The organism is Bifidobacterium sp. FKU (assembly GCF_026016385.1).
Lineage (GTDB): Bacteria > Actinomycetota > Actinomycetes > Actinomycetales > Bifidobacteriaceae > Bifidobacterium > Bifidobacterium infantis.
Map to the genome: position 1 here is coordinate 1,153,047 of NZ_CP092888.1, position 461,373 is coordinate 1,614,419.

435 protein-coding genes, 11 tRNA genes, 22 pseudogenes and 1 riboswitch (2 of these 469 running past the window's edge) are annotated in these 461,373 nt (G+C 59.1%); of the genes and pseudogenes, 212 read left to right on the forward strand and 256 right to left on the reverse strand.

The window, feature by feature from the left end; translation table 11 throughout:
* A protein-coding gene (secA, locus tag MMB48_RS05065) for a preprotein translocase subunit SecA (protein WP_032745195.1) crosses the window boundary here: on the forward strand, positions 1-2,807 show its 3' portion. The gene continues 88 nt to the left of window position 1, outside the view; the window shows 2,807 of its 2,895 coding nt (coding positions 89-2,895); its start codon lies off the left edge, out of view; the stop codon is at positions 2,805-2,807.
* Positions 2,808-2,933: 126 nt separating this feature from the next.
* Here the strand turns inward: secA and MMB48_RS05070 are convergent, their stop codons facing one another.
* Entirely contained in the window at positions 2,934-3,566 is a 633-nt protein-coding gene (locus MMB48_RS05070) for a GDSL-type esterase/lipase family protein (RefSeq protein WP_012577318.1), read from the reverse strand.
* 229 nt (positions 3,567-3,795) lie between these two features.
* On the opposite strand from MMB48_RS05070, the gene trpD reads away from it, so the two are divergent.
* Entirely contained in the window at positions 3,796-4,842 is a 1,047-nt protein-coding gene (gene trpD / locus MMB48_RS05075) for an anthranilate phosphoribosyltransferase (protein WP_032745193.1), read from the forward strand.
* Here the strand turns inward: trpD and MMB48_RS05080 are convergent.
* Positions 4,839-5,495, reverse strand: coding sequence for a hypothetical protein (locus MMB48_RS05080; RefSeq protein WP_032745192.1), 657 nt, complete (start codon positions 5,493-5,495; stop codon positions 4,839-4,841). The genes trpD and MMB48_RS05080 overlap by 4 nt on opposite strands.
* A gap of 60 nt (positions 5,496-5,555) precedes the next feature.
* Between MMB48_RS05080 and MMB48_RS05085 the strand changes: the two genes are divergently transcribed.
* Positions 5,556-6,257 carry a lysophospholipid acyltransferase family protein gene (locus MMB48_RS05085; protein ID WP_012577321.1) on the forward strand — a complete coding sequence of 234 codons (702 nt, stop codon included), beginning with the start codon at positions 5,556-5,558 and terminating at the stop codon, positions 6,255-6,257.
* Positions 6,258-6,300: 43 nt separating this feature from the next.
* Here the strand turns inward: MMB48_RS05085 and MMB48_RS05090 are convergent, their stop codons facing one another.
* Together MMB48_RS05090 and MMB48_RS05095 are read right to left on the reverse strand one after the other, a co-directional pair.
* Positions 6,301-8,574: a protein kinase domain-containing protein gene (locus MMB48_RS05090; protein WP_032745190.1), complete on the reverse strand. Its 2,274-nt coding sequence runs from the start codon at positions 8,572-8,574 to the stop codon at positions 6,301-6,303.
* Between the two features lie 143 nt (positions 8,575-8,717).
* Positions 8,718-9,800, reverse strand: coding sequence for a polyprenyl synthetase family protein (locus MMB48_RS05095; RefSeq protein WP_032745189.1), 1,083 nt, complete (start codon positions 9,798-9,800; stop codon positions 8,718-8,720).
* A gap of 206 nt (positions 9,801-10,006) precedes the next feature.
* Here MMB48_RS05095 and MMB48_RS05100 point away from each other — a divergent pair, with 206 nt between their 5' ends.
* The 6 genes from MMB48_RS05100 to MMB48_RS05125 all read left to right on the forward strand — a co-directional run bounded on the left by MMB48_RS05100 (position 10,007) and on the right by MMB48_RS05125 (position 21,823).
* Positions 10,007-10,669, forward strand: a complete 663-nt coding sequence (locus tag MMB48_RS05100) for a DUF4192 family protein (RefSeq protein ID WP_007052659.1) — start codon at positions 10,007-10,009, stop codon at positions 10,667-10,669.
* Positions 10,670-10,871: 202 nt separating this feature from the next.
* Positions 10,872-12,266, forward strand: a complete 1,395-nt coding sequence (locus tag MMB48_RS05105) for an RNA polymerase sigma factor (protein WP_032745188.1) — start codon at positions 10,872-10,874, stop codon at positions 12,264-12,266.
* A 57-nt stretch (positions 12,267-12,323) separates the two neighbouring features.
* Positions 12,324-14,639 (forward strand): DNA gyrase/topoisomerase IV subunit B, encoded by a 2,316-nt coding sequence (locus MMB48_RS05110; RefSeq protein WP_013140869.1) that lies wholly within the window; start codon positions 12,324-12,326, stop codon positions 14,637-14,639.
* 166 nt (positions 14,640-14,805) lie between these two features.
* A complete protein-coding gene (locus tag MMB48_RS05115; protein ID WP_032745186.1) occupies positions 14,806-16,035 on the forward strand; it encodes an MFS transporter in 1,230 nt (409 codons plus the stop codon).
* Between the two features lie 46 nt (positions 16,036-16,081).
* Positions 16,082-17,074, forward strand: a complete 993-nt coding sequence (locus tag MMB48_RS05120; RefSeq protein WP_032745185.1) for a ribokinase — start codon at positions 16,082-16,084, stop codon at positions 17,072-17,074.
* A gap of 15 nt (positions 17,075-17,089) precedes the next feature.
* Positions 17,090-21,823 (forward strand): DEAD/DEAH box helicase, encoded by a 4,734-nt coding sequence (locus tag MMB48_RS05125; RefSeq protein ID WP_032745184.1) that lies wholly within the window; start codon positions 17,090-17,092, stop codon positions 21,821-21,823.
* A 10-nt stretch (positions 21,824-21,833) separates the two neighbouring features.
* Here the strand turns inward: MMB48_RS05125 and MMB48_RS05130 are convergent, their stop codons facing one another.
* Positions 21,834-22,622 (reverse strand): response regulator transcription factor, encoded by a 789-nt coding sequence (locus MMB48_RS05130; protein ID WP_032745182.1) that lies wholly within the window; start codon positions 22,620-22,622, stop codon positions 21,834-21,836.
* Between the two features lie 144 nt (positions 22,623-22,766).
* Positions 22,767-25,496 (reverse strand): DNA topoisomerase (ATP-hydrolyzing) subunit A, encoded by a 2,730-nt coding sequence (locus tag MMB48_RS05135; protein ID WP_032745180.1) that lies wholly within the window; start codon positions 25,494-25,496, stop codon positions 22,767-22,769.
* Between the two features lie 250 nt (positions 25,497-25,746).
* Here MMB48_RS05135 and MMB48_RS05140 point away from each other — a divergent pair, with 250 nt between their 5' ends.
* Positions 25,747-27,015: an alkaline phosphatase family protein gene (locus MMB48_RS05140; protein ID WP_032745179.1), complete on the forward strand. Its 1,269-nt coding sequence runs from the start codon at positions 25,747-25,749 to the stop codon at positions 27,013-27,015.
* Between the two features lie 9 nt (positions 27,016-27,024).
* On the opposite strand, the gene sepH is transcribed toward MMB48_RS05140, so the two are convergent.
* Positions 27,025-28,116, reverse strand: a complete 1,092-nt coding sequence (sepH, locus tag MMB48_RS05145) for a septation protein SepH (protein ID WP_032745177.1) — start codon at positions 28,114-28,116, stop codon at positions 27,025-27,027.
* Positions 28,117-28,274: 158 nt separating this feature from the next.
* On the opposite strand from sepH, the gene MMB48_RS05150 reads away from it, so the two are divergent.
* The 3 genes from MMB48_RS05150 to MMB48_RS05160 all read left to right on the forward strand — a co-directional run bounded on the left by MMB48_RS05150 (position 28,275) and on the right by MMB48_RS05160 (position 31,500).
* Positions 28,275-28,568 carry a DUF4193 domain-containing protein gene (locus MMB48_RS05150; protein WP_032745175.1) on the forward strand — a complete coding sequence of 98 codons (294 nt, stop codon included), beginning with the start codon at positions 28,275-28,277 and terminating at the stop codon, positions 28,566-28,568.
* Complete coding sequence (gene dut, locus MMB48_RS05155) at positions 28,568-29,044, forward strand: dUTP diphosphatase (RefSeq protein ID WP_032745173.1); 477 nt, start codon at positions 28,568-28,570, stop codon at positions 29,042-29,044. Before MMB48_RS05150 ends, dut begins: the two co-directional genes overlap by 1 nt.
* A gap of 131 nt (positions 29,045-29,175) precedes the next feature.
* Positions 29,176-31,500: a RelA/SpoT family protein gene (locus MMB48_RS05160; protein WP_136527128.1), complete on the forward strand. Its 2,325-nt coding sequence runs from the start codon at positions 29,176-29,178 to the stop codon at positions 31,498-31,500.
* Positions 31,501-31,592: 92 nt separating this feature from the next.
* Here MMB48_RS05160 and MMB48_RS05165 read toward each other — a convergent pair whose 3' ends face one another.
* Both MMB48_RS05165 and MMB48_RS05170 read right to left on the reverse strand, forming a co-directional pair.
* The gene (locus MMB48_RS05165) at positions 31,593-32,132 is read right to left on the reverse strand and encodes a peptidylprolyl isomerase (protein ID WP_032745169.1); all 540 of its coding nucleotides are present in this window, start codon (positions 32,130-32,132) and stop codon (positions 31,593-31,595) included.
* A gap of 115 nt (positions 32,133-32,247) precedes the next feature.
* Positions 32,248-32,544 (reverse strand): hypothetical protein, encoded by a 297-nt coding sequence (locus MMB48_RS05170; protein WP_014483669.1) that lies wholly within the window; start codon positions 32,542-32,544, stop codon positions 32,248-32,250.
* A 442-nt stretch (positions 32,545-32,986) separates the two neighbouring features.
* On the opposite strand from MMB48_RS05170, the gene MMB48_RS05175 reads away from it, so the two are divergent.
* Entirely contained in the window at positions 32,987-34,300 is a 1,314-nt protein-coding gene (locus MMB48_RS05175) for a HipA domain-containing protein (RefSeq protein ID WP_032745166.1), read from the forward strand.
* A gap of 60 nt (positions 34,301-34,360) precedes the next feature.
* Positions 34,361-35,203 carry a Fic family protein gene (locus MMB48_RS05180; RefSeq protein WP_012577339.1) on the forward strand — a complete coding sequence of 281 codons (843 nt, stop codon included), beginning with the start codon at positions 34,361-34,363 and terminating at the stop codon, positions 35,201-35,203.
* 69 nt (positions 35,204-35,272) lie between these two features.
* Here the strand turns inward: MMB48_RS05180 and MMB48_RS05185 are convergent, their stop codons facing one another.
* Positions 35,273-35,410, reverse strand: coding sequence for a hypothetical protein (locus MMB48_RS05185; RefSeq protein ID WP_168928604.1), 138 nt, complete (start codon positions 35,408-35,410; stop codon positions 35,273-35,275).
* A 343-nt stretch (positions 35,411-35,753) separates the two neighbouring features.
* On the opposite strand from MMB48_RS05185, the gene MMB48_RS05190 reads away from it, so the two are divergent.
* Complete coding sequence (locus tag MMB48_RS05190; protein ID WP_080714899.1) at positions 35,754-36,446, forward strand: 4'-phosphopantetheinyl transferase family protein; 693 nt, start codon at positions 35,754-35,756, stop codon at positions 36,444-36,446.
* Here the strand turns inward: MMB48_RS05190 and MMB48_RS05195 are convergent.
* Both MMB48_RS05195 and MMB48_RS05200 read right to left on the reverse strand, forming a co-directional pair.
* On the reverse strand, positions 36,350-36,985 hold the full coding sequence (locus MMB48_RS05195) for a TetR/AcrR family transcriptional regulator (RefSeq protein ID WP_032745163.1): 636 nt from the start codon (positions 36,983-36,985) through the stop codon (positions 36,350-36,352). The two genes, MMB48_RS05190 and MMB48_RS05195, sit on opposite strands and share 97 nt — an antisense overlap.
* A 266-nt stretch (positions 36,986-37,251) precedes the next feature.
* Positions 37,252-38,820 carry an MFS transporter gene (locus tag MMB48_RS05200; protein ID WP_032745161.1) on the reverse strand — a complete coding sequence of 523 codons (1,569 nt, stop codon included), beginning with the start codon at positions 38,818-38,820 and terminating at the stop codon, positions 37,252-37,254.
* A gap of 1,402 nt (positions 38,821-40,222) precedes the next feature.
* Between MMB48_RS05200 and MMB48_RS05205 the strand changes: the two genes are divergently transcribed.
* On the forward strand, positions 40,223-40,870 hold the full coding sequence (locus tag MMB48_RS05205; RefSeq protein ID WP_230581285.1) for an IS3 family transposase: 648 nt from the start codon (positions 40,223-40,225) through the stop codon (positions 40,868-40,870).
* Here the strand turns inward: MMB48_RS05205 and MMB48_RS05210 are convergent.
* Positions 40,780-41,355, reverse strand: coding sequence for a hypothetical protein (locus MMB48_RS05210; protein ID WP_050496315.1), 576 nt, complete (start codon positions 41,353-41,355; stop codon positions 40,780-40,782). The genes MMB48_RS05205 and MMB48_RS05210 overlap by 91 nt on opposite strands.
* A gap of 543 nt (positions 41,356-41,898) precedes the next feature.
* Between MMB48_RS05210 and MMB48_RS05215 the strand changes: the two genes are divergently transcribed.
* Entirely contained in the window at positions 41,899-42,780 is an 882-nt protein-coding gene (locus MMB48_RS05215; protein ID WP_080714898.1) for a ThiF family adenylyltransferase, read from the forward strand.
* 94 nt (positions 42,781-42,874) lie between these two features.
* A pseudogene (locus tag MMB48_RS11685) lies at positions 42,875-43,663 on the forward strand (MFS transporter); the annotation flags it as partial.
* A gap of 1,335 nt (positions 43,664-44,998) precedes the next feature.
* Here MMB48_RS11685 and MMB48_RS05225 read toward each other — a convergent pair.
* The gene (locus MMB48_RS05225) at positions 44,999-46,354 is read right to left on the reverse strand and encodes an IS3 family transposase (RefSeq protein WP_176338716.1); all 1,356 of its coding nucleotides are present in this window, start codon (positions 46,352-46,354) and stop codon (positions 44,999-45,001) included.
* Between the two features lie 161 nt (positions 46,355-46,515).
* Here MMB48_RS05225 and MMB48_RS05230 point away from each other — a divergent pair, with 161 nt between their 5' ends.
* Positions 46,516-47,703: an IS256 family transposase gene (locus MMB48_RS05230; protein WP_012577342.1), complete on the forward strand. Its 1,188-nt coding sequence runs from the start codon at positions 46,516-46,518 to the stop codon at positions 47,701-47,703.
* A gap of 265 nt (positions 47,704-47,968) precedes the next feature.
* Positions 47,969-48,115 (forward strand): hypothetical protein, encoded by a 147-nt coding sequence (locus MMB48_RS05235; protein ID WP_014484750.1) that lies wholly within the window; start codon positions 47,969-47,971, stop codon positions 48,113-48,115.
* 36 nt (positions 48,116-48,151) lie between these two features.
* Here MMB48_RS05235 and MMB48_RS05240 read toward each other — a convergent pair whose 3' ends face one another.
* Together MMB48_RS05240 and MMB48_RS05245 are read right to left on the reverse strand one after the other, a co-directional pair.
* Entirely contained in the window at positions 48,152-49,042 is an 891-nt protein-coding gene (locus MMB48_RS05240; RefSeq protein WP_032744197.1) for a hypothetical protein, read from the reverse strand.
* An 88-nt stretch (positions 49,043-49,130) separates the two neighbouring features.
* Positions 49,131-49,358, reverse strand: coding sequence for a hypothetical protein (locus tag MMB48_RS05245; RefSeq protein WP_230581225.1), 228 nt, complete (start codon positions 49,356-49,358; stop codon positions 49,131-49,133).
* A 117-nt stretch (positions 49,359-49,475) separates the two neighbouring features.
* On the opposite strand from MMB48_RS05245, the gene MMB48_RS05250 reads away from it, so the two are divergent.
* Positions 49,476-49,667: an antitoxin VbhA family protein gene (locus MMB48_RS05250; RefSeq protein ID WP_004222561.1), complete on the forward strand. Its 192-nt coding sequence runs from the start codon at positions 49,476-49,478 to the stop codon at positions 49,665-49,667.
* Between the two features lie 2 nt (positions 49,668-49,669).
* Positions 49,670-50,437, forward strand: coding sequence for a Fic/DOC family protein (locus tag MMB48_RS05255; protein ID WP_032744196.1), 768 nt, complete (start codon positions 49,670-49,672; stop codon positions 50,435-50,437).
* 147 nt (positions 50,438-50,584) lie between these two features.
* On the opposite strand, the gene MMB48_RS05260 is transcribed toward MMB48_RS05255, so the two are convergent.
* The 3 genes from MMB48_RS05260 to MMB48_RS05270 form a co-directional block, all read right to left on the reverse strand.
* The gene (locus tag MMB48_RS05260; protein WP_032744195.1) at positions 50,585-51,928 is read right to left on the reverse strand and encodes a tyrosine-type recombinase/integrase; all 1,344 of its coding nucleotides are present in this window, start codon (positions 51,926-51,928) and stop codon (positions 50,585-50,587) included.
* A 104-nt stretch (positions 51,929-52,032) separates the two neighbouring features.
* The gene (locus MMB48_RS05265) at positions 52,033-52,188 is read right to left on the reverse strand and encodes a hypothetical protein (RefSeq protein ID WP_003829548.1); all 156 of its coding nucleotides are present in this window, start codon (positions 52,186-52,188) and stop codon (positions 52,033-52,035) included.
* Positions 52,189-52,477: 289 nt separating this feature from the next.
* Positions 52,478-53,083, reverse strand: a complete 606-nt coding sequence (locus MMB48_RS05270; RefSeq protein ID WP_151497899.1) for a hypothetical protein — start codon at positions 53,081-53,083, stop codon at positions 52,478-52,480.
* Between the two features lie 758 nt (positions 53,084-53,841).
* On the opposite strand from MMB48_RS05270, the gene MMB48_RS05275 reads away from it, so the two are divergent.
* From MMB48_RS05275 to MMB48_RS05285, 3 genes are all read left to right on the forward strand, one after another.
* Entirely contained in the window at positions 53,842-54,795 is a 954-nt protein-coding gene (locus MMB48_RS05275) for an Abi family protein (RefSeq protein ID WP_012577347.1), read from the forward strand.
* A gap of 371 nt (positions 54,796-55,166) precedes the next feature.
* Entirely contained in the window at positions 55,167-55,652 is a 486-nt protein-coding gene (locus MMB48_RS05280; protein WP_155270627.1) for a hypothetical protein, read from the forward strand.
* 525 nt (positions 55,653-56,177) lie between these two features.
* Positions 56,178-56,390, forward strand: a complete 213-nt coding sequence (locus tag MMB48_RS05285) for a hypothetical protein (protein ID WP_234896747.1) — start codon at positions 56,178-56,180, stop codon at positions 56,388-56,390.
* A gap of 112 nt (positions 56,391-56,502) precedes the next feature.
* On the opposite strand, the gene MMB48_RS05290 is transcribed toward MMB48_RS05285, so the two are convergent.
* Positions 56,503-57,696 (reverse strand): MFS transporter, encoded by a 1,194-nt coding sequence (locus MMB48_RS05290; RefSeq protein ID WP_230581224.1) that lies wholly within the window; start codon positions 57,694-57,696, stop codon positions 56,503-56,505.
* 237 nt (positions 57,697-57,933) lie between these two features.
* Positions 57,934-58,047, reverse strand: a complete 114-nt coding sequence (locus MMB48_RS11690) for a hypothetical protein (RefSeq protein WP_348519348.1) — start codon at positions 58,045-58,047, stop codon at positions 57,934-57,936.
* 380 nt (positions 58,048-58,427) lie between these two features.
* On the opposite strand from MMB48_RS11690, the pseudogene MMB48_RS05300 reads away from it, so the two are divergent.
* The 3 genes and pseudogenes from MMB48_RS05300 to MMB48_RS05305 all read left to right on the forward strand — a co-directional run.
* Positions 58,428-58,676: pseudogene (locus tag MMB48_RS05300) on the forward strand (DUF961 family protein); the annotation flags it as partial.
* 620 nt (positions 58,677-59,296) lie between these two features.
* Positions 59,297-59,485: pseudogene (locus tag MMB48_RS11695) on the forward strand (hypothetical protein); the annotation flags it as partial.
* Between the two features lie 454 nt (positions 59,486-59,939).
* A complete protein-coding gene (locus MMB48_RS05305) occupies positions 59,940-60,182 on the forward strand; it encodes a hypothetical protein (protein ID WP_032744192.1) in 243 nt (80 codons plus the stop codon).
* A 38-nt stretch (positions 60,183-60,220) separates the two neighbouring features.
* Here the strand turns inward: MMB48_RS05305 and MMB48_RS05310 are convergent.
* The 4 genes and pseudogenes from MMB48_RS05310 to MMB48_RS05330 all read right to left on the reverse strand — a co-directional run bounded on the left by MMB48_RS05310 (position 60,221) and on the right by MMB48_RS05330 (position 65,332).
* Positions 60,221-61,483, reverse strand: a pseudogene (locus MMB48_RS05310) (IS30 family transposase).
* 591 nt (positions 61,484-62,074) lie between these two features.
* Positions 62,075-62,725 (reverse strand): ATP-binding cassette domain-containing protein, encoded by a 651-nt coding sequence (locus MMB48_RS05320; protein WP_032744191.1) that lies wholly within the window; start codon positions 62,723-62,725, stop codon positions 62,075-62,077.
* Positions 62,726-62,727: 2 nt separating this feature from the next.
* Positions 62,728-64,683, reverse strand: coding sequence for a bacteriocin-associated integral membrane family protein (locus tag MMB48_RS05325; protein ID WP_032744190.1), 1,956 nt, complete (start codon positions 64,681-64,683; stop codon positions 62,728-62,730).
* A gap of 508 nt (positions 64,684-65,191) precedes the next feature.
* A complete protein-coding gene (locus tag MMB48_RS05330; protein ID WP_230581223.1) occupies positions 65,192-65,332 on the reverse strand; it encodes a hypothetical protein in 141 nt (46 codons plus the stop codon).
* A 197-nt stretch (positions 65,333-65,529) separates the two neighbouring features.
* On the opposite strand from MMB48_RS05330, the gene MMB48_RS05335 reads away from it, so the two are divergent.
* From MMB48_RS05335 to MMB48_RS05365, 7 genes are read left to right on the forward strand one after another with little or no spacing between them, the layout of a single operon-like run.
* Positions 65,530-66,231, forward strand: coding sequence for a lantibiotic protection ABC transporter ATP-binding protein (locus MMB48_RS05335; protein ID WP_032744243.1), 702 nt, complete (start codon positions 65,530-65,532; stop codon positions 66,229-66,231).
* A 1-nt stretch (position 66,232) separates the two neighbouring features.
* Entirely contained in the window at positions 66,233-66,976 is a 744-nt protein-coding gene (locus MMB48_RS05340) for a lantibiotic immunity ABC transporter MutE/EpiE family permease subunit (RefSeq protein ID WP_032744189.1), read from the forward strand.
* Positions 66,976-67,719, forward strand: coding sequence for a lantibiotic immunity ABC transporter MutG family permease subunit (locus MMB48_RS05345; RefSeq protein ID WP_032744188.1), 744 nt, complete (start codon positions 66,976-66,978; stop codon positions 67,717-67,719). The genes MMB48_RS05340 and MMB48_RS05345 overlap by 1 nt, the downstream gene beginning before the upstream one ends.
* Positions 67,712-68,518 (forward strand): NisI/SpaI family lantibiotic immunity lipoprotein, encoded by an 807-nt coding sequence (locus MMB48_RS05350; protein ID WP_032744187.1) that lies wholly within the window; start codon positions 67,712-67,714, stop codon positions 68,516-68,518. The genes MMB48_RS05345 and MMB48_RS05350 overlap by 8 nt, the downstream gene beginning before the upstream one ends.
* A gap of 53 nt (positions 68,519-68,571) precedes the next feature.
* A complete protein-coding gene (locus MMB48_RS05355) occupies positions 68,572-69,237 on the forward strand; it encodes a response regulator transcription factor (protein WP_032744186.1) in 666 nt (221 codons plus the stop codon).
* 59 nt (positions 69,238-69,296) lie between these two features.
* Positions 69,297-70,007, forward strand: a complete 711-nt coding sequence (locus MMB48_RS05360; RefSeq protein WP_230581221.1) for a hypothetical protein — start codon at positions 69,297-69,299, stop codon at positions 70,005-70,007.
* On the forward strand, positions 70,000-70,587 hold the full coding sequence (locus MMB48_RS05365; protein ID WP_230581220.1) for a sensor histidine kinase: 588 nt from the start codon (positions 70,000-70,002) through the stop codon (positions 70,585-70,587). The genes MMB48_RS05360 and MMB48_RS05365 overlap by 8 nt, the downstream gene beginning before the upstream one ends.
* Before the next feature lie 115 nt (positions 70,588-70,702).
* On the opposite strand, the gene MMB48_RS05370 is transcribed toward MMB48_RS05365, so the two are convergent.
* Entirely contained in the window at positions 70,703-71,674 is a 972-nt protein-coding gene (locus MMB48_RS05370) for a hypothetical protein (RefSeq protein WP_032744185.1), read from the reverse strand.
* A gap of 160 nt (positions 71,675-71,834) precedes the next feature.
* A complete protein-coding gene (locus MMB48_RS05375) occupies positions 71,835-72,770 on the reverse strand; it encodes a DMT family transporter (protein WP_032744184.1) in 936 nt (311 codons plus the stop codon).
* 251 nt (positions 72,771-73,021) lie between these two features.
* Between MMB48_RS05375 and MMB48_RS05380 the strand changes: the two genes are divergently transcribed.
* Positions 73,022-73,426, forward strand: a complete 405-nt coding sequence (locus tag MMB48_RS05380) for a pyridoxamine 5'-phosphate oxidase family protein (protein ID WP_012577367.1) — start codon at positions 73,022-73,024, stop codon at positions 73,424-73,426.
* Positions 73,427-73,453: 27 nt separating this feature from the next.
* On the opposite strand, the gene MMB48_RS05385 is transcribed toward MMB48_RS05380, so the two are convergent.
* The gene (locus MMB48_RS05385) at positions 73,454-74,749 is read right to left on the reverse strand and encodes a class I SAM-dependent methyltransferase (RefSeq protein WP_032744183.1); all 1,296 of its coding nucleotides are present in this window, start codon (positions 74,747-74,749) and stop codon (positions 73,454-73,456) included.
* Positions 74,750-74,817: 68 nt separating this feature from the next.
* On the opposite strand from MMB48_RS05385, the gene MMB48_RS05390 reads away from it, so the two are divergent.
* The 11 genes from MMB48_RS05390 (at position 74,818) to tsaD (ending at position 87,537) form a co-directional block, all read left to right on the forward strand.
* Positions 74,818-75,663: a histidine phosphatase family protein gene (locus tag MMB48_RS05390; protein WP_029679512.1), complete on the forward strand. Its 846-nt coding sequence runs from the start codon at positions 74,818-74,820 to the stop codon at positions 75,661-75,663.
* Between the two features lie 114 nt (positions 75,664-75,777).
* Positions 75,778-76,728, forward strand: coding sequence for a magnesium transporter CorA family protein (locus tag MMB48_RS05395; RefSeq protein ID WP_032744182.1), 951 nt, complete (start codon positions 75,778-75,780; stop codon positions 76,726-76,728).
* A 95-nt stretch (positions 76,729-76,823) separates the two neighbouring features.
* The gene (locus MMB48_RS05400) at positions 76,824-77,669 is read left to right on the forward strand and encodes a glutamate ABC transporter substrate-binding protein (protein ID WP_050496255.1); all 846 of its coding nucleotides are present in this window, start codon (positions 76,824-76,826) and stop codon (positions 77,667-77,669) included.
* A gap of 42 nt (positions 77,670-77,711) precedes the next feature.
* Positions 77,712-80,675: a leucine--tRNA ligase gene (leuS, locus tag MMB48_RS05405; protein WP_032744181.1), complete on the forward strand. Its 2,964-nt coding sequence runs from the start codon at positions 77,712-77,714 to the stop codon at positions 80,673-80,675.
* A gap of 161 nt (positions 80,676-80,836) precedes the next feature.
* Positions 80,837-81,616, forward strand: coding sequence for a ComEA family DNA-binding protein (locus MMB48_RS05410; RefSeq protein ID WP_012577372.1), 780 nt, complete (start codon positions 80,837-80,839; stop codon positions 81,614-81,616).
* A complete protein-coding gene (locus MMB48_RS05415) occupies positions 81,613-83,367 on the forward strand; it encodes a ComEC/Rec2 family competence protein (protein ID WP_032744180.1) in 1,755 nt (584 codons plus the stop codon). Before MMB48_RS05410 ends, MMB48_RS05415 begins: the two co-directional genes overlap by 4 nt.
* Before the next feature lie 120 nt (positions 83,368-83,487).
* A complete protein-coding gene (holA, locus tag MMB48_RS05420; RefSeq protein ID WP_029679517.1) occupies positions 83,488-84,459 on the forward strand; it encodes a DNA polymerase III subunit delta in 972 nt (323 codons plus the stop codon).
* A gap of 20 nt (positions 84,460-84,479) precedes the next feature.
* Positions 84,480-85,046 (forward strand): tRNA (adenosine(37)-N6)-threonylcarbamoyltransferase complex ATPase subunit type 1 TsaE, encoded by a 567-nt coding sequence (gene tsaE, locus MMB48_RS05425; RefSeq protein WP_032744179.1) that lies wholly within the window; start codon positions 84,480-84,482, stop codon positions 85,044-85,046.
* A 61-nt stretch (positions 85,047-85,107) separates the two neighbouring features.
* A complete protein-coding gene (gene tsaB, locus MMB48_RS05430; RefSeq protein ID WP_032744178.1) occupies positions 85,108-85,926 on the forward strand; it encodes a tRNA (adenosine(37)-N6)-threonylcarbamoyltransferase complex dimerization subunit type 1 TsaB in 819 nt (272 codons plus the stop codon).
* A gap of 16 nt (positions 85,927-85,942) precedes the next feature.
* On the forward strand, positions 85,943-86,497 hold the full coding sequence (gene rimI / locus MMB48_RS05435; protein ID WP_032744177.1) for a ribosomal protein S18-alanine N-acetyltransferase: 555 nt from the start codon (positions 85,943-85,945) through the stop codon (positions 86,495-86,497).
* Entirely contained in the window at positions 86,494-87,537 is a 1,044-nt protein-coding gene (tsaD, locus tag MMB48_RS05440) for a tRNA (adenosine(37)-N6)-threonylcarbamoyltransferase complex transferase subunit TsaD (RefSeq protein ID WP_032744176.1), read from the forward strand. Before rimI ends, tsaD begins: the two co-directional genes overlap by 4 nt.
* Positions 87,538-87,727: 190 nt before the next feature.
* Here tsaD and MMB48_RS05445 read toward each other — a convergent pair.
* A tRNA-Asn gene (locus MMB48_RS05445) sits at positions 87,728-87,803 on the reverse strand.
* A 311-nt stretch (positions 87,804-88,114) separates the two neighbouring features.
* Here MMB48_RS05445 and MMB48_RS05450 point away from each other — a divergent pair.
* Positions 88,115-88,246, forward strand: coding sequence for a hypothetical protein (locus tag MMB48_RS05450; protein WP_265074935.1), 132 nt, complete (start codon positions 88,115-88,117; stop codon positions 88,244-88,246).
* A 377-nt stretch (positions 88,247-88,623) separates the two neighbouring features.
* On the opposite strand, the gene MMB48_RS05455 is transcribed toward MMB48_RS05450, so the two are convergent.
* From MMB48_RS05455 to MMB48_RS05470, 4 genes and pseudogenes are all read right to left on the reverse strand, one after another.
* Entirely contained in the window at positions 88,624-88,932 is a 309-nt protein-coding gene (locus MMB48_RS05455) for a hypothetical protein (RefSeq protein WP_032744175.1), read from the reverse strand.
* A 137-nt stretch (positions 88,933-89,069) separates the two neighbouring features.
* Positions 89,070-89,396: a hypothetical protein gene (locus tag MMB48_RS05460; RefSeq protein WP_014484779.1), complete on the reverse strand. Its 327-nt coding sequence runs from the start codon at positions 89,394-89,396 to the stop codon at positions 89,070-89,072.
* A 203-nt stretch (positions 89,397-89,599) separates the two neighbouring features.
* Positions 89,600-89,728, reverse strand: coding sequence for a hypothetical protein (locus MMB48_RS05465; RefSeq protein WP_256755817.1), 129 nt, complete (start codon positions 89,726-89,728; stop codon positions 89,600-89,602).
* Between the two features lie 86 nt (positions 89,729-89,814).
* Positions 89,815-90,153: pseudogene (locus tag MMB48_RS05470) on the reverse strand (cell filamentation protein Fic); the annotation flags it as partial.
* 171 nt (positions 90,154-90,324) lie between these two features.
* Here MMB48_RS05470 and MMB48_RS05475 point away from each other — a divergent pair.
* Positions 90,325-90,609, forward strand: a complete 285-nt coding sequence (locus MMB48_RS05475; protein ID WP_012577394.1) for a hypothetical protein — start codon at positions 90,325-90,327, stop codon at positions 90,607-90,609.
* A gap of 245 nt (positions 90,610-90,854) precedes the next feature.
* Here MMB48_RS05475 and MMB48_RS05480 read toward each other — a convergent pair whose 3' ends face one another.
* Both MMB48_RS05480 and MMB48_RS05485 read right to left on the reverse strand, forming a co-directional pair.
* A complete protein-coding gene (locus MMB48_RS05480) occupies positions 90,855-91,394 on the reverse strand; it encodes a hypothetical protein (protein ID WP_012577395.1) in 540 nt (179 codons plus the stop codon).
* Between the two features lie 74 nt (positions 91,395-91,468).
* Complete coding sequence (locus MMB48_RS05485) at positions 91,469-92,584, reverse strand: IS30 family transposase (protein ID WP_032744174.1); 1,116 nt, start codon at positions 92,582-92,584, stop codon at positions 91,469-91,471.
* 138 nt (positions 92,585-92,722) lie between these two features.
* Between MMB48_RS05485 and MMB48_RS05490 the strand changes: the two are divergent.
* From MMB48_RS05490 to MMB48_RS05525, 8 genes and pseudogenes are all read left to right on the forward strand, one after another.
* A pseudogene (locus tag MMB48_RS05490) lies at positions 92,723-93,659 on the forward strand (relaxase).
* A gap of 226 nt (positions 93,660-93,885) precedes the next feature.
* A complete protein-coding gene (locus tag MMB48_RS05495) occupies positions 93,886-94,980 on the forward strand; it encodes an ABC transporter ATP-binding protein (RefSeq protein WP_032744173.1) in 1,095 nt (364 codons plus the stop codon).
* A gap of 92 nt (positions 94,981-95,072) precedes the next feature.
* Positions 95,073-95,816, forward strand: coding sequence for an ABC transporter permease (locus tag MMB48_RS05500; protein ID WP_234896729.1), 744 nt, complete (start codon positions 95,073-95,075; stop codon positions 95,814-95,816).
* Positions 95,813-96,676, forward strand: coding sequence for an ABC transporter permease (locus tag MMB48_RS05505; RefSeq protein WP_032744172.1), 864 nt, complete (start codon positions 95,813-95,815; stop codon positions 96,674-96,676). The genes MMB48_RS05500 and MMB48_RS05505 overlap by 4 nt, the downstream gene beginning before the upstream one ends.
* A 66-nt stretch (positions 96,677-96,742) precedes the next feature.
* Positions 96,743-97,231 carry a hypothetical protein gene (locus MMB48_RS05510; RefSeq protein WP_032744171.1) on the forward strand — a complete coding sequence of 163 codons (489 nt, stop codon included), beginning with the start codon at positions 96,743-96,745 and terminating at the stop codon, positions 97,229-97,231.
* Between the two features lie 2 nt (positions 97,232-97,233).
* Entirely contained in the window at positions 97,234-97,584 is a 351-nt protein-coding gene (locus MMB48_RS05515; protein ID WP_012577399.1) for a hypothetical protein, read from the forward strand.
* 123 nt (positions 97,585-97,707) lie between these two features.
* Positions 97,708-98,997, forward strand: a complete 1,290-nt coding sequence (locus tag MMB48_RS05520; protein WP_032744170.1) for a sensor histidine kinase — start codon at positions 97,708-97,710, stop codon at positions 98,995-98,997.
* Positions 98,990-99,673, forward strand: a complete 684-nt coding sequence (locus tag MMB48_RS05525; protein WP_032744169.1) for a response regulator transcription factor — start codon at positions 98,990-98,992, stop codon at positions 99,671-99,673. Before MMB48_RS05520 ends, MMB48_RS05525 begins: the two co-directional genes overlap by 8 nt.
* A gap of 143 nt (positions 99,674-99,816) precedes the next feature.
* Here MMB48_RS05525 and MMB48_RS05530 read toward each other — a convergent pair.
* Both MMB48_RS05530 and MMB48_RS05535 read right to left on the reverse strand, forming a co-directional pair.
* Positions 99,817-99,889, reverse strand: a tRNA-Asn gene (locus MMB48_RS05530).
* Between the two features lie 43 nt (positions 99,890-99,932).
* Positions 99,933-100,005, reverse strand: a tRNA-Asn gene (locus MMB48_RS05535).
* Between the two features lie 308 nt (positions 100,006-100,313).
* Between MMB48_RS05535 and MMB48_RS05540 the strand changes: the two genes are divergently transcribed.
* Positions 100,314-101,003 (forward strand): M23 family metallopeptidase, encoded by a 690-nt coding sequence (locus tag MMB48_RS05540; RefSeq protein ID WP_172664373.1) that lies wholly within the window; start codon positions 100,314-100,316, stop codon positions 101,001-101,003.
* A gap of 77 nt (positions 101,004-101,080) precedes the next feature.
* On the opposite strand, the gene MMB48_RS05545 is transcribed toward MMB48_RS05540, so the two are convergent.
* Positions 101,081-102,712, reverse strand: a complete 1,632-nt coding sequence (locus tag MMB48_RS05545) for a substrate-binding domain-containing protein (RefSeq protein ID WP_032744168.1) — start codon at positions 102,710-102,712, stop codon at positions 101,081-101,083.
* A 248-nt stretch (positions 102,713-102,960) separates the two neighbouring features.
* Positions 102,961-104,181, reverse strand: coding sequence for an NADP-dependent isocitrate dehydrogenase (locus MMB48_RS05550; protein ID WP_013140817.1), 1,221 nt, complete (start codon positions 104,179-104,181; stop codon positions 102,961-102,963).
* 127 nt (positions 104,182-104,308) lie between these two features.
* Here MMB48_RS05550 and MMB48_RS05555 point away from each other — a divergent pair, with 127 nt between their 5' ends.
* The 10 genes from MMB48_RS05555 to rlmN all read left to right on the forward strand — a co-directional run bounded on the left by MMB48_RS05555 (position 104,309) and on the right by rlmN (position 114,849).
* Positions 104,309-105,433 carry a GuaB3 family IMP dehydrogenase-related protein gene (locus tag MMB48_RS05555; protein WP_007052748.1) on the forward strand — a complete coding sequence of 375 codons (1,125 nt, stop codon included), beginning with the start codon at positions 104,309-104,311 and terminating at the stop codon, positions 105,431-105,433.
* Positions 105,434-105,747: 314 nt separating this feature from the next.
* Positions 105,748-106,086 (forward strand): hypothetical protein, encoded by a 339-nt coding sequence (locus MMB48_RS05560; protein WP_007056038.1) that lies wholly within the window; start codon positions 105,748-105,750, stop codon positions 106,084-106,086.
* A 90-nt stretch (positions 106,087-106,176) separates the two neighbouring features.
* Complete coding sequence (locus MMB48_RS05565) at positions 106,177-108,273, forward strand: AMP-dependent synthetase/ligase (protein WP_032744167.1); 2,097 nt, start codon at positions 106,177-106,179, stop codon at positions 108,271-108,273.
* A 5-nt stretch (positions 108,274-108,278) separates the two neighbouring features.
* Positions 108,279-108,767 carry a peptide deformylase gene (def, locus tag MMB48_RS05570; RefSeq protein WP_007052751.1) on the forward strand — a complete coding sequence of 163 codons (489 nt, stop codon included), beginning with the start codon at positions 108,279-108,281 and terminating at the stop codon, positions 108,765-108,767.
* Positions 108,768-109,116: 349 nt separating this feature from the next.
* Positions 109,117-109,962 (forward strand): 30S ribosomal protein S2, encoded by an 846-nt coding sequence (gene rpsB / locus MMB48_RS05575; protein ID WP_032744166.1) that lies wholly within the window; start codon positions 109,117-109,119, stop codon positions 109,960-109,962.
* 78 nt (positions 109,963-110,040) lie between these two features.
* The gene (gene tsf, locus MMB48_RS05580) at positions 110,041-110,892 is read left to right on the forward strand and encodes a translation elongation factor Ts (protein ID WP_032744165.1); all 852 of its coding nucleotides are present in this window, start codon (positions 110,041-110,043) and stop codon (positions 110,890-110,892) included.
* Positions 110,893-111,094: 202 nt separating this feature from the next.
* Positions 111,095-111,835, forward strand: coding sequence for a UMP kinase (gene pyrH / locus MMB48_RS05585; protein WP_032744164.1), 741 nt, complete (start codon positions 111,095-111,097; stop codon positions 111,833-111,835).
* Between the two features lie 70 nt (positions 111,836-111,905).
* On the forward strand, positions 111,906-112,457 hold the full coding sequence (frr, locus tag MMB48_RS05590) for a ribosome recycling factor (protein ID WP_032744163.1): 552 nt from the start codon (positions 111,906-111,908) through the stop codon (positions 112,455-112,457).
* Between the two features lie 23 nt (positions 112,458-112,480).
* Positions 112,481-113,467, forward strand: a complete 987-nt coding sequence (locus MMB48_RS05595; RefSeq protein ID WP_032744162.1) for a phosphatidate cytidylyltransferase — start codon at positions 112,481-112,483, stop codon at positions 113,465-113,467.
* Between the two features lie 212 nt (positions 113,468-113,679).
* The gene (gene rlmN / locus MMB48_RS05600; RefSeq protein WP_032744161.1) at positions 113,680-114,849 is read left to right on the forward strand and encodes a 23S rRNA (adenine(2503)-C(2))-methyltransferase RlmN; all 1,170 of its coding nucleotides are present in this window, start codon (positions 113,680-113,682) and stop codon (positions 114,847-114,849) included.
* Between the two features lie 34 nt (positions 114,850-114,883).
* Here rlmN and MMB48_RS05605 read toward each other — a convergent pair.
* Positions 114,884-115,378 (reverse strand): annotated as a pseudogene (locus MMB48_RS05605) (DJ-1/PfpI family protein); the annotation flags it as partial.
* Positions 115,379-115,465: 87 nt separating this feature from the next.
* On the opposite strand from MMB48_RS05605, the gene hisF reads away from it, so the two are divergent.
* From hisF to trpE, 3 genes are all read left to right on the forward strand, one after another.
* Entirely contained in the window at positions 115,466-116,236 is a 771-nt protein-coding gene (gene hisF, locus MMB48_RS05610) for an imidazole glycerol phosphate synthase subunit HisF (protein ID WP_032744159.1), read from the forward strand.
* Between the two features lie 133 nt (positions 116,237-116,369).
* Positions 116,370-116,765, forward strand: coding sequence for a phosphoribosyl-AMP cyclohydrolase (hisI, locus tag MMB48_RS05615; RefSeq protein WP_032744158.1), 396 nt, complete (start codon positions 116,370-116,372; stop codon positions 116,763-116,765).
* A gap of 80 nt (positions 116,766-116,845) precedes the next feature.
* A complete protein-coding gene (gene trpE / locus MMB48_RS05620; protein ID WP_032744157.1) occupies positions 116,846-118,402 on the forward strand; it encodes an anthranilate synthase component I in 1,557 nt (518 codons plus the stop codon).
* 64 nt (positions 118,403-118,466) lie between these two features.
* Here trpE and pcp read toward each other — a convergent pair whose 3' ends face one another.
* From pcp to MMB48_RS05635, 3 genes are read right to left on the reverse strand one after another with little or no spacing between them, the layout of a single operon-like run.
* Positions 118,467-119,114 carry a pyroglutamyl-peptidase I gene (gene pcp / locus MMB48_RS05625; RefSeq protein ID WP_032744156.1) on the reverse strand — a complete coding sequence of 216 codons (648 nt, stop codon included), beginning with the start codon at positions 119,112-119,114 and terminating at the stop codon, positions 118,467-118,469.
* 47 nt (positions 119,115-119,161) lie between these two features.
* Positions 119,162-120,115: a DUF979 domain-containing protein gene (locus MMB48_RS05630; protein ID WP_032744155.1), complete on the reverse strand. Its 954-nt coding sequence runs from the start codon at positions 120,113-120,115 to the stop codon at positions 119,162-119,164.
* A 1-nt stretch (position 120,116) separates the two neighbouring features.
* Positions 120,117-120,845 carry a DUF969 domain-containing protein gene (locus MMB48_RS05635; RefSeq protein ID WP_032744154.1) on the reverse strand — a complete coding sequence of 243 codons (729 nt, stop codon included), beginning with the start codon at positions 120,843-120,845 and terminating at the stop codon, positions 120,117-120,119.
* A 256-nt stretch (positions 120,846-121,101) separates the two neighbouring features.
* Between MMB48_RS05635 and MMB48_RS05640 the strand changes: the two genes are divergently transcribed.
* From MMB48_RS05640 to MMB48_RS05655, 4 genes and pseudogenes are all read left to right on the forward strand, one after another.
* Positions 121,102-122,703: an ABC-F family ATP-binding cassette domain-containing protein gene (locus MMB48_RS05640; RefSeq protein ID WP_032744153.1), complete on the forward strand. Its 1,602-nt coding sequence runs from the start codon at positions 121,102-121,104 to the stop codon at positions 122,701-122,703.
* Between the two features lie 135 nt (positions 122,704-122,838).
* On the forward strand, positions 122,839-123,546 hold the full coding sequence (locus tag MMB48_RS05645; RefSeq protein ID WP_032744152.1) for an SDR family NAD(P)-dependent oxidoreductase: 708 nt from the start codon (positions 122,839-122,841) through the stop codon (positions 123,544-123,546).
* Between the two features lie 124 nt (positions 123,547-123,670).
* A complete protein-coding gene (locus MMB48_RS05650) occupies positions 123,671-124,522 on the forward strand; it encodes a hypothetical protein (RefSeq protein WP_032744151.1) in 852 nt (283 codons plus the stop codon).
* A gap of 241 nt (positions 124,523-124,763) precedes the next feature.
* Positions 124,764-125,133, forward strand: a pseudogene (locus MMB48_RS05655) (metallopeptidase family protein).
* Between the two features lie 53 nt (positions 125,134-125,186).
* Here MMB48_RS05655 and MMB48_RS05660 read toward each other — a convergent pair.
* From MMB48_RS05660 to MMB48_RS05675, 4 genes are all read right to left on the reverse strand, one after another.
* Positions 125,187-125,834, reverse strand: coding sequence for a hypothetical protein (locus MMB48_RS05660; RefSeq protein WP_230581219.1), 648 nt, complete (start codon positions 125,832-125,834; stop codon positions 125,187-125,189).
* Between the two features lie 145 nt (positions 125,835-125,979).
* Positions 125,980-126,237, reverse strand: coding sequence for a hypothetical protein (locus tag MMB48_RS05665; RefSeq protein ID WP_032744149.1), 258 nt, complete (start codon positions 126,235-126,237; stop codon positions 125,980-125,982).
* Between the two features lie 140 nt (positions 126,238-126,377).
* Positions 126,378-127,874: a sensor histidine kinase gene (locus MMB48_RS05670; protein ID WP_050496251.1), complete on the reverse strand. Its 1,497-nt coding sequence runs from the start codon at positions 127,872-127,874 to the stop codon at positions 126,378-126,380.
* Positions 127,871-128,545 (reverse strand): response regulator transcription factor, encoded by a 675-nt coding sequence (locus MMB48_RS05675; protein WP_227484923.1) that lies wholly within the window; start codon positions 128,543-128,545, stop codon positions 127,871-127,873. The genes MMB48_RS05670 and MMB48_RS05675 overlap by 4 nt, the downstream gene beginning before the upstream one ends.
* A 191-nt stretch (positions 128,546-128,736) precedes the next feature.
* On the opposite strand from MMB48_RS05675, the gene MMB48_RS05680 reads away from it, so the two are divergent.
* The 20 genes and pseudogenes from MMB48_RS05680 to MMB48_RS05780 all read left to right on the forward strand — a co-directional run bounded on the left by MMB48_RS05680 (position 128,737) and on the right by MMB48_RS05780 (position 156,243).
* Entirely contained in the window at positions 128,737-129,516 is a 780-nt protein-coding gene (locus tag MMB48_RS05680) for a hypothetical protein (RefSeq protein WP_032744148.1), read from the forward strand.
* Positions 129,517-129,549: 33 nt separating this feature from the next.
* Positions 129,550-130,668, forward strand: a complete 1,119-nt coding sequence (locus MMB48_RS05685; protein ID WP_013140795.1) for a peptidoglycan-binding protein — start codon at positions 129,550-129,552, stop codon at positions 130,666-130,668.
* Positions 130,665-131,426: an ABC transporter ATP-binding protein gene (locus MMB48_RS05690; protein ID WP_013140794.1), complete on the forward strand. Its 762-nt coding sequence runs from the start codon at positions 130,665-130,667 to the stop codon at positions 131,424-131,426. The genes MMB48_RS05685 and MMB48_RS05690 overlap by 4 nt, the downstream gene beginning before the upstream one ends.
* 31 nt (positions 131,427-131,457) lie before the next feature.
* Entirely contained in the window at positions 131,458-132,657 is a 1,200-nt protein-coding gene (locus MMB48_RS05695; RefSeq protein ID WP_172664374.1) for an ABC transporter permease, read from the forward strand.
* A 186-nt stretch (positions 132,658-132,843) separates the two neighbouring features.
* Positions 132,844-134,469 (forward strand): DUF3375 domain-containing protein, encoded by a 1,626-nt coding sequence (locus tag MMB48_RS05700; protein WP_032744146.1) that lies wholly within the window; start codon positions 132,844-132,846, stop codon positions 134,467-134,469.
* On the forward strand, positions 134,466-135,128 hold the full coding sequence (locus tag MMB48_RS05705) for a DUF4194 domain-containing protein (protein WP_032744145.1): 663 nt from the start codon (positions 134,466-134,468) through the stop codon (positions 135,126-135,128). Before MMB48_RS05700 ends, MMB48_RS05705 begins: the two co-directional genes overlap by 4 nt.
* A pseudogene (locus MMB48_RS05710) lies at positions 135,125-138,678 on the forward strand (ATP-binding protein). The gene MMB48_RS05705 and the pseudogene MMB48_RS05710 overlap by 4 nt, the downstream one beginning before the upstream one ends.
* A 73-nt stretch (positions 138,679-138,751) precedes the next feature.
* Positions 138,752-139,467, forward strand: a pseudogene (locus MMB48_RS11620) (DUF3322 domain-containing protein).
* A 533-nt stretch (positions 139,468-140,000) separates the two neighbouring features.
* Complete coding sequence (uvrA, locus tag MMB48_RS05725) at positions 140,001-143,036, forward strand: excinuclease ABC subunit UvrA (protein WP_032744144.1); 3,036 nt, start codon at positions 140,001-140,003, stop codon at positions 143,034-143,036.
* A 149-nt stretch (positions 143,037-143,185) separates the two neighbouring features.
* The gene (uvrC, locus tag MMB48_RS05730; protein WP_032744143.1) at positions 143,186-145,552 is read left to right on the forward strand and encodes an excinuclease ABC subunit UvrC; all 2,367 of its coding nucleotides are present in this window, start codon (positions 143,186-143,188) and stop codon (positions 145,550-145,552) included.
* Between the two features lie 108 nt (positions 145,553-145,660).
* On the forward strand, positions 145,661-146,632 hold the full coding sequence (locus MMB48_RS05735) for a shikimate dehydrogenase family protein (RefSeq protein WP_032744142.1): 972 nt from the start codon (positions 145,661-145,663) through the stop codon (positions 146,630-146,632).
* A complete protein-coding gene (gene rapZ, locus MMB48_RS05740) occupies positions 146,632-147,618 on the forward strand; it encodes an RNase adapter RapZ (protein ID WP_032744141.1) in 987 nt (328 codons plus the stop codon). The genes MMB48_RS05735 and rapZ overlap by 1 nt, the downstream gene beginning before the upstream one ends.
* A 198-nt stretch (positions 147,619-147,816) precedes the next feature.
* On the forward strand, positions 147,817-148,767 hold the full coding sequence (whiA, locus tag MMB48_RS05745; RefSeq protein WP_012577435.1) for a DNA-binding protein WhiA: 951 nt from the start codon (positions 147,817-147,819) through the stop codon (positions 148,765-148,767).
* Between the two features lie 168 nt (positions 148,768-148,935).
* The gene (locus MMB48_RS05750) at positions 148,936-150,141 is read left to right on the forward strand and encodes a phosphoglycerate kinase (RefSeq protein WP_012577436.1); all 1,206 of its coding nucleotides are present in this window, start codon (positions 148,936-148,938) and stop codon (positions 150,139-150,141) included.
* Between the two features lie 57 nt (positions 150,142-150,198).
* Positions 150,199-151,002 (forward strand): triose-phosphate isomerase, encoded by an 804-nt coding sequence (tpiA, locus tag MMB48_RS05755; RefSeq protein ID WP_032744140.1) that lies wholly within the window; start codon positions 150,199-150,201, stop codon positions 151,000-151,002.
* Between the two features lie 63 nt (positions 151,003-151,065).
* A complete protein-coding gene (secG, locus tag MMB48_RS05760) occupies positions 151,066-151,314 on the forward strand; it encodes a preprotein translocase subunit SecG (RefSeq protein WP_003829342.1) in 249 nt (82 codons plus the stop codon).
* 101 nt (positions 151,315-151,415) lie between these two features.
* The gene (locus tag MMB48_RS05765) at positions 151,416-152,366 is read left to right on the forward strand and encodes an L-lactate dehydrogenase (RefSeq protein ID WP_032744139.1); all 951 of its coding nucleotides are present in this window, start codon (positions 151,416-151,418) and stop codon (positions 152,364-152,366) included.
* Entirely contained in the window at positions 152,363-153,214 is an 852-nt protein-coding gene (locus tag MMB48_RS05770) for an HAD family hydrolase (RefSeq protein WP_050496249.1), read from the forward strand. The genes MMB48_RS05765 and MMB48_RS05770 overlap by 4 nt, the downstream gene beginning before the upstream one ends.
* Positions 153,215-153,324: 110 nt before the next feature.
* Positions 153,325-154,881, forward strand: a complete 1,557-nt coding sequence (locus MMB48_RS05775; protein WP_168928595.1) for an aminotransferase class I/II-fold pyridoxal phosphate-dependent enzyme — start codon at positions 153,325-153,327, stop codon at positions 154,879-154,881.
* 3 nt (positions 154,882-154,884) lie between these two features.
* Positions 154,885-156,243, forward strand: coding sequence for an MATE family efflux transporter (locus MMB48_RS05780; protein ID WP_012577441.1), 1,359 nt, complete (start codon positions 154,885-154,887; stop codon positions 156,241-156,243).
* Here MMB48_RS05780 and brnQ read toward each other — a convergent pair.
* From brnQ to tkt, 3 genes are all read right to left on the reverse strand, one after another.
* Positions 156,240-157,598, reverse strand: coding sequence for a branched-chain amino acid transport system II carrier protein (brnQ, locus tag MMB48_RS05785; RefSeq protein WP_032744138.1), 1,359 nt, complete (start codon positions 157,596-157,598; stop codon positions 156,240-156,242). The two genes, MMB48_RS05780 and brnQ, sit on opposite strands and share 4 nt — an antisense overlap.
* Before the next feature lie 185 nt (positions 157,599-157,783).
* Entirely contained in the window at positions 157,784-158,887 is a 1,104-nt protein-coding gene (tal, locus tag MMB48_RS05790; protein WP_012577443.1) for a transaldolase, read from the reverse strand.
* Between the two features lie 172 nt (positions 158,888-159,059).
* Positions 159,060-161,168 carry a transketolase gene (tkt, locus tag MMB48_RS05795; RefSeq protein WP_032744136.1) on the reverse strand — a complete coding sequence of 703 codons (2,109 nt, stop codon included), beginning with the start codon at positions 161,166-161,168 and terminating at the stop codon, positions 159,060-159,062.
* Between the two features lie 372 nt (positions 161,169-161,540).
* Here tkt and hrcA point away from each other — a divergent pair, with 372 nt between their 5' ends.
* Positions 161,541-162,659 carry a heat-inducible transcriptional repressor HrcA gene (gene hrcA, locus MMB48_RS05800; RefSeq protein WP_012577445.1) on the forward strand — a complete coding sequence of 373 codons (1,119 nt, stop codon included), beginning with the start codon at positions 161,541-161,543 and terminating at the stop codon, positions 162,657-162,659.
* 55 nt (positions 162,660-162,714) lie between these two features.
* Entirely contained in the window at positions 162,715-163,860 is a 1,146-nt protein-coding gene (gene dnaJ, locus MMB48_RS05805) for a molecular chaperone DnaJ (protein WP_012577446.1), read from the forward strand.
* 232 nt (positions 163,861-164,092) lie between these two features.
* Here the strand turns inward: dnaJ and MMB48_RS05810 are convergent, their stop codons facing one another.
* From MMB48_RS05810 to MMB48_RS06055, 50 genes are all read right to left on the reverse strand, one after another.
* The gene (locus MMB48_RS05810; RefSeq protein WP_080714758.1) at positions 164,093-164,404 is read right to left on the reverse strand and encodes a phage holin; all 312 of its coding nucleotides are present in this window, start codon (positions 164,402-164,404) and stop codon (positions 164,093-164,095) included.
* Positions 164,405-164,482: 78 nt separating this feature from the next.
* Positions 164,483-165,589, reverse strand: coding sequence for a GH25 family lysozyme (locus MMB48_RS05815; RefSeq protein WP_032744135.1), 1,107 nt, complete (start codon positions 165,587-165,589; stop codon positions 164,483-164,485).
* A 63-nt stretch (positions 165,590-165,652) separates the two neighbouring features.
* Positions 165,653-166,039 carry a hypothetical protein gene (locus MMB48_RS05820; RefSeq protein WP_230581228.1) on the reverse strand — a complete coding sequence of 129 codons (387 nt, stop codon included), beginning with the start codon at positions 166,037-166,039 and terminating at the stop codon, positions 165,653-165,655.
* Between the two features lie 31 nt (positions 166,040-166,070).
* Positions 166,071-166,736, reverse strand: a complete 666-nt coding sequence (locus tag MMB48_RS05825) for a hypothetical protein (RefSeq protein ID WP_050496248.1) — start codon at positions 166,734-166,736, stop codon at positions 166,071-166,073.
* Between the two features lie 48 nt (positions 166,737-166,784).
* Positions 166,785-168,413 carry a collagen-like protein gene (locus MMB48_RS05830; protein WP_032744133.1) on the reverse strand — a complete coding sequence of 543 codons (1,629 nt, stop codon included), beginning with the start codon at positions 168,411-168,413 and terminating at the stop codon, positions 166,785-166,787.
* Positions 168,414-168,429: 16 nt separating this feature from the next.
* On the reverse strand, positions 168,430-168,795 hold the full coding sequence (locus tag MMB48_RS05835; protein WP_032744132.1) for a hypothetical protein: 366 nt from the start codon (positions 168,793-168,795) through the stop codon (positions 168,430-168,432).
* Between the two features lie 25 nt (positions 168,796-168,820).
* Complete coding sequence (locus MMB48_RS05840) at positions 168,821-169,954, reverse strand: SGNH/GDSL hydrolase family protein (RefSeq protein WP_032744131.1); 1,134 nt, start codon at positions 169,952-169,954, stop codon at positions 168,821-168,823.
* Complete coding sequence (locus MMB48_RS05845) at positions 169,951-171,081, reverse strand: hypothetical protein (protein WP_032744130.1); 1,131 nt, start codon at positions 171,079-171,081, stop codon at positions 169,951-169,953. The genes MMB48_RS05840 and MMB48_RS05845 overlap by 4 nt, the downstream gene beginning before the upstream one ends.
* 4 nt (positions 171,082-171,085) lie before the next feature.
* Complete coding sequence (locus tag MMB48_RS05850; RefSeq protein ID WP_032744129.1) at positions 171,086-171,820, reverse strand: hypothetical protein; 735 nt, start codon at positions 171,818-171,820, stop codon at positions 171,086-171,088.
* Between the two features lie 15 nt (positions 171,821-171,835).
* The gene (locus MMB48_RS05855) at positions 171,836-174,454 is read right to left on the reverse strand and encodes a tape measure protein (RefSeq protein ID WP_080714757.1); all 2,619 of its coding nucleotides are present in this window, start codon (positions 174,452-174,454) and stop codon (positions 171,836-171,838) included.
* A gap of 48 nt (positions 174,455-174,502) precedes the next feature.
* Positions 174,503-174,982: a hypothetical protein gene (locus MMB48_RS05860; protein WP_136527163.1), complete on the reverse strand. Its 480-nt coding sequence runs from the start codon at positions 174,980-174,982 to the stop codon at positions 174,503-174,505.
* Positions 174,883-175,254: a hypothetical protein gene (locus tag MMB48_RS05865; protein WP_050496247.1), complete on the reverse strand. Its 372-nt coding sequence runs from the start codon at positions 175,252-175,254 to the stop codon at positions 174,883-174,885. The genes MMB48_RS05860 and MMB48_RS05865 overlap by 100 nt, the downstream gene beginning before the upstream one ends.
* A gap of 122 nt (positions 175,255-175,376) precedes the next feature.
* Positions 175,377-176,237 carry an Ig domain-containing protein gene (locus MMB48_RS05870; protein ID WP_208430660.1) on the reverse strand — a complete coding sequence of 287 codons (861 nt, stop codon included), beginning with the start codon at positions 176,235-176,237 and terminating at the stop codon, positions 175,377-175,379.
* A 57-nt stretch (positions 176,238-176,294) separates the two neighbouring features.
* Positions 176,295-176,648, reverse strand: coding sequence for a hypothetical protein (locus tag MMB48_RS05875; RefSeq protein ID WP_032744214.1), 354 nt, complete (start codon positions 176,646-176,648; stop codon positions 176,295-176,297).
* A gap of 41 nt (positions 176,649-176,689) precedes the next feature.
* Positions 176,690-176,935, reverse strand: a complete 246-nt coding sequence (locus MMB48_RS05880) for a hypothetical protein (RefSeq protein ID WP_032744128.1) — start codon at positions 176,933-176,935, stop codon at positions 176,690-176,692.
* Positions 176,936-176,939: 4 nt separating this feature from the next.
* Positions 176,940-177,263, reverse strand: a complete 324-nt coding sequence (locus tag MMB48_RS05885) for a hypothetical protein (protein ID WP_032744127.1) — start codon at positions 177,261-177,263, stop codon at positions 176,940-176,942.
* The gene (locus MMB48_RS05890; RefSeq protein ID WP_032744125.1) at positions 177,263-177,676 is read right to left on the reverse strand and encodes a Gp19/Gp15/Gp42 family protein; all 414 of its coding nucleotides are present in this window, start codon (positions 177,674-177,676) and stop codon (positions 177,263-177,265) included. Before MMB48_RS05890 ends, MMB48_RS05885 begins: the two co-directional genes overlap by 1 nt.
* Positions 177,677-177,687: 11 nt before the next feature.
* The gene (locus tag MMB48_RS05895; protein ID WP_208430661.1) at positions 177,688-178,023 is read right to left on the reverse strand and encodes a head fiber protein; all 336 of its coding nucleotides are present in this window, start codon (positions 178,021-178,023) and stop codon (positions 177,688-177,690) included.
* Entirely contained in the window at positions 178,023-178,919 is an 897-nt protein-coding gene (locus MMB48_RS05900; protein ID WP_032744123.1) for a phage major capsid protein, read from the reverse strand. The genes MMB48_RS05895 and MMB48_RS05900 overlap by 1 nt, the downstream gene beginning before the upstream one ends.
* 30 nt (positions 178,920-178,949) lie before the next feature.
* On the reverse strand, positions 178,950-179,480 hold the full coding sequence (locus tag MMB48_RS05905; protein WP_050496245.1) for a heavy metal transporter: 531 nt from the start codon (positions 179,478-179,480) through the stop codon (positions 178,950-178,952).
* A gap of 69 nt (positions 179,481-179,549) precedes the next feature.
* A tRNA-Tyr gene (locus tag MMB48_RS05910) sits at positions 179,550-179,631 on the reverse strand.
* An 83-nt stretch (positions 179,632-179,714) separates the two neighbouring features.
* On the reverse strand, positions 179,715-180,884 hold the full coding sequence (locus MMB48_RS05915; RefSeq protein ID WP_230581227.1) for a hypothetical protein: 1,170 nt from the start codon (positions 180,882-180,884) through the stop codon (positions 179,715-179,717).
* The gene (locus tag MMB48_RS05920) at positions 180,863-182,425 is read right to left on the reverse strand and encodes a phage portal protein (RefSeq protein WP_230581216.1); all 1,563 of its coding nucleotides are present in this window, start codon (positions 182,423-182,425) and stop codon (positions 180,863-180,865) included. Before MMB48_RS05920 ends, MMB48_RS05915 begins: the two co-directional genes overlap by 22 nt.
* Positions 182,422-183,864 (reverse strand): terminase, encoded by a 1,443-nt coding sequence (locus tag MMB48_RS05925; protein WP_032744121.1) that lies wholly within the window; start codon positions 183,862-183,864, stop codon positions 182,422-182,424. Before MMB48_RS05925 ends, MMB48_RS05920 begins: the two co-directional genes overlap by 4 nt.
* The gene (locus MMB48_RS05930) at positions 183,839-184,243 is read right to left on the reverse strand and encodes a hypothetical protein (protein WP_032744119.1); all 405 of its coding nucleotides are present in this window, start codon (positions 184,241-184,243) and stop codon (positions 183,839-183,841) included. Before MMB48_RS05930 ends, MMB48_RS05925 begins: the two co-directional genes overlap by 26 nt.
* Positions 184,244-184,358: 115 nt before the next feature.
* A complete protein-coding gene (locus MMB48_RS05935; RefSeq protein ID WP_080714756.1) occupies positions 184,359-184,769 on the reverse strand; it encodes an HNH endonuclease in 411 nt (136 codons plus the stop codon).
* Between the two features lie 77 nt (positions 184,770-184,846).
* The gene (locus MMB48_RS05940) at positions 184,847-185,329 is read right to left on the reverse strand and encodes a hypothetical protein (protein WP_032744118.1); all 483 of its coding nucleotides are present in this window, start codon (positions 185,327-185,329) and stop codon (positions 184,847-184,849) included.
* On the reverse strand, positions 185,319-185,513 hold the full coding sequence (locus MMB48_RS05945) for a hypothetical protein (protein WP_136527161.1): 195 nt from the start codon (positions 185,511-185,513) through the stop codon (positions 185,319-185,321). Before MMB48_RS05945 ends, MMB48_RS05940 begins: the two co-directional genes overlap by 11 nt.
* Before the next feature lie 312 nt (positions 185,514-185,825).
* Complete coding sequence (locus MMB48_RS05950; RefSeq protein ID WP_050496244.1) at positions 185,826-186,578, reverse strand: hypothetical protein; 753 nt, start codon at positions 186,576-186,578, stop codon at positions 185,826-185,828.
* Between the two features lie 24 nt (positions 186,579-186,602).
* Positions 186,603-187,112 carry a hypothetical protein gene (locus MMB48_RS05955; RefSeq protein WP_230581215.1) on the reverse strand — a complete coding sequence of 170 codons (510 nt, stop codon included), beginning with the start codon at positions 187,110-187,112 and terminating at the stop codon, positions 186,603-186,605.
* A gap of 167 nt (positions 187,113-187,279) precedes the next feature.
* Positions 187,280-187,507 (reverse strand): hypothetical protein, encoded by a 228-nt coding sequence (locus MMB48_RS05960; protein ID WP_032744113.1) that lies wholly within the window; start codon positions 187,505-187,507, stop codon positions 187,280-187,282.
* The gene (locus MMB48_RS05965) at positions 187,504-187,710 is read right to left on the reverse strand and encodes a hypothetical protein (RefSeq protein WP_032744111.1); all 207 of its coding nucleotides are present in this window, start codon (positions 187,708-187,710) and stop codon (positions 187,504-187,506) included. The genes MMB48_RS05960 and MMB48_RS05965 overlap by 4 nt, the downstream gene beginning before the upstream one ends.
* On the reverse strand, positions 187,710-187,880 hold the full coding sequence (locus MMB48_RS05970) for a hypothetical protein (RefSeq protein WP_168928615.1): 171 nt from the start codon (positions 187,878-187,880) through the stop codon (positions 187,710-187,712). The genes MMB48_RS05965 and MMB48_RS05970 overlap by 1 nt, the downstream gene beginning before the upstream one ends.
* Positions 187,881-187,883: 3 nt before the next feature.
* Positions 187,884-188,249 (reverse strand): hypothetical protein, encoded by a 366-nt coding sequence (locus MMB48_RS05975; RefSeq protein ID WP_032744109.1) that lies wholly within the window; start codon positions 188,247-188,249, stop codon positions 187,884-187,886.
* Positions 188,250-188,440: 191 nt separating this feature from the next.
* On the reverse strand, positions 188,441-189,928 hold the full coding sequence (locus tag MMB48_RS05980) for an AAA family ATPase (RefSeq protein WP_234884546.1): 1,488 nt from the start codon (positions 189,926-189,928) through the stop codon (positions 188,441-188,443).
* Positions 189,873-190,721: a bifunctional DNA primase/polymerase gene (locus MMB48_RS05985; protein ID WP_234884545.1), complete on the reverse strand. Its 849-nt coding sequence runs from the start codon at positions 190,719-190,721 to the stop codon at positions 189,873-189,875. The genes MMB48_RS05980 and MMB48_RS05985 overlap by 56 nt, the downstream gene beginning before the upstream one ends.
* A 101-nt stretch (positions 190,722-190,822) precedes the next feature.
* Positions 190,823-190,966: a hypothetical protein gene (locus tag MMB48_RS05990; protein ID WP_168928614.1), complete on the reverse strand. Its 144-nt coding sequence runs from the start codon at positions 190,964-190,966 to the stop codon at positions 190,823-190,825.
* A gap of 31 nt (positions 190,967-190,997) precedes the next feature.
* Positions 190,998-191,927 (reverse strand): hypothetical protein, encoded by a 930-nt coding sequence (locus MMB48_RS05995; protein ID WP_032744106.1) that lies wholly within the window; start codon positions 191,925-191,927, stop codon positions 190,998-191,000.
* A 14-nt stretch (positions 191,928-191,941) separates the two neighbouring features.
* Positions 191,942-192,952 (reverse strand): hypothetical protein, encoded by a 1,011-nt coding sequence (locus MMB48_RS06000; protein ID WP_032744105.1) that lies wholly within the window; start codon positions 192,950-192,952, stop codon positions 191,942-191,944.
* The gene (locus MMB48_RS06005) at positions 192,939-193,334 is read right to left on the reverse strand and encodes a hypothetical protein (RefSeq protein WP_032744103.1); all 396 of its coding nucleotides are present in this window, start codon (positions 193,332-193,334) and stop codon (positions 192,939-192,941) included. Before MMB48_RS06005 ends, MMB48_RS06000 begins: the two co-directional genes overlap by 14 nt.
* The gene (locus tag MMB48_RS06010; protein WP_032744101.1) at positions 193,331-193,735 is read right to left on the reverse strand and encodes a hypothetical protein; all 405 of its coding nucleotides are present in this window, start codon (positions 193,733-193,735) and stop codon (positions 193,331-193,333) included. The genes MMB48_RS06005 and MMB48_RS06010 overlap by 4 nt, the downstream gene beginning before the upstream one ends.
* A gap of 161 nt (positions 193,736-193,896) precedes the next feature.
* The gene (locus MMB48_RS06015) at positions 193,897-194,229 is read right to left on the reverse strand and encodes a hypothetical protein (protein ID WP_032744100.1); all 333 of its coding nucleotides are present in this window, start codon (positions 194,227-194,229) and stop codon (positions 193,897-193,899) included.
* A complete protein-coding gene (locus MMB48_RS06020) occupies positions 194,226-194,699 on the reverse strand; it encodes a RusA family crossover junction endodeoxyribonuclease (protein ID WP_032744098.1) in 474 nt (157 codons plus the stop codon). Before MMB48_RS06020 ends, MMB48_RS06015 begins: the two co-directional genes overlap by 4 nt.
* Positions 194,683-194,946: a hypothetical protein gene (locus MMB48_RS06025; RefSeq protein WP_007058651.1), complete on the reverse strand. Its 264-nt coding sequence runs from the start codon at positions 194,944-194,946 to the stop codon at positions 194,683-194,685. The genes MMB48_RS06020 and MMB48_RS06025 overlap by 17 nt, the downstream gene beginning before the upstream one ends.
* On the reverse strand, positions 194,943-195,284 hold the full coding sequence (locus tag MMB48_RS06030) for a hypothetical protein (RefSeq protein ID WP_032744096.1): 342 nt from the start codon (positions 195,282-195,284) through the stop codon (positions 194,943-194,945). The genes MMB48_RS06025 and MMB48_RS06030 overlap by 4 nt, the downstream gene beginning before the upstream one ends.
* A gap of 113 nt (positions 195,285-195,397) precedes the next feature.
* Positions 195,398-195,631: a helix-turn-helix transcriptional regulator gene (locus MMB48_RS06035; protein WP_032744095.1), complete on the reverse strand. Its 234-nt coding sequence runs from the start codon at positions 195,629-195,631 to the stop codon at positions 195,398-195,400.
* Positions 195,616-195,936, reverse strand: a complete 321-nt coding sequence (locus MMB48_RS06040; protein ID WP_007057070.1) for a hypothetical protein — start codon at positions 195,934-195,936, stop codon at positions 195,616-195,618. The genes MMB48_RS06035 and MMB48_RS06040 overlap by 16 nt, the downstream gene beginning before the upstream one ends.
* An 83-nt stretch (positions 195,937-196,019) precedes the next feature.
* A complete protein-coding gene (locus MMB48_RS06045; RefSeq protein WP_032744093.1) occupies positions 196,020-196,787 on the reverse strand; it encodes a Bro-N domain-containing protein in 768 nt (255 codons plus the stop codon).
* Entirely contained in the window at positions 196,784-197,086 is a 303-nt protein-coding gene (locus MMB48_RS06050) for a hypothetical protein (protein ID WP_032744092.1), read from the reverse strand. The genes MMB48_RS06045 and MMB48_RS06050 overlap by 4 nt, the downstream gene beginning before the upstream one ends.
* A gap of 12 nt (positions 197,087-197,098) precedes the next feature.
* The gene (locus MMB48_RS06055) at positions 197,099-197,347 is read right to left on the reverse strand and encodes a helix-turn-helix transcriptional regulator (RefSeq protein ID WP_032744090.1); all 249 of its coding nucleotides are present in this window, start codon (positions 197,345-197,347) and stop codon (positions 197,099-197,101) included.
* Positions 197,348-197,466: 119 nt separating this feature from the next.
* Between MMB48_RS06055 and MMB48_RS06060 the strand changes: the two genes are divergently transcribed.
* The 3 genes from MMB48_RS06060 (at position 197,467) to MMB48_RS06070 (ending at position 200,140) form a co-directional block, all read left to right on the forward strand.
* Positions 197,467-198,279, forward strand: coding sequence for a hypothetical protein (locus MMB48_RS06060; protein WP_032744088.1), 813 nt, complete (start codon positions 197,467-197,469; stop codon positions 198,277-198,279).
* The gene (locus MMB48_RS06065) at positions 198,276-198,653 is read left to right on the forward strand and encodes an ImmA/IrrE family metallo-endopeptidase (protein ID WP_032744086.1); all 378 of its coding nucleotides are present in this window, start codon (positions 198,276-198,278) and stop codon (positions 198,651-198,653) included. The genes MMB48_RS06060 and MMB48_RS06065 overlap by 4 nt, the downstream gene beginning before the upstream one ends.
* Before the next feature lie 197 nt (positions 198,654-198,850).
* The gene (locus tag MMB48_RS06070) at positions 198,851-200,140 is read left to right on the forward strand and encodes a GIY-YIG nuclease family protein (RefSeq protein WP_050496243.1); all 1,290 of its coding nucleotides are present in this window, start codon (positions 198,851-198,853) and stop codon (positions 200,138-200,140) included.
* Between the two features lie 121 nt (positions 200,141-200,261).
* Here MMB48_RS06070 and MMB48_RS06075 read toward each other — a convergent pair whose 3' ends face one another.
* The gene (locus MMB48_RS06075) at positions 200,262-200,822 is read right to left on the reverse strand and encodes a GNAT family N-acetyltransferase (RefSeq protein ID WP_226746465.1); all 561 of its coding nucleotides are present in this window, start codon (positions 200,820-200,822) and stop codon (positions 200,262-200,264) included.
* Positions 200,800-200,973 (reverse strand): hypothetical protein, encoded by a 174-nt coding sequence (locus MMB48_RS06080; protein WP_165505051.1) that lies wholly within the window; start codon positions 200,971-200,973, stop codon positions 200,800-200,802. The genes MMB48_RS06075 and MMB48_RS06080 overlap by 23 nt, the downstream gene beginning before the upstream one ends.
* Positions 200,974-201,106: 133 nt before the next feature.
* On the opposite strand from MMB48_RS06080, the gene MMB48_RS06085 reads away from it, so the two are divergent.
* Positions 201,107-202,282: a tyrosine-type recombinase/integrase gene (locus MMB48_RS06085; protein WP_032744085.1), complete on the forward strand. Its 1,176-nt coding sequence runs from the start codon at positions 201,107-201,109 to the stop codon at positions 202,280-202,282.
* Positions 202,283-202,405: 123 nt separating this feature from the next.
* Here MMB48_RS06085 and MMB48_RS06090 read toward each other — a convergent pair whose 3' ends face one another.
* Positions 202,406-203,197: a fructosamine kinase family protein gene (locus MMB48_RS06090; RefSeq protein ID WP_032744083.1), complete on the reverse strand. Its 792-nt coding sequence runs from the start codon at positions 203,195-203,197 to the stop codon at positions 202,406-202,408.
* 144 nt (positions 203,198-203,341) lie between these two features.
* Between MMB48_RS06090 and MMB48_RS06095 the strand changes: the two genes are divergently transcribed.
* A complete protein-coding gene (locus MMB48_RS06095; protein WP_032744081.1) occupies positions 203,342-204,226 on the forward strand; it encodes an undecaprenyl-diphosphate phosphatase in 885 nt (294 codons plus the stop codon).
* Between the two features lie 216 nt (positions 204,227-204,442).
* Here MMB48_RS06095 and MMB48_RS06100 read toward each other — a convergent pair whose 3' ends face one another.
* The gene (locus MMB48_RS06100; protein WP_176338719.1) at positions 204,443-205,243 is read right to left on the reverse strand and encodes a PAC2 family protein; all 801 of its coding nucleotides are present in this window, start codon (positions 205,241-205,243) and stop codon (positions 204,443-204,445) included.
* A 192-nt stretch (positions 205,244-205,435) separates the two neighbouring features.
* Between MMB48_RS06100 and MMB48_RS06105 the strand changes: the two genes are divergently transcribed.
* From MMB48_RS06105 to MMB48_RS06190, 18 genes are all read left to right on the forward strand, one after another.
* Positions 205,436-205,508: transfer RNA gene (locus MMB48_RS06105), tRNA-Gly, on the forward strand.
* Between the two features lie 27 nt (positions 205,509-205,535).
* Positions 205,536-205,606, forward strand: a tRNA-Cys gene (locus MMB48_RS06110).
* A 41-nt stretch (positions 205,607-205,647) separates the two neighbouring features.
* Positions 205,648-205,719, forward strand: a tRNA-Val gene (locus tag MMB48_RS06115).
* A 48-nt stretch (positions 205,720-205,767) separates the two neighbouring features.
* A tRNA-Val gene (locus MMB48_RS06120) sits at positions 205,768-205,840 on the forward strand.
* Between the two features lie 31 nt (positions 205,841-205,871).
* Positions 205,872-205,947, forward strand: a tRNA-Gly gene (locus MMB48_RS06125).
* A 148-nt stretch (positions 205,948-206,095) separates the two neighbouring features.
* On the forward strand, positions 206,096-208,129 hold the full coding sequence (gene thrS / locus MMB48_RS06130) for a threonine--tRNA ligase (RefSeq protein WP_032744079.1): 2,034 nt from the start codon (positions 206,096-206,098) through the stop codon (positions 208,127-208,129).
* A gap of 11 nt (positions 208,130-208,140) precedes the next feature.
* Positions 208,141-208,725, forward strand: coding sequence for an HIT family protein (locus MMB48_RS06135; RefSeq protein ID WP_032744078.1), 585 nt, complete (start codon positions 208,141-208,143; stop codon positions 208,723-208,725).
* 139 nt (positions 208,726-208,864) lie between these two features.
* Positions 208,865-209,620 (forward strand): YebC/PmpR family DNA-binding transcriptional regulator, encoded by a 756-nt coding sequence (locus MMB48_RS06140; RefSeq protein WP_032744077.1) that lies wholly within the window; start codon positions 208,865-208,867, stop codon positions 209,618-209,620.
* A 5-nt stretch (positions 209,621-209,625) separates the two neighbouring features.
* Positions 209,626-210,210, forward strand: a complete 585-nt coding sequence (gene ruvC, locus MMB48_RS06145; protein ID WP_012577503.1) for a crossover junction endodeoxyribonuclease RuvC — start codon at positions 209,626-209,628, stop codon at positions 210,208-210,210.
* A gap of 57 nt (positions 210,211-210,267) precedes the next feature.
* Positions 210,268-210,894 (forward strand): Holliday junction branch migration protein RuvA, encoded by a 627-nt coding sequence (ruvA, locus tag MMB48_RS06150; RefSeq protein ID WP_032744075.1) that lies wholly within the window; start codon positions 210,268-210,270, stop codon positions 210,892-210,894.
* Positions 210,894-211,958: a Holliday junction branch migration DNA helicase RuvB gene (ruvB, locus tag MMB48_RS06155; protein ID WP_032744073.1), complete on the forward strand. Its 1,065-nt coding sequence runs from the start codon at positions 210,894-210,896 to the stop codon at positions 211,956-211,958. The genes ruvA and ruvB overlap by 1 nt, the downstream gene beginning before the upstream one ends.
* A 77-nt stretch (positions 211,959-212,035) precedes the next feature.
* Positions 212,036-212,467 (forward strand): preprotein translocase subunit YajC, encoded by a 432-nt coding sequence (locus tag MMB48_RS06160; RefSeq protein WP_050496252.1) that lies wholly within the window; start codon positions 212,036-212,038, stop codon positions 212,465-212,467.
* 51 nt (positions 212,468-212,518) lie between these two features.
* On the forward strand, positions 212,519-213,100 hold the full coding sequence (locus MMB48_RS06165; protein WP_032744072.1) for an adenine phosphoribosyltransferase: 582 nt from the start codon (positions 212,519-212,521) through the stop codon (positions 213,098-213,100).
* Positions 213,101-213,196: 96 nt separating this feature from the next.
* Positions 213,197-214,399 (forward strand): ADP-forming succinate--CoA ligase subunit beta, encoded by a 1,203-nt coding sequence (gene sucC, locus MMB48_RS06170; RefSeq protein ID WP_032744070.1) that lies wholly within the window; start codon positions 213,197-213,199, stop codon positions 214,397-214,399.
* A complete protein-coding gene (sucD, locus tag MMB48_RS06175; RefSeq protein WP_032744068.1) occupies positions 214,399-215,310 on the forward strand; it encodes a succinate--CoA ligase subunit alpha in 912 nt (303 codons plus the stop codon). Before sucC ends, sucD begins: the two co-directional genes overlap by 1 nt.
* A 19-nt stretch (positions 215,311-215,329) precedes the next feature.
* Positions 215,330-216,709 carry a DUF6350 family protein gene (locus MMB48_RS06180; protein ID WP_032744067.1) on the forward strand — a complete coding sequence of 460 codons (1,380 nt, stop codon included), beginning with the start codon at positions 215,330-215,332 and terminating at the stop codon, positions 216,707-216,709.
* Complete coding sequence (purH, locus tag MMB48_RS06185) at positions 216,657-218,294, forward strand: bifunctional phosphoribosylaminoimidazolecarboxamide formyltransferase/IMP cyclohydrolase (protein ID WP_032744066.1); 1,638 nt, start codon at positions 216,657-216,659, stop codon at positions 218,292-218,294. The genes MMB48_RS06180 and purH overlap by 53 nt, the downstream gene beginning before the upstream one ends.
* 146 nt (positions 218,295-218,440) lie before the next feature.
* Positions 218,441-218,743, forward strand: coding sequence for a hypothetical protein (locus MMB48_RS06190; RefSeq protein WP_012471861.1), 303 nt, complete (start codon positions 218,441-218,443; stop codon positions 218,741-218,743).
* On the opposite strand, the gene MMB48_RS06195 is transcribed toward MMB48_RS06190, so the two are convergent.
* A complete protein-coding gene (locus MMB48_RS06195) occupies positions 218,642-219,610 on the reverse strand; it encodes an MIP/aquaporin family protein (protein ID WP_032744064.1) in 969 nt (322 codons plus the stop codon). The two genes, MMB48_RS06190 and MMB48_RS06195, sit on opposite strands and share 102 nt — an antisense overlap.
* A 195-nt stretch (positions 219,611-219,805) precedes the next feature.
* Between MMB48_RS06195 and MMB48_RS06200 the strand changes: the two genes are divergently transcribed.
* The 11 genes from MMB48_RS06200 (at position 219,806) to MMB48_RS06250 (ending at position 233,625) form a co-directional block, all read left to right on the forward strand.
* Positions 219,806-220,576: a pseudouridine synthase gene (locus MMB48_RS06200; RefSeq protein WP_032744063.1), complete on the forward strand. Its 771-nt coding sequence runs from the start codon at positions 219,806-219,808 to the stop codon at positions 220,574-220,576.
* Positions 220,573-222,702: a bifunctional cytidylate kinase/GTPase Der gene (gene der, locus MMB48_RS06205; protein ID WP_032744061.1), complete on the forward strand. Its 2,130-nt coding sequence runs from the start codon at positions 220,573-220,575 to the stop codon at positions 222,700-222,702. Before MMB48_RS06200 ends, der begins: the two co-directional genes overlap by 4 nt.
* Before the next feature lie 64 nt (positions 222,703-222,766).
* A tRNA-Pro gene (locus tag MMB48_RS06210) sits at positions 222,767-222,840 on the forward strand.
* 241 nt (positions 222,841-223,081) lie between these two features.
* Positions 223,082-224,611 carry a UTP--glucose-1-phosphate uridylyltransferase gene (locus tag MMB48_RS06215; protein ID WP_080714753.1) on the forward strand — a complete coding sequence of 510 codons (1,530 nt, stop codon included), beginning with the start codon at positions 223,082-223,084 and terminating at the stop codon, positions 224,609-224,611.
* 139 nt (positions 224,612-224,750) lie between these two features.
* Positions 224,751-226,664: a helix-turn-helix transcriptional regulator gene (locus MMB48_RS06220; RefSeq protein WP_032744060.1), complete on the forward strand. Its 1,914-nt coding sequence runs from the start codon at positions 224,751-224,753 to the stop codon at positions 226,662-226,664.
* A 10-nt stretch (positions 226,665-226,674) separates the two neighbouring features.
* Positions 226,675-226,992, forward strand: coding sequence for a hypothetical protein (locus MMB48_RS06225; RefSeq protein WP_032744058.1), 318 nt, complete (start codon positions 226,675-226,677; stop codon positions 226,990-226,992).
* A gap of 12 nt (positions 226,993-227,004) precedes the next feature.
* Entirely contained in the window at positions 227,005-229,596 is a 2,592-nt protein-coding gene (locus tag MMB48_RS06230) for a DEAD/DEAH box helicase (RefSeq protein ID WP_032744056.1), read from the forward strand.
* Between the two features lie 113 nt (positions 229,597-229,709).
* Positions 229,710-230,057 (forward strand): RNA polymerase-binding protein RbpA, encoded by a 348-nt coding sequence (locus tag MMB48_RS06235; protein ID WP_007052872.1) that lies wholly within the window; start codon positions 229,710-229,712, stop codon positions 230,055-230,057.
* A 131-nt stretch (positions 230,058-230,188) separates the two neighbouring features.
* Positions 230,189-230,908 carry an HAD hydrolase-like protein gene (locus MMB48_RS06240; RefSeq protein WP_032744055.1) on the forward strand — a complete coding sequence of 240 codons (720 nt, stop codon included), beginning with the start codon at positions 230,189-230,191 and terminating at the stop codon, positions 230,906-230,908.
* Between the two features lie 855 nt (positions 230,909-231,763).
* Positions 231,764-232,432 (forward strand): ABC transporter ATP-binding protein, encoded by a 669-nt coding sequence (locus tag MMB48_RS06245; protein WP_050496241.1) that lies wholly within the window; start codon positions 231,764-231,766, stop codon positions 232,430-232,432.
* A 71-nt stretch (positions 232,433-232,503) separates the two neighbouring features.
* Entirely contained in the window at positions 232,504-233,625 is a 1,122-nt protein-coding gene (locus MMB48_RS06250) for an ABC transporter permease (protein ID WP_230581226.1), read from the forward strand.
* Between the two features lie 156 nt (positions 233,626-233,781).
* Here the strand turns inward: MMB48_RS06250 and MMB48_RS06255 are convergent, their stop codons facing one another.
* The 13 genes from MMB48_RS06255 to MMB48_RS06315 all read right to left on the reverse strand — a co-directional run bounded on the left by MMB48_RS06255 (position 233,782) and on the right by MMB48_RS06315 (position 244,298).
* On the reverse strand, positions 233,782-234,246 hold the full coding sequence (locus MMB48_RS06255; RefSeq protein WP_032744050.1) for a hypothetical protein: 465 nt from the start codon (positions 234,244-234,246) through the stop codon (positions 233,782-233,784).
* 130 nt (positions 234,247-234,376) lie between these two features.
* Complete coding sequence (locus MMB48_RS06260; protein ID WP_013140756.1) at positions 234,377-235,009, reverse strand: MerR family transcriptional regulator; 633 nt, start codon at positions 235,007-235,009, stop codon at positions 234,377-234,379.
* Positions 235,010-235,109: 100 nt separating this feature from the next.
* Complete coding sequence (locus MMB48_RS06265) at positions 235,110-235,553, reverse strand: FHA domain-containing protein (protein ID WP_007052292.1); 444 nt, start codon at positions 235,551-235,553, stop codon at positions 235,110-235,112.
* 6 nt (positions 235,554-235,559) lie between these two features.
* Positions 235,560-236,381 carry a DUF881 domain-containing protein gene (locus MMB48_RS06270; protein ID WP_032744048.1) on the reverse strand — a complete coding sequence of 274 codons (822 nt, stop codon included), beginning with the start codon at positions 236,379-236,381 and terminating at the stop codon, positions 235,560-235,562.
* Positions 236,382-236,396: 15 nt separating this feature from the next.
* A complete protein-coding gene (locus tag MMB48_RS06275) occupies positions 236,397-236,729 on the reverse strand; it encodes a small basic family protein (RefSeq protein ID WP_032744046.1) in 333 nt (110 codons plus the stop codon).
* On the reverse strand, positions 236,729-237,706 hold the full coding sequence (locus MMB48_RS06280) for a DUF881 domain-containing protein (RefSeq protein WP_032744045.1): 978 nt from the start codon (positions 237,704-237,706) through the stop codon (positions 236,729-236,731). The genes MMB48_RS06275 and MMB48_RS06280 overlap by 1 nt, the downstream gene beginning before the upstream one ends.
* A complete protein-coding gene (locus tag MMB48_RS06285; RefSeq protein WP_007054263.1) occupies positions 237,696-238,313 on the reverse strand; it encodes a CDP-alcohol phosphatidyltransferase family protein in 618 nt (205 codons plus the stop codon). Before MMB48_RS06285 ends, MMB48_RS06280 begins: the two co-directional genes overlap by 11 nt.
* 13 nt (positions 238,314-238,326) lie before the next feature.
* Positions 238,327-239,178, reverse strand: coding sequence for an ATP phosphoribosyltransferase (gene hisG / locus MMB48_RS06290; RefSeq protein ID WP_032744043.1), 852 nt, complete (start codon positions 239,176-239,178; stop codon positions 238,327-238,329).
* A gap of 11 nt (positions 239,179-239,189) precedes the next feature.
* Positions 239,190-239,453, reverse strand: coding sequence for a phosphoribosyl-ATP diphosphatase (locus MMB48_RS06295; protein ID WP_007054261.1), 264 nt, complete (start codon positions 239,451-239,453; stop codon positions 239,190-239,192).
* A 62-nt stretch (positions 239,454-239,515) separates the two neighbouring features.
* Positions 239,516-240,184: a ribulose-phosphate 3-epimerase gene (rpe, locus tag MMB48_RS06300; RefSeq protein WP_032744042.1), complete on the reverse strand. Its 669-nt coding sequence runs from the start codon at positions 240,182-240,184 to the stop codon at positions 239,516-239,518.
* Between the two features lie 75 nt (positions 240,185-240,259).
* Positions 240,260-241,207 carry a prolipoprotein diacylglyceryl transferase gene (gene lgt / locus MMB48_RS06305; RefSeq protein ID WP_032744040.1) on the reverse strand — a complete coding sequence of 316 codons (948 nt, stop codon included), beginning with the start codon at positions 241,205-241,207 and terminating at the stop codon, positions 240,260-240,262.
* Between the two features lie 110 nt (positions 241,208-241,317).
* A complete protein-coding gene (gene trpA, locus MMB48_RS06310) occupies positions 241,318-242,187 on the reverse strand; it encodes a tryptophan synthase subunit alpha (protein ID WP_032744039.1) in 870 nt (289 codons plus the stop codon).
* 23 nt (positions 242,188-242,210) lie between these two features.
* On the reverse strand, positions 242,211-244,298 hold the full coding sequence (locus MMB48_RS06315) for a bifunctional indole-3-glycerol phosphate synthase/tryptophan synthase subunit beta (protein WP_032744038.1): 2,088 nt from the start codon (positions 244,296-244,298) through the stop codon (positions 242,211-242,213).
* 201 nt (positions 244,299-244,499) lie between these two features.
* On the opposite strand from MMB48_RS06315, the gene MMB48_RS06320 reads away from it, so the two are divergent.
* Complete coding sequence (locus MMB48_RS06320; protein ID WP_032744037.1) at positions 244,500-245,192, forward strand: SOS response-associated peptidase; 693 nt, start codon at positions 244,500-244,502, stop codon at positions 245,190-245,192.
* Between the two features lie 129 nt (positions 245,193-245,321).
* On the opposite strand, the gene MMB48_RS06325 is transcribed toward MMB48_RS06320, so the two are convergent.
* Positions 245,322-246,176, reverse strand: a complete 855-nt coding sequence (locus MMB48_RS06325; protein WP_032744036.1) for a deoxyribonuclease IV — start codon at positions 246,174-246,176, stop codon at positions 245,322-245,324.
* A 132-nt stretch (positions 246,177-246,308) separates the two neighbouring features.
* Between MMB48_RS06325 and MMB48_RS06330 the strand changes: the two genes are divergently transcribed.
* The 3 genes from MMB48_RS06330 to MMB48_RS06340 all read left to right on the forward strand — a co-directional run bounded on the left by MMB48_RS06330 (position 246,309) and on the right by MMB48_RS06340 (position 248,736).
* Positions 246,309-247,709 carry an amino acid permease gene (locus tag MMB48_RS06330; RefSeq protein ID WP_032744035.1) on the forward strand — a complete coding sequence of 467 codons (1,401 nt, stop codon included), beginning with the start codon at positions 246,309-246,311 and terminating at the stop codon, positions 247,707-247,709.
* 496 nt (positions 247,710-248,205) lie between these two features.
* Complete coding sequence (locus MMB48_RS06335; protein WP_230581214.1) at positions 248,206-248,421, forward strand: hypothetical protein; 216 nt, start codon at positions 248,206-248,208, stop codon at positions 248,419-248,421.
* A gap of 48 nt (positions 248,422-248,469) precedes the next feature.
* Complete coding sequence (locus MMB48_RS06340) at positions 248,470-248,736, forward strand: hypothetical protein (RefSeq protein WP_230581213.1); 267 nt, start codon at positions 248,470-248,472, stop codon at positions 248,734-248,736.
* A 23-nt stretch (positions 248,737-248,759) separates the two neighbouring features.
* Here the strand turns inward: MMB48_RS06340 and MMB48_RS06345 are convergent.
* A pseudogene (locus MMB48_RS06345) lies at positions 248,760-249,026 on the reverse strand (teicoplanin resistance protein VanZ); the annotation flags it as partial.
* A gap of 116 nt (positions 249,027-249,142) precedes the next feature.
* On the opposite strand from MMB48_RS06345, the pseudogene MMB48_RS06350 reads away from it, so the two are divergent.
* From MMB48_RS06350 to MMB48_RS06380, 7 genes and pseudogenes are all read left to right on the forward strand, one after another.
* Positions 249,143-249,927, forward strand: a pseudogene (locus MMB48_RS06350) (transposase).
* Positions 249,928-250,250: 323 nt separating this feature from the next.
* Positions 250,251-251,300, forward strand: a pseudogene (locus MMB48_RS06355) (transposase).
* Positions 251,301-251,371: 71 nt separating this feature from the next.
* Positions 251,372-252,625, forward strand: coding sequence for an MFS transporter (locus tag MMB48_RS06360; RefSeq protein WP_050496239.1), 1,254 nt, complete (start codon positions 251,372-251,374; stop codon positions 252,623-252,625).
* 945 nt (positions 252,626-253,570) lie between these two features.
* Positions 253,571-254,929, forward strand: coding sequence for an MFS transporter (locus MMB48_RS06365; RefSeq protein ID WP_235685093.1), 1,359 nt, complete (start codon positions 253,571-253,573; stop codon positions 254,927-254,929).
* A gap of 110 nt (positions 254,930-255,039) precedes the next feature.
* Positions 255,040-255,186, forward strand: a pseudogene (gene truD / locus MMB48_RS06370) (tRNA pseudouridine(13) synthase TruD); the annotation flags it as partial.
* A gap of 311 nt (positions 255,187-255,497) precedes the next feature.
* On the forward strand, positions 255,498-256,013 hold the full coding sequence (locus tag MMB48_RS06375; protein WP_032744031.1) for a GNAT family N-acetyltransferase: 516 nt from the start codon (positions 255,498-255,500) through the stop codon (positions 256,011-256,013).
* Positions 256,014-256,050: 37 nt separating this feature from the next.
* Entirely contained in the window at positions 256,051-256,296 is a 246-nt protein-coding gene (locus MMB48_RS06380) for a DUF2316 family protein (RefSeq protein ID WP_080714751.1), read from the forward strand.
* 40 nt (positions 256,297-256,336) lie between these two features.
* Here the strand turns inward: MMB48_RS06380 and MMB48_RS06385 are convergent, their stop codons facing one another.
* Both MMB48_RS06385 and MMB48_RS06390 read right to left on the reverse strand, forming a co-directional pair.
* Positions 256,337-256,870, reverse strand: coding sequence for a GNAT family N-acetyltransferase (locus MMB48_RS06385; protein ID WP_025301224.1), 534 nt, complete (start codon positions 256,868-256,870; stop codon positions 256,337-256,339).
* Positions 256,871-257,068: 198 nt separating this feature from the next.
* Entirely contained in the window at positions 257,069-257,446 is a 378-nt protein-coding gene (locus MMB48_RS06390; protein WP_176338721.1) for a transposase, read from the reverse strand.
* A 427-nt stretch (positions 257,447-257,873) separates the two neighbouring features.
* On the opposite strand from MMB48_RS06390, the gene MMB48_RS06395 reads away from it, so the two are divergent.
* From MMB48_RS06395 to MMB48_RS06405, 3 genes are all read left to right on the forward strand, one after another.
* Entirely contained in the window at positions 257,874-259,625 is a 1,752-nt protein-coding gene (locus tag MMB48_RS06395) for a sodium:solute symporter family protein (protein WP_012577721.1), read from the forward strand.
* 33 nt (positions 259,626-259,658) lie between these two features.
* Entirely contained in the window at positions 259,659-260,000 is a 342-nt protein-coding gene (locus MMB48_RS06400; protein ID WP_012577722.1) for a hypothetical protein, read from the forward strand.
* Between the two features lie 228 nt (positions 260,001-260,228).
* A complete protein-coding gene (locus MMB48_RS06405; protein WP_176338721.1) occupies positions 260,229-260,606 on the forward strand; it encodes a transposase in 378 nt (125 codons plus the stop codon).
* Between the two features lie 130 nt (positions 260,607-260,736).
* Here the strand turns inward: MMB48_RS06405 and MMB48_RS06410 are convergent, their stop codons facing one another.
* The gene (locus MMB48_RS06410) at positions 260,737-261,066 is read right to left on the reverse strand and encodes a hypothetical protein (protein ID WP_016462930.1); all 330 of its coding nucleotides are present in this window, start codon (positions 261,064-261,066) and stop codon (positions 260,737-260,739) included.
* A gap of 128 nt (positions 261,067-261,194) precedes the next feature.
* On the opposite strand from MMB48_RS06410, the gene MMB48_RS06415 reads away from it, so the two are divergent.
* Positions 261,195-261,443 carry a hypothetical protein gene (locus MMB48_RS06415; RefSeq protein ID WP_230581249.1) on the forward strand — a complete coding sequence of 83 codons (249 nt, stop codon included), beginning with the start codon at positions 261,195-261,197 and terminating at the stop codon, positions 261,441-261,443.
* A 31-nt stretch (positions 261,444-261,474) separates the two neighbouring features.
* On the opposite strand, the gene MMB48_RS06420 is transcribed toward MMB48_RS06415, so the two are convergent.
* Positions 261,475-262,281 carry an Abi family protein gene (locus MMB48_RS06420; RefSeq protein ID WP_011068121.1) on the reverse strand — a complete coding sequence of 269 codons (807 nt, stop codon included), beginning with the start codon at positions 262,279-262,281 and terminating at the stop codon, positions 261,475-261,477.
* Positions 262,282-262,443: 162 nt separating this feature from the next.
* Entirely contained in the window at positions 262,444-262,698 is a 255-nt protein-coding gene (locus tag MMB48_RS06425; protein ID WP_003829406.1) for a hypothetical protein, read from the reverse strand.
* 745 nt (positions 262,699-263,443) lie between these two features.
* Between MMB48_RS06425 and MMB48_RS06430 the strand changes: the two genes are divergently transcribed.
* The gene (locus MMB48_RS06430; protein WP_032744538.1) at positions 263,444-264,085 is read left to right on the forward strand and encodes a hypothetical protein; all 642 of its coding nucleotides are present in this window, start codon (positions 263,444-263,446) and stop codon (positions 264,083-264,085) included.
* Between the two features lie 146 nt (positions 264,086-264,231).
* Here the strand turns inward: MMB48_RS06430 and MMB48_RS06435 are convergent, their stop codons facing one another.
* The 5 genes from MMB48_RS06435 to MMB48_RS06455 all read right to left on the reverse strand — a co-directional run bounded on the left by MMB48_RS06435 (position 264,232) and on the right by MMB48_RS06455 (position 268,935).
* On the reverse strand, positions 264,232-264,567 hold the full coding sequence (locus MMB48_RS06435) for an SRPBCC family protein (protein ID WP_050496272.1): 336 nt from the start codon (positions 264,565-264,567) through the stop codon (positions 264,232-264,234).
* An 18-nt stretch (positions 264,568-264,585) separates the two neighbouring features.
* The gene (locus MMB48_RS06440) at positions 264,586-265,908 is read right to left on the reverse strand and encodes an ISL3 family transposase (RefSeq protein ID WP_032743809.1); all 1,323 of its coding nucleotides are present in this window, start codon (positions 265,906-265,908) and stop codon (positions 264,586-264,588) included.
* Positions 265,909-266,067: 159 nt separating this feature from the next.
* Complete coding sequence (gene merA / locus MMB48_RS06445) at positions 266,068-267,708, reverse strand: mercury(II) reductase (protein WP_080714717.1); 1,641 nt, start codon at positions 267,706-267,708, stop codon at positions 266,068-266,070.
* Between the two features lie 33 nt (positions 267,709-267,741).
* Complete coding sequence (gene merR, locus MMB48_RS06450; protein WP_080714099.1) at positions 267,742-268,131, reverse strand: Hg(II)-responsive transcriptional regulator; 390 nt, start codon at positions 268,129-268,131, stop codon at positions 267,742-267,744.
* A 537-nt stretch (positions 268,132-268,668) separates the two neighbouring features.
* Positions 268,669-268,935 carry a DUF2992 family protein gene (locus MMB48_RS06455; RefSeq protein WP_234884535.1) on the reverse strand — a complete coding sequence of 89 codons (267 nt, stop codon included), beginning with the start codon at positions 268,933-268,935 and terminating at the stop codon, positions 268,669-268,671.
* Between the two features lie 27 nt (positions 268,936-268,962).
* Here MMB48_RS06455 and MMB48_RS06460 point away from each other — a divergent pair, with 27 nt between their 5' ends.
* Both MMB48_RS06460 and MMB48_RS06465 read left to right on the forward strand, forming a co-directional pair.
* Positions 268,963-269,256, forward strand: a complete 294-nt coding sequence (locus tag MMB48_RS06460) for a hypothetical protein (RefSeq protein ID WP_032743759.1) — start codon at positions 268,963-268,965, stop codon at positions 269,254-269,256.
* Positions 269,257-269,279: 23 nt separating this feature from the next.
* Positions 269,280-269,741, forward strand: a complete 462-nt coding sequence (locus MMB48_RS06465) for a HipA N-terminal domain-containing protein (protein WP_019727563.1) — start codon at positions 269,280-269,282, stop codon at positions 269,739-269,741.
* Positions 269,742-269,904: 163 nt separating this feature from the next.
* Here the strand turns inward: MMB48_RS06465 and MMB48_RS06470 are convergent, their stop codons facing one another.
* From MMB48_RS06470 to yidC, 3 genes are all read right to left on the reverse strand, one after another.
* Positions 269,905-270,264, reverse strand: coding sequence for a carbon-nitrogen hydrolase family protein (locus tag MMB48_RS06470; protein WP_230581187.1), 360 nt, complete (start codon positions 270,262-270,264; stop codon positions 269,905-269,907).
* Entirely contained in the window at positions 270,257-270,877 is a 621-nt protein-coding gene (locus MMB48_RS06475) for an NUDIX hydrolase (protein ID WP_080714697.1), read from the reverse strand. Before MMB48_RS06475 ends, MMB48_RS06470 begins: the two co-directional genes overlap by 8 nt.
* 135 nt (positions 270,878-271,012) lie before the next feature.
* Positions 271,013-271,903: a membrane protein insertase YidC gene (yidC, locus tag MMB48_RS06480; RefSeq protein WP_136527143.1), complete on the reverse strand. Its 891-nt coding sequence runs from the start codon at positions 271,901-271,903 to the stop codon at positions 271,013-271,015.
* Here yidC and MMB48_RS06485 point away from each other — a divergent pair.
* From MMB48_RS06485 to MMB48_RS06495, 3 genes are all read left to right on the forward strand, one after another.
* The gene (locus MMB48_RS06485; protein WP_032743780.1) at positions 271,884-272,042 is read left to right on the forward strand and encodes a hypothetical protein; all 159 of its coding nucleotides are present in this window, start codon (positions 271,884-271,886) and stop codon (positions 272,040-272,042) included. The two genes, yidC and MMB48_RS06485, sit on opposite strands and share 20 nt — an antisense overlap.
* 31 nt (positions 272,043-272,073) lie before the next feature.
* Positions 272,074-272,700: an MFS transporter gene (locus tag MMB48_RS06490; protein ID WP_230581186.1), complete on the forward strand. Its 627-nt coding sequence runs from the start codon at positions 272,074-272,076 to the stop codon at positions 272,698-272,700.
* Between the two features lie 328 nt (positions 272,701-273,028).
* Positions 273,029-274,606, forward strand: a complete 1,578-nt coding sequence (locus tag MMB48_RS06495; RefSeq protein WP_032743757.1) for an amino acid permease — start codon at positions 273,029-273,031, stop codon at positions 274,604-274,606.
* A gap of 241 nt (positions 274,607-274,847) precedes the next feature.
* Here MMB48_RS06495 and MMB48_RS06500 read toward each other — a convergent pair whose 3' ends face one another.
* On the reverse strand, positions 274,848-275,087 hold the full coding sequence (locus tag MMB48_RS06500) for a hypothetical protein (protein ID WP_012577752.1): 240 nt from the start codon (positions 275,085-275,087) through the stop codon (positions 274,848-274,850).
* A 296-nt stretch (positions 275,088-275,383) separates the two neighbouring features.
* Here MMB48_RS06500 and MMB48_RS06505 point away from each other — a divergent pair, with 296 nt between their 5' ends.
* Complete coding sequence (locus MMB48_RS06505) at positions 275,384-275,737, forward strand: DUF488 domain-containing protein (protein ID WP_032743756.1); 354 nt, start codon at positions 275,384-275,386, stop codon at positions 275,735-275,737.
* Between the two features lie 65 nt (positions 275,738-275,802).
* Here MMB48_RS06505 and MMB48_RS06510 read toward each other — a convergent pair whose 3' ends face one another.
* Complete coding sequence (locus MMB48_RS06510; RefSeq protein WP_032743755.1) at positions 275,803-276,231, reverse strand: hypothetical protein; 429 nt, start codon at positions 276,229-276,231, stop codon at positions 275,803-275,805.
* Between the two features lie 317 nt (positions 276,232-276,548).
* Here MMB48_RS06510 and MMB48_RS06515 point away from each other — a divergent pair, with 317 nt between their 5' ends.
* Positions 276,549-277,505, forward strand: a complete 957-nt coding sequence (locus MMB48_RS06515) for a hypothetical protein (protein ID WP_050496222.1) — start codon at positions 276,549-276,551, stop codon at positions 277,503-277,505.
* Here the strand turns inward: MMB48_RS06515 and MMB48_RS06520 are convergent.
* Together MMB48_RS06520 and MMB48_RS06525 are read right to left on the reverse strand one after the other, a co-directional pair.
* Positions 277,489-277,815 carry a hypothetical protein gene (locus MMB48_RS06520; RefSeq protein ID WP_032743753.1) on the reverse strand — a complete coding sequence of 109 codons (327 nt, stop codon included), beginning with the start codon at positions 277,813-277,815 and terminating at the stop codon, positions 277,489-277,491. The two genes, MMB48_RS06515 and MMB48_RS06520, sit on opposite strands and share 17 nt — an antisense overlap.
* Positions 277,816-277,865: 50 nt before the next feature.
* Positions 277,866-278,153, reverse strand: a complete 288-nt coding sequence (locus MMB48_RS06525; RefSeq protein WP_230581185.1) for a hypothetical protein — start codon at positions 278,151-278,153, stop codon at positions 277,866-277,868.
* A gap of 167 nt (positions 278,154-278,320) precedes the next feature.
* Here MMB48_RS06525 and rhuM point away from each other — a divergent pair, with 167 nt between their 5' ends.
* Positions 278,321-278,938 carry a RhuM family protein gene (gene rhuM, locus MMB48_RS06530; RefSeq protein ID WP_235685094.1) on the forward strand — a complete coding sequence of 206 codons (618 nt, stop codon included), beginning with the start codon at positions 278,321-278,323 and terminating at the stop codon, positions 278,936-278,938.
* Positions 278,939-279,049: 111 nt separating this feature from the next.
* Complete coding sequence (locus MMB48_RS06535) at positions 279,050-279,391, forward strand: DUF488 domain-containing protein (protein WP_032743752.1); 342 nt, start codon at positions 279,050-279,052, stop codon at positions 279,389-279,391.
* A gap of 8 nt (positions 279,392-279,399) precedes the next feature.
* On the opposite strand, the pseudogene MMB48_RS11625 reads toward MMB48_RS06535, so the two are convergent.
* Positions 279,400-279,834: pseudogene (locus MMB48_RS11625) on the reverse strand (RNA helicase); the annotation flags it as partial.
* Positions 279,737-281,245: a TOTE conflict system archaeo-eukaryotic primase domain-containing protein gene (locus MMB48_RS06540; protein WP_409337981.1), complete on the reverse strand. Its 1,509-nt coding sequence runs from the start codon at positions 281,243-281,245 to the stop codon at positions 279,737-279,739. The pseudogene MMB48_RS11625 and the gene MMB48_RS06540, both read right to left, overlap by 98 nt.
* 1,167 nt (positions 281,246-282,412) lie before the next feature.
* Here MMB48_RS06540 and MMB48_RS06545 point away from each other — a divergent pair.
* The 4 genes from MMB48_RS06545 to MMB48_RS06560 all read left to right on the forward strand — a co-directional run bounded on the left by MMB48_RS06545 (position 282,413) and on the right by MMB48_RS06560 (position 287,669).
* Positions 282,413-283,603, forward strand: coding sequence for a pyridoxal phosphate-dependent aminotransferase (locus MMB48_RS06545; protein WP_032743751.1), 1,191 nt, complete (start codon positions 282,413-282,415; stop codon positions 283,601-283,603).
* Between the two features lie 39 nt (positions 283,604-283,642).
* Positions 283,643-285,406, forward strand: coding sequence for a bifunctional ADP-dependent NAD(P)H-hydrate dehydratase/NAD(P)H-hydrate epimerase (locus MMB48_RS06550; protein WP_032743750.1), 1,764 nt, complete (start codon positions 283,643-283,645; stop codon positions 285,404-285,406).
* A gap of 158 nt (positions 285,407-285,564) precedes the next feature.
* Positions 285,565-286,194: an HAD family hydrolase gene (locus MMB48_RS06555; RefSeq protein WP_012577764.1), complete on the forward strand. Its 630-nt coding sequence runs from the start codon at positions 285,565-285,567 to the stop codon at positions 286,192-286,194.
* 551 nt (positions 286,195-286,745) lie between these two features.
* Positions 286,746-287,669: a LysR family transcriptional regulator gene (locus MMB48_RS06560; RefSeq protein ID WP_032743748.1), complete on the forward strand. Its 924-nt coding sequence runs from the start codon at positions 286,746-286,748 to the stop codon at positions 287,667-287,669.
* A gap of 154 nt (positions 287,670-287,823) precedes the next feature.
* Here the strand turns inward: MMB48_RS06560 and MMB48_RS06565 are convergent, their stop codons facing one another.
* From MMB48_RS06565 to MMB48_RS06635, 15 genes are all read right to left on the reverse strand, one after another.
* Positions 287,824-288,945 carry a DUF2974 domain-containing protein gene (locus MMB48_RS06565; RefSeq protein WP_032743747.1) on the reverse strand — a complete coding sequence of 374 codons (1,122 nt, stop codon included), beginning with the start codon at positions 288,943-288,945 and terminating at the stop codon, positions 287,824-287,826.
* A 283-nt stretch (positions 288,946-289,228) separates the two neighbouring features.
* On the reverse strand, positions 289,229-289,417 hold the full coding sequence (locus MMB48_RS06570; protein WP_013140703.1) for a hypothetical protein: 189 nt from the start codon (positions 289,415-289,417) through the stop codon (positions 289,229-289,231).
* Between the two features lie 108 nt (positions 289,418-289,525).
* Positions 289,526-290,221 (reverse strand): orotate phosphoribosyltransferase, encoded by a 696-nt coding sequence (pyrE, locus tag MMB48_RS06575; protein WP_032743746.1) that lies wholly within the window; start codon positions 290,219-290,221, stop codon positions 289,526-289,528.
* A gap of 8 nt (positions 290,222-290,229) precedes the next feature.
* Positions 290,230-291,201 carry a dihydroorotate dehydrogenase gene (locus tag MMB48_RS06580; RefSeq protein ID WP_032743745.1) on the reverse strand — a complete coding sequence of 324 codons (972 nt, stop codon included), beginning with the start codon at positions 291,199-291,201 and terminating at the stop codon, positions 290,230-290,232.
* Positions 291,202-291,203: 2 nt separating this feature from the next.
* A complete protein-coding gene (locus tag MMB48_RS06585) occupies positions 291,204-292,028 on the reverse strand; it encodes a dihydroorotate dehydrogenase electron transfer subunit (protein ID WP_012577769.1) in 825 nt (274 codons plus the stop codon).
* 135 nt (positions 292,029-292,163) lie between these two features.
* The gene (gene pyrF / locus MMB48_RS06590) at positions 292,164-293,117 is read right to left on the reverse strand and encodes an orotidine-5'-phosphate decarboxylase (protein ID WP_032743744.1); all 954 of its coding nucleotides are present in this window, start codon (positions 293,115-293,117) and stop codon (positions 292,164-292,166) included.
* 17 nt (positions 293,118-293,134) lie between these two features.
* Positions 293,135-294,631 carry a dihydroorotase gene (locus MMB48_RS06595; RefSeq protein WP_032743743.1) on the reverse strand — a complete coding sequence of 499 codons (1,497 nt, stop codon included), beginning with the start codon at positions 294,629-294,631 and terminating at the stop codon, positions 293,135-293,137.
* Positions 294,628-295,047: an aspartate carbamoyltransferase regulatory subunit gene (locus MMB48_RS06600; RefSeq protein WP_013140697.1), complete on the reverse strand. Its 420-nt coding sequence runs from the start codon at positions 295,045-295,047 to the stop codon at positions 294,628-294,630. The genes MMB48_RS06595 and MMB48_RS06600 overlap by 4 nt, the downstream gene beginning before the upstream one ends.
* Complete coding sequence (gene pyrB, locus MMB48_RS06605) at positions 295,047-296,009, reverse strand: aspartate carbamoyltransferase (protein ID WP_007058624.1); 963 nt, start codon at positions 296,007-296,009, stop codon at positions 295,047-295,049. Before pyrB ends, MMB48_RS06600 begins: the two co-directional genes overlap by 1 nt.
* 330 nt (positions 296,010-296,339) lie before the next feature.
* Positions 296,340-299,570: a bifunctional [glutamine synthetase] adenylyltransferase/[glutamine synthetase]-adenylyl-L-tyrosine phosphorylase gene (locus tag MMB48_RS06610; RefSeq protein WP_032743742.1), complete on the reverse strand. Its 3,231-nt coding sequence runs from the start codon at positions 299,568-299,570 to the stop codon at positions 296,340-296,342.
* A gap of 56 nt (positions 299,571-299,626) precedes the next feature.
* The gene (gene bsh, locus MMB48_RS06615; RefSeq protein WP_032743741.1) at positions 299,627-300,580 is read right to left on the reverse strand and encodes a choloylglycine hydrolase; all 954 of its coding nucleotides are present in this window, start codon (positions 300,578-300,580) and stop codon (positions 299,627-299,629) included.
* 133 nt (positions 300,581-300,713) lie between these two features.
* On the reverse strand, positions 300,714-301,568 hold the full coding sequence (gene metF / locus MMB48_RS06620; protein ID WP_032743740.1) for a methylenetetrahydrofolate reductase [NAD(P)H]: 855 nt from the start codon (positions 301,566-301,568) through the stop codon (positions 300,714-300,716).
* Between the two features lie 59 nt (positions 301,569-301,627).
* The gene (gene metE / locus MMB48_RS06625) at positions 301,628-303,931 is read right to left on the reverse strand and encodes a 5-methyltetrahydropteroyltriglutamate--homocysteine S-methyltransferase (RefSeq protein ID WP_032743739.1); all 2,304 of its coding nucleotides are present in this window, start codon (positions 303,929-303,931) and stop codon (positions 301,628-301,630) included.
* Positions 303,932-304,092: 161 nt separating this feature from the next.
* The gene (locus tag MMB48_RS06630; protein ID WP_032743738.1) at positions 304,093-304,650 is read right to left on the reverse strand and encodes a SixA phosphatase family protein; all 558 of its coding nucleotides are present in this window, start codon (positions 304,648-304,650) and stop codon (positions 304,093-304,095) included.
* 97 nt (positions 304,651-304,747) lie between these two features.
* A complete protein-coding gene (locus MMB48_RS06635) occupies positions 304,748-305,818 on the reverse strand; it encodes a tRNA (adenine-N1)-methyltransferase (RefSeq protein ID WP_032743737.1) in 1,071 nt (356 codons plus the stop codon).
* 82 nt (positions 305,819-305,900) lie between these two features.
* Here MMB48_RS06635 and MMB48_RS06640 point away from each other — a divergent pair, with 82 nt between their 5' ends.
* Entirely contained in the window at positions 305,901-306,533 is a 633-nt protein-coding gene (locus MMB48_RS06640; RefSeq protein ID WP_032743736.1) for an alpha/beta hydrolase, read from the forward strand.
* A gap of 125 nt (positions 306,534-306,658) precedes the next feature.
* On the opposite strand, the gene MMB48_RS06645 is transcribed toward MMB48_RS06640, so the two are convergent.
* Entirely contained in the window at positions 306,659-307,039 is a 381-nt protein-coding gene (locus MMB48_RS06645) for a hypothetical protein (RefSeq protein ID WP_050496217.1), read from the reverse strand.
* A riboswitch (TPP riboswitch) is annotated at positions 307,030-307,161 on the reverse strand. It overlaps the preceding gene by 10 nt.
* 86 nt (positions 307,162-307,247) lie before the next feature.
* Here MMB48_RS06645 and MMB48_RS06650 point away from each other — a divergent pair.
* A complete protein-coding gene (locus MMB48_RS06650) occupies positions 307,248-307,880 on the forward strand; it encodes a phosphoesterase (protein WP_230581183.1) in 633 nt (210 codons plus the stop codon).
* A 64-nt stretch (positions 307,881-307,944) separates the two neighbouring features.
* Here the strand turns inward: MMB48_RS06650 and MMB48_RS06655 are convergent, their stop codons facing one another.
* Both MMB48_RS06655 and MMB48_RS06660 read right to left on the reverse strand, forming a co-directional pair.
* Positions 307,945-308,067, reverse strand: coding sequence for a hypothetical protein (locus tag MMB48_RS06655; RefSeq protein ID WP_256755799.1), 123 nt, complete (start codon positions 308,065-308,067; stop codon positions 307,945-307,947).
* Positions 308,068-308,072: 5 nt separating this feature from the next.
* Complete coding sequence (locus MMB48_RS06660; protein ID WP_050496216.1) at positions 308,073-308,318, reverse strand: hypothetical protein; 246 nt, start codon at positions 308,316-308,318, stop codon at positions 308,073-308,075.
* A gap of 260 nt (positions 308,319-308,578) precedes the next feature.
* Here MMB48_RS06660 and MMB48_RS06665 point away from each other — a divergent pair, with 260 nt between their 5' ends.
* A complete protein-coding gene (locus MMB48_RS06665) occupies positions 308,579-309,514 on the forward strand; it encodes an alpha/beta hydrolase (protein WP_032743735.1) in 936 nt (311 codons plus the stop codon).
* A gap of 304 nt (positions 309,515-309,818) precedes the next feature.
* Positions 309,819-310,061, forward strand: a complete 243-nt coding sequence (locus tag MMB48_RS06670) for a hypothetical protein (protein ID WP_032743734.1) — start codon at positions 309,819-309,821, stop codon at positions 310,059-310,061.
* A gap of 69 nt (positions 310,062-310,130) precedes the next feature.
* Here the strand turns inward: MMB48_RS06670 and MMB48_RS06675 are convergent, their stop codons facing one another.
* On the reverse strand, positions 310,131-310,814 hold the full coding sequence (locus tag MMB48_RS06675; protein WP_015438782.1) for a DUF3800 domain-containing protein: 684 nt from the start codon (positions 310,812-310,814) through the stop codon (positions 310,131-310,133).
* Positions 310,815-310,979: 165 nt separating this feature from the next.
* Positions 310,980-311,615: a plasmid pRiA4b ORF-3 family protein gene (locus MMB48_RS06680; RefSeq protein ID WP_032743733.1), complete on the reverse strand. Its 636-nt coding sequence runs from the start codon at positions 311,613-311,615 to the stop codon at positions 310,980-310,982.
* Positions 311,616-311,847: 232 nt separating this feature from the next.
* On the opposite strand from MMB48_RS06680, the gene MMB48_RS06685 reads away from it, so the two are divergent.
* Positions 311,848-312,279 (forward strand): transporter, encoded by a 432-nt coding sequence (locus MMB48_RS06685; RefSeq protein WP_230581181.1) that lies wholly within the window; start codon positions 311,848-311,850, stop codon positions 312,277-312,279.
* Between the two features lie 111 nt (positions 312,280-312,390).
* Here MMB48_RS06685 and MMB48_RS06690 read toward each other — a convergent pair whose 3' ends face one another.
* The 3 genes and pseudogenes from MMB48_RS06690 to MMB48_RS06700 all read right to left on the reverse strand — a co-directional run bounded on the left by MMB48_RS06690 (position 312,391) and on the right by MMB48_RS06700 (position 313,322).
* Positions 312,391-312,738, reverse strand: coding sequence for a DUF1829 domain-containing protein (locus MMB48_RS06690; protein WP_032743730.1), 348 nt, complete (start codon positions 312,736-312,738; stop codon positions 312,391-312,393).
* Between the two features lie 71 nt (positions 312,739-312,809).
* A pseudogene (locus tag MMB48_RS06695) lies at positions 312,810-313,160 on the reverse strand (DUF1828 domain-containing protein); the annotation flags it as partial.
* Positions 313,161-313,196: 36 nt separating this feature from the next.
* A complete protein-coding gene (locus MMB48_RS06700) occupies positions 313,197-313,322 on the reverse strand; it encodes a hypothetical protein (RefSeq protein ID WP_012471885.1) in 126 nt (41 codons plus the stop codon).
* A 105-nt stretch (positions 313,323-313,427) separates the two neighbouring features.
* Between MMB48_RS06700 and MMB48_RS06705 the strand changes: the two genes are divergently transcribed.
* Positions 313,428-315,575: an SWIM zinc finger family protein gene (locus MMB48_RS06705; protein ID WP_032743729.1), complete on the forward strand. Its 2,148-nt coding sequence runs from the start codon at positions 313,428-313,430 to the stop codon at positions 315,573-315,575.
* A 265-nt stretch (positions 315,576-315,840) separates the two neighbouring features.
* Here the strand turns inward: MMB48_RS06705 and MMB48_RS06710 are convergent, their stop codons facing one another.
* A complete protein-coding gene (locus tag MMB48_RS06710) occupies positions 315,841-318,000 on the reverse strand; it encodes a DUF2075 domain-containing protein (RefSeq protein ID WP_080714695.1) in 2,160 nt (719 codons plus the stop codon).
* Between the two features lie 62 nt (positions 318,001-318,062).
* Between MMB48_RS06710 and MMB48_RS06715 the strand changes: the two genes are divergently transcribed.
* Both MMB48_RS06715 and MMB48_RS06720 read left to right on the forward strand, forming a co-directional pair.
* Positions 318,063-318,443, forward strand: coding sequence for a nucleotide pyrophosphohydrolase (locus MMB48_RS06715; protein WP_014484937.1), 381 nt, complete (start codon positions 318,063-318,065; stop codon positions 318,441-318,443).
* A gap of 64 nt (positions 318,444-318,507) precedes the next feature.
* Complete coding sequence (locus MMB48_RS06720; RefSeq protein WP_015713561.1) at positions 318,508-318,738, forward strand: SDR family NAD(P)-dependent oxidoreductase; 231 nt, start codon at positions 318,508-318,510, stop codon at positions 318,736-318,738.
* Here MMB48_RS06720 and MMB48_RS06725 read toward each other — a convergent pair.
* The gene (locus tag MMB48_RS06725) at positions 318,701-319,189 is read right to left on the reverse strand and encodes an SWIM zinc finger family protein (protein ID WP_032743727.1); all 489 of its coding nucleotides are present in this window, start codon (positions 319,187-319,189) and stop codon (positions 318,701-318,703) included. The genes MMB48_RS06720 and MMB48_RS06725 overlap by 38 nt on opposite strands.
* A 197-nt stretch (positions 319,190-319,386) precedes the next feature.
* On the opposite strand from MMB48_RS06725, the gene MMB48_RS06730 reads away from it, so the two are divergent.
* Positions 319,387-320,211: a hypothetical protein gene (locus MMB48_RS06730; RefSeq protein WP_032743726.1), complete on the forward strand. Its 825-nt coding sequence runs from the start codon at positions 319,387-319,389 to the stop codon at positions 320,209-320,211.
* A 102-nt stretch (positions 320,212-320,313) separates the two neighbouring features.
* Here MMB48_RS06730 and MMB48_RS06735 read toward each other — a convergent pair whose 3' ends face one another.
* The 12 genes from MMB48_RS06735 to MMB48_RS06790 form a co-directional block, all read right to left on the reverse strand.
* Positions 320,314-320,862 (reverse strand): peroxiredoxin, encoded by a 549-nt coding sequence (locus MMB48_RS06735; protein ID WP_050496215.1) that lies wholly within the window; start codon positions 320,860-320,862, stop codon positions 320,314-320,316.
* 39 nt (positions 320,863-320,901) lie between these two features.
* The gene (locus tag MMB48_RS06740; RefSeq protein ID WP_007053341.1) at positions 320,902-321,084 is read right to left on the reverse strand and encodes a hypothetical protein; all 183 of its coding nucleotides are present in this window, start codon (positions 321,082-321,084) and stop codon (positions 320,902-320,904) included.
* Between the two features lie 154 nt (positions 321,085-321,238).
* The gene (locus MMB48_RS06745) at positions 321,239-321,406 is read right to left on the reverse strand and encodes a hypothetical protein (protein ID WP_012471888.1); all 168 of its coding nucleotides are present in this window, start codon (positions 321,404-321,406) and stop codon (positions 321,239-321,241) included.
* A gap of 97 nt (positions 321,407-321,503) precedes the next feature.
* Positions 321,504-322,349, reverse strand: a complete 846-nt coding sequence (locus tag MMB48_RS06750) for a Cof-type HAD-IIB family hydrolase (protein WP_032743725.1) — start codon at positions 322,347-322,349, stop codon at positions 321,504-321,506.
* A gap of 97 nt (positions 322,350-322,446) precedes the next feature.
* Positions 322,447-323,295, reverse strand: a complete 849-nt coding sequence (locus MMB48_RS06755) for an ABC transporter ATP-binding protein (RefSeq protein ID WP_032743724.1) — start codon at positions 323,293-323,295, stop codon at positions 322,447-322,449.
* 151 nt (positions 323,296-323,446) lie between these two features.
* On the reverse strand, positions 323,447-324,697 hold the full coding sequence (glgA, locus tag MMB48_RS06760) for a glycogen synthase (protein WP_032743723.1): 1,251 nt from the start codon (positions 324,695-324,697) through the stop codon (positions 323,447-323,449).
* Between the two features lie 128 nt (positions 324,698-324,825).
* Entirely contained in the window at positions 324,826-325,290 is a 465-nt protein-coding gene (locus MMB48_RS06765) for a hypothetical protein (protein ID WP_032743722.1), read from the reverse strand.
* 107 nt (positions 325,291-325,397) lie between these two features.
* Positions 325,398-327,293 (reverse strand): DUF5696 domain-containing protein, encoded by a 1,896-nt coding sequence (locus MMB48_RS06770; RefSeq protein ID WP_032743721.1) that lies wholly within the window; start codon positions 327,291-327,293, stop codon positions 325,398-325,400.
* A 158-nt stretch (positions 327,294-327,451) separates the two neighbouring features.
* Positions 327,452-329,092, reverse strand: a complete 1,641-nt coding sequence (locus MMB48_RS06775) for a peptide ABC transporter substrate-binding protein (RefSeq protein WP_032743720.1) — start codon at positions 329,090-329,092, stop codon at positions 327,452-327,454.
* Positions 329,093-329,280: 188 nt separating this feature from the next.
* Positions 329,281-330,816, reverse strand: coding sequence for a glutamate synthase subunit beta (locus MMB48_RS06780; protein ID WP_012577801.1), 1,536 nt, complete (start codon positions 330,814-330,816; stop codon positions 329,281-329,283).
* A 1-nt stretch (position 330,817) separates the two neighbouring features.
* Positions 330,818-335,389 (reverse strand): glutamate synthase large subunit, encoded by a 4,572-nt coding sequence (gene gltB, locus MMB48_RS06785; RefSeq protein ID WP_032743775.1) that lies wholly within the window; start codon positions 335,387-335,389, stop codon positions 330,818-330,820.
* A gap of 158 nt (positions 335,390-335,547) precedes the next feature.
* Positions 335,548-336,594: a substrate-binding domain-containing protein gene (locus MMB48_RS06790; RefSeq protein ID WP_032743718.1), complete on the reverse strand. Its 1,047-nt coding sequence runs from the start codon at positions 336,592-336,594 to the stop codon at positions 335,548-335,550.
* Between the two features lie 262 nt (positions 336,595-336,856).
* Between MMB48_RS06790 and MMB48_RS06795 the strand changes: the two genes are divergently transcribed.
* Together MMB48_RS06795 and MMB48_RS06800 are read left to right on the forward strand one after the other, a co-directional pair.
* Positions 336,857-336,988 carry a hypothetical protein gene (locus MMB48_RS06795; protein ID WP_256755803.1) on the forward strand — a complete coding sequence of 44 codons (132 nt, stop codon included), beginning with the start codon at positions 336,857-336,859 and terminating at the stop codon, positions 336,986-336,988.
* A 117-nt stretch (positions 336,989-337,105) separates the two neighbouring features.
* Positions 337,106-337,234, forward strand: a complete 129-nt coding sequence (locus MMB48_RS06800; protein ID WP_014484945.1) for a hypothetical protein — start codon at positions 337,106-337,108, stop codon at positions 337,232-337,234.
* A 148-nt stretch (positions 337,235-337,382) separates the two neighbouring features.
* Here MMB48_RS06800 and MMB48_RS06805 read toward each other — a convergent pair whose 3' ends face one another.
* The 3 genes from MMB48_RS06805 to lepA form a co-directional block, all read right to left on the reverse strand.
* On the reverse strand, positions 337,383-338,516 hold the full coding sequence (locus tag MMB48_RS06805; protein WP_080714693.1) for a glycerate kinase: 1,134 nt from the start codon (positions 338,514-338,516) through the stop codon (positions 337,383-337,385).
* Between the two features lie 30 nt (positions 338,517-338,546).
* The gene (gene hemW, locus MMB48_RS06810) at positions 338,547-339,725 is read right to left on the reverse strand and encodes a radical SAM family heme chaperone HemW (protein WP_032743716.1); all 1,179 of its coding nucleotides are present in this window, start codon (positions 339,723-339,725) and stop codon (positions 338,547-338,549) included.
* 63 nt (positions 339,726-339,788) lie between these two features.
* Positions 339,789-341,669 (reverse strand): translation elongation factor 4, encoded by a 1,881-nt coding sequence (gene lepA / locus MMB48_RS06815; RefSeq protein ID WP_032743715.1) that lies wholly within the window; start codon positions 341,667-341,669, stop codon positions 339,789-339,791.
* A gap of 146 nt (positions 341,670-341,815) precedes the next feature.
* Between lepA and rpsT the strand changes: the two genes are divergently transcribed.
* Complete coding sequence (rpsT, locus tag MMB48_RS06820; RefSeq protein WP_012577807.1) at positions 341,816-342,076, forward strand: 30S ribosomal protein S20; 261 nt, start codon at positions 341,816-341,818, stop codon at positions 342,074-342,076.
* A gap of 211 nt (positions 342,077-342,287) precedes the next feature.
* Here rpsT and MMB48_RS06825 read toward each other — a convergent pair whose 3' ends face one another.
* The 4 genes and pseudogenes from MMB48_RS06825 to MMB48_RS06840 all read right to left on the reverse strand — a co-directional run bounded on the left by MMB48_RS06825 (position 342,288) and on the right by MMB48_RS06840 (position 346,658).
* Positions 342,288-343,058, reverse strand: coding sequence for a trimeric intracellular cation channel family protein (locus MMB48_RS06825; RefSeq protein WP_012577808.1), 771 nt, complete (start codon positions 343,056-343,058; stop codon positions 342,288-342,290).
* Between the two features lie 529 nt (positions 343,059-343,587).
* A pseudogene (locus tag MMB48_RS06830) lies at positions 343,588-344,486 on the reverse strand (MazG nucleotide pyrophosphohydrolase domain-containing protein).
* 196 nt (positions 344,487-344,682) lie between these two features.
* Positions 344,683-345,810, reverse strand: a complete 1,128-nt coding sequence (locus MMB48_RS06835) for a branched-chain amino acid aminotransferase (protein WP_032743713.1) — start codon at positions 345,808-345,810, stop codon at positions 344,683-344,685.
* 224 nt (positions 345,811-346,034) lie between these two features.
* Positions 346,035-346,658, reverse strand: a complete 624-nt coding sequence (locus MMB48_RS06840; protein WP_032743712.1) for a 50S ribosomal protein L25/general stress protein Ctc — start codon at positions 346,656-346,658, stop codon at positions 346,035-346,037.
* Between the two features lie 428 nt (positions 346,659-347,086).
* On the opposite strand from MMB48_RS06840, the gene MMB48_RS06845 reads away from it, so the two are divergent.
* Positions 347,087-348,124: an alpha/beta hydrolase gene (locus MMB48_RS06845; protein WP_032743711.1), complete on the forward strand. Its 1,038-nt coding sequence runs from the start codon at positions 347,087-347,089 to the stop codon at positions 348,122-348,124.
* Between the two features lie 46 nt (positions 348,125-348,170).
* On the opposite strand, the gene MMB48_RS06850 is transcribed toward MMB48_RS06845, so the two are convergent.
* The 3 genes from MMB48_RS06850 to MMB48_RS06860 are packed head-to-tail and all read right to left on the reverse strand — an operon-like array spanning position 348,171 to position 351,079.
* Positions 348,171-349,595, reverse strand: a complete 1,425-nt coding sequence (locus tag MMB48_RS06850; protein WP_032743709.1) for an NAD(P)(+) transhydrogenase (Re/Si-specific) subunit beta — start codon at positions 349,593-349,595, stop codon at positions 348,171-348,173.
* Entirely contained in the window at positions 349,595-349,900 is a 306-nt protein-coding gene (locus MMB48_RS06855) for an NAD(P) transhydrogenase subunit alpha (RefSeq protein ID WP_007053366.1), read from the reverse strand. The genes MMB48_RS06850 and MMB48_RS06855 overlap by 1 nt, the downstream gene beginning before the upstream one ends.
* Before the next feature lie 15 nt (positions 349,901-349,915).
* The gene (locus tag MMB48_RS06860; RefSeq protein ID WP_032743707.1) at positions 349,916-351,079 is read right to left on the reverse strand and encodes an NAD(P) transhydrogenase subunit alpha; all 1,164 of its coding nucleotides are present in this window, start codon (positions 351,077-351,079) and stop codon (positions 349,916-349,918) included.
* A gap of 418 nt (positions 351,080-351,497) precedes the next feature.
* Here MMB48_RS06860 and MMB48_RS06865 point away from each other — a divergent pair, with 418 nt between their 5' ends.
* Positions 351,498-353,531 (forward strand): AMP-dependent synthetase/ligase, encoded by a 2,034-nt coding sequence (locus MMB48_RS06865; protein WP_032743706.1) that lies wholly within the window; start codon positions 351,498-351,500, stop codon positions 353,529-353,531.
* 73 nt (positions 353,532-353,604) lie between these two features.
* Here the strand turns inward: MMB48_RS06865 and era are convergent, their stop codons facing one another.
* From era to MMB48_RS06895, 6 genes are all read right to left on the reverse strand, one after another.
* A complete protein-coding gene (era, locus tag MMB48_RS06870) occupies positions 353,605-354,672 on the reverse strand; it encodes a GTPase Era (protein ID WP_032743705.1) in 1,068 nt (355 codons plus the stop codon).
* Between the two features lies 1 nt (position 354,673).
* Complete coding sequence (locus tag MMB48_RS06875; RefSeq protein ID WP_032743704.1) at positions 354,674-356,107, reverse strand: hemolysin family protein; 1,434 nt, start codon at positions 356,105-356,107, stop codon at positions 354,674-354,676.
* 75 nt (positions 356,108-356,182) lie between these two features.
* Positions 356,183-356,731 (reverse strand): rRNA maturation RNase YbeY, encoded by a 549-nt coding sequence (gene ybeY / locus MMB48_RS06880; RefSeq protein ID WP_007052156.1) that lies wholly within the window; start codon positions 356,729-356,731, stop codon positions 356,183-356,185.
* On the reverse strand, positions 356,721-357,896 hold the full coding sequence (locus MMB48_RS06885; RefSeq protein ID WP_032743703.1) for a PhoH family protein: 1,176 nt from the start codon (positions 357,894-357,896) through the stop codon (positions 356,721-356,723). Before MMB48_RS06885 ends, ybeY begins: the two co-directional genes overlap by 11 nt.
* Positions 357,897-357,914: 18 nt before the next feature.
* Complete coding sequence (locus tag MMB48_RS06890) at positions 357,915-358,253, reverse strand: histidine triad nucleotide-binding protein (protein ID WP_032743702.1); 339 nt, start codon at positions 358,251-358,253, stop codon at positions 357,915-357,917.
* 48 nt (positions 358,254-358,301) lie between these two features.
* Positions 358,302-359,099 (reverse strand): 16S rRNA (uracil(1498)-N(3))-methyltransferase, encoded by a 798-nt coding sequence (locus tag MMB48_RS06895; protein WP_032743701.1) that lies wholly within the window; start codon positions 359,097-359,099, stop codon positions 358,302-358,304.
* A 95-nt stretch (positions 359,100-359,194) separates the two neighbouring features.
* Here MMB48_RS06895 and MMB48_RS06900 point away from each other — a divergent pair.
* The 3 genes from MMB48_RS06900 (at position 359,195) to glgC (ending at position 361,667) form a co-directional block, all read left to right on the forward strand.
* Positions 359,195-359,282: transfer RNA gene (locus MMB48_RS06900), tRNA-Leu, on the forward strand.
* A gap of 60 nt (positions 359,283-359,342) precedes the next feature.
* On the forward strand, positions 359,343-360,221 hold the full coding sequence (locus MMB48_RS06905; RefSeq protein WP_032743700.1) for a TrmH family RNA methyltransferase: 879 nt from the start codon (positions 359,343-359,345) through the stop codon (positions 360,219-360,221).
* Between the two features lie 201 nt (positions 360,222-360,422).
* A complete protein-coding gene (gene glgC / locus MMB48_RS06910; protein WP_032683911.1) occupies positions 360,423-361,667 on the forward strand; it encodes a glucose-1-phosphate adenylyltransferase in 1,245 nt (414 codons plus the stop codon).
* An 89-nt stretch (positions 361,668-361,756) separates the two neighbouring features.
* On the opposite strand, the gene MMB48_RS06915 is transcribed toward glgC, so the two are convergent.
* The 10 genes from MMB48_RS06915 to aroC all read right to left on the reverse strand — a co-directional run bounded on the left by MMB48_RS06915 (position 361,757) and on the right by aroC (position 373,501).
* On the reverse strand, positions 361,757-362,350 hold the full coding sequence (locus tag MMB48_RS06915) for a metal-sulfur cluster assembly factor (protein WP_032683910.1): 594 nt from the start codon (positions 362,348-362,350) through the stop codon (positions 361,757-361,759).
* A 6-nt stretch (positions 362,351-362,356) separates the two neighbouring features.
* A complete protein-coding gene (gene sufU, locus MMB48_RS06920; protein ID WP_032743699.1) occupies positions 362,357-362,911 on the reverse strand; it encodes a Fe-S cluster assembly sulfur transfer protein SufU in 555 nt (184 codons plus the stop codon).
* An 11-nt stretch (positions 362,912-362,922) separates the two neighbouring features.
* Positions 362,923-364,197, reverse strand: a complete 1,275-nt coding sequence (locus tag MMB48_RS06925; RefSeq protein WP_012577906.1) for a cysteine desulfurase — start codon at positions 364,195-364,197, stop codon at positions 362,923-362,925.
* A gap of 137 nt (positions 364,198-364,334) precedes the next feature.
* Positions 364,335-365,114, reverse strand: coding sequence for a Fe-S cluster assembly ATPase SufC (sufC, locus tag MMB48_RS06930; protein WP_012577907.1), 780 nt, complete (start codon positions 365,112-365,114; stop codon positions 364,335-364,337).
* 25 nt (positions 365,115-365,139) lie between these two features.
* Positions 365,140-366,375, reverse strand: a complete 1,236-nt coding sequence (sufD, locus tag MMB48_RS06935; RefSeq protein WP_032743698.1) for a Fe-S cluster assembly protein SufD — start codon at positions 366,373-366,375, stop codon at positions 365,140-365,142.
* 5 nt (positions 366,376-366,380) lie between these two features.
* Positions 366,381-367,880 carry a Fe-S cluster assembly protein SufB gene (sufB, locus tag MMB48_RS06940; protein WP_012577909.1) on the reverse strand — a complete coding sequence of 500 codons (1,500 nt, stop codon included), beginning with the start codon at positions 367,878-367,880 and terminating at the stop codon, positions 366,381-366,383.
* A gap of 228 nt (positions 367,881-368,108) precedes the next feature.
* Complete coding sequence (locus MMB48_RS06945) at positions 368,109-369,770, reverse strand: CTP synthase (RefSeq protein WP_014484975.1); 1,662 nt, start codon at positions 369,768-369,770, stop codon at positions 368,109-368,111.
* A 228-nt stretch (positions 369,771-369,998) separates the two neighbouring features.
* Complete coding sequence (gene aroQ, locus MMB48_RS06950) at positions 369,999-370,445, reverse strand: type II 3-dehydroquinate dehydratase (RefSeq protein ID WP_012577911.1); 447 nt, start codon at positions 370,443-370,445, stop codon at positions 369,999-370,001.
* Positions 370,446-370,608: 163 nt separating this feature from the next.
* Complete coding sequence (locus MMB48_RS06955; protein ID WP_032743697.1) at positions 370,609-372,231, reverse strand: bifunctional shikimate kinase/3-dehydroquinate synthase; 1,623 nt, start codon at positions 372,229-372,231, stop codon at positions 370,609-370,611.
* Between the two features lie 82 nt (positions 372,232-372,313).
* A complete protein-coding gene (gene aroC / locus MMB48_RS06960; protein WP_032743696.1) occupies positions 372,314-373,501 on the reverse strand; it encodes a chorismate synthase in 1,188 nt (395 codons plus the stop codon).
* A 63-nt stretch (positions 373,502-373,564) separates the two neighbouring features.
* Between aroC and MMB48_RS06965 the strand changes: the two genes are divergently transcribed.
* On the forward strand, positions 373,565-374,038 hold the full coding sequence (locus MMB48_RS06965; RefSeq protein ID WP_012577914.1) for a prepilin peptidase: 474 nt from the start codon (positions 373,565-373,567) through the stop codon (positions 374,036-374,038).
* 166 nt (positions 374,039-374,204) lie between these two features.
* On the opposite strand, the gene mltG is transcribed toward MMB48_RS06965, so the two are convergent.
* The 6 genes from mltG to MMB48_RS06995 form a co-directional block, all read right to left on the reverse strand.
* Entirely contained in the window at positions 374,205-375,386 is a 1,182-nt protein-coding gene (gene mltG / locus MMB48_RS06970) for an endolytic transglycosylase MltG (protein ID WP_032743695.1), read from the reverse strand.
* A gap of 13 nt (positions 375,387-375,399) precedes the next feature.
* Entirely contained in the window at positions 375,400-375,855 is a 456-nt protein-coding gene (gene ruvX / locus MMB48_RS06975) for a Holliday junction resolvase RuvX (protein WP_012577916.1), read from the reverse strand.
* A gap of 8 nt (positions 375,856-375,863) precedes the next feature.
* Complete coding sequence (gene alaS / locus MMB48_RS06980) at positions 375,864-378,542, reverse strand: alanine--tRNA ligase (RefSeq protein ID WP_032743694.1); 2,679 nt, start codon at positions 378,540-378,542, stop codon at positions 375,864-375,866.
* A 128-nt stretch (positions 378,543-378,670) separates the two neighbouring features.
* Entirely contained in the window at positions 378,671-378,907 is a 237-nt protein-coding gene (locus MMB48_RS06985; RefSeq protein WP_007053386.1) for a hypothetical protein, read from the reverse strand.
* Positions 378,907-379,305 carry a DUF948 domain-containing protein gene (locus MMB48_RS06990; protein ID WP_032743693.1) on the reverse strand — a complete coding sequence of 133 codons (399 nt, stop codon included), beginning with the start codon at positions 379,303-379,305 and terminating at the stop codon, positions 378,907-378,909. The genes MMB48_RS06985 and MMB48_RS06990 overlap by 1 nt, the downstream gene beginning before the upstream one ends.
* Positions 379,306-379,387: 82 nt before the next feature.
* Positions 379,388-380,062 (reverse strand): histidine phosphatase family protein, encoded by a 675-nt coding sequence (locus MMB48_RS06995; protein ID WP_032743692.1) that lies wholly within the window; start codon positions 380,060-380,062, stop codon positions 379,388-379,390.
* 74 nt (positions 380,063-380,136) lie between these two features.
* Between MMB48_RS06995 and MMB48_RS07000 the strand changes: the two genes are divergently transcribed.
* From MMB48_RS07000 to MMB48_RS07010, 3 genes are all read left to right on the forward strand, one after another.
* Complete coding sequence (locus MMB48_RS07000; protein WP_230581180.1) at positions 380,137-380,403, forward strand: hypothetical protein; 267 nt, start codon at positions 380,137-380,139, stop codon at positions 380,401-380,403.
* A 69-nt stretch (positions 380,404-380,472) separates the two neighbouring features.
* Positions 380,473-380,769 carry a type II toxin-antitoxin system RelB/DinJ family antitoxin gene (locus tag MMB48_RS07005; protein WP_003829235.1) on the forward strand — a complete coding sequence of 99 codons (297 nt, stop codon included), beginning with the start codon at positions 380,473-380,475 and terminating at the stop codon, positions 380,767-380,769.
* Positions 380,756-381,112 (forward strand): type II toxin-antitoxin system PemK/MazF family toxin, encoded by a 357-nt coding sequence (locus MMB48_RS07010; RefSeq protein ID WP_014484977.1) that lies wholly within the window; start codon positions 380,756-380,758, stop codon positions 381,110-381,112. Before MMB48_RS07005 ends, MMB48_RS07010 begins: the two co-directional genes overlap by 14 nt.
* Before the next feature lie 274 nt (positions 381,113-381,386).
* Here MMB48_RS07010 and MMB48_RS07015 read toward each other — a convergent pair whose 3' ends face one another.
* Positions 381,387-381,989 (reverse strand): transglutaminase-like domain-containing protein, encoded by a 603-nt coding sequence (locus tag MMB48_RS07015; RefSeq protein ID WP_032743691.1) that lies wholly within the window; start codon positions 381,987-381,989, stop codon positions 381,387-381,389.
* A 104-nt stretch (positions 381,990-382,093) separates the two neighbouring features.
* Positions 382,094-382,327: a hypothetical protein gene (locus tag MMB48_RS07020; protein ID WP_235625961.1), complete on the reverse strand. Its 234-nt coding sequence runs from the start codon at positions 382,325-382,327 to the stop codon at positions 382,094-382,096.
* 16 nt (positions 382,328-382,343) lie between these two features.
* On the opposite strand from MMB48_RS07020, the gene MMB48_RS07025 reads away from it, so the two are divergent.
* Both MMB48_RS07025 and MMB48_RS07030 read left to right on the forward strand, forming a co-directional pair.
* Positions 382,344-382,733, forward strand: coding sequence for a cytidine deaminase (locus MMB48_RS07025; protein ID WP_230581178.1), 390 nt, complete (start codon positions 382,344-382,346; stop codon positions 382,731-382,733).
* Between the two features lie 137 nt (positions 382,734-382,870).
* Complete coding sequence (locus tag MMB48_RS07030) at positions 382,871-383,653, forward strand: gamma-glutamyl-gamma-aminobutyrate hydrolase family protein (protein WP_032743690.1); 783 nt, start codon at positions 382,871-382,873, stop codon at positions 383,651-383,653.
* Between the two features lie 178 nt (positions 383,654-383,831).
* Here the strand turns inward: MMB48_RS07030 and rpsD are convergent, their stop codons facing one another.
* The 5 genes from rpsD to MMB48_RS07055 form a co-directional block, all read right to left on the reverse strand.
* The gene (gene rpsD / locus MMB48_RS07035) at positions 383,832-384,458 is read right to left on the reverse strand and encodes a 30S ribosomal protein S4 (RefSeq protein ID WP_007052130.1); all 627 of its coding nucleotides are present in this window, start codon (positions 384,456-384,458) and stop codon (positions 383,832-383,834) included.
* Positions 384,459-384,656: 198 nt separating this feature from the next.
* The gene (locus MMB48_RS07040; RefSeq protein WP_080714690.1) at positions 384,657-385,649 is read right to left on the reverse strand and encodes an ABC transporter ATP-binding protein; all 993 of its coding nucleotides are present in this window, start codon (positions 385,647-385,649) and stop codon (positions 384,657-384,659) included.
* A 1-nt stretch (position 385,650) separates the two neighbouring features.
* Positions 385,651-386,868, reverse strand: coding sequence for an ABC transporter permease (locus MMB48_RS07045; RefSeq protein ID WP_032743689.1), 1,218 nt, complete (start codon positions 386,866-386,868; stop codon positions 385,651-385,653).
* A gap of 90 nt (positions 386,869-386,958) precedes the next feature.
* A complete protein-coding gene (locus tag MMB48_RS07050) occupies positions 386,959-387,357 on the reverse strand; it encodes a DUF4418 family protein (RefSeq protein WP_012577929.1) in 399 nt (132 codons plus the stop codon).
* A gap of 144 nt (positions 387,358-387,501) precedes the next feature.
* Positions 387,502-390,195 (reverse strand): ATP-dependent helicase, encoded by a 2,694-nt coding sequence (locus tag MMB48_RS07055; protein WP_032743688.1) that lies wholly within the window; start codon positions 390,193-390,195, stop codon positions 387,502-387,504.
* A gap of 116 nt (positions 390,196-390,311) precedes the next feature.
* On the opposite strand from MMB48_RS07055, the gene MMB48_RS07060 reads away from it, so the two are divergent.
* Together MMB48_RS07060 and MMB48_RS07065 are read left to right on the forward strand one after the other, a co-directional pair.
* On the forward strand, positions 390,312-390,893 hold the full coding sequence (locus MMB48_RS07060; protein ID WP_032743687.1) for a xanthine phosphoribosyltransferase: 582 nt from the start codon (positions 390,312-390,314) through the stop codon (positions 390,891-390,893).
* 50 nt (positions 390,894-390,943) lie between these two features.
* Entirely contained in the window at positions 390,944-392,308 is a 1,365-nt protein-coding gene (locus MMB48_RS07065) for a nucleobase:cation symporter-2 family protein (protein ID WP_032743686.1), read from the forward strand.
* 129 nt (positions 392,309-392,437) lie between these two features.
* Here MMB48_RS07065 and MMB48_RS07070 read toward each other — a convergent pair whose 3' ends face one another.
* From MMB48_RS07070 to MMB48_RS07080, 3 genes and pseudogenes are all read right to left on the reverse strand, one after another.
* Positions 392,438-392,647 carry a helix-turn-helix domain-containing protein gene (locus MMB48_RS07070; protein WP_007053395.1) on the reverse strand — a complete coding sequence of 70 codons (210 nt, stop codon included), beginning with the start codon at positions 392,645-392,647 and terminating at the stop codon, positions 392,438-392,440.
* A gap of 6 nt (positions 392,648-392,653) precedes the next feature.
* Complete coding sequence (locus MMB48_RS07075) at positions 392,654-392,914, reverse strand: hypothetical protein (protein WP_032743685.1); 261 nt, start codon at positions 392,912-392,914, stop codon at positions 392,654-392,656.
* Between the two features lie 140 nt (positions 392,915-393,054).
* Positions 393,055-393,207 (reverse strand): annotated as a pseudogene (locus MMB48_RS07080) (alpha/beta fold hydrolase); the annotation flags it as partial.
* Between the two features lie 411 nt (positions 393,208-393,618).
* On the opposite strand from MMB48_RS07080, the gene MMB48_RS07085 reads away from it, so the two are divergent.
* Positions 393,619-394,557: a cobalt transporter gene (locus MMB48_RS07085; protein ID WP_032743683.1), complete on the forward strand. Its 939-nt coding sequence runs from the start codon at positions 393,619-393,621 to the stop codon at positions 394,555-394,557.
* An 89-nt stretch (positions 394,558-394,646) separates the two neighbouring features.
* On the opposite strand, the gene MMB48_RS07090 is transcribed toward MMB48_RS07085, so the two are convergent.
* The gene (locus MMB48_RS07090; protein WP_032743682.1) at positions 394,647-395,048 is read right to left on the reverse strand and encodes a VOC family protein; all 402 of its coding nucleotides are present in this window, start codon (positions 395,046-395,048) and stop codon (positions 394,647-394,649) included.
* A 159-nt stretch (positions 395,049-395,207) separates the two neighbouring features.
* On the opposite strand from MMB48_RS07090, the gene MMB48_RS07095 reads away from it, so the two are divergent.
* The gene (locus tag MMB48_RS07095) at positions 395,208-395,822 is read left to right on the forward strand and encodes an isochorismatase family protein (protein WP_032743769.1); all 615 of its coding nucleotides are present in this window, start codon (positions 395,208-395,210) and stop codon (positions 395,820-395,822) included.
* A 99-nt stretch (positions 395,823-395,921) separates the two neighbouring features.
* Complete coding sequence (locus MMB48_RS07100) at positions 395,922-396,545, forward strand: Type 1 glutamine amidotransferase-like domain-containing protein (RefSeq protein ID WP_032743681.1); 624 nt, start codon at positions 395,922-395,924, stop codon at positions 396,543-396,545.
* Between the two features lie 192 nt (positions 396,546-396,737).
* Here the strand turns inward: MMB48_RS07100 and MMB48_RS07105 are convergent, their stop codons facing one another.
* From MMB48_RS07105 to MMB48_RS07115, 3 genes are all read right to left on the reverse strand, one after another.
* Positions 396,738-397,958: an MFS transporter gene (locus tag MMB48_RS07105; RefSeq protein WP_032743680.1), complete on the reverse strand. Its 1,221-nt coding sequence runs from the start codon at positions 397,956-397,958 to the stop codon at positions 396,738-396,740.
* Between the two features lie 88 nt (positions 397,959-398,046).
* Positions 398,047-398,385, reverse strand: a complete 339-nt coding sequence (locus MMB48_RS07110; protein ID WP_136527139.1) for a hypothetical protein — start codon at positions 398,383-398,385, stop codon at positions 398,047-398,049.
* A complete protein-coding gene (locus MMB48_RS07115; protein ID WP_230581176.1) occupies positions 398,325-398,618 on the reverse strand; it encodes a hypothetical protein in 294 nt (97 codons plus the stop codon). Before MMB48_RS07115 ends, MMB48_RS07110 begins: the two co-directional genes overlap by 61 nt.
* A 226-nt stretch (positions 398,619-398,844) precedes the next feature.
* Between MMB48_RS07115 and MMB48_RS07120 the strand changes: the two genes are divergently transcribed.
* The 3 genes from MMB48_RS07120 (at position 398,845) to MMB48_RS07130 (ending at position 401,514) form a co-directional block, all read left to right on the forward strand.
* Positions 398,845-399,375, forward strand: coding sequence for a helix-turn-helix domain-containing protein (locus tag MMB48_RS07120; RefSeq protein ID WP_014483822.1), 531 nt, complete (start codon positions 398,845-398,847; stop codon positions 399,373-399,375).
* Complete coding sequence (locus MMB48_RS07125; protein ID WP_013140614.1) at positions 399,356-399,943, forward strand: PIN domain-containing protein; 588 nt, start codon at positions 399,356-399,358, stop codon at positions 399,941-399,943. Before MMB48_RS07120 ends, MMB48_RS07125 begins: the two co-directional genes overlap by 20 nt.
* Before the next feature lie 92 nt (positions 399,944-400,035).
* Entirely contained in the window at positions 400,036-401,514 is a 1,479-nt protein-coding gene (locus tag MMB48_RS07130; protein ID WP_032743678.1) for an ATP-binding protein, read from the forward strand.
* Between the two features lie 4 nt (positions 401,515-401,518).
* Here the strand turns inward: MMB48_RS07130 and MMB48_RS07135 are convergent, their stop codons facing one another.
* The 3 genes from MMB48_RS07135 to MMB48_RS07145 form a co-directional block, all read right to left on the reverse strand.
* Complete coding sequence (locus MMB48_RS07135; RefSeq protein WP_032743677.1) at positions 401,519-402,958, reverse strand: ABC transporter permease; 1,440 nt, start codon at positions 402,956-402,958, stop codon at positions 401,519-401,521.
* On the reverse strand, positions 402,945-404,183 hold the full coding sequence (locus MMB48_RS07140; protein ID WP_015438734.1) for an ABC transporter permease: 1,239 nt from the start codon (positions 404,181-404,183) through the stop codon (positions 402,945-402,947). The genes MMB48_RS07135 and MMB48_RS07140 overlap by 14 nt, the downstream gene beginning before the upstream one ends.
* Positions 404,184-404,299: 116 nt before the next feature.
* On the reverse strand, positions 404,300-405,283 hold the full coding sequence (locus MMB48_RS07145) for an ABC transporter ATP-binding protein (RefSeq protein ID WP_015438733.1): 984 nt from the start codon (positions 405,281-405,283) through the stop codon (positions 404,300-404,302).
* A gap of 384 nt (positions 405,284-405,667) precedes the next feature.
* Between MMB48_RS07145 and MMB48_RS07150 the strand changes: the two genes are divergently transcribed.
* Both MMB48_RS07150 and MMB48_RS07155 read left to right on the forward strand, forming a co-directional pair.
* Complete coding sequence (locus MMB48_RS07150) at positions 405,668-407,020, forward strand: sensor histidine kinase (RefSeq protein WP_032743676.1); 1,353 nt, start codon at positions 405,668-405,670, stop codon at positions 407,018-407,020.
* Positions 407,020-407,673: a response regulator gene (locus MMB48_RS07155; protein ID WP_032743675.1), complete on the forward strand. Its 654-nt coding sequence runs from the start codon at positions 407,020-407,022 to the stop codon at positions 407,671-407,673. Before MMB48_RS07150 ends, MMB48_RS07155 begins: the two co-directional genes overlap by 1 nt.
* A gap of 182 nt (positions 407,674-407,855) precedes the next feature.
* On the opposite strand, the gene MMB48_RS07160 is transcribed toward MMB48_RS07155, so the two are convergent.
* Positions 407,856-408,479 carry a DUF47 domain-containing protein gene (locus MMB48_RS07160; RefSeq protein ID WP_012577947.1) on the reverse strand — a complete coding sequence of 208 codons (624 nt, stop codon included), beginning with the start codon at positions 408,477-408,479 and terminating at the stop codon, positions 407,856-407,858.
* A gap of 17 nt (positions 408,480-408,496) precedes the next feature.
* Positions 408,497-409,549: an inorganic phosphate transporter gene (locus tag MMB48_RS07165; RefSeq protein WP_032743768.1), complete on the reverse strand. Its 1,053-nt coding sequence runs from the start codon at positions 409,547-409,549 to the stop codon at positions 408,497-408,499.
* 250 nt (positions 409,550-409,799) lie between these two features.
* Between MMB48_RS07165 and MMB48_RS07170 the strand changes: the two genes are divergently transcribed.
* Complete coding sequence (locus MMB48_RS07170; protein ID WP_032743674.1) at positions 409,800-411,095, forward strand: alpha-amylase family protein; 1,296 nt, start codon at positions 409,800-409,802, stop codon at positions 411,093-411,095.
* A 170-nt stretch (positions 411,096-411,265) separates the two neighbouring features.
* On the opposite strand, the gene MMB48_RS07175 is transcribed toward MMB48_RS07170, so the two are convergent.
* Positions 411,266-411,550: a hypothetical protein gene (locus MMB48_RS07175; RefSeq protein WP_032743673.1), complete on the reverse strand. Its 285-nt coding sequence runs from the start codon at positions 411,548-411,550 to the stop codon at positions 411,266-411,268.
* Positions 411,551-411,715: 165 nt separating this feature from the next.
* On the opposite strand from MMB48_RS07175, the gene MMB48_RS07180 reads away from it, so the two are divergent.
* Positions 411,716-411,892, forward strand: a complete 177-nt coding sequence (locus MMB48_RS07180) for a hypothetical protein (protein WP_155270623.1) — start codon at positions 411,716-411,718, stop codon at positions 411,890-411,892.
* A 163-nt stretch (positions 411,893-412,055) separates the two neighbouring features.
* Here the strand turns inward: MMB48_RS07180 and MMB48_RS07185 are convergent, their stop codons facing one another.
* From MMB48_RS07185 to MMB48_RS07205, 5 genes are all read right to left on the reverse strand, one after another.
* Entirely contained in the window at positions 412,056-414,278 is a 2,223-nt protein-coding gene (locus tag MMB48_RS07185) for a DEAD/DEAH box helicase (protein WP_032743672.1), read from the reverse strand.
* Between the two features lie 398 nt (positions 414,279-414,676).
* On the reverse strand, positions 414,677-415,966 hold the full coding sequence (locus MMB48_RS07190; protein WP_032743767.1) for a uracil-xanthine permease family protein: 1,290 nt from the start codon (positions 415,964-415,966) through the stop codon (positions 414,677-414,679).
* 111 nt (positions 415,967-416,077) lie between these two features.
* Complete coding sequence (locus MMB48_RS07195; RefSeq protein WP_012577951.1) at positions 416,078-416,908, reverse strand: histidine phosphatase family protein; 831 nt, start codon at positions 416,906-416,908, stop codon at positions 416,078-416,080.
* A gap of 50 nt (positions 416,909-416,958) precedes the next feature.
* A complete protein-coding gene (locus MMB48_RS07200; RefSeq protein ID WP_012577952.1) occupies positions 416,959-417,540 on the reverse strand; it encodes a haloacid dehalogenase-like hydrolase in 582 nt (193 codons plus the stop codon).
* A gap of 126 nt (positions 417,541-417,666) precedes the next feature.
* Positions 417,667-419,037: an MFS transporter gene (locus tag MMB48_RS07205; protein WP_032743671.1), complete on the reverse strand. Its 1,371-nt coding sequence runs from the start codon at positions 419,035-419,037 to the stop codon at positions 417,667-417,669.
* A gap of 148 nt (positions 419,038-419,185) precedes the next feature.
* Between MMB48_RS07205 and MMB48_RS07210 the strand changes: the two are divergent.
* Both MMB48_RS07210 and MMB48_RS07215 read left to right on the forward strand, forming a co-directional pair.
* A pseudogene (locus MMB48_RS07210) lies at positions 419,186-419,278 on the forward strand (YccF domain-containing protein); the annotation flags it as partial.
* Positions 419,279-419,409: 131 nt separating this feature from the next.
* Complete coding sequence (locus tag MMB48_RS07215; RefSeq protein WP_032743766.1) at positions 419,410-419,757, forward strand: VOC family protein; 348 nt, start codon at positions 419,410-419,412, stop codon at positions 419,755-419,757.
* 141 nt (positions 419,758-419,898) lie between these two features.
* On the opposite strand, the gene MMB48_RS07220 is transcribed toward MMB48_RS07215, so the two are convergent.
* From MMB48_RS07220 to MMB48_RS07235, 4 genes are all read right to left on the reverse strand, one after another.
* The gene (locus MMB48_RS07220) at positions 419,899-420,738 is read right to left on the reverse strand and encodes a sulfite exporter TauE/SafE family protein (protein ID WP_032743670.1); all 840 of its coding nucleotides are present in this window, start codon (positions 420,736-420,738) and stop codon (positions 419,899-419,901) included.
* Between the two features lie 120 nt (positions 420,739-420,858).
* Complete coding sequence (locus MMB48_RS07225; RefSeq protein ID WP_032743765.1) at positions 420,859-421,197, reverse strand: hypothetical protein; 339 nt, start codon at positions 421,195-421,197, stop codon at positions 420,859-420,861.
* A 14-nt stretch (positions 421,198-421,211) separates the two neighbouring features.
* Complete coding sequence (gene feoB / locus MMB48_RS07230) at positions 421,212-423,176, reverse strand: ferrous iron transport protein B (protein WP_032743764.1); 1,965 nt, start codon at positions 423,174-423,176, stop codon at positions 421,212-421,214.
* A 179-nt stretch (positions 423,177-423,355) separates the two neighbouring features.
* Positions 423,356-423,607: a FeoA family protein gene (locus MMB48_RS07235; RefSeq protein ID WP_032743763.1), complete on the reverse strand. Its 252-nt coding sequence runs from the start codon at positions 423,605-423,607 to the stop codon at positions 423,356-423,358.
* A 437-nt stretch (positions 423,608-424,044) separates the two neighbouring features.
* On the opposite strand from MMB48_RS07235, the gene MMB48_RS07240 reads away from it, so the two are divergent.
* A complete protein-coding gene (locus MMB48_RS07240) occupies positions 424,045-424,599 on the forward strand; it encodes a helix-turn-helix transcriptional regulator (protein ID WP_032743669.1) in 555 nt (184 codons plus the stop codon).
* A gap of 21 nt (positions 424,600-424,620) precedes the next feature.
* Here the strand turns inward: MMB48_RS07240 and MMB48_RS11700 are convergent.
* From MMB48_RS11700 to MMB48_RS07250, 3 genes and pseudogenes are all read right to left on the reverse strand, one after another.
* A pseudogene (locus MMB48_RS11700) lies at positions 424,621-424,737 on the reverse strand (excalibur calcium-binding domain-containing protein).
* A gap of 195 nt (positions 424,738-424,932) precedes the next feature.
* Complete coding sequence (locus MMB48_RS07245; protein ID WP_032743668.1) at positions 424,933-426,084, reverse strand: SPFH domain-containing protein; 1,152 nt, start codon at positions 426,082-426,084, stop codon at positions 424,933-424,935.
* Between the two features lie 373 nt (positions 426,085-426,457).
* Complete coding sequence (locus MMB48_RS07250; RefSeq protein WP_032743667.1) at positions 426,458-428,002, reverse strand: DUF6591 domain-containing protein; 1,545 nt, start codon at positions 428,000-428,002, stop codon at positions 426,458-426,460.
* Positions 428,003-428,434: 432 nt separating this feature from the next.
* On the opposite strand from MMB48_RS07250, the gene MMB48_RS07255 reads away from it, so the two are divergent.
* Both MMB48_RS07255 and MMB48_RS07260 read left to right on the forward strand, forming a co-directional pair.
* Complete coding sequence (locus tag MMB48_RS07255) at positions 428,435-428,875, forward strand: hypothetical protein (protein ID WP_032743762.1); 441 nt, start codon at positions 428,435-428,437, stop codon at positions 428,873-428,875.
* Between the two features lie 61 nt (positions 428,876-428,936).
* Complete coding sequence (locus MMB48_RS07260; protein WP_032743666.1) at positions 428,937-430,637, forward strand: serine/threonine protein kinase; 1,701 nt, start codon at positions 428,937-428,939, stop codon at positions 430,635-430,637.
* A gap of 37 nt (positions 430,638-430,674) precedes the next feature.
* Here the strand turns inward: MMB48_RS07260 and MMB48_RS07265 are convergent, their stop codons facing one another.
* The gene (locus MMB48_RS07265) at positions 430,675-432,165 is read right to left on the reverse strand and encodes an MFS transporter (protein WP_032743665.1); all 1,491 of its coding nucleotides are present in this window, start codon (positions 432,163-432,165) and stop codon (positions 430,675-430,677) included.
* Between the two features lie 312 nt (positions 432,166-432,477).
* Entirely contained in the window at positions 432,478-434,529 is a 2,052-nt protein-coding gene (locus tag MMB48_RS07270) for an MDR family MFS transporter (protein WP_032743664.1), read from the reverse strand.
* Between the two features lie 880 nt (positions 434,530-435,409).
* On the opposite strand from MMB48_RS07270, the gene MMB48_RS07275 reads away from it, so the two are divergent.
* The gene (locus tag MMB48_RS07275) at positions 435,410-436,072 is read left to right on the forward strand and encodes a TetR/AcrR family transcriptional regulator (RefSeq protein ID WP_032743761.1); all 663 of its coding nucleotides are present in this window, start codon (positions 435,410-435,412) and stop codon (positions 436,070-436,072) included.
* Positions 436,073-436,228: 156 nt separating this feature from the next.
* Complete coding sequence (locus MMB48_RS07280) at positions 436,229-437,500, forward strand: MFS transporter (protein WP_032743663.1); 1,272 nt, start codon at positions 436,229-436,231, stop codon at positions 437,498-437,500.
* Positions 437,501-437,683: 183 nt separating this feature from the next.
* Here the strand turns inward: MMB48_RS07280 and MMB48_RS07285 are convergent, their stop codons facing one another.
* Positions 437,684-437,794 (reverse strand): XRE family transcriptional regulator, encoded by a 111-nt coding sequence (locus tag MMB48_RS07285; RefSeq protein WP_230581173.1) that lies wholly within the window; start codon positions 437,792-437,794, stop codon positions 437,684-437,686.
* 335 nt (positions 437,795-438,129) lie between these two features.
* Complete coding sequence (locus MMB48_RS07290; protein ID WP_032743661.1) at positions 438,130-439,386, reverse strand: HipA family kinase; 1,257 nt, start codon at positions 439,384-439,386, stop codon at positions 438,130-438,132.
* 179 nt (positions 439,387-439,565) lie between these two features.
* Here MMB48_RS07290 and MMB48_RS07295 point away from each other — a divergent pair, with 179 nt between their 5' ends.
* The gene (locus tag MMB48_RS07295) at positions 439,566-439,805 is read left to right on the forward strand and encodes a type II toxin-antitoxin system RelB/DinJ family antitoxin (RefSeq protein ID WP_032743660.1); all 240 of its coding nucleotides are present in this window, start codon (positions 439,566-439,568) and stop codon (positions 439,803-439,805) included.
* Positions 439,792-440,115: a type II toxin-antitoxin system PemK/MazF family toxin gene (locus MMB48_RS07300; protein ID WP_003829109.1), complete on the forward strand. Its 324-nt coding sequence runs from the start codon at positions 439,792-439,794 to the stop codon at positions 440,113-440,115. The genes MMB48_RS07295 and MMB48_RS07300 overlap by 14 nt, the downstream gene beginning before the upstream one ends.
* Before the next feature lie 216 nt (positions 440,116-440,331).
* On the opposite strand, the gene MMB48_RS07305 is transcribed toward MMB48_RS07300, so the two are convergent.
* Complete coding sequence (locus MMB48_RS07305) at positions 440,332-440,946, reverse strand: cupin domain-containing protein (protein ID WP_080714683.1); 615 nt, start codon at positions 440,944-440,946, stop codon at positions 440,332-440,334.
* A gap of 150 nt (positions 440,947-441,096) precedes the next feature.
* Positions 441,097-441,453 (reverse strand): annotated as a pseudogene (locus MMB48_RS07310) (class I SAM-dependent methyltransferase); the annotation flags it as partial.
* Positions 441,454-441,690: 237 nt separating this feature from the next.
* Here MMB48_RS07310 and MMB48_RS07315 point away from each other — a divergent pair.
* The 3 genes and pseudogenes from MMB48_RS07315 to MMB48_RS07325 all read left to right on the forward strand — a co-directional run.
* Positions 441,691-442,056 carry a YccF domain-containing protein gene (locus MMB48_RS07315; RefSeq protein ID WP_032743659.1) on the forward strand — a complete coding sequence of 122 codons (366 nt, stop codon included), beginning with the start codon at positions 441,691-441,693 and terminating at the stop codon, positions 442,054-442,056.
* A 541-nt stretch (positions 442,057-442,597) separates the two neighbouring features.
* Positions 442,598-443,863, forward strand: a complete 1,266-nt coding sequence (locus MMB48_RS07320; protein WP_050496214.1) for a Fic family protein — start codon at positions 442,598-442,600, stop codon at positions 443,861-443,863.
* Between the two features lie 469 nt (positions 443,864-444,332).
* Positions 444,333-444,622 (forward strand): annotated as a pseudogene (locus tag MMB48_RS07325) (IS256 family transposase); the annotation flags it as partial.
* A 103-nt stretch (positions 444,623-444,725) separates the two neighbouring features.
* On the opposite strand, the gene MMB48_RS07330 reads toward MMB48_RS07325, so the two are convergent.
* From MMB48_RS07330 to MMB48_RS07355, 6 genes are all read right to left on the reverse strand, one after another.
* The gene (locus MMB48_RS07330; RefSeq protein WP_032743655.1) at positions 444,726-446,969 is read right to left on the reverse strand and encodes an ATP-binding cassette domain-containing protein; all 2,244 of its coding nucleotides are present in this window, start codon (positions 446,967-446,969) and stop codon (positions 444,726-444,728) included.
* A gap of 4 nt (positions 446,970-446,973) precedes the next feature.
* Positions 446,974-447,594: an MATE family efflux transporter gene (locus MMB48_RS07335; protein ID WP_234896727.1), complete on the reverse strand. Its 621-nt coding sequence runs from the start codon at positions 447,592-447,594 to the stop codon at positions 446,974-446,976.
* 96 nt (positions 447,595-447,690) lie between these two features.
* Entirely contained in the window at positions 447,691-449,013 is a 1,323-nt protein-coding gene (locus tag MMB48_RS07340; protein ID WP_032743809.1) for an ISL3 family transposase, read from the reverse strand.
* Between the two features lie 159 nt (positions 449,014-449,172).
* The gene (gene merA, locus MMB48_RS07345; RefSeq protein ID WP_080714717.1) at positions 449,173-450,813 is read right to left on the reverse strand and encodes a mercury(II) reductase; all 1,641 of its coding nucleotides are present in this window, start codon (positions 450,811-450,813) and stop codon (positions 449,173-449,175) included.
* Between the two features lie 33 nt (positions 450,814-450,846).
* Complete coding sequence (merR, locus tag MMB48_RS07350) at positions 450,847-451,236, reverse strand: Hg(II)-responsive transcriptional regulator (protein WP_080714099.1); 390 nt, start codon at positions 451,234-451,236, stop codon at positions 450,847-450,849.
* Between the two features lie 197 nt (positions 451,237-451,433).
* Positions 451,434-452,156: an MATE family efflux transporter gene (locus MMB48_RS07355; protein ID WP_230581234.1), complete on the reverse strand. Its 723-nt coding sequence runs from the start codon at positions 452,154-452,156 to the stop codon at positions 451,434-451,436.
* A gap of 297 nt (positions 452,157-452,453) precedes the next feature.
* On the opposite strand from MMB48_RS07355, the gene MMB48_RS07360 reads away from it, so the two are divergent.
* The gene (locus MMB48_RS07360) at positions 452,454-452,711 is read left to right on the forward strand and encodes a TfoX/Sxy family protein (protein ID WP_032744316.1); all 258 of its coding nucleotides are present in this window, start codon (positions 452,454-452,456) and stop codon (positions 452,709-452,711) included.
* A gap of 26 nt (positions 452,712-452,737) precedes the next feature.
* A complete protein-coding gene (locus MMB48_RS07365; protein ID WP_003833466.1) occupies positions 452,738-453,598 on the forward strand; it encodes an AraC family transcriptional regulator in 861 nt (286 codons plus the stop codon).
* 180 nt (positions 453,599-453,778) lie between these two features.
* On the opposite strand, the gene ychF is transcribed toward MMB48_RS07365, so the two are convergent.
* The 3 genes from ychF to MMB48_RS07380 form a co-directional block, all read right to left on the reverse strand.
* On the reverse strand, positions 453,779-454,879 hold the full coding sequence (ychF, locus tag MMB48_RS07370; RefSeq protein ID WP_014485005.1) for a redox-regulated ATPase YchF: 1,101 nt from the start codon (positions 454,877-454,879) through the stop codon (positions 453,779-453,781).
* Positions 454,880-455,012: 133 nt separating this feature from the next.
* Complete coding sequence (gene proC, locus MMB48_RS07375) at positions 455,013-455,834, reverse strand: pyrroline-5-carboxylate reductase (protein ID WP_032744317.1); 822 nt, start codon at positions 455,832-455,834, stop codon at positions 455,013-455,015.
* Positions 455,835-455,895: 61 nt separating this feature from the next.
* The gene (locus tag MMB48_RS07380) at positions 455,896-457,374 is read right to left on the reverse strand and encodes an alpha/beta fold hydrolase (RefSeq protein WP_032744318.1); all 1,479 of its coding nucleotides are present in this window, start codon (positions 457,372-457,374) and stop codon (positions 455,896-455,898) included.
* Positions 457,375-457,473: 99 nt separating this feature from the next.
* On the opposite strand from MMB48_RS07380, the gene MMB48_RS07385 reads away from it, so the two are divergent.
* Entirely contained in the window at positions 457,474-459,861 is a 2,388-nt protein-coding gene (locus tag MMB48_RS07385) for a histidine kinase (protein ID WP_032744319.1), read from the forward strand.
* Between the two features lie 83 nt (positions 459,862-459,944).
* Entirely contained in the window at positions 459,945-460,805 is an 861-nt protein-coding gene (locus MMB48_RS07390) for a response regulator (RefSeq protein WP_032744320.1), read from the forward strand.
* A gap of 35 nt (positions 460,806-460,840) precedes the next feature.
* Here the strand turns inward: MMB48_RS07390 and MMB48_RS07395 are convergent, their stop codons facing one another.
* Positions 460,841-461,373 carry the 3' portion of an ABC transporter permease gene (locus MMB48_RS07395; protein ID WP_032744321.1) on the reverse strand. It continues 2,323 nt past the right edge of the window, so 533 of the gene's 2,856 nt are visible here — the last part of the coding sequence; its start codon lies beyond the right edge, outside the window — the gene reads right to left on this strand; the stop codon is at positions 460,841-460,843.

A 461,373-nucleotide genomic window follows, 5' to 3' on the forward strand; every position in this document is an offset into this window, starting at 1 on the left:
TGGAGGATGAGATCTCCGCCCTCTCTGACGAGGATCTGAAGGCCCAAACCCCGAAGTTCAAGCAGGAAATCGAAAACGGCAAGAGCCTGGACGAGATCATGCCCGAGGCGTTCGCCACCGTGCGCGAGGTCTCCAAGCGCACCCTTGGCCAGCGTCACTTCGACGTGCAGCTCATGGGCGGTGCCGCCCTACACTGGGGCAACATCGCCGAAATGAAGACCGGTGAAGGCAAGACCCTGGTCGCCACCCTGCCCACCTATCTGAACGCCCTCGAAGGCAAGGGCGTGCACGTGGTCACCGTCAACGACTACCTCGCCAGCTACCAGAGCGAGCTGATGGGCCGTATCTACCGTTTCCTCGGCATGAACGTCGGCTGCATCATCACCGAGCAGAAGCCGCCGGAGCGCCGCAAGCAGTACAACGCCGACATCACCTATGGCACCAACAACGAGTTCGGCTTCGACTACCTGCGTGACAACATGGCCTGGGAGAAGGCCGACCTCGTGCAGCGTGGTCACCACTACGCCATCGTCGATGAGGTCGATTCCATCCTCATCGATGAGGCCCGTACCCCGCTTATCATCTCCGGTCCGGCCGAAGGCGATGTGACCCGCTGGTACCGTCAGTTCGCCAAGCTGGTGCTGAAGCTCACCCGCGACGAGGACTACGACGTCGACGAGAAGAAGAAGGTCGTCGGTATCCTGGACCCGGGCATCACCAAGGTCGAGGACTTCCTCGGCATCGACAACCTGTATGAGCCGGCCAACACCGCCCTGATCGGCTACCTCAACAACGCCATCAAGGCCAAGGAACTGTTCCTGCGTGACAAGGACTACGTCGTCACCCAAGGCGAGGTGCTTATCGTCGACGAGCACACCGGCCGTATCCTGCCGGGCCGCCGCTACAACGAGGGCCTGCACCAGGCCATCGAAGCCAAGGAAGGCGTGGAGGTCAAGGCCGAGAACCAGACCTTCGCCACCATCACCCTGCAGAACTACTTCCGTATGTACGACAAGCTCGCGGGCATGACCGGTACGGCCGAAACCGAGGCCGCCGAGTTCATGAACACCTACAAGCTGGGCGTGCTGCCGATCAAGACCAACAAGCCGATGATCCGCAAGGACCAGGACGACCTCATCTACCGCACCAAGAAGGAGAAGCTGGCCGCCATCGTCAAGGACGTGGCCAAGCGTCACGCCGAGGGCCAGCCGGTGCTGCTCGGCACCGCCTCCGTGGAAAGCTCCGAAGTGGTCTCCGCCCTGCTCGACGTGGCGAAGATCCCGCACCAGGTCCTGAACGCCAAGCAGCACGAGAAGGAAGCCGCCGTGGTCGCCGTCGCCGGCCGCAAGGGCGCCGTCACCGTGGCCACCAACATGGCCGGCCGTGGTACCGACATCATGCTCGGCGGCAACGTCGAGTTCCTTGCCGACGCCAAGCTCAAGTCCGAGGGGTACTCTCCGGAAGACACCCCGGAAGAGTATGAGAAGCGTTGGCCGGGCACCCTGAACGAGATCAAGGCCCAGGTCAAGGACGAGCATGAGGAGGTCAAGGAGCTGGGCGGCCTGTACGTGCTCGGCACCGAACGCCACGAGTCCCGTCGAATCGACAACCAGCTGCGCGGCCGTTCCGGCCGCCAGGGCGATCCGGGCGAGTCCCGCTTCTACCTGTCGCTGGAAGATGACCTGATGCGTCTGTTCAACACCCAGCTGGTGGCCCAGGTCATGGCCAGGGGCATGGAGGAAGGCCAGCCGATCGAGGCCAAGTCCGTCACCAAGGGCGTGCGCACCGCGCAGAAGGCCGTCGAATCCCGTAACTATGAGATTCGCAAGAACGTGTTGAAGTATGACGACGTGATGAACAAGCAGCGCACGGTCATCTACTCCGAGCGTCAGGCCGTGCTCAAGGGCGAAGACATCCACAAGGACATCCTGCGTTTCATTTCCGACACCGTCGAGTCCTACATCAAGGGTGCCAACAAGGGATCCGAGAAACCGAAGGACTGGGATTGGGAGGGCCTGTTCAAGGCGCTCAACACCGTGATTCCCACCAAGGTCGACGAAGACGAGGTCAGGAAGATCGTCGGCGGCCTCAAGGGTGCGAAGGCCGTCGAGGCCGTGCGCGACCTGATCGTCGAGGACGCCAGGCAGCAGTATGGCGAAATGGAGGAGACCATCGGCGAGACCGGCTTGCGCGATCTCGAACGCCGCGTGGTGCTCGCCGTGCTCGACCGCAAGTGGCGCGAGCACCTTTACGAGATGGATTACCTCAAGGACGGCATCGGCCTGCGTGGCATGGGCCAGCGCGACCCGCTGGTCGAATACCAGCGCGAAGGCTACCAGATGTACAACTCCATGATCGAGGCCATCAAGGAGGAGACCGTCCAGCTGCTGTTCCACATCGACATCAAGCAGGTCGCCACCACCGACGATGCCGTTGACGAGGTCGAGGAGACCGCCGAAAGCGCCGACACCATCGCCGTGGCCTCCGGCCCCGACGAGAACGGCGAATCCGTGGTCGAGGCCACCGAGGGCGAAGTCGAAGAAGAGGACGAGGATGCGGACGCCAAGCAGGCGATTGCCGAATCCGCAGCCGCCTCCGAGGCCGGCGAGTCCACGCTGCCTGTTGCCGGCCCGGCTCCGGTCAGCCACGCCGAAGGCAAGGTTCCGGTTTCCAAGCGTCCGAAGAGCGAAGAGCTCAAGACGCCATGGGCCGACGGCCGCACATTCCCTGGCACCGGCAAGAACGCCCCGTGCCCGTGCGGTTCCGGCCGCAAGTACAAGATGTGCCACGGCCAGAACGAGAAGTGACGGTGACGATGAATCGGCATTGACCATCCGATGGTTCGACGACCGAACGGATATACGCCGGGGCCGGCGCCCAATGATATGGGTGCCGGCCCCGGCGTTATTCACGATCGGTATGATGGTCCTGCATCATCTGGCGGCGTCCGCCAACAGTATCCCGGCGATTGCATCGGCGAGTCTCGCGTGGCCTTCCGGATTCATGTGTAGTTTATCGAGATCGCTGGGTTCGGCGACCGTCGCGGCGTCGAGGAACAGCCACCCATTACGTTCGGCGGCCTTGCGGTACCAGCGAGACAGTTCGTGCGAGCGTTCGACGGCGCTCTGCGCGAAACTGGCATAGGGAACTCCGGGTTTGATGTGGATGGGGGAGACGAGAAGGATTCTCGGCGCCGGCCCGCAACCCGCATAGTCGTAATCGCGAATCGTGCGTGCGACCATTTCGGCGCCTGCCGCGACGATGCGCGATGATGCATTGAACATCTCTTTGAGGTCATTGGTACCCAGCATCACAATCGCGTAATCGAGCGGACAGTGCGATTGCAATACGATCGGAAGCGCCTCCATACCGGAACGATGCGGTTCCAAAGGATTATCGAACACGGAGGTGCGACCGCTCATACCCTCTTCGATGACGTGCCATCCATCCCCCAACAGCGAGGCCAGACGCCCCGGCCATCGCACGTCGAGAGGGTGCCTGGTTCCGGGATCCGCGGGATCGGTGCCGAAGGTGTTGGAGTCGCCGAAACATAATACGTTCTTCATAGATGAATCCTTCTTGAAGACAGGCAGCAATGCACACATCATACATCGATCATCTTCGGCGCCAAGCGTTTCCGACGTTTGCCGTAGCCCGCCCGGGCGCACACGGTGCGAGGTGCCGGCCGATGGATGTTCGTGATACGGACGGGAACACATGAGGGAGCGCCGAGCCGTTACAATTGGCGGCACAATGACAATGACACGGGCGCCCGGAAGCGTCGAGGAGGGCATCATGGCCGATATCACATGGAAGTCGATTCTCACCAAGCTGGTCGGGGGAGACCATCTCACAGCCGGGGAATCGGAGTGGTTTGTGGACGATCTGATGCAGGGCAACGCGGACCCCGCCGCCGTCGGTGCCGCGCTCGCCATGCAGGAGCAGCTGGGTCTGACCGCCGAGGAGGTTCGCGGTGCCGCCAAAGCCATGGTTCGCCATGCCGTGCCGCTGCACGTGTCCGGTGAGAGCACCGACATCGTGGGCACCGGCGGAGACGGATTCGCCACCGTGAACCTGTCCACCATGGGTTCCGTGGCCGCTGCAGCCGCCGGCGTGACAATCGTCAAGCACGGCAACCGCGCGGCGTCTTCGAAGTGCGGTGCCGCCGACGTGCTCGAGGACCTCGGACTGCCGTTGGATCTGAAGCCCGAGGCGGTCGCGGAAGTCGGCGACGAGGTGGGTATTACCTTCGCATTCGCCCGCACCTTCCACCCGGCCATGCGTTTCGTGGGCCCGATCCGCTCCGCGTTGGGCATCCCGTGCGTGTTCAATGTTTTGGGGCCGCTGACCAATCCGGCCAATCCCGCACATGTGGCCGTCGGATGCGCCGACCGGTCGATGAGTCCAATCATGGCCGCCGTGTATGCCAGCCGCGGCCAGTCAGGTCTGGTCTACACCTCGCATGAGGGTATGGATGAGCTCGCTCCCACCGGCCCGGTGAGCGTATGGGAGATTCGTGACGGCAGGGTCGACGAATCCGAGTTCGACCCCACCGTGGATCTGGGTTTGGAAGCCATCACCGTCGGGCAACTCAAAGGTGGGACGCCGGATACGAACGCCAACGCATTCAGGGAATTCCTGGCCGCCAAGGACGTTCCTTCCCGCACCACCGCGCTTCTGAACGCCGCCTCCGCGATCGTGGCCGACGGCCATCTGGTCGGTGCCGGCACTCTGGCGTCGCGCTTCGCCGACGCATACCGGTTGGCCGAGGATGCTGTCGACTCCGGCAAGGCTGAAGCCCTGTTCAACAAGTGGATCGAAACCGCCCAGTCCAAGCGTTAGACCCGTGCGCCGTCGTCGTAGTATCCGCCCCGGTTCCCTGGGTGGTCTTTGCGGTTGAGGATTCCCGCCACCAGACCACCCAAGCCGAGAAGGACGCCCAATCCGAAGAGGATGTTGAGCAACGGGCCCAATAGCGGAATCGAATTCAAACCGGGAACGAGCACCATCACCATCTCGCCCACGAGACCGACGACGAGCAGCGTCACCAGCAGCATCGTGGACGTCCTGACCGGCCCGAGGTCGGGGTTCGGGGGAGTGAAGCCGCCATCGTCATGCGCGTCCATGCCGTTGTCGACGTCCAGCCAGCTGGAACCGGTGAAATCGCGCGGGCCAGAACGTCTGCCACCGCGGCCGGGACGGACGTCATCGGTGAACGATCCGATGTCCAGATCGTTCACGGAAAGCAGGGCCTCCTTCTCGCATTTTTTGGCCTGCTTCTCGAACTTTCTGGCCTGGCGCGAGGAAGCCACGTCGTGCAGGTCGGCCTGATGTTCGGCTTCGAATGCGGCCCACGCCGAATCCAGATCGTTCGTGCCATGCGACCCGTCGTCGCCGTCTCCGGGCGTCCGGGGCGAAATGCCGTAATCCTGTCCGTTGCCCGGCGTGGGGGTTGGCCGCTTTCCGTCGGCATTGCTATTCTGGTTCTCAGTCATAACTGTCACTCTAATCAGGCGACCGGCCAATGGCTAGTTCGTCTGCGGGAGGAATGCCAAGTGCTCTACTGGTTCTTCGTCAAAGGTCTCGGCCCTATTGCTCGTCATCGTTTGAGCCCTGCTGTCAGCGGACTGAATAACGTGCCTCGAGAGGGTGGCGCGATTATCGCAGCCAACCATCTGGCGGTGATTGATGATGCTTTGATTCCGATTACCTGCCCGCGCATGGTGCACTTCATGGGCAAAGCCGAATACTTCGAGGGCAAGGGATTGAAGGGCAAGTTCAAGAAGTGGTGGTTCACGTCCGTGGGCGTGTTCCCGGTTGATCGTTCCGGTGGCAGCAAGTCGCTTGGCGCACTCGAGCACGCACGCGAGATTATCGAGGATGGGCACCTGTTCGGTATCCACATTGAAGGCACGCGCAGCCCGGACGGTCGACTGTACAAGGGACACACCGGTGCCGCACGACTTGCGCTCGAGACCGGTTGCCCGATTGTGCCGACCGCCATCATCGGCTCGGACAAGCTGCAGCCGATTGGCACGTCGATTCCCAAGAAGGGCAAGACCAAGGTGCTGTATGGTAAGCCGATTGAGGTTGCCAAGAAGCCGGTCGATGAGATTACACATGATGATTTGCGCTCGCTGACCGATCGTGTTTCCGCCGCAATCCAGAAAATGAGCGGTCAGGAATTCGTGAACGAATACGCCCAGAAGGTCAAGGCCGAGCTCAAGGCCCAGCAGGCCGCCGAAGAAGCCGAATAATGTGTGTTGGCTCCCCTCAGCGAGGGGAGCCAGTCGATTACTCTCACACGATGGTGAGGGTGATGACGGTGGGGTTGCCGTTGGCGTCGCGCAAGCGAGTCTTGCCGCCGTTGGAGAGGTCCGTATCGCCGCTTTTCACGGTACGTACCGTGCCGAACAGGCCACCGAGCACCTTGTCGGCTTTCACCTTGAACCCGAGACTCTCAAGCGTCTTGGTCACGGCGCTTTCCTGTTTGCCGACAAGGCCGGACGGTATCGTCGCCATCTCCGGACCCTTGGAAATCACCACGTCCACGCTATCTCCCCACTTCAGCTGGGCTCCGGCTTCCTGAGACGCGGAAATGACTTGACCAGCCTCGACCTTGTCATCGTACTGTTCGGTGACATTGGCCGTGAGCTTCAACTCGCCGAGCGCGGCTTGCATCTCATACTGGGTCTTACCGACGATGTCAGGCATGGTCACCGGCATCGGTCCCTTGCTCAAAGTAATCGTCACCTCATCGTTGTGCTTGGCCGTGGTACCGGGATCAGGGGAAATCGTCAACACCACACCCTGCGGCGTGTCCATCGAATACTCATCCTTCGACTCGTCATGCTTGACATTATCGAAGCCAGCTTTCTTGAGCGCGTTCAACGGATCCTTGCCATTGGCCGAATTCGCGTCGAGAATATCCTTCGGGATGGTGGCCATCCGCACGCCCTCGGACACCACCACCGTAAGCTCCTGATTGGCTCGCTTGCTTATGTGGCTGTTCACAACGGCCGTGGTCTTGTTCACGGAAGAAGAGATGATCTTGCCTTCCACCACGTCGTCGCTGTATTCCTTGTGCATCTTGTAGGGGATGCCGAGAGCCTTCAACGTGCTTTCATACGTGGCCCAATCCGCGCCGGTCAGCGAGCATTCGGTGCCTGCATCCGCATCGCAGGTCACGTCATCCGGCTTGGGCACACTCCAATAGCTGCCCGGTCCTGCAAACCACCACCAGCCGGCGGTTCCGCCGATTGCAGCCAGTACCAGCACGATCACCAGTACGATGATGAGCGGTTTTTTGCTGCGCTGCTTCTTTGGCCCGGTGCCATTGGAAGCGACGTCCGGCTCATCGGAAAGGGCAGGCGCTCGGGTGAAGGCATCGCCGGCCTGAGGCAGCACTTGTGTCTCGCTGCCGGACTGTGCCATGATTTGCGTCTTATGGGGAGCCGAAGCATCGGCTGGCGTCAACGAATCAAGTGCCGTGGTGGGGGCGACCGGAGGAGCCGGAGGATTGACGTCTGCGGCGCCACCGGTATCGGCGGTATTGCTTGCGACATCATCGGCCAAAAACGCCGGTACGGACGGCTCGAACGTTGCTGCACCGGCAGGTACGCCGGTCAGCGGGGCCTGCTCGGCGATATTGCCTACCAGCGCTGCAGCGGTGGCATCGGTATGATCACCTCCGATGGGTTCGGCATGCAAACGGTATTGCCACGCCTCCAGCGGCAATTTGGCGGCCAACTGGCTCAATTCCTCAGCTGCTGCCGCGCCATCGGTGGGGCGGACATCCACCTGACGCGCGGTCAGATGGGCGATGAACGCCGCCACGGACGGATCAATGCCCTGACAGACCGTGGCCACGGACGGCACGTCCTCATGAACATGCTTGAAGACAAGCGTCACCGGATTATCAGAATCGAACGGCACTTTGCCGGTCAGCATCTCCCACGCCATGATGCCCACGGAATACAGGTCGCCTTGCGCGGTGGCCTGATTGTTCTCGATCATTTCGGGAGCCAGATAAGCGGCGGTGCCCAATAGCATGCCGGTGGAGCTCAATGTGGCTTGGCTGGCGGCCTTGGCCAGACCGAAATCAGTGATCTGCACATGGCCGCGATCATTGATCAAAATGTTCTCGGGCTTGATGTCACGGTGGACCACGCCGGCGCGATGCGCGGAAGCCAGACCATCCAGCGTTTCCGCGACCACGCGCAGTGTCTCACGCACGGAGAATGTGCCTTGGGCGTTCATCTCATGCCGCAGATTGACGCCATGCACATATTCCATGACCAGAAAATCAAGTCCATTGAACTCGCCGGTGTCATACACCTGAACGATGTGCGGGTTGGCGATGGACGCGGCCGAATTGGCTTCGCGGCGGAACCGTTCGACGAACTGCTCCCGATGCGGGCCTTTGGCGAGTTGTGTGTGCATGACCTTAATCGCCACGGTGCGCCCCAGACGCTCATCGATGGCCTCATACACGGTGGCCATGCCACCCTCGGCGATATTGCGCACGATGCGGTAGCGTCCCTCAATCATCTGTGCGGGCTCGTTCTCACTCATGTTGTATCGTACGGTTCCTTTAATCACGACTAAACATGTTCAGTGTACATGGCCCCGGTTACGCGGCCGGAGCATCAGCGCATAGCTTTCACGGGTTTTCACCGGTGTTCATGGTCTCATGGTCCGGCGGCTCGCATTGTGGACTATCGCAAGGATTCGGGGACGAATCGCGCACAAGCCTCGGTCAGGCGGCGTTGCGCTTCGGAATTCAGCTCAAGACCGGCAATCGCCTTACGGGACTCACCCCATAGGGCAGCGATGCGCTCGCGGGATCGATCAAGAGCACCGGTGGACGTGAACAGTTCAATGGTGCGGGCCACCTGGTTGTCATTGCGACAATCTTCTTCGAAGATGGCAATCAGATCGGCCTTATCCGCCGTATCTGCCGCAGACAGAGCATCAGCCAACAGCACTGTGCGTTTGCCTTCTCGGATGTCTCCGCCAACTGGTTTTCCGGTATTGCGGCTTGATCCGACGACATCCAACAGGTCATCCGCCAGTTGGAACGCCAGTCCGAGCGGCCGGCCGACGGCCAACGCGCAATGCCTGGCCTGATCCGGGCTCTCTCCTGCGGCCAGCAGTGCAAGCAGCAGTGGAGCGATGGTGGTGTAACTGGCTGTCTTCCAGCGGAATACGTTCAATGAGGCGTTCGCCAGAGCTTCGGGATTGGACAGTGGGGTCATCTCGACGGCCAAGTCCAGTACCTGGCCGATTTCCACCTCACGCTGCATGGTAAGAAACGCCTCGTTCAGGGCATCGGTGTTGGGAAGACGGCTGGCGGACCGGCGTGTGATTTCAATGCAGGCAGTGGCCAGAATGTCGCCGAGCATCAGGCCCAAGCCACGGCCTATGGCACCGCTGTGTACGGCCTGTTCCAAGGCACGATGTGCGGAAGGCTTGCCCCGGCGCAGATCGGATTCGTCAATGATGTCGTCATGCACCAGTGCGGCCGTCTGAAACACTTCAATGGCGCAGGCCAGGTCGATCATGGCGTCACGCCGATCAGGCGTCACGTCGCCGGCAAAAATATCGAAGGCGTCCAATGCGAGCAGCGCACGCAGTCGTTTGCCTCCTTGGCTGGAGGAGGCGGCTTGGTCCACAACCTGTTCCATCACCGGTTTCAGGGCGTCGGCAACCTCGTCGGTGGCGGGGGCGGCAGTCAGTTCCCGCACCAACTGAATGATGCGTGGCTCGATGATTTCGCGGTTGTTAGCAGTTGTGCACATGCCTAATAACTTATCCACAGGGTTTGAAGAACACAAGAACGTTGGGAATCAAGGGTTTTGAAGCTAGAACCACAATGGTCGTTTTTTCCTGCGCCATACGGCGTTTTCAGCCATAGTGGGCACACACCCCCTCGGCGCATGAGCTATCCGGCTCGGCGCGCACCACAACACCAATAGATTGCACACCATTAGTCAAGGAGGACATGATGAACAACAACACGCCGCACAAGCCGCGTAAGAGCCGACACGCCAAACGGCACGCCGCCGAGCAGACGGAGCCCTTTGGCTTTGACGAGTTGGAGACGAGATCACAGGAATTTCGCAATGATCGCCGACTTCGAGGCGCGCAACAGGCTAATGCCGACTGGGTGGCCGAACCATTGGACGAATGGCTGTCTTGTCTCGATGCCGGGAACACCGACCTAGGCCGAGAGACGATGGCCGCGTTTGCGGTGGGCATGCGCGAGACCTTATCGATTCGTGATGCGCTGATTCTCTCGTTGGTTATTGATGAAAGCCGTTGCCCCAAGTCATGGCTCATGGAATTCGCGGCGCGACCGCATCTGGCACGTACGAGAACACGAATGGGCGAGCTGCTGACCTGCGCATTCGAGGATGAAGGCATGATGCCGGATAAGGAGCGTTGCCATGCCGGCATCGGTATGTTGCTCGATATCGCGGAAGCCTCACCGGTACCGTACTGCATACAGCCATTGGCCGTGATCGCTTACACCTTATGGTGGCTGGGCGATCCACGAGCAATGGTGTTCGCCTTGCGATGCCTGCTGCTCGATGAGGATTGTTCGCTGGCGGCGATGATATTCTCAGCCGCCGATCGAGGCGTGGCGCCGGCATGGTGCTCGGGCTGAGTGAACAGAAACGGCGGATCTCCGAGGTTTTACGCGCGATGCGCGGAAGGAAAGCGTGTGGTGATCGGCAACACGTCGGGCAACGATGTGGGAATAATCGTCCGTGGAGGGTGGTTTACTCACATAGTTGACGATTTGCCCTTGCCAGAAGTGGGCCCATGTGGTATATGCGCTTCACGGCGAGAGATCAGAAGGAGCAGTTTTGGCCACGAAGGAAACGACGGCAACCAAGCAGACAGCCGAGTCCAGCGAGGAGACCGAGAAGAAGGCCAGCTCTACGACCACCGCACGCAAGACTTCCGCCAAGAAGTCCAAGTCCGCAGAGCCCTCGGAAAAGACCACGCGCAAGTCCGCCGCGAAGAAAACCGCGAAGAAGGCCAAGGACGATGAACTCGTCAAAGACGAGGACACTCAGGTCGATGACGGGCTTGATGACGATGCCGAGGTCAACGACGACGATTTGGACGTTGACGATCTCGACGAGGATCTTGACGACGTTGACGAAGACGATGCCGACGACGACGATGTGGAAGACGACGAGGACGAGGACGAGGAAGAAGCCAAGTCCACGGCACCCGAGCAGCCCAAGGAAAAGGGTGCCTACGTGGTCTCCGACACGGATGATGAGGAAGAGAACATCATCCCTTCGGGCAATCCGAAGCGTCGTGTGATTGCGGCCGGCGCAACCGCCGACCCGGTCAAGGACTACCTGAAGCAGATCGGCCGCGTGAGCCTGCTGAACGCCGAGCAGGAAGTCGACCTGTCCGAGCGCATCGAGGCCGGCCTGTACGCCCAGCACCTGCTCGACACCGAAAGCGAAGGCATGGAGTTCAAGCGCAAGCGTGAACTCAAGTGGGCCGCCGCCGACGGCAAGAAGGCTAAGGACCATCTGCTGGAAGCCAACCTACGACTTGTGGTCTCGCTCGCCAAGCGCTACACGGGTCGCGGCATGCTCTTCCTTGATTTGATCCAGGAAGGCAACCTTGGTCTGATTCGTGCCGTCGAGAAGTTCGACTGGAAGAAGGGCTTCAAGTTCTCCACCTACGCCACGTGGTGGATTCGTCAGGCCATCACCCGTGCCATGGCCGATCAAGCCCGCACCATTCGCGTGCCTGTGCACATGGTTGAAGTGATCAACAAGCTGTCCCGTGTACAGCGCCAGATGCTGCAGGATCTGGGGCGTGAACCTACGCCGGACGAGCTGGCCCGCGAGCTGGACATGCCGGTTGAGAAGGTGCAGGAAGTGCAGAAGTACGGGCGCGAGCCGATTTCCCTGCACACCCCGCTTGGCGAGGATGGCGATTCCGAGTTCGGTGACCTCATTGAGGATACCGACGCCATCGCTCCGTCCGACGCCGTGGCCTTCTCCCTGCTGCAGGAACAGTTCAAGCAGGTGCTGGAAACCCTGTCTCCGCGTGAGGCCGGCGTCATCAAGATGCGCTATGGCCTGGAAGACGGCCAGCCGAAGACGCTGGACGACATCGGCCGTGTGTATGGCGTGACCCGTGAACGAATCCGTCAGATCGAGTCCAAGACCATGTCCAAGCTGCGCCACCCGTCCCGTTCGCAGACCCTGCGCGACTTCCTGGATCAATGATCATCTGGCTCCCCTCTGTGAGGGGAGCCAAGCATTTGAAGAGAAAAATAGGACTGTATGCCCAAAGAAGAATACGGCGCCAAGGACCTAGCTGTTCTTGAGGGCTTGGATGCGGTACGCAAGCGTCCGGGCATGTACATCGGCACCACCGACTCGCAGGGGCTTATGCACTGCTTGTGGGAGATCATCGACAACTCCGTGGATGAGGCCTTGGCCGGCTTCTGCAACGATATCGTAGTCACCTTGCACACCGACGGTTCCGTGGAAGTTGCGGACAATGGCCGAGGCATTCCGGTGGATAAGGAACCGAAAACCGGCCTGTCCGGCGTGGAGGTCGTACTGACCAAACTGCACGCCGGTGCCAAGTTCGGCAATTCGTCTTATAACGCCGTCGGTGGCCTGCACGGCGTGGGCTCCTCCGTGGTCAATGCCCTGAGCTCCCGACTGGACGTCGAAGTGGATCGTGACGGCAAGACGCACCACATGACCTTCCACCAAGGTCACCCTGGCGTATACACGGATGCCGACCCGGCCAATCCGTCTCCCGATTCCCCGTTCAAGCGCACTCGCAAGAACCGACCCACCGAGCTGGAAATCATCGGCAAGGTATCTCCCAAAACCACTGGTACCCGTATTCGCTACTGGTATGATCCGGAGATCTTCAACAAAACCGCCGAATTCTCATACGAACAGCTCATCGACCGCGTGCGCCAGACCAGCTTCCTGGTGCCCGGCCTCAAAATCACCATTGTTGACGAAAACGTACCGGAAACGGCGACTGACACCGCCGAAGCCATTGATGCCGACGCAGTCGAACCTGCGCAAGACCAGGCCCCGGCTTTGGACGTCTCGTCCAACGATGCCGAACTTTTCGACGACTCCACCGAGGCTCAAGCCGACAGTACCGAGAGCCTGTCCGAGGAGGACTTCTCGCTGACGGCCGGCGACCAGGTCGTCGATGGCGCGTTCGGCGAGCAGCCCGCGCACCCGCGCGTCGTGGAATTCCTGCACACCGGCGGCGTCAAGGACTTCGTCGACTTCCTATCCAAAGGCGAGCCGATCTCCGACATCTGGCGCATCCAAGGCGAGGGCACCTATAAGGAGGAGACCCAGGCCGTGGGTGAGGGCGGTGAACTGCACGCCCAGGAAATCGAACGCACCTGCGGCGTGGACATCGCCCTGCGATGGGTCAACGGCTACGACACCACAATCATGAGCTTCGTGAACATCGTGGAGACGCCCGGCGGCGGTACTCACGTGGACGGTTTCATGAACGCCATCACCAAGCAGATTCGCAAGGCGGTGGAAGACAACGCCCGCAAGCTCAAGGTGAACATGAAGGACTCCGCCATGAAGGTGGAGCGCGACGACATCCAAGCCGGACTCGTGGCCGTGGTCACCGCACGCGTGGCCGAACCTCAGTTCCAAGGCCAGACCAAGGACGTGCTTGGCACCGCGCAGGTCAAGCCGATCGTCACCCGGCTCACCGACAAGCAATTCGGCGAGATGATCACCGGCTCCAAGCGCGGGTACAAGGAACAATCCGGCCGCGTGCTGGAGAAAATCGTCGGCGAAATGCACGCACGCATCCAGTCGCGCAAGGCCAAGGAGGTCACGCGCCGCAAGAACGCGCTCGAATCCGCCTCGATGCCGGCCAAACTCTCCGACTGCCAGCCGGGCAATGACGACGTGGCCGAACTGTTCATCGTCGAGGGTGATTCCGCACTCGGTACCGCCAAGGCCGCACGCAACGCCGGTTTCCAGGCACTGCTGCCGATTCGAGGCAAGATCCTGAACGTGCAGAAGGCGTCGATCACGCAGATGCTCTCCAACAAGGAGTGCGCAGCCATCATCCAGGTGGTGGGCGCCGGCTCCGGCCAGAGCTTTGACATCGAACAGTCGCGCTACCACAAGATCATCATGATGACCGATGCCGATGTGGATGGTGCTCATATCCGTATCCTGTTGCTGACGCTGTTCTACCGATACATGCGTCCGCTCATCGAACACGGCTACGTGTATGCCGCAGTGCCGCCGCTGCACCGCATCGCGTTGACCGGCTCGCACAAGGGCGAATACATCTACACGTATTCCGATGACGAGCTGGCCGGCAAACTGGCCGACCTCGACAAGAAGCACATCGGATACAACGACGACATCCAGCGATACAAGGGTCTGGGCGAGATGGACGCCGACCAGCTGGCGGACACCACCATGGACCCGCGCACGCGCATGCTGCGCCGCATCCGTATGGAGGACGCCGCCCAGGCATCCGAGATTTTCAGCCTGCTGATGGGCGACGATGTGCCGCCGCGCAAGCAGTTCATCGTCGACAACGCCGACGATTTCGATCGCTCCAAGATCGATACCTGATCAAAGACGTCGCTGATAATGACATCGTGCTTACCGAGAATTTCCGTAATTGGCGTTTGAGGTGAGCACGTTGTCATATGTTTTATGCGTGTTGCCCATGAGTCATTCGATAGACTGATGACATCGTTATCACAACCGGTGCCGTACTGTGAATGGGAGATGGAACATGGCCAGTCTGTTGCTTGCCGTCATCTATGTGGCGTTTATCAGTCTGGGGTTGCCGGATTCGCTACTCGGGTCCGCATGGCCCACCATGAGCCAGAATCTGAACGTGCCGGTGGCGTGGGCTGGCGGCATCTCCGCAGTGATTTCCATGTTCACGATTGTTTCGGCGCTGCTTTCGGACCGAATGACATTGAAATTCGGGGCCGGTAAGGTCACCGCCGTTTCGGTGGCGTTGACTGCGGCGGCCTTGGCCGGTTTCTCCATTGCCCCGAATTACTGGGTGCTGTTGGCCATCGCCATACCGTACGGCCTTGGCGCGGGCGGCGTGGATGCGGCGCTCAATAACTACGTAGCCATTCACTACGAAAGCCGGCATATGAGCTGGCTGCACTGCATGTGGGGCGTCGGCGCATCGGTCGGCCCCTATATCATGGGCTATGCGCTCTCTCAAGGCCAAGGCTGGCCGTGGGGCTATCGGTACATCGCGATTCTGCAGGTGATGCTGACCGTCATTCTGGTGCTGAGCCTGCCGCTGTGGAAGGAGCGTGGCGCAACTGCGGCCGGCGAATCGACCGATGGTGCCGCATCATCTGATGGCAATGCCGAGGGATCTGGTAATAATGCTGAAGGGGTGTCTGTTGCTGAACGCAAACCGCTCGGCGTGGCCGGCGTGCTCGCCATTCGCGGTGCCAAGGAAATCCTTGTGATGTTCTTCTGCTACTGCGCCATCGAATCCACGGCGGGCCTGTGGGCCTCCAGCTATATGGTGATGCACGGTGGCATCGACAAGATCACCGCCGCCAGCTGGGCCGGTCTATTCTACGTAGGCATCACTGTGGGTCGTGCGCTTTCCGGCTTCCTGACCATGCGATTCAAGGACCCGGTCATGATTCGCCTCGGCCAAGTGCTGGTGCTCGCCGGCATACTCACCATGTTCGTGCCATTGCCTCACCACCTTGGCGAGGTCGTTGGGCTGGTGGTCATCGGCTTCGGGTGCGCGCCGATTTATCCGTGCGTCATCCACTCGACGCCGGCCTACTTCGGCGAAGACAAATCGCAGGCCATCGTCGGCGTGCAGATGGCCTGCGCCTATGTGGGCTCACTGCTCATGCCGCCACTGTTCGGCATCATCGCGCAATATGTGACAATCAGTCTCTACCCGTGGTATTTGCTGGTGCTCTTGGTGCTGATGGTGGCCATGCACGAGCGTCTTCGCACGTTGCGCGGCTGATCATGTGCGGCGCAATTGGGCCCGCCGCCTACTATGCTTGGAGCCCATGGTGATAAGTGAAGAAGAACATAAACAGATGCCCGAGCCCGTACGGGAACGATTGGAAGCGCTGAAGGATGCGCCGGGTTCGGTAATCGTGGTCGGCTCGATGAACGCCGATTACACCGTGACCACTAAACGACTGCCCAAGCCAGGTGAAACCGTCAAGGGTGGTGCCATGAAAGTGCTGCCGGGCGGCAAGGGCGCGAATCAGGCGTCTGCCGCCGCTCGTCTCGGTGTCAATGTCCAGTTGCTGGGCGCGGTGGGCGAGGACTCCAACGCGGACTTCCTATTAGGCAAGCTGGATGAGGCCGGCGTCGACACCGCCGATATCCTGCACGTTGAAGGCCCCAGCGGCACCACGGTAATCACCGTGAGCGCTGAGGGCGAGAACACCATCGTCTATTCGCCGGGTTCCAATGCCAAGGCAAGTGCCGGCTATGTGCAATCACATCGCACGACCATCGCCGAATGCGCGGTATTGGGACTGTGTTTGGAGAGCCCGATTTCCACCGTTATCGCCGCCGCGCAGACCGCGCATGACGCTGGCGTGACCGTGCTGCTCAACGACTCGCCATTTATGGACGAGCTTCCTCACGAACTGGTGGAAGCCACGGATATTCTTCTGGTCAACCAGCATGAAGTGGCTCAACTGCTGGGTCTACCGGACGGCGATGTGGAATCACTCGACTGGTATGAGGTCGCCGAACGATTCACCGATTACGGATTCGACCGGGCGATAGTGACGCTTGGTGCGTCGGGGTCGGTGGTGATCGAGAACGGACGTTGGCATCGCGTATCCGCCGCGAAAGTCAATGCGGTGGACACCACCGGTTGCGGCGACTCGTTCATGGGGACCGTGCTGGCTGGCTTGGCCGCTGGTCATACGCTGCTGCAATCCGCGCAAATCGGCTCCTATGTCTCCGCCTATGCGGCCACCAAGCTTGGTGCCCAAAGCGCCTACGGCACTGCCGAAGAAGTCATCGCCCACTTCAGCTGACCTATAATCGTACATATGTACGAAAGCCTGAGCCTGTTTTCCGAACCCACCAAGGTGTGGTTCGAGCATGCCTTCGGTCAGCCGACCGAGGCACAGGCTCAAGCATGGCCGGCAATCCATTCCGGCTGCAATGTCTTGGTCATCGCCCCTACCGGCTCCGGCAAAACATTGGCCGCGTTTCTCTCGGCCATCGACCGATTGATGACCGTGCCACGTACGCGGCGTGCCGGTGTGCGTGTGCTGTATATCTCGCCGTTAAAGGCGCTCGCGGTCGATGTGGCCAAGAACCTAGAACAGCCTTTGGAGGGCATTGCCGCACAATGCGAGGCGCAAGGGCTGCCCGTGCCGAAGATCGCGGTCGCCACTCGTTCAGGCGACACCACCGCACAGGAGCGGCGGCGCATAGCCTCCCATCCACCGGATATCCTCGTTACCACGCCAGAATCGTTGTACTTGTTGCTCACTTCGAAAGCAGGGCGGATTCTCGGCACTGTCGATACGGTGATCGTCGATGAGATTCATGCAGTAGCGGGCACCAAGCGCGGCGCACATTTGGCGGTAAGCCTTGAACGGCTGGAGAACCTTGTCGCAGAATCGCGCAAGCGAGATGCGATCGTTGCAGATGCTGATGAGGGCGGTGATGCCGCCGTTGATGCTGGCCGCGGCGATCGTCATATGCAGCGCATTGGTCTATCCGCTACGGTGAATCCGCCTGAAAAGGCGGCGCGATTCCTGGGCGGCGGGCAACCGGTTACCATCGTGAATCCCGGTGGGCGGCCTGCAATGGATTTGCGCATGATTGAGCCGTTGGAAAACATGCGTGATTTGCAGTCCGTGAATGCCAAGCAGCGTGTCGGTGGCGTGGATGCTGAACGGTCCGCTCCGCATATCAGCGGTGTCACGCCGGCCATGCAGCGACTTGCCGAACGCAGGGGCATTGTGCCGGTGGATGATAGAGATGTTTCTTCCACTTCTGGGGACGATTCTGATGCGAGTGATGCGTTCGATTCCTCCGCGTTGGTTGGAGCGGCGGGCGACCGTACCTCCGGTTCCATTTGGCCCGTGGTGGAACGCAGCATTTTGGATGAGATTCTCGCGCACCGCACTACATTGGTCTTCGTCAATTCGCGTGGTGTGGCCGAAAAGCTCACCGCGCGCCTCAATGATCTCTATGCGCAGACCCGGCATGGCACCAATCCCGACACTGTGCGTGATCTGGGCTCTCCGGAAGGCCGCGAAGGGTTCTCCACACATTACGATGCTGTGGTCGGCTCCACCACCATGCTTGTCGGCTCACATGAGGGCGATGATGTCATCGCCATGGCTCATCATGGGTCGGTCTCCAAAGATCGCCGCAAAATGATTGAGGAACGGCTTAAGCGTGGTGAATTGCGCTGCGTGGTGGCCACCTCCAGTTTGGAGCTTGGCATTGATATGGGTTCGGTCGACTTGGTGATTCAAGTCGATACGCCATTGTCGGTCTCCTCCGGATTGCAGCGTGTAGGCCGTGCCGATCATCAGGTCGGTGGCGTCTCTCACGCATTGTTCTACCCGCTCACCCGTCAGCAGATTGTCACTGGGGCCGCAAGTCTGGAAGCCATGATTGCCGGCGATATAGAACCATTGGCCGTGCCGCGCAATCCGCTCGATATTCTTGCCCAGCAGACCGTGGCCGCTGCCGCGATGCACGATTTGAACGCTGATGACTGGTATGCCACGGTGCGCCGTGCTGCGCCGTTTGCCGAACTGCCACGTGACATGTTCGATGCGGCAATCGGCATGATGTCCGGCGAATACAACAGCGAGGAATTCTCGGCCTTCCGGCCGCGACTGGTATGGAATCAGGATAATGGCCTGATTTCCGCCCGTCCCGGTTCGCAGAAAGTGGCCGTTACCTCTGGCGGTACGATTCCCGATCGAGGGCTGTACACCGTGGTCCTGCCTGAGGCGGACGCCGGCAAAGGCCAGCGTCGCGTCGGCGAGTTGGATGAGGAGATGGTCTACGAATCGCGCGTGGGCGATGTCATTACGCTCGGCACCTCCACATGGCAGATTCAGGAGATCACCCGTGATCGTGTGGTCGTGACTCCGGCTCCGGGCCGCACCGCCCGTCTGCCGTTCTGGCACGGTGAAGGCGCTGGCCGTGACTACGGTTTCAGCCGTACCATAGCCCGCTTCACCCGAGAAATCGCCGCCGGATTAGACGTGAAGCGGACTGGGGGGAGGTCTGCCGCAGAAGGCCCAGCTGTCCCAACCTTCATCCCAACAATCCTCACTCGCCTCCAGCGAGATGGCCTAGACCCCAATGCCATCACCAACCTGGCCCGCCTGCTCTCCGAGCAACAAGCCATCACCGGCACAGTTCCCAGCGACCAAACCCTCATCGTGGAACGGACCCGCGATGAAGACGGCGGATGGCGCATCGTGCTGTTAAGCCCCTTTGGCCGCCGCGTTCACGAACCGTGGTCCATGGCCATCAGCCGCAGACTGCGCCAACGCTACGGTTTCGATGGGCAGGTATATGCCGCCGATGACGGTATCGTCATTCAGCTACCGGACGGTGACGGACATATTCCTGTTCAAGACCTGTTCCTTTTCGACCCAGAAGACCTCAAAGCAGATGTAGAACGTCAAGTGGGCGAGTCCGTGCTATTCGCTGCACGATTCCGCGAATGCGCCGCCCGATCACTGTTCATGCCGCGATCCGACCCGGGCCGTCGCGTGCCCCTATGGCAGCAGCGACTGCGCGCCGCACAGCTCCTGCAATCCGCACGCATGGCCAAGAACTTCCCGCTGCTGCTGGAAACCGCGCGCGAATGTTTGCAAGACGTATACGACATGCCTGCCCTGAACGAGGTGATGACCGGATTGCAATCCGGCATCATTACCGTGAAGGACGTGGAGACCGAATCGCCATCGCCTTTCGCCGAGAACATTCTCTTTGGCTTCGTCGGCGTGGTGATGTACCAGTATGACCAACCTCAGGCCGAGCGCAGCGCGCGACTGTTGTCTCTCGATCCGCACGTGCTCGAACGCTTGCTCGGCACCACCGACATGGCACAAGTGCTGAATCCGGACGTGATTCGCGAAGTCGAACAGGAACTGGGGGAGCGCACTTTCTGGAATGAACTTGCCGACGATGATGTGACTGGTCGCGTGACCCGTTACGCCAAAACCCATGGTCCTTTCACCGCCGATCAGCTCATAGCCGACCTACACCTCGATGCTACGGATGCCGTGCACACTCTGGATGTGCTGGCTGCCAAAGGCGAGTTGCTGCAAGGCCACTTTGTAGATGATGACGAGCAAGGCCAACAGTGGCTCCATAAGGACGTATTCCGCCGCATTCGGTCTCGCTCATTGGCCAAGGCGCGTAAAGCAGTCAAGCCAGTAGAACCAGGGGCGTTCCAGATGTTTCTTATCGACCGACAAGGTATCGGGCCGGTCGGCGGCGAACGATATGAAGGTGCTGACGGGCTCATGCGCGTTATCGAGCAGCTGGAGGGCATATCACTGCCCACTGCACTCTGGGAGTCGGCGGTATTCCCCGCACGAGTACGAGACTACCAACCTGCATTGCTGGATGAGTTGCTGACCAGCGGCGATGTGGTCTGGGTCGGCTCAAAAACCGGGGGAACCAGTGCGATGGACCCCGGTGAGGTTGCTTTCTATCCGGCGGATTCAATATTGCTCAGCGATGTGGAACATGGTACGACATCGAACGCCTCAGACGCCACCATGCCGGAAGCGATTCTGGCCGCACTGGACTCAGGGGGAGCGTTCCATGCCCGTCAACTGATGGATGCCGCCAAACGTGTGTGGAATGAGGCCGCGGAGCCGGACATCAATCCAAACACCGGCGAAATCATTCCGCAAGAGTGGAGCGAACAGCAGTTCAAGGATGCCTTGTGGAGCTTGGTCTGGCAAGGTAAGGTCACCAATTCCAGCTTCGCGCCGGTGCGTGCATTAACCGCAGGCGCAGCAAGCCCGCGTAAATCCACTACATCACGTCGTCGTGGGCGTGTCGCTCCGATTCGCCGAGCCACGACGGATATGACGTTAGGAGGTTTGTGGTCTGCCGTGATCGGGCAAGCTGAAGGCGAAGACACTGACCAGACCGAACGGGCACTCGCACTGGTCGAGACATTGCTGGACAGGTATGGCGTCATCGCGCAGCCGGTGATTGACAAGGATAATATTCCGGGTGGCTACTCAGCGTTGTATCCGGTATTGAAGCGCATGGAGGAGCATGGTCGACTGGTACGAGGCATGTTCGTCCGTGGTTTCGGTGCGGCCCAATTTGCCGAGCACGACACCGTGGATGCGTTGCGTCATCCGTCAGAGCATCGCGGCCAGTCCGTGGTGGCATTGAGTGTGCTCGACCCCGCAAATCTCAGTGGCTCCGCCATCGCGTGGCCGGACGCGCCTGCCGGTGCGGGTAAACCGGCACGCCGTATCGGAGCCATGGTCGTGCTCAATGCGCAAGGCACGCTACTATACGTGGCTGCCAAAGCCAAGCACCTGACGGCGTTCGATCAATCGGTCGACCATGAACCCGCTGCCAACGATTCCGACGAACAGATGTGCAAAGCCGCCACAGAACTGGCCTACGCCCTCAAACGCAATGGCACCGGTTCCGTGACGTTCAGCGACATCAATGGCGAACCCCTCAACGCGCGTCACCCCTTCGCCCGTATCCTCCACCAGTCCGGCTTCACCCCCGTTCCCCGAGGCATGCGGCTGTACTGATTGAGCCCAGCTATCGAATGCGGTAGTTGGAGCCGCGTTGGGTCATGATGAGGCCGGCGCGGGTGAGCTTCTTATCCAGTGTGTAGAGGGCGTTCCTGAGGAGCCCTTGTTGCTCGAAGAATGGGCCACCGACGAGCTTGGCCAATTCGCTGGTGTTGACGAACCGACCATCAGCCTTGACCAGTGCTTCAAGCAAACTGTATTCCAGACGGGACAGTGAGATTGCGCTGTGCGTGGATGCGTAGTAGGCCTTGTGATTCGTGGTGTCCAACGTGAGGTTGCCACGAATGATCATGGCGGGGGAGTCGGTGGCAAGCGAGCCGACGTATGAGAGCAGTTCGCCATCGGAGAATGGTTTGCTCAGCGCGGCATCCGGGCGTCGTACGTTAGCTTGTGCGCTAGCGGCGGCATTGTCCGAGCGTTGTTCGGCTTCGGCATCTGAGTTGTTTGCGCGTGAATCCGCGCTGAAGGAGCTGTAGGGCGTCTCTTCGATAGGGGCGTACTCGTCAGGCAGCGCTCGCCAGCGGCTGCCTTCGCCAATGGTTTTGCTGAGTGGCGTCGAAGTCAGCAGCAGGATTTTAACGGAGGCACGGGCATTGCGTAGGGATTCGATGAGCTGCTCGGTGGAGATGCCGAGCAGGGATTCATCAAGAATCACTGCGTCAAATGACTCCTTGGCGACAGCGGCGAGCGCGATACTACCGGTGCTTGCCAAAGACACTTCATGACGACCGGCAAGTAGGGCACCACGAATGGCGCGGGCCAACGGTTCATTGGATACGGCAACCAGTAGTCTCATCGCCACCTCCTTGATGCTTAGTGTAGGTCGGGTTTAGGGTCTCTTCTCTATTGTTTGGCTCACTGTCGTTCGTTCCTCGCCTACAAACACCCCACTGGGGTGTTTGCTTTACGGCTCGGCCCATCAGAGGGAGCTTAATTGAGGTTACGCAATGAAGGCGATGGGGGAGGCGAGGTCCACTCCGGAACCGTCTCGGCGCATATCGGGCTTGGGAAGCTCGACCGGGGAGCCTGCGGATGTGGAAGCGTGCAACGGGTAGAGGCCCACCCAAGCAAGAATCAGCGTGTTCTGGCCCTTCAGGAAGCGCTGGGAACGCACGCCGCCGGTAGCACGACCCTTGGTGGGGTACATTTCCAGCGGAGTGACCTTCGCCGCGCCGTTTTCGGTGCCGGGCAGTGCATCGGAATCGCCGGCCACGGTGAGCACCACCGCACCGGATCCGGAAGTCAAGCCGTTCTCGCCCTCCTCATAGGTCCATGCCACCTTGCCGGCGGGAACCACGTTGAAGGCCGCCACACGGGCACCCTCGGCCAGCTTGATGCCGGCCATACCGCCCGCGGTACGACCCTGCGGGCGCACGTTCTTCGCCTCAAAGGTCAGTAGCGAGGAATCGGAGGAGATGAACACCAGACGGTCGTCATCCTCGGCCACGGCGGCGAATACCACTTCATCGCCATCTTTCAGATCAATGACGGGCCAGGAATCCATGGTGGTGGGTGCCTCACGATTCCAACGCTTGATGACACCGTTACGGGTACCGATAGCCAGCGACGGCAACGGCTTGGCCTCGGCGGCCCCGCCATCCTCGCTCTCATCCTTGGCACTGGCCTTGCCGGACGTCGGCTGCTCCATGGCAATCGCCGTAATCACACGCTCACCGCGAATCGGATCGGTGGATTCGGTCATGCCGATCAGTTCGTCGGCCTGAACTCCTCCCTTCAGCGACAATGTGGCGGCAGCGGGCAAGGCAGGCAAATCAACCACATACGCGAGCACCAGGCGGCCGGCCGACGTGACCAGCCCGTACGTGGCGCGCGTGGAAGTCTCGAAGATTGTGGTGATTTGATCGTCTCGCAGACGTTCATCGGATGTGGACCGTACATTGAACACGTCCATCGCGCTTGGCGTGGTACGGGCAATCAAACCGGTGGCGCTCATCATCACCACGCACGGCTCGTCTTCGATCTTCAAGGCTCCGGTCAGCGCGGACCGCTCGCCGGTCTTCTTGGCGGCGGCTGCGGCTGCGGCCACATCGGCTTCGGCGGAGGAAATCGTGGTGGCGGCCTTCACCGCTTCGAGTGCGGACTTGGACACACCCGAAGCCCCGGCGCCCTGCGCCACGACCGGCGTCAGCGTGCCATCCGGGTCGGCGTCCAGCAGCACGGTGCGACGCGGCGAGCCCCACTTGGCGACCGCCTCGTCCATCTCGTCGGTGACCACCTGGTCGAGCGCTTCGGCGGAGGCCAGGATGCGGGTCAGCTCCTCGATGCGCTTCTTCAGGTCATCGCGTTCGGCCTCAAGTTCGATGCGGTTCATCTTGGTCAGACGGCGCAGACGCAGGTCGAGGATGTACTGGGCCTGGACCTCGTCCAGGTCGAACACAACCATCAAACGGCTTTTCGCAGCATCCGCATCATCTGAGGTGCGGATTACCTGGATCACCTCGTCGATGTCCAGCATGGCCAGCAGCAGGCCCTCGACCAGGTGCAGGCGCTCCAACGCCTTCTTCTTGCGATATTCGCTGCGACGGCGGATCACCACACGGCGGTGGTCAACCCACACCTGAAGCATCTCCTTCAGGCCCATCGTGTGCGGGCGGCCCTCCACCAGCGCCACGTTGTTCATGGCGAAGTTGTCTTGCAACGGTGTGTGCTTGAACAACTGCACCAGAACCGCATGCGGGTCGAAACCGGTCTTGATCTCGATGACGATACGCGTGCCGTTATGACGATCGGTCAGATCGAACGCGCCGGAAATCCCCTCCAGCTTGCGGTTCTTCACACCGTCGGAAATACGTTCGATCACCTTCTCCGGGCCCACCATGTACGGCAGCTCGGTGACCACGATGGCCTGCTTGCGGGCCGTGACATGTTCGATATGCGTGGCGGCGCGCGTGGTGAGCGTGCCACGGCCGTTGGCATAGGCCTCACGGATGCCGTCGCGGCCGATGATCGTGCCGCCGGTGGGCCAGTCGGGGCCGGGCACGTAACGCATCAGCTGTTCCAGGGTGGCGTCCGAATGCGCCATGAGGAACTTGGCGGCGTTCACCACCTCGCCCAGATTGTGGGTGGCCAGGTTCGTGGCCATGCCCACGGCGATGCCCGAGCCGCCGTTGACCAGCAGATTTGGGATGGCGGCCGGCAGCACGGTCGGTTCCTTGAGCTTGTTGTCATAGTTCGGCGTGAAGTCGACGGTGTCCTCATCGATATCCGCGTTCATGCCGAGAGCCGCCGGGCCAAGCCTGGCCTCGGTGTAACGGGAGGCCGCAGGGCCGTCATCCAGCGAGCCGAAGTTGCCGTGGCCGTCTACCAGCGGCAGACGCATCGCGAACGGCTGTGCCAAACGCACCATGGCCTCGTAGATTGCGGAATCACCGTGCGGGTGGAGCTTGCCCATCACCTCGCCCACCACGCGGGCGGACTTCATATACGGGCGGTCGGGAGTCAGGTTCATCTCGCCCATCTGGTAGACGATGCGGCGCTGCACCGGCTTCAAGCCATCGCGCGCATCGGGCAGTGCGCGTGCGTAAATCACCGAATACGCATACTCGAGGAAGGACTTGCTCATCTCCTCGTTCAGCGGCGTCTCGACGATATGCTCCTTGACCGTGCGCGGATCGTAGGTTTGCGCGGACGGTTTGCGGTGTGATGCCATGAAACTCCCTTTCGAACGCCCCCATATTAGCGGGAGGGCGCGAAACAGTGCGCAGAGAACGGTTCTCGATAACAACTGTGCGCTGGTTTCGATGCGCCAATCGCACATGTCTGCCGATAAAACGGCGTGATTCCAGTGTTTCAGTCGATGTGCGTTTGTTTGATTATGTGCGTTGGAGCGCACAGTTGTTATTGAGAACCGTTCTCTGCGCACTGAGCCAAGGGGAGGGGTGCTACTTGAATGGGCAACTATGAGTGTTGAGACGCCGGATATGGACGAGTTGCTGCGGCTGGTGCCCACTGTGGGCTATGGGGATGACGTCCCGGCCGATCGGCGTGGGGGAGCGTTGCACCTGTCCGCCGTGCTGCCCGCCTTGTCCGCCGCCATCGGACATCCGACTCCCACCAAGGTCCACGCCGATCCCAAGGCCTGCCAGCGCGCGTTGGGACTGCCCGACGCCGAATCGGCCATCGTGGTGCTCGTGGACGGCCTCGGCTTCTGGAACCTCGCCATGCGCCTCGGCCACGCGCCCTATCTGCGTTCGCTGATGAACGAAAGCGCCAATCAGCGCCCCGTCGCCACCTGCGCTCCAAGCACCACTGTGGCGGCCATGGCCGCATTCGGTACCGGAACCTGCCCGGGACTGACCGCAATGGCGGGCTATACACAGCTCGAACCCGCCAGCCATAAGCTCATCCAACTCATCCAGTTCAAAGACGCGCTGGCAACCAGACCAGCCAATCCGCACATTCCTGTGCCGCCCATGGTCGATCCGTTCGACCTGCAGCGCGAGGAGACGGTGTTCGAGAAACTTGCGGCTCAAGAGGTGCGCGTCACGAGCTCGGGGTTGCCCAAGTTCTCCAGATCACCATTGACCGAAGCCGCATTGCGAGGCACCGACTATCAAGGCAACGTCACCCCACGTGATCGTGTGCTGGCCGCCTCACGCGCCTCACGCACCCCCGGCCTGACCTACCTGTACATCCGTGACGCCGACAAAGTCGGCCACAATTACGGGTGGGATTCCGAACACTGGGTGGCCACATTCGAACATATCGACGCCCAGCTCGCGCTCCTGAAACGCAGCGCACCCAAGGGCACGCTGATCGTCATCGTGGCCGACCACGGCATGGTGCAAACCGACGTGGACCAGCGGATTGACATCGCCGTTGAACCGCAGCTCACCCGAGGCGTGTCACTGGTCGGGGGAGAGCCTCGCTCGCTGATGCTGTATGCCGAGCCGGATGAACGACCTGAGGATATAGCTTGCCGGTGGCGCGATTACCTGCAAGACCGAGCCTTGGTGCGGACCAGGGATGAGGCCATCGCGGACGGATTGTTTGGACCGGTCTGCGAGCGAGTCCGGCCGATGCTCGGCGATGTGGTCGTGCAGGCAGCGGGAGCCGTGACCCTCGTCGATTCGCGTACGCAAGGAGACAAAGCCACCCACCTGCCGAGCGTGCATGGCTCCCAAACGGCATTGGAAATGGATATTCCCTGCCTGATCGATATGGCCTGATTCGGAAATTCAGTCTCCGAACAGAATCTCGTCCCAGCTTGGTACGGCCGAACGTCCTGATTTACGCTTGGCCGGTTTGGCTGGTGCCTCGTGTTTGGTGGCGGCGGATTCGGCCGCCCGCTCCTGCTCGGTGGCTACCAGCTGTGTATCGGGGCCACGCCGTACGGTCTCGTCCGAAATATTGTCAGAACCCTGCTCTGGTGCCGTGGCAGGCGATTGCTGCAATCCTGCGGCAGATGACGAAACAGATCCGGCGGTCTGCGAAGAGACCGGGCTGGGGGCCGTAGCGTCATGAGCCTGGTTCGTGGCCGGTGAGATGGACGTGGATAGGTCCACCGGGGGCATGGAACCTGTGGAAGTGACGGAGGGCCGGATCGCGGCAGGCCGTGCGGCCGGAATCGAAGGCGTAGGCGCCGCCCAAGCAGACACAGCGCGCTCGATACGCGCGGAACGTACGGAGTCGCCGGGCAGTTCAGGAATCGTCGGCTTGAGTTTGGAATCCGTGGCTGATTCCGGATTCTGTTCGCCGAGCAGTTTTCGAGCGGCATTGTTCAGGCTCATTACGGAATTGTCGTGCATATTCCATGTCCATTCGGCATGGATCTCACGGCCCGCGGAAGTGAATATCGCCACGATGCGCCAAGGCTCAAGTCCGCGTCGGGTGGATTTCCAGGTCACTGATTCCATGCCGATTCCCGCAGAGGCCAGCGTGCGTTCCACCAGTTCGCTGATGGTGCGCACCCTGCTGTCTTTGGGTGCCGCCACGGCAAGGAACTGTTCGATGGCATACTGTTTCTCGGTTTCCACAGCCATGGAGAAACGACGTACCAGCGTTTCGCTCAGATGATATTTCTCCGCGACACGGGCCGGATCGGCACCGGCGCGAATCAGCGACTGTATCTGGGAAATCGGCAAAGTGGACTGCTGATGCGGCTGGGGAGCCTGTCGCATCTCGCTTCTGACCTGCTTGGCCTCAAGAATCGCCCGTTCGAGCGTGTCGTCCACGCTCACAGCCATTTCCCCGCCGCCAATGGAGAATACGAGGTCCCCCGTCTTGCTCACGCGTACGAAACGGGCTTTTTCAAGCCGATCATCTGGCATATTCGCACCACTTTCCGTCGCAAAGACATTACTTCTTTTAAGTATGCCCCACGTGTCGAACTTTACGAGTATTTCAAATCGTGTATCCTATGGGCGAGTACGGCGCTGACCGTGCTATATATATCAACTTACGAACCAAAGACGACGAAAGGACCATGATGGCTCAGGATTATGATTCCCCCCGCAATAAGGATGAGGACGAGGAATCGCTGCAGGCGCTGGGGAAGTCCTCGCAGAACGCCTCGGGCGACATCGACGACGATGAGAACGCCATCGCCGAAGACTACGAACTGCCGGGCGCCGATTTGAGCAACGAGGATTCCTCGGTGACCGTCATCCCCATGCAAGGTGACGAGTTCATCTGCTCGCAGTGCTTCCTGGTCAAGCATCGTAGCCAGCTCGCCTACACGGACGAGGATGGCCAGCCGGTGTGTGAGGAGTGCGCCGCCTGATGGCGTTCGACGAGACCTACAACGAGCCCGAATCCACCGAGGTCCTGGTCAAAAGCCTCGACCCCGAACACCCGGCCCTGCTCCGGTACGCGCATGCGGGCGATGCCGGCGCCGATCTCATCACCACCGTCGACGTGACCCTCAAGCCCTTCGAGCGGGCATTGGTGCCCACCGGCGTGGCCATCGCCCTGCCTGCGGGCTACGTGGCGTTGGTGCATCCGCGTTCCGGGCTGGCCGCCAAGCAGGGCATCACCGTGCTCAACGCGCCTGGCACCGTTGATGCAGGCTACCGTGGCGAAATCAAGGTGCCGCTGATCAACCTCGATCCGAAGCACACCGCCGTCTTCCATCCGGGCGATCGCATCGCTCAATTGGTGATTCAGCGGTATGTTGAGGCTCGGTTCATCCCGGCCGAGACACTGCCCGGATCCGATCGCGCCGAACGCGGGTTCGGTTCGACGGGAGTGGCGTCCTGACCGGATTAGGCCGGTTGAATGACCAAGGTGATGACGGCAACAACGGTTGCGGAACCAATGATGGCGGGCGGGTGCGTGCGCATGGCACTGGTTCGCGGTTACAATGAACTTCATGAAGGGAGGTGACTGGCATGGCAGAGATTGATGGCGAGCAGTACGCCGCCCGTAAACTGGGTTGCGAGATCAGCGCCGATCCGCTCAATCCGCTGGATCCAATCAAGAAGGTATGCAAGTCCCACCACCCCGGTGAGGATTTGTCCATCCTCGACCGCGCGTACCGGCGCGCCGTCATCCAGCATTGCGCGCAACGGCGCAAGTCGGGCGAACCATACATCATCCATCCGTTGGCCGTTTCCCAGATTCTCGCGGATCTGGGCATGGGGCCGATTGTGGTGGCGGCCGGTCTGCTGCATGACACGGTGGAGGACACCGACTACACGTTGGATCAATGCCGTGCCGAGTTCGGCGACACCGTGGCCGGTCTGGTCGATGGCGTCACCAAGCTCAGCCAGCTTGAAGTGGGTGATTCCGCCCAAGCCGAAACCATTCGCAAACTCGTGGTGGCCATGAGCCGCGACGTGCGCACCCTGGTGGTCAAGCTGGCCGACCGTGTGCACAACGCCCGCACCTGGCGCTATGTGAAGACCACGTCGGCGCAGAGGAAGGCGCGTGAAACCCTCGACGTGTACGCCCCTTTGGCCAACCGACTCGGTATGAACGCCATCAAGACGGAGCTCGAGGAACTGAGCTTCAAGGTGCTCTACCCGAAGATCTACAACGAGATCGTGGTGCTGGTGGCTCGCCGAGCCGGCCAGCGCGATGTGTACCTGAAGCAGATTCTGGCGGAGATCAACGAGGATCTCGACGAGCAGAACATCAAGGCATACGTCACCGGACGCCCGAAGGACTACTTCTCCATCTACCAGAAGATGATCGTGCGCGGCCATGATTTCGCGAACATCTACGATTTGGTCGGTGTGCGCATCATCGTCGACACCATTCAGGACTGCTATGCGGCTCTCGGTGCCGTGCATGCGCGGTGGAACCCGGTTCCCGGCCGGTTCAAGGACTACATCGCCATGCCGAAGCTCAACATGTACCAGTCGCTGCACACCACGGTGGTGGGTCCGGGCGGCAAGCCGGTCGAAATCCAGATTCGCACCTGGGACATGCACCGCCGCGCCGAGTTCGGCATCGCCGCGCACTGGAAATACAAGGAAAACGGCCAGGCCGGCCGCGCCCTGAGCTCGCCAGACAAGTCCGACCGCAGGCGTGACGAGAAGAACCAGGAGCTTTCCGAAGCCGACAATCTCAAATGGATTCAGCAGCTTGCCGATTGGACTTCGGAAACCCCAGATTCCAACGAATTCCTCGGTTCCCTGAAGGAAGACCTCGGCTCGTCCGAAGTCTATGTCTTCACGCCGAAGGGCAAGATCGTCTCTTTGCCGACCCATGCCACACCGGTCGATTTCGCCTATGCCGTGCATACCGAAGTGGGCCACCGTACGATGGGCGCGCGCGTCAACGGGCGTTTGGTGCCGCTCGACACCACGCTCGACAACGGCGACACCGTGGAGATCCTGACTTCCAAGTCCGATACCGCCGGTCCTTCGCGCGACTGGCTGAGCTTCGTCAAGAGCCCGAAGGCACGAAACAAGATCCGCCAGTGGTTCTCGAAGGAACGTCGTACCGAGGCTATTGAGGAAGGCCGCGACGAACTGACCCGCGCTATGCGCAAACGTAACTTGCCGGTCAATGCGCTGCTGACCACCGAGGCATTGATCGGTGTGGCCGACGACCTCAATTTCCCGAACGCCGACGCTGTGTTCGCCGCCATCGGTGATGGGCAGATCTCCACGCAGAACGTCATCTCGCATCTGGTCAAGGATGCCGGGGCCGACGAGGTCGATGAGGAGGTCGAGCAGGAGGCTCTGCCGCTCAAGCCCATCGAGCGCAAAACTTCCAGCAGCTCCACCGGGGTATCAGTCAAGGGCGTGGGCGATGTGTGGATCAAACTCGCCCGTTGTTGCATGCCGGTGCCCGGTGATGACATCATCGGATTCATCACCCGCAACCAGGGTGTGTCCGTGCATCGCACCGATTGTCAGAATATGATCGACTTGAAGAGCAAGCAGCCCGAGCGTGTGGTCGAGGTCGAATGGACCAGCACCAAGGGTCTGTTCATGGTCAAGATTCAAGTCGAGGCATTGGACCGCCGCAACCTGCTGTCGGATGTGACGCGCGTGCTTTCCGATCATGGCGTGAATATCATCTCGGGTACGATCGCCACGGGTTCCGATCGAGTGGCCACCAGCCAGTTCAGCTTCGAGATGGCGGATCCGCAGCATCTCAACTCGCTGTTGGCTGCCGTGCGCAAGATCGACGGTGTGTTTGACGTATACCGCATCACCGGTGCCAAGGAATCCGCCGAACCCCGTCTGCGCAAGATGAAGTAGGGATGTGGGTGGCATACGGCGGGGCCCCGGTCCGAATCGTCGGATCGGGGCCCCGCCTTGTGGCACTTGTGGCATGAAAGTGTGGGCGGTTTTTACCGCTTCACTTCGATGGAGAGGATTCCTGCGGGCTCGAGCGGACGGTCAGACGAATCGGTGTCCAGTGCTTCGAGCTTGTCGACGACCTTCTTGGAGGCGTCGTCGACGACTTCGCCGAAGATGGTGTGATGGCCGTTGAGCCAAGGGGTCGGCACGGTGGTGATGAAGAACTGCGAGCCGTTGGTCCCGTGGATTTTGCCGTCCATGCCACGGCGGAGCCCGGCATTGGCCATGGCCAACAGGTACGGCTTGTCGAATTGCAGGCCGGGGTCGATCTCATCGTCGAATTCGTAGCCGGGTCCGCCGGTGCCGGTGCCCAGCGGGCAGCCGCCCTGAATCATGAAATCCTTGATGATGCGGTGGAAGGTCAGACCGTTGTAGAAGGGTTCATGGGAAGGCTGGCCGGTGTACGGGTCGGCCCATTCCTTCTCGCCGGTGGCGAGGCCCAGGAAGTTGGCCACGGTGTTCGGTGCCTTGTCGTCGAACAGGTTGATGGTGATATCGCCCTCAGAGGTGCGCATGATGATGGTAGTCATGGTCTTAAGTGTCTCATGGGCTTGAGACCGGACAGTGGGTGCATGAGCTATGCTCCTTGTGGGACCTGCCCGGTTGTGAGGACTACTCTCGGGAGAGACATGATGTTCGGAGCGGTTATTTCCAGTTGAATGTGTAGCTTTGGTCCGGCTGTTCCTCGCCATGGGTGGTGACGGTCGGGATGTTGCCGTGCCAGGTGACGGTGAAGTTGCCCGAGCCTAATGATTTGCCGTCGTTGTGCAGATCCGTTTTGATTTCCGTGACGTTCTCGGAACCGATAACACCGGGATCGGTGTCCCAAGAGACTTTGACCGTGATGCTGCTTGGGCCGAAGAATATGGGCGAGCCGAGTTCGCTGATGGTCACTTCGCAGGTGCCGTCAGCGGATTTCGCGTTCACGATGCGATGCGACATATCCGTTTGCATCCATATGAGAGTGCAGCCTCCAGCCCAGATCAGCGCGATTGCGAGAATGATATGCTCAACGATGTGTGCCGCTTTATGTGAGTATCCTTCGGTCATAAATTCCCCACGCTCGTGTCATCATGCCATAGCCTTCAACCGGAGCCTTTTCATCGGTCGTTGAAAAGATGGTTGGCGATATCGCCCCGACCTCCGAAGCCGGACGGCACGTCACCCAAAGAGTTCTTAGCGAAGTCGAACAATCCCATGGTCATGCCTCTTTACCTTTGGGAAACCAATATGACTACCGTATCAGTTGTCGGCGTCATCGCCGAGGCTTGCGATTTGCGGAAGTGGCCCATATCCATGCATCGCGTCATGAAACGGGACGCCGTCTCGCGCGTAATTCGTGCCTGTAGAATCTTTAAAGACCAAGTTTGGAGGGAGCGGAATCATGCCACGCAAGCTGATCATGTGCGGGGACCATCCGGTCCTTGCGTTCGAATACGATCCCGAGTCCGGTCGCGCGTGCTCCTCTGGTGAGGTTCTTGACCATGATCGTCTGCCCCTGGAGTTCACCACGCATGGCAAGAGCGCGCTGTATGCCAGGAGGATCGACGAATGGTGGAGGTCCCGCGCCATCCCCTCCACCCGCGACGGCATCCGCCGTGTGCTCGAATCGCTTGGCGCGGCATCGACCGGCGAACTGCTCGACAGGACCTACGGGCTGAGCCTGTCGGACCAGTACTGGGTCAGACGCGAGGATGACCCGGCCGAATGGAAGGACGTCAACTTCTTCGACAATCCCTTCGACGAGGCGCTGGGCGAGATCCTGCTCACCTCGTACTCGTCGTCCCATGACATCAGCCTCAACGTCCCCGACGTGTCCACTGGCGGCGATCTTCCCAAACGCTGGACGATCGACAGGGCCACCGGCAGGAGACTGCTCGTCAAGTCGGGCCGTACTGGCCAGGAGCCGATGAACGAGGTCATCGCCTCGAGGCTCTGCATGCGATTGGGCGTTCCGGCCGTCTGGTATTCCCTGGCGCGCAACGGCAACCGTCTGGTGTCCACATGCGCGGACATGCTCTCCAATCATGAGGAGCTGGTCTCCGCCTGGCAGGTGCTCCAATCCGTCAAGGCCGTCAACGGCCTCAACTCGCATGACCAGTGGGTCCGCGCCGCCGTCGGCTTCGGCGCAGACGAACGGGCGGTTCGTGACGCCACGGACGATTGGCTCGTGGTCGACTACCTCATGCGCAATACAGATAGGCATTACAACAACTTCGGTCTGATACGGAACATCGAGACCCTTGCGGTCCGTCCGGCCCCGATCTACGACACTGGCGCGAGCCTGTGGAGCGGCGAGCTCGATGTGGACGGCCGCGACTGGTTCGCCAAGCCGTTCTGCACCGCCACCGGCAAGCCCTCGGCTTTGCGGCAGCTCAGACTGGTGGAGGATTGGGGCCGGTTCGATCTGGATGCTCTGTCGGACTGGCCCGACGAGGTGGCGTACGAGTTGTCGCGCATGCGCATGTTCGCGCCCGAACGCCTCGACGCCATCCGGGTACAGTTGGTAAAGCGTATCGGGATGCTCCGCAGAATCAGCGAAGGTGAGGTCCTTCGTGTTTCTGGCCCGATTCGCAATAAAACGGATTTGATGGACAGATTCGGCGAGACGTTGCGGAAGAACCTTGGACAACGGGACGGGGATGCCAGAAGCGTCGGAACCGGACCGGATGCGTTGAGCCGTCATCTGAACCGCTAGCGCAACGAATCACTACTGGAATAATGGACTTTGCAACCGGAACACGAAAAGAGGAGCATGATGGCCAATCCCGAGCTGTCACGGCACATCCAGGCCCTTCCCGACGAGCTGAACGCCCTTGAAGGGGGACGGGAGATTTCCGAACACCTGCGGAGGGTCGACGCGCTGAAGGACCGGGCCCGCTCGCTGGAGCCGTTGGACGGTGTCGAGGACATGGCGTTGGCGGATTACGACCGCGACTGGCTGGTGCGCTACACCTACAACTCGAACGCCATTGAGGGATCCACGCTGACCCTGGAGGACACGTCGCTGGTGTTGGAGGGCGAGTTCGTCCCATCGGACTCGCCGGCCAGATACGTGTTCGCAGCGCGAGGGGTCGCTGACGGCATGGCCTACGTGCGCGAATATGCCAAGGAGGGGCGGAAGCTGAACGAGGAGCTGATCCGTCGTCTACACGAGGTGACCGCATTGGATCTCCAGCCGTTCGCCCGCGGCACGTTCCGTCCTTATGGCTATTTGGCGCGGATCACCGCCACCCGAGTCAAGACCGCGGACCCGCTGGAGATCCGCGACGACCTGCGATCCTTGATCGACGGGTTGGATGGCTGCGCAGCGCATCCGCTGCTCAGGGCCGCCGGTTTCCACGCGATGTTCGAGAACATCCATCCATTCATGGACGGCAACGGGCGGACCGGCCGCCAGCTGCTCAACTTCGTGCTGCTGCGGAACGGATACCGTCCCGTGGCCATCAAATACGATGCGGGTCGGTCATACGCGCGAGGCCTGGAGGCATGGCAGGTGGACGGCAAGCCGGATTCGTTCTGCTCCATTTTCCTAGACTGCGTGGAACAGGAGGAACAGACGCTCGTCGATCTGATCGAGCGGCTTCGCCATCTGAGATAGGTCGCAGGAACACTCGCATGCTTCTTTCGTGTGCGTCGGTAAGCCGCTGATATGCACAGAAGAATGAGATTATTCTTGGGTGCCTGTAGATGCCTCGTGGAAAACGAGCGTAACCGGCAGGTTTCCCAAAAACCGAAAACCTTGGAATAAAGCAAAAAACAGTTGGCTAGGATTATCATGCGAGGTGCGCATGATGATGGTAGTCATGGTTCCAAGTGTCTCATGGGCTTGAGACCGGGGAAGAGACGTGATTGCGGGAATGGCGCGGAGAGCTGGGAATGGGCGTGGGCAATAGCCGGGACAACATGCCGCAGCCCCCTACCACGGTCCCTCCCCGGTTCTGCTAGATGTATAGATTGTTTTTAAGAAAACATAGAAAGTATGGGAGATATAGGTAATCGTGACACCTCTTGTCGGCGTGAAGGTACGGAAAAGCGCAAATTTCCTTCTGGCGGGCTTTGAGCGGCGAACAGAGTGGTACACTCATTCTGGGAATTGGTAGAAAGCCTTGCTGTTGCTGGGTTTGTGGGTTTCGGTAGATAGAGTCTCCATGATGTGCACAGACCTCATGATGCGACGGGCTTGCCTGTTCGGGCCGCTGCTCGCTTCCGGCTGCGAGGTGCTGATTTCGGGGGAGGGGACGCGCCGCGTGCGATTGTTCGACGGTGAGCGGGCCTTGGTCGGGAACGCCACGGCCAAACGAAGAAGGGAATTCACGGAGACGCGTCTTTTGGCCCACGAGGCCTTACGACGTATCGGCCATGATGGGCCCATACTCAAAGGTTCGGATGGTGAACCGCTCTGGCCGTCCGGCATCGTGGGATCGCTGTCGCATTGTCCGTCGCTGTGCGTCGCCGCCGTGGCGTCGGCGGAAAGAATCCGTGCCGTGGGAGTGGACGTGGACGATTCGGACGGATTGTCCGACGGGATCATGCGGTTCGTGTTCTCTTCCGAAGAGCTCGCATCATTGCGTATGGCCTCCTCGGTGGAACGTAGGGCGGCCTTCTGCGCGAAGGAGGCCGCCTCGAAGGCGTTGTACGCATTGGACGGGACGGGGGACTTCCGTAAGGTATCCGTGAGCCTGAAGGCGGATGGAACGTTCGCCGCTGTGAGACGGGATGTGGCGTTGCGCGGCCAATGGCGATTCTACGATCGGCTGGTATCCGCGATGGTCGCCGTTCCCTCGGAGACCGTCTCAGGGGCGCGGACCCCTCGAATGAGCAGCCGGAGCAGAAAGGAATAGGCCGCATCGTCATCGTCGACGGGCGTATCATGTTCGGGTCGTGTCTCGAATTGGACGAATCCGTGCACGGCGGACCATATGGACCATGCGATGAGGTGCGGGTCATCCCTCCGGATCTTTCCCGCGGCCTGCCCGCAGCGCACCAGCTCGGTCATGGCGGCGAGGCATGCCTCCGAAGCCTCGCCCGCATGCCATCGCCACAACAGGGCGTAGATGCCGGGCGACGCCTTGGCGTGCCCGCGGTATACGACTCCCGCATCGTAGAGTCTTTGCAGGGGATCCTCAGTGGTGACGCGCAGGAGCTTCTCCCGTAACGTCTGGAAACTGTCGTTGATGAGAGCGTCGATGACGGCCTGCTTGTCGCCGATATGCCGGTAGATGCTCGCGGGGGACACATCCGCCTTTTCCGAGAGAAGCCGGATGGTGAAGGCGTCATAGCCGTCCTCTTCGATGATTCGTTTCGAGGCGTCGAGTATGAGGCCCCTGATCTCGGTGGTGGGCGTCCGCTGGCTTTTTGTCGTTTTCCGAATAGTCCTCATATGCTTCTCCGCATCATCCCGCCGTTACGGATGAAAAACGCCATCCGGCCCGTAGATCCCTGCACCGTCCCATGATGGGTGGGGTCGAAGGTCCAGCCACGCTCTTGGACCGCGCCTCGATGGGTGTGATGGCTGGTCCCACCGCATTGAGATTGCCACCGAGCCAAGACATGTCGGGGAACGCCGGCCGTCAGGAGACGGTCCGTCATATCCGTGTCCTTGATCCGTGGGATCCGTCCGTCGTCTTTCATGATGGATGTTCCTTTCTATTGGGGGAGATTGCCTGAATCGTGTTTGGGAAGTGTGATCCAGCAGAGCAGCGCGAACGCCAATGCGAGGGCGCAGGCGATCCAGCATGCCGCATGCGTGGCGCTCATGAAACTGGTCGAGACGGACTGCTCCACGGTCTGTCGGATGCCTGCCGGCAGGTGCGGAAGGATCGATTTCGCGGCCATCACCGAATCCTCCGCGGCTTTCGCGATGGAAGACGGGATCTGCAGTCCGGACAACGAGTCCGAGAGCTCGTCGGGGTAGACGGAGGAGATCGCGGACCCCATGACGGCGACGCCCAGCGTGCCGCCGATCTCACAGATCGTGTCGTTGACGGCCGATGCGGCGCCGGTCGAGCTTTCCGGAACGGTGCTCATCAGGGCGTCCGTGGCGGGCCCTTGAATCAGGGCGATGCCGGCCGCCATCAGGGCCATGGTGGGTACGACCACGAACCAGTAGCTGCAATGGGCGTCGACACGCGTGACCACGAACATGCTCGCCGACAGGAACAGCAATCCCGTCGAGACGACCGACCGGTATCCGAAACGTTTCGCCAATTGCGTGGCGAACGGGGCGACCGCCGCCATGACCACCGCGAAGGGCAGCGTCGCGACCGCCGTCTGCAATGCGGTGTATCCACGCAATGCCTGGAACCATTGGGTGGTGATGAAGATGAAGCCGAACAGGCAGAAGAACGCGACGCAGATCGCGCAGGTGCTGCTCGTGAACGTGGCCCTTCGGAACAGGCCGACATCGATGAGCGGGGCGTGCGTATGCCCCTCGACCGCCGCGAACACCGCAAGTATGATCAGGGCCGCGCAGATGCCGCCTATGACCTGCCAGGAGAACCAGCCGTAAGTCGGGCGTTCGATGATCCCCCACACCAGCAGGCCCACGCCGGCCACCGATAACACGGTGCCGGGGAAATCGAACCTCTCGGAACGGTACTCCCGTACCTCGGGCACCGCCACCGCGATGCAGGCCAGCGCCACCACGCCGATGACGGAGCACACCCAGAAAATGGAATTCCACGCATAGTGCTCCAGCAGGACGCCGCCGATGATCGGGCCCAGGGCGATGCCGACCCCTGATGTCGCCGCCCACAGGCCAACGGCCAGGCTACGGTACCTGGAGCCTTCGAAGATGACGATGATTGACGACAGCGTCGCCGGATAGATCAGCGCGGCGCAGACCCCCAACACCACGCGCAGCGTCACCAGATGCCACAGGGCCCAGGAGAAGGCCGTGGCTGCGGAGACCACGGCGAATCCCGCCAATCCGACGAGCAGCATCCGTCTTCTTCCCCATCGGTCGCTGAGTTTGCCGGCGGGCAGGAGCAGCGCCGCAAAGGACAGCGTGTAGGCGTCCACCACCCATTGCAGGTCCGTGGACGAGGCGTTCAACGCGTCGCTCATCGTGGGAATCGCGACGTTGACGATGGTGTTGTCCATCACGACCAGCAGCACCGCCAGACACAGGGCGGTGAGGGCCAGCCCCCTGTTCCCGGACCGTGCGTGTCTCCGGACCGGCATGGGGGTGGGAATCAACGAACGTTCAGATTGCATATCAATGCTCTCCTACTGTGTAACAATGTTATCTACAAATGAAACAATACTCCTCTCCGTGGGGGATCGCCACCATCCGTCAGCGAGGCCTGGAAGCGCTCCGCGTGCGGACGGACCCACCGTCGGCGCCATGAACCATGCCGCCGCCCGTGGCGCGGGAACGGGAAGGCCATGCGGCGTCGCCCGGGGTCCGCAAACCCCATGGCATGTTCCGGGCCCGGGAATGCCACGGCCGATGGGTCCTCCAAAATCAGCGCCGTCCGCTTCCGGGCGGAGAGTTCGTGCGGTCGCTTTGATGTGTGTTTCGGCAAGTTGCCGCCCGCATTTTGAGCAGTGTTTTTCCGCAGTTCGAGGTGGTGACGTTTTCTTGGACTCCCTGACCGGGAGGAGAACCCCCTCATGGCGAAGTACAGCAGGGAGCAGCGCGACAGAGCCGTGGACCTGTACATCAAATACGAACGCTGCGCCGCCGACGTGATCCGCGAGCTCGGCTATCCCAGCAAGGGCGTGTTGCTGTCGTGGTACGCGGACCGGCTCGAGGAGGAGCGCACCGGCGTTCCCTCCGGGCGCGGGGAACGCTACAGGCGGTACACGGACGGGCAGAAACGGGCCGCGGTGGACCATTACCTCGAATACGGCAGACGGCCCGGCCGCACCATGCGGATGCTCGGCTATCCGAAAAGCAAGGAACTGCTCATGGCGTGGATCGACGAGCTCGCGCCCGGCCAACGCAAGTTGAGGCACGGTCCGGTCCCCGAGGAGCTGAAACGCGAGGCGGTGGTCGCGGTCGCGTCCGGACGGCCGGAATCGCGTGAGGCGGCAGCCGAACTGGGCGTGCAGGACGCGACTGTGCGAGAATGGAAACGGCAGATGCTCGCGAAATCCGAGGAGGCGACTGTGTCCGGATCCGGGAAAAGAAGGACCGTCGTGGAATCCAAGGAGCCGTCCGTCAAGCCGACCGTGGCTCCGAACGCGTCGGACGCGGCCGGTCCGGCGGATGCGTTGGCGTCGATGGAGAGGAAAGTGGCGGAGCTCCAGGCCCGTCTGGACGAGTTGGACGCCGATGTCGAACGGCAACGACGGGAGAAGAGGGAACTCGACATCGAGATCGCGATCCGGAAGGGCGCGTTGGAGCTGTTGGGAAAAGAGCCGGGCGCAGACCCGGAAAACCCGGCCAGCCGAGAGAAGACACTCCTCGTCAAGACCGTTAGCGAGACGCTGGGCGTGACGGCCAGGAGCCTCTTGCCCGTGGTCGGCATCGCGCGCAGCACGTACCATTACCAGCTCAAGTCCATGAAACGTCCTGACAAAGACGCGCCGCTGCCGGAGCTCGTGCGCGAGGCGTTCCGGGAACAGCGAACGCCGCTACGGGTACAAGCGGATCCACCTGGAGCCGGAAAGCATGGGCGTCAGGGTATCGGCCAAACGGATCATGCGGCTGATGACCTCACATGGCCTGGTGCCCCTGTCCAGGAGCGCGAAGCGGTACAGCTCGTACAAGGGCGAGCTCACCAAGGCGCCGAAGAACCTGGTGAACCGCGATTTCCACGCCGAGCGGCCGAACATGCCGTGGGTCACGGATTTGACGGAATTCTCGATCCTGGCGGGAAAGGCCTACCTGTCGCCCGTGATCGACTGCTACGACGGCATGCCGGTCGCCTGGACGATCGGCACGAGCCCGAACGCCGAGCTGGCCAACGGCATGCTCACCGACGCCTGCTCCACGCTCAAGGACGGAGAGAAGCCGATCATCCACAGTGACCGCGGCTGCCACTACCGGTGGCCGGAATGGATCCGCATCTGCACGGACAACAACCTGACGCGTTCGATGAGCGCGAAAGGCTGTTCTCCGGACAACGCGGCCGCGGAGGGGTTCTTCGGCCGTCTCAAGCAGGAGTTCTTCCACAAGCGCAGCTTCGCGGGCGTCTCGATGGACGGGTTCATCAACATGCTCAACGACTACATGGTCTGGTACCGGGACAGGCGGATCAAGACGGAGTTCGGCATGAGCATCATGGATCGTCGACGCGAGCTCGGTCTTGTGGCATGATTGGTGGTGATGGAATCAACGACGAGTCCAACAAAACGGCACCAGCCCCAACACGAAACACCGACTTGACGAAATACAGCGGTGATCTCGTGGAGCTTGCGGATCACGTCGATATCCAGCGGATGCCTCCGGTCGACGAACCATTCCACATAGGCCATGCCGTCGGCGACACCACGCGCCGCGAAGATATACCGCGCAGGGCTGTCCGTGGGGACGAACTCGCCTTCCATGACCAGTTCGGTATCCTTCAGCGACAGCGTGGATCCCTCGATCGCGTTCGAGTTATAGACGTATCGCGCCAGCCAGTCCCTGCGGTACTCGTCGATGGCCGACTGCTCCACGCCGTCAAGCGGGAGCAGCCGGGTAAGCCTGCGCTTCGACTCGTCCGCACGGGCCATGGATTCCGATACCGCGGGGTCGGACATGAGCCGGCTGAGCGTATCCGGCAACGCGTTGATCCGTTGGGTGAGAGACGGGTTCAGCATGACTTCTTCCTTCCTTGCCCCGCCGGCTGCGGCATTCGACCGCACGACGGAGGGGCGATACTGGTCCGCTGGCGCAGGAGCGGCGTCAACTCCAACAGACCATAGTCTACAAGGACGAGGTTGCGTCCCGTGGCTTTTCGTGTCCGAGAAATGACGGGTCAGCCGGTACACGTGCGCGCCGCGGGCGGCGCGCACGAGGATGCCGGATCCGACTGGCCTGTCCAGCAAATTGTCTTGGCTCAGTGCAATAACCAAGTGTTGCTTGATTCCGATGGGGAATTGTGTTTTGTTCTATACGTGTTCTCTGCTGGCATATTGTATGTGTCATTCTTCTCGATAAGTGCTACCTTTCAGTTGTAATGAAAGGGGGCGGTAACAATGATTCAGACATCAAATCAATATGATTTTGATCTTGGTGAGGTGTCGGTGATTTCAGCGCCGATTCTCACTGATATCAGTATTGGTATCAATAGCTGAATGACTTCATTCGGGCGTGGATGAGTAACACTTGTCTGCGCCCCGAATGATTTTTTCGGAGTAAAAATGACTGATGAAATAAGATATAGACTCGCTGATGCTGTGTCAATATATGACAATGGTCAAGGCTATCTGTTAATTGTGCTCGGGCAGCGGGGGACAATTTGCCGTTTACCGTATCGACAAATGACGTTTGATCTGTTACAGTTCTTGGAATCTCCAGCAGATATTCAGTCGATTGAGATTAGATTCCCAGCTGTTACGCGTTCTTCTCTTCGAGCGGCTATTGACAAACTTGTCAGTTTGGACGTATTGCGTGTCGAACACGCTGAGCCGCGACAAATTAGATGCCTGCTGCTCGGATGCGGGTCTATTGGAAGTCATATTTATCGGCAGATTTCAATGCTTGCTTTGGAACATATTACTTTGGTCGATCATGATGTTGTCACTGTAGACAACATTTACCGTCAGGATTACGTGCGAACAGACATTGGGAAGAAAAAGGTTGATGTGCTGAAATCCAGGGCGTCAAGATGTCTTTCTATAGATAGCATTGATAAAATGATAACTTGTCATAGTGAACTTGATGAATTAATTGACCGAGAGAAAATCAACTTAGTAATTCAAGCGGCAGACGTTCCAAGCACCACCGAAGTCGCAAGGATGATTAACTACTCATGTGATAAGAAAGATATAGCGTTCATTGTTAATCCAGGCTATTTTGGTAATTCGGTAAGTTTGCCTGAATTCTATTATCCGAACAATAAATATGACTATATTTCTTCACACTTGGCAATCAAAGGCAAGCTATTGCTGCACCATGAGTCCGGTAAGCTTAGCTATCGATTATGTTCAACATTGGGATCGTTGGTAGCGGAACAGGTTGAAGATTATCGATGTCATTGCTGTCCTGCTCATTATGGAGAAAAGGGTTATCGATATATATGATTATGCTTGGCATACTGAGCAAGTTTGTAAAGAACCAGTGCCGCCTAATCTTCTGTAGGATTCCAGTACTGGTAGGGTATGGAGAAATTATTAGATGAGTAATTCGTTAAAGCTCGTTTCTGCTCCTGTGCGCGAAAGCAGGTTGTGGGATATCCCAGGTTACGTGCCATGGTTCACGGCGGACAGCGCGACGGCCATCGGCGTGGCCCTGCGGTATCTGGCGGTCTCTCTGATCGGATACAAGCTCACCGGATCGACCACAGCAGCGGGTTGGTTGGGCTCGCTGGCCGCGATCGCACAGCAGGCGGCCGCCGTGTTCGGCGGGACATTCGCCGACCGTCACGATCGCAAGACACTGATCATCGTGAACGCGACAGCGGGCGTCATCTGTTGGGGGTCAGTCGCTGCGCTGCTCATGGCCGGCAAGCTGGTCTTCCCCGTGCTGCTTGCCATCGCGGTGTTCGAGTCTGCGGTCAACGGGTTTCTCGGCCCCGCCTCGGATGCGATGCTCAAATCCATCGTCGATATTCGCTCATATCCGAAAGCGCGCAGTCTCAACGAAGGCCGTGACGCGACCATCAACATGGCCGGCAGCCCAGTCGGCGGCCTGCTGTACGGCATCGCCCCGTGGTTGCCGTTCCTGTCGGCTGCGGTCATGTACCTGCTGGCAGGCGTGGCTGCGACACGTATCCGAGTCGGCGGAAATCCGCGGAACGGCAGCGATAGCGGCAACGGCGATAGCGACGATGACGGTGGGAAAGCGGGCGGCGCGTCATTTTTCCGTGATTTCGCCGAAGGATGGTCGTGGTCGCTGCACCGCAGGATGCTGGTGTTGACGATGGTGTCGTCCGCGCTGGCGAATTTCGGGGTCAATGGCTTCCAGTATGCGATTCAGCTGCATCTGATGCGCACCGGCGTGAACGCGACGCTCATCGGATTCGTGAATACGGGCGTATTCCTCGCGATGCTGGCGGGTGCGTTCATCGCCGGACGGATCAGCGATACCGCACCGGTCGGGCCGGTGACATGCTGCGGATTCGTGTTCATCTGCATCGCTTCGCTGCCGATGCTGCTGACCGACAACTACTGGGTGCTGCTTATCGCCAACGCCGTGATGTGCCTGCCGTTCCCGATCATCAACGCGTTGCAGCTCGGGTTCATTTTCGGTAAGACGCCCGACGCGATGCAGGGGCGTATCACCGTGACGCTTACCGTACCGGCCCAGGCACTGTCCGCGTTCTGCTCAGCGACGGCCGGAAGTCTGCTGCCCGCTTTCGGATTCAGCGGGACTATGCTGGTGTTCTGGGCGGTGATGCTCGTCAGTATGCTGCTAATCGTCAGTTCGCGCAGCCTGCGCACCATTCCACGCGCCGACCAGTGGGATCGCACACCGCTGGAGTAGCCGCGGACGGCCACCAACCATGGGGACTATGCATCGCTGCGCGCTGCTCTCCGCACACGTCTTCCATTCCGCAAACCGGCTGCGCTGACAGGACGATGAGTGCGGTCAGTTTGCGGCAGTCAGTTTGGGAAGAACTCAAAATCTCGATTCAGCAGGCTCAAATCACGAGTTTTCAGATTGTGGTCTGGAAAACTCGGTGGAAGAGGCTGATCCCGGGAGAAATTGAGAAATCCGGATGTCCGTTTGCGCGACCGATTCTATGAAAACTTCCGGATGCGCGCGGGAGTTTAGCGCGAAACATGAATCCGGCGAAGTTCTCCCGGGAACGGCTTCAAGGTCGATTTTTGAGAATCGCGGAATTCCAACGTTTTTGTTGAGAGATTATGCATGAGAGTACCGGATTCTCGTAAACTCCCGCGTCCGGCACGGGAGTTCAGCGGCGAATTCCCGAAGTCAGCGTAAACTCCCGCAGAATCTGGGAGATTATGGCCCGACGAGGTCTACCAGAACGAACTCCCAGATTGGCCGCCGTTCAGCCAGACGAAAACGACCCAGCACCGGCGGAATCGAACAAACAAGCGCCACAACCACCATCAAGCAGTCGGCAACGTCATTATGAGCTGATAGGAACCAACCTTCTTGTCCGTCATCCCAGTAAACGTTGCGTTAGTTGACATGTCAGGGTATTATTCTCGAACAGTGTGTAAACACACTATTCACGTATACCTCTGGCGTGTCCGGCGATGGGATGCCCGCGGCGGATATCGGACACGATCTTCCCGAGATAAGGGGCTGCGGACATTTTCTTGGAGATGGTCACGCAGCCATTCCCTGGCTTTGACGGTATTGTACAGGACTCATCCAACCAAGCGACCGTTTGATGCGCTCGTGGTTGTACCAGCGGATGTAATCGTCGATCAGGATGAGCACCTCGTCGCGTGTGCGTTTCTCCCAATGCTCGGGATAGACGGATTCCGTCTTCATTCGACCGAAGAACCCCTCCGCGGCGGCGTTGTCCGGGGAACAGCCCTTCGCGCTCATTGACCGCGTCAGGCCGTACCGTTCCATGAGGTCCAGCCATCCGGGCCACCGGTAATGGCAGCCGCGATCGGAATGCACCAGGGGCTTCACCCCCTCCGGCAGCGTTTCCGCGGCCTTGACGAGCATCCTGTTGGCGAGCTCCGCGTTGGGACTGAAACCGGCCGTGTACGCGACGATCTTGCCATCGTGACAGTCGATCATCGGCGAGAGGTACACCTTCCCGTCCCTGGCCTTGATCTCGCTGATGTCCGTCAGCCACTTCTCATTCGGCCGTTCGGCCGTAAATTCGCGGTTGACGAGGTTGTCGGGAGCCGGCGTCGTCTCGCCCTCGTAGGAACTATACCTGCGCCGTTTGGGCGCGTGCGCCACGAGCCCGTCCTCGGCCATGATCCGGCGGATCACCTTCTCCGAGACGCCGGTCCTGAGCATGGCCTTGATGCGGCGGTACCCGTACCTGCCCTTGGAAGCGGCGAACGCCTCGGCCACCCTGACGCGCACACCGGCGTATTTGTCAATGGCGAGCCGGGCGTGGTGGTAGTGGTAGCTGCTGGGCGCGATGGCGAGCAAGCATGTCATCGAGCTGAGCGAATACGCCGGCCTCAACCGGTCGATCAGCAGCGTCTTCTCCCTGTTCGACAGGCGCCGCAGGTCGGCGCCTGGGTCTTTTTTTACGACCTCAACCACCTCCCGCATCAACGCGTTCTCCAGTTCCAGTTCCTCGACCCTGCGGCGCAACGCCTCCACGTCATCGTTGCCGTCCCCGGCATTCCGGCTTCGTCGCGGCGCGGGCTTGTTGGTCTGGCTGGCGTTCCTGTTCCTGGGCTGCAGCGCGGCCATGCCGCCCTCACGATACGCCTTGACCCAGTTGTGGACAGCTCCGACGCTCACGCCGAGCCGTTCGGCGGCCTGCTTCTGCTGCATGCCGCCCAGCACCAGCTCGATCGCCTTGGTCCTCGTTTCCAGCGGGATGATCGGTTTCGCCATATGGCCAGCATACCGGGGATCCTTTGCCAGCCAGCGTTCCAGGCACTGCCTGGTCGGATAGCCCAGATGCCTCACCACCTGGGCCGTTGTCATCGGCGTGGTGAAGTACAGCTCCACCACGCGCTGTCGTTCCTCGGGACTGAACATATGATAATCCTTTCGTTCAGTCTCCAAGAAAATGTCCGCAGCCCCTAACGCCCGGTTTGTTGCGCACTTTGGTTGAGGTCTGAATGAAGGGACATGGTCCGTCGCCGGGGTACGATTTCAGTCGCCAAACATAAAACCGCTATGGAAAGAGGCGACGAACCATGTCGAACCAGATTCTACAGGTCGACGAGAACATGCTCGAGACGAAGCTGGACCGTCTCGTGTCCCGGAAGGGCGAGGAGCTGTTGAACGCGATGCTGGACGCGGAGGCCGACGAGATCACCGGGGCCGCGAGATACGAGCGTGCGTCCGGTCGGAGGGCCTACCGTGCGGGCCACTACGAGCGGAACCTGACCGTGAAGGCCGGGACGATGACGCTCAGGGTGCCGAAGCTGAAGGGCGCGGTCTTCGAGTCGGCGGTCATCGAACGCTACCGGCGTCGCGAGCAGAGCGTCGAGGAGGCGCTGATCGACATGTACCTGGCCGGCGTCAGCACGCGTCAGGTCGACGACATCAGCCGCCTGCTGTGGGGCGAGCGGATGCCCTCCCAGACGCTCTCCGACAAGCTCAAGCGCGTGTACGAGGACATCGATCAATGGCGGAACCGTCCCCTGGCGGCCCATTCGTACCCGTACCTGTTCGTGGACGGCGTGTGGCACAAGCGCACGTGGGGCGGGTCGGTCGAGAATGTGAGCGTGCTGGTCGCCATCGGCGTGGACGACACCGGTCACCGTGAGGTCGTCGGCGTCGCGGAGGGCATGAAGGAGGACAAGGCCAGCTGGGAGCAGTTCGTCAGGAGCATGATCGAACGCGGTCTCAGGGGCGTGCGGCTCGTGGTCGGCGACCGGTGCGCCGGGCTCGTCTCCACCGTGAACTCGATGCTGCCGGACGCGCGCTACCAGCGGTGCATGGTCCACTTCATGCGCAACGTCCTGTCCAAGGTCAGCCACAAGCACGCGGCATGGGCCGCGTCCGCCCTGAAGGCCGTGTTCGCCATGGAAAGCCGGCAGGCCGCGTTGGAGAAGGCCGAACAGGTCGCCACCGAAATGGAGTCCAAGGGGCTGAAGGCCGCCGCCTCCTGCCTCAGGGAAGGCATCAGCGAGACCACGACCTACCTGCTCGACGACTATCCCGTCGAGCATCGGCGGCGGATCCGCACGAACAACATGATCGAACGGCTCAACCGCGAGATCCGCCGGCGCACCAGAGTGGTCGGCAGCTTCCCGGACGGCAGGAGCGCGCTCATGCTCGTCTGCGCCAGGATCCGCTACGTCACCGCCAACCAATGGAGCGCACGCCGCTACCTGGACATGTCCCGGCTCGACGGCATCATGCAATCAACCGACTGAAGTTGTCCTCCCGGCAACGGGCCGAACCGCTTTTGCGCAAGAATTCGGGCGTTATCCATTGCCGTTCTGGGACAGGCTGTAACGGATCGCCACCTAGGTCACGCTCTCATCGTCCGCGTCGGTCATGCCATTCGCTGTAGGAAATCCCTAACGATTGAATCCCACTGCGCGTCGGTCAGAATACTTTCGCCCGCGCGTCATATGAGCCATTAGGCCGATATACTCTGAGTATACCAATTCCATGAAGTAGCGAGGAGAACAGGTCATGCCGACTTTGGAATGGATGGGAAAGAACAAGGTGGTCGCCTACCACCGTCAGGTGCCGTACCGTGTTCTTGACCGCGTTCCTGAAAAAAGCGTCCTGGATTCACGTGGATCCGATTGCGGTATATTGTTTTTTGGTATTTACTGATTTCAGTATTTCCGTATTCCGGTATTGCTTATTTGTCTACATTTTTTGGTAAACGTAGACTTCGTCATTAACTGGAATGTATCCCTTCAGAATTTTATCCTTACGAATTTCCTTCCCGATTATCTTGGGCGAATAGGCCAGTAGATAATCAAGAGTCGCCTGATACGGTTCGAGTATGAAGATGCATCGGCTCAGCGACTCCAAGTAATGAAGCTGCTTTCTGCATTCCCTCTTATTGAACCAATGGCGCCATCTTATCGAGAACTTCTTTTGCTCACTCTGCGAAGAGTCATAGATAAGCGGAAATGGTAATGGTTTCAAACCTGGTTCAGCCATTCCGTTGCGAAAATACTTATGCCACTTGCGCGACAATGAGGGGAATCTGATTTTAATCCATGCTCTTTGTGCCCAGGTTGGGGATACGCGTGCTGCCGGAAGCGTTATAAAACATTCATCGTAGAATATGGAATTCTTATATATGGCTTCCCATATCGGCATACGTCCTTCAGCGTCTTTCATGGTCTGATTAACTCGGTCGGCCCATTTGCGGAATTTCTCATATACAGAAGAGGCCAACCCGAGGAAGAAACCAAACAGTGCGCTGAAGAAATTCTGGAAAACCGGATTCGAATCATCTGGAATCAAGAAAATGGCAATCAGGCAAATGGCACTCAGCCCGACGGCAATCGCGGCCGTCCTAATGCGGCGGATCCGTCGTCTATAGAAATCCGGATTCATATTCAGCAACTTGCCCAAGTCGTTAACCAAACATCCCGAAGCGGACTCAGGATACACCTTTATATCGCTGGCTGAATCCGCGGTTTGGCTTCCTCCATCGGTGTCATGTCTATCGAAACCGTCCATGCCGAATACTGTCTTGTATGAGATGGGATTCTCCTTACCGAGATAAATAAGCGAAACCATCATACATAACTTTCTGATTGACGCTCATTCCGTCCAAAACGATATAAGCAGTCTCAAAGCGCGATCACCATCGGTTCGCGGGTCTTCTCGTTCATCGGTTTCTCCTTGTCTCGGTTTTCCAGTGTTTCCATATCCCGGTTTTTCGGTATGAAGTTCTTTCGATATTTCGGTTTTTAGGTAAAACGGTTTCCCGGTTTTCACCGGTTCCGGTATCCCGCTCCAGCAGGATCTTCCTGAGCCTTTCCACCTCGTCCCGGAGCTTGCCGATCTGATGCTCCTTCTGGGCGATGACGGTGCGGTGGCGTGCCTGACGTGTCATGCGTGGCATCTGGCGAAAGGATTGCGACTGGAATGAAGGACTTTAGGAGCGGAATCAGGCGCGGCTCCGTCTAAGGGCCGTCGGTTTTGCTAGAATCTAAAGAGAAAAGGAGGTGCAATGTTCGGAACGATATCTGAATCCGAGATGCGCCGCCGCACGGAGAACGTCGGACTGTCGGTGCAGTCCGTGCGGCTGGAAGGCGGTGACGTGACGAGGGCCTTCATACGCGATGCCGGAGAATATGCGCGGGGGAGCATCGGCAGCGCCGAGCTTCTTTCCCGCACCCGTCGCCGTTACGGATTGGAGTGACGATGGAGCGTGTCTTCGATCCCTACCTGATTCCAGGAACGAACGTGCTGCGGAACTTTGTGGGCGCCACGGACGAGGATGCGTTGGCGGCTGCGGAGAACGATCTCTGCTCCGCCCGTGCCGCCATTCTGAGAGAGGATCTCCCTCCTGCGGAGGGGACGCTGGAACAGCTTCGCCGCATACACCGGTTCCTCTTTCAGGACGTGTACGACTGGGCGGGGGAGATACGAACCATCGACATGGGCAAGGGCGAGGGACTTCCCTTCCAGCCATTGGAGCTGTTCAGCATGGGGGTTCGCTACTCCGAGGAGGTGCTTCGCGCCGACGATCTTCTCAAGGGTCTCGGCCATGACGAATTCGTAAAGCGTCTGAGCGTCAGCTACAACAACTTCAACATCCTTCACCCGTTCCGTGAGGGCAACGGACGGACGCAACGCATTTTCTGGGAGATCATCGCGCGCGAGGCCGGCTGGCATTTCGACTGGGGACTCATCGACAAAAGGACGAACGATCAAGCCTCGATCGCGGGGATGCAGCGAAACGATCTGCGTCCTCTCGAGGATATGTTCAGAAGAATCGTCAAGCCGTTGTCAGAACCGTTAACCATGTCGAATGATCTGGCCCATCTTGGTGAATATGCGCAACCGGCGAACACGGCATACGACATGTCTCTCGAGCAGAGACAACATGTGTGCGAGCATTACTCCTATCAGCGTGCCATCGTTCCTCCAGGGCAGGAAAATCCGAAACTCAGGCACAGGTCGAGATGATTTTCGGATAACGCCTCACGTATCTAAGTGTTGCGACGGCAGATGCCGCAACGCTTAGATGCGTGGGCCTGTTCCGTTTGATGCCGGTCTCCACCGGTTTTGGTTTTTCATTATTTCGGTTTTTCGGTTTTTCGGTTTTGGGTATGCTTATCCGGACTGGCTCCGCCCGTCTCCGTCGTCTTCGAGCTCTTCCAGTCTTCTTCGGAGTCCGGCGACGGTCTGTCGCAGCTGGTCGATTTCCTCTTCCTTCTGGGCTATCTGCGCCTTGATGCCGGCCGGATCCCCGGCGGGGAGATATTCGAGCGCCAGTCGTTCGGCGACGTCGCGCCTGTGTCTCGGCACCACGCGTTGGTAGCATCGGACGGCCACGTCGACGTCCACATGGCCGAGCTCGTCCATGGTCTCGCGCAGTGTGCCGCCCTGGATCATGAACATCGTCGCGTGTGTCGCGCGCAGGGAGTGGAACGTCACGTCCTCGCGGTTGATTCTTTTCCTCGCGGTGCGGAACTGCCGTTGGATCGTCGTCGGGTTCAGGACCCGTTCCGGGTGCCTGATCGCGTGGAAGAGCATCGTGTCGGGATCCCTGTCGGGACAGAACCTGTCGATATGTTCCCTGATGAGACGGCAGACCGGTGCGGGGATGGGTACGACTCGGTGGCTTTCCGGGGTCTTCGTCTCGTCGAGCCGGTATTCGCCCAGATCGTCCGGACCTTGCGTCACGGAATGCCGCACGTACAGCAGTCTGTGGTCGAGGTCGATGTCCCTGAGTTGCAGTCCGCAGACCTCTCCGATGCGCAGCCCGCCCACCAGCAGCGCGAGATGGATCGACAGGCGGTAGTATTCCGGGAAGCCCTCGACCAGCGTGTCGATCTCCTGCCTGGTCATCGGCGCCTGCTCGCGTCTTTTGGACGGTCTCTTCCTCGTGACGAGATTGCATGGATTCGAGGACAATAGCGGCGGACCTCCGTCCGGCTGCCGCTCGGTCGCGGCCCTCATCAGGCGCTTGAGCAGCCAGACCGCGTGCTCGAGCGCGGAGGGACGCACCTCGTCGCATGCCTTCGCGTACCATTCGTTGACGAATTCCTCGGTGATGTCGCACATGGGCGTCTCGCCGAACCAGGGGAGCAGTTTGTCCAACGCCGCCTTCTGGATCCGCTTGCTTCTGCCGCTCAGCTCCGACCCGTCCTTCTTCCGCAGGTTGGCGACGAAACGCGTCGCGTATGAGGAGAACAGGACCCTGCCGTGCATCGTCCTTGCAGACGGGTGCGTCCACCTGCGGATTCCCTTTTTATGGTCGATGACGAGCGCGTGCTCCTCGTCGAGCCAGCGGTACGCCTCGGTCTGGAATTCCAATCCGAATCGGCGGTAGATTCTTTGCCTGGGATTGACGGGACTCTGGTATCGGGCCTGCCAGGAGACGATCCTTCCGTCCGCGTCCTTGCAGGCGACGACGCATCCCCATTTCCGTCTTTTCCTGTCTCCATTGGACATCGGTTGTTTTGTCTTTCTCTACTTCTTGAAAAACCATTAGAAGAAAGAGTAATTGCCTACGCCGGTGATTTTGAATAAGGTGCTATCCTTCGACCGTGGGGATTCTATCTTTCGGGAAAATCGGGATTGTTCAGGGCTCTTGGAGTGGTTTTGACTGGAATTTCAACAATCTTCAGTGATCTGTTTCCTGATGTCACATCCCAAAGAAGAAGCATCATGCGCATGTCACCTTCGGAGGTGCGCATGATAACTGTAGTCATGGTCCCCAGTGTCTCATGGGCTTGAGACCGGGTGGGAATGCTGTGGCTCTTGCTTATCGTGCGTATGAGCCGCAAGCGCTATGCCAACACTTGCGGCTCACATTATAGATAAAACTAGTCTGGCTTTACCGGACAGATTTGGTTGTCTAATTATTGTTATTACTCTTTATGGGAGGATAGCCGTAATATACGGAATCGTAATGCGGTGAAGAAGTATTGTACTTTAACAATGTATATGATTCTGCCTCACCAACTTTTGTAATACTTTTTGCTAGACTGGCTGGTGTATTCATGGCTCCAGCGTCAACTTTACTGCTGTCACTAGCAATTGAATTCCAAATTTTTGAAGCGAAAGTAGAGCAGTTGTTAAGATAGCCCCATTTATCGTTATTTTTAATATTGAATTCACTGTATCTAAATCAATTTGCCTTAAGGGTAATTGAATGGAAACATTCTGAAGATTAATACCATTGGAATTAAGCTTCGAATCAAGATTGAGCCACAGACCCTTATATTCTCTACTGACATCTACGGATTCATCCCAAGTGCTTGCTGTTATAGATTTACCATCAGCAACGTTAATCCCAGCAATGTCTGCCGTAGAACCAGACAGGTTTGTGATCATAAGCCAAGAATGACCGAGATTCGTGAAACTAGATGACGAGCCGGATCCTGTAGTAGAATAAATCTGCAGTAAAGCTACAGCCTCTGCAGCGCACGTTTTGTAATTAGCACCCCGAGAAGGAGATGAGATAATTCTCAGATCTTCGTTATCTGAGGCTTTCTCAAGATCTTCCAGAGAAGCATTAGACGGAAAGCTGGATAGGGTAGGACTCCTATAGGGAGTTTCGATAGATTCTGCTGCCGACGCATTTACTGTCACAGTTCCAGCCAATATTACAGATACTTGAGCAGTGACAATTTGTTTGAGTTTCTTTATTTATTTCTCCTTTTTGTCAGGAATAAAATAGTTTCGATAGCACCAGCAGCGACAAGGAAGGGAACCGCTCGTAAAAAATAAAGATATGAAGGAAAGCTAGACACGTATTCTGGATGCAGGTAGTCAAAAATAAAGCCGCTTACTGTGCGTAGGAGTCCGGCACACACTAGGAGACCTGCAAGAATGTGGCAAATTCGGCACATATTGACTCGATTCTCGAACTGCGGAGGAGTGAGTCCTATTGTAGTAGGGCTTGCCGGAGAGGCCAGGCCCAGTTCAAGGAGCGGAAGGCTTGCGTCGCTCCTGCGGCATCGACGAGAAAGTGTTCCAGCCTCTTGGTGAAGAGCCACGAGCACCCTGCTTGGGGACTCGACATCATCGATGTACGACATACGGCATCTACGACTTCGCCCGGTTCGTGCAGACGCTTGAAAGAGCGAGGGTCATACAGGCCTCGTGGAGGCGCGCGTCTTCTCCTTTGTGGGCGTTTGGGTTTTTCTGGTGGTGGTCTTGATGGACCGGCGTGTGCCTCTGGAATGATGATATGGAGGTTTCATTATATCGTCCGCCGTCTGGCTGGGTTGCATTCGCGGGGGATTGGCGCTATTCTGTAACAGCGAAATAAGCTGGACTTCGTTCGGTTCGCTGAGGCCATTCCGTGGACGCGGGGTGGCCTCAGTGCTTTCATCGCTGGATTGGGGGAGGTCGGACCCATGTCGTTGCGCAAGCCCTACAGGAGTGTGAACGAACAGCTGCGCATTCTGCGCTCCCGTGGCATGGCCGTCGATGCCGGTGCGGGTCATGTGCTCAGGCGCGAGGGCTATTATCCGATCGTCAATGGCTATAAGGATTTGTTCCTCGACCGAAAGGCATGCCTGACCGCTGGTGATGACCGGTACGGAACGGGCGCGCGTTTCGATGATCTGTACGCCCTGTTCCTGTTCGACCGTGAGTTGCGTGAACTGTTGTTTTCCTCCATCACACGGGCGGAGGCCGCGCTCAAGGCAGTGTGCGCGCATGAGTTCACCGGGCTGCACCCCGACGAGGTCAACCCGTATCTCAATCCCGACTATTATGATTCCAGGTGCCGTCCGAGCGCCATGGCATTGATCGACAAGGTCTTCAAGCGGATACTTGAGTTGGACGGCAACCCGCGCAACAGGGGCGACTATGGCGGCAAGGCGTATATCCGCCATTGCATGGAAGACCACAACGGCCAGGTCCCGTTGTGGGTGCTGGCCAACGATCTTTCCTTCGGCCAGACGGTATGGTTCTTCCAAGTCCAGTCCCCGGCCGTCCGATTGGCGGTCGCCGAAAGTTTCACCGGTTTGTATGCGGACACGCACGACAGGCCACGGCGCATCACCATCAAGCGGCTGGACAGCATCTTCAACAGACTGGTGTTCTACCGCAACCTGTGCGCGCATGACGAGCGCTGCTATTGTGCCCGGTACGATGGGCGCGCTAACGAGAACGTGTATCAGGCCATCGGGGATCTTGGTTATTTGCTTGACAAGGACGATTACTTGGAATTGTTCGGTCGCTTCTCCGCATTGGTCGCACGGGTGACCTCCACCATGCCATCGCGGAGCCAAGCGATCCTGTCTGCCATGGGTGTGCGCGAACGGGAACTGGCCGACAGGGCGGAAATCATACTGCGCAGCTGACCGTTCCTGCTATTGGGACGGTGGCGTCGCAGGCGGCTTTGGACCATGAGCCAGCTGATCTGGGCTGTCTGCAATGGGCCTGTGGGATTCGGGATGGATTTGGATGCCATTGGCGGCTGGGACGGTTGCACGGGCTGCGTATCGTTCTGTCTATTGTCCGCCATGGAGACATGCTGCCGGGTGAATGCTTCTGGGCACCACCCATGCGGAACATCATGAAACCACAGGGGGTATTGCACTTTTCTGTGCCGGTCGGCGAAGACGCTGAGCGCCGGCAGGGTGGTGGAACGTTCCCGGATTATTCTTGGGTGCCTGTAGGTGCCTCGTGGAGAAACGAGGGTAATCGGTAGGTTTCCCAAAAATCGAAAGCCTTGGAACAAAGCCAAAAACAGTTGGTTAGGATTATCATGCGAGGTGCGCATGATAATGGTAGCCATGGTTCCAAGTGTCTCATGGGCTTGAGACCGGGGAAGAGACGTGATTGCGGGAATGGCGCGGAGAGCCGTGGACTGGCCGCGGCCGATAGCCGGGAAGCCGAGCCGCAGCGTGAAGCGTCATACGAGTTGTCTCGCGATGATCAACGCGCCGGCAACGACCATGAGCGCCGAGAAGACACGCAGAAGAGTCCTTTTGCGTTCTCTTCCCGGTTTTTGGATCCGATCACGACGGATATCAGGACCAATCCGACGGCTAGCGGCACCAAGGCCAGCGGAAACAGCGGTTTTTCCATGGCATCTCATCTCGAACGCTGTGGTTCAGATTTTTCGATGTTCGGTTTTTCTGCGCTTGCTGACAAGAGCAATGGAGCAGCATGTCGATACGCACAGATTCACTATGCAGGTCGCTGCTGGCAGTAGCCGTATGAATGGCTGACTGTAGAAATCGAGGACATCTGGATCCATGGATCCTGAGTATATTTCAAAAACCGGATATGATGCGAGAGCCGGCGCCGAACTCACGAGGAACAGTATCCAAATGACGGGCAATCTCAGGATGGATACTGTTCGGCCTTTCCGATGGACTTCTTTCGAGAACATGAAAAGAGCCCAGGAGGCCACTGCGATTAACGCACCCGCGCAATACAACAGACCAGGGGACTCGCTACGCATGATTCCGTCCTCACTTCAGTCGCAGGTAATTTGGCTTATCGATCTTCTGGCTGGTTCGAGATTACCATACCTGACATGGCAGTCGAATTGCCCGTTGTCTATTGGCAGAGCATCCGACTGTTAATCGGACGGTCGCTGGTTCAAGCCTAGCCGCAGGAGCCAGACAAAAACCCGGAACTTCGGTTCCGGGTTTTTGTTACCCGCCCCCCGAACTCCTTTATCAAGGAATCATCCATAAGGGATGCCGCGGCAGACGGTCTCCAGCACTACACCGTGCTCGTCCCCATGGATGACGGCAACTGGCACGTCACCGTGTACTGTCCCGCCTCGCTGGACGGCCCACTGCTCGACAAGGATTCCAACGAATTCGACACGGACGACGTGAAACCCGGCGACAAGTCGTACACCGTTGCCAATCCATTCCACCTGGATCACGCACCCGGAACAGACGGTTTCATCTTCGGCCCTGACACCCTCCGACGATAGCGATGGACTAACCATTCAACCGCACGCGTAGGAGGAGCGCATTCCAACCATGAATGAATGGCATATAGACGTCAAGGGCTTGCGGACATCGTGTCCGCAAGCCCTTGACGTCTCAATCCAACGAAATATCGACTTTTACCCGTTTGTCGGATTCGGGCTTTCGCGCAAGTCCGGCGATGAGGAGGGCCACCAGCAGGGGGATCGTCGTCAGTGTACCCCAGGAAATCGAGAACGTGTCGGCGATGTAGCCGCACAGCGGGGTGACGACCGCGGTGAAGGCCATCAATACGAGCGATCCCACGGAGAACGCGGTCGCGCGGATCGAATCGTCAATGCTTTCGTGCAAGCTGCTGGAGATCGTGTTCGCCACGTACATCTGCGCGCAGGAGAACACGAAGAACGCCAGGATCCTCACCGCCGGCATCGGCGTGGCCGCAAGCACCACCGCCGACACGATGAGCACGAGGATCGCAATGTCGCCGGAACGTGGATGCAGCCGCAGCATACCCAGACGACTGCCGACGATCTGCGCGATATTAGTGAACACTAGGCCGGCGAACTGCCACCAGACCCCGGTCTGGTGGCCCATCAGCAGCAGCTGCCAGAACGTCAGCACCGACAACGTACCCAGATTGAACACCACCATATTCCATATCTCCGGCTTCCGCAGCAGCACGGCCGCGGCCGCCACGGTCTGCCTGACATGATCCAACACCGTCAGCGAGGTCCCGGACTCGCCCGGCTCGGCGGATCCATCGGATTCGACGGACGCCTCGGCCTGCCGTTCCGTCGTCCCGCTCCCATCCGTCGCTGCGGCCTTGGTGCGCGACCCGGCCCTCATCAGACCGAGAAGCGGGGTGATCGCCAATACGTAGAACACCGTCGCGCCCAGCCAGATCAGCTGGGAGTCAAGCAGGAACAGCACGGCACCGACCGCACCGCCGCATATCGTGCACACACCGATCATCGCCGACAGTCTTGACACCAAGGTCTTCATACCCAGCGAGGGATCGTGCTTGCTGGCGTATTCGATGTACAGCGAGGACGCCGCGCCGCTTTCGACCGCGGCCCCGATGCCGGCCAGCACGTTGGCCAGGCACAGCACGGCGAAGTTCGTGGACCAGAACAGCATCAATATGAATCCCGCGACGCGGCACAACACGCCGATGATCAGCGTCCGCTCCCGGGACCACCGGTCGAACAGCACGGACGTGGGCAGCTCGCTGGCCGATTCGCTGACGTCGAACACCACATTGACGATGGAGATCAGCAGCACCGACAGGCCCACATCATGATAGGCCACCATATAGTAGACCGAAAAACATCCGGCACCAAGATAAATAAGCGCATTATACAAACAGGCAAACCGAACCATCAATCATTCCCCTACATAAACAAAGAACCGGTATACGTCGATCTATGTATATTAAATCCCATAGCCTTAACAAAATCCTCCAGACGATTGGAGTTTGTAAAATACGTCGAATCACAAGGTGCGATATTCGTCGCTATACATTTGAGAGCCTTCTGCTGTTTTCGTGGGCTAGAGGATGGGTGTTGGTAGGTGGATGGGTAGGCCGCTGCATCGGAGTTTGATCATGGCGATGAGGTTGTCGGCGTGGCGGAAGCCGTAGGCCATGTGGATGGTGATCTTGATCTTGTCGTTGAATGCCTCGGGCCCGGCGTTGGAGTGGCCGAGTCAGATGGTCCCGAGGATGTCGTCCTCGCGTCCGTGGGTCTTCCCGCATGGTTCGACGATCTTGGGGATGCGGCTGTGGGAGGCCCGGAAGATCCATCGTTCCAGCCCGGCCCCGGCTTGGTCGATGGGCCGTCGCCGTTCGCCGCCCCCGTCGTCGTACTCAGGGCACTTGCGTCCGCAGCGCGAACACCGGGGTGCCGCCTTCCGGCACCGCACCCGGACCACCGGCGCGGGAGCGGGACACAACGGGGAATCGTCAGCCGGCACATCCTCGACGACCATTTGGGATTCAACGGCTCACCGACGAACCACCACCCACGAAAACAACACAAGAGCCTGATTTAAACTGTAGTCTGCATGGTGGAATTATTCCCGTGTCTGTACCGCCAGAAGTACCGTTAAGGGGATTTCCGTATAATGCAGTTGTGGAGCTTGTCAATCCCGGAGCCGATACGGTATCAAGAAAGACCTATACGGGTGCAGATGCGGATTGGTATGTAAAAGCAGAGGACATTGTATTGAAGAACGCAGGCAATCCACGGAACCATACACCGCAGGGACAACCGAAAAATAAATTTGGTGGGTAGATTTTTTATTGTAGCAGATATATGGAACTGTTATAATATGGGTATGAAGGAAGCAACGCATTTGAAGTTGCAGAAGGAGTGAATCTGAAATGTGTATGGAATGTTATGTTGACGAGAATAGAATAACACCACTTTTAAATCCATTAGATTGTTTAGAAAATCATACACAATACATCTGTGGGACTTGCGGGAGGTGTATTTGCATTGAGCATGACCCCAAACGTGGATTACAACGGTGAAATTTCCCTTTTAGATCGTTAGAGATAGCGAAATTATATTTGCGTACTGCTGATTATAGTACTAAAAAGTCATGTGGTATTTACGAACTGAAAAGTGAGAATGGCAGACTTTCATACAAAATCTTTGCGGACGGTGAGGACTTGCTGTTATATCTAAAGAAGAACAAAGGAAAAACTTGCAAAGATATGAAACCTGTTTTCATGATTGAAGAATACAGAGAATATGCAAATACGCAAATAAGAAAATTGACCTCTGATGAAATACAGAGATATATGTCAGAGCGATAACTTCCAGTTTCGCAATTTCATATCTATGCATACATAGCAGTTAGTCTTAGGGTTGACTGCTCTTTATTGTACTCAGAAAGGAGTGATTGATTTATGCAAAAGATTTGGAACAAAAGACACCGTATCAGTGCCGGCGACGAACACCTTGTCTATCATTTTTCTATAGGGACGTTTCTGTTTTTGTTCGTGGCGGTTCTTCTGCTACTGAATATAAAACAGCTCGTGCGTACCGATTGGGAACATCTCAGCTTGTTAGAGAACGGCTTGACGCTTTCCGCATACACTTTATAACCATACTTGGTGTGCCGACACTCCCGATTATATGATGCATTTCAACGGATTCAGGTTCATGGGCCCATACGGGTGCTGACCAGGATGGGAGCAAAGACATGTCAATGACCATGTCTCCTGATTGCTGAATCAGTATCTCCGACGAAGTCTTCGCAATTGACGATGAGGAAATGGAAGATGAACCCGTTCAAGATGAAGACTGACGCAGAACCTCAGGAAGCTTCGTCTTCCGGGTAAGCTCTGTGCTCCTCATGCAGACACGTGATACCGGAGCCCCTGCCTTCGCCAAGAAATACGGTCCCACGGTCGTCAGCAAGGTGGGCCACTTGGTCGTCAATGTGGTGAAGAAGAGATTCTAGCTGCATATTTGTCCGAGTCGGACACGATTTACGGCGTGTGTCCTGCGAGGGGCTGGTGATGTTTTGTCGGGCTCATCGTTGATTCCATGGCCTCCATCACCGGTGGAAGCGCGATATTGGAAAAACACCGTGAGGCCATCGAGCGTGATGGTCCCAGGATGGTGACGCAGGCCGTCGGGAAGAATACGTTCTACGGCGGATCCGTGAAGCCGGATCGTGATGATAAGCAGTCCTCCAGTCCGAACAGCTACTTCCAGACCGGGTACAAGAGCCTGATGGATTTGGCGATAAGGCGGATTCTAGTGGTGGTTGCAACACCTGAGGTTTGAGCGGCCTTCCATGGTCACGTTGTCGGTTGTTGAGGTTATCACGCGGCGTCGAGCAGTTCGATGATCTTCTCGCTTGGTTTCATGAACCCGAGGGTTTTGGTGGCCGGTCGTTGAGTTCCTCGGCGACCGCGTCGAGGTAGTCCTCCGGGTAGACGGATAGGTCGGTGCCTTTGGGGAAGTACTGGCGCAGGAGCCCGTTGGTGTTCTCGTTGGTGCCGCGCTGCCACGGGGAGTGCGGGTCGCAGAAGTGGACGGCCATGTCCAGCGAGGCGCCGATCCGTTTGTGCAGGGCGAGTTCCGCTCCCTGGTCCCAGGTCAGGCTGTTGCGCAGGAGTTCGGGCAGGTGCTGCATCTTGTCGATGATGGCCTGCCGGGCGTGTTCGGCGTCGTGCCCGTCGGGCAGGTGCAGCAGGATCGTGAACCTGGTGGTGCGCTCGACGAGCGTGCCGATGGCGCTTTTGTTGCGGCTGCCGGTGATGAGATCGCCCTCCCAGTGGCCCGGGACCGCCCGGTCCTCGATCTCCGGTGGTCGCTCCGAGATCATGACCATGGGTTCGCGGGAACGGGGTTTGCGGCCTTGGCCGCCTTGGGGTCTGCGGGCGGTTCGCCCCTGCCTCATGGCGCGTTTCGGCTCCTGCTTGAGTTCGTCCCTGGCCTGCAGGTAGATGGCCTGGCAGATCGTCTCGACGCTCGCGTGCGTATCCCCATTATCCGGGAAGTCCAGCCTCAGCCGGTTGGCTATCTGCTCCGGGCTCCAATGCCTGCGCAGCCCGGCGAGGATCTCGTCCCACAGTCCTCGGCCGTCTTGCGCGGTTTGGGGCGTTTGAGCCGGTCCGCGGCCTTCTGCCGGGCGCGGCAGGGCTCGTAACCGCCGGACTCGGGATTCCTGTTGCGCTCGACCTCGCGGCCGACCGGCCGGGGTCGCGGCCCGGCAGGCGGGCGATGGCGCGGATCGAATCGCCCAGACGCAGACGGTCCGCGATCTGGATGCGCTCCTCCTGGCTCAGGTGGCGCGGATGGAGGGTCCTGGGTTTGTCCATGGTGGAACGATACCGGTCCACCAGGGGTTTCTCGTTCCTTCCCGTGGCGCGCGTCCTGCCGTTGCGCCACGCCTTGCCGGTGCGTTTCGAGACGCCGACCGCGTGCGCGGCCTGGGTGAAGTTCATGCCTTCCTCGTCCAGCAGGCGCACGTACTCGGCGCGTCTCGCCTCGCACATCAGCTTCCTCGTCGGATATTCGACGCCGTTGAACGCCCAACGGTGTTCCCCGCCACGGTCTTCGTTTCGGTGGCTTCTGGTCACCTGACCCTCCTTGCGGTAGGTCAGGTGTTGCAACGATCACTAGAACCCGCCGGGCCGGTAGTATTCGGGGGGGGGGCAATGGCACGAGTCGATCTATCTTGTCCTTGGTGAGCGACGTCTGGTTGCGCCGGGCGCTCGGCTTGCGCAGGGTGATGGGCGTCACGGGCAAGGCCGTGGGACGCATCTATTGAATCGGGGACGCGGAGTAGTCCAGGCCGGCAAGGCAACGTGTGACCGCAAGGCGGTGGGGGAGCCTCTTATGCTGGGAACGCATCTCGATGATCCGCCGATCGGCGTTTGGAATGGGCCCATGCCGTTCTTCAGGAGGAGTCGAAGATGGATGGAAGCGCAGGCGACTAGCGGTGAATGTTTGTAGTTTTCAAAGGACAGGAGTGTTGGAAGAATCTACTGTAAGCAAAACCCGATACAAGGAATCTGATTATCTACATAAATACAGTATTAAAGACTGTTCATTGCTCGGATGATAAGTGGCGCACCATGAATGTATCGTGATTGAATATGGGTCTTGATATGACGAGATGCAAAGGGAGATTGCACGCATGTGAAACCGTGTATCTCCCTTTAGGCAAACTATCTGAAGCTTTCTACATCTATAACTCTGGAAAAACAATCGAGCAGATTCATGTTGTGAGTGACCATGATTATAGTAATGCCATCTTCATTTAATTCTTTCAGAAGCTTCATCACTATCGATTCATTCTCTTTATCAAGCCCGGAAGTTGGCTCATCGGCTAATATGATCCGACTTCCTTGCAAAATCAACTTGATAATTGCAATTCGCTGTTGCTCTCCGCCGCTTAACTGGTATACTTTCTTGTCAAGCATATCAGTTAGCTCAAATTGCTTTAGATACTTATCGATTAGTTTGAGTTTTTCTTTCTTTTTTATTTTCTTATATTCAAGAGCCAATTTTAAATTCCATAACACACTTTCATCTTCTATAAGTCCATAATTCTGAAACAAATAACCTATTGTATATCTTCTCAAGATCATAGCATCTTTACTGTTCATGGACACATTCTGATGACCGTCAATAGTGATTGTTCCCGCAGATATATCAGTGATCAATCCTATTATATTTAGAAGTGTCGTTTTACCCGCACCACTTCTCCCTACGAGACCCACAAATTCGCCTTTCTCTATCTCCAAAGACAAATTCTCAAATAGAACCTGATTCTTTCCATATACTTTTTTGACGTTCTTCAATGTAATCAATGACATAATTATGCTCCCTTTTCAATCTCATATAAAGTGTTTGAAATATAAGTTCTATAAAGCAATTCGCAAAATATGTAGTCAATAAATATGATCACGAAGATGAAAGCAAAATAATGATTTATAGTAGTCAATATGACTGATATAATGAGTCCAGTTCCCCAAAGAATATAACGATTCTTCAGTGTTCTAGAATGAGAGAATCCCAAGATCTCTTTTGCCGCATATTTCTTTCGATTTACAAAGATGTCCACATAATTTGAGATATACAAAATAAACAGTAAAGACACCATAAATACAATAATGAACATGGTGAGTGTTTTAAGAACGAATGTCACATTTTCAAGCTGCATTAAATAAGGTGTGAGTAATGTTCCGGCTGTAACTAATTGCTCTAAACCATATTCTGACAACAAGGAAGAGAAATCCTCTCTTGATTTCATTTGGAAAAATAGACACCTCGTATTTAAAGAATCCAGATAATAAAGTCCGGCAAAATCGCCTGTATCAACAATGATAATAGGATCGGCTATATCAGAAAAACCGTTTTCTGTATTAGCTTTTATCGTAGAAGCATCGTCGATATAAACAATATTAAACTTGTCAATAGTTCTTTCTTCTCCAGGTATTCCATAGAACTGATTGTAATTCATCAATCGGAAATATTCTTGCTTGATGTATTCTTTAATAGATTGTTCATCATTCTTGTATTTATGCGGAACCAATACGGTTGGTTCATTGAATTTATCTTCTTCCAATGGTTTTCCGTTGAGCTTAATATTTGAAAAATCATTCAGATAATTCCTATTTGCGATAGCAAGCTGTTGTTCATAATAGGGGCGTGATGTCTGCGAACCATCGTCTGTCTTAAAATCACAAAGTAGTGAATGGTTATGATTGTACATCTCCGATGCTTGCTTGGAATAGTTTTCTAATATGTTTGTGTTTGCTAACGCATAGTCATACTTCGAGGAATTAAAACCATTTGCGGTATAATATCCATCCAGGTACTTATAGTCTAAAACAGCTTGTTGGCTTTGTCTAAATGAGTTTCCTTGATTTAGTAATGAAATAATGGTAATGGCGATTATTACTGAAAAAGCTATTTTTACAGCCTGAACTACAACATTTGTGCCGCTATTTAAAGTTTTATTTTTTATCATTGCCTCTAAGGAGACAAACTTAATTAGAATACTTGTCATTAAAACACAAAGTATATTTATAGCTAAAACGCCAATAAAGAATAGCACGCTTGTTATTAAATAAGAAGAAGCATACCTGTTTGTTAATGCGTAATAGGTATTTAACAACAACAGTAATACTAGGCATACTACAGAATAATATTTTATTATATTTGTAATTTGTTCCTTTAAAATATGTATAGTAGAAAAGCCCATGCTTTTTTTAATACCTATTTTTTTCAAACTATAGGAGGTATAAATACAGTATATGATTTGAATTACAATAAATAAAATCATGAAATTCACAAGATTTAGTTCCAATACCATACTGTACGGAATGGAGTCGCTTTCAAAGTTGTTTATCGCGACGGACAGTCGAGATGCTATCTCTTTGATTGCATCGTTTGGTAAATCTGTATAGAATACACCAACACTATCTAAAAAATCTTCCTTCTGCAATTCATGATATTGAAATAAGATAGAAGAAGATATAGGCTGTTTTTGTGTAAAAGAATTTAACGGAAAGCAATACAGATCATAAACAGATTTATCTGTGGAAGTGAGCGTATTGTTGATAAGCTCTAATTTATTATGAGAATACTCTTTTGTGAATAATGTATAAAACCTATCGAGAACTTCTGGCGATGTTTCCTCTAAGACGTACCCTTTTAGATTCTTGGCAGCAATGTTATTCTTTTCATAAATGTTGTAAATGGAAGTATTAAAAATATAGGCAAAGAGTATGACTTCAAGGAAAATAAAAATCTTTAAAAACTTTTTCATAGCATACGCCTCTTCTTTGAAGGGATCTATAAACTAGGGCGGGACAAATAGCCCGCCCTAGATACTTGGACTACTTTGCTTAATATGGATAATAATCATAATAAGATGTTTCATCCGCCCACCAAACTCTCCTTGCGTCTTTGTAAGCGTAGTTTGATTTGAGGCCGCTGGTATGCGTATCTCCGCCAATTTTCACGGCCGACTTTACCATGTAGTTACGACCAATACCTGCTTTGCGTCCAATTTCGGAATATACAACGATAGTCGTGGCCTTAATGTCTCATGGGCTCGAAACCGAGTGTCGGACGCACGATTCCCATGCGTATGCCTTGGTGTGGCCTGTCCGGTTGTGGGGGCCTGAGAGAAGTGGTATTCGGGGTGGCTCTTTCCAGTCGAACGTGTAGCTTTGGCCTGACTGTTTTTCGCCATGGGCGGTGACGGTCGAGATGTTGCCATACCAAGTGATGGTGAAGTTGTCCGAGTTCAATGATTTGCCTTCGTCGTGCAGTTATGTCTTGATTTCTGTGACGTTCTCAGAGCCGATAACATTGGTATCGGTGCCCCAGGAGACTTTGACCGTGATGTTGCTTGGGCCGAAGAACATGGTCGGCAAACTGCTGCCCGGATGATCACGAACGTTTCGTTCCATTGACCGGTTCTCGATGGAACGAAACGTTCGTGATGACCCGGTGGACGGGACCTTCCCTGATCCGTGGCCACGGTTTGCGTATTTCGCAAGTTGAACGCTGCGGATGGATGGGTGCACGGTATCTTGAAATCTTCAAAAAGTCTTCAATTTTGCTGTTTATTCTCTACCTTGAAAACAAGGAAAGGGTATTGGCAAATATGGAAGCAATTCTACAGACGAATAACCTATGTAAGGATTTCAAGAAGCAAAGGGCTGTGAATAACGTATCTATAACCGTTCGGAGAGGTTCGATATACGGGCTGCTTGGCCCAAATGGCGCCGGTAAATCCACCACTCTGAAAATGATCACGGGCATGCTCCGTCCTACCAGTGGCAAGATTCTGTTTGATGGACATGAGTGGAGCAGAAGAGATCTGGAACAGATCGGAGCTTTGATTGAAACTCCTCCACTGTATGAGAATCTTTCCGCAACGGAGAATTTGGAAGTCCGTGTGAAGTTGCTGGATATTCCTAAAACCCGGATAGGTGAAGTTCTAAGGATAGTGGATCTGCAAGATACGGGACGGAAAAGAGCCGGACAATTCTCAATGGGTATGAAACAACGTTTGGGAATAGCCATCGCTCTGTTGAACAGTCCCGAGTTGTTGATCCTGGATGAGCCGACAAACGGATTAGACCCTATCGGCATACAAGAACTACGTTCTCTTATCCGTTCCTTCTCATCTAAAGGGATCACTGTTATTCTATCCAGTCATATTCTATCGGAAGTTCAGCTTATTGCTGACGATATTGGTATCATCTCAAATGGTGTTTTGGGATATGAAGGACCAATGAATAAGGATCAGAACTTGGAAGAACTATTTGTCGAGGTTGTAAGGAAATCACAGGAAGAACGATAGTATGATCAATTATATAGCCTCTGAATACCTGAAACATAAAGGTACTTTTGTTAGGAAAATAGCATGGATAGCCCCTATGCTAACGGTATGTCTTAATGTGTTTGCTCCTATGTGGTATCAGCAGAATTCATATAACTGGTGGTATGTGTTTTTGTACCCCGGCTGCGTGACGCTATTATCAATCTTAATAATCCAGAGAGATAGCGGCAAATTACAGTTTAGGGCCATATTGTCGTTACCTGTCGACCTAGAGCGGGTATGGTATGCAAAGATAATCACCTGCATACTTTATGCGGCACTCGCCAATGCAATTCTGATGTTGTGCAATATTGCAGGTGGTTTCATTATTCAACGCATCTTCGGCATACCCATGACGATCAGACCGATGCAGGCATTGTTCGGAACGCTCTGCATCATTCTGGCAAGTGTATGGAATATACCGCTATGCTTATGGCTGACCAAGAAGGTGGGTGTATTCGCCACTCTCATATTGAATGTCGGAATGAGCCTGACGCTGGGGATATTGGGGGCGGACACAGGCCTTTGGTTCCTGTTCCCTTATAGTTGGGTTGATCGCCTTATGGTTCCCGCATTGGGAATATTGCCGAATGGAGCATCAGTAAAAGGAAGTGCCCTGTCTACTCCCTTACTGTTGGTCATCGCGGTACTGTGCTTGTCGGTGTTTCTACTATATGGCCTTGCGAAGTCAACGGCAAGATCCTTTATCAAGCAGGAGGTTCTTTGATGTCGGGTATTATCAGATGTCTTCAAGCGGAATGGCTTAAAAGCAGGCATACGCCATTACTTCTGATCCATGTTCTCTTCCCTGTGATTGGGGCCTGTGTTTTTGCTGGATATTTCCGTATATCAGGTTGGGGATGGATGACGGCTGTGACGACTTTTTTAGAAGTTGTGGCAATTGTTTTTCCACTTGTTATCTCTATCGTCGTAGGTATGACGGTCGAACTTGAAAATGAAGCAGGTCGTTTTCAATCAATCCTTGGCGTGGTTCCTTCGCGCATGTCAGTATATATCGGAAAATTGGCATATCTCATCATTCTGGCAGCTTCCGCAACGGCGCTTTGTGTCTTCTTATTTGCTCTGCTTTATTCAAGCGTTCCATTCTCGTTCTATATACGACCACTTACCATGTTGATATTGTCTGCAATACCACTGTATCTTATTTCCATACTTGCTGGTTTCACTCTAGGTAAAAGTGTAGTTATGGGTATAGGTATTACAGGAAGCCTATTATCGGCATTGCTGGCTACGGGACTTGGAGACTGTATCTGGAAGTTCCTTCCGTGGGGCTGGGGAGTGCGGTTTATGGATTATTGTGTCTTGAGATATGTTAATGAGGAACAGTTTTATTCTGGATTATATGAACTCCAACTAGGATTCATGATCATGCTTGTCTCTTCAATGGTGCTATTCATCGTAAGCCTGATGTGGTTCCACAGATGGGAAGGAGCAAAGGGATATGAGTAAAATGCTGCCGCTGCTTTGTGCTGGTATCGCATGTCTATCTCTTACGGGCTGTTCTTTGCAAGAGGGGAACAGCGAATATCCCGGAGAGCAATGTTATTTGAACAAGGATAACGTGACGAAGTTCTCCTGTATGGGAAATGACTACACCATTCTAGAGGATACGGTCTCCGACAACGGTCTCGGGACGTGGGTCGGGTATGTCCGACAACTTGTTGCCGTAGACGAGACGGGAAAGGTAATACTCCAAGAGGATCTCAAGAATGGTACCTTGCAGACTCTGGCGAAGATATCGGATCTGGTGGATAAAGCCCCTGGTAAGTCCCATGTTCTTCCATTCGTAAATGTGTATGCAGCTTCTGATGCCGGCGACTATCTGATTGTGGATATAGATGGCGAGTATCACAAAGCTGTCATAGACGAAGATGTCAGAGACGTGGATAGGGTGTTTGATTTTAAGGACATGCGACAATCCACGAGTTGCGGATTCTCGGTCAATCCCCGAGATGCGACCCAGATTCTTTGTGATGGCGTAGTCTATCAAGTAACTTCTGATACTGTGTCAGATGGTGAACTAGGAAGTCGCATTGATCTTCTTGCTAGAAATGTCGTATTTGATGCAGAGACGAAGATTCCTTTGTCAAAGGAGGAATTGAGGGAAATTGACTGGTATGGGGAAACCGTCGGACGGCATCGGGAACAATGGATGTACAAGGACGTTTATGAAATCAACAGTAGAGAGAGGACTGAAGCTGTTGCGGTGCGGATAAATGACGTCTTCTATGTTGCAAAGCGCCAATGACCGTTTTTATTGCATATATGAATTATGGAATAGAAGAGGCAAGCAGGTGTATTATGGCGACAATCCTGATGATTGATGATGATCGACCCATCTTGGAACTTGTAAAGAACGGACTGGAAAAAGATGGACATACAGTGACGATCCATACGTCCACCGCCCAGGTGCCCCTTGAAGGGCTGAACGGGTATGATCTGATTATATTGGACATCATGATGCCTGATATGGACGGATTCACCTATTGCGGCAAGATACGTTCGTTGGTGGACTGTCCCATTCTCTTTCTGACCGCTAAGACAATGGAGAGAGACATTACATCCGGTCTTGGACTAGGAGCGGATGACTATCTGACAAAACCATTTCGTATTGCGGAATTACGTGCGAGAGTACATGCGCATCTACGCCGTGAACAGAGAGAACGACATGTGTCGCTTACGTTTGATCGGATAAAGATTGATCTATCCGCAAAAGAACTGCTGGTGGATAATATACCTGTGCCTTTGACGAAAAGCGAATATCTGATCTGCGAATATCTTGCCGGCAACAGAGGGCAGGTTTTTTCAAAGAAACAAATATACGAAGCCGTTTTTCCCTTCTATGGGGATGGCGATGGTTCTACAATTTCGACGCATATAAAAAACATAAGGTCGAAGTTCGAGGAGGCCGGTGTTCAACCAATCGTAACGGTCTGGGGGATAGGCTATAGATGGGAACAAAGATGAAGACGACGCTTACAAGAACTTTTTATAGATTTCTTGTATGTCTGCTTGGCGGACTGTGTATGTCCGTAGTCATCCCCTTTGCCTGCATAATGTTCGCCTCCAGCATGGGGCTTGTAACGTTTGCGGATAATGCCGAACGGCAAGCGAAAAATCTGGTGCCGATACTCACCGCAACGCCAGATGTATCAGACGTGTATCTGCCCATTGGGATTAAATACCTTCGGTTGGATAGAAACTATGGATCCATAGATACGAATATGAACGAAGAAGAGAAAGAGAAGGCTCTGGCGTTTGCCGAGACGGGTCTCATAGATGCAGGCGGTAGAACACAGTTCATCTTCATCACTCGAGATGATGGGTACATTGTTCTGCAGTACGTCATAGGTTCTCAGTATCTCAATGCACAGTGCAACAAGTACCTACCGTCTCCGGAGATACTGCTGATCGCTTTGATCATCGCTAACAGCTTAGGCTTATGCGTCTACTTGACGGTTCATTTCGCCAGAGAGCTGAGAAAAGAATTGACGCCTATATTAGAAGCCACTAAAGAGATTGAAAATCACAACTTAGATTTTGCTATCAGGCATTCTCGAATACTTGAATTTGAAAACGTGGTTTCATCTTTTGATAGTATGCGAAACAGTTTGAAAGAGTCATTGGAACAGCAGTGGCGAAGTGAACAAGCGCAGAGAGAGCAGATTGCATCCTTGGCCCATGATTTGAAGACTCCATTGACTGTTATGCAGGGGGAACATCGACCTGTTGGATGAAACGACGCTTGACGAAGAACAAAAGCTCTATCTGTCGTATGCGATGAGAAGCTCTGAGCAGATGAGACGGTACATAAAGATGATGATTGATATATCCCGAGCATCCTGCGGATATCAATTGCAGATGGAAGACATATGCTTCCCGGAGTTCTGGAGACATGTCATATCTCAAGCTGAAATCATCTGCAAAGATAAAGGTATTGTGATTCAGCAGACGCAGCACGCTCTTCCGAAACATATAACTGGGGATAGAGTATTGTTGGAGCGGGCATTGATGAATGTGGTTTCAAATGCCGTAGAGCACTCGCCCGTAGACTCTCCGCTATATATGGATGCGGATGGCCAGGGTGATCACTTGAATATCTGCATTACGGACTGTGGCTGTGGCTTTTCGCAAGAGGCATTGAAGCACGCGAAAGAGCGTTTCTATATGGCAGACCAGAGCAGAGGCTCCGAACTGCATTATGGGATGGGCCTATATATCGTTGACGTCATCATAAAACAGCATAGAGGAGAACTGCTCCTCAGTAATTCCGCAGAAACCAAAGGCGCCAGGGTCACGATACGGCTACCACGATAAGGGAACGACTCATGCGTCGTTCCCTTACCATATCTCCAAGCGATATTCGGCATGGTGGTCCCGGATTCAACTTAGCCGTCGACTGACGTCGCGGTCGCCGGGCTTTCCGCATGCGCTATTTGCCCGTGCTGCCGGCTCCGGCGTCTTGGCTGGTGGCCGGCGATCCGCTGGTGCCGCTGGTGTCGGTACTGGTTGAAGTCGATCCCGACGGATCTTTCTTTGTCGAGCCGGTGCCGGTGCCATTCGAACCGGTCTGGCTGCCGCCGGCGCCTTGGCTGGTCGGGTCCTCGGTGGTCGGATTCTTTGAGGTGCCGGTGCCGTTCGAACCGTTGGCGGTGCCGTCGGTTTTCGAATCCGAGGCGCCGGCGCCGGTCGAACCCGAGGTGCCGTTGGCGTCGAGGTCGGTGGAGGGGGCGTCGGTTTTCGAATCCTTGCTGGTTCCCTTCGAATCATCGCCGGTACCCGTCTGGGGCAGAGTGTTGTTCTGATCGGGTGTGCCCGTTCGCGTGCCGGTGTCGTTGCGCGCGGGCGTGGTCGTGGTGGGGGATACGAGATTGTCCGTGCCGCGTCCCTGCGTGGCCAGCATCACGACGCCGGCCGTCACCGCCACGGCGAGCAGGCCGGACACCAAGGTGACGATCATGGCGGTGTGCTTCGAAGCGCGGAAGCGGGACTTGCGCAGCTCATCGACCGAGTACGTCCTGCCGTTCGCCCGGCTGAACACGATTTCACGCGGTCTGCGTGTGGAGGAAGCATCATCGGCGGTCACGCCCGTCGCCGTATCGGGCTCGTCCCGAACGTCGGTCCGGCTGCCGGCCGTTCGGGGGGCGCCGCCATCGGCATCGCCGTTCTCGGCGTCCTTCGTGATCCCGTTGCCGGAGGACGAGGCCGATTGGAGTTTTTCGCCGGAGGCGGTGAGCACGTTCTGGTAGATCTTGGTGGCCACGGCGGAGACGACGTAACTGGCCGCCGCTCCGATCACCGAACCGCCGATGCCGATCTTCGATGCGAGCAGGAACGAGGTGACGGCGGCAAGGGTGCCTGCCACGATGGATGAGAGGGAGATTCCTTCAAAAAACTTCTTCACAATGCACGACCGTAGGGTGTCGGGCTGACAGGTTGCCTGAAACTCGATGGAAGCGGGGCGAGGCCTACACGAGACCTTCAAAATCGGCCTTCGTACAGGTCGGACACGCCCTGCGGCGCACACACGTGCGTTTCGCGTCGCCGCAGGCCGCGGGACGTCGTCAATTACGATGCAGCGACTGCCCGGTCGGTCTGATCACCGACATCAGTACGGCGGCGAAAATCAAAGCGAAACCCACCAGTGAGCTCCACATGATCCTCTCGCCCCAGAACAAAGCGGAAAACGTGATGGCGAACAGACTCTCCGTGCACATGATGATCGAGGCCTGCGAGGCGGGCACGTGGGCCAGGCCGATGTTCTGCATGATCTGGGCGCTCATCGTGGCGCCGAGGAACAGGTAGATCACGCTGGCCACCACCGAGGGCGCCAGCCAACCGGCGTTCGGCGCGGGTTCGGTGAACGCCGCTCCTGCGATGAACAATACGCCGGCGACGCCGAACTGCACGAAGGTGACGGCGATCGGGTCGAACCGTTTGGTGTAGATGCCCAGGAAAGTCAGGTTGAACGAGAAGATGACCGCGGTGGCGATGGTCAGCCAGTCGCCGGCGCCCAGCGACAACGAACCGCCCGGCTTCAACGAGACGAAGCCGACGCCGGCCAGACAGATCACGCCGGCAACCAGGTTGATGGCCTTCGGCCGAATCCTCGAGACGATCCATGTGGCGAACGGGGTGAGGACGCAATAGGCCGCCGTCAGAAACGCGCTGCGCCCGGGTTCGATGGTCCGCAACCCGACGGTCTGGGTGACCATCGTACCCCAATAGGTCAGGCCCGCCACCAGTGCCGGCACGATGATCTTCGGCGTCAGATACGGCACGATATGCCTATGGAACAACGCCAGCATGCACAGGCAGGCACCGGTCATGCGCAGCCCCATCAGCCATTGGGGCGAAATCGCCTCCATGGCGATTTTGGCGAGCAGATAGCTGCCTCCCCACAACGCGGCGCAGCACAGCAGCATGAGTCTGGCGAGATTCGGGGGAAAGCTGCGTGACCAGCGGCTGCGCAACTTGTTGCAACGATCGACCAAACCCATGGTGCACCTCTGGACGGTTGGAAAACTTGTGGCTCTCTTGGCTCACAGATTACGGGGACTACCGGCCAAAACCGACCGGTCGGCGGGTGTCGGGTGCGTGTCGTCCCGTATTGCCGCCGGCGGGCGGAAGCGCGATGAAAACCATGTGAAGGTGAGGATACTCACAGTGAGCGCCCGGGCCGGTCGCGCGCGAAACCGGTATTCTAGAAAGGAACAGACATGGTTCCGCAACAATCTTGAAAGGATTCGACATGGCAGTCATCACACCGCAGATCAAGGAATTCATCGAGAACAACCTCGGCTGGATCACCACCGTCTCCAAGGACGGCGAACTGGACCTCGGCCCGAAGATGTCTCTGTTCGTTCTGGACGACACGCACATCGCCTACCACGAGCGCACCGCCGGCCAGCACTACGAGAACCTCAAGAACGGCTCTCCGTTGGTCATCGCCTTCGCCAACCTCGAGAAGAAGCAGGGCTACCGCTTCCGCGGCAATGTGGTGCTGCACGTTGACGACGACATCTACAACGAGCAGGTCAAGGTCGCCGAGGAAAAGGGCACCAAGAAGCCGGCCGTGATTCCGGTTCTCGAAGTCACCGAAATCCAGAACCTTGCCTCCGGTCCGACCGCCGGCAAGACCATCGCCAAGGACTGATTAGCTGACGTATTGGTGGCTTCCTCGTCAGAGGGAGCCACTTTTTCGCTTTTTAGTGCGCAGTACTAGGTGACGGCCTTGGGCGTCGGTGGTGGCGAAGAGGTAGGTGTTGCCGCCGTCCTTGAGTTTGAGTTTTTTGCGTAGCTGGGCCACGGTTAGGGGGGAATTGCGTACGGAGATGTTGGCGTGCGTGAGACCGGCCAATAGCTGCTTCAGTTCTCTCTTGTTCATGGTGGCGATGGATTCGATGACGAATGATCTGCCTGGAAAATCGGAAATAGGTTCGGCCGCCACGAACAGGTGGCTATTCGGGCTGATGTGATGCACGGCGAAGCGCTGTTCGAGAACATCAAAGCACCCGGCCTTCATGATTGAGGCGTTGGGTTCGTAAAGGTACTTCCAATGCGAGGAATCGAAGCCGTTCGCGCTTTCCTCAGCCGGGAGATCCTCGGTATTACAGGTATTGCATGCAACTAAGGCAGAATCGCTGATAGGGGTTTGATTGTCGCTGTTATCGCCGGCCTTGTACGACAGCACCTGCCCGTCATTGACGCATACCACGAGCGGTGAGGCGCAACGGCCGCGCCCCAACACCAGCAACAATTCCTTGCATTCATTACCGGTGGAGACGATATGCACCTCGTGCACCGCGCCGGCGAAATCCGTAATGGTCTTATGCCAGTCGAGCATGGGGGAGAGCTTGACCATGACCGTCGGTGCCTTGGCCAGCAGCGTATCCTTCAGGGTCAGCACATCCGGCGTGCAATCGGCAATCGCGTAGGTACGCGAGCCATGATCGTCACGGCGGGCCGGATCGAGGAAGATCATGGAGGCTCGGCCAAGCGTATCAAGCACTGCTGTTGAATCATCATTGATGATTTCGGCGTGGCCAAGGCCGAGTATTGGGAAATTATGGCGAGCGATATCACATAAAGTGGATTGTTGTTCCACATATATGGCACGATTGAACACTCGGGACATGTAAGAAAAGTCGACGCCGAAACCGCCGGTCAGGTCGACTAGGGATGTCGGGGAATCGTCGTCGACTGCTTCCTTGGCCAACAATCGCTGTGCTAACCGGGCTTTGTATTGAGCCGTGAACTGGCTGGAACATTGTTCCATTGGGACTTGCGGCGGGAAAATCAGCCCATCATGGGACGCCCAGTCAGGTAGCTTGAGTGAAGCGCGCTGCCAGCCGGCAATCTGCTCCAGCGCGAACGGCACATCCACGTCGCCATCATGTTTGGCGTGCAAGGCCACATCACGCACATCTTCACGGCGGTGTTTGGCGATGAACGCCCAGGTCGACTCAGAAATCTCCATGCCGCCATTCTAGGGGTTGTGCTGAGATGAGTATGGCAAACCGCAAGAGAACGAGGTGGCGAAAACCGATGATCGATGAAGTGATGATGCTGCGTCATGGCCGTACGCAATACAATCTCGAACACCGTCTGCAAGGCCAGATCGATGTGCCGCTCGACATCGTAGGCCAATGGCAGGTCGACCAGACCGCATTCGCGCTCGCTTCACGGTATTACTGGGCCAAGGTGAACCGACTTGCCGAGCATCCCGAAGCCATCGCCCAGCCCGGTCCTGACGCCGCCGAACGCACTGATACGCGACAGTTCGAGGAGGCTCCCGCCGCCGGCCGGCGCATGGTGGTGATGACCTCCGACCTGTTCCGTGCCCAACAGACCGCACACGCCTTCGCCGATATTCTGGGATTGCCGGTCACCTGTGACCAACGACTGCGTGAACGCAGCTTCGGCGAGTGGGAAGGCATGACCCGCGCCGAAATCAAAGCCGTGGCAGCCGACGACTACGCCTCTTGGAAACAACACACTGGGGGCGAAACCAAGCATGGTGTGGAAAGCCGTGCCGCCGTGGGCCAGCGAGGTGCCGATGCCGTGCGCGCACTGGTCATCGACTCCGCCTATTCAGACAGCACGCCCACCACGCTGATGCTCGTCACCCATGGCTCATGGATTACCGCCACCATCTCCAACCTGCTCGAACTCGACCCGGACGGCATGAACGCACTCGGCGGCATGCGCAACGCCTGTTGGTGCCGGCTCAAAGTGCGCCACAGCGTCAACGGCATCCCCGCCGAACAGCCCCTGTGGGAGTTGGAGGAATACAACAAGGCTCCCGCCATCGCCGACAGCGCCGACTGGGAGAACGGGCCGACCGATCTGCGCGGACCGCACATGCCAAGTTGGCAGCCAATCGTCTGGTGACGGTCGCTATGCGAAACCCCGCTCGCAAATTCGAACGGTGGGTCTAGACTGATTGCGGTTTGGAACCGTACAGCGATAGAACAGTAGGAAAGCGCGGAAGGCGGGTGAGGCGACATGCTGAGAATCTTCAGCTCAATCAATGGCCAGGTGGAGCAGATCGAGAAACCGGAAAACGGCTCCTGGTTATGTTTGAGCGAACCCACTGATGTGGAGCTCGCCACCGTCGCCTCGCAGACCGGCATCGACCTGGCCGACCTGCGCGCGCCCCTGGATGACGAGGAACGTTCACGTGTGGACGTCGAGGACGACTACACGATGATCATCGTCGACATCCCCACCGTGGAGGAGCGTGGCGGACGCGACTGGTACGAGACCATCCCGCTGTCGATCATCGTCACCGAAAACCTCATCATCACCGTCTGCATGCAGGACACGCCCGTGCTCCACCCGTTCATGGAAGGCACGATCCGAGGCTTCAACACCTTCATGCGTTCGCGCTTCATCCTGCAGATCCTGTACCGCAACGCCACGATGTACCTGCGTTACCTGCGCATCATCGACCGCGAAAGCGACAAGCTTGAACTGAAGCTGCGCCACTCCATGCAGAACCGCGAGATCGTGATGCTCATGGAGCTGAGCAAGACTTTGGTGTATTTCACCACATCGCTGAAATCGAACGAAATCGTGATGGAGAAGCTCACCACCCTGCAACGCATCAAGCAATACCCGGACGACGAGGACCTGCTTGACGACGTCATCACCGAAAACAAGCAGGCTATCGAGATGGCTAACATCTACAGCGGCGTTCTTGCGAACATGACCGACGCCTTCGCCTCGATCGTGTCCAACAACCTGAACAACGTGATGCGCATCTTCACCATCATCTCCATCACCCTGTCCATCCCGACGCTGATTTTCTCGATGTACGGCATGAACTTCGACGGCGGCATGATGGACATGCCGTTCACCGACAAGCCTTGGGGCTTCCTGCTCATCATCGTGATCTCCATGGTGCTTTCCGGTGTGGTTGCCTGGTTCCTCACACGTTCGCGCATGTTCAAGTAAGGCGTTTGACGGTTATGCACCATTGGTCATCGTTCGCCAGCCGTAGCGTGCTCCGCGCTCGCCGTCCGATGCGGCGCGGATTTCGCTCCCGGCTGATGGCAGGATTCGCCGCGGCCTTTGGCATGATATTGCCATTATCTGGTCTGGCCGGTTGCGGCCAAATTCAAGTCACCACCGTCTCCGGAACGCCGGAGGGACCCACCATCGCCATTGGGGTCGCAGCCGACGAACCATCGGTGGGAGCATGGCATGACGGTACATACCAGGGCTTCGACATCACCATCGCCAAATACGTGGCCGCCAAACTCGGCTATGCGAACAAGCAGATCGTCTTCAAGCAGGTTCGCCCCGAAAACCGGCGCTCCATGCTGGACAATGGACAGGTCGACATGGTCGTCGCCTCTTGGCCTATCACCGATGGGTCCAGCGCGATCGTTGATTTTGCCGGACCATACCTCACGACCAGCGTCGGTTTGCTGGTCAGGTCGGATGAGCGTGGCCGATTCACCAATGACGCAGGTTCGGTGGGCGACGTAGGCGACGGCACGGTGTGCGCAGTGAAAGGTGACGAGACAGTCGGCATCTTCCGCGGCAACCACCCGCAGGCTCGGATTCAGGAGCGTAGCAGTTATGCGCAGTGCGTCACGGCCGTGCAAGTAGGGTCGGCGGATGCCATAGCCTCCGATATGGCGGTGCTTTCCGGTCTTCAAGCGGCCAACGGGCCCCAGTATATGGACGTGATTGCGGACAAGGGCGAGGTCAGTTATGGCATCGCCGTGAGTCAAGGCATCAGCCAATTGGCGCAGAAAATCGCGGAAGCATTGGAAGACATGGTTGAGGATGGCAGCTGGACGGCCGCCGAGGATACGTTCACAAGCCAAACAAAGCTCACGGTTTCGCTGAACGGTGACCCCAAAGCCATCGTCTCGGATGCTGAATAACGATTGACGACGTGTCCAGTTGCGAGGCTACCTTGCTGATTTATGAGTGACAACGAGAAGAGCACGCAAACCGAAGAGCCCAACTTCCGCTACAACGCCGCACTGGCGCAGGACATCGAAAACAAGTGGCAGAAGATCTGGGATGAGCAAGGCACCTTCTGGGCGGCCAACGTCAACGGCGACCTGAAGGACGGCAAGGGCCGCAACGCCGAGGGGCGCACCGCCTACTTCGCCATGGACATGTTCCCGTACCCCTCCGGCAAGGGTCTGCATGTGGGCCACCCGCTGGGTTATCTGGCCTCCGATGTGACGAGCCGCTACCACCGCATGAAGGGCGAGAACGTCCTGCACGCCATGGGCTATGACGCCTTCGGCCTGCCCGCGGAACAGTACGCGGTCCAGACCGGCCAGCATCCTCGCGTGACCACCGAGGCGAACATCGCCAACATGAGCCGCCAGCTGCACCGCATGGGCCTGAGCTTCGACAGCCGTCGCACGTTCGCCACCATCGACCCCGGCTACGTGCGTTGGACCCAGTGGATCTTCTCGCGCATCTACGATTCCTGGTACGACGAGGAGGCCACCAACCCGTCCGGCTCCAAGGGATCCGCGCGCCCGATCGCCGAGCTCGTCGCCAAATTCGAGTCCGGCGAAAAGGCCATTCCGGGCCATGAGTCCGATGGCAAGCAGTGGTCCGACCTCACTGCCGCCGAGCAGCAGGATATCTTGAACGACTTCCGCCTGGCGTACATCTCCAAGTCCCCGGTCAACTGGTGCCCGGGTCTGGGCACCGTGCTGGCCAACGAGGAGGTCACCGCCGAAGGCAAGTCCGAGCGTGGCAACTTCCCGGTCTTCCAGCGTGAGCTACGCCAGTGGTCCATGCGCATCACCAAGTACGGCCATCGCCTCATCGCCGACCTTGACGGCATCAACTGGCCTGAGAAGGTCAAGCTCATGCAGCGCAACTGGATCGGTGAATCCCATGGTGCCTCCGTGCACTTCACCGTGGCCACTGCCGACGGTGACAAGGACATGGAAATCTACACCACCCGTCCCGACACGTTGTTCGGCACCACGTTCGCCGTTGTTTCCCCGGAACACCGGCTGTTGGAGAACGTGCCCGCCGAATGGCCGGCCGATGTACCCGAAAACTGGAAGGGCGGCTATGTCAACCCGGTCGAAGCCGTGAAGGCCTACAGGCTCGCCGCCGAAGCCAAGACCGCCAAGGACCGCGTGGACGAAGCGGGGGAGAAGACCGGTCTGTTCACCGGCCTGTACGCCACCAACCCGATCACCGGTGCGAAGCTCCCGCTGTTCACCGCCGACTACGTGCTGATGGACTACGGCACCGGTGCCATTATGGCCGTGCCTGGTGGCGACCAGCGCGATTACGACTTTGCCGTGAAGTTCGGTCTGCCGGTCATCTACACCGTCAAGCCTCTGCCGGATTCCGGCGACGACTTGGCCAACTACGAGGGCAAGGCGCCGTTCGTCTCCCATGACGGCATCGTGATCAACTCCCACGTCGAATCCACGTACGCCAAGGGCGACGCGCTGAGCCTTAACGGTCTGCGCGTGGACGACGCCATCGCCAAGGTCAACGCCTGGCTCGAATCCGCCGGCGTCGGCAAGGGCGCCGTAAGCTACCGTCTGCGCGACTGGCTGTTCTCCCGCCAGCGCTACTGGGGCGAACCCTTCCCGATCGTGTACGGCGAAGACGGCACCCCGCACCTGCTGCCGGATTCCGCCCTGCCGATCAGCCTGCCCGACGTGCCCGACTACGAGCCGCGCACCTTCGACCCGATGGACGCCGAATCCAATCCCGAGGCGCCGCTGAGCCGCAACGAGGACTGGGTCAAGGTCGAGCTTGACTTGGGCGACGGCAAGAAGACCTACTACCGCGACACCAACACCATGCCGAACTGGGCCGGCTCCTGCTGGTACTACATGCGTTACATCGACCCGACCGACACCAAGCACATGGTGCAGAAGGACGAATTCGACTACTGGATGGGCCCGAACCACAACAAGTACTCGGGTGACGAAGGCGGCGTGGACCTGTACATCGGCGGCGTCGAACACGCCGTGCTCCACCTGCTCTACTCCCGCTTCTGGCACAAGGTGCTCTTCGACCTCGGCTACGTGGACTCGGCCGAACCGTTCCACAAGCTGTTCAACCAGGGCATGATCCAGGCTTACGCCTACACCGACGACCGCGGCCAGTACGTGCCGGCCGACGAGGTCGTGGAAGGCCCGGCCGACGCCTCCGGCGAGCCGACCTTCACCTGGAACGGCGAACACGCCAACCGTGAGTTCGGCAAGATGGGCAAGTCCCTCAAGAACATCGTGACCCCGGACTACATGTACGAGAACTACGGTGCCGACACCTTCCGCCTGTACGAAATGAGCATGGGCCCGCTGGACGAGTCTCGCCCGTGGAACACCCGCAACGTGGTCGGCGGCATGCGCTTCCTGCAGCGTCTGTGGCGCAATGTGGTGGACGAGACCACCGGCCAGGCCCATGTGACCGAGGACACGCCGGACGAAAAGACCCTGAAGCTGCTCAACAACACGATTGCCGAAGTGACCGCGGAAATGGAAGGCATGCGCCCGAACACCGCCATCGCCAAGCTCATCGTGCTCAACAACCACCTGACCGGTCTGAAGGCCGTGCCGCGTGCCGCCGTGGAGCCGCTGATCCTGATGCTCGCGCCGATCGCCCCGCACATCTGCGAGGAGATGTGGAGCAAGCTGGGTCACGCCGAATCCCTGTCCGCCGAGCCGTGGCCGGTGGCCGACGAGCGTTACGTGGGCCACGACACCGTGACCTCCGTGGTGCAGATCAAGGGTAAGGTGCGCGCCAAGCTCGAAGTGCCGGTCGACATCGACCCGGCCGACCTCGAACGGCAGGCGCTGGCCGCCGTCGCCGACCGTCTTGGCGGCAAAGAGCCGCGCAAGGTGATCGTCAAGGCCCCGAAGATCGTCTCCATCGTTCCCGCGGAGTGACTTGTTGCGGGTTAGGCTCCCCTCTTTGAGGGGAGCCGCTCGCGTGGCGAGACTGAGGGGAGCGTCAACCGCCCCACCTCAATTGTGGATAACTTCATAAGCTAGAACCACATACCCCGTTTCAGCTGGACAAACGCCCATGAATCCATCAGCGTGGATGCATGGGCGTTTCTCATAACCATCGCGCAGACCATGCCGCCAACCGTTTGCGCGCATTCAGCAGGCAGAGCGAAGCCATGCCCCAACCGCGAGTGGAACGGCCCACGACGCCTCCGCCGCCTCCCGGCCATGCACGGATTCGTCCGGCCGGCCACCCGCCCCAAAGGGCGCAGAGCGGCCTGCGGCAGGCGACCCGTGACAAACGTGCGTTATCGGATCTGATTGGCGTACGTTCCGCCGATGCCGTCGGCGAATCAGCCAGACTCACCCGGGATCAGCCGCGATTGTCGTTCACCATTGGGCATGCCTTGGCCGTGATATTGCTGCTGATCGTCGCCCTTGGCATCAGCTTGGCATTGCTGGTCCAGCAGTCGATGAATATGGCCATGCTGTCTCAACCGACCGCCATGCAGACCACGGGCGGCTCCGCTGGAGATCAGACGATGCCATCGCAGAACACCACGGACGAGAAACGCACGGATCCGCAGCAGTCGGAGCATTCCGATGCCACAGCGAACCCCGAATCGGATACCACGCAATCTCCGCACATGCAGACGGACGGCAGCGATGCCGGCGCTTCCACGCATGGTCTCATCAACCTCAACACGGCCACCGCTGAGGAATTGCAATCCATCAAAGGTATTGGGCCGGTTACCGCTCAACGGATCATTGATCATCGCACGGCGATTGGCGGGTATGCATCAGTCGATCAGCTGCTGGATGTCAAAGGCATCGGCTCCAAGACGTTGGAGACCATGCGAGGGCAGGTGACGGTCGGATGAGCAGGGATCGGATACTGCGCGAGCAGGGGAGCCGCGATTGGAGGATGCTGCCGATCGCCACAGTGATGTGGGCGGCGAGCCTGGGAGCGCACGCATTATTCGCATGGAGGATGTCTGATGGACTCGGCACCGGTCAGGCAAAGGCCGATGCCGGAGCTGGCATTGACGCCACCATAATCGGCATGGAATGGCCTGTCACACGAATATTACCTATAACAGTGGCGTCATGTGCTGCCGTGGCGGCGATGATCGTGGTGTCTTTCCGCCTGCGGATCAGGTGGACGGGAACATTGACCGTATGCGTTGCGGTGGCGTGCATCGGCAGTATGGCGGCAATCGCGTCGGACACCATTGCCTGGCATGATCCTGCCTCCGCACAAGCTCGCCAATCCAGTTCATACCACGAAGTCATGGCCACGGTGACGACGCCCGTGATCGCTTCGGACCAACGCACATACGATTGTCAGACGGACATACGGCTGAGCGGCATCACTGTGGATGGCGCGGACGTACGTTCCACGGTCGCCGTGCGCGTATACGCCGATGAATCGTATTGTGGGCAGTTGCGTCGAGGCGCGGTTTATCTGTTGACGGGCGTATTGCAGCAAGCGCGATATGGACGCATACCGCTATGGCTGCTCTTGGAAGGAAAACAGCCGGTAGCGCAGGTGCGGGCTCCGCCGTGGCATCTCGCCGCGATTGCGCAGGTGCAGGAGGCGTTTTTCACCGTGACCGGACAATTGTCCGATCAGGGGCGTGTGCTGGTGCCGGGATTGACGATGGGTGTGCTTGGCCAGGATTATATCGGCGGCGATGCCGGTCCGATGCCGGTCAACAGCACGTATGCGCAAACGTTGGAAAATCAGTTCCGCCGGTCCGGCATCATGCACCTCATGGCCGTATCCGGCGGCCACTTCGTACTGGTGGCAGGACTGGTGCGTCGGTTATGCATGTGGATGCTGCTTGATCGGCGGCTGACGGCGTTGCTGGTCTCTGGAGTATATGCGCTGCTGGCATTGGCGATGTTCCCCAGTGATTCGGTCACCCGCGCGTTCATCATGGGATTGATAGGTGCGTTGGCGTATGCGATGGGACGGCGTACGCAAGCGTTGAGCGCCCTGTGCTGGACGATAATCGGTGTATTGGCGGTGAACCCGGATATGTCGGCCAGCTACGGATTCGCCTTGTCTTCGGCCGCCGTACTGGGTATCGTGCTGTTTGCGGGGCGGCTGGCCGGTGTCTTTGAGCGAGCGATGCCGCACAGCATCGCCGAGATGATGGCGATGACCGTGGCCGCGCAATTGTTCACCCTGCCGATTCAGGTGTTGATGGAACCGGAATTGCCGTTGCTGTCCGTGCCGGCGAACCTGCTGGTGTCACCGTTCGTGGGATTGGCCACGATGGCGGGATTGATGGCACTGGCGTGCGCATGGTGCACGCCATGGCTGGCCGGCGTATTCGCGTGGATATCGTCATGGGGCACGCTGGTGATGGAACGGGTGGCGTTGTGGCTGGGCGGCAGCACGATGGCCGTCATCCCATGGAAAGACGGCGTTACGGGTGCCGTGCTGATTGTGGCGGCGGAAATCGGTATCGGCATGCTACTGGTGTTCGTCAGTCGTTGCCTCCAGCATGTCCGTCGTTATGAGGCCGGAATGTCTGGCGTGCGCTTCGGTTCCGCTTGGCGCGTCCGCCTCAGTCTCTGGTGTGAGGAGACGAGACGCCTCTTTACGCGGCGGCAAGCCGAATAGCCAATGCGGTATTCGGTGCAGCAACCATCGCAATCCCAGCCGAATACCACTATCTTGACGGCACCGGCAAAATCGTGATGCCGGCAGGTCATTGTCCAACCTGTGTGGCGAGATGGGGGCATGGCGAAAACAGCAGCGAATGCACCGGTAACCGTGGTGCCCGGAGGCGACTCGTATTTGAACGACGCGCGCACCAAGGCACTGTGCGCGCAGGCGTTGAAGGCGCGGCCCGACGCCGACCTCATCGAACTCGACGCCACATCGGCCGACCAGTATGCCTTCGATGAAGCCGTCAGCCCATCGTTGCTTTCCGACGTTGCCGTGGTCAAACTCGTCAACCTGCAGAATGCCGACGACAAGCTCGCCGAAGCTCTGGTGGCGTACACCAAGCAGGCCGCCAAGGATCCGAACGGCTCCAGCGTGGTGATCTGCCAGCACGAGGGCGGCGTCAAAGGGCGCAAAATCATCGACCAACTGGTGAAAGCCGGCGCTCGCAAAGAGGACGTGCCGGATTTGAAGAAACCGGATGCACAGCTCAATTTCGTGCTCGGAGAATTCGAGAAACGTGGTCGTAGAGTCGAACCGATGGCCGCACAGCAGCTGGTATCCGTACTCGGCGGCAAAACCGGCGAACTCGCCGCCATGTGCGAGCAACTGTGTTTCGACTTTGACGATAATCCGATGGGCCTCGACCGTGTCAACCAGTATTTGACCGCCAATCCGCAGGTCACCGGTTTTGCCGTGGCAGACAAGGCCGTGGAAGGCAAAACCGCAGAAGCCATCGTCATGATGCGTGCAGCTGTGGAACAAGGGACCGATCCCATCGCGCTGATCGGCGCGTTGGCCATGAAGCTCCGTACCATTGCCAAAGCCTCGGCGGTACGGGCCGGCACGATTTCCCAGGCCGAAGCGAAAACCAATCCGTGGGTGCTGAAGAATGCGATGCGCCAACTTGGCGGCTGGACTTCGGCAGGACTCGCGCATTGCATCCGTATGCTCGCCTGGGCGGATGAGCAAAGCAAAACAAACGGTGGCGACCCGGTATATGCGCTGGAACGCTGCATTGAAGACATCAGTCATAAAGGTCGGTAAAAGTCGATAAAGGAGTATTTATGAGCGAACACACTATTGCGGCTCCCACCAGCGAGGCCATGCAGGAGCTCGGCCGTCGTGTGGCCGGAATGGTACACAGCGGCGATGTATTGCTGCTCTCAGGCCCTCTTGGTGCCGGCAAAACCACATTCGCCCAGGGCTTCGGGGCGGGGCTGGGCATTACCGAACCCATCGTGTCTCCTACATTCACCATTGCCCGCGAACTCGACGGGCATTTCGCCGACGGCACTCCGTCTCATCTGGTGCATGTGGATGCCTACCGTCTGGGCGGCTCAGCCTATGCGCCGGGGCAGGACGCCATCGGGCGTTTGTTGGACGAGCTGGAATCGCTGGGATTGGACGAAGAACTTGAAGACCCCGGCGAGAACACGGTGGTGCTTATGGAGTGGGGCGAACAAATGGCCACCGCCTTGGCGCCAGAACGACTTGAAATCCATATCGATCGACCTCTCGATGCCTCCGATGCCGCATCCGCTGGATCAGACGGCGAACTCACCAGCAACGGCACTCGTACCGTCGCATTCGTCCCAGTCGGCAAGCGATGGGCCGCGTTCGATCTGCAGTAAGCCATGCGCCTATAGACTCCTCGATGTACACTCTCTAGAGGCTTTACGACTAGGAGGATTCATGGGTTGCACGTTGGTGATTGACACCTCATTCGGCTCGACGGTCGGCATTGTGGGGCGCGAGCCCATTGTAGAGACCGATTCGCGCACCCATGTGGAGAAACTGCAGGTCAATATCGCGCGCGCGGTCGAGGAGGCCGGGTTCCCAGCATCTGACATTGCAACAGTCATTGTGGGTACCGGTCCAGCCCCCTTTACTGGTCTGCGTGCCGGTATCGTTACGGCCAAGGCACTGGCTTTCGCAACGGGAGCGACGCTTATCGGCCATAATGTTCTTGAGTCTCAGGTGCAATGGAATCTCATTCGCCGTGGCAAAGCCGGCACTCTCGGCGATACTCATAAATGCCATGTGCTCACTCTTGCCGTAAACGATGCACGCCGCAAGCAACTCTATTTTGCGTTGTACTCGGACCCGCTCGTTGGCGATCCCGATGGCGAAACCGTGGCGACGGCTCTGATTGACATGGATATCGATTACCCTGCATCCATCGCGCAGCGCGTGAATGATGCCGTTCATACGTACCGCGACGGACTTATGCCAGAAGACAGCAATGTGGATGTGGTCGTGGATGTTGTGGGTCATGGGGCCCACAAATATGCGGATGCGCTGGGTGCAATCGAGCAGCTTGGCGACATCACCGATGAATCCGTATTGGACCAAGGGGAGCAAGGTCTCGCTATCTTTGCCACTGATGCGGAACTGGTTGCCAACCGTAATCCCGATACGCCGGTCGAACCGTTGTACCTGCGCCGTCCGGACGCCGAAGTGCCGAATCCGCTGAAGCACGTGCTCGGCCATGCCGGTGCCGATAAGGCGTGAAGTGGGTTGTGGTCCGATGATTGTTGACATCACTGCCGTAAGTCGTGATCTTGCGGTTTGCTCCATCGCACAGTTGGAAGGCGAACTGTTCGGCCTCGGCGCATGGAATGCGAACATGGTGCGAGAGGAACTGGACGCACCGGCCCGCACGTATCTGCTGGATGTGCTGGGAGAGGTGGAACAGGCGGTTGTCCGCGGCTACGCCGGCTTCTGGTATGACGGCGAGGACGCCGAGCTCATGACCATCGGCGTGGGCAAGGCATACCAGCGGCAAGGCATCGCCGCTGCGTTGCTTCAGGCACTGATCGACGAGGCGAAGCGTCAGGGCGCCTCGCGCATGCTGCTCGAAGTGCGTGTGGATAACGACCCTGCGCTGGCCCTGTATCACCGGTTCGGATTCGAACGCATTGGATTGCGCAAACGCTACTACCAGCCTGAAGGCATCGACGCATACACTATGAGCTTGGACCTGAAACCTAGGGTCGTGGGCTTTGCCGCCCCGCAGACGGCATCGGCGGACACTGAAGACATCACTGGCAAGCAAACGGAGAAGAACGGAGAAGCACGATGAGCGAACCGGTTGTACTGGGCATTGAATCCACCTGCGACGAAACCGCGGCTGCCATCGTACGCGGCCGCGAACTGCTCTCCAACGTCGTGGCCTCATCCATGGAGGAACACGCGCGATACGGCGGCGTGATCCCCGAAATCGCCTCCCGTGCGCACGCTGAGGCCTTCGTGCCATGCGTGTCCAAGGCGCTCGCCGACGCGAACATGACGTTGGCGGACGTGGACGCCATCGCCGTGTCCGCCGGTCCTGGACTGGCCGGTTGCCTGGCCGTGGGCGTGTCCGGCGCCAAGGCGCTGGCCTGGGCTGCGAACAAGCCGATTTACGGCATCAACCATGTGATCGGGCACATCGCCGTCACTCAGCTGCAGTTCGGCCCGTTCCCCAAGGACACGCTGGCTCTGATTGTCTCCGGCGGCCACACCTCGCTGCTGCATGTGGAGGACATGCCGCGCAAGATCGATGTGGTGGGCACCACGCTGGATGACGCGGCGGGGGAGTGCTTCGACAAAGTCGCCCGTCTGCTCGGCTTCCCGTATCCGGGCGGCCCGCACATCGACCGCCATGGACGCAACGGCGACCCGCATGCCATCAAGGTGCCGATGGGGCTGACCCAAGGCAAGGCCGGTGCCGCGCACCCGTATGATTTCAGTTTCTCCGGTGTCAAGACCGCCGTGGCCCGTTGGGTGGAAAGCGAGCAGGCCGCCGGCCATGAGATTCCGGTGGACGACGTGTGCGCATCCCTGGCCGACTCCGTGGCCACCGTGCTAGCCCGTAAGGCCATGCGCGGCTGCCGGCAGTACGATTCCAACACGCTGATCGTGGGCGGCGGCTTCTCCGCCAACTCGCAGCTGCGCGCCAAACTGCTCGAATTCGGCGAGAACTACGGCGTCGACGTCCGTATCCCGCAAATCAAGCTCTGCACCGACAACGGTGCCATGGTCGCCATGCTCGGCGTGAACCTGGTCGAAGCCGGCGTGGCCCCCAGCGCCCCCGACTTCCCGATCGACTCCGCCATGCCCCTGACCAAGGTCTCGATGTAAGATTTGCACGGTATTCCCAAACTGATACTGGGAATACCGTGCCTCTCATCGGTGAATTGACAGTGACCTGTCTGCCTGATGTGAGTAGTGGTGAGGTCTTCGCCATGGATTTCCCGGTTGATGATGGGGTGTCGTGTCTGGTCACCAATGCGATGAAAATAAAAAAGCCTCGGAGAACCGAGGCTTTCGATGGCTCCTGCGACTGGGCTTGAACCAGTGACCGTCCGATTAACAGTCGGATGCTCTGCCAACTGAGCTACGCAGGAATATTCAATTTTCATCCCGTCCGGAGTTGTGCCCGTTCAGGTGAGCTCCTGCGACTGGGCTTGAACCAGTGACCGTCCGATATACGATTCTGGCTTGCAGCCGTAGGGCTTCTTGCAACAGGAGTAGAGAGTACACCTGCTTTGCTTGTCCTTCAAATCGGCGTGTCTCGACAATTCTTCTCGATGCACCTGGTTTTCCGAAGAGCTTCAGCCGTCGGCGAGAACATTGGCTAGGCTCCATGCAATCGCAAATAGCATTTTCTGGGAAGTGACGAAGACGTCACTTCCTTTTTCTATGCGAAGGAGCTGCCATGAAGTACTGGAACTCGAACAGGAAAAGCTGCGAGCACGTCGAGCCACACGAGGATTGGAAGGAATCCATCGAACTGTGGATCGACTGGATGGAAGCCATAGGCCGTACGAAAGAGACCTTGAGAACCTGATGGTACCAGATCGTCCGTTTCTCCAAAATCGTGAACAAGAGCATCACGGACGTGACCGAAGACGGCCTCATATTCTATCTTGCCGGCATGGGCACCGAAGGCAGACGCGGAGTGCGCAGCTGCGTCAAGGTCTTCTACCAATGGGGCATGAAACGAGGACTCGCCCGCTGCAACCCGGCGGACTCGTGCAGGACGAGATGCGCAACGCCGTGGAATCCACCACCCGCACGGACATGAGATTGACCATGCCCACGAACCAAATCGTCGGCACAAACGGCGTCGCCACGTACTCACTCAGCACCGCAAGAATAGGATAGACAAAAAAGGTATGCGCCGACATGCGCAAAGAAGCATGTCGGCGCATACCGGCACCGATATCAGAGGCGTCTGCCCTCGCCGGCGGAAGGCATCAGGCCGGACAACATGCCCATCGGATCATCAGTCATGGATACGGAATCATAGATCGGATCGATTTTCGTGTTCGCACTATCCACCAGCATGAGAATCCGGTCACGGATACGAGGCTCCACATCCGAATACGCCTCCTCGATGTTGGAGAGGACCAGACCGGCCATTCTCCTGGCCTGGCCGACGACCCGCTCGGGATCGAGGTTGTTTTCCGATGCCAGCTTCTCCCAATGACGGGGCGTCACATCCCTGGCACCGGTGACGCCGCCGATGCGCATAGGCAGCTTTCCCGTCAAGAGGAAGGGAAAGGCTTATGGGCATATCCACACCCTTGGCGTATTCGAGGGGAACATTCCCCTCGAATACGCCAGAAACACACCAACAGGAGAATCACCCATCCAGGCGTGCAGCTCCCTCACCGGGCACTCCCGAGACTGGAAAGCGGCAACGCGGCTATGTCTATTCCCAACACATCAGCTGCGGGGAACACCGCTTCAATCGGGGCTTCGCCCCGCTGGAGCAAATCATCGGCGAACCGAGGATCGATGCCGGCCCGGGAGGCGAGATCTCCGGCGCTCCAGGAACGGTTCGCCGCCTCTTCCCGGAAAGCGGCCGCGATATCCGATTCGGTGCGGGCGAAAAGAGTCCGGCGTCCACGCGGCGTTTGGAAACGGCTGAGGTAACGCGCGTACTCCAGTTGCGCCTTTGTCGGCTCAGGCGGTTTATAGTCCAGATTCGACATTGCAGGCCTCCTTAACACTTGATTACTCTAGCCTTTACAGATAAATCCAGTGATTATCTCGCCCTTCTCGTACAGGCTCGTATATTCGTCGCCCATGCGGTCGGCGAAGTCCCTTACCCTCATATCGATATCCCATTCGATGGGAGGGCATCCGAACGCGAGTTCCACGTATCGGGGTCCCACCGACATGCCCTGATCGGTTTTCAGATCCTTCCAGAGCGGTCCACGGATTCCTTGCCGCCATCGTAGCGTCGGCCTGCGGCGTCGAACGGTTCGCCCACCCATGCCTGCAAGTCGGAGAGCACGTCGGCGGCGTTCTCCCGTTCGCACACGTCACCTCAGTAAGCCGGAACCTCCATCGAGGCCATCGAGGGGACCACCGGGCACGATGCCCATCCCGTTCTCGGCATCATTCGTCGCCGCCGACCCTCACGCCGTATTCACGCAAGCGGCCGGCGTCGCGCACGAGGCCTTCGCCGATGATGCGGTTGTATTCGCGGATGTACTGCCAATCGACTGGATAGTCGATGTTCTCGAGCAGGAATCCCCACGCGCGCTTGATGTTGTTCACCGTGACTATATCGTCCACGCTCATACCCTCGGGCGCGCGCCTGTCGAAGATCTCCTGCGTGTCGGGGAAGGTGACGCCATCAACCTCGATCTTGGCGGTGCGCCAGATCGAATCGACCAGCAGCCGTTTCGCCAGTTCCACGGCCGTGCGCCTATCCGTCGTCGTATCGTTCCTCACCGGTTCCATCAAAGCTCCTTATCCGCTTCCGATAATTCTATCGAAGTGGCCGTGCCGGCAAAGGACGCCTGAGAGCGGGGGCATGGAGCTCGTGTTCGTGAGGTTGGACGACCATACGCCGCTGATCATTCATGCGAACAATCTGACCAAGGGATTCCGCGACGAGATAAGGAGGAACCGATGACTGGTCGCAGGTACATAGCCGAGAACGGCACCGAAATCACCGACGAGCTGGTCGACAGGTGGGCCGAGGAGGCCGAGAACGGTTTCCCCGGCGCCGAGGTCACCCCGTTCGAGGGGCGCGCGTGGGAGGCCGACACCGAGCCTCTGCGCCCGCGCACCATCCGTCTGAGCGATACCATGGGGCATCTCATCGAGGCGGATGCCAAGCGCAACCACATGAGCGTAAGCGCATGGACCAGAGCCGCGATGACCGAACGGCTCTCGCACCTCGTAGACGCCTGACGCATCAGACACAGCTAATACAGGCGATGACAACGCACCGACGCATAAGAGAACTGGCGTGTGAGGTCTCATCAAGACTGCACACGCCAGTTCTCCAACGATGTATGAGGTTTGAGGTTATTTGTGGTCCTTGTCATGTGGATGCCACCATTTACACCACACCAACAAGTAGGCGACGAGTCCCCCTAGGAAAGGCAGGAAATTAACTAACTTCATGATTTACCTTCGCATGAATAAAAACCTGTTCAGCAGTGACTTGAAACCCACGCCCAGAAGAACGCAAAACCAAGACCCACCAACACAGCGATGGCAGGATTCACCCCGACAAGGCTCAATGCGGCTTGCCATGCTGCGTCATGACCAAATCCTATGGCGGTGACAAGATACGGGCATACATCATGCGGCGTAATCCTCAACTGTGCCCTGTTCATAAGTTCCTGACGTTGTTCCGCAGGAATTTTCTCAAGCTCATTTGCTGCATTGGCGACTACCGCAGCTAGGGATTCAGTGCGAACAGCACCATTGAAATCCTTGACCGTAACGACTCCTGTGTCGTAGTTGATTGTTGCGGTCAACGTACCTTTACCATCCACTTCGACGGTCGAGGTATTTTCGCCGTGAAGCTCTCCTCCGAATGCCGCAGGTATGGACTCTTTTGGCATTCCGCTGATTGCGATCTCTGCCGCATTTGCTGATGTCATCGGCACGAGTCCCAAAACTAGTGCTAAGGAGAACGAGACTACTAGGGCAAGTATTCCACGTGCCGATTTCATAAGACGAGCCATTGATGCCTCCGATGCTTCATTGCCTTGGTAGGCGGTATACCCACTATTTGGTAGGCAAGTAGAAAATCGCTTGTCTAGTAAAAGAGTATATCATCAACAGAGCTCGTCTTTGGGTGGCTTGTCCTCGACATTACCTTGCCGGGCTCGCGGTACCAAACCTCGTTGGGCGTTTCCCAGCCCAGGACCTTCATGGGGGTGTCGTTGATCTCATCGACGATGGCCTGCAGGTCCTCGTCCGTCAGGCCGTCGAAGCCGGTCCTCTCGGACAGGTAGCGGCGGATGCGCCCGTTGCGGTTCTCGTTGCCGCCCCTCCGGTATGAGGAGTACGGGTCCGCGAAATAGGCGAGCATGCCCAACGCCTCGTCCACGAGCAGGTGGCAGGAGGATTCGGTGCCGTTGTCCCAGGTGCGGTCGATCCTCGCCGGCGCGGGGATGCGGCTGTAGATGTCGTATTCGGCACGCGCGGTCGCCGGCGCGCTCTTGTCCTCGATGAAGCGGGCGAACAGGCGGCGGCTCTTGCGTTCGACCTGCGTGTCGCCGCACCGCTTCGACGGTGCCGAGCCGACGGCCGTGTCGGACTCATAATGGCCGAACTCGCGGCGCGGGCCCACGCGTTCGGGACGTTCGGCGATCGGCACGCGCATCGGGATGCGCGGCCCCTTCGACCTCCTGCCCTTGGCGCGCGTGCGATGCCGCTTGCCCCGAGGCAGGTACTGCCTGAGGTCCAATGCCCTGCGCGGCTTGGCGTAGATCCACCGGTGGAGGCATTCGCGGCCGATCCTCATATGCGGGTCGGCCGGCCATTCGACCTTCAGCCGTCCCTCGATGAGTTCGGGCGTCCATCCCTTGCGCAGCGCGTCCATGACCCACGCGAGCAGCGGTGAATGCGCCATGCGCAGGGGCTTGCGCGGCTGGCGGGCGCGCCGCTCGGCCTTGCGCTGCGCGGTCATCGCCGAGTAGAACGGCCTCGACGTCCACGCGCCCGCCTTCAGCCGTTTCGGCCGGTAGGGGCGATGGGACTCGTTCTCGCTGGACGTGAACCACAGGCCGCGTCCCGGCTCGCGGCTGACGGTGGACTTGTCGCGGCCGATCCTCAGGACGATCTGGCGGACACCGAGCCCGTCACGGTTCCTCAACTCGTCGATCCGGACGCGTTCCTCGGCCGACAGGTGGGAATACACTTTCCTCATGAGCAACACCTTCTTGAGTTAGGACTTGAACACTTCCAACCATAGACAGGCGTTGCACTTCTATCTAGAACCCGGGACGCATATCTCTCATAGACGCCATGCGCCGCCGTGCCGGGCGTGCGGGCGGAGAATCATCGTATGATACCGAATATCGTCAGGGGTTCGGACCCGGCCGGCCTGGTGCGCTACCTGTTCGGCAAGGGACGGCGCAATGAACACACCGACCAGCATCTCGTGTGCGCGAGCGGCGACATGTTTCCCTCGTTTGACATGGATGGCAAGCCGGCGGCGTCGTATGCGGAGATAGGCCGCAGGTTCGACCGACGCTACCGCGTCAGGGGACGCAAGGGCGATCCGTTCCCGCCCGACATGCGAGGCAAGGACAATCCCGAACGAGAGCATGGCAGGAAGCGCGTGTGGCACTGCTCGCTTGCCATCAAGGCCGGCCAGGGCATACTGACCGATCAGGAATGGGAGTCGGTCATCCGCGATTATCTGATGCGCATGAACATCATCGACGGCGACGGCGATCAGGGCGTCACGTGGCTCGCGGTTCGTCACGGACTGTCCGCCAACGGCAACGACCACGTGCGCCAAGGCGTCGCGCAGCGAGGACGAGTTCATACGCCGCGTGCGCAGGGAAGGCTTCTCCATCGACCCCAGGCTGCGCAGGGGAACCGCCAAAGACTCGTTCACCGACCCCGGCCAGGTGGTCGGCTACCGGATCACGTGGCGCAGCGCGGACGGGTGGACGGAACGGTTCAACGCCTTCGAGCTCGGCGACGACATGCGATTGAAACGACTGCGCGACGACTGGGCGGACGATGCCAGGAGCCGCAGCCTCGCCGTCCGGGAATGGCGCGCCGCGATGGAGAACCGCCCGCCCTTCCTCGACGGCGGACGAGAAAGACACCCCGAGAATCTGTCCACGCACGACATGGAACGCCTCGTATCCGAAGCGTTCGCCATCGCCGCCAACCTCAACAGCGCGGCGGACGACGACGAATACCGGGCAGCGATGAGCGAGGGCCTGCACGCGTTCGACATGCTGCGCGAACGCTACGGGCTTACGTAGGACGGCCTGTGGATAACGGCCACGGACATGAACGAAAGCCCTATACCAGCGCACGTAGGAAAAATTTGACAGCAGCCTCGAATCCCTACCTCCGTCGCATGTCGGTGCAAACTCAGAAGGAATGTCCTCCCGAGAGTACACATCCGCTCTCATTCATTGAGGTATCGCGCGTAACGAGTTTTCATTGTAAATGCCACGGTATGGTGACGGATTTTGGAGGACGATAATGACAATACAATATACAGCGCAGCCGGCTGATCCGGCGTCGAGTGCGGTGCTGACGCGCGGGCTGGTGAAGCGGTATGGGGATTTTCTCGCGGTGAACGGGTTGAATCTGAACGTGCCGGCGCATGGCGTGTATGGTTTGCTGGGGCCGAATGGTGCGGGCAAGTCCACGACGATGAAGCTGTTGCTTGGGTTGGCCTCGGCCACGAGCGGCGATATGTGGATGTTGGGTGAGAAGGTGGGTGGCCGGCACAGGTTGCAGGCGGGCCGGGTCGGTTCGATGATCGAGGGGCCGAGCTTCTACCCGGTGTTGAGCGGTCTGGATAATTGCCGTATGGTGGCCGATTACCTGAATCTGCCGGGTTCGGCCGCGCCCGCGATTTTGCGGCAGGTCGGTCTGGCCGGCCATGAGGGCAAGAAGGCGAGGGACTACTCGCTGGGGATGAAGCAGCGGCTGGGCATCGCGATGGCGTTGATCTCGCAGCCGGAGCTCCTGTTGCTGGACGAGCCGACGAACGGGCTGGACGCGGAGGCCGTGGTCGAGGTGCGCGAAATGATCATGGGTCTGAGCCGCGAACGGGGCATCACGGTGATCATCAGCTCGCATATCCTTTCCGAGATCGAGAAGATGGCGCCGGTCGTGGGCGTCATCGCGGCCGGCCGCCTGTTGTATCAGGGTTCGCTCGACAGTCTGCGCGAGGAGGGGCACATCGATTTGCGTGTCTCCGACCCGAAGCTCGCGGCGGCGATGCTGGGCTCGGACCGGATCGACTACCGGTGGCTGCCGGGCAGGGATGGCGGCGTGCTGCGCCTGCCGGAACTGCCGGACCAGCGGATCGGCACCCTGATCACGCAGCTCGTCGGCCAGGGCGTCGCGGTCTATCGCGTCGCCTCCGAGCGCAAGACGCTGGAGCAGGCGTTCCTCGAACTGATCGAAAGCCCGCAGAGCCGCGAGCCCACGCCTCATCAGGCGCAAAATGCCATGGATTCCGACGCCGCACGCGCATCCGCGCACGCATCCCCGCGTCGTCCGTTGCCGATCCGGCAGGCTGCGGGTCGGGCGGCGTTCGCGGCGGCGGACGGAGGCGCACGATGAGCGGCGCGGCAGTGTTCGCGGCGACGGGCCGCCGTCCGCCGCGCCCCCGCGCGAAGACCGGCAGCCCGTTCACGCTGGCGCGTCTGGAGTTGTTGAAGGTGCGGGGCTCGTCGTTCTGGTGGATGCTGCTGGGCATGATGCTGCTGGTTTCGGCGTGGGCGGGCATGGCGTTCATGAAACGCGCCGGCAGTCCCGTCCCGGCGTTGAGGTCGGCCGCGTTGGCCGATGGCGAGGTCTATCAGGTCGTGAGCCTGCTGGCCCCGATTCTGGCGGCCCTGTTGACCAGCCGCATCGCCGTGCTGGAGACCTCGGAGCGCATGAACCTCACATGGCTGTCGTTCGGCCAGTCGGACGCGGCCCGGTTCGTGGGCAAGCTCATCGTCGCCGGCACCGGCGTGGGGCTTTGCTTCCTGATCCCGTTGCTGTGGGTGCCGATCGCGGCGAAGGCCCTTGGCTTCACGGTGGCCGGCTCGTTCGCCGCGCTGGTGTGGGTGCCGGCCCTGACCGGCTTCCTGTCCGCGACGGCCACGAGCGCGGTCCAGCTGATGTTCTCGATGATGATCGACAAGCAGGCCATCGGCCTGGGTCTGGGCGTCATCGCCGGCGTGCTGGGCTCCGGCCTGGGTGCGATGAACAGACCCGCGCTTGGCTGGCTGTTCCCGGCCGGCCTGAGTTCGGCCGCGAGCCCGTTCGTCAGATCCGTGGATGCGGGCGGCAACGCCACGATGCTGCTCGCCGCGCGCCCGTGGATGGCCGTGGCCTCCGCGGCCATGGCGTTCCTCGGCTGGACGCTGGTCAGCATGGTCGTGGTCAAGGTGAAGGAGTCAAGACGATGACACACGCAAACGCAGTGAACCCGGCAACCAATCCGGCAATCAACCCGGCCGCCAATCCAGCTGCCGGCCCGAGCCATGCCGCGATGCCCCGCGCGCATGCGGCGGGACGCCGCAGGCCGTCCGTGTGGGCGGCGTTCCGCTGGGAGATGCGCAAGGCCGGCAACCTGTGGTACTGGATCGTGACCGTCTTGTTCGACGCGATCGGCATGTTCAACGGGTGGAGCCAGTACACCGGCAACCAGGCGGAGTTCGCCAGGCAGGGCGTGACCTGGGCCGCGATCTGGGGTCAGGCGATCCTCCTGCCGAGCATGGTGTTCATGCCGGTGCTTGTGGCCGCGTTCGCCGCGCAGGTCGAAGCCAACGAGCATCGAGGCCGCAACTGGCAGCGGCTGAACGCCGCCGGCACCGTGAACGCGGCGATCGCCGGCAAGATGCTGCACGGGCTCGCGGCTTCGGCGCTGACCGTCCTCATGTTCGAGGCAGAGTTCATCCTCGTCGGACGCTTCGCCGCCGGATTCGACCTCGCGCAGCTCGGCCCGTTCCTGCTACGCGGTATCCCGCTGACCCTGTCGGTATGGGCGATCATGACGCTCACGCAGGCCGTGAGCGCGAAGGCCGAATCGTTCGCGGGCACGATGAGCGCGATGATGGTCCTGACCATCGGCGGATGCGCGCTGAGCCTGGCCGCCCCGGCCATCGCCGGGCCGTATCCGCTCGCCCTGATCACCAGCGCCTCCGCCGCCCGCGACCTCGCGAACATCGCCAGCCCGGCATCCATGCTCGCCTCCACGACCGCCGCCGCCATCTGGGCCGCCATCAGCGCCCTGATCTTCCACCGGCTCGCCAAACAAGCCGTCTGAGCAACCGTCCACGGGCTCCCCTCACCTGCGGGAGCCCGCCACCCAACACCATGGAAAGGCTTCATCATGCACACCACCAGCCAACACAACGAACGACACGACGAACAACACAACGCGCCACACAACAGCGAACAGTCCATACGCCTGCCGCGCCGCGTCATCGCCGTGCTGATCGCCACCCTCGCCGCGATCATCCTCACCGGCTGCTCGACCGGCATCGGCGTGGCCGGAGACAGGAACCTTCAAGGCATACGCACCCAAGACGGCGACTCCTACACGGGCGGCTACAAGGCCGACTACAGCAAGTTCACCGGCGAGGAGGCCGTATTCGGCGGCACCGGCAAGAAGGCCAGCATCCACCTGAACGGCACCATCACAGGCACATCCGGCACCGGCAGAATCCTCGTGACCAACGGCAGCGACACGAAACGACCCGTGCCCGCCACGAACGGCAAAATCGACCAGACCTACAACGTCACAGGCACCAGCTTCTACATCTACGTCACCGGCGACCAATTCACCGGCACCGTGAACCTCACATCCAAGGAGCAATGACCATGGCAAACACATCCCAATACCCAAACCAGCAACCGGCATATACGCCGGCACCGCCGGACGGCGGGCGGACATGGGGCGGCTGCGCCAGCCTCGCATTGGCCGTCCTTCCCCTTCTGTGCACGCTCGTGCCCCAGCTGCTCGGCATCCATCTCTACACGACGGGCTGGGTCAGGAACATCCTCGTCATCATCGACTTCGTATGCCTCATCGCTTCGCTCGTCATCGCGATCGTCACCTATCCCGAACAGGCGGGAGGACACAGAATCGTCAGTACAATCGCGATACTCCTATCCGCAGGCCTGACTGCCGCCGGCGGCATGCTCATCTTCCTCATGTTCATCAACCAGTAGGAATCCGACTGACAACGGAAAACTTCTTTGGAAGTTCATCTAACCGCATACACGCCATACGGCACAGGCCACATGCGATACGCTTCAACACGGATGGGGCAGCACCCAGGGAAGGAGAATCGCATGACCGCAAAAACCGGAAACGACAAGCGCCACGCGGTTACCGGCCTGATCGGCCACGTGGCCGCGTTCTGGCGGTCCAGCCCGGTCGCGCGCATGGTCGCGCCGATACTGTGCCTATGCTACGACGTGATGATGCTCACCAGAATCGTATTCACCCATGGCGGGGGCGATTCGGCAGCCATGAAACTGTTGGAGCATCAATGGGGAATCCCCGTACTCGCCATCCTATGTGCCTTATCTGTTGTGGCGCTGTTGTTCCGTATCAGAATGCCGTTCGCTATTTTGTGTGCCATATGCGGATTGTATCTATGCGCTTGCTTGATTCAAGCGGAGCCATATCTGATGTTGCCTCTCTTGTTTGCCGTCTACACGTCTACAGCCTTGGCCGCGACCGCTGAACGTGCCATTGCGGGAATGGTTTTGTCGGGATTGTCAATCGTTTGCGGCCTCTGGATTGCGACCTTCCCCGCCTTGCAGACTGATATACTTCTGCCCGAGTCCCTCCTTGCGTCGATGACCGCTATTTTAGCTCTTTGGTCGCGCAACATCAGTCAGCGGCGGAAGGGAGCGGCCTTGGTGGAAGCTCAACAGCAACGAAGCCTGGAATTGGAACAGGAACGCGATGAAGAACGTCGGCGGGCGGACGTCGCAGCCGAACTGCATGACAGCGTGGGCCATAATCTCACCGCTATCATTGCACTTACTGAAGGCTTGGAGGGATTGACACAGGAGCCGGTGGAAGGCGCTATAAAGAGTATCAATAACTTAGCTCGGCAAAGTCTAGGTGATACACGCGAGGCGGTACGGAAACTTTCATCTCCGGTGACGTTACGGAAAACAAAAACAGGAACGGTGGAACTGTGCAGCTGGAATGATATAAACCCGATTCTTCAACATGCTCGTGATATTGGAATCGCCGCCATTCTGACCGAGACAGGAAGGCGCCCAGACGATCTAGTCCAAGCTGATTTATGCTTCCGAGTGAGTCGTGAGGCTGTCACAAACACAATGCGCCATGGGAAAAATATAACGCGAATTGTGGTTTCATGGGATCATCTGGATAATGGGGAACTCCATATAACAGTGCGTGATGATGGTAAGCCAACGCTGAACAAAGATAACCGCGCTAAGGGGACCGGTTTCGGGCTTGCTGGCCTAGTGACTGAAGTTACGCGGGTTGGCGGGCACCTTCACTATGGCTCATCATCAGGGCAGGGGTGGACTGTTTCAGCCATTATTCCACAGCAAAAACGTCCATATATTCCTGTGCAGGAGGGAAACGATGATTAACGTAATGATCGTGGACGATCAGCAGCCGACCAGAATGGGTTTTTCGCTCATGGTCATGAAAGATCCTGCGCTTCGCATGACGTTGCAGGCGGGGAATGGACAGGATGCCCTTGATATTCTTGCGGCACTGCAATTACATGGGCAGAGCCTCCCTGACGTCATTCTTATGGATGTTCGCATGCCTGTTATGGATGGGCTCGATGCCACGGCAAGAATCAAACAGTCATATCCTTCAATACGTATCCTGATTTTAACCACATACGATCAGGATAGCTATGCGTTTGGGGGATTGAGCGCCGGAGCTTCGGGATTCTTGCTTAAGGACGTTAAGACTAAGGACCTGTGTCGGGCCATTCACTCGGTGTACGATGGAGACGCCATACTCACACCACGGATTACAAAGGAAGTGATTCGCCGAGGGGTTCCCAACGTCAGCATCAATGCTGACACTCTGGCCATCAGAAGTAAATTCGATTCATTGGGACCTCGCGAATTCGAAGTCTCAGCACTGGTCAGCGAAGGAATGACTAACGCTGAAATTGCTCAGCGTCTCGGAATGCAACTGGAGGCAGTCAAAAAGGCGGTTAGTAGGTCTCTTGCCAAGCTCGATGTCAAAGAACGTGTTGGTATCGCGGTGCTCTGGTATAAGGCCGGAATGCCGAATCTGCAGAGGTGACAGATTCCGTAGAATAATGTAGGGTTTCTGAATCGTGAAGTGGCCCGGGCTTAATTTTCTCATGTGGATATTCCCTGATGCTGCAACTTCAATCAATCGGGAACAGAAAAGCCACCGGCAACACGCCGATGGCTTCAGGTGAGCTCCTGCGACTGGGCTTGAACCAGTGACCGTCCGATTAACAGTCGGATGCTCTGCCAACTGAGCTACGCAGGAATATTCAATTTTCATCCCGTCCGGAGTTACCCGTTCAGGTGAGCTCCTGCGACTGGGCTTGAACCAGTGACCGTCCGATTAACAGTCGGATGCTCTGCCAACTGAGCTACGCAGGAATATCTGCTGTGTTTGAGATTTCTCTCGCGCACAAGTCACAAATCTTACATGCTTGCCACGAAAAAGCAAATTACATGCGTGTATGGCATGTCGCGCTGAATTCCGCAGAATCGGACTCATCGAATACTATCTCATACAACATGACGATGCGGCGATACTGTCACGCGAAATCTCATTGTGGATAACTTCGGAAGCTGGAACCACATAGGTCGTTCTGGCTGGACATCCTGTTTCGGACCCCTCAAGGTGGGTATCACCGGCAAAGAAGCCGGAATCACATCACACTCACACTATGGGGAGGAATCTCATGAATGCACCACTGTTGTTTGATTGGCGTCGCGACGAAGCCCGACGTGCCAGCAGGCGGCGTCAGCAGGCGCGTCAGCGGGCTCAGGAACGGCAACGGCGTATGGATGCCATAATCGCGTTGGCCGCCGTTATCGGCCTGCTGCTTGCCTTGGGAGTAGGACTGGCATCCACGCCTCAGCATGTTGCGCATGCGGATACTGCGGTGACCGGAGATGCGGCATACACGGTGGAGGATTTCACCGATATGTCTGATTTGGCGTGGCGCAATGGCAATCAGTGCGAATCCCGGTTCGACTGGCCGGTCGACGATCCACAGGTCGAACAACAGTTCGAGCGGCCGATCAACCCGTGGGCACCAGGTCATCGTGGCGTGGATCTTGTTGCGGAGCAAGGTACCGTAATTCTGTCACCACAGGCAGGGACCGTGAGTTTTGCTGGCAAAGTAGCTGGCAAAGATGTGGTGAGTGTACGGCATCGTGGAGGTGTCACGTCGACATTCGAACCGGCTGTTACCGAGCTCTCGGTGGGGGATACGATCTCCCGCAGACAGCCCGTAGGCATTGTTGAGGGCAACTCGGACCATTGCGAAGACCGTTGCCTGCATTGGGGCCTCAAGCGAGGAACGGCCGATTATCTTGACCCACAGCAATATGCGTGGAGTCGAAAAATCGTGCTGAAGCCGTCATGATTCAGCAATGTTTGTCGGCCGGAACAGGGCCGTACGGAAGAGGCATCACAGGCGGCTAGCGGCGTGACGAGTATGAATCACAGACCGGCATCGGCCAAGGAGATATATCCGGGGGCGATCAGCGCGGACTTGAGATTGCTGGCGCTGACAGCCAGCAACGGTTCGTTGATGGTCGGGATCTTCTTCACGCCGCCTACCTCGGAGTTCCTGATTGAAGGCATGGAATTCAGCGCTTCGTTCTTGTTGAGCTTGGCGCAGGCCTGAGCGATATCCGTGGCGATGGTCTGTCTGTCTTCCATGCCGGTCATCCATTGCTTGCCATTGACGATGGATGGGATGTTCGAGACGTACGCGCCGTATCCGGTCACCAGAGGCCATTGCGAGTCACGGTCCTTGTCGGAAGCGGAGGTGTCCTTGCCCGCATCGTCATCGGAACTGGATGAGTCGTTTGCGTTGTCGTTTTCAGGGGATTTGATCGGGTCCGGCACTGCGTCGCGGCTGAGATCCTTCTTGCCGGTGATATTGTCGACAATGCCCGAGATGGTGATCTGCGGATTGATATCGGCGGCAGAGCCGGTGTATCCCAGATCGTCCAATTCCTTGACGACCTCGGAGGCGATATAGTCGTTCATCGTGATGATGCCGTCAATACGGGTGAGTGTGGACTGCCCGTCGGTTTTTGCCAGACGCTTGTCAAGCACTTTCGCAGTGGAGCCTTCCTTGGCGGCATCGTAGGCCACGGCTTGCCAATCGTTTTCCGTGGATTTGCCGTCCAAGGTGCCTGAAGGGCTTTCCACAACGCCCTTCTGATAGTAGGAGCCCAGTACCTGCCAGATACCACGGAACGCCTCTTGGGCGAACGTGGAATCGTTGGCGTTGCCTTTTTCGTCCACGGCGGTGTATGGCAGCAGCACCTCAATGTATTTGGGGTTGTCTTTACTGGCCTTATCCAACTTGAGTTTGGACACCATCTTTTCCGCCTGTAGCTTGCCGATGGTCTGGGCGTCGGAGAACTTGACGAAGGCGTCCGGCTTATATCCCGCGATGCTGTTGCCGAGCAATACCACATGCATGCCGGATTCCTTGGCCAGCTTGAGCGATGAGACCAGCCGGTCCACGGCCTGCGCCTGCTCGTCCGATGCAGTGCCGTCGCTCTCAGTGTTGGACGAGTCATCTTTGGAAGAGCTGTCTTCGGAAGAATCACCGTCAGAAGTAGCTCCCTCATCCGTGGCATCGTTGGTGCTCAGGTTCTGGCTGACGTAATCGCCGTATTGGCGAGTGGAAGCGTCGGCCTCGACTACTGGAGCCACGAGCAATGTCATGTTGTCGGGCGCGATGGCAATGCCGGAATCGCCCGTGGTGTTATTCGAAAGATGATCGACCACAAAGTCTTGGATGGCGCGGCTTTGCTTGTCCAACGAGTCGGACGTCGTATGATCGATATCGCCTTTCTTGAAACCGGCGTCGACCAGAGCCTTGGTCAGGTCAGGCACCAGCTTCGCCCACTTGTTCAGTGGCGTCTGCTGGTTCAGCGTAATGCCGTCCGAAGGCGTGAACACGGCCACGCCGCCGGAAGAATTGGACGTCACCGTGGTTTGACCATCTACAACGGTCTTATTGTCTGAGGTGCACGCGGTCAGTGACAGCACCATCGCGCAGGATGTGATAATGGCGGCGAGCAGGGTGGTTGAGCGGCGTGCGAACACCATAAGCGGCGAAACCTCCTCAAGCGGGCGTGAAAACAAACTGAATCACGATTCTAGTAGGCCGTATACGAAAAAGTCCCGGACCAGTGGACAAATCGCCACATATCCGGGAACAATTAGGGGTATTACGTGCGTGCATCGAACAACTGTCATGATTATCGTGCTGAGGAACATTCCAGATGAAGCACGACAATCATGACAGTTGGCGACATGACATGACCTATGTAGGTCCGTACGATGTGTTCGATGATTTACTCGGCCAGAGCCTTGGCCAGGTTCTCGTCCAGCGCGTTCATGAAGCCGTCGGTGTCGAGCCACGGTTCGTCCGGGCCGATGAGCATGGCCAGATCCTTGGTCATCTGACCACCTTCAACGGTGTCGACGATGACCTTCTCCAGCGTCTCGGCGAAGTGACGGACTTCGGGCGTGCCGTCCAGATCGGCGCGGTGCTTGAGGCCGCCGGTCCACGCGAAGATGGAGGCGATCGGGTTGGTGGAGGTCTTCTCGCCCTTCTTCCAGCGGCGGTAGTGACGGGTCACGGTGCCGTGCGCCGCTTCGGCCTCGACGGTCTGGCCGTCCGGGGTCATGAGCACGGAGGTCATGAGGCCCAGCGAACCGAAGCCCTGGGCCACGGAGTCGGACTGCACATCGCCATCGTAGTTCTTGCAGGCCCAGATGTAACCGCCGTGCCACTTCAGGGAGCTGGCCACCATGTCGTCGATCAGGCGGTGCTCGTAAGTCAGGCCGGCCTCGGCGTACTTGTCCTTGTATTCGGTCTCGAACACCTCGGCAAAGATGTCCTTGAACTGGCCGTCGTAGGCCTTCAAAATCGTGTTCTTGGTGGACAAGTACACCGGGTAATGACGCATCAGGCCGTAGTTGAAGCAGGCGCGAGCGAAACCGCGGATCGAATCGTTGACGTTGTACTGCACCTGGGCCACGCCGCCGTCTTCGCCGTAGTTGTAGACCACGTGCTGAATCGGCTCGGAGCCATCGTCCGGAGTGAAGGTGACGGTCAGCTGGCCGGCGCCCGGAACCTTGAAATCGGTGGCCTTGTACTGGTCGCCGAATGCGTGACGGGCCACGACGATCGGCTTGGTCCAGCCGGGCACCAGACGAGGCACGTTGCTCATCACAATCGGCTCGCGGAAGATCGTGCCGCCCAGGATGTTGCGGATGGTGCCGTTGGGGGACTTCCACATCTTCTTGAGACCGAATTCCTTGACTCGGGCCTCATCGGGGGTGATGGTGGCGCACTTGACGCCGACATGGTGCTTCTGGATGGCGTGGGCGGCGTCGATGGTCACCTGGTCATCGGTCTCGTCGCGGTGCTCGATGCCCAGATCGTAGTAGTCGAGGTTCACGTCGAGGTACGGCAGGATCAGGCGATCCTTGATGTCTTTCCAGATCACGCGGGTCATTTCGTCGCCGTCGAGTTCGACGACAGTGCCTTCGACCTTGATTTTGGCCATGCTTCCTCCTGATAGATGGTGTGAAGATGATTTAGTCATAGCGCATGTTTGTAACGACTTGAAGCAATCGTCCGGTCCGTGGGAAACGGCCTTGTTGGCGTCCCACCCGGGCAATAGGCTGGAAACCATGTCTCAGGAAATTGAAATCGGTTTGGGCAAAAAGGGCCGTCTCGGCTACGCACTCGACGATGTGGCGATCGTCCCCTCCCGTCGCACCCGCGACCCCGAGGACGTCTCCACCTCTTGGCAGATCGACGCCTATGAGTTCGATGTGCCGGTGATCGGCGCCCCTATGGATTCGGTGACCAGCCCGGCCACCGCCATCGCCATGGGTAAGATGGGCGCGCTCGGCGTGCTCGATTTGGAAGGTCTGTGGACCCGTTACGAGGACCCGACCCCGCTGTTGGACGAAATCGCCGGGCTGCCGGCCGATCAGGCCACCGAGCGTATCCAGCAGATCTATGCCGAGCCGGTCAAGCCGGAGCTCATCACGCAACGTCTGCACGAGATTCGCGCCGCCGGCGTCACCGTGGCCGGCGCGCTCTCCCCGCAGCGCACCCAGCAGTTCTACTCCACCGTGGTGGACGCGGGCGTGGACCTGTTCGTGATCCGCGGCACTGTGGTCTCCGCCGAGCATGTCTCTTCCGGCCAGGAACCGCTGAACCTCAAGAAGTTCATCTACGACCTTGACGTGCCCGTCATCGTCGGCGGCGCATCCAACTACACCGCTGCCCTGCACCTGATGCGCACCGGCGCGGCCGGCGTGCTCGTCGGCTTCGGCGGCGGCGCGGTCTCCGCCACTCGCCAGACCATCGGCGTGCAGGCCCCGATGGCCACCGCCATCGCCGACGTGGCCGAGGCCCGCCGCGACTACATGGACGAATCCGGCGGCCGCTACGTGCAGGTCATCGCCGACGGCGGCATGGGCGACTCCGGCAGCTTCGTCAAGGCCCTGGCCCTCGGCGCCGACGCGGTCATGCTCGGCGCGCCTCTGGCCCGCGCCACCGAGGCCCCCGGCAAGGGCACCCACTGGGGTTCCGAAGCCCGCCACCAGACGCTGCCGCGCGGCTACCGCACCACGGTCGGCACGGTCGGCCCGCTCGAACAGGTGCTGTTCGGACCGAGCCACCAGGCGGACGGCAAGACCAACTTCATCGGCGCCCTCAAGCGTGCGATGGCCTCCACCGGCTACGTCGACGTGAAGAACTTCCAGCGTTGCGGCATGGTGGTCAACCCGTATTCCGCACGATAATCCCGATTACCCCCCTGAAAATGGGGGTTTGCCCTCCATGCAGGAGGCTTAGCTTGCCCTAAGGCGCGCTCAAGTCGTTTGACTTGGCGCGCCTTTCGTGATGTTGTAGTACAAACGCTCGCCGATGATGGTGAGTTGCAAGGGGGCTTGAAGGGGTCATCATGGAGTATTCGGGATTTTTCCACGGCACATATCAGTACGGGCCGTTGCCGAGTTATGACGGATTCATCGTTGTGGAGCTGTCGGATCGCCCGGTGCGGTATCATATCCAACCCACATTCATAGGCGGGCTGAATGCGAAGGAATGTCATTCCATGGCCATGGCTGCATGCCGCATCGCCTGCACATCGGCGGACGCGATACGTGGCAAACTCAGTGTCGCACATCTCAACAGAGCCATGACAAAACCATGCCTGGACCGGCTGCAAACCATGCAATACCTGCTCGGCACCCACATGGTCACTCATCCGGAGCTCAAAGCGAAATTCTGCTATCTGCCCACTGTCCCCACATTGATCGACGGCATGATCACCGGCAAGGACACGCTGGAAATGGCGGTATTCATGACCATCGGCCAGGAAAATCTGCGAGTCAACCTCAAACTGAAGTACATCGGTTCCCGATGGATGTGCATCTATGCCGATCTGGGCTGACCAGACGGCCCCGCCCGCACACCGATTCCTACGCTGGTAGCGGAAGGCGGTTCTGCCGTGTCATAGGCTGGTTCGCCTATAGTAGTTATCATGCGTGAACATGTAGAAGAACCCAGATATGTCACCACCGATGACGACACCGTCTACTCGCTGCTGGCCAAACGAGCAGCTCGCACGCCGGATGACGTCATCGCGGAATGGCAGGATGACAACGCCCATCAATGGCGCGGCGCCACAGCTACTGAAATGCTGTCCCGCGTACGCGAGGTGGCCAAGGGCCTGTTGGGACTTGGCGTCAAAGCCGGCACCATGGTGCTGATTTACTCGCCTACCTGCTATGAGTGGGGTGTGGCTGATTTCGCTTGCGCGGCAATCGGCGCTGTGGTTGTGCCCGTCTATGAGACCGATTCCGCCCGTCAGACCGCGGGCATCGTCGAGGAAGTCGATCCCGCCATCGCCTTTGCCGGCGACTTCCAGCGCGCACAGACGCTTGAGCAGATCCGTGTCAATCATCCGGGCATGAAATACGTGTTCAATTTCAAGGCCGATGGCCTTGACGCTGTCGCTGACTTCGGGCATGGCGTATCCGATGAGACGTTGGATGCGGCTATCGCTCGTATCAAAGCCGATGATCTGCTTACCGTGGTCTACACCTCCGGTTCCACCGGCAAGCCCAAGGGCGCGATGCTCTCCAACCGCAATTACACGCACATCGTGCTTAACGGCTACGAGATTCTGCGTGGCATGCTGTACGACGACAACCGTCTGCTGCTGTTCCTGCCACTGGCGCACTGCTTCGCCCGCTACATCCAGTACGTGTGCATCGGTGGCTGCGGCGTGGTCGGATACATTCCCGACGCCAAACGACTGCTCGCCGATATCCGCAGCTTCAAGCCCACCTACCTGCTGGGCGTGCCACGTGTGTTCGAGAAGGTGTATAACGCGGCCTCGCAGAAGGCTGGTGCCGGCATCCAGGGGCATATCTTCGCCCAGTCGGTCAAGCACTTCGTCAAGTGGAGCAAGGATGAGCAGGCCGGCCGCGGCCATTCGTTCATCGAGCGCATGCGCCATTCGTTCTACATGGCCACGGTGGGCAAATCCATTCGTTCCGCTCTCGGACCGAACCTCAAATGGCTGGCCTGCGGTGGTGCGCCGCTCAACGTGGATTTGGCCCACTTCTTCAACGGCATGGATGACATCACCTTCATCCAGGGTTATGGCATGACCGAAACCGCCGCTCCGATGCTCGTCAATTGGGAGGACGACAACGAGGTCGGTTCGGTCGGCAAGCCTGGGCCTGGCATGGGCGTGCGTCTTGGCGAAGACGATGAAATTGAGCTGACCGGCCCGAACGTGTTCCTTGGCTACTACAAGCAGCCCGAACTCACCGCACAGACGATGACTGCCGACGGCTGGATCAAAACCGGCGATCTGGGTCGTATCGACGACCGCGGCTTCACCTTCATCACCGGACGCAAGAAGGACATCATCATCACCGCCGGCGGCAAGAACATCAGCCCCGCCCCGATGGAGGATGTCATCGACACCTGCCCGATCGTGGCTCATGCAGTAGTAGTCGGCGACGGCAAGCCGTTCGTATCCGCACTTATCGAGCTCGACCCCGAAATGCTGCATTCCTGGCTGGAAGGTCAGGGCCTCAATGCCGACATGACACTCGCCGAGGCCAGCGACAACGACGCGGTGCGCGCCTTTATCCAGCAGTACATCGACCAGGCCAACGCCAATGTCTCCCGCGCTGAGTCCGTGCGCAAATTCGCGGTGCTGGATGAGGAATTCAGTCAGGAGCACGGCACGCTCACCCCGAGCATGAAAGTGGTGCGTCCCAAGGTGTTGCAGCGCTACGCCACCGTCATCGAAGAGGATCTGTACGCGCCCAAGCCATCCAACAAGCCGTTGCCCGCCACTGCCAAGATCATCGACAGCACGCTGGAGACCGTCAAGAAATCCTCCGAATCGGTCAAGCAGGCGTCCGAACAGGTCAAACAGGCCTCGGAACAGATGAAAACCAGCGTGTCTGATTCGATTGCTAGCGTGTCGGAGAAGATCAAGAAGTCGAAGGCCGAACCCGAAGAGGGCGAAACCGGCGATTCCGCCGACAATGCCGACAATGCCGCTGACACCGGCAGCAAGCCGGACCAGCCGGCTGACGAGAAGAACGAGGAGTAACGAAAGTGGCCATCCGTGAGATTAGGGTCGTGCCCGACCCAGTCCTGCGCACCCCCTGCGATGAGATCAAGGAGATCACCCCGGCCGTGCGCCGCCTGGTTGACGACCTGTTGGAAACCGTGGACGATCCGGGCCGAGCGGGCCTGTCCGCCAACCAGATCGGCGTGAGCCTGAGGGCCTTCTCCTACAACATCGACGGCAAGGTCGGCTACGTTCTGAACCCCGTACTCGAGGAGAAGTCCGGCGAGCAGTACGGCGATGAAGGTTGTCTGTCTGTGCCCGGCTTGTGGTACAAGACCCGTCGTGCCGACTACGCGCGCGTGCGTGGCATCGACCTGGACGGCAACGAGGTCGTGCTCGAGGGCTCCGGGCTGATGGGCCGTATGCTTCAGCACGAATGCGACCACCTCGACGGCCACGTGTATTTGGATCGCCTGGAAAAGGAAGAACGCCGCGAAGCCCTGCGCTACATGCGCAATCGTCAGGCGAAGTAGTCCATAATCGGCTCCCGCTGGCGGGAGCCGTCGAACATAGTGAGACTGAGGGTGGGTCTGCAGGTACCGCCCGCAACTCCCCTCAGTCGCCTACGGCGACAGCTCCCCTCAGAGAGGGGAGCCTTTTAGTACCGGCTCCGTGCTATTCTCGAAACTTGTGTGCCACCCGGCAACGGACGCAGTCGCTGGCGTACAGAGCCACCCAATATTGTCAACCGGCACACAACAAATTCGCGTCATGCTCGCGACGGCTTGTGTCGGTCGGCTGCACAACTCGTGAAACCGGGGGAGCAGCTGCACGCAGGTGCGCATGGCCAGGCAAGAACCGACAATGAAAGGTAGTAATACCATGGCTCAGATCACTATGAGCGATATGCTGAAGGCTGGCCTGCACTTCGGCCACCAGACCCGTCGTTGGAACCCGAAGATGAAGCAGTTCATCCTCACCCAGCGCAACGGCATCCACATCATCAACCTGTTCAAGTCGCTCGACATGATCGACAAGGCGTACGACTTCATCAAGACCACTGTGGCCCACAACGGCACCGTGCTCTTCGTCGGCACCAAGAAGCAGGCTCAGGAAGCTATCGCCAACCAGGCCACCCGCGTGAACATGCCCTACGTCTCCGAGCGTTGGCTCGGCGGCATGCTGACCAACTTCCAGACCGTCTCCAAGCGCGTCAACCGCCTCAAGGAACTTGAGGAAATGGACTTCACCGACGTGCACGGCTCCGGCCTGACCAAGAAGGAACTCCTCCTGCTTGAGCGCGAGAAGGACAAGCTCAACAAGCAGCTGGGCGGTATCCGCAACATGAACCGCACCCCGTCCGCGATGTTCGTCGTTGACATCACCAAGGAAACCCTGGCTGTTGAGGAAGCTCACAAGCTGGGTATCCCGGTTGTCGCCATCGTCGACACCAACGCCGATCCGGACACCGTTGAGTACCCGATCCCGGCCAACGATGACGCCATCCGCGGCATCGAACTGCTGACCAGCCTGATGGCTGACGCCGTCGCCGAAGGTCTGCTGGAGCGCTCCGGCGCCAACAAGACCGAGGGCGAGGCCGCCGAGCAGCCGATGGCCGCTTGGGAGAAGGAACTCCTGACCAACGAGGGTCCTGCCGAGGCTTCCGCTGAAGCCGCCGCTCCGGCTGCCGCCGAGGGCGAAACCGCCGAGGCCCCCAAGGCCGAGTGATGCTCTACGATGGGAAGTGCCTGAATAAGCGCTTCCCATCGTTCATGGGTAAGCAACATTTCTCAAGGAGAATAATCAATGGCAGCAATTACCGCCGCACTGATCAAGCAGGTTCGTGAAGACACCGGCGCCGGCATGCTCGACGTCAAGAAGGCTCTGACCGAAGCCGAAGGCGACGTCGCCCGCGCCAAGGAGATCATCCGCGCCAAGGGCATCGCCGCAGCCGGCAAGCGTGAAGGCCGCAAGGCCCAGGAAGGCACCATCGCCTCCAAGGTCGTCGAGACCGCCAATGGCGAGACCGGCTACGCCGTCGAACTGAATTCCGAAACCGACTTCGTGGCCAAGACCCCGAAGTTCGTCGAGTTCAGCGAGGAAGTTCTCGGCTACGCCGTGGACGCCGAAGCCAACTCCGCCGACGAACTGCTCGAGGCCAAGGCCGGGGACTCCACCGTCAAACTCGCCGTCGAAGAGGCCGCGGCCCTGTTCGGCGAGCACGTCAAGGTCGGCCAGTTCGCCAAGATCTCCGGCGAGCACGTCGAGGTCTACGCCCACAAGAAGTCCGCCGAGATGCCGCCGAGCATCGTGGCCATGATCGCCACCGACAAGGCCGGTGCCGCCGTGGCCCACGAAGCCGCCCTGCAGATCTCCGCCATGGGAGCCAAGTGGCTGACCCGCGAGGACGTTCCGGCCGATGTGGTCGAGTCCGAGCGTCGCGTGGCCACCGAGAAATCCCTGGCCGAGGGCAAGCCCGAGAAGATCGTTCCGAAGATCGTCGAAGGCCGTCTCAACGCGTTCTTCAAGGAAGTCGTGCTGCTCGAACAGCCGTTCGTCAAGGATCCGTCCAAGACCGTCGGCGACCTGTTCAAGGAAGTCGGTGGCACCGCCACCGCGTTCGCCCGCGTCGAGGTCGGCAAGGGCGAAGAGGAGTGAGCCCGAGGCCCACTTCGCGCGATTAGCGTAGGATTCCGCGAAACGCCATCCGTCTGCACGTCAAACGGATGGCGTTTCGTCGTAAGGGCCCGCGGATCGTCGATGGCGTGTTCCGAGGGTGTCGTTGCCCAAGAGTGTCGTTGTAAACCGATACGCTGGTCTACGGATAATTTCACATGTTCGGTTCTGAGGAAGGCATGATATGACTGATAGCGACAAGCCGCGCAGGGTTCTGCTCAAACTGTCCGGTGAGGCGTTCGGTGGCGGCAAGGTCGGCATCGACACCCATGTGATCCGCCGCATCGCCGAGGAGATCGTCCCGGCCGTACGGCAGGGCGTGCAGGTGGCCATCGTTGTCGGCGGCGGCAACTTCTTCCGCGGCGCCGAACTCCAGCAGGCCGGCATCGACCGCTCCCGCGGCGATTACATGGGCATGCTCGGCACGGTGATGAACTGCCTCGCCCTGCAGGACTTCCTGGAGCAGGAGGGGCAGGCCACCCGCGTGCAGACCGCCATCACGATGGGACAGGTCGCCGAGCCGTATATTCCGCTCAAGGCCATCCGCCACCTCGAAAAGGGCCGTGTGGTGATCTTCGGCGCGGGCGCCGGCATGCCGTATTTCTCCACCGATACGGTCTCCATCCAGCGCTCCGTCGAAATCCATTGCGACGAGGTGCTGATGGGCAAGAACGGCGTCGACGGCGTCTACACCGCCGATCCGAACAAGGACGCGAACGCCAAGCGTTTCGAAACCCTGAGCTACAATCGCGCCCTCGTGGACAATCTGGCGGTCATGGACGCCTCGGCGTTGTCCATGGCCCGCGACAACAAGAAGCGCATCCGCGTCTTCGGCCTCGAAGGGGCGGGCAACGTGACCCGCGCGCTGGTCGGGGACGAGATCGGCACGCTGGTCTCCACCGCCGAATCGCGCGTGGCCGAATAGCATATGGACGTCCCGGATCGGGCGTTCGCTGACGAACAACATCGACAATCATCACATACAAGGAGTGAACATGTCCCTCATCGATCAGGCCAGGGAACAGATGGCCAAGACCGTGGAAAACACCAAGGAGAACTTCTCCGGCATCCGAACCGGCCGCGCCAACCCGGCCCTGCTCAACGGCATCACCGTGGACTACTACGGCGCCCCGACCCCAATCAAGGCCGTGGCCTCCATCGGCGTGCCCGAGCCCCGCACCCTGTCTGTCACTCCGTTCGACGCCTCCCAGGCCGGCGCCGTCGAAAAGGCCCTGCGCAATTCCGACCTCGGCGTCAGCCCGAACCGTGACGGCAACGTCATCCGTCTGACCATGCCGGAACTCACCGAGGAACGCCGCAAGGAATACGTCAAGCTCGCCAAGGGCAAGGCCGAGGACGGCAAGGTGGCCGTGCGCAATATTCGCCGCAAGACCAAGGAAGTCCTCGACAAGGCCGTCAAGGACGGCGAGATGGGCGAGGACGAAGGCGATCGTCTGCTGAAGGATCTCGACAAGGTCACCAAGTCCGTCACCGATGAGATCGACGCCTTGCTGGAAAGCAAGCAGAAGGAGATCATGGAGGTCTGATTCGGACCGGGTACGGGAGCATTATGGAACGCAACGAACAACTCCACGAGGAGGCCGAGGAGGCGCTCGACCAGATCAACAAGAGGACCGGCCGCAACATGCCGCAGGCCATCGCCACCGGTGCGGCGCTGGTCATCCTGATCGTCGGGTGTCTGCTGCTGAGCGTCGATCTGTTCGTGTTGCTGGTGGTCGTGTTCATGATCCTGGCGTTGTGGGAGCTCAGGGTGGACTTCGCCACCGTGGGCCTGCATATCCCGGTGATCATGCTGTGGCTGTGCTCGTCCTTCACCCTCATCGCCACGTATTATTCCCCGTACCATCTCATCACGATGTCCCTGAGCATCATCGTGTCGATCATCCTGGTCGCCATCGCGTCCATCGCGAAGATCAACGTCGGCAACCGCCTCCCACTGGCGGTCGCCGGCAAACTCTCCAGCACGGACGCCAGCGCCCGCCTCGAGTCATCGTTCAACCACGAGGGCGGTGAGCAGCACCATTCCCGGCTCAGCCATGTGGCTGTGTCCGTGCTTACCGTGTTGTACATTCCGTTGTTGGCCAGCTGCATCATCATCTCACTGACTTTTAATGGGCATCCGATTGCACACGCCATCATGCTGGTGTTCCTTCCTGCCCTATCCGATACGGGCGGTTTGTTTGCCGGTGCCTGGCTCGGCAAACACAAGCTCAGCCCGCGTATCTCGCCGAAGAAGTCCGTTGAGGGCCTTATCGGCTCGATGCTCTTCGCTATGGCTGGCGCGTTCGCCGTATTCGCATGCACGTATGATGCCTCGAAATGGGCCACTCGTTGGTGGATGCCGATCGTGGCGGGTATTCTCATCGGTGCCGTGGGCACGTTCGGTGATTTGTGTGCTTCCATGCTCAAGCGCGATATCGGTATCAAAGACATGGGCCATCTGCTCAAGGGGCACGGCGGTGTGATGGATCGTGTGGATTCCATTTTGATGAGTGCACCATTCACCTGCGCCTTGCTGTGGGTCACCGGACTGTGATTCGCATGCCTCGTGCATGAAACAATGTGGCATCGTGTGTATATCGCACGGTGCCACATGTCATATATGGGGGAAATCATCGTTCAATATGCGTTCGCCATGGGCTAAGACATGGGCCATCTGCTTCGTATGCGGCACGCCGTATGGTGGATTCTGATATTTCTATTGCATGTTTGACCATTTTCTGATATTGAGAGCGAAGCGAACCCATCATGACCACACAGCATCCTGACACTCCGGAAACCGGCATTACTCCCGGCGGCACATCAGGTGCCTTCCGTGACGTGCTATCCAAGGACCATGCCCGCCGTGGTAAGCCGCCGCTGCACTTTGTGGATATGACGCCCGAGCAGCGCATCGAGAAAGCGGCCGAACTCGGATTGCCGAAGTTCCGAGTCAAGCAGCTCGCCAACCATTACTTTGGCCATTTCGATGTGAATGCCGCTGAATTCACTGATTTTCCGGCAGCCAAGCGCAGCGAGGCCGCCGCCGTGTTCTTCCCGCAGCTCATCACCGAGGTGACCCGCCAAGTGGCGGACGAAGGCACCACCATCAAGACCTTGTGGAAGCTGTTCGACGGCTCCCTCATCGAATCGGTGCTTATGCGATACCCGACCCGCACCACGCTGTGCATCTCCTCGCAGGTCGGCTGCGGCATGGGCTGCCCGTTCTGCGCCACCGGCAAGCTTGGCCTGACCCGTAACATGTCCACCGGTGAAATAATCGAACAGGTGCGTGTGGCCGCCAAAATGATGCGCGACGGCGAAGTGGCCGGGGGAGCGGGCCGACTGAGCAACATCGTGTTCATGGGCATGGGCGAGCCGATGGGCAACTACAACTCCGTGCTGTCCGCCGTACGACAGATTTCCGCCATGCCTCCCGAAGGCTTCGGCATTTCCGCGCGCAATATCACCGTATCCACGGTGGGCGTGGTCCCCGGCATCAAGAAGCTCACTGCCGAAGGCATTCCCGTGCGTCTGGCCGTTTCCCTGCATGCCCCCAGCGACGAACTGCGTGACGAGCTGGTGCCGATGAACAAGCGTTTCAACACCACGCAGGTGTTGGATGCCGCGCACGATTATTGGCTGGCCTCCAAGCGCCGCGTCAGTATCGAATACGCGCTGATGCGCGGCATCAACGACCAGGCCGAGCATGCGCAGTTGCTGGCCAAGAGGCTTAACCATTACGGCGACAACTGGGCCCACGTCAACCCGATTCCGCTCAACCCCATCGAGGGCTCGAAGTGGACCGCCTCCAAGCCGGAAGACGAACAGCGGTTCCTGGAGATCCTGCACCGCGCGGGCATCACCGCCACACTGCGTGACACCCGCGGCCAGGATATTGACGGAGCCTGCGGGCAGTTGGCCGCCAAGGAGCGGTAGTTTCGGTGACGGAATCGGCCTGCGGCCGATTCCGTCACTTCAGCGCATCCTTGATTGCGCCCACGAAGTAGTCCAGATCGTCGGGCTTGCGGGACGTGATGAGCTTGAATCCGTTGGCGTCGTCCACGTGCAGCTGCTCGTCGACGTAATGGCCGCCCGCGTTCTCGATATCGGCGGCGATATAACGGCAGGGCGCGGCGGTCTTGCCAGCCACCAGACCCGCGTTGACCAGCAGCCACGCGCCATGACAGATCGCGGCGATCGGCTTGCCTTCGTGCGCGAACTCCTGCGCCAGCGCGATCGCATCCTCATTGACGCGGATACAATCCACATTGCAGGTACCGCCGAGCACCACCAGCAGGTCATAATCAGCGGTCTGCACGTCGCTCAGCAGCGCATCCGGCGTCAGCGTCTCGCCTTCGTAGCGGTCGTGCTGCACCGTCTCACACGGGTCCAAGGTAGTGGCGGCAAGCGTCACCTTGGCGCCGGCGGCCTTGAGATCGCGCAGCAGGCACGTCAGCTCGGATTCTCATATTCCAGAAACGGGTGCGGCGCATGTAACGGGCGGTAGGTAGTCTGAAGGACTGTAATGCAAAGCCGAACAGGGGAGTGAAGCATGTCGTTGGCGGTACGAGTCATCCCGTGCCTGGACGTTGACGCCGGTCGAGTGGTGAAGGGTGTGCATTTCGAGAACCTCAAGGACGCGGGTGACCCGGTGGAGCTGGCGGCCGAATACTGCCGTCAGGGAGCCGACGAGATCACCTTCCTGGATGTGACCGCATCCAGCTCCCACCGCAACACGATGATTGACGTGGTCTCCCGCACCGCCGAACAGGTGTTCATTCCGATGACCGTGGGCGGCGGCGTACGCACGCCCGAGGACGTCGACTCACTGCTGCGCTGCGGTGCAGACAAGGTCGGTGTCAACACGGCGGCCATCAACGACCCGTCGCTTATCAGCCGTGTGGCCGATCGTTTCGGCAACCAGGTGCTGGTGCTCTCCGTGGATGCCCGCCGCGAAAAGGGTGAGCAGCACACGCAGTCGGGTTTTGAGGTCACCACGATGGGCGGCCGCAAATCCACCGGTATTGATGCCATCTGGTGGGTCAAGCGCGCCGAGCAGCTTGGCACCGGCGAGATTCTGCTTAACTCGATGGACGCCGACGGTACCAAGGAAGGCTTTGATCTCGAGATGATTCGCGCCGTGCGCAAGGAAGTCAAGATTCCGATCATCGCCTCCGGCGGTGCCGGCAAGGTCGAGGACTTCCCGCCCGCCATCGAAGCAGGTGCCGACGCGGTGCTGGCCGCATCCGTATTCCATTACGGCATCCTGACCATCGCCGATGTCAAGGCGGAACTCAAGAAGCACGGCTACACCGTTCGCTAAACGAATACACCTTGCTCCCGCTGGACGAACAATCCAGTGGATTGTTCGTAGCAGTGCGCTATGCACATGTCGCACATAATCCGGGAGCTGTCAGCGAAGCTGACTGAGGGTGGTCCACAAAAAGAAGATAGGTATGACAGACACTACATACGACAATTCCACTGAACTCGATCCCCGTATTGCCGCACGCCTGAAGCGTGACGCCAAGGGCCTGGTCGCCGCCGTCATCCAGCAGTACGACACACACGAGGTGCTGATGGTCGGCTACATGAACGACGAGGCATTACGCCGCACGCTGACCACCGGCCGCGTGACCTTCTGGTCCCGGTCCCGTCAGGAATACTGGCGCAAGGGTGATACCTCCGGCCATGTGCAATACGTCAAGGGCGTGTCCCTGGATTGCGACGGAGACGCACTGCTCGTCGAAGTAGACCAAGTCGGTGCCGCCTGCCACACCGGCAAGCGCAGCTGCTTCCTCGAAGGCGGCCCCCTGCCCGTGGTCGAAGGCCATCGCCCGGCCGAGCAGTAGAACGGGCTTCCCTGACTGGGGGAAGCCGAACGACCGCGTACTACGAAACAAGACATCGAGTTGTAAGTAAAGGAGCGAATATGAGCGAATGCAGCGTCAAACACCTGAAGTGGGGCGCCACCTGGCCCAGTCGCGGCCAGTTCCACGAACTGGCCGACGCCGGCTACCGTGTGATTCCGATCGTGCGCCGTCTGCTCGCCGACTCGCTCACCCCGGTCGGCTTCTACGAGCGTCTCGCCGGCGGCCGATCCGGCACCTTCATCCTCGAATCGGCGGAATACGGCGGCACGTGGAGCCGTTACAGCTTCATCGGCGTCAACTCGATGGCCCAACTGCGCTCCAACAACGGTCAGGCCGACTGGCTGGGCAAGGTCCCGGTCGGCGTGCCCGTCACCGGTGACGTGGTCGAAGTCGCTCACGCCACGTTGAAGACTCTGAAGGCCCCGCATGTGGAAGGCCTGCCGAACCTGACCAGTGGTCTGATCGGCACGGTCGGCTGGGATGCCATCCGCCACTGGGAACCGACCCTGCGCGCCGAAGCTCCGGACGAGACCGGACAGCCTGAGACCGTGCTTGCCCTGGCCACCGATATCGCCGTGGTCGACCACGTATCCGGTTCGGTATGGCTCATCGCCAATGCGGTGAATGTGGATGATAAATCCACTCGCGCCGACGCCGCCTACAACGAGGCCGTCGCTCGACTCGACCAGATGCAGCGCGATGCCGCCACCCCGGCTCCGGACGAGTCCCGCGTCAACATCCTGGACGAAACGGTCGCCCAACCCGAGCTGCGCTTCCGCACCGAGAAGAGTCACTACGAGCAGGCCGTCAAACGCGCCAAGCAGCACATCGTCGACGGCGACGTGTTCCAGGTGGTCATCTCCCAGCGCCTCGACATCGATTCGCCTGCTGACCCGTTCGACGTGTACCGTGTGTTGCGCACGCTGAACCCGAGCCCGTACATGTATTTCATGGCGTTGACCGACGCTCAGGGCCGCGACTTCAACGTGATCGGCTCCAGCCCGGAAACCCTCATCAAGGTGGACAACGGCCACGCGATGACCTTCCCGATTGCTGGATCCCGCCCTCGCGGCGCCACCCCTGAGGAAGACGAGAAATTCGCCAAGGAGCTGCTTGCCGATCCGAAGGAACGCAGCGAGCACATCATGCTCGTCGACCTGTCTCGCAACGACCTGAGTAAGGTGTGCGTGCCGCAGTCCGTGGAAGTCGTGCAGCTCATGGACATCAAGCGTTTCAGCCACATCATGCACATCTGCTCGACGGTCACCGGCAAGGTCGACCCCTCGCTGACTGCATTCGATGTGTTCAAGTCCGCGTTCCCGGCCGGCACGCTGTCTGGCGCTCCTAAGCCGCGCGCAGTCGAAATCATCGACGAGTTGGAACCGGCCGACCGCGGCATCTACGGCGGCACCGTCGGCTACTTCGATCTCTCTGGCAACATGGACATGGCCATCGCCATCCGCACCGCGTTCCTGCGTGACCATGAGGCGAGCGTGCAGGCCGGTGCCGGCATTGTGCTCGACTCCGTGCCCGCTACCGAATGGCAGGAGACGCGCAACAAGGCCGAGGCCAGCGTCGAATCCATCCAGATCGCCGCCCAGTTGCGCGAACTGTAACGTTCAACGCATAGCGATGCCCCTGCTGACAACTGCTGTCAGCAGGGGCATAACAATATGCGTATCAGTGGGTTTCGCCCATGATGTCGGTGGCGTCGGTTCCGGTGCTCACAGCGGCCTCGATGGCGGCTTCGATGCCGCGCGCCATGGTCGCGATTTCCATGGTCGGCGTGCCGTTCGGCTTGCCCACGCCCTGTGCGGTCGCATACGGCACATGAATGAAGCCGCCCTTGACGCCGGGGAATTTGTGGTCAATCAGATACAGCACGTTATACATGATGCTGTTGCACACATACGTGCCTGCCGTATACGACATGAATGCGGGAATCCCGTGGTCATTGATGTTCTTGACCATGGCCTTGACCGGCAACGTGGTGAAATACGCGGTGCCACCATCCTCCCGTAACGGCATATCGAACGGCTGCTCGCCATCATTATCGGGAATACGCGCCTCGGCCAAATTAATGGCCACCTTCTCCACGGTCAGAGCCGAACGGCCACCAGCCTGACCAATGCACAGCACATAGTCAGGCTGCTCGCGCACCATGGCTTCCTCAACCACGGTCGCACTGCGCGTGAACACCGTCGGAATCTCCAGTTTCACCACTGTCGCACCGGCGATTTCATCCGGCAACAGCTTGACTGCCTCGAATGCGGGGTTAACCGGCTCGCCGCCGAACGGATCGAATCCGGTCACCAGAATCTTGCTCATTATTAGCTCCTTATCTCACGGATTGTTGTGGTATCTGGACAACGAGGTTATTGCGCGATCAGCATGTAGACGATTTGCACCACAATCATCACCAATGCAGGCAGCACCTGCTTCTTAACCACGCCCATGCGGTCCTTCATATCAAGCATCGCGACGGGCACGATGTTGAAGTTGGCGGCCATCGGCGTGCACAGCGTGCCGCAGTAGCCACAGGTCAGCGCCAGAATGCCAATCACCGTCGGGTCCGCACCGTAGGCGAGCACGAATGGCGCGCCAATGCCCACGGTCATTACGGTAATCGCGGCGAAGGCATTGCCCATGATCATCGTGAACAGCATCATGCCCACACTGAATACGATGATGCCCAGCGTGACGTTGCCCTTCGGAATAATGCCGCCGACCAGCGTGGCGATCACGTCGCCGACACCTGCGGCTGTGAAAATCGCGCCGAGACTGGCCAGCAGCATCGGCAGCATGCAGAGCGCACCCATGGCAGACAACAGGCGTTCCGAATCGTTGAGGAATACGACCGGCTTGTTGTCATGCGAGAACGCGAACAGAATCACGGCGGCAATCATCACACCGATGCAGCAGCCGGTCAGGGCGCTGACGCTGGGAATCAGGGCGCCGATAATGGCGAACACGCCCAGACACAGGGCGGGAATGAAGATGCGCATGCCGATGTGCTGGAAGTTCGTGGCCACTTCGGCGGTGCTGGGAGCGCTCGAATCGGATGCCGAGCCCTTACGCACTTGGCGGAAGATGGCGGGAATGACCATGATGATAATGAGCACACCGTCCGCAATGGCCGGAATCCAACGGCCGAACGCGATGACGATACCGAGCGCCGTCCAGAACACGAAAGTGCCGTAGCGGGCCTTGTTGGTTTTATCGAGTAGGTTGCGTACGCCCGCATACACGGACATGAAACCCATGAAAATATAGAAGAGCTCGAGGATCTTGGTGCCAACGGTCACGCTGGGGTCCATGAAGAACGACATATCAGGCCTCCTTGCCGGTGGTGGTAGCGGTAGTGGCCTGAGCGGCGGCTTCGGCACCGTAGTACTTCTTACGCAGTCGTGTGTCCTTGATGATGTAATAGACGGCGGTGACCGCCACGGCAATCACCGCGACCGGGATCTCGATAATGGCCATGCGCAATAGTTCGACGTCATAACCCAGCGGCTTCAATGTGGACTGCACGAGCAGCGCACCGGCCGTACCCACGAACAGCACCTGGCCAAAGAACCATGCGACGTTCTCCATACCGGAAGCCATGCCCTTGAGCTCTTCCACATACTCGTCGTTCGGCTGGTGACCGGACGCTTCAATCGCACCCACCGCCATCGGCATGATGACCGGACGCACGAACCCGGCCACGCCGCCGAAACTCACGTTGAACGCGGCGAACACGAGACGCATCACGCCGTAGAGGGCGATCACCATGCCCGGCGTCGCATTCCTCACCTTGCCGATCAGCTGCGCGGCTGCGGTTTTCAGACCGTTGCGTTCCAGCGTGCCGGTTACCAGCAGCACGATGATGAATATCGCCATGCTGCGGTTCGAGACGAACGACGTGCCCAACGTGGTCAGGAAGCCGTCGATGCCAATGCCGCCGACCAGCGCAGTCACCAAAGCCGCCACGATAATGATCAGAATCGCATCAAGTCTGAGGGCGAAACCCACAATCACAATCACGATTCCCAATAACACGAGATAATTTGGTTCCATGAGGGAAATCCTTCCTATACTGCACACGCGTTGCGCTGCACCACTGCGCCGCAAGCGCGCCCGGATATGGATAGTGTACGACGGAAATAACGATTCAACTGTCTTATGCGCACATTGCAGGTATTACATGAGCCTACGGGCATATAAGCGTATGGACGCATGAGCGTCGGCTGAGTCCGGTCGGCATGGTGTTCGCTATGATGTACAGTCGGACTTTGGTAAGAGACAGTATTCGTAACAGGCAAGTAGGTTATTCATGGCTATTGAGGTGCAGGGACTTGAAATTCAGATCGGCGCGCGCACGCTGCTTCACCCCACCAACTTCCATGTGGCCAAGGGAGACAAGATCGGTCTGGTGGGCCGCAACGGCGCCGGCAAGACAACGCTGACCCGCGTGATCACCGGCGACATGCTGCCCACCGCCGGCAAGGTGCGCGTCTCCGGCAAGCTCGGCTACCTGCCGCAAGACACGCATGCCTCCGATCCCACGCAGACCGCGCTCGACCGCATGATGAGCGCGCGTGACATCGCCACCATCATCAACCGCATTCGCAAGGCCGAAAAGGATATGACCGACCCGGATCCGGACGTGATGAGCAAGGCCATGACCCGGTACGACAAGGCCATGCAGGACTTCGACAAGGCCGGCGGATACGCGGCCCAGTCCGAGGCGATTTCCATGGCCGCCTCGCTCGGCCTGCCGCAGGAGGTCATGGAGCAGCAGCTCGGCACGCTCTCCGGTGGCCAGCGCCGCCGCATCGAGCTGGCGCGCATCCTGTTCTCCAATGCCGACACCCTGATCCTCGACGAGCCGACCAACCACTTGGATGCCGATTCCATCGAATGGCTGCGCGGCTACTTGAAGAAGTACGAGGGCGGCTTCCTGGTCATCTCCCACTCCACCGAACTGCTGGACGAAGTGGTGAACAAGGTCTGGCATCTGGACGCGCAGCTCGGCCAGATCGACATGTATTCGCTCGGCTGGAAGGCCTACCTGCACCAGCGCGTGGTGGACGAGGAGCGCCGCCGCCGCGAACGCGAAGTGGCCGAGAAGAAGGCCGACCGTCTCATGAAGCAGGGCATCCGACTGCACGCCAAGGCCTCCAAGGCCGTGGCCGCGCAGAACATGATGCGTCGTGCCGAAAAGCTGCTGGAAAACACCTCCGAGGCGCAGAAGGCCGAGAAGGTGGCGGACATCCGTTTCCCCGAGCCCGCGCCCTGCGGCCGCACGCCGATCATGGCCAAGGACATCTCCAAGGCCTACGGTTCCAACATCGTGTTCGCCGGCGTGAACCTGGCCATCGACAAGGGCTCGCGTGTGGTGATCCTCGGCTACAACGGTGCCGGCAAGACCACCACGCTGCGCCTGCTGGCCCACATCGAGGAGCCGGACACCGGTTCCGTGGAATACGGTCACGGCTGCAAGATCGGCTACTTCGCGCAGGAGCACGACACCTTGGATCTGAACGCCACCGTGTTGGAGAACCTGCAGCATGTGGCGCCCGAGCTCGACAACACGCAGGCCCGTTCCATTCTTGGCTCGTTCCTGTTCTCCGGCGATGACGCGATGAAACCGGCCCATGTGCTTTCCGGCGGTGAGAAGACCCGTCTGGCCTTGGCCACGCTGGTCACCTCGCGAGCCAATGTGCTGCTGCTCGACGAGCCCACCAACAACCTCGACCCCGCTTCCCGTGAGGAGATTCTGAAGGCCATTGCCAAGTATGAGGGCGCCATCGTGCTCGTCACCCACGATGAGGGCGCCGTCGAGGCGCTCAACCCCGAGCGCGTGCTCCTCATGCCCGACGGCGACGAAGACCTCTGGAATGATTCGTACCTCGAACTCGTAGCTGAAGAATAGTCCTACCTCTTGGCTCCCCTCGCTGAGGGGAGCTGTCAGCAAAGAACGGGTTAACCCTAGGTTCCCCTCGCTGAGGGGAGCTGGCCGCCGTAGGCGGTCTGAGGGGAGTCTCGCAAGCATGCAAAGGAAACAACCATGCCAACCACAACAGGTAAGAAAATCGCCATCGTCACCGGCAGCGCGCTGGGTTTGGGCTACGAGCTCGCCAGCCAACTCATCGCCAAGGGCTGGCTGGTGGCCGGCATCGACTTCAACGCCGAACGTCAGGCCGAGCTGAGCACGCAGTGGCCCGCCGAATCCTACCGCGCCTTCGTAGGCGACATCACTGACGAAGCGTTCGTCAAGGAATCCGTGGCGAGCATCGCCGCGCTTGGCCACATCGACCTGCTCATCAACAACGCCGGCCAGCCCTCGTTCAAGGTGCCCACCGCCTATGAGGCCGCCGATGTCGACACATGCCTCAAAGGTCTCAAAGGCATGATCCTGTGGACGGTGGAAACCCTCAAGGCCTGTGGCGAGCGTGACGTGAAAATCGCCCAGATCATGAGCACTGCCGCCACGCGCGGCAACGCGAACGAAAGCGTGTACTGCGCCACCAAGTGGGGCGAGAAGGGCTACACCAAGAGCCTGCAGGCCGCATACAAGGGCACCAGCGTCAAGGTGGTCGCCGTCTATCCGGGCGGCATTGACACCGCCTTCTACCGTGATAGCCATGACTACGTCTCCGAAGCCACGCAGCACACCTTCATGCAGCCCGGTCCGCTGGCCGAGGTCATCCTCTTCAACCTGATCAACGAGGCCAACCTCACCGTCACCGACATCGAGATCAACCGCAACAGCTGAGCTGGCAGGTTATACACATATCCACCGATTCGGCCGAGCTGGTTGCGCGCAGAAGTTGGTTATGCCATCGTGAGTTGTATCCGTGAATAACGCGGTTCACGGATACAACCATCAGGGGGATGGCATGGAGTCCTATGCATACAACACGTTCTTCACACTTGATGAGGCACGAGACCTCGCCCAGAAAACACTGGAACAATGCCGTGCCAGATCGATGCGCACTTCACAGGAGCTTTGCTTCAGCCATGGCACCAGGCTACAGCTTGCTGGCATGACGGCCACGCTGAATTACAAGCCCAACTATGACCCCAACAAACTGCACGTTACGGTGTCCGGGGCTGAAAGATTGTCGAATCTTACCGAAACGCAATGCCATTATTGGGGTCATGGCATTGACCAGACGATGATTGATGATCTTATCGCCGTGGTTTCAGTGGAACAGGCGCTGTGTCAGATCGCACAGTTCGTCGATGTGGAAAGTATGGTCATTGCCTTGGATTGGGCCACCTGCCGTAATGAGCATCTGAAACAGACAACGAAAGACAAGATATCGTTGTTCCTCACCGATATAGGTAGGTTCCCAGGTATCAGATTATTTCGCAAAGCGCTCTCGTTGTGCAGAGAGAACACCGATTCGCCGCAGGAAAGCATCCTTCGCCTTGAATCGGTAAAACGTGGATTACCCGAATTGGAGGTGAATGCTCCGATATACCTCCCGTTGCAGAACAAAGAGGTGGTTGTGGACATGGTGTATCCGAATGATCATGTGATTCTGGAATACGACGGACGGTACCACTATGACCGAAACCGATGGGAAGGAGATATCGAGAAAAGGAACAACCTCTCCTTCGCGGGCTATAAGACTTTTCCCGCCACAAGAAGAACGTTCGCTACCACGCAGAATCTGGATGAATACTTCAGAATCGTTGGAAGTGCAATTGCGGAATACCGCAATACCGGGTCATTTTCACAATGAGATATGACCGGACGCATTCATTAGGTCGATTCTTCATTCATTAGGTCGGTGAGCTCTGACAGTCACCACTGGAATGGTGCCATTCCAACACCGACAATCGCAGCCTCATGACCTAATGAATGAAGAATCGACCTAATGAATGATTGGAAGCGTTCCGCGCAACGTTATGGCACCCGCAAGAAGCCGGAACCCGGAATATGTCTGTTATCGTGGGAGCCAAGCAACAGGTGAAGGATTGAGTATGCACATCAGTGACGATGAGTTTGAACGGGCCATTGAACAGGTGTTGGATGATTTGCCTGAACGGTTTGCGCGGGTGCTGGAGAATGTCGGCATCGTCGTTGCGGACGAACCCAATGAGCGCGAACTGGTCACAATGAGCAATCCGTGCGGTGAGCTGCTCGGACTGTATGAGGGCATACCCGTCACAAAGCGAACTACGGGCTGCAGCGGCGTGATGCCGGGACGCCATCACCCTGTTCAAGGGACCGCATGAACGCGTATGCTCGACACAGGCCGAGCTGCGCCAACAGATCCGCAAAACCGTGTTGCACGAGATCGGCCATTATTCCGGCTTCGATGACGAGTATCTGCACTCGCACGGCTACTGAAGCGCTGCTGTTTCACTAGCGGGGAGCCGTCATACCGCCGTATGTTGCCAGATCTACTGCAAGTGGTGCAACGCACGGATGATGGCGCAACGGTCCTCGACGGTTCCCTCGTTGGAGCACATGGCGGCGTACCAACGCGGATTGCGCAAGGTCTCGGCGCCGGTGGCCTCATCCGTGGCGACGAGCGTGTGCAGATCGTTGGCGTACTGGAAGCTGAGCAGCCCGCCCTCGGCGAACGCCTTGCGCGAAGGCAGAGGGTTGATGGCCAGCAGCCAGCGGAACGGGCTGTCTTCGGCGGCCGGATCAGCGGTGCGGAACACGAAGGTGGGGGAGCCTTCGAGCCCGTGCTCGATGACATGGTCGATGGTGTATTCGTAGGCGTCGAGGCTGGTGTCGTCCTCGGCGAACCATTCGATGGCGAGCGAGGCATTGTCCGTGGAGCCGGATTCGGCGGCCGGGCTTGAAGCCAGGGCCGCAATCCGGTGCCGATACGGTTCCAAGTCAAACGCCCGCAATCCCATGGCGGCCACGCAGCCGGGGGAGAGGGACAGAAATTCATCGGCCTCGTAATCCTGCACGATATGCCCGCCGTCGAATACCACGTACCGGCCGGCCACGCCGTTGAGCCATGCGAGTCGGTGATGAAACAGGGCAGCATCATCGTGACGCCCACGGCCAGCGCGGAGACCACATGCAGCCACGGCAGTCCCCGGGCATCGGGGTCGAGCATTCCCAGCGCGGTGAGTACGGCATAGGTCACGCCGAAGTTCAACGCGGTTCGCCATCGGGCGGCCGCCAGCAGGAGCAACAGGAACAGCACGACCATGACGATTTGCGTGGCGAGCCCTACATGGAAGAACAGCATGAGGTTCGCCACCAGCAGAAGGTAGAGTTTCGCGCGCGGATCGAGCGTCCGGCGGGCAGGAAGATGGAGCCGAAGCCGCTGGTGAACAGGGTGCTCACCAGTGTGGCGATGCACACCATCACGAAGTACAGGGCCGCAAACACGCCGATGGTGATGAGGTCGGAGACCTCCAGTTTGCCGGATTTGGCGGGCTTGTTGAGCTGGTCAGAGGTTTCGGCGGGCGTGTTCGGTGCGGCCACGATGTTTTCCGTTTCGTATGCATTGACAATATTCCTCTCGCCAATCTAACGATGATTTCCCGCAAGGCAATAGTCTGTCTGTGATTTTTGCGTGCGAAACAATAGAGCTCCCCTCTTTGAAGGGGAGCCTGAGTGTTCCATCAAAACCGAATGCTCGCCCGGAACTCGCCTTCGGCCGGTTGGCCGAGTTCCAGCCTGGCTCCCATCGCCTCGCATGCCGCACTGGCGATGGACAGGCCGAGCCCCACGCCGGGCACGGCGCTGATACGCGAGTTCTCGCCGCGATGGAACGGTTGGGTCAGCTCGTTCAGATCGTCCGGCAGCATATCATCCGTGGTGTTCGTGACGGTCAGACGGGGTCCGCTTCCATCCTCATCCGATACGACGGTCACGTCGATCGACCCATCATCCGTGTTGTGCACGACGGCATTGCGCAGCAGGTTGCCGACCGCCAGTTCCAGCAACGCCGGGTCGGCGGCGATGAGAAACATGTCCGCGTCGCCGCCGGCCTTGTTCACGGTTATGGTGATGCGACGCTTGGTGGCGGCATCGTCGATATCCGCAAGGGAGTTGCCGACGCATCCGTACAAATCTGTGGATGTGCGTGCCGTTGATGCGGGACTCATCTGTGTCACATCGCCCGCCTGCTTGCCGCCGATGGTCCCGCTTTGAATACGGGACAAGGTCAGCAGCGCCTGCACCAGTTGCGCGCCGCGCCGATTGGCATCCAGTGCGCGCTGTACCGACGGTCGCACATCCTCGGGGAACCGCCCCTGGGCCAACGGCGCGTCCAGATTGGTCTCCACCGCGGCAATCGGCGTGCGCAGCTCGTGCGAGGCATTGGACACGAACCGCCGCTCCGCTTCGGATGCGGCCTGAATCCGGTCGAGCATGCCGTTGATGGCGTCACCGAGCTGCGTGACTTCGGAGGATTGGCCGGCAGCTCGACCGTCCGTGCGGCTGTCCGTGCTATGATCCCAATCCTCGGTCCCGCGTCTGCCCGCACGCCGGAACTGGGGCCTACGGTGAGATGGCGGCCCATTCACGTCGATGCGCGTATCAAGTTTGGCCGGGTCCAATGCCGCCGCCTGCGCGCTGATGGAGGTCAGTTGCCGGGACATGCGCGAGGTGACCAGCCAGATGATCAGAATGCTGGTGATCCCGAAGAACACGAAGATGATGGCCGCGCTGATGCGCAATCCGGTGGCGATGTTGTCCTGGTTCCACACGGAGACGCCATACGGGGTGTTGATGGTATACGACCCGTCCTTGCCCCATTCCACCTGATAGTCACCGTCGCCCATATCGCCGCCGACGCTGGATGTTCCAGTGATATCGTTCAGACCTGTGCCGCTTCCCCGGGAAAACATTCGCGGGTCGGAATCCGGGCGTTTGCCGGTGCCGGAACCGCTGTGCTGGCTTTCGACCTGCATCTCAGGGTTTTTGGCGGTGACCGTCGTGGCGTACGTGAACATGCTGTTGACCACAATGGTCTGCACGAGGGTCGCCGATCCCATGGCGATGAGGAACACGAGACTGATGGCCAACGTCAGTTTGGCGCGGAATGATTTGGGCCGCAGTTTGCCGGCAAGCGCCTGTATACGACCTGATGCTTCCGCCGTGTTCGTCGCCTTCATTGCAGCCGGTATCCTTCCCCGCGTGTCGAGACGATGGCCTCGCGATCGGCGAGTTTGCGCCGTAGCGAATAGATGGTGGTTTTGATCACGTCGGTCGGGTCGGCGGCGGTCGGCTCATCCCAAACCGCATCGTAGAGTTCGTGCGCGGTCACGTATCCGCCTTCCGCACGCATGAGCTCCAGCAATATGCCGTACTCCTTGGGTGTGAGTTTGACGAGCGTGCGCCCGTGGTCGCGGAACACGAGCCGGCGTGTGGAATCGAGGGTGATGTCGCCGCGCGTGAGCACGGCTGCGGTCGCGTTGCTGGTCCCGCTGCGCCGTTGCAGGGCGCGGATACGGGCCAGCAGTTCGGGATAGGCGAACGGTTTGGTCAGGTAATCGTCGGCCCCTAGGTCCAGCCCGCTCACGCGGTCGCTGACCTCGGCGGCGGCCGTCAGCATGATTACGGCCACGGGAATGCGGTTCGCGGCGACGGTGGCCATCACCGCGTCACCGGACAATACCGGCAGATCACGGTCGAGCAGCATGATGTCCACGTTCGTGCCGGCAAGGATCTTCAACGCTTCGACGCCGGTGGTTGCCAGACTGGTCGCGTACCCCTCGTAGCGCAGCGCGTCGTCCAACGCGGCGGCCAGTTCGCGGTCGTCCTCGACGATCAGAATCCGCATCATGTCCCCTTCCGAGCCTTCCCGAACCAATGGCATCACCCAACATTTTCCCGATTCTACGGTAAGGCGAAAGTAATCCGTCCGCTTACCGACGCTCCACGGTGAGGGCGATTGAATGGAAGTCGTCACAATCGACTCACGGAATGGAGACGGTAATGTCCACTACTCATACGCGCCTGGTACGGCGAATCGCAATGCTTACGTCCGCACTCTCGCTGGCTTCGATGCTGGGCGCCTGCTCGTCACCGCTGGCGGCAGTCGGAACAGGCTCAGGTGCCGACGATCGGTCCGATGCGACGACCACCACCGACGCCACGGCGAAGCGATTCGCCGCCTGCCTGACCGGCAAAGGATTCGACGCGCGTACGGCTGCTGGCGTGTCGTCCGGCTCCGGCTCGGGCAAACAAGCCCCGACCAAAAACGCGGTCGCACTGCGCATGATCGGCACCGACGGCAAGCCGGTCGCCTCCCAAGGCAACAGCCTCAGCGCATCCGACGACGGCCCGCAACTCTACCCGAACGCTGCCTACACGTCGATGGAAGACGACAGCACCTGGGTGGTGTTCAAGGACGCCAAGGCGCTCGCCGGCTCACCCTACGAATCCAAACAGCGGGAATACGCCGACTGCGAGGCCAAGAACCCCGACTTCACCCAGCCCATTCCGGACATGGGGCCGCAACACCAGTATTCCGGGGAAGACAAGCAGGCGGCGCTCGCCTACGCCCAGGCCGCGCGTAAGAAGGGCTTCGACTGGGTCAAGGACCCGGACGCCGATACGCCCACCTCAATCACGATTCCCGGCACCGTAAGCGAATCCGAACTGCGCCGATTCCTCAAGGAATGCCCGACCGATGGCGCGAACATCTCCTATGCCTTCGCTGGCACCACCGAGGAATTCGGCTATGACTACAACAAAGTCCTCTCCGAATTCACCTCCGGCAGCGCGTCCACCGAAGCCGCGCCCCAGCAATGAGACGGCCATCCGATAACGGACAAAGGAGCAATCATGACACGGACGGAAGCGCGCAGATTCGGGAAACACCGCAGAATCGTGACGATGATTATCGCGGCGATCGCCGTGATCGGACTGGCCGCGGTGTGCGTGGCGGTGAGGCCGTGGACGTTGGCCGGGCACGTCACCGCGACCGGGCAGACTGGCCGATCGCAGCAGGTGGATGTGTCCACGCTGCGCACGCAGGAGGTGACCAAGGGCGTACTCAACGCCGAGACCCGGCTCGGCGCGAGTCTGCAATACGATGACGCCTCCGATTTCGCGGCCGCTTCCGGCACAATCACCCAACTGCCGGTGGCCGGCAAACAGATCAACACCGGCGAACAGGTGTACGAGATGGACGGCGCGCCCGTGCCGCTGTTCCATGGCGACCGCCCGTTCTGGCGGACGATCGGCGATGGCGTCTCCGACGGCCCGGACGTCACGCAACTGGAGCAGAACCTGCAGGAACTCGGATTCTACGGCGGCGAGGTCGGACCGCATTTCAACTGGCTGACCCGCGAGGCGATCCGGCAATGGCAGCGCTCGCTCGGCCTGACCGGCGACGCGGTCACCGGCACATTCGACCCGAATACGGTGGCCCTGGCCGCGGCCGCACCAATCCGCATCACGGCGGTGAACGCGAAACTCGGCCAATCACAGGTCAGCCCGGCAAGCTATACGGGCGTCACCCTGCATGCGCAGGCCACGTTGACCGCCACGCAGGCGGCGATGTTCAAAGCCGGAGACAAGGCGCAGGTCGTGCTGCCGGACAACACCACCGTCGAAACGACGCTCGCCTCGGTCGATCAGGGCGGGCAGAAGACCGGTGACAACGGGCAAGCCACACAGCCATCGGCGCGCATCGACTTCCCGGACCAGTCGCAGGTGGCGGCTTTCGGGCCGACGGCCGTGCAAGTCATCATCCCGAACGCCGATGCCTCGACCGGGGAGGCGCTGATCGTGCCGGTGACCGCACTGATCGCCAGCGCCGGCAGCGCGTATGCGGTCGAAGCGGTACGCGGCGGCAAGTTGGTGCGTGTGCCGGTGTCAATCGGGCTGGTGTCCGACGCGCAAGTGCAAATCACCAAGTCCGACGGCCTCAAGGCGGGAGACAAGGTGGTGGTCTCATGAACGACATCGAGTTTGCCCCCGCTGGCCCAGAGCATGGGGCATTGCTGACGTTGGAGCATGTGACGAAGGCGTTTCCAGGCAAGGACGGGAGCGTGCTGGAGATATTGCATGATACGTCACTGGCCATCGATCGCAGCGAGCTCGTGGCCATCGTCGGGCCGTCCGGCTCGGGCAAAAGCACGCTGCTGTCGTTACTGGGCACGCTGGACATGCCGACCTCGGGAATATTGCGATACGACGGCGGGGATGTGAATGCGATGGGTGAGCGGCAGCGCAGCGTCCTGCGGGCCGCGCGCATCGGCTTCGTGTTCCAGCAGTTCCATCTGATCGCCACCGTATCCGCCTTGGAGAACGTGATGACAGGCCTGCAATACACAACCCTGCCGCGCGGCGAACGTCGGCAACGGGCCGCCGAGGCGTTGGAACAGGTCGGATTGGGGAACCGCCTGCATCACCGGCCGGCCCAGTTGTCGGGCGGCGAACAGCAGCGTGTGGCCATCGCCCGCGCCCTGGCCAAACGGCCGGACATCATCTTCGCCGACGAGCCGACCGGCGCGCTGGACTGCGAAACCGGCCACACCATCGTCGACCTGCTGCTCACGGCGGCCGATTCCGGCGCAAGCCTGGTCATGGTCACCCACGACCAGACCATCGCCGCACGTTTCCCCAGGCGTCTGCACATCCAAGACGGCCTAGTCACCGAACTCGACAAGCCGAATCAAGCCCCCTCTGACGAGGGGCTGTCAGCCAAAGGCTGACTGGGGGAGAGATATGAGTGAACGTACTCCTATGAGTAAACCAATACGCACGCGAATTGCGGATTTGATGCATGCGGCTTGGGTTGGGGCCGCCGGGCGGGCGTCCCGCACGGTGCTGGCATCGCTGGGCATCGCGCTTGGCGTGGCCGCATATGTGGCGTTGTCCGGCATCGCCGCATCGAACCAGGCAGCGCTCCTCGCCCAACTCGACGCGCTTGGCGTGAATCTGTCGGTGGTCGCCCCCGGCGTGGACGCCGCCCAGCAGAAGGTTCCGCTGCCGGATTACGCGCCCACAACCATCGCCCGTCAGCCGCAGGTCGAACGGGTCGGTGTCTTCGACACCGCGCCAGAGAAGGTGCAGATCTTCAAGAACGGGCTGTGCCCCAAAACCAACGGCAACGCGCTGGCCCTCGCCATCATGCGGCCCGGCGCACTCGACGCCGTCGGAGCAAGCCTCGCCCAAGGTCATGGCATCGACGCGAACAACGAGCACCTGCCCGTCGCCGTGCTCGGCTCGGACGCCGCCTACCGGCTCGGCGTCAACGAGCCCGGCGACCGCATCCTCATCGACAACGCATGGTACGGCGTCATCGGCATCCTGAACCCCACGCCGCAGGCTGAAAACCTGAACGCCGCCGTCATCATCGGCGAGCAATGGGCGCTCGGCCGGTACCCCGACCAGGCCGACACCATCGGACGGATCAGCGCCATCTACGTGCGCACCACGCCCGGCGACGCCGAAGGCACCCGCCGCACGCTCGCCCACGCCGCCAACCCGGCCGGCGGCAACGTGTCCGTCACCGCGTCCGCCGACCTATCCAAAGCGCGCAACACCACCAACGATTCACTGACCACGCTCGGCCTGATGATCGGCGTGATCGCGCTGGCCGTGGGCGGCATGAGCATCGCCAACATGATGATTGTCACCGTGATGGAACGTCGCGGCGAAATCGGCCTGAGACGCGCGCTCGGCGCCACGCCCGGCAACATCCGCATGCAATTCGTCACCGAAGCGGCCCTCCTGTCCACACTCGGCGGATTCGCCGGCATCGCGCTCGGCGCCGGCGCTGCCATCGGCGTCGCCACCAGTGCCGGCCAGCCGATCGCCCTCGACTGGACCTCCCTGCCGCTCGCCTGGGCCGCCGCCATCCTGGTCGGCATCCTCGCCTGCCTCTACCCGGCCTCCCGCGCCGCCCGTCTCACCCCGACCGAGGCCCTGCGCGGCGAATAGGGGCGACGGCTGGAGTGAACGTTCACCATGAGTGCGCAGCCTCAATGTCACTTTTATTGCACATGATGACATGTGCAATAAAAGTGACATATTGGTGCTGGGCGGAGAGAGCACGCGTGGCGCGGGCGAGGTGTGGTTCGCGGCCATCGGCTAGTATGGTGCGGTCACGACAGAGGGAGGCATGCTGTGGCCGATGTGATGCGGGAGCTGGAACGGCTGCGACCGGTGTATGAGACGGGCGTCCTGCGGTTGCTGTTGCGCCAGAACGCGATGCTGTACGTGTCGCTGCTGCGTTCCACGTTCGACCCGCTCACCGGCGAGCTGCCGCGCGAGACCGTGGAGGAGCGGTTCGCGCAAAGTCTGAACGCTCTGGCCGACGCCGGCGAATATGCTCCGCGCGAGGACCAGACCTTCGCCGAGGCCGCTCATCAGATCCTCGCCGATCTGACCCGTGAAGGCGAAGGCGACTACGCCTGGCTCGCCAACTCGCATGATGCGGCCTCACACCGATTCCTCTACCGTTTGACGGCCCGTGCCCACCGCGCCATCGAGGCGCTGAGCAGGCTCGAAGACGAATCACGCGCCCTGTCCGGCGCGCAGGCCAACAGCATCATCATGGAAATCGAGCACGCGCGCATGCAGCTGACCGCCGACCCCGGCGAGCGCATCAAACTCCTCAACCGTGAAATCAAGGAACGCAAGCACGAGATCAAACGCATCCAACAAGGCAAGCAGCATGCCACGCTGAGCGAAGCCCAAGTGGAGGACGTGATCGCCGTGATCCACAACACGCTGCGCGGCGTGCCCATCGACCTGCGCGAACTCGTGCTCGACGAGCGGGACAACGGCGACGCCTTGCGCCGGCGCATGCAGACCGGCGACGTCAGCGTGGACGAGAACCTGACCCGCTACCACGACGAATACCGCCGCTCGTTCAGCGAATCGGACAGCGGCCGCCGCTTCGAGGACGCCTTCCAGGTGATCATCACCGACGAGGGCCGCCAGCAAATCGACGAAGCCCTGCGCGCCATCGCCAAAACCCCGTATCTGGCCGGCGAATCCGGCGTGCTGCTCGGCCAGATCCGCGACGAACTGGCCCGCATCTACGACGGCATCGAGGCCGTGCGTCGTCAGATGCGCGTCTCCGACGAGGCGATCAGCCGGCTCGTGCGCCAGCAAACCGACACTCGCTACCGTACGATGCTCACCCGCTTGAACCGACTGTACGCGCGCCTCAACGCGGATGCGAAAACCCATATGGGAGACGCCTCGCGCCCGTGCGACACGGCCACCGCGGACGCGCTGTTCGCGCCATTGCCGATGCGCCCGGCCAAATCCATGACCCGCGCCACCGCACCCGGCCTGAGCGACCTCGCCGCCGAAGCCCCGCAGGCGACTCCGGTGGCCGATCTGCGGGATATGGTCAACAGCGGCGGCCCCCGACTCCTGCGCATGGTCAGCCTCATCCGGCGCAACCCGGTGACCGTTGACAGGTCCGATGACAGGTCCAACGCAACCCTCGTGGACATCGCCGCCAGCTTCAACCGGCTGCCCGAAAGCGAACGCCGCGAAAGCGAGATCGTCGGCTTCCTGGGCGGGCTGGGAGCCGTAAGCGGCAGCGCCATCGCTGACGAGCCGTCCACTGACGGCGTCGGCATCGACAGCGACATCGCCACTGAGCCGGCCCCGGCGCAGCGCGGCGATACCGCGACCTGGCATTGCGTATCGATCGACGGCGAGCCCCGGCACTGGATCACTAGACCGGTGCTGGCCGACATGGACGAGCTGAACATCATTGTGGAGGAAGGATGACCGTGGCCGAGGAACACGAGGAACATATGGACGCCAACCCGTACGCCCTGTTCGAAGGCGACACCGGCGACATGCCGGCCGAGGCACGCATGGCCGCCATCGCCCTCAAACGCGACCGCTATATCAGCGGGCCCACCTACGACACCGTGCTCGACAACCGCGACGCCGTCGTACGCTCCCTGAACAACGACCTGCTCGACTTGGTGATCAACGAACGCTACCGCATCATGTACGCCACGCCCGTGGCCGGCGACGACGTGACCCTGCGCTCGCTCAAAACCCGCGTCAGCCTCAAACGCGAGGAGGCCGCGCTGCTCGCCTTCCTGCGCATCCGCGTCCTCGAATACGAGAACGTGCACGCCGACCCCGCCGACTGGCTCGTCAGCTTTGAGGAGATCCGCGCCGCGCTCGCCACCGGCGCCGGCTATCTGGCCGCCCGCAACGACGAGGAAGGCGTGGCAAAGCAGATCGGCGCCATCGTCTCCGCGATGATCACCTACGGGTATTTGGTGCGCCTGGACGACGAAGCCATGTACCAGATCACGCCGCTCGTGCCCGTGGTGCTCGACCGCGAACTGGCCGACACCTGGCTCGACGTCGTGGAACACGGCGACGGCGACACGGAAGATGACGATGACGACGAGAAGGGAGCCGAATGATGCAGGCGACAGACGTGCAGATGATCGCGGACCGGTGGATGCTGGAATCCCGCCGACTCATCAACTGGGGCTCCTATGAGGGCTACCACGAATTCCGCCCCTCCACGGACCACAAGCTGCCGGTGACCCTGCTCGCCGGCGCCAGCGAATCCGGCAAATCCACGCTGGTCGACGCGCAGATCTCCCTGCTGTACCCAACCGGCACGCCGTTCAACAAGGCCTCGAACTCCGGCCGCTCCGAACGCAGCGACTACACCTACCTGCGCGGCATGGTCGGCGTGGGCAGCACCGAAACCGGCGACGAGCCGCTCTACCTGCGCGGCCGCGACGAGAACGGCGCACCGCAACCCGTGTGGGGCGCCATCGTGGACACCTATCGCAACCAGACCACCGGCCAGGTGCTCTCCTGCGCCAAATTCCTCTACCTGATGCCCGGCGACGGCCGCGGTGACGTGCGCCGCCAGTACGTGGTCTGGGGCAAGCCCGTGGACCCCAGGCGCATGGACCAATACCGTGACGCCCCGTTCACGCCGGCCCAGCTCAAAGCCACCTACCCCGACTGCCTCACATTCCCCAGCGCCGAAGCGTTCCACACACATATCTGGAGCGCAATGGGCCTGAGCGAGGCCGCCTGCCGACTGCTGCACAAGATCCAGTCCGCCGACGCGCCCTCCCGGCTCGACGACATCTTCAAACAAGGCGTGCTCGGCGTGCCCGAAGCCCTGGGCCTGGCCCGCACCACGGTCGAGGACTACGAACGTTACGACGGGAACTTCCACGCCATGGACGAGAAAACCCGCCGCATGGACACGCTGCGCGGCATCCAACAGGCCTACGGCGAATACGCCGCCGCACGCGGCAAGGCCCGCGCCTTCGAACCGGTCAAGCCGGCCGTCGACGGCACGGTGCCGGCCGTGCTGCGCGACTGGGCATTGGCCCGCATGCGTGGCGAAGTCGCCGTCCAACTGCCCGCCGACCGCGCCGAACAACAGAACAGCGAGGCGGAAGCCAAGCTGCTGCGCCGCCGAACCGAAGACCTGCGCACCCGCCTCGACATGATCCGAGGCCAGATGCAGGGTCTGGACGGCGGCAACCTGACCCGACTCGAACTCGAACTCGACCAGGCCCGCCGCACCCTCGAAGACGTGCAAGCCAACCGAACACGAATCGAACAAACGTTCGCATCCATCGGCGAGACGCTGCCCGGCAACGAACAGGCCTGGAACGAGCGCCGCATCAACGCCGTGACTTCAAACGCGAATACAACAAACGAGACGGCGAATGCGAGGAAGCCCTCACCGCCGCCATCAACGCGCGGGCCGGCACACGCGGCGACCTCGAACGACTGCAACGCGACTTCGACCGGCAACGCTCCCAGCGCACCCGCATCTCCCAGCAGATGGACGAAACCCGCGCCATGCTCTGCCGCGCCACCGGACTCACCCCCGCCGAACTGCCGTACGTGGCCGAACTCATGGACGTGAACGAACACGAGGAAGACTGGCGTCTCGCCATGAACGTCGCCTACGCGCCCATCGCCCAGACCATCCTCGTCGACAAGCGCCACGAACAGGGCTTCGCCGCCAAAGTCAGCACCATCGACCCGCGCACCATGCCCCGACGCACCTGGCAGTTCGTAGACACCGCACGCCACTACGACGACACCGGCGCGCACGCGAACATACTCACCGGAGAACAGGACGGCGACTGGCTGTCCGGCAAACTGCGCTACCGCGACGACTCGCCCTTCGCCGACTGGCTGCGCTCGCAGACCCAGGCCGAACGATTCGACGCCCTATGCGTCACCGCCATCGACGACACCGACCGCACCAACCGTCAGGTGCAGGCCGACGGTCAGATCAAATCCGGCGCACGCGGCCAGCACGGCACCAAAGACCGCGCCCAGGTCATCGGATTCGTCAACGAAACCTACCTCAACGCGCTCGCAGCGCAGGTCGACGCCGCCCGCAACGCGCTCAGCCAAGCCGACACCGACTACACGGCCGCCAAAACACAGTCCGATAACCTCCACCGCGAACTCGAACTGGCCAACCAGCTCGCCTACACGTCATGGGAACGCATCGACATCGCCGGCGCGCAACGGACCATCACGGACACGCAGGACGCCATCGCATCCATCAAAAACGATCCCAAACTCGCCGAACTCGCCAAACAGCGCGACGAACTGAACGCCGAACTCGACCGTGTGGAACGCCAGCGCATCGAATCCGACCAGGCCGCGGCCCGCGCCGGCAGCGCCGTCGAAGCGGCGCTCATCTGGCTGCGCGACCATGCCGACACCGGCACGACGGACGCCGCCGGTGTCATCGCCGACAGCGGCGATGACGATAACGCCACCGCCGGCCCACTGCCGGACGAAGTCACGGCGGTGCTCACCGAATCCTACGACAACCGATTCGCCGGATTGGCGGACGCCGCCATGCGCGCGCACATGATCATCGGCGCGGGCGTGGCCGGAACGCGGGCGCCGGGGGAGAGTTTCCCCGAACGCACCATCGCCGGCATCGGCAAGGACATGACCTCCCGCATCAATCTGCTGAACGGCCAGGCCGACGCAGCGCGCACCGGCGTCGAATCGAAAATGAGCACCTACATCGCGCTCTACGCGGCCGACGACGACTCGCTGACCGCCAGCGTGGAGGACTACCGGTACTATCTCGACGAACTCGCCAGCCTCACCCAGCTGGCCGCGGTCGCCGCCACCGACGCCGAATACCGGCGCTGCCTCGAACAGCTGCTCAGGAGCTTCCTGACCATCAAACGCGCCATCGACACGGATGCCAGCGACATCCACGACCAGCTTGACCGCATCAACGCCATGCTCAAAGGCCAACAGTTCGGTCCCAAGCACGGCAACCTGTCCCTGCACGCGGACGTGCGCCGTCCCGAGCGCGCCTTCTGGACGCAGCTCATCCGCGTCATCGGCACCCTGAACGATTGGAAATCCGCCGACGTCAATGATTCCGACGCCTCGCGCAAGGCCTTCGCGGCCTGTGCGCCGATGGTCGGGCTGCTGCGCGCCGAGCTCGCGCAGGTCAAGGACGCGAACGGCGTGAAAAGCTACGGCGCCCGCAATCTCGACCCGCGCTGCCGCTCGTCCTTCTACGCCATCGTGCATCATGCCGACGGTCCGGACGAACGCATCACCTCCACCGGTGGTCGCTCGGGCGGCGCCTTGCAGGAGCTCACCTCATTCGTATACGGCGCGGCGCTCATCTACCTGCTCGGCGGCGGCCTGACCAGCGAACCCTCGTACACCACGCTGTTCCTCGACGAGGCGCTCATCAAGGCCGACGGCCGTTACACGCAGCGCGCCCTCGCGGTGCTGCCGCGCCTCGGATTCCAGGTCATCGTCTCCGCCCCGGAAAGCAAGACCGGCGAAATCCTCGAGGTCTCCACCAAGGCCTACGTGACCTACAAGGACCCCGACACCGGCCTCACCTCCCTGCGCGAGGCCGTGCTGCACCAGAATGACATGGATGATGAATCATCGTCGGATATATTGAAGGATGACGGGGTTGCCGAATGAGCAGTCCCGGCGTCGCCGGTATTAAGACGATTCGGTTCGACTCGACGATGTTCGAAAGCAGGTGATGGGAACTATGGCCGGCATGAAAGACATCGCTGCGATCACCACATGCGTTCACATATGTACGACATCGAACCGGCATGGCCATTTCCCGTGCCGGTGGGATTGCCGGACCAAGCATTTTTGGAAACCAATGCGATTGCAGTGCATGACAACAACAATGAGATACGGCAATGGGCAAGCAAGAATGGTTGCGAAATCATAACCAAGCATCGCACCATAGGCACCTCTGTCGAGTTGATCTCCAAAGTCGTCGATCCTGACGAATCAATAGCCATGCGTGTGGTTGGTCGTACGCTGGCGGCGGAATATCGCGAAGCGCACCGTCGCACAGATTCCACTGACAGGATTCAGCGGCAAATGGCTGAATGAGTCAAAAACCAATCGTCGTAAGGCCATTTGCCGACTGCTCGGTGTCGAAACGTTGGGTCTGTCAAAACGGCCGACCGAACTGCGGTTCGTTATCTCGATCCGGGCCACGACGATTTTGGTACCGATCGTACTGAACGCAGCGCGAAGATTGCTATGCGGGAGCCTAAGCCGACGCCCGGCCTTCAATCGGCGGAGCGACGTCTTTATGAACGACTGTGTGCTGACAAAACCATCGCTTATCGGCGTATCGAACAGGAACGCATTCCCATGCGTGATGCAGTTGACGAATTACGCAAGCTTGGCATCCCCGTGGAGTCCATTGAAGATTTTGTCCCGGTTCGAACATCAATCGTTTGACGGACGTACCGGGGCAGAATCCGTTGTCCCGGTTTGTGATTTCGGGTGTTTTTCGCGAACCGGGACATGTTGTGTTGCCCCGGTATGGGCGTCAATCGTTTGATGCGAGAATCGGGACAACATGGCGATTCTGAGATTGGCTTTATTCCGCCGTTTCCGTTTGCGTTTTATGTGGTTCGTGGAAACTGGAATGTCCTGGTTCTCGAAAACAGGCCAAAATCACGAACCGGGACAGCGGGTTTTGCCCCGATGCGGACGTCAAACGATTGACATGTGAACCGGGGCAAATCAGAGGAGGAGAGGTCTTCGGGATAGAGCTTGACTGGGGCTGGGCGCACGGTTGATGTCGCGTGGGCCGGCTCTTGCGTTTCGGTCCACTGATGGTCCGGAATTTTGCATACCATGGTTCGGTTTTCCGGCCTGACACGCCATCGAACAAGCGTTCGAATTTGGTCGTGTGTTCGGGTATCCTTGGGACAGATTTGGCGCGCGCATAACCGTGCGCGCGGGAACGGTGAGATGGAAGGTGGGATGTGGCTGTGGCGGCAACGCAGACTGGCGCAAGGCGCGCAACAAGCGCAAAGGGCACGAAAACCAGCAAGGGCAAGAACGGTGAGGTCATCGTCGAAAAGGTGATGACCAGCGACTCCTTCCTGAGCCGGGAAATCAAAAAGGCGCCGCTGATCGAACACGATGGTTCGCTGGTAGCTGATATCTCGCACATCCCGAACGATCTCAAGATCACGATTCAGGGTGCGCGCGAACACAACCTCAAGAATGTCGACCTGGCGATTCCACGCAACCGTATGGTCGTGTTCACCGGCCTGTCCGGTTCCGGCAAATCCTCGCTCGCGTTTGACACCCTGTTCGCCGAAGGCCAGCGACGCTACGTCGAATCCCTGTCCGCCTACGCCCGCCAGTTCCTGGGTCAGATGGACAAGCCCGATGTTGACTTCATCGAGGGCCTGAGCCCGGCCGTCTCCATCGACCAGAAGACCACCAACCGCAACCCGCGTTCGACCGTCGGCACCATCACCGAAATCTACGATTACCTGCGACTCCTCTTCGCCCGCACCGGCATCCCTCACTGCCCCGAATGCGGCGAGCCCGTCGCCTCCCAGACCCCGCAGCAGATCGTCGACACACTGCTCGGCTACCCGGAGCGCACGCGATTCCAGATTCTCGCGCCCGTGGTCAAGGGCCGCAAGGGCGAGTTCGTGGACATGATCGAGCTGCTGCGCTCCGACGGCTACGCCCGCGCGCTCATCGACGGCGAGATGACACAGCTGTCCGACGACATCAAACTCACCAAGCAGAAGAAGCACACCATCGAGGTCGTGGTCGACCGACTCGTGGTCAAGGACGGTATCCGCCAACGTTTGACTGATTCGGTGGAAACCGCCCTCAAGCTCGCCAACGGCAGCATCGTCATCGACTTCGTGGACGAGGAGGAAGGCAGCCCGGCCCGCCGCCAGCCGTTCTCCGAACACCGCAGCTGCCCGAACGGGCACACGCTCGAACTCGATGAGGTCGAGCCGCGCACCTTCTCCTTCAACGCCCCCTACGGCGCCTGCCCCGCCTGCACCGGTCTCGGCTTCAAACTGGAAATCGACCCGGACCTCATCATCTCCGACCCGGACAAGTCACTGGCCGACGGCGTCATCGAACCGTGGAGCGGCACCAAGATGACCTCCCAGTACTACGGCCACATCCTCGAAGGTCTGGCCAAGGAAATGGGCTTCTCCATGAAGACTCCTTGGAAGGACCTGCCGGACGACGTCAAGCACGACATCCTCTACGGCCACGACTTCAAGGTCAACGTCTCCTACCGCAATCGCTGGGGACGCCTGCGCGAATACTCCACCGGCTTCGAAGGCGTGATCCGCACGCTCATGCGCCGCCACGACGAAACCGATTCGCAGTCCATGCGCGAATACTACGAGTCGTACATGCGCGAAGTGCCCTGCCAGGTCTGCCACGGACGCCGTCTGAAGCCCGAAGTGCTCGCTGTCACCGTGGACGGCAAATCCATCTTCGACGTGTGTGACATGCCCGTCGTACGCGAACTCGCCTGGATCAACGGCCTGAAACTCGAAGGCTCGGCACAGCTGATCGCCGGCGAAGTGCTCAAGGAGATCAAGGCCCGACTCGGCTTCCTGAACGACGTCGGCCTCGACTACCTGACCCTCTCGCGCGCGGCCGCCACCCTGTCCGGCGGCGAGGCGCAGCGCATCCGACTCGCCACGCAGATCGGCTCCGGTCTGGTCGGCGTCATGTACGTGCTCGACGAGCCGTCCATCGGCCTGCACCAGCGTGACAACGAACGCCTCATCGAAACCCTGCACCACCTGCGCGATCTCGGCAACACGCTGATTGTCGTCGAACACGACGAGGACACGATACGCCGCGCCGACTGGGTGGTCGACATCGGCCCCGACGCCGGCGAACACGGCGGCGAAGTCATCTACTCCGGCCCCGCCAAGCACCTCATCGAAGCCAAGCGCTCCATCACCGGCGACTACATCGCCCACCGGCGAGAGATTGCCGTGCCCGCCAAGCGCCGCAAGATCCACAAGACCCAGGTGCTCAAAGTCGTGGGTGCCCGCGAGAACAACCTCAAGAACATCGACGTGAGCTTCCCGCTCGGCGTGCTCACCGTGGTCACCGGCGTCTCCGGCTCCGGCAAATCCTCGCTGGTCAACACGATCCTCTACCCGGTGCTCGCCGACAAGCTCAACGGTGCACGCATCGTACCCGGCCGCCACAGGCGCGTGGAAGGCGTGGACCAGGTGCGCAAGGTGATCCACGTCGACCAGAACCCGATCGGCCGCACGCCGCGATCCAACCCCGCCACCTACACCGGTGTGTGGGACAAGATCCGCACCCTGTTCGCCAAGACTCCCGAAGCCCAGGTGCGCGGCTACGGCCCCGGCCGCTTCAGTTTCAACGTCAAAGGCGGCCGATGTGAGGCCTGCCACGGTGATGGCACGCTGAAGATCGAAATGAACTTCCTGCCCGACGTCTACGTGGACTGCGAGGTCTGCCACGGCAAACGATACAACCGCGAGACTCTCGAAGTCACGTACAACGGCAAGACCGTGGCCGACATCCTCAACATGCCCATCGAGGAGGCCGCCGACTTCTTCAAGGCGTACACCGGCATCTCCCGATACCTGAAGACCCTCGTGGACGTCGGCCTCGGCTACATACGACTCGGCCAGCCCGCACCCACCCTGTCCGGCGGCGAATCGCAGCGCGTCAAGCTTGCCACCGAGCTGCAGCGCCGATCCGACGGCAAAACCGTGTACATCCTCGACGAGCCGACCACCGGCCTGCACTTCGAAGACGTGAACAAGCTGCTCAAGGTGCTGCAGTCCCTGGTGGACAAGGGCAATACGGTCATCGTCATCGAACATAATCTGGATGTGATCAAGGAGGCCGACTGGCTAATCGATCTCGGTCCGGAGGGCGGCGACGGCGGCGGCACCATCGTCACGCAGGGCACGCCCGAACAGGTTGCCGAATGCGAATCCTCATGGACCGGCAAGTTCCTGAAGCCCATGCTTTAGCCTTCCATTGCAGCTGACCTCGGGTGGGTGGGGTGGTATGTTGCTGGACATGCTCCGGGCCGCTCGGGCCAAGTCTTTACGGTCCAGCAACACACACCCCAACCCACCCAATCCCTGATGATTGGTTTTGCTTAATAGCGAGGAGGATTATGACGAACGATATTGAGCGGCATAGTCCGGATGAGTGGCGGAAGACTGCGGCGGCGTTAATGCCGGAAAGCGTAGCTGTGGGTGCCGGGGAAACGACGGCGAAGGTGAATGCGAATGGGGCACCTTTGCTGGGGGATTCTCGCGACCTGTTCCGACCCAAGACCTCGGATATTCCCGCCAAACCCGGTGTGTACAAATGGCGCGACGGGGAAGGGCGCGTCATTTATGTGGGCAAGGCGAAGAACCTGCGCAACAGGCTCACCAATTATTTCCAGCCGCTGTATCTGCTGCATCCGCGCACGCAGACCATGGTGCTGACCGCACGCAGTCTGGAGTGGACAGTCGTCGCCACCGAACTGGAATCACTGACGTTGGAATACACGTGGATCAAGGAATTCGACCCACGGTTCAACGTGCAGTTCCGCGATGACAAGACCTATCCGTATCTCGCGGTCAGCACGGGGGAGCGAATTCCGCGCGTGTGGGTCACTCGGTCGCGCAAACGTCGGGATACCCGGTATTTCGGCCCCTATGCCAAAGTATGGGAATTGCGGCACAGCCTTGACCGGCTGCTGCGCACGTTCCCGGTACGCACCTGCACCACCAACGTATTCCACAAGGCGCAACTGACCGGACGGCCATGCCTGTTCGCCTCCATCGGCAAATGCTCCGCACCCTGCGTGAACCGTATCGAAGCGGACGAACACCGGCGGCTGTGCGAACAGCTGGTCGGCGTGATGACCGGACGACTCGGACGGCCCTACATCGCCCAGTTGACCCGTGACATGAAAGAGGCCAGCGCCGAACTCGAATTCGAGAAAGCCGCCCGACTGCGCGACCAGATCCAAATGCTGGAAACCGTGGTGCAACAGAACGCCGTCGTCTTCGACCAGGATGTGGACGCGGACGTGTTCGGCTTCGCCAGCGACGAGCTCGAAGCCTCAGTGCACGCCTTTTATGTGCGCGCCGGCTCGATTCGCGGCGAACGCAATTGGAGCGTCGAACGAGTTGAGGACATCGATGACGCCGACTTGATGGCCGACCTTCTGGTGCAGGTGTATTCGGACGCCGCCGGGGACAATCACCCCCAGTCGGCCGCGACCATCTCCACCAATCGCGAGGCCATCGGCTCCACGCAAACCATCACGGCCACGGACGCTGTGGCACGCGCCCAGGCCACCCGAGAACGCAACACCCGTCAGGAGACCACCGGACGCGCGGACCTGCTGGCACCCATCGCACCGGTACCGCGCGAAATCATCGTGCCCGTCGAACCGGCCCGCCGTGAGGAACTCGAAGGCTGGCTGACCAATCTGCGCGGGGGAGCGGTGACCATCCGCGTGGCCTCGCGAGGCGACAAGAAGCAGCTCATGGGCCGCGCCAACGAGAACGCCAGCCAAGCATTGCAGCGCAGCAAGATGAGCCGCATCTCCGACATGGGCGCACGCACCCAGGCCATGAACGATGTGGCCAAGGCATTGGGACTCGCGGAAGCCCCGCTGCGCATCGAATGCTACGACATTTCGAACACTGTGGGCGGTGCCTTCCAGGTGTCCTCCATGGTGGTGTTCGAAGACGCGATCGCCAAGAAATCCGAATACCGACGCTTCTCCATCCGAGGCAAGGACGGCAAAGGCGCGGTGGATGATCTGTCCGCACTTTACGAGACGCTCACCCGCCGCTTCAAGCACGGCAACATCGCCGGCGACTCCGGCGAAAGCATCGACGCGGAACAGCGCGCGGCCTCGGCCGCCGGCAAGATGACCACTGCCGTGGCGGCGGAGACAATCGCTGCGAACGGTAACGACAATGGTGAGGACGGTTCCGACATCAGTGGCAAGGGGCACGCGGTGCCGGTCGGAGTGCAGAACGATACACGGGAAACTTCGCCCGACATCGTCCAGCAGAACACAAACCGGCATCACTTTGCCTACACGCCGAACCTGGTGGTGGTCGACGGCGGCAAGCCGCAGGTCATGGCCGCCGCCAAGGCGCTCGAGGACTGTGGCGTGAACGACGTGGCCGTCTGCGGACTGGCCAAACGCTTGGAAGAGGTGTGGGTGCCGGACGACGACTATCCGATCATCCTCAAACGCCAGTCCGAAGGCATGTATCTGCTGCAGCGTGTACGCGACGAATCCCACCGCTTCGCCATCACCTACCACCGCCAACAGCGGCGCAAAGGCGCCCTGCGCAGCGCGCTCGACGAGATTCCAGGCATCGGCAAAAGCTACCAGAAGCGGCTGCTCAACCACTTCGGCTCGGTCAAAGCCATGCGCGAAGCCAGTGTCGAGGACTTCGAGAAGGTCAAAGGCATCGGCCACGCCAAAGCCGAAGCGCTGTACAACGCGCTGCACGAGCAGTGAGCCGGCCCGGTCCAGCAGCCTAGAGTGAATTTTCGGTTGCGGGGCCTGTGGTTGACATATTCGAAGCAAAGTGTCGGCTAGCATGGGAACAGACATCAAGGAGGGGATATGGCCAATCATCGTTGCGCTGTACTCGGCAAACCCGTCGCGCACTCATTGTCACCCGTGCTCCACAACGCGGCCTACCGTTCGCTGAAACTCGACGATTGGCTGTACGACAAGCACGAAGTGGGGGAAGATGACCTCGACGCTTTCCTCAAAGGCCTCGACTCGACGTGGGCTGGCCTGAGCCTGACCATGCCGTTGAAAAAGGCCATCCAACCGTACGGTGTTCCGGAAAATCTGTGGGCCAAGGAACTGAAGGTGGCGAATACCGCGGTATTCGATTGGAGCGTGGCTACCGATGATCCCGCTTGGCCGAACGGCAAGCCAGACATCAAGCTATACAACACCGATGTCATCGGCATCCAACTCGCCTTCGACCATGCCAATCGCGAACTCGGCGAACACCACACCGCATCGAGAAGCGGCGCCGCGCTGATCATCGGCAATGGCAACACCGCCACTTCGGCGTTGGCCGCATGCTGCATGATGCCCGAAATCGGCTATATCATCGTCGCCGCCCGCCACCCCGGAAAAAACAACGGGCTTAAACCAGTGGCCGAGAAGTTCGTCAACGTGCATAACCCGTATAGCGAAATCGAATTAGGCGACGATCAGGCCCTGCTCGAGGCAGCCCGCAACGCCACCTATGTCATCAACACGATTCCCGGACATGCGGCCGACAACGTCGCGGATGCCCTCACCAATGCCGGAACCGAGCTATTCTCCGGACTGCTGCTGGACGTGGTCTACGATCCACGCCCCACCAAGCTCATGGAAGTCTGGCGCGCTCATGGCGGTCACGCCATCGGCGGTGAAGAAATGCTGCTGTACCAAGCTCTCGTACAGGTATTGCTGATGACCGGTATCTGGGATGACGACCCGCCCAGCGATGCCGACCAGCGTCTGCAGGACACCACCACCGAAGACGACCAGCTGGAGATCGCGATGCGCAAAGCTCTTGAGGAGGCACTGTAATGAGTCAACAGACAACAATCCTCGATACCGGAGAGGCGGCCGCCACGAATGCGCCGGCGAATTCCGCGACATCCACATCGACTCCGGACAACCAGCCGACCCCGCTTGATGCCTTCGAAGTGCTGCTCATCACCGGTATGTCCGGCGCAGGCCGCTCTCATGCCGCTGACTGCGTGGAAGACATGGGATGGTATGTGGTCGACAACCTGCCTCCCAAACTGCTTATCCCGCTTGTCGACATGATGACCACCTCCGGTTCCGGATCGGGGTCGGGCGTCCACAAGCTTGCCGCCGTCATCGACGTGCGCTCCAGCTATTTCGACGAGCTGGCCGCCGTGCTCGGCCATCTGGATGATCTCGGCGTCAAAACCCATATTCTGTTCCTCGACGCCAGCAACGAAGTGCTCATCAAGCGCTATGAATCCGTGCGCCGCCCGCACCCGCTGCAGCACGGCAACCGACTGATCGACGGCATCCTTGAGGAACGTCACCTACTGGAAGACCTCAAGGAGCGAGCCGACTGGGTCATCGACACCAGCTCCCTGAGCATCCACCAGCTGTCCACCAAACTCTACGAGACGATGCTCGGTTCAGGCCCCACCACCGTGGCGGTACACATCTTCAGCTTCGGCTTCAAATACGGCATGCCCATCGACGCCGATTTCGTGGCCGACGTGCGTTTTCTGCCCAACCCGTTCTGGGTGCCCAACCTGCGCGAGCTTACCGGTCACGACAAGCCGGTCGCCGACTACGTGCTTTCCAGCAAGGGTGCCAAGGAATTTCTCGACGCTTATGAGAAAGCTATCGAGATTGCGTTGGAAGGATACGCCCAGGAAGACAAGCACTACGTAACCATCGCCGTCGGCTGCACCGGTGGCCAGCACCGGTCGGTGGCGATGAGCGAGGAGCTGGCTCGCCGCTTACGCGCACATGGGCTCAACGTAACCGTTTCCGCGAGAGAACAGCACAAGCGTCACTCATCGTAAGCAGGCGTCGAGCGGTCATCGGGCAAGCGTTCGGTGACCACACTGCGAGAAAGCAAAGCCCATAATACGTATCAAACGGGTTCGCTTGTCCACCAGATTAGGTATCACAGAAAGCCGATGGCTTCCGACCGTGTGACAGCAAATAACGGCACGAAGCGCCTGAAGCATTGAGAAGAACGGGACTGTAGGAGGTAGATCTTGGCTCTTCTGGACGATGTCAAAAGCGAGTTGGCGGCCTTTGAAGGCGATTCGCCAGCCGCGATCAAGGCCCAAGCTGCGGCCATGATCCGTTTTGGCGGCGGTCTTCGACCGGTGCAGAATACATACGTTATCCAAGCCGTATTCACCTCGCTTGACGTTGCAGAATGGCTGAAGAACACGTTGAGGAACACGTTCGGGCACGAAGCCGAGATCAACCACCTCACCCGTCAGACCCCGAACGGCCCTGTCGAGACCTACGTGGTGCTCGTCACCCGCAACGTAGTGGCCTTGGCTTTGCAGACCGGACTGGTCGACCGCCGCAAGCAGCAGGTCCGTGGACTGCCGTCTGAAGTGGTCAACGGATCCATCGCCCAAATCAAAGCGGCATGGCGCGGCGCCTTCATGGCCCGTGGCTTCCTATCCGATCCCGGTAAGGCCAGCTTCCTGGAAATCGCTTGCCCTACGGAAGAGGCCGCCATGGCCCTGTGTGGCGTGGCCCGTCGTCTCGGCATCCAGGCCAAGCATCGCACGCTGCGCAGCTCCGAGCGCGTGACCCTCAAGGATCCCGACGCCATCGAACGCATGCTCAAGCTCATGGGCGCCACCCGTTCGGCCCGCGAATGGACCGGCAAGCGCTCCGATGGCGAGGCCCGCGGCAAGGCCAATCGTCTGGCCAACTTCGATGACGCCAATATGCGCCGTTCCGCCAAGGCCGCCGCCGAAGCCAGCGAAAAAGTGCAGCATGCATTCGAAGTACTCGGCGATAACATTCCGGACAACCTCCGTCAGGCCGGCCAGCTGCGCATCGATCACGTGGACAAGAGCCTCGAGGAGCTCGGCAAGATCGCCGAACCGCAGATCACCAAGGATGCGATTGCCGGACGAATTCGCCGACTGCTTCAGCTTGCCGAGAAGACGGAGAAGGCTCGAGCAGCCGAAGGCAAGTAACCCGACAATCCGATTTGCCGTGCCTATTCGGCAGAACGCGACAACAACAGAACAAAACACCGCATTCAGTCAGTAGACGAATGCGGTGTTTTGTTCCGGAATGCCTGTAATATGCAAAGTGGCAAAATTGGCCACTTTGACGTGCGATTCGTCAAGGAAAGGATATTCATGAAGACACTCAAGGACCTTGGAGATCTCAAGGGCAAGCGCGTTCTGGTTCGCGCTGATTTCAATGTTCCGCTGGACGGCACCACCATCACCGATGACGGTCGAATCAAGGCTGCTCTGCCGACCATCAAGACCCTGCGCGAAGAAGGCGCCAAGGTCATCCTCATGGCCCACCTTGGCCGCCCGAAGGGCAAGGTCGTTCCTGAGCTGAGCCTGGCCCCGGTTGCCGCCCGCCTCGGCGAGCTGCTCGGCACCAACGTGCCGCTGGCCAAGGACACCTACGGCGAGGACGCTCAGGCCAAGGTCGCCGCCATGAACGATGGCGACGTTGTGCTGCTTGAGAACGTTCGTTTCAACCCGGAGGAGACCTCCAAGGACGCCGACGAACGCGCCGCTTACGCCAAGAAGATCGCCGCCCTCGGCGAGGCCTTCGTTTCCGATGGCTTCGGCGTGGTCCACCGCGCCCAGGGCTCCAACTACGACGTTGCCGCCGATCTGCCGGCCGCCGCAGGCCTGCTGGTCGAGAAGGAAGTCAAGGCCCTGTCCAAGGCCACCGAGAACCCGGAGCGTCCGTTCACCGTGGTGCTCGGCGGTTCCAAGGTCTCCGACAAGCTCGGCGTCATCGAGAACCTGCTCGACAAGGCCAACCGTCTGGTCATCGGCGGCGGCATGGTGTTCACCTTCCTCAAGGCCAAGGGCTACGAGGTCGGCACCTCCCTGCTTGAAGAGGACCAGCTTGAGAAGGTCAAGGGCTACATCGAGACCGCCGAGAAGAACGGCGTTGAGCTCGTGCTGCCGACCGACGTCGTCGTGAACGCCGGCTTCCCGGCCGGTGACACCCCGGTTGCTCCGGAAGTCGTTGCCGCCGACGCCATCCCGGCCGACAAGATGGGTCTGGACATCGGCCCGGAGTCCCAGAAGCTCTTCCACGACAAGATCGTCGACTCCAAGACCGTCGTGTGGAACGGCCCGATGGGCGTGTTCGAGGTTCCTGAGTTCGCCGCCGGCACCAAGGCCGTGGCCCAGGGTCTGGTCGACGCCACCGCAGCCGGTGCGTTCACCATCGTCGGTGGCGGCGACTCCGCCTCCGCCGTGCGCAACCTCGGCTTCCCGGAGGACGGCTTCTCCCACATCTCCACCGGTGGTGGCGCTTCCCTCGAGTTCCTCGAAGGCAAGGAGCTCCCTGGCCTGAAGGTGCTTGAGTAATCCATTTTCTAGCTCCCCTCCTTGAGGGGAGCTACGTATTTTTTAGAAGGGAAACATATGGCGTCCAAACGCATTCCGTTGGTGGCCGGCAACTGGAAGATGAATTTCGACCATCTTGAAGCCACTTACTTCGTGCAGAAGCTGGTATGGCTGTTGCGTGACGCTCACTTCGACTTCAAACGCTGCGAAGTCGCGCTTTTCCCCTCGTTCACGTCATTGCGCAGCGTACAGGTGCTGGTCGAAGCCGACAAGCTCCATGTCGCCTACGGCGCACAATCCGTTTCCGTGACCACCCAAGGTGCCTTCACCGGCGATGTGTCCGCGGACATGATCGCCCATCTCGGCTGCTCATACGTCATCGTCGGCCACTCCGAACGCCGCAAATACCATCCTGAAGATGACGCCAATATCGTCGATCAGGTACGTGCCGTGTTCGCCGCCGGCATGCAGCCGATTTTGTGCGTCGGCGAAAGCTTCGAGGAACGACGTCAAGGCATTGAACTCGATTTCGCCGTGGGCCAGGTACGAGACGTCACCCGCGATCTCAACGAAGAACAAGCCGCCGAACTCATCGTGGCCTACGAACCTGTCTGGGCCATTGGCACCGGCATGGTGGCCACTCCGCAATCCGCCCAGGATGCCGCAAACGCCATCCGCAACGATTTGAAGACCACCTTTGGCACGAAGGTATCCGATAGCGTACGTATCCTGTACGGCGGATCGGTCACCTCGAAAAATGCGGCGGAACTCATTTCCCAGCCCGACGTTGACGGCTTCCTGATCGGAGGGGCGGCCTTGGATGTTGAGGAACTCGCCAAGATCGCTCGATTGGCACTTAAATCCATGAAATCACGGAACTAATACCACGGTTTTCCCGTGTGTGCGCTATGCTGGTCAACAGTCCAATCAATCCGGAGGTACCCTGTGACCGCTCTTAAGATCACGCTGCAAGTCATCGTCGTGCTGCTCAGCTTCGTGCTGACCCTGCTCATCCTTATGCACAAGGGCAAGGGCGGCGGTTTGTCCGACATGTTCGGCGGCGGTCTGACCCAGAACGCCGGTACTTCCGGTGTCGCCGAAAAGAACCTGAACCGTTGGACCGTTATCATCGCTCTGGTGTGGGTGGCCTTGATCATCGGCCTCGACATGATGACCAAGTTCAACCTCGGCTGATCGGCTTGCACGCCATATAGACTTGTCGCTCGCGACCCATGACCGTTACCGTCGGTCATGGGTCGTATGCGTTCTATCGAGTATTACGAAAGGACATCACCATGGTCACTATGAACCGCAACAAAGTCGTTATCGTCGGCACCGGCCAGGTCGGTGCCACCGCCGCCTTCGGCATCGTCACGCACGGCCTGTGCAATGAGCTTGTGCTCATCGACCGTTCCGCCGCCAAGGCCCTGGGGGAGGCCCGCGACCTCGATGATGGCAGCGAATTCCAAGACCGCCACGTCAAGGTGCGCGCCGGCGACTACGCCGACTGCAAGGACGCGGACATCGTCGTCATCACCGTGGGCCGCAAGCCGCCGGCCAACTCCAACCGCATGGCCGAACTCGGCTTCACCGTGGGTCTTGTGGGCGAAGTGGTCGACAACGTCATGGCCTCCGGCTTTGATGGCGTGATTGTCATGGTCTCCAACCCGGTCGACGTGATGGCTTGGTATGCCTGGAAACGTTCCGGTCTGCCTCGCACCCAGGTGCTCGGTACCGGCACTGCGCTCGACACCTCGCGTCTCAAGACCATCATCGGCGAAGAGACCGGCCTTGACCCGCGCAACGTGGGCGGCTTCGTGATGGGCGAGCACGGCGACTCCCAGTTCACCGCATGGTCCACCGTCTCGCTCGGCGGCAAGCCATTCGCCCGTTTCCTAGCCGACAACCAAGACCGTTTCGCCTCCGTGTCCACCACCGAAATCGAAGAGAAGACCCGCACCCGTGGCGATGAGATCGTCGCGGCCAAGGGCGGCACCAACTTCGGCATCGCCTCCACCGTGGCCGGCATCGTGCAGACCATCCTGTGGGACGAACGCCGTATCGTGCCCGTCTCCACCCTGCTGGACGGCGAATACGGCGAACATGACGTGTTTCTCGGCGTCCCCACTGAACTGCGGGCCAATGGTGCCAACGAGATCGTCGAACTCGATCTGAGCGAGGACGAGCGGGCCAAACTGCACCATTCCGCCGAACTCGTGCGTGTACACTGCGAGGGGCTACTGTGATTCTCGACGCCATCACACCGAAACAACCCCGACTGCTGGTCGCCGACCTCGACGGCACGTTGCTGCACGACGCCGAGGTATTCGAGGACCGGTTCATCACCCAGCGCAGCATCGACACCATCAACCGCGCGCACGATGCTGGACTGAAATTCGCCATCGCCACCGCGCGGCCGGTGAGTACCGGTCTCCAGTTCGCCGAAAAACTGCCGGTGGACGCCGTAATCTATCTGAACGGCGCCCTCATCGATTTCGACCCGGCCCACTCCGACTTCGACCTGCTCACCTCAGGTGCCACGCCGGCCGATGAGAACCATTTGATCAAGATTGGCTTCTCCTCACGGCGTGCCTGCGAAGTCTGTCTGTTCCTGCTCGATCGCATGCCCGGCCTGAAGCTCGGCATCGTGATGAACGACGTGCGCTACACCAACTTCGATGTGCGCGTGTATTGGAAAACTCAGGCCTTCCAATACACGAACTTCCACGACGTGCCCGAAGGCGTGGCGGACAAGATCACCATCTTCCCCGAGCCTGAACAGTGGAACGAGCTGCGTGCGCTGATTCCGCCGGACTTCGACATCTCCATCAGCGAAGGCGTGATGTGGATGCTCATGAACCCGCAGGCCAACAAGGAGCACGCGCTGCACCTGCTGTGCGAGCGACTGGACGTGCCGCTCGAACAGACCGCCGCCTTCGGCGACGACCTCATCGATATCAACATGATGAGCGAATCCGGCCGGGGTGTGGCCGTGGCCAACGCGAACCCCAAGGTGTTGTCCATCGCCGACGAGATCTGCCCGTCCAACAACGAGGACGGCGTCGCCCAATGGATTGAAGCGCAGTTGGGCTGAACCGGTCGAGACTCGAGAACACGCCAAAATTGAACTTGTGTTGAACCGGGAGTATGCTTTGAACCGTTGTTCAAAAGATAAATTGAACTCCCGGTTGGAGGCATAAGGATATGAGCGTATCGGTGTTTGCGGAACGTCTGCGCAATGCGATGAACAGCAGGGGACTGAAGCAGGTCGATTTGGTGCACGCCGCCGAACATCGTGGCGTAAAGATGGGCAAGAGCCACATCAGCCAATACGTGGCCGGCAAGACCATGCCCCGCGAGGACGTGCTCGAATTCCTGGCCAGCGAACTGGACGTCGACGCGAACTGGCTGCGCGGCGAGGAATCCACCACGCAATTGAACTCGGACGCCTCCAACAGCGTCACGGACGTCGAACACGCCGCCACAACGCTTGCCACGGATGCCGCCAAGCCCCATACGGACAGCGAGATTCCCATGGGCCGCCGCCGCACCTTCGGCAAATCACACAAGCTTGACAACGTGCTCTACGACGTGCGCGGCCCGGTCGCCGACGAGGCGATGCGCATGGAGGCCAACGGCACCCACATCCTGAAATTGAACATCGGCAATCCGGCACCCTTCGGCTTCCGCACGCCGGACGAAGTCGTCTACGACATGGCCCACCAGCTCACCGACACCGAAGGCTACTCGCCGTCCAAGGGCCTGTTCTCCGCACGCAAGGCCATCATGCAGTACGCGCAGCTGAAGAACATCCCGAACGTCACCATCGACGACATCTACACCGGCAACGGCGTCAGCGAGCTCATCAACCTGTCCATGTCCGCGCTGCTCGACACCGGCGACGAAGTGCTCGTGCCCTCCCCGGACTACCCGCTGTGGACCGCCTGCGTGAACCTGGCCGGCGGCACCGCCGTGCACTACCTGTGCGACGAACAGTCCGAATGGTATCCGGACATCGACGACATCCGATCCAAGATCACCGCCAACACCAAAGCAATCGTCATCATCAACCCGAACAACCCCACCGGCGCACTTTACCCAAAGGAAGTGCTCCAGCAGATCGTCGACATCGCACGCGAACACCAGCTCATCATCTTCTCCGACGAGATCTACGACCGTCTCGTCATGGACGGCCTGCAGCACGTCTCCATCGCCTCGATGGCCCCGGACCTGTTCTGCGTGACCTTTTCCGGCCTGTCGAAGTCGCACATGATCGCCGGCTACCGCATCGGCTGGATGATTCTGTCCGGCAACAAGCGCATCGCCAAGGACTACATCGAAGGCCTCAACATGCTCGCCAACATGCGCATGTGCTCGAACGTGCCCGCCCAGTCCGTGGTGCAGACCGCGCTCGGCGGACACCAGAGCGTCAAGGACTATCTCGTTCCCGGCGGCCGCGTGTATGACCAGCGCGATCTCGTCTACGACATGCTCAACGCCATCCCTGGCATCAGCGCCGTCAAGCCCAAGGCCGCGTTCTACATCTTCCCGAAGATCGACGTCAAGCGGTTCAACATTCACTCGGATGAGCAGTTCGCGCTCGATCTGCTGCATGACAAGCACATCCTCATCAGCCATGGTGGTGCGTTCAACTGGCGGCATCCCGACCACTTCCGTGTGGTGTACCTGCCGCGCATAGGCATGCTGCACGAAACCATGGAGGAGCTCGCCGACTTCTTCAGCTACTACCGGCAGAACTGACCCATGGCGCATACAGACGCACTCGATTCAGGGCTGGGCGTCACGCCGGTGCCCCGTCTGGCTCTCACCATGTCGTTCCCCGCCATCGTGGCGCAGGCGGCGAACGCCTCGTACACGATCATCGACCGGATGTTCATAGGGCATATCCCCGAAGTCGGCAATGCGGCGATGACGGGAGTCGGCATCTGTTTCCCGATTCTGTTGGCCGTCACCGCCTTCGCCTCGCTGATCGGCGCCGGCGGCGCGCCGCGCGCCTCCATTGAACTCGGTCGCGGCAACTTCAAGAAGGCCGAGCGCATCCTCGGTACCAGCACGGCGTTCCTCGTCGTCATAGCCCTGACCCTCACCGCGGTGCTGCAGTCGGTGAAACGGCCGATCCTCTATGCCTTCGGCGCCAGCGACGCGACCATCGCCTACGCGACCGATTTCATCACCATCTACCTGATCGGCACCGTTTTCGTGCAGTTGACGCTCGGGCTGAACAGCTTCATCTCGGCGCAGGGCAAGACCACGGTGGCCATGGTCTCGGTGCTCATCGGCACCGGTGCGTCCATGGTTCTCGATCCCGTGTTCATTTTCGTTTTCGGATGGGGCGTCAGGGGAGCGGCCGCCGCGAATGTGATCGCACAACTGATTTCGACGGTATGGATCGTGCTGTTCCTTTCCTCGGGGCGCAGCGCCATTCGCCTGCGCCCGGCGAACATCCGAATCGACCGGATCATCATTCCCGTGTTGACGCTTGGTCTGGCGCCCTTCATCATGCAGATCACGGAATGTCTGATCAATGTGGTGTTCAATGTCGGTCTGCAGCGGTACGGCGGTGATGATTACGTCACCTCTATCACCATCATCACGTCGCTGATACAGGTCGTGGGTGTACTGACCGGCGGTTTTCAGCAGGGCATCCAGCCGATCATAGGGTTCAACTTCGGCGCCCGTAATATGCGGCGCGTCCGGCAGGCGATTCGCATGGCCTTCGTCACGCAGATCGCCTCCGCCACGGCGTTGGTGTCGGTGCTTGCCGCATTCCCGGGATTCTTCGCATCATGGTTCACCACGGAACAGACGGTCATCGACATCGTGACCCGCATGATGCCGATCTTCGTATGCGGCTGGGGCGTCTTCGGCATCCAGCTGGGCGCGCAATGCGCATTCGTCGGCATGGGCCAGGCCGGACAGTCGGTGTTCCTGGCCGTCTTCCGCAAGGTCATCCTGCTTGTACCGCTCGCATTGCTGTTGCCGCATTGGCTCGGCGTCGATGGCATCTTCATCGCCGAACCCATCTCCGACGCCACCTCGGGCATGGTGGCCGGTCTGCTGTTCCTCATCACCTACCGCAGGATTCGACGGAATCTGGTCTAGATGTCGCGGCCGGCAGGCGTGACGCGCCGCTTGTCGACGATGCCGGCAATGACGCCGATGACGGCGGGTAGGATCCAGCCGAGCTGGTACTGCTGCAAAGGCAGTGCGGCCAGCGCGGCATCCAGCCAGGCGATGTCGCCGCCGAACACGACGGCCAAGCTGGAGACGCAGGTGGCGAAGGAGGTGACGGCCACCAGCAGCACGGTCCAGAAATAGACGCGCGGGAACCGGGCGCCGAGCATGGTATGGGTGAGCGCGAGCAGCACCAGTACGATGGCGATCGGATACAATGCGGACAGTACCGGCACGGAGACCTTGATGATCGCGCTCAGTCCGGCGTTGGAGACGATGAAGCTGAACACGGTGAAGATGACCTGCCACGTGCGGTAGCTCGGTGTTCGTCCCGCGATGGAGCGGAATCTGGCGTGGAAATAGGTGGCGCAGGTGCAGATCAGCCCGGTGCACACGTTGAGGCAGGCTATGACGAACACGATACCGAGGAACGCGGTGCCGAAGGTGCCGAACAGGGACGAGGTGAGGTTGGTGAGCACGGTCGCGCCCGTGTCCTTTGCCGGGTCGATGGCGCTGATGGCACCGGATACCGCTCCCACATAACTCAGCGCTCCATAGATCACGATGAGCAGAACGCCGGTGCCAAGACCGGCGTATGCGGTCTCCTTCTGCACTTGGATCTCGTCATCGATGTGCTGGGCGCGGATGTTCGCGGAGATCACGATGCCGAAGTACAGCGCGGCGAGCAGATCCATGGTCTGGTAGCCGTCGAGGAAGCCTCGCGTCACCTGATTGGCGAAGTAGTCGCCCATCGGTTTGGCCGGCGTGCCGATGCCGTGTACCAGGCATGCGACGAACAGGATGGCGATCAGCACCAGCAGCAGCGGTCCCATGAAGCGTCCAAGCACCTTGGAGAGTTTCTCGGGATGCTGGGCGAACAGGAAGGCCAATGCGAAGAACACGCACGAGTAGATGAGTTGCGCGAGCCAGCCGTAGGAAGCCGGCACGAAAGGCGACACCATCATCTCGAATGACGTGGTAGCCGTGCGCGGAATCGCAAAGCAGGGGCCGATGGTAAGCATGATCGCCACACCAAGAAACAGGGCGAATCCGGGGGAGACCCGTCGGGCGAGCCCATCGAATCCCCCTGCGAAGGTGACCGCGAGGACGCCGAGAATCGGCAATCCGACCGCGGAGACGATGAAGCCGACGGCTGCCGGCATGGTCGCCGATCCGGCCTGCGCGCCAACGAATGGAGGGAAGATCAGGTTGCCCGCCCCGAAGAACATCGAAAAGAAGGTAAATGTCATCACCAACCGTTGGCGCGCGACAAGCTTGTTCATTGCGGAAAACACCTTTCTCCCTTGTGTCCGTAGCACTATGGCATCGGATTGTCCCCAGGCCCGTGCATGACGGGTCTCCCTTCCGGGGGCACCCTCGCAGAGGATACGCATAAGCCCCGACCGGTTGGGGTCGGGGCTTATCGAACCGTCAATCCGGCACGTCAATCACGCGCCGGCGTCGCGGCTCAGGCGTTCACGCGGTCGATGCCGGACTGGACGTCGGCCAGCACGGAATCCCAGGACTTGATGAAGGCGGCGACACCGTCGGCCTCCAGCTTGTCGGTGACGTCCTTGAGGTTGATGCCCAGCTCAGCCAGCTTGTTGATGACGGCGTGGGACTCCTCGAAGGTGCCCTCGATGGACGGAGCGCCGTTGCCGTGGTCGGCAAGAGCGTTCAGGGTCTTCTCCGGCATGGTGTTGACGATGTGCTTGGCGACCAGCTCGTCAACGTACTTGCAGTCAGAGTAGGCGGCGTTCTTGGTGCCGGTGGAGGCCCACAGCGGACGCTGGACCTTGGCGCCCTTGGCGGCCAAGGCGGCCCAACGCGGATCCTCGGCGAACTTCTTCTCGAAGAGCTCGTAGGCCAGACGGGCGTTGGCCACGGCGGCCTTGCCCTCGAGGGCCTTGGCTTCGTCGGAGCCGTTGGCTTCCAGCAGCTTGTCGACGGCGCTGTCCACGCGGGAGACGAAGAAGGAGGCGACGGAGCCGATGTGCTTCAGGTCGTGGCCGTTGGCGTCAGCCTGGGCGATGCCCTCGATGAAGGCGTCGATGACCTGCTCGTAACGCTCGAGCGAGAAGATCAGGGTGACGTTCACGGAGATGCCCTTGGCCAGGGTGGCGGTGATCGCCGGCAGGCCTTCGAGGGTTGCCGGAATCTTGATCATGGCGTTCGGACGGTTGACCTTCTCCCAGAGTTCCACAGCCTGCTTGGCGGTGTTCTCGGTGTCGTGGGCCAGACGGGGATCGACCTCGATGGAGACACGGCCGTCGACGAAGTCGGTAGCCTCGGCGATCTCGCGGAAGATGTCGGTGGCGTTGCGCACATCGGTGGTGGTGAGCTCGCGGACAGCGGTCTCAACGTCAACCTTGCCGAGCTCCTTGAGCTGAGCGTCGTACGGGCCGACCTGGCTCAGGGCCTTCTGGAAGATGGACGGGTTGGTGGTGACGCCGACCACGTTCTTGTTGGCGATGAGGTCCTGCAGGGAGCCGGACTCGATGCGGGAGCGGGACAGGTCGTCCAGCCAGATGGAAACGCCGTTGTCGGACGTGCGCTGAGTTGCTTCAGTCATTTATTTTCTCCTTGGATTCAAGCCCTAGGCTCCCCTCTCCTGGGAGAGGGGAGCTGCCCGTAACACGGACTGAGGGGAGTGGGCTCAAGCATTGCTCCCCTCAGTCAGGCTTTCGCCTGACAGCTCCCCTCAGGGAGGGGAGCCAACAATTATTGAATTATTGCTTAGTTGCTCACTTGGCGGCTTCGGCTTCGGCGATAGAGGCCTTGGCGGCTTCCACGACGTGCTCGGCGGTGATGCCAAGGTCGATCATGTTCTGAGCGCCATCGCCCTGCAGGCCGAACTGCTCGATGGAGACGGGCTTGCCGTAGGAGCCGAGGTACTTGTACCACGGCATGGCGACGCCGGCCTCGACGGAGACGCGGGCCTTGACGGCGGCCGGCAGCACGGCCTCCTTGTACTCGGCGTCCTGCTCCTCGAACCATTCGAGGGACGGCACGGACACCACGCGGGCCTTGACGCCCTCGCCGGCCAGGGTCTTGGCGGCGGCCACGGCCCACTGGACCTCGGAGCCGGAAGCCATGAGGATGACGTCCGGGGTGCCCTCGGTGTCCACGAGCACGTAGGCGCCCTTGCGAACGCCTTCCTTGGCCTTGGCGGCGGTCTCGGCGAGCACCGGGACGCCCTGACGGGTCAGGATCATGGCGCCGGGCAGCGTGTTCTTCTTCTCGAAGAAGTAGCGGTAGGCCTCGGCGGTCTCGAAGGCGTCGGCCGGGCGAATGACCTCAAGCTGAGGAATCGCGCGGAAGGAGGCCAGGTGCTCGACCGGCTGATGGGTCGGGCCGTCCTCGCCGACGGCGACGGAGTCGTGGGACCAGATGTACAGGTTCGGGATCTGCATGAGGGCGGCCAGACGGACGGCGGAACGCTCGTAGTCGGAGAACATGAAGAAGGTACCGCCGAACGGACGGGTGTGCGAACCAAGCAGGATGCCGTTGGTGATGCAGCCCATGGCGAACTCACGCACGCCGAAGTGCAGCTGGCGGCCGAACTCGTTGCAGTTCGGCCACTGAACGGTGGCGCACTCGGCCGGGGCGAAGGTTGCAGCGCCCTTGAGGTCGGTCTTGTTGGAGCCGCCGAGGTCGGCGGAGCCGCCCCAGAGTTCCGGCATGACGGCGGCGATGGCGTTGAGCACGGAGCCGGAGGCGCCGCGGGTGGCGACGTTCTTGCCGACTTCGAAGGTGGCCTCAAGGTCGTCCAGGGCCTTATCGAAGCCTTCCGGCAGCTCGCCGGCCTTCAGGCGGTCGTACAGGGCGGCCTTGTCCGGGTTGGCCTTGCGCCAGGCGTCGAACTTCTCGTCCCAGGCCTTGTGGGCCTCCAGGCCGCGATCGGCGACCTTGCGGGCGTGGGCCAGGGCTTCTTCGTCGACGTGGAAGGACTCCTCCGGATCGTAGCCGAGGAGCTTCTTGAGGCCGGCGACGGCCTCGGCGCCCAGCTTGGAGCCGTGGGAGGACGGGTCGTTGGTCTTGCCCGGGGTCGGCCAGGCGATCAGGGAGTGGACCTTGATGAGCTTCGGCTGGTCCGGAGCGGCCTTCTCGGCCTTGGCGATGACGTCGGCCAGGCCTTCGATGTCCTCCTTGTAGGAGCCGTCGGGCTGGATGAAGCTGAACTCATCGGTGTACCAGCCGTAGGCCTGGAAGCGCTTGAGCACGTCCTCGGCCAGCACCAGGTTGGTGTCGCCTTCGATCTGGATGCGGTTGGCGTCGAAGATCACGGTCAGGTTGCCGAGCTTCTGGTTGGCGGCCAGGGAAGCGGCCTCGCCGGAGATGCCCTCCTCGATGTCGCCTTCGCCGCAGATGGCCCAGATCTTGTGGTAGAACGGGGAATCTTCCTTCGGGGTCTCCGGGTCAAGCAGACCGCGCTGGAAACGCTCGCCGTAGGCGAAGCCGATGGCGGAGGCGAAGCCCTGACCCAGAGGGCCGGTGGTCATTTCGATGCCCGGGGTCAGGCCGTACTCCGGGTGGCCCGGGGTGCGGGTGGCCGCGCTGCCACGGAAGCTCTTGAGGTCGTCCAAGGTCACGCCGTAACCGGAGAAGTACAGCTGGACGTACTGGGTGAGGGAGGCGTGGCCACCGGAAAGGATGAAGCGATCGCGGCCTTCCCAGTTGGGATCATTCGGATCGTGCTTGATGAAGTGCTGGTACAGCGTGTAGGCGACGGGCACCAGGGAGACGGGGGAGCCGGGGTGGCCGGAGCCCGCCTTCTCAACCGCGTCAGCCGAAAGGACCTTCGCCATCTTGATGGCGCGCTCGTCGAGCTCGGTCTCCTTGAATTCGGTCATGGATTACTTTCCTTCCAATTGGTCGGGCCGCGTATCCGGCTTGTGCCGGGCGCTTGACGCCCTCACATTGCGATTACCATGCTACCGTCGGTTTACGACGTTGTGGTGCAATTTTGGCGTGTTTTGGTAGTTTGTGTTCTGTTAGCGTTCACAGTGAACATTGCTACGCTGCAAACGAACGCATTAGCACTCAAGCCTAAGGAGTGCTAATACAATGTTCTAGGGTGAAGTGCGCCACCTGCACGTGACGGAGCCAAGAAAGAGGCAATATTTCTGGGTTCCCGCGTGTCGCGGCGTGGCGAACCGACCGTCGGGGGTACGCCCTGAGTGAACCGTGACTGATATGAAATGTATATATATGAGGAGGCGCGCATGACGCAATCAAGACGCATGCTGGTGCTGCGCGCCGTGGTGGAGGATTACATCCGTTCTCAGGAGCCCGTGGGCTCCACTTCGCTGACGCGCGACCATGATCTCGGCGTCAGTTCGGCCACCATCCGTAACGACATGGCCGCTCTGGAGGACGAAGGCTATCTGATTCAGCCGCACACTTCGGCCGGTCGTGTGCCCACCGAAAAGGGCTATCGATACTTTGTGGACCGACTTGCTACCGTGGTGCCGCTCAGCGAGGCGCAACGCCGCGGCATCAACAGCTTCCTGTCCGGATCGGTGAGCCTCAAGGACGCGCTGCAGCGTTCGGCACGACTCTTGTCCGAAATCACCGGTCAAGTGGCCGTAGTCACCTCGCCATCGCTGGCCAAGGCCACATTGCGGCATGTGGAGATGGTGCCCGTTGCCATGACCACGTTGCTCGCGGTGGTGATTACCGACACCGGCCGCGTGGCCCAGCACGGCCTGACCATCGCATCCATGCCCGCCGTGGACGAGATCAACCGGCTCTCCAACACCGTCAACGAACAATGTGTCGGACTGTCCCTATCGAAATCCGCGGAGACCGTGCGATCCATCGCCGCCAGCGCCGGCTACGAGTCGGTGCGCGGCGTGGCCGACGCGCTGGCCGACGCCTTCGAATCGATGGCATTGGACGAACGTGCGAACGAACTGTACATGTCCGGCACCTCGCACCTGGCCCACTCCCGGTCCCTGACCGATCTGGCCCCGCTCTTCGACGCGCTGGAAGAACAGGTCGTGCTGATGAAGCTCATGAGCAACCTGAGCGAGGAGACGAATGCATCCGGCGTGGGCGTGGCCATCGGCTCCGAAATGCACACCCCCGGCCTACTGCATGCTTCCGTGGTCAGCAGTGGCTATGGGCGCAGCGGTGAGGCGGGCGAACCGGCGGGGAACGATCCCGTAGGCGAACCCGAAACCGAATCCGAGACGGAGAGCCAGACGAACGACATGGAACCTATCGCCTTCGTTGGCTCCATAGGGCCGACCCACATGGACTATGCGGCCACTATGGCCGCCGTCAGGGCCGTAGCCAGATATTTGACCGCCTTCCTCTCCGAAGGCCGGACCCAAGACTGACCGCCGTCTGTGGCACAATGACCCGCAGACCAAACGAACACAAAGGATCAATCAAGTGGCAGATTATTACGAGACGCTGGGTGTGGAACGCGGCGCCAGTGACGACGAGATCAAGAAGGCATACCGCAAGCTCAGCCGTAAGTACCACCCCGACATCGCGGGCCCTGAGTTCGAGGACAAGTTCAAGGAAGTGAACAACGCCTACGATGTGCTGTCCAATCCGGACAAGCGCCGCATGTATGATTCGGGCGTCGACCCGAACGATCCGAACGCCGGTGCCGGCGGCTTCTCCGGGGCGGGCTTCGGCGACATGAGCGACGTGTTCTCCACGTTCTTCGGTTCCGCGTTCGGTGGTGGCTCACAGGGCCCGGTGCCGCGTACCCAGCCCGGCCGCGACGCCCTAGCCTCCGCGTCCATCGACCTGAAGACCGCCGTGTTCGGCGGCACCGCGCATGTCAAGATCAATACGTTCTCCCTGTGTCAGGAGTGCGGTGGCTCCGGTGCCCAGGGCGGCGCGCAGCCGGTCACCTGCCCCGACTGCCACGGCCAGGGATTCATGCAGAAGGTCGTGCGCACCATGCTCGGCCAGATGATGACCTCCGCCCCCTGCGAACGTTGCGAGGGCCACGGTACCATCATCCAGAACCCCTGCCCCAGCTGCATGGGCCACGGCCGTGTGCGTACCACACGTACCGTGGGCGTCACCGTGCCCGCCGGCATCAACGACAACGCGCGTCTACGCTTGGCCAACCAGGGCGAAGTGGGTGAGGGCGGCGGCGCTGCCGGCGACCTGTACATCGACATTCGCATCAAAGCGGATAAGCAGTTCACTCGCGATGGCGACGACCTGCACTGCTGGATTCAGGTGCCGATGAGCTGGGCCGTGCTCGGCCACGATCTGTCCATTAACACGTTTGACGGTGAGAAGACCGTGTCCATCCCGGCCGGCTGCCAACCTGAGGATACGGTGACGCTGAAGGGACTGGGCGTCACGAACATCCGCAACAAGGACGAGCGTGGCAACCTCATCGCCCACGTCAATGTGCTGATTCCCACCAAGCTCAACGAAACCGAGCGCGGCCTCATCGAACAGTTCGCCGCCTCGCACGATTCAGGCGCCACGCACGTCTCCCAGGCATCCCGTCCACAGGCTGGCCAAAAGAAAGGCTTCTTCAGCAAGTTAAAAGACGCACTGAGCTGAGAACGGGTTGGAAAATGGCCGCTTTGCCTTGCGGGAGTAGGGCTGAGCGGCTTTTTCCGTTTTAACCGGTTTTAACGGTTTTTAACCTGTTTTTACGGAAAATGTGGGCAAAATGTGGGCAGAAATCGAGCCCGCGAAGCCCTCTGCCACAACGCGAAATCAGCCCCGTCCGGCAGCAGTCAAGCTCTGTGCGAGCTGTCTGCGATGCCGGACGGGGCCGAACTATGTGTGGTTATGCGGCGCGGTCGAGGCGTTGTTTGATGGCGCTGACGCCGATGAGCGTGCCGGCGAGGATGCCGAGCGCGTTGAGGGTGGTCACGATGGCGTCCACGTGGGGCCAGCCCCATGCGGGGCCGACCGTGTTGACGAACACGGCGAGTGCTGGCAGGACGATGAGGCCGAGCCATTTGAGCACATCGTAGACGCGGCTGGGGATGAGCCAGTCGGGCACGTCATGGGTGACGTCGGCGGTTTCGGGCCAGTCGCCCGTGTCGATGCCGGGGAGTGTTTCGCCGGTGTCGGCCGGGGTTTTGCTGTCGGTCATGTTTGCTCCGATCAAAAAAGGATGATGATGGTGGGTGATGCCGTCACCCGGTCATGCGGATGACGGCATCGGTTTGGGTTAGCGGCAGGTCACCGTGTCGCCCACGTAGTAGACGTTGATGTTGCCGCTGGGGACCGAACACTGGGAGACGCTGTAGCCGTGGGACGTGGCGAACTCCCACACGGTGTCGCCCCACTGGAGGACCTTGGAGACCCCGGTGGACGGTGCGGGGGTGGCAGTAGAGCCGCCGCCGTAGGTGACGACATCGCCCACGTAGTAGCGGTTGATATCACCGGATGGCGTGTGCCACATGGACAACGGCCACGCGTTATACGCTACGGCGAGTCCCCAGATGGTCTCGCCCCACTGCATGACGTGGCTGATGCCACCCGTGCTGGGAGTGGGCTGGGGGTTGTTCGGCTGCACGGGCGCGGCCGGTGTGGCCGGAGGCGTGGAGCCGCCGGCCGGGTTGGCGTACAGGTCCCACTGCCATGCCTCGCCACGGAACACGTTGAGGTCGATGGGACTCCACGTGTTGACCACACCAGTACCTGAGTACTGGCGCATGGCCTCACCGTATGCGCCGATCATCCACGGATTGGCCTGATAGCCGGTCGGGCTCATGTTGGCGTACTGGGCGATCCACAGGCCGTAGTTGCTGCGGATGTCGCCGGGGATGGTGCCGGCCACGGGGCCGGTGTAGAGCAGCGGCTTGACGCCGCCCGAGAGCCGTTCGCATTCACCCATGAAGCGGCGTACCCAGTCCCAATTGCCCCATGCGGGGTTGTCGTCCATCTCCCAGTCGAGGGCGACGATGCCGTGACGCCAGTAGTTCGACGTGTTCCGGTAGAAGAACTGGGCCTCGGCTTCGGGGTTGCCGCCCATGGCGTAGTGGTAGAGGCCGAACCGTTTGCCGGACGCCTGCGCCTGGGCGATCATGCGGTTGGCGTCGGTGTTCACACCGGACACGAGGCAGTTGTTGTTGACCTGTCCGGTGCCCCATGTGGTGCCGACCACGACGAAATCGGCCTGCATGTTATACACGTCCGCGCCGCACTGCCAGTTGCTCATGTCCACGCCCTGCATGTCCGCGTGCGCGGTCGCCGGCGCGGACGCGAGCAGCACGGCGAACAGTGCCGCGATGAGGGCCTGTAGCGGCTTGCTTTTGTTTTTGAACTTGCCCAAATTCGTTTTCCTTCCTATGTGATGGGTGGGCATGAAAATAGCCCCCGCCGGAATCGGCGAGGGCTAAGCCTTTGGTTTTCTCGGCGCTATCGGCGCGTCCTGTATGTCCTGATTGACTTGGGTGCCGTGCCCGTTGCCACCAAGCGCGTGGTAGGTGGCGTACACGCCTTCGGCGCGGGTTTTGAGGTCGTTGTCGGCGATACCGCCCGCGGCGACCATCTCACGCTGCATCTGCTCCAATTTGCACAGGAGCATGGTTTTCACCCCATCCTGCAGTGGGTCGAGCCGCTGGTCGAGCTGGGTCAGGCTCGCGTCCACCTGATCGAGCCTTTGCGACAAGGCCGGGTCCGGTTTGCCCGCTTGGTCGATGCGGCGCAGTATCCATCCGGAGACCGTGCCGCCGCACGTGGTGATCACGGAGACCAGGATCGCTGCCCATACGGGTATCATCTCGGTCAAGTCATGGCCTTCTTTCCTTTCGCTAATTGTTTTGCAGTGGCATGGTGTGGCCGGGCAGCGCGTTGGGTGTGGCGATGCTGTCGAGCACGTCGAGCACGCTCCGGTTCTTCTCGTCGAGGTCGTCCCTGAGGGGTTTGTCGTGGTTGTTGGTGATCTCCCCGCGCGTGGCCCGGTCGCGCTCCCTGCCTTTCCGGTCGCCCCACAGGGCGGTGGCGATGTTCGATACCACGGTCAGTGCGGCCACGATGATGTACGTCCAGGCGGGCAGGCCTTCGGGAAGATTCATTGGTGTGCCTCCAGGATTTTCGTCTTTTTCCGGGTTTCGCGGCGCAGGTAGTCCTGTCTGAACGCCTCGTAGCGCGCGTGCCCGTCCCGTTGCCGCCCAGGTCGCAGTATCGCTTGCCGGCCTCCAATTGGCGTTCGTGCTGGGTGCGCTGGTGTGGGCGAACAGTTCCGTGCGCAGCTGGTTGAGCTGGAGCTCGTTGAGGCTGTCCTCCGCGTTCTCCAGCCGCTCCCAGTCGCGGTCCAGTTTGGCTTGCAGGGTCCTGATGGTGGCGGGGTCGGCCAGCGCGTCGTCGAGCTCCTGCCGGGTTATGGTCATGCTCCTGCGGTCGAGGCGTTTGAGCAGCCACGCGACGAATGTTCCCGTGCCGCCGCGCCCAATATCGCGATCAGCAGGGTCGCCCATACGGTTATCTTCTCGGTCAAGTCATGGCCTTCTTCCCCTCGCTGGCGGTCATTGCACGGCCTTGATGTTGATTGGTGTGAGTTTGGTTTTGTCGGGTGTGCCGTCCGTGTAGGTCAGGTCGCGGTATTCGACCTGGCCGGCGATTGCGCCGGTGTTGATGTCCCTCGTGTGGCAGTGTTCGAGGCGCATGCTGTCCCATACGCCCAGGGAGTCCATCCGGCAGCCGTAGGCCTCCAACCGTCCCTTGGCGAGGCGGAAGCCCGTGTATGCGCAGTCGCGCATAACGATGGTGCCGGCCGCTCCGGAGTAGCAGCCGTACGATGTGGTTGCGACCCGGCCGTCGGTGTTGAACCGGCAGCGTGCGAACATGACGTTGTTGAGCGTGATCGCGTCGTTGATCACAACGAGGTAGAGGACGCTGTCGTACGCCTCGACGCGCGTATGCGACGACTCCCGCCACGACCGCCACGCGATCGTCCCCTCGCACGCCTCGAGACGCACGAGCGCGTCCATGTCGAGGGAGCCCCCCATCAGGGTGACGAGCCGGTTCGGCTCGTCCGCGGCTTTGTCGACCCTGCAGTCGCGCATGGCCACGCTCGCGTCCGCGGCCTCGACCATGCTCCCGCTCTGGCCCCACAGCCTGCACCGCACCATGTGCACGTGCTTGCCGGTGTAACCGGATCCCGACGCGGCGGTATAGCCGTTGCGGCTGTACGCCACCGCGGATACGGCCACCCAGTTGCGCGCGTCCGGCTCGCCGACGAACCAGCAGTCGGAGAACGTGACTTGCACCTGCTCGCCGGTCACGCTGGTCTCGTTGCCGTACGTGCCGCCGTCCCTCCCGTCCCAGACACTCTTCGCCTCGCAGGCCGTCGCCTTGTCGCCGACGTAGAACCTGCATCCGGCCACGACGGCGCTCCAGCAGTTGTACAGGTCGAGCGAGTCCCAGCGCGACCCCTGCCCCTCGAACACGCACGAGTCGAAGCGGCACATGTACTTCGATCTCACCGACACGTACTCCTTGTGGCTGAAGTCCGGGCTGGTCTCGTCGCCGAGCGTCCGGTACACGTCCCAGTCGGAGCGCTCGAACCGGCAGCCGCTCATGTCCATCGTGCCCATGAGCCTGCCGGTCTCCCCGGACGCCTGCACGCGGATCCCGATGTTCATGAACTCGCAGTTGCGGAACTCGAGTCCGGCCATCTGGTCGAACACGATCTGGTGGTTGCGGAAGTCGCTGCCGTTGCCCGAGTACGCGCCCGAAAACACGCAGTTGACGAACGTGGCGCGCGCCAGCCCCTTGCGTTCGTCGCGCCCGTTCATCGTCCACAAACGGCCCGCGGGTTTGAAAAACCGGCAGTTGACGAACACCATGTCGTCCGCGGACGACATCTGGGTCTCCGGGTAATCCCGGTCGAACGTGCAGTTGAGGTAGACGCGCCGGCGCGGCACCATCAGGCTCGTGTTGTCACGCTGTATGACCACGTCGCGCAGCAGGACGGGCAGCAGCGCGTCCACGGCCGCATGCGACCTCGAATCGACGGCCGACAGGTACGAGGCCACCGCCTCGTCCGCCGGCACCGCGTTCACGCCCGGCAGGCCGCGCGGGCCTTCGGGTCCTTGCTTGCCTCTTGGCCCGGGCATGACAGACTCGACCAAATCCACGATCTGCTCGCTCATAACAACTCCATTCCGTCTAATCGCTTAATATCCAGCAGCCCCAGCCGACCGTGCGCACGGTCGCACCCGAGGGGCTCACGACCACGCATTTCCACCGGCCGGACCGGCGTTGTTCCCAGATTTCGGCCGTGAACGCCGATGGCGGGATGTTCGCCACCGCATGACCGTCGTCCGTCATCTCGTCGCACGCCCGCGAATACCACAACTCCACGCCGTCCGGGCTGCGCAGTTCGATGCGACCGCTCCACGCGCTCAGATCCACCGGCGTTATCTCACCGGTCGACAGATCCCGCTTGCGCCAACGGCCGCCCAAACGCTCGCTGTCGCCACGCACGAGACGCACGTCACGCGGGACCACGCGTTTGCCGTACACGCCGTTCATATGCTTCCTCCCCTCACTGATCCGCTCATCCGGTGACCGTGCCCTTGTTCTCCAATGCGGTCACGCGCTGGTCGAGCTTCGACAACTGGTCCTTGAGCCACACCTGGTTCTTGTAGAGCGTGTGCTGGATCTGGTCGACGCGGCCGTCCGTGGCCGCGAGACCGCTCGTGATGGCCTTCAACTGGTTGACCGTGCTGCCCTGATCGTCCACGATGGATTTGAGGGTCTTCTGCTGTTCGGCGAGCTGTTCCTGCGCGGTCTTCAGTTCGGCCTGCTGCCGTTCGAGTTGCTTCTGCTGTTCGGCAAGCTGCCGTTGCTGCTCGCCGATCTGTTCCTGTTGCTGCTGCAGTATGACCTGCTGCAGGCCCTGTGCCTGGGTGAGTTCGTCGAGTTTCGAGGTCAGTTGGGTCAGTTCGGTGCCGGTGGGCCGGTTCGCCTCCTTCTTCGACGCCTCGCGTTTGCGTTGCGCGTTGACCTGGCGGGAGGCCCAGTCGGCGCCCGGCGACGAGTACACGCGGGTCAGATCGGTGACCGGCGTATCCAACGGTTCGCCCTTGTCGGCGTCGACGCCCGTGACGACGGCTTGGGCGAGGAGCCTCATACCTTCGTCGTTTGGGTTGATGCCGGTGGCGTGCATGTCGGGGTCGGAGCCACAGATGGCGCGCATGTTGCGGATGACGAGCGCGTCGGCCGAGGTGCCCGCGAGGGTGATCGCGGTGAGAATATGCCCCTGTTTCGCGATTCCTTCGGCATCGGCGGCATCGGGGATGCAGCCGGGGCCGACGCCCACGACGATGCGCGCCGCGGGAAACAGCCTCTTGGCTTTTCCGATCGTGTCCGCGACCGCCTGCCGCATGTTGGCCAGCGACTGGTAGGAGTCGGTCAGTCCGGTCATCAGGAACACGTAGCCGACCTGACCGTGCGCGTATCCGGTGTCGGCTTTCGCAGCGTCGAGCTGCATACTGATGGCGTTTCCGTCGACCAGGTATCCGGCGTCGGTTTTCGCGTAGTTGTGTTCGGTCAGGTTCAGTTCGCCGCTGGCCAGCGTGCTGTACCGTTTCGCCGCCGTGCTGGCACCGGTGCCTAGGGTGACGCTGTCGCCGCACCATACGGCGTGCGTTCCCGCCGGTATGGCGCGGGTCTGGTTGATTCCGCTCACGTGTCGTTCCTTTCCTGGGCCTGCAGGGTGAGCCAGTCGCTGTCCGCGGAGCCGCTCAGGTCGGTGATCTTCAGTCTGAGCAGCCGGGAGCCGAGGTGGTCGTCCTCGACGCGCAGGTCGGCATGGTCGCCGACTTTCACATGGTGTTCCTCGCCGACCTTGACCTTGTAGGTTTCCGCGGGGAACGCGCCCTGGGCGAGGTCTCCCAACGCGTGCGCCTGCAATGTTCTCAGGTCGCTGACCGTGGTGTGCGTGGTATCCGCGGACTGGCAGAACAGGTAACCCTGGTCGGTGAGCCGGGCGGTGGTGCGCCGGCACATGAGGGTCTTGTCGCCGTCCTTGCCGCCGGTGAGCCACGCCTGCGAGGTCATCGACCCGCCGGCCCCGGCCACCGAGGAGAGGATGACGCGCTGGCCGGGTATCACCGCGTTCCACCGGTGCGTGTTATCGATGAGCTCGTTTCCGGCATGCAGGTCGAATATGAGACTTCCGTCGGGTCTGATGCGCGGGTCGAAACGTATCTCGATGCCGTGTTCGAGGCTTGTCAGGTCGAGGATCCGGTCGGCGCAGGTGGCCAGATCCCACGCGTAGTAGGTGCGGGTCCTGTCGCCACCGGTCACCGGAGGCAGGCTGATGGGCAGGCCGCCCCATTGCATGGCCTCGGCGGTCAATCCGCGTGCGATGTCCGCGTAGCTGCCTTTCAGGGTGAGGTCCATGTCCCCGGCGGGGTGTTTCTCGTCGAGGAGCATGCTCCCGTCGCGCCACGAGTCCTTGAGCGCATGGTTGATGACGAGTCGTTTGGTCAGCAGGGTCAGGCCGCCGCCCACAGTGAGCTTCAGGCTCCGGTTCTCTGCGTCCCACTCCCAGTCCGTCAACGGGCCCGCATGCACCACTTCGAAACCGCCGTTGGTGGCGCGTTGCAACGCGATCAGCGCCTTCCAGCAGCGCAGGGATTCGAACAGTCCGAGTCTGGCGGCGGTCCGCGTGTAGTCGACGGTCACGTTCATGGATCCGGGCTGGTTCAATGATTCCGTCCAGTCGGCGGCCGTGTAGGGCAGTCGGTAGAGGTGCCGGCCGGTGACCGGCTCGTACACGTGTACCGTCAACGGGGCGAGCTGTGATGCCATGAGGTCACCTCCATGCCGGTCGTACGATCATCGACGCCGCTCCCCCGCCGACGACGACGGCCGATACGACGGCGCCGCCCGGCGGGATCTGGAATGCGTCGTCATAGGTGACAATGCCCGCGCTGGGTATCATGTCCCGGAAATCCAATGCCAGATTCTGCGCGTCGCCCTGCCATTGCACGCGATGCCCGGCATACCACAACGTCAGCGAGGTCGCATGCCCCGATATCCTCACGTTTGGCCATGTGGCCGCCGTGCCGGGGTTCTGGCAGCGGATCACGCCGCCGGATGCCGTGTAGGTGACCGGCTGCCCGTATTTCAACGGGTCTGGACAGTAGATGATGAGCGTGAAAGTGAACGCGCGGAGACTGAGCAGCATGCTTGGTGCGGGATCATCGGCAAGCCAGCCGGTCAGGGTACGCGCTCCGAGCGTATCCTCCACAAGCAGGGTGACCGGCTGATAGGCGAACGCGCATATCCTGTCGCGGAACTGCGCCGCGGCCACGGTCGAGAAGCGGGCCATCGCGCATTTGATGGTGACGGTTCGAGATTCGCCGGTGAGACGGCTGGGCCAATATGATCCGTCCTGTTGAGGTATCGGGATGCCGGTTTCCCGTGGTTTGGGCGTGCCAAACAGTCCGTCGATGCCATTGAGGGTGATCCATGCATTCGCCCGGTTGTCGAGCCTGTTATCCGTGAGAACGATCGCGTCATTCTCGGATATGAGTTGTATGCGCATGATTACTCCTTGCGTTTACCCCCATTGGCTTGATGCCGCTTCCAACCGGGCGCCAGCCATGGCGAACAGGACTTCGGGATCGGATCCGCGTGCGTCGATATCGACCTGAACGTTGGTGTTCCTTGACCGGTCGGTGTTTGCAGTCGGCTGGAGTACGCCCTTGGGCGCGTAGTCAGCCACCGTGGGTGGTGTGAGCGTGAATCCGTCGAGTTTCAGTCCGGCCACGATGTCGTCAAACGCGCGGTCGACGTAGGCCTGGCTGTCATCGATGCCTTCGGCGATGCCCCGGCCCATCATGATGCCGACCTGATCCCTGAACACGCGGCTTGGCGAGTGGATGCCGAGGAAGCTTTTGACGCTTTCCAACGCCCCGGACACGGCGTTCTTGGCGGCGTCGAACAGCCGGCCGGCGGCGGAGGCGATGCCGCCCGCGATGCCGGTGATGATGTTCAGGCCGACCTCGCCCCAGTCCACGGAAGTGAACGCTTTCCACAGGCTGGACACGATGGCGGGTATCTGGCCGATGAGCTGGGGTATCGCGCTGGCGAGCCCGTTGGCGAGGGTGACGAGGATCTGCACGCCGGCGGCGAGTATCTGCGGCAGGTTCGCGGCTATCGAGCTTGCGAGGTTGCCGATGATGGTCGGGGCCTGCGCGATCAGCTGCGGCAATGCGTTCACGATGCCCTGCACGAGGCCGAGCAGCAGGTTCATGCCGCTGTTGAGCAGCTGGCCGACGTTGGATGCCAGACCGGACACGAGAGCCGTGATCATGCCGATGGCGGCGGGGATGAGCGTGGGCAGTTGGGCGGCGAGCCCGTTGACCAGCGTGGTGACGATGAGCACGGCCGTGCCGATCAGTTGTGGCGCGTTCGTGGCGATGGTGTTCATCAGCGCGGCGAGGATCGCGGCTCCCTGCGCGATCATGGCCGGCAGGTTGGCGGTGATCTGCATGTTCAGCTGCTGCAGCATGCCCGGCAGTTTCGCGGACAGCTGGCCGATCATCGCGAACAGCTGCCCCTGCATGCTCTGATCCAGCAAACCGAGTCCCGCTATCAGTGCGGCGATGATGCCGGCGATGCCCATGTATTTGATGAAGTTGCCCGGACTGAAGAATCTGCCGAATATCGAGCCGATGGCACCGAGCCCTGATTGGAGTCTGGGGCCGACCACGGACGCGATGCCGGAGAACGCGTCGCCGATGGGTCCCAGTGCGGCCTTGGCCTTGCCGGCCACGTCGGAGGCGAGCTTGCCGAGTCCGTCGCCGAATGATTGGAGCGATGTGACGATTGGGTTGTTCTCGAAGCCGGACGCGATGCCGGAGAACGCGGAGGTGAGTTTGGTCTTGACCGGCGCGGTGATGGCTCCGATTTTGGATGACAGTTGGGTGCCGAGTGCCGAGACTTTTTCTCCGAGTCCGCTGTTGGCGATTTTCTCGCCGGCGAGCTGGAACGGGAAGGCGATGTCTTTGGCGATGGTCTTCGCGTCCATCGTGAAGGCCGTGAATCCTTTTTTGAGCTGGCCGGGCAGTGCCGTCATCTTGCCGGTGAGGGTTTTGATTCCTTTGTCGCCGCTTTTGCCGAGCAGGTCAAAAACGCCGGTGATCTTGTCGATGTTGCCGCCGATGCCTGTGAACAGGGTGAACGCGCCGGCGAGTTGGCCGATCTGGCTGGCGATGTCCTGGATGGTGATGCTGCCGTCGGCGAGGCCCGTGGAGAATCGTTCGATGAGTTTCACGGCTTTGTCGATGTAGGGGCTGAGTTGGTCGTTGAGCTTGTCGACGAGCGGGGTGAGTTGTGTGCTCAGGGCGTCGACGGCGGGGATGGCTGCGTTGAACAGTTTGCGCAGTGATTCGAGCGCGATCTTGCCGGGGCCTTCGCCCAGTCGGCCGAGCGCGGCCTTGACGTTGGCCAATGCGCCTTGGAACGTGTCGCCGGCGGCGAGGGCGGCTCCTCCGAGTCCTTCCTGCATGGCCGTGGCGAACGTGTTGAAGTCGATCTTGCCCTTGGACACCATGTCGGAGACTTCCTCGGAGGTGGTGTTCAGGTGTTTGGCGAGCAGTTGGAGCACGGGCACGCCCGAGCTCATGAGTTGGAGCATGTCGTCGCCCTGCAGCTTGCCTCGTGCGGCCACGGAGCCGAATATGGTGCCGATGTCGGTCAGCGAGCGTCCGCTGATCTGCGCGGTGTCGGCCACGGTCTTGAGCACGTTGGTCATCTGCTGGCCGCCGGCGATGCCGGCGGCGGACAGGCTCGCGGCCACGGTGGCGGCGTCGCCCAGGCCGAACGCGGTGCCCTTGACCGAGGCGAGCGCGTTGTTCATGATTTCGGTGATGCTGGCGCTGTCGTGGCCGAGGCCTTTGAGTTTGGCCTGCGCGTTCTCGATGTTGAGGGCGCGTTCGAATCCGCCTTTGGCGGCGAGTGCGGTGACGCCTCCGGCGATGGTGCCTATGGCGCCGAGGCCGAGTTTGCCGATTTTGCCGAATGCGCCGCCAAGTTTGGTCAGGATGCTGTTGCTGCCTTTTTTGCCGGCGTTTTCGACGGCGGTGTTGAGGTCTCCTTCGAGTTTTTTGCCGAAGTCCTTGCCGGATGGTGAGACCTGGATGTATACGGTGCCGATGTTGTTTTCCTTGGCCATCGAGACTGCTCCCTGTGTGGTTGGGTGTGGTCCCGATGGCGGTCGGAATTATTCGGTGATGTGGAATCGTTGGTTGAGTTGGTGGCGGCGGCGCATGCGTTGCGCGCGTTCTGCCGGGGTTTGTTGGCGGGTTGCGCCGAATTGGTCGGCTCGTTTGTCTGTCCATGGCCGCCAGCCGCGGCGTTTGAGCCGGCCTTCGAGTTCGAGCCGGTCCCACATGGCTATTTCCTCGCCGGTTGGCGTGTATGACCATCCGGCCAGGGCGGCGTACGAGTTGCTGGTGTGGTCTCGTAGGATCTGGCGGGTGAGTTTCCATGCCTTGTCCAGGCTCAGGCTGGCTTTGGGCTTGTGGCCTTTGGGCGCGTTGAGCCATGTGTCGAGGCGGATGGGCTGCCATGTGGTGTGGTAGCGGTGCAGCCAGTCGGCCTCTAATGCTTCGCGGTGGTTTTGCCAGAGGATGATAAGGCAAGCGCTTTTGGGTCCAGTCCCGATTGTTCGGCCCAGGTGCGTACGGTCGCGGTCAGCCATGCGATCCCGTTGCCTGTCTTGCGCAGCGCGTTCCAGTAGTCGGGGCGTAGTTGCTGGAAGTAGGCGAGGAACGCGCTCATCGCGTAGCTGGATTGTTCCTCGCTGAGCGTGGTGTGGCTTTTGATCAGGAGGATCACGTTGACCAGGTCGATGGGCAGGTCGGCGGAGTTGAGGTTGGGCAGGTCGAGTTTGATTCCGAGCACGTCGAGGTGCACGTCCTCCAATGGTTCGTCTTCGATGACGGGGGTTTCGACCTTCGCGTAGTCTGTCATGGCGGTCTCCTTTTGTTCTGTGGGTTTGGGCGGTCTTGGATGTGTGGGGTTCCCGCGCCGCCAAGACCGCCATCCTGCGACGCGGGAAGAATCAGGGGGCTCCTTATGGGGCCCGGGAAAGGTCAGGCGGTGACGGTGACCGGCACGCTGACGCTTTTGCCGCCGGCCGTGGCGGTCACGGTGACGGGTTTGCCGGTTTCGGTGGCCGCGACCCCGGTGACGGTGACCGTGGCGCCGGATGCCGTGGCGGTGGCCTTAGACGTGTCGCCGCTTGCGGCGGCGAGCTTCCAGCCGGCGGCGTTGTCGGGTTTGACCGTGACTGCGAACGTGGCGGTCTTGCCCGCGGCGACGCTCAGGGCGGCCGGGTTGGCCGCCACGGATTCGATGCTTGCGGCGAGCCCGGCCCTTTCTGCGGCGAGCAGACCGTATACGTGGAACATGTAGCCGTCGGCGGCCTTGAACATCTTGAACGTGACGTTGAAGGTCACGACCTCCGTGCTCACGAGGGTCATGTCGTCTCGGTCGCTTACCTTGCAGCGGCCGATGGGCAGGACGATGGGGTTGCCGTACTGGTCGAGGCATGCGAGCACGGCCATGTATTCGATGTTCGTGGCCGCGTCCTTGACGTGGAACGCGCCCTTGTCGTCGGCCTCGACGCCGAAGTACGCTTCGGCGATGTCCTTCTTGCATTCGATGCCGGGGATCTGCAGCGTCCAGTAGCCGGGTTCCTGTTCGGAGACCACGATGTCGCCGTTGTGGGCCTTGATCTCGGTGTCGTCGCCGGGCTCGGGGTGGAGCACGGCGCCGTCCTCGCTGTTGTAGCCGACCGGCAGCTTGCTGGCAGGCGGCGTCCAGTTCTCGGATTCCGGCATGCCCGGCAGGTCCGGGTCCTTGAGCTTCCAGAGGAACAGCGCGTAGTCCTTGATGAGTTTGACCAGCTGCGCGTTGTTGCCGCTGGTGATGTATGCAGTGTCCGTTGCCATTGCCATATGCCTTTCAATGAGTTGTGCCGGGGCATGTGGCGGCGTGCCCGGAGACGGTTAGTTGGTTTCGACGGTGAGCAGGAGCACGAGGTACGCCATGAGGCACCCGTTCTCGTCCGTCATGCGCATCGGCCCGGATTCGTGGCCGATGGTGACGACCGGCCGTGGCGGGTGCGGGCCGGTCAGATAGGATTCGATGCCCGCCGCCAGTTTCTGCGCGGCGTCGATGTCGCCGGCCCCGTCGTCGCGGCGCACCCACACGGATACGCGCAGGCGCACGTACTGGCTGACCGGCGTGGCTTTCTGGCCTGGTTCGCCTATGATCACGCATTCGCGCGGCGGATTGTCGCGCGATCGGATGCTGGAGAACACGACATCGGGGAACTCCTCGCGCAGCAGGGGCAGGAGCACGGGCTCCACCCGTCTTGGAAGGGTGCGGGGAGTGGTGACGCTCATACGACCACCTTGCCCAGCATCTGGCTCAATACGCCGTGCGCCTGTTCGAACGCCGCGGGAGCGGTGGCGACCACGTTGCCTCGTTCCCTGTCGTCGTTGCGGTACACGGTGACGGCGGGGTCGATCCGGGCCATGCCCTCCATCTGCTTCTGCACGTCGTCCAATACGGGTGCGGGCAGTTCGTGCAGGATCTGCCGGTCGAACGCCTTGCGGTTGAGCACGACCCTGACTTTTCTTGCCATGATGTCAGCCCTCCTTGAGTTTCACGTTGACGACGTCGCCGACATGCGTGCCGTCCTTGCGCCGCCATTCGCATACCGCTCCGTCGACGGGCACCCTGCGGCCCCTGACGCCGATCAGGTCGGTGTCGAGGATGCCGGTGGGTTCCGTGGAGCGGATGTAGATGGTGTGGTCGAAGGTCACGCCCGATGATTCCTCCGAAGCCGTTTCCGGCGTGTTCACCGGGGCGACGAGCCCGCTGAAGCTTGTGATGAGTTCCAGCGGGCCCTGCACGGTGTTGCCGTCGGCGTCGAGTCCGGGCTCGCCGCGCCAAACGTCGATGCGTTCCATCAGACCACCTCCCCGGATGCCATGTCGATGCTGTAGGCCCGCTGGCCACCCAAGCCGAGCACTGTGAGGTAGTCGTTGTTCCATCGCAGGTAGCCGTCCGGCGAAGCCCACGAGTAGGAGTTGGAGAAGGGGCCGGTGGTCTCGGTGTTCTGCGTGACTCCCGTGGGCACGCCGGACACCTGCTGCTCCATGGCGGTGCGCACCATCTGGCAGCACACGATCTCGAGTCCGCGCTGGTGCGCCGTCCACCACGAATCCTCATGGGTCTCGGGGTAGACGGACACGTGGTTGCGGATGCTCTCGCTCGCATCGAGCAGCAGCTCGTCCGCCTGCGCCTGTTCGTCGGGCGTGAGCGTATGCCAGCGTTTCTCCAGATCCTCGTGCGTGGCGAACGGCACGGGCTCATCGGCCATGACGGGCCTCCTTATCCGATGACGCCGGCTGCCTTGAGCGAGGCGAGCGCGGCGTTGAGCTGCTTCTTCGTCTCGTTCAGTTCGGCTACCACGGCGTCGAATTCGGCCTTGGTCGGCGTATCGCCGGCGGCCGCCGCCGCATCGGCCGCGGACACGGCGGCGACGGCCGCGCCTTTCTTCACGCCTCCCAGCGCCGCGGTGGTGGCGGCGGGCAGCGTATAGGCGGAGCCGCCGGTGAACGGCGTGCCGTCGGGGTTCCACAGGCGTGCCGGCACGTCCATGGCACCGGTCTTGTGTTTCTTCCTGCCTGCCGGCTGGATGATGAAGTCCTGGGTGAACGCGCTCATCAGTCACCCGCTTCCGTGGAGGACTTGAGCACGGCGAACGCCTTGGGTTCGACGACCGCGTAGGAGAACATGGCCTCGGTGCGGTAGGCGATCTGGTTGTGGGCCTTGAGGTCGACGCCGGTCTGGTCGGGGTCGCCGTAGGGGATGATCTCGGACGTGATGTCGCGCACCATGCCCCATTTGATGAGGCTGAAATCGCCCATGATGGCGAGCACGTGGGTGGGTGTCTTGGCCTTGGCCCCGTTGACGGTGGCGCTGGTGGCGGCCTTGATGCCGTCGAGGGTGCCGACCTGCAGGTTGAGCGGGATCTCCGGGTAATAGCGCATGCCGGTGGCGGGTACGCGGATCTTGCGCAGACGGGAGGCCCACGTGCGGCTGATGGCGATGCCGTTGATGTCGTAGGTCTCGTTGAGCTGGTCGGCCAGGTTGTCGACGTTGGTGATGTCGTCGTCTCCGGCGGTGACCTGCATGGCTCTGGCCGTGAGCGCGTTGAAGCCGGTGAGCGGCCCGCCGGTCTTGGGGTTGACGGCGTGGTAGACGACGTAGTCGAGGGCGCGGCCGATGGCCTCGGCCTGGTCGGCCTGGATGGACTGGATGATCTGGAAGCGGTTGTCCTCGTCGGCCCATTTGAGCTCGCTGGTGACGCGGGTGGTGGTCTGCACCTTGAACGTCTTGCCGCTCACGTAGTTCAGGTCTTGCTCGTAGGAGCTCTTGGCCTGGCCTTCGGCGGTCACGTCGGCCTCGGCGGCGCCGTTGAAGATCATGTATTCCTTGTCGGTGAAGATCTGCGGGCTGCTCGGGGACAGGGCCGCGATGGTCGATGTCTCCTTGACCTTGTTGACGACGGCCGTGGCGACGGTCTTGGGCAGGTGGAGTTTGCTGGTGTCCATTGCCATGATGTTGTTCCTTTCTGGGGATGATTGCGTTTAGAGGTTGGAGAACAGGTCGTCGGCCCATGCGCGTTCGTCGGCGCCGGCGGCCTTGCCGTCGGGGGTCTTGCCCTGGTGGGGCATGCCCTTGGGCTTGGGGTGTGCGTACTGGTCGATGGCCTTCGCGTTCGCGGTCATGGCCTCGAGCGTGTCGCCGTGCAGCAGCGAGGCGGGCACGCCGGTCTCCTTGGAGACCTGCGCCTTCCACTCGTTCTGCTGTCGTTCCGCCTCGTAGGCGGCGTTGGCGGCTTCGAGTTCCTTGATGCGCTTGGCGGCCTTCTCGGCTTCGGACAGCTGCGAGTCCTTGAACTGTTGCAGTTCCTCGGCGGCCTTGCTGTTGTCCTTGGCGCGCTGCTCCCATTTGCGCGAGTGGGCGCGCTGCTCCTCGAACTTCGCCTTCCAGTCGATGTCCTCGCCGGGGTCGGCCGGGTCTCCCGTTGCGGGGTCGCCGGAGCCGCCTTCGCCTGCGCCGGAATCGATGAGACGAAGGTTGTTGCGGAATCGGTGCCAGTGCGGCATGTCGTGCATGATGGTTCTCCTTTGTGGTTGATGGGGCCCGTTCCGGGCGTAAAAACCACCCGTGCGGGTGGTGTGGAGTGGCGGGTGCAGGATTCGAACCTGCGTGGCGTGATGCAGCCGATTTACAGTCGGCCCCGATCGGCCTCTCCGGCAACCCGCCGTATGGTAGAATCGAGGTAACGGGGATCCCACGTAACCGGCTCTTGAGACCGGCACATAATCCGGGGGGTTATCCCCGTTCTTCTATTTCAATACGATTTGGTGGAATCCTTCCGAGTCGAACACCCACAGCTCTTTGATGTGGGATTCATGACGGGCGTTGTACAGCGACAGTTGGTTGACGAACTTGTCGGGCAGTTTCGTGCTTCCGAAGTCCAGTACGAACACGTCCTTGACAACGCCCTGTTCGACGCCGCCGACGACGGCGTCGTTGATGCGTTGGGCCACGTTCCTGTATTTCAGGCTTGCTGGTGATTTCAGTTCGGCGTCGCATTCGTGGCTCAGCCAGTGGAAGTCGTTGCTGGGCTTGCCATCATGGCTTTTCGGTATCCACTCGTATTCCTCGCCCAGCTTCTGGAACTTCTCGAGGAACACGATCTCGTGCCGTTCGAGGATTTCCCTGCTCGGGTCGACGCCGACGGCGAGCTGGCGCCGGTACCAGGATTCCGCAGTGCCTTTTGGCTCTCCCTTCATTGACAGGAGTCTGACGGACTGCTCCCACGGCATGGTCGGCGTCGGGTAAACGCCGTCCGTGAACGCCATGGGATTGTCCCGGCGCATGCGCTTGAGCTTCTCCCGGTAGTCGCCGCCTTCCTTGCTGGCTTCCTGCCACATGGCGGTGAGCCGTTCGGGGTTGTATCCGGCGAGTGTCTGGCGTCCCCAGCTGGGGACGATCTGGCAGTCGCAGTCCCGGTGGTATTGCATCTCCAGGCCTGCCGAGTCCTCGCTCAGGTAGGTGAAGCCCCGTGAGGCGAGCATGGTGCAGAATGCGCATGTCCTTGCTCCGCGCGGCACTCTTGCCCATCGTGGTTTCGACGGGTCGATGCGCATGTTGCGTTGGGTGGTCAGGCGTGCGGAGGCGTTGACCATGTCGGCGACGAACTGCATCGCGTCATCTGGGTTGCCCAGATCGGGCCACAGGTCGTCGATCGTGGCTCCCGCGCGCGACTGCCCGTTCTTGACCTGCGTGTAGGTCAGGCCGGCGTAGTCGGTGTTGTTGAAGCCGCCCTGCACCTGCCAGAGGGCGCGGTCGGGGTCGATGAGCCGCGTGTGGTCGAAGTCGTCGAGCCGGACGCCCGCGTATTCGCTCCACAGGCCGCGCACGGTGTCGTAGTATTCGTTCGCCAGCTGGGAGGCGTCTCGGGAGAAGTCGCGGATCGCGTCCTTGACGTTCAGGGGGTCGCGTTCGACCATGTTCTCGATGACGTCGGCCGCGCTCTCCCTGAGGTTGTCAAGGTCGGTCTGGTAGTCCCTGTATGCCTTGTCCAGCAGCCGTTGCAGTTCCGGCGGGGCCTTCGGATTCGCTGCCATCGGCTGCCTCCGTGTCCTGCGGGTTCATCCGCTGCTGTCTGAGCTGGTCGATGTTCCGTTGGGCCTTCATCCGCTGCTGGTAGGCGCGGAACGACTGGAGCTCGCCGGCCGTGAGACCTAAGCTTGGCCAGTCCCACGTCGGAATCCGCCCAGTCGCCGTTCACGCCGGCGACCTTCGTGTAGTAGTCGGCTCTCGCGGCGTCACTCACCTCGCGGGTCGGGGCCCACAGGGGGCGGATGCCGGTCAGGTCTGGCGGCTGCGGGCTGTTGTCGCGCAGTTGGACGGCCATGCCCATGGCGTTGAGCAGCTGGCGGGAGAACATGCGGTTCTGCCGGTTCGCGGTGCGCGTCAGCTGGTTCTCGGCCGCGGCGAGCGCTTCGGCGCTGGTGGGGTTGGCCAGTCGGATGCCGAGTTGTTCGGGCGGGATGTCGGTTTCGGCCGAGGCGAGCATGGCGATGGTTTCGAGCATGTCACCGTGGGGTTGCATCGATGCCTGGGAGACCTGTTTGAGTTCGGGTATGTCGCCGTTGATGTCGCGGCTGATCGCGTTGATGCTGCTGACGAGCGCGCTCCACGTGTCCTGTTGGAAGGATTCGCGGCTCAGGCCGAGGAACCAGATTTTGGGCACCGAGTAGAATTCGGCGGACGCTTCCATGCGGACCATGGTGCGCATGGCCATGTCGGTCAGGTTCATGAGGGCCCGGTTGATGCGTGAGCGGCCGAAGGGGCGGTCCATCTGCTTGTCGTAGACGATGGGCACCACGGCCACGCGGTCGAGCCGGTTGTATTGGGGTTCCGCAGTCCACCCGTATCCGGTTTTCATGCAGGCGTAGTTGCGGCCGGGCAGCCATGCGTTGAACGCGGTGATGTTGCCCCATTTGTCGCTGTCGGTGATGGTCAGCGCGGCCTTGATGCGTCGCCGTCCGTTGTCCCACAGGGCCGCCGACCAGTCGGCCGAGCGCGGGGTGATGAGGATCCGGTCGTTGTCGGCGGGGTCGTAGTCGATGGTCAGGAAGCTGCAGGAGTGCTTGTAGCAGCTGATGACGGCCTCGCTCATGTCGGTTTCGAGCTCGTTCATGCGCATGATCTCGTCGATGCCGTGGTTGTCGGCCCCCGTGGCGGTCTCGAATCCCTCGAACACGCTCTTGTCGGCGAGCGCTCTCACGCTTTTCTGTGGCCAGCCGACCACGACGCCGGCTTTCTGGGCGACGATGTTCGGGATGCTGATGCCGAGGTTGTTGAAGCGTTGTTTGGCGTCGTAGAACGCGGAGCGCAGCAGGTTGCGCGGGTATTTGGCGCGCCAGAGCTCCAGTAGGCGGATGATGTCCGTCATGTCGTCGTCGGGCACGTTGGCGATGTGTGTCATGAACGATGAGCCGGTGGACAGGTAGGGGTTGCCGAAGCTGATGGATTGTTCGTTCATCCGATCATGACCTCCTGTACTCGGTCCGGGTCTCGTTTGGTTATGGTGGTGCCGTAGAGGGCGAGCGTGCAGGCCACCAGGGGGCTTATGTCGATGTCGCTGCCCATCGGGTTCCATCCGACGGCGCCGGATTTGCCGATGCTGCGTGTGGTGGCGTTGGCCACGGCCGTGGCGAGCGCCGGTGCCTTGTCGTCCGGCAGGTGGGTGAGTTTGCCGTCTCTGAGCATGTCTAGGAATTTGCCGCAGGCGCGGCCCATGTCGCTGTAGTTGGTGACGATGACTTTCACGTGCCGGGCCTTGAGGTCGGCCAGCAGGCTCATGGCGGGTGATTGCGAGTCGATGACCACGCTCGCGGTGCGCGGCCAGTGGTCGGCGATGTAGTCGACCGCCCATTGGGTGCCTTTGGATTGGGTGGCCTCGAAGCGGCGCAGTTCGATGTGCGCGGTGCCGTCCCTGTGGTTGACGGCTCCGCCGATGGCCAGCGACCTGCGGTCGGGTTTCATGTCGAGCGCGTAGCCGATCAGTCCGTTGAGGTTTGGCGAGTCCGTGGTGGCTTTCGCCCATTGCTGGGGGTCGATGGCACGGTGTGAGGCGGTTTCGTCCCAGATGCCCAAGCCTTCACGGCGGAACGAGTCGGCGCCTAGTAGGTTGCGCATGCGCAGTATTGCGGCCTCGCTGGTGCGTTTTGGGTAGCTCGGGTTGGCCTTCGCCCACTGTTCGCGGTCATTGGGGTCGGCGTCACGGTCGGCGGATAGCTCCACGTACACCATGCCATCCGTACCGGCGAGCGCTTGTTGGCGTTTTTCGGCGAACGCTTCGCATGGGTCGCCGGGTTTCGGGGGTGTGCCCATGAAGATGATCAGGGGGTTGTGTGCGGCGTTGGTTGCGGGAATCATGTCATCCAGGGCTTTGACCGTCAGGATCTGCGCCTCGTCGAATACTTCGAGTCCGACGCCGGCGAAGCCTCGTCCGAATCCCTGTTCGCGGGCTCCGAACATGATGCGGGAGCCGTTGGTGAATCTGATTTCCTGTTGGCCGTTTGCCCTGCGGATGCGTTCCACGTAGCGGGTGAACAGCCTGTTTTTCGCCAGGTTGTCACACATGTCGTTGAACGTTTCGTCCAGAGTGCGGGTGCGGTGTGCGGTCCATAGGACTTTGAGGTTCCTGCGCATAAGGCAGAGGATGAACACGGCCGAGCCGATGGTGAATGTTTTGCCGACCTGCCGGCAGATGCTGATTACGCCGCCGCCTTCGCCGCACGCATATCTTCCGTCCTGTCTTTTCGAGAACAGGAGGTACAGCAGCCCCTGCTGCCAGAGGTCGTAGTGGATGCCTGCTTTGACGGCGATGCGCTGGATGTTTGCGAAATCGCTTCCGGTGATGCCGGAGGGCCGTTTGAGCTCGCGGGCGAGTTCAGACAATCGACGTTCCGATATCATCGGCAACCTCCTCGGTGTCACCCATTTCGTCGAACAGCAGGTCTCCGCCTGACAAGGAGTCCAGTTTCTCGCATATGGCGATGATCTGGCGGCTGAGCGCGGGCAGGTCGGAGGTTCGCGTGGCCGGATCGTCCATGGCTTTCTGCAGCACGTCGCGTTGGTGGCGCAGTATGTCGGCCATGCTGCCATCCATCATGCGGTCGAATTCGTTTTTGTCGATAACCGGCGTTGTCTTCGCCATGGGGTGCGGATCGGGTGACGGGATGCCGCTCTTGCGTCGCAGGTAGTCGGCGCGGTTTCGGCATTTTTTCGAACAGTAACGCTGACGCTTGCCGCGGCCTGAGGACTGGAATTCCGCGCCGCACTGCTCGCATTTCATGTCTCACCCCGTTTCAGTGTTATCGGATTCAGCCTTATGCTTTCGACCGGGGAGATATCCCGACTGCCCCCGAGGGTCGGGTCTGACGGCCGGGACGGGTCCCCTCCCGTGGGGTCTACCAGTCGCCGCTGGTCGTCAACGGCATCGACGTGGCCGCAAGATGGTTCGACGATGCTGATTCTTCGCTTGTCGTTGTCGTCGATGCCGTCGCCGTCGTGCGGTTGGGGTCGAGCAGTCGCGCGACTTCGGCGCGCGCCCATGCGAGTGTGCGCGTGCCCTTGACCCGGTTGCACCAGTTGTGCGCCAGGCCCACGTTGCCCCAGTCCAGCGGGCTGCCGCCGCGCGCCACCGGTATGGTCTCGTCCACGGTCTTGCACCACGGGTCGGGCCATGGCAGGGATTTGTCCACCGGCCGGCCGCAGATGTAACAGGTGTCGTAATAGGCGTACACGCGCCGGCACAGCTGGTCGCGCCGATACGCATAGCCTTTGCCCCTGCGCGGGTTGCCGCTGCGGGTGGAAGACATGAGGCACCTCCCCCGACTGAATCCGAAGGGGCATGGGCTCTTCGCAAAACGCCCCGAGGCAAGCGGCTGGCTAAGGCTCAGTGGCGCAGAATCCGCTGGAGATCGGACACCTTGGCGTCGCCGTACTCCTTCATGAGTGAATCAACGAATTCCTTGCCCGTCACAGAGGCATCCTTATCGCCCTTCCATCGTTCCATGTCCTCGATGATTTGGCTCTTCTGGGATTTTTCGACATCGGACATACTACGCTTAAAAATCAGGCACAGTATCGCCGATACGATTCCCACGAACAATAGCACCCATGTCCCGATGAGAACCCATTCCGGCGTTCCATCATTAACCGCGAACAATCCGAAAACCGCGGAGACTACAAGTCCCAACGCAGCACCCAATACGGTGTCGCACCACGGCGGCATCAGATGCAGTGCGCTGACGCGCCGTTCAATCGAATCGATCTCCTTGAACATGATTTCCACCGTCCGTTCGTCTCGTGACGTCTTATGCAGGGCGATACCCGATTCGACGTCTCGGCGGATCACGGGTTTCTTTTCAGCGGCCATGCTCGCCATCCGTATCGGAATCCTCGACGGTGACGAGATTGGCGACCGTCATGCGCATCGAGTTCATGAAAAACGTGTATCCGCAGTGCCCGCACATGACGGGAACCAGAGGAAGCGATATGAAGGTCTCATCGCCGTTTCCCCCGCGAACACGCCCGGACTCGATTTCGAATTCGGACTGCACTCGCCAGTCCTCGCATCCGCAGATGGGGCATTTATGGTCGCCCGACCATCGGGATTGCAGCATCGCGAGTACGCGGTCGGAATGATCAGCGCCCGGTTCAAACAATCCCGACGTATGAATGTTTTGCTTGCTGTCTTCGGTTGGCATAAGCCAATCATAGAACGATTGCGATGCGTGGCGTCGCCGTCAGCGCCAACCGAAAAGGAGACGCCACGCAAAATCAGGAAGGCCAGATACGCGAAAACCCAGCCATCCGGACTGGGTTTTTCGACACTTCTGCCACTGCAATCATCGGTTACAGTCGCGATTTTGTCAAGCTGCACCTCCGACCACGAGCCGGTACACGTCGCAGTAGGCGATGCCCTGAGGGCCGTTGCACAGCTTGCCCCGGTTGACCCACACGTTGAGCGTGCCCCTGCGCACGGTGATTCCCGCGTCGGTGAACGCCTTGGCTATCTCCGCCGCCGAACCTCGCTTGGAATCATCCCAACACAACGTCTCGAGCCTACGCAGTTTGACGGTCTGCGCTCGCTGTTCCCTCCCGCACACGGGACATGTGACCCACTGGTCTGCGGTTCCTGCGGTGAGCATGGTCTCGCACAGTTCGCACGTGCCGATCTCCCTGTGCTGCTCGGGAGGATCCAACGCGAGGTCGACTTTGCGGGCAAGGTTGTTGATGACGTGCATGTAGAATCCCGCGTCCGCGAACGTGGCAAGGCGTGCATGGCCGGCGCATGCGATGAGCGTGGCCTCGAGGTCCTCCATGCGCGGATCCTTGCGCCAGTCCAAGGCGTCGATGCCGTCGAGGCAACGCCACAGTTCACGCGCCGTCGCGTCGAGCAGATCCAGCAAATCGAGCACGTCAAGTCGTATCGGTGTCGGCGGCATGGCCGTCTGGATGCGCACGGGCGAATGCCCTCCCGGATGCAATGTCGCGTCGAGGCTGTCATGCAACGGCGTGACATCACGCGCCAAGCGCAATAATGTGCCTGCGAAGCGCATCTCGCACGTCTCGCACAGCGAACACCCCTCTTCGGTCATCGTCCTGCAGTTCTGACAGTTCACATTGAGCCCCTTCCGGCTGGTCGGCTAGAATAATGATTGGATCTCATCGCCCTGGCCGACCACGGTTGGGGCTTTCTCATATTTGAGCCGCGAATACGGCATATTCCATATGCGTTTGAATTCGGCTATCTCCTGTTTCGACAGTCTCGGCCCGCCCCACGGTTTGCCCGGCGGACGGTCTCTTTTCGGCGGCGTGAACGGTTTGACGCTCACCCGAGCCAAATGGCATGTATGCCCGGCGAGGTATTGGCCATCCGGCCTGATGCCCGCGCTCCCGCTCACGCTGCGCAACAACGGATAGCCGACTGATGGCAGCCATGTGACGCGCGTCAACGGGCGGCCGAGGATTATCGCCACGGTCAGGTCGTCACCCGCCACACACCCGTAATCCCACGACTCCCACACACTCTCCCGATCCTCGATCACGTACAATCCGCACCCCTCGCAGACCGTGACCACGAGAGGACTTGATTTCGGAATGAACGCGCGAAGCCATGGGGGTTTGCGCTCGCCGGCCTTCTGCTTGCCGCTCATCGCATGACGCCCCCCGATTGCGGGTCGATGAGCTGACAAGAAATCCTTGTGAGTTGATTCTTCCTGCAGCATCGCATGACGCCCCTCGATTGCGGGTCGATAAGATTGCCGCTCATGTCTCCCCCCCTATCCCTCAATTCCGTAATGTTCATAGCGAGTCATTGGGTTCATCCTTGCGTGAGCTCGTCGGTCAGATACGGCCAGAGTCGGCGGGACATGACCTGCGCGCCCATCTCATAGCCGCGTTCCCAAGCGTGCTTGACAGCCAATGGGTCGAACGCTGTGTTGGCGAATGCCTGCTCGCACTGGTCGCCAATCTTCCCTTCGAACAGATAAGGGTTGGTTTTCTCCAGCACACGGACGTAATCGGCATTGGTTGGATTCCCGTTGATCATTCTTCCGTTGCCTCCTTTTCGTTCGCTTCGATTGCGTCCAGCAGATCGCATTCGGCGAGCATGAGATGCGCCTGGGCGCGGGTCATTGATTTCAACGTCTTCACGTCGGCGGCGGCCATCCAGCCGAGAGAACTCACCTTCGTCTCGAGCAGGTGGGTCTGCGTCGCGAGATCACGCAATCGTTCATCAAGCAGCATGGTCATCAGTTTTCCTCCTTGTTGAGTCGTGTTTCGATTTCAATACACAGGTCGATTGCCTGCTTCCAGCCGGCTTGGTAGCCGATGACGAACGCTTCGGCCGGACTGTCGTTGCCCAGGCCCGATGAGGCCAATGCGTTGAGGGCTTGTTGGGTGAGGTCAATCGGTTCGACCATGAGTCAGTCCTCCGTCGTGTAACAGTTTGCGTCGAGCCAGTCGGCGATGGTTCGAAAGTCCTTGGCCCACTGAATCCGCGTCTGTCGTTCCCGCTCGTCCTGGGGGATTGGCTTCGGAATGTCAAAATCGAGCACCGAGTATTCGGATTGTTTTAGGAAATGGCTGCGGGCTGGTCTGCCTCGATGCTGAGGGACTTGCTTGTAGTTGACGATTTGGAGGATGTGCAGCATCTCCAATGCCTTGGCCGGGTCGAAGTTCGGAGTGTCGGGATTGTCGGCGAACCGCTGACGCAGGTCGGGCACTGTGCCTTCGCCGTTGCCGAGTTCCCATGCGGTCTCTTCGATTTGCTCTCTGAATGTGAGTGCCATTTTGGGCTCCTTTGGTTTGGGAAAATCTAGTGTCGTTGAGGGGTGTTTTTGGTCTTTCCGGAGGGGCGAGCCGTAGTTTTTCCCACACCCGGACACACACGTAGTGTGTCCGGGGAGTGTGGGGAAAAACTAGACTCGATGGCTCAGTTTTTCCGGGAAAAACTCGGAAAAACTGGGAAAAACGGGAAAAACTAGATTTCGAGGTGGTTTTCGTCATCCGATTCACTCGCCTCCTCCCTGCTCATACGGTCCACATAGGCGTCGGATTTCGGGTCGTCTATCTGCCGGTACGGTCGGACGGATTTGAATATCGAACGATTGTTGCGTCCGGAGCGGTTCGAGACGAAACCCTCCTGCAGGAGCAGGCTCACGGCTTTGCTCATGACGGCGGTGCGCGCTCCGGAACCGTCTTCCTTCAGCGCCTTGAACAGTTCGGACTGGTTCGGTTCTTCGAGTGAATCCTCCAGCATGCGGCTGATGCGTTCCATCAGTCCGGTGGGTCGGAAGTCGTCACGTTTCGCCTGTCGGTCTTCGCTGGGCATCATGTTGGGTCGTGCGATGGTGACGTGCATGAGTTTCGGGTCAGTGCTGTTGATTTCGATGCGGGCGGCTTCGCGCAGGTGCGAGCCGTTGCCGCTCCAACTGACGGCGCAATGCTCCTCGATCTCCGAGATGCGGTCTTTGCCGCTTTTGATGACGATGGTGCCGCGTACGCCTTTGCCGACGGGTTTGGTCATGTCCACGCTGTAGCTGATGCCGTCGATGAGGGCGAGTTTCTGCATGCTGCCGCCCGCGTAGCGTCCACGGTTGTCTTTGGACTTGACGACGTGGTCGATGAGTACGACTGCCGGCCCGCATGCCGAGATGAGTCGGGGCATGGTGTTGTACCAGGCTGCGATGTCGTCGCCGCTGTTGCTGTCGAGGCCCGCGTAGGCGAGGCAGCTGGTGACGCCGTCGATGATGGCGAGCGTGGCGGTATCGGCGTAGTCGAGGGTTTCGCGCCAGCCGCCGAGACTGGTGGGGCTGCTCGGCTTGGCGGACGGGCGCACGTAGTGCAGGTGACCGATGATCTGTTCGCCGGATACGCCGAGCAGCAGGAGGCGTTTGACCACGTTGCGTGCGGAATCCTCGTAGTCGATGTAGATGACGTCACGGTCTGCCTTCAATTCCTGCGCGGTGGCGATTTGGGCGATCATGCTTTTGCCGCAGCCGGGTTCGCCGTGCAGGTCGTTGACCGCGCCCCTATAGAAGAGGCCTTGGCCGTCCTCTCGTTGGAACACGGTGGGCGTGGGCGGCAGTTCAATTCCGGAAGCGAGCTGGGTGAGGTCTTCGAACTGCCAGCTGGAGGAGGCGTTTTTACTTGCCTCGTGACTTTCCATTGAACCGTTTTGAACCGGCGCGACGGGTGTTGAACCGGCTTGAACCGGCATTGTTCCAGTGTTTTGAACTGCTTGCGGATGACTTTCCCTCATTTGATTCGCAATCGTGTTTTGGGTGAGTTCGTTGAACTCGCCGGGCGTCATGCGTTCTATCTTCGACTGCTCGCACGGATCCACATGCGATTGCACGCCGTTGGCCTTCTCCATCGCGCCACTGAGAATGCTGGCCCATTCGCGTGCCGCCTCACGCTCCTTGCCTTGACGGTCGGGGGCCACCTCGGCGATGAACCGTGGCTTCAATTGGTTGATGGCGTCGAGAGCCCCCCCCCCGGTGTCCCTCCTGCGCGAAGTTAACCAACGCCCAGACGGCCTGCAGCGTGGTGTCATGCCTTGAGCCTTTGCTTGCCGGGTTGGCGAGCGTCTTGTTGAGGAACGTGTTGACCGCCTTGCACATGCGGTCGTCGTATTCCCTTGAATACGAGGGAGTTAAAGTGGTCGAATTCGACACTCTGTCGGGTTTGCGCAGGTAGTCCACCCACTTCCATGGCAGTGTCGCCAAGTCGCCGATATGGGGGAGCGTGCCGGAGAATGCGCCGCTTGGCGTGTACCAGCAGTACATTTCGCCGCTCGGGTGGATCGACGGCCAGACCACGGAATACCGGTGGCCGGGCTGCAGGATGTCGACTCCCTCGATTGCACCGCCCTTCCACGCGAGCCCTTCGGGCACCTTGTAGAACAGGTGGCGTGCCGGACTGTCGATGCCGTGCGCCGTGCTGCTCCACGTGGCCGGAAGCATGCCCAGTTCCTGAGAGAGTTCGCTGATGCCTTTCGCCCCGTCTGCCTTGACCTGGTGCCCTTGTTCGGCGTCGATGTCCAGAACCAATACGCCTTCGGGGATGACGATGCCCGTGTTCGCAGTCGGATCCGACTGCGACCAGAACCGCACCTGCTCGTCGGTGACGGGTTTGCGGCTGCGTCCAGTGAAACCGCTGGGTGGTGGGGTCTTGCGGCCTTCCGGCAGGGGGATGACCTGCATCCAGCCCGCCGCACGGTACAGTGGCGCGGCTGCCGCGTATCCGTAGATGTCGGTCATTCTTGAAACCCCTTTGATGTGATGTGAATATGTGTGGTGCCGTGCACGCCTTTGCATGCGTGCCGGCCGCTTGGATACGGCTACGGCGGTCGGGACTGGACTCAGTCCTTGTCGGAATCCTTGCTCTTGTGCCAGCCCAGGAGCACGAGTCTCACGCTCATGAGCTGGAGGCTTTCCGAGTCGACGTCACGGAAACCGTCCTGATCGGAGGCGAGGAATCCATGTCTTTCATCAGCTCGAGCCACTGGTTCTGCAGGTGTTTCAGCAGTTCGTCCATCAGAATTCACCGGTTTCCAATTGCTGTTCCGAGCCGCCGTGGTTCTGCGGCTGCGCCTGGTCGGTGACGGCCGTCACCGCTTCGACCGGCACGCCCAACAAGGCGGCGATCTCCTGCGGCGGCTTGCCCAACGCCTTCAACTGGTTGACCTTCATCGGATCCACCTGCTGCTGGCCGAGCTGCACAGGCTGAACAGATTGCTGCTGGCCCTGCTGTGCGGGCGGGTTCCACGGGTCGGTTGGGGCCGGCTGATACCCCTGATTCGGGGCCTGTGCCGCCTGCTGTGCGGCGTACTGCTGCTGCGGGTAACTTTGCTGGGGCTGCTGCTGGAAGGGCTGCTGTGCGGGCTGCTGGGGCTGGCCCATGGCGAGATCGGCCGGCGACTGGTGTTCGATCACGTATTCGAACAGTTTCGGCGGCTGTGGCAGATTGCCCTGCGGCCCGTAGCCGGTGAACGTGGCCGTGAACCGGTCGCCCGGTTTGACCTCACCGGCCTTCTTCAAACCGGCGTTGCGCAATGCCTGCAGCCATGCGCGGCGCTGCACGCCCCACCCCTTGATATAGACGGTGCGGCGTCCGTCATCATCCTCCACGTTCGGGTCGATGATGCCGGTGTCGATGGTGACCAATACCTGCAGGCGAGGCGAGCCGTCGTTCCAGAACGCCGGCTGCTTGGTCTGGAAGTCACGCACCTGGTTCGCGGTCACGTTCTCGATGATGCCGGTCACCCTCGTGCCCGGCATGCTGTCCTTCGTGAACGCGGACTTGCCGGACTGCGAGTCGATCTGGTTGAGCATCTGCTCCGCGCTCATCTTCGGAGCCATCGGAGCCGGCTGATAGCCGCCATACTGCTGCTGGCTGTAAGCCTGCTGTTGCGGATATCCCTGCTGGGGATAGCCGTACTGTTGCTGTGGTTGTTGACCGAACATTGTGTTTCCTTTCGTTATTCGGTGAACTGGTATTCGGATTCGATTAGGGGGATGAGTTGGAGCCATTTGTCGGGCACGTCCGGCCACGGCTTCTCGTCGAACTCGGGGAGCGCGCTCATGTCCGGCCACACGCGGCCCTTGCATGAGAAGCACTTGTCGGGGCCAGCCGCGGGCAGTTGCTTTATCCAGCTGTCGCGCACCTCCGCGCCGTCCGCCTGTTCGATGATGTCCATGAGGTTGACGAGCAGTTGGGCTCGGGCCAACGCCCATTTGCCGGGCTTCGCGTCGAACCTGGTCTCCCATGGCAATGCGTCACCCAACGAGGTCTTGTTGCGGGGCAGGAAGTAGATGCAGTTGCGTTCCACCCGCTCGCCCTCGTTCTGCAGTCCCATGCCGTAGAGCGAGGCCTGCACCCGATACTGCTGGCTGGGGCCGTGCGCCTTGACCTTCGTGACCGTGGTGTTGCCGACGATCTTCCAATCGATGGTGCTATGGGTTTTGCGATCCCAGAGGTCGATCGATCCGGTGACGTCGTAGCCGCCGTGGAGGCCCTGCAATCGGCCTACGGTGACCCGGTACTCCGGGCGCCACCGTTCCGCGAGACAGTGCACGTTGTCCTCGCTCGTGTACGGGAACTGGGCCGCCGGCTCCCCGTTCAGCTCTCGGAACATGGTCTCGAAATGCGCGTGCACGCATGTGCCGATGAACGGCAGCCAGCCCGGGGAGCGTCGCTCCGGCCAGCCCGCCAGTTTGGCTGCGAGACAGTGCACGCAGTCCGTTCCCAGTTCGGATGGGCCTATCTCACGTTGCAGTTCGCGTGGAGCGTTCTGGATGTCGTCCTCGATGAGCTGGCGGATCTCCGGCCATAACCTGGGTTCCTCCATCGTGTCCACCCGTGTTTTCGGCGTGACTGGCGGCTTGCCCATGCCGGGTGCCGACTGCGTCATGGGCGGCACGTCGACGGGTATCGCGTCACCCTGCTGTTGGGCTTGTGCGACGGCGAGAATGGCGTCATTCATGCTCATGGTTCTTCACTTCCTTGAGAAGGTCGTCGATCTGTTTCTTGATGTCGCCCAGTGCGGTCTGGCTGAGCCGTATAATGGCCACCGCCTCGTCCGATTCGAAGCGCAGCGTGTAGGTGCGGTCGCCGTCCTCCGCGATGGTTACCGGCATGCTGCCGAAGGCCATCGAATGCACGGGGAAGCCGGTCTTGCCTTGCGTCTCCAGTTCGTGTATGGCCTTGTGGATGCGTCTGGCGACGGTGAGGCCCAGCTCGTCGAGCTGCTCGGAACGGATGACGTACAGGTCGACGGTCAGCTCGTTGCCGTCCTCGTCACGCAGGTCGTAGTCGGCGATAACGCTTTCCACGATCTGGGCGATGCCCAAGCTGGACAGTTCCGCGCTCATGAGACCACCACCATAGGCTTGCCGCTCATCGCGTAATCGGCCACCGCGTCCGCCGACAGCAGCTTCTCCAACTGGCTGAGCGGCCGCGGCCGCAACTGGTAGGCTCCGGGATACTTGGTGGCCGGGTAGGCTTTTTCGAACGTGCCGGCGTTGATGCGGCGCGCGCCCGGCTTGACCTGCACCTTCAGATTGCCGGCCAGGTAGGTGCCGACAGGATGCGAGTCGAGAATCAGGGATTTGAGATTGTCGATTTCCTCCTGTCGGCTGGCGATCTCGGCCTGCAGTTCGACGATGCGCGCCGCCTGCGCCTCGAACAGGCCCTGTCGCAGGCCCTCGTCGGGGTTTTTGGTTTCGATTTCCTTGAAATCCGGAGTCAACACGTTGTTGTCATTCGCAGTCATTTGGTTTTCCTTTCACGGTGACCTGGGCGTAGGTGGGGTACCACGCCGTCTGATGGTTCGGGTACTGGTTCGCGTGCCGGGTGCAGGCGCTGATCGCGTCGGACAGGCCGGCTATCGGCCCCAATGGGCCGCACGTCCTGCAACGCGGCATCCAAAGACGTTTATCGGGCATCCTGCTTGTCCTTGGAGGTGAGTCGCAGTCCGGCTATGATGTCCGCCGAAGCGTCCGGGTTGCGCAGCAGCTTCGATATGGCCGCGCCTTCCTTGACGGTCAGTTGGGCGACGGCGATGGCCGTCACGACGGCCGTATGCTGCTCGTTGGTGAGCATGATCTTGTCGGACAGCAACAGTTTGGTCGCCCGGTCGATGAACGTGCTGGCCGCGTTCGTGATGCCGTTCGCCGGCGGCACCAAAGCCGCCAGTTCGAAACTCAGATCCTCGTCCGCTATCAGCGCCTGCTGCGCCAGACGGGGTTCGTTGATCGGCTTGCTCATGATTGTTCTCCTTGCTTGTTCGGCTCCCATCCCGGGAGCGGCTTGATTCGGATATAGAGATGTGGTTCGTATTCGTGCCCGCAGTACGTGTATGGGTCGCCGCTCTTGCGTTTCCGGTATTTGCCTTTGGCTCCGTACACCCATAGGTCGGGCATGCGCTTGGTGGCATGGGATTCGACGACCTGCGCGTCGTCCACGTAGGCGACGCCGTTCAGGGAGTCCAGAACCAGCTTCAAAAGGTTGTCGAGATCCGGACGGCCGCGATGGCTCATCCAGAATTCGGCCTCCAACCTGACCGGGCACTGGTATGGTTTCGCCTGCGGGTATTTGAGCCTGAATTCGGCGAACAGGCGTTCCTCCGCCCTGACGGTGCGTTTCGGTGTCATCGCGTGCCCGTTGTAGACGCGGGGACGCCCCTTCGGCACCGGGTCGCCCGGCAGGCAGAGCGTGAACTCACTTGGCTGTTCCATCGCCGCCCCACTTCAACAGGATTCCCACGAACATGAGCGGCAGGATGACCGCCAATGCGAGCGAGCCGGTTATCATCCACTGCGGCGTACCCACCGGACTTGGGATGCGGCTGTGCGTGCCGGCGAAACCGACCAGCCAACCCTCGCAGAACGTGAGAGCCAGCAGCACGGCCGATTTCTGCCCGTCCGTTAACCTCGGCCGGGGTCGGCGCATGCGCCGCTTTTTGCGTAACGCTTCGATGCTCATTTCACGGCCCTCGACTTCTCCGTGGTCACGATGCCGGCCAGATCCACCACGTCGGATTCGACCTGCAACACCTTGCGCATGATCTTCAGGTCGCCCTGCATGTAGGCGTCATAGCCGATCTGATGCGCCATATCGAACAGGTCGCCCAGCATGTCCGCATACCGCTGCCACTTGTCCGCCTCGGACTGTGGTTCGGGCTTGCGGGTCTCCCCGTCCAAATCCTTCTCCAATTCGACCTCCGTATCATTCAGGAGCTGCTCCATGAGCTCCTTCAGCGACATGTCCTCCGGAACCTCGACGCCGATGGCGTGGATACCGCTAATCTTGTTGTTTGACATCACTTGTCTTCCTTTCAATGTGATTGGTGATGTTGGTGCCGGCGTGAACCTTGGCAGTGCGACGCTGGCACCGCTTATTTCTTTTTTCTCCCGGCATTGGGGCCGGGAAACCTTTATTTGCCGTAGACCAGTTCCTTGCGGGTGATGGCGCACCTGTTGTTCCGGTAGTCGATGACCTCGCGTGGATCCCACACCAGCCGACGGCCGATACGCTTCGGGGCCGGCGGGTATTTCCCGCCCCACCGGTCGTAGCAAGACCAGATGTAAAGAGTGCTCTTCGAAAGATTCAGGAATTCCGCCACCTTGCCAATGGGCCAACCGTCCTGTGCTTCTATCTGCTTGGACATGATTCACCACGCTTCTTGGCGAGCAGGCCGCGCCAGTCCACGGTCGACGCCCACTCGAATACCCGCAGGTAGTCCGCAAAAAAAACGCGGAGAACATCGATGGAATCCAGATAGGAGTGCAATACGTCCTTCGCTTCCTTCAGGTCACCGAACGTCCATTCGCTCCAATCGGGATAGAACGAACCGGTCACCCCGTCGAACGTGGAATACGTCAGGTCGAACCACAAGTCGAACATAGGAACCTTCGCTTTGAACACCGTCAGGAACAGGTCGGCCTCATCGTTCGGATCACATACCAATTCCATGGGGAAGGAATGTCTGTAAGAGTCCGACACGATAGGGTGGGTGAGAGATAGACGAAGATTTTTCTCAGGGAGAGCGCCGGCCATCACGCACCCGCTTTCTGACTGAGCTCATCCCATGCCCGGTCAAACAAGGGGCGATCTTCTTCCGTGTAGGCGTAGACCTGAATGATGTGACCGTTCGGCAGTGTCAGATCAGCGCGTTGTGGGTCTCGACCGTTTCGCTCTCGATATGCGGCCTTGAGCTTCTTGCCGAATGTGCCACTCTTCGATCGCAGCTGCTTGGCGCTCAGATTCTTCTCCCGTAGATAGTCCTGTGTGTACAGGGGACGGGTCTTCGGGTCGAGCTCAGGTAGTTCCCCCAATTCCCGTGCGATCACGATGCGCGTCTTCGCTTCGAGGAAATCCGGGTGGACGATGCCCTGCGAAGCCTTCAACAGTTCGACTTGCATCATGCGCTCATGGTGAGCCGCCTCAAGCAGGTGTTGCGGACGCTGCACCTCGTATCTGCCGGTGCGCATTACGGTCGGCACTAGTTCGTGGTTCACCCAACGCTGGAACCGGATGACCATGTTGCGCGTGGCCTCGTCCTTGACTGCGCCGGGGCGGCGATTGTTCAAGGCGTGGATCAGGCCGGGCAGCGTGATGACGCTCATTTCTTGTTCTCCTCCAAGGGTGGGCACAATGTGCTTACCCTTTTCATCGGAGTCAAGATTGCGCAACATGTCCTTCGCGCTCTCGTATGCGAGTTTCTTCGCGATGGGGCTGGCGACGAACACCGGCTCGTCGGTGTTGCAGTCCAGTGCGGTGACCTCCGTATCTTCGAAACGAAGGGTCTGCAATGCGTTGCTCATTTGAGACCACCGTCCTCTGCTTCCACGGTTTCTACCTGTTCAATGCTTTCGATGTTGTTGAATGGAACGATTGTCGTAAGGGGTCCATCGGAGGAAGACCCGTCTTTGTCGAGCCATTGGACTTCGTAGAACGCGAAGCCGACGCCGGGGAGGACATCCACGTCAGCTGCGAACAGCTGACGGTGCCCCTTGAACCCGGTCTTGAGCAAGGTTGCTACGCAGGGGAAGTCGTCGCTCCACCATGAGGGGAGGTCGAGGGTTTCGATTTCCTTGTTGTCGGTTAGAATGGTGTTGTTCATTTGAACCTTCTTTCATTTGATCTCGGCATCCGTGGCGGCGGATGCCTTTTTCATTTCCTTGCTGTCTTCGGTCTCCACCGTGTTTGCAGTCAGCCAATCTTCGATGTCGCTTTGTCGGTACAAAACCGTTCGTGGCGTCGCTTGGATGTAGCGGGGGCCTTTCTTCTGGTAGCGCAGCTGGGCCAGATGATTGGGCTTGAGCCCGTAGTGCTCAAACACCTCCTTGGGGCTGAGAGTCGGACTCATAGCAATTGCCGGCATTATCAAAACCTCCTTTCACAAGTTGTCGTTATGAGAACGTGATTAACAAGGTAGCACAGAGTTTCAATATGACAACTTGTATTTTGCCTTTTGGCGTGTCGTGTTGTTAAATTGAGAACATGAGAATTAATGCAGCCATCTACGCTTATATAGATTCAATGAGAGCCGCCAAAGGCTTGACGTTGGATCAAATCGCGACTGAAGCGAGGCGCTATGGAGCAACATGGACACCGGGGTTCATTTCGGGTATGAAAAGAAATGCTTCTGCAGCCTCATTGTTCAACATGCTGATTCTTGTCAAGTCATTGGAGTCACTGACGGGAGAATCTCTTGTTCTCTCCGATCTTTTTCCTGGTGAAGGCGATATCAAATTAGATGGAGGAGCTTCAATTAGTAGAGAGGAGCTCCGCAAAGCCCTTAATGGAAATCATTTCGAATTATTGGGCGTACCGCCGAAGAAAATGTCCGACGATCCAGTAATACAACAAATCAATCAATCATTGTTGAATTCGATTCCGAGTATCATGGCAAAGGTCTCAGAATATTTAGTGTCAACCGCGCTTAACGGTCCAAACGAGATACGTAATAAAATGGTTCGCCATTCTCCAACCCTGTCCGAGCAAAGGGCGGCTAATAAGGTTAATATTACAGCCCCTGCTTTTGCTGCGATTTGTCTTTTAAAATACGGTCATTTCCTCGATGACGAAACTTCGCAACGAGCGGGTCGGAACGCCTCACCCCAAAAGCGAGGGCGAGAAACTCGCGGCGTCATTGAGGAAATCGATTTATGCCTTGACCACATGATTAACGATGGTTCAATTTATTTCCCCACTTTGCGTGACGATAATTCTATCGATCCGTCGACTCTTGATCTTGCCGCGAAGCATGGTGATATCGAGCGTGAGCAGGAAGCATACGAGGAAATGCCATGATCGACGTGGAGACCATCGCCCGTAAATGGGCCAACGTGTACGAGCTGGCGTTGCCGGCAGATCTTGAGGGCGGCTACGACGCGGCAAACAACCGCATACTCATCAGCGACCGGCTCACACCAATCCAACGCCGGTGCGTGCTCGCACATGAGATTAGTCATGCCCGTCACCACGACGTAGGATGCAAATGCGACTCCGCAACCGAGCGGAGAGCCGACATGGAGGCCGCACGCATGCTCGTCAACCAGCTCGAATATCAGTCCGCCGAGATTATCTTCGACGGCGACGAATGTGCCATAGCACGAGAACTCAACGTCATGCCCTGGGTAATCCGGGCATACAAAAACTGGCTGCACGACAGTGTGGCCGCCTAGGGAAAGAAGAAGCCATGGGAAGGCATTCAGCTCCGCGCAACGGGATGAATCGGTCGATTCCCCAACAAAGGGATGAAATCATTCAGCAATATCAGGCATCCCATGATGGCGTCATGCCTCCGGGAGCACTACCTCAACGGCAGGAACAAACGACTTTCATTCCCGAACAACCGGGGAATGCCCCTGATGCCGCTCGAATGGAGCAGCCGATTCCTCCGACCGTTGATCGGAATGTGCCGTTTTTCGGGCGCAAGCAGGAGATACTGCGGCTCCGCGAGGAAGTCGCACGTCTGAATGCGCAGATCATGCAGCTTGGTGCACTGGATATCAAGCAGCGTGAGGATCTGAAGCAACGATTGGATGCCGAAAATCATTCACTGGATTCCAGTATCGCATCGAAGAAAACCGAACTGAACCAGCTTGACGCAACCGTATTGAATCTCAGGGAATTCGGCGAATTACAGGAAATGGGATTCTACGACTACAAGAATCCGGCGGAAGACTCCGTGTCCTTGCAATCCAAACTAGCGGTCAATCGACAGGCGCAAAAACAGCATGTCAAGAACAAGACCGCGGTCCACGTAACGTCGAATTTCACCTTCAACAACTCGGCGGCAAAGGGCAGGAAATTCCTCAACGACATGTCCCGCATGGCTCTCAGCCTCTATAACGCCGAAGCCGAGAACTGCGTGAAAACGGTCAAGGCCGGCAATCTGCAAACATCGATAGCCCGACTCAACCGGTGTTCCGACCGAATCGATCGATTCGGGCAATTCATCGACCTGCGCATCACATGGCAATACAAGCAGTTGCGAATCGAAGAACTGGAACTGACCGCACGCTACATGCAGGCGGTACAGGCCGAGAAGGAAGCCGAACGCGAGCGTCGTGCCGAACTGCGCGAACAGCAGCGGGCTCAGAAGGAGCTCGAAGCCGAGATGGCTCGTCTGCGCAAGGAGCAGGAGCACTACCAGAACGTGCTCGAGAAGATGAAGGAGAAAGGCGATGTGGAGGAGGTCGCGAAGCTGGAATCGAAGCTTGCGGACATCAACAAGTCCATCAACGATGTGGACTACCGGGCCGCGAACATTCGAGCCGGCTACGTGTACGTCATCAGCGACGTGGGCGCGTTCGGCGGGCGCATGGTCAAGATTGGTATGACCCGACGCCTCGAGCCCATGGATCGTGTACGTGAGCTGTCCGATGCATCGGTGCCGTTCAAGTTTGACGTGCATGCCTTGTTCTTCTCCAAGGATGCGGTTTCATTGGAGACTATGCTGCATCACGAGTTCGAGGATAGGCGCGTGAACAAGGTCAACGCGCGCAAGGAGTTCTACTACTGCACGCCACAGGAGGTGCTGGACAAGCTCAAGGAAAAGGACGTGGCCGTGGTCGAATACAAGGTCGAGCCCGACGCGGAGGAATATCGCGTCAGTCAGGCCATCGCCGCGAAACAGAACATAGGAGCAGCGCCCGTGTCTGCTTGAGAAAAGAGAATTGCCCTACCGGTCTTGCACACCGATAGGGCGAGTGAAGAATCCAGCTAGTTCAAGAAAGAAGGACGCTTCACCCCCATATCCTACACGGGGCGAAGCCATACCTGAAATGTCAGTTCTTATCGTCCTCGTCAATCATGATGGGGGAGTAGAAGTAGAGTCTGTCCGTGGCGAGCGGTTCGAATTCCTTCGACCAGATGTCGAATTCGGGGTCGTTCTCATCCCGCCCCTCGTTCTCGAAGCCCGCGCCGGAGAAAAGGTGAACGCTGGCCTCGTTCCGGGGGTCGATCTGTGTAAGCACGTACGGGGTGCGCCCGTGTCTGGCGGCGTCGTTCGCCATCCATCGCAGCGCGCAGTCCAACAGTATCGCACCGAGATGCCGGCCACGTTCGCTCAACGCGGTGGCGATGAACGATATCGCGTAACCACTGGATTCCAGGGCGGCGGGGTCGTATCCGAACTCGCAGAAGCCGACGATGGGAGCGTTCGGGGTTTCCCCGTACTGGAGAACCATCCGGTACATCCCCGGCTCGTCCTTGACGCGGAGTCCGCGGATATAGCGCTGCACGTCCATCGCGTACTCCGGGCCGTTCGGCTCGCAGCAGACGAAGCGGCGCAATGCGAGCTGGTCGCCGGAGTCGCACAGGCGACTAGTGACGATCGCTATTCTCAATCTTCTGCGCCTTCTTCGCGAGTCGTGCCGGACGGTTCATCATCGCGCGGTGCAGTCGCATCCATTTCTCGTCCACGGCGTTGCGTGGCTTGCCGTCCTCGGACGGCGCGTACGCCGGTATTGGCTTCACGCCGGTATCCGTCATGGTCATGGCCGCCTCCTTTCGATTTTGGCGTAAGGGGATAGCCTACGTATTTCCCTTCCCCTTGTCAAATCCCATTAAAACACATCAAAACCGGTTAAAACACGTTAAAACTGGAAAACCGTACAAGTGAGTGAAAATCATGGCGAACATCACCAGATACAAGACATCGAAAGGCGAAGTACGTTATCGCGTCCGCTACCGCAAACCGGATGGCACGCAGACCGACAAGAGGGGCTTCCGCCGTAAAATCGACGCCGAAAACTGGGCGGCGGAACACGTCACCATCGCCAAGGCAACCAACAGCTACGTGGATCCGGAAGGCGGCAAACGGCTCGTCGGAGACCTGTATGAGCAGTGGCTGAAGGAAAAATGGCCGTTTTGGAAGGAAACCACACGGGTCAACGCCACCGACTCATGGAGGCTCTACTGCGAGGAGCGTTGGACCGATCGTCGAATCGGCACCATCACCCGCGCCGAGGTCCAGGCGTGGATCAGCGACATCATCGAGAACTCGGGCGCTCCATCCGTGAGCCGCCCGTACCAGACCATGCTCGGCATCTGCCGCATGGCCGTGCGGGACAAGCTCATACTCGACAATCCCTGTGAAAACGTCGAGCTCCCCAAACTGCCGAGGCGCAAGAGCCGTCGCGTGTACCTGACCATATCCCGGCTGATCGCATTCGCCGACGAATGCGCCAGAGGAAAGCATCTGGGAGCGGAGCGGCGAGCGCTCGTGCTGACATTGGGCTTCTGCGGATTGCGCTGGGGCGAGGCGGCGGCGTTGAAGGCCCGTGACCTGGACTTCGATCGGGGAGTGCTGCATGTGGGCGGCAACCTCGTGTACGTCGGGGCAAGATGGGTCGAGGGCACTCCGAAGAACAGCGAGGAACGCGACGTGCCCATGCCTCTCATCGTCATGGAAGCGCTGAAACCGATATGCGGGGCACGCGAACCGGACGAAAGGGTGTTCCGTGACCTGCGGGGCGGCCCGATCATGAAGCAGAGCACGGCGAAGACGACCGGCTGGTGGTATCACGCGCTGGTGCGCCTGGGCTGGCCGAAGGAGGAATGGCCCACACCGCATGACCTGCGCCATACCGCGGCATCGCTGGCCGTGCACGCCGGGGCGAACGTCAAGGCGCTGCAGCGGATGCTCGGCCACAAGAACGCGAGCATGACGTTGGATGTGTATGCGGATCTGTTCGACAGCGACCTGATGGATGTGGCCCGTATGCTCGACGCCGCAGTGCAGGTGGAGACGGGCGTGGAAGAATGTGGGCAAAATGTGGGCAAAAACATTTTGGAGCCCGTATGAAACCCTCAGAAACGTTGGAATCACGCCATTCCCATGAATGGTGATTCTTCAGCAAGTTGAAGGACGCACTGAGCTGAGAGTGGATGCGTTCTTGGCTCCCCTCAGAGAGGGGAGCCAAGTCTGTCACTTCAGCAGAGAACGGCACATGGAGCGGTATTCGTTGACGTAGCCGCCGCCGAAGAAGACGCAATGGCCGGCGATGGGGTAGAGCTGCCAGAGCGTGATACGCTCCTGCCATCCGGCCTTCAGCGGATGTACGGACTGGTAGCCCTCGGTGATTTCGCTCAGATAGCTCATGCCGAACAGGTGCAGCATAGACAGATCCTCCTCGCGATGACCGCCATGTGCCGCCGGATCGATGAGCACGGCCTCGGACTGCCCGGAATCGGCGGTCCACATCACATTGCCGCTCCACAGATCGCCGTGGATGCGCGCCGGCTTGTCGGCTGCGGCGCGGCCCATCAGATCCGGCAGCGCTTCAATCACGCGCTCAGTCAACTCAACATCGCGCTTATCCAGCTCGCCACGCCTCACACCAAGGTTGACCATCGGGCGCAGCCGTCCATCAGCGAAATAGCTGATCGGGTCGGTCCACTCGCCGGTATCCATTTTCACTGGGTCCTGCAATGATCCGAAGTAGCATGTGCCGTTATATCCGTCAGGCGCAGACCCGAAATATTCGGCACCAGTATCATGCATATGGGCCAGAGCCGCACCAAAAGCTCGTGCCGCCTGAGGCGTGGGGGACGCGCTGCCCACACGTTCGATATCCAGATAATCCTTGCCCCAGCCGTATACCTGCACCACGCGCGGGCCGCCCTGCGCATGAGCCGCTCCCAACCATTCGAGTCCTCGACCCTCGCATTCGAAGAATCCTTCCGGTGCGAATGCCCTGCTTTTGCGATACGTGGCCATAATGCTCCCTTCGTCGCTTACGTACTATATCCACTTTCATTGTAGAAGCCGTGGATGTTACCGATTCTTAGTGTTGTTCTACACCCCCTTGGGTAGGGTGTTCATCGTCATAACACATCAAATACTTAGAAATCACGAGGGGTTATGAATTTTTTCCAAGCGATCATTCTCGGCATCGTTCAGGCGCTGACCGAGTATCTCCCGGTATCCTCCAGCGCGCATATCCGTATTTTCGGCGATTTGATGCTGGGCTCTGATCCCGGTGCGGCGTTTACCGCCATCATCCAGATCGGCACCGAACTGGCGGTGATCCTCTACTTCCGTCATGACATCATCAACATCCTCACCCATTGGTTCGGCTGCCTGTTCGGCAAGAACGGCAAGGATTGGAAAGCCCGTATGGGGCGTGGCGACGAATACGCCACACTCGGCTGGAACATCATCGTCGGTTCCATTCCGATCGTCATCCTCGGCTTCACGCTGCAGGACGTCATCGAAACCTCGTTGCGCAACCTGTGGATCACGGTAACCGTGCTGCTGGTGTTCGGCGTGCTGCTGTGGGTGGTGGACGCCAAGGCCCGGCAGAACAAGACCATGGACGATATGACGTACCGTGATGCGTTCCTCTTCGGTCTGGGCCAGTCCATGGCACTGATTCCGGGCGTGTCCCGCTCCGGCGGCACCATCACCGTCGGTCGCGCACTGGGATACACCCGCGAAGCCGCCGTGCGCCTGAGCTTCCTGATGGCCATTCCCGCGGTGTTCGGCTCGGGGCTGCTGGAAACCGTCAAGGCCGTGAAGAACTACAAAACCGATGCGATGTTCCCCGGCTGGGGGCCGACCCTCGTGGCCATGGTCATCAGCTTCGTACTCGGCTATATCGTGATCATCGGCTTCCTGAAGTTCGTATCGACCTTCTCCTACAAGGCCTTCGCCATCTACCGCATCGGTTTGGCTGTGGTCGTCGCCGTGCTGCTGATTGTGGGCGTGCTGCCGGCCATCGATCCCTCCGTGGCGGCTGCGGCATAAGACAGATCAATAGAGGCGACTCAATATAATGGTGCTCCCGCCGGCGGGAGCCGTCAGCGAAGCTGACTGATGATGGTCACTGGAATATGCCAGCAGAACCACCCTCAGTCTCGCTACGCGAGCCAGCTCCCGACATTTTGTGCGACGTGCACATGCTCCCGCTGGATGAACAGCCCACAGGGCTGTTCATCCAGCGGGAGCATCACCATATATGGGCTAATTACCCATCTGGCGCAGAAATGCTTCCGCTTCTTTGACCAGTTGTTCGGCCTGGGGCGCTCCCAAAGAAGCCTCCGCCTCGGCTTTCTGCTGCAAGTCGTAGTCGTGCTCCAAATGCTCCACATAATCATGAAGCTGGTCATTACAACGAACCAGTATCGATGCCTGAGCCTTCCACTGTTCGGCTTTCTGCTTCAGATCTGCCGTATCGAAGGTGAAGCCGATATGCTTGCCCAACGCATCCAGCAATCGCATAGTGCCGGCAGAACATTCGTCGCTGCCCAAATATTGGGGGATGGACACCCACATTGAGGAATGAGCAAAGCCTTGCTGCGCGGCGGCCACATCCAGAACAGTAGGAATGCCCACCGGGCCGTTATACGACCGGTCTCCTTCGCATTGACAGTCTCCGTCGCTGACGGCGATGGGCAACGGCCTAGTATGCGGGCAATCGGAGAACATCGAACCTAACGTAATGATTCGATTGACATCCAGCTCATCGGCGATGGCCAGACTCTGGCTACAGTATTCCTTCCACCGATAGTTCGGTTCAGGGGCGATCTGCGCATAGATATGCTTGCCTGCGTCCAACGTGATGTCGTAGAACGTAGTCTGCGGCCAGATAAGATTGGTGCGTCCCGAAACATGGCACAGCATAGGACGGGCAACCTGGTAGTCATAGAAATCATCACAACGGATATGACGAATCTCGCGGGACTCATATCGCTTGACCAGATGGCGCACCACGTTCGTCGCCGCCTGACAGGCATCATTCCATCCCTCGAATGCGGCGATCAATACTGCGCCGGTGTCCTTCGCTGCTTCACTCATACCTCTAGAGTAACTGGAGTTCATTGCCTGAAGCGCACGCTTTAGCCATAAGCGAGAGTATGCAATTACAGGCGACACGCCGCAGCTGGACGAACTACACGCATGTGTGTATAGTAAACACTCGTGCTTCGGCAGGGAGACCTCGCCAAGGAAACACACGCGGACATAGCTTAGTTGGTAAAGCGCAACCTTGCCAAGGTTGAGACCGCGGGTTCGAGTCCCGTTGTCCGCTCTAGGTCCGTGAGTTGACAGACCTTACGGTGGGTTAGCCAAGCGGTTAGGCAGCGGCCTGCAAAGCCGTATAGACGAGTTCGACTCTCGTACCCACCTCTCAGACCAGCGAAGCAATTCAATGGGATGAAGTATGACCCGGGCGGTTGGCGCAGTGGTAGCGCACTTCCCTGACACGGAAGGGGTCACAAGTTCGAATCTTGTATCGCCCACGAAAGTCGAAGCAATTCGACTGGATATAACTGAAGAACCGAGTATTCGGGCGATTGGCGCAGCGGCTAGCGCACTTCGTTCACACCGAAGGGGTCGTAGGTTCGATTCCTACATCGCCCACTGGATTCCGCTTCTCACGGCGGATTCCTTTGCGGACATAGCTTAGTTGGTAAAGCGCAACCTTGCCAAGGTTGAGACCGCGGGTTCGAGTCCCGTTGTCCGCTCCACAACGAAACCTCGCTTCGGCGAGGTTTTTTCGTATTGGTTCAGATGCTGGTGGTATTTGTCGTACGCCCAACCTATCGTGTCCTACGTTGATTAACCAGTCCAGGCCTGCACATTAGTACCGCGGGCCCCGATAGCAAAGGACAAATCATGGCGCAAGCTACCATCTCCATAACCGTCAACGGCGAAGCGAAGGAGGTGGAAGCAACCACCACCGGCGTAGAACTGTTCGCGGAAGACAAGAACATCATCGCGGTCAAGATCAACGGCGAAAACCGTGACCTGTACACGCCGCTTGCCGACGACGACACCGTAGAGCCCATCACGCTCGATTCCGAAGACGGCCTCGCGATCATGCGTCACTCGGCCACCCACGTCATGGCCCAGGCCGTGCAGGAGGTCTATCCGAACGCCAAGCTCGGCGTCGGCCCGGTGATCAAGGACGGCTTCTACTACGATTTCCAGGTTGACAAGCCCTTCACCCCGGAAGACCTCAAGGACATCGAGAAGCGCATGCAGCGCATCATCAAGTCCTCCCAGTCCTTCCGCCGCCGGTCCGTGACCGAGGAAGAGGCCCTGAAGGAAGAGGCCGACCAGCCCTTCAAGATCGAGCTGATCGAAGACAAGGAAGCACACCTCGACCCGGCCGCCGCCACCGAGATTTCCGAGAAGGAACTCAGCTTCTACGACAACGTCGACCGTGACGGCAATGTGGTCTGGAAGGACCTGTGCCGCGGCCCGCACCTACCGAACACCCGCTACATCAAGGCTTTCAAGATTGAGCGTTCAGCCGCTGCCTACTGGCGTGGCAGCGAGAAGAACCCGACCATGCAGCGCATCTACGGCACCGCTTGGGCCAACAAGGAAGATCTCAAGGCATACCAGACCCGTCTGGAGGAGGCCGCCAAGCGAGACCACCGCAAGCTCGGCGCCGAGATGGACCTATTCTCCTTCCCGGACGAGATCGGCCCCGGCCTGGCCGTGTTCCACCCGAAGGGTGCCGCCGTGATCAACGCGATGGAGGACTACTCGCGCGAGATGCACCGCAAGCACCACTACAGCTTCGTGCAGACCCCGCACATCACCAAGGGCGGCCTGTACGAGACCTCCGGCCACCTGCACTGGTACAAGGACGGCATGTACCCGGCCATGCACCTCGATGAGGAGTACGACGCGGACGGCAACGTGACCAAGCCCGGCTTCGACTACTACCTCAAGCCGATGAACTGCCCGATGCACAACCTGATCTTCAAGTCGCGCCAGCGCTCCTACCGTGAGCTGCCGCTGCGCCTCTTCGAGTTCGGTACCGTGTACCGCTACGAGAAGTCCGGCGAGGTCCATGGCCTGACCCGTGTGCGTGGCTTGACTCAGGACGATTCCCACATCTACTGCACCCGCGAGCAGATGAAGGACGAGCTGACCAGCCTGCTGACCTTCGTGTTGAATCTGCTCAAGGACTTCGGTCTGTCCGACTTCTATCTGGAGCTCTCCACCAAGGATCCGGATAAGTACGTCGGCTCCGACGAGATCTGGGAGGAGGCCACCCGTACCCTGCGTGAGGTCGCCGAGGCATCCCACCTCGACCTCGTGGCCGATCCGGGCGGGGCCGCCTTCTACGGCCCGAAGATCTCCGTGCAGGCCCGTGACGCCATCGGCCGTACTTGGCAGGTCTCGACCATCCAGCTCGACTTCAACCTGCCCGAGCGTTTCCAGCTTGAGTACATCGCGAAGGACGGCACCCATCAGCGTCCGGTGATGATTCACCGCGCCCTGTTCGGCTCCATCGAACGCTTCTTCGCCGTGCTGCTCGAGCACTACGCTGGCGCCTTCCCGGCGTGGCTGGCCCCCGTGCAGGTGCTCGGCGTGCCGGTCGCCGACGAGTTCGCCCCGCATCTGGCCGGTTTCGTCAAGTCCCTCGAGGATGAGATGGTCCGTTGCGAGATCGACTACTCCGATGACCGCTTCGGCAAGAAGATTCGCAACGCCTCCAAGTCCAAAGTGCCGTTCATCCTCATCGTCGGTGAGGAAGATATGAACAACAACGCGGTGAGCTTCCGCTTCCGCGACGGCAGCCAGCTCAACGGCGTACCGGTGGACAAGGCTCGCGAGCAGATCCTCGCCGTGATCGCCAAGCGCGTCCAGGTGAACTCCGCCGACGACTTCAACGCCGCTGTAACTGAGTAAAGGAATACATGATGGCTGACGTGCGTGTCGATGATCCGGCGGACTTCCCGTCTCAGGAAGACACGGTCGAACGACTGTGGACCCCGCAGCGCATGACCTATGTACTGCGCAACAGCGAGGATCGTCCGACCAAAACCAAGTCGAAGGAATGTCCGTTCTGCGCTGGACCGAAGAAGTCCGACGAAGACGGCCTCATCGCCTGGCGCGGCACGCACGTGTTCGCCATCATGAACCTCTACCCGTATAACGTCGGGCATCTCATGATTTGCCCGTACCGTCACGTCGGATTCATCACCGAACTTGACGACGCCGAATTGTTCGAGTTCGAGAAGGCCACCACCCTCGCCATGAAGGTGATGGAGACCGTCTCCCATCCGGACGGATACAATATCGGCATCAATCAGGGCGAGGTAGCGGGCGCGGGGGTCGCGGCCCATCTGCATCAGCATGTGGTGCCGCGCTGGAACGGTGACGCGAACTTCATGCCCATCGTCGCCCAAACGCGCACCATGCCGATTCTGCTGTCCGATCAGCGGGATGCGTATGCCAAAGCGTTTGCACAGCTGGCTTCCGACTACCATCTGCCGCTCGTCTGATACCGGCGCGATACCCTCATGCATCTGGTCGAACCAGCGCATGATTCAAAAAGACAATCGAAAACATCACGGGTATGTCTGATTAACGGCCTACAATCGTCTCGTTTGACATCATCCGTTTATTACTGCTAGGAGCATTATGTCAGGTCATTCCAAGTGGGCGACCACCAAGCACAAGAAGGCCGCCATCGACGCCAAGCGCGGCAAGCTCTTCGCCAAGCTCATCAAGAACATCGAAATCGCCGCCCGCCTCGGCGGTGGCGACCCAGACGGCAACCCGTCCCTGTACGACGCCATCTACAAGGCCAAGAAGGCCTCCATGCCGGCCGACAACATCGCCCGCGCCGTTAAGCGTGGTGCCGGTGACGAAGACGGTGCCGCCAACTACGAGGACATCGTCTACGAGGGCTACGCTCCCGCTGGCGTGGGCCTCATCATCGAGTGCCTGACCGACAACCGCAACCGTGCGGCCGCCGAAGTGCGTTCCACCCTGACCAAGGGCAACGGCTCCCTGGCCACCTCCGGCTCCGTGTCCTTCAACTTTGAGCGCAAGGGCCAGATCGTGGTTCCGTCCGAAGGCGTGGACTTCGACAAGCTGTTCGAGACCGCAGCCGAAGCCGGTGCCGAGGACGTTACCGACGATGGCGAGGTGTTCACCGTCGTGACCGGTCCGTCCGACCTGTTCACCGTGCGCAAGGCCCTGCAGGACGCCGGCTTCGATTACGATTCCGCTGATCAGGTCATGCAGCCGAAGAACGAGGTCGAGCTGAGCCTCGAAGACGCCCGCAAGGTGTCCAAGCTCATCGACAACCTCGATGACCTCGACGATGTGCAGAACATCTACTCCAACTGGACCGCCTCCGACGAGGTGATGGCCCAGCTCGACGAGGAGTAGTCCTCGTGATCATCCTCGGCGTCGACCCCGGGCTTACACGCTGCGGGGTCGGCGTGATCGAAGCCGGCGAGCACCGCCGGCTTTCGTTTATTCACGTGGACGTGGTGCGGTCCTCGCCGGACATCACCCAGGATCTGCGTCTTTTGGCCATCTATAACGGCCTGTCCGAGAAGATGGATCGCTTTGCACCCGATGCCGTGTCCATCGAACGTGTGTTCGCCCAGTCCAACCGCAACACCGTGCTCGGTACCGCGCAGGCGGCCGGCCTTGCCATGCTCGCCGCCGCGCAACGCGGCATCCCCGTGGCGCTTCACACCCCGACTGAGGCGAAACTGGCCATCACCGGCAACGGGCAGGCGCAGAAGGTGCAGGTGGAACGCATGGTGACGCGTGTCCTGAACCTTACCAAGATGCCGACGCCCGCCGACGCCGCCGACGCGCTGGCCTTGGCCATATGCCATGCCCTGCGTCCGGCGGGGGCGCTGCAGGGCGGCGAGCGTGAGCAGCATCTGACCGCCGCGCAACGCCAGTGGGCTGAGGCTGCGCAAAACTCCACGCGCCGACGCAAGAACAGCGATCGAGGTATGTAGTATACTTTCGAACAGATGTTCGAATCCTGAATACCGAAACGTTCAAGGAGTACCTGTATGATTGGCATGCTGACCGGGCGGGTGGAATCGGTTGAAACCGACACCGCATTGATCGACGTCGGGGGAGTGGGCTATGAGACGCGCATGTCCGCCACCGACTTGGGCCGCCTGCACGCCGGCCAGGACGCCTGCGTCTTCACGTATCTGAACCTCTCGCAGGATTCTGTCACACTGTACGGGTTCCTCGACCGGGACTCCAAGAGAGTGTTCCTGCAGCTCATCAAGGTCTCCGGCATAGGACCGAAGGTGGCGCAGTCGCTGCTGGGCACGATGACCCCAAGCCAGCTGGCCCGCGCCATCGCCGACAATGACGCCGCCGCACTGGCCAAGGCGCCGGGATTGGGCAGGAAGGGCGCGCAGAAGATCATCCTGGAGCTCAAGGGATCCGTCGATCTGAACCAGTCCGATGACGCGTCGGCCGGCAACGCGCCATACCAGCCGACCGTCGACACCGGCGTGGAGCAGGTCGTGGAGGGTCTGATCTCTCTTGGCTGGCGTCAGCAGGACGCTCAGCGGGCCGTCAACGAAGCCTGCGCAGAGAACGATGTTCCCATGCCGCTGGCCTCCGACGATGCGCCGCGTGTGCTGCGGCTCGCCTTGGCCCGTATGGATAGGGGGCGCTGATGAACGAGACGACGGATTACGGCGCCTCCAACACCGGTGCCAACGAGGAGTCGTTACGCATGGTCTCCTCGCAGCCGATCGGCAACGAGCCGGTCAGCGATGAGGAATTGCGCCCGCATGTCCTCGGGGGATTCATCGGCCAGCCCCGGCTCAAAGCCCAGCTTCAACTGTTCCTCGACGCCGCGCGCAAGCGGGACGTGCCGCCCGATCATATCCTGCTCGCCGGCCCACCCGGTTTGGGCAAGACCACGTTGGCCATGATCGTGGCCAACGAGCTCGAAGTGCCGATTCGCGTCACTTCCGGGCCTGCGGTCCAACACGCCGGCGATCTCGCCTCGATTCTCAGTTCGCTTGATACCGGTGAGGTGTTGTTCATCGACGAGATCCACCGCCTGCCGCGCGCCGCCGAGGAGTTGCTGTACATCGCGATGGAGGATTTCCGCGTCGACGTGATGGTCGGCAAGGGTCCGGGCGCCAGCTCCATTCCGTTGACCCTGCCGCGGTTCACCGTCATCGGCGCCACCACGCGCGAGGGCATGTTGCCGAGTCCGTTGCGCGCACGCTTCGGTTTCACCGCACATCTTGACTTCTATCCGCACGACGAGCTGCAGAAGCTCATCGAACGTTCGGCCAATGTGCTGGGCGTGAATCTTGGCGACGGCTCGGCTCGGGAACTCGCGTTGCGTTCGCGCGGCACGCCGCGCATCGCCAATCGTCTGCTGCGCCGTGTGCGCGATTGGGCGATCGTGCATGACCTGATCGAGGTGCGGTCGGATGACGTCAAGGAGGCCTTGGCCTTATACCAGATCGATTCGGAGGGTCTTGACCGCCTGGACATCGCCGTACTCGACGCCATCGTGCGTAATTTCAATGGCGGGCCCGTGGGACTGAACAACCTTGCGGCCATGGTGGGCGAGGAGTCGGAGACCGTGGAAACCGTATGCGAGCCGTATCTCGTGCGTGAGGGTTTCCTGATCCGCACCCCGAAAGGCCGCGTGGCCACTGAGAAGGCCTGGCGACACCTGGGGATTACGCCAAGGGATGATGTCAGCAAGCCCTTCTAGACTTTTCCTGTTTGCACACTTGGCGACATTTCGTCAATGCCGTTCATCTGAAGGAGTTTTCCGTGGAACAGTCCATTATGCTTATCATGATCATCGTCGTTTTCGGCGGCATGATGTGGTGGCAGTCCAAGAAGGCCAAGCAGCAGCAGCAGGAGAAACAGGACTTCCGTCGCAACCTGCAGCCCGGCACCGAGGTCATCACCATCGGCCAGGTGATCGGCAAGGTCGTCGAGGTCGATGAGCAGTACGAGGAGATCGTCATCGACTCCGAGGGATCCAAGCTGCGTTTCGGTTTCAACGCCATCGCCCGCGAATACATCCGCCCGGCCTACGTGTCCGATGCCGAGGTCGACGAGAACGGCGATCCGCTTCCCGACCAGGATGCCGGGCCCCCGACCGCCGACGAGTCCGGGCAGACCCCGATCGAGGCGTCCATCACGTCCGGAGAGAACGATGCGGCCGAGGACGTCGACTCCCCGGCCGCCGCAGACGGGACCGCCACGAAGTAGGCCGTACGATTTGGCGGCGTCGCAGCACATCAGTACAGGAGGGTGAATATTATGGCACAGTCGGACATCACCATCGACGCATTGGACAAGGTGGGACGGCAGGACGCCGAATATCTGGTGTCGTTGGTGCGTTCCATACCCGGGTTCCCCAAGGAAGGCATCATCTTCCGTGATTTCATTCCGGTGTTCGCCGATCCCAAGGGCCTGAGAATCCTGCTCGAGGCGCTTGAGGCGGCCCTGCCGGTGCCCGCGAGCGAATTCGATTCCATCGCCGGCCTCGAGTCGCGCGGATTCCTGTTCGGCCCGGCTCTGGCCGCCCGCATGGGCAAGGGGTTCATCGCCGTACGCAAGGCCGGCAAGCTGCCGCCCGAGACCATCGGCGAATCCTATGATCTCGAATACGGCTCGGCGCGCGTCGAAATCGAGACGGATGCCGTGCAGGCGGGGGAGCGGGTACTTATCGTCGATGACCTCATCGCCACGGGCGGCACCGCCAAGGCCGCCACCGATCTTATCGACAAGGCGGGAGGCACCGTGGCGGGCTATGGTTTCGTGATGCGGCTCGAAGGCCTCGACGGCATCGACAAGCTTGGCGGCAAGCCCGTCAGCTCGCTGATGGCGATGCCGGCCTGAGCGTTCGTCTCACCCAACATACATTCGGTTTTTAAGGTCCGTCATGTACTGTGTACAGTTACATGACGGACCAATTACATAGTCAGGGAAGGATCGATGGATCTTTACGAATATCAGGCGCGTCAGCTGCTCGAGGAACAGGACATTCCCACCCCGAGCGCCATCTTCGCCCAGAACTCCCATGAAGTCGCGGAAGCGGCGGACGCAATCGGCTATCCATGCGTGATCAAGGCGCAGGTCAAGATCGGCCATCGCGGTCAGGCTGGCGGCGTCAAGATCGCCCACAACCGCGACGAGGCCATTGTCGAATCCGAGTCCATTCTTCCGATGACCATACACGGCCACAAGGTCTCCGGCGTGCTCGTGGCCGAAGCCAAGAACATCCTGCATGAGTACTATGTGTCCATCTCCGTGGATCGCACCTCTCGCGACTTCGATGTGCTGGCAACCGCCAACGGCGGCACCGAGGTGGAGGAGATCGCCAAGGAGCATCCGGAATCCGTCAAACGCCTGCACATCGACGCGCTCGGCGATTTCGATCTGGCCGCGGCCACCGAGATGGCCCGCAGCATCGGCTTCTACCATGCCGACGTCGATCAGGCCGCGCAGATTCTGCTGAAGATGTGGCGCGTCTTCAAAGACAACGACGCCACACTCGTGGAGATCAACCCTCTGGCCAAGATCGGCGACCCGGACGACGAGTCCACCAAGCAGCTGAGCGCCTTGGACGCCAAGATTTCCCTGGACGACAACGCCGCCTTCCGGCATGGTGGCTGGGAGCGATTCGTGGATTCCGTCGTCCCCGACCCCTTCGAGCAGCGCGCCCGTGAGCACGGACTGCATTACGTGCATCTGCACGGCGAGGTCGGCGTGATCGGCAACGGTGCCGGACTCGTCATGAGTTCCCTGGACGCCGTCTCCGGCGCCGGCGAGGAGCAGGGCAGCAATGTCAAACCCGCCAACTTCCTGGACATCGGCGGCGGCGCCTCCGCCGCGGTCATGGCCGAGAGCCTGCAGATCGTCCTGTCCGACCCGCAGGTCGAATCCGTATTCATCAACGTATACGGCGGCATTACTTCCTGCGTGGAGGTCGCCAACGGCATTCTCGAAGCCGTCGCCAAGCTCGGCGGTTCCAAACCCATCGTCGTGCGCTTCGACGGCAACGCGGCGGCCGAGGGTCTGCATATCCTCGCCTCCGCGAACAAAACGAATATCCATGTGTCCGAAACCATGGAAGACGCGGCGGCCAAGGCCGCGCAGCTCGCCGGTGAGGCGATTCAGTCCAAGGAGGTTCTCTGATGCTGTTCATCGAAGACGGCGCTCCGGTCATCGTCCAAGGCATGACCGGCCATCAGGGCATGACCCATACGGCGCGCATGCTCAAGGCCGGCACCAATATCGTCGGCGGCGTGAATCCGCGCAAGGCCGGGATGCACGTCACCTTCCCCGGTGCCCAAGGTGGCGCCGACGCCGATATCCCCGTGTTCGCCACCTGCGCCGACGCCCGTGAAGCCACCGGCGCCAAGGCCAGCGTGGTGTTCGTGCCACCGAAGTTCGCCAAGTCCGCCGTGGTCGAAGCAGTCGAAGCCGGCATCGAACTCATCGTGGTCATCACCGAAGGCATTCCAGTGGCCGATTCCGCGTATTTCGTCGAACTCGCGCTCATCAGGGGCGTGCGCATCATCGGACCGAATTGCCCCGGCCTCATCACCCTCGGCAACCCAGGCGTCAACCTGGGCATCATCCCCGACGGCATCGTCGGGCGCGGTCCGCTTGGATTGGTTTCCAAGTCCGGCACCCTCACCTACCAGCTCATGGGCGAGCTGTCCGACATCGGGTTCACCGCGTGTCTCGGCGCCGGCGGCGATCCGATCGTCGGCACGACGCTGCTGGAAGCCCTGCAGGCATTCGAAGCCGACCCCGACACCAAAGCCGTCATGATGATCGGCGAGATCGGCGGATTCGCCGAACAGGATGCCGCCGCATGGGCCAAGGAGCACATGACCAAGCCGGTCGTCGCCTACATCGCCGGTTTCACCGCCCCCGAAGGCAAGCAGATGGGCCACGCCGGCGCCATCGTCTCCGGCGGCAAGGGCACCGCCCAGGACAAGAAGAACGCGCTCGAAGCGGCGGGTATCCCCGTGGGCAAGACCCCGGGCCAGGCCGCCGAAATCATGCGCGACATACTCGCCAAGGCCGACATCGACTGATCGGTTCCGACCAATCGTGATGAAAGCCGTGATTCGCCAATGGGTGCGGGGAGCCATAGTCGCCCTCGCATCCATGGCCATCTATGCCATTGCATTAGGCTGCTATACAGCGCTGATGTTATTGGTCGTCTCCATGGAAGAGGGCGCCGACAATCTCACCGTCGGCACAACCTCGCTGACACAGGCCGTTGTGCTTCTGAGTGAGGGATCGGGCTTTAGAACCGATTCGTTCACCCTCACCATCACGCCATTGATGTTGACTATACTGCTGATATGGCTGATCAATGCACTCACCATGCGAATCAAAGCATACGGGCCGCATGCGTATGTTGCCGGATTGGTTGTTTGGCTCGGGTTGAACGAGGTATTCCGGCAATCCGTACACCTAGGTCTTGTCGATGACCAGTGGCTTGTGTTGCTGAAAGCAGCCATCGTATTCTCGATCGGTTTCCTATGCGCAGCCGTACCGGAATCAGCCAAGATGCGAGCATTCAGGGACTGGACTCGCAAGCAGGTGCCGGCGGACATACGCCACTGCCTGAAAATCGGCGTCGCCTTGGCCGTCGCGATACTGGGCATATACCTGGCAATTGGATTGATTACCGTCATCGTATGGGCGGTACGCAACCATGCCGCTGTCGTATCGTTGTTCGGATTGTCCGGGATGGAAACCGGTTCACGAATTCTCACCACCGTCGCCATGCTGATCTGGCTACCCAACGTCATGCTCTGGGCTGTTTCCTGGCTCTTCGGCGGCGGATTCGCCATCGGTGATTTGGCCAGTTTCACGTTATGGCTCGGCCAATCCAAAGAGCTTCCTGCAATACCGGTATTCGGTATTCTTCCCGAACCGGTCAGCAGCGAACTATGGCGTACCGTTGCCTTGAACGCGCCTCTCGCCATCGCTGCGCTCGTGGGCCTGCTGGCTGTATTCCTGCCGCAAGGATTCGCCTGCAGACCGTTGAATATACGGAATGCGTCCACCCGCGGCCCAGTACTGGTTTCGCTGATCTACTCCGCTGGGTCATTCTGCCTGAGCGCGATGATGATCTCACTGGCATCCACATTGCTGTTCGCTCTGTCCAATGGATCGCTTGGCGATCATCGTCTCGCTCACATTGGCGTCGACGTCATGGCCTCCACCAGAGTCGTCGGTCATTCGACCGCATTGGGATTTACCGCGGCATGGCTACTCGCGCTGATTGGCACAGCGCTCGTTTTTTCGATAGGCTGGTTGGTTGGGAGGATCAATGATTCCCGCACCACCGCCGCGACCCCGAAGACCGTCACCGTCCGTCAGGCGCGGTCCCTGGCGTCACAACCACAAGAATCCAAGGAGGAACAGGATGACAAACACGAACCGACCGATCCGTCGGGCACTGGTCTCGGTCTTTCATAAGGAAGGCATCGAAGTACTCGCGGAAGCGTTCGTGAAGGCCGGCACCGAAGTCGTTTCCACCGGTTCGACCGCCAGGAAGCTCGCCGAGCTGGGCGTCAAGGTAACCGAGGTGTCCGATGTCACCGGATTCCCCGAATGCCTCGACGGCCGCGTCAAGACGCTGCATCCGTACATTCACGCCGGCATTCTGGCTGATATGACCAACCCCGAACACGCCAAGCAGCTTGACGGCTTCGGCATCAAGCCGTTTGATCTGGTGGTCGTCAACCTGTACCCGTTCGCCGACACCGTGCGCTCCGGCGCAAACGAGGCCGACACCATCGAGAAGATCGACATCGGCGGCCCCTCCATGGTGCGTGGCGCGGCCAAGAACCACGCCACCGTGGCCATCGTCACCGATCCGGCCGATTACGCCTTGGTCGCCGAGCGTGTGGCCGACGGCACCGGCTTCTCCTTGGACGAGCGCAAGTGGCTTGCCGCCAAGGCCTTCGCCCACACCGCCGCCTATGACGCCACCATCAACGAATGGACCGCCAAGCACTGGCCGAAGCCGGCCTCCTTGGACGCCGTCGAAGTGGACAAGGACGATCAGGACACTGAAATCGATTCCGCCAAGTTCCCGGCCCAGTTCACCCGCACCTGGGATCGTGCGCACACCCTGCGCTACGGCGAGAACTCCCACCAGCAGGCCGCCCTCTACATTGACCCGCTCAACCAGACCGGTTTCGCCCACGCCGAGCAGCTCGGCGGCAAGCCGATGAGCTACAACAACTACGTGGACGCGGACGCCGCCTGGCGCACCGTATGGGATATGGCTCCCGCCATTGCCGTGGCCGTAGTCAAGCACAACAATCCGTGCGGTCTGGCCATTGGCGCGACCGTGGCTGAGGCCCACAAGAAGGCTCACGCCTGCGACCCGATGAGCGCCTACGGCGGTGTGATCGCCTGCAACTCCAAGGTCACTCTTGAGATGGCCGAAAGCGTGCGCCCGATTTTCACCGAAGTCATCGTCGCCCCCGACTATGAGCCGGCCGCGCTCGAACTGCTGCAGACCAAGAAGAAGAACCTGCGCATCCTCAAGGTGGCCGAGCCGCCGAAGGGCCACGAGGCCATCCGCCAGATCGATGGCGGCCTGCTTGTGCAGGACACTGATCTGATCAACGCCGTCGGCGACGATCCGGACGCCTGGAAGCTCGTGGCCGGCGAGGCCGCCGACGCCGACACGCTGAAGGACCTCGTGTTCGCATGGCGTGCAATCCGCTGCGTGAAGTCCAACGCCATCCTGCTGGCCCACGACCAGGCCACGGTTGGCATCGGCATGGGCCAAGTCAACCGCGTGGACTCCTGCCATCTGGCCGTCGAGCGCGCCAACACACTGGCCGATGGTGCCGATCGCGCCACCGGTGCGGTCGCGGCATCCGATGCGTTCTTCCCGTTCGCCGATGGTGCCCAGGTGCTTATCGACGCGGGCGTCAAGGCAATCGTGCAGCCTGGCGGCTCCATCCGCGATGAGGAGGTCATCGAAGCGGCCAATAAGGCCGGCGTGACCATGTACCTCACCGGCACCCGCCACTTCTTCCACTGATCGGGACTCTCTGAGGAGAGCAGCTCAGCCAAAACGCACAAAGGTGGGATTCCGCCTGGACCCGTTGACGGGTCCAGGCGGAATCCCACCTTTGCTATTCGCCTGCTATTGTGGTCACGTAACCGTTCGACAGAAGGAATCGCAACATGCACAACCATCCCTATGTATCCGAAGCACATGAGGGCAAGCCATGGTTTGAATGGTGCGTACTCGGCGTCGTCGCCGTCATCACACTGCTGGTTGCTTTCGGATATACGATGGCCGCCACGGTCATACTTGCCGTGACGGCCATCATCACCGGGCTTGTTCGTCTGATTCTTCAGGACAAAAGCCCATGGAAAGTGCGCTCAGTGGCGTTCGACTCCTTCATCGGCATCGCCTTGGGAATCGGCCTGTTGATTACCTACTTCAGCTTCTTTGGACTCTTCGGCAACATCTTTTTCCGCTGAATCGCCATCAGACGAGGTGGCCTGATCGAAGAATTCGCCATCGTCGAGCGTGTCCGCGTTCGCATCGGCATCCGTCTGTGGAAGATCGGCGGCAGCCGGCACTTTGGGAGTGGTCATCATCTGCGCGATGATCATGACCAACGCCACCACAGCGGCGGCCAAGACCGGGCTAATCCAGAACACCCACAGCTGTTGCAGCGGATTTTGCGTAAGACCCTCATTCATCGCGGCCAGTGCGATACCGGTGGAACGGGCGGGATTGAGACCGGCACCGGTAACCGGGTAGCTGATGGCGGCGGCCAGACCATAGGCAAGACCCATGGCAATGACATGACGGTCCGAGGACTCGCCGTGATCACCCAGAGAAGACATGGCGGTGGCAACGACAATCAGAGAGGCAACGACCTCGACGACAATCGCCAGCGTAATCGAGAACGTAATGCCATACTGGGTCAGCAGCGAGTAAGACACGGAGCCGTTCTCGAAACCGTTAACGGCCGGAGTCAGCCACACTTTGGCAGCTACCTGCTCGGATGTGGGCAGCAGCTTGACCACGGCGAAGCCGGCGGCGATGGCACCGATGACCTGAGCGATCACATAGAGGATGCCATCCAGGATTTTCGTCTTGGAAACCAGCACGGAGGCTACGGTGATGGCCGGATTCAGCTGTCCACCGGACACGCGGGAGAAGATGGCGGTGACTGCGGCATATGCCAAGCCGGTAGCCAACGCGAAGAACACGATATTGATGCCATACACGGCCGAACCCCATGTGGAGAAGGCGTAAATGGCAAAGCACAGCAGGAAGCTGCCGGCCAATTCGGCGCACACGCGCAGGGCCAGCGGCTGTTGCTTGGTTTCTTCCATGATTGTTCATTCCTTTTCATCTGTTGGAAGACGGGCGAACCCGCACAAACGGTTGCCAGTCTAGCAGCAGTCCTACGTTGCGGTATGATATATAGGTTGGAATTGGCTGGGATTCCAGTCCGCCAACTCTGAAGTATGTATACAAATCGACAGTCTCTGCGATGACAGAGTCTGTCCGGCCACGTTGGGAGAACGATGCCAAACGCATATTCCCGCGCTGCGAAAGCGCAAGACGATTCCAATTCCATTCGACTCCAGAAGCTGCTTGCCCAAGCGGGATTCGGTTCCCGCCGCAAGTGCGAGGACATGATTACCGAAGGCCGTGTCGAGGTCGACGGTGAACTGGTCACCGAGCTCGGAACTCGCGTCGACCCCCATAAGCAGCAGGTGCGAGTAGACGGTTCGCGCGTACGCGTCAATCCGAACCACGTCACTCTGGCACTGAACAAGCCCCGCAAGGTGCTCTCCGCCATGGACGATCCGAAGGGCCGCTACACGTTGCGTGACATCGTGGGCGACAAGTACGATCGCATCTTCCACATGGGCCGTCTCGACTACGATTCCGAGGGTCTTATCCTCATGACGAACGATGGCGAACTCTCGCAGCACGTCATGCACCCCAAGTACGAGGTCGAAAAGACCTACGTCGCCACACTGGAAGGCAAGATCTCCGGCACCGTATGCCGCCGACTCGTGACCACCGGCGTGCAGCTCGACGACGGCTGGATCAAACTCGACCACTGCGCGATCATCGACGCCTCCCGTGATTACACGATGGTCAAGGTCGTGCTGCACTCCGGCAAGAACCGCATCGTGCGCCGTATCTTTGGCTCAATCGGCTTCCCGGTCAAGCGCTTGGTGCGCACCCAGATCGGCCCGATCAAACTCGGTGATTTGAAGCCCGGTTCCTACCGCGTGCTGTCCCAGACGGAAGTCCGTTCGCTGTCCAAGGAGGTTGGCCTGTGATTCGCGTTGCCATCGACGGCCCCGCCGGCGTGGGCAAGTCGTCCACGTCCAAGGCGCTGGCCAAGTATTTCGGATACGCCTACCTTGACACGGGCGCGATGTATCGTGCCTGCGCTTGGTGGTGCCTGAAGCAGGGCATCGATCTGGACGCCGAAACCGTGGATGAGCGTGTCATCACCGAAGCGGTGGGCGAGTTCTTCACCGGCGACCATTTCGATATCTCCGTGGACCCGGACAACCCCTGCGTATTCGCCGACGACGAGGACATCTCCGAGGCCATTCGTTCCTCCGAAGTCTCCAGCCATGTCTCCAAGGTGTCGAACGTCATCCCGGTGCGCAACGTGCTCATCGCCGCCCAGCGCGCCTACATCGCCCGCGAGGCGTCGGCCGACTCCTTCTCCGGGGGGTTGGGCATCGTGGCCGAGGGCCGCGATATCACCACCGTGGTGTCCCCGGACGCCGAGGTGCGCGTGCTGCTGACCGCCCGTGAGGAGGTCCGTCAGGCCCGTCGCACCGGCCAGGCTGTCAAGGGCGTGGGCGCTGAGGATGTGGCCGCGCGCGACAAGGCCGATTCCAAGGTCACCAGCTTCCTGACCGCCGCCGATGGCGTTACCACCATCGACAATTCCGATCTGGACTTCGCCCACACGCTCGATCTGCTCATCGGTCTGGTCGAGGACGCCATCGAGAACCAGGAATACGAGCAGTATGCCGCCAATCTCGAAGGCTATGAGTTGGACGAGGGCGATGAGGATCTGATTTCCGGCCGTGGTTTCACGGAAGGTGCGCGCAAGGCCGGCCCCAAGCCGGTGGGCGTGCTGGCTGTTGTAGGCCGTCCGAACGTGGGCAAATCATCCTTGGTCAACCGTATCCTCGGCCGCCGTGCCGCCGTTGTGGAAGACACGCCGGGCGTTACGCGAGACCGTGTGAGCTATGACGCGGAATGGGCCGGCACCGACTTCAAGCTGGTGGACACGGGCGGCTGGGAAGCCGACGTGGAAGGCATTGAATCCGCCATAGCCTCACAGGCACAGGTTGCCGTGACCTTGGCCGATGCTGTGGTATTCGTTGTCGATGGTCAAGTGGGCATGACCACCACCGATGAGCGCATCGTCAAGATGCTGCGTGCCGCCGGCAAGCCGATCGTGCTGGCCGTCAACAAGATCGACGACCAGGCCAGCGAATACCTTGCCGCCGAATTCTGGAAGCTCGGCCTCGGCGAACCATACTCGATTTCCGCCATGCACGGCAGGGGAGTGGGCGACCTGCTGGACGTCGCGCTCGACAAGCTCAAGCAGGCCGAGAAGACTTCCGGCTACCTCACGCCTTCCGGCCTGCGCCGCGTGGCTCTGGTGGGCCGCCCGAACGTGGGCAAGTCGTCTCTGCTCAATCAGCTGGCGCGCGAAGAACGTGCCGTCGTCAACGATTTGGCCGGCACCACGCGCGACCCCGTCGACGAAATCGTCAACATCGATGGCGAGGACTGGCTGTTCATCGACACCGCCGGCATCAAGCGACGCCAGCACAAGCTCACAGGCGCGGAATATTATTCCTCCCTGCGCACGCAGGCTGCCATCGAGCGCTGTGAATTGGCGCTGATCCTGTTTGATGCATCGCAGCCGGTATCCGATCAGGATTTGAAGGTCATGTCCACCGCCGTGGATGCCGGCCGTGCAATCGTGCTCGTATTCAACAAGTGGGATGCGATGGACGAGTTCGACAAGCAGCGTCTCGAACGCCTGTGGAACACCGAATTCGACCGTGTGATGTGGGCCGAGCGCGTCAACCTTTCCGCCAAAACCGGCTGGCACACCAACCGTCTGACACGGGCCATGAACAAGGCCTTGGAATCCTGGGATCAGCGTATTCCTACAGGCAAGCTCAACGCCTTCCTCGGCAAAATTCAGGCCGCCCACCCGCACCCGTTGCGTGGTGGCAAGCAGCCGCGAATCCTGTTCGCCACGCAGGCATCCACGCGCCCGCCGCGTTTCGTGATCTTCGCCACCGGCTTCCTCGAGCACGGCTACCGCCGTTACATCGAGCGTTCGCTGCGTGAGGAATTCGGGTTTGAAGGCACACCAATCCAGATCTCCGTGAACATCCGCGAGAAGAAGAAGCGGAAGTGACACGCGCGTAATTTGCCAGATTTCATATATCTGGTAGATTATCTTCTCGGTGCTTTTGCACCATCGGGCCGTAGCGCAGTTTGGTAGCGCACTTGACTGGGGGTCAAGGGGTCGCGGGTTCAAATCCCGCCGGCCCGACCGATTAGCCCCGGAATTCCGCCACTTTTGAGTGGTTGTCTTCCGGGGCTTTTCTGTTTTCAAACAACATGACGACGGACTTACCTTTGTAAGCCATTCGTAATGGATTAAACACGGACTTCATCTTGGCGTGTTATTGGAATTATCACCGACAATTCACCGCCTCCGCACCCCCGTCGTATGCGTTTGCCCCAAACAGGGGCTAGACTAGTTCCTATTGATTTGACGAAAGGGACCCGAATTGACCGAAATAAACGATAAGGCCCAACTGGATATCGCCGCCGCTGACGACACCGACGCCGTCACCCCGGACACCACCGAAGAAACCGTAAACACCCCTGAAGTGGATGAGACTTTCGAGCTTTCGGCCGCCAAGATGCGCGAGCATGGCATGAGCGAAACCGCCATCAACCAGTTCCGCCATTTGTATGACGTATGGCGTCACGAGGAGGCCTCCAGCTGGATACGCGAAGACGACATCGAACCGCTTGGCCACGTGCCCAGTTTCCATGACGTCTACGAGACCATCAACCACGACAAGGCCGTGGACGCCTTCGCCAAGACCGCGTTCCTCAAGCTCAACGGCGGTCTGGGCACCTCCATGGGATTGAACAACGCCAAGTCGCTGCTGCCGGTGCGCAGGCATAAGGCCCGGCAGATGCGTTTCATCGACATCATCATCGGTCAGGTGCTCACCGCCCGGACCCGTCTGAACGTGGAACTGCCGCTGACCTTCATGAATTCCTTCCGCACTTCGGCGGATACCATGAGGGTGCTGGAGAGCCATGACGAGTTCAGTCAACACGACGTGCCGCTGGAGATCATCCAGCATCAGGAACCCAAGCTCGTGGCCGCCACCGGCGAACCTGTGAGCTACCCTGTGAACCCGGAGCTGGAATGGTGCCCGCCCGGCCACGGCGACCTGTTCTCCACCATCTGGGAGTCTGGTCTGCTTGACGTATTGGAGGAGCACGGCTTCAAGTATCTGTTCATCTCCAATTCCGACAATCTCGGTGCGCGCCCCTCGCGTACGTTGGCCCAGCACTTCGAAAACACAGGTGCCCCGTTTATGGCTGAAGTGGCCATCCGCACCAAGGCCGATCGCAAGGGCGGCCATATTGTGCGCGACAAGGCCACTGGTCGCCTAATCCTGCGTGAAATGAGCCAGGTCCATCCGGACGATAAGGAAGCGGCCCAAGACATCACCAAGCATCCTTACTTCAACACCAACTCGATCTGGATTCGCATCGACGCTTTGAAAGACAAGCTCGCCGAATGCGATGGTGTGTTGCCGTTGCCGGTGATTCGTAACAAAAAGACAGTGAATCCCACGGACCCGAACTCCGAACAGGTGATTCAGCTGGAAACCGCCATGGGTGCCGCAATCGGTCTGTTCAACGGTTCTATCTGCGTCCAAGTGGATCGTATGCGCTTCCTTCCGGTGAAAACCACCAATGATTTGTTCATTATGCGTTCCGATCGCTTCCATCTGACGGACACGTATGAGATGGAAGACGGCAACTACACCTTCCCGAACGTCGAACTTGATCCGCGATACTACAAGAACATCCACGATTTCGACGAACGGTTCCCCTACGCCGTGCCATCTTTGGCCGCAGCCAACTCGGTTTCCATTCAGGGCGATTGGACATTCGGACGTGACGTCATGATGTTCGCCGACGCCAAACTGGAAGATAAGGGCGAGCCAAGCTATGTGCCGAACGGCGAATACGTTGGCCCGCAAGGCATCGAACCGAACGATTGGGTGTGATTTACAACACGGTCGAACGATAAAAAAGATATTATTTTTGTGAAATGGCGCTCAACCGCGGAAAAAGCCTCTAAGATAGAGTGAGTGTGGGGAAACTCATACGCACTTATAACGAAACAATAACTATACGTGAGGACTAATGGCAGAGGGCACAAGCGGACGTCGGCGTTTTTCCGACAAATGGGGCAAGCACGAGCTGGACGTACTGGCTGTGTTGTCATCCGCGTTCCCGCAATGGCTCACATCCCGCCAAATTGCGCAGCGCGTCAAAGCTTACGCCGACTCGTATGGAGAGCTGGCAGATCAGGCCGCCAAGGCCGCGTTCGCCAAGCAGTTCCAGCGTGATCGCGCCAAACTCGCCGCTATGGGCATCGCCATCGAATCACGGCAGCCTGAGTATTCGTCCAAGTCGGAAGGCCAGGACTTCGCGTCCTACCGTCTGCAGTTGGGCGACGAACCGCGCATCCGTCTGATGTTCGAGCCGGAAGATATGCCGGTGCTTGCCGCCGCCAACTATCTGGCTCGTTCGATGTCCATCTCCTCCGAGCAGGAGCAGTCCCAGCACGCGCAGCAGGCGTCACGTACCACGCCGCGTGTGCCGCAGACCCCGATTCCCGGTCTCGGGCTGGATTCCATCGCACCCGGCTTGGGTACGCAGCACATTCCCGATTCGTTGGTCAAGGTCATTGATTCACGTCGCTTTGCCGCCACCGTTGATGTGGACGGTGAACACCTGAACGTGGCCTACACCGATTCCGACGATTTGGCCATGTTTGTGCTGGAGCATCCGGGTGCCACGATTGTCAGCCCGCAGGAGGCTGTGGACGCCTATCATCGCCGCCTGCACGCCGCCAGCCGATTCACTCTGGCCGACGAATCCGCCAGCCCTGTAAGCGCCTCGGTGGTTTCCCCATCGATTAGTCGCGATGTTCGTGAGCCGGGTGATCCCGAGTCGATCAAGGCCCAGAACAAGAAGAACGGATCCGCTTTCCAAACGGGCAGCGAGGTGGATCGTCGCCTGCGTCTGATGCTGTTCCTCTCCGCTCACCTGGGTGAGGAATTCTCGATGAGCGAGCTGGCCGAGCGCTTTATCGGCAAACCGAAGAACGACGACGAGCTCAAGAAATTCGTCAACATCATTCATAAGGACATCAACACCCTGACCACCGTTTCCGACGATGGTGAGATGGCTGGCAGCCAGTTCTTCGATATCGACTGGCCGCTGCTGGATGCCGAGGGTATTGTTTCCGCCACCAATTCGTTGGGCCTTGAACGTCTTGCCGGCATTTCGCCGCAATACCTCAGCATGCTCACCGCCTCGGTCAGCTACTTGGCGCATTCGCTGTTACTGCCGGACAAGCAGCGTGGGCAGGCCGAATCCCTGTATGAGCGTTTGCACCGCCATGTCAGCCCGGGCCAGACCCCGTGGCTGAGCCTGACCGGCTATGAGCTGGAGCCCCGAAGCTTCTCCATCGTCAAGCGTGCGATCAACACCGATTCGTTGTTGGACATGGAGTATTCCGACGGTACCGGTAGTACCCGTCGCAAGCTGGTGGCCCCCGCCAAGATCTTCATCGACGAAGGCGTGTATTATGCCGCCGTCTACACGGATGTCGGTTCCGCCGCCCCCAAGGACAAGAAGGCCTACGTCTCCAAAGACAAGACCATCGACAAGGCCAACGGCAAGCCGCGCATCTGGCAGGTGCTGCGATTGGCCCGTATCGAAAAGGCGGAATTGATCAAGCCCACCAAGCAGATCAACATCCCGAACATGCCGGTGAGCGAACTGCGCAAGTGGAGTTTCGACAACGGTACCGACGCGGTGTTCATCACCGATCAGCGCGATCTGGCATTCATCAAGACATTGCCGGGCGCTACCGTCGAACAATGCGGTGCCGGTGAAAAGGTGCATCTGACCGTTTCCTCCGATTCCTGGTTCGTGGCCTTCTGCATTGCCCACGCGCGTCATATCACAGCGGTCGCCCCGGAAACGTTGCGCACCATGATCGTGGCACGTGCCGAACGCGAACTGAGCATCAGCGAGAACAAGTAAGGAGCCTTTCATGCCTTGGTGGATATGGCTGATTCTGGCCCTGTTCATGCTGGCCATGATTGTTGCCGGACTCATCTATACAGCCCTTCATGGAATCCGTGCCTTGAAAGACATGTCTGACATCGGTGGCCAACTCGGTGAACGCGTGGCCGCGATGGGGGAGTCTGGCACTTCTGCCGACACCAGCGAGCCGCCTCTGTTTACTCAGCCGCTCAGCGTGGCACAGAATCGTTATGCCGAAGCCCATGCGGACGTGATTCGTCGCAAGGCCGCCAAGCGCGAGCGCCACACCCAGGCATGGGCCCGCTGGAAGCGATTCAACAACTAACGGAAAGCAGCAATGGCACGTCACCAACACCATAAGGGCAATGCCGATTCCCAGACGCTGAGCCCTTCGCAGCGGTACGCATCATTCCAAAAAGTCCAACGCCATCGGGCATCCGCAGCAGCGCGATTCGCCGAATCCCTGCCCTTCGAACTGGACGGCTTCCAGACCGAAGCTAATGATGCGCTCGAAACCGGCAGTAATGTACTGGTCGCGGCCCCAACCGGCGCCGGCAAAACCGTAGTGGCGGATTTTGCCATTTACCTCGCCCAGGAACGCAACGTCAAAGCCTTCTACACCACACCGATCAAGGCGTTGAGCAATCAGAAATACCATGATCTGGTCGACGTGTACGGCCCGGACAAGGTAGGCCTGCTCACCGGCGACACCTCGATCAATTCCGAGGCGGACATCGTGGTCATGACCACCGAAGTGCTGCGCAACATGCTCTACGAGCGTTCTACCACGCTGAACGCACTGCGCTACGTGATCCTTGACGAAGTGCACTATCTGGCCGACCGATTCCGCGGGCCCGTGTGGGAGGAAGTCATCATCCACCTGCCCAAGACGGTCAAGATCGTCGGCCTGTCCGCCACCGTGTCCAACGTGGAGGATTTCTCCAACTGGATCGCCTCGGTGCGCGGCGACACCAAGCTGGTGATCAGCGAACACCGCCCCGTGCCGCTGGAACAGCACGTCATCGTGCAGGCGGACGAACACACCGAGCCCGAGGTGCTGGATCTCTATCGCCGCGACGGCAACGGCGAGCAGACCACCAAGCTCAACGCCGAACTCATCAACCGGCTCGATCAGCTGGACCGCAAGGCCGCACGCCGGCGCGGCGAGGAACGCCCCGATAAGCGCAAGGGCTTCGGCAGAGGACGTGGTGGCAAAGGCGTCAAGAACCGTGCCCCGAAAGCGGAACGCCACACCCCGCGCCGCTGGGCCGTGGTGGATGAGCTTAACTTCCTGAGAATGTTGCCCGGAATCTACTTCATCTTCTCTCGCAACGGTTGTGACCAGGCCGTGGAACAGTGCATCAACGCCGGACTGAAGCTCACCACCGATGAGGAAGTGACCAGGATTCGCCGCATCGTGGATGAGATGGTGGAGGGGCAACTCACTCAGGAAGACCTGAAAGCCCTGCAGTTCTCCAAGTTCCGCTTCGCGTTGGAAGAAGGCTTCGCTTCGCACCACGCCGGCATGATCGCTCTGTTCCGCCAGATAGTCGAACGATTGTTCGAAGAAGGTCTGGTCAAGATGGTGTTCGCCACGGAAACGCTGGCCTTGGGCATCAATATGCCGGCCCGTTGCGTGGTGGTCGAGAAACTCGAGAAGTTCGACGGCACTGGTCATGTGGGCCTGACTCCCGGAGAATTCACGCAGCTCACCGGTCGTGCCGGTCGGCGCGGCATCGACACCATCGGCCACGCCATCGTGGTCGACCATCACGGTTTTGTGCCCGCCACGGCCGCCGCGTTGTCATCCAAGCGTGTCTACCCGTTGCACTCCAGCTTCCGGCCCACGTTCAACATGGCCGTGAACCTGCTCAACTCCAGCGACTACGAGACCGCGCGCGTTACCCTGGACCAGTCGTTTGCCCAGTGGGAGGCCAACGAATCGGCCTGGCAGTTGGAATCGCAGATCAACACACTGAAGAACGCGCTGGCCGGATACGAACAGGCGTTCGCATGCGAACACGGCGACTTCAAACAGTTCATGACCCTGCGTATGGAGCTGAGCGATATCGAGAAGGAAGGCCGCCGCAAACTGAAGCACGAAGTGTTCCTGACCGATCAGGAGCGTTCACGCGCTTTCCAGAACCTCGACCAGCGCATTCGCGATTTGCGCAAGGCGGAACACGAGCATCCATGCCGTAATTGCCCGGACCTCCAGCAGCACCTCAAGTGGGGCCACCGCTGGGCCCGCGAGACCCGCGAACTGCAGCGCGTCACCGATCGCTACGACTCCCGTACCGGGTCCGTGGCACGTCAGTTCGATCGCATCTGCGATATTCTCACCGGGCTTGGTTACCTCGAACGTCATGTCGATGTGGCCGGCCGCATCGACATGACGTTGACCGAGAAAGGCTCGCTGCTGCGCCGCATCTATAGTGAACATGACCTGGAACTGTGCGAGGCGCTGCTCGCCGGCACGTTCGACAAGCTCGACGCCAACGGACTGGCCGCTGTGCTCTCTTCGCTGGTATACGAGGCCAGACGAGGGGGAGACAGTGAACCGAGGCACTACCCGGGCGGCATCTCCGGGCCCATCGCCATCGCTTCGTCCAAGCTCAAGGGCATCTGTGAAGACATCGATATCCTGTGCGAGGATCACGGTCTGGACGAGATGCAGCGGCCGGACTTCGGCATTCTCGACATCATGTATGAATGGGCGGATGGCGGTTCGCTGGGATCGTGCCTGTACGGCACCGACATGACCGGCGGCGACTTCGTACGCACTGCCAAACGACTGGCTGACGTGCTGCAGCAGATCGCTGTCGCCCAGCCGCTGCCGTTCGACGGGGGAGAGCGGCTGGCAGGCCTCACCCACGAAGCGGCCGACCAGATCAATCGTGGCGTGGTGGCCTACTCCGGCGTGGACTGACGGGGCTGTTTGACGGGAGTTTGTCAGCCGACGTCGGAAGCTTGGAATAGCGGCCAAGTCCGAACGGTTGCGTAAATTAGTAGGGTTAAAGATCTTTCAAGGAGGATGCCGATATGGCAGAACGTAGCCTCAGGGGCATGAGCATCGGAGCGAAATCGCTGGAGTCCGACGACAACGTCGATTTCGCCGCACGAAACGATGTGGCGTATGTATGCCCGAAGGGCCACCGCACCATCCTGCCGTTTGCCGAGGGTGCCGAAATCCCGGACGAGTGGGAGTGCCGTTGTGGTTCCGTGGCCCACCGTGAGGGCGACGCCGACCGTGAGGGCGACGAAATCAGCAAACCCACCCGCACCCACTGGGACATGCTGCTGGAACGCCGTAGCGAAGAGGAACTGGCCACCCTGCTCGAAAAGCGCCTGCAAATGCACCGCGACGGTTGGATTCCCGACTATGAGTGATCTCCTACTGAACAACACGTGAACTTTATGCCCAGTCATCCCGACTGGGCATAATCATTGTTGGAACAAGTCGCATATTGTTTGACGACCATTCAAAGCAGTCGACATGAACAAGGGGGAGTGGAATCTCAATGGCACAGCATCCGATGAAAGTGGTCCTGTTGGATCTCGACGGCACGCTTACCAAGTCCGACGGCGGCATTATCGGCTCCGTCATCAAGACCTTCGAAGATATTGGCCGACCGGTTCCGGACGCTGCCGAACTGCGACGCTTCATTGGACCGGCGATCATCGAATCTCTGCGTCGCAATCATGTGCCTGAGGAAGATTTGGATCGGGCCGTGGATATCTACCGCAGCTACTACGGAGACCGTGCCGTGTTCGACGATCCGAACGAGCCCGGCAACAAGGTGCCCGGACGACTGGTGAACGTCGTATTCCCAGGCATCCGTGAACAGCTGCTCAAACTGCATGCCGACGGTTATTACCTGGCACTGGCCAGCTGCAAGCCCGAATACCAGTGCATTCCTATCTGTGACCATTTCCACCTGACCGAACTGTTGGACGGCATCTATGGTGCCTCCAAAGACAATTCCCGCCTGGACAAAGATCAGGTGATTCGATACTGCTTCGACAAAATCGCGTTTGATGCCGCATCGGGGGACAAGGCCGTGATGATCGGCGACCGCTACACCGACATCGACGGCGCCCACGCCTGCAATCTGGACGCCATTGGCTGCCGCTGGGGCTACGCTCCGGCTGGTGAGATGGAGGAACACGGTGCCTACGAAATCATCGAGCAACCTGAGCAGCTCGAAGACGCCGTGAACCGATACTTCGAGATGCACTGACTGATTGCTCCCACCGGCGGGAGCTTCCAACGACGCTGACTGAGGGTGCTTACTACATGAGTAGAATCACCCTCAGTGACGCTAGGTGAAGCAGCCTCTGCCAATCGAAGCGTTTTTTCAATAACCAATCTGACATAACGTACATTATCGGCTATTATGGCTTCCGTGTTTCCCGGTACCATATTTGTCATCAAGGCACGGAATCAGCGCTCTGACGAGACATCTGCAAACACAAATACGGTGTGTCTATAAGGCAGGTTCGATGAACTTCCAGCACGGGATGCACCCTGACGAATTGCAGTATCCATCCCCTGAATTTGACGGTGTGAGGCCGCTGCGTTGTTGTGTTGTAGTAATATCGGATGATGTGAACACCATCCAGTGGTTCCGACAAATCGTAATCGTTCGTATTGGCTGAACGCATTTTATTAAGGTACAGCAAAGGAGCATGCCATGAAGCGTTCCAGATCTTTAGCGGCGTTCACTCGGACCAAGCGTAGACTGATCGTCACCGTTGCGACTGCTGCCGTGCTCCTTATATCGAGCTGTGCGGCAGTCGCAATGGTGCAATTTTACCAAGCGGATTACCAAGCTTTGGAGCAACGCGGGGCAACGCGCAAGACCCTTGATTCTTTTCGTGCCCTCAGTACTAAGGATGAACGGAATCCGCTTGCCATGAGACTAAAGGCCCATTCTGACTGGCACCGAGCAAAGTTCCTGCATATCCCGTCCGGCGATCAAGAAACTCTTCGGTTGCAAGAACTCGACTCAAATGATCGCGATAGATGGTTCACGGACTGGCGTGTGCAGTCTGACACTCACCTATTACGCCTATAGATCGGGGGCAGCGCCATTATGATGCGGGACATCGAAAGCAGCGTTCTCGTCTTCGACCACGTGTCGAAACGTTATGCAAGGGACAAAAACCGCCGGTTCGTTCTCGGACCGATATCCTTTTCGCTGGAGTGTGGGGAAGTTCTTAGAATTCAAGGCGATTCCGGTTCCGGAAAGACAACGGTTCTCAGAATCGCGGGTCTTCTTACGGTGCCGGATCGCGGCGGCGTACATGTGTGCGGCGAAAAGGCGACCACTGAGAAATCCCGCGATCGGCTTCGCGCCGCCTGCATCGGAATCGTTTTTCAGGATGCGAACTTGTTTGGTCATCTGACGGTGTTACAGAATCTTCTTGTTGCGGATCAAGGGAAAGGGAACAGCGCAGAATGCCTTGAGCTGCTTTCCCGGTTTGGAATTCGGCGGCTGGCGAATGTGAAGGCGGGCAGGATTTCCGGCGGCGAACTTCAACGTGCCGGAATATGCCGTGCGCTGATTAACAGGCCTCGGCTGCTTTTGCTGGATGAGCCCACGGCATCGCTCGATGACGCGGCCGCCGATGAGGTGGCATCGGCCATTCGCATGCTGAGGGAAAGGGGTGTGACGATTTTGCTGGCCAGCCACGATCCTCGTCTGGATGGGTTGGAGTCCCAATCGCTGCGTCTTGAGGCCGGGAAGGTGGTTATGAGCTGATGAGAAAGGTTCTACGACTCGCGTGGTTTGAGCGAACGCATACGTTCAGAACATCGCGGGCGTTGGTTGTCATGCTGGCGATCGTTGTCGCCGTATGCTATTGCCTTCAGGGTTTTGTGGTCAGTGCGGTTCGGTCCCATGCAAGCAATGTCGAGAAACACTCCAACGTATCCGTCATCGAGCTCAGCACGATTCGTCCGGACGCACGCGTCTTGGACGGGGAATCACTTTCCGAAGTATCAGGACTGGGACATGTCGTTTCCGTGGTTCCATGGATGCAGCACGATCTGGATTTGGCCGACGAAGGCGACTGGCCATCTCCAACGGTCAGCCCCGGATCGCTGTGGGCCACCACGTATTTCGAACCGAGGCTTCCGAAAATGATCAAGGGAGACAGGCCCGTCTCCCTGCAGGACGACGAGATTCTCCTACCCGATTCCGTTCCCGGAGGCAGCCTCAGGCATCTGTACGGCAAGACCGTCATGTTCGGGTACACGCATATCAACGGTAAATATCAAGGATCGTATAGAACCATTCCACTCAAGGTGGTGGGAATCTACGACAACTCCGTACCCGACAAGGATGGCGAGAATCCGTCCTATGTCTCCGAAAACACAATGGATGCCCTGTTCGACGGGAATGTCCAGGAATCATACACATTCGCATACGTTCAAGTCGATTCGGGCGATAATGTCCCCTTGGTCCAGAAGAAACTCGCCGCCATGGGATTCGGAGTGGCCGGTGCCGCGGGGCAGCAGGATGTCACGGGCATTCTTGCCGCACTTATGAGCATAGGCAGGTTCATGTTCCCCATTGTGCTTGTGTGCTCCCTGGTGTTCGGCTTATTTCTGAGCGTGATATGGATGAAGCAGCGCAAACGTTCGTTGGCGCTGCTCCGATGCCTTGGATACACGGCCGGGCAACTGAGCGCCCTTGCACTCGTCCAAGTCGTCCAACTTGTCGTCGCAGCGGGCATCGCGGGCATCATCTTGGGGGCGGGTTTCAGTTTGCTGCTGGCGCATTCCGTTGATTCCGGCGATCTGTTGAATCTCTCGAATCTGGATTCGGTGGTTTTCGATCCGGTACTGGCGCTTGAAATGCTCGCCATCACCGTCGCTGGTGCAGTCATCGGGGCCCTTCCCCTGAGCGTGAGGATTGCACACACCCAGCCGGATGCGCTGATGCGCGGGTAGTTCAGTACCCGGCTTTTATGGCGGTGATGGTGAGCTTGTCTGATTAATTCCAATACTATGAGGCAAAGTTAAATGACGATACCGATATATGTCAGGGTCTCCCTCCACCCAACCCGGTCGACGGTTGCATGTCCCTCCCCCGCATCAGCCATCCAATCAGTCTTCGCCCTGTTTGTCCATGTCTCCCTCATTCCCGCTCCTCGCTCTATCGGGCACGATTCCGGCATCGTCATCATCCCGGCGGGCGGCGACACCCAGGCAGCCGTCCATCGCGGATTCCGAAGCGTTGCGTGCCTGCAGATACATGGCGATGAGTTCCAGCAGCACCAGCACGAATATGATGATTGCTCCGGGCAATTGCGCGTGGTCGTAGAACGCGAGCATGCGAGCATCCATCAGATCTGCGGTGAACGTCAATACGGGAAACGGAATCAGCGCCGCCGCAAACGACATGAAATGCGTTTTCACCATCGACCAGTCGACCGGATCGACCGGCGGTCGCCGGCGTTTCGGCGTGAACAGATGGCCTCGGCTGACCGTTATAGTGATGATGGACACAGCAAAGATGACGGCGACCATCCACAGAACGCCCGGCAACAATCCGACAACAATCCCGTTCACCCGGTCCTCCAATCAGTCATAATAATCACCGCAACATATAAAAACATAAGATGGCAGGCAACAAAAGCAACACATACAACAAAGCGACCTGCCGACCAAAGCCGGCAAGTCGCCAACAACCATACATGTATCAGGCGGTTGCGCGTTGCAAGCGCTGTGCCTCGAGCTTCTTGCGCATCCTCATGGCAGTCAGTTCATCAATCGGACGGCCCGTGGCAATCGTCAGCGGCTTAGCCTCAAGATCAATATATTCTTCCTGTTCCAAGGCCGTCTCAATCTGGTGCCACAACGAACCCACCGACACGGCGAACACTGCCTTACCGCTTTGCAACAGTTCGAGCATCTGTTCGCTGGTAGTGCATTCGTGCACGTTTTGACCATCGCACATGATGGTCACATTGGCCAGCTGATCGGTGCTGCGTTGAGTCAAGAATCCGATGGCCGCCGTCACGTTCTGCAGATTCACACCGGCATCAAGCAGCTTCTTGGATACAGCGAGAATCACCACATCCTTAAACGAGTACAGTCGGCGTGAACCGGAGCCATGAGACGGCGTGATGGACGGCTCAACAATCTGCTTGCGTGCCCAATAATCGAGCTGTCGGTACGTGATGCCGGCCACCTTGGAGGCCACAGTGCCACGGTAGCCACGCTTGATCTCCTCAGTATCGACGTTGGAGAACAACTCCCCCTGAATCGCGTCAGCGTTCAGATTCTGACGGTCCTCAAGCGAAACATGAAGATGCAGCCCGGTCTGTCCCATGGCACTCCCCTAACTCATGCGTGTCTCGCATATGACTCACACTGGTGTAATCACATGATTGCAATTTCTGCAATCAGTCTAACCCCATGCTAGGTGTGGGCTATTGGGAAATAATGGCAGATTTCGTGAAGAACACGAGGCGGAATTTACCGATCATGATTTCGTCGCCGTTCTTCAGCGTCGCCTGATCAACACGCTGACGGTTCACGTAGGTGCCGTTCAGACTTCCTGCGTCAACCACAAAGAACTGACCGTTGACCCTGCGGAACACGGCATGCTGACGGGATACGGTGGAGTCGTCGAGCAGAATATCAGCTCGCGGATCACGGCCGACGGTGATTTCATCCTCGTCAAGCAAGTAACGAGAACCTGAGACCGCTCCCCTGGCGGAAATCAGCAATGCCGTTCCCTCGGACAATCTGGTGATGGTGTCCAGATCCTCTTGAGTCAGCGGTCGATCGCCGGTGGTGGTAATGGGCAGTACATTAATCGCGGGCAGGCCGATAATGGTGGTTTCGCCTGCGCTAGGAATCGGGTTGGTCATAATCCCCTATTCTACCGTCTTTGCATACTGGTTTTGCGTAGCTTCGCGTACTTCGTCGATAATGATGCTGTCAGAAGGCTGTACGTTGACGTTGGACCCGTATTTCACCTGGAGCTGAGCGCCCACACCGCCGGCGATATCGACTGCGTTGGACAGCTCCTGCGGGTTGCCAATGGCCTTCACCGTGTATGTGGGCTTGATGGTGGTGCCATCCACAATCAAACCTTCCTCGGCGTCCTGAATGTAGGTGGAGGTGATGACGCGCACGTTATTGATGGCGATTACCTCGGCACCGGCATTGCGAAGTTCCTCGATAAGGTTGAACATGATTGAGGCGTCCACTTTAGTCGTCAAGCCTCGTCCGATTCGGATGGTCACGCCTTGACCCTTTGCCGGGAGTCTGCCGGAAATCAAGCCGCTGGTCTCCTCGTTTTGCTTGGCGATCTTACGCGCCTGCTCCTGCTCGTTAGCCGCCGATTTCAGCGAGTTGAGCTGGCTGTTCAACTGGGTTTTACGCTGCACGAGATTGGAGATTTGCGTATTCGACTCGTTCAGCAGCCTTACCAGTTCACTCTCGTCCATCGTTTCGTACGTGGATTTAGTGTTATTGATCTGGCTCATGTAGGCGAAACCCAACAACGCGCACATCAGAGCGATGAGAATCGAGGATAGTAACCGTGATTTGTTGCTGGCACGGTTGAGATCCTTCCGGGGCTTCTTACGCACCGTGGGAAACGACCCGGTTTCCATCCGGTCGTTGACCTTGTCTTGTACATGCTGGTTGCGCATTTTCTCCAGCATGTTGTCTGATTGTGCTTTACGTGCCATACGTCAGTACCCTTGTCAGCCTCGGAAGATGAAGCGTCTGATCGCGGACACGTTGGAGAAGATGCGGATGCCGAGTACGACGATGACGGCTGTCTGCAGCTGCGAACCGACGCCGAGCTGGTTGCCGAGGAACACGAGCAGTGTTGCCGTCACCACGTTGGCGAAGAAGGAGATCACAAACACGCGGTCGGAGAAGCTGCGCTCGAAATAGGCTCGCGCGGCACCCAGCAGGGCGTCAAGAGCAGCGACCACCATAATCGGCAGATAAGGCTGCACGATGATCGGAATGTCCGGCTTGACGAACACGCCGATGACGACGCCGATGATCAGTCCCAGAACGGCTGCCATTATTCATTCCTTTCCGCGTACTTCACTTCGCCAGTGACTGCTGCCTCAAGTGTAATCGAATTGGATTTGCTCACCTGCGGGTAGATACCGGCTTCCTTGAAGGAATCGTAAAGACTTGCAAGTTTCTTCTTCCCCATCGCTTCGGCCAAGACGCTCTTATCGCCTATGGCTTCAATGGTATAGGGGCTTTGTATCGCGGTCATGCCGATGAGAATATGCCCGCCGGCCTTGCGTATCGAGGTTTGCGCGCCGAGCCTATTACCGTTGATGGCAATGGCTTCGGCTCCGTTTTGGAACATCTGGGAGACCAGTTGCTGCAGATCCAGATCGGTGATGACTCGGATGTTCGTGGAGGTGCCGACTCTCGTCGAGGAGGATTGATCCGACTGGCTTGCCGCGATTGGATCGGCCAGCGTCATGGTGATTCCTTCGCCTTCGACCACCGTGGCACCATTGACCATTTCGTCTTGGATAAGCGTATCGCTTTTCACGCTGCCGGAGATTTTCTTGGACTGTTCGTCAACTTGGGATCGCAAATTATTGACGTCCGTGGTGAGTTCGTCTATTTGCGAGTTGCGATTCTCCAATTGCGTGGCCAAAGTCTGCCGTACCTGCTTACGCGGATCGGATTGCAACTGTTGCACGAATAGGCTGCAGGCAAAGCCAACGCCGACGCAGATGATGAATACGACGATGCGATTAAACCAGATGGAGAAGGTCGAACGATGCTCATGGACCAGTCGTGAGTCGGAGAACATCGGATCCATCGGACGATTGACAAGATCATCGATGAGCTGAAGCGAATCGTCGTTGGTTTTACGGCGACGTCTGGCGCGGATGGCGGCGGCGTCATCCGGGGAAAGCGCATGATGTGATTCCGCGCCTCGGACTGAGTGGGAGAACACGGCGCGGCGTCGTACCGGCTCAGTCTCCTTGGGTACGGGGAATGAGACCGGGGCCGTGGCCTCAAGCGCCATACTTCTCCCCCAGTTCCTTGCGTAGCAATCCGACGCCCTGCTTGGTATAGATATATCCGGCGAGCCAATACATGGCGATGCCCCAGATGCCGGCGGCCAGCGCGGCGATGTAGAGCAAGTGGAAAAACGTACTGGTGCCCAAATCGGCGAAAATCAGACCGACGATGGAAATCATCAGCAGTGCGGTACCGGCCTTGCCCACGAAATGCACGGGCAGCGGACCATAACCGTACTGGGCAAGCCATAGCACCTGAATCGCCATCCACAGATCCCTCAGTCCCACGATAATCAACATCCACCATGGGATGATGCCGGCGACGCTGAGAGCCAGAATCGAGCAGAAAATGAGCAGTCGGTCGGCGATCGGATCAAGAATCTGACCGATCTTGCTCACTTGGTTGAATCTGCGCGCGATGATGCCGTCGAGTCCGTCTGAAGCCGAGGAAATGGCGATCAGGGCTAGCGCCGCAATCATCTCGTGCTTGGAGATCAGCACGCTGATGAAAGGAATCGAAATGATTCGCAGCGCGCTGATCAAATTGGGCACAGTGAAATAGATGTCACGTGCTTCCGGACTGTATCTGGCGTTGACTTTCTGGTTGGTCATATCGACTAACAGTCTACATGCGGGAGGCTTGCAGAGCGGTAACGATGATGCCGCGTGCGCCGACTTCGTACAAATCATCCATCAGCTGGTTGACCTTGGCCTTGGGAACCATGACTCGCACGGCGTTCCACTGTTTGTCGTGCAGCGGGGAGATCGTCGGGCTTTCAAAGCCAGGGGTCACGGCCACGGCGGCGGCGACCTTGCTGATCGGAATGTCATAGTCCATCAGCACATACTGATGCGCAGTGAGCACGCCTTGCAGACGGCGGGTCAGCACGGCCAGACGTGGGTCCTGCTCGTTCAGACGCGGCGAACGAATCAGGCAAGCTTCGGAGTGCATGAGCGGTTCGGCAAACACGCGCAGGCCGGCGTTGCGCAGGGTGGTACCGGTGGAGACCACGTCGGCGATGAGGTCGGCCACGCCCAGCTGCACGGAGGATTCGACCGCACCGTCCAGATGGATGGTTTCGGCCTGGATGCCGTGCTCGACCAGATAGTCGTGTACGAGCTTATCGAATGTGGTGGCCACGCGCTTGCCCTGAACATCCTCCAGGGTGGTGATCGGGGATTCGTTCGGTGCGGCGAAACGGAAGGTCGAGGCACCAAAGCCGAGCGGCATGTGCTCGAGCGCGGCGGTACCGGAGTTCTTGAGTAGATCCTGGCCGGTGATGCCGACGTCGATGGCGCCGCGGCCCACGTATACGGCGATATCGAGCGGACGCAGGTAGAACAACTCGATGCCATTGTCGGGATCTTGCACGACCAGCTGGCGAGGGTTGGTGCGCAGACGGTAGCCGGCCTCGGACAGCATGTTCCACGCGGGCTCGGAAAGCATGCCCTTGTTGGGCACTGCGATTCTCAGCATATGCGTTCCTCTCACAGGTGCTTGTAGACGTCTTCGAGCGTCAGGCCGTGCTTGATCATCATGACCTGAACATGATAGAGCAGCTGGCTCATCTCCTCGGCGGTGCGGTCCGCGCCCTCGTATTCGGCGGCCATCCAGGTCTCGCCGGCCTCTTCGATGATCTTCTTGCCGATGAAGTGGGTGCCCTTGTCGAGCTCGTCGACGGTCAGGGAGCCTTCGGGGCGGGTCTGGGCCTTCTCGGACAGTTCGGCGAACAGGGATTCAAACGTCTTCATGTGATTCAGATTCTTCTCTTGTGGTTATGGATGAAAGGTGGATTGCGGTTCAGGCTTGGAGCTCAGGCCTTGAACGCGGCCTCGGCCTCGGCGCGGATGTCGTCAATGGCCTGGGCGGGATTCTCGGCACCGTACACGGCGGAGCCGGCGACCAGCACGTCCGCGCCGGCCTCGGCCACGATGTGCGCGGTCTTGGGGCTCACACCGCCATCGACTTGGATGCGGGTCTTCAAGCCACGGCGGGTGATCTCATCGCGCAGGCGGCGAACCTTGGCCATCTGGTTGTCGAGGAACTTCTGGCCGCCGAAGCCGGGCTCCACGGTCATGACGAGCACCATGTCGAACTCGTCGAGGATATCGAAGAGCGGCTCGACCGGTTCGGCCGGGCGCACAGCGAAGCAGGCCTTGCAACCCATGTCGCGCAGCTGTCGGGCCAGACGCACGGGGGCGTGGGTGGCACCCATGTGGAAGGAGACGGAGGCGGCACCGAGCTTGGCGTATTCGGGAGCCCAACGGTCTGGGTCCTCGATCATGAGGTGCACGTCGACCGGCAGGTCGGTGACCTGGCAGATGCGGCCGACGATCGGCTCGCCCAGGGTCAGGTTCGGCACGAAATGATGGTCCATGACATCGACGTGGACCAGGTCGGCGTTGGCGATGGCCTTGAGATCACGTTCGAGGTTGCAGAAGTCAGCGGACAGGATGCTGGGTGCGATTGCGATATTGCTCATGGTTTCCTACCTTATCTGTGCAATGGGACTTGGGGTCCCGTGTTTCGCGCTGTTTCGGCGCTGTTTATCGTGGTGTCACTTAGTGCGCTTGGCTTGCTTTTTCTGGCGAAGCTGTTCCTCTTCGATGCTCTGGCGTTCGAGCTCGTCGGCGGTGACCGCCGCAAGCCCGCGCGCCTGCGCCTTGGGGTCCGGCCCGTACTGGTAGAGCACGACGAACAGGATGCAGCCGAGCACGAAGACGATGATCGCGGTCCACATGTTGGTCCTCAGGCCCAGAATCACCGTGGAGTAGTTGATGCGCACGTTTTCGATCCAGGTGCGGCCCAAGCCGTACCACATCAGGTACATGGCGAACTGCTGGCCGGCCTTGAGCCGGTCGGCGAGCTTGTGGCCGAGGTAGATGATGAGCGCGGCGCCGATGAGGTTCCAGATCATCTCGTACAGGAACGTGGGGTGGAACAGCGTGGTCCTGTAGTCCGGGCATTGCGCGCCGGAATAGCAGATTTCGGATTTGCCGATGGCGTCCGCGTCGTTGAGCTTCAGGCCCCACGGCAACGTGGTGGGCCAGCCGTAGAGTTCCTGGTTGAACCAGTTGCCGAGTCGGCCGATGGCCTGGGCCACGGGCAGCGCGGGGGCGATGGCATCGGCGAAGATCGCGAACGGATAGTGCTTGTGGCGGCACCACAGGAACGCCACCAAGGTGCCGACGGAGATGCCGCCGAAGATGGCCATGCCGCCTTCCCACACCTTGAGGATGTTGACCAAGTTGCCGGTGGGCGGGAAGTAGTCAGCCGGCGTGGTGATGCAGTGGTAGAGGCGCGCGCCCACCAGTGCACAGGGCACGGTGACGAGCGTGGTGTCGAGAATCTGGTCGAAGGTGCCGCCGTACCGCTTCCAACGTGTGGTGAGGATCCATACGGCCACGCAGATGCCGATCAGGATGCAGATCGCATACATGTGGATGGTGAATGGGCCGATCTCGAACTTGGAGAAGGTCGGCGAGGGAATATAAGCCAGATTCATCGTGCCTCTACTTGCTGGTGCTCATGGTGTGTCCGCGCGCGGGTTGTGCTTGATGCTCTGTGACTACCCTACCGTGTCACGGCACAATCCGCGTGAGGCGCACCGGGTGTTTACCGGGCGTTGTGGATGCCTTCGGCCAGTTCCTCGCTCTTGGCGGCGAGCAGCTTCAAGCCTTCCTTCGGGTCGCGTGCGGTCTTGTTGTCGTCCGCGAGCAGGGTGTGCACGAGCGCGGAGCCGACGATGGCGCCATCGGCGTAGGAGCCGACCTTGGCGCCCTGTTCGGCGGTGGACACGCCGATGCCCACGCACACGTTCTCGGCACCGGCCTGACGGGTGCGCTCCACGAGGAGTTCGGGCGAGGCGTCGATGGTGGCGCGTTCGCCGGTGACGCCCATGCGGGCGGCCGCGTACACGAAGCCACGCGCGTTGCGGGCCACGGTTTCGAGGCGCTCGGTGGACGAGTCCGGGGAGACCAGGAAGATGCGGTCGAGTCCGTGACGGTCGGAGGCTTCGATCCACTCCCCCGCCTCGTCCGGGATGAGGTCCGGGGTGATGAGGCCGGCGCCGCCGGCGTTCTCGAAGTCACGGGCGAAACGCTCGACGCCGTAGTGGTACACAAGGTTCCAGTAGCTCATGATGAGCGGCACGCCGCCGGCGTTGGCCACGGTCTCGACGGCCTCGAACACGCGCTTGATGGTCTCGCCGTTGTTCAGGGCGATGGAGGCGGCAGCCTGGATGACCGGGCCATCCATGACCGGGTCGGAGTACGGCAGGCCGATCTCCACGGCGTCGACACCGTGCTCGACCATTGTCTTGAAGGCATCAAGCGAGACATCCGGGTTCGGGAAGCCATAGGGCAGGTAGCCGATGAAGGCGGGCTTGTTCTCAGCCTTGAACTTGGTGAACATTGCGCCCGACTTGCTGGGCTTGTGGCTGATGCCCAGCGGCTGGCCGGACGACGTATTCGCTTCGTTGGTCATAATCAACAATCTCCTCTTCTTGTTCAGGCGACGGTGTTGCCGTGGGCACCGGCCACATCAAGCGCGGCGGCCTGATCGTCGGTCAGGTAGCCGAACCACTTGCCGGCGGTGGCCATGTCCTTGTCGCCTCGGCCGGAGATGTTCACGATCATCACGGCCTTGTCATAGCCCTTGGCTTTCAGATCGGCGGCGGCCTTGTACGCGCCGGCCACGGCGTGCGAGCTTTCGATGGCGGGGATGATGCCCTCGCTCTGGCTCAGGTCGCGGAAGGCGTTCATGGCCTCCTCGTCGGTGGCCCAGCTGTAGTTCACACGGCCGATATCCTTGAGCCATGCGTGCTCGGGGCCCACGGACGCATAGTCGAGGCCTGCGGAGATCGAGTAGGTGTCGAGCGTCTGGCCTTCGTCGGTTTCCAGCAGGTAGCTCTTGGCGCCCTGGAACATGCCGAGCTGGCCGGTGCCGGGGGCGAAGCGGATGGCGTGCTTGCCGGATTCGGGGCCGTTGCCGCCGGCTTCGTAGCCGTAGAGGTTCACGCGGTCATCGTCCAGGAAGGCGTTCATCACGCCGATGGCGTTGGAGCCGCCGCCCACGCAGGCGCAGATCGCGTCCGGATGGTCGATGCCGTACCAGTCCTGGAGCTGCTGCTTGGCTTCCTCGCCGATGATCTTCTGGAAGTCGCGCACCATGGCCGGGAACGGGTGCGGGCCTGCGACGGTGCCGAGCAGGTAGTGCGTGTCCTTGACATTGGTGACCCAGTCGCGCAGGGCTTCGTTGATGGCATCCTTCAGGATCTTGTCGCCGAGGGTCACCTCGACCACTTCGGCGCCGAGCATACGCATGCGGGCCACGTTGAGGGCCTGACGGCGGGCGTCGATCTGGCCCATGTAGATGCGGCACTTGAGGCCGAGCATGGCGCACACGGTGGCGGTGGCCACGCCGTGCTGGCCGGCGCCGGTCTCCGCGATCACGCGGGTCTTGCCCATGCGCTTGACGAGCAGGGCCTGTCCGAGCGCGTTGTTGATCTTGTGCGCACCGGTGTGGTTCAAATCCTCGCGCTTGAGGAAGATACGGGCGTCGAGGCCGGTCTTCTCCTTGACGAGTGCGGCGAAGCGCGGGGCTTCGGTCAGCGGGCTCGGGCGGCCCACGTAACGCTGCTGGAGCGTCATGAATTCCTTGTGGAATTCGGGGTCGGCCTTGGCTTGCGTGTACACGCGCTCAAGCTCGTCGAGGGCGGTGATCAGGGCCTCAGGCACATAGCGGCCGCCGAACTGTCCCCAGTACGGTCCCTGATGTTCGCTCAACGGGGTGGTTTCGGATGCTTTCACTTGTGCTCCTGCCTTTACTAGTCGTTCCACTGCAAGTTCATGATCATCAGCGGTGGCCACGCCTTCACCGACCAGTACCGCGTCCGCTCCCGCGCGGGCGTAGTCTTCGACCTCGACCGCGCCGAATACGCCGGATTCCGCCACCTTGATGACGTCATCGGGCAGATCGGCCGCGAGTTCGTTGTATTTGTTCACGTCCACCTTGAGGTTCTTCAGGTTGCGCGCATTGATGCCGATCACCTTGGCACCGGCCTTGCGGGCGCGTTCGATTTCCTCGCGGGTGTGCGTTTCGACCAGCACGGTCATGCTCAACTCGTGCGCCAGATCCAGCAGGTGCTTGAGCTGGGCATCGTCCAATGCGGCGACGATGAGCAGCACCAGGTCGGCACCGTGGGCGCGGGCCTCGAAGATCTGGTAGTCGGTGACGATGAAGTCCTTGCGCAGCACTGGAATGTGCACGGCGGCGCGGACCTTGTCGAAATCGTCAAGGCTGCCGAGGAATTTGCGGCCTTCGGTGAGCACGGAGATGGCGCTTGCGCCGCCCTTCTCGTACTCGCGGGCCAGCGCGGCCGGGTCCGGGATGTCGGAGAGGTGGCCCTTGGACGGGGACGCGCGCTTGATTTCGGCGATCACGGGGATGCCGTCGGCGCGCTTAAGCCATCGTGTCGCGTCAATCGGAGCCGGGGCCGCCAGCGCGGCCTTCTTCACGTCCTCAAGCGATACGGTGAGCTCACGGGTGCACTGATCCTCCAGCGCTCCCGCCACCAGTTCGTCCAAAACCGACATGGTCCTCCCTTTGTTGGTGTTCGGTCATGCGCCACTCTAGGTCACGCCCCGTCCCGATTGCCGAACCCGTCCTACATTTTGGGCTATTCCTCGTTGGTTCGTATCGCTATGGAACCAGAGCGGCCAACAAAAAAGGAAAATCGCCGTGAATATCGGTCATACGGCCTGGGATTGATTCCATTGATGGCATAAACTGGGCGCATGTGCAGGAGATTCGCGCTCGACTTGGATTGGGATGCCGTGGCCTCACAGTTCGCGGTAGACGAGGATGACGTGCGCGTTGACACTCTGCCACAGCCTTCCTACAACATCGCACCCACGCAGAACATTGGCGTGGTGGCACAGGGCAAGGATGGCCGCCGTCATCTGACCGGTGCCTATTGGTCGCTGGTGCCGCGATGGAGCGCCAGCAAAGTGCTGAGCTACCCCACATATAATGCGCGTGTGGAGTCTGCGCATGTCAAGCCGGCGTTCGCCGAATCCACAAAATCCATGCGAGCCATCATCCCCGCTTCCGGCTACTACGAATGGAAAGGTCGCAGGCCGTTCTATTTTCACGCACCACATGATGAACTATTGTCTTTGGCCGGCCTGTACTCATGGTGGAGGCCGTCTCCCGCATCGCCATGGCAGCTGACCGCAACCATCATCACCTGCCCTGCCGCGGACGAGTTCGTCAAGGTGCATGATCGCATGCCCCTGCTGGTTCCTCGGAATATGGTTGCCTCATGGCTGGACCGCTCCGTTGACGGAGCCGCACTGTTAGATTCCATGCGGGAAGCGGGTACCATGCTTTCCCGGCGTCTGCAATTTCACGAAGTCGCGCCACTGAACAGCGATGGCAAACGTCTTATTCAGCCATTGGATTCCACCGAACCCATGCGTCTGTTTTGAGCTCTTGCAGCTGGAACCGGCTATGCAGCTGTATATGAAGACGGATCAATCAACGCCCCGCTGATAGCTAACCTCGTATGGCCCTCAGTCAAAAACAGGTCTCTTCTGCTCGACATTGGTCGACTACGACTACTTTTGCACCAATCCGCGCAACAACTCGATCTCGTCGCGATGCGTGGCGGGCGTCTGCTCCTTGGTTTCGAGGATCATCGGGAGCTTGGCCATGATCGGGTCGTTGACCAGTCGCGTGAAAAACGGGATGCCGAGCTGCCCCTGCCCGATGTTGGCGTGACGATCCTTATGCGAGTCGAGGCCAAACTGCGAATCGTTCACGTGAATCGCCTTGACCTCGGCCAAGCCGATCGCCTCATCCAACTGGCGCATCACACCGTCGTAGTCGTGCACCAAATCGTAGCCGGCATCCAACACATGGCAGGTGTCGAACGTGACGCCGACGTTCGCCTTGTTCTCCACGCCGTTCATGATCGTGGCGAGCTCCTCAAAGTTGCGCCCGCATTCCGTGCCTTTGCCGGCCATGGTCTCCAGAAGCACCATGACGCCGGTCGTACGCTCGAACACCTGATTCAGTCCCTCGCTGATCAGCCGGCAGCCGGTCTCGGTGCCTTGGCCCACATGCGCGCCGGGATGAATATTGATATACACCTCCTGGCCGGTCTCGCGGATGGCGGTCAGCAGCTCGATGTCCTCGGCCAACGCCTCGATCGCGAATGCGCGCTTGGCCTCATCCTTGCCGGCCAGATTGTAGACGTACGGCGCATGGACGACCAACGGCCCATAGTCCTCAGCCTTCAGACGTGCGCCGAACGTTGCCGCGTCGGCCGGGTCGAGCGCCTTCGAACGCTTGCCGTACGGGGAACGCGGGAAGAACGCGAACGCGGTTCCGCCCTCCTCATGGGAGCGTTTCAGCAGCTCGTTCCAGCCACCGGCCGTCGACAAATGCGATCCGATAAGCAAACCCGTCATTTCACTTCCGCCTTTCGTGAGCCGTTTCATCTACCGCTATCATATGGTAGGCAGCATCGAGTGCAGCCCGCACAACCGACATGAGGCACAACCCTCTGACCATCCGACCATCTGACCGAAGGAGACCTAAGCATGGCATCAGCCGGCACACCCAAGGACGATACCGGCCTTGAACGAAAGATGGAGTCGCGCCACCTGACGATGATCTCCCTGGGCGGCGTGATCGGCACCGGTCTGTTCGTCAGCTCCGGCTACACGATTCATCAGGCGGGGCCGTTGGGCGCGATCCTCGCTTACGCGGCCGGCTCTCTGCTCGTATACTGTGTGATGGTGTCGCTGGGCGAGCTGTCCGTGGCCATGCCGTACGCCGGCAGCTTCCACATGTATGCGAAGCGGTTCATCGGCCCCGGCACCGCGTTCACCATCGCCATCCTGTATTGGCTGAACTGGGCGGTGGCGCTCGCCTCCGAATTTACGGCCGCGGGATTGTTGATGCAGCGATGGTTCCCGCATTCGCCGTCCTGGGTGTGGTCGGCCGTGTTCATTGTGGTGGTGTTCGCGCTCAATATCATGTCCGTGCGGCTGTACGGCGAGGCGGAATTCTGGTTCGCGTCGATCAAGGTGTTCGCCATCGTCGCGTTCATTGTGATCGGCCTGCTGGCGATCTTCGGCGCCATACCGATTGCCGGCCATGATTCCGCGCCATTGTTCACCAACTTCGTGGCCGGCGGCTGGTTCCCGAGCGGCATCGCGCCGATTTTCTCGACTTTGCTGACCGTGGTGTTCGCGTTCTCCGGCACCGAAGTGGTGGGCGTGGCGGCCGGCGAAACCAAGGATCCCTCGCGTGCGATCCCCAAGGCCGTGCACACCACGGTGCTGCGCCTGGTGATTTTCTTCATCGGCTCGATTCTGGTGACGGCGGCCTTGATCCCCTGGCATCAAGCCGGCGTGGATACGAGCCCGTTCGTGCTGGTGTTCCAGTCAATCGGTATGCCGTTCGCCGGCGACATCATGAACTTCGTGGTGCTCACGGCTGTGCTTTCCGCCGCGAACTCCGGCCTGTACGTGTGTTCGCGCATGGTGTGGTCGCTGGCCAAGGAGCGGCTGATTCCCGAACGTTTTGCTAAGACGAATTTCCGTGGTGTGCCGGTGTGGGCCGTGCTGTTCAGCATGGCGGGCTCACTGCTGGCGTTGCTGTCTTCCGTGATCGCCGCCTCGACCGTGTATCTGGTGTTGGTCGCCGTGTCAGGTTTGGCGACGCTGGTGGTGTGGTTCTCCGTATGCGTGTGCCATATCCGTTTCCGGCGCGAATGGGCGCGGGATGGGCACAGCGCCGATGAGCTCGGCTATCGTGCGCCCGGTTTCCCGGTGCTGCCGTGGCTGGCCATCGTGATGTGCATCGGCGCGCTGGTGCTCGTGGTGCTCGATGATACGCAGCGTTCGACCCTGTATTGCATGATCCCGTTCGTCGCCTGCTGCTACGCGGCTTATTACGCACTCGAACGGCAGCGCAAACGCGAAAACAACGCCTAACTCGATTTCGAGGGGCTGATTTGGCACTTGCCGGAGATCTATCTCCGTTTCAAGGGGCTGATGCCCGAGTAGACAAGGCTCCACAATGGCGTAATGGCGTTGCCGCAAAGCCGTTTATACTCGCGGTTTGGCGTTTGAGCAGCCCCTCGAAAGCCAAGTAGATGTCCCCACCGGACGAAATCAGCCCCTCGAAGCCGATAAACCATTGATGGCCGATTATGTTGTGCCCAGTGACGCGCCTGGTTCTATGCTCGAACTGGTACAATAATTGGAGTTTGTTTTTTGCAAAGGGGCATTGTTATGTACAAGGTGTTGGTGTCGTTCGCAGACAGTTAATGCGCGTTGACTCGTCGCGCTAAGCCGTGGTCGCCGTTTGGGTCCACGGCACTTCTGTTGTGCCATTTCCCACGCACTTGGTCGAAGGCTGGCGATGGGCCCTGACCAAAAGGAATTTCCTCTCCGCAATCATGCTCGGCGCTATGGTGACATCGCCTGCGTGGCCAGTATCACCGGCGCGCAGATCATGTTGGCCGCCCGTGGCACCAGCGCGGTCATGATCGGACTGCTCGGCACGGCAATGGGCGTGAGCACGTTGGTCGGCTCGCTGTTGGCCAACAAACTGGTTGATATGGTTCCCACTGGTATGCTGATTGCGGACGCGCTTGTGTTGTTCGTTGTCAGCCAAGTGCCGCTGCTGTTCGTGCAAAGCTAAGCGGCCATCCTGATCTGCCAGATTCTGGCCGGCCTGCCGTTCCCCGCGTTGAACGCTGGTCTGCTGGGCTTTCTCTACGGCAAGACACCCGACAACATGCAGGGGCGGGCTTCCGCCGTATTCGAGACCACGGTCAGCATACTGGGCGCGGCATGCCCGGCGATGGTCGGCTGGCTGTTGCAACAGCCGGATCTCGGTTTCACGGCGGTGATGGGCGTGGCCGTGGCCTGTTCCGTAGCGGGATTGGCCATATCGTTGGCCGGCCCGCTGCGCAGCATTTCGACTCCCGAACGATGGTCGGAGGTTGCCCGGTAACGCCAAACGGCGGAGCGCCGGTCTTATATGAGGTCGTACGGCATCTGACGCTTGACCAGCCAGAAGATGCCGAGGCCGATGAACACCAGCAGATTGAATCCGCCACTATGCCATGGCAGCACGATGATTAGCGTCGCCATACGCGCCACATAGAACGCCGCACGCCGCCAGTCTTCTCGCGGCCGGGTTTCCACTGTCATGTGCGTGAAACTGCCGCCGAACGTGCAGCCGCCGCGCAACCATGGCACCACGCCCTCGAAGAGGATGAGCGCCGCCAGGAAGGATAACGCCCGTCTTCTTGCGCAGATTCGGTTGTGGGTTCCGATGAAAAGGACATGGCCCGGTTTTGGTGCGATTTTCAGTCGCTTACACATGAAAACCGCGATTGGAAAGAAGGCCGGAAGCCATGTCCGATAAAATCATACGGTTCGACCAGGCCATGTTCGAGTCCGAGCTCGATGCCTTGGTCCGGGTCAAGGTCGAGCGGACCATCAACGCCATGTTCGACGCCGAGGCCAACGAGATCGCCAACGCCGCCGGATACGAGCGCGAGACCGACCGGAAGGCGTTCCGCGCCGGCCACTGCGGGCGCACGCTGGCCGCCAAGGCCGGCAAGTTGAGTCTCAAGGTGCCCGAATTGAAGGGCGCCCTGTTCGGGTCGGTGGTGATCGAGCGCTGCCGGAGGCGCGAATCCGGCGTCGAGGAGGCGTTGATGGAGATGTGCCTCGCGGGCGTGAGCGCACGCGGGGTGGACGACACCGGCCGGCTGCTGTGGGGCGAGCGGATGCCGTCCCGGACATTGAGCGACAAACTCAAGAAGATCTACAAGGAGATCGACGAGAAAACCGCGAATCCGCCATGGCCAAGGCAGGGACGGTCGCGGGCGAAACGGAGGAACGCAAGCTCAAGGCGGCCGCGAACCGCCTGCGCGGGGGCGTCGGCGAGACCGCCGCCTGCCTCCTGCCGGGGTTCCCCGCGAACCATGGGATCAAGCTGCGCACGGACAACATGATCAAGCGATTGAACAAGGAGATCCGCCGGCGCACCCGGGTCGTGGGCGGCTTCCCCGACTCCAACAGCGCGCTCATGCTCGTATGCGCCGGAATCCGCTACGTCACCTCACGCTCGTGGTCGGACCGGCGATACATGGACACGTCCCGGCTCGATGACAACCTAGGCGCAGCGGCATGAAAGTCACGCCAACAGCTGGCCAACAGCCAATCTGCGCAAAGAAGCGGGCACTACCCTTCTCCGTCATTGCTTATTTTCTTTTTGATTTTCTATATTAATTAATTACTTACACCAGAGTATCGGTTTATAGCTATGGAATCGGATCTACGTTCGTGTCGAAGACCAATGATGATGTTAACTCTGTAATTGCAGCCATCAGCCATAACATCTCGCAAAACACTGATGAAGCTAGTCGCATCCAGCCTCTCCCTTATCTCGCCACTATCCTCATAGCGTCTGTCGGGGTGGGCGGTTTCTAGTGGTCGTTGCAACACCTGGGATTTATGGAGGTCCGGATGGGCGAGGAACGGGGAATCGGGACGGCCGGTGGCGGCCGTTGGACGTTCGAGGGTGTGGCGTATCCGACGCGCAGCGGGATGTGTCTGGCGAGGCGCGAACGGTACGTGGCGTTGTTGGGCGAGGGGCTGAACTTCACTCAGGCCGCGCGCATGGTGGGCGTGTCCAAGCGCACCGGCAAGGTGCGGCGCAACGGGCGCGCGGGGCGCGGCGGGAACCGGCGGTGGACTGATATCGTTCGCCCATGGACGTTCCCAAGGACATCGGCGCGCGTTATCTGTGTCAGGCCGAGCGCATCCTGATAGCCGACCGGCGCGGGGCCGGCGACTCGATACGTGCCATCGCCCGTCGGCTGGGCCGTCCGGCGTCGACCGTCAGCCGCGAGGTGCGCAGGAACAGCGACCCCGGCGCGGGCGGCTACGGGCCGTACCGGGCGCAGCAGGCGGCCGCGGACCGGCGCAAACGGCCGAAGGCGCGCAAGGCGCGCGTCGGCACGCGGCTGTGGGACGAGATCAGGGCCGGGATCAAACGGCATTGGAGCCCCGAGCAGACCGGCCACCGGCTGGACGCGGACTTCCCCGATAATGGGGACATGCACGCATGCACGGAGACCATCTACCAGGCGATCTACATCCAGGGCAGGGGCGAGCTGAACCGCGAGCCCATGGTCATGACCGGCGAACGGCCCGCCGAGGTCGGGGACCGGGCCGTGCCCGGCCACTGGGAGGGCGACCCGGTCTGCGGCAGGGCCAACAGGACCGCCATCGGCACGCTCGTGGAGCGCGCCACCAGGTTCACGATCCCGCCTGCGCCTGCCCGACGGACACGACGCCGAACACGTCCAACAAGCCGTCATCCGCAAGATGCGCGGCCTGAGCAAGCTCCTGCGCCAGTACTTCCCCAAGGGCACCGACCTGAACGCCTACGGCGAGGCCTACCTCGACGCGGTCGCCGAGGAACCCGACGACCGGCCGCGCAAGACCCTCGACTGGATGAAACCCAGCGAGAAGATCCTCGAACTCACCGACAACAACTGATACCATCAAATGACACACAACACGACAACGTGTTGCAACGACCACTAGTGAGATCAGGCAGGGGAGAATCTATGATCAAGCAGGATGCGTTGACCCGCAGGGCCGGTATCGCCTACTACGTAAGCACCGCGTTCCTCATAGCGTCCAAGTCGTTTCCCCACGCCGTTCTGACCGTGCTGCTCCTGCACAAGGGTCTGGACCTCACCGAGATCATGTTCGTCCAGACGGCCTTCACCATAGCGGTGTTCCTCTTCGAGTTCCCCAGCGGCGTGATCTCCGACCTCTACAGTCGGAAGATCGTGTACCTGACATCCATCCTGGCGTGGGTAGCCGCATGCTCCGTCATCGTCTTCGGAACCGGCTTCGCTATGATGTGCGTGGCCTGGGCGCTCTACGGCATCGGCGAGGCCCTGGCGTCGGGCACGGTCGACGCCTCGCTGATCAACCTCTACAAGCGGCTCTCCCCTGACCCGGACGAGGAGATCAAGACATTCAAACGCATCTCCAACCAGATATCCATGGTCTCCATGATCATCGGCGCGATGCTCGGGTCCGCACTGTATTTCACGATCGGCTACAACATCTACGCCGTCGCGATGGCGCTTGCATGCGCGGCGGCCCTGCCGATCGTGCTCGCCTTCCCCAAGGACGAGCACGAAGCCCGGGAGAAGAAGCCGACGATCATGTCCCAAGTGAGGGACGGACTGTCCGAACTCAGGAAGGACAGGCGGCTCACGTTCCTCATCGGCATGGCGGCCGTGAGCCAGATCTTCTTCCAGACCCACTTCAACCTCTGGCAGGCCTACCTGCTCCTGATGGGAGTGAAAGACAAGTACCTGTTCGTGTTCTACCTGGTCTTCCAGGTCATAGGGATAGCCGCGTACGCGATCCACATAGACGGCCGTCTGAGGCGCCTCCTCTATCTTGGCATCCCGGTCGCCCTGATCATGCCCCTGCTGATCACGTCGGGATCACGGATCGTGTCGATCGGCGCATACTGCATCTCCGTGTTCATCTTCATGTTCCTGCAATACATGTGCGACGTGCTGTTCTCGATACGGGTCTCCGAGGAAAGAATCAGCACCCTGATCACCCTCAACTCGACGACCTGCAGGATTATCGGCTTCCTGGTGCTGGGACTCAACGGCCTGCTCCTGAAACAGATAAAACTCACCACCCTGATAGTGGGATCCTTCGAGATCGCGACGTTCCTCTCCATCCTCCTCGGCCTGCTCTTCATGCTCAGTTTCTCAAAGAAAAAGAAGAAACAACACACAGAGCCTAGGGTGCCGGCACCGAATGAGCCGTCTCGCAAGAACCCGTAGAACCGATGGCGAAACCGCGCGGCCAACATGTCCCGTATAATTGACCTGTATCATCTAAGCAGTGCAAACAGGAAAATAAAATCTGGAATGTCATTTACAGAAGTTACTTATTACCTCAATCAGCTTTATTTCATGCATCAAGGAACGTACCCCTTCGTCTGCTGCACACGGAAGCTACCAGATGAACTCGCAAACTGCAACCTATCCTGTAGTTTCCATTCAATCCAAGCTATCAACGGTAGTGTTATTGCAATAGTTCCCTCATGGATAAAAGGCAAATGTTTTCGCTTACCAGAAAGTCTCTTAGTCTTTTCCGATAAGAAACTGGAATATGAAACGCGCTCGGTAAAATCGTTGAAGGACGGGCAGCGCCGGATATGCTCATTTATCCGTTTTTTTGAAGATTTTTCTTCATACCTTATTTGAATCAATACTTGAATGACGAGATAGCAACTCTTCTTCAAAGAATCGCTGATCTGTTTAGTCAGAGGCTTCAGAACATCAATATCATGGTCATCCAAGCAAATCGATTCAAAATAATTAGCAAGGATGAGTACTACGAACTTCTTTCACTATTGACTAAAATGAAAGAAATTGTAGGAAAGCAAATACGTTTGCTTTCAAGCAATGGATACCTATTTGACCAGTTTGAGGCATTCGTACGCAGCAATAACATAGGGTATCCAGTCAAAATTCCTACAGAACGGTGCGGCAGGTGCTGTTCAAAGATAGATTTCTTTGATTTTTCAAAAACGCATTCTTACCAACTATGCATGAGGACATGTCCCATCTGTGGAATCTATTCCATCCAAGTGGGCAGCGAAAAGTTCATTCAGCATTATTCTGTGACTAATGAAGCAGGGAATACAGCATTCTCGATAGCCACGACAGGGTATGAATTTTACTATTTCCGACTGCATGATAAAACTCATGGCACTCTTGCATATGAACAATTCGGAGAGTGTGGTGAGAACATCAGAATGCACACGGACAGTTTGTCTCCCGATGTACACTCTTATAAGGTTGTTCTGTTTGGTAGGGATGGGGTCGCGTATTTACATGGAAAATTTATCAAGGAGGGGGAATAACTGGGTTTATCTGCTTTCCGTTGTAAGCGATAATCTCGGCAGTTCGTTGATGACTTTCGTGTTGCCGCTTATCGTGCTCGACCTTACCGGTTCCGGTATTCATCTTTCGATCATCTCTTCGTTCGAGACGCTGCCGTTCTTGCTGCTGGGTCTGCCTTTCGGCGCTATTGTGGACAGGTGCGACGTCAGGAAGGTGCTCATCCGTTCCGATGCCATCAGATTCGGAGGATACGCGTTGCTCGCGGCGGTTCTTTCGGCTCGGAGCAACGCGACCGTGACGCTGATAGCCATCTATCTCGTCACCTTGGTCATAGGGTGCACCAATGTGTTCAGCTCCGTTTCCGAGATAACGTTCATCTCGTATTTCGTGTCGAAATCGGATTATTCGAAGATGAACAGCATCGTGTACGGCATCCAGTACACGGCCGGGCTGCTCATCCCGCTTGCCGGCGGGGCGCTCTACTCCGTGGTGCCGATGGGGCTGCTGGCCCTGATCTGCGCCGCGTGTTTTCTTCTCAGTGCGGGTGCCATTCTCCTGATGAGGGTCGGTTCCTCGAAGGGCGCCAGCGGGTTGAGGGGCCCCGTGCCGGCCGCGGTGCGAACGGTCATCAGCGACACCCGGCAGGGGCTTTCCTATCTGAAGACCAGGCGTGTGGTTCTCTACCCGCTTGTGCTGGCCGCGTTGTTCAACATGCTGACCGGGAATTTCCAGAACGACAGCCTCGTCATCATGCGCAAGAGTCTGAGCTTCACGTCGGGCCAGGTCGGCTTGGTCATGTCGGTTACGGCCATGGGCGCGTTGGCGGGGACCTTCATCGTCAACCTGCTGAACAGAAGCTTCAAGTTCGAAACGGTCCTGATCGCGAACTTCCTCGTCCAGATGTGCTTTCGTCTCCTGTTTGTGGCGTTCGGCAACATCTTCGCGGTGGCGGCGACGCTGTTCGTGGTGGACCTGTGCCAGTCTGTGCTGAACATCATCATTATCACGAACCGGCAGAATCTGGTCGAAACCCGTTACCTCGGGAGGGTGACGAGCATATACAAGGCGGTCCTGATCGGGGTCAATTCGCTCGGTTTCATATACGGAGGCACCCTGTCGAACACCTTCGGCCCGAGGAACGCCGTCCTATGGTCAGGCGTCGAAATCCTGATACTGACCATGATTGGTATCGGAGCCTACGCTCATCTCAACAAAGAAAGAACCACCGATGAGTAATGTCAAAATCAAAGAAATTCCTGAAGATTTCATAGTACATGAAATCTCAATTCCGACTTCCGACGGAGTATACACTCATTCAAGATATCGTCTAGCAAAAAGGATATAGCACATTTGAAGCAATCGAGCGCATGTCAAGTTTCTTCGCACTCTCTTCTTCGCAGATAACCTATTGCGGTCTAAAAGACGAAGAGGGAATTACCACCCAAGAGGTGTCCATCAAAGTCCATATTCCTGATGAAGCTTTGGTGCCTTAACTATGGATGATTAAGGCGCCAATGCAACAGTATTAGAGTTTTGCGGGTTGTAGAGCTGCTTACAGAAAATTTGCGGTTGAACGGCAGCCCCAATCTTCCGTCACAGTGGCTTGACGAAATCTTCGCCATTGAAGTAGCCGGCGATGGCGTTGTGCTCGATGATGAGCTGCGGGTCGATGGCAAGCGTGTGATGTGGGTCTTCAGTGCCGCTGATTCCCCCTAATGGTCGATTATCTCTTCCTCGATAATCAATATGCTGTCATGTGATCGCATGACAGCATATTGACATTCCCCGAACAAAGTGTTCTACTATGAACGGTATGACGATTCGTATTGTTCCGATTGAGCCGCAATGGTTTGAGGAAAAGGCCCAAGTTCAGTCGTACACGTGGCGCGAACTCAATCAGGGGCATATTCCGCAGGAAATCGTGGATGCGATCACTCCCGAATTCGCGCTCAAACTGACGCGCAGCCACGCAAAAGAACCCAATCAGGTCGTATTGGTCGCTTTGGAGAACAACCACGTGATTGGTTTTGCTGAGCTTCTGCAAACGCCGCGCTCGCCAATCAAACGGTCCGAGGCTGCGGAACTGGCTTCGCTATATGTGTTGGAATCTTGCCATCGTCATGGCGTTGGCCGTGCTTTGGTTGAGGCGGGCCAACGCGCCATCGGCAACGATCGGCTCGCCTTGTGGGTCGCCGGATTCAACACCAACGCCCAAAGTTTCTACCGTCACATCGGCTTCCATGAGACCGGCCTGACTCAAACCGAAGACGTGGGCCCGGAACTCGAAATGATCAACTACTCTGACGGCGTATTCCAGTGAGCAGCGCGCGGCGACTATCCGCGAATTTCAGGAGAGCATGAGCCGGCTGGGTCTGACCGCAGAACGGATCGGCAAGGATTTTGGCGTCAGCGGCAGCAGAGTGGAGCAAATCATCACCCTCAAGTCGGGCGTGCTGGAGTATTCGTGGATTATCCGCGCCTATCTGCTGAGCAAAGCCGCGACGCAGGGCGTGGAACTGACGCCGTTCACGGCGCTACGCGGAAATCCGCACGATTATTGGTTCCTCGACGGCGACTTTATCGACCGAGGCGAAATCGATTAAAACCGATTGATAATCGGCCATTTATACGCGAGAGGCGCCGTCAATCGCCTCGCGCATAGAGGCCATCGCTCTCCGTGCAGGTGGCGATGCGTGTGTAGTATTCCGTCTTGTCCTCATGGTCGATACGTGCGCCGCAATGCTGCTGCACCGCAAGACTTGCCGGATTGGTTTTGTGGACACTCAGGTAAGCCTCTTTGATGCCGAGCTCGCGGGCCTTGGCAAGCGTGAGCTTGAGCCCGGCGGTCGCATAGCCATGGCCGCGATATTCGCGGGCGACACCGTAGCCGATGTGGCCCGGACCGTTGCGCAGGAAGTCGGTGAGCCGGTGACGCAGGTTGAAGATGCCCACATAGTCGCCCTCATCGTTGACGAGAATGTATTTGGTGGCTGGCACCCAGCCGTCCGGCAGGCCGACGCCAAGCGACTCATCACGCAACCCTCGCACATATGCGGCGAACCGTTCACGATTCATGCCGGCCGCTGGGTTCTCGAATCCCATCTCCTCCGCCGGGAATTTCGCGAACAAGTCAAACGCGCGTTCCTGGTCCGCCAGCCATGTCTCAATCAGCCGCATTGGTCACACTCCTCCTGTTGACACAGCAAACCACACTACTACTGCTCGGCCAACGGCCGCAAACCTTATCTAGGGTGTGTTTGCGCTAGTTGGTTTTGCTGGTGTTTTTGAGTTGGATGGTGATGAGGATGAGTTGGAGGTTGGCGAGGAAGGTGGCGTCGAGCCTGTCGTAGCGGGTGGCGGCCTTGCGGTGGTGCTTCATGCGGTTGAGACGCGTTCGACCATGTTCCGTCCCTTGTGCGCCTGCCTGTCGTAGTCCCATGGGTCCGTGCGGTTCCTCTTGGGCGGCACGACCGCGTGCTGGTGGACCTTCACGCTCGTGGAGTCCATGGCGAGCACCCGAACCTCGACGGCGATGATCCGCTCCTCCTGCAATGCCGTGAACAGGCGCTCCATCGCGCCGTTCCCGGACCAGCGGTCGAACCGCCGGCAGACGGTGATCCACTTGCCGTAGCACTCCGGCAGGTCCCTCCACGGGGCTCCCGTCCTGCACATCCACAGCAGGGCGTTGACGAACCTGTAGTTGTCGACCGCCACGTTGCCCCTCTGGCGCGGCAACAGGTGCGCGACCCTCATGAACCGGTCAAGCGTGATGCCATACCCCGGCGTACACACACGTCAATCATCACACAAAACCTAAATAATGTAAACACACCCTAACTATTCTGTTCGATGTTCATTTGATACGTATCGACGACCATACTCGGTTTGTGTGTTTTTGACGGTTTTTGTGAGGTTGTAATCGCTTTCCAAAATGGTGAATACGCTTCAGCGGGAGAAGCTCAATGTTCAAATGACACTGTGCCGGTCTCACGAAATGCAAGCAAGATATGCGCGATTGAGGCAAATCGTTTCAGAAGCATCCGGCAAAGCCGTGTATCGCCTCCTTGAAATTTTTTGTATTTGGGACTAATTTGTGCACTTGGCAACGCAATCAGTGACATTTGCTGTCTGATTGCTTACACCCACGCAAAATATATTCAAGGAAGAAAGAGGGAGAGGCATGATTGATCTTGCTGCTGGAGAATCCGCGATTCGCCTGTCGCTGAGTTGGGTGGATTGGCTGATCCTCATCATCTATTTCGCCATGATCGTGTGGATTGGTTACTCCATCCACAAGCAGCAGAAGTCCAGTGAAGACTTCCTGCTCGCCGGCCGTTCCATGCCGGCGTGGATTGCAGGCTTGGCATTCTGTGCCGCCAACCTAGGCGCCACCGAGATTCTGGGTATGGCCGCTAACGGTGCCCAGATCGGTATGCCGACCATCCACTACTACCTGATCGGCGCCGTGCCGGGCATGGTGTTCCTCGGCATCTTCATGATGCCGTTCTACTACGGCTCCGGCGTGCGCTCGGTGCCTGAGTTCATGTACCAGCGCTTCGGCAAGGGCGCGCACATCATCGTATCGCTGTGCTTCGCCGTCTCCACGATTCTGCAGGCCGGCATCAACCTGTACGCCATGGCCCTGATTCTTCAGGCCATGCTGGGTTGGACCCAATGGACCGCCATCATCGTGTCCGCCGTGTTCGTGCTCGCCTACATCACGCTGGGTGGTCTGACCTCCGCAATCTACAACGAGGTCATGCAGTTCTTCGTCATCGTCGCGGCCCTCATCCCGGTCACTGTCATCGGTCTGTCCCACGTGGGCGGCTGGTCCGGCCTGACCGCCAAGCTCGACAGCATGCAGGACTGGAGCGGTTCCATCCACGCTTGGGCCGGCACCGGCCTCGGCAACGTGACCAACCCGGTCGGTGGCGACTGGTTCTCCATCCTTATGGGCCTCGGCTTCGTGCTCGGCTTCGGCTACTGGACCACGAACTTCACCGAGGTGCAGCGCGCCTTCGCCGCGAAGAGCATGACCGCAGCCCGTATGACGCCTATCCTGGGCGCCATCCCGAAGATGCTCATCTGGATTATTATCATCATCCCTGGCCTGATCGCCGCCGCTACCGTGGGCAACCTGTTCGCTGGTGACCACCCGGTGCTGCAGTACAACGAAGCCATTCCGTACCTGTTCAAGATGTACCTGCCGAACGGCGTGCTCGGCGTGGCAATCACCGGTATGATGGCCTCCTTCATGGCCGGCATGGCCGCGAACGTCTCCTCGTTCAACACCGTGTTCACCTACGATCTGTGGCAGGACTACGTCAAGCCCGGCAAGGACGACAAGTACTACCTGAACATGGGCCGCTGGATCACCGTCATCGGCGTGTTCATCTCCGTGTTCACCGCTTGGATCGCCTCGCAGTTCGGCAACATCATGACATACCTGCAAACGCTGTTCAGCTTCTTCAACGCCCCGCTGTTCGCCGTGTTCATCCTCGGCTTGGTGTGGAAGCGCGTCTCCAACGTCGCCGGCACCGTCGGCTACGTGTGCGGCATTCTCGCCCCGCTCGTCACCTACATCCTGTACTTGCAGTCCGTCGCGGCCGGCAACCCGATTTTCGGTTCCGCCACCGCCGAGACTTGGTACGGCGCCATCATCTCCTGCCTCGCGACCTGGATCGCGGCGGCTGTGCTTACGCCGTTCACCAAGTCCAAGACCGATGAGGAGCTCGAGGGCCTGACCTTCGGCACCAACGGCATCAAGTACTTCAAGGAGGCCTCCGCCGAGGAACTTGAGGACGCCAAGCACGCCGCCAAGGAAGCCGGAAAGGATGTCTCTACAGTGAAGGTTCCGTGGTACAAGAAGCCGCTCATTCTCGGCTCCGTGATCTTCACCCTCGGTCTCGTGTTCTACATCCCGTTCTTCTAAACCGCAGGTGGAAAGATTTAAGGAGTGTATGAAATGACTGATGAAACGCAAGAAACCAAGAGCCTGCTGACCCAGGCCGAAAAGGATCAGGCCGTTAAGGCGGCCCGCACCAACGACCTGCGTCGTCTGATCGCGATCCTGTTCGTCATCTACGGTGTGATCGTGACGATCGTTGGCATCGTGGCACCGAACATGAACGGTGCCGACACCAACGGCATTGCGATCAACCTGTGGACCGGCATCATCATGCTGGTCATCGGAATCCTCTTCGAGGTGTGGTGCCGTGTCAAGCCGCTGTCGGCCGACGACATCATCGCCTCCGCCGAGGAGTCGGCGCGTAAGGCGCAGGTTAAGCACGAAGGCGACAAGAAGTGATTCTCGCCTGACCTTCGTCGGTCGAAACGGGTCCGTGATTGGACGTGGTTCATAACCGACGCAAAAGGGACCATCGGAGCAATCCGACGGTCCCTTTTCGTGTTCGTTGTGTGCATACAACGCCGAAATATCCCATCAGTCGCACTAGGGTGTGTTTACATTATTTAGGTTTTGTGTGATGATTGGCGTGTGTGTACGCCGGGGTATGGCATCACGCTTGACCGGTTCATGAGGGTCGCGCACCTGTTGCCGCGACAGAGGGGCAACGTGGCGGTCGACAACTACAGGTTCGTCAACGCCCTGCTGTGGATGTGCAGGACGGGAGCCCCGTGGAGGGACCTGCCGGAGTGCTACGGCAAGTGGATCACCGTCTGCCGGCGGTTCGACCGCTGGTCCGGGAACGGCGCGATGGAGCGCCTGTTCACGGCATTGCAGGAGGAGCGGATCATCGCCGTCGAGGTTCGGGTGCTCGCCATGGACTCCACGAGCGTGAAGGTCCACCAGCACGCGGTCGTGCCGCCCAAGAGGAACCGCACGGACCCATGGGACTACGACAGGCAGGCGCACAAGGGACGGAACATGGTCGAACGCGTCTCAACCGCATGAAGCACCACCGCAAGGCCGCCACCCGCTACGACAGGCTCGACGCCACCTTCCTCGCCAACCTCCAACTCATCCTCATCACCATCCAACTCAAAAACGCCAGCAAAACCAACTAGCGTAAACACACCATAGGTTACTTTCCCCGATACACGGCAGCGACGCCGAAGACAAATTGTATGATGAACAATCCCAGCAGGAAGATCAGAGCTCCTGGCCGGTACGTGCGGTAGAAGTCGACCATATCCGGCTGCGCCAAAGGCGCTGCCATGATATACACCAGCGCAGCGAACACGGCGCCGAGCGCGGAAACAACCAAGAACGCGCCTACGGCAAAACGCAGCAGGCCACGATCCGAGGTCCTCCGGCGCAGACCACGGCATCCCACGAAGACGAATACCGAGATCAGCAGGTAGAACAGCAGCCCGTACGTGGGCAGCATGTCGATAATCAGCAGATCGTTCATGGCATATCCTTTCGTGGCGCAATCCCATTCAACCTGCGCATGGCCAAAAGCGCAACATCGTGTCAAGTAATCGCATGATAGCAGGTTTTGTCCGGCTGCGACCGTGGCCACGATGAGCGGCATGGGACATGATGACATGGCCGGGGCTGCGGCGCGGTCGATCCGTATCGCCCGTATTGGACAATGATCCGTTCGCCCTGGATGCGATGTGCGCGATGATCTCGGCCGTTTCCAAGGACTTCCATGTCATGTGGGGCACGGGTTCGCCCGCGGTGGCGATCGAGCACTGCCATAACCCGCATACCAGGCCGGACGTGCCGGTGTCGGATCCTAAGGAATCTGTTGGTGTCGCTGCAGCTCATTGCCATTCCCACTGAAGAGATGATTGGCGAAAACGATACTCACTACCTATTCATTAGGCTTCAGCTCGTGTTCGAGCACAAGTTTCATCTTGCTGTTATCCATCAACCATGCGTGTAGGTCTCGGTCCAGGATCATCGCCAGAGCGAAGCACGCCTGCGTCGCATTCTCCAATGCAATCCGTCGATTCTCACCCGGCAGAGGTATGCCGTTGACAAGCGGCTCATGGTGAGCGACCCGATTACGCAGGGCATGCACTGTTTTTACGATATCCAGCGCGTACTTTCTCGTCCAGCGTTCTTCCACTGCACGGGCATACTGGCGCCCATTGGAGAATGTCTTATCGAGTCCTTTGCGCCATAAATCGTTCTCATAATCTGCACGGCGCTGGTCTGGCCACTTCGTGTGGATTGTTCCGCCGTCTTCCAAGAGATTGCGCCAAAATCCGAATGTCAATGACGCTATGAGATGGCCATGCGTATGATTTTTTCGCTGGTGCGGGGTGAGATGGTTCCACGCTTCACGAATCTGGTACTGGGTTCGGTCATCGAATTGTAGCCCTGCCATATACCAGTCTTCAGTGCCATTCTGCTCCAGAGCGAGGAGGGAGAGTTGCCGGTCCATGCGGTTGCGCAGAGCGACCTCGAGGATGGCGATGTCGCCCATACAGGCGCTGGCCATGTCGTGATCCCACAGGTACAGCTCTAGCGCTGGGCATGAACGTCTTTGAGCCTCATAATTGTAGGTGGCAAGCCGTTCATCGGTAATGCACGCGCGCAGCGCCTTCTCCCGCGGACTTCCTTTCCTTGGAGTCCGTGAGAGGAAATCAGTTGTTGAATTTGACTGTCGGCTCATGGCTCATTATGATATATCAAGAATTCCCCCAAAGGGCCTCTCCGGACGGTCTTCGACTCAGCCGTGATGCACTGGGGGTTTCTTTTTATCTGGATAATCGGGGCTTGGTTGGTCTGGGCTCTTCTTCAGGACAATCGCATATGTTTCGGGAGTGCTCAGCTTTCAGACGAGGCATTCGAAGAAATGCCATTCCGAGGAATCGGCATCATGGATGATGATCAGCGTGCCGCCCTCGTTGGTTATCTCCTTATGAGGCCGGTCGTAGAGCGCATCGAGCTGTGTTCCCAGGTTCAATCGCAGGGTCGCATCCGCTTCCTTGATTATGCGGATGTTCTCCTGGGGCAGTTGGCCACTGGAGTAATCCCTGCCGTCCAGAATGGTGCCGTCGACTTGTTCTGGGTCAGCGGCGACCTTCACGTACCGGTATCCGTCCCCATGAAAGCTTTCCTCGTCCTTGCTGACGATTGCCCGCGCATCCTCGGAAAATGAGATCGAGAACGTCTGCGACAGATTCGAAACCGGACTATAGCCCTAGTATCGAGTCCATCCGAACCATACTCCCGCCACTACCAACGCCGCGATGCCCAAAGCGATGATCGTTCCGGCCCGGCCACCAGCGGAAGGTTCACCTTTCCATACGCGGTTTCCCATCGTCGGCCTCCTAGCCTTAGCCGTAGGGTCTGCTAGATCAAAGTATGTATTACTGATTAGCGTGAGGTCGCCGCCACTACGTGAGCGGTCGAAAACCTCATGCCACCCGGCAAATCCGAGAAGCGGTCGGAGAACTATTCGAAGCCGTCAGCTAATCCAGTGTTGAACGTACGCGACGACACCCAGAAACGATCCTATACCCGCTCCGAGGAAGACGAATCCCCATCCCAACCAGTCAGCAAATCGATTGACCGGGGATTTCGCAAAGCCCTCCATCACCGAATTCGTTCCAGTCGACCCCTCCCCTGATTCATGGTTGTCCTCCTCGGCACCCCTACATAAAACCCGTTAGTCCAATTCAACTATATCTGTTTTTCGCCAGCTACAGGAGAGAATCGACTATAACTGATTTCCATGCGCTTCTTCAGAGAAGACAAGTCTGTTGGACACTTTGATGGACTAAAGGCCAGAACACAATGGCGCTAGATGGGACAAAAGGTACATTGGTCCTATGGCTAAGCGCAAACATATCGGCACCGTAATTCTCACGATACTGGTCGCGGCTCTGCTGGCGTCGGGCATTTCCGGCTGGCTGTTCTGGCAGTCGGTACAACGGGTGATCGGCGAGGCGCAGCAGGCGGGCGAATATGCGGCTGAAGCACAGCAATCCGTCGGGCAGGGCGACTTCAAGCAGGCGCTTGAGCAGATGGACAGCGCTGGCAGTCACATCGTCGCGGCGCGAGACGAAACCCAGGGCATGCTATGGCAGGCCGCCGAATACGTGCTGTATTACGGTTCGGACGTGAAGGCGGTGCGCGGCATGCTGGATGCGGCCGCCGACGCCGCGACCAACGCCCTGCCTAAGATCGACAGTGCCGCGCAGGGCACGCTGGTGGACTTCAATATCGAAGAGCTGCTGTCCGGCATGAACTTCTCCGACGGCACGCTTTCCATTCCCAAAATCGCTTCCATCAAGCAGGACCTGTCCGACGCCGGTGCGGTCTTGAAGCGCGTCAAGACGTCGATTTATGCGCTGCCGCAACCCCGCACGGAACAGATCACCGAAATGGTCAACCAGGGCAAGCAGGTAGTGGACCAAATCGATGAGACTTTCGACACCTTGAACACCATCGTCGAAAAGATTCCGGGCTGACGTTGGTTCGTTCTTGTCGTATATTGGCGTAACCTCCGCATAAGGCTAGTCCATACAAATTTCTTGTAATTCTGATAATTGTTCTAAAACAAATTGTAAATAATCTTTACTTGAAGCCATTTCTAAATCTCCAATCTTGAATTTTATTATTCCAATGCTTTCTTTAAGTCCAGAACAAATTGCTTTTGTTGTTTTTTCAAATAGGTTTTTACAAAAGGTTTCATAAACCACTTTTTAGGTATCACATTTTCTGTAAAGTCTATTTGTGTTTCATTCCCTTTGTCTGTAAAAATACCAATCCAGTGACCTTTCATGTTGCTATTATCCATATCAAATTCCCAGCGTTTATATGGTTCTACAACGGTAACGGTAAATGTAGTAGCATATCCATTTTTTGTGTATTCAATAAATTGTTTGTCATTTATTATTTCTGTTTTGCTCAAATCACTTCGCCATGAGTTATATTTATCGGGTATTCGGATTTTATGGTGGAAAAGGGCTTATAAATCACCCTTCTCCAAATTCTTAATAAGTGTGGAAAAATCGACACCTAAGTTGTCTGTAATGTCGTGATCATTCACTTCATGCCAATTGAAAGTATCGTATAACATAGCTTTATTGAAAGCACTTGAATTAAATCGTGGCTTACGCTTTTTATGGAGCTTCTCATTGAAAAGGATTTTGGCTCGTAAGGCATCAAACGAGTAACCTCTACCCATTCGCTCTACCTGCCTAATAATGCTGTTAATTGACTCCGTATAAGCATTAGTGAGCCTTTTATCAAAGTAGTTGAATATTTCAACATGCCAGTTGTCTACGGCTCTCACGAGGTCTTTATATGCGTCTTTAGAGTTGCTGGACATACAACGGTGTCTCCATTGACTATAACGAAGATGACCTTCATCTGGATCAGGAGTATCCCATATCCAGTAAAACTCTTCTTTGAGTTCATAGGCTTCTTTTAAAGCAGGAAGATTACCTAACCAAGTATCTAAGAGGAATGATTCACGTTCATTTAGATCGTGTTTACGCTTTAGAAGGATAAACCTTTCACGCATAAGGGTACGTCTTTCTTTTTGGCTCATATGGGCTTTCAAAGACTTTCTGACGTTATCTAAGGCTTGATTAGCCATTCTAACTACATGAAACTTATCTACGACAACTTTAGCTTGTGGAAGGATAGTGTTCACTGCGTCTTTGTAGGGCTTCCACATATCCATTGTGACGTACTCAATGTAAGTCCTGTCACTGATTTCTGAAAGACGTTGGATGACTGTTTCCTTGTTACGGTTAGGCTTGATGTCATAAATAGTCCTGCGTTCAATATTAGTCAATACAAGCCGAGGTCTACGGATAATATGTATCTCGTCTATCCCAAGCCACTTAGGAGTTTCAAACTGGTATTCACGTTCTTTGAGTGCCACATAGTCCTTAAAAACGTTCCTAATGGTTTTCTCGTCAACACCAACGCTTTCTGCGACTTCTACAAAGGTCTTAGACATGGATTGCTCTTGAATGGACTTTAAAAGCCTTTTGGTCATACTACGCTTTTCATCTACAGATATTAGGCGTTCCCAGAAGGTAGATCCGCATTCACGACACTTGTATCGTCTACGGTTCAATTGTAAGCCCACTCGCTTTAAACGAATGGGCAAATCCATAATTAGTTGATTTCTTGAACTGTGTTTGTACAACTTGTCAAAACCACATTTAGGACAACGTTCAGGTGGTCCGACTGCTTCAACTTTAAACATCATATCGGTTTCATTTTCTTGTGGCGGTTCTATTGTTTTAATGTCTGGTAGGGATAATAAGTCTGACATATTATTCATCCTTTATTACTCTGCGGTGTTAAGGTATCAATTATAGATTTGATGTCGAAATCATCAGTGTTAAATTATTTTTGTGACCACAAATGCACTTAGAAAATCCCTTAAAGCATTAGCTGGTTCACTTGAATAGGGAGTTGTAAAAAAGTTCCCTTAGCCTGCACAACAAGATAATTTCGAAATATCTTTATCGAACGTAAGTGCAACTAATTTTAGCCCTTCAGCCATTGTTAAATATGGTGCTAGGGTTTCTGTTAAATCTTCTATCGTTAAGCCAAATTTAACAGCTAATGATGCTGCATAGATGACATCTCCTGCATTTTCAGATACAATATGAACCCCTAATACTTTTAGTGTTTCTGCATCTGCTACTAGTTTAAATACACCGGTTGTTTCACGGTTTACAATTGCTCTTGGAACAGCATCTAAAGGTAATACAGATGTCTTCACATCATACCCTTTCTCTTTTGCTTGTTCTTCTGTTAAACCAACCGTTGCAACCGTCGGATTCGTAAACGTAACAGCAGGAACTACCGATAAATCTATTTTTTTGTTTAATCCACCAATAGCATTATCAGTAATAATTCCACCTTCATAGGCTGCTACATATACAAATTGTGGTCCTAAAGTCACATCTCCTGCTGCATAAATCTTTTCATTACTTGTTTGACCAAAATCATTGATCAGGATTTCATTATCTTTTCCAGTTTCAACACCTGCTGCACTTAAATTTAAAGAATCCGTATTTGGTTTTCTTCCAGTGGCAACAAGTAACTGATCTGATTCAATGACTTCTCTACTGCCATTTACTGTTACGTAAACCCTTTTTATCTCTCCACTTTGTTCAACACGCTCAAAAGTCGCCCCTTTGACAAGGTTTATACCCTGTTCAATTAACGCTTTTTCAACTGACTCTGAAATCTCAGGATCATACTCCTTTAAAAGTCGCTCACTTCTTTGCATAAGCGTTATTTCTGAACCTAAATGATGAAATAGTTGTCCAAGCTCCATTCCAATGTATCCTGAACCAATTACAGTTAATCGTTTTGGTATTTTCTTTAACTCAAGAAGTGTTGTACTAGTTAAATAGTCCATTTTTTCAAGTCCTGAAATTTGGGGCAACGAAGGCGATGCACCTGTTGCAATTAAAAAGCGTTTTGCAGATAACTTTGTCCCATTGACCTCAACCGTACTAGCATCAACGAATTTTGCTTCACCTTTAATTAAATCAAAATTATATTCATCAATTAAATCCATATATTTTTGATTCCGAAGTTCGCTCACCAATTTATCCTTTTGCGTGATTAAACTAGCTAAATCCACTTCTCCAGCGGATGTTTGTAAACCTATAAACGGATTGTCTTTTGATAAATGATTGATTTCCCCTGCCCTAAGAAGAGTTTTTGACGGAACACAGCCAATATTCACACAGGTTCCCCCAACCGTTCCACGCTCAATCATTCCAACTTTTGCACCGTATTCTATAGCTTTAATTGCCGAAGAAAAGGCAGCAGCACCAGAACCAATAATAAGAAGGTCATAATTGTCTTCATTAATTAACGCCACGTTTTCTAGTGATGATACTTCTTCAATTTCTCCGGCTTGGTAATTTGCTTCATCAATCGCCTTTATTGCACTTTCAACCTCAATATCATCGGGCAGTTCAAATACTGCTTCACCACGACGATAACTAGACTCAATATTTTTAGCACCTATCTTTTCAAGTGCTGATTCTACGTGTTTTTCACAACCCGTACAAGTCATTCCTGAAATGTTTACCTTAAATTTATTCATAAAAAAGCTCCTTTCGTTAATTAATCTCTCATGTTATAATGTTTCTATTATTGGACACGAATGTAATTTCTTTTCATCTGGACATCGTTGTTTTAAGTCGTCTAACATAGTTTCAATTCGTTTTAAATCCTCTATTTGTTTTTGCACTTCCTTTTGTTTTTTAGAAACAAATTCGAACATATCTTGACAACGAACTTCATCTTTATCTACAACACCAAGTAATTTATAAATCTCGCTTAAAGAGAAACCAAGTTCCTGTATTCGTTTAATAACCCCAACACGCTTAACGTCATCATATGAATATATCCGATAACCAGCTTCCGTTCGGTGAGGTTCTTGTAATAAATTTTTTCGCTCGTAATATCTGATCGTTTCTTTATTAACTCCACATTTATCTGCAAACTCACTAATGCGATAAATCATCTTATTTCACCCCCTGAATATTATAAACCATGTACCATAGTACACGGTCAAGTAAATTGGACTATTTTATTTTTTTCCCAAAGTATCACTCGTATGTGATTGATACTTTTATATAATACTATTGATTTTCCTAACATCCCACCAGAAAATCCGATTTAAACACCAGTTGTTTTTAAACTATTAAGAAAGTAATTCCACTATATATTCCGAAGACCCTATTTATCAACAGCTAAAACAATGTTCCAAACTTTTTGAATATCATTACTAATAATTGTATTTATATTTGAAATTGCCACTTTTTCATTTCCCCTTTTTAAATTACCGTTTATCGTTTTTTCATATCCACATTATAACATTCTCATATCAGCACTACAATAAAATTTTATGCTCCGATAATCTTATTGAACAGCTCTAACAGACACCATGTCATCACTCCGATCTGAAATTTTGGCAAGAAAAAGCAGTCAATCATAAGACTAACTGCTTTGTGTAGATATGAACTTATAAAATATTTAGTTTATGATATTGCAACATCATTTAATGTCCTCTGTGTTTTGCTTTTTTCTTTTGTTGCTTCAACTTAAACTTTTGTTCTGCGTCCATTTGCTTTTTATGTTTGGAATTAGATTTATATTCTTTTTTTAATTCATGTTGTAATTTTAAAGCTTGTTGCGATTTTGTCCCAATTCCATTGTTCTGTAATTGTTTCTTTACATCTCTAAGAACTCTTTTAGGATTTTTCTTATCTTTTTTTACAATCGTTTCAACTGCTGGACTAAATTGTAAATCATAATAATGTTTCAACACAAATTTGGGATAGGAGGTGCCAATATGCCGACACGCACACCAATCCCGGTCAGTCGGGCGATGCGTCAGATATCCGCCAACCTCAATTTGGCGCGCAGACAACAGCGCATTCCCGTAGCCTTGCTGGCCGAGCGGGCTGGATTATCCATGCCAACGGTCACCAAAATGCTGCGTACGGGTAATGGCAGCTTTGAGAACTTCCTCCGCATTGCTCGTCTGCTTGGACTGCTGGACGGCGTACAGCAAGCGACGGACCCTCTTAACACAGATATCGGCAAATTACGCGCCGACGAAGACACTCCGAAACGTATTCGATAGTACAGCAGGAGGCGCAACACATCATGGAAGCAATCGTCACCCTGCAGTTCAACGGCACAGACGTCACCGTCGGGAAATTATTCACCAGTATCAGGCGCGGCATCGAATCGGCACATTTCACATACGATACGGCCTATATGCGCTCTTCAAACGCAGTATCCCTCTGTCCAGAGATGCCCCTCTCCCCCGGAACGTTCCCGGCCGAGCATAATGCGATGCATCGCATCTTTCAAGACTGCATGCCGGATCGTTGGGGCAGGAACCTCATGCTTCGTGCAGAACATCAAGATGCTCGTTCGGAGCATCGCACAGCACGCACACTATTTGAGGGAGATCTCTTGCTATCCGTCAACGATGAGACCCGACAAGGCGCATTGCGCTTCTGGAACAACGACGGTGACGCGCTAGCTCCCAGTGAGACCGGCGGTCCAAGAGAAGTGACCATTCAGTCCCGCATCCATAGCAATGATGAGCAGCTGCTTTGAATCCGGCATTGCGCGGCTTCGCGAAGCAAACGCACAATGACTTCACATTCCCGCCTTGCACCAGCTGGCTGCAATCTGCGTACGGTCATGTATCTGTAGGCCGGCACGAATGCGGCTGATGGGTGCGGCGAATCGTGACATTGCTTATTACCCATTCGCCCCTTCAGTCGTACCATTCGGGTCGTCGCAGTTCCAGGAATGTCCGCTGTTTGCGCGCTGCTGCGGTCTGTGTGAGATCGATGTCGGCGATAATCAACTGTTCTTGGTCGTCGGCCTTGCTGACGACGTTGCCGTACGGGTCCACCACCACCGATTGGCCGGCGAACGTCACATCGCCTTCCTTGCCGACCCGGTTGCACATGACGATGGCCACCTGGTTCTGCATGGCCTGGACACGGATTTTCCACAGGAACGGCTTCGACGGTTCGGCGTCAGTGTTCGGAACCGATGCTCGCCGTCGGCACGATGACCAGGCGGCGCCGCGCAACGCGCATGTGCGGATGCCTTCACGGGGTTCACTCAAATAGCGTCATCCAGTCGGGATCGCGGTGGGCCGCAAAACACATGGCGATTTGTTCCGCGGTGTTTCTTGTTTCCGAAAGACGCGGCAACCGGTCTTCCTCGAAGTAGCGGATTTCCGTCGTTTCGATGTTGGCCGAGAACCAACCGCCGGCGCGGCTGCACAATACGAAGAACTTGAGCACCCCGTACGGATAGGTCAGCGCGTTGTGATTGGCGCAGTCCTGCACCGCGATGAGTCGCTCGCCCCTCACATCGAGCCCAGTCTCCTCCTTGACCTCCTTGACGGTGTTGGACCGAATGGACTGGTTCTCGTCGACCCAGCCTCCGGGCAGTGACCATTCCCCGCTGTTCTCATGCGTCATGAGGATCCTGCCTTCCTCATCGAAGATGGCCGCACGAGTGTCGAGTTTCGGCGTCGGATATCCGGCGCTGAGCAGTCGACTCACCTGTCCGGCCGGCGCATCAACCTGCGTGGAGAGCATGTCGGCCGCCATCGCGCGGATACGCTCGTAGCGCTCCCGGTCGAAGGGGTCCTTGCAGTACATCAGTCCGGTCTGGGCCAGCGCCTGCAATTCTCGGGCCTGTTCCAGTAACGTGCGGTTCGTGGCCATCATCGTTCATCCTGTCATCGTAAGGTCTTGGATCCGTTTGCGCTCAGGCATCGCAGCGTAGTGCAAGCAGTATAGCACTTCGAACCGTTCCGGGGACGAGGGTCTCAGCGCATCCCCCGTAACCTCTCCCATGTGCCATCAACGCTTGGCGAGCTGCACGTTCTTGCGCTGTCTGCGATTGCGGCTGGCGACCGACTTTTCACGCTCGCGGCGCACGTGGGCCTCCTCACGCGCGGCCGCCGCGCGCTCTTCTTCCAAAGACGGCAATCCGGAGGCGGCGCGGCGCCGGTTCTCCCGCTCATGGTCGCGTTCGGCCTTGCGCTCCCCCGCCTCGGATCCGGGCGCCGGAAACCATCGCAGTTGGCAGAGCGTCTGGCCGAAGTTCCACAGGTTATTGGTCAGCCAGTACAGCAGCACGCCGAACGGCAAGGTGCCGCCCGACACCACGTAGATGGCCGGGAACACAAACGCGGTCAGCTTCTGCGTGCGGAACTGCGGTGAATCCATGGCGTCCTTCGGCGTATTGCGATGGATGAGCAGCCACTGCATTGCGAACAACATCAGACACATCAACGCCACGGCCACGCCGATGACGACGTGCGACTGCGGCGAGACGACCGTGCCGAACGAGTCGGCGATGCGCACGCCGAATATGGACGATGATTCGATGTCGCCCGCCATGACGCGGTCGATGCCGCTCAACGGTTCCGCATTCCCGGCGGCGCTTGCGGGCAGGGATTGCAGCGTGTAGAACAGCGAGCACAGAATCGGCGCCTGAATCAGCGAAAGCAGGCATGAACCGAGCGGATTGGCGTTATGCCGCTGCTGCAAAGCCATAATTTCACGTTGCATGGCTTCTTTGGAACGCGGATCCTTACGCGCGGCGTACTTGCGTTGGATACGTTGGATTTGCGGTTGGAGCACCTGCATACGCTGCGTCGCGCGCATTTGGGAGAAGAAGAGAGGCAATAGACAGATACTGATGATGAGCACGAGGCACATAATCGCGATGCCTAAGCTGTGCGGCACCGTCTCCTCCTTCTACGGCGGCGGCATGGTCGTCGGCCAGCCCATCGGCACCATGATCGGCTCTCGCATGATCAACAATGCGCAAGCCGGCTTCATCATCGGCGCCGTGATCATGGGCTTCCGGATTCGTGGCGCTTGACATCTGACCTCGCGAGGAATCCTCAAAGGACATGGAACGCACCAAGATGACGCTCAAGGATCTCGCTGTCTCCTTCCACTTCCCGAAGTTCTCCACCTCGCGTGACTTCTACAAGGCGTTCGGCTGCCGAGTGTGCATGTTGCTCAGCTACCAGATGATCTCCGTGTACCAACTCTACATCGTCGAGGATTACGTGCACCAGACCAAGACCGAGGCTGCCAGCACCATCGCCACCATGTCCATCATCACCATGGTCGTTTCCCTGACCGCTTCGCTGATCTCCGGCCCGATCTCCGACAAGATGCACACGCGCAAGGTACCAGTCATCATCGCCTCGCTGCTGTTCGCGATTGGCACCGCGATGCCGTGGATCATGCCGAGCGTCACGGGCATGTACCTGTATGCGGGCATCGCCGGCTTCGGCTACGGCGTGTACTCAGCCATCGACCAAGCGCTCAACGTCGACGTGCTGCCGAACAAGGAAGAGGCCGGCAAGGACCTCGGCATCCTCAACCTGGCCACCACGCTCGGCCAGGCGGTGGGCCCCACCATCACCTCGACGGTAAAGACCGCGACCGGAGCTTTACGCCTGCATTCGCCATCTCCATCATCATGGCCGTGTGCGCCGCCGTGTTCGTGCTGCGCATTCAGAAGGTGAAGTAGACGCTGCAAAGTGCCCATCTCCGTTTCGAGGGGCTGATTTTGACTTTGCGGAACATCTATCTCCGTTTCGAGGGGCTGATGCCAAAGTAGCTACTGGTCAAAAACAACGGAATGACGTTGGAGTAATGCCATTTCTATCCGCGATCTGGCAGTTGACCAGCCCCCTGAAACGGGAGTAGACCTCCGACAAGCACGAAATCAGCCCCTCGAAACTGAATTTGGCTCAATGCATCGCCCGGTGTAACTATATCCCCGGTGCGGGTATACTATTTCGGGCCGTCACGATGACGTCCACGGAACGCACGCATGGCAAAGAGAGAAGCATGAGTCAGCCCGATACCGACATGGCAAAGCAGTCGCCGTCCTCGCAACAGGAACCGCAGATTCAGACGGATGGCCGTCAAAACCAGCCGGAACAGGTGAACCAACCAGCGCAAATCAGCCAGTCCGAGTCGCCACATGACGGCAAAGGCGAGCACGCGCTGCATACCAACCTGAAGCGCGGCATGGAGTCGCGCCACCTGCAGATGATCTCGTTGGGCGGCGTGATCGGCACCGGCCTGTTCCTGAGCTCCGGATACACCATCCAGCAGGCGGGCCCCATCGGCACCATTCTGGCGTATGGCATCGGCGCGTTGATCGTCTACCTGGTCATGCTCACGCTCGGCGAACTGTCCGTGGCCATGCCGGTGACCGGTTCCTTCCATGTGTATGCCGAAAAGTTCATCGGCCCGGGTACCGGTTTCGTGATCGCGATCCAATATTGGCTCACTTGGACGGTGGCTCTCGGCTCCGAATTCACCGCCGCCGGGCTGCTCATGCAGCGCTGGTTCCCGAACAGTCCCACATGGGCGTGGAGCGCGGCGTGCATCACACTCATCTTCACTCTGAACGCCTTGTCGGTGCGTTTCTTCGCCGAAGCGGAGTTCTGGTTCGCTTCAATTAAGGTGTTCGCCATCTGCGCGTTCATCGTCATCGGATCGCTCGCCATCTTCGGCGTCATCCCGGTCGCCGGCTACCAACATGCCCCGATGTTCGGCAATCTCATCAAGGACGGCGTCTTTCCCAACGGCTTCATGCCGGTGTTCGCGACGATTCTGACCGTCAACTTCGCGTTCTCCGGCACCGAGCTCATTGGTGTGACCGCCGGTGAGACGCGCGACCCGGAAACCGCCGTGCCGAAAGCCATCCACACCACCCTGTGGCGTCTGGTGCTCTTCTTCATCGGCTCAATCACCGTGATGTGCGCGCTGATTCCGTGGCGTCAGGCCGGCGTGGGCGAAAGCCCGTTCGTGCTCGTGTTCAACAGCATCGGCATCCCCTATGCGGGCGACATCATGAATTTCGTGGTGCTCACGGCCGTGCTTTCCGCCTCGAATTCCGGCCTGTACGCTTCCACGCGCATGGTGTGGTCGATGGGTAACGAAGGCATGATTCCGCGCTGGTTCGCCAAGACGAACCGCCGAGGCGTGCCGATGCTCGCATTGTGCGCCGCGATGGCGGGAGGCCTTCTGGCGCTGCTCTCGTCCGTGGTGGCCGCCTCGACCGTGTATCTGGTGCTGGTGGCGCTGTCCGGCCTGTCCGCCGTGGTAGTGTGGATTGCCATCGCTTACTGCCAGATTGTGTTCCGCCGCCGTTGGCTGGCATCTGGCCATTCCGCTGATGAACTCAAATACCGCACGCCTGGCTACCCTTATGTTTCCTGGGCGGCGTTCATCCTGTGCACCGCATCGTTCGTGCTGGTGGTTTTCGATGCCGAGCAACGGTTCGCGCTTGTGGCTGAGCTCGTGTTCATCGTAGTCTGTTACGGCATTTACTTCCTGCAACAATGGTGGCGGAAACGCAGAAAAGCGTCTGACAGCGAAGACGATCTATCCATGCCGTGGGCCAATCAACACTGATTGAACGATTACATTTTGTTCCGGGTTCCAGCTCCGGTTCTTTGCCTTGCGGATTGCGTATATCCGAACAATAGATACAACACAATAAAAAGCCATATTTGATTGGAATGCCGTCCATCCCCATTCATAGGTCAATAGAAGGCCGGCAAACAGATAATAAACCGCGAGGGGCGGTGATGTTCGGATGATGATAACCGAACGCCACCGCCCCTCGCACTCATTGCGGGATCAAAGCCACGAATCAGCTCTCCGCATTCTCGCGGAGAGCCTCCTTGGCGTCGTTCTTGACCTCAGTGGCCTTCTTGGCGGCCTCGGCTTTGGCGACATCCGCCTTGGCTTTGGCCTCGTCGAGCGCATCCCCGGCCTTGTCCACCAGGTCAGAGGCCTTGTCGGTAGCCTTGTCTTTGATATCGCGGGCCGTATCGGCAACTTTGCTGCCGGCCTGTTTGGCAAGATCCTTCGCATCATCGATCAAACTCATGGTTGCTCCTTAGTACATGTGTGCATGGAACTACTGAAATTGCTGACAATACTGTTCGATTATTCTTGAGTTGTGGTGAGCCTTACTTGCGACGTTCCCGCGCAAATATCCAGCTCACGAATAATTATACATAGCGTGAGTGAATGGAATCCGTCAACTCGGCAACCATCAAATGAATTTCAACGGCTCATGCAGACTGCAATCTCAATGGTTCTCCACATTCCCGCAGCAACGGATTGCTCCTTGCCGTGCGCCGCCTCTTGACTTTTTATGAGCACGCGCCAATCATGGAATATATGGGGATTGCAATCAAGCGCATATATGAGGAGCCGGCAGCATCGGACGGGTTCCGCGTGCTGGTGGACCGCCTGTGGCCGCGCGGCATGACAAAGGAGCGCGCGGCCCTGGACCTGTGGCTGAAGGCCGTCTCCCCTTCTCCCTCGCTACGCAAATGGTTCGGCCATGACCCCGCGAAATTCGCGGAATTCCAAGCCCGGTACGTTGCCGAACTTGACGCCAATACCGTCGTCGAAGACCTGCGCTGTATCTGCGCGGAGCATCCCGACGTGACGCTGCTGTATGCGGCCAAAGACCCGCAAGTCAATCATGCCTTGGTACTGCGCGACTATCTCAATGAGTCACTTCAATAATCGGTAGCACAAGCAAATGTTCAAAAACGACATTCGCTTCTCGCGGCGATTTCGAATTCCAAAGTTCACACCAACGGCTTGCGTACATCCAGTTCGCAAGTGATGCCAGTCTCCTTGCGAGCCCATTCCGCCGCCTGCAATGCGGCGATGTTCCAGAGCGCGTGCGGCACACCGCCGAGATCTGGATGGGAACCCCAGAACGTGATGTCATCGGAGTATGCGGTGATGACCGAATCCTCCGTAACCGGCATAATCGTGTGGTAAAGCCGATCGGCCAGCGTGGACACGAATTCATTGGCCGCGGCAAACGTGTCGATGAGATGCTGCTCGGCAGTCACCGGCGGGCCAACCAGCTCCCAGGATTCGACATCCGTAGCGCTCCATTGCGCGGCCTCGCCGTCCACCTCGCGCTGCAGTGAAACGAACAGCCTAGCGAACTCGTCCGAGGTCAGTCCCGTAACCCGGCGTCGGGTTGACAATTCAATCGGAGTCATCAACTTCTCCTTTCCATGTATTTATGCATCATATGCTCTTAAGGGTCAAATTCGATTCATGCGGACGAACGAATCCATCTAGTAAACGAAAAGCATGGCTGCAATGCATTACAGAATTGACTCAAGATCCCCAGATGAATGCTTTTTCTTGTAAATCGGATATACTGGCGCGAGAACAGTGCGAGAAAGAGGCGAGGATGATCGAGAAACAATCGCGGAACCAAACGGCAACATACGCCAACCTGCAGAACGACCAGTCCGGTCAGCCACAGCAAGGCAAGCCGCGCAAGCCGTCGCTGCATGCACGCTGGAAAACCATGGGCCAGGCCATGCGCATGGAGATCCGCGAGCATAAAAGCTCGTTCGCGGTCTACGCCGTGCTGCGCATACTGGTGCTCGTCATGGCCGTGCTCCAGTTCTTCAACGGGAACTATGAGAACGTGTTCCTGTGCATCCTGACGTTGCTGCTGCTGTTGGCGCCGGCGTTCATCCAAGTGCGGTTCCGCATCGAGCTGCCTTCGGTGCTTGAGGTCATCGTGCTGGTGTTCGTGTTCTCGTCCGAGATTCTTGGCGAGATCAGTTCGTTCTATGAAATCTTCCCGTTCTGGGACACGGTGTTGCATACGATGAACGGCTTCCTCGCCGCGGCGATCGGCTTCTCGCTGGTCGACCTGCTCAACCGGTCCAGTCGGGTGAAGTTCGAGCTTTCGCCCCTGTATCTAGCAATCGTCTCCTTCTGCTTCTCCATGACCATCGGCGTGATCTGGGAGTTCTTCGAATTCGGCATGGACCAGATGTTCGGGGTCGACATGCAGAAGGACGCCATCGTACACTCCATCAGCTCGGTGATGCTCGACCCCACGCACACCAATCACGTGATCCACCTCAACGACATCACGCAGGCCGCGGTCAACGGCCACGACCTAGGTCTTGGCGGGTATCTCGACATCGGTCTGATCGACACGATGGAGGATCTCATCGTCAACTTCATCGGCGCGGTCGTGTTCTCCGTGTTCGGCTTCCTGTATGTGAAGAACCGCGGCAAGAAGGACTCCATCATCAGTCGTTTCGTGCCGCAACGCAAGTCCGCCGACCGCGACTATCTGCGACTGGTGATCGATGGCGGGAGCGCGGCTGATGCCAAGGCCAAAGCCGGCGGTGTCAACGCTGACGATAGTGCTAACGCCAGTGCGGCCGGCACTGATTCAGCTGATGCAGCCGGAGCCAAAGCCGGCAATGCCGACGCCGCCCCGACCGTCACCGCCAAGCCTTGAGCACGTTCTGCGGCACTTTCGAAGCGTCGAGACGGTAGTGCCCGGTGACCGTCACGTGCTTCTTAAAGGCGAAGTAGTCGTTTCCCCGCTGCTGCTGCGCCATGTTGTGAATCACATACGGTGCACGCCCCGCGGTCAGCCGTGACACACTCGCCGATAACTGCGACTGCAGCACGCCGCCCAGATGGCGTACCACCAACGCGCCGCCCACCGTCAACGCCATGATCAGCACGATGGCGACGATTCGCCCTGTTCGCCGCCCGGCCCGTCGGCCCGTCTCATATCCCGTTTCCGTCAGATGCCGCGCCATCCCCGATTTCGCCTCGCCGTGTGATTCGATGATTCATGAACGTATTCGGGTCACACTGTGATCGTCCGACCCGCCGCCCGCACCTCCCAATCCGCCCGGTGCTTGAACTTGTGGGGCTTTGGCGGTATCGCGACCGCAGCATCGCCATGCTCATCTCCAGCCATCAGCTCAACGAATTGCAGGAGTTGTGCGGGTGATTCCTGTTCATCAAAGGCGGCCGGCTTGCGGACGAATTCGCCGGCGAACAGAAGCGGATCACGGTTATCGAGCTTGGCCGGCCGCTCGGTGTCGCGAAACGTGCGGCGGTCGCGGCTTTGGATCCGGCCGCCGTCATTCATACTGATTCTGCCGGCCGTGAACCTGTTCAACTCCGATTTCATGAAAGTCAGCGGAAAGACCGGTTCGGTGAGTGTGCTGGATTTCCTCGCTGGCGAGTTCGTCGTACAGAACATGCTGATGCTGCCACCCGGTTCTCGACCGGCAGTACGAGAGCGCGGACCACACCGTGCACCTCGATGTGAAGGTAGACGAGGACACGGTGTGGCTTAACAGACAGCAATTGGCATTGCTGTTTGGCCGCGATATCAAAACAATCGGCAAGCATATCGGCAATGCATTGAGGGAAGAGCTCAATGGATTTTCAGTTGTCGCAGAATTTGCGACAACTGCATCTGACGGTAAGACATACCAAGTCGAGCATTACAACTTGGATATGATCCTGTCGGTCGGATACCGCGTCAAGTCCAAGGAAGGCATCTATTTCCGGCGATGGGCCAACTCAGTTCTGAAGCAGCATCTCGTTGATGGTTATATCATCAATCGCAAGCAGCTTGACGCACTTCACGCCGTCGTCAAGGTGCTATCGAGGTCCACCGAACCGGAAATTGCTGGCACCGCCGAGATCCTGGAACGATATTTGCCGAGTCTTGTACTGCTTAACGACTATGGCACAGGTGTGGGCGTCAGCGTCGAGGAAGCGATCGTTCCCATCGCCCATCTGATCGACAACCCGCCGCACGCGGCGCTGTCAGCGTTCATCAAGACCAAACCCGTCGATCTCACTATGAACACCTTCGACAGGGGCAAGGCGGTCCGGTTGGACGATATCACCAAAAGCTGCTGAATCGCTAGCTGTCATAGCACAAGGCCTTAGGCAGAACACCCGGAAATCGAATGGGTAGATGGATCGTGTCTCCCCTTGACTTCCGGCAAGCGCACGCCAATCATGGGGCGTATGGGTATTGCAATCAAACGTATATATGAAGAGCCGACTGCGTCGGACGGGTATCGGGTGCTGGTGGATCGCCTGTGGCCTCGCGGCATGACGAAAGAGCGTGCGGCGTTGGACCTGTGGCTGAAGGATGTCGCTCCCTCTCCCCTCCTGCGCAAATGGTTCGGCCATGACCCCGCCAAATTCGCGGAATTCCGCACGCGTTACATCGCCGAGCTCGATGCCAATGCCACAGTGGACAGTCTGCGCCGCATCTGCGCGCAACATCCCGACGTGACCCTGCTCTATGCCGCCAAGGACCCGCATATCAATCACGCCCTCGTACTGCGCGATTATCTTGATTGAATATTGAATCAAGACAATCGTCGTTTCAGTCCATCTGCGAGATTTTCGCCGATTTTCGTATCCTTGAATCGAAGCGCACAGTCGTCACTCCTTGGATTGCCAAGCAAAGGGATGCCCCCAAACCAAATCAACCCGTCATCGATTATGGCGAAATCGGAACACGATTCGGCGGTCCGGACAATGCACCCAATAGCGCGCAGCCGATTGATATTCCGCTCCATTCGTGTTCTGGTTGCCGCCGCAGCAGTCGCCGGCAAACGAACATAAACTTCGATGAGCGCTTTCCTGTCGGCCAGTCGGAGCAATTCATCGTCAATTGCGCTGAGTCCCTGTTGCGACACATATTCAGCCGAGATAATCAGGGAACGTGCGCAACCGGCAATATCCTTGCGAAGTATCTCTGCATAATTCGTGGCCGTAACGATGCTGCCTTCGAATAATCCGCCCGGTAGGAGTCAGCAGCGGAGGTAATTTTGCTTTGACCGTCAGAAACTGCTCAAGCCGGTCACGCCATTGTTCCATCAGAGATGACGAACGGATGATGATCAATGTATTGGTTTTGCGCTTTGCTATTAGATCCGCGGCAATTACCGTTTCCCCGAAGCCAGTTGGTGCGACAAGAATTCCATCATCATATTCCAGCATTGTCTTCGCGGCTTCACTTTGTGGTGCACGGAGACTCCCGATGAATTTGACTCGAATACGTTTGCCCTGATTTCGTTCATCGTCGAATGTCACGGTGCATCCGGCATCCGTCAGCAACGCCGCAACGGATTCTCTGCATCCGCGCGGCAACAATATGCTGTCAACGGTTTCTTCGCCGCAATAGATGATGCGTGGCTTGTTATACACAGGCTGTCTCATGGCCTGAGCCCGATAGAAGTCCGGATTGGCGAACGCGGCAAGACGGCGAACGGCATTCTGCGCAAGCGGAGTCAGATTTGTCTTTGAAATTTCCAACATGCTGCGCTCAATGATGGTAATCGTCTCCGGAACGTCCGCATTAGAGAGTGGGGTACGGGAGCCAGTGCGCAAACTGCCGTTTCCCGTAGTCGGGGCTTGTTTGTCGGTCTCCTTTTCTTGGCCTACAGCATGAGGAATGGGCGAATCGAATTTCGCAAGATTGCCAAGAGGGCCGGTATTGGCGGATGCCAGTGTAGCGATGGCATTCACTTGTTGCGCCGTGATTCGTCGTACGGAATCCAAAAATGCCCACTGATCGGCATAGGGGTTGAATTGTTCGTCGACGAATACGCTATTCCCCGCATCTCTGGCCAATCGTTGCAGAGGTAACGCAATCAAATTCCCAAAGCCACCTGATGGCAGCAAATCCTGGTTGGGGAACATTCGGTCATACGAACGAAACCGAATATGCGTTTTCTGAGCGGCTTCCGATAACAGCGCAGTGCCCATTTCGCGAGCTTGTGCGGCTTCGATCTCTTCAGAGAAGAACATGCAAAGATGACCGCCATCCCCTGAGCGGGATCGTTCCATGATTGGATGTAATCCGTGGTTTTCGCACACCCGTTTGGTTACAATGATTTCCTCTTTCCACCCATCATCATCGAAATCGATGGCGAGGAACCAGACCTTGGAATCTTTGGAAAGCGGATAAAGTCCGACAACATTATGGAATTGCGAATCACGCTTTGTGAAATGGTCAAGGAGCACCTGATCTGTCAGTGGCTTGCATCGTCGTTGATCGGATGGAGTCGGCACACGCTTGCCGTTCGGCACAGTCATCCATTCATTCCACGCAGCGGGTGCATACCCGACTTTGCCGGTCTTTTTGCTCAGGAATCCGTAAGCGCACACATCATCGCGGCCGCGGAACAAAGAACGAAAAAACTGTATCTTCTGTGCCGACTAACTGCGAGCAGTGATTTCAGCCACTACGCCGTTCGATGGTGAACTCACTTGGCTCGTGCAACGACGCTGAGCCTCATATTGTTCGACGCCTGCGTTCCACTCGGCTTTAGTTGCGTACCGTAAATCATGGTCCAGTGATACTGCATGATCTTCACCGGTCTTCTCAACAGTCGCCCGGTAAGGAACGCACAGTATCACCGCATTGCCATCTCCGGCATGAGGAAGACGCCGGATAGACCGATAAAGGCTCCCTCCCAGAATCGAGATTACTGTTGTCATTTCCGTTCCCTATATATGCCAATCACTGTTGTGTTTGCGAACTCCTTCGCTCATGGTGCCGAAGATGCATACATTTGGTTATTCGCTGTTTGCGGTGGGGCGGGCATAGGTTAGTGTTTCGGGTTCGATTCCCTGTCAGAAAAATAATCGAGTGCGGGATTACGGCCGGTAAAGCTCCTGCTGTGGATGCGGATGCGCATCAGCCTTACGGTGGTGCTTTCCCAAAACGCGGATTGTACGAGGTGCGGGACGGCACGCGGATTCGGCCGTTTTCTCCCCGCCGTCCCACAGCGCTCACAATGAACGGTTGTGGCTAGTCATGGAGCTGCAGCGGGAATCGGCGTTATTCCGCGGTTTCGACAGTCGTCGGCGTGGGACGCTACGGACGTTAAACGGTTGACTTGTCTGCCATCCCGCGTTCTTGAGGGACGGCACGGACGACAAACGATTGACTTGTCTGCCGTCCCACAGATATTGGGATGCGCGCGGCCGCCTGCTGCCCATAGCGGGTGTCGGTCACCCCACCGGTCACCCCCCTGCTTCCGAAATACGCGACTCGACTTTCTGTAGGCATCATGACGGCATGACGACGGCGGACAGTCGAAAAGACCCCATGATGCCTCAACAGCCATCAACCGCAAATATCAAAAGGCCGAAAATCTATGAGACAAGCAGCCTCGGAAAGTGACCTCGGAAAACCTCAGACCCTACAAATGGCTTTATTGCAAGGGTATATGCCGGTTCAAACTCCACTAATAGAACTAATAGAACAAATAGAACAGCCGGCTTAGGCACGGCGCGGCAAATGGCGCAAACCGGCCGCGATAGTAGTAGCGTGGTGCATACCAGTACAACCATGCGAGGAGAACAGCCATGATCAATGAGGAATACAAGGCCATGCTTGGCGGCAAGTCCGTGATTCGCGAACTGAGCGAGTACGCCACGAGCCGCGGTGCCGAAATCGGCTACCAGAACGTGTTCGATTACAGCCTTGGCAATCCCTCGGTGCCGGCTCCGAAATCCTTCACCGACGCCATGGTCGACCTCTACGAAAACGGCGATCCGGTGGCCATCCACGGCTACTCCCCTTCGCTCGGTATCCCATGCGTCAAGGACGCGATCGCCGAAAATCTCAACGAACGTTTCGGCATGGCATACACCGGCAACCACATCTTCCCGACCACGGGCGCGGCGGGCGCGCTGTCCCACGCGATGCGTGCGGTGACCAAGCCGGGCGACGAGATCATCACCTTCGCCCCCTACTTCCCCGAATACCAGCCGTACGTCAAGGGCACCGGCGCCAAGCTGACCATCGTGCCGGCCGACACCGAGAACTTCCAAATCAACTTCGACGCATTCGAGGCTGCGCTTAACCCGAACGTGCAGGTCGTGCTTATCAACACCCCGAACAACCCGTCCGGCGCGGTGTATTCGGCGGACACGCTCAAACGTCTGGCCGCGATCCTGACCGCCAAACAGGCCGAATACGGCCACGATATCTTCCTGATCAGCGACGAACCGTACCGCGAAATCGTGTTCGACGGCGCCACCCAGCCCTACCCGGCCAGCTTCTACGCGAACTCGCTGACCTGCTACTCGTGGTCGAAGTCGCTGAGCCTGCCGGGCGAACGCATCGGCTATGTCGCGGTGAACCCCACAGCCACCGACGCCGACCTGCTCGTGCCCATGATGGGCCAGATCTCGCGCGGCACCGGCCACAACTGCCCGCCGAGCTCGATTCAGTTGGGCGTAGCCAAGGTCATCGACCAAACCGCCGATCTCAACGTCTACGAGACGAACATGAACCTGCTCTACGATGCGCTGACCGGCATCGGCTTCGACGTGGTGCGCCCTGGCGGCACGTTCTACATCTTCCCCAAGGCGTTGGAGGACGACGCCGTGGCGTTCTGCATGAAGGCCAAGGAATACGACCTGATCCTCGTGCCGTCCGACAGCTTCGGCGTGCCCGGATACTTCCGCATGGCCTACTGCATCGACACGGAGAAGGTCAAGCGCTCGATCCCCGTGCTCGAAAAGTTCGCCCACGAGGTGTACGGCCTGTAAACACGGACCGCAAGTAACAAACACAGGAAAGGGGTTGCCATGGAATACACCGAAGACGCCGATCGTCGCGAACTGCTGCTGCACAGCGCCTATGACTCCGATACGGTCCGGGCCATGGAGCGACCCCTGCTGGACAAAGGCGTGCCGCTGATGCGCATGGCCGCCCAAGCCGCGGCCCACATGGCGGCCGGTATGCTGGACGACGAGGATCTGGCGCTGGAGGACACGTCGATCGTGCTGCTGGCCGGGGCCGGAGACAATGGTGGCGATGGTCTGTTCGCATCCGCCGCGCTGGCTCAGGAGGGCGCGAACGTCACCGCCATCGCCGTGGGCCGGTCGTTGCATGAGGCCGGATTCGCCTCGTTCGTGCGCGCCGGAGGCAAGGTGCTGGTGCTTGATCCCGCGGCTGATATTCCCGGTTGCGTGTCCGGGTTTTCCGCCGGTGAGGCCGGCGAGCGACTGCAGACCGCCATCGCCGTGGCCAGGAAATCGCATCTGATCATCGACGCGATGACCGGCATCGGCATCCAAGGCTCGCTACGCGGCATTCCCGCCGCACTCGCCTCCGCCCTTGGTCTCGACGGCGAGGCTCCCGATGAGCCCGCCTTGCCGAACCGTGAGTCGTCAGGCGATTTTCCGCTGGTACTTGCTGTGGATACGCCATCCGGCGTCGGTGTGAACGATGGTTCTCTGCCCGGCCCGTACATTCCGGCCACGGTCACGGTCACGTTCGGCGCGATGAAGCCGTGCGCGGTGCTGCCGCCCGCCACGTTCGCCTGCGGCCGTATCGAGTTGTTCGATTTCGGATTCGATATCGACGACAAGGATCCGGACGTCGAGGTGGTGGATAATTCGTTCGCGTCCGACGCGGTCCGTCTCCCCCGGTTCGAGGATTCCAAATACTCCCGTGGCGTGGTTGGTCTGGTGACCGGCTCGCAGCGCTACCCCGGTGCCGCCGTGCTCACCACCAGCGCCGCCGCCCGCGCGAACACCGGCATGGTCCGGTATCTGGGCCCGGAGCGCGCGCAGAACATGGTGCTCACCGCACTGCCGGAAGCCGTGATCGGCAAGGGACATGTGCAGTCCTGGGTCGTGGGGTCCGGCGTGCCCGAGGCTAGCGTCGAGGACGCCGACGGCGATATGCAGCGGGACACCATCGCCGCATTGCTCAAGCATTACACGCTTGGCAGCGAGGATGAGAACAAGGACGCCTACGATATGCCGCCAATCGTGGTGGATGCCGGCGCACTTGACCTGCTGCCGGAGCGTGTGCCCGGCCAGGTGGTGATCACGCCACATGCCGGCGAGATGGCGAAACTGCTCAACCGGTTCGAAACCGCCGCCAGCACCGCGGAGCACGCCGATTCGCACGAGCCGTACACCGCCGACGACGTGCGGTTGAACCCGTTGGCCAGCGCGAAGCGCGCCCACGAGCTCACCGGCGCCACCGTATTGCTGAAGGGCGCGGTGACCATCGTGGTGGATGAGGACCACGTCTATGCGTCGGGCAGCGCGCCGGCCTGGCTGGGCACCGCCGGCGCGGGCGACGTGCTGGCCGGTCTGACCGGCGCCCTGCTCGCCCAGCAGGATGACGTGGCCACCACGGCCGAGACCGTGGCCTCGGCCGCATACCTGCATGGCCTGGCGGCGGCGATCGCCTCCGAATCCGAGCAGCAGGGCTGGCAGGAGCCGGAACTGATCGGCCGCGAGCATCACCAGCGCTTCATGACGCTCGGCCACCCGATCGTGGCCGGCGACGTGGCCCACGCCATCCCCGAAGCCATCGCCGACGTCATCGCATAACCTTGTTGACCTCCCTCTGACGAGGGAGGTGTCTCGGCAAAACCAAGACGGAGGGAGAGAAACATAAGCCTCAAACTCCACATACCCCGACCTATACACAAACTCCGTACACTAAATCGCAGACCCCACCCAACGACCCAAACACACAAGGAACCATCATGGCCAACTCCCCCATCACCGACGTGATTTTCGACTTCTGCGGCGTGCTGCTGGACTGGAACACCCGCGCATGCCTGGAAGGCCGATTCCCCGATGAGATCGTGGAACGCATCTGCGCCGACGACGACCCCTGCGGCTTCTTCCACTACGAGGATCGTATGGACGCCGGCGAGGATTTCGCGGACATCTACCCGGATGTGGTACGCGAACAAGGCCAGGAACTCGCCGACATCTTCAAGTTCTACATCGGCCACTACGCGGACGCGCTGCCTCGCACACTGCCGGGCATGGTCGAACTGCTGGCGGATTTGAAGGCCCACGGCTACGGCGTATGGGGTCTGACCAACTGGTCGCATGAGACCTTCCACCTGGCCTTCGAGAAGTACCCGCGCCTTGAACAGCTGTTGCAGGGCACCGTGGTCTCCGGCGTGGAGAAGATGCACAAGCCGAACGCCGACATCTACGAGCTGGCCCTGACCCGTTTCGACCTCACGGCCGAGCGCTGCGTGTTCTTCGACGACACCGCCAAGAACATCGTCGGCGCCAACGAGGTCGGCATCCACGGCATCCTCTTCGAGAACGCGTTGCAGGCACGCGAATCGCTCGCCGAACTCGGCGTACGCCTGTAAGTCGCCAGACGTTGCATCGCGGCATCGGACGGCGAGCCGATTATTGACGACGATCCAACCCAATGCCGCGCCGAATACAGCAACCGGCTTATTCCGCCGAGTCCGCGCCCTTCAGCCCGGTATACAGCGTGTAGTACCGCCCGTGCGATGGCGAGCAGCTGGCGCTGGCCTCGGCTCAGCGCCGCGCTTGCGGGCGGTCGGGTCGTTTTCGGACGGCTTGACTTCCGGATAGCTGAAGTCGACGTCGTTGAAGCCTATGGACCCATCCTTGACGACGGTGACCGGCGTTTGGCGGCCGGCATGTTACACTGTTCGGTGAGCACTTCGACGACGCGGCGCGCGGAGGCCGACGACATCGTGATCATCACGATCGTCATGGACAGCATCCCCAGACTCATCAGAATGTTTATGCAGTACATGAACAGACTGGTCAGATCGCCGGCGTTCAGGTCGCCCGCGATATGCGAGGCGTCTCATATTGTGTCGCCATAGTGGATTGATGAGGTTATAAACCCGTGTGGCGACCATCCCTAGCGATATAAATAGACTTTATGACACTGCTGCAGCTGAAATACATCGTCAAAATCGTCGAGTGCGGCTCGATGAACGAGGCCTCCCATGCCCTGTACGTCTCCCAGCCGGCCCTGAGCTCGTCGGTCAAGGAATTGGAGAACGAGCTGGGCATCGAGATCTTCACCCGCTCCTCGCAGGGCATCGCCCTGACCGTGGACGGCGCGGAATTCCTGACCTACGCCCGCCAGGTGCTCGACCAGGCCGACCTGCTCGAAGAGCGCTACAAGCACGCCAAACCACGCAAGCAGCTGTGCCAGGTCTCCACCCAGCACTACATGTTCGCCGTCGAGGCGTTCGTGGAGATGATCAGCTCCATCAAGTCCGACGAATACGAGTTCACCATCCGCGAGACCCGCACGCGCGACATCATCAACCAAGTCGCCAACATGCAGTCCGAGATCGGCATCATCTACCTGTCCGATTTCAACAAGGACGTGATCGGCAAACTCCTGCGCGAGAAGCACCTCGAATTCCACCCGCTCTTCCGCGCGCCGCTGCACGTGTCCATCTCGCGCAACAACCCGCTGGCCGCCAAGAAGGTCATCACCATGGAGGACCTGAAACCTTACCCGTTCATCCAGTACGAGCAGGGCGAGGAAGGCTCGTTCTACTTCTATGAGGAAGCGGTCTGGCCGGAGTACTCCCCCAAGCAGATCAACGTGACCGACCGCGCCACGATCCTGAACTTCATCATCGGCCTCAACGGCTACACGGTGTGCACCGGCATCGACAACGGCGACCTCAACAACGAGAAGATCGTCACCGTGCCGCTCGACACCGACGAAACGATGTTGGTCGGCTGGATCACGAACGAGCGTTCCAAGCTCTCCAAGGCCGCCGAAACCTACCTCACCAAGCTCAAGTCCGTAGTCGCCGATCACGGCTACAAGCTCATTGATTAGGAGTAAGTAAAACAGGCATGGTCAGCAGTGAGATATACTGCGATTAAGCCAACCCCGCTGGGGAAATGGAAGTAAGAGCCGGCCCCTGAGTATCTCAGGGGCCGGCTCTTGCGCTATTGAGACTGACTGGCACAACCAGTTTGATGGCCTCCGACTACTTGGCCGAGATTACCGATGTGGCGGCTGTCGCGGCGAAGCCTTTAAGCACTTCAATCATCACGTCGCGATCTTCGACATCAATGTTGCGGGCCGCGGCGAGCATAATCGGCAGTGACTGTGTCAAATGCGAAGTGAGGTCGCCGAATGTGTCGTATCCGCCAGCCTCGAAGATGGCAAACAGGTTTTCGATGAACTTGCGGCGATGCTCGTCGTCGTATTTTGCCATCCATCCGTTGATCGTGCGTGCCAGGTATCGCGCGCTACTTGTCAGTCCATCAGCCTGTACGAATTGGCCATGATCGACTTGCCAGTGCAATGCGAAATGCTGCATGATGCTGGCACCGTCGCTGCTGACCACCGTATAGCCGTCTTCCACATGCTCGCGGGTCTCAAACAGCATGCCGATGATCGACGAGCCCGGTACCGATTTATGGATCTTCGACGCAATGCGTACGTACCCGTCTTCATCGAAGAACACCTCATCGAATCCAGGCCCATCGTGCGAATATACGACCGTGATACGTTCCTGAATCTCGCTAGGCACATTGGCCGCCGCATACACCGCCAGATTGCCGCCTTTGGAATGGCCGCCGACCATAATCGGCCCGGCCCAATGGCCAGCCAGCTCAGTCAGATAACGCGCGGCGGCCTCCTGCGAGGCGACCGCGCGGCGGAACGCCATCATGAAGTCCTCTTTCCACCCGACGATTGAGCTGTCGGTACCGCGAAAAGCCACATAGAGCGTGCCGTTACCCAGTTCGAACACGCAGGCCGAGAATTGCTTGGTGGTTTCGGCATCGAATTCGTCCACGTATGCGCCCACGCGTAGGTTCCTCCAACGTGGGCTCTCGCTCATCGCACGTAACAGATCGATATTCATCGAAGGCGACCACACCTTGCCGAACATGTCGTCATAGCATTCGGCGCGTAGCAGGTCGCGGATGGAGACCGCGGGAATCATGCCGCTGGCGTCCGCCGAATCCTCGTGATAGCGCGGCACGTTATCCGGCATGCGCGCGTAGGCCAGCTGGGACAGGGCGAGACTGTCCGCCTCGGTGAACGGCAGTGCGGCGAAAGTGTCGAAATGTTGCCGAATATCGTCGGTGATGTTCCCCATAGCGGCCTTCCTTGTTCGAATGCAACGAACCTACGGTAATTCTACGCCGAGCGGGTTTTCATCACAGGCGAGTCGGTCCCAGAGTTTAGAACCCTATCTCGCCTTCAAGGGGCTGATTTGGCCTTCTGGAGACATTTATCTCCGTTTCAAGGGGCTGTTCATCCGTCATATCCCGAGTATGAGCGGCATCACCCCAACGTCATTCCGCCATTTTCATGCTGCTTCTACTTGGGCATCAGCCCCTCGAAACGGAGATAGCATCAATTTAGGCCCAGATTGCCCGTTACAGCATCGGGTAATACTTACCGTGATCGATTTTGGCGGCGATATCACGTAATTCGGCAGCATCTCGGCGGTCTTCTTCATTACCTTGCGACAACTTGTTCGCTTTGCTGTCCAGATGATGCTCGATGCCGAAGTAACTGCATATCCCCACGAGCGCAAACAGCCCTATACCAACTAACCAGTTCATAGCACGCTCCTTGCCAAAGCTTCTGCCTTAATATGGTACTGCTGTTCATGGAACGTAATAAAAAAGAGCGGGCTCGCAAGCCCGCTTTTGGTTTTAGGTTGAAGACGATCAGGCGCCGTATTCCTCAAGGTAGGCGGCGGCGCGCTGCTGGATGTCGTGGCTGAGCAGCGGGGTGCCGTCGGGGTTCTTCATCTTGGCGGCGGCGTCGAAAATCTCGCGCACGTTGGCGATGGAGAGCACCGGGAAGCCGAATTCGGCTTCCACGGCCTTCACGGCAGACAGGTCGGAGTCCTTGGTCTTCTCCATGCGGTCCACGGAGAGCACGAGACCCACGACCTCGACGTTCGCCTCGGCCTTGAGTTTGGGGATGACTTCGCGCACGGCGGTGCCGGCGGTCATCACGTCGTCCACGAGCAGCACCTTCATGCCGTCGGTCAGCGGGGTGCCGACCATCCAGCCGCCGTCGCCGTGGTCCTTCTTCTCCTTGCGGTCGAAGGTGTATCCAACGGTCATGTTGTGGCCGGCGTTCAGCGCGATCGCGGTGGACACGGCCAGCGGAATGCCCTTGTAGGCGGGGCCGAACACGGTGTCGATGTTGCGGGGAATCGTGTTGTGCACGATGGCCTGGCTAATCTTTTCGGCGTAGAACGCGCCGAGCGCGGCGATCTTCTTGCCGTCGTCGAAGGCGCCGGCGTTGATGAAGTACGGGCTCTTGCGGCCGGACTTCAGCGTGAAGTCGCCGAACTTCAGCGCGTTGGATTCCAACAGGAATTCAGTGAAGCGATGTGCGAGTGTTTCTGCCATGATGTTCCTTACCTCCAAGTCTGTCCTGCGGCCAGTTTAGCAGCGAGTTCGGGACGGCTGTCCAGCAGGTCGTCGAGTTCGCGGGCGACGCGCAGCGGGGCCACCGGGTCGAAGAGCGCGGCCGCACCCACTTCGACGGCGTTCGCGCCGGCGTACAGGTATTCGAGCGCCTTCTCGCCGCTGTCGATGCCGCCGAGGCCGATGATCGGAATCTCCGGCAGTGCGGTGCGCACCCGGTAGACGGCTGCCAGGCCGACCGGCAGCACGGCCGGGCCGGATACGCCGCCGGTGATGTTGGCGATGATCGGCTGGCCGGTGCGAATGTTAATGCGCATGCCTTTGAGCGTGTTGATCATGCTCAACGCGTCGGCGCCATGTTCCACGGCCGCACGGGCCGGCACGGTGATGTCGGTGACGTTCGGCGTGAGTTTGACGATCATCGGCTTGTCGGTCATCGGGCGCAGCCTGTCCATGAGGTTGGCGAGGGCCACCGGGTCGGTGCCCACGCTCATGCCGCCGGCGGAAATGTTCGGGCAGCTGACGTTGATTTCCAGCATGTCTGCGTTGGAGTCGGCGAGCTTTTCCACGACCGCCGCGTAATCGTCGTCGCAATGTCCGGCGACATTGGAAATGACGAACGCGCCCGCGGCCTTGAGCTTGGGCAGGTCCTCGGCCAGGTAATGGTCGATGCCGGGATTCTGCAGGCCCACAGCGTTGATGTTCGCGGCCGGCGATTCGGCGGTGCGCGGCGAAGGATTGCCCTCCCACGGCACGGGCGAGGCGCCCTTGGTGCATACGGCGCCGAGCTGGCTGACGTCGTAGAACCAGCGGACAGCGGCGTGCTGGAAGGTGCCGGAGGCGGTGCCGACCGGATTCTTCCATTCCAGACCGGCCACCTTGGTGTGGTGCTTCCACACGTGGGGCTCGTACAGGTTGATGTGGTTGTCGCTGCCCTGCGCGGACTGGTTGTTTGCGGTCATCGTCACTCCCCCCATCCGAGCTGTTCGCGGGTGAACACGGGTCCGTCGGAGCAGACCTTGAGGCGGCCGTCCATGGTGTCGATGGTGCACAGCACGCAGGTGCCGTAGCCGCAGCCCATGCGCTGTTCCATGCTCAGTTGCGCGGGGATGCCGCGTTCGGCGGCCCAGGCGGCCACGGCCTTCATCATAGGCAGCGGCCCGCAGGACAGAATGATCGGCTTGCGATCGTAGGCCTTCAGGTCGTCGCCTTGTTCCAGTTTGTTGAGCAGGTCGACCACGTTGCCTTCGGCGTCGTCGATGCTCCACGACCAGTCCGCGTACCGGGAGACGTATTCCTCGGCGAAGTGGTCGTTGCGGTAGCCGAATACGGCGGTGGCAAAGGAGGCGTCGTGTTCGGCGAGCTTTTGCGCGGCGTAGATTAGCGGGGGCACGCCGAGTCCGCCGCCGACGAGAATGTAGTTAGCATCTTTCTTGAGGTTGAAGCCGCGGCCGAGCGGGCCGAGCACGTCGACGGTGTCGCCGTCTTGCAGTCCTGCCAACTGTTCGGTGCCGTGGCCCACGACGGCGAAGATCACGCTGACTTCGTCGCCGTCGACTTCGCTGACGCCGAACGGACGCGGCATGAGCATGAAGTCGTCGTGCGTGAACAGGTTGACGAACTGGGCGGGCTTGGCGTGGGAGGCGATGAACGGGTCGTGGAACGTCAGTCGCATCACGCGGTCGGTCAGTTCCGTAACCTGCGTGATTTCGACGTTGTGGCGCGGCGGGAAGAATCCGGCCGCAGTCGCCTCCGCAACCACATCATGGGTGGGGGTGAAAGTTGTCATTTCATTCCTATTCAGCACATCAAGCTCCCCTTATCAGGGAAGCTGTCAACCGCAGGTTGACTGAGGGGGAGTTAAACACACTCGGCTCCGGTTTCCAGCCCACACTCACGTATAGCCCACAGCCGGACAATCTACCTACCTATATACGGCAACCCGCAGATTATCGCGCATGTCGAGCGCCGCCTGGCGCGCGCTGCTCGCCACAAGGTCCAGCGCCTCGTCGGCGGTCATGGATTCGGAGTACTTGCCGCTCTTCTTCCATGCGCCGATGATGCCGCGCGACGAGTTGACGATGGCGCCGCTGCCCTGCTTGTCGAACATGCCTGCCACGTCCGCGGCCGTGCCGCCCTGCGCACCGTAGCCCGGCACGAGGAAGAACGTGTGCGGCATACGTTCACGCAACGCCTTGCCTTCCTCGGGGTGGGTGGCACCGACCACCGCGCCCACGCGGGAGTAGCCGTGGCTGCCGATGGTCTCGGCACCCCATCCTTCCACGAGATCGGCCACGTGCTCGTAGACCTTCGTGCCGTCGGCCAGGTCGAGCATCTGCAGTTCGCTGGAGGACGGGTTGGAGGTGCGCACGAGCACGAAGATGTCCTTGTCGGCTTCGGCGGCGGCCTCGACGAACGGGGTGATGCCGTCGGTGCCGAGGTACGGGTTGACGGTCACCGCATCCTCATGCCACGGGTCGAAGTCGCCTACGCCGTTCAGGTGGTGGGCGTAGGCGGTTGCGGTGGAGCCGATGTCGCCGCGTTTGATGTCGCCGAGCACGTAGAGGCCCTGCTGGGCCGCGTATTCGCAGGTCATCGTGTAGATGTCCACGCCGGCGGGGCCGAGCGCCTCGTACATGGCGATCTGCGGTTTGACGGCAGGCACGATGTCAGCGATGGCGTCGATGATCGTGCGGTTGTATTCGAAGTAGGCGATGGCCAGCTGCGCGGATTCGATTTCCTCCGGGGATTCGACCGAGTCACGCACCTCGTCGGCAAAGCTCGCCACGACCTGCGGCGGTACCAACGCCTCGGTGGGGTCGAGGCCCACGACGCTGGGGTTCTGAGTGTTGTCAATCGCTTCGATCAGGCGATCCATGCTGCTCCTTATGTTATCTACAGACGGCTGAACATCAGCTGGGAGCCGATGATTGTGGCGAGGGGGCGTCCGGTGACCTGCCAGCCGCCGAACGGGGTGTTACGAGCCTTGGAGTGGAACTGTTCGGGGTCCACGGTCCATTCCTCAGCGGTGTTGAGCACCACGAGGTCGACATTGTCGGCGTCATCCACACGGCTCAGGTCGAGCAGTCGGTTGACGCCTTCACGCTGCGGCTGAGTGTCGCTCTCCCCCGCAATCACGCCATCCGGATCATCCCCGGTGGGCGCGGGTTCGGCGTAGTCCTCGACCAGCGCGGCCACGTCGGTTGGCACATGCCCCATGAGTTCGGCAGGCCCCACGGACATGAGCCCGATCAGACGCTCATCGGAAATGAAGCCGCCGTCGACGAGCACCTTGTGGCACACGCCATACGCGCATTCCAGTCCGATGATGCCGTTGGGCGCCTCAAGGAAGCCGAGTTCCTTCTCTGCCAACGTGTGCGGCGCATGGTCGGTGGCCAGCAGATCCACGGTGCCGTCGGCGATGGCCGCGATGGTGGCTTTGCGGTCCGCTTCGGAGCGCAGCGGCGGATTCATCTTGGCGAGCGTGCCGTACTTGAGCAGCGCCTCGTCGCTCAACGCCAGATAGTGCGGCGCGGTCTCGCAGGTGATTGGCAATCCTTCGGCCTTGGCCTTGCGAATCGCCTCGAACGAGATGGCAGTGCTCACATGCTGGAAGTGTACGTGGACACCAGTGCGGCGGGCCGCTTCTATATCGCGGGCCACGATCTTGAGCTCGGTGTCTTCCGGAATGCCGGGCACGCCAAGTTCGCGCGAGACCGGGCCTTCGTTCACGGCACCTGTATCGTGATGCTCGCAATGCTCGATCAGGTACAGGTCGGAGGCCTTGACGTTCTCCAGCACCTGGTCCAGGATCTCCGGCGTCACAGCGGAACCGTCGTCGCTAATTGCGGTGATGGGGTGCGTGAGCATGGCCGGCGTCTTGGCGTCGTCCTCGAATCCGGGCACGTACCTGAGCCAGTCGGCAACGTCGCTTGCCTCATGACCGGCGCGATCCTTGGACGCGCACACGCACAGATCGTAACGAACCGACAATTGAACATCGTGCGCAGTATCGTACTGCTGCAGGAAGTCGATGACGTTGTCGAAGCCGGCATCCAGAACCTCTTTCGCACCGGCCGCTTCCAGGTCAGACACGGTCTGCCCATCCAGTGCCGGCAACGTGTTCGGCATGATGAGCACATTCGTGTATCCGCCGGATGCGGACGCGCGGCAGCCGGAGACCATAGATTCCTTGTAGGTCTGGCCGGGATCGCGGAAGTGGACGTGCGGGTCTTCGAAACCGGGGGCCACGGTCAGTCCGGTGGCGTCGATATCGGCACCGTCAGCCACGGCGGAGGTGTCGGCGAAGTAGGCGGCAGCGGTCTTGGGCACCACGAGGTCGATGACCTCGCCGGTGTTCCAGACCTTGATGTTGCGTAGGGTGATGCTCACAGTTTGGCTTCCTCATCGCAGTAGTCGCAGCGGTATTCGAGCCGTTCGGAGTGCACGAGGTGGAACATCTGCTTGATGCCGGGCTCGGTGGTGGTCACGCAGCGCGGGTTCACGCAGGAGATCACGCCGACGATGTGCTCGGGCAGGTTCGGCTGCTTCTTTTCGACGATCTTGCCGCCGCGCACCACGTCCACGGTGGCCTGGCGGGCCACGAAGCCGAGCACGTCGAGATCGATGTCCTTGTCATCCTCGATTTTGATGATGTCCTTGGAGCCGTAACGCTTGGAGTTGGCGTTCATGATGAGCGCAAGCTTGGTTTTGGCCGGGTCGATCTTCAGGTATTCGAGAACCTTCAGCGAGGTTCCGGCCGGCACATGGTCGATGATGATGCCGTTCTGAATGCTGGTGACTTCCATCAGGCCTGAACCTCCTTGGGGTTGAGCGGTTCGTATCCGGGCAGTTCGTCGCCCACCACGGTGCTTTCGAGGGCCATGCGCACGAGCATGCCGTTCTTGACCTGTTCGAAGTAGGCGGCACGCGGGTCGTCGTCCACGTCCACGGCGATTTCGTTGACGCGCGGCAGCGGGTGAAGCACGGCCATGGACGGCTTGGCGAGCTGCAGCTTCTCTTCGTCGAGAATGTAGGTGTCGCGCAGGCGCAGGTAGTCGTCTTCGTTGAAGAAGCGTTCCTTCTGCACGCGGGTCATGTACAGCACGTCGAGGTCGCCGATCACGGAGGCCAGGTCGCGCACTTCCACGTAGGAGCAGTTGTCGGTGGCGTTGATGCGGTCGATTACGTACTGCGGGGTCTTGAGCTCGTCCGGGCTGATAAGCACGAAGCGCACGTTGCCGAAGCGGCACAGGGTCTCGATCAGGGAGTGCACAGTGCGGCCGAAGGTCAAATCGCCGCACAGTCCCACGGTCAGGTCGGTGATGCGGCCGAAGCGCGACTGCAGCGTGGCCAGGTCGGCCAGCGTCTGCGTGGGATGCATGTGGCCGCCGTCGCCGGCGTTGATCACCGGCACGGATGCGGCGCGGGAGGCCACCAGCGCGGCACCCTCCTTCGGGTGACGGATGGCGACCACGTCCACGTAGTTGGACACGGTCTTCAACGTGTCGGCGATGGATTCGCCCTTGGTCACGGAGGCCAGCTGCGCGCCGGCGAATCCGATGACCTTGCCGCCGAGACGCAGCATTGCGGTCTCAAAGCTCAGGCGCGTACGGGTGGAGGGCTCGTAGAACAGCGTGGCCAGCACTCGCCCATCGCAGGTATGGGCAACCTCTTTGCGGTGGGAATCGATGTATTCGGCCTTATGCAGTAGGTCGAGAATCTGGTTTGTAGACAGGCCGTCCAGCGTTACGACGCTTTTGCCGACCATTGGCGTTTCTTCAGACAAGGCTCACCTTTTCGCTCGTGGTTTTCAGGTGGCCACCCTTGTGTGACCTAATATAACTTACGCCATTTTTCGGACAGCCGCATTCACCGAGTGTTCACCTGAAAATCCAACGAATATGCTGTGTCTGTATAGCTGATATCTGCTTTGGAACGCCAGAGCTCATTCATTAGGTCGATTTGACGTTCATTAGGTCACTGCACCCTCGTATCTGTTGTTGGAATGCCGCCATTCCAACAAGGTATGCGGCGGCGGACCGACCTAATGAACGATGAATCGACCTAATGAACGTAGTGAACGCAATACAAGAAAGGTCTATCGCTGCGCGCGGCGTCGGTTCCGCTCCAGTCGCGGTGCGATCACGTGCATACGCGGTCGAGGCGCGGTTTGCGGCTGCTGCGTTGCGGCGGAGGCCGTGGCGGTGGTTGCCGCAGTCGCCTCGTCTTCGGCCTGCCCGTAGAACAGGCGCTGGCATACGTCACGGCATTTGCGCATCACGGCCAGCAGGTCGTTCTCGAAATGCTGGCCGCGGTGGGCGCCGTAGCCGAGGTAGACGGCGATGCCGCCCAGCGAATAGATGTCATCAGGCAGAATATCGGCCTGGTTGGCGCGCCCGCTCCACAGATAGTTGCCGTTGCGGGCCGCGGTGCACAACGTCCATGCCTTGCGCAGCTGAATCGCATCGATAGCGCTGATGAGCTTCTTGGCCTCCAGCACGTCCAATGCCTCCAATGTGCCGTTGACGCGCAGATCTTTGATATCGCCGGCGTGCTGGAGCTGCATGAGTTGCACGGTCCATTCCACGTCAGACAGACCGCCCTTGCCGAGCTTCAGATGACGTTCTCGACGCACGCCGCGCGGCAGACGCTCGGCCTCCATACGGGCCTTGAGCTTGCGGATGTTCTGCAATTCGGCCTCGGTCAGCTCCGTGGTCGGGTAGCGCAACGGGTCGGCGATGTTGATCAGGAAGTCCCGCGCCAGTTCGGCGTCGCCGGCCGCGTACCGGGCGCGCAGCAGCGCCTGGCGCTCCCAGGTCGAGGCCCAGGATTCGTAGTATTCCTCGCAGGAGGCGTAGGAGCGCACGAGCGGGCCGTTCTTGCCTTCCGGGCGCAGGTCCAGGTCGAGTTCGATCTTGGGTTCCAACGTCGTCGGGCCTTGCAGGATGTTGCGCAGGTCTTCCACGACCTTCTTGGCGAAGGCGTTGGCCTGGCCGTCATCGGCGTCGTCGGCCGGACGGTAGATGAGAATGGCATCCGCATCGGAGCTGAAGTTCACTTCGCGCCCGCCGTAACGGCCCATGGCGATGACGGTGATACCGGCCGGCGCGGTTTCGACGCCAAACGCGGCAATCTGGTGGCGCACGGCCCAAGTCAGAGAGACGTCGATGATCGCGTCATACACGTCGGTCATGGCCTTGAGGCTGTCGGAGTCGCTGATCACACCGCTCATCCAAGACAGGCCGATGCGTTCGATTTCGTGGCGGCGCATGGCGCGCATGGAGTTGGCGAACTCGTTGATGTTCGAGCCGAAACGTTCCAGCGCCGAGCCGGTCTGCACATCCAATGCCTCGCGCGTGCGGGCCTGCAGATTGCCGTCATCACCGAGCCAGCTGATCGATTCGACCGACTTGTTGAGCGCGTCGCCCAGGAATCGCGAGTTGGACAGGATGTGGCACAGACGCTGGGCGGCAGAAGTGGAGTCACGCAAGAAGCCGAGGTAGCCGGATTCGGTGCCGAAGTTCTCCTCCAGCTTGCGCCAGTTGAGCAGGCCCATGTCCGGGTTCTGGCCCTCGCCCAGCCACTGCAAGACGGCGGGCAGGATGATGCGGTTGATTTTGGCCGCGCGTCCCACGCCGGCAGTGAGCGCCTGCACGTGGCGGATGGCGGCGTCCGGGTCGCCGAAGCCGATGGATTCGAATCGTTCCTGTGCTGCCTCGACGCTCAGCACGATCTGGTCGTTCTCCATCTGGGCGTTGACCGGCAGCATCGGGCGATAGTAGATGTCAAGGTGCAGGTGGCGCACTTCGCGACGGGTGTCGTCATATTTGTCGACGAGTTCTTCCGGGTGCAGGCCGAACGCGCGGGCGAGGCGACGCAGCTCCTGGTTCTGGTTGAGCTCGTCCACGTCGATGTCGCGCTTCTTTTCGAGGCCTCCGACCGAGGCTCGGCCGAGGTCCGGGAACAGGTGCGTGCGCTTCAGGGACCAGATCTGCTGGCGATGCTCCATCACGCGCTCAAAGCGGTAGTCCTGGGACATGCGCACGGCCTGTTTGCGCGAGACATAGCCGCCTTCGGACAGGCGCTGCAGCGAGTCGAGCGTGTTGCTGGTGCGCAGCGATTCGTCGGTGCGGCCGTGTACGAGCTGGAGCATCTGCACGGTGAATTCCACATCGCGCAGGCCGCCGCGGCCGAGCTTGATTTCGCGGTCCTTCAGGGGCGCGGGAATCAGATCCTCCACGCGCTTGCGCATCTTCTGGCAGTCGTAGACGAAGTTCTTACGCTTGGACGCGCTCCACACGAACGGCCGGGTCATGTCCATGTAGGCCTGGCCGAGGTCGGGGTCGCCAGCCACCGGGCGGGCCTTGAGCAACGCCTGGAACTCCCAGTTCTCGGCCCACTGCTCGTAGTAGTTCTTGTGCGAGGAGAGCACGCGCACCAGCGCGCCGTCCTTGCCTTCCGGGCGCAGGCCGCCGTCGATCTGCCACAGCGGCTGCTCGGCCACGCCCATGATGGCGGACTGGCAGACACGCTGCAGCATGGTGCCCATCTTGGTGCTTACGCGGATCAGCGTCTGATGGTCCACGTCCTTGTCGGCCGGTTCGACCACGTAGATGAGGTCCACGTCGGAGACGTAGTTCAGTTCCTGTGCGCCGAGTTTGCCCATGCCGATGATGGTGAAGCACACGTGCTCGCTGCCCTCGATTTCGTGGCGGGCGATGGCCAGCGCGCCTTCAAGCGCCGCGTCCGCGAGGTCGGACAATTCGCTGCTGATGGTCGGTTGGATGCGAATCGGATCCTCCGCCATGACGTCCTGCGCGATGATGGCGGCCAGCTGCCGGCGATAACCGGCACGCAGCGCCGTGGCCGCTTCCGCCAGATCCTTGGAGGCGACGGGCATGGCCTGATCGTCGGGATCGGCGCCGACCGCCATGAGCAGACGGGCTCGACGCTGTGCGCGGTTGAACAGGTGGCTGTCGGCGCTGCCGACGGACGCGGCTTCGACGAGTTCCGGCCTGAAACGCATGAACTTGCCCATCGCGTCGGAGGCGCCGAGCACGGTGATCAGACGTCGGAGGGCACCGGCGTCGGGAATGACCCGATCCAGATCCCGCCGACTGGACTGCATCGCGTTGACGATATCCACGAAATTGCCCAGCGCCACGTCGGGGTCGCACGCATGGGCCAACACGCCCAGCAATTCGGCGCATCGTCCATCGGCGATGGCGTCGGCCTTGAGCTGGCCGAACAGGGCGCGAGCCCTGTCGAGGTCTTGCAGACCTGCCCTGATGAGGTCCATGGAGCTGGGTTTGAACATCGACGATTCCATAAGATTCCACTATATACGCTCATGTCCTTCCGAATGGGGCATGAGCCGGGAAGGAGTCATCGGGCGACGCTGATGAGCTCCGAGGAATCCATATCGTAATCGGCCATGGCGTAGGAACGGATGGCGGGATCATCATAGGTGTTCATGTAATAGGTGTTGGTCTTGGACGAGTATCCGCTGGTGAACAGCGTGCGTTCGAACTGGCCGTTGCCCATCTTCGCCATGCCGTCCACCATCTGCACGGAGCCGAGGGTGTGGAACAGGCGCGACACATTGGCGGCTTCATCGTTCTGCTGCGGGTAATGCGCGTTGGTGTAGGCCACACGAACGAAGCGGGACGGGGAGCTCACGTCGCCCGGGATGCCATGCATGCCCACACCCGCACCCCAGGCGGTCAAGGAGGCCTTGCCCCATGAAGTCGGTTCGGCCATCTCGTTGCTGACGCACATGTAGTTGCGCAGATTCTCCATATGGAAGTCGAACGTCGGCTGATTGGTCAGCACATCGACGTCGTCATGATGCACGTGCATGCCATCGGCCATCTGCTCGACGACGATGCTGCGCTTGCCGTCGCCGATGAACCAGTGCAGCAGCGACTCCTGCTGTCCCGGCACGATCTGGGAGACGAGCGTCACGTTCCTGAGCGCCTCCTCGACCTCGTCGACGGAGTCGAAATTACGCGCCACCCACAGCGGAAATTCGAACGTGGCGACGTTCTCCGTGCCTTCGACCGGTTCGTGGACGAACGAGGCGTAACCAGGGAAATTCAAGCCGGCGATGGCCAGACCATGTTCGTTGGCGCAGTCGAAATACATCGGCCTATCGGCCATGACCACGCCCACGCCGATCACCGCGTTCGGCTTCGCCTTGCCGCTCGCACCGAACACCGTGTCATAGTGGTAGCCGCGCGGAGTGACCAGGATGGTCTCCCCATATGAGAAACTCCAGTCGAGATTACGGCCGAAATAGGTGTTGCCCTCATCATCGGAGAAACGGACACCAGTGCACATAACGGACTTCCTTCCATCGCTTTGGTTGGCTCGCACGTTCATGATACCCATCGGCCGCTGGGTGAACTCTGGGTTTCGCCAGCAGGTTAACGTGCGGCGCGACACATTGAGACGCGCCGCGCCGCGATATGCGTCAACCTTGCGTACCGAGGAACAACGGTTCCACGTTGCGCCAGATACGGCGCGTGGTGGCGGGGTGGTTCATCGAATACAGGTGGACGCCGTCCACGCCGTGGGCCACGAGGTCGGCGATCTGCTCGGAAGCGTAGAGGATGCCGGCGGTACGCAGCGATTGAATGTCATCCTCCCACCTGTTCAGCAGTGCATCGAGTTTGTCGGGAATGCGCGAGGCGTTGCGTTCGGCCATGCGCCGCACCGACTTGGCGCCGCGCACCGGCATGATGCCCGCTTCGATCGGCACGGTGATGCCGGCGGCGCGAGCCTTGTCCAGGAAGCGGTAGAAATCCTCGTTGTCATAGAACAATTGCGAGATCAGACGGGTGACGCCGGCATCGACCTTGATCTTCAGGTTCTCGATGTCCTGATCCAACGATCCGGACTGGTAATGGCCTTCTGGATAGCATGCGCCGAACACCGTGAAATCCGGTTTCATGGATCTGATGTAGGACACGAGATCGCTGGCGTGGTTGAAATCGCCGACCAAACGTTCGCCATCGATGTAGTCGCCTCGCAAGGCGAGCACCGCGCTCACACCGGCCTGCTCGAACATGTCGAGGGCCTCGTCGATTTTCGCCTTGTCGGAGTACAACGCGGTCAGGTGCGCGACTGCGGGAATGCCGTACTCCTTGCTGATCGTGTGGGCGATGCGCGCGGTGGCGGTGCGGTCCGAATGGGTGCCGTGGCCGTAGGTCACGGAAATGAAGTCGGGGTTCAGCCCCTCCAGACCGTCAAGGGTGTCATAGATGGTGTCCACGGGAGCGTTGCGTTTCGGGTGAAAGACCTCAAGGCTGAACATCGGGGAATGCATGCTGATTTCCTTACATAAACCCGAGCTCCCTCATCTGGAAGGGAGCTCGGTGATTTCCGCTACTTGTCGAGCTTGGCGCGCACGGCCTTGGCGGCGGCGACCAGATGTTCAAGGCTCGGCCAGGTCTCGTCGTTACCTCGGGTCTTCAGACCGCAGTCGGGGTTGATCCACACCTTCTTTACGTCGATCTTGTCCAGGATCTCGTAGATGCGATCCTCGATCTCCTTCTCGGAGGGGATACGCGGGGAATGGATGTCGTACACGCCCGGACCGGCTTCGGTCTCGAACCGCGCGTCGTGGATGGCGTCAAGCACCACGAGATCGCCGCGGGACGCCTCGAAGGAGATCACGTCGGCATCCATCGCATCGATGTCGCGGATGATGTCGTTGAACTCGGAATAGCACATGTGCGTGTGGATCTGGGTGGTCGGCTTGACGGCGGAATGCACCAGACGGAAGGCCGGGATGGCCCAGTCGAGGTACTTGGCGTGCCAGTCGGACTTGCGCAACGGCAGCTTCTCGCGCAGGGCGGCCTCATCGATCTGGATGATCTTGATGCCGGCGGCCTCAAGATCGAGGACTTCGTCGCGGATGGCGAGGGCGAGCTGCTTGGTCTGTTCCTCATGGGTGATGTCCTCACGCGGCCAGGACCAGTTGAGGATGGTCACCGGTCCGGTGAGCATGCCCTTCATCACATGGTCGGTCTTGGACTGGGCATACGCGGACCATTCCACGGTGATCGGGTTGGCGCGGGAGACATCGCCCCACACGATCGGGGGCTTGACGCAACGAGTGCCATAGGACTGGACCCAGGCGTTCTTGGTGAACAGGAAGCCGTTGAGATTCTGGCCGAAGTACTCGACCATGTCGTTACGCTCGAATTCGCCATGGACCAGCACATCGAGGCCGATCTCCTCCTGTTTGCGGATGACGGCGTCGATCTGCGATGCGATGAACTCGTCATAGGCCTCCTTGGTTACTTCGCCCTTGCGCAGCTTGGCGCGCTCGGCGCGAATCTCCTTGGTCTGGGGGAAGGAGCCGATGGTGGTGGTCGGCAGCAGCGGCAGCCCGAGGGCCTCGCGCTGCAGGGACTGGCGCTCTTCGCGGGCCGGCTGACGCACGTAGTCGGCACCGGACAGCTTGCCGATGCGTTCGGCGACGGCCGGATCGGCGGCCACTCGGGTGCCGTCGAACAACGCCTGATTGGCGGCGAGGGCCGCGGACGACTTCTTCTCATCCTCGGTGGCGTCGGTCAGGGCCGCGATCTCCTTGAGCTCGCCGAGCTTTTGGACCGCGAATGCGAAGTGCTTGAGGTCTTCGGCCGGGATGCCGGTCTCCCCTTCGGTGCTGAACGGCACATGCAGCAGGGAGGACGCGGTGGAGACGGCCACATCGGCGGTGACCTGCTTCAGAGCATCGACCAAGCCGAGGGAGGTGGCGTAGTTGTTGCGCCAGATGTTGCGGCCGTTGATCACGCCGGCGAAGATGGTGGTGCCGGCGGCCACGCCGTACTTGGCGACGGCTTCGAGGTTCTCCTCGCGACCTTCGTTGAGATCCAGCCCGATGCCGTCGAAACCGAACAGGTTGACGGTCTCATACACGTCGGCGATGTGGCCGAAGTAGGTGTTGAGCAGCACCTTCACATTGCCCTTGGCGGGCAGGATCTTGGTGTAGAGGGCCTTGAAGAGCTCGACATCGCCCGGCTCCTTGTCGAGCACGAGGTACGGCTCGTCAAGCTGAACCCACGCGGCGCCAAGATCGTTGAACCTGGCGAGTACCTCGGCGTAGACGGCGGCCACCGCGTTGACCAGTCCTTTGTCGATCTCCAGTTCGGCGGCTTCCGGAGTACGCGCGAGCTTGAGGAAGGTGTACGGTCCGATGAACACGGGCTTGGTTTCGACGCCCAGGGACTTGGCCTCGTTGAATTCATCGAACGGTTTGGTGGAATTGAGCTTGATTTCGGCGGACGGTTCGACCTCGGGCACCAGATAGTGGTAGTTGGTGGTGAACCACTTCTTCATCGGCAGTGCGGTTACATCACCCTTGTCGCCCTGGTAGCCGCGCGCCATGGCGAAGAGCGTATCCTCCTGATCGTCGAAGGCGAGACGCTGGTAACGCTGCGGAATCACGTTGAGCAGGATGGCGGTGTCCAGCATCTGATCGTAGTAGCTGAAGTCGTTGCTGGCGATGAGATCGATGCCGGCGGCCTGCTGCAGCTTCCAATGCTTGGCGCGCAGTTCGGCGGCGGTGGCCTTGACGGCGGCAAGGTCGTTGGCACCCTTCCAGTAACCTTCGATGATCTTCTTCAGTTCACGGTTCTGCCCGATGCGGGGGAAGCCGGAGACGGAAGTCAGAGTGGACATGAATCCTCCAAATTGTGTGCGTTCGTAACCCGATTCAGGGTAGCAAACATTCGGATTCCGGCCCCTATAAATAGCCGCAGAGTGTCGCTATCAACGGAATTTATACCCTGACGATCCCCTCCCGGCAGCCCCCAGGTCGCACGCGGTCACGGAGGGTCGATTCAGTCAAAATCCTTCACATTGATGACGGCAAGCAATTCGCCGCTATGAACCTGCCATTCGTCGAACGGTTTGTCCAACCCCATGATCACGACGGATGCGGGCGAAAGTCCCAGATTGAGCAGATCAAGCCGTTCGGCATCGGAGTCGGGCGAGGCGAGCCATTGGGCGCTGATCGATACCGTCGGCTCATGACCCACGATCATGAACACGCGGTTCTTGGCCTTGACGTGGGCGAGCTCGTCGAACACCGCCTGCACTCCCCCGTCATACAGACTAATGCGGTAGTCGACGATCGGCTTGTCGCCAAAGGTCTTGAGCATGCGGTCCAGTGTCTGGCGCGTGCGGGTAACGGACGAGCAGGAGATTTGATCGGGCACCAATCCCAGCGACTCGATACCCTTGCCCACGACCTTCGCCTGTTTCAGACCTTTGTCGGTGAGCTCGCGTTCCGAGTCGCCCTTGTCGCCGAACGGCTCGGCCTTGGCGTGCCTCATGATGATGAGGATATGGTCGTATTTCTTCGCTGCTTTGGCGACTTTGCTCAGCTTGATGCCCATCCGTGGCTCCCTTCACGAACCGCCTGCCCGGTGTGTCGGTGTGGTGTTGCTTCCAGTATAGAGGTGTGTGAGCGTTCACAAACTCATCGTTTGGCGGTTATTCGTGCGTGTTGCCAAGTTCTCCCACCTGACGGTCGAGGTCACGCAACACCTTACGTAGTTTGTGGTCGGAGATGTCGCGCAGTTCCAGTTCCTCGATCTGCGCCTCACGCTGTTCGTCGGTGAGCGAGTCGATGTCGGTCTGTGTGTCCTTGGTCACGCGATCGCGCTTTCTGAGCGCCTCGAACCCGGAGGCCATGGCGCGCGAGATAACAAGGAAACCGGTATGGCCGATCATCTGGTGGTCGGGGCGTACGGCGAGGCCTTGGGCCTTCCATGTGCGTTCGAACGATTCCTGGATCTGCGGCTCGGTCCAGCAGCCGGCCGCGCGCAGGGCTTCGGCCAGTCGGCTCATCTGCGTGGTGGTAGTTACGTAACTGACCAACACGCCGCCGGGGGCAATCACGCGGTATGCCTGGTCGAGCCTGTTCCACGGGTCGAGCATGTCGAGCATGATGCGGTCGAACCAGTGTTCGGGCAGTTCGGCGGCCACGGAGTCGAAGTCGCCGGTTTTGAGATCCCACCAGCTGGGGGCTTCACCGTAATACAGCGTGGCGTTGGCCTGAGCCACTTTGGCGAATTCGGGGCGCAGCTCGATCGTGGTCAGATGGCCGCGCTCGCCCACGGCGTCCAGCAGATTCACGCTCATCGCGCCCGAGCCGGCACCGGACTCAAGCACGCGCATGCCGGAGCGGATGTCGCCGAGCTGAATGACCTGGGCGATGTCCTTCGGATACATGATCTGCGCGCCGCGCGGCATCGAAAGCACATAATCGGCCAGTCGCGGGCGCATCACCGCATACTCCCAGCCGCCGATGGCGCGCGACGATTTCCACGGCTTGTTCTTGTCTTTCTCGGGATAAACCTGATTGACCTGTGCCTCACGCTTGGCGTGCACGGTGAGGATGACGGTGCCTTCGGTCTTGCCGATCACATCGTCATGCAGAATCAGGCCATGCTCGGTCTGCGTGGAGCCGCCAGCCACAAGCTGATCGGTGATCTTCTTGCCCTTGCGGTCGGTGAACTGCACCTTCTCGCCTGCGGTGAGAGGCCCGCGCCTCGGCTCCATAACTTGCTCCTTGCGTGCTCGGTGGGTCAATCGCTACAAGTCTAATGCATGTAAGCTCGTTGGTGAGGTGATGACGATGCAAATGCAGATGACAAGCCAGATCGATGCCGGCGGCAATGACCCCATTTTCCTGATGTTCCACGGTTACGGCAACGACGAAAGCGAGATGGTGCGGATTCTCGACGCCGTATATGCGCCGATGCGAGCCGATGCGGCCCCGTCCGCAATTGCCGCCGTACCCAGCTATATCTCGTTCCGTGCCACCTACGCAAGGCCCTATATGGGCGGCAATTACTGGTATCCCGACGGCTGCGGCGTGGACGAGCGCCAACGCGAATGCGCGGCGGTCGGGGATGCGGTGGCTTCACTGCTGGATGCCTCGGCATTCGCCCATCGCAGGAAGATATTGATCGGTTTCTCCCAAGGCGGTTATCTGTCGTATCGCCTGGTCAAGGTGCATCCGACGTTGTTCAATGCCGCGATCCTGCTCAGTCCTTCGTTCATGGGCGAGGAACAGGCGGCGCTTGACTCCACTACCCGATTCTTCCTGGCGTATGGCGCGCAGGACCGCACGATTCCGCTGCCCGACCAGCAAACGGCCCATCAGGTCCTTGAACGGGCCGGGCATCTGACCTATCGCGAGTATTCCGGCATGGCCCATGCCATCTGTGATGAGGAAATCGCCGATATCCGGCATTTCCTACGTGCCGTATGATGCCGGAATAGCTTCAATATGGAATATCTCCGTTCAAAGAGGTACCGGTCCAAGTAGAAGCGGCTCAACAATGGCGGAATGGCGTTGGCCATGCCCATTCATCGCGCGATGGTTCTGCGATCAGCTCAATTCCCCTGCCGGCTGATGCCGCCCTTATGACCGGTGGCCTTGAATGGCGTGGCGCGTGCCGTCACCTTCGGCCCCGGCAGATTCGTGCTGGTATTGGATCGACCGCGGAGCCCGACAGCCGGCTGGGACTCGGAGCGTCGACCAGTACCCGTGATGTTGGTATGCCGTTTGCCGTCATGTGCCTGTTTCCCACCAGCACCTTCAGCCTCGTCAATATCAATACCCCTGGCGCGCAAAGCACGCGCCCACCGCTCATCCATCGTGCGCCTCACACGTCCCATTCGGGTTTCCACGTGTACTGTATATCGCAGGCGCTGGGCGAACGGCGGCAGGTGGTTCAGGGTGATCGGGCCGAATGCGACGGCGTCAAAAGACATCGTTTGCCCCCTTCGATGGTGTTGGCCAACAGGTTCCAAGGGTCAGGCACAGCGCCTTTCTCAACCCGTTCGCCGCCACGATGGCCGGCAGCTTGCGTTCACGGGTTCCCCTGCAATGTGCCTCATTATGGCAACACGAACCGACAGGTGCCGGCTGCGCCTAGGATGGGAAATGATTGCTGCACGCCGAAAAGGGGAGGCGACTGCCATGAGGTATTTCACGACCGACACGCATTTCGGGCATCCACTGGTCACGGTGTTGCGAGGGTTCACGACGTTCGACCCGACGCACTCGCGCTATGAGGAGGTGCTGCGCGCGCATGATCGCAAGACCGCCGAGGATTGGGCCAAGGAGGAGACGTTCGGCGCGGGTCTGACGTTTCGTCAGGTCGCCGATACGGATGCGCATGACAAGGCGATTGTGGATCATATCAACACTTTGGTCGGCCCGGATGATGAGCTGTGGATTCTGGGTGATATCGGTTTCCGCACATCGCTGACCCATCTGAAGAACTGCCTGCGAGCGCTCAATTGCAAGCATCTGCATGGTGTGATCGGCAACCATGATGACTGGTGGCTGGAAGACCGCCCCGCACTCAACCTGTTCAAAAGCTTGGAGCCGCACGATACGGTTGAGATTGAGGGACTCGGTACAGTCAATTTTTCACATTACCCGTATCGGGAGGATCTGGCATACAGTTGGCCCGATGATGTGGCGAAGTTCAGCGGCAAGGCGTTGCCGTTTGACGGTCGCAGACTGCTGTATGGACATACACATCAGCTTTCGCCAGATGGTGCACGCCCGGAGGCACTGAATGTTGGCATTGACACAATGCATTGACCGCCGTTGAGATGTATGCACGCTGAACACGCGCCTCAACGGCATTGGTCTCGTCATCTCTCGCTCACACCAACGGATTGCCGGCAAGACGGGTCAATTCGGCGTTCAGCTCGGGGAAATGCTCGTTGCCGACGAACGGACCGTATTCCGTGCCGGATTGGAATGGGCACCATGCCTGAATGGTCATATGCTTCAGCCGTGAATAAGGCAGGATGCCACCGGTGCGATCGGCTGCGGGATCGCTCGCCATATTGAATTGGATTTCAGCGTCGAGCATCTATGTATGCATTCCGCCGTGTCGAAATAGTCGATGCCGGAATCATGGGCCACGGCCACGGTACGTGCCGCATCGGCGGCATCCAACGCGTCCATGCGCATCACGCCCAGCGCCACTCGTGACGCAATCATGCCGGATTGTCCGATTTCCTGAGTCTTCATAGTGTCACATTTCTGTTATCGTGAATCGGCGAACGAGCACTGTCCGCTTCGTTGCCGGGCAGCAATCTCCAATGCCGCTGCTTATGTCACCTTATCGCTTGAAGTGCACTTGAAGGCAACTCGCAGGCAGGCAGGCAGCGCGCGCTGCCGGGCGCGTCTTCGCGTCTTCATGTCTTCGCTGTGACCGAGACATCGTTGTGCCGTAATCATGCCCATTTCTTGTATGATGACCTCTATAGCAACAGAGCTAGGGGGATTCCATGAATACTACCGATTCAGCCAAAGTCAGTGATGCCAACGCCGGCGCAAACAATGTCATCCATATCCCGCACAATCCCACGCTTGCCGGATTGGCCACGCTGACCCGCAACGTGGCATACAAGACCGGGGCCGATAACCTGGTGATGGATATCATCTCGCCACAATCCACCGGCGATGACGATGACCGCCGCTACCCCACCGTGGTATTCGTGCAAGGCAGCGCCTGGACCACGCCGCATCGCGACTACGAGATCCCGCAACTCTCGGCTTTGGCCCGCGAAGGCTTTGTGGTGGCTACGGTGAATCATCGCGATGCCTCGAGCGATCCCCACGACGTGTTCCCCGCATATCTCGAGGACGTAAAAGCAGCCATCCGCTATCTCAGGGCAAACGCACGTCAATGGCACGTGGACCCCGACCGTCTCGGTATCTGGGGCACGTCGTCCGGCGGCAACACGTCGCTGCTGGTGGGGTTGACCGCCGACGATCCGCGGTATGAGGACGGCACCAATGCCGATGAGAGCGATGCGGTGAAGTACGTGGTCAGCTGCTTCCCGCCCACCGACATGCTTGAAGCTGTCGACGCATTCGACGATGAGACCAATCCATTCCGGCTGTACTATTTCGGCCCGTTCGCGGCCGTGGTGGGTGCGACCCATGAGACCGGCATCAATGCCGAGGTCCGTCAGCGCGCGGCTGACATGAGCCCCTACCTGCAGGTGCGGGATGACCAGCAGTATCCACCGATGCTCCTGTTGCACGGCACCGCCGACACCGTGGTCCCCTACCATCAATCCGTCAAGATGCGCGACCGGCTGGCCGAGCACGGCGTGGACGCGCAGCTGGTGCTAGTCGACGGCGCCGAACACGAGTACGATTTCTGGAGCCAACAGGTCTTCGACGTGATTTTCGATTTCATTCGTGAGCGGAGCTGAACGGTAAGGGCACACGGGCGCGTCCTTTTTATAGGTTGCCGAGTTCTCTTTTAGCCAATTTTGTTGGAGCCCCTATCTGCGCGAACATACCATGACAGTTCTAGACTGTGTTCTAGGACTGTCAATCGGCAATGTGTATGAAGCGTGATGTGATGGGTCAGACGGCGATTGATGGAGTTGAGGGACTTAATAGGGCCGGCGAAATCAGCAGATTCAGCGGTTCGCGGTCGGTGGCGTTGCCGCCTATACCATTCTGGCCGTGCTTACTTCGCGACTGTTGCAACGGCCGACTACCACGGAACTGTTGCTCATCGTCATGTGGATCACGCTGGAACTATGTGCGCTGACTATGTTGCACAGTTCCGGAGCTCTCGGGGCAACCGCCGCCATCGTTTTGGCCATCATCCTGCTGATTTTGCTTATCGCCGACATGGCCTGCTACCTCGCCTACTGCCATCTGCCACCCATGCCCGCCTTCATCGTCGGCACCGCACCACTGATTGCCGTAACGGTGTTTTCTGAGATTGTCGTGGCGATGATTGTGTAGGTCCGGGGATTTTGTTTGCTATTTCGTGTTATTCAATTGTGTCCCGAATATATCTGGGCACTGCCAAATTTATGATTCCAATCTTTTCCTGCGGATCGGCTTAAGATAATTGACTCTGAAGGATTTCCAATCACCAAAAAACTTGTTGTCCGTTTCAGTTTGTTCCCCATTCCGGAATTTCTCACAGGTCAATTCAAGGGTGCATAGAAAATCCGCAACTTGTTCAAGCCGGTAGTCGCGTGGAGAAGCGTCACGATAGACAATGGCATCTATGGAGAGTGCATACTCAATCCCGCCTCGCAGGGCATCAGTAACTATCTGTTGGCCACCGTCGTAATACACCTTGACAGTGCCATAAGAATGGAAATCCGAAAGATGCGCCAAAAGTAGATTAACAATATCGCGTTTGAGTTGCGCTTCAAAACGTTGGCGGTTATCGTCAAAATCACTTTTACGATGCACAAACGTCCGATATGTAATCGGCAGCCGCCGAGTCATGATAACGAATAAACCCAGAAGCCTCTTACGCTCCGATAGGCTCATCCCTTCGTAAGCATCATGCCCGGTAAGCAGCGGCCCAGCATGGAAAGGGACATCAGGAAGTCCATAGTCAGCCAACGACTGGCGGTACCGCTCTAAGGCAAGACTAATATCCTTAGACTGGTCATGAAAAACAAGAGTAATTAAATAATATTCCGATCGTTTACCCCACTCACCGCTCTCATCAGCGAAGATGCTCAATACAGACGGCATCGCACCCCCGTCCCCGTTGACAAAAAATGCCGGGGGAGCCCCCCGGCGACTTGGAGCCTTTCTCGTTTCCGAGTAAAGCAATATATTTATAGCATTTTCAGCCCCTAGCCCGCAAGCCACAAACGGCTATTCCGCTGACAGCTGCTCATATTGTAGCCACGCCATCTACTGCAACATCATGTCACGGTGCTTGTGCCAACGGAACAGACGCTCACGATGGCGGTTCAGCGTGAAACGATCCCACATCTGGTCCTCGGCCCACTCAACCATGCCATCATGTTCTTCATCTTCGGGATTGCCCAAGGTATCAAGGAACCGCTCGAACCCATACACCCCGCCGACATCCTCCGGAGGCGCATCCCCCGCCCCATCCCAAAGCTGAGGATCCGCAACGTGCACGCTGCGGTAGGTACGCAGCAGCTTGATGTCATGGATCCAATCGTCACCATAATCGTAGTAATAGCGAGCGGTACGCGCCTTGGGAAACACGTCGCCCAGCTCGGTTTCCGAAGCAATGCGAACTTCCGGCAACGGCTCCACCGGCATATATTGTTCGTATTTCGCCTCATGGTATGAGGGCTCTTCTCCCCACAATTCTTCCACTTGCACCTGCTTCCCATCCGGAAATGTGGCGCAGAAGCAGAACAGATGCTCGCCGTACCACATAAAGCATTCCTGCAATACCGCATGCAAATCGAAGAACGTCAATGATGCCGGCACCAGAATCTCCCGCCAGCATTCACGCCCGTCAAGGCGCAAAGTGACTCGGAAACGAAATGCCGTGTTGCCATTGCCTGCCATGAAGACTCCCTTATCAACGATGAAGTTATTATCACCGTAACAGAGTCTGGGGCAAACCACTGCGTTACGAATCTGATTCGCGCCCTCAGAAAAGGCCGAATCATCTGTTCAATCTCCGTGTCCTGTGGAAAAGACTCTAACAATAACCGGTACTGTTCATCATCAGCAAGTCCAATATGCCATGTGACCAGGTGCGGGACACTCATGTGATCAGTCGCTATGGTGGTGAGACGTGACTTCGGTTCGTACCGTCGAGCAGACGCGAATGGGGATAGCCGCGCCGCTCGTGTCCAATATCGGCTGGGGCGTGCTGCCGCTGTACTGGCGCACGCTGTCCAGTATGAATGCCATCAGCGTGCTCGCGTATCGTTTGGTCGCCACGTTGGCGGCCATGGTCGCGCTGTTGGTGGCGTTCTCCGGCCTGCCCACCGCGATTCCGCTGGCCACGTTCTCCTACGGCGTGCAGCACAGCCATTACTTGACCGTGAGTTTCATCCAATATCTCACCCCGCTGACCCAGTTCTGTGTGGCCGTGCTCCTGCTGCACGAACCGATGCGCGCGCAGGGCTATGCGGCGTTCATGGTGATTTGGGTCGCGATCGCGGTGTATTCGTTCGGCGCGATTCGGGCGTATTGGGAGCGGCTGAAGCCCCACGCACGTTAAGCGCTTCCTTAACTCCCCTCCCCGAGGGGAGCTGTCGCCGTAGGCGACTGAGGGGAGGTCGACACGGCAAACAGCAGAAACCTCGCTCCCGACCAAAGCCACAAACACCACTCACGAAGCAAGCTTGTACAAGTTCTCCTTAAATTCCCGCTCACTCCACTTAATGGGATACGCATTGTACTTTTCCAAAGCGGTTATTAGCTGATTGTCAATGCGCCGATCCGAATCATTGAGGAAAACAACCAGTTCACTTGGTGTCTTTCGTGCCGCCTGCGTATCCTCCCATGAAAATAAGGTACTGGGAATGAGTCGCTGGGAAGGCCGCGTAATAGATGTGCAGAATCGTTCCGTCTGTTTACTCGTGAACGGCAACACAAAGTCATACTGGCACAGCAAACCAGACTTGCCACGGAACTGAGCGCCTTCCACATACCGTATGTTGTTCGCATTAAAGAACATACGAATGTCATCTGCAAAATACGTCTGCACATGGGATTGGCCAGCATAGACATATCACCAACTTTGATGATAGCTTGCAGGAACCGATTCTTGGCATCAGCAAAATCAGCAGTATCGCTCGTCAGAGTAAGCTCGTCGCCGTTACGTTCAATACCAAACTGATTCAGAATATCTTTGAGCACTGCCAAACGCGATTCCGTCACAGTCATCCCATGCGACTCCAAACGGCGTAATGTGGCACAGCCATCAGAGAACGTCACGCTGTTCTTCCCGGGCTTCACATAGAACTGCGTATAGTCGTTGTCTTCATCCAGAAGTGGAACATTAACTTCATACCACTCATCCAGTTGCGTATAAGTCGTGTTATCAGACAGCCATTTTCCGTAACTTCGAATTAATGAGTCAAAATCAGAACTCGTCATACTTTCTTCTCGTCGTAAACACCACGATTTATTTGACTACAAACTTATCTGATGCAATTGGAATTGCTTCTCGCCTTTATTCAGGGTGATGGACTTCGGAGACAAAGCTTCCTTCAGCAGTTCCAGCATACGACGAGCTTCAGCATCTGTCAGTACAGCCATTGACGCCTCTTCCCCGAATGCGATTACCCAGTGGAAACAAGACTACATCAGACCAGTATGCACCGCCAAGCGGCGAGTAACACTCCACCCGCTACAATCAGCAGTATGGTTGTTCCGCAAAAGCCAGCGTTGGCTCAATTCGAAGTCATGTTCGAAGGCACGCCGCTGATTCTCGAACGCGCCACCGATTACTGGGAATCGGGCCGCGTGAGTTCGGTGCAGGAGATTGCGCCGCAGCTGTATCACGCGCAGGTGTCCGGCAGTGCCGATGACTGTTATGACGTTGACATCCGCCTCAGCAAAGACGCTCACGGCGAGAACGCCAATGAAGCAAACACTGATGACCAAGCCACTACCAGCAGTAACACCGACCACGAATCCACAACCGACGACAATTCGATTCGCATACAATCCGCCGCGTGCACCTGCCCGTATCAGAGAACACCATATTGCAAGCATATAGGTGCCGTGCTTTACGAACTGCGCAAACAGCTCATTGGCGCGCACGGCAATCACCACAATGATGACACCGCCAACGCTCACGATGGTGTCATCGCACTCCCCCGCACCGTGCTGGATCCCATCCAGCAACACCTCGACGCGCGCGCAGAGCAGGGCAAAGGCCATCTGCTGTTCCTGTGGTCCACCCAACTGCGCGAAGCCGCAAAGACATTCTGCGCCCAGCCAGACGAAGAACGACCGCTAATCCCGCTGATCGACGCACAAACCATGCTCTCCGACACAATCCGCCGATGCCATGAACGTTTCATTATTCATATCAGTAAGCACAGCGATGCGTACAACAAATCATGTGACTACACAGAATTCATCAAAACCGTGCAGGCTATCGCGGGCAATGCCCTGCAATCCAGTGATTACGCGAGCGCATGCGGCAACCTGCGACTGTGCATACACGAAGTCCACGCGCTTCTGCTCTCGTCCGAGAACGATGATGGCTCCGAACCTTTGCTCACGCTTATGGATGATCTGGCGATGCGCGTGCGATGCTATATGGAGAATGTGGCGGAATTCGCCGACTCCTCTACCGCCGGCAAGGCATTGAACACCATTGCGCAGGCCGCGAACGACAAAGACATGCGGCAATGCGAACCATTGAACAGTATGTTGCTGATTTCCAGCGCGCTCGCTTTCGCCCAATATGACGACAAACGCATATGGGCCTATGACGTGATCGAGAACGCGATAACGCGTAATCTGGAATACTCGTTCAACGAAGAGAGCGAAGAAAGCGACGAGGACGACGAGGATGAGGATAACGAGGATACGAGCGAAGTAGACGACGAAACCGACTTCATTTCGGATGAATCGTTACACGTATTGCAGTTGTTCACACTCATGAGCGCCTACGACCTATACGCTCTATCCAACGATGGCGCTGGACGCGAGCAGCTTCTGAAAGACTACCCGGAGTCAATGGCCCTCACGCTGATGAACGCTGCGAACATGATTCATGAAGGGCGCTTGCGTTCCGCATACATGCTCGCACAAGGTTTCCTTCTGTCGAGCCGGGATATGGAAGATGTCGATATCGATGCCCGGCATAACGGTCTGCTGCCGGACCTGCTGCCCCATGGATGGCATACCATCATGGAATGCTGCGCCGAGGGACTCAATGACGTTGGCCTGCTCGCCAACGTGTATCGGTACTACATTCTTTCCTGCAACGACAGATCCGATACCCATTACGTGAGTAAACTACGCAATCTGTTACGCATCTACGGCGGTCTTAGCGCAGAAGAATGGCATGACGTGGCTGATGGGCTGGCCAGAGATTGCGCCCGGAACATCATCGACCGTATCAAGTACCAGCCGGAAATAACCACCAAAGGCGGTACACAACGTCACAGCAGTTGGCGCAATCCCGCTTATGAGAAGCTCATCGTGGATGAGCGGCTTTCGGACGCGGCCCTGACCTATTATGTCACCGTCGATTACCCGCCGCTGCCATTGCTGCGCACCATCGCCATCGAACACCCCGAATCGGCAAAATCGATAATCCTCGACGCGATGCCATACGGCACCATGGGCACGCCCGCGTTCCGGTTTACGGTGGAACGTGGCGTCGACAATACATTGACGGCACGCCGCGCCACATACCAGCAGATCGCCAAACAGCTGCGTCGTTTCGCCGCAGTGTTCGGCGATGAGGAGACCCGTGTGCTGGCACACGAGATTGTCGAGCGTTATCCGAATCGTACTGCGTTGCGGGAGGAGCTGGCGTTTGCGTTGTAGTGACGACATTGGCAACGCGGTACGGCATTCGGCACATATCCATTGCCTATGCAGAGAAATGCCAGCCTGTTCTTCGCTGAGATTCCTGATGATATTGGTCAGCTGGCTGCAAACCCAGACCTTGGCCAAATGCTCGTCCATGAGGAATCCCTTGCCTTTGGCATAGCGAACGACGACACCCGGCATGTTGAGTGCATTTTCAGCGCATTCAACATCATCTGCGTGCGCTTCGCGTGCATTTTCAGCACAATATCCGTCACATACCTTAATGGATGCAGCACTCCTTCAAACGCTGCTGCAGGCCTTCGTCCACCGCGAAAAGGTACAGACCGTGGACGCCGCGCTTGAGCAGGACATTTAACTCATGCTTCAAATTTTCTTCGGCAAAATCTCCTAAATCTTTGCGCTTATTGGTTGCCAGATAGTTTTGGCTGGCCTTTGCATCGAACACGATTCCCCCGTTACGATACGTCACCGAGGGTCCAATGATCACACCGGCATAGTTCAAATCAAACCCTTGGATGGTGAAGATGGAGCCAATCTCATCTATGGTGTACGGCTTCTCCGCCCAAGACAGTTCTTTGTCGATGCCTTTCCTGCTTTTCGGAGCGGAATCTTCGAGCTGATAGTTCCAAGGCTTGCAGAATTGGTCAGAACTTATTGCGGAATGATCGAATCCATGGTCATCCGCAAGTCCCATACGCCATACGCCGGAAGTATCGCGATGCAGTTCCACATTCCAAAAGCCATGCGGATCATTCTGATTCTCAGATTTCGCCGAATACTTCCAGTCATAGGTGGCCAACAAACGGGACAGTCCAGCCCCATCCCAACCATCGGGCTTCAGCTGGGCTTTCGCGTGAATGGCATTAAACAAATCAACCGGCGAGTCGAACACCTTAACGTCATAAGGTTCTCGAATCACTTCACCATCTGCGGCATACTCGCCCGTATCAACGGGCATAGGGCCGATACCTTTCCCCGAAGCGAATCGGTCAATCCACTGAATCATCGACTTACTCGCGGCAATACGGAATTGCTTTTTCAAATGGACATGCGCAATGTCCACGGAAATGGACGGCAGATGATATTCGGCGCCCAAATCAACCGCTTTGAATGCGCCGATTTTCCCGGTCGCGCATGCGATCTGAGTCGAATCAGAGTCCAGCTGAAGTTTTTCCAGCATCGCTGGGTCCCACTGCTGGCTGGACTGCATAATCTGATTGTGATCAAAGACCGCAATCACCACCCGGGCTCTGCGCAGAATGTCATACAGCTGGTTCTTCCCGGAATATCCCTGATTTCCTTGCGTCATCAACAAATGGGCCTCGTCGATGAGCACGATGTCCGCCAGGCCTTGCGGTTGGTCTGGAATGCCTCGACCATGCTCGTTGCGTAGGCTGAATCGATTGATGAACTGACTGGGCAGCATGACCACTTCATCAGATTTCTTCTGCAAACCCAGTTTCGTGGCAATCTGATTATATACGTGCACCTGTTCCTTATGATTGACAAGAATGTATGAGGAAAGCCGGCCGTTCGCCGTTTGTGACAGCTCAGGATAATCTTCGTCTTCGGAATAGGTGTCGCCTTGGATGCCGATTTCAGCCGCGATTCTGTAGAACAGGTGGCTTAACAGGACCGTTTTGCCTGTCCCTGCAGCACCTTGAACAAAGATTAATTTCGGATGGCGGTCTGAAGATTGCTCATCGGCTTTCTTCTGTTGCCGGCTATCGGCAACCAAGGCGGCAAGTTGCACCAAAATAGATTCTTCGGCTTCGAGCTGGCTATCGCTGAGTTTATGAAAAGGCGATGCCTTGAACAACGCGGAATCTCGGATGATCTCCTCCGCCGGGAACAGGTCAGAATCTTCCTTGTGTAATCTCAACCAGATTTGCGAGAAAATCCGATCAAACTGGTCTGCGGTGTAATAATCGCCTTGCGCATTGGTCCGTCGGTTGTTGAGCCTTTTCACCGAATCGGTACTGGACATATAGTGCATAAGACGGTTTTCGACATCCAGGGTTAACGACTTATTGAATTTGGGATGTGAAATAACATATTGCCGATATGCATCATCATTCCGCGAGACAGCATCAGCTACAGCTTTCCAGTCCTCGCGTTCTTTAGCATCTCTTTCAAGATGCTGGAATGTACGATGCCGTATATCGTTGGTCTCACCGACGTACACCGTATATTCGTTCTTCATCGAATAGCGATTGGTCTTTCCTGAATACACGACATAAACCGTTGGATATGCCAACACATATCGCAGCATGAAATGTTCCAGATCGGAATCATTAACACTGCGCCCCATCTGCTTCTCGAGGGATTCGTCAAAAGCCTTTTCAAAAGCTTCCCTACTGTATTGACCATATGGCAGGTTGATGACAAACGGCGCCAAGCTCTCACTGTTCATAATCATATTATGGTCCATCATGAGCTCTGGTACATGACCAACATTCAGCAAGTCCTATAATGTCAGTCATGATCAGTGACAGTACCATTCAGTCGATTCGTGATTTTGTGTCGGAGCGTGGCTGGGGCCAATACCACACTCCTGAGAACCTGGCGAAGTCCATCAGTATCGAGGCGTCGGAATTGCTGGAATGCTACCAGTGGACGCCGCAGTCGCCATCCATGGATGAGGGACATGTCAGGGAAGAACTAGCGGATGTGCTCACGTATTGCATCATGATGGCCGATGCGCTTGGTGTGGATATGGATGACATCGTCATGGGCAAGCTCGCAAAGACCAAGAGCAAGTATCCCGCGGAAGCCGTCCGTGATGACTTCGAGGAATACGAGCACCGGCATCTGAATGCTCGTAAGACGGATGACGATGCTCAATCTTCGCCTAGCAAGTAGCTTGTTCCATGCGGCTGCTATCACCATGCCGTGATTCCGACACCACCACGCGATAATGGTACACATGGAACCAATCAAGGATGACGGACGGCCGGTGGCATTGGTCACCGGCGGCACGAGCGGCATCGGCAAGGCGACTGCGCGGATGCTCGCTGTGCGGGGTTGGCGTGTGATTGCAGTGGGACTCGGCGCGGACGAGAATATCCCTGAGACTCAGCGTCTTGGCCACAGCGAACTGTTTACCTACGAGATGGATGTCACCAAACGGTATCCGTTACCTCATGTGTATATGTAGTATCAAGGTCGGGGATACAGTACAACACCTCAAATATTCGCTTGACAGCATGCCAATCTCCCTCTGTCAATCCGCGATATTTCGGGAATTCATGCATCGTATCCCATCTCACACAATTCAATGCTTCATGAGGAAACTCTGAAACTTGGTCTTGCGATTCATCTAATTCCCGACGTCGGCTCTCACGCATGAAGATAAGCACCGCAGCCACATGCTTGCAGTACGTTGCACGTTGGGAATATTGGCATGTGCAGGCGGCAGAAATCACTTTGCCATGGCGCAAACGAATGTCCACTTGATAGTCGTCATTCCCGCGAACCACGGTATGCCAAAGATTCTCAGCAATCATGACCGGCGGATCAACCTTGCCGGCATCGTAATAAGCTTCTCCACGCACAAAAATCCTGCGTTCAAACAATTGAAAGAAACCGTCATCCACTTCTACTGTCATACGGCCTCCTTGCCCTATGTATTTCAGGATAACGCTTGTCACCCGCTTTTTGTCATGTCCTGCGATATTTTCAATTGCTGCGAGCATCGCCCGGAACCAATATTCGCTTTCGGCGTTCCATGGACCATTCCCACATATTCAGGACTACAGTAAACGGCAGATATAGCCGATTGTGCCCCAGTTCAAAGGAGGACATTATGGGATTGTTTGATTCGCTGAAGAACATGTTTGCGCATCATGAGCACCATCATGGAGCCAGCATCGGTCAGCCGCTCACTCTTACCGACGCCAAAGCAGTGCTCGCTTTCATCGTGCTGCACCAACATCTGGCAGATATGCGCAAGGTGGCCGAAGCGGTCAAGCAATTGCAGGATGAGATGCCTCAGTACATCACATTCGGCATGTCGCATTATTACAGTGAGCCCAAGCGCGTGCGCTTCCAGTCCGAAGGTGGCAAGTTCATCGATGCGGACGCCATCGCCACCGCATTTGCCGAGACCACCGTATTGCAGGACGAGTGCGAAATCCAGCATCTTATGGGCGATATCGAAGACAACCGTGAGCATCGCGATCCGGCAAAGACGCCAGCAGTACCGATTGACGAACTCGTGCGCGTCACCGATGAAAGGCTTGCGACCGGCAACGATGAGGAGCAAAGTCGTGCATGGCTGTTCGCCTTATTCGATCAGCTCGATGACATTGCCGAGGCGACAAAGAACAACCTGGAGCCGCTTGTCACAGCGTTGGATACGACTCTACAAAACAGCTCCGCTACTATTGGCAACTCCGCCACTACCGACGCCGGCAACAGCAGCAACAATGCCAATGCCGGCGATGCACGTTCCCGTATCATCTCCCTAATCGCCGACGCTCTCTTCCCGGCCGCAGAATCCTCGAAGACAAGCGAGTCCTCAGCATCCGCCGCCATCCGCGAACTGATGCTCAATCCCACCGCAACATCGCTCGATTACATGCCAGCCATAGACGTACTGCGCGCCCACGGTCTCACTATTTGCCGGTGAGTCCGAGAAGTCAACCGGTGGTTCATACGGCAGTGGTTCATACGGCACATACCGCACGGAGCTGCTATGCACGAACCACCGTGTCCGAACAACGAGAACGCACTACTTCTCCGGCTTCTCCAGCTTGTCCAGCGCCTTCAGCAGCGATTCGACATGCCCTTTGGCACGCACGTTGTAGCGCGCAATCGCCACGGAGCCATCGGAATTGATGACGAGCGTTGAGCGAATCACACCTACGTGCACCTTGCCGTAGAGCTTCTTTTCGCCGTATGCGCCGTACAGCTTGTGCACGGTCAGGTCGGGATCAGACAGCAGCGGGAACGTGAGATGATCGCGCTGTGCAAACTTGCGCAGCTTGTCAAGCGAGTCCTTGGAGACGCCAAGCACCGTAACGTTTTTCGACGCCAATCGGGCGAGATTGTCGCGGAAATCGCAAGCCTCGGTGGTGCAACCGGGCGTCATCGCGGCCGGGTAGAAGTACAGTACAACCCTGCGGCCGGCATCAAGCACGTCAGACAGGTTGATTGATCCGCTCTCTGTAGACCCAGGTATAACCGCCGGCAGAGTGAAATCGGGCGCCGCGCTCCCCTCTTGCAGACGTTCCGGCATTGCATCAGAGCTATCAACAGTAGTGGTCATGATTCCCATCATAGAACCCTTATCAACAGCGCCAGTAAAGTTATTCAGAGGTCAGTCACACAACTGCGGATCGGCAAAACGGCGATTCTGCAACACCGGCAATGTTCGACGCGCGGAATCAAGACACTCACGACTCAGCTCAGCAGTAATGAGATCGGCTTCCCTATCGCCCGCCGCCGCATCACGCGCGAATCCGTCGATGATCTCCAGATTCCGTTCCGGCTCCTCCGCCACCGTAAATTGCGCAACCGCGACGGACAGATGACCACTATCTTCGCATGATGAACAAACCATTTTGAATTCACAATTCTCTATGCTCGGCGCAGCATACGTTCTGCCACATCGATATGAATATTGCAATCGAAAATGACACATACGGCGGAGCTCATCAGCTCTCCAGAAGTTGCTTCAAATAAGCTGAATCATGCACCCGCACTGGTCGAGTATCCTCATCAAAGCCTTCATTGGTGTCTACCTGCTGCTTGATGAAATCAAAAGCCTGCTGAGGAGTGACACGAATGCTGGCTTCCATCTGTTCTTTCATTATCGTCGGCATAAGATCGTTCCCTCCTTCCCCGTTCAGTATATATTCAACTTATTTCTCACTACTACAGCACGAAAGGATCCTCCGTCTGAGAGCAAACGACATAACCTCACACCAGTCCCAACGTTTTGAAGGCGTTGGCCAGGCCGTCCTCGTGAATGTCGGTGGTGGTGAAGTCGCAGAAGGCTTGGATGCCATGAATGGCGTTGCCCATGGCTACGGATGTGCCGGCGGCTTTGAGCATGGCGGTGTCGTTGTCGGAGTCGCCGATGGTGATGGTGTCGGCAATGGCATAGCCCAGCAAAGAAGCCACGTCGCGCACAGCGGTACCTTTGTCGATGCCGTTGATGAGCAGTTCGCCGTTATTCGGCGAGATCTTGTCGTATGAGCCGTGCACGAGCTCAAACCATGGGCTCAAATCACGTTGAGTCTCCTCGAAAGTCACGTCAGGATTCGGCGAGGTGAAGTATGACCCCTTGCTCACATGAATCGTATGTCCCAACGTGGAGCCGGCCGGAACCTCGACCTCGTCCAGCAGATGCCAGAACCGCGCAAACTCACCACGATTCCACGTCTTGCCCTTGGACTCCAGATGGCGGCGATAACCTTCGGAAATGTACATGCCGTCCGCACCCTGCCATTGGTAGCTTTCGATATGATGCTCGGCGAAATACGCCATCGCCGCATCGACCGCTTCAGGAGGGACGAGATGCTGGAACAGCAGCCTGTCTCCGATATTCGCCTGAGCGCCCGCCACGGAAACCACGCCATCGAAACCGAGGTCGAGGATGCTGCGTTCGATTTTCGGCACGGAACGCCCGGTGCAGATGAAGAGCTTGTGGCCGTTGGCCTGGGCTTGTTTGCAAGCGATTTTGGCAGATTCGGGTACGACGTGGTTTTCGTCGGCTAGGGTGCCGTCGATATCGATGAATACGAGTTTGCTATTGGTTGTCATGGTTACCTTCGTAACTGGTTGGACCTCCCCCAGTCAGCTTACGCTGACAGCCCCTCCAGAGAGGGCGAAGAAAATCCCGCCTAAAAACTTACAAGCGTCACACGGCGTAGGCGGTCCAGCGGCCGTGGGTGTGCTGGACTTCGATGGGCATACCGAACAATTCCGACAAGCGTTTGTCGGTCAGGCCATTCTCCAACGAACCAGTGTAGACGATGGTGCCAGCACCGGGATTACCCATTGAATCCACGCCCGCTTCGGTGGCGTCCTCGGCAGGAATCGGCTTGCGTCCCATGATAGCGATGTGGTCGAAACCGGCCGGAATCTCCTCCAAGCGATGGGTGACCAGCACCACGGCACGCTCGGAGTTCTCTTCGCCGATTCGGCTCAATGTGCGCATCACCTGCTCGCGGCCGCCCAGGTCAAGGCCGGTGGTCGGTTCGTCCATGATGAGCAGCTCGGGATCTCCCATTAGTGCGCGGGCGATCAATACGCGGGTGCGTTCGCCTTCGGACAGTCGCCACATCTCCTTGCCTTCCAGATAGGAGACGTGGAAATCGCGCAGCAGCTGGCGGGCGCGGGCGTATTCCTCTTGCGTGTAGGTGTCGCGCCAGCGCCCGGTCACGGCGGACAGGCCGGTGACCACGGCGTCCAGCGGGTCCTCGAACTCGGGGAACTGCCGGCCCAGGTCGGCAGAGGCGAGACCGATGCGGGTGCGCAGTTTGAATACGTCGTATTTGCCGAGTTGATGGCCGAGGATGAATACGCGGCCCTCTGAGGGGAAGGTGCGGGTGGCCAGCATGCCGACCGCGGTGGATTTGCCGATGCCGTTCGGACCGAACAGCACCCAACGCTCCCCCGCGTTGATGGTGAGGTTCACGTCGGTGATAATGACGCGACGGTTACGCCGGAATTCGACGTTGTCGAGTTGGAGGACGGTGTTTGTCATGAGTGAAATACTACCTATGATTCGCGGTCTGACGACTCCCCTCAGTCACTGCGGTGACAGCTCCCCGCAGAGAGGGGAGCCAAGAAACCGGTACCTGAGGGGAGCTGGACGGCGCAGCCGGACTGAGGGGGGGCACTCGTTGCAGCGCTACTTACTTCTTCTGCTCGTCGAGCACGGACTGGTAGACTTCCACGGTCTTGTCGGCGATGGTCTCCCAGCTGAACACGTCGCGGGCGCGTTCGTAGCCGGCCTGACCCATCTTCTTGGCGAGTTCGGGGTCGGCCATGATCTTGTCGATGGCGGCGGCCATGTCGTGCACGAACTTGTCCGGATCGGTGGGGGTGCCGGTGCCGTCGTGCAGCTGGTCGATCGGGACCAGATAGCCGGTTTCGCCGTCGACCACGACTTCCGGAATGCCGCCAGTGGCGGATGCGACGACCGGCAGACCGCAGGCCATGGCCTCAAGGTTCACGATGCCCAGCGGCTCGTAGATGCTCGGGCAGATGAAGGCATCACAGCCGTGTTCCAAAGCATTCAGCTCAGGCTTCGGCAGCATTTCTTCAATCCAGACGATGTTGCCGCGTTCCTCATCCAGCTTGGCGAACGCGATCTTGACCTCTTCGGCGATTTCCGGGGTGTCAGGAGCACCGGCGCACAGCACCACCTGAATGTCCTTGGAAATCAGGTGCAGTGCCTCGAGCAGGTATGGCAGGCCCTTCTGGCGGGTGATACGGCCCACGAACAGCAGGGTGGGCTTCGAACGGTCGATGTGGTAACGCTCGAACACCTTCCAACCCGGATCGTCTGGTGCCGGGGTAGCGAAGTCGGCCATGGTGATGCCGTTGTACACCACAACCACCTTGTTCGGATCGAGGTTCGGGTAAGCAGTCAGAATATCCTTGCGCATGCCACCGGAAACGGCGATCACACGATCGGCGTGCTCGTAAGCATCCTTCTCAGCCCAGGAGCTCAGGTTGTAGCCGCCGCCGAGCTGTTCGCGCTTCCATGGGCGGAACGGTTCCAGGGAGTGGGCGGTGATGACCAGCGGCGTACCGTGCAGCATCTTGGCCAGGTAGCCGGCCAGGCAGGCGTACCATGTGTGTGCGTGGATGATATCGGCGTCAACGTCGTTGGCAATCTGCAGATCCACGCCGAAAGTCTTCAATGCGGGGTTGGCGTCAGCCAGCTCGGAAGGCGTGTCATAGCCGACGACCTTCAAGCTGCCCTTAGCATCGGCAGCATTCGGGATAGCAGGAATGTCCGCCTCGATGCGCTTGCCGTCAAACGCACGCACGGTCACGTCAATGCGCTCGGCCAAAACCTTGGACAGCTCCTCGGCGTGTACGCCGGCACCACCATACACGTGCGGCGGGTATTCGCGGGTTAGAATATCAACTTTCATCGGACTGCCTCTCCTTCGTGCGTCAGAAAGAAACTCAAGCACTTCTTACTTTAGGGCACCGCATACAAGAAAACGCACAACTTCCGTCGTGCGTTTTGCTTTTCAAGCCGGATTTACCGGGCAAAAGATCAGACTGCCGTGCCGTTCTGATCCAAATTCGGATTATGCTTGGAATCGCCAGCCGTAAAGAACAGGCTCAGCACACCCACAATGAACACCGCGGAAACGGTGATGACCAGCCACATCGGATGGCTTGGCAGCCACATAACCACGAAGAACGCGATAATCGCGATGGCGATCAGCGTCCAGCTGCCCACACGGAACCACTGACGCAGCGAATGCGGTGCCTTGAACATCTTCGGATTCGTGTAGTTCGGGTTAGTGGTCAGCAGGGTTTCGGTGTCCGCAATCGTACCGCCGCTGGGCTTCCATTCGGTGCCGTCGGTGCCGTCCTGCAGACGCTGGGACTTCTGCTGCAGCTGGTATTCGTCAATCATTCCCGAACGGCCACGGCCACGGGTCTGGTCATACTGCGACGGCACTCCCCTGCGGCCTGCTTTGGCTTGGGCACGGCGTTCTGCACGATTCGGCATTCCACTACTCCTGTTTCGACGGTGACACTGTTGGCTATATTACTCGCTTATCGGCGGCAATTTGCCACCAGTCCATCGGAACCCACTGTGTGTCATTGTATTTTCAGTCAGTGATGCGGGCAGTCGGTGATGCGATAGGTTTGCGTATGGAAGTCGCAAGTGACCGCAGTGCCGTCCGCGAATACCGAACGCTGCACCAGCGGATCATCATCCACGAACTCGTGACGAACCAGTTCCTGCATGCCGACCCGCTCATGGAATGCAGCGACCGTATGGCAGCGTTCGATGTCGTTTTCCGTGCGAGCGCGCTGTTCGTCGTCCATGTCGCCGTCAACGCCGATGTATGCGGCATCGCGAATCAGGTATGGAGCTCCGCCGTTGAGCAGGGCGTACAGCATGTAATCGTCGCCGTTCGCCACACGCTCCATCATCCATGGTTCGATAATGCAATCATGGTAGACGAGGTTATACAGCGGCACCGGCACACCTTGGCGCGGCTCGTTGGGTGAGCGCATCTGGAAGTCGTATGGCGCGTAATGGCAGAATATCAGGCTTGGCACTGCCCAGTCCGATACCTCTTCGGACGAGGAGAGGATGCCGTGCGAGAGCAGATATTCGAAGCATTCGGCGCGGCGGTCAAAGCATTCGCGGCGGGTCATGCGGTGTTCGGGGTTCGAGCATTCGTCGCCTTCGTTGCAGGTGAAAACATCCAAGTATGCACAGTCGAGCTTGATGCCGTGTGCGGCGATTTCGGCGAAATTGCGGCGCACGTAGTCCGGTGCGAGCTCGGCGCACAGGTAGGTCTGGTGGCCGCCCGCCCAGCGTGCGTGTTCGGGCATCGTACCGTCTGCCAGCCGAATCGCATTGTTGGCATCAAAGGTTTGTGCGGTGAAGTAGTAATCGCGGTACTGGTCATGCGTGCCGAAAATATCGCCTTGCTCATGGCAGGCGTCGACCAGCGACTTCATGCCTTCCCAGCCGCCTGCCTCCTGACAAGCCGGCAGATAGTCAGGGTGTGCGTTGTCGTATCCGGGCTGTGCCCAACCATCCAAGTGCATGTACAGTCGGCCTGCACCCATGCTGTGCAATGTTCGCATTTGCTTTTCGCGCTGCACAAAGGTGACCAATGAATCGTTTTTCTCGGGGTGATCCTTATCGTAGTAGTACGAGTCGGGCTGTACTTTGGTTTTGATGCCGATGTGCACCCATGAACGACCAATCAGGTCACGCACGGAGGGATTGCGCGCCGCCTTTTCGGCGAGCGTACGCAAGCGACCTCGTTCATTGACGTACAAACGATAGGCCTTGCACACCGCCGTGTGATCGGCGTGGTCGAGGAACTGGTAGCGTACCACGCGGCGATAATTCATTGTGCCGAGGCTTGGCTCAAACCAAGTATTGATATGGGTGTACGGGCCATCGCTGGGATGGTCGATGCCGTAACCGGCATTCCATGGAGTTTCGCAGATGGCGATATACCCGTGTCCGTCTGCGCGGAGCTGCGCGAACCAAGGCATGTAACCGCCAGCCGTTTCGAAGCGACCGTCGAAGGCGATGTCTTTGGTGCTCACGGCGGTAGGCCATGTGTTGGGGATCATCACACCTTGCTCATGGGTGATGAGAGTCGTGTCATGGTCGTCGGCGCAATCGAAGTCCATGGCTGCGGGCCACGTCACATTGGTGATGTTCAAGCCTTGCTCATTGAGCGGAATCCATTCGAAGAGCACATCGCCTGAGGCACGCTCCACCCATACATAGGTTTCAAAGGAGTATGCGCTGTGCCCAAAGCCGGTGAAGATGCTGCGAATGCCGGTTCCCGTGCCGGTTTCACGCTGCTCATGGGTGATGGAAGTGGCATCTGCGAACGCGAAGGTGCCTTGCGCGCATTGCAGGGTCGGCTTGAAATCAGCGCAGGTATTCCATTCGGCACCGTCGCGCGTAAAAGCGAACTGCATTGTTCGTTCATCGAATCGCACAGTAGTGCCGGATACGGTGAATTCCATAGTTAATGTGCTCCTGTATGTTCTCGATTGCTCCCGATTATGGGAACTCGCTCATATAACAAGATTAGGGGTGGTCTGCTGTTTGAGACCACCCCCAGTCGGCTTTGCCGACAGCCCCCGCCAGCGGGGGCTAGCGCTGTCTGTTTATTACTTACTGCTTACTGCTTCTTGGTCAGTGCGGTGAACACTGGGCCGCCGCCGTAGTCGAATGCGACACCGGAGACTGCGGAGGTGCTGGCTGCGGTGGCATTCTGGTTCCACAACGGGATAGCCGGAAGGTCCTGCAGCAGAATCTCCTCACCTTGCTGATAATACTTGTCGGCTTCCTCGGTGGACGGAGCGGAAAGAGCCTTGTCCATCATGGCATCGAACTCGGGGTTCTTGTAGTTGCCGCTGTTGCCGCCCTTGCCGTCGGCCGAACTGGAATCGTACAGCTGTACCAGATAGTTGTCCGCGGATGGATAATCAGGGCCCCAACCGCTACGGTATGCGGAGGTCATCTTGCCTGAATCCACATTGGACAGGAATTCGTCGGAAGTGGACATCGGGATGCTCTTGGCATCGATATCCAGCGTGTTCTTGATGTAGTTGCAGATTGCCTCAACCCAGTTCTTCGCAGTGCCATCAGCATTGTATGCAATGCCGAACTCACCGCTCCACGGGGAGATGGCGTTGGCCTTGGCCCACAGTTCCTTGGCCTTGGACGGGTTGTACTTCAGTACTTCATTTCCCTTGAGTTCCTTGGAGTAGGCGCTGATTGGGGCTGCAAGGAAGTCGACGGCGGGCGTGGCGGTGCCGTGGAAGATCTTCTCGGCGACGGTCTTGCGGTCGATGGACATGGAAATGGCCTGACGACGCAGGTTGCCTTCCTCGTTCTGGCCGAAGTGTTCCAGCCATTCAGGAATGGTGAAGGTGAGCGTATTGCCACCGGGCTCGTTGTATGCCTTCAGCGACTTGTCGGATTGGAAGGAGGTAAGTGCGGTGTCAGGAATCGTGCTCGTGAAGTCCAGGTTGCCACCGCGTAGGTCGGCGTATGCCGAATCAGGCGAGGTGTAGATCTTGAAGTTCAGGCCATCGTTCTTGGCGACACGATTGCCCTTGTAGTCAGGGTTCTTCACCATTTCGATGCTGTGGTTGCGCTGCCAGGACACGAACTTGTATGGGCCGTTGCTCACTGGGTGCTGACCGAACTTCTTCGGGTCCTTGAACGCGGACTCGGGCAACGGCATGTAGGCGTGGCTGCCGGCCTTGACCGGGAATGCCGAGTCGGGCTGGCTGAGCTTGACATCGATCGTGTTGTCGTCAACGACGGTCAGGCCGCTCAGCGTGGCCTTGGGGTCCACGTCCGGCTTTTGCAGATCATCATAGCCTTCGATTGTGCTGAAGAAGCTGGCGCTGGCCTGCTTGTTGGCACTGTTGGCGGTGTAATTCCAAGCGTCTACGAAGGAGCGCGCGGTCACCGGAGTGCCGTCGGTGAACTTCCATCCGCTCTTGAGCTTGATGACGTAATGCGTGGCGTTGTCGCTGGAGGTGATGCTGTCTGCTACCTCGTTGTGGATGCCGCCCCGCGCATCATAGGTCACCAGACCGGCGAACAGCTGGTCTACAACCTTGCCGCCACCGGCCTCAGTGGTGTTGCCGGGGAATAGTGGGTGTGCCGGCTCACTGCCGTACACGGAAATGATGTTGGAATCTGAAGCATTACTGGAATTGGAGATGCCGGTCGATCCGCAGCCGCTGAGCAGCATGACGATTGCCGCACCGGCCGCGACCAGTGAAGTGACATGACGTGTGTTCATGAATCTCTCCCGAATATTTTGGCGTCGTCTTTTTGGCGACGAAAGGCACCATAGGAACTTCATGTTAACCACGTATGCAATATTCTCGAAATATAAACATTACTTAAGACTCAAGGCAGTAATTAATCCCAGAAACGCAAAAATCCCCTCACGAAGAAGGGATTTTCATGTTTCTGTTTGGAAAGTATTCAGCGAGGCAGCATCATCGGACGCTGGCTGGCCTTAATCGGGGCCGGCAGCTCGCTCTTTTCCTTGGAGAGGTACTCGTCCACGGCTACGGCGCAGGAGCGGCCTTCGGCGATGGCCCAGACCACGAGGCTCTGACCACGGCCGGCGTCGCCGCACACGAACACGCCGTCCTGGGAGGTGGCGAACTTGTCGTTGCGGGCGATGTTGCCACGCTTGTCAAGTTCGACGGGCAGCTGGTCGAGGATGGTCTCGGTGTCCGGGTGCAGGAAGCCCACGGAGATGAGGACCAGATCGGCCGGCAGCACGCGCTCGGTGCCGGGCTGGCGGGTGAAAGGGCCGTTCTCGCCGGGGGCCACAGAGACGACCTTCAGGCCGGTGACGTGACCGTGTTCATCGGCCACGAAGCCTTCGGCGGTGGTCGAGTTGTCGATGGTGACCTTGGCCTTCTCCTCTTCGGTGCCTTCGAAGTTCACCGAGTCGGTCGAGTAGATGTACTCGCCACCCTCTTCCATGGAGGAGGTCTTCTGGTAGGTGCGGGCGAAGGTCGGCCACGGGCTGTTGTCTGGGCGTGAAGACGGCTCTTTCGGCATGATCTGCAGCACGGTGACATCCTTCGCACCCTGACGGATGGAGGTACCAAGGCAGTCGGAACCGGTGTCGCCACCGCCGATGACCACCACGTGCTTGTCCTTGGCGGTGATGTCGTGCACCGGCTTGACGCCGAAGATACGGCGCGTGGCGTCGGGCAGGAAGTCGAGGGCGAAGTGGATGCCGTCCAGCTCGCGGCCTGGAATCTTCATATCGCGCGGCACGCGGGAGCCGATGGCCACCACGACGGCGTCGTAACGGTCACGCAGGTCATCCCACGTGATGTCCTTGCCAATTTCCACGTTGGTGCGGAAGCGGGTGCCTTCGGCCTCCATCTGCTTGACACGGCGGTCGAGCAGACCCTTCTCAAGCTTGAAGTTCGGGATGCCGTAACGCATCAGACCACCGATGGCGTCGTCCTTCTCGTAGACGACGACAGTGTGGCCAGCGCGGGTGAGCTGCTGTGCGGCGGCGAGGCCGGCAGGGCCGGAGCCGACGATGGCGACCGTCTGGTCGGTCAGACGCTGCGGCGGCAGCGGCTTGACGTAGTCCAAATCCCATGCCTGGTCGATGATGGTCTGCTCGTCAAGCTTGATCATGGTCGGCGGCTGGTGGATGCCGAGCACGCAGGCCTGCTCGCACAGGGCCGGGCAGATGCGGCCGGTGACTTCGGGGAAGTTGTTGGTCATGGACAGACGGTTGTAGGCGTCTTCCCACTTGCCCTGACGGACCAAGTCGTTCCACTCGGGAATCAGGTTACCCAGCGGGCATCCGGTCATGCAGAACGGGGTGCCACAATCCATGCAGCGGGCCGCCTGCGTTTGGGTCCACGGTTGCAGGCCGGTTTCGGCGTGAACGTCGAACCAGTCCTTGATACGCTCCTCAACGGGGCGTTCAGCCAACTCTCGGCGGGTACGGACCTTCAGGAATCCTCTCGGGTCGCCCATGTCAGCGCGCTCCTTCCATAACCTGCTCGTACACCTTTTCCCAGGCGCCGGGCGTATTGAAATCTACATTGTTGGCCTTGGCTTCTTCCATGGCCTTCGTCATGGCCACGAACTGCTTCGGCACCACGTGAGTGAACCGCTTGACGGTTTCGTTCCAGTCCTCCAGCAGGGCCGCGGCGAACTGGGAACCGGTCTCTTCGGCATGCTGCTTGACCAGTGCGTACACCAGCTTGGAGGTTTCGGCATCAAGCGACTTGAAGAGCAGTGCACCGGACTTGATGGCACCCGGGTTGACCTTCTTCATATCAAGGTCAAGCACATAAGTGTTACCGCCGGAGAAGCCTGCACCGAAGTTGCGTCCGGTGGGGCCGAGCACCACAACAGTGCCGCCGGTCATGTACTCGCAGCCGTGGTCGCCCACGCCTTCGACCACGAACGTGGCACCGCCGTTACGAACGCCGAAACGTTCGCCGGCGCGACCGGCTACGAACATCTGGCCGGAAGTGGCGCCGAAACCGGTGACATTGCCGGCGATGACGTTGCTGTGCTTGTCGAAGGTGACGGTGTCTTCCGGGCGCACGATCATGCGACCGCCGGACAGGCCCTTGCCGGCGTAGTCGTTGACTTCACCGTAGATGCGCATGGTCTCGCCGCGCGGGATGAACGCACCGATGGACTGGCCTCCGGAACCATGCAGGGTCATGTCGATGGTGTCGTCCGGCAGACCTTCCTCGCCGTAACGGCTGGTGATCTCGTAGCCGACCATGGTGCCGACCGTACGGTTGACGTTGCGAATCGGCATTTCGATGCGCACGGGTTCCTTGTGTTCGAGGGCCGGCTGGGCAAGTTCGATGAGCTTGTTGTCCAGTGCCTTCTCCAGCTCGTGGTTCTGCTCGATGGTCTGGTGCAGGATCGTGCCGGGTACCGGGCCGGCCTGCTTGAGCACGTTGGTCAGGTCGATGCCGCCGGACTTCCAGCGCTTGATGGCCTCGTCCTGGTCCAGGCACTCAACGTGGCCGATGGCCTCCTCAAGAGTCCTGAAGCCGAGCTGGGCGAGGATCTCGCGCACCTCCTCAGCGATGAACATGAAGAAGTTGACCACGTACTCGGGCTTGCCCTTAAAGCGGGCGCGCAGCTCAGGATCCTGGGTGGCAATGCCCTGCGGGCAGGTGTTCTTCTGGCAGGCGCGCATCATGACGCAGCCTTCCACGATCAGGGCCGCAGTAGCGAAGCCGAATTCCTCGGCACCAAGCAGGGCGGCGATGACCACGTCACGACCGGTCTTAAGCTCGCCGTCGCACTGGACGACGATGCGGGAGCGCAGGCCGTTCAGGATCAGCGTCTGCTGGGTTTCGGACAGGCCGATCTCCCACGGGGTACCGGCGTGCTTGATGGCGTTGAGCGGGGCTGCACCCGTACCGCCGTCATAGCCGGAGATAAGCACCACGTCGGCATGGCACTTGGCCACACCGGCCGCGATGGTGCCGACGCCGAACTCGGAAACGAGCTTGACGTGGATACGTGCCTTCGGGTTGGCCATCTTCGCATCGTTGATCAGCTGCTTCAGATCCTCGATGGAGTAGATGTCGTGGTGCGGCGGCGGGGAGATAAGCTCCACGCCCGGGGTGGCGTGACGGACCTTGGCGATCCACGGCGGGACCTTGGCACCGGGCAGGTGGCCACCCTCACCGGGCTTGGCACCCTGGGCGAGCTTGATCTGCAGGTCGGTGGCGTGCACGAGGTAATCGGAGGTCACGCCGAAGCGAGCGGACGCGATCTGCTTGATGCGGCTGTAGCGCTGCGGGTCGTTGATACGATCGTCGGATTCGCCGCCCTCACCGGAGTTGGAGCGTGCGCCAATCGAATTCATGGCGATGGCAAGCGTCTCGTGCGCTTCCTGCGAGATGGAACCGTAGCTCATGGCACCGGTGGAGAAGCGCTTGACGATCTCAGAGGTCGGCTCGACTTCGGAGATGTCGATCGGCTTGCGGTTGGTGTTGAACTTCATCAGGCCACGCAGGGTCATGAGACGGTTCGACGTGTCGTTGATGTGGTGCGAATACTTCTTGAACATCTGGTAGTCGCCACGGTGGGTCGACTGCTGAAGCAGGAAGATGGCCTCGGGATCGTTGAGGTGATCCTCGCCGGTACGACGCCACTTGTAGTCGCCGCCCGTACGCAGGTTGCGGTGCGGGGATGCGCTCCACTGGTTCGGGTAGGCCACGCGGTGACGGATGGCCACTTCCTCGGCGATCTCGTCAAGGCCAACGCCGCCCACACGGGAGGTGGTGCCGGTGAAGTATTCGTCGATGACTTCCTGGCTCAGGCCCACAGCCTCGAACAGCTGCGCGCCACGGTAGCTCATGATGGTGGAGACGCCCATCTTGGACATGATCTTGAGCACGCCGGTGGACAGGGCCTTGGTGAGGTTCTTGACAGCGGTGTCCGCGTCGACCTTGAGGTAGCCGTTACGGGCCAGATCCTCAACGGATTCAAAGGCCAGATACGGGTTCACGCAGGCGGCACCATAAGCGATCAGCAGCGCGACATGGTGAATCTCGCGCACGTCGCCGGCCTCGACGGCCATGGAGATCTGCGTACGGGTGTGGTGACGCAGCAGGTGATGCTGCACGGCGGAAGTCAGCAGCAGGGACGGAATCGGGCCCCAGGTGTGGTTGGATTCACGGTCGGAGAGCACGATGAAGTTCTTGCCGTTGTCGATGGCCTCATCGATTTCGGCAAAGATCTCGGCAAGTCGATCTTCGAGGGCCTTGCCGCCGCCGGCGATCTGGTAGAGGCCCTTGACCACGTACGGGCGATAGTAGCCGCCGAGGATGCGGGCCTTGTCGAGGCGCTTGAGCTGGGCCATCTCATCAGAGTTGACCACGGGCAGCGGGATGAGGATCTTCTTGGCGTGCAGCTCGGAATCGGACAGCAGGTTCGGCTCAGGGCCGATGGCGGATTCAAGCGAGGTGACGATCTCCTCACGCTCCCAATCCAGCGGCGGGTTGGTGACCTGCGCGAACTTCTGGGTGAAGTAGTCGAACAGCATGCGGCTGCGGCTGGAAAGCGCAGGCATAGGCGCATCGTTACCCATGGAACCGAGCGGTTCCTTGCCGGTGTTGGCCATCGGAGTGAGCAGGAGCTTCAGATCCTCTTCGGTGTAGCCGAAGGCACGCTGACGGCGCTGGACGGACTGTCCGGAGTGGCTCACGTGCTCGCGGCGGGGCAGGTCGCTCATTTCGACCGAGTTGCCTTCCACCCACTTGCGGTACGGGTGCTGGGAGGCGAGGGTCTTCTTGACCTCTTCATCGGGAATGATGCGGCCTTCGGCGGTGTCGACCAGGAACATCTTGCCGGGCTCAAGACGGCCCTTGGACACGATGTGCTCCTGCTCGATTTCCGGAATCACGCCGGCCTCGGAGGCCAGAACGATGTAGCCGTCGTCGGTGAGCTGCCAGCGGCCGGGGCGGAAGCCGTTGCGGTCGAGCAGGGCGCCGACCTGGGTGCCGTCGGTGAAGACGATGTCGGCCGGGCCATCCCACGGCTCGATAAGCGTGTTGTTGTACTCGTAGAAGGCGCGCACGTCCGGGTCGAGGTCGGGGTTCTTCTCCCATGCCGGCGGCAGCATCATGCAGATGGCGTGCGGCAGGGAACGGCCGGCGAGGTGCAGTAGTTCGAGGCACTCGTCGAAGGTGCCAGAATCGGAGTAGCCCGGAGTGGTGATGGGCAGCAGCGGCTCGAACTCGCCGAGCAGTTCGCTGCTCAGACGACCTTCACGGGCGGAGAGCCAGTTGCGGTTGCCCTGAATGGTGTTGATCTCGCCATTGTGGGCCAGCAGACGGAACGGCTGGGCCAGCGGCCAGCTCGGGAAGGTGTTGGTGGAGAAGCGGGAGTGGACGATGGCGATGGTGGCCTTCATGCGCTCGTCGTTCAGATCCTCGAAGAAGTGGGTGAGCTGCATGGTGGTGAGCATGCCCTTGTACGTGATGGTACGGGCGGACAGGGAAGCGAAGTAGACGCCTACCTCATGCTCGACGCGCTTGCGGATGCGGAAGGTCTTGCGATCCAAGTCCACGCCGGCCAGAGCACCGTCCGGAGAGGCGACCACGAGAGTCTTGAATCCCGGCATGGCGGCAAGGGCCTGCAGGCCGAGGCCGTCCGGGTTGGTGGGCACCACGCGCCAGGCGAGAACTTCGAGTCCCTCCTCGCGCACGATCTTGGCAATGGCCTGTTCCTGCTGACCGGAGGTTTCGATGTCGCGGTCGAGGAAGGCGATGCCTGCGGCATAGTGGCCGGCTTCGGGCAGTTCGGCGGGCACGGTGGCACGCATGAACTCGTCCGGCATGCTCATCAGGATGCCGGCGCCGTCGCCCGTGTTCTCCTCGGCACCCACAGCACCGCGGTGGTCGAGATTGACCAGCACCTCGATGGCGTCAGTGACGATTTTGCGTTCAGGACGCTTGTTCAACGTGGTGACCATACCCACACCACAGGCGTCATGCTCGTTGGCGGGATCATACATACCGTCCGGAGCGTGGACCGTGAGATCGAGCGGGGCTTTGAATGTCACCGGAATCACCTCAATTGGTTGTGGACACGTAAGGGAATCGTGTCTCTTCGTTCATTGCTGTTGACACAGTACCGTTGCTCCATGTCATTTACGTTTCGCGTGTCCATATTCCGAATCAGGCGATCCGCGACGATGACGGGCGGGACGTGGTCGGCCCGCTACAGGGCTTCGCCGCCGTCATACGCACGTTCGGAGGCGCGAAGACAGGGTTCGCCCTGCACCACTTCGACCTGCGAGGGCGGCATGCCGTCACCGGTGCGTTTGGCTTGGATCCGCTCGAACAGCATGCGGAAGGATCGCTCCCCCATGTCCAGGAAATTCTGCGTGTAACTGGTCAACGCGGGATTCCACATGGCACCGAAGTTGCGGTCGTCGAACCCCACGACGCTCACATCATCGGGCACGCGGCGCCCGACCTCCCTCAGGCCTCGGATCACGGCCACGGCGATCTCATCGTTGTCGGCGAAGATCGCGGTCACCTCGTCGCGTCGTCCCAGGACGCGACCGGCCTTGACCGACTCATCCAGATCATCGTCAGGCACGATGATCGGATCGGGCGCCGCGATGCCACGTTCCTCGAGCGCATCGCGCCAGCCGTTGGTCCTGGTGTTGGCGGTCGGCCCCGCCGGGCGCCCCACGTGAAAGACGGTGCGATGCCCGAGATCCAGCAGGTGCATGGTCATCCAGCGTCCGCCATCCCTTTCGGCGTTGATGATCTGATAATCGCCGTCTCCGAAACTACCGCCCACCACGACCATCGGCATGTCTTTGGGAATGTGTTCGAGCGCGGCGATGCCGGCCCGATCGTATTCGTAGACGATCACTCCGGCCGGCCTGATCGACAGGCCCATGCGCACACGCGCCTCGACGGATTCCATGTCGGATTCATCCAGGGAAACGATGTTCAGCAGGAACCGGCGCCTTCGCGCGGCGGCCTCCACGCCATGATTCGTTTCGGATGTGGAGAAAGCGGACGGGTTGGCGGCGAACACCACCACGGAATCCATCTCCCGGTTCGATAAGGCACGCGCCACGATGTTCGGCTCATAGCCCAACTGGCTGATGGCTTTGGCGATGCGTTCGCACTTGTCCTCGGCGACGTTGACGGTGCCGTTGAGATACCGGGAGACGGTCGGTGCCGAAACCCCGGCCAACCTGGCCACATCCTTGATCACCGGTCTGGTGCGGCCCGTGCTTTTCGCCATCCTCATCTCTCCCGCCATAGCCGCCGGGCATGGACGCCGTCATGCACCCGCGTCCCGGTCACGAATCCTTGGTTTTCCGCGTCTCATTGTAGGCCATGGCGCGGAGGGCGACGTATGGGCCGGATGCGCCAACGAGCGGGAAACGCCGAGGGCGGAATTTCGCTCTTGCGTTTGTCATCGAACCGCGCTATTCTGAAACCGGTTTCAAAAGGAAGCCGATATATAACTCAAAGCCACAAGGCTTTGACCAACGAAAGGAAACATGATGTCTTTCAAGGATTCCATGATGCGCGGTCTCGCTATGTACGGCATGAGCTCCACGACCCAGTACGGCCGCGCCAACGACACCATCCTCGCCGACCTGATCAACGAAGCCAACAAGAGCGCTCGCTGAATCGACGGGACGCACGCCTGACGACGGATGTCGCATCAGGACCCGAACGTCATCGACAGCAAGGAAACAACAGGAGCAAGGCCTTTTTCGGCTCTGCATGAACGAAAGGCAGTGACTATGTCCTTCAAGAATTCCATGGTGCGCGGTCTCGCCCTCTGCGGCATGAACTCCGTCGCCCGCGCCGGATACGCCGACAGCAAGATGTTCTCCGACATCATCGCCGGCACCGATAAGGACGCCCGCTGAACCGCCGCGGACGATTCCCGTTCAGACAACCGATAATTCAACACAGTGATAATCAAACACAGTGATAACTGAATGACAATCGGACAACGAAGTCCACTTCTCTCTCGCTCTCATGCCATGTGTCCGGGTAGGCGGCTTGACGAAACGTTCATTTCATCCGCATGACCCGCACGATCTGCTCGGTGGTGCGCGTCACATTGGCGGCCGCATCGGCCAGCAGGTCGTTGAGGCTCGAAGCGCCGGGCGCGATGCCGAAAACCGCGTCGATGCCGAGTCCATGTAACCCGTCGATTCCCACACCAACACATCCGGCCACGGCGACAACGGGCTTGCCGTACCGTTTGGCCACTCCGGCCACACCGGCAGGAGCTTTGCCGAATCCGGTCTGAGCATCGATGGCGCCTTCCCCGGTGAACACCACGTCAGCCCATCGCACGGCCTCATCAAGACCGGATTGCTCGATGACGATATCGACGCCCGATCGAAACTCGGCGCCAAAGAAACCCTTCAATGCGGCACCGATGCCGCCCGCGGCACCAGCGCCGGGCACATCGTTCACGTCCACACCGAAACGGCTTTCGATCAGACGCGCGAAATGCGCCAAGGCGGCGTCCAACGTGACGACATCATCGGCACCGGCCCCCTTCTGCGGTCCGAACACCGCGCTGGCGCCAGTGGGACCGGTCAACGGATTGGTCACATCGCAGGCGGCGATGATGGACACGTTCCCAATGGCCGGATCCATCGTTGTGATGTCGATGACGGATACATCGGCCAAGGCCGCTCCCCCACGTCCCAGCTCGTCGCCGTTCGCGTCCAGGAGACGCACGCCGAGGGATTGCAGGAGGCCGGCGCCGGCGTCATTGGTGGCGCTGCCGCCGAGACCGACGATGAGTCGTCGAACGCCAAGACGGGCGGCGGCGAGCAACAGTTCGCCGGTACCATAGGATGACGCGATCAGCGGGTTTCGTTCCTCCGCGTTGAGTCTGGCGAGACCGCTGGCCTCGGCGGTCTCGACCACGGCGGTCGCGCCATCGGCAAGCACTCCGAACCGGCCTTCGATAAGTCGACCGAGCGGATCATGAACCGGCACGGCATGCATCGTCCCCCCGGTGGCGTCGACAAGCGCACGCACGGTCCCTTCACCGCCGTCGGCCATGGGAAGACAGCGAATCTCGGCATCGCGGTCGGCATTCTCAATCCCCCGAGCCATCGCCTCGGCCGCCTGCATGGCGGTCAAGCTCTCTTTGAAGGAGTCGGGGGCGCATAGGTAGCGCGTCATGATTCGAGCATACTCCACGACGCTCCGGTCCTAGATGCCGGCGAGATCGAAGAACCGTTCGATGACCGTGTCATTGATGAGCCTGCCGCGCCGCGTGGGCACCACCCGGCGTCCATCGACCACGGTGACCAGGCCCTCTTCGATCATCGGCGTAAGCCGATCCACGGCAATGACGCGATCGATGCGCTCCAGATCGAGCCCTTCACGCATACGCAGACCAAGCATGATCAGTTCCTCGAGGTTCTCCTCGGCGGTGATCCGCTCACTATCGGCCCACGGCACACGGTGTTCGTTGATGGCGACTCCCCAGAGACGGGGGTGGGCGATGTCCCAACTGCGCAGGCCGTACCCATTGGAAGACACCGCATGGCAACGGTAATGGGAATGGGCGCCGGGACCCAGCCCCGCCCAATCGACGTTGCGCCAATACCCGAGATTATGCCGGCTCTCGTATCCGGGGCGGGCCCAGTTGGAAATCTCATACCAATCGAGACCGGCTTGGGTGAACAGCTCGTCGGCGAGCTCGTATTTGGCGGCCTCATCATCGTCATCCGGCTTGGGCAAGGTGCCGGCGGCGATCCGACGGCCCATTTTCGTGGTGGGTTCCACGGTCAGCGCATAAGCGGAGATATGATGCACACCGAGATCGAGAGCGGCCTCAACCGAAGTGCGCCAATCCTCAAGGCTCTCCCCCGGCGCGCCATAGATCAGATCCACGCTGGAACGCAGTCCGGCCATGGTGGCGGCGTCGACGCCGGCGGCCACGTTGGATGGCGTGTGCGTGCGGTCGAGCGTCGCCAGCACGTGCGGCACGGCTGACTGCATGCCGAAGGATATGCGGGTGAAACCGCCGTCGGCAAGCTCGGCTATGTAAGCCTCATCGACCGTATCCGGGTTGGCTTCGGTGGTGATCTCGGCGTCGGGCGTCAGACCCCAGATCGCGCGGATGGCATCCACCATGGCCACCAGATCGGCGGCGGCGAGAACCGTGGGAGTGCCTCCGCCGAAGAACACGGTGGAGGCGGCAGGCTCCTCGATGCCGTGATCGCACTGCCATTGCCTGATCAGAGCCATCTCCCGGATGACCATCTGGGCGTAATGACCGCGCGAGGCGCCCGCACCGAGGTCCGTGGCCGTATAGGTGTTGAAATCGCAGTAGCCGCACCGCCGCAGACAGAACGGCACATGAATGTAGATCTCGTAGGTCAACCGTCACTCCCCTCAGCCATCCGTGCCGAAGACTCCCCGGCGAGGCGAGCCTCCGGCATCCGCTCAGCCTTCCGTCTTCTGCGCGGCGCGAATCTTGTCTTTGGTGTCGCGGTCGTTGGAATCCTCGCCGGTGGACAGGGCCGCGATGAACGCCTCCTGCGGCACCTCCACGTGACCGAGCATCTTCATGCGCTTCTTGCCGGCCTTCTGCTTTTCCAGCAGCTTGCGCTTACGGGTGATGTCGCCGCCATAGCATTTGGCGAGCACGTCCTTGCGTAACGCACGAATGTTCTCACGCGCGATGATGCGCGAACCAATCGCAGCCTGAATCGGAATCTCAAACTGCTGGCGAGGAATCAGACTACGCAATTTCTTGGTCATCATCACACCGTACGAATACGCCTTATCGCGGTGAACGATGGCACTGAACGCATCGACCTTCTCGCCCTGGATAAGGATGTCCACCTTGACCAAATCGGCGGACTGCTCGCCGTCCTCATGGTAATCAAGGGAAGCGTAGCCTTTGGTACGGGACTTGAGCTGATCGAAGAAGTCGAACACGATTTCGGCCAGTGGAATGCGGTAGTGCATCTCCACACGGTCGGTGGAGATGTACTCCATCGTGCCCATAATGCCGCGGTGGTCCTGGCACAGATCCATCACCGCACCGATGAATTCCTTGGGCGTGATGATGTCGGCGGCAACCATCGGCTCGACGATCTTCTTGATCTTGCCGTCCGGGAATTCGCTCGGGTTGGTCACATGATGCTGGCTGCCATCCTCGGCGGTCACGTCGTAGGTGACGTTCGGGGCGGTCTGGATAAGGTCGAGGCCGAACTCGCGGGAGAGTCGCTCGTTGACGATTTCCATGTGCAGCAGACCCAGGAAGCCACAGCGGAAGCCGAAACCCAGAGCCGCGGAGGTTTCCGGCGTGTAGATCAGGGCGGCGTCGTTGAGCTTGAGTTTGTCGAGTGCATCACGCAGTTCGGGGAATTGCGCGTTGTCGATCGGGAACAAACCGGCGTAGACCATCGGCTTGGGGTCGCGGTAGCCAGGCAACGGCTCGGTGGCCGGGCGGACGGCCGAGGTCAGGGTGTCGCCCACCTTGGACTGACTCACATCTTTCGCACCGGTGATGATGTAGCCGACCTCGCCGGCACCGAGTGCCTTGGTGCGAGTCATGTCCGGACTAATCACACCGATCTCGATGGGATCATGGGTCATGCCGATACCCATCATGTGCACTTTTTCGCGGTCGTGCAGTTCGCCGTCCTCCATACGGATGTAGGTGACGATGCCGCGGTAGGAGTCGTAGACAGAGTCGAAGATCAGCGCGCGGGCGGGGGCATCGGGGTCGCCGTGCGGGGCGGGCACGTCCATGACGATCTGATCGAGCAGGTCGGCCACGCCTTCGCCGGTTTTGCCGGAGACGCGCAGCACGTCGCTCGGCTCGCAGCCGATCAGACCTGCGATCTCCTCGGCATGCTTGTCCGGTTCTGCGGACGGCAGGTCGATTTTGTTGAGCACGGGAATGATGGCCAGATCATGGTCGATGGCCATGTACAGGTTAGACAGGGTCTGCGCTTCGATGCCCTGGGTAGCGTCGACGAGCAGCACCGCGCCTTCGCAGGCGGCCAGTGCGCGGGACACCTCATAGGTGAAGTCCACGTGGCCGGGGGTGTCGATCATACCGAGCGTGTATTCGGTACCGTCAAAGGTCCATGGCACGCGCACGGCCTGGGATTTGATGGTGATGCCACGCTCCTGCTCGATATCCATACGGTCAAGGAAGCGATCGCGCATCTCTCGCTCGGGCACAATGCCGCTCAACTGCAGGATGCGGTCGGCCACGGTCGACTTGCCGTGGTCGATGTGTGCGATGATACAGAAGTTGCGAATCACCGACTGATCAGTGGAACCCGGCTGATTGTGTTGGATGACCAACGCATTCCTCCTCTTGGCATATACTCAAACTTCACCTAGTGTAGCCGAGGGACTGTATTCGGCGTGGCATTGCGCGGGTTTTTCCGGGGCTCATGCTATTCTCTAACTCTTGTATGTCCTTATAACACACATCGTTTGGAGTAAACGTGGCAAACATTAAGTCGCAGAAGAAGCGCGTGCTCACCAATGAGAAGGCGCACCTTCGCAACGTGGCTGTGAAGTCCGGCCTGAAGACCGCCATCCGCGCCACCCGCGAAGCCATCGCCGCCGGTGACAAGGCTGCCGCCGAGGCCGCCTACAAGGTTGCCGCCCAGAAGCTCGACAAGGCTGCTGGCGCTGGCGTAATCCACAGGAATCAGGCCGCCAACCGCAAGTCTGGCCTCGCTGTTGCGATCAACGCTCTGTGAGCATAAGCCTCTTAAGGTTTTAGCAAGTCCCTGCAAGTCATCTGGCTTGCGGGGACTTTTTATATCTCCGTTCAAAGAGGTACATTGGCGGTCCTGCGAAATGACATCTCCGTTCAGAGAGGTACCGGATACGGGAAAACCCAATTATAAACGCCGTCATTGCAACGCTTATACTCGACGTTTCGTGCTTCAGGCACCTCTTTGAAAGCAACTAGCCCTGAGGCGGTCTTGAATCATCCTGAGGCGTACCCCCATCATCCATGGTATTAGCGTGGTCTCGGCCAGCTGATTGCTGAATATGCCGTTTTTCGCTAGGCAGATACACACGATGACGTTCGACGGCTCCGGGCAGAGTGACGTTGAAGCCTACCGAAAACAGTCGCAGCGCCACCACGATGATAACGATCAGTACATCGAGCAGCATTTCCGAGCGCATGTCGAACCAGCCGTATCTCGCGCCACGCCATACCAACACAGTCAATATGCAGCCGATAAACGAGGGCACAGCATAGAGGTGTTTGTCCCGAATAATCATTGGCACGTCGCCAATGAAGATGTCACGAATGAGGCCGCCGGCCAGTGCTGTGAACATGCCCAGGAATACGGCGGTCATGCTTGAGGAACCGTATGCCAGCGCTTTTGCGGTGCCGTTGACTGCGAATAGTCCGAGGCCCAGAGCATCGATGACAGTCATCGTCCATTTGAGTTTGGTAATCTCCGGGTGGGCCACCACCACGATAATGCCGGAAAACAGCGTAGTGAGCACAAAGCCTTTGTCGGTGATGCCGACCGGCGGCAGGGCACCGAGCATTACGTCGCGCACAAGACCGCCGCCGAGTGCAGTCAGCCAGCCGCACAGCATAATGGTGAAGATGTCATAGCCCTTGCGAATGGCGGCAAGTCCGCCGGACAGTCCCCAACACAAAATAGCGAAGTACTCGATGACCACAAAAACGATGTTGTTCTCCAACGCCACCTGCATGAGCCGCTCCCCTCTTGTGCCGCTTCGGTTCGTTTCAGTCCGTCTTCGTTCTGTTCCCATTCATCCTTATCCGGCGCTACCGCCCGCCGTACCCGAGCTTACAGCAGGCCTTGCCTGACGCAATTGGACTAGAGAACAAACCGAATAAATGCTATTGCCGGTTCGACTCCACTCTTTTTCTCTTACAGCGTCGCCAGCGCGCCAAACTTTGAGCAGCCACCGACGTTAGTCCTTCTCATTTGTCGGAGGTCGGCCAAAGTTTGGCACGGCACCAACGGTCATGCGCTCCAGTGTCGTTGCCGTGCCAACTTATGTACAGCTAACGACGCTAAGCCCCTTTTTACCGTCGTTTGATCGCCAGAACTTGACCCGTTAACGATGCTAAGGTGTCTCAGCGACGTCAGCAGTCCAAACCTTGAACCATTACTGACATTGAACATCCCCCAGCGTCGCCAGAAGCTCATGTCTTGTCTCACCACCGACGCTATAGTAGTGGAGGCCTTCATCAAGAGCCCAAAAATAGATTCACTCATCGCATCCGAATGTAGTTTTCAATGGATTCAACGCGTGATTCAACATCGCGTAGACGGTTGCACAATGCTGCTTCAATATCGATACCGTCCGAGCGGGCTCGACGCACGATGGCGAGGATTTCATCGGCGTAGGCATCGGCCTTCTCATGTTCAGGAGAATTGTCACCATTTGATTCGGATTGAATCGCCGCTTGAGGCTGCTCGTCATCTTGCTTCGTGTCAGCCGCAGCCGGCTCATCAAACTCCGCGAACAATCTATCAGCATTCGGCGATTTGGAGATACGAGAAACGACTTTGGCCGCGCGAGGCGACGCACCTTGAGCGCGGGGAATGCCCTCAAGCACGGATTTACGATGCTTTCCTGCTGTTTCATCTTTTCCCATAGAGCCACTACGGCTTCCGGGGATTCGGGTTGGGTAGTCTCTCTCCCGTCGTTGCCGTCAGCATCAAAAGCATCAGAAGATTCGGAGGAATTGCCGGCATCATCAGCCGCAAACACATGCGGATGCCGAGTGATGAGCTTGTTCATCAACCGGTCGGCGACCTCGTCAATACCAAAAGGACCCTCGGCATCCGATTCGCAGACCCGCGCCTGAAACACGGATTGAAACAGCACATCGCCCAGTTCCTCGCGTATGTTGTCACGGTCGTGAGTTTCCACCGCGTCGACGTATTCGTAGGTTTCCTCAAGCAGATTCTTGAGCAGTGACTCGTTCGTCTGCTTACCGTCCCACGGGCAGCCGCCCGGCGAATACAGCACGTCCACCACGGCCTTGACCCGGTCCAGCGCCGTAACCGCCTCAACCACCGGCCTTAATTTCGAACAATGCTCGAAGCCTGACGGCAAACGGTAGGCTGAAGCATGGTATTCCGTCATGTCACTCATCTTGCTCATAGGTTTGCTCCTGTTTTCATCTGGATGAACCATAACCAACCCCCGCAACGTGCAGAAGACCTAGATCATATTATTTGTTGCGAAATGTTGCTAAATCCATCTGTATCTCTCTAGCCAAGAACATTTCCAATACGCCAAGACCCCTTGGAATTGTTGACGTTCCAAGGGGTCTTAGTCAGAAACAAAAGGTGCTAGTTCAGCACACCTTCCACATCCAGTTGTGCGGGTCTTCCACCTCGCCGAGCTGGATGCCGAGCAACTCGTTGCGCAGGGCGACGGTCAGCTCGCCGGAGCCACCGTCGGCGACGGTGACATCGAACTTCTCGGACTTGAATCGACCGATCGGGGTGATGATGGCGGCGGTACCGCAAGCGAACACCTCAGTGACCTCGCCGGACTTAATGTCCTCGAGCAGCTGGTCGAGGGCGATCATGGTCTCGACCACGTCGTGGCCCTTGTCCTGAAGCAGCTGAATCAGGGAGCGACGGGTCACGCCCGGCAAAATGTTGCCGGTCAGGGACGGGGTCTCCACGTGGCCATCCTTGTGCACGGCTATCATGTTCATGCCGCCAAGCTCTTCAAGGTAGGTCTTGGTGGCGGCGTCCACAAAGCAGACCTGCTCGCAGCCGTTCTCGATACCTTTGTACTCGCCGAGCAGGGAGGCAGCGTAGTTGCCACCGCACTTGGCGAAACCAGTGCCGCCGGGGCCGGTGCGGAACCACTTGTCTTCAACCCAGATGCTCACCGGCTTGACGCCGCCCGGGAAGTACGGGCCGGACGGAGAGGCGATCACGCAGTAGTCGACTTCCTGCGGAGCGCGCACGCCGAGGAACGGCTCGGAGGCGAACATGAACGGACGCATGTACAGCGTGTACTCACGGCGTGACGGCACCCAGTTGGCGTCGCGCTTGACCAGCGCGGCCACGGAGCCGAGGAAGTCGTCAACCGGCAGCTCGGGCAGGTATAGACGCTTGGCGGAATTCTGGAAACGCTCGGCGTTCGCATCCGGGCGGAACAGCCAGGTGGAGCCGTCAGCGTGACGATAAGCCTTCAGACCCTCGAAACACTCCTGTGCATAGTGCAGCACAGAGGCACCCGGGTCCATCTTGAGCGGCGCGTACGGCTCGACGCGGCGGTCGGACCAGCCTTCGCCTTTGGTCCAAGTCATGTGAGTCATGTTGTCAGAGAACACCTGGCCGAAAGCCGGCTTGTCGATGAGGGACTGACGCTTCTCATCGGATGCGGGGTTGTCGTTCGGCAGTACGGTGAACGGTTCGGTGAGCTGGTCGAGCGCTGCCGGATCGTGGTGCGTATTTTCAGTCATTACTAGCTACTTCTTCTTGACTTTGGCAGCCCGAAAGCCACCATATGGGGTGTGTGCTGTGCGCTTGTGGCGCGAGCTCTGTTGCATACTTTTGCACACCCATGTGTTACTCGTGTGGCAGAGTTCACATGGTGAAAAAACGAAGAAGCCCGCACCGTTCTCAACGGCTGCGGGCTTCCACGTTTCAGTTATGTTCTGAATTGTTCGCTATCGAAGCGACCGACTCACTTGGCGTCGGCAGCCGGAGCAGCGGCGGCGTCAGCCGTGGCGGCAGCAGCTTCCGGAGCGGTGGTGGACTCGGTGGCATCCTCCGGCACCTCGACGGTGACGACGGACTCTTCCGGATCCTCGATGTCCAGCTCGACGCCCTCAGGCAGGACGACATCCTTGGCGAACACCTTGGTGCCGTCGGTCAGGCCTTCGACGCTGACCACAATCTTCTCGGGCAGGTTGGTGACGTCGGCGCGGACCTTGAGCTCCTGAATGTCGACGAACGCCACGGCAGCACCCTTCGGGGTGCCTTCCACGAACACCGGCACCTCGACGTCGATCTTCTCGCCGGCCTTGACCTCGAGGAAGTCGATGTGCTCGATGATGCGCTTGACCGGGTTCTTCTGCACGTCCTTGACGACGGCCATCTTGGTGTTGCCGTCGAAGGCGATGGTGAACAGGGCGTTGGTGTGACGCAGGGCCAGGGTGGTCTCGCGCATCGGCAAGGTCACGAAGGCGGGCTCTTCGCCGCCGGCGTAGATGGTGGCCGGAATCTTGTTGGCAACGCGCAGACGACGAGCAACGCCCTTGCCGAACTCGGAACGGGCCTCGCCCTCAAGCTTAATGGTGGTAGCCATAATGGATACTCCTTGTAGTTTCGTTTCGTACTGTCTCGCTCAGACGCCACGACGCGCCGAAAGACACCCTACAAAGAGTGAAATACGCCGAGTCGATAACGGAAGCTGTGTCATGTGTCAGCACGCACACTTCCCTCGCCAAAGCAACAATTGTCAATTATACGCCAACTCCGGACTTTGCGTGGTGATGCTTCGATGACGCTGCATCCCGGCCGTCCCAGCCACGTCAACGCACGGTTTCCGCGAAATAATCCCTAGCTTTGTGAAGAACGTACGCTTACCCGTTCTCATCATACGGTTTTCACGAAATCGTCCGCCATTTCGTGAAAACCGTACGCTCAGCGACACTCAGTGTACGGTCTTTCACGAAGTTGGGGATGATTTCGAAAAATAACGTACGATGGTGAGTACCGTATCGGGAGGTTGATATGACTCGTTCGGACGACGTCATCAATGAGGATGACCATGACGTCATCGCCGCACACACTCGCGTTGTCAGGGGTATGGCTGCGGCACTTGCCGCGATAGCCGCCACCGGAGCCGGCGTCACAGCCGCGGCCGCCAACGTCATGTTCACGTTCGCGCTGGACACCAAGGCCAAACGTTCGATGTTCAACATGCCGCACGAGGAGACGCCGAAAGGCATCGAATTCGACATGTCCGAGCAGCTTGAGGCCACCCGGTGGTTCGAGGAGGCCAAGCAATCGGTCACGCTGCGCAGCCATGATGGATTGAAACTCCACGGCTGGCTGTTGGACCCGGATTGTTCCGACCCACAGCCGCATCTATACGCGATCTGCTGCCATGGTTATACCGGAGAGCCCGCGGAAATGGCCAAATGGGCGCATCGCTATGCGCAACTCGGTTTTACGGTCCTGCTACCCGCGCAGCGCGCCCATGAGTTGAGCGAAGGGCGTTACGTGGGTATGGGATTGCTGGAAAGCGACGATCTGTTGGGCTGGGTTTCGCTGATCACCGCAGCTGATCCGGATGCACGCATTCTGTTGCATGGCAATTCGATGGGCGCCGCCACGGTGATGATGGCGGCCGGCGATGCGCGACTCCCCCGCAACGTCGTCGCCGCGATTTCCGATTGCGGATACAGTTCCGTGGTCTCACAGTTTACGGATAATGCCGAGGCGATGTTCCATTTGCCGCACTCGTTGGCCGTGCTGCTGGTCAAAGTGGCCAGTCATGTGTCTAAACGCAAAGCTGGATACCGGTTTGAGGACGCCTCCTGTGTGAAGGCATTACGGCACGCGACTATTCCGATGATGTTCATTCATGGCGGAGCGGATACTTTTGTCAATCCGAAGTATCTGGACATCAATTACAACGCCTGCGCCAGCATCGACCGCGAGAAGCTGCTGATTCCCGGCGCCGACCACACGATGAGCGCCAGCACCGATCCGGACCGCTATTGGCGTCGCGTTAACAGCTTTGTTAAGCGGGTGTTTGGGCTGTAGTAGATATAGAAGCTTGGCTCCCCTCACAGAGGGGAGCCAAGAATGGTTACGCGAGCAGTTCCTTGACGGCGGCGATGACGGACTGCAGACTCTTCTTCGCGTCACCGAACAGCATCTGGGTGTTGCCCTCGAAGTAGAGCTCGTTCTGGATACCGGCGTAGCCCATGCCGCGGCCACGCTTCATGACCACGACGTTCTGGGACTTGTCGACGTCGAGAATCGGCATGCCGGAGACCGGGGTGCCGGGGCGACGAGCGGCCGGGTTGGTCACGTCGTTGGCGCCGACGACCAGAGCCACGTTGGCCTGCGGGAACTGCGGGTTGATCTCATCGAGATCCACGAGTTCCTCGTAGGGTACGTTGGCCTCGGCCAACAGCACGTTCATGTGACCAGGCATACGGCCTGCGACCGGGTGAATGGCGTAGGAGACTTCCACGCCGTGGCCCTTGAGCAGTTCGCCGAGGTCAGCGAGCTCGCGCTGGGCCTGAGCCTGAGCCAGACCGAAGCCGGGCACGAAGATGACCTTCTGCGCGTAGACGAGCTGAACGGCCAGATCGTCCGGCGTGGTCTCCTTCATGGTGCCTTCCAGACCGTCGCCAGCAGCGGCGGCGTCAGCACCACCGCCGAAGCCACCGGCCAAGACGGAGAGCAGCGGACGGTTCATGGCCTGAGCCATGAGGATGGACAGGGTCACACCTGCGGAACCGACGAGTGCGCCGGCCACGATCAGGGCAACGTTGTCAATCGCCAGACCGGACATAGCCACAGCCGTACCGGTGCAGGCGTTGAGCACAGAGATGACGACGGGCATATCGGCGCCGCCGATTGGAATCACGAAGACCAAGCCGTAGCACAGGGCGAACACGGTGGTCAGAATCGACCACAGCAGACGCTGTTCGGGCTGGACGCACAGCATGACCAGCGAGGCGACAGACAGCACGGCGAACAGAATGTTCCATACGCCCTTGCCCGGCAGGTTCAGCTTCTTGACCCACTTGATGCCCTGTAGCTTGCCGGCAGCGATGAGCGAGCCGGTGAAGGTCACAGAACCGATGAGAATACCGAGACCAGCGGTGATGAGCACCACGATGTCCGGGGTGCCTTCCTTGGTCAGGATGTCGTTCAGGGCCACGAGTGCGGCGGCGCCACCACCCACGGTGTTGAACACGGAGACCAGCTGCGGCATATCGGTCATCTTCACCTTCTTGGCGGAGACGACACCGGCCACGGCACCGATCAGGATGCCGACGACCAGCACCACCACGGCGACAATGTTCACGAAGCCCTTGGCGAAGAGCACGATGAACGCCATGAGCACGGCCACGACCATGCCGAACGCGGAGATCTGGTTACCCTTGCGGGCGGTCTTCGGCGAATTCATGAAATGCAGACCGACCACAAACAGAACGGCAGAGAACAGGTAGGCGAACCAAGCGACGATGTCGATGGCGCCAACGGTTGCGGAGGTCATTACTTCGACTCCCCCTTCTTCTCGTTCTTGCTGGACTTGAACATCTCAAGCATGCGGTCGGTGACCACGTAGCCACCAACGACGTTCATGGTGCCCAGCACAGCGGCCAGGAAGATGAACACGTAGGCCAGCGGGCTATTGGCTTCGGCTGCCACGATCACAACGCCGACGATGACGATGCCGTGGATGGAGTTCGCGCCGGACATAAGCGGCGTGTGCAGGGTGGCGGGCACCTTGCCGATGACCTCGATGCCGATGAGCAGCGCGAGGACGAACAGGGTAATGGAAACGACGAGAGTAGGCATGGTATTCCTTCTTCCTTACTTCTCGGACTTCTCGGCATCGGCAGCAGCTGCCGGGGCGGCGGCGCGGCCGGCAACCACCAGCGCGTCGTCAAGTTCTTCGGTGAGATCCTGGCCGAGCTTGCCGTCACGCACGAAGTGCACGAGGATGTCGGCCACATTGCGCGAAAGCAGGTTGGATGCGGTGGTGGCGACACCGGAGGCCAGGTAGGGAGCGCCAATCAGCTTGACACCGCCCTCGGTGACCTGCTCGCCGACGGCGGAGCCCTCGACGTTGCCGCCGAGGTCGGATGCTGCGCAGTCCACGATCACGGCACCACGCTTGAGACCCTTGACGCCGGCTGCGGTGAGCAGCACCGGGGGCTTACGGCCCGGGACCTTGGCGGTGGTGATGATGATGTCGAAGCCGGCGGCCTTCTCATCGACGGCAGCCTGCTGCTGAGCCTGCTCTTCGGCGCTCAGCGCGCGGGCATAACCGCCCTCGCCCTGGCCCTTGGAGAAGTCAAGTCCCAGATCAAGGAACTTCGCGCCGAGGGACTCGACCTCGCCCTGGGAGGCGGGACGCACGTCGTACGCGGTGACGACCGCGCCTAGACGCTTCAGCGTACCAATGGCCTGCAGGCCGGCGATGCCGGCACCAAGCACCAGCGCCTTAGCCGGGCGAATCGTGCCGGCGGCGGTGGTCATCATCGGCAGGAAGGAACCGTAAGCATCGGCGGCGGTGATGGCTGCCTTGTAGCCCATCACGGAGTTCTGAGAGGTCATCTCATCCATGGACTGGGCGCTGGAAAGCTTACGGGGCAGCTTTTCGATGGCGATGCCCACCAGACCGGCCTTCTCGAGCGCGGCCATGTAATCGGCATCGGTGAAGGAACCGAGCATGCCAATGACCCACTGGCCGGCCCTGAGCTTGGCCACGGTCTCGGCGGACGGTCGGTCCACAAAACCGAGCGCGTCGGCTTCGGCGAGCACCTCGTCACGGCTGGTCACCTTCGCACCGGCCTTTTCGTAATCCTCATCGGTGTAGTCGGCAGCAATGCCGGCACCTGCTTCAATCAGTGAAGAGACACCGCTCCTCTTCAGCCGGGTGACGATATCCGGCGTCAGCGCGACGCGGGATTCCGTTTCGGACGTTTCGTTCAAAACGCCGAACACCACGGTGGCTTCTGGGTTTTGCGCCATGAGAGCCCTTTCTTGTTCTACTTCAAAATGGACATGGTTATCCGCATAGAAAGTGTAGTCGGAAGGCAAAGACCATGACTTGAGATTCCGCCAATCGAAACAGAAACGAACCCGAAATTAGTGAGAAACACGAATGTGTCCATGTGCATTGCGGATGAATTGCTCGGAAGTCGTCCAACAATCACCCGGCATCGATTAGCAACCAACCGCTCAGTAATTATCGACAATCACCGTTTCGTAGCTCACGGTTACTCAACAATATCGGGACCTGTGCAATATTTTGCCACGCACTCCCCTAACCCGCCAGAATCCTACGGTTGCGTAAGGTGACGAGTTCGGTTTGGGCGATTACAATTTGAACTTTGAGAAGCGTTCGCCTCATGGCTGGACGACACTGAAAGGTTTACAGGAGCAAGACTTGTCGGTTATCAATTCCTTCACGCAGCACACTATCAATCTCACCCGTAAGGCGCTCAGGTTGGGATCCGACTTCGTCCACCCGGTCCACGACGACACCCCGGACGAGCCCGATTACCTGTCCAACGCCGACGTGCCGGTCGAGACCAATATCGCTTTGCCTCACAGCGACGATTGGGACGACGGCCACCTGACCGTCACCGACATCGACCCCGCCACCGGCCTGCTCACCACCTCCACCGAAGGCAATCCGCCGCTGGACGAAGGTACGTCCATCTACGACCTGTATGCGGACCGCGCCGAACGTATGGGCGATGAGCCGCTGTACACCTACAAGTCCGGCAACGATTGGGTGACCGTCACCGCCAACGAGTTCCTGGCTGACGTGCGTGCCGTGGCCAAGGGCCTGATTCATTACGGCCTGAAGAAGGGCGATGCCGTGGCATTCATGTGCCGGACTTCCTACGACTGGGACCTGACCGACGCGGCGATCATGGCGTGCGGCGGCGTGCTCGCCACCATCTACGACACCGATTCCGCCGAGCAGATTCGCAATATCGTCAACAACTCCGATGCCCGACTGCTGATCGTGCAGGACACGGACATGCGTAAGAAGGCGGATGGGGCCGTCGAAGAGTGCCCGTCCCTGGAGCACATCATCACCATCGAGACCGGTGGCTTGGACGAGATCAAGGCCTACGGCACCACGGTCTCGGACGAGGAGCTGGACGAGCGCATCGATTCGGTCAAGAAGACCGACCTGTGCTCCATCGTGTACACCTCCGGTTCCACGGCCGCGCCGAAAGGCGTGGAGATGACCCACGAGCACTACTGCCAGACCGCGCTGAATCTGCCGGCCTACATGCCCGATCTGCTGCACGACAAGAGGAACACCATCCTGCTGTTCCTGCCGCAGGCCCATTCCTTCGCCCGCGCCATCAACTACATCGTCGTCTCCTCGAACGTCCGCATCTACATCGCCACCGGCATCAAGACGCTGATCAGCGATCTGCAGGTGGCCAAGCCCACTCTCATGATCGTGGTGCCGCGCGTGCTGGAGAAGGTGTACAACGCCGCGTCCCAGAAGGCCGGCCACGGCCCCAAGGGCGTGGTGTTCGCCTCCGCCGTGGTGGCTGCGCAGAACTATATGAAGGAAGTCTCCGCCAATGGCAAGGCAGGTGCACTGACCCGCACTCGCCGCGCTGCCTTCGATCCGATTGTCTACTCTTCGCTGCGCGAAGTGCTCGGCGGTCGCGCCAAGTGGATTGTGGCCGGCGGTGCCCCGCTTGACCCGGAACTACTGGCTTTCTTCCGTGGCGCGGGTGTGCCTGTATACGAGGGCTATGGTCTGACCGAGACCACCGCGCCGTGCGCGTTCAACCCGCTGGGTACGCCGTTCCACGCTGGTTCCGTGGGCATCGCATTCCCCGGATTCTCCCTGCGCATCGCCGAGGACGGCGAAATTCAGGTCAAGGGTCGTGCCGTGTTCCCGCGCTATCATAAGAACGACGAGGCCACTGAGCTGTCGTTCACCGAAGATGGCTGGTATGCCACCGGCGATCTGGGCCGCATCGACAACGACGGGTTCCTGTACATCACCGGGCGCAAGAAGGATCTGATCATCACCGCCGGCGGCAAGAACGTCTCCCCCGGCCCGATCGAGGAAGTCATCCAGCGTTGCGAGTTCGTCTCCCAGGCGTTGGTGCTGGGTGACAAACGCCCGTTCATCTCCGCCCTGGTGACGTTGGACGAGAAGTCGTTGCGCCCGTGGCTCGCCGCCAAGGGGCTTGACGAGAACATGTCCCTCGAGGACGCGGCAAGGAACGCCGCCGTGCGCGCCGAAGTGCAGCAGTGGGTCGATCGGGCCAACGAGGGCGTCTCCCGCGCCGAATCCGTACGCAAGTTCATCATCCTGCCCGAGGAGTTCACCCAGGAGAACGGTCTGATGACCGCCTCCATGAAGGTGATTCGCCCCAAGGTCATCAAGCGCTACTCCACCCTCCTCAACACCCAGATGTACACCAAGAAGAAGTAAGGAGGACTCGAGTACAGCAAAAGGGAGATTCCATTGGAATCTCCCTTTGTTATAACCGGCCGAAGGCCGATTCCTAGAAGCCGAGGCGTTCTAGCTGCTTGGGGTCGGACTGCCAGCCTTTGGCTACCTTGACGTGGAGGTCGAGCTTGGCTTTTTGGCCGACGATGCGGTTGACCGGGGTGCGTAGCTTCTTCTTGACGTAGGTGAGGTTCGAGGCGCCCTTGCCGATGATGATCGGCTTCTGTGAGTCACGCTCCACGTAAATGGACACGTTGACCTGCGCCTTGCCGTCATAGCCCTGACCGGTCTCGTTGTCTTCCGGATAGTCGATGGAATCGACCACCACGGCCAGCGAATGCGGCAGCTCGTCGTCCAGGGTCTCCAGGAACGCACCGCGCACGAGTTCGGCGATGGTGTCTTCCGGACGCTCCTCGCTGATCTGATCGTCCGGGTACATCTGCGGGCCTTCGGGCGTGTGTTCAATGAGCACGTTCTTCACCTCGGCCAGATTGTCGTGCTTCAGGGCGCTCACCGGCACGATGTCCGAGAAATCGGCGAAATCGTTGATTTCGATGAGCTTGTTGATGAGTTGCTGACGGCCAAGCTCATCGATCTTGGTGACGATGGCAATCAGCGGGATGCGCCATTTGAACGTACCGTCCTCACGCTTGGTGGCGAAGTCGGTACGCAGTCGGGAAAGAATACGCTTGTCGCCGGGGCCGATTTCCTGGTCGGCGGGCAGCAGGAAGGCCACCACGTCCACATCGGCCAAGGATTCGTCGACCACGTCGTTCAGACGCTGGCCAAGCAACGTACGCGGGCGGTGAATACCGGGCGTGTCCACGAGCACGAGCTGCGCGTGGTCGGCGGTCAGGATGCCGCGAATCGCCTTACGGGTGGTTTCCGGTCGAGAGGATGCGATGGCGATCTGCTTGCCGATCAACGCGTTGATCAACGTGGATTTGCCGACGTTCGGGCGGCCCACCACGGCCACGAATCCGGAGCGATACGGAACGTCCTGCTTGGTCACGTTCTCCGTTTCACCGGTCGCGTCGACTTCGGCAACGCCGGCAACATCGGAAGCATCGGTGATGTCAATGTTGTCATCGACGTCGTTCGTGCTGTTGTTCTGGTCGGTCATATCACTCCTTGCTGGCGGTATCATCGCCTTCGACGGGCTCGCCGTCAGTTTCCTCATGGGTCTTGTTATCTTCCTCGCCGCCCTCGACGTGCGCCGGTTGTACGACGATGGTGGACACCTTCTTGCGGCGTCCGGCGGAGTCCACGGCGGTCAGTCGCAGACCGCGCGTCACGGCCGAGGCACCGACAATTGGCACGCGGCCCAGAATCTTGGTCAGCAGGCCGTAGACGGTATCGACGTCGTCCTCATCAATGTCGATCTCGAAGATCTCCTCCAGATCGGCAATCGGCGTACGGGCAGGCATCTTCCACTTGTTGTCTCCGATTTTCTCCGGCTCAGTACGCTGGGTGCGGTCGTGCTCGTCTTCCAGCTCTCCGACAATCTGTTCGATGGCATCCTCGATAGTCACCATGCCGGCGATGCCGCCATACTCATCGACCACCACGGCCACATGCTGGCGGGAACGCTGCATCTCATGGAACAGGTCGTCCACCGGCTTGGATTCGGGAACAAGCAGCGGCTGCCGGACGATGGATTCGACCGCGCGCTCCATGGCCGCCGGGTTGAAGGCGGTGGCACGCACGGCGTCCTTCAAATAGGCCACGCCGATCAGGTCATCCACATCCTCACCGATCACCGGCACGCGGGAGAAACCGGAGCGGGAGAACAGTTTCAGCGCGGAAGACAGTGTGGAGTCGCGCTCCATGCAGATCATATCGGTGCGCGGCACCATGATCTCGCGAGTCAACGTATCAGACAGGGTGAGCACGTTGCGCAACATTTCGGAGACTTCCGGATCGAAGTCGTTGGACTCCACCAGCCGGTCGATGGCGGCCTTGCCCTGCTCGAGCTGAATCTTCTCAAGCTCCTCGTCGTCGGACAGATCGGAGTCCTTGGAGCGGCGGCCCGACCCCTTGGAACCGGACTTGTCGCCACCGATGCGTGCGAACGGCGTGAGCTTGGTGGCCAACGACACGATGCGCGAGTTGGAAATCATGATGTCGACCGGCTTGGTCATGCCGGCGGTGCGCGGGCGGACCAGTACGGAGACCACGGCTACGATAATCGCGAACAGGAATCCGGCGAGCAGTTCAACCCACAGTTCCGCACCCCACAGGGATGCGATGGAAGACACCAGTACGCCGTCGAGCACATTGCAGGCGATGCGGAAGAACGCACAGCTGCCGGCGGTGGCGTAACGGTCGGCGATGAGCCGTTGCACGCGATGAATCTTGTCGATCTTCTTCATCTTGAGGAACTGGCTTGCTTCGGAGTCGGTCTGCACCTCGAGGATGAGATTGTTGAGGCTGGCTCGCGTTACGCGGGCCACGGCGCCTTCAGCGGCGGCCATGGTCAGCGAAAGCCAGACGAACAGGGTCGCCACAAGTACGAGAATGACGGTGACGGCGATCAGCGTGGTACTGGAATACTCCATAATGTTTTTTCGGTGTCCTTGAATGTCCTTGAACGGTATCGAATAATCCGAATTTGGTGTGATTGATTTGGAAGTTTATTTGGAATCGAGGTCGCGGCCAGCACCGTGCGCGGCGTCGTACAGGGCCAGCGCGTCGGGTGTGCCGGCGGGCAGCGTGGCCTGCACGTTGGCATCGTGGCGCAGGGCGAAGAAGGTGAGCAGCAGCTGTCGCTGCAGGCCGAACATCTGGCGCTCCTGCTCGGGGGTCACGTGGTCATAGCCGAGCAGGTGCAGGATGCCGTGGATGGTGAGCAATAACATCTCCTGCATGGTGCTGTGTCCAGCTGCGGCAGCCTGTTGGGCAGCGACCCACGGGCAGATGACGATGTCGCCGAGCACTCCTTCCATCACGGTTTTGCCGTCGCCAGGGCGCAGCTCGTCCATCGGGAAGCTCATCACATCGGTCGGGCCTTCGAGGTTCATCCAACGCATGTGCAGTTCGGCGATGGGATCGGGATCCACGAACATGATGGTCAGGTCGGACTGGGTGCTCACGCGCATCTGGTCGAGTACCCAAATACCCAAATCGGAGAAGACCTTGGGGTCGATGACCCACTGGGTTTCATTGGTGACGTCAACGCTCATCGTCTGTCTCACTTTGGTTGGTTGAATCCGCTTGCTGGCGGGCATCGAAGTCGGTATGGTTGCGGCGGCCCTTGCGTTCGATGTCGCGGTGGTCGCCGGCGATGGCGGAGTGACGGTCGTAGGCGGCCACGATCTGGCCGACCAGCTGGTGACGTACCACGTCCTCGGTTTTGAGATGCACGAATGCGATGTCGTTGATGCCGCCCAGGATGCGTTCGATGGTGGCCAGTCCCGAGCGCGGCACGGTCAGGTCCACCTGCGAGATATCGCCGGTGATGACCATCGTGGTGTTGAAGCCCAGACGGGTCAGGAACATCTTCATCTGCTGTTCGGTGGTGTTCTGAGCCTCGTCGAGGATCACGAACGCGTCGTTCAGCGTACGGCCGCGCATGTAGGCGAGCGGCGCCACTTCGATGGAGCCGTCGTCCATGTACCGCTTGAGCTGGTCGGCGCCGAGCATGTCGCCAAGCGCGTCGTACAGCGGGCGCAGATATGGGTCAACCTTGTCGTTCAACGTGCCGGGCAGAAAGCCGAGGCTTTCGCCGGCCTCCACAGCCGGGCGCGTGAGGATGATGCGGCGAATCTGCTTGTCCTGGAAGGCACGCACAGCCTTGGCCACGGCCAGATACGTCTTGCCGGTGCCTGCGGGACCAATGCCGAAGGTGATGGTGTGCGATTCGATGGCGTTCACGTAGGCCACTTGTCCGGCGGTTTTCGCACGGACCGGCACGCCGGCAGCAAAGGTGATGACGCCGGGAACCGTGGGCTTGCGGTACGTCGGGTCGTGGGAGCCGGCAGAACGTGCATGGGCGCGTTCGTTTGAGGTCGATTGCGCCAGTTTGTCACGCACCGGGCCGTGACCGGGATGTTCGAGGCGCACATGGTTCTTGAGCACGTTCTGGTCGAGCATGCGACGCACGGTGTCGGCATCCATAGGCGCGGTGTAGGCGGCTTGGATGATGGAGTTGACCAAATCCTCGGCCTGTGCGGCTTGAGCTTCGGTCTGCTTGGAGCGGGAGACGATCGCCACGCGGTTGCCGCGCACGATAATCGTCAGGTCCGGAAAGGCGCGCTCCACCTCGCGAATGACCTCGTCAACCGGGCCGAGCACGGCGACGGGGTCAAGTTGAGGCGGGATGGTGATGGTACGTGTAGTCGTTGCCACGAAGCGGATATTCCCCTACTACTCGTCGAGCTTTTCGCCGGTCATCACGTGCGCGTGCACGTGGAAGACGGTCTGGCCGGCGTCGAGACCGGTGTTGAACACCAGTCGGTAGGCGCCGTGAAATTCCTTGTCGGCGATGTTCTGCGCGATGGAGACGATGTGGGCCAGCTCGGTCGGGTCATCGGCGGCAAGTTCGGCGACGTTGGCGTAGTGCTTCTTGGGCACCACAAGCACGTGGACCTTGGCCTTGGGATTGATGTCGTTGAATGCGTAGGTCGTCTCGTCCTCGTAGACTTTGCTGCCGGGAATCTGCCCTGCGATGATCTTGCAGAACAGGCAATCGTCGGATTCGCTCATCATGCTCCTTGGTTTGATGTTGCTACGCACCAGCTTAGCGCGTGGGCGTTACTCGTAGCGTCCCAACACCCGAGACAACAGCGACAACGCTACAGGACCGGCCGTCGCGGCTCTCAGAATATTGCGCCCCAGTACGCAGCTCACCGCTCCGGCCTTGACGAAATCAGCTACCTCCTGCTCACTGATGCCGCCCTCAGGCCCAACCACCACACTGACAGTCCGCGGCCGGCCGTCCTGGAGCGTGCGTTCCACCAAATGCGCAACCTTCTCCTCCACGCCGGACCACGTATCGGTAGCATCCTGATGCAGCACAATCACCACATCGCCATGCACGCAGGCCCTGCGGCAGATGGCCACGACCTCCTTGCCGGACGCGCACGCCTCCAATTGCGGCTTAAAGGCACGCCGCGACTGCTCGGTGGCGGCATCCAGTACCGAATTCCACTTCTTGTCTGTACGGCCGACCTTCCACTTGGCAATGGATCGGTCCGCCTGCCATGGCACCACTTGGTCGACGCCGATCTGCGTAGCCATATCGATGGCCTGCTCATCATGGCCGGTTTTCGCCAATGCCTGAATCAGCGCCAAACGGGTGAACGGCTGGGGTTCGCGCCCCACTTCCACGACTTCAGCCAGTCCGGCTTCAGGATCGGCCATCACTGCCTGGATTCTCAAGCCGTTGCCGTCGGAAAGTTGCAGGCTGTCCCCTGCCTTGAGTCGCATGGCCTGCACGGCATGGCGCTTGATGTGAGCAGGCAGGGTTAGCTTCCAGCCGGCGTGGAGTTCGTCGCTGTTCACCGGGACGTCGTCGACCTGCGGGTCGAAAAGAAAAAGGGCATCAGTCATGACTTCAAGGCTACACGCGACACGCCGTGCACACGCGCGAATTGCATCCCTGTAATTTCATGCTAAGCTATTTACTCGTTGTCCAAACGACACCTGCCCGGGTGGCGGAATGGTAGACGCGCTAGCTTGAGGTGCTAGTGCCTATTTTATACGGGCGTACGGGTTCAAGTCCCGTCTCGGGCACAGATAAACCCCTTGCATTGCAAGGGGTTTTTCGTTATCTGCACACACGAAAGGCCACCAATGCAGTTCATCACGCTGGACACCGTTGACGACCCGCGCGTCGAAGCGTATGTGAGCCTCACCGAAATGCAGTTGCGCAATCGCTTGGAACCAGCCAAGGGCGTGTTCATCGCCGAGTCCCCCAAAGTCATCGACCGCGCGCTGGCCGCTGACCGCGAACCGCTGTCACTGCTGGTCGAGGAACCTTGGCTGGAGGGCATGAAAGACACCTTCGACTTCATCGACGGGCGCTGGGGCGCGGATATTCCCGTCTACGTGGCCTCACCTGAGCAGCTCAAGCGTCTGACCGGCTACCGTTTGCATCGCGGCGCCCTATGCGCGATGCGACGCTGGCTGCTGCCCTCCGTAGCCGAGGTCTGCAGGAGCGCCCGCCGCGTGGCAGTAATGGAAAACATCGTGGACCACACCAATGTGGGCGCACTGATGCGTTCGGCGGCCGCGCTCAATGTGGATGCCGTGCTGGTCACGCCCTCCTGCGGCGATCCGCTGTACCGACGAGCCGCTCGTGTGTCGATGGGCACCGTATTCCAGATTCCGTGGACCCGTATCACCGGGTTCAACGACGACGGTACCGAAAACAAGCATTACTGGCCGTTCCAGGGCATCGACGAGTTGAAGTCGCTGGGCTTCACCACCGTGGCCATGGCATTGGAGGATCGTTCGATTTCGTTGGACGAACTGACACGCCGTCTGCACGCGCCTGACGAAGATCCGACGCATATCGACAAGCTCGCGCTGATCTTCGGCACCGAGGGCGACGGCCTGTCCCACCATACGATTGCCCGCGCCGATTTGACCGTGAAGATTCCGATGAGCCACGGCGTGGATAGTCTGAACGTGGCGGCATCCAGCGCAGTGGCGTTCTACGCGACACGCTAAGGAATCGCACGCGCTCCTAAAAGGCCGAATCCTTAACAAATCCACGAAACTGTTCATCGCAAGTTCACGGCACGCGGGTGGCAAAAGCCTTGCATGTTCGATTTTTTCTGCAATTATTAACTATGTAAACCGAATGCAAGGAAGCATCCGGCCCAGTAGTGCGGTGTCGAAAGACGCTCAGTAACAGAGAGGACAGTTACGATGGCCAAGAATCCCAAGATTCTGTCGATTGTGCTTGCAGGTGGTGAGGGGACCCGCCTGATGCCGTTAACCCGCGATCGCGCGAAGCCCGCCGTTCCCTTCGGTGGTGTGTATCGTCTGATCGATTTCCCGTTGAGCAATCTGGTGAACTCCGGGTACCGTCAGGTCGTGGTGCTCACCCAGTACAAGTCTCACTCGCTTGACCGCCACATCTCCCAGGTCTGGCGTTTCTCCCCGCTGCTTGGTTCGTACGTCTCCCCTGTGCCCGCGCAGCAGCGTCTCGGCAAGCATTGGTATCTCGGCTCCGCCGACGCCATCTACCAGACCATCAACATCATCGAGGATGTCCAGCCGGACATCGTGGTGATTGTGGGTGCCGACCACGTCTACCGCATGGACTTCGAACAGATGGTTCAGCAGCACATCGAGTCCGGTGCTGAGTTCACCGTGGCCGGTATCCGCCAGCCCATCGAGGAATCGAACCAGTTCGGTGTGATTGAGGTCGATCACGATCACCCGAACATGATCAAGAACTTCCAAGAGAAGCCGGCCACCACCACCGGTCTGCCGGACAATCCGAACCAGATTCTGGCTTCCATGGGTAACTACGTTGCCAACACCAAGGCCCTGTTCGAGGCTCTGTCTCTCGATGAGAAGGCTGCCGACACCAAGCACGACATGGGCGGCGACATCGCCCCGTACTTCGCTTCTCGCAACGAGGCCGGCGTCTACGACTTCAACTCGAACGAGATTCCAGGCTCCACGGCCACTGATCACGCTTACTGGCGCGACGTCGGTACGATTAAGCAGTTCTACGATGCACACATGGATCTGATCGCCTATGTGCCCGAGTTCAACCTATACAACCAGGATTGGCCGATTTACACGATGTCCGGCAACCTGCCGCCAGCCAAGTTCGTGCACGCGGGCCGCGACCGTCTGGGCCACGCCACCGATTCAATCGTCTCCCCCGGTGTGATCGTCTCCGGCGGTGAAGTGCACCACTCCGTGCTCTCCCCCAATGTGCGTATCCACTCGTGGGCACAGATTGTCGATTCCGTGCTGTTCGACGGTGTGATCATCAACCGCCGTGCCCGCGTGTACAAGGCAATTCTTGACAAGAATGTGGTGCTCACCGAAAACTCCACTGTCGGCATCGATACCGAGCACGATCTGGCCCGCGGCTTCACTGTCACGCCAGACGGCATCACGGTTGTCCCGAAGAACACCATCGTCGATGACTGATTGACCAGTCCAGACATGGAAAAGCCCCGTATCATGCGGGGCTTTTCTCGTATAGAGCTCCCTCATCAGAGGGAGCTTACTAAGCGCTATCAGTACTTTGGCATGTTGTCGAAGTTGAAGCCTAGGGCGGCGAGCTGGTCGCGGCCTTCGGGTGTGATGCGCTCCATGGTCCAGCGCGGGTCCCACGTCCAGTCGATGCGGAACTCCTCGACCAGACCAGCCAGTGTGGAGGCGCATTCGTCCTCGATAAGGTCGGTCAGCGGGCAGGCCGGCGTGGTCAGCGTCATCGTAATAATGGCGCGGCCTAGCTCATCGATCTCAATGCCGTAGACCAGACCCAAATCGATCACGTCGATGCCAAGCTCCGGATCAATCACCTGATGCAGTGCCTCGCGCACGTCTTCGGCAGTGGCGCGGCCGATATCGTCAATCGCCTTGATCGGAATCTCGCTGCCATCGGACTGTTCGTCATCCCGGCAACCGCATCTGCCGTGGTGACCGCCACACGCACAGGTGTCATCGCCGGACGCAGCAGAGTGCTCGATCGGGCGTCCGTTCGGGAAGCCCTTGGCCAAGGCCGGGTTGGCCATCACGCGGCGAGCGGCCTCCTCGTCCTGCAGGACGCCGTTGACGGCATCGAAAACGGACGGCTGTGGTTCGGGAACCAAATTATCGTTGGACATATTTCCTCAGTTCTTTGCAGCGAGGGCTTTGGCGATGGAGTCCTTCAGCCCTTCCCAGCCTAGCAGAGCGCATTTGATGCGCATAGGGTATTTCGACACTCCTTGGAATACCACGGCGTCGCCGAGCTTTTCTTCCAGGTTCTCGTCGTACAGACCGGCACCGCGCGATTCCATCAGCTTGTGGAATGTCTGTTCCAGATCCATGGCCTCGTCCACGGTTTTGCCGTCCACCAGATCGACCATCACCGACAGGCTGGCCTGCGAAATGGAGCAGCCGTGGCCGTCCCATACCAATCGCTTGATGGTGTGCGGTTCGTCATCGGAGACTTCGACATGGATGGTCGCCTCGTCGCCGCAGGTCGGGTTGAACTGGTGCGATTCACCGGGCGTGCAGTATTCGTGGCTGGCTTGCACGGTGACATTGGCCGCTGCGTCCGCGGACTGTTCGACCGCTGCGTTGGGAGCAAAGGATTCCTTGCCATGCGGATGTTTCGACGCCTCGAGGATGACCTCTTGGTACATCTGTTCGAGGTCATCCCCGCTCATACCAAATTCGTTCATGGTGTTCTGTTTTACTCCACTCCAAAGAACTTACGGATGCCCTTGGCCGCTTCGACCAATGCTTGGGCATCTTCGACCGAATTGTAGACACCGGAGGAGGCACGGTTGGATGCGTATAGGCCGAAGTGGCGGTGCACCGGCTGGGCGCAGTGGTGTCCCACGCGAATCGCGATGCCCTGGGCGTCGATGAACTGGCCCACATCGTGCGGGTGCACGCCGGCCACGTCGAACGCCACGGTGCCGATGCGGTCCACGTTTTCGCGCGGTCCGAGGATGCGAATGCCATCGATGTCGCCGAGCTTCAGCAGTTCGGCGGCGATGGTCTTCTCATGGGCTTCGATGTTCTCAAGACCGATATTCATCATCCATTCGGCGGCGACGCCTGCGGCCACCACTTGGGCGACCGGCTGGGTGCCGGCCTCGAAACGGGCCGGAGGGGCCATGTATTGGGCCTCGTGGTCCATGTAGGCGAGCTCGACCATGGAGCCGCCGAAGTTGGCCGGCGGCAGGGCTTCGAGCAGTTCGCGCTTACCGTACAGGAAGCCGACGCCGGTAGGACCGTACATCTTGTGCGCGCTCCAGGCGGCGAAGTCCACATCAAGCGCGTGGAAATCGACCTTGAGGTGCGGTACGGACTGGCAAGCGTCCAAGATGAAGATCGAACCTACTTCATGCGCACGCTTGATGATAGGGGCGATGTTGGTGATGGCACCCGTGGTGTTGCCCACGTGGGTGACGGCCACGACCTTGGTGCGTTCGGTAATGACTTCGTCGAGGTTGTCCGTACGCACACGGCCGTCCTCGGTCAGGTCGATCCACTTGAAGGTGGCACCGGTACGGTAGGCCAGCTCCTGGAACGGCAGCAGCACTGAATGATGTTCCGCACGCGAGACGACGATTTCATCGCCCGGCTTCAGGGCAAAACGCTTGGCGGCTTCTCCCCCACGACCCAGCGATGCATTGCCGAATGCGGTGGCGAGCAGGTTCAGTCCGGCCGTGGCACCACCGGTGACGACGATCTCTTCTTCGCCTTCCGCTGCATTCGCGCCGACCAGCTTGGCGACCTTGGCACGGGCCTCTTCGAAAGCCATGGTACTACGGGCCGCCAGCTCGTGGGCACCGCGGTGCACGCCGGCGTTGATCGTACGGTAGAAGTTCGCCTCGGCGTCGATCACCGCATTCGGCTTCTGCGAGGTGGCCGCAGAATCCAGGTACACGAGCGGGTGCCCGTGAATCTCCTGATTCAGAATCGGGAACTCGCCCCGAATCTCCTTAAAATCAACCATTATGTTCCCCTACTTACGTAACAATTGTACGAAACGAGTGGGAGTCGGACATGGCCTGTTCGCGGCCGTAAAGACTTGGCCTGAGCGGCCCGGAGCGTGTCGAGAATAGGGCATGTCAGGCTCCCCCGGTCACGGACTCAGGCCAGCGCGGACTCGGAATCAGCACCCTCGGGCAGGTACTGGTCGTAGCCGTTCTCTTCAAGTTCGTCGGCCAGCTCAGGGCCGCCGGTCTTGACGAAGTGGCCGTCGGCGAACACGTGCACGATGTCCGGCTTGATGTACTTCAAGATACGGGTGTAGTGCGTGACCATGAGGATGCCGAACTGGTTGGCTTCCTTGGCACGGTTCACGCCTTCGGACACGATGCGCAGGGCGTCCACGTCCAAGCCGGAGTCGGTTTCGTCAAGGATGGCAAACTTCGGCTTCAGCAGTTCGAGCTGCAGCACTTCGGCGCGCTTCTTTTCACCGCCGGAGAAGCCTTCGTTCACGGAACGGGAGGCGAACTTCGGGTCCATCTTGAGGCGCTTCATGGCTGCGGACAGGTCCTTGGCCCACTGGCGAATACCGGGAGCCTCGCCGTCGATTTCGGTCTTGGCGGTGCGCAAGAAGTTGGTCATGGACACGCCCGGTACTTCGACCGGGTATTGCATGGCCAGGAACAGGCCGGCCTTGGCGCGCTCGTCCGGAGTCATCTTGAGGATGTCCTTGCCGTCGAGGAGGGCCTCGCCGGAGTCGACCACGTACTTGGGGTGGCCGGCCAACGTGTAGGCGAGAGTGGACTTGCCGGAACCGTTGGGGCCCATGATGGCGTGGGTTTCGCCGGAGTGGACGGTCAGGGTGGCACCCTTCAGGATCGGCTTGATGCCTTCCTTGGTTTCGACGTGGACGTGCAGGTCCTTGATTTCGAGTGTTGACATTGTTGTGCTCCTAAAAATGCTGTTCTTACTTGTCTTCGAGGACCTGTGCCATGGCGTCGTTTTCGCCACGGGCCAGTCGGCGGTCAATCACGGTCATCAGATGTTCGGAGATGGCAGGAATGCCGATCTCCTCGACGAGTTCGCCGAAGAAGCCGCGCACCACAAGCTTGCGGGCGTCGGTTTCGGGGATGCCGCGGGATTCGAGGTAGAACAGTTCCTCGTCGTCGAAGCGGCCCACCGAAGAGGCGTGACCGGCACCGATGATGTTGCCGTTTTCGATTTCGAGGTTCGGCTCGGAATCGGCGATGGCACCCGGGGTCAGGACCAGGTTGCGGTTGAGCTCGTAGGAGTCGGTGCCGGGGGCGGTGGGCTGGATGAGCGCGTTGCCCACCCAAGTGGAGTGCGCGCCCTTGCCGTCAAGCGCGCCCTTGTAGACCACGCGGGACTTGCAGTCGGGGTGGTTGTGTACCACCATCGTGCGGTGTTCGATGTGCTCGCCGGGGTCCACGAAGTAGATGCCGAGCATGTTGAGGTCGCCTTGTTCGCCGCCGAAGTCCTGATCCATGCGGATGCGGACGATGTCGCCGCCCAAGGTCACGACGGAGTGGCGCAGGGATGCGCCTTCGCCGACGTGGATGCGGTGGTTGGCCACATGCTTGGCGGTTTTGGCCCATTCCTGAACGAACGTGGTGGAGACGTGCGAGTCCTTGCCGGTGGTGATTTCCACGCCTTCGGCCAGTCGTGCGTCACCGTCGTGTTCCACGACGACGTCCGCATGAGCCTTGTCGGCGGCGGCGATCACCAGATGGAAAGCGTCGAGGTCCTCCCCCGCGCCGTGCACTTTGACGAGCACGGGCTGGGCGATCTCACCGGACAGTTCCAGAATGGTTGCGGTGTGGCCGGATTCCCATTCGACTGCGGAGACGCGGTCGTTGGGCTTGGACACAGTGCCGGACAGGCCCTCACCGAGCTTGATCTGGCTGAGCTTCACGCCTTCGGCCAACGGCGAGCCGTCAATCATGGAGACTTCGATCTGCGTTTCGCCGGAAGGCTTGAACACGGTGAAGAACTCGTTGATGCGCTCGATAGGCGTGTAGCGCCATTCGTCCTGCTTGCGGCTGGGCTCCGGGTAATCGCCTGCGTTGAACGAACGCACGGCATGGTCCACGGAGGACGGCATGGCGGCCGGAATCGCGTACGGGTCGTTGGGGTCGGCGACCGGAATCTTGATTTCCTTGACGGGTGTTGTGTTGTCGGTCATCGGAATCAGCCCACCGATCCTTCCATCTGAAGTTCCACAAGTCTGTTGAGTTCAAGCGCGTATTCCATCGGCAGCTCGCGGCTGATCGGTTCGACGAAGCCGCGCACGATCATGCCTCGCGCCTCTTCCTCCGTGAGTCCTCGGCTCATCAGGTAGAAGAGCTGGTCTTCGGAAATCTTGGAAACGGTGGCTTCGTGGGCCATCGAAACGTCGTCTTCGCGAACGTCGACGTGCGGGTAGGTATCGGAGCGGGAGAAGTCGTCGACCAGCAGGGCATCGCACACGGTCGAGTTGGACGAACCGTACGCGCCCTTGACGATTTTGACCAGACCGCGGTAGGCGGAGCGGCCGCCGCCGCGCGAGATGGACTTGGCGACGATGGTGGAGCTGGTGTGCGGGGCGAGGTGAATCATCTTCGCGCCCGTGTCCTGGTACTGGCCCTTGCCGGCGAAGCCGAGGGACATGGTGGATGCCTTGGCGTACGGTTCGGCGAGGATGCAGGCCGGGTACTTCATGGTGGCCTTGGAACCGATGTTGCCGTCCACCCACTCCATCGTGCCGCCCTCACGCACGTAGGCACGCTGGGTGACGAGGTTGTAGACGTTGTTCGACCAGTTCTGCACGGTGGTGTAGCGCACGCGGGCGTGCTTCTCGACGATGATCTCGACGATGGCGGCGTGCAGCGAGTCCTCGGACCAGATCGGGGCGGTGCAGCCTTCCACGTAGTGCACGTAGGAGCCTTCGTCCGCGATGATCAGCGTACGTTCGAACTGACCCATGGCCGGGGTGTTGATGCGGAAGTATGCCTGCAACGGGATGTCCACGTGCACGCCCTTCGGCACGTATACGAACGAGCCGCCGGACCATGCCGCGGTGTTGAGGGCGCCGAACTTGTTGTCCTCCGGGGGCACGACGGTGCCGAAGTACTTCTTGACGAGTTCAGGGTATTCGCGCACAGCGGTGTCTGTGTCGACGAAGATCACACCCTGCTTCTTCAGGTCCTCACGAATGGAGTTGTAGATTACCTCGGACTCGTACTGGGCAGCCACGCCGGAGACGAGGCGGTTCTTCTCCGCCTCCGGGATGCCAAGGCGATCGTAGGTGTTGCGGATGTCGTCCGGCAGCTCCTCCCACGACTTCGCCTGCTTCTCGATCGGCTTGACGTAGTACTTGAAGTCGTCGGCGTTGAAGCCGGAGAGATCCACACCCCAATCGGGCATGGGCTTTTCGAGGAACGCCTTGAATCCACGCAGACGCATGTCGAGCATCCACTGCGGCTCGCCTTTGTCGGCGCTGATCGCGCGTACGACGTTCTCATCAATGCCTCGTTTTGCGGCTTCGCCGGCGGCATCAGAATCATGCCAACCATAGTTGTAGTCGCCGAACTGGCTGATGATCTCGTCATCCTTCTTGATCTTGTCCTCGTTGACGCGGGTACGATCAGCCACATACTGGCTCATCTCCACGTCAGCGGCGGCGTTTGGTGCTGTGTTTTCGGTCACCATCCTGCCTTCCTTGTATCACACTTAACCCTATGAAAACCTAGCAGAACCCAAGTGCAAACACTAGCTGCCCTGACGCATATTGGCTGTGGTCTTGATTACATGCGGGCGCCATCGGGCCATGCGGCATCACGGATGGCGCCAAACGGCGAAGGCGTGGCGGCGAAGCATCCTGAGATGCCGTGCCGTCACGCCTTCATCGTGCGCGGACCGACCGCGCGGGATCCACGGTCAGCGGGCCGCCTGATGGCCGAGCGCCGCCTTGACCAGACCGGCGAACAGCGGATGCGGCTTGGTCGGGCGGGACTTGAACTCCGGGTGAGCCTGGGTGGCCACATAGAACGGGTGCACGTCCTGCGGCAGTTCCACGAACTCGGTGAGCTCGCCATCCGGGCTCTGGCCAGAAATGCGCAGGCCGCCTTCGCGCAGACGATCCTTGTAGGCCACGTTGACTTCGTAACGGTGGCGGTGACGCTCGGTGACATGCGTGGTGCCGTACAGTTCGGCGACCAGCGAGCCTTCCTCCAGCTCAGCCGGGTAGGATCCAAGACGCATGGTGTGGCCCATGTCGCCCTTGCCGGCCACGATGTCCTTCTGCTCTTCCATGGTGGCGATCACCGGGTTGGCGCAATCGGGCTCGAACTCGGAAGAGTTCGCGTCTTCAATGCCCAGCACGTGGCGGGAGTATTCGATGACCATGGACTGCAGGCCCAGGCACAGGCCAAGGGCGGGCAGCTTCGTTTCACGGGCGAACTTCAGGGCGCCGATCTTGCCATCGATGCCGCGGATGCCAAAGCCGCCGGGGATCACGATGCCGTCGACGTTGTCGAGAGCGGCGGCCGCACCTTCGGTGGTTTCGCAACGGTCGGCCGCAACCCACTTGACGTTGACCTTGGCCCAGTTGGCAAAGCCTCCGGCCTTGATGGCCTCGGTGACAGACAGGTAGGCGTCCGGCAGATCGATGTACTTGCCGACGATGGCGATGTTGACTTCATGCTTGGGGTGGTGGACGCGCTCAAGCAGGTCTGCCCATTCATCCCAATCGACATCGTGGAACGGCAGGCCGAGCTCACGCACCACGTAAGCATCAAGGCCCTCTTCGAACAGAATCTTCGGCACATCGTAGATGCTCGGCGCATCCACGCAGTTGACCACGCCTTCGGCATCGACGTCGCACATCAGGGAAATCTTGTCTTTGATGGACTGGTTGAGCGGGCGGTCGGAACGCAGCACGAGGGCGTCCGGGGAGATGCCGAGCTGACGCAGCATCATCACGGAGTGCTGGGTGGGCTTGGTCTTGAGCTCGTGGGCGGCGGAAATGTACGGCACCAGGGAAACGTGCACGAACATGCAGTTGTCCGGGCCGAGATCGCGGCGCACTTCGCGGGCGGCCTCAAGGAAGGGCTGGGACTCGATGTCGCCGACAGTACCACCGATCTCGGTGATGATCACATCCACGTCATCGGAAGCCTGGGCGCGCATACGAGACTTGATTTCGTTGGTGATGTGCGGGATGACCTGCACGCACTGGCCGAGGTATTCGCCGGCGCGCTCCTTGCGCAGCACTTCCTGATAGATCTGACCGGTGGTGACGTTGGCCTTCTGGCTCAGGAAGACGTCGAGGAAACGCTCGTAGTGGCCGATGTCGAGATCGGTTTCGGCACCGTCTTCGGTCACGTAGACCTCACCATGCTGGAACGGGTTCATGGTGCCCGGGTCGACGTTGATGTACGGATCGAGCTTTTGCTGCAGAACATGGATACCGCGGCTGCGCAGCAAACGACCGAGCGAAGATGCGGTCAGGCCCTTGCCGAGAGAGGAAACAACGCCGCCAGTGACGAAAATATGCTTGGTGACGTGCTCTTGAGAATTACCATGTGTTCTTCTAACCATGGAATTCCACTCTATCATCCGTGTATGACCCGGCGTGTTCATGACGTGGCCGGTGTAGTCGCGCGTAGGCGGCCCGTCTCGTCCTGCCTTGGCCAGCATATGGTCGAATACACGGTGCACTTCAGGCCCATAGGGCGCACCAGGACGAGGATTCTGGTCCGATTCGTCGGAACAGGAATCCCGGGCTCAACGTCGACTGATACCCGGGATTGGCTGGAGGGCTTGGTTCTATTCGCTCAGCAAGTGCGCCACAGCATCGAGCGCGAGCTTGTAGCCGTAGAAACCCATGCCGGTGATGGTGCCGGTGGCCACAGGGCTGATTACGGAACGCTTGCGGAACTCGTCACGGGCGGACGGGTTGGAAATATGGACTTCCATAAGTGGCAGGTTCTCATCAATGACCATGTGCGCGGCGTCGGCGAGAGCATACGAATAGTGCGTGAAGGCGGCGGGGTTCATGACCACCGGGGTTTTCTCGTCGGCGGCTTGGTGCATCCAGCGCACCATTTCGGCTTCGTCGTCGGTCTGACGCACCTCGACTTCAAGGCCGAGGTCCTTGCCCCATTCGGCGCAGAGCTTGCGCAGGGTGTCGAGGTCTTGACGACCGTAGACGTCGGGCTGGCGGACGCCGAGACGTCCGAGGTTAGGGCCATTGACAACGATGACTTTGGTCATCGGGACTCCTTTTGTTTGTGCTTCTCTCCCTCCGCCCCTTCGGGGCACCTCCCTCATCAAAGGGAGGAAGAAGGTAGATCCGACTCCGGGGCACCTCCGTTAGAGGGGAGCCAAGTACTTTTTTCTGAGGGGATGGCGAACGGCACGGCCTGTGGCCGTTCAATTATTGCTGGATACGATGGAAGGCTTCTTCTACGGCGTCGGCGGGCGGGTTGTCGAGGTGTACGACGTGACCAATCTCGTCAAGGACCACGAAACGCAGTTCGTTGCCACGGGCTTTCTTGTCGCGATGCATCAATGCGAGCACGTCGTCGAACGAGCCGCCATGCCACGACGTCGGCAGACCCAGCGAAGCGAGCAACGAGCGGTGATAGTCAACCAGATCCTGATCGATGTAACCGATCAGATGGGCCAGCTCGGCGGCATACACCATACCGACGGCCACCGCATTGCCATGCCTCCAGCGGAAGTGCTCGAGCTTTTCGATGGCATGGCCCATCGTGTGCCCGTAGTTGAGGAATTCACGAAGACCCTTCTCCTTCAAATCGGAGGAGACGTGGTAGACCTTGACCTTTACCGTGCGCTCAATGAGCTCGGCAACCACGTCTTCGAGCGGCGAGCCGAGGAATGTAGAGCCGTCGAAAGCGCGCAGTTCAGCTGCATGGTCTTCGAGGATATGCAGGATCTCGGGATCGCGGATGAAACCGGATTTGGCGACTTCGCCGAGACCCTCGATGAAGATGTCATTGGGTAGCGTAGCCAGCGTCTTGGTGTCGGCCAGCACACCGGCAGGCGTGTAGAACGAGCCGACGAGGTTCTTGCCCTGCGGGGTGTTGATGCCGGTTTTGCCACCGGTGGAGGCATCGACCATGGCCAGCAGCGAGGTCGGGCAGTTTACATAGCGCACGCCGCGCATCCACGTGGCAGCCACGAAACCGGCCAAATCGGTTGCGGCACCGCCGCCAAGCCCCACCACGGCATCGGATCGGGTGAAACCTTCGTTGCCAAGGCGTTCCCAAATGCCGTTGGCCACGGTAATGGTCTTGCCGGGTTCGGCATCCGGAATCACGATGTCGGAAACCTCATAGCCGCCCTGACGCAACAGAGCGCGGGCACGATCGGAGTGTCGCTGCACCGACTGAGTGTGGATAAGCGCGATTTTGGCGGGTTTGGGTCCCAGCACATCGGCCAGATGGTTCATGGCACCTTCGCCAATGACCACATCATACGGCTCAATTGCCGCTCCGGTAACATGCACTGCTCGCTCAGATACCATATCAATCACTTTCTTCGCTGCGCCCTGAGGCGTAAGCCCCCGGGTATGGACATGAACGTTGGCGACCTCGCGGAATACTGGGTCACGCTGCTTGAACAGTTTTTTCCAACGGGAGTTGGCGTTGCCATTGAGCATGGGCCGGCCTCCCCCACGGTTCGCGCGTTCCATGGCTTCCGCCGGATCGGCATCAAGGTAGACCACACGACCGCCATGGTCGATGTAGGAGGCGAGGGCATGCTGGGTGGAGGACGTCATGGGAGCGCCACCGCCCAGCGAAAAGATACCGTCGAAATCCTCAAGCATATCGGCGATGAGATCGGCCTCGACCTCGCGGAATGCCGGCTCACCGTATTCCTCGAAGTAGGAGGGAATCTTCATGCCCACTTCACGTTCGATCTCCACATCGGCATCGGCGAACGGCAGACGCAACATATGCGCCACTTCCTTACCGACACGTGTTTTGCCGGCTCCCATCATGCCGATGATGACGGCGCGGGGGCGTGCGGTCATAATCTACGAATCCTCTCGACGATTGGTGGGTACAGTTGCTGATAGTTCCGCGGCAGTCGTCACGAAACCATACGTCCTTCGTTCAGCGCATGTGCTCCGGCCACGAGGCGAGATACGACTCAAGGTTGCGCCGTGTTTCGGCAACACTGTCTCCACCGAACTTATCCAGCGCGTACTTCGCCAAAGTCAGACGCACCATGGCCTCGGCCACCACGGATGCCGCAGGCACGGCGGTGCTGTCGGAACGCTGGTTGATGGCTTGTGCGGATTCGCCGGTCAGCACGTCGACCGTACGCAGGGCCTTGGGGATGGACGGAATCGGCTTCATGGCACCGCGTACGCGAATCACCTGGCCATTGGACATACCGCCTTCAATGCCACCTGCGCGGTTGGACAGACGGTCGATGCGGCCGTCGGCGTTGACCACGATCTCATCGTGTGCCTGCGAACCGGGGCGGGAGGCTTCCAGGAAGCCGTCGCCGATCTCCACACCCTTGAACGCCTGAATGCCCATAATCGCGGAGGCCAGAGCCGCGTCCAGTCGGCGGTCGGACTCCACATACGTGCCGATGCCGGCAGGCACACCGTAAGCCAGCACTTCAATCACGCCGCCCAACGTATCGGCGGCCTTCTTGGCTTCATTGATGCGTTCGATGATACGGACCTCGGCCTCTTTATCCAACGTACGCACGGGAGAGGCATCCAACGCTTCCAGATCGTCAGGTGTGGGCAACGGCAAATCAGGGTTGGTCTGCACGCCACCGAGCGCCACCACGTGGGCTACGGTGCGGATGCCGAACGCCTGATCCAGGAACTGCTTGGCCACCTCGCCCAAGGCCACACGGGAGGCGGTCTCACGGGCGCTGGAGCGCTCCAGTACCGGGCGGGCGTCGTCAAAACCATACTTGCGCATGCCGGTCAGATCGGCGTGGCCCGGGCGCGGGCGACTCAGCGGCGCATTGCGGCCTTCGCGCGGCAGGTCATGGTCGAGTGCATCGGCGCTCATGACCTCGGTCCACTTCGGCCATTCGGTGTTGGCGATTTCGATGGCCACCGGCGAGCCGAGGGTCAGGCCGTGGCGTACACCGGTCAGCAGACGGACCTTGTCTTGCTCGAACTTCATGCGGGCACCGCGACCATATCCAAGTCGACGGCGTACCAGTGCGGAAACGATATCGTCCGTGCTAATACGCACGCCGGCCGGCAACCCTTCAATCATGGCCACCAATGCTTCTCCGTGCGACTCCCCTGCCGTCTGCCAACGCAGCATAACTTCCCTCGTTTCATGTGTGTACGTCTATGAGTACGTCTAACTAGGGGTTAATGTTAAGCTATGCCATACCTGTTCACGCTACCCGGTCTGCTATGTGGGCTTACACTGTCCATTGAGGATGTTCGTCATCGGCGGGTGCCGATCGCATGGGTGGCCGTGGGCGCGTTAATCCAGTTGGCCGCCGATTTCGCGTATGGAGTGGTGGCGAACGACCTGTTCGTGCTGTTGCAGGCACTGTTGTTCACCGTGCTATGTTGCCTGATCCAGTTCGCGTTGGCGTTGCTGGTGCCGCGGTCATTGGGATTCGGCGATGTGACCGCCTTGATACCTATGGGATTGTCTGTCGGACTGTTTGGCCTGTTGCCTGTGGTGGTCTGGTGGCTGGCGATGGGCGTTGCCGGCATCACATGGATTGCCTTGTGGACGCGATTCGACCCACAACGCACATCACCGGCACATGCGGGCAAGGTGCCGTATGTGCCGGTGATATTGGCGGGCGCGATTGTGGCGGTGGTGGTTGGGGTGTTGTCCTAGATTTCTCCTCCATCCGCTTTGCGGGAGCCCCGGGCTTAAGTCGAGCGTTACATTCCCCGCAGTGCTCCCCTCAGTCCGCTTTGCGGACAGCTCCCCTCGGCGAGGGAGCCAATGAAGAGACTAATATCCGATCAGCTTCCCCAAGCGAAGGAAGCTAACGGGATGACTACTGGTTTTCGGCTTGCCACTTGCGTAGTTCGGCCACGTTCTGGTCATGTTCATCGGCGGTTGCGGCGAACTTGGTTTCGCCGGTGTCCAGATTGACCGTGCAGAAGTACAGCCAATTGCCGCTTTCGGGGTGCAGTGCCGCTTGAATGGCGCTATCTCCGGGATTGCTGATCGGCGTAGGCGGCAGGCCGGAGATCTTGTACGTGTTGTACGGGTTGGACTCGTCCTGGGTCATCTCGGTGGTCACCTGCGCGGGCTTGACGTTATTGCCATAGGCCACGGTGGAATCCATGCCCAACGACATGCCCTGCTCCAAACGGTTCTCGATGACTCGCGTCACTTTGCCGTAGTAATCGGCTTTGTTGACCTCGGCCTCGGCGATAGAGGCGATGATCATCACCCGTTCGCGGTCACTGCCGGTCGGCACGCCCAATTCATCCAACTTGGCGATACGCTTATCGACCATGGCCTTGAGGATTTCCGAAGCGCTCTTCATGCTCTTGACGTTGTAGGTTCCCGGCTCCAGCCATCCCTCAAAGCTACCGCCCGCTTCATTGGGCAGAATATCCTTACCCTTGTTCTTGATAATCGTGTCGAATTCGCTTTGGGAAATGCCGGAAAGCTTCGCGGCGTCGGCGAACACATCGGTGGCACGTTCACCGGGATGAACCTCAAGGAAGCCCGCCGCCTGGTTGGTGTCGGAGAGAACGGCGATCACATCGGATGCGGCCATATGCTTCTTCAATGTGAACGTTCCAGGATAGAGTGTCGAGCTATTGGCGTTGACCACGCTGGTGAACGCGGCAGTGGACTTGATGACTTCGGCCTTGAGCAGATTATCGGCGATCTCCGCAGCGCCTTGGCCCTCGCTCACGGTGAATTCGACCTCGCCATAGCCCGGTCCCGGATAGTCTGCGATGGCCGTCGACTGGTTGCTCCGGCTGTCGCGCCATGCGATGAGCTTGGTTACGCCGAAATAGCCGCCGCCGATAAGCAGGGCGACGATGGCGATAGCGATGATAATGCCACTGATACGCTTGCGCTTGCGATGTGCACGTCGCTTGCGCATCTCCTTGCGGGATTTCGGCGGTTCTGGCGGCGTGGCCCCGCGCATTGGTTCTGACTCCTGTTCGACCCAATGCGTGTTGTCATCAAAGAACTCGTTAAAATCATCGGTCATAACCGATACCTCACTACTCCCGGGTACGGTCGAGTGCCGTCTGCAAAATCACCACTGCCGACTGCTGGTCAACCACCGGCCTGTGCTTGTTCGAAGCTTTATGGGCCTCGAACAGTTGACGATGCGCACTGACTGTTGTTAATCTCTCATCTATCAATGACACCTGCGGAATCTGATACTCCGTAGAATCACTGTCTTCACTCTCTGCTTGCAGCCTCTTCTCCAGATTGGCCGCCCACCTGCGCGCTTTTTTGGCGCTTTTGCCTTCTGTACCGTCCATCTGCAGGGGCAATCCGACGATTACATGGTCCACATGTTCGTCTTCGATGACGTTCAGGACCTCGTCAATAGCAAAGAAATAGTCGCCGGCAACATGAATGTTGCCAGCAGGGTGTGCAAAGGTAAGCTCCGGGTCGGACAGTGCCAGTCCGACCCGGGCATTACCCAAATCAACGCCTAACCACACCACTGGCGGAATCAGGCTTTCTGCGCCTCGTGCTTGAGCGCTTCGAGGGCCTCGCCGATCTTGGAGGCATCGACACCGCCACCCTGGGCGAAGTCCGGCTTGCCGCCGCCACCGCCGCCGAGGACCTTGGCTGCGCCACGCACCAGATCACCGGCCTTGATGCCGGCCTTGCGGGCGGCATCGTTGGTGGCCACGGCGACCATCGGCTTGTCATCCTCGTTCACGCCGGCGAGGGCCACCACCACGGGGGCGTCTTCACCGAGTTGTGCGCGCACGTCGAGCACGGTCTTGCGCAGGGCGTCGACCGCGCCGAAGTGGCCCACGTTCTTGACAGCCACCTTGACCGGGGCCGCGGAGTTCTTGGTGTCAGCAACCAGCGCCGGAACCGAGGCGGCCAGCTGGGACTCGTACATGGCGGCCAAGCGACGATCGGATTCCTTGAGCTTGGCGAGCAGGGCGTTCACACGCTCGGCGAGCTCGTCCGGGCGAGCGTTGAGCTTGTCGGACAGCTGGGAGACCAGCGCGTGCTCACGAGCGTTGAAGTCATAGGCACCCTGGCCCACGACGGCGTCGACACGACGCACGCCGGAGCCGATGGAGGCTTCGGACAGGATGTTGACCATGCCGATCTTGCCAACGTGGTCCACGTGGGTACCACCACACAGCTCGCGGCTCCAGCCGTCTTCGCCGATGGAGACCACGCGTACGATGTCGCCGTACTTCTCGCCGAACAGGTGCATGGCACCGAGGGCGATGGCGTCGTCGAACTTCATTTCCTTGGTGGTCACGGCGAGGTTGTCGCGCAGCTTGTCGTTGACGCGCTCCTCGACTGCGGAGATCACGGACTTGGCCGGGGCCTTGGACCACTGGAAGTCGAAGCGCAGACGGTTCGGGGCGTCTTCGGAACCACGCTGAGTGGCCTGCGGGCCAAGCTCCTCACGCAGCGCCTTGTGCACCATGTGCGTGGCGGTGTGAGAGCGGGCGATGGCGCCACGGCGGGCCAGGTCGATGTTGGCGTTGACTTCGGCGCCGACGACCAGCGTGCCTTCGGTCAGACGGCACTGGTGGACGATGAGGTCCTTGATGGGCTTCTGCACATCGTCGACTTCGAGCACGGCGCCGTCGTCGGACAGGATCTCGCCCTGATCGGCAAGCTGACCGCCGGCCTCCGCATAGAACGGGGTGCGGTCGAGAATGACCTCGACGTTGGCCGGACCGGTCACGGCGGGCACGGAGCCCTTGCCTTCCTGCATGATGCCGATGACCTTGGCACGGGCAGACATATCCGTGTAGCCGAGGAAGTCGATCGGGCTGACGAGCGTCTTCTTGAAATCGTCGTAGACGGAGAGGTCCACGTTGTGGCGCTTCTTGAGGGCGTCGGCACGGGCACGGGACTTCTGCTCGGCCATAAGCTCGCGGAACTTGGCCTCGTCGACTTTCACGCCTTGGTCGGCGGCCATTTCGAGAGTCAACTCGATCGGGAAGCCGTAGGTGTCGTGCAGAGTGAACGCGTCAGAACCGGAGACCACCGGGTCGGCGGTCTTCTTGGCCTTCTTGACGGCCACGTCGAGAATCTCGATGCCGTTCTCCAGCGTACGACGGAACGCATCTTCCTCGCCGTAGGCCGCTTCGGAGACATCGTGGAAGGTGTCGTTAAGCTCCGGGTAGTTGGCGACCATGGCCTCCTTGGAGACGGGCAGCAGCTCGGGAATCACCGGATCGGTCACGCCAAGCACGCGCATGGCCTGCACAGTACGACGCAGCAGACGACGCAGCACGTAGCCGCGGCCGACGTTGGACGGGCGCACGCCATCGGACATAATCATCAGCGCGGAACGCACGTGGTCGGCCACGACACGGAACTTGACATCCGCGGCCTCGTCCTCGCCGTACTTGCGGCCGGACAGGCGCTCGGCGGCCTCGATGACCGGGAAGACCTCGTCGGTCTCATAGATGTTCTGTTTGCCCTGCATCAGGTAGGCCAGACGTTCCAGACCGGCGCCGGTATCGATGTTCTTCTGGGCCAGCTCGCCGACGATGTGCAGGTCGGTCTTGGACTTGACATTGTCGACCTCGTAGTTCTCGAACACGAGATCCCAAATTTCGATGAAGCGCGTCTCGTCGGCCGCAGGGCCGCCATCACGGCCGTATTCGGGGCCGCGATCCACGTAGATCTCGGAGCAGGGGCCGCCGGGGCCCGGGCCGCCGGTAGTCCAGAAGTTGTCTTCCATGCCGAAAATCTGCATGTGCTCGGGATCAAAGCCCTCGTTCTTCCAGATGGAACGGGCTTCCTCGTCGTCGGTAAAGGTGGTGACCCACAGCTTTTCCGGGTCAAAGCCGTAACCGCCCTGGTCCTGCGGGGTGGTCAGCAGCTCCCAGGCGTAGTGGATGGCCTCTTCTTTGAAGTAGTCGCCGATGGAGAAGTTGCCAAGCATCTGGAAGAAGGTGCCGTGGCGGGTGGTCTTGCCGACCTCATCGATATCCAGCGTACGCACGCACTTCTGGTTCGATGTCATACGGCGCTTCGGCGGGGTCTGCTCACCAAGAAGGTAGGGAATGAACGGCACCATGCCGGCGATGGTGAACAGCGTAGTGGGGTTCGGGGAAATAAGTGACGCCGAAGGCATGACGAGATGATCATGTTTGGCAAAGTAATCGAGGTATCGCTTTGCGATGTCCGCAGTGCGCATGAGCGGATGAACTCCTTGTTTGGGTAATGGGCGCAGTTGCGCCTGGTATTGATGGAAAAAGACTGGATTATGAGGACTAGTTTGTTCTAGCTGGTTCAGTGGCTAGATGGCAAGGCGGCATGCGCGTGTCAGTTGGCGCGCTCGATGTACTGACGGTTGAGCTCAGCCTCGCGGGCTCGACGGGTGGCATTGAACTCGTTGACCAACCCTTCGAGTGTTTTCATCGGCACATTGTCCTGATCGGGGCCAAGCAGGAACTGGCGTGCCGCGTCAGGCGTATTGGCCTTGACATAGGCCTGTGCCTTGGTGACGGCAACGATTCCGATGGCCACGCCGACGCCGACCCAGAAGATGCGTTTGAACATCACTCCCCCTTCTCGGCGGTGTCGTTGACGGTGGTTTTCGCGGCGTTCTTCGCAAGGAAGGACTGCCCTGTGGTTTTCAGCGCGTAGAAGGTGGAAGCAATCTTGATGATGGGCTTACCGAGGAAGGAGCCATACAAATCGGTCAACGCACCAACGTTGTTGGCGGTGGTGGAAGCCGCGGCGGAAATCTTGTTGACATCCTCAAGCGACTTGTTGACCTGCTTGACGGTGGTCACGCCCTCATCCAATGCGGGGATGGCATGCTCACCGGATTCCTTGACGGTCTGCGAAATCTGGTCGAACATCTTGCCCAACCGAATTAGCGGATAGATCATGAATCCGGCCAATACTGCGAACGCGATGGCCGCAATCAGGCCTGCGATCTCTCCGACTCCCATTGTTGCCTCCTTGAGGTCACACTTACTCGGATAAGGGTAGCACTCCTCCCCTATTTACCCGTGCAACTGACGATGAAATACGCTATTTGCCGTATGAGACGATGGTCACGGCCTGCGAAAACGGTTTGGTCGTGTCGAAGTCGAGTACGGTTACCGAGCCGTTGGCCGGACGTTCGCTAAGGTCAAGATCGGGGCCTCCGAAACGGTGGCCGAGGCTGAGCAGCGTGTTACCGTGCGAAATCTGAAGCACATCATCGCCATCCTTGAGATTGGGGTTGCTGGCGATGAGCTGGAATGCTCCTTCGACGCGCGTCCAGTATTCTTCATCGGATTCCGCGTCATGGAAGGGGTCGGCCTCTTTCAGGAAATCACGGGAGGCGGCCAGACCAAATTTGGCTACGATGTCGTTGTAGTCCTTCGCGCCGTGAGGCCCACCCGCAGCGGTCCAAGCCAGCGACATGTCCTGACCCTCGAAGTATCCGTAGCATTGTTCGCGGAAATGCATATCGGCCGTGAGTTCTGGCCGTGCATGTCCGGCAGCCTCATTGATATCGAGAATTCGCTTCGCTGTGATTTCGGCGCGAGAAGTATCGGAACAATATGCCGCCGCAAAATCATAGCTCTCAAGTTTGTGCCCGGCCCTGTCGGCATCGGCAAGTCCGGATGCGGTAAGCGGCGCATTGCACCATCCCTGAAGACGGTTGTATTTATTGAACGTGGTTTGCCCATGACGAACCAGATGCAAATGCAGAATCATGGTTCCCATGCTACCGCAGTCCGCTAAAACGCAGGAACCCCCGTTGTCTAATTGAAAGTGCAGCACCCGTTAGATTGGAGATTGTCCGGATAGCCAATTTCGCCGACCCGTACAGCTCGTGGCGGCGCGGCGGCAACGAGAACAGGAACGGCATGATCCGCCGCCACCCGCCCAAACGCACGCCCGTCGCCCCCTCCATGGCACGCGAACCGCAGGAGACCGTCGACGAAACCGACAACAGGCCCATGCGCGTGCTCGGCCACCGCACCCCCGCCGAGGCATTCGCCGACAAACCGCCAGAATCAGCCGAAAACAAGGATGCTGCACTTACAAATAGATAATGGGGCCCCAGCTGACATGACTGATTTGAGGTATGATATACGTATGTCATACCACTGTTATAAGGAGTAATGATGGCTATCAAGGAGAAGACCACAATCAGTCTGGATGCGCAGACCAAGCGTGACGGCATCGCCATACTTGACGCCATGGGGTTGAACCTGAGCACGTTTGCCGAAATGTCTCTCAGACAATTGGTACGCGACGGGCGTCTGCCATTCACGCCAAGCGTCCGCCCTTCATTCGAAAAAGACAACGAGGGATATCCCCTGTTCAAAGCGAACATGGATGATCCCCGCATCGTGACGCCCCAGATACGTGATGGTGCCGTGATCCTGCCGGAGGGTTGGGACGATGATGAAGACTGATCCGCGCCAGTTCGAGATATGGTGGGTGCCGTTCGCTTTTCCCGACAAGCCAGGCAAAGCGAAGAACCGTCCCAGCGTGATCCTCCAATGGGACGACGGCACCCGCATCGCCTTGGTGACCAAGGTCACCGGCAACACCTGGCGCGACGAACCGGGCTATGTGGTGCTGCGTGACTGGCAGGACGCGGGACTGAGCAAGCCCAGCGCCGTGCGATGCTCGCAACTGCTGCGGCTGCCAAGCAATCTTTTCCTCGACGACGGCCCGACAGGAAGACTTTCGGCATATGATGCCGGCCGCGTCGCCTGGGCGATCAACGAACTCTATCCGGGCCTACTAGCCTGAGAGCAACCGATACCGTCACCATCCCTGTCGAGGTGCTTGCCGCAGCACGGGTCACCGACGTCACTCTTGTCAAGTTTGGCGTGATGGGCTGTTGTCGCGGGCGAATCGTCCCCCGCTAACCGCTAATGCAGTCCGAACAAAAAAGAGTTGCGCTTACAAAATAGACGGATTATCGAACCCGGTATAGCTTGGCATAGACGTTGTTTCCATCAGTGTATTCCCCCGGCAGTCCGAACCAGCCGCTGCCTCCTGCCTCCCGATAAAAATGAATTCGTCAAATTCTTTCGGGCAGCGAATGCAGATACATGTATAGAGCATCTGTACTATTTTCAAGAATGCTCATTGTCTGCGGCAACGGTTCGGCATACACAGTTTTATAATCCACCTCATCGTACTCTTTCCGAATGGGGAAAGCCAAACGTTCATCGTCAACAGAAAAGTCTGCTTGTACACCCTCTTTATTCCCTCTTGCATCTACACGAATCCATCGGTCAATGGATCTCAGATAAATGGCATTCAAGGCATGGATGCAGTATCCGCTTTCAGGCGTACTGCCTAACGTAAGCCTTTGATAGCATATTCCGGCAGGAATGCCATTTGCTCTTAATAGGGCGGCCAATAAATTAGATTTTGCCCAACAAATACCGACGCCCTCCCTTAATGCGTCTGAGGCTGTTGCCGTGACTCTTCTGTCTTGGACATCCCATGAATGCTTGATCTCATCTCTAACAAAATAGTAGGCGACTTTTGCCAGTTCGATTTCGCCTTCAGTGGAGTCTTTTAGTTCCTTGGCTTTTCTTTGCACACTCGGTTCATTCCAATCGATATAGTGCGAAAAGGCAAGGTAGCTACTGATATCATCTTGAATATCCAACATATAACACCTCCGAGAATCCCGATTCGTCGCTCTCTTACTTTTTACCCCGTTGCGAGGTTGGTTGTTTCAGCAAGTCCGACATAGCGGCTTCTCACCAAGCTATCTCATTTTCGTGCAGACCGATCTGCCACAACAACGACGACCAGATTGGCCAGCACCATGACAACAAGCGTGGCCACCAACGCAATCAATGCCTCCGATGCCATGTTATTGAAGCTCTTCTCCATGGCCCCGCCAATGATGATTTCAAGGGCGATGAGGAACAGGGCACATGCATCAACGAGGAATATCGGAGCGTACTGCTTGTGAATCCGATTCCATGTGTCTTCGGATGACATTGTTGCCGGCGTTTTGATGCCTACCGAATTCTGCAAAGACAACGGTAAACATGACGGAAGCAACGGCTCGGAGGCACTTATCGTCACGAGCGTGGCGATTGAGACACCCAATGCCGCCGCTTCGCTATGCATCGAGGTCGGAGCGATGTGCGAGGCGATGAAGCTTGATCGCCGTGTCACCCACACCATCTGCGTCGTACGCGATGACGAACACGCCCCGTTCACCGTGTTGTCTCCATGCGGCATCTGTCAGGAACGGCTGCGCTATTGGGGCGACGACGTGATGTGCGCCGTTTCAGACAACAATCAGGGAGAGCATCCGTTGTTCGTGCCGCTGCGCGACCTGCAGCCGCACCATTGGACTCAGGTGTATCCACTCGCCGAATTGGAACACTACGAGCGATAAGCCGCCCTCGATTGAAATCCCTACCTCCCTAAGCTATGCAGTAGGCTCCGCCCGCAAGTCACACTGGTACAATTTTCAGGTTTGAGACTGTAGCAAGTTGAGTCGCTTTATCAGTAAGTCTGTATTTGGAGGTATCGATGGCCCATCGTCCGCTTATCGGCGTGGTCCCGTTGTGGGACGACAAATTGAACAGCCTGTGGATGCTGCCCGGCTATTTCGACGGCATCATCGAAGCCGGCGGCATCCCGGTGATGCTGCCGCTGACCGACGACGAGACTACAATCGAACAGCTGGTCAGCCAATGCGATGGGTTCCTGGTCACCGGCGGCCACGACGTGGATCCAGAACGGTATGGCGAGGCGGCCGGCCCCAAGACGGTCAAACTATGCAAGGCCCGCGACCGGATGGAGGAGCGCCTGATCCCCTCCGTCATCGCGGCGGACAAGCCATTGCTGGGCATCTGCCGCGGCATCCAGAGCCTCAACGTCGCCTTGGGTGGCACGCTGTGGCAGGATCTGCCGGACGAGCATCCCAGCCCGGTCGTGCATCATGGCGACAAGCCGCCGTATGACCCGGTGGTCCACGAAGTGTCGATCGCGCCCGATTCGCCGTTGGCCCGCGCGTTGTGGCCGCTGGGAGACAACGGCCCGAGTGAGGCGGAGGCCGATGAAGTCGATTCCTTCGGCAGGCCGTATCATCCGCGCGCCTATACGCTGGGCGTCAACAGCTATCACCATCAGGCGATTCGCACGCTGGGCCAGGGACTGGAACCGATGGCCACTGCACCGGACGGCATCGTGGAGGCCGTCTGGATGCCGGCCAAGCGTTTCGTCTGGGCCGTCCAATGGCATCCTGAGTTCTCCCACCGCGCCGATAGCAACCAACGCCGCATCCTCAGCGCCTTCATCGACGCCTGCTGACGCAAGCTCCCGCCAATCTCGACGAAACACCTTCCAGGAAGCAGAACGGCGTGATTCCGCTCATCCAGTCTCCGGGAAAACGCCCGCGCCCCGGAACGCGAGAACCCCGCGTCCCTTGCGGGAGCGGGGTCCAAGCGGTATGTCCTTGATTCTGATGTTTCAGATAAGGGGGCCCGAATCAGCGGGCGTAGAATTCGACCACGTACTGGATGTTGACCTGCACCGGAATCTCTTCAACCTCCGGCTTACGGGTCACAGTGGCCTTCAGGGACGGCAGGTTCACGTCGAGGTAGCCGGGGACCGCAGGCAGCACGTCACGGTGCACGCCTTCGGCGGCGATCTGGAACGGAACCATGGTCTGGCTCTTGGCCTTCACCTGAATGGTCTGGCCGGGCTTGACGCGGTAGGACGGGCGGTCCACGATGTTGCCGTCAACGAGGATGTGACGGTGCACCACGAACTGACGGGCCTGGGCGGTGGTGCGGGCGAAGCCGGCACGCAGCACCAGGTTGTCGAGACGGGTCTCGAGGTCGGTCAGCATGGCGTTACCGGTCTGGCCGGCAGTACGGGTGGCCTTCTCGTAAGCGGCGCGAAGCTGCTTCTCGGAGATGCCGTACTGAGCGCGCAGACGCTGCTTTTCGCGCATACGCACCGCGTAATCGGACTCGGTGCGGCGGCGGTCACGGCCGTGCTCGCCAGGAGCGTACGGACGCTTTTCGAAGATGCGCTGAGCCTTGGGGGTCAGTGCTATGCCGAGGGCGCGAGACAGACGCACCTGACGGCGAGAACGCTGAACGTTCGTCATTGGATTAATCCTTCTGTCGTTATCTGAACGGAACGCTTGCCTTGCATATGCCTGGCAAGCGCTGAGCCGGGCCTCCCCAGCGCTTCGTCGTGAACGAACACGAACGGGTTGGTTTTCTTGCGATCACCTACCGCCGACCCGCTGATGGGCTATGACTCCAGACGGTATCTACCTGTTGGCAGACACCAGCAGACCATATTACACCGAGGCTATGGACAGCGCTCCAGCGTCCATGCGATACACCCGGTCTGCGTATTCGAGTGCATCGGGATCATGGGTGACCATGAGAATCGCCGTGCCGTTGTTGGCTTGGTCTCTGAGCAGACGCATTACGATGTCGGTGCTCTCCTGGTCGAGGTCGCCGGTCGGCTCGTCGGCGATGAGCAGGCTCGGCTGGTTCATCAGCGCGCGGGCGATGGAGACGCGCCGCATTTCACCGCCGGACAGCTCGCGCGGGTAGCTGTCTGCCAGATCGGCGACACCAAGCTGGGTGAGCAGCATGCGAGCTCGGGTGGCGAACAGGTCCGGACGGCTCGCAGCCGTGTTTGACGGCGTGTTTTCCCGGTCTGTGATTGGCGCAATGACATCCGGCATGAACAGGTCGGCGGCTGCTTCATCATTGGTGGCAGCGGCTTGTGCCACGGCATCGGTCGACGCAACAGCGTCCACCTGAGCAACGGCATCCGTTGCTTCTGCGTTTTGGGCGAACGGCAGCGGCTCCGGAAACATCGTTGCGGGCAGAATCACGTTGTCGAGCACGGTCAGGTTGCCGAGCAGGGTCTGGCTTTGGGTCACGAATCCGATGGTGCGATTCCTCAGCACGGACAGTGCTTTATCGCCCAAGTCGGCCACATTGCGTCCAGCCACGCTCACGGTTCCCGAGGTCGGGCGAATCAGCCCGGCGACCATGTTGATCAGCGTGCTTTTGCCGTTGCCCGACCGGCCGACGATGGCGATGAATTCGCCGGCATCGACGGTGAGGTTCACGTGGCTGACGGCGTCGAACGGCGTGCCGCGGCGGACGAACTGGCGGGTCAGGTCCGTCAAGGTCAGCAGATGGTCCGGGGAGGGCGTCTCGGTTACGTGCGGCGAATCCGGCGCAGTCGGCGCGTTCGGCTGAGCTGGCGTGGTCGGCTGGAGCTTGGTCGGCTCAACCGTGGTCAGCTGAGTCGGCGTAGTTGTCTCAGTCATATCACTCCCCCTCTCGCAGGGTCAGGTAGGCTTCGGGCCGGCCGAGACGCCACATGGTGGCCAGCGAACCGATGATGCCGATGACCGTAGAGCACACAATGGTCACGGCGATGAATCCGATCACCGCAACCGGGCTGGCTTGCAGATACGGCAATTGAAGCTGTTTGCCGATCAGCGAACTGAATGGGAAAATCACCAGGCTGGCCGCGCCGACGCCGATTACGCCACCGATCAGACCGATGATGGCGGATTCCTTCAGAATGATGGCATTCAACATGCCGCGCGTGGCGCCCATGATGCGCAGGGACGCGAATTCGCGTTTGCGTTCGTTCACCGACGAGGCGAATACGGCGAGCAGCACAATCACGCCCATTACCCAGATCACCGCCACGAAAATCTTGAGGTAGGTGACAAGCGCGGTCAGCGAAGTTCTGGTGTTGGCGGTGATGCCGCCGGGGTATACGTACCCCAAATCGGCGAACCGGGAGTCAAGACGCTTGATGTTCTCAGCCACGGTCTGCGCTTCGTAACCCCGCTGCGTCTTGATCATCACGGTGGAGACGGCTTCGCCTGCATATTCGGCGGGCATGACCTGCTTGGAGACCTTGGCCGAGGCGGCGACCATATCAGGCACGGTGTTTTGGCTGATGAACACCGAATTGTCGAGGCTGGTGCCGGTGTTGGCGAGCTGGGCGACGACCGGCCACTTATGGCCGTAGAGTTCGATGGTGCCGTCGGTGGACACGTTGACGTTTGCGCCGGCAATCATCTGACCGTCTTCAAGGGGGCCTTCGAACTGGGATGCGACCCATGGTTCGATGACGAAGTCAGTGTCCGGGTCGTAACCGATGATCTGCAGCTTTTCGGCACAGCAGGCGGCGGCCAGCGACGATATATAGGTCTGTTCGGTGGCCTGTGCGATGCCGTCGGCCTGCATGACCTCGTCGGCGATGTCTTTGGTGAAATAGAAAGTGCTGGGATTGCCGCTGGTGAGCAGCGCTTCAGCCTTCTGCGCGGTGTTTTGCGGCACGACCATAAGGTCGGCGCCCAGGCGCTTCTCCATACTGGTCATGCCGGTGTTGAGGTTCATGGTCAGCATGGTGCCGCCGAAGAACGTCAGCGCGAGGATGGTGACGACGGCGAGCAGTGCGCCGGTGCGGAACGGCTTGCGTTTGAGGTTTTCAATCGGAAGGCCGCGCAATGCGATATGGGATGGCACGATGAGTCCTTATGTTGCTTATAGTGCGGTTGCAATAAGCGAGACCGGAGTCCAGCGTTCGGAATGGCTGGGCTCCGGCCGTCTGCTCGATCAGTTGCGCTTGGCGGCGCGAGAGTCGAGCCAGATGGCGATGGCCGCGAACACGATGGTGAGCACGCCGAGCACGATGAGCGTGGGCAGCATAACCATGCGGCAGTGCATCATCGCGCCCTTGCAGATGCCGATCAGGAAGGTGGGTACGGCGAGTAGTAGCAGGGCGTTGGCTGCGGCGGCGATATTGAGGCCGATGCGAATCTGCGGGGCGACGAACAAAGCCACGACGCCAAACACGAGGATGACGACGCCGATGCCGGTGGCCGCCTGCTGCGAGTAGTGGCAGGCACCCGGCATGTCATGGCCGGTGCAGGCGTGCGCAAAGGTCTGGGGCGCGATGGTGATCAGCGCGCCGAACAGAATATTGGGCACGGATGCAAACAGCTTGTTCTTCATAACTACTTTTTCCTCTCCCCTGTTCCCAGGGCTCGTAGGCGCAACCTCCGCATTATGCCCAGATAGTGATGAAGAACACAAGTCTTGTTTTTTGTGAATTTATTTGGTATATAACTCAGCCCCTCGTCAGAGGGGCCAATCTATCTACAACTTCTCAATAGGTGCTACGCGGAGCATGAGGCGTTTGACGCCGGCGGAGCCGAAGTCCACGGTGATTACCGAATTGCGGCCCTTGTCTTGCGCGTCGGTGACCTTGCCGAGACCGTACTGGTCGTGGCTGATCATGTCGCCCACGGCGAAGTCGGCGATATTCAGGCCATTGTCCTTGGTGAGCTTCGAGCTGGGCACGGCAGAGCCGGTCGAACCGGATTTCGGTGTGGTGCGGCGCGTGGTGACCTTGCCGCCACGGGTGCCGCCATATGAACCGGATGAAGAACCGGAACGGGAACGCGACCCGTAAGACGACCCCGAACGGGAGCGAGACCCGTAGGAGGACGAGCCGGAGCGGGAATCATATGATGATGAACGGGAACCGTACGAAGAACCTGAACGGGAACCATACGACGAGGAGCCGGAACCCGAGCCATACGACGACCCATACCGCGACCGCAACCCATAGGACGAGCCCGAACCGGACGAACCACGCGAGCCGAACGTCGACGACCCGCCAAACGTGGCACCGCCGAAATCGTCATCATCCCAGCCGCCCAAATCGTCGGCGAATCCATCGGTCTCCCAGTTGGCGCGCATACGCTCCACGCCGGCTTCACGGCGTTTCCAATCAATCAGCGGATCCGGAATCTCGTCGAGGAATTGGCTGGGCATCATGTCGGCGGCCTGACCCCACTGGGAGCGAACGGCGGCGCGCGTGACATACAGTCTCTGCTTGGCACGCGTGATGCCCACATAGGCGAGTCGGCGTTCCTCCTGCAGTTCAGTGGTGTCTTCCATCGAACGCGAATGCGGGAAGGTGCCCTGTTCCATGCCGGTCAGGAACACCACCGGGTATTCGAGGCCCTTGGCGGTGTGCAAGGTCATGAGCGTCACCTTGCCGGAGTCCTCTGCCTCGCCGGGTAGTTGGTCGGAGTCGGCCACAAGCGCGGTGGTCTCCAGGAATGCGGACAACGTGGCGTCAGGCGTGTTCTGTTCGAATTCGGCTGCGGTGGACTGCAGCTGGGAGAGGTTCTCCAGACGGGAGGCGTCCTGCGGGTCCACGGATTTCTCAAGTTCGGCCCTTAAGCCCGACTTCTCCAATACTTCGGCCACGATCTCGCTGGGCTTGGAGTCGTGCGCGCGCGTGAACTGCGAGAGCGCGCCCATCAGATCGCGGAATGCTCGTAGCGAGGTGGCGGTGCGGGTCGGCACCTCGATCTCATCCAAGTGCATAAGTGCGTAGAAGAAGCTGGTGCCGTGCTCGCGCGCGTAGGCGAGTAGCACGCCTTCGGCGCGGTCGCCAAGCCCGCGCTTGGGCACGTTGAGAATACGGCGTAGATTCACATCGTCGTCCGGATTGACGAGCGCCTGCAAATAGGCCAGCGCATCCTTGATTTCGCGACGTTCGTAGAACTTGGTGCCGCCGACGAGCTGATACGGCTGATTCGTGTTGATCAGCGCCTCTTCGAGCGAGCGGGATTGGGCGTTGGCGCGGTACATGATCGCCATGTCGGAGTAGGCGATGCCCTCTTCGGCGTGCAGGCGCGCGATTTCGGTGGCTACCCACTGGGCCTCCTGCTGGGCGTTGTCCGCCGCGTAGCCGACAATCGGCTCGCCCTTGCCGAGCGCGGTCCACAGTTTCTTGGGCTTGCGGCCCTCGTTGTTGCTGATCACCGCGTTGGCCGCATCCAGAATGGTCTGCGTCGAACGATAGTTCTGTTCGAGCATGATGGTCTTGGCGTTCGGGAAGTCCTGCTCGAAGTCCTGGATGTTGCGGATGTCGGCGCCACGGAACGCGTAGATGGACTGGTCGGAATCGCCCACCACGGTGATCCAGGCGGGGCCGGACTTGCCGGCGTTCGGCGCGCCCGGGATGGCCTTCTCCCCCGTGTCCACGCCGGCCAGCTCGCGCACAAGCACGTACTGGGCGTGGTTGGTGTCCTGATACTCGTCGACGAGAATGTAACGGAAGCGGTGATGGTAGTACTCGGCGACGGCCGGGTCGGTGCGCAGCAACTCGACCGTGCGGCCGATCAGATCGTCGAAGTCGACGGCGTTGGCCAGGGCCAAGCGATGCTCGTATTCGGCGTAGATCACCGCATAGATGGCTTCAAGGTCGCCCACCGTGCCGAACTGGTAGCCGCGCTGGCCAGGCGTGAAGTCGGGCGCGTGAACGGCGAGGTTTTCCTTCCAACCGGTCAGATTGTTCTTGAGGTCGGAGATATGGCCGAGGATCGAGCGTGGAGTGTAGCGCTTGATGTCGAGGTTGAATTCGGTGGCGATGATTTTGACGAGTCGCTCGGAGTCGGCGGAATCATAAATGGAGAAGCCGGACTTGAGCCCGATGGACTTGCCGTCGCGCCTCAGAATGCGCACGCAGGCGGAATGGAAGGTGGAGACCCACATGCGCTGGGCCACCGGGCCGATCAGCGAACCGAGTCGTTCGCGCATTTCGGCGGCGGCCTTGTTGGTGAAGGTGATGGCCAGAATCTGGCTCGGCCATGCGCCGAACTGGCTCAAGATCCAGGCGATGCGGCGGGTCAGCACGCGGGTTTTGCCGGAGCCGGCACCGGCGCCGATCAGCAGCGCCTGACCGCGATATTGCACGGCTTCCGCCTGTTGCGGGTTCAGATCGCCTACAAGTTCCTGCGCGCTGCGTGCAATGACTTCCGGCTCGTCGTACACTGTTGCCTCCCTTTGAATCGCGACATTCATGTTTACCACATGCACGGGTCAGCGTAGGACAACGTACACTTACGAGTATCCATATCACTCACTGACATACAGCAATGGGAGGTCAAATGCAGGAACTTGAGGAGCGAATCCAAAGCGAGGGAACGGTGAAGGAGGGTGATGTGCTCAAGGTGGACGCGTTTCTGAACCACCAGTGCGACGTGCGTCTGTTCGACCGCATGGGTTCGGCATGGGCCGCTCATTTCGCCGGCAAGCACATCACCAAGATTCTGACCATCGAGGCGTCCGGCATCGGCATTGCGTGTGTGGCGGCCCAGCATTTCGGCAATGTGCCGGTGGTGTTCGCCAAGAAGGCGCAGTCCATCAACCTTGACGGCGACCAGTACACCACCACGGTCTATTCCTTCACCAAGCAGAAGGAGTTCCCGGTGATCGTGGCCAAGAAGTATCTGAACGCCGGCGACCATGTGCTGCTTATTGACGATTTTCTGGCCAACGGCAAGGCGTTGCGCGGTCTGATTGACCTGTGCGAGGCGGCCGGTGTCACGGTCGAGGGCATTGGCATCGCCGTGGAGAAGGGCTTCCAGGGCGGCGGTGACGCGCTGCGTGCCGAAGGCTACGATGTGGATTCGCTGGCCATCGTCGAGTCCATGAATCCCGAGACCGGCGAAATCACATTTAGGCACTGAGCACATTGACTGCTCCCGCCAGCGGGAGCAACAGAGAGAAGAAAAGAATCATGTCAGAGAAGAAAACCAAGAATTCCGTATCCTTTGAGGCGCTGTCTTCGCTGAACGCGCCAGTATCCTTCTGGAAGGGCATTCCGTTCGGCCTGCAGCATGTGATGGCCATGTTCGTGGCGAACCTCGCCCCGATCTTCATCGTCGCCTCGGCCGCGAAAATGACCCCGGCCCAATCGGCCACCATCATCCAGGCCGGCCTTCTGGTGGCGGGCCTGGGCACCTGCCTGCAACTGTACGGCGCGTGGCTCATCGGCTCGCGTCTGCCGATGGTCACCGGCATCTCCTTCACCTACGTGGCGGCCGCCGTGGCGATCTGCGCAGACAAGGGCTATGGCGCAGTGGCCGGCGCGGTAATGGTCGGTGGCCTGCTGGAACTCGTGCTGGGTTTGACGGCCAAGTATTGGCGTCGGTTCGTGCCGCCCATCGTCTCCGCCATCGTGGTCACGTCGATCGGCTTCTCGCTGCTTAACGTGGGTGCCACGAGCTTCGGCGGCGGCAGCGGAGCCAAGGACTTCGGAAGCTGGCAGAACCTGACGCTCGGGCTTATATCTTTGGTCGCCTGCCTGGCGTTCCAGCTGTTGATGAAGGGCACGGCCAAGCAGCTGTCCGTGCTGTTCGGCCTGGTGGTCGGCTATGTGGCGGCCATCTGCATGGGCAAGGTCGATTTCTCCGGTTTCCAGAACCTCGCCATCGTGTCCGTGCCGCAGTTCATGCCGTTCAAGCCTGAGTTCGACTGGGGTTCGATCATCTCCATCGGCCTGCTCTACGTCGTCTCCTCGGTCGAGGTGCTGGGTGACACCGCCGCGCTGACCAAGGTGGGCCTGAACCGTACGCCCACCGAACGCGAGACCGCGGGCGCCATCGCCGGCGACGGCCTGATCTCCACCGTATCCGGCTTGTTCGGATGCCTGCCGCTGACCTCGTTCGCACAGAACATCGGATTGGTGGCCATGACCAAGGTCGTCAACCGCAAGGTGATTCTCTCCGGCGGACTGATTCTGGTGCTGGCGAGCTTCGTGCCGGCCATCGCCGAGGTGTTCAACTCGCTGCCGCAGGCGGTGCTCGGCGGCTGCACGATCATGATGTTCGGCAACATCATTCTTTCGGGCTTCCAGATGATCGCCGAAGCGGGCTTCACGCAGCGCAACATCACGATTGCGGCGCTTTCGCTGACCATCGGCATCGGCTTCACCCAGGTGAGCGACATCTTCGCGCAGTTCCCGGCACTGTTCCAACAAATCTTCGCCTCGAACTGCATCGCCGTGTCGTTCGTGGTGGCCGTAATCCTGAACGCCGTGCTGCCCAGCGAGGAGCACTTCCTCTCCGCGCCCAAGGAGGCACCGGCCGCGGACGCCGAGTGATAACAACGCGACATATCAGCTGCGCATAATCACATGCTGATGCCCTATCGTCTTGCAGGATGATAGGGCATCATTGATTTTGAGAGAGACTACAAGTTGAACCATGAGTTCGAGCCGGTGGCGTGTCGATCAATCGACATCTTCCCATTCGAGGATGTCTCCGGGTTGGCAGTCGAGTGCCTTGCAGATGGCGTCCAATGTGGTGAAGCGGACGGCTTTGGCACGTCCGTTCTTCAGAATGGACACGTTGGCGGGCGTGATGCCAATTTGTTCGGCGAGCTCGCCGACGCCAATCTTGCGTTTGGCCATCATGACGTCGAGATTGATGCGAATCGTCATCTCAAATCACCTGCTCAAGTTCGCGCCCGATCCGGACAAGGAGGACAGTTTCCATACGGCCACGAACGCCGCTTCGATGCAGAGCAGGAACAGCACGCCCATAATGAGATATGACCAGTGCATCGACGTCTGGCTCGGGCAGAGGCCGGCCAGCGCGCCGCTCAATCCCGGTACGGCGAATAGTTGGCCCCATAGGCAGGCCAGCCAGACCAGAATCACGATGGCTTTCAACGCGAGCAACACCCATCGGTTCATGTAGTTTTTCATAGCCCGGTCCTTTCAGGTGCCGACGTTTTTGGCGACACCGCGAACATCGATATGACTATATCGAAAAACGATATACCTTGCAAGGCGTATTGCGTCAACCGGCATTGGTCGCTCATATGCATATAGGCTTCGGCAGACCGTCAGCTCAACGGAACGAACGCCATATGAGCCACCCATTCGCGCACGAGCGTGATGACGGCTTCGGGTTGGTCGATGTGCGCGTTGTGACCGGCATTATCCAGAGTCACGAAGGTGGCGTTGGGATAGTGCGGCAACAGGGCTTGCTGGTCTTCTTCCGTTTCAAGGGGCTGGTCATTGGCCAAAACCCAAGTACGAATGGCTTCACGCCAACGTCATTTCGCCGTTTTGGAGCTGTTGCTACTCGGCCATCAGCCCCTCGAAACGGAAGTGGATGTCTCGGAACGAGCAAATCAGCCCCTTGAAACACAGATAGACGATTGCGAATCGGCTTATCAGCCGCGTCAACCTTGCAATACAGATGTCGGCGTATCATTCCCCGGTCTGATTGCGCGGATGTCATGAAGCGTGAAGAATTGTCACGAAGTCGCGTGATAGCGCAGCCGCCGTTCAGGTGGATATGCCACGCTGTCATGATGACGGCCGAGCCGGAACAAGGCAAATCCCGCATGCTGCATAGGCCAGCCGGTCACGGTCAGCCATGACACCGAAATATTGGAGGCGCAATGGGACAACAGGTGCGGTACGGCAGACGCCGCTCCCATGGCGCGGGCGCGCTGATTGCAGCCGTCATACTTGTTGTTGCGGTGCTGATCGCGGCATGGACGCTGCTGCCACGGCTATTCACGCCTCGCGAGACCGCGCGCACGGCCGAGGAAGCATATTGTGCGGCGGTGTCGTCCGACGGAGCCCGCCGCACCTTGACGCCTGATCAGGCGCAGAACGCGGCGCTGATTGCGAACATCGCCGTCACGCGCGGACTGCCGGATCACGCGGCGACGGTGGCCATCGCCACGGCCATGCAGGAGTCGAGGCTGACGAATCTGGACTACGGCGACTTGGATTCGCTCGGCCTGTTCCAACAGCGGCCCAGCCAAGGCTGGGGCACGGCGGAGCAGGTGTCCGACATGACCTATGCGACAAACATCTTCTACGACCATCTGCTGCAGGTGCCGGATTGGGAGACGATTCCGGTGGAGGACGCCGCGCAGGAGGTGCAGCGCTCAGGCTACCCGGAACTATATGCCACATGGGATGCGATGGCACGCGCTTGGGCCTCGGGGCTGACCGGCGAACGGTCGGCGGGCGTCACGTGCGCGTTGGAGCCAGCAACCTCCTCGGACGCGAACGGGTTGGTTGCCGCCATAAGCGCTACACTGCCGAATGTCAAGGTCTCGGTTATGCCCCTAAATGGCAAAACCGGCACGAACAACGGCGCTGCGACCAATACGGCCAGCACAACGTTGACGATCACGCTGCCGGACGGCCTGTCCGCCGACAACCGCACTCGACTTTGCTGGCAGACGGCAGGCTGGCTGGTCACGCATGCACGTCAATACGGCATTGATGCACTGCACGCGGACGGCATGGATTGGAACCGCAGAGCCGGCACATGGACCGGCACCGAAACCGCCGAGCAGACCGTCACCGTCACGCTTGCGTGATGTGACCTATACCGCCGTTGCGACCACAAATCCGACTGACTGGAGCCTACGCCGTCGATGCTGCCTGAGGCACGACATGGATATGTTTTTTACTCGTTCGAATGAGCCCAATCCACGACGGCTTCGATGTTATTGCCATCCGGGTCCAGCACGAATGCGGAGTAATAGCCGGGATGGTACGGGCGCGGACCGGAAGCGCCGTTGTCTCGGCCGCCGGCGGCGAGCGCGGCTGCATGGAACGCCTGCACGGCTTGCTGGCTGTCAGCCAGGAACGCGATGTGCGTGACCGGCGTGACCGGCGAAGCCTCCGCCTCCGGCCCGTCAATCGGTGACACGTAGAAATCGGAGTGCAGGGTTCCATCATCCACGCCGAATCCGAGCGTGGGCTCATGATGCGCCTTGACGATATAGCCGAGCGGTGCGAGCGCCTGTTTGTAGAATGTGATGCTACGGTCGATGTCTTTCACGTGCAACGTCAGATGGTCCAGCATAGTCTTGGTCGCCCTCCCCTGGTTCTTGTATTCGATTGCTGCTTGCAGTGTAAGCCCGAACGTTTCCCCACAGGGCCGCGCATGGCTATGATGAGAGCAATCGCACGTCGAGTTCGAGACAATATTCAAAACGAATCCAAGGCAATAGGGGGAATGACGATGACCAAGGCACTGATTGTGGTGGATGTGCAGCCGACGTTCTGTGAAGGCGGCGAACTGGGAGTCGAAGGCGGCAACGCGGTCGCCGAGCGGATCGCCGATTATGTGAACGCGCATCGCAGCGAGTACGCGTATATCGCAACCACGCAGGACTGGCATATCGAGCCGGGCGCGCACTGGTCGGCGGAACCGGATTTCGTGGACACGTGGCCGAAGCATGGTGCGGCCGGCACGCCGAACGCCGAATTGCATCCGGCGATCAAGGCGCTGAATATCCAGCATCATTTCAAGAAGGGCCAGTATTCGGCGGCATATTCCGGTTTTGAGGGCATCGAGGACAATACCGACCGTATCCAGACCCGCGAGGAGGTCACGGCCGAGCAATCCGCCGGCAAGACGCTGGCCAATGCGCTGAAGGCCGCCGGCGTGAGTCGCGTGGATGTGGTGGGCATCGCCGAATCGCATTGCGTCAAGGACACCGCGCTCGATGCCGGGAAGCTCGGTTTCGAGGTCACCGTGTTCGAGGACCTGACCGTACCGGTCAGCGAGGAGCTCGGTGTCGCGGCCCGCAAACAGATGACGGCGGCCGGCATCACATTGGCCGAGTCCCGCTGATCAGGCCGGATATACCCAGAGCGAACGCACGAACACTTCCGTATATTCAAGCCCGACACTGCCGCATAGTCGCCTAGTCGATATGTGAAGAAGGCTTTTATGGTTACGATGCTGCTGACTTCGATATTCCGCAACGCCTCGTCCGCCGTGCATGAAGTCGAACCGCATCCGCAAGGCAAACGGGTCGCGTTCATCCCAACGGCGAGCGCCGTGGAACCGTGGGGGCCAGTTCACTCGGCGTTGAGCAAACGCGCGCTGCAACGCCTCGGTTTCGAGGTGGAGCAACTGGATGTGGAAGATGTGCCGAGCGGGTCCGCCGAACGCGTCACGCGTAGCATCGCCGAGGCCGACTGCATCTATGTGGGCGGCGGCAACACGTTCTTTCTCCTGCAGGAGTTGCGCCGCACCGGCGCTGACCGGGCCATCATCGAGCAGGTGCGCGCCGGCATGCCGTACATCGGCGAGTCCGCGGGCTCGGTCATCACGGCACCTGACATCGGCTATATCAAGCTCATGGACCGCACGGACAAAGCCCCCGATCTCACCGATTACGCAGGATTGGGCTTGGCTGATTTCCGCGTGGTCCCCCACCATCATGCAGCGGCCATGGGCCACGCCGCACAACGCATTCTCGACCGGTATGGTGCCGATCTCAGTCTCAAGCCCCTCACCAACCGGCAGGCCCTGCTTGTCAAGGATGGCAAAACCCGGCTGCTGCGATGATGCGGGTCGTCGGCCCGTCGCCCATTTGGCACCGCCGTGGTGTGTCCGGCCTGATATGCCTATCGAGCGGCATCAATCACACAGCAATGTGGCTGGGAACCTCGCCGAACGTCAACACCTGCGTACATCAGCACGGCAAGATCTGCCGAAATCGCCCGGCGCACGAGATGCCAGCCGGCCCCATCCGTCACCTCAGTGCCGTACCGGGCCAGGCATGGCCTTGAGCAACGGGATGAATCCGGCGCACAGTACCAGGGCCACGACGGCGAGTATCTGCCAGTGGGCGGAGCCGAGCCAGCCGCCCCACGTGCCGACAGCACCGCCGATCGCATACGCGAACCTGGCACGGCCGCTGAATTTGGCCAGGTCACCACCGCTCAGCAGCAGTTGTCGCGATACGATCACGCCATGCGCCAGCAGGCCATAGCCGAGGTTGTTGATGAGCCATCCGGCGCACACCGCGGCAAACGCGGGAACCAATACGGCGGCAAGGGAAATCGCCGTGGCGATTGCCCCGATGGCGGACACGGCGCGCATGCCGAGTTTTGCGGAGAGCCGCATGTAGACAAACGATCCGATGATGCTGCCCACGCCGCCGAATGCGTAGACCACGGTCAGCATATCGCTGCCGTACCGGGAGCCGATGCCCAGCAACGCATAGCTTGCCCACAGCGACGGAATCAGCGCAAGCAGCAGCGATGCGATCAGCAGTCTGACCCGGGTCAAGCGGGTGACCGGAGTGCGCTGCGGCGCGTGTGACGTGTCGGCCGCCGTGGATTCGTCGGCGGAGCCGTCGACGTCATCGCCGCCCGCACCATCGTTGCCGAATCCCGGCATGAACTCGCGGGTGCGGAATCGCGTCAGCGCGCAGGCAAATGACAGTGCCGACGAGGTGAGCAGCATGGCCATGATGGAGGCGTTGGCCAAGGCCGATCCGGCAACCTGGCCCAGCAACGTACCGGCCACGCTGGCAATCACGGCGACGTAGCCGCTGTACTTGACGAGCATGTCATCGTCGTCGCCGGCCGCATCCACCTCGAACACTTCGGAGGCCACGTCGATGACCTGCCCGGTCATCAGCAGCAGGCATGACAGGGCCAGCAGCAGCCACTTCCAATACGTCCAACCGTTGGGCACCAGCGCGACCGCCAGGCACAGTACGCCTTCCACGCCCTCCGTGGTCGCAAGCGAACGGAACGAGCCGAACCGCTGCACGATCCATGCGGATACCGGAGAAGCGAAGTCGATGACCAGATTGAACGTCTTGCGGAACGCGATCACCCATGCCGGCAGTCCGACGATCAGAATCGAAGGAATCACCGACCCCTCGAAAATCGCGTTGGACAGCATCGAAAACGTCATACCCACCAACGCCCATCGCAACGCCCTGCTCAATACCGACAATCCGCGCATACCAATCCCCCACGAGCAAACCCCAACATATCCGCCGCAACAGCATACCCACCATTTCGATGGTTTGTAAACCGGTCTACAGTGAGAATCAGAGGAGGCCACTATGCGAATCATCGAACAGCACTGCCAAGGTAAGCGGACCGATCAGTCGCTGAACGAGGACGGGCTGATCATCACCGACGATTTCGCAGCGGTGGTGGATGGAGCGACCAGCAAAAGCGTGCATCACCTTGCCGGCCTTGTTCTTGGCCGCGTCCAGCACCGGCGCGAGGCCTGCGGCCCATTCGCGCACCGAACGGCCGGCGAGCATGTCGTTGCCGCCCACGCACACGATCAGCACATCCGGCCGGTCATTGATATCGCCGATCATCCGGTAGCGCACACGTCGAGCGGTCGCGCCGAGCTTGCCGACCGTACGCCAGGCCACCGGCCGACCGGTACGCTTGCGACGCGCGCGGCAAGCAGCGGCATAATGCCTTTCGACTGGCCGTCCACGCCACATCCGGCCACCAATGAATCGCCGACCATGACGGCAAGAATCGGCTTCACGCCGTTCGCGCCTTTCCAATCGGGGCCGATCGGCGCCTTGATATCCACCACGCGACCCTTGGCATCGAACAAACCGAACCGTTTGCCCTTCGGCTCGGACGCCAACTTCACCCGGCCCTTGGCCCACATACCCTCAATCGGAGCAACGGCAGCATCAAATCACACGCAAGATTCCCACGCCACCCAACATAGTCCGCCCTCCTCGACCTCGTTAGCGGCCAGTAGCAACCCATATTCGAAAACTCGATAACCATCGTCAATTCGCATAATTTGAACGTTTTAGGTGTTTTGGTCGCTTTGGACGTTTTATACTGTGATAGATAAAAAGGAGGTCACCATGGCAGAATCCGACAAACTCACCATTCCACGAACAATCCTTCCATCCATCAACATTGACGACATGACGACATTGGAGGCATTCACCGCACGATTTCTTGATGAGCGGATCTTCATCAAAGATGCCAGCGGCGTGGAGACTCCCCTACCTTCGCAGCTTTGCGACGCCGTCAGGCAGACGGCCATCCTTCTCGCCGAAGGCAAAAGTGTAATGATCAGTGCCACCGAACAAGATCTGACTACCGAACAGGCGGCGGCAATGCTCGGCATTTCGCGGCAAACACTGATAAGACTGCTTGATAAAGGACTTATTCCTTTTTCACGTCCGTCCAATCACCGTCGCATCCGGCTGGAAGACCTGCTTGAATACAAGCGAGCCTCGAAACACACCAAGGATTGCGCCCTGAGCCAAATGATCGGCGTCGGGGAAGACGCCGAATTGTACGACCTGCCCGAGCCGACCCCGCAGGAAGCCATGCATGCGGTATCGGAGGTAAGGAGAGTACGGGCCGATGCTGTCGGTGTTTCTTGATGCCAATGTCATCTATTCCATCACCTTGACCGATGTTCTGCTCACCTTGGCCGAGCATGACCTTTTTCTTCCCCTGTGGTCGCCTAACGTATTACAAGAAGCACAGGAAGCCGCCTCCCGAACATTGCCTGACGCCGCACAACAAGCCTTCCGAAAAAGACTGATAATGATGGACCAGGCATTCCCCGAATCCTCCATACATGTTGAGGAATCGGAATGGAGCCAATTCGATCTGCCTGACCCGGATGATCGTCACGTACTTGCGGCTGCGGCACAGGGACAAGCAGACGCACTGGCCACGCGCAATATCAAGGATTTTCCCCAGAAACTGCTTGACTCTTTCTCCATTCAGGTCATCACGCCAGATGATTTGCTCTGTGTATTACTTAGACGAAATCCGGAAGCCACAGCTAGCGCCATACGTGAGCTTATCGATTCTCGACATCGGCCACCGATAAACATTCCCGACTTTGCTAAAAGACTTGAACGCTCTGGCGCAACACAGTTTGCAGCCGCTATTGCGCATATACGACAGCCTCTCGGCAATCATTCGTACTTTGACCAGTAACCCATGAATTCTGGATGAATTGGGGTGAACCGGCGGGGCTGGAGGCGAGCGGGCGGCGGATTATGGGGCACAATGGTGTCAAGGAGGCCGCCATGGTCGATGACTATACTGCCAAAATGACTGAGCTGATCGAACTCATGCGTCTGATCGGCAACGATACGCAGCAGTGCGAGGTCAAGGAATGCAAGCGCAAGATCTCCTCGACCATCACCGATACGCTGTCCGCGTTCTCCAACGGCTCCGGCGGCTGGATCATCCTGGGCCTGTCCGAAAAGAACGGGTTCACGCCGGTCGAGGGATTCGACGCGCGCGCCATGCAGGAGGCGCTGAGCCAGGCGTGCGAGAAGATGACGCCGGTGGTGCGGCCCGTGATCGTCACCTGCCCGTTCGAAGGCGCGAATCTGGTGTTCGCGCGCATCGACGAAATGCTGCCGCGCGATAAGCCCTGCTTCACCACCGCGCTCGGACCGCACGGCGGCTCGTTCATCCGCACCGGCGACGGCGACCGGCGCATGACCTCCTATGAGGTCGACCGGCTCATCGAGGAGCATCTGCAGCCCACATACGATCTGGATATCGTGCCCGGCGCCACGACCGATGACCTCGACCCGCAGCTTGTTGCCGGATTGTTGGCGCGCGTGCGCGAACAGCATCCGCGCGTGTTCGCCGACCGAGATGGCATCGATGTGCTGCTGGATCTGCAGGTGTTGCGCCATGATGATTCCGACGAGTCGGAGGTCGGCGGAATACTGCGTCCCACCTTGGCCGGACTGCTGGCGTTGGGCCGCTATCCGCAGAAGTTCTATCCGCGGCTCGGCATTTCGATAGCCGTGTTTCCGGGGACGAGCCGGGACGATGTGTTCCGGGGCGACGAGCGATTGGTCGCCTCGAAGTCGGTGGTCGGTTCGATTCCGGTGATGATCGACGATGCGGTCGACTCGTTGATGCGTTGGATTGGCGCGAAGAAGCCCGATTATCCGCCGCTCGTGTTGCGCGAGGCGATTGCGAACGCGCTCACCCACCGTGATTATTCGCCCGATGCGCGCGGCACGCAGGTGCATATCAGCGTGTTCACCGATCGCATCGAGATCACCAATCCGGGTGGCCTGTACGGCATGGTGACACATGACGTGCTGGCGAGCCCGCATCCGGTGACGGGCGCGCCGTTCGTCTCCACCCGAAACCAGTTCCTGTTCACGCTTCTGGAGTCCACGCCGTATCCGGGCGGCGGGTTTGTGAACCCAGAAGGCGGCGACGGCTACCAGCGCATCGCCGCCGCGTTGCGTGAGGCCGGCATCGAGCCGGCGACCACGCGCAACGACATCAACACGTTCACGATGACCATCACCAAGCAACGCACGATGGAGAACAGTTCGCCGGGCGACGTGGTCAAGGCGATTATGACCGTACTGGAGCGGCATTCGGCGATGAGCGTCAAGGAGATCATGCGCGAACTGCAGTTGACTCCGCTGGCCGCCACGTCCGGCATGCGCGAGCTGATGAAGGAAGGGCGGGTTGCCCGAGTCAAGTTCGCCGACGACCCGGTGCAGCGGTATCGGCTGAAAGGCTGATTTCTCACTCGGCCAGCTGCGTGGTGGCGGGCGCGGCCAGGGTGGGACGGGATCGGCGGAAGCGGCCGGCGGCCAGGCCAATGCAGATGAACATCACACCGAACAGTGCGACCAATCCCAGCGAGCCGGCCCAGCCGGCGACGCTCACGCCGCTCTCCGCAGCCGTGCCGAAGCCGAGCGCGTTGTCGATCGCGGTGCAATACCACCAGCCGGGCAGGAACTTGGCTATGGTCACCATCACGCCGGGCATCATGTCAACCGGCAATGCGACGCCCGACGTGAACATGATGAGCAGGCCGAAGATATTGGCGAATCCGTTGGCAGCCGCCTCCGAAAACCCGAATTCGCTGAGCATGAATCCACAGGCGACGGTCATCAGCGCATATACGCAGGTTGCGCAGAACGTCATCAGCACTCCTTCGGCGCTCAATGTCAACGGATCAAGTCCTGCCGCGACCATCAGACCGACCGCCAGCACCAGATAACCGACGCATACGACGAGCGCGAATCCGCCCAACGTCAGCAACCGCTGGAGTCCCATCGACGACATACGTTGCGGGGATGCGGTGAGACGACGGCGAACCTCCCCGGTGGTGAATGTGCCCAGAATCATTGATCCGCAGACGGTCATCGCCAAAAACAGCGGATGCAGCGCGGTTTTCATGGTGTTGCCGAATCCGCTGGCCGCCATGTCCGAAGCACTTTCCGCGTCCGCGCTTGCCGTGTCGATCACAGCGACCTTATGGTTCGCGTCCATGTCACTCGCCGATGCGGCAGCCGCTTTCGATGCCTCGAACAGATCGCCGACGCTGGGTTTCTCAATCTGACCGGCCGGCAGCATATCAAGCATGTCCTGATTCGAGAATTCACCAAACCCGCCCATGCCATCTTCAGACGAATCACCCGCAGTGTCTCCAATGTCGATGCCGGCCATAGCTGCGAGCGCCGCACTATCGACCGTCGTATGCGAGCCAATCAGTGCCGTACGCGTGAGTGAAAGGAACCCGATGACGTTCATCCGGGCCATCGAGCCTGCGCCGGACGTATAGCTGGTGACCGTGTCCACGCTTGGTGGATTCTCGCCTGTCGCCGCGGCATCAATGAAATCGTCGGCGAAACCATCGGGGATGATGACGATCAGATCCACCCAGTTCGAGGCGACGGCTTGTTGCAGAGTTTCACTAGCATCGTCAACGTTCACCAGTTCGCTGGAATCCGACAGGTATGTGCGCATCGATGACGCGATGCCGCCCCTGTCCGAGTCTCGATCGATGACGGCGACACGCATTTTGGCCGGCTCGAATGCCGCGGCTGCGGAATCGGATGTGCCAGACAGCATCGACCAGCTGATAGACAGCATCATGATGCCCACGAACACGAGGTAAATCAACAGGTAGGCCCTGTGCGAGAACAGTACACGCAATGTGGCTTTACAGGTGTTCATAGCGTTGCCTCCTCAGCATTGCGATGCCAGCCAAGAGGAATACCGCGCTCATCGCCAGCAAAATGGCACAAGTGGTGATGAACGGCTGGTAGCTGTCGTAGTACAAAATGTCGTAAAACAGGTTCGTCACCTGTTGCGCGGGGTTGATGGTGCCGAGGATGGGCGCGTTGCGTGCTATCCAGTCACTGATCTGCATGGCGAAGCCGCCGTACAGTCCGGTGAACAGCGACAATATGCAGGCGATTCCGCTCGACAAACCGTATTTCGTGTCGTAGGAAAGCTTCGGTACCGCGCCGAGCAGGGTGCCTGCTGAGCTGGTCATGAACGAGGCGATGATGACCGCGAAAATCGCTGCCGGTTCGCGTCCGCCGAGCGAGACGTTGCAGGCGAGCCGGATATAGGCCAATGCGATGGACAGGGCGACCGACGAGCACAGCCAGCAGGAGAGGAAGCCCGCGACGAGCTGTTTGGCCCGGCTCAGCGGCGCTACGGTCCGCCGTATGCCCAGCGCGGACAGGTTCGCCTGTGCGGCGGCGACTGTGCTGATGGAGTATCCCATGGCCATCATGCAGGACATGGCCAGCAGCGCGTAATAGTATCGGGCGATCGCGTCAGGCTGGAAATGCGTGAGCGTCGTCTCATGGGTCATGTCGACGTTCTGCCCGACGCTGTTCCAGAAGTTCCGGCTGAGCGCGGCCTGTGGATTGTCGGCGATGGTCTGCCGGGTGACGGCGTCGGTGCGGTTGTACAGGTCGATGACGCCGCGCAGGGCCGCGAGGCTAATGTCCAGTCCGCTGTTTTGCGTGGAGTCTTTGGCTGTGACGGCGGTTTCCCGGCTCACGGTCATCGCCAATCGGCCGTTATTGTCGGCGGTCAGATAGCCGTTGGCAGTGCCGTCGGCGAGCCGTTGTTCGGCCTCCTTCACGGTGCCGACTGTGGTGATGGTCAGCAGCTTTTGGTCGATTCCGGCGTAGGTCGTGTCGTCTGAGGCCGATTCCGTTTCCCCGGCCAGCGCGTCTACGAAGGTGCGGGCACCGTCCGCCTGCTGCCAACGGGTGTCTTCGATGACGGCCATCGGCACCGGCTTGAGTTCATATGCTTCGGCCAGCCCGCCGAACAGTCCGTTGAACATGGTCGCCAGCACGATCGGGAACACGGTCATCCAGAACAACGCCGACCGGTTGCGCAAGTTCGCTTTCAATGCGACCAGAAATGTGGTCCACATGATGTCTCCTTACCTGCTCCCGCTGACGGGAGCTGTCGGCGAAGCCGACTGAGGGTGGTTGTTGCAAGGCCACCCCCACTCGCTTCGCGGGAGCCCCGCTAGCGGGGGCAAGATTGTTAGTCCCTTAGCGCCTTGCCGGTGAGTTCCAGGAATACGTCATTGAGGGTGGGCGGGCGACTGGTCAGGTGGCCGATGTTGGCGCCGGAGCGTTTCACCGCGTCGAGCACGTCGGTCAGGTTGTGTTCGCCGCGACGGCATCGCACGTCGAGTTCCTTGCCGTCGTAGGTGGCTTCGATCACGCACGGCAGCGCACGGACCTCGGCCATCGCCGAATCCGCCAGATCGAGCGTTTCGATGGTGATGCGCTCGCCCGTGTCGATCATGTTCTTGAGCTCGTCGGCGGTTCCGAGCGCCAGGTGCCGGCCGTGGTCCATGATGAGGATGCGGTCGCAGATCTGCTCGACCTCCTCCATGTAGTGGCTGGTGTAAATCACCGTGGCGCCGGCCTGGTTGAGCCGCTGGATGCCTTCCAGAATCGAATTGCGGCTTTGCGGGTCGACGGCGACCGTGGGTTCGTCGAAGAAGATCAGGTCAGGCTTGTGCGCGATGCCGCAGGCGATGTTCAGGCGTCGCAGCAGACCGCCGGACAGTTTGCCGGGCCGGAACTTGCGGAAGTCCTGGAGTCCGACGAATTCGATGGACTCCTCGACCAGCGGCGCGCGGTCAGTTTTCTTCGGCACGTACAGCGAGCAGAAGTAGTCGATGTTTTCGGTGACGGTCAGTTCGTTGAATACGGCCACGTTCTGCGGCACGATGCCGATACGGCGCTTCAGCGCGTATGAGGTCGGCGTCATCGGCTGGCCGAATACGCGAATCGTGCCCGAATCGTAGGTGAGCAATGCGAGGATGCAGTTGATCGCAGTGGTTTTGCCGGACCCGTTCGGCCCAAGCAGGCCGAAAATCTCGCCCTGGTTCACGTCAAGGTCAAAGTAGTCGAGCGCCACCATGTCGCCGTAGCGTTTGACCAGTTGGCTGACGTGCACGGCCAGAGCCGGGTTGGTTGTCGAGTCGTGTTCGGAAGCTCTGTTGTCGGTTGCCATAGCCACTCCCTTCCTTGGTGATTCCATCATCCCAAGAAGGGGCCGGACGCCGCCACAGGCAAATGTCACGACTTGGCTGTACAGGCGTGACATTTGTCATTACAACCCTTCGGCGTCGGTCTGCATGGCCTTGTACACCTTATCGACCGGCATCAGGCTGATCTCGTCCATCGAATAGTTGGACGCCCTGTGGCTTTGCGCAATCATCGGTATCATCCCTTTACGGTTGTGTCGACAACATCCGACGCTTGTGCCTCATCTATTCGGGAAGTGTGACCCGTTGTCTTGGACCGTCATGCGAATAATTCCGCACGCCCGTCAAGTTCGTCGTGTTCCGCACACCGCTAGACTGGTGGTGGAAGAGCGTCGAGCCGGGGAGGTGCCATGCGCGTGTTGGCCGAGAAGGGCTTGCTGCTCGTGTTGGGCCTGGCTTTGGCCTGGCTTGTCGGGGTGCGGCTCGATGGCGTGTTCATCGCCGGTCTGCTGTTGGCCGTTTCCGTCGCCGGATTGGTGGAATGGCTGCGTCCCGCGCAATGGTCTTGGGTCTTGTGTACGGCGTATCTCGTCATCGCCGTGGCAGTGCCTTCATGGTGCGCGTTCATGCCGCTCATCGCCTACGATACTGCACAGCTGCCGGCCCTCGCCTCGGCCGGAGCCCGAACTGGGGCACGGACTGCGGCAAGCGGCCGTTTCCCCAGTGTCTCGCGGACCGCGGCCTCTCACCGTTCCCTTGCCGATGCAATACGTTCGGCCCCGTGGCTTTCGGTCGCCGCGCGCTGGATATGGGTGTTGCCGCTGATCGCGCTCTGGTTCGCCCGTGGCACCGACCGTCTCCAGACGCTGGTGATGACGATGGTCGCCCTGCTTGGATTCGTTCTGGGCCGGGCCCGCGCCTCCTCGGACGAGGCGCGGCGCGCGTTGCTGCACGCGCAGGACAGGGCGCGCGAATCCTCGCGGGCCACTCGTTCGCGCATCGCCGACATCGATGAGGAACGCGCCCAGTCGATTCGCATGGCGACCCTCGGCGAGCGCACGCGTATCGCCCGGGAGATCCACGACAATGTGGGCCATCTGCTGACCCGCGCGATCATGCAGGCGCAGGCCGGCAGGACGGTGGCCGAGGCGACAAATGATACGGTCGCCGCGCAAGGGTTCGCCACGTTGGGTGCGACGTTGGATGATGCGATGACGATGGTGCGCCGTTCGGTGCATGATCTTGAGGATGACGGCACTGATTTCGCCGCGCAGATCGATGATGCCGTCACGTCGTTCGACGGCATCTCCCCCGGTTTCGCCGTGACGCTGGCGAACGACATCGCCAAGGCGCCCGCGCCGGTCTCGCGCTGTTTCGCGACCGTGATTCGCGAGGCATTGTCGAACGTGGTGCATCATAGTGCGGCGCACGAGGCGAGCGTGACGTTGCGCGACTTCCCCGCGTTCTGGCAGTTGGTCATTCAGGATCCGGGGCCGGCCGTGTCCGAGTCCGATGGGTCCCGGACGGCCGCTGTCCGCCCGCGTGCGATGTGTGCCACGCGCGTCGGCTCGCGACTCGCCGCCGACAGTGTTGCCGATATGCGCGGTTCGGCCGATGAGCTGATGCGCGGCATGGGTTTGGCGGATATCGAATCGCGCGTGCGCGCCCTTGGCGGCACCGCGGTCTGCGGGCCGTATGAGGACGGCTGGCGTGTGTTCGTATCCGTGCCGAAGAGGCGTTGGACCATGGAATCGAGGGATTGATGAGAATCGCAATCGTGGATGATGATCCGATCGTCTGCCAGTCGTTGGAGACGATTCTGACGGCCACCGGCACGGCCGAGGTGCTATGGACGGCAAATGACGGCGATACCGCCGTGCGCCGTTATTTCGAGACGCCGGCGAGCCGACCGGACGTACTGCTGATCGATATTCAGATGCCCGGCACCAGCGGTTTGGATGCCGCGCGCGAGATTCTGGCCACGGACCCGGCCGCGCGCATACTGTTCCTGACCACGTTTGCAGACCAGTCGTATATCGCGCAGGCGATGGGGCTTGGCGCCAAGGGCTATCTCATCAAACAGGATGTGGCGGCGGTCGGGCCTGCGCTGCAGGCGGTGATGGCCGGTCAGGTGGTGCTCGGCGCGGAAGTGCTCGGCAAGCTCACCGAACGGACTCCGAATCCTGCCGATTCCGACGATTCCAGAGATACCGCCGATTCCATCGAGGGCCTGCTTGGCGAGCGCGAACGTGAGATCACCGCGCTGGTCGCCGAGGGCCTCGATAACCGCGACATCGCCGCCAGACTGTTCCTGAGCGAAGGCACGGTCCGCAATCGCATCAGCGCGATACTGGACAAGCTCGGCCTGACCAATCGCACCCAACTCGCCATCCTCTGGCTCAACGCCCATCGGTGAGGGGCCTTTGGTCAAGTAGGTCTCTCCCTCCGTCATCGCTTCGCGATGCCACCTCGAACGCGATTCAGGACAGCTTGCAGCTGACCTCTTATTCGCTCGTTGTCACTCACCCTTGCCTAAAAACACCTCCGGCGTTTTCTTCACGGCTCGGCTCATCAGAGGGAGGTTGTGAAAAACCAACCTCAGCTGTTTTTCATGACGATACTGTCGATGGTGTTGGCCACGCGCTCGCAGTCGTCGGAGCACTGTTCGAGGTGACGGTACACGTCATGCCAGGCGAACACCTGCAGCGGATCGGTGCAGGTGGTGTGCAGCGTGCGCATCGACTCGATGAACAGGTGGTCGGCGTCCGTTTCGATCGTGTTGATGGCGAACACCAGTTCGCGCAACGTCTTGGAATGCCGGAATCGCGGCAGTTCGTTGACCAGCTCGCAGATGCTTTCCGTGGCGCGCACCACCATATCCGACATCTGGACCGCATCGTCGCGCATGTCGGTCACATTGTCGTAGTACATGCGGTTGAGTACGCCTTCGATGCTGTCGGTCACATCGTCGAGCACGTGGCCAAGCTCGTCGATGTCCTCGCGGTCGAACGGCGTGATGAACGCGGTCACCAGTTCGTCCATCATATCGTGGCGCACCTCGTCCGCCGACTTCTCAATCGCGTGCATGCTGTCCATGCGTTCGCGCAGCTGGTCCGGATTGAAGTCGTGCATGACCTCGGACAGCAGCTTCGCGGCCTGGCATGCGTAGTCCGCGCTGCGGCGGAACCCGTCGAAGTAGAACACGTCTTTTTGTCTCGCCATGATGGGTGGATTCCTTTCTAGAACACGACCATGAACAGTTTGGCCATCACGAAGCTGATGAGACCGCAACCGGGGAAGGTGAACACCCAGGTGAGCATCATGTCGCGCACCACGCCGAAGTTGATGGCGGAGAGGCGGCGTACCGCGCCCACGCCCATGATGGCGCTGGTCTTGGTGTGCGTTGTGGAGACGGGGATGCCGAGCACGGTCATGACGAGCAGGCACAGCGCGCTTGACAGATCGGCCGAGAAGCCTTGGTATTTCTCGAGTTTCACCATGTCCTGGCCCACGGATTTGATGATGCGTTCACCGCCGACGGACGTGCCTACGCCCATGATGGTGCTGCACAGAATCATGAGCCAGACCGGAATCATCACACCGGTCACGCTGGGTTGGCCGTTGCAGAACGCCATGCCGAGGAACAGCACGCCGATGAACTTCTGGCCGTCCTGCGCGCCATGCATGAAGCTCATGGCCGCCGCGCCCACGATCTGCGCGTAGGTGAAGAACCCGTTGGTGCGGCGGCGGTCCATGCCAGCGCAAATCAGGGTCACGGCCTTGCATACCAACCAGCCGACGGCGAAGCCGAACAGGAGGCTTGCGACCAGACCGTAGAGCACCTTGACCCATTCGCCCATGTTGATGCCGCCGATGCCGCCTTGGATGGCGATGGCCGCTCCGGACAGGCCGGCGATCAGACTGTGGCTTTCCGAAGTCGGAATACCCAGCAACGAGGCTCCCACGCTGTATACGACGATGGAGAACAGTGCCGCGCATAGGGCAATCAATGCCGCATTCGTATCACCTCCGAAATCGACCATATTGCTGATGGTGGAGGCCACGGAGGCATTGAGCTGCGTCATGATGAAGACGCCGAGGAAGTTAAAGATGGCCGCCATGATCACGGCGGAACGCACGCGCATGCATCGCGTGGTCACACAAGTGGCGATGGCATTGGGCGCATCGGTCCATCCATTGACGAAGATAACCCCCAGTGTCAGCAATGTTGTCACGAACAGAGCCGGGTTCGAGAACACCTGCTGAATGAAATTCGCCAGGGAGACATCCAAGGAAATCAACACCTTCTTCTTCGGGGGCGGAAGCCGTCACACTGATTGTAGCGGAAGAATGGCTACGTAGTTTCCGTGGCGCGCGGATTTTATGGTGTTGTTATGTTGCGCGCCGCGCATCCTTTCGTGAAAACAGAGCGGGACAGTCGTATGCTTCGATTCGGCGCCTGCATCGACAACTCTCGTCATCTACCGAGGATTCGGTCATACGTGTGCGAAAATGGACGCGGCGTCAATCAGGAGGTGCACGGTGGCGGTAAGCGCAGATTCGGCTCACGAGCTACCCGAATGGGTGAAGTACGGGATGTTCTGGCACGTGTACCCGTTGGGATTCTGCGGCGCCGATATCCGTCCCGCCGGCCCGCGCGAATTCCATGGCCGTGGCCTTGACGCGCTGATTCCTTGGCTGGAATATGCCCGTGACTTGGGCGCTTCCGGTCTGCTGCTCGGTCCGATATTCGAATCGGCGACGCACGGGTATGACACGCTTGACCATATGCACATCGATGTGCGGCTGGGAGGAGATGCTGCATTCGACCGGCTGATCACTGCCTGCCGGGATATGGGTTTGCAAGTGATATTGGATGGCGTGTTCAACCATGTAAGCCGCAATCATCCTGCCGTTCAGGCGTCGCTTGACGAAGCCGCCGGCCGCTTGGATCCGGCCGATAACCCGTGGCACGGTCTGGTCCGCACGCATGTCGGCGATAATGGCGAACCCACTTTGGATGTGTTCGAGGGGCACGACGATCTGGTAGCGCTGGACCATTCGTCCGATAAGACCGTTGACTATGTGGCCCGTGTGATGAACTACTGGCTGGATCGCGGGGCTGCCGGTTGGCGACTTGACGCCGCGTATGCGGTGCCGAGCGCGTTCTGGGCGCGAGTGTTGCCACAGGTCAAGGCCACGCATCCGGATTCGTGGGTTTTCGGCGAGGTGATTCATGGCGATTACCCGCGCATCGTCGAGGAATCCACGATGGATTCAGTCACGCAGTATGAGCTGTGGAAGTCGATTCAGCATGCGCTGGAGACGGAGAACTTCTTTGAGTTGGATTGGAATCTCAAGCGGCATAATTCGTTCCTGGATTCCTTCGTGCCACAGACGTTCATCGGCAATCATGATGTGACGCGCATCGCCTCGCAGATAGGCTCGGCCAAAGCGGCGTTGGCGGTGGCGGTGTTGCTGACGGTTGGCGGCGTGCCGAGCATCTATTACGGTGACGAACAGGGCTATGTGGGCGTCAAGCAGGAGCGGTTCGGTGGCGACGATGATATTCGCCCGAAGTTCCCCGACTCCCCCTCCAATCTCTCCACATTGGGTGAGCCAATATACCGGTTGCATCAGGCGCTGATTGCATTACGCCGCCGCAATCCATGGCTGATTGACGCGCGTACCGAGGCACTCGAACTGGAAAACAAGCATTTCGTCTATCGCTCAGTGAGCGCCGACGCCCAGCATTCCCTGACCGTGGACCTCAACATCGAGCAATCCCCCACTTTCACCATCCGCAACGCCGACGGCAGTACAGCGTATCAATACTGAGCTACCTCATCAGAGGGAGCTCATCATTTACCGCCGAATGCCTCGGATCAGCAGGTCGAGCAGGTACCCGTACGACCGGTCGACCCGTTCGCGGCCGCGTGTGCGGGGTTGTGCGGAACGCAGTTCGAATTGGATGAACCCGTGTATGGACACCCAGATGGAGGATGCAATCAGGTGAGGGTCATCGTCACGGATGCGACCGAGTCATCCAGCAATCTGCGCAGGGTGCCCGGCAGGGAGCCGGAAATGGATTCGGCAGCCATCACGGATTCCTTGGATGCGCCAAGGATGTCCTGGGGCAGGTGGGATCCTCGCAGCGCGTCCGTCAGGCTGGTGGTGTACGTGCCGGCCTGCAGCGACCCCATGATGCCGACGCCGAGCGTGCCACTGAGTTCGCGGATCGTGTCGTTGACGGCACTGCCCATACCTTCCTCGCCGACCGGCACGGCCGTCATCAGTGTGTCGGTGGCGGTCCCTGGACGAGGGCGATGCCTGCGGCCATGACGGCCGCGAACGGCAGTGTGGCAATCGCCATCTCGAGCGCCGAACACCCACGCAGCGCCTGGAACCATTAGGTCGTGAGGAAGATGAAACCGAACAGGCACAGGAAGGCGGCGCCAATGGCCAACGTGCCGATGACGGCGCACACCCAGAACACGCTATCCCATGCGAACCGTTGCAGCAGGATGCCGCCGATGACCGGGCCCGAGCGCTATGCCCACCCCGGATGTGCCGACCCGCAGTCCGACGGCCAGCCCACGCATAGGCGATCCGTCGAACAACCCGATGATGGATGACAGCGTGGCTCCCATCAAGTTGTGTATTAATATCATATATTTATGAAACATTGATACACATCATGTCGGGAACAGGCATCCACATCGAAAACACCGACCTACAACACAATCAGGCCCGACGACCATCAAAGGTCGTCGGGCCTGATTCATACGCGCTGTCGGACTAACGGCGTCCGGACTTCATACGGAATGGCGCATTGTTGCGATTCTTCTTGGAATGGCGGCGGTTTGGGCCTTCCGTGTTGCCGTATTTGGCGATCATGCGGCGTTCGTGACGCTTGGTACCTTCTGAACGCTCGTCGCGTACGATGCGGTTCTCGTTCTTGCGATGGATGCGCTTGCCGCCTTCGCCCTGACGGGTGTTGCGCATGGACTGCCTGCGGCCGTCATGGGAACGCTCGTCATAGGAGAAGCCGTAGTCCTCGTGGCTGCGCTCATTGCGGCGCGGCTTACGCGGACGCTCGAAATCGCGGGGATCAGTACGATCGAAGCGACGGCTTGATCCATGCTTACGGCCGCTGAAATCATCGTTGCGGCCGTATTCGGCCCCGTCGCGCTTGTCGAATTTTCCGCCCTTGCCGTACCGATCATTGCGACGGCTGCGACCAGAATCGCGGCCTTCGAACTTGCCGCCACGACGATCGTCGTACCGGTTCTTGCCGTACTCGTTGCGGCCATCGTCCTGACGCTCGCCGTAACGGTTCTTGCCGTATCCGTCGCGACGGCCGCCCTTACGGCGGTCATCGCCATGCTCGAACAGATAGTCGCGGCGCTCGGCCTCGGGGTTGCTCATGCCGGCGCGGCGTTCCGCACGGTTGCGGTTCTTCTTCACGGCCTTCTTGCTGGCCTTGTCGCCGTGCTTGCGCTGCGGCTCGCCTTCGGCAACAAACTCGCCACCTTCGTTCTCGTGCTGGAATTCGGTCTTGGCAACGTTCTGCTCGTCGCGATTGCGATTGCGATTGCGATTGCCGCCGCGGCCGGACTCGTCGCCCGCCGCGTTCTTGGCACCCTTGTTCTTGCCCTTGCGCGGGTTGCCCACGGGCTGCGACTTGTCGAGGCTCCAGCCATCCACGCGCTCGGCGCGGTCGCCCACAAGCTCAAGCACTTCGGGCGAATCGTGGGTCACTTCAATCATCTTGGTCTTGATGCCGGCCTGGTTCAGCAAGCGGCGCGTCTCGCGTCGCTGCTCGGGCAGCACGAGGGTGACCACGTCGCCCGCCTTGCCGGCGCGGGCGGTACGACCGGAGCGGTGTACAAAGGACTTCGGGTCGGCCGGCGGCTCGACCTGCACCACGAGCTCCACGCCGCCGACGTCTATGCCACGGGCGGCCACGTCAGTGGCCACCATGACGCGCACATCGCCGGAATCAAATGCGGCGAGGTTGCGATCGCGCTGGTTCTGGTTCAGGTTGCCGTGCAGCTCGGCGGCCGGAATGCCGTTCTGCGTCAGATTCTTGGCGAGCTTCTTGGCCTGGAACTTGGTGCGGGTGAACAGGATGCGGCGGCCTTCGCCCGAGGCGAGTGTACGCACGAGTTCGTGCTTGTCGCCGCGCGTGGTCTCGAACACGTGGTGGGTCATCAGATCAGGTTCGGTGGTGGCCGAATCGACCTCGTGCACCTTGGGATCATGCAGGAAGGTGTTCACCACTTCATCCACGCCGTGATCGAGCGTGGCGGAGAACAGCATGTGCTGGGCGTCGGGCGAAATCTGCTCAAGCAGTCGCTTGACCGGCGGCAGGAAGCCCATATCGGCCATTTCATCGGCCTCATCGATGACCACGACTTCGACGGACGAGAGCGTGAGCGCCTGCTGGCGCAGCAGGTCCTCAAGGCGGCCCGGGCAAGCGACCACGATATCGGCGCCGGCCTTCAGATCGCGGATCTGGTGGATGTACTTGACGCCACCGTACACCGTGGTGGTGTTCATGCCAAACGTGTGGGCCAGCGGCATCAGCACGTCGTTGATCTGGTTCGCGAGCTCGCGGGTGGGGGCCAGCACCAGGCCGCGAGGGTGCGGCAGGAAGTCGTCGGCGCGGCGCTCTTCCAGGCTGGCCTTCTTGCGGCGCTTGATTTCGTTGCGGAACTCCTCCATCGCGATTTCGCCAAGCGAATCATAGGAGCCCAGCCGGGTGACCAGCGGAATGGAGAAGGCGAGGGTTTTGCCGGAGCCGGTGCGCCCTCGGCCGAGAATGTCGCGGCCGGCCAGTGAATCGGGCAGGGTGTCGGCCTGAATGGGGAATGCGGTCTTCTTGTCATCTGCCGCAAGCACGCGCACCAGCGGTCCGGGTACGCCAAGTTCGCCAAAGGTAAGGGGGCGGGATTCCGCGCTGTCGTTCATCTGGAAATCAGCGGAATCGTCACGATCATCGAAATTATTACGGGGCACAGTGGCCTTTCATGTTAAAGGTTACGCAAATTACGCAAGCCTTCCGAGCTTAGCGTAAGCCCCCTACTTTGCTTGGTGTTCGCCACGCTGTCATCCCACTCTTTACTTATGACCCCATGGGGCGGTAATTGGCCCATGGGGCGGTAACTTGCCCATGAGGCGGTTTGAAGAAATTGTGAAACCGCAGAATAAAGCCATTTTCACCTACCGCCCCATGAGGGTTTTACCGCCCCATGGGATGTTTGCCGCCCCATGGGCCAATTACCGCCCCATGGGTTCTACCACCATGTAAGGCGAGCACCGCTCCATGGAACACGCAAATGGCCCCTACCAGTGAAGGTAGGAGCCATTGTGCAAAAAGGCTGAACCACAATACGGCCCAGTAGCACTAAAACACACTACAAAATATCCGGATCGTCTTTGGCAATAGTGCCGGTTGCCTTGCCAATGGCCTTCAGGCCGTGGTAGGCCACAAGAATCACCATCGTGCCGATGGCGATGCCGTTGAAGGAGACGCCGCCGATGGCGAAGGCGAACTGGCCGATGGCAATAATCATGGTGATGGCTGCCACCATGATGTTCAGCGGCTTGTCGAAGTTGACCTTGTTCTCAACCCAGATGCGGATGCCGATCATGCCGATCATGCCGTACAGCAGCGTAGTCACGCCGCCGAGCACTCCGGCGGGGATCGTGTTGATCACGGCGCCGAACTTCGGGCACAGGCTCAGGATCAGGGCGAAGGCGGCTGCGCACCAGTAGGCGGCGGTGGAGTACACCTTGGTGGCGGCCATCACGCCGATGTTCTCGCCGTAGGTGGTGGTGCCGGAGCCGCCGCCGAAGCCGGCGAGCGTGGTGCCCAGGCCGTCGGCCATGAGGGCGGTGCCGATCTGGTTGTCGTAGTCGCGGCCGGTCATCTGGGCCACGGACTTGACGTGGCCGACGTTCTCAGCCACAAGCACGAGCACAACAGGGATGAACATGGGAAGGATGGAAAAATCGGCCTGCGGCAGGTGGAACTTCGGGAAGCCGATCCATGCGGCGTCACCGATGGCGGAGAAGTCGACCTGGCCGCGGATGCAGGCATATACATAGCCGATGATTACGCCGACCAAAATGTTGAGGCGACCCAGCAAGCCCTTGAACAGCACGGCCACGAGCAGCACGGCCAGCAGGGTAACCAGTGCGGTGTCCGGCGCGGCTTGGAAGTTGGTCCACACGGAAGGTGCCAGATTGAAACCGATGATGGCCACAATCGCGCCGTTGACCACGGGCGGCATGATGATGTCAATCCATTTGGAGCCGGCGTAGTGCACGAGCACGCCAATCAGGGCCAGCAGAATACCGGTGACCATGATGCCGAAGCTGGCGACCGCAATGCCCTTGTTGGCGGTGGTGACCGCGGTGATCGGTGCGATGAAGCCGAAGGACGAGCCCAAATAGCTCGGCAGCACGTTCCTGTTGATCAGCAGGAACAGTGCGGTGGACATAGCCGTGAAAAACAGGGTGGTGGACGGGTCGAAGCCCGTCAGAATCGGCACCAGAAAGGTGGCACCGAACATGGCGATGACGTGCTGTGCGCCGATACCGGCGGTGCGCACCCAAGTCAGACGTTCATCGGGCTCGACGACCTCGCCGGGCGCCAGCGTCTTGCCGTCGCCATGCAGCCGCCATTGGAAGATATTGGACATGGACATTGCTCACTCTCCTCGCTCTTGCTTGGGGGTGCGGCACACACGACCGGCCGCGCCACGCGTCATTCTAGCGTACGAGGATCGTGCGGCGTCCATCCGTCGGAACGCTCACTTGCCGTAATACTCCAGCAGGTGGGGGTCGACGGCCTGCACCACATCGACCAGATCGCCGTTGGACAGGTACGGGCGCTTGAATTCGCGCCACGGCTCCACTTTGACCTCCCAGCGTCCGCTCGCCTCATCAAGCACGGGCCGGGCGGTCTGCTCCCAACGCACACGCTTGGACGTGCGACCGGTTTCGGGGTCTCGGCGCGTGTAATGCAGGCACGTGCAGTTGGTGATCTTCCAGTCGTCCGAATCGGCGCGATGCAGGAACTCCTCGTCGGCCAGATCCTCGATGGTGAGCATCAGGGCGAGCATGAAGTCGCCGTGCGTGACCATGACCACGGACTCCGAGTCGGATTTGCGGCTCAACGAGGTCAGGATGTTATGCACGCGGTCCTCGGCCACGTCGGCGATGGATTCGCCTGCCGGCGGCCGCCAGTACAACGGGTCGGTGTTCTTGAAGTTCCAGTTGCGGGCGTAGTTGGTTTTGAACTCGTCCTTGGTGATGGTGTTGATCTCGCCCCAGGAGCGTTCGCGCAGCACACGGTTCTCCTCCCACTTGGCTTTGGGCAAGGCCATGGTGGCCGCGGTCTCGCGGGTGCGCACATACGGCGAAACCATGTAGCGGTCGAACAGCTGCTGCTGGCTGACGAGCCAGCGTCCGATGCAGTCGGCCTGCTTGCGACCGGTGGCGGTGAGCCGCCATGAGCGGTCGGGCACGGTGACGTTGTCCTGCGTGTACAGGGAGTTGTCGCCCTGCTCGCCCGCCTGGACGATGACGTTCGCTTCGGATTCGCCATGTCGGATTACATAAAGATCGAGCGGCATGCTCATCTGCGCTCCTCCTTCGTTGTCGGTGACGTCGCGTTGTTCCGCGCCGTCCGCTATTTCACCCGCGTTATGGTGTCCCCTTTGACCATGAACGCGCGACGGGCCATATCGATCATCGGCTGGTCGAACTTCGAGTCGGTGTAGAACTCGTCGACGACGGCGTCCGGACCGTACAGCTCGCGGAACCGCCTGGCCTTGTTGGTGTTGAAGTTGAGATACGTAACCCTCATCGTCTCCAAATCGACCTTGCTGGCCACGAGGTTCCGCACGCCGAGCCTGCGGCAGGCCTCCCCCACCGTCAAATCGAAGGATGCGGTGAGGATCACGTCATCCGGTTCGGGCTGGTACCAGGGCTTGATGCGCGGGTAGTTCCGATCCCAGAAATCGTTCACGAGCTGTTCGACGCTCGCCACGCGTCGGGAACGGTTCAGTTCCGTAAGATAGCCTTCGGCCATTCTGCCCACGCCGTATTCCATCTGCTCAAGCGTGGCCCGCCCGAGTTTGTATTTGACCGCGTACCGCAGCACGGGTGCGATGAAACGGAACACCTTCGGGTCGTGTCGAGCGGAATACAGGTACAGGTCGAACAGGCTTTCGCCGTCGTAGATGGTTCCGTCAAAATCGAATACGCGCATACCTTCTGCTTCTACTCTGCTGTTCCTTGTTCAAGGCTAATCATGGCGGACCGGCAAAAGCGCGAATATGCGGTGAATTTCACATGAACACTGTTTTTGGAGGGTCGCAACCAACTTCCCCGGCGGTCATCGTCCCCGGTCCGACACCGTTCCGGCACGCCTGCGCGTCTGGCCGAACAGATAGACGCCGATGGGCAAGGTCAGCACACCGCCGATGACGAACACCAGCGAAATCGGAATCATGTCGGCCAGAGGCGCGAAGACCAGCATGCCCAGCGGCATGCCCAGCGTGCTGAGCGTGGTGTCGAGACCAAAGACGCGGCCGACCACATTCTCATCGGACTCGGTTTGCATGATGGTACGCATCGGACCCACGCAGATGGCGGAGGCGACGCCATTCGCCACGTCGACAAACAGGTACGCCAGCAGATTGGGCGCGACCCCGAGACCCACCACGGTCACGCCGACCAAAGTGACGCCGAGCGCGACCATGCGCATGTTGTCGCGCACGACCTTGGCCCCGACGGTGGACATGAACGCGCCGCCAAGCAACATGCCGATGCTCCATCCCAGCTCATTGGCCGCGAGTTTGTCGGAGGCGGTGGTCAGGTTGATGAATCCCAGATTCAGATCGATTCCCTCGTATTCGCGGGTCATGAGCAGCAGGGTCAGATTCATCGGGGCAACGGCGATGAAACAGGTCAGCGCGTCGCCCAACACCACGTTGCGCAGATTCGGCCGACGCCACGTGTAGTCGAATCCCACCTTGAGATCGGCGAAGACACGGCGGACGCCGGCGAGCGGCGAGCGTCCCTCCCCTTCGGACACGGCGTGCGCGGCACGCTCCGCCGTCGCGCGTCTCTTCGGCACCTTGATCAACGCCACGAACACGACGCCGATGACCGCCGTGGTCACGTCGATCAGCAGGATCGACCACAACGGCACCATGTTGATGAGCACGGCGGCCACAGCCGGTGCCACTATCATGTTCGCCGAGTTGATCACACCGTATATCGAATTGACGCGCAGCAGTTTGCCGGAGGGCACGACGTCCGGGATGAACGACTGCACGGCCGGCGTCTGGATGCCGCCGCCCGCCGAACGGATGAGCAGCACCACGAAGATCGTGGCCAGTCCGGCCCATCCCATCGCGAAACCCAACGACAACACGACGGTGACGGCGGCGATCACCATGTCCGGCAGCATAATCAGCAGTTTGCGATTATGGCGGTCCGCCCATGAGCCGCCGAAGATCGAGACCACGGCCTGCGGCACCACGCCGAACAGGGTGGCCAGCAGCATCGCCGAACCGGTTCTGGTCTGCAATACGATCCACCACCAGATGGCGTACTGCACGATGCTGGAGCCCAACAGCGAAAACGCCTGACCGACGAGCAGCAACGCCACACGCCGGATCCACGCGGCATCGGCCTCCTCGCTCGCCATGGCCTCGGCATACGCGCCGGGCCCGTCCACCCCATCGGACGTCACGGGCATGGTCGCTCCAATCTACTCGTCTACTCGGCGCTTCAAGACGCATGGGCCTGGTCCCGGCCCCGCTTCACCTCATACCAGTACCATAGAGTGGAGGTCTGATATACCATCCGGCATCTTCCGGGACACGGTCGAACGTAAGGAACCCGCTATGAGCATCATCGGCATTCCCCTAGGCATCCAGGCGTTCAAGATGGCCAAACTCGCGCTCTGGTCGTTCGGGGCGAACGTCCACGGGCTGTAGGTCATCGCGGCACGTGCGGCACAGGCCCGGACTTCACGACCTTCCAGGGCGCCACCCTTTCCATTCGCATCGTCTGCCGTCTATCATGGAATGCGGATGCACAACGCACCGAACGCATGAAAGGACAGATCATGATCAACCATGTGACCGTCAAGGTGAAGGATTTCGACAAGGAAGAAGCGTTCTACGAGGCCGCCCTGGCACCGCTGGGCTACGGCAAGGGTCCCGCTTTCCCGGGCGTTCAGGCATTCGTGGCGGAGGACGGTTCGTCGGTATGGGTTTCCACCGCCGCTGAAGGCGATGCCGTCGCGCCGGCCCACGTGGCGTTCGAAGCCGCCGACGACGACGCCGTGAAGGCGTTCCACGAGGCGGGTCTGGCCAACGGCCAGCCCGGCCCGCGTCCGGACTACGGTCCGACCTACTATGCCGCGTTCGTGCATGATCCGGAGGGCAACAACATCGAAGCCATGCACAACTGATCGATCATCGACCGATCGAGCGGGAATCCCGTCGGACGGAACACGCCTTCCATCCGGCGGGATCGTCATAATTCCCCCCACCCACGCCCACGCATCACCGCACTGCCGCGACTGTTCAGCATGCCCCAGCAGCCAGGACCATCACAGGTAAGTGTTCCAGCCAAGCTTGACGGCGAGGATAATGCCGGTCAACACGGCGGCGGCCCGCATGATGTTCTCCGGAATACGCCGGGTGATGGGAGGCGCGATCGCGCTGCCGATGGTGCAGCCGATGCACATCATGATGGCGAACGGCCAGCAGACGGAACCACGGATTACGAACATGACCGCGGCGGAGATATTCGCGCCGAAGCCGACCACGGTTTTCAATGCGTTGATCTGATGGAACGGGCCGATCCTGCCCAAATCGAGAATCGCCAAGGCAAGCGTACCGGCGGCCGCGCCGAAATAGCCGGAATAGACGCCGACGAAGCTCACGCCGGCCCACAGCCACCACGGATCGTCGCGCAATGCGCCGTTCATCGCCGCACCGGCGATCCGCGCGGCGCGCTCCGCCTGATACGATTGCGGCAGCGCCCGTGCCACGGCATCGCGCGCGGCCGCTTTCCTCCGTGGATTGAGCGCGATGATGAGCGCACTGAACAGAATCAACGGCGGTACCGCGAATTCAAAGACCTTCGCGGGCAATTCGAGCAGCAACAGACCTCCGATGACGCCGCCGACCAGACCGATGCAGGCATAGACGATCACACGCCGGCCCTGGCCCGTGAGCTCCTTGCGAGCGGAGAGCAGCCCGCCGATGCCGGTACCACACACGCCCACCGTGTTCGTGGTGTTGGACAGCACAGGCGGAATACCGAATGCCAGCAACGCCGGATAGGAAACCAATGAGGATGCGCCGACCGCGTATCCAACGAATCCGGCGGCGACGCCGGCTACAAGCACCGACAGCAACGTGGTGACGGACATTCCTGCAATCATGGGGCCCTCCCCCTTCTCATTCCGGTCTGTGTGGCAACGGGAGTCAAGCGTAATGGTTCGGCTCCCGCGCATCGCATCATCGCCCGTAACGTGGCCAAACACCGACGACGCCACCCGCATTCATGACCGCACCGAGGAGGGCGCCCTGAACGGGCATCCCGCACAGACCAGCGAGGCGGGGTCCGGTCGGCATGCCGTCCCGTCGCACAGGGATCGCGATGCGCGGTCCATCAATGTGACCAGCCCACGCTCCTGTGCACGCATGATCGCCATATCCACGAAATCGGAGGGCAGACGCCGATAGTCGGCGATCTGCGGAACCGTCATCCCGGTTTTAAGATCGGCGGCTATGTCGGCAACGATATCGGCCGGCTGTTCGTCGGCCGCCTGCCCATTTCGCCCGCCGACCGCGCGAAACGGGCGACGCCAATCGTGTGAGAGCGAGGACCGTCGTATCATGCGCGCCATGCGGATCACCACACCAAACGCAGTGCCTGGAAGGCGATGACGGCGATCACATACGCCACCACCAGACTCAGCATGACGGATTGCGCCGCGACTTTCGTGCCGAATTGCCGCCGCATCTCGGCGACCGTGGCCAGACATGGCGTGTAGGCGAGCGTGAACAGCAGGAACGCGATCGCCGCGGCCCTGCCGTGCCCGTGCGAGGACCGGTCGAACGAGGCCCGCAGCTTCTGCCCCAGTGTGCCTTCCGTGCCCTGCTGCGCGGCCGCGGCATCAGGTTCGTCGGCATGATAGGACTGCGACATCGAACCGATCACGACTTCCTTGGCGACGAATCCCGTAATCAGCGCGGCCGACGCATGCCAGTCGTCGAAGCCCGCCGGAGCGAACACGGGGGCCACCGCATCGGCGAGCACGCCGTACGCGGAATCGTGCACATCGTCGACATGCGCGAAACCGCCGGCACCGGCCGTCATGGGAATGCCCTGCAGCAGCCATAGCGCCATGATCATCGAGATGATGATCACACTGGCGCCGCGAACGAATCCCCATAGACGCAGCAGCACCGAACGAACCAGCTGCAGGGCGCGGGGGCACTGGTATGAGGGAAGCGCCAGCATGAGCGGCTCCGACTCAAGCCCACGGAATATGGTGTGGCGCAGCATCACGCCGACCAGCAGGATGATCATCACCGAAACGACGTACATGAGGAACACCACGAGACCCGCATACTTCGGAAAGAACGCATGGGCGAGCACCAGGAACACCGACAGGCGCGCGGAACACGCGGCAAACGGCACCAGCATGCCGGTCAGCACCCGCTGACGGGAATCAGGCAGGGTGCGGGTGGCCGCCAAGGCCGGCAGATTGCAGCCGAAGCCGACGATGATCGGCAGAAACGCGCGGCCGTCCAATCCCAAGGCGCGCATGGCGCGATCCATCACGAATGCGGCACGGGCCATGTAGCCGGAGTCCTCCAGAATCGACAGCAGCAGGAACATGATGCCCATCACGGGAATGAACGTCAGCACGGTGATCACGCCATCGAGCACGCCATCGACCAGCAGCGAACGCACCCAGCCGCCGCGCCAAGCCGCGCCGAACAGCCCAAGCAACCAGTCGAGGCCGGATGTGCACCAGCCGCGGAACGCCACATCGATCCAATCCTGCATCGGACTGGCCAGCGTCGTCGTGGCTTGGAACACCGTGAACAGAACCGCGAGAAAAACGATGACGCCGACCACGGGGTGCAGCAGCATGCCGTCGATGCGGTCGGATAAGGTGACGCGACCGTCATCGTGAACGTCAAGGCGACGCAATATGCCGGCGGTCCAGTCGAGACGGGCATCGGCCCGTGATTCAGCCCAGGAGCGCAGGTCGTCGACGGTGTGCCCGTCGGCGTCGGCCGTGATGGCGGACCATGCGGTCAGCCCAGAGGGAATGGGGGTTCCCCGGAAACCCACGGCGATGGCATCGGCCAACGCCTCGCCGCCGTCTCCGGTACGCCCGTCGACCGCGATGACCGGCATGCCATCCAGCAGACGGGATAACCGTTGCGCATCGACGCCATGGCCATTGCGCAATGCGAGATCGTTCATGGTGAGCGCGATGACGGTCGGCAGTCCAAGCTCCGTCACCATCGACAGCAGGTAGAGAGAGCGGGACAGCGCCGTGGCGTCCAACACCACGACGGCGAGATCAGGAGCGGGCATGCCCGACGCACCTATCAGCGCGTCGACGGCGACCTGTTCATCGGGGCTCATCGGCAGCAGTGAATACGTGCCGGGAGTGTCCACGAACTGCCAGAGTTGCGTGTGCGGCGCATCGTTCGCGCTCTTGTACCGGTACTGCCCGCAAGTGATGGACACGGTGGTTCCCGGAGCGTTCATCGTGCGTGTCCTCGCGCCAAGCAGCGCATTGAACATGGAGGATTTGCCGACGTTCGGATTGCCGACGAATACGACGCGCTTCATTGACGCCGCACGACCGGCATCGCAGGTGTCGCCGCGAGCGCCGTCACGCACGGCGCCATTCGCGGACGTCTCCGCATGGCGATCGCAACGCCGGCAGCAATCGTCCTGCGAGCTGCAGCAGTCGCCACCTCTCAGGTCCCGTAGATTCATCATTCGCGCATATTCTCGTTCTCTTCGTGTTACGCAACGTCGTCTTGCGTATGTTCGTCCTGCGCGAACCGTACGCGGACGGCCCGCGCGGTGGCGCCATCCACCGCGACGCGTTCGTCTCCGAAGGCGATGACCCGCCCGCCGAAAGCGCCACGCTGCACGACCCGCAGGCCCGTGCCCGGAGCCAGGCCGATCTCGCAGAGGCGGAACCGGTGCCGTTCATCCAGGTCGATGCCGTCCACGACGACGCGCATGGCGCGCGGGCAGTCGCGCAGCGTCATGATGGTGCCGCGCTCCCCCGTCCGACGCCGCACCGTGCCATCGAAGCGGCGAGCATGCGTATTACCCATGTTTTCACACATAGCAGGAAACGAAGCAAAGCACAAGAGTGTTTTTCACGGAACTGAACCGCACCCCGTTTGTTGGACGTCGGTAAGTGGGATGCAGTCTGAGACCGCGAGGGACATGCTCCGGAACTCCTCCGGGGTGCATCCCTCGAGTCGCGTCCGGCGACGCTTGTGCGGGAGCAGGGCAACCAATATAAGCGCAATGCCATTGCGGTTCACACACCCAATGCCGGTCTTATGGGATATGTAAGGCTAATCTCGGTAAGCTGGTGAAAGCGCAGATACGCAGTGAATTTCACATGAACACTGTTTTTTGGATTGATTTCGGTACAGGTAACGTACACTGGTGACAGCGTGGAAGGAGGTGCGTAATGGCGGCGTCTGAAATCGAACAATGGTGGATTGATAAGTTTCAGGAGAACCTGGGTCCGATTCGCAAGGTAGCCGGATGGACGACTCAGCAACTGGCCGACGAGCTGGGAGTCGCGCGACAGACGGTGTCTAACTTGGAGACCGGCAAAAGCCCGATGACCAAACTGCAGTATCTCGCTTTACGTACGGTGTTCAGCGCCGAGATCGCACGTCGTGAAGACCGCGATCTGGCACGCATCATCAAGACTTTGGTCGACGATCCCATTGAGCAACGCATTCGCGAACGGCGCGCCCAAGAGCAAGACGGCGAGGCCGTTGCCGACAATGCCCCGGTCAATACAGACTGTGGCAACGCTGCCGACAATGCCATTGCCGAGAAACGCAAGTCCAGTGCCGCCACATTGAAGGCTGCAAAGACTGCCGCAACGGGCAAGCCCACGCTCAGCACGGCGATGCAGGCTCTTGCCGTCATCACCGGCGCATTGGCCAGTGGAACCGCCGCCGGCATCATCACCTACTTGATGTTCCCGGACGGCGGCCCGAACAAGCGCTGAGTCTCCTCAACAACGCGAGCGCTACTCGCAGGCCACGCCATCGTGATCGCGATCGAGCTTGCTACTGTATCCGGGCTACCCCTGATAAATCGGAGCCGCTCCAGCCGCACGAACTTCAGAGCAATTCGCATAATGCACATTCTGCTGCGCTTGCTGTTGCTGCTGTGCCTGTCGAGCGGCCTCCTCAGCTTGCCGCTGGGCCTCGGCCTGTGCAGCAGCTGTTCTTCAGCGGCCTTTCTTGCAGCCTCTTCTTCGGCAGCCTTCTTGGCGGCCGATATACCGCACCAACGTTTCCCTCATTATCAACTGTCTCGAGTTGCATGAATGCGCCGTTTATAGGCCGAGAATTTCGTGCTTTTTTGCATCAAATTCTTCTTGGGAGAGAATGCCGATATCAACCAATTCCTTCAATTTCTTCATCGCCTCGACTTGTTCTTCCACAGACATGGATGTCGTGTGAGCGGCGGGAGCAGCGGCTTCCGGTGCCGGCGCTTGAACCGGGGCGGCCGTCATAGGATTAATGGCTTGCGCCATATTCATACCAAGCAACATGCCACCATCGCCAAAGCCGTTGTCTTGGATGCCTTGCGCAATGCGCTGCTGGGCAGCCATATTGCCAGCTTGTTGGGAAACGCCCTCGTATGCGGCAACATTCATCTTATTCGAGGCGAACTGCTGCACGAGTTGACGTGATTGCTCGGTGAACTCGATACTTTCGATGCCCACACTGGACACTTCAAAGCCAAAACGATCATTCCACGTACCTGCATTGGCCCGATCGCCACGCACGCATGCTGCGATGTCATTCGCCTTGCCGGGCAATTGCGAAATACGATATTCATTGGACAGCAAATTGATGGCCACAATAAATGACTGTACGAATTCAGACAGAATCTGCCTACGTGGCCCTTCATCATCGAATGAATACGACACGGTAGTGGCCGGCACAAAGTTACGAACGAATCGAACTGGATCAGCGACCTTTAGCGACATGGATCCGCGTGCGCGAATTTCCAAATCGACGCCATAGAACCGGTCGTTATACACCAGCGGCGCAGAAGTGCCGAATTTGATGCCACGAATCTCACGCAGGTTGACGAAGGCCACATATTTGGTGCGGCCAGGCTGACCTCCGAAGGTGAATCGATCGGCAACCTGATTGAAGAACGATCCGATGCCGTCTCCGGCGAGCACGCTCTGCTCCCCGTTGCGATATTCATAACCGCCCGACTCGGTGATGACGTTTTCGATACCTGTTTCAGAGAAAATGAACGCCGCAGTATTCTCTGGCACATAGATACGCGAACCATTGGTGATTATTCCCTCGGAACCGTATTCATTCGAACCGCGATCGTTGTTGCTTCCGCGGGGAATGCCCGGCACAACGACGGTGTGTTCCGTGAACGGACCAGCGGTGATGATATCACGCCACAGGTCCGCGAATGTACCGCCGAGCGCGCCGGCGAACGCCTTAATAACTGCCATCTGTTTTTTCCTCGATATCTCATGCATATGGCCGATCTTGCGACTATACAATCGCAAGACCGGCCGTTATGCTGGCATGTTGGTTATAGCTGCGTTTCGCGATCGCAGTATTCGCATCGAACGACTTCTTTGCGATGACCGGAAAGCGGAGCGCCACAACCTTCGCAATTCACCGAAACCACGGGTTCGGTAATCCCAAGCCCACTACGGAATGCGCCAAAAGTGTCTTTCAGGGTCCCGGCCAGAGCCTCCGTTCCGGGGATGGCCTTGTTGAAGACCGGCTCATCCATTGGCGTATACTGTCTGCCGCGTATACCCATATACCGTCATCGTTCCTTTCTTGGAAAACCGTTACCTCGATACGCCAGTCTGATCACTGGCCCACCGATGTGAGCTTCTGCGCGCATCGAGTCATGACCTCGGTGTAGTAGGCCGAATCCTCACTGCTGAGGGAGTTTTCGTCAATGGCGTCTACCTTCTGGGAGAACTCAGAGTAACGCTTCATCATGCCGGCATAGTCGGTAGCCATGCTGACCACGTTATCGGATTTCTGATATTTGTTCATGAAGGCAACATACTCATCGATAAAGGCCTCGTAGCTGTCCATCGTGGCCTTGAAGTCAGCACTGTCATTGGTGTTCTGCTGCGCCTTCTGATCCGAAGACTGGTCGCTCTGCTTGTTGGCATCGCTGGAATCAGTGCCCGTATCAGTGCTCTTATCATCCTGCTTCGCGGCGTCGCCGTCCGTAGACGTATCTTCCTTCTTTTCCGGAACCTGGATAGTGATGGACATGATGGTCTCGTCGTCAGTGTTACGAGAAACGCTCACACTGTATCCATCGGCGTTCTTGGCATTGAAACTGTCAGCGGACTTGCTATAGTCCACGGTGAAACCGTTGTCTTGCACGGACTTGACGTAGTCGGCATACTGCTTGGCGTCGGTACCGCACACCTCGATGGAGAAATAGTCCGAAGACTCGCTTTTAATTTCACCCTTTGTGGATTTCGGCTGCGGCAGCAGCGCCGCGATGTCCGACTCCGGCCATGAATATGCTTCGCACTTGGTGGCGAGCGATGCTTCCAATTCCACCCGATCAGCCTTGGCCTTCGCATCGTCACGAATTACGAACACGCCACCGATTACCAGACCCACAACGGTGATACCGACTGCCACCCAGGCCAGCACTCGGCCTTGCACCTTGCCACTCGGGCGGGTCACGTATACGGCGAAGCCTGAGAGCAGTGCCGGAATCACCGTGGCGAACAGCAGTCCGCCCCAGGATCGGCCAGAAACATCCACAAATTGGGCGAGTACGAACAACACTCCCCAAATAATGGCGAACACAGCCAGCTTGGAAGTCTTCTTCACCCCTTGTGCATTCGGAGCAAGCACGGCAGGCGCAGCGGCACCAGCAAAACCAGTGGCAGCACCGGCACCATGTGTGGCGGGTGCAGGAGCCACACCAATACGCTTGTCCAGAGCGGCGAGGAACTCATCAACGCGCTTGGCGCTTTCGTTTCCAGTCGCCTCCAGACGAATGGCGGCCCCTGCCGCACCCTGCGGGACTACGGTTAGCGTGCAGTTCACCCCATCATAGGAGTGGAAGGAAAACGCTCCGGTCTGGGTGTTTTCGTTATCCAAGGTAAACGTGGCACCAGTGGTCAGCTGGTCGTGAATAACTTGGAACAGCTGTTGCGGACTGACCGCATATACACGATCAAATGGCGCGCCGGCGGGCCGCTGCGATGCCGTAGCCGGAGTCATCGGAGTGGTGGTAGCACCATCAGACGCTACGTTCGGTTGGCCAGCCGGTACAGTATTCGGCACGGTAGGCGCATTCGCGCGATCTTCCGGTGCGTCATTCGTGCCTTCGGACGGTGGAACCGGCTGAGGTTGTTGATCAAATGGCGTTGTCATGATGCCCTTCTTTCCTTAAGCAGCAGCATTACCAGCACAGAAGAGGCAAGCCCGGCAACCGTTACGGTCAATCCGACTGCCATGGCAAGCCGGTATCGTTCGCTCATCATTGCGTCCCTTCTTATTGCTCGCTTTGCTCTGCGATACATCGAAACCAGTGTATGGCGTTGTTATTATGTACGCAAATTAGCATTTTGTATGCATGTTAGCTTTATTGTCGATGCTTGATACCGCGCATGAACATCCTTTCCGCCACCGCACCTACACGGATGGCATCGACCATTGTCGGCGACACGCGCGGGCCATACATCAGCTGACAACTGAATTTTTCGGCGTGTTTCCGAAAAGTCGGCGTCCTGTACGCTGGGAATCGAGCAACCGCGTACGATGGCGCAGCACAGCACCCGCAACACAGCGACAAGGAGCATGGGCATGGCAGACATCCCCGAAGAACATTTGACCGAGGAACTGTTGGATCGGCTGCTCGCCAGCGCCAGCATTGAGCAGTATCTCGATGAGGGACTCGTCAGCGCACGCACGCTGACCGACTATCTGTTCGACCGTATGGAAGCCCATGACCTGAGACGAGCCGACGTGGTGCGGGCATCCGGCCTCAACGCCACAGTGGTTTATGACATTTTCTCCGGCAAAAGCCACCCCGGCCGAGACCATGCCATTATGCTGGCGTTCGGCCTACAGTGCACGCTGCGTGAAACCCAACGGCTACTTCGTCTTGCAGGCGTTTCCGAACTGTGGTGCAAACAGCGACGCGACGCGATTATCATCTGGTGTATACGCAATGGATTCGACCGCATTGCCACGGACGACGAGTTGTATCGTATGGGAGAGGCGACGTTGCTACCGGCCGATTGACGACATTCGGCCCAACAACACTCACCAGTGAGACGCAAGTAAGAGGGCGTCAAGGAGAGACATGGACGATAAGCAGGCGATGCATGCGATGAGCATCGACGATGCGTACCATGTCGAGCGTACGCTCGCTCGCGGACCTTCCGGCGTCACCGAACTGGTGAGCATTGACGGCAACGGCCCGTTCGTACGCAAGAAGATTCCCTCTCCCCTAGCGCAACGCAATGTGTGGGCAGCGCTCAGCGCCTGCCAGAGTAATCGTCTGCCGCGTGTGGAAGCGACGTACGAGCTGCCCGACCGGTTCGTCATCGTCTACGATTACGTGCCGGGCAGCACGCTTGCGCAAATTGCGGAGGAAAACGGGCGGCTTGCACCGAATGTGGCCGTGCAGCTTATCGACCAAATTTGCGAAGCCGTGCAGGAGCTTCACCAGCACGGCGTTATCCACCGCGACATCACGCCGGCCAACGTCATCGTGGCCCAGGATGGCGCGCATCTCATCGATTTCGGCATCGCGCGCATCCGGTCAGAGGCAAGCAACCGTTCACGGGATACCACGGCGCTTGGCACCTACGGATTCGCCTCGCCTGAGCAATATGGCTTTGCCAAAACCGACGCGCGTTCCGACGTATTCTCGCTGGGCCGGCTACTCGGATTCATGCTGACCGGCGTATATCCCGATGCCAGCGACTACGAGCAGCGACTTGCCGATGATGCCGCAGTACCGGCTCGACTACGCGCCGTCATCGGCTATGCGTGCGCATTCGAGCCCAGCAAACGGCCACAGAGCGTCCAAGAGTTTCGCCAGGCGCTGTTCTCCCAGTCCAATCCGCCCATACCGAACGCATCATCGGCAAATCCGCCATCAACGAGAACAACGAACGGCAGCGCGTCGGCGTCTCGACTATTCCGGCGTCTGCACTTGAGCAAACGCGCCATCGTGCTGTGGTCCATTGCCGGAGCGGCACTGATAATCGCCGCCATTGCGGGAGGCATTGTGTTGGCAGGCCAACTGGGCATTATCGGGTCGGCAACATCACCCGATTCCTCGACACAATCCAGCAGCCAATCAACCGATAAGGCCGATGGCGGGCACTCCTCGAACGGGCCAGGAACCGACAATGCCAATGGCACGGGCGGAGTAGGCGGCACTGACGGCGCTGATGGAGACAATCAAGACACCGTCACCGACAATCCTCTGAAAATAGTGGAATCCGGCTGGTCGGCGGACCAGCAAGGGTATGTCCACTACGCTTTCGCCCTGCGCAACACCAGTAAGACCCAGCAGGTGCAGTATCCGCAGATTACCATTACGGGGCGGGCCAAAGACGGTTCCATCGTGTTCTCGCAGACGCAAGCACTGAATATGGCATTCCCGAATCAGACTGTATATGACGCCGGTCAAGCAGGCGAAGGCACCGCCCCAGAAACGGTTGATTTTACTGTGCTCAATCCGGATACATACAACGTCGCCAAGGCTCAGGGAACCGCCGCCTTCCCCATCAGTGGAATATCCAAAATAGACAACAGGGACGGCGGCACGACGTTCAATGGCGAGGTCCGCGCCGTGGCAGATGGATTCAAGCCATCTGATGGACAGCAAATCAAGATTTCCCTAGTACTGCGTAACGCACAGAACGCAATCATCTATGGAGATATCGCATTCGTGGATTGGCCGGGCAATGGCCGATCCACGCCATTCTCGATTACCGTCTACGATCTGCCGAAGTATGTGTCTTACGATCTGTATGCGCAAATCTGGTAGTTGACTTTACGTCTGGCAGGTGGCCGTCAGGTGCCTGTCAGGCCGCTGTTCGCGTCACCTGCGCACTGACGTTACGGCGCGCCTGGCCGAACAGATAGATGCCGATGGGCAGGGTCAGAACACCGCCGATGATGAACACCAGCGAAATCGGGATCACGTCGGCCAGTGGCGCGAAGATCAACATGCCGAGCGGCATTCCGAGCGTGCTCAGGGTGGTGTCAAGGCCGAATACACGGCCCACCATCTTCTCATCGGCCTCGGTCTGGATGATGGTGCGCATCGGGCCCATGCAGATGGCCGAAGCCAAACCGTTCACCACATCAATCAGCAAATACGCCAGCAGATTGTGAACCACGCCAAGACCAACGACGGAGACGCCCACCAGAGCGATGCCGAAGGCGACCACGCGCATGTTGTTGCGGATGAGCTTGGCACCGATGGTAGACATCAGCGCGCCGCCGAGCAGCATACCGATGCTCCATCCCAGCTCGTTGGCGGCGAGTTTATCGGAGGCGGTGGTCAGGTTGATGAATCCGAGATTCAAATCGATGCCCTCATATTCGCGGGTCATGAGCAACAGCGTAAGGTTCATCGGAGCCACGGCCACGAAGCACACCAAGGCGTCACCGAGCACCACGTTGCGCAGGTTCGCCCGGCGCCATGTGTAGCTGAAACCATCTTTCAAGTCAGCAAACACACGACGGACGCTGGCAATCAGCGAACGATCAGCATTGGCATCCGACATCGGTTCGAGTGTGGGTTGCCCGCTATTCTCCGCTTCAGCCATACGCCTCGCAACATGTTCCGCGCTCTTCTTCGGCGCTTTGATCAACGCCACAAAGCCGACGCCGATAATGGCCGTGGTCACATCGACTAACAGAATCGACCACAGCGGCACTGTGTTGATAAGCACAGCAGCCACCGCAGGTGCCACAATCATATTCGCCGAATTAATCACGCCGTATATTGAGTTGACGCGCAATAGTTTGCCCGAGGGAACAACATCCGGTATGAACGACTGCACAGCGGGCGTCTGCACCCCGCCTCCCGCCGAACGAATGAACAGCACCACGAAAATCATGGTCAGACTCGCCCATCCCATCGCGAAGCTCAGCGACAGCACGACGGTGACCACAGCAATCACCATATCCGGCAGCATAATCAGCAACTTGCGACTGTGACGGTCGGCCCAGGAGCCGCCGCAAATCGAGACGATGGCCTGCGGCACCACGCCAAACAACGTGACCAGCAGCATGGCCGAACCGGTTTTAGTCTGCAATACGATCCACCACCAGATGGCATATTGCACAATATTGGAGCCCAGCAGCGAGAACGCCTGGCCAGTGAGTAGAAGCACTACACGGCGGATCCACGCACGCTCGGATTCCCCGTTGGCCACTGCTGCGGCATAGGCGGCACCGGGTTTGTTCGCGCTATGGACCGCTGCGCGCGCATTCGCATTGTCATCGCCGGAAACCTCGGGTGTTTCGCGCACAGTTGGTTCAGTTGTTGTACTACTAGAAGACATACGAGTGTTCTCAATTCTTCAATTCCACTACAAAGGTCACATCACGGCATACGCACGCCGACGCGCGTATGCGTGCACGACTCCAGCAACGAGCCGTACCCGCCGTTAGATGGCAGGCTTCAGTATCGTGACGCCATGCGTTAGCGTCACCATGCAACGATAGGAACACACTATTCGATAGTATAATCATGAAGGCGTGACGTTGCCCTTGCGCAGGTGCCGTAAGACTCCGCGGACAAAGCAATGAGGCTTCCCCCGCGAGAGGAGAAGCCTCATGTTCCATTCATTCTATTCAGCGATGATGACGCCGAATCACCGATCATCCTTTGGGAACAGCGCATCGAAGGCATGTTCCATCACGGACTTACGGCGGATCACACCGACGAGTCTGCCATCACCATTCACCACCGGCAGTTTCTTGAACTGCTTCTTGGCGAGGATGCGGGCCACCTCTCCAACATGCTGGTCGGGCGTGGCGGCAACGACCTTACGCGTGGCGATGTCCATCACCTTCTTGCCGGAGAGCGCCTGCACCTTGGAGGCCACGGTTTCGTCGTCGAACACCACCATCGTCGAACCGGTGCCGGTGGAAACCGTGCGGGATTCATAGGTGGCAATCGATTTCAGGACATCGCCGTCGCTGACGAAGCCGACGAGCCTGCCATCGCCGTTCACCACGGGAAGGCTGGAGACGTTGAGACGGATGAACTCGCGCACCACATGCGTGATGTCATCGCTGTCCAGGCAGCTGTAGGGCTGATCGTCCATGATCTCGCCGATGGACTGTTCCTGGGCCTGCTTGAACAGGGAGGCGGCGGGGGCCACGTATGCGCCGGCGTAGTGATGCTCGGCGGGCTGGCCTTCAGTGGTTTCGGCCGCGACTTCGGCGGAGGCTTGCGCCTCGGAGGCCTTGGCGTTGCGTGCGGCCTTCTCCTTGGCACGGCTGGTGACGGTGAAGATGCAGATGATCAGGGCGACCAGCGAGATGGCGGCGCACAGCAGGTAGGAGAACGCGATGCCGCTGGCCGTGGCGGACTTCACACCCTGGGACATGTGCGAGGCGGTCACAGATGTTTCTGCGGTGACCAGAAGCGAAGTCGCAATGGCTGCCGCGATCTGGCGGCCGGTGTTGGCGATGGCGTTTCCATGGGCGATCATGTCGTTCGGCAAAGCGTTGACGCCCCAAGTGTTGATCGGCATGTTGGCGATAGCCTGACCGGATGCCTGCAATGCGCAGAACACGGCGACAAACAGCACTGATGTCCTGGTGTTGATGGTGCCGAGAAGACCAAGAGAGATGGTCATGAGCGCAAGGCCGCCGATGCCCACGCCGCGAGGGCCGAATTTGTCGAATGCGGCGCCGGCGACCGGACTCAGGATGATGCCGACCGCCGCGGCGGGCAGCATGACCATGCCGGTGACGGTGGCGGATTGGCCGAGTACATTCTGGATGAAGATAGGCAACGTCACGTTGGTTGCGGCGACTGCGGCGTTGATCAGAGTGACCAGAATCGCGGAGTTGCGGAAGTTGCGGGTGGCAAGGGTGTCAACGCGCAACAATGGCTCATCGAGCTTGACTTGCTTGTATACGAATGCGACGAAGGCCACAAGACCAACGACGATTGAGATAATGACGACCGGACTGGCCCATCCCATCGTGGAAGCGGACGAGAAGCCATAGAGCAGGCCACCGAACGCGATGGTCGAAAGGATCACGGACAGGATGTTGAGCTTTGGGTTCTTCAACTCGCTGACGTTCTTGAGCATCATCGTGCCTCCGACAAGGATGACCAGTGTCACGACTGCGATGCCAATGAACATCGGGCGCCATCCGAAACTGTCAATCACCAGACCACCGACAACCGGGCCGATAGCCGGGCCGGCGGCCATGACGATACCGGCCATGCCCATGGCGGTGCCGCGCTTATCCGGCGGATAGACGAGCATCGGCACTACGGCGACCAATGGCAACAGCACGCCGGAGCCGGCGGATTGCAGTATGCGTCCGACGAGCAACAGCATGAAATTCGGCGCGACGGCACACAGCAGTGTGCCGACCATGAAAGTGGCAAGAGCTCCGGCGAAGAGCTTTCGGGTGGAGAATTTATCAATCAGATAGCCTGAAATCGGCACCATGATGCCCGAGACCAGCATGTAGACGCTGGTCACCCACTGCACGGTGCCGGTGGTGATATTGAAATCACGCATCAGTGCCGGCAAGGCCGGTGACATGACGGTCTGGTTGAGCAGCGCGATGAACGAGCCGACGACGATCACGCCCACGATGATGAATCGGGCGTGCGAATCAATAGGCTTTACGGAACTGGTGGCGGACCCGAGTTCCGCGTTTTTCTGTGAGGTCACAGCATTTCCTTCTGTTGGTAACGTCATGTGTGGCGATCCGGCCCCATGCTTGTGTCAAGACGCGAGGACACCGATGAGTCCGGACGTAAAGGAAAAGCCGCCATCCGTTCCGCATTCATATACGGCAAACGATTCGCGGCTTTGCGTAAGTTGATGGCTATGGTGAGCGATTCATGCGACGTCGACTGCGGATGGGCCATCGGTACATCCCGGCATAAGGCGTGTCCCCGCTACACCAGCATCGAGAATAGGGCCATTCGTGGATTGGCAAACAGAACATTGCCGACGAACGACCCACGGCAGGCGCGTGCGATGAACATCGCGTAGCGATACAGGTTCATGGCATCTCCTTGATGGGGTCTTCGTACGGCAGACATCGAGAAGCCTATCATCATTCAAATCGACGGTGAAACCCACGCATGCCTGACAATACACAAAATCTTCACAAAAGGATTGGGCTTACCGCATACGCTCCGCCTGAATAACGGTCCGGGGATGAATCAGGGGCGAGCTAAGGGTTGCGTCTCGTGTTTCCGTCATGATTTCTGGCGAAGACTCATAATAGAACACACATTATGCTGCTGCAGCAGCCAGTCCTTGCAGAACAATGTCATGACAAAGGCCTGAGAAGACGACTTCTCAGGCCTTATCCGTACCGCTCCCCCAGTCGCTTGTAGCGACAGCTCCCCTCGAAGAGGGGAGCCAGAGAAACACTTACTTGGAGACGTTGAACTTGAACTCGGCGTCTTACCGGTCTTCTTCTTCCCGCCTTGCCGCGGATATTCAATCGCATCGCAGGGGCGACTTCCTCGATCATTTGACAGACCGACCGACGGTCTGTATGCTTGACGGGGACATGAACGAAAGGCAGGCCATCCGCATGGCGCACGATATGCATTCCGGAGACACCGAACGACGAATCCTCGATTCCGCTCGCAGGCTCTTCGCTGAAAAGGGCTACGAGAAGACGTCCATCCAGGACATCCTGAACGACCTGGGACTGTCCAAGGGCGGGCTCTACCACCACTTCAAATCGAAGGAGGCGATTCTCGACCGGCTGAACGCCGACGAGTGGGCCGCAACCGCGCGTCTTCTCGACAAACTCATCGAGCGCAAGGACATGAGTGCGCTTGAGAAGCTGCGCGCGCTCATCGTTTCCGCTGTGGACACCCCCGATCATCTGGACCTGGTCCGTTCCCAGCTGGCGCTGCTCAAGGATCCTGCGTTCTTTACGGCGAACATGCGCGTCTGGTCGACGAGACTGCCGGAGTCCTTCCGCTCGCTCATCGATATGGGCGTGCAGGACGGCTCCATTCCCACGGCATACCCCGAGGAGGCGGCGCAACTGCTCTCGCTCCTCGGCAACTACTGGCTCACGCCCTGCTTCTACCCCACCGATCATGCCGGCCTGGAACACCGCATCCGCTGCCTCGCCACGATGCTCGACGCCATCGGCGCGCCAGTGTTCGACGAGACGCTCATCCTGCGGATGACCGAAGAGCTCACGGCCCTGACGCCGGAAGAGGATACGGCGTCCGCATAGGAGACGCGCCCGGGTGCGCCGCATCTTGCACATCCTGATGCCACAGATGTCGAAGCGCTTCCGCGCCCTTTTCCTTGGGCGTATTGTTATCACCATAACAGACCGACGGTCGGTTTGTGTAAATGGCCGTGGCCAATCACAAGAAAGGAATCCACGATGACGAACGCATACGAATGCACGACCCAACCACAAAGAAGCCAAGCCGCTGATCCTCTTCGCACACGCGACTTCCGCCTGCTCGTCGCGGGTCTCGGAATATCGCTCTTCGCCAACCTTATGCTGCGGTTTGCCATGTCCATGTGGGTGCTTGACAAGACCGGCTCGGCGGCGGCGTTCGCCTCCATTCTTACTGCGAGCATCCTGCCCACGATTCTGCTCTCGCCCCTTGGCGGCGTGATGGCGGATCGTACGAACCGTCGGACCGTCATGGTGGCGCTTGACGCGCTTTCCGCCGTGACGGTGCTCGTCTGCGTGGCGATCTTTTCGGCCGCCGGTTTCAATCTGGCGGCGATAGCCGTGATGCAGGTGGTGCTCGCCGTGCTTGACGCGATGGAGACGCCTACGGTGCAGGCGGCGCTGCCGCAGATGTTCCGCTCCCATGGCGAGGATGTGATGCGTCGCGCGATGGCCGTGGTGAACGTAGTGAACCAGACGAGCACGCTCGTTCCCGCCGTGCTCGGCGGCGTGCTGTACGCGGCGGTTGGTGCGATGCCCATGATGGGAATCACGATCGTGGGGTTCGGTACGGCCGCCGTCGTGGAGTGTTTCATCCGGCTCGGCGCTCCCGACCGCGGTGACGCCGGCCGCGTCACCGCGGTCGACGACCTGCGCGCGGCCGGACGTTTCCTCACCCGCGAACATCCTCATGTGCTGCATCTGGTGTTGATCTGCGCCGCGCTCAACTTCCTGGTGACGGGGTATGCGGAGGTCGGCTTCCCCTACATGGTGCGGACCGTACTGGGGTTCGGCTCCACGGCGTACGGCCTTGCATATGGTCTCGTGGGAGCATCCGGACTGCTCGGCGCGCTCGTCGGTGGGCGGGTCGCGAGGTCGCTGTCCATGCGGCGATTCCCGATGGCGATCGCCGCCTTCTCGCTCACCATCCTGCCCCAAGCGCTTGTCATGACGATTCCCGCAGGTGGAGTGATGCGACTCGCGGTGCTCACGGCGAGCACCTGCGGAACCATGATCGCCATCACCCTCGCGAACCTCATCGCCGTGCCGGCGATCCAGATGGGCTGCCCCGAGAACATGACCGGCAAGGTGATGTCGCTCGTGCTCTCCGCGAGCATGTGCGCTCTGCCCCTCGGACAGATCGCATACGGCTGGGCGTACAGCGTCTACCCGGCGGGCGCGGTCCTGGCGGTGACGTTCGCCCTGGCCACCGCGATGCTGCCGCCAGTCGCGCACGTAACGCGGCGGTTCTAGGACGGGATTCCATCACCTTCGCTCTGGACAGCTGAGACATCAAAACCATGTGTGGATACGTGAACGGCCGCCATCAATCATGGTGATGTTGGCCGTTCACGTCATCCCCGTACCGTAGATATGAAAACGACCACTGTAATCGCACGTACGACAATGGTGGTCATTGGATCAATCGCCCCGGCGTCAGGCCTGCACGAGCGGGCGGATGTCGTCCAAGGTGCTGGGGTCGAAGGTCAGCAGATCGTAGTCGGTCTGAAGGTTCGCCCAGAAGTCGGGCGTGGTGTCGAGCGCCATGCCGAGCCGCCATGCCATGGGGTGGTGATGCGCCGCCTGCCATTGACGATCTCGCCGATCGGCGACATCGGCGTGCTTTGCCGTACCCGTCGAGGCGGGTGTGGACCTGCCAGACGTCCCAGATATGGTATGCGCCGATGAGTCCGAAGCAATCGGACTTTGATTCGGAAACGGCCTTCATACCGCACTTGTCCATCACACAACCGGACTGGAACATGAACAGGCACGCAGTCACGGTTGCATAATAGGATTCAAGTCAATAGCAGCCTTCCACGCCTCCTCACAGTGCGCAACCCGGAAGGTCCCTTTTTATTGGCGAACTCGACCGGTTTGGTCTATCGCAACAGTCGTTCGTTGAGGATGACAGGAGCGTGTTCGATTGACGGCTGCAACGCATCGAGCTGGTCGGACAGCTTCGACTCGTCGACCACCGGCAGTTCGAGCAGGGATCGTGCGGCCGCGTGCAGGTAGTCGTTCAACGCCTCGATGCGGCCCGGCTCCAGCGGGTAAGCCGGGTCGTTCTCCAAGGTGACGTCCAACGTTTTACGCAACATCTCATGCTGCGCGATGCCCATGATGGCCGCGCACTGGTCGCGGAACGTCATACGAGAATTTGCCGGCTGACGTTCGGACAGTACCTGCGGAATCCACGCGCCGCCCTCCCAGTCGGCGCGCATGTCGTTCTTGAACAGCGACATGTTATGGTCGAACAACGGCGCCGGACCCATAATCCGGCCGGTACGGTTGTCGCGCAGGAACCCGTGGTTGTTGGCGTGACGGTCCTGATTGACGATGAGCGCGTCGAACACTAGCATCGTGCGCATCGCCTCGAACGATTCCTCGGACACGGCGCGTGCGGCGGCGAGGCTCTCCGGGAACGACGCCAGCTGCGTCGCCGCATAGAACGGCACGAACGACACGTCCTTTGAGTTCATCGAACCGCACACCGACGCGAGCTTGCCCTTCCAACGGGCGATGCGGTAGTCGACCGCATTCACACCGAGCCTGCGCGCCAGCTGCGAGGCGAGATACTCGGAATACGGTTCCAAACCGGCGTTCGCATACCATTCGGAACCCGCCTTCCACAGTTCCAGCCCACGTTCCGTATGCCGCCACGCCTTCGGGAACTGGCCGTCCGTCGTCCACTCGCTCGACAGGCCGATCGCATGCTTCTCGCTCGACGTATACCCCGTGTAGGCCACGATGGCGAGCGTCTCGTCCAACGGATTGTCATACAGATTGATGTCCGCGAACTTGAGGTTCTCACCGTCGCGTTCCGCCCAGAACGAATCGTTGACCGACAGCCCCTTGCACAGGTCGATGATCCCCAGCGTATCCGCAATGCTCAACCCCGCCTGCGCAAGAACCTGCGTGGCGAACTCACGATTCTTCGGAATCGTGCGCCGCTCCAGCCACGTCGTCAGCTTCGCATTATCCGGCTCCGGAGCCAACGGAAACGGCAGCAACGCGCGCTTCGACTCATCGAACCAGCGGACATGCGCCTCGATCTTGCCCGCCAGCAGGCCCTCGCCATACGACGCATCGAACCGGAGCAGCGGATCATCATAGAGCCGCAGCACGTAACTCGTCATATCCGGCCCCTCCAATCACAAGCCCGCTCCAAAGTCATATCGGGCGATTCACATATGAAGAACAACTGTCTACAGTATAGACAAGGGCCTTGGAACGCGGGGGCTTCACTCTGAAGTCAAGTATTTGATACAATTTGGTGCAAAAAGATAGCAAATAGCAATAAGGAGTGGCTTTGAGCATGCAGATTGCCACGCGAGTTGATGACGAGCAGGCTGCGTTGTTTAAGGAGACGACCCGACAGCTGGGTACCACCCCGGCCGATGCCCTGCGTATGTTCATCAGCGCGTTCAATGATTACCGTGGGTTCCCCTATGAGGTGCGTTTGCCACGAAATGACGTGGAGCCGTTTGCGTCCGAGCGGGACGCTACTGAGTATGCCAGTCGTCTCGCCTTGAGGATGTCCGATGAAACGAGGTGAGATTTGGACGTTGCAGGCCGATGGCTACGCCAGCAAGCCACGGCCGGTTGTCATCGTGCAGAGCGATGCCGTCGATCGGTTCGATTCCGTCATCACTTGCCTGCTGACCTCATACGATTCCTCCGACATCGACACGCGGGTCCGATTGGAACCAAGTCCGGAGAACGGCCTGAACAAAGTGAGTTACGTGATGACGGACAAGATCGTCACCGTCGACCGCAAACTGCTGGGATACCAAGTCGGCGTGGTTGATGATGCAGCCATGGCGAATATCGGCCGTCAGCTCATGCGGGTTCTAGGTTTGCTGTGACGTTTGGGATGGCTGGCGGGCGTGCGTCTACTTGTGACATCGTTTATGCACCCTTGAGGCCGTATGATGATGGCGTCGAATTCAAGCTCTCCCCAACGTCTAAGAAATGGCTTCCTTCATATTACGGTCATACGACCAACACCATATGAAGGAAGCCATTATGAATGGTCTAACGGCAATCAGCTTCTCATACGTGATTGCCAGTCATTCACCGAATCAGCCGCGGTTGTCGAACATCTGCAGCAGCATCTTGCTGGGTTCGACGGCATAGACGGTGTGCGGCAGACGGGCGCTCAGGTAGACGATGCCGCCGGCCGTAAGCTCGACTTCACGGCCTTCGCCACCGACGCGCAGCTTGCCTTCCAGCACCTGGATGATCACGGGCATGGCCGCGGTGTGCTCGCTCAGTGCCTGGTCCTTGTCGAAGCCGAACAGCACGGCGCGCAGGCCGTCCTCGCGCAGCACCGTACGGGAGACAGTGGCCTCCTCCTGAATATCGATCAACGAGGCCAAGTCTTCGATGAATCCAAGATGCGGCTCGGTCGAAATGGCGTGGCCTTCGGCGTCGTGGGCGTCGTGCTTGCAGGCGCAGTGCTTGGCCTCACCCGCTTCAGCGGCCGCGACTTCGCCATGCTTGCAGTGGCACTTCTTCTTCGCGCCCGGCTCCGCGGCCGCGCCCTCGGCGTGCTCGTGCTTGCAGGCGCAGTGGTGTTCGCCGTTGGCGGCAGCCGCCTCGGCTGCCGCGGCGGCTTCCCTACGCTGCTTGCACTTGCACTGCTGCTCGTCGCGTCCTGCCTTGCATACGGTCTGCTGCTCGTTCTCATCGGTCATGATGTTCTCCTATTCGTCGCGCGTACCTCACATACGCGTCATCGCTTTTGCTTGTTTTCCATTATCCGGCCATCGTGGGCCGGCACACCGCTGTTACGCTTCGGGCTTGCGCACCTCATCTTTGACGGATTCGTCCAGGTTGTCCGGCTACAGGCCGAGTTCGTGAATCGAGTAGGTGCCGCCGGCGCGCAGTAGTCGGAAGGCCTCGCCGATAATCGCCTGCTTGCCACGCTCGGTCTGCATGGTAAGCACGGCTTCGCCGATCACCACGTCGGCGCTGTTGGATTCCAGACCGGTGTCGGCGGCGTCGCGCTGCACGCAGCTTGCCGGAATCGTGGCCTTCTCACTGGTGAGTTTGGAGATGATGTCCACGACCTGCTGGTCGCGGTCCACGCCACGGTAGCTCTTGGGGTCTCGGTCGGACTGCGGCAGGGGCAGCTCGCGGTTGGTGGCGGGTTTGGTGGCGGTGGACTGAGATGCCTGAGAAGGCTGCGGTGTAGTGGTCATGTGTCGTGATGCTATAGTCCACAGCCCGCCCGCACAAGGGTTTTTCGCTAGAAATCAGCCGAATGTGAGAATGCTCACCCGAGTAGGCGCCTGAGCATGCGGCTCAGGGACGATTCAGGGGATGCTCAGGGGTCCCGTCACCGATTCCCCACATATCGCCCGCGTTCACCTAATAGAATGGAATCCAGCATTCGATTCGGTATCCGGCGCAATGCCGGCAAACGTGAGGAACTTACGATGAGGGTCATCGGCAATATTCTGTGGATCATTCTGGGCGGACTGGCAATCGCCATCAGCTGGACACTGATCGGACTGTTTCTGTGCATCACCATTATCGGTATTCCACTAGGAGTTCAGGCGTTCAAAATGGCGGGCCTTACCTTGACGCCGTTCGGCAAAACCGTGCAATACGGTGGCGGCGTTGGCTCCACGCTGGTCAATATCCTCTGGGTGGTGCTGGTCGGCTGGTGGATGGCACTCGGCTATCTGGGTGCAGGCGTGCTCAACTGCATCACCATCATCGGCATCCCGTTCGGCCTCCAGTCGTTCAAAATGGCCAAGCTCGCGCTCTGGCCGTTCGGCGCACAGATCTACAGTCTGTAACAATTGTTTCTGCAGTAAGTCCGGTGCAACGCATTATCATCGTGCGTTGCACCGGACTTTTTTATATACAACGGGCATTTCACACACCGCGTGATTTGACGGATTCGGACGTAAGACCTTATGGTGCGTGAACCATGATCAACACATCGCATTCAGCAGCGACGGCGTGAACGAACACGCCATCTGACCAGTACACCTCTCATTGGCGCATAGCTGAATCATTGCCGGTGATATCGAGCCGACTCGTTCGCACCATGCCCCATAAACGTACCTATACGAGTATGCGTTCTTGGCATAGTCGCAACGCAATGCACCGCGGCAAAACCCATTGCATACCATCACATATTCAGAAAGAACAACAGATCACGAAGTATTTCACTACTGACACGCATTTCGGGCACTACATATGTCACTCACACGCAGTCATGCGCACAACTATATTTTTGTATCATCCATGATTTTATAGTTGTTTATTGACCCATTTCCTTCTCTATCTTATACTTTCTATAATCAAGGATACTCTTTGGGAAGCGAGTCTCTCATGGATATGAAGTATAGAAGTTTGGCAAGGCTGTTCCATGCCGACAGGTCAGTCGATTCCTTCAATAACCATGCGGCACTCGCACGGCAGCGGCTTGAGGCAGATTCCACATTCAGGACCGGGGTCATCACGCCATTGGGCGAGCTGTTCTCCGCCACACCACGCGAGACGACCCTGCTCACGGAAAATATACTTCTCGCCGAAAGGCGCGTATCACGGCTCTGGAACCAGATTCCCGGCGTCATGCGCTGGGACTACATACGGCATTCCATCAGTGAGGAACTGTTCGCCACCAACGAGATGGAAGGCGTGCGCAGCACCCGCAAGGAAACCCAGGACGCCGTGGACGCGGCCGACAAGGCAAGGAGGGACGGCGACGACTCCAAGGCGCGGTTCAGCGAATTTGCCAAGCTGTACCTGAACCTCACGGACAAGGACTCCGCGTTGCCGACGGGCATCGCCGACATCCGCGACATCTATGACAAGGTCGTGCTCGACGAAATCGATGAGAGCGATCAGCCGGACGGCGACCTGTTCCGGAAAGGCGATGTGGAAATACAGGGGCCGCACGGCCTCGCGATCCATAACGGAGTCAAAGGCGAAGGCAACATCGGCGCACTCCTCACCGATATGATCCATCTCGCGACCTCCGACGAGATTCCCCGGCTGCAGTCGGCCATCATGTCGCACTTCCTGTTCGAATACGTCCACCCGTTCTACGACGGCAACGGCAGAACCGGCCGGTATCTCCTGGCCCTGTACCTGAACCATGACCTGACTATGCCCACCGTGCTATCCCTGTCCCGCACCATCGCGGAGAACAAGAACGCCTACTACAAAGCATTCATGGAGGCGGAGGACAAGCTGAACTGCGGCGAACTCACGCTCTTCGTGAACACCATCCTCGGATTCATCCAACAAGCCCAGGATGAGCTGATTGACGAACTCAGTATCAAGGTCGATCAGCTCGACAAAGGTCGGATACTCTGTACACAGCTTGAAAAGAGGCATGCCCTATCGCGCAATGCCGTCTCGGTGCTCTATGGCGTGATTCAGGAAGAGCTGTTCGACTCGTCCAAATCCATGTCGTTGGACGAAGTGGCCCATCACATCGGACTATCCAAACAGAGCGCAAGGAAATACGTGGAAGAGCTCTTGGCCGCGGGGCTGGTCGTACAGACCGGAAAACGTCCGCTGAAAATACAGGTGGCGAAATCATTGAGGAATGTTCTCGCCACAGGAGCCGACGAGAACGCGGAAGCCTAAATGAAGAAAGGTGGACGCAAACATCTCAACGAGGCCCATACTACGTGGAAAGGCCCGGGCAGCCAACACTGCTCGGACCTCTCTTTCATCGCTTTCCTCAGTCGCCTTCAGCGATAACTTCCCTCGCCGAGGGGAAGCCACGGAAAAAAATTTCTTTCTGAACATCATCACTACGACGACGGCATACATCATCCATTGCATTGGGAATAAGCCGTCACCGAATACAGAATCTAATGAGCTCGGATCACTCATTCACGAGCACCAGAATTCGTTTCATGAATTACCACGTTTGTGTCTTTGAAAGGCATGCGGCCGAATCCAATTCGAATCGCAACTCGGGAATATACAGGCGGCGGCACCGATGCCTCTCACATCACCGGGAAACGATGACGACACCGGGAAAACCATCAGCCCACACTGCGGAAAAACACTGCCGAACCCGCCCAACAAATATTGAAGCAGTACACACCACGTGCAGGCCAACATCCTCGAACTGACCGGCAGGCGGCCCCGCCTGGAGGCCGGCAGACGGCTGCGCGCGATTGCCGCCGCCCTGGCATGCGTCAAGGACTGGGACTCCGCCACGGCGTGGCTCGTCTCCTACAGCCGGTGGGAACAGGACTTTGCCTCGTTCCTCGACGAGAAGAGCGAATACGCCGACGGCAGCGTGAACGGCATGCACCAAAGGCTCGTCAAGGCGCGGCGCATGATCCCAGGCGCATCCGGGAGGGCCAGCCGTTCGCGTTCCTCGACGAGGGCTCGCGGCCAACGCGATGACCGACGAACGACTCGAGCGCCGGACACACATTTTGGCCTATAACCCTTAATTTCCTAATCAGGAGCAGGGAGAACAGGAATTCGCCTATGAAATACTGGATGCACGCAGACAGTCCGCTGTCAGTGTCTTTGCATTTTGAAGCATCTCCTCCGGTGTCCCTGTAAATACCACTTCTCCCCCGTTCTTCCCTCCATCGGGGCCGATGTCAATAATCCAGTCCGCCTGCTTCATCACGTCCAGGTTATGCTCAATCACTACCAGCGTATTTCCGCTGGATACAATCCCATCAAACAGCTTCAACAGATTATCTACATCGGACCTGTGAAGGCCTGTGGTCGGCTCATCCATGACAATGATGCTACCGCTCTTCCCCAGGTTCTTTGCCAGCTTAATCCGCTGCCGCTCTCCCCCGGACAGGGTGCTAAGGGGCTGCCCCAGCGTCAGATAGGATAATCCCACCTGCTGCATTACGCTCAGACGTTTCCTGATCCTGGTATCCTCAAATAATTCCAGTGCCTGGGAAGCGGTAAGCCCCAGCAATTGGACAATATTCCTCCCCTTGTAGGTACAGGCAAGGGCCTCCCTGTTATACCGCACACCGCCGCATGCCTCGCATTCTGTAACAATCGGGTCCATAAAGGCAAGTTCCGTAACGAGAACACCTTTGCCGCCGCAGATTGGGCAGGCTCCGGCGGAATTAAAACTGAACAGGCTTTCCGGCTGATTGTTCTCCCGTGCCAGAAGTTTTCGTATCTCATCAAAGAAGCCCAGGTAGGAAGCTGGTGTAGAGCGGCTGGTAGCTGTAATCGGCCCCTGGTCCACCATCACCACTTCATTCTCATACGCTCTCGCAAATACCTGGGAAATGAGGGTACTCTTTCCCGAACCAGCCACACCAGTCACCACCGTCATGACCCCCAGAGGGATATCCACATCCACATGCTTTAGGTTATGAAGGCAGGCATCCCTTACCGGCAGGCTGCCTGTGGCTTTACGTGGCGTCTGTTTTATGGGGAACAACTTTTGCATGGATTTTCCCGTCAGTGTATCTGCCCTAAGTAGTTCCGGATAGCTTCCCTCAAACACGATTTCACCGCCGTTTTGTCCTGCCGCAGGCCCCACGTCAATGACATGGTCTGCGATGGAGATTACGTCTTTATCGTGTTCCACCACAAGGACTGTATTTCCTTTATCCCGAAGCTTCTTGAGAAGATGATTCATACGGTAGACATCCCGTGGATGCATCCCGGCACTGGGTTCGTCAAAGATGTAGGTCATCCCGGTCAGACTGCTTCCCATATACCGGACCAGCTTCAGCCTCTGGGCCTCCCCGCCGGACAGGGAGGGTGTTTCCCGGTTCAGATGCAGATAAGGGAGTCCAATCTCGATCATCCGGTCCAATCCCTCCAGGATGGTATGAACCAGCAGACCCACTGTCTGGTCCGTGATTTGTGTCAGGACTTCCCGCAGGAGAGTCAGCTCCATCTCGCACATGTCTGCAATAGAATACCCGTTTATTCTACAGTTCAAAGCCGCCTCATTCAGCCTTCTTCCATGACAGTCACTACATTCTATTTCCGTAATCAGCTTTTTTGACTTCTCTTTGGTGTGTCTGCTTTTGCTGCTGATATCCCGGTTTAAGAGGGCCTTCGTATACTTATGGTACAGTCCAGTTACTTTCGGGTTCTCCGGCTCTCCCTTACCATCACGGGCACCATAGACAAGAAGGTTGTATTCTTCTTTTGTGTAATCCCGGATGGGTTTATCAAGGTCGAACAGCCCTGACTCAGCATACTGCTTCCAATACCAGGATCCCGGACGGTACAGGGAATCCTTCACACAGCCCTGGTTCCAGGATTTATTCCGGTCCAGGACTGCTTCCATATCCACTTTTGTAACTTTTCCGAGACCGGAACAGGTCTTGCACATCCCGTTGGGGTCATTAAAAGAGAAATAGGACGCAGTTCCCACAAAGGGCTGCCCAATCCTGGAAAACAACAGCCGCAGGCTGGCATACAGTCCGCTGATGGTCCCTACTGTGGAGCGTGCATTTCCCCCTAAGGAGGACTGGTCCACCACAACGGACGGTGTCAGATTGTCAATGCGCTCCACTGCCGGTCTGGGGTATTTGGGAAGCCTGGACCGTACAAATGCCGGGTAGGTTAAGTTCATCTGCCGCTGGGATTCCGCTGCAATCGTGTCAAAGACAATACTGGATTTCCCGGACCCGGACACCCCGGTAAATACTGTGATTTTTTCCTTCGGGATTCTGAATGTGACGTGTTTCAAGTTATTCTGGGTAAGCCCATACACCATAATGTCTGCCATCTGATCACACTCCTTTTCTCTTTTTCCTGCTGTCATATCCAACCAAACCTGCTGCAATCAGAGCCGTAAGGATGTCTGCGGTGGGACCTGCGTACAGAATCCCGTCCATTCCCCAGATACCCGAGAAAATATGGATGAGCGGTACCATCAGCAGAAGTGGCCGGAGGATGGAAAGCAGCATCGCTTTCACTGCCTGTCCGGCTGCCAGATAATACTGGGCTGACACCACCTGAAATCCAGTAAACGCCAGTCCGAACAGGGAAATGCGCATACACTTGATACCAAATGCCATAGATGCTGGCTCATTCGTCCCAAAAATCTGCAGAATCTCCGCCGGGAATAACTCACAGATAAGCCAGCCAATCACAGAAACCACCGTAGCTGCGCCAACCGCCTTTTTATAGGTTTCTTTGACCCGGTGTTCGAAACCAGCGCCTTTGTTAAATCCGATGATGGGCTGCATCCCAAGTGCAATCCCCACACAGATAGAAACCACTACAGAACTGATCCGAAGCACAATCCCAAGACTGCTAAGTGCCGCTTCGCTGCCAACGCCTGCCATTTCACAGCTCACCACCGCTTTGTTCAGTTCAATCTGCAGAATTGTTACCGCCACCTGAATCATGCAGGATGGAAGCCCAAACGCAAATATCTGACCGCAGATGGGTAATGTAGGGCAGATATTTTTTCTGGGTATTCGGATTTTATGGTGGAAAAGGGCTTATAAATCACCCTTCTCCAAATTCTTAATAAGTGTGGAAAAATCGACACCTAAGTTGTCTGTAATGTCGTGATCATTCACTTCATGCCAATTGAAAGTATCGTATAACATAGCTTTATTGAAAGCACTTGAATTAAATCGTGGCTTACGCTTTTTATGGAGCTTCTCATTGAAAAGGATTTTGGCTCGTAAGGCATCAAACGAGTAACCTCTACCCATTCGCTCTACCTGCCTAATAATGCTGTTAATTGACTCCGTATAAGCATTAGTGAGCCTTTTATCAAAGTAGTTGAATATTTCAACATGCCAGTTGTCTACGGCTCTCACGAGGTCTTTATATGCGTCTTTAGAGTTGCTGGACATACAACGGTGTCTCCATTGACTATAACGAAGATGACCTTCATCTGGATCAGGAGTATCCCATATCCAGTAAAACTCTTCTTTGAGTTCATAGGCTTCTTTTAAAGCAGGAAGATTACCTAACCAAGTATCTAAGAGGAATGATTCACGTTCATTTAGATCGTGTTTACGCTTTAGAAGGATAAACCTTTCACGCATAAGGGTACGTCTTTCTTTTTGGCTCATATGGGCTTTCAAAGACTTTCTGACGTTATCTAAGGCTTGATTAGCCATTCTAACTACATGAAACTTATCTACGACAACTTTAGCTTGTGGAAGGATAGTGTTCACTGCGTCTTTGTAGGGCTTCCACATATCCATTGTGACGTACTCAATGTAAGTCCTGTCACTGATTTCTGAAAGACGTTGGATGACTGTTTCCTTGTTACGGTTAGGCTTGATGTCATAAATAGTCCTGCGTTCAATATTAGTCAATACAAGCCGAGGTCTACGGATAATATGTATCTCGTCTATCCCAAGCCACTTAGGAGTTTCAAACTGGTATTCACGTTCTTTGAGTGCCACATAGTCCTTAAAAACGTTCCTAATGGTTTTCTCGTCAACACCAACGCTTTCTGCGACTTCTACAAAGGTCTTAGACATGGATTGCTCTTGAATGGACTTTAAAAGCCTTTTGGTCATACTACGCTTTTCATCTACAGATATTAGGCGTTCCCAGAAGGTAGATCCGCATTCACGACACTTGTATCGTCTACGGTTCAATTGTAAGCCCACTCGCTTTAAACGAATGGGCAAATCCATAATTAGTTGATTTCTTGAACTGTGTTTGTACAACTTGTCAAAACCACATTTAGGACAACGTTCAGGTGGTCCGACTGCTTCAACTTTAAACATCATATCGGTTTCATTTTCTTGTGGCGGTTCTATTGTTTTAATGTCTGGTAGGGATAATAAGTCTGACATATTATTCATCCTTTATTACTCTGCGGTGTTAAGGTATCAATTATAGATTTGATGTCGAAATCATCAGTGTTAAATTATTTTTGTGACCACAAATGCACTTAGAAAATCCCTTAAAGCATTAGCTGGTTCACTTGAATAGGGAGTTGTAAAAAAGTTCCCTTAGCCTGCACAACAAGATAATTTCGAAATATCTTTATCGAACGTAAGTGCAACTAATTTTAGCCCTTCAGCCATTGTTAAATATGGTGCTAGGGTTTCTGTTAAATCTTCTATCGTTAAGCCAAATTTAACAGCTAATGATGCTGCATAGATGACATCTCCTGCATTTTCAGATACAATATGAACCCCTAATACTTTTAGTGTTTCTGCATCTGCTACTAGTTTAAATACACCGGTTGTTTCACGGTTTACAATTGCTCTTGGAACAGCATCTAAAGGTAATACAGATGTCTTCACATCATACCCTTTCTCTTTTGCTTGTTCTTCTGTTAAACCAACCGTTGCAACCGTCGGATTCGTAAACGTAACAGCAGGAACTACCGATAAATCTATTTTTTTGTTTAATCCACCAATAGCATTATCAGTAATAATTCCACCTTCATAGGCTGCTACATATACAAATTGTGGTCCTAAAGTCACATCTCCTGCTGCATAAATCTTTTCATTACTTGTTTGACCAAAATCATTGATCAGGATTTCATTATCTTTTCCAGTTTCAACACCTGCTGCACTTAAATTTAAAGAATCCGTATTTGGTTTTCTTCCAGTGGCAACAAGTAACTGATCTGATTCAATGACTTCTCTACTGCCATTTACTGTTACGTAAACCCTTTTTATCTCTCCACTTTGTTCAACACGCTCAAAAGTCGCCCCTTTGACAAGGTTTATACCCTGTTCAATTAACGCTTTTTCAACTGACTCTGAAATCTCAGGATCATACTCCTTTAAAAGTCGCTCACTTCTTTGCATAAGCGTTATTTCTGAACCTAAATGATGAAATAGTTGTCCAAGCTCCATTCCAATGTATCCTGAACCAATTACAGTTAATCGTTTTGGTATTTTCTTTAACTCAAGAAGTGTTGTACTAGTTAAATAGTCCATTTTTTCAAGTCCTGAAATTTGGGGCAACGAAGGCGATGCACCTGTTGCAATTAAAAAGCGTTTTGCAGATAACTTTGTCCCATTGACCTCAACCGTACTAGCATCAACGAATTTTGCTTCACCTTTAATTAAATCAAAATTATATTCATCAATTAAATCCATATATTTTTGATTCCGAAGTTCGCTCACCAATTTATCCTTTTGCGTGATTAAACTAGCTAAATCCACTTCTCCAGCGGATGTTTGTAAACCTATAAACGGATTGTCTTTTGATAAATGATTGATTTCCCCTGCCCTAAGAAGAGTTTTTGACGGAACACAGCCAATATTCACACAGGTTCCCCCAACCGTTCCACGCTCAATCATTCCAACTTTTGCACCGTATTCTATAGCTTTAATTGCCGAAGAAAAGGCAGCAGCACCAGAACCAATAATAAGAAGGTCATAATTGTCTTCATTAATTAACGCCACGTTTTCTAGTGATGATACTTCTTCAATTTCTCCGGCTTGGTAATTTGCTTCATCAATCGCCTTTATTGCACTTTCAACCTCAATATCATCGGGCAGTTCAAATACTGCTTCACCACGACGATAACTAGACTCAATATTTTTAGCACCTATCTTTTCAAGTGCTGATTCTACGTGTTTTTCACAACCCGTACAAGTCATTCCTGAAATGTTTACCTTAAATTTATTCATAAAAAAGCTCCTTTCGTTAATTAATCTCTCATGTTATAATGTTTCTATTATTGGACACGAATGTAATTTCTTTTCATCTGGACATCGTTGTTTTAAGTCGTCTAACATAGTTTCAATTCGTTTTAAATCCTCTATTTGTTTTTGCACTTCCTTTTGTTTTTTAGAAACAAATTCGAACATATCTTGACAACGAACTTCATCTTTATCTACAACACCAAGTAATTTATAAATCTCGCTTAAAGAGAAACCAAGTTCCTGTATTCGTTTAATAACCCCAACACGCTTAACGTCATCATATGAATATATCCGATAACCAGCTTCCGTTCGGTGAGGTTCTTGTAATAAATTTTTTCGCTCGTAATATCTGATCGTTTCTTTATTAACTCCACATTTATCTGCAAACTCACTAATGCGATAAATCATCTTATTTCACCCCCTGAATATTATAAACCATGTACCATAGTACACGGTCAAGTAAATTGGACTATTTTATTTTTTTCCCAAAGTATCACTCGTATGTGATTGATACTTTTATATAATACTATTGATTATCCTAACATCCCACCAGAAAATCCGATTTAAACACCAGTTGTTTTTAAACTATTAAGAAAGTAATTCCACTATATATTCCGAAGACCCTTTTTTCTTCTTAACCGGATATGCCCTTTCTTTAAAAAGTAAACCAACAGTATGACCGCGGACATGATCTGCGAGGTTACGGTAGCGATTGCTGCACCTTTCACTCCCCAGTTAAAAACAAATATATAGATTGGATCCAAAACCAGGTTGATTACCGCTCCGACCAGGAAGCATCCCATAGCCAGGATGGGGCTGCCACACGCTCTGGCCATACTGGACAGGGCAATAGCTGCCATACTAAAGGGTGCACCAAGTAAAATGATGGGGGCATAATCCAGCACATAGGACAATGAGCCCTGCGACCCCTTCGTAGCCCCAAAAGCTAGTGCCAGCGGTTTCAGGAAAGTAAGGCATATAACGGTAAAAAGAATACCTATGGCAACAGACAGAGTGAATACCGTTCCAAGGGTTTTTTCGGCTTCTGCTTCTTTTCCTGCCCCTAAGTTCATGGACGTATAGACACTGCCGCCAATCCCCAGCAGGGTGGCGATGGATAAAAGAATCGTGACGAAAGGAAAAGTAACCGTGGTTGCAGCAATGCCAAGATATCCCACCCCACGCCCAATGAATATCTGGTCTACGATGTTGTAAAGTGCATCCACCAGCATGGATAAGACAGATGGGATTGCAAATTTTATGAGCAGCCTGCCGAGAGGTTCGGCTGCAAGAGGGTTTCCCCTCACTGTTTTAATAGTCTTGTCCATCTCTTTTTCTCCTTTGGTTTTTTCATCATTTACGCTGGATTAGCGTATCAAAGGAGCGCAGCCCATTCATGATACTTTTTGCGGTTTTCCTTCATCCGAAGGCCTTATGATGGCAGAACTTCTAAATGCAGATACCGGAACATGTTATCGGAAGTCACATGGCAGTATGGACCTGCTGTTACCATGCACTAGGTGGCTTCAGGTATCCGAAACTCTTCCATTCCTGGGAGGCATTGCATGGTTTAAATAGAACTGATATAATATGGATAGGAAAACTGTGAACATCTGGGAGGCAATATGAAGGATCTGTCGGAATTACCTAACATAGGAAACGCTGTGGCTAATCAATTAAAACAAGTTGGTATTTTAAATGAAGACGATTTGAAATCCAATGGAGCGGAGCAAGCATGGCTGAAAATACAGCAAATTGATGAAACAGCGTGTATCAATAAACTTTACGCATTAGAGGGTGCAATCTTAGGCATAAAAAAATCTTTGTTACCAGACGAAACAAAAGAAGCATTAAGAGAATTTTATAACAGATATAAAAAGTAATAGTAAAAACGGATGGAGGTGCCTGTTTGAAACGATATCCCCCTTTAGAAAGGGCCATTACCTATATCGAAGCACATCTAAATGAATATATCGGTCTGAATGAAGTATCAAGAGAAACCGGCTACTCCTACTACTACATGACCCGCCTGTTTTCTTCTGTTTTAGGTGAATCCGTGGGACACTATATCAACCGTCGGAGGCTTTACAATGCGTCCGAAAAACTGATTCATTCCGACCAGAAGGTCATTGATATTGCACTTGACTGTGGTTATGAATCGTCAGAGGCGTTCAGCAGGGCCTTTAAAGCTGTTTTTGGATACAGTCCTGTAGCTTACCGGAAAGCCGGACTTGATTTGGTGATAAAAGCAAAAAAAGAACTGGCGCCGGAAGATGTGTGCCATATTGCCAATCATATTTCACACGCTCCCAAGATCATCCTGCTAGGTGAGACAGAAGTAGCTGGGCTTCGGGGGACTACTTCCCTGTCCGACAATCAGCTGCCCGGACTGTGGGAACAGTTCCATGGTCTTAACAAAGATTTTTTCACCACATCTGCGGGATATGGCATCTGTGAAACGCAGAAGACGGCTTATACAAAAGACGGCGACGCGTTATATTCCGTCATGATCGGCGGTCCGGTGAAGGATTTTGATTGCCTGCCGCTGGAACTGGCAAAAAAGACGCTGCGTGCAGGAAGATACGCTGTTTTCACCCACCGGGGCACACTTGGAAACTTATATAAAACATATCAGTATATCTTCGGAACATGGTTGCAGACAACTAGGGAAGAACTGGATGACAGGGAAGATTTTGAAGTTTATGAGCATGAAATTCTATCCTTTGATGATCCAGATAATGAAGTTAAAATTTTTATTCCTATCAAATGACAGGACACCATTTTGCGCACGGGCGCTGACGGTGTTTTACATATCACCGGGTATTTAGGGTGTGTTTACACTATCTAGGTTTTGTGTGATAATTATCGTATGTGTACGCCAGATATCACACAAAACCTAGATAATGTAAACACACCCTAGAATTCCCAGATTTTCAGCACTACCAAACGGTCACTTCTTAGACGTTGGGGAGAACTTGAACTCCACAATATCTCCGTCGGCCATGACGTAGTCGCGGCCTTCCTGACGGAGCTTGCCTTCCTCCTTGATCTTGGCCATGGAGCCGTCGGCGGCCACGAAATCGTCGTAGGAGACGATGTCAGCCTTGATGAAGCCCTTTTCGAAGTCGGTGTGAATCACGCCGGCGGCCTGCGGGGCGGTCCAGCCCTTGTGGATCTGCCAAGCGCGCACTTCCTTGACGCCTGCGGTCAGGAAGGTCTGCAAGCCGAGGATGTCGAAGCCGACGCGGGCCAACTGGTCAAGACCGGACTCACTCAAGCCAGCGTCGGCCAGCATTTCGCGGGCGTCCGCCTCGTCGAGCTCGGTCAGGTCTGCCTCGAACTGAGCGTTGAGGAACACGGCCGGAGCCGGGGCCACGGATGCGGCGAGCTTTGCCTGCAGGTTCTTGTTGGCCAGCTCGTTGTCGTCCACGTTGAACACGTAGATGAACGGCTTGGCGGTCATCAGATGCAGGTCGTAGACGGAATCCTTGTCGAAGCGGCCTTCGCGTGCGGCCTTGTCGAGCGTCTCGCCGGCTTCAAGGATGGTCTTTGCCTGCTTGACAGCGTCCATGTAGGCCGGCTCGATCTTCTTGCCGCGCAGATCCTTCTCCAGCTTGGGCAGCGCGTTTTCGATGGTCTGCAGGTCGGCGAGGATCAGCTCGGTGTTGATGGTGTCGATGTCGTCGGCCGGATCCACCTTGCCGTTGACGTGGACGATGTCGTCGTCCTCGAAGGCGCGCACGACCTCGCAAATCGCGTCCGCCTCGCGGATGTTGGCCAGGAACTTGTTGCCCAGGCCTTCGCCCTCGGAGGCGCCCTTGACGATGCCGGCGATGTCCACGAAGGTCACCGTGGCGGGCACGACCTTTTCGGTGTGGACCAGCTTGGCCAGTACCGGCAGGCGCTTGTCCGGCAACGGTACGATGCCAGTGTTCGGTTCGATGGTGGCGAACGGGTAGTTTTCAGCCAGCACGTTGTTGCGGGTCAGTGCGTTGAACATGGTGGACTTGCCGACGTTGGGCAGTCCGACGATTCCGATAGTAAGAGACATGATTCCAAGTCTAGGGAGAAGCTGGACACCTTGAACCTGCATGTGGTGAACCGGCCATATGCAAAGGCCTCCGAGCATACGGTTCGAAGGCTTTGACTGTGATATGCGAATATACGCGAACTCTGATTGGCAGTCAGCCGACGATGGCGTCTACGGCGTCGATGACCGAGCCGCGGAACCCGTCCTTTTCAAGCTGGGCGACGCCCTTGATGGTGGTACCACCGGGCGAGCAGACGGCGTCCTTCATGGCACCGGGATGGGTTTCAGTGGCCATGTAGAGCGCGCCGACACCTTCGACCATCTTGGCGGCAAGCCGGTAGGCCGTGGCTCGCTGCAGACCGTACTGCACGCCGGCGTCGCCCAAGGCCTCGATGTACATGTCAGTGAAGGCGGGCGCGCAGCCGGCCACCACCATGGCGATGTTCATATGCGCGGTGTCCACGCGCTCGATGAGGCTGATGGGGCCGAATAGCTGCTCGAAGGTTTCGGTTTCGTCGTCGGTCAGGGTGTTGACGGATTCGGTGACGAGCACGCCCTTGCCCACGGCCATCGGAGTGTTCGGAATGGTGCACTGGATATGGATGTCCGAAGAGTCGACGGATTCGCCGTCTTCGGTGGTGAACAGGTCCTGGTACTTCTTGAGGTTCCAGCCGGCGGCGATGGAGACGACGATCTTGCCCGGCCTGGCAAGTTCGTCGGCCAGCGGCTTGACAACGGCGGCAATCTGGTAGGGCTTGATGGCGATGATGACCACGTCAGCGGCCGTCACCACTTCCAGCGCATTGTGCAACGGACGCACGCCAAGTTCGGCGGTGGTCTTCTCAAGCTTGTCGTAGTGGGCGGCGCAGGCAACCATCTGGCCGCCGGCGACCACGCCCGCGTCAACGAAGCCTTGGGCGATGGCCTGGGCCATGTTGCCATATCCGATAAAACCGATGGTGAGGTTCTGAGTCATACGTTTTCCTTTCGTGCATGTATACAGAGCTCCATCATCAGAGGGAGCTTGCTTCCTTGAGTCAGAACAATGCTTCAAGATCGCCCCGGTTGAGGGCTTCGTCATAGAGATGCTTGAAGACGAGCGGGCCGTGCAGACCATCATGCTCGAATTCGTTGGTTGTCCAGTAATGGCTGTTGCCCACCCGGCTCAAGGTGTCGAGCTGCAGGCCGGAATCGACGTACATGTCGTCGAAATAGACGGCGGCCTGCAACGGCACTTCGTTGCGCGCCAGCTGGTCTTCGTCATAGATCACGCCGAAGTGCGTGTCTTCCATGAGCAGGTCCATGGCCGGCCTGAACGGGCGTAACGCAGACTCCTGTTCGAACATCCAGGGGAACATGGCCTCGCCGGTGAAATTGAGCGGACGCGCAACGGCATCGAATTCGGACCTGCAGTCGCGCACGCGCTGGGCAGCCCAACGAATGGGCTCGTCAAGCTCGCCGTTGGCGTAGATGAATTCCTGCAACGGCCAATACAGCGGGCGCGACGACGTGGCGGCCATCACTTTGGTCAAAAATTCGTCAGACAACGGCGAGTCGGCAGAAGCGGAACCATCGCCATCAAGGAAGGCGTCGTCGAGAATCCAGTGGACGCGCTCGAAGCTGGGTTTCATGCCGAAGTCACCGCCAAGGCACTGGAACCGTTCGACGGTGAGTGGGTCGCCGTTCGGCAGCAGCGGGAAGCCGTGGGCGGCCATGCCGGCGATCACGCCAAGTCGATGCTCCACATCGGTACCAGCCATCGGATTCAGTACGGAATCGGTGAGTTTGCCAACGAATTCGGCGACTTCCGCAGTAGTCGGCAGCTTGTCGGCGATGGCGGCCACGCGCTCCTTGTCCTGTGGGTAGCGCTCGTAGAACTGAGTCGTCTTGCGCACCATGCGCGGGAAGGTATGCTCGTACACTTCAGCGGCGTCGGCCGGCACGTGCGGGATGCCGCCGGTGGTGAAGCTGGCGATTACGCCGGCCGGGAACAGGGACAGTGTGGTCAGGGTCAGGAAGCCGCCGTAGCTTTGGCCCATCGTCACCCACTTGCGGCCACCGAATTCGGTCAGGCGCAGATGTTCGAAGTCACGCACGATGGAATCGGCAAGGAACTTCTTCAGGTAGTCGGCCTGGGCTCGTGCGCCGGCCGCGGCATCATCGTCGTGCGCGGCGGCGATGCGGGCCATGGCGTGCGTGTCCACGCGCGAGGAGCGGCCGGTGCCGCGCTGGTCGGGCAGGATCACCCGGAAGTGCCTGATGGCCTCCTCGATCCATCCGTCGGAGGTCGGGCTGTTGAGGCGCGGGCCGGCACCGCCGGGACCGCCTTGCAGGAAAATCAGCAGGGGCAGGTCGTCATGCACGTGTTCGGGCGCGGTGACCACGCGATAGAACAGTTTGATGGTTTCCCCGTCGAATGCCCGTCCGGGCTCGTGGCCGGTCCAGTCGAGCGGAACATCGATGGAATGGTCCTCTATGGCCAGTCCGGGCACGTGGTATTTGCTCAGCATTGTCATGGTTCAAGACTCTAGTCCACAAACTCTAGTCCACAAATCCTCCTGAAGAGTGATACCGGTTCGTCTCCGGACACGCTAGCCTTGTGCGTTATGGAGATGATGGCGCGCGTGAGGGCATGGTGCGCACGGGAGTCGACCCGCACACTGCTATGGGACACGTTGCTCGCCGCGGCGCTGATCGCCGGTTGCGTGCCGTTCAACGCCTCCACCAACCCTGATGCCGGCATATTGTTTCCCGCAACTCAGGCGTCGATGACGCTGTGGTCGCTGCCGGTCTTCGTGCCGCTGATGCTGCGCAGGTATCGCCCGGAGCCGGCGGCCTGGCTGTTCGTGGCGCTGACCATCACGCATCTTGTGTTCGGCCCGGCGATCACGTATTTCGATTTCTACGCCCTGATCATGGTGTATTCGGTGATTCTGTACGGCAATCCCCGACATTCCTGGCGGTTCATCGTCACGGCGTTCGTCATGGGACTGGTCGCGGCGACGGTCTGGTCGGTGTCTTTCAACGTGGGTCCGCTGTTCGCCGGACCTTCCTCCGGTTCGCGCGTCATCCGCGACGGCTGGCTGGCCGATGCCATCACGATGCCCGCATGCCCGGCGGTCACCGGCGTCGTGGGGGCAAACGGCGCCGTCAACTGCGGGGCCAAGATGCTCGCTGACTTCGGCATGGAGGCGGCGTTCATCGAATCGAGCGTGCTGAGCGTCATCATCATGGCCTTGTGGCAGCGAGCGCGCAACGCCACGCTGGCGGCCATGCGCGAGCGCAACGCTTCCATTGTGGCGAAAGAGGCCGAGGAGACGCGCATCGCGGCGCTGGCCGAACGCGCACGCATCGCCCGTGATATGCATGATGTGGTGGCACATACGCTCTCCACGATTATTGTGCAGTCGGATGGCGGCCGGTATGCGGGTGCGCATGATCTGGCCATCGCCAAGCACACGATGGGTACGATTCGGCATGAGGCCGAACGCGCGCAGCATGATATGCAGCGTCTGTTCAATGTGTTCGGTGCGAGTGGCAGTACCGGATATGCCGACATCGATTCGCTGTTTGATGGTCATCTGGTGGTGTCCCGGCATATGACCGGCAAAGCGCAACCTGACCGGCTGTCCGCCGACGCGGAAACCGCCGTGTTCCGTCTTGTGCAGGAAGCGCTGACCAATACGCGCAAACATGCGGGCGAGGGCGCTAAAGCCACCATCGATGAAATCTGGTCAAACGATGTGCTGTCGATTACCATATCCGATAACGGCCGTGGCGCGGCGTCTGCAGCAGACGGTCATAAGCCCGGATACGGATTGGTTGGTATGCATGAACGCATTGAGTCGTTGGGTGGCAGCGTGCAGGCCGGCCCAGGGCCGAATGGTGGCTTTATTGTGGCGGCTACGATTCCGCTCTCCCCTGCCGCCCCACAGTCTGGCACCGATACGGAGGATCCGGTGCTAACCGTTATCTCGCGTATACGAGGATTGATGGATCGGGCGCGCCCCAAAGTACTCGACCAAGGAGATACGCGTGAGTCGAACTGGGTGGGTCGATTTGCGCAGTGGACCGAGCGGCACTATCTTCTGATGGACGTTATCGCCACTATCGTGCTGATTGCGCTATTTGATTCCGCCACGTATGGCGATTTGCAAATGATCGGCAATGCCCCGTATTCGCCGAGCCGCGTGCCGACTATAACGCTGACGATTATTATGCTTTCACCTTTGGCGTTCCGCCGCCGCTTCCCAGAGGGCAGCGCGCTGGCGATGGCGGTGCTGTCTGCTGTGCAACTGTTGTTCTTGCCATCGATTTTGACCATCAATATGTATGCGATGGTATCCGTGTATTCGGCGGTATTGTATGGACGAGAGTCCGCTTGGCGCTGGGTGAGCGTGGCGCTGGCAGCCGATTCGTGGCTTGCGGGCATCAAGGTGATGGCTGGGTGGAATGGATACAGTCAGCTGTTCCATCTGTTTTTGCCCGATGGTAGTTCCATGCTCTCAAAATGGAGGCTGGTTTTGTCCGGCTTGCTGCCGGGCGTGGGAATCATGTTGGTCGGTTTTGCCTGCATTGCGATGGCTCGATGGAGCCGTTCGCGTGGCGCAAACGCTCTGGTGCTGTTGCAACGCGAGGAGGCGCTGCGAGCCGAGCAGGAGCGGCAAAAGGTGCTGGCGGCCAACTTAGAGCGCAACCGTATTAGTGCGGCGATGCAAACCGAAGTACTGACCACGCTGGAATCGGTGATCGCGCAGGCTGATGAGGGACTGGTGATGCTCAACGCCGAACCTGCGCCTGATAGTATGCAGATTGCAGAGGCTTTTGCCGCGATTGGCGCTCGGGGGCGTGCCGCATTGGCTCGTATGCGTCAGCTGTTGAAAGTGTTGCGTGAAACCGGGTTCAGCGACGAGACCCATGAGGGTGTGCAGCCGGATATGCAGTTGCGACCGGCGGCTTCGTTGGATAGTCAGATGCAACACGCGGGAACGTTACCCCGATGAGAGCCTTGCCCAATAAGAACTCAGGGAACAATCAGGGTGTTTATGGAGCGGCGCTCCGATAGGAAACGGATACAGTGGAGAGCATGAACGAGAGCAGAAGCATTCGCGTGATTATTGCGGACGACCAGGAGCTGGTGCGTGCCGGTTTTGCCATGGTCATTGGTTCGCAGCCGGATATGGAGGTGGTCGGGCAGGCGTCCGACGGCGCCCAAGCCGTGGCGTTGGCGGAATCCCTGCATCCCGACGTGGTGCTGATGGATGTGCGCATGCCCGGCATGGACGGCATTGAGGCCACGAGCCGTATTACCTCGCTCTCCGCCGCGCCGGGCGACGCGACCGTCTCGGCCGAATCGGCTGACGACCGGCCGACGCGCGTAATCATTCTGACGACGTTCGATTTGGACGAGTATGTGATGGCGGCCATCAATGCCGGCGCCTCGGGCTTCCTGCTCAAGGACACCGAACCGGAAACGTTGCTCAATTCGATTCGTACTGTATTCCAAGGCAATGCGATTATCGCGCCTTCCGCCACCAAGCGACTCATCGAAAAGATGATGCAGGACGGTTACGCGCAGCATGGTTCGCTGACCGGCGATGTCGCGCGCTCCGGTGCCGTGTACGGTTCCGCCGTCGGCGTCTCTGGCGGTGCGGCCGGCAACGGTGCCGGCTCGATGACCGGCATCCCCTCCCCTGCCGGAGCCGCTTCCGACGGTTCCAATACGTCACGCCCAGCATACACCGATCCCGAACTGGATCTGCTCACCGACCGTGAACGCGAGGTGCTGGTGGAGATCGCCCATGGTCTGAGCAATCAGGAGATCGCGGACAAGCTCTTTATCTCCCTTCCCACCGTCAAAACCCACGTGGCGCATATCCTTGCCAAAATCAACGCCCGTGACCGCGTACAGGCTGTAGTCTTCGCGTACGATAACGGGCTGGTGTAACAAAAAAGCTCCCTCTGATGAGGGAGCTTATTGCTCTACGCTTCGGCCAAGGCTTCAACTGGTGGCGTTTTGACGGCCCGGCGGGCGGGTGCCACGCTGGCCAGCAGAGCGGCGAGCGCGGCGACGCCGAGCACCACGCCGTTGGTGGCCCATTCGAACGGGAACACGGTGTCGCCGTACAAACTAAACACCATGTAGGATCCGAGCCAGCCGAACAGGGTACCCAATATCACTCCCACCACGCCGGAGACGAGCGAAAGCAGCAACGCTTCCACCGCCAGCGAGCGCCGCAGTTGGCCGCGCGTCATGCCGATGGCACGCAAGGTGGCGGATTCGCGTGTGCGTTCGATCACCGACAGACTCAGCGTGTTCGCTACGCCGACCAAGGCGATGAGCACAGCCACCGCAATCAAACCGACCAACAATGCCATCATGCCGTTGATCATGGTCTCCCATTGCGTACGTTCGGCCACCGGACCGGTCACGGTAACACCCGCACTGGCGGAGAACACATTCTGCACGTTGGTGAATACGTCGTTCAACGCAACACCCGCGCCTTCGGCGTCAA

Bases quoted from the DNA above. Each gene is read 5' to 3' on its own strand.
- MMB48_RS05070 (WP_012577318.1), bottom strand. From the start codon at position 3,566: ATGAAGAACGTATTATGTTTCGGCGACTCCAACACCTTCGGCACCGAT.
- trpD (WP_032745193.1), top strand. From the start codon at position 3,796: ATGGCCGATATCACATGGAAGTCGATTCTCACCAAGCTGGTCGGGGGA.
- MMB48_RS05080 (WP_032745192.1), bottom strand. From the start codon at position 5,495: ATGACTGAGAACCAGAATAGCAATGCCGACGGAAAGCGGCCAACCCCC.
- MMB48_RS05090 (WP_032745190.1), bottom strand. From the start codon at position 8,574: ATGAGTGAGAACGAGCCCGCACAGATGATTGAGGGACGCTACCGCATC.
- MMB48_RS05095 (WP_032745189.1), bottom strand. From the start codon at position 9,800: ATGTGCACAACTGCTAACAACCGCGAAATCATCGAGCCACGCATCATT.
- MMB48_RS05100 (WP_007052659.1), top strand. From the start codon at position 10,007: ATGAACAACAACACGCCGCACAAGCCGCGTAAGAGCCGACACGCCAAA.
- MMB48_RS05110 (WP_013140869.1), top strand. From the start codon at position 12,324: ATGCCCAAAGAAGAATACGGCGCCAAGGACCTAGCTGTTCTTGAGGGC.
- MMB48_RS05115 (WP_032745186.1), top strand. From the start codon at position 14,806: ATGGCCAGTCTGTTGCTTGCCGTCATCTATGTGGCGTTTATCAGTCTG.
- MMB48_RS05120 (WP_032745185.1), top strand. From the start codon at position 16,082: ATGGTGATAAGTGAAGAAGAACATAAACAGATGCCCGAGCCCGTACGG.
- MMB48_RS05125 (WP_032745184.1), top strand. From the start codon at position 17,090: ATGTACGAAAGCCTGAGCCTGTTTTCCGAACCCACCAAGGTGTGGTTC.
- MMB48_RS05130 (WP_032745182.1), bottom strand. From the start codon at position 22,622: ATGAGACTACTGGTTGCCGTATCCAATGAACCGTTGGCCCGCGCCATT.
- MMB48_RS05135 (WP_032745180.1), bottom strand. From the start codon at position 25,496: ATGGCATCACACCGCAAACCGTCCGCGCAAACCTACGATCCGCGCACG.
- MMB48_RS05140 (WP_032745179.1), top strand. From the start codon at position 25,747: ATGAGTGTTGAGACGCCGGATATGGACGAGTTGCTGCGGCTGGTGCCC.
- sepH (WP_032745177.1), bottom strand. From the start codon at position 28,116: ATGCCAGATGATCGGCTTGAAAAAGCCCGTTTCGTACGCGTGAGCAAG.
- MMB48_RS05150 (WP_032745175.1), top strand. From the start codon at position 28,275: ATGGCTCAGGATTATGATTCCCCCCGCAATAAGGATGAGGACGAGGAA.
- dut (WP_032745173.1), top strand. From the start codon at position 28,568: ATGGCGTTCGACGAGACCTACAACGAGCCCGAATCCACCGAGGTCCTG.
- MMB48_RS05160 (WP_136527128.1), top strand. From the start codon at position 29,176: ATGGCAGAGATTGATGGCGAGCAGTACGCCGCCCGTAAACTGGGTTGC.
- MMB48_RS05165 (WP_032745169.1), bottom strand. From the start codon at position 32,132: ATGACTACCATCATCATGCGCACCTCTGAGGGCGATATCACCATCAAC.
- MMB48_RS05170 (WP_014483669.1), bottom strand. From the start codon at position 32,544: ATGTCGCATCGCATCGTGAACGCGAAATCCGCTGACGGCACCTGCGAA.
- MMB48_RS05175 (WP_032745166.1), top strand. From the start codon at position 32,987: ATGCCACGCAAGCTGATCATGTGCGGGGACCATCCGGTCCTTGCGTTC.
- MMB48_RS05180 (WP_012577339.1), top strand. From the start codon at position 34,361: ATGGCCAATCCCGAGCTGTCACGGCACATCCAGGCCCTTCCCGACGAG.
- MMB48_RS05185 (WP_168928604.1), bottom strand. From the start codon at position 35,410: ATGACTACCATCATCATGCGCACCTCGCATGATAATCCTAGCCAACTG.
- MMB48_RS05190 (WP_080714899.1), top strand. From the start codon at position 35,754: ATGATGTGCACAGACCTCATGATGCGACGGGCTTGCCTGTTCGGGCCG.
- MMB48_RS05195 (WP_032745163.1), bottom strand. From the start codon at position 36,985: ATGAGGACTATTCGGAAAACGACAAAAAGCCAGCGGACGCCCACCACC.
- MMB48_RS05200 (WP_032745161.1), bottom strand. From the start codon at position 38,820: ATGCAATCTGAACGTTCGTTGATTCCCACCCCCATGCCGGTCCGGAGA.
- MMB48_RS05205 (WP_230581285.1), top strand. From the start codon at position 40,223: ATGGGCGTCAGGGTATCGGCCAAACGGATCATGCGGCTGATGACCTCA.
- MMB48_RS05210 (WP_050496315.1), bottom strand. From the start codon at position 41,355: ATGCTGAACCCGTCTCTCACCCAACGGATCAACGCGTTGCCGGATACG.
- MMB48_RS05215 (WP_080714898.1), top strand. From the start codon at position 41,899: ATGACTGATGAAATAAGATATAGACTCGCTGATGCTGTGTCAATATAT.
- MMB48_RS05225 (WP_176338716.1), bottom strand. From the start codon at position 46,354: ATGTTCAGTCCCGAGGAACGACAGCGCGTGGTGGAGCTGTACTTCACC.
- MMB48_RS05230 (WP_012577342.1), top strand. From the start codon at position 46,516: ATGTCGAACCAGATTCTACAGGTCGACGAGAACATGCTCGAGACGAAG.
- MMB48_RS05235 (WP_014484750.1), top strand. From the start codon at position 47,969: ATGCCGACTTTGGAATGGATGGGAAAGAACAAGGTGGTCGCCTACCAC.
- MMB48_RS05240 (WP_032744197.1), bottom strand. From the start codon at position 49,042: ATGATGGTTTCGCTTATTTATCTCGGTAAGGAGAATCCCATCTCATAC.
- MMB48_RS05245 (WP_230581225.1), bottom strand. From the start codon at position 49,358: ATGACACGTCAGGCACGCCACCGCACCGTCATCGCCCAGAAGGAGCAT.
- MMB48_RS05250 (WP_004222561.1), top strand. From the start codon at position 49,476: ATGTTCGGAACGATATCTGAATCCGAGATGCGCCGCCGCACGGAGAAC.
- MMB48_RS05255 (WP_032744196.1), top strand. From the start codon at position 49,670: ATGGAGCGTGTCTTCGATCCCTACCTGATTCCAGGAACGAACGTGCTG.
- MMB48_RS05260 (WP_032744195.1), bottom strand. From the start codon at position 51,928: ATGTCCAATGGAGACAGGAAAAGACGGAAATGGGGATGCGTCGTCGCC.
- MMB48_RS05265 (WP_003829548.1), bottom strand. From the start codon at position 52,188: ATGACTACAGTTATCATGCGCACCTCCGAAGGTGACATGCGCATGATG.
- MMB48_RS05275 (WP_012577347.1), top strand. From the start codon at position 53,842: ATGTCGTTGCGCAAGCCCTACAGGAGTGTGAACGAACAGCTGCGCATT.
- MMB48_RS05290 (WP_230581224.1), bottom strand. From the start codon at position 57,696: ATGGTGGCCTATCATGATGTGGGCCTGTCGGTGCTGCTGATCTCCATC.
- MMB48_RS05305 (WP_032744192.1), top strand. From the start codon at position 59,940: ATGGCCTCCATCACCGGTGGAAGCGCGATATTGGAAAAACACCGTGAG.
- MMB48_RS05320 (WP_032744191.1), bottom strand. From the start codon at position 62,725: ATGTCATTGATTACATTGAAGAACGTCAAAAAAGTATATGGAAAGAAT.
- MMB48_RS05325 (WP_032744190.1), bottom strand. From the start codon at position 64,683: ATGAAAAAGTTTTTAAAGATTTTTATTTTCCTTGAAGTCATACTCTTT.
- MMB48_RS05330 (WP_230581223.1), bottom strand. From the start codon at position 65,332: ATGGAACGAAACGTTCGTGATCATCCGGGCAGCAGTTTGCCGACCATG.
- MMB48_RS05335 (WP_032744243.1), top strand. From the start codon at position 65,530: ATGGAAGCAATTCTACAGACGAATAACCTATGTAAGGATTTCAAGAAG.
- MMB48_RS05340 (WP_032744189.1), top strand. From the start codon at position 66,233: ATGATCAATTATATAGCCTCTGAATACCTGAAACATAAAGGTACTTTT.
- MMB48_RS05345 (WP_032744188.1), top strand. From the start codon at position 66,976: ATGTCGGGTATTATCAGATGTCTTCAAGCGGAATGGCTTAAAAGCAGG.
- MMB48_RS05350 (WP_032744187.1), top strand. From the start codon at position 67,712: ATGAGTAAAATGCTGCCGCTGCTTTGTGCTGGTATCGCATGTCTATCT.
- MMB48_RS05355 (WP_032744186.1), top strand. From the start codon at position 68,572: ATGGCGACAATCCTGATGATTGATGATGATCGACCCATCTTGGAACTT.
- MMB48_RS05360 (WP_230581221.1), top strand. From the start codon at position 69,297: ATGTCCGTAGTCATCCCCTTTGCCTGCATAATGTTCGCCTCCAGCATG.
- MMB48_RS05375 (WP_032744184.1), bottom strand. From the start codon at position 72,770: ATGGGTTTGGTCGATCGTTGCAACAAGTTGCGCAGCCGCTGGTCACGC.
- MMB48_RS05380 (WP_012577367.1), top strand. From the start codon at position 73,022: ATGGCAGTCATCACACCGCAGATCAAGGAATTCATCGAGAACAACCTC.
- MMB48_RS05385 (WP_032744183.1), bottom strand. From the start codon at position 74,749: ATGGAGATTTCTGAGTCGACCTGGGCGTTCATCGCCAAACACCGCCGT.
- MMB48_RS05390 (WP_029679512.1), top strand. From the start codon at position 74,818: ATGATCGATGAAGTGATGATGCTGCGTCATGGCCGTACGCAATACAAT.
- MMB48_RS05395 (WP_032744182.1), top strand. From the start codon at position 75,778: ATGCTGAGAATCTTCAGCTCAATCAATGGCCAGGTGGAGCAGATCGAG.
- MMB48_RS05400 (WP_050496255.1), top strand. From the start codon at position 76,824: ATGGCAGGATTCGCCGCGGCCTTTGGCATGATATTGCCATTATCTGGT.
- leuS (WP_032744181.1), top strand. From the start codon at position 77,712: ATGAGTGACAACGAGAAGAGCACGCAAACCGAAGAGCCCAACTTCCGC.
- MMB48_RS05410 (WP_012577372.1), top strand. From the start codon at position 80,837: ATGGGCGTTTCTCATAACCATCGCGCAGACCATGCCGCCAACCGTTTG.
- MMB48_RS05415 (WP_032744180.1), top strand. From the start codon at position 81,613: ATGAGCAGGGATCGGATACTGCGCGAGCAGGGGAGCCGCGATTGGAGG.
- holA (WP_029679517.1), top strand. From the start codon at position 83,488: ATGGCGAAAACAGCAGCGAATGCACCGGTAACCGTGGTGCCCGGAGGC.
- tsaE (WP_032744179.1), top strand. From the start codon at position 84,480: ATGAGCGAACACACTATTGCGGCTCCCACCAGCGAGGCCATGCAGGAG.
- tsaB (WP_032744178.1), top strand. From the start codon at position 85,108: ATGGGTTGCACGTTGGTGATTGACACCTCATTCGGCTCGACGGTCGGC.
- rimI (WP_032744177.1), top strand. From the start codon at position 85,943: ATGATTGTTGACATCACTGCCGTAAGTCGTGATCTTGCGGTTTGCTCC.
- tsaD (WP_032744176.1), top strand. From the start codon at position 86,494: ATGAGCGAACCGGTTGTACTGGGCATTGAATCCACCTGCGACGAAACC.
- MMB48_RS05450 (WP_265074935.1), top strand. From the start codon at position 88,115: ATGAAGTACTGGAACTCGAACAGGAAAAGCTGCGAGCACGTCGAGCCA.
- MMB48_RS05455 (WP_032744175.1), bottom strand. From the start codon at position 88,932: ATGCGCATCGGCGGCGTCACCGGTGCCAGGGATGTGACGCCCCGTCAT.
- MMB48_RS05460 (WP_014484779.1), bottom strand. From the start codon at position 89,396: ATGTCGAATCTGGACTATAAACCGCCTGAGCCGACAAAGGCGCAACTG.
- MMB48_RS05475 (WP_012577394.1), top strand. From the start codon at position 90,325: ATGACTGGTCGCAGGTACATAGCCGAGAACGGCACCGAAATCACCGAC.
- MMB48_RS05480 (WP_012577395.1), bottom strand. From the start codon at position 91,394: ATGGCTCGTCTTATGAAATCGGCACGTGGAATACTTGCCCTAGTAGTC.
- MMB48_RS05485 (WP_032744174.1), bottom strand. From the start codon at position 92,584: ATGAGGAAAGTGTATTCCCACCTGTCGGCCGAGGAACGCGTCCGGATC.
- MMB48_RS05495 (WP_032744173.1), top strand. From the start codon at position 93,886: ATGACAATACAATATACAGCGCAGCCGGCTGATCCGGCGTCGAGTGCG.
- MMB48_RS05505 (WP_032744172.1), top strand. From the start codon at position 95,813: ATGACACACGCAAACGCAGTGAACCCGGCAACCAATCCGGCAATCAAC.
- MMB48_RS05510 (WP_032744171.1), top strand. From the start codon at position 96,743: ATGCACACCACCAGCCAACACAACGAACGACACGACGAACAACACAAC.
- MMB48_RS05515 (WP_012577399.1), top strand. From the start codon at position 97,234: ATGGCAAACACATCCCAATACCCAAACCAGCAACCGGCATATACGCCG.
- MMB48_RS05520 (WP_032744170.1), top strand. From the start codon at position 97,708: ATGACCGCAAAAACCGGAAACGACAAGCGCCACGCGGTTACCGGCCTG.
- MMB48_RS05525 (WP_032744169.1), top strand. From the start codon at position 98,990: ATGATTAACGTAATGATCGTGGACGATCAGCAGCCGACCAGAATGGGT.
- MMB48_RS05540 (WP_172664373.1), top strand. From the start codon at position 100,314: ATGAATGCACCACTGTTGTTTGATTGGCGTCGCGACGAAGCCCGACGT.
- MMB48_RS05545 (WP_032744168.1), bottom strand. From the start codon at position 102,712: ATGGTGTTCGCACGCCGCTCAACCACCCTGCTCGCCGCCATTATCACA.
- MMB48_RS05550 (WP_013140817.1), bottom strand. From the start codon at position 104,181: ATGGCCAAAATCAAGGTCGAAGGCACTGTCGTCGAACTCGACGGCGAC.
- MMB48_RS05555 (WP_007052748.1), top strand. From the start codon at position 104,309: ATGTCTCAGGAAATTGAAATCGGTTTGGGCAAAAAGGGCCGTCTCGGC.
- MMB48_RS05560 (WP_007056038.1), top strand. From the start codon at position 105,748: ATGGCCATGGCTGCATGCCGCATCGCCTGCACATCGGCGGACGCGATA.
- MMB48_RS05565 (WP_032744167.1), top strand. From the start codon at position 106,177: ATGCGTGAACATGTAGAAGAACCCAGATATGTCACCACCGATGACGAC.
- rpsB (WP_032744166.1), top strand. From the start codon at position 109,117: ATGGCTCAGATCACTATGAGCGATATGCTGAAGGCTGGCCTGCACTTC.
- tsf (WP_032744165.1), top strand. From the start codon at position 110,041: ATGGCAGCAATTACCGCCGCACTGATCAAGCAGGTTCGTGAAGACACC.
- pyrH (WP_032744164.1), top strand. From the start codon at position 111,095: ATGACTGATAGCGACAAGCCGCGCAGGGTTCTGCTCAAACTGTCCGGT.
- frr (WP_032744163.1), top strand. From the start codon at position 111,906: ATGTCCCTCATCGATCAGGCCAGGGAACAGATGGCCAAGACCGTGGAA.
- MMB48_RS05595 (WP_032744162.1), top strand. From the start codon at position 112,481: ATGGAACGCAACGAACAACTCCACGAGGAGGCCGAGGAGGCGCTCGAC.
- rlmN (WP_032744161.1), top strand. From the start codon at position 113,680: ATGACCACACAGCATCCTGACACTCCGGAAACCGGCATTACTCCCGGC.
- hisF (WP_032744159.1), top strand. From the start codon at position 115,466: ATGTCGTTGGCGGTACGAGTCATCCCGTGCCTGGACGTTGACGCCGGT.
- hisI (WP_032744158.1), top strand. From the start codon at position 116,370: ATGACAGACACTACATACGACAATTCCACTGAACTCGATCCCCGTATT.
- trpE (WP_032744157.1), top strand. From the start codon at position 116,846: ATGAGCGAATGCAGCGTCAAACACCTGAAGTGGGGCGCCACCTGGCCC.
- pcp (WP_032744156.1), bottom strand. From the start codon at position 119,114: ATGAGCAAGATTCTGGTGACCGGATTCGATCCGTTCGGCGGCGAGCCG.
- MMB48_RS05630 (WP_032744155.1), bottom strand. From the start codon at position 120,115: ATGTCGTTCTTCATGGACCCCAGCGTGACCGTTGGCACCAAGATCCTC.
- MMB48_RS05635 (WP_032744154.1), bottom strand. From the start codon at position 120,845: ATGGAACCAAATTATCTCGTGTTATTGGGAATCGTGATTGTGATTGTG.
- MMB48_RS05640 (WP_032744153.1), top strand. From the start codon at position 121,102: ATGGCTATTGAGGTGCAGGGACTTGAAATTCAGATCGGCGCGCGCACG.
- MMB48_RS05645 (WP_032744152.1), top strand. From the start codon at position 122,839: ATGCCAACCACAACAGGTAAGAAAATCGCCATCGTCACCGGCAGCGCG.
- MMB48_RS05650 (WP_032744151.1), top strand. From the start codon at position 123,671: ATGGAGTCCTATGCATACAACACGTTCTTCACACTTGATGAGGCACGA.
- MMB48_RS05670 (WP_050496251.1), bottom strand. From the start codon at position 127,874: ATGAAGGCGACGAACACGGCGGAAGCATCAGGTCGTATACAGGCGCTT.
- MMB48_RS05675 (WP_227484923.1), bottom strand. From the start codon at position 128,545: ATGATGCGGATTCTGATCGTCGAGGACGACCGCGAACTGGCCGCCGCG.
- MMB48_RS05680 (WP_032744148.1), top strand. From the start codon at position 128,737: ATGCTTACGTCCGCACTCTCGCTGGCTTCGATGCTGGGCGCCTGCTCG.
- MMB48_RS05685 (WP_013140795.1), top strand. From the start codon at position 129,550: ATGACACGGACGGAAGCGCGCAGATTCGGGAAACACCGCAGAATCGTG.
- MMB48_RS05690 (WP_013140794.1), top strand. From the start codon at position 130,665: ATGAACGACATCGAGTTTGCCCCCGCTGGCCCAGAGCATGGGGCATTG.
- MMB48_RS05695 (WP_172664374.1), top strand. From the start codon at position 131,458: ATGAGTAAACCAATACGCACGCGAATTGCGGATTTGATGCATGCGGCT.
- MMB48_RS05705 (WP_032744145.1), top strand. From the start codon at position 134,466: ATGACCGTGGCCGAGGAACACGAGGAACATATGGACGCCAACCCGTAC.
- uvrC (WP_032744143.1), top strand. From the start codon at position 143,186: ATGACGAACGATATTGAGCGGCATAGTCCGGATGAGTGGCGGAAGACT.
- MMB48_RS05735 (WP_032744142.1), top strand. From the start codon at position 145,661: ATGGCCAATCATCGTTGCGCTGTACTCGGCAAACCCGTCGCGCACTCA.
- rapZ (WP_032744141.1), top strand. From the start codon at position 146,632: ATGAGTCAACAGACAACAATCCTCGATACCGGAGAGGCGGCCGCCACG.
- MMB48_RS05750 (WP_012577436.1), top strand. From the start codon at position 148,936: ATGAAGACACTCAAGGACCTTGGAGATCTCAAGGGCAAGCGCGTTCTG.
- tpiA (WP_032744140.1), top strand. From the start codon at position 150,199: ATGGCGTCCAAACGCATTCCGTTGGTGGCCGGCAACTGGAAGATGAAT.
- MMB48_RS05765 (WP_032744139.1), top strand. From the start codon at position 151,416: ATGGTCACTATGAACCGCAACAAAGTCGTTATCGTCGGCACCGGCCAG.
- MMB48_RS05775 (WP_168928595.1), top strand. From the start codon at position 153,325: ATGAGCGTATCGGTGTTTGCGGAACGTCTGCGCAATGCGATGAACAGC.
- MMB48_RS05780 (WP_012577441.1), top strand. From the start codon at position 154,885: ATGGCGCATACAGACGCACTCGATTCAGGGCTGGGCGTCACGCCGGTG.
- brnQ (WP_032744138.1), bottom strand. From the start codon at position 157,598: ATGAACAAGCTTGTCGCGCGCCAACGGTTGGTGATGACATTTACCTTC.
- tal (WP_012577443.1), bottom strand. From the start codon at position 158,887: ATGACTGAAGCAACTCAGCGCACGTCCGACAACGGCGTTTCCATCTGG.
- tkt (WP_032744136.1), bottom strand. From the start codon at position 161,168: ATGACCGAATTCAAGGAGACCGAGCTCGACGAGCGCGCCATCAAGATG.
- hrcA (WP_012577445.1), top strand. From the start codon at position 161,541: ATGACGCAATCAAGACGCATGCTGGTGCTGCGCGCCGTGGTGGAGGAT.
- MMB48_RS05810 (WP_080714758.1), bottom strand. From the start codon at position 164,404: ATGACCGACAGCAAAACCCCGGCCGACACCGGCGAAACACTCCCCGGC.
- MMB48_RS05820 (WP_230581228.1), bottom strand. From the start codon at position 166,039: ATGATACCCGTATGGGCAGCGATCCTGGTCTCCGTGATCACCACGTGC.
- MMB48_RS05825 (WP_050496248.1), bottom strand. From the start codon at position 166,736: ATGGGCGACCCTGCTGATCGCGATATTGGGCGCGGCGGCACGGGAACA.
- MMB48_RS05830 (WP_032744133.1), bottom strand. From the start codon at position 168,413: ATGAGCGAGCAGATCGTGGATTTGGTCGAGTCTGTCATGCCCGGGCCA.
- MMB48_RS05835 (WP_032744132.1), bottom strand. From the start codon at position 168,795: ATGAACGGCGTGTACGGCAAACGCGTGGTCCCGCGTGACGTGCGTCTC.
- MMB48_RS05845 (WP_032744130.1), bottom strand. From the start codon at position 171,081: ATGGCATCACAGCTCGCCCCGTTGACGGTACACGTGTACGAGCCGGTC.
- MMB48_RS05850 (WP_032744129.1), bottom strand. From the start codon at position 171,820: ATGCGCATACAACTCATATCCGAGAATGACGCGATCGTTCTCACGGAT.
- MMB48_RS05855 (WP_080714757.1), bottom strand. From the start codon at position 174,454: ATGGCCAAGGAAAACAACATCGGCACCGTATACATCCAGGTCTCACCA.
- MMB48_RS05860 (WP_136527163.1), bottom strand. From the start codon at position 174,982: ATGGCTGACCGCGACCGTACGCACCTGGGCCGAACAATCGGGACTGGA.
- MMB48_RS05865 (WP_050496247.1), bottom strand. From the start codon at position 175,254: ATGACAGACTACGCGAAGGTCGAAACCCCCGTCATCGAAGACGAACCA.
- MMB48_RS05870 (WP_208430660.1), bottom strand. From the start codon at position 176,237: ATGGCAACGGACACTGCATACATCACCAGCGGCAACAACGCGCAGCTG.
- MMB48_RS05880 (WP_032744128.1), bottom strand. From the start codon at position 176,935: ATGGCAAGAAAAGTCAGGGTCGTGCTCAACCGCAAGGCGTTCGACCGG.
- MMB48_RS05885 (WP_032744127.1), bottom strand. From the start codon at position 177,263: ATGGAACGCATCGACGTTTGGCGCGGCGAGCCCGGACTCGACGCCGAC.
- MMB48_RS05890 (WP_032744125.1), bottom strand. From the start codon at position 177,676: ATGGCCGATGAGCCCGTGCCGTTCGCCACGCACGAGGATCTGGAGAAA.
- MMB48_RS05895 (WP_208430661.1), bottom strand. From the start codon at position 178,023: ATGAGCGCGTTCACCCAGGACTTCATCATCCAGCCGGCAGGCAGGAAG.
- MMB48_RS05900 (WP_032744123.1), bottom strand. From the start codon at position 178,919: ATGGCAATGGACACCAGCAAACTCCACCTGCCCAAGACCGTCGCCACG.
- MMB48_RS05905 (WP_050496245.1), bottom strand. From the start codon at position 179,480: ATGCACGACATGCCGCACTGGCACCGATTCCGCAACAACCTTCGTCTC.
- MMB48_RS05915 (WP_230581227.1), bottom strand. From the start codon at position 180,884: ATGGTCGAACGCGACCCCCTGAACGTCAAGGACGCGATCCGCGACTTC.
- MMB48_RS05920 (WP_230581216.1), bottom strand. From the start codon at position 182,425: ATGAACGAACAATCCATCAGCTTCGGCAACCCCTACCTGTCCACCGGC.
- MMB48_RS05925 (WP_032744121.1), bottom strand. From the start codon at position 183,864: ATGATATCGGAACGTCGATTGTCTGAACTCGCCCGCGAGCTCAAACGG.
- MMB48_RS05930 (WP_032744119.1), bottom strand. From the start codon at position 184,243: ATGAAATGCGAGCAGTGCGGCGCGGAATTCCAGTCCTCAGGCCGCGGC.
- MMB48_RS05935 (WP_080714756.1), bottom strand. From the start codon at position 184,769: ATGTCTTCCACCCGCAGCGGCAACCCGCGCAGGGGCAAAGGCTATGCG.
- MMB48_RS05940 (WP_032744118.1), bottom strand. From the start codon at position 185,329: ATGGCCGCTGAAAAGAAACCCGTGATCCGCCGAGACGTCGAATCGGGT.
- MMB48_RS05955 (WP_230581215.1), bottom strand. From the start codon at position 187,112: ATGAGCGGCAAGCAGAAGGCCGGCGAGCGCAAACCCCCATGGCTTCGC.
- MMB48_RS05960 (WP_032744113.1), bottom strand. From the start codon at position 187,507: ATGATCAACGGGAATCCAACCAATGCCGATTACGTCCGTGTGCTGGAG.
- MMB48_RS05965 (WP_032744111.1), bottom strand. From the start codon at position 187,710: ATGACCATGCTGCTTGATGAACGATTGCGTGATCTCGCGACGCAGACC.
- MMB48_RS05970 (WP_168928615.1), bottom strand. From the start codon at position 187,880: ATGGTCGAACCGATTGACCTCACCCAACAAGCCCTCAACGCATTGGCC.
- MMB48_RS05975 (WP_032744109.1), bottom strand. From the start codon at position 188,249: ATGGCACTCACATTCAGAGAGCAAATCGAAGAGACCGCATGGGAACTC.
- MMB48_RS05985 (WP_234884545.1), bottom strand. From the start codon at position 190,721: ATGACCGACATCTACGGATACGCGGCAGCCGCGCCACTGTACCGTGCG.
- MMB48_RS05995 (WP_032744106.1), bottom strand. From the start codon at position 191,927: ATGTTCGGTCAACAACCACAGCAACAGTACGGCTATCCCCAGCAGGGA.
- MMB48_RS06000 (WP_032744105.1), bottom strand. From the start codon at position 192,952: ATGAGCATGAATGACGCCATTCTCGCCGTCGCACAAGCCCAACAGCAG.
- MMB48_RS06005 (WP_032744103.1), bottom strand. From the start codon at position 193,334: ATGAGCGCGGAACTGTCCAGCTTGGGCATCGCCCAGATCGTGGAAAGC.
- MMB48_RS06010 (WP_032744101.1), bottom strand. From the start codon at position 193,735: ATGACTGCGAATGACAACAACGTGTTGACTCCGGATTTCAAGGAAATC.
- MMB48_RS06015 (WP_032744100.1), bottom strand. From the start codon at position 194,229: ATGAGCAAGCCGATCAACGAACCCCGTCTGGCGCAGCAGGCGCTGATA.
- MMB48_RS06020 (WP_032744098.1), bottom strand. From the start codon at position 194,699: ATGGAACAGCCAAGTGAGTTCACGCTCTGCCTGCCGGGCGACCCGGTG.
- MMB48_RS06025 (WP_007058651.1), bottom strand. From the start codon at position 194,946: ATGAGCATCGAAGCGTTACGCAAAAAGCGGCGCATGCGCCGACCCCGG.
- MMB48_RS06030 (WP_032744096.1), bottom strand. From the start codon at position 195,284: ATGTCAAACAACAAGATTAGCGGTATCCACGCCATCGGCGTCGAGGTT.
- MMB48_RS06035 (WP_032744095.1), bottom strand. From the start codon at position 195,631: ATGTCCAAGCAGATAGAAGCACAGGACGGTTGGCCCATTGGCAAGGTG.
- MMB48_RS06040 (WP_007057070.1), bottom strand. From the start codon at position 195,936: ATGGAATTGGTATGTGATCCGAACGATGAGGCCGACCTGTTCCTGACG.
- MMB48_RS06045 (WP_032744093.1), bottom strand. From the start codon at position 196,787: ATGAGCAACGCATTGCAGACCCTTCGTTTCGAAGATACGGAGGTCACC.
- MMB48_RS06050 (WP_032744092.1), bottom strand. From the start codon at position 197,086: ATGAACAACACCATTCTAACCGACAACAAGGAAATCGAAACCCTCGAC.
- MMB48_RS06055 (WP_032744090.1), bottom strand. From the start codon at position 197,347: ATGCCGGCAATTGCTATGAGTCCGACTCTCAGCCCCAAGGAGGTGTTT.
- MMB48_RS06060 (WP_032744088.1), top strand. From the start codon at position 197,467: ATGAGAATTAATGCAGCCATCTACGCTTATATAGATTCAATGAGAGCC.
- MMB48_RS06065 (WP_032744086.1), top strand. From the start codon at position 198,276: ATGATCGACGTGGAGACCATCGCCCGTAAATGGGCCAACGTGTACGAG.
- MMB48_RS06070 (WP_050496243.1), top strand. From the start codon at position 198,851: ATGGAGCAGCCGATTCCTCCGACCGTTGATCGGAATGTGCCGTTTTTC.
- MMB48_RS06080 (WP_165505051.1), bottom strand. From the start codon at position 200,973: ATGACCATGACGGATACCGGCGTGAAGCCAATACCGGCGTACGCGCCG.
- MMB48_RS06085 (WP_032744085.1), top strand. From the start codon at position 201,107: ATGGCGAACATCACCAGATACAAGACATCGAAAGGCGAAGTACGTTAT.
- MMB48_RS06090 (WP_032744083.1), bottom strand. From the start codon at position 203,197: ATGGCCACGTATCGCAAAAGCAGGGCATTCGCACCGGAAGGATTCTTC.
- MMB48_RS06095 (WP_032744081.1), top strand. From the start codon at position 203,342: ATGAATTTTTTCCAAGCGATCATTCTCGGCATCGTTCAGGCGCTGACC.
- thrS (WP_032744079.1), top strand. From the start codon at position 206,096: ATGGCGCAAGCTACCATCTCCATAACCGTCAACGGCGAAGCGAAGGAG.
- MMB48_RS06135 (WP_032744078.1), top strand. From the start codon at position 208,141: ATGGCTGACGTGCGTGTCGATGATCCGGCGGACTTCCCGTCTCAGGAA.
- MMB48_RS06140 (WP_032744077.1), top strand. From the start codon at position 208,865: ATGTCAGGTCATTCCAAGTGGGCGACCACCAAGCACAAGAAGGCCGCC.
- ruvA (WP_032744075.1), top strand. From the start codon at position 210,268: ATGATTGGCATGCTGACCGGGCGGGTGGAATCGGTTGAAACCGACACC.
- ruvB (WP_032744073.1), top strand. From the start codon at position 210,894: ATGAACGAGACGACGGATTACGGCGCCTCCAACACCGGTGCCAACGAG.
- MMB48_RS06160 (WP_050496252.1), top strand. From the start codon at position 212,036: ATGCTTATCATGATCATCGTCGTTTTCGGCGGCATGATGTGGTGGCAG.
- MMB48_RS06165 (WP_032744072.1), top strand. From the start codon at position 212,519: ATGGCACAGTCGGACATCACCATCGACGCATTGGACAAGGTGGGACGG.
- sucC (WP_032744070.1), top strand. From the start codon at position 213,197: ATGGATCTTTACGAATATCAGGCGCGTCAGCTGCTCGAGGAACAGGAC.
- sucD (WP_032744068.1), top strand. From the start codon at position 214,399: ATGCTGTTCATCGAAGACGGCGCTCCGGTCATCGTCCAAGGCATGACC.
- MMB48_RS06180 (WP_032744067.1), top strand. From the start codon at position 215,330: ATGAAAGCCGTGATTCGCCAATGGGTGCGGGGAGCCATAGTCGCCCTC.
- purH (WP_032744066.1), top strand. From the start codon at position 216,657: ATGACAAACACGAACCGACCGATCCGTCGGGCACTGGTCTCGGTCTTT.
- MMB48_RS06190 (WP_012471861.1), top strand. From the start codon at position 218,441: ATGCACAACCATCCCTATGTATCCGAAGCACATGAGGGCAAGCCATGG.
- MMB48_RS06195 (WP_032744064.1), bottom strand. From the start codon at position 219,610: ATGGAAGAAACCAAGCAACAGCCGCTGGCCCTGCGCGTGTGCGCCGAA.
- MMB48_RS06200 (WP_032744063.1), top strand. From the start codon at position 219,806: ATGCCAAACGCATATTCCCGCGCTGCGAAAGCGCAAGACGATTCCAAT.
- MMB48_RS06220 (WP_032744060.1), top strand. From the start codon at position 224,751: ATGGCAGAGGGCACAAGCGGACGTCGGCGTTTTTCCGACAAATGGGGC.
- MMB48_RS06225 (WP_032744058.1), top strand. From the start codon at position 226,675: ATGCCTTGGTGGATATGGCTGATTCTGGCCCTGTTCATGCTGGCCATG.
- MMB48_RS06230 (WP_032744056.1), top strand. From the start codon at position 227,005: ATGGCACGTCACCAACACCATAAGGGCAATGCCGATTCCCAGACGCTG.
- MMB48_RS06235 (WP_007052872.1), top strand. From the start codon at position 229,710: ATGGCAGAACGTAGCCTCAGGGGCATGAGCATCGGAGCGAAATCGCTG.
- MMB48_RS06240 (WP_032744055.1), top strand. From the start codon at position 230,189: ATGGCACAGCATCCGATGAAAGTGGTCCTGTTGGATCTCGACGGCACG.
- MMB48_RS06245 (WP_050496241.1), top strand. From the start codon at position 231,764: ATGATGCGGGACATCGAAAGCAGCGTTCTCGTCTTCGACCACGTGTCG.
- MMB48_RS06250 (WP_230581226.1), top strand. From the start codon at position 232,504: ATGCTGGCGATCGTTGTCGCCGTATGCTATTGCCTTCAGGGTTTTGTG.
- MMB48_RS06260 (WP_013140756.1), bottom strand. From the start codon at position 235,009: ATGGGACAGACCGGGCTGCATCTTCATGTTTCGCTTGAGGACCGTCAG.
- MMB48_RS06265 (WP_007052292.1), bottom strand. From the start codon at position 235,553: ATGACCAACCCGATTCCTAGCGCAGGCGAAACCACCATTATCGGCCTG.
- MMB48_RS06270 (WP_032744048.1), bottom strand. From the start codon at position 236,381: ATGGCACGTAAAGCACAATCAGACAACATGCTGGAGAAAATGCGCAAC.
- MMB48_RS06275 (WP_032744046.1), bottom strand. From the start codon at position 236,729: ATGGCAGCCGTTCTGGGACTGATCATCGGCGTCGTCATCGGCGTGTTC.
- MMB48_RS06280 (WP_032744045.1), bottom strand. From the start codon at position 237,706: ATGGCGCTTGAGGCCACGGCCCCGGTCTCATTCCCCGTACCCAAGGAG.
- MMB48_RS06285 (WP_007054263.1), bottom strand. From the start codon at position 238,313: ATGACCAACCAGAAAGTCAACGCCAGATACAGTCCGGAAGCACGTGAC.
- hisG (WP_032744043.1), bottom strand. From the start codon at position 239,178: ATGCTGAGAATCGCAGTGCCCAACAAGGGCATGCTTTCCGAGCCCGCG.
- MMB48_RS06295 (WP_007054261.1), bottom strand. From the start codon at position 239,453: ATGAAGACGTTTGAATCCCTGTTCGCCGAACTGTCCGAGAAGGCCCAG.
- rpe (WP_032744042.1), bottom strand. From the start codon at position 240,184: ATGAGCAATATCGCAATCGCACCCAGCATCCTGTCCGCTGACTTCTGC.
- lgt (WP_032744040.1), bottom strand. From the start codon at position 241,207: ATGAATCTGGCTTATATTCCCTCGCCGACCTTCTCCAAGTTCGAGATC.
- trpA (WP_032744039.1), bottom strand. From the start codon at position 242,187: ATGACCAACGAAGCGAATACGTCGTCCGGCCAGCCGCTGGGCATCAGC.
- MMB48_RS06315 (WP_032744038.1), bottom strand. From the start codon at position 244,298: ATGTCGGTTTTGGACGAACTGGTGGCGGGAGCGCTGGAGGATCAGTGC.
- MMB48_RS06320 (WP_032744037.1), top strand. From the start codon at position 244,500: ATGTGCAGGAGATTCGCGCTCGACTTGGATTGGGATGCCGTGGCCTCA.
- MMB48_RS06325 (WP_032744036.1), bottom strand. From the start codon at position 246,176: ATGACGGGTTTGCTTATCGGATCGCATTTGTCGACGGCCGGTGGCTGG.
- MMB48_RS06330 (WP_032744035.1), top strand. From the start codon at position 246,309: ATGGCATCAGCCGGCACACCCAAGGACGATACCGGCCTTGAACGAAAG.
- MMB48_RS06360 (WP_050496239.1), top strand. From the start codon at position 251,372: ATGATCAAGCAGGATGCGTTGACCCGCAGGGCCGGTATCGCCTACTAC.
- MMB48_RS06365 (WP_235685093.1), top strand. From the start codon at position 253,571: ATGAACAATTCGGAGAGTGTGGTGAGAACATCAGAATGCACACGGACA.
- MMB48_RS06375 (WP_032744031.1), top strand. From the start codon at position 255,498: ATGAACGGTATGACGATTCGTATTGTTCCGATTGAGCCGCAATGGTTT.
- MMB48_RS06380 (WP_080714751.1), top strand. From the start codon at position 256,051: ATGAGCCGGCTGGGTCTGACCGCAGAACGGATCGGCAAGGATTTTGGC.
- MMB48_RS06385 (WP_025301224.1), bottom strand. From the start codon at position 256,870: ATGCGGCTGATTGAGACATGGCTGGCGGACCAGGAACGCGCGTTTGAC.
- MMB48_RS06390 (WP_176338721.1), bottom strand. From the start codon at position 257,446: ATGAGGGTCGCGCACCTGTTGCCGCGCCAGAGGGGCAACGTGGCGGTC.
- MMB48_RS06395 (WP_012577721.1), top strand. From the start codon at position 257,874: ATGATTGATCTTGCTGCTGGAGAATCCGCGATTCGCCTGTCGCTGAGT.
- MMB48_RS06400 (WP_012577722.1), top strand. From the start codon at position 259,659: ATGACTGATGAAACGCAAGAAACCAAGAGCCTGCTGACCCAGGCCGAA.
- MMB48_RS06405 (WP_176338721.1), top strand. From the start codon at position 260,229: ATGAGGGTCGCGCACCTGTTGCCGCGACAGAGGGGCAACGTGGCGGTC.
- MMB48_RS06410 (WP_016462930.1), bottom strand. From the start codon at position 261,066: ATGAACGATCTGCTGATTATCGACATGCTGCCCACGTACGGGCTGCTG.
- MMB48_RS06415 (WP_230581249.1), top strand. From the start codon at position 261,195: ATGATGACATGGCCGGGGCTGCGGCGCGGTCGATCCGTATCGCCCGTA.
- MMB48_RS06420 (WP_011068121.1), bottom strand. From the start codon at position 262,281: ATGAGCCGACAGTCAAATTCAACAACTGATTTCCTCTCACGGACTCCA.
- MMB48_RS06430 (WP_032744538.1), top strand. From the start codon at position 263,444: ATGGCTAAGCGCAAACATATCGGCACCGTAATTCTCACGATACTGGTC.
- MMB48_RS06440 (WP_032743809.1), bottom strand. From the start codon at position 265,908: ATGTCAGACTTATTATCCCTACCAGACATTAAAACAATAGAACCGCCA.
- merA (WP_080714717.1), bottom strand. From the start codon at position 267,708: ATGAATAAATTTAAGGTAAACATTTCAGGAATGACTTGTACGGGTTGT.
- merR (WP_080714099.1), bottom strand. From the start codon at position 268,131: ATGATTTATCGCATTAGTGAGTTTGCAGATAAATGTGGAGTTAATAAA.
- MMB48_RS06460 (WP_032743759.1), top strand. From the start codon at position 268,963: ATGCCGACACGCACACCAATCCCGGTCAGTCGGGCGATGCGTCAGATA.
- MMB48_RS06465 (WP_019727563.1), top strand. From the start codon at position 269,280: ATGGAAGCAATCGTCACCCTGCAGTTCAACGGCACAGACGTCACCGTC.
- MMB48_RS06475 (WP_080714697.1), bottom strand. From the start codon at position 270,877: ATGATGGCCACGAACCGCACGTTACTGGAACAGGCCCGAGAATTGCAG.
- MMB48_RS06485 (WP_032743780.1), top strand. From the start codon at position 271,884: ATGCCTAAGCTGTGCGGCACCGTCTCCTCCTTCTACGGCGGCGGCATG.
- MMB48_RS06490 (WP_230581186.1), top strand. From the start codon at position 272,074: ATGGAACGCACCAAGATGACGCTCAAGGATCTCGCTGTCTCCTTCCAC.
- MMB48_RS06495 (WP_032743757.1), top strand. From the start codon at position 273,029: ATGAGTCAGCCCGATACCGACATGGCAAAGCAGTCGCCGTCCTCGCAA.
- MMB48_RS06500 (WP_012577752.1), bottom strand. From the start codon at position 275,087: ATGAGTTTGATCGATGATGCGAAGGATCTTGCCAAACAGGCCGGCAGC.
- MMB48_RS06505 (WP_032743756.1), top strand. From the start codon at position 275,384: ATGGGGATTGCAATCAAGCGCATATATGAGGAGCCGGCAGCATCGGAC.
- MMB48_RS06510 (WP_032743755.1), bottom strand. From the start codon at position 276,231: ATGACTCCGATTGAATTGTCAACCCGACGCCGGGTTACGGGACTGACC.
- MMB48_RS06515 (WP_050496222.1), top strand. From the start codon at position 276,549: ATGGGCCAGGCCATGCGCATGGAGATCCGCGAGCATAAAAGCTCGTTC.
- MMB48_RS06520 (WP_032743753.1), bottom strand. From the start codon at position 277,815: ATGGCGCGGCATCTGACGGAAACGGGATATGAGACGGGCCGACGGGCC.
- MMB48_RS06525 (WP_230581185.1), bottom strand. From the start codon at position 278,153: ATGAATGACGGCGGCCGGATCCAAAGCCGCGACCGCCGCACGTTTCGC.
- MMB48_RS06535 (WP_032743752.1), top strand. From the start codon at position 279,050: ATGGGTATTGCAATCAAACGTATATATGAAGAGCCGACTGCGTCGGAC.
- MMB48_RS06545 (WP_032743751.1), top strand. From the start codon at position 282,413: ATGATCAATGAGGAATACAAGGCCATGCTTGGCGGCAAGTCCGTGATT.
- MMB48_RS06550 (WP_032743750.1), top strand. From the start codon at position 283,643: ATGGAATACACCGAAGACGCCGATCGTCGCGAACTGCTGCTGCACAGC.
- MMB48_RS06555 (WP_012577764.1), top strand. From the start codon at position 285,565: ATGGCCAACTCCCCCATCACCGACGTGATTTTCGACTTCTGCGGCGTG.
- MMB48_RS06560 (WP_032743748.1), top strand. From the start codon at position 286,746: ATGACACTGCTGCAGCTGAAATACATCGTCAAAATCGTCGAGTGCGGC.
- MMB48_RS06565 (WP_032743747.1), bottom strand. From the start codon at position 288,945: ATGGGGAACATCACCGACGATATTCGGCAACATTTCGACACTTTCGCC.
- MMB48_RS06570 (WP_013140703.1), bottom strand. From the start codon at position 289,417: ATGAACTGGTTAGTTGGTATAGGGCTGTTTGCGCTCGTGGGGATATGC.
- pyrE (WP_032743746.1), bottom strand. From the start codon at position 290,221: ATGGCAGAAACACTCGCACATCGCTTCACTGAATTCCTGTTGGAATCC.
- MMB48_RS06580 (WP_032743745.1), bottom strand. From the start codon at position 291,201: ATGACCGCAAACAACCAGTCCGCGCAGGGCAGCGACAACCACATCAAC.
- MMB48_RS06585 (WP_012577769.1), bottom strand. From the start codon at position 292,028: ATGACAACTTTCACCCCCACCCATGATGTGGTTGCGGAGGCGACTGCG.
- pyrF (WP_032743744.1), bottom strand. From the start codon at position 293,117: ATGGATCGCCTGATCGAAGCGATTGACAACACTCAGAACCCCAGCGTC.
- MMB48_RS06600 (WP_013140697.1), bottom strand. From the start codon at position 295,047: ATGGAAGTCACCAGCATTCAGAACGGCATCATCATCGACCATGTGCCG.
- pyrB (WP_007058624.1), bottom strand. From the start codon at position 296,009: ATGGTCGGCAAAAGCGTCGTAACGCTGGACGGCCTGTCTACAAACCAG.
- MMB48_RS06610 (WP_032743742.1), bottom strand. From the start codon at position 299,570: ATGGAATCGTCGATGTTCAAACCCAGCTCCATGGACCTCATCAGGGCA.
- bsh (WP_032743741.1), bottom strand. From the start codon at position 300,580: ATGTGCACTGGTGTCCGTTTCTCCGATGATGAGGGCAACACCTATTTC.
- metF (WP_032743740.1), bottom strand. From the start codon at position 301,568: ATGCATTCCCCGATGTTCAGCCTTGAGGTCTTTCACCCGAAACGCAAC.
- metE (WP_032743739.1), bottom strand. From the start codon at position 303,931: ATGTCCACTCTGACTTCCGTCTCCGGCTTCCCCCGCATCGGGCAGAAC.
- MMB48_RS06630 (WP_032743738.1), bottom strand. From the start codon at position 304,650: ATGGGCATCAAGCTGAGCAAAGTCGCCAAAGCAGCGAAGAAATACGAC.
- MMB48_RS06635 (WP_032743737.1), bottom strand. From the start codon at position 305,818: ATGGAGCCGAGGCGCGGGCCTCTCACCGCAGGCGAGAAGGTGCAGTTC.
- MMB48_RS06640 (WP_032743736.1), top strand. From the start codon at position 305,901: ATGCAGATGACAAGCCAGATCGATGCCGGCGGCAATGACCCCATTTTC.
- MMB48_RS06645 (WP_050496217.1), bottom strand. From the start codon at position 307,039: ATGTCTTTTGACGCCGTCGCATTCGGCCCGATCACCCTGAACCACCTG.
- MMB48_RS06650 (WP_230581183.1), top strand. From the start codon at position 307,248: ATGAGGTATTTCACGACCGACACGCATTTCGGGCATCCACTGGTCACG.
- MMB48_RS06655 (WP_256755799.1), bottom strand. From the start codon at position 308,067: ATGACCATTCAGGCATGGTGCCCATTCCAATCCGGCACGGAATACGGT.
- MMB48_RS06660 (WP_050496216.1), bottom strand. From the start codon at position 308,318: ATGAAGACTCAGGAAATCGGACAATCCGGCATGATTGCGTCACGAGTG.
- MMB48_RS06665 (WP_032743735.1), top strand. From the start codon at position 308,579: ATGAATACTACCGATTCAGCCAAAGTCAGTGATGCCAACGCCGGCGCA.
- MMB48_RS06675 (WP_015438782.1), bottom strand. From the start codon at position 310,814: ATGCCGTCTGTATTGAGCATCTTCGCTGATGAGAGCGGTGAGTGGGGT.
- MMB48_RS06680 (WP_032743733.1), bottom strand. From the start codon at position 311,615: ATGGCAGGCAATGGCAACACGGCATTTCGTTTCCGAGTCACTTTGCGC.
- MMB48_RS06690 (WP_032743730.1), bottom strand. From the start codon at position 312,738: ATGTTCTTTAATGCGAACAACATACGGTATGTGGAAGGCGCTCAGTTC.
- MMB48_RS06700 (WP_012471885.1), bottom strand. From the start codon at position 313,322: ATGGCTGTACTGACAGATGCTGAAGCTCGTCGTATGCTGGAACTGCTG.
- MMB48_RS06705 (WP_032743729.1), top strand. From the start codon at position 313,428: ATGGTTGTTCCGCAAAAGCCAGCGTTGGCTCAATTCGAAGTCATGTTC.
- MMB48_RS06710 (WP_080714695.1), bottom strand. From the start codon at position 318,000: ATGATTATGAACAGTGAGAGCTTGGCGCCGTTTGTCATCAACCTGCCA.
- MMB48_RS06715 (WP_014484937.1), top strand. From the start codon at position 318,063: ATGATCAGTGACAGTACCATTCAGTCGATTCGTGATTTTGTGTCGGAG.
- MMB48_RS06720 (WP_015713561.1), top strand. From the start codon at position 318,508: ATGGAACCAATCAAGGATGACGGACGGCCGGTGGCATTGGTCACCGGC.
- MMB48_RS06725 (WP_032743727.1), bottom strand. From the start codon at position 319,189: ATGACAGTAGAAGTGGATGACGGTTTCTTTCAATTGTTTGAACGCAGG.
- MMB48_RS06730 (WP_032743726.1), top strand. From the start codon at position 319,387: ATGGGATTGTTTGATTCGCTGAAGAACATGTTTGCGCATCATGAGCAC.
- MMB48_RS06735 (WP_050496215.1), bottom strand. From the start codon at position 320,862: ATGATGGGAATCATGACCACTACTGTTGATAGCTCTGATGCAATGCCG.
- MMB48_RS06745 (WP_012471888.1), bottom strand. From the start codon at position 321,406: ATGCCGACGATAATGAAAGAACAGATGGAAGCCAGCATTCGTGTCACT.
- MMB48_RS06750 (WP_032743725.1), bottom strand. From the start codon at position 322,349: ATGACAACCAATAGCAAACTCGTATTCATCGATATCGACGGCACCCTA.
- MMB48_RS06755 (WP_032743724.1), bottom strand. From the start codon at position 323,295: ATGACAAACACCGTCCTCCAACTCGACAACGTCGAATTCCGGCGTAAC.
- glgA (WP_032743723.1), bottom strand. From the start codon at position 324,697: ATGAAAGTTGATATTCTAACCCGCGAATACCCGCCGCACGTGTATGGT.
- MMB48_RS06765 (WP_032743722.1), bottom strand. From the start codon at position 325,290: ATGCCGAATCGTGCAGAACGCCGTGCCCAAGCCAAAGCAGGCCGCAGG.
- MMB48_RS06770 (WP_032743721.1), bottom strand. From the start codon at position 327,293: ATGGAATTCACCGTATCCGGCACTACTGTGCGATTCGATGAACGAACA.
- MMB48_RS06775 (WP_032743720.1), bottom strand. From the start codon at position 329,092: ATGAACACACGTCATGTCACTTCACTGGTCGCGGCCGGTGCGGCAATC.
- MMB48_RS06780 (WP_012577801.1), bottom strand. From the start codon at position 330,816: ATGGGCGACCCGAGAGGATTCCTGAAGGTCCGTACCCGCCGAGAGTTG.
- MMB48_RS06790 (WP_032743718.1), bottom strand. From the start codon at position 336,594: ATGGCGAAAAGCACGGGCCGCACCAGACCGGTGATCAAGGATGTGGCC.
- MMB48_RS06795 (WP_256755803.1), top strand. From the start codon at position 336,857: ATGATGTCTTTCAAGGATTCCATGATGCGCGGTCTCGCTATGTACGGC.
- MMB48_RS06800 (WP_014484945.1), top strand. From the start codon at position 337,106: ATGTCCTTCAAGAATTCCATGGTGCGCGGTCTCGCCCTCTGCGGCATG.
- MMB48_RS06805 (WP_080714693.1), bottom strand. From the start codon at position 338,516: ATGACGCGCTACCTATGCGCCCCCGACTCCTTCAAAGAGAGCTTGACC.
- MMB48_RS06825 (WP_012577808.1), bottom strand. From the start codon at position 343,058: ATGCAGGTGGCGTTGGAGAACAACATCGTTTTTGTGGTCATCGAGTAC.
- MMB48_RS06835 (WP_032743713.1), bottom strand. From the start codon at position 345,810: ATGACTGAAAATACGCACCACGATCCGGCAGCGCTCGACCAGCTCACC.
- MMB48_RS06840 (WP_032743712.1), bottom strand. From the start codon at position 346,658: ATGGCTACCACCATTAAGCTTGAGGGCGAGGCCCGTTCCGAGTTCGGC.
- MMB48_RS06845 (WP_032743711.1), top strand. From the start codon at position 347,087: ATGACTCGTTCGGACGACGTCATCAATGAGGATGACCATGACGTCATC.
- MMB48_RS06850 (WP_032743709.1), bottom strand. From the start codon at position 349,595: ATGACCTCCGCAACCGTTGGCGCCATCGACATCGTCGCTTGGTTCGCC.
- MMB48_RS06855 (WP_007053366.1), bottom strand. From the start codon at position 349,900: ATGCCTACTCTCGTCGTTTCCATTACCCTGTTCGTCCTCGCGCTGCTC.
- MMB48_RS06860 (WP_032743707.1), bottom strand. From the start codon at position 351,079: ATGGCGCAAAACCCAGAAGCCACCGTGGTGTTCGGCGTTTTGAACGAA.
- era (WP_032743705.1), bottom strand. From the start codon at position 354,672: ATGACCGACCAGAACAACAGCACGAACGACGTCGATGACAACATTGAC.
- MMB48_RS06875 (WP_032743704.1), bottom strand. From the start codon at position 356,107: ATGGAGTATTCCAGTACCACGCTGATCGCCGTCACCGTCATTCTCGTA.
- ybeY (WP_007052156.1), bottom strand. From the start codon at position 356,731: ATGAGCGTTGACGTCACCAATGAAACCCAGTGGGTCATCGACCCCAAG.
- MMB48_RS06890 (WP_032743702.1), bottom strand. From the start codon at position 358,253: ATGAGCGAATCCGACGATTGCCTGTTCTGCAAGATCATCGCAGGGCAG.
- MMB48_RS06895 (WP_032743701.1), bottom strand. From the start codon at position 359,099: ATGACTGATGCCCTTTTTCTTTTCGACCCGCAGGTCGACGACGTCCCG.
- MMB48_RS06905 (WP_032743700.1), top strand. From the start codon at position 359,343: ATGCAGTTCATCACGCTGGACACCGTTGACGACCCGCGCGTCGAAGCG.
- glgC (WP_032683911.1), top strand. From the start codon at position 360,423: ATGGCCAAGAATCCCAAGATTCTGTCGATTGTGCTTGCAGGTGGTGAG.
- MMB48_RS06915 (WP_032683910.1), bottom strand. From the start codon at position 362,350: ATGTCCAACGATAATTTGGTTCCCGAACCACAGCCGTCCGTTTTCGAT.
- sufU (WP_032743699.1), bottom strand. From the start codon at position 362,911: ATGAACGAATTTGGTATGAGCGGGGATGACCTCGAACAGATGTACCAA.
- MMB48_RS06925 (WP_012577906.1), bottom strand. From the start codon at position 364,197: ATGGTTGATTTTAAGGAGATTCGGGGCGAGTTCCCGATTCTGAATCAG.
- sufC (WP_012577907.1), bottom strand. From the start codon at position 365,114: ATGTCAACACTCGAAATCAAGGACCTGCACGTCCACGTCGAAACCAAG.
- sufD (WP_032743698.1), bottom strand. From the start codon at position 366,375: ATGACCGACAACACAACACCCGTCAAGGAAATCAAGATTCCGGTCGCC.
- sufB (WP_012577909.1), bottom strand. From the start codon at position 367,880: ATGGTGACCGAAAACACAGCACCAAACGCCGCCGCTGACGTGGAGATG.
- MMB48_RS06945 (WP_014484975.1), bottom strand. From the start codon at position 369,770: ATGGTTAGAAGAACACATGGTAATTCTCAAGAGCACGTCACCAAGCAT.
- aroQ (WP_012577911.1), bottom strand. From the start codon at position 370,445: ATGACCAAAGTCATCGTTGTCAATGGCCCTAACCTCGGACGTCTCGGC.
- MMB48_RS06955 (WP_032743697.1), bottom strand. From the start codon at position 372,231: ATGACCGCACGCCCCCGCGCCGTCATCATCGGCATGATGGGAGCCGGC.
- aroC (WP_032743696.1), bottom strand. From the start codon at position 373,501: ATGCTGCGTTGGCAGACGGCAGGGGAGTCGCACGGAGAAGCATTGGTG.
- MMB48_RS06965 (WP_012577914.1), top strand. From the start codon at position 373,565: ATGCCATACCTGTTCACGCTACCCGGTCTGCTATGTGGGCTTACACTG.
- mltG (WP_032743695.1), bottom strand. From the start codon at position 375,386: ATGACCGATGATTTTAACGAGTTCTTTGATGACAACACGCATTGGGTC.
- alaS (WP_032743694.1), bottom strand. From the start codon at position 378,542: ATGCGCACTGCGGACATCGCAAAGCGATACCTCGATTACTTTGCCAAA.
- MMB48_RS06985 (WP_007053386.1), bottom strand. From the start codon at position 378,907: ATGTTCAAACGCATCTTCTGGGTCGGCGTCGGCGTGGCCATCGGAATC.
- MMB48_RS06990 (WP_032743693.1), bottom strand. From the start codon at position 379,305: ATGGGAGTCGGAGAGATCGCAGGCCTGATTGCGGCCATCGCGTTCGCA.
- MMB48_RS06995 (WP_032743692.1), bottom strand. From the start codon at position 380,062: ATGATTCTGCATTTGCATCTGGTTCGTCATGGGCAAACCACGTTCAAT.
- MMB48_RS07005 (WP_003829235.1), top strand. From the start codon at position 380,473: ATGATGGCTATCAAGGAGAAGACCACAATCAGTCTGGATGCGCAGACC.
- MMB48_RS07010 (WP_014484977.1), top strand. From the start codon at position 380,756: ATGATGAAGACTGATCCGCGCCAGTTCGAGATATGGTGGGTGCCGTTC.
- MMB48_RS07015 (WP_032743691.1), bottom strand. From the start codon at position 381,989: ATGTTGGATATTCAAGATGATATCAGTAGCTACCTTGCCTTTTCGCAC.
- MMB48_RS07020 (WP_235625961.1), bottom strand. From the start codon at position 382,327: ATGTCATCCGAAGACACATGGAATCGGATTCACAAGCAGTACGCTCCG.
- MMB48_RS07025 (WP_230581178.1), top strand. From the start codon at position 382,344: ATGCCTACCGAATTCTGCAAAGACAACGGTAAACATGACGGAAGCAAC.
- MMB48_RS07030 (WP_032743690.1), top strand. From the start codon at position 382,871: ATGGCCCATCGTCCGCTTATCGGCGTGGTCCCGTTGTGGGACGACAAA.
- rpsD (WP_007052130.1), bottom strand. From the start codon at position 384,458: ATGACGAACGTTCAGCGTTCTCGCCGTCAGGTGCGTCTGTCTCGCGCC.
- MMB48_RS07040 (WP_080714690.1), bottom strand. From the start codon at position 385,649: ATGACTGAGACAACTACGCCGACTCAGCTGACCACGGTTGAGCCGACC.
- MMB48_RS07050 (WP_012577929.1), bottom strand. From the start codon at position 387,357: ATGAAGAACAAGCTGTTTGCATCCGTGCCCAATATTCTGTTCGGCGCG.
- MMB48_RS07060 (WP_032743687.1), top strand. From the start codon at position 390,312: ATGCAGGAACTTGAGGAGCGAATCCAAAGCGAGGGAACGGTGAAGGAG.
- MMB48_RS07065 (WP_032743686.1), top strand. From the start codon at position 390,944: ATGTCAGAGAAGAAAACCAAGAATTCCGTATCCTTTGAGGCGCTGTCT.
- MMB48_RS07070 (WP_007053395.1), bottom strand. From the start codon at position 392,647: ATGACGATTCGCATCAATCTCGACGTCATGATGGCCAAACGCAAGATT.
- MMB48_RS07075 (WP_032743685.1), bottom strand. From the start codon at position 392,914: ATGAAAAACTACATGAACCGATGGGTGTTGCTCGCGTTGAAAGCCATC.
- MMB48_RS07085 (WP_032743683.1), top strand. From the start codon at position 393,619: ATGGGACAACAGGTGCGGTACGGCAGACGCCGCTCCCATGGCGCGGGC.
- MMB48_RS07090 (WP_032743682.1), bottom strand. From the start codon at position 395,048: ATGCTGGACCATCTGACGTTGCACGTGAAAGACATCGACCGTAGCATC.
- MMB48_RS07095 (WP_032743769.1), top strand. From the start codon at position 395,208: ATGACCAAGGCACTGATTGTGGTGGATGTGCAGCCGACGTTCTGTGAA.
- MMB48_RS07100 (WP_032743681.1), top strand. From the start codon at position 395,922: ATGGTTACGATGCTGCTGACTTCGATATTCCGCAACGCCTCGTCCGCC.
- MMB48_RS07105 (WP_032743680.1), bottom strand. From the start codon at position 397,958: ATGCGCGGATTGTCGGTATTGAGCAGGGCGTTGCGATGGGCGTTGGTG.
- MMB48_RS07120 (WP_014483822.1), top strand. From the start codon at position 398,845: ATGGCAGAATCCGACAAACTCACCATTCCACGAACAATCCTTCCATCC.
- MMB48_RS07125 (WP_013140614.1), top strand. From the start codon at position 399,356: ATGCTGTCGGTGTTTCTTGATGCCAATGTCATCTATTCCATCACCTTG.
- MMB48_RS07130 (WP_032743678.1), top strand. From the start codon at position 400,036: ATGGTCGATGACTATACTGCCAAAATGACTGAGCTGATCGAACTCATG.
- MMB48_RS07135 (WP_032743677.1), bottom strand. From the start codon at position 402,958: ATGAACACCTGTAAAGCCACATTGCGTGTACTGTTCTCGCACAGGGCC.
- MMB48_RS07140 (WP_015438734.1), bottom strand. From the start codon at position 404,183: ATGTGGACCACATTTCTGGTCGCATTGAAAGCGAACTTGCGCAACCGG.
- MMB48_RS07145 (WP_015438733.1), bottom strand. From the start codon at position 405,283: ATGGCAACCGACAACAGAGCTTCCGAACACGACTCGACAACCAACCCG.
- MMB48_RS07150 (WP_032743676.1), top strand. From the start codon at position 405,668: ATGCGCGTGTTGGCCGAGAAGGGCTTGCTGCTCGTGTTGGGCCTGGCT.
- MMB48_RS07155 (WP_032743675.1), top strand. From the start codon at position 407,020: ATGAGAATCGCAATCGTGGATGATGATCCGATCGTCTGCCAGTCGTTG.
- MMB48_RS07160 (WP_012577947.1), bottom strand. From the start codon at position 408,479: ATGGCGAGACAAAAAGACGTGTTCTACTTCGACGGGTTCCGCCGCAGC.
- MMB48_RS07175 (WP_032743673.1), bottom strand. From the start codon at position 411,550: ATGACGGCCGTGCCGGTCGGCGAGGAAGGTATGGGCAGTGCCGTCAAC.
- MMB48_RS07180 (WP_155270623.1), top strand. From the start codon at position 411,716: ATGGCCAACGTGCCGATGACGGCGCACACCCAGAACACGCTATCCCAT.
- MMB48_RS07190 (WP_032743767.1), bottom strand. From the start codon at position 415,966: ATGTCCAATATCTTCCAATGGCGGCTGCATGGCGACGGCAAGACGCTG.
- MMB48_RS07195 (WP_012577951.1), bottom strand. From the start codon at position 416,908: ATGAGCATGCCGCTCGATCTTTATGTAATCCGACATGGCGAATCCGAA.
- MMB48_RS07200 (WP_012577952.1), bottom strand. From the start codon at position 417,540: ATGCGCGTATTCGATTTTGACGGAACCATCTACGACGGCGAAAGCCTG.
- MMB48_RS07205 (WP_032743671.1), bottom strand. From the start codon at position 419,037: ATGCCCGTGACGTCCGATGGGGTGGACGGGCCCGGCGCGTATGCCGAG.
- MMB48_RS07215 (WP_032743766.1), top strand. From the start codon at position 419,410: ATGATCAACCATGTGACCGTCAAGGTGAAGGATTTCGACAAGGAAGAA.
- MMB48_RS07220 (WP_032743670.1), bottom strand. From the start codon at position 420,738: ATGATTGCAGGAATGTCCGTCACCACGTTGCTGTCGGTGCTTGTAGCC.
- MMB48_RS07225 (WP_032743765.1), bottom strand. From the start codon at position 421,197: ATGATACGACGGTCCTCGCTCTCACACGATTGGCGTCGCCCGTTTCGC.
- feoB (WP_032743764.1), bottom strand. From the start codon at position 423,176: ATGAAGCGCGTCGTATTCGTCGGCAATCCGAACGTCGGCAAATCCTCC.
- MMB48_RS07235 (WP_032743763.1), bottom strand. From the start codon at position 423,607: ATGACGCTGCGCGACTGCCCGCGCGCCATGCGCGTCGTCGTGGACGGC.
- MMB48_RS07240 (WP_032743669.1), top strand. From the start codon at position 424,045: ATGGCGGCGTCTGAAATCGAACAATGGTGGATTGATAAGTTTCAGGAG.
- MMB48_RS07245 (WP_032743668.1), bottom strand. From the start codon at position 426,084: ATGGCAGTTATTAAGGCGTTCGCCGGCGCGCTCGGCGGTACATTCGCG.
- MMB48_RS07250 (WP_032743667.1), bottom strand. From the start codon at position 428,002: ATGACAACGCCATTTGATCAACAACCTCAGCCGGTTCCACCGTCCGAA.
- MMB48_RS07255 (WP_032743762.1), top strand. From the start codon at position 428,435: ATGGCAGACATCCCCGAAGAACATTTGACCGAGGAACTGTTGGATCGG.
- MMB48_RS07260 (WP_032743666.1), top strand. From the start codon at position 428,937: ATGGACGATAAGCAGGCGATGCATGCGATGAGCATCGACGATGCGTAC.
- MMB48_RS07265 (WP_032743665.1), bottom strand. From the start codon at position 432,165: ATGTCTTCTAGTAGTACAACAACTGAACCAACTGTGCGCGAAACACCC.
- MMB48_RS07275 (WP_032743761.1), top strand. From the start codon at position 435,410: ATGGCGCACGATATGCATTCCGGAGACACCGAACGACGAATCCTCGAT.
- MMB48_RS07280 (WP_032743663.1), top strand. From the start codon at position 436,229: ATGACGAACGCATACGAATGCACGACCCAACCACAAAGAAGCCAAGCC.
- MMB48_RS07285 (WP_230581173.1), bottom strand. From the start codon at position 437,794: ATGGCGCTCGACACCACGCCCGACTTCTGGGCGAACCTTCAGACCGAC.
- MMB48_RS07290 (WP_032743661.1), bottom strand. From the start codon at position 439,386: ATGACGAGTTACGTGCTGCGGCTCTATGATGATCCGCTGCTCCGGTTC.
- MMB48_RS07295 (WP_032743660.1), top strand. From the start codon at position 439,566: ATGCAGATTGCCACGCGAGTTGATGACGAGCAGGCTGCGTTGTTTAAG.
- MMB48_RS07300 (WP_003829109.1), top strand. From the start codon at position 439,792: ATGAAACGAGGTGAGATTTGGACGTTGCAGGCCGATGGCTACGCCAGC.
- MMB48_RS07305 (WP_080714683.1), bottom strand. From the start codon at position 440,946: ATGACCGATGAGAACGAGCAGCAGACCGTATGCAAGGCAGGACGCGAC.
- MMB48_RS07315 (WP_032743659.1), top strand. From the start codon at position 441,691: ATGAGGGTCATCGGCAATATTCTGTGGATCATTCTGGGCGGACTGGCA.
- MMB48_RS07320 (WP_050496214.1), top strand. From the start codon at position 442,598: ATGGATATGAAGTATAGAAGTTTGGCAAGGCTGTTCCATGCCGACAGG.
- MMB48_RS07330 (WP_032743655.1), bottom strand. From the start codon at position 446,969: ATGGCAGACATTATGGTGTATGGGCTTACCCAGAATAACTTGAAACAC.
- MMB48_RS07335 (WP_234896727.1), bottom strand. From the start codon at position 447,594: ATGATTCAGGTGGCGGTAACAATTCTGCAGATTGAACTGAACAAAGCG.
- MMB48_RS07340 (WP_032743809.1), bottom strand. From the start codon at position 449,013: ATGTCAGACTTATTATCCCTACCAGACATTAAAACAATAGAACCGCCA.
- merA (WP_080714717.1), bottom strand. From the start codon at position 450,813: ATGAATAAATTTAAGGTAAACATTTCAGGAATGACTTGTACGGGTTGT.
- merR (WP_080714099.1), bottom strand. From the start codon at position 451,236: ATGATTTATCGCATTAGTGAGTTTGCAGATAAATGTGGAGTTAATAAA.
- MMB48_RS07355 (WP_230581234.1), bottom strand. From the start codon at position 452,156: ATGGACAAGACTATTAAAACAGTGAGGGGAAACCCTCTTGCAGCCGAA.
- MMB48_RS07360 (WP_032744316.1), top strand. From the start codon at position 452,454: ATGAAGGATCTGTCGGAATTACCTAACATAGGAAACGCTGTGGCTAAT.
- ychF (WP_014485005.1), bottom strand. From the start codon at position 454,879: ATGTCTCTTACTATCGGAATCGTCGGACTGCCCAACGTCGGCAAGTCC.
- proC (WP_032744317.1), bottom strand. From the start codon at position 455,834: ATGACTCAGAACCTCACCATCGGTTTTATCGGATATGGCAACATGGCC.
- MMB48_RS07380 (WP_032744318.1), bottom strand. From the start codon at position 457,374: ATGACAATGCTGAGCAAATACCACGTGCCCGGACTGGCCATAGAGGAC.
- MMB48_RS07385 (WP_032744319.1), top strand. From the start codon at position 457,474: ATGGCGCGCGTGAGGGCATGGTGCGCACGGGAGTCGACCCGCACACTG.
- MMB48_RS07390 (WP_032744320.1), top strand. From the start codon at position 459,945: ATGAACGAGAGCAGAAGCATTCGCGTGATTATTGCGGACGACCAGGAG.